Here is a 451566-nt window from a genome sequence, read left to right as displayed (position 1 = left end):
GCTCGGCATCGCCCGGATGCACAACCTCGCCCTCGACGGGTAGGTAAACGACCCTGCCCCAACAACTCAAAGATCAGTTACGGGACAGCTCTTAGACTGCGGGCGGGAGTGGCAAATCAGGAGTCGTACATCCCGGCGTAGGGGTCCGGTTCCCCTGTCCAGGGATCCAGGCCTTGCCTCATCAGGCGCAGTTGCTCAGCCGTCGTGAGGAACTTTACTGAGGCCTTGCCCCACAGGGACTCCTCCCCCAGGGGGCATTCTTCGAGAGTCGCCTGCAGGATACCCAAGAGGAATACCGTCACCCCGCAGTCGTAACGACGCCACTGCGCGTCATCTGCGTGGTAAACCAGGACCGGCCAATTCTCTGAATCTGCCTCGGAGGCGTCCCAGCAGAGGATATCCGCGCTTGAGTCAATCCCCCACGCGATCAACTCAGGCGATGCCCCGAGTAGCTCGTCAGATTTCCGGCTAGTTGCCCAGGTTAGCTGTGCCGTGGCCGTCTCTGGGGCCATCCCACCACTTTCCTGCTCCAAGATGGAGTCCTTGGGTTCTGGGCTCAGGATGGCCAGATAGTCTTCGATCGAACCTGGGCCGTAAATCTCCATGAAGCGAATGTAGTCACTCGGGAAAGCCTTTCCCCAGGACTCACTCATACCGACCCATTGCCCGCCACCATTGATGTCAGGAGCACCAGGTGGTGGCATTAACTGTTGAAGGGCTTCCATTTCCTTCATTCGCGAACACTCCTTGCTCTTGTTCTTCTACTCGGCTCCACCTGTGGGGATCTGACGCCCAGTTCTCGGATCGTTGAACATCCCAAGATTTCGGTTCTTGAGGGAATTCGAAACGAAAACGTTGATCCTGATATCCGGAGTTCCGTCGGGCTTCGTTCCGTTGGCCACCATGGCGAAGCCGGTTGGAACTGTTCTCCTGCCGCTGTAACGCGGTGTCACACGGTACTCGACCTCTTCGCCGCCTCCGACCGCGTCTCTGATCTGGTTCTCATAGGTGGTCATGTTGCCCGCCCCCTGCCGAGATCCATCCTGTGGTGCATTGGCGCTACGTGAGCAGGTGGCAAGGTTCCTCAGGTCAGTACCCGAGCCACCCAACTGCTTCCCCAGAAGGTGGCAGTTGTTGATGTTCTGCTTGATCGGGAACGCGCGCAAGTGGGCGGCGGTCCTTGTCGCCCACTTGTATCCGGGCGGGCGGACCTTCTCGGTCGTGGACGTTCCCCCCTGTATCGAGGAAGCGGTGAGGCAGGCGTTCATTGCTGTCGCACGGTTACCGTTCTTGGCGTCCCTATCGCCGAGGTCGACCCAACCGCAAGGTCTCTTGCGGTTGGTATCAGTCCCACGGGGCGTCCGGGGAGACTGCGCTGGCTCCTCATCTGCAGATGTTTCGTCGTCTGTTCCGTCGGCCACATCTTGAGCGACGGCCCCTGCTCCAGCGGCTGCGACCGTCGCCACCGTGGCAGCAACGAGCAATTTGCCCAGCGATACACCGGCAGGGATTGCGAGCATGAAGATGAAGTGTCCGTCGACTTCGACGTTGCCGACAGGATTGCCGGCTGCGAAGGCGTAGCGGTTGCCAGCCATGGGATCACTGCCGAGCCTCATGTCGGAAAGCGCCCCGGTGTACATGTCCCGGCTCGTGAACCGGTTCAGCCCCGGGCTGTAGTCCCGAAAGCCCATGTCGTACGTCCCCGAGGCCGCGTCCCACCGCTTGGAGTTGAAGCGGTAGGGGTTGTACGCGTCCTTCGTCGGGTTCGTCGTCGACGGCTTGTCGATGCCGGTGAACTCGGTTGTGTCGTCGGATCCGTACGCCGTGTACCCGTACGTCGCCTTCGCGTTGCCGTCGTTGCCCGTCAGCGTCTCGACGTCCGTGTGGCTGTTGTAGCCGTAGTACGACTCGTCCGTCTTGCCGTCTGCCGCGTGCTTGACCTGGGAGAGGCGTTCGCCCCACGGGCTGTACTGGTACGACGCCGTGAGCTTGGTCGCGACCTCCTCGGTGAGGACCTCGCTGGACATGCCCAGGTAGTTGTACTCGGTCTTCGTCCCGCCCTCGGTCTTCGAGGTCGTCCGGTCCAGCGGGTCGAAGGCGTACGTGGTCGACTTCAGAGTCCCGGCGGCGTCGGCCTTGTCGTGCTTCACGACGTGGTCGAAGTCGTCGTACGTGTTCTTCTCGATGACCTTGCTGCCGGCCTTGACCGAGTCCTGGCGGCCGAACGGGTCGTAGACGTAATCGGCGACAGCCTTGTCGACCGTCGCCGTCAGCAGACGGTTGCGGTCGTAGCCGAAGGTGGTCGTCTTGCCCTTGACCGTCTGCGAGATGACGTTGGCGTTGTCGTCGTGGACGTACGACTCGACGTCCGTGCCTCCGCCGACCTTCGCCTTCGTCGACTTCGCGAGCCGGATACCTGGCGCAGGCCCTGTACGCCCGCTCGATCACTCACCTGCGATGGCCGAGGCGCTCGCTGGCTTGATGACTTTGCGGGCAATGCGGACGCCTGTGCCAGGAGCCGCGGGGCAGAACTAGACAGGGCAATGGTCGAGGGGTACGCAAGCACACGAAGCTCCTGGTGGACGGTTGCTCTTCGTTGACAACTCGTCCACCAGGAGCTTCGCCATGCCCCAAGCTTGGCCAATGCTCAGCGCACCAGGCCACGTTGAGAAGGGCTCACCGCAAATAAGGTGAACGATGCCCTACTCCGACTGACAGATTCGACGAACTGCAGTCAGCCGCGACAGAATCCTTTCCGCCATTCCATGGTCGTAACTGGCAGCTATCTCAGACGGAGTTCTGCCGCCAGGATCAGGTAGATCAGGGTCTGCCCCGTACGCCAGCAGGATTGCAGTCGCGGCCGAATTAGCGGGAGACCCTGTTTGGAGGGCCGAGTCTCCCTCAATGTCGATCGCGTGATTGAGGAGGGTCAATCCACAGCTCACCTCATTGGGATCGACTCCAGAGTCGAGCAGCCTAGTGAGCTCTTCGTAATTACTGACCTCCACTGCCTCATGCGCCGGCGTCCATATTCCGTCAGACATAGTCTCATCCCATTCTCGTAAATACTGCTGCCCCGCAACGCTTTGCGTTGCGGGGCAGCAGTATTTCATCCCGAAGTGTAGTTCAATTTAATTTTCGGGAATTCTTGCATGAACTGACCTATCACCGAGCTGCATGAAACGCAAGCCTGCTGAGAGGAGTGTAGCACCACGGTACCCGTGGCGTTCGTGCCCCCGTGTTTGGCCAACTGATTTCCTATGTAGGTGAGCATCATGTACTCAGTGTCGTGTTGTCGACTATTTCGGCCCGTTGCAGTTGCAGTGTAGCGTTGTGGGTTTTGCGGGGTTCCCACTTGCGGAACGAATGATTTTCCTCGATCCGCCTTTCCGCTAATAGCCATGAGGTTGATCGGGGCATTTCCACCGATTTCTGCCACTCCCGCTAGGGCTGAGCGCCCCTTACCGGCTTGGTTTGTCGCGTAGAGCATTCTCACGACGTCCTTGAGGTCGGCCCTCATCTGTCGTAGGGCCATATTTCTGGCAAGACCCTTGGCGACGGAGGAACCTGGACCAATGTCCACCGTTCCAGTCGTGGGAGCGCACATTCCAGTGCTCGGTTCCTCTATGCACGCGGGATCGAAAAGTGAATCCCAGGAGGCTTGAGGTTCTCCCTTCAACAGGAGTACGAGAGGGCTGCTATTTGCGTCCCATGCTTCCTGAACAAGATCAACGGGGGATTTGACGTCTGCCTTGTACTCGATGCATACAGCCATGAGCATGCGGCAAGGAGGAGCGGGGCTGCCAGCAGCCTTATCGGCACCAGGAGCCTTACCGCCACCGCTTTCCCCTGTTCCAGCCTTCATGAAGGAGGGAGTCGAGCCGCAGGTCACCTGGATACCTGTTGCACATGGCGCGTGGCCGTCAAGCTCGGCAAAGCTTGCCGGGTTACCTCCGGCGAAGGCGTAACGGTTCCCAGTCATGGGGTCAGTGCCGAGCCCCATGTCCGCAAGTGCCCCGTTGTACATGTCCCGGCTGGTGAACCGGTTCAGCCCTGGGCTGTAGTCCCTGAAGCCCATGTCGTACGTCCCCGAAGCCGAGTCCCACCGCTTGGAGTTGAAGCGATACGGGTTGTACGCGTCCTTCGTCGGGTTGGTCGCCGAGGGCTTGTCGATGCCGGTGAAGTCCGACGTATCGTCGGATCCGTACGCCGTGTAGCCGTACGTCGCCTTCGCGTTGCCGTCGTTGCCCGTCAGCGTCTCGACGTCCGTGTGGCTGTTGTAGCCGTAGTACGACTCGTCGGTCTTGCCGTCGGCCGCGTGCTTGACCTGGGAGAGGCGTTCGCCCCACGGGCTGTACTGGTACGACGCCGTGAGCTTGGTCGCGACTTCCTCGGTGAGGACCTCGCTGGACATGCCCAGGTAGTTGTACTCGGTCTTCGTCCCGCCCTCGGTCTTCGAGGTCGTCCGGTCCAGCGGGTCGAAGGCATACGTGGTCGACTTCAGAGTCCCGGCGGCGTCGGCCTTGTCGTGCTTCACGACATGGTCGAAGCCGTCGTACGTGTTCTTCTCGATGACCTTGCTGCCGGCCTTGACCGAGTCCTGGCGGCCGAACGGGTCGTAGACGTAATCGGCGACAGCCTTGTCGACCGTCGCCGTCAGCAGACGGTTGCGGTCGTAGCCGAAGGTGGTCGTCTTGCCCTTGACCGTCTGGGAGATGACGTTGGCGTTGTCGTCGTGGATGTACGACTCGACGTCCGTGCCTCCGCTGGCCTTCGCCTTCGTCGACTTCGCGAGCCGGTCTGCCGGGTCGTAGGTGTAGTCGGTCGTCGACGCCAGATAGTCCGTCGGCTTGTCGGCGTTGACCTTCTTCGCGATGTCCTGCGCCTTGTTCCCGTTGGCGTCGTACGCGTACGCGTGGTCGGAGATCAGGGTCCCGTCGGGCTTCTTCTCCGTCTGGGTCTTGAGAGCACCGTCGAGGTAGTAGGTGTAGCCGACGACGTTCTTGTTGCCCTTGATCTCCTGCTTCTTCTGACCGCGGTCGGTGTAGTCGTACGTCGAGACCTTCGCCGCGGCGTCATCGGCCGACTTGCCGACCGTGACCGTCTTGACCAGCTCGCGCAGGTCGTATGTGTACTTGGAGTACTGGTCGGGGTGGGTCTGGGTCTCCGGCTGGCCGTTCGCGTCGTAGGTGTATGCGGTCTTCTTCTTCTCCTGGCCGGCCAGGGCCTCCGTCACCGTCTCGACCTGGTTCTGGCCGTTGTAGGTGACCGTGTACGCGTCGATCCGGCGGCCCGACGATGTGTCATCGACCGAGGTCATGTTGCCGTTGACGTCGTAGGCGTACGCGAACTTCTTCTGCTCGGCGTCCGCTTCGGCGGAGTTGTCGCGGACCAGTTTCACGCTGTCCGCGGCCACCGTGCCCGCACCGGATTCCGCCAGCTTGAGCTGAGCTTCCGTGCCCTCCTTGAAGTCGTAGTCGCCGATCTTGACCCAGCCGTCGGCGTTCGCCCGCTGGTCGACCTTGACCGCCGAGGAGCCCTTGGCGTGGGAAAGGGAGTACGTCGCGGACGGGGAAGCCCCGGCCACCTTCGGGTACTTGACGTACGCCGCGTACCGGCCGTCCTTCGGGATGTTCAGCTTCCACTGGAAGGAGTCCGTGCCCGCACCAGGCGCGTGCACGTAGTCGCGGCTCAGCGTCCGCTTCCACTCCGCACCGCCCGAGGCGGCCACGTTCTGCTTGTCGGTGCTGTTGACGAGGACGACCGACTGGCCGACCGGGATGCCTCCGTCCTGGAGGGTCTTGAGCTTGCCGTCCGGGTAGTGGTCCCACGTCATCGTGCGCTTCGAGGAGCCGCCCGCCGAGGTGAGCGTGCGCTTCGTCTGCTGGCCCAGCTTGTCGTAGTCGTACTCCGTGAGGATGTCCCACGGGTCCTTGGACGACTTCACCCAGCCGTTGTCGAAGTAGTCGTACGTGGTGTCGTTGCGGGTCGTCTCGCCCGAGCTCGGCGGCATGGAGACCGTGGCGACCCGGCCGACCGCGTCGTACTTCGTCTCCGTCCAGACCTTCTTGTTGTAGCGCGGGTCCTTCGGGTCGTACGGCTGGTACTGCCACTTCGGGCGGTTCAGCCCGTCGTACTTCGTCTCGGACGTGAAGTCGTCAGCCTGATCGGTGGCCACGCCGCGCGGCGAGAACACCTTGATCTGGTTGCCGACCTGGTCGTAGCCGAACTTCGTCACGCGTACGACCTTGTCCGCGTGCGGCGCCTCGACCGACGAGAGCTTGCCGCGGTCGTCGAAGTGGCGGACGACCTTGTTGCCCTCGGCGTCCGTCGCGTTGACCGGCAGCGAGTCCTTGTCGTACTCCTGGCGGCTGGTCTTGCCCGCCGCGTCCGTGGTCGCGATGACCCGGTGGTTGAAGTCGTAGTCGGTCTTGGAGGTGAAGTCGTCGGCCGCGGTCTTGTTCTTCTTCGGGTCGATGACCTTGACCGGGTTGCCGACGCCGTCGTAGACGTAACTGACCTTGTGACCGGCCGCGTTGGTCACGTCCGTGAGCTGGTAGATCTCGTCGTACGTGTTGGTGGTGACGTAATCCTTGGCGTCAGCGGCCGTCGCCGTGCCCTTGGGCTCGGTCACGGTCCTCAGGTTGCCGACCTTGTCGTACGTGTAAGTCGACTCGCGCTTGCCCGACGTGGCCGTGTCCTGCGGGGCCGTCGCCGAGATGATCTGGTCAGCCTTGTCGTACACCCCGGTTGAGACGGCGCCGTTGATCGCCTTGGAGACCTCGACGTTGTCGTTCTCGTCGTAGTCCGGGGCGAACGTCGTCAGGACGACGCCCGGCTCCTTCGGGATCGTCGCGACCAGCGGACGCCCGTACGTGTCGTACGTCTGCGTGGTCTTCTTGCCCAGCGCATCAGTGACCGACGTGACCTGACCGCGCTCGTCGTACGCGGTGAGCGTGGAGTGGCCCTCCGCGTCCGTGGTCTTGCGCGGGTAGCCGACCGGGTCGAAGTCCGACGTGGTCGTCGGGTTGCCGTTGGCGTCGGTCGCCTTGGTGAGCTGGCCGAAGCCGTCGTAGTCGTACGTGGTGGTGTAGTCGCCCGTCTCGACGGACTTGACGCCCATCGGGTCGGTGACCTGCGTCAGGTTGCCGTATTTGTCATACGTGAACTGCCAGCTGCGGTTCTCCGCCGACGTCTTCTTCCACAGGTCGGCCGCGTAGCCATCGGCCCGGGTCTGGTACTCGTAGCGGACCGAGTGGGCCGGGAACTTCCCCGGGCCCGCGCATTCCTCCGCGCTCGGCACGCCCGTCTTGTTGTCCTCGGCGCTGCGCTGCCAGATCGGGAAGCCCGTCTTCTGGTCGTAGCAGTAGGCCGTCTTCGCGCCGTTGTTCTCCTCGATGAGGGTGACGTTGTGGTCGTCGTCCCAACTCATCCTGGTGGTCTGGGACTTGGCGTTCGTCACCGTGGTCGCACGGTCGAGGCCGTCCGTGACGTACGTCGAGGTGTGGTTCTCGGCGTCGGTGACCTTGGTGGTGCGGCCGCTGCCCGTCGGGGTGTACGCGAAGGTCGTCTCCGCTGAGAGACGGTCGGTGAGCTTCTTGGTCGACCAGCGGTACTCCGGGTCACGGTCGTAGGCGACCGAGGTGGTGTTGTTCCGCGGGTCGGTGACCTTGGTCAGCTTGACGTTCTTGTTGCCCTGCGCCGTGTCGTAGCCGAACTTGAAGACCTTCGCCTGCTTCGTACCGTCGCCGTCCGTGAGGCGGCCGAGCGTGCCCTGGCGGGTGTAGTGGAAGGTGATCTTCCGGCCCGAGACGTCGGTCATCGACTTCACGTGGTCGTAGATCTTCGGGTCCCACAGGACGTAGCCCGGGACCTTCTCGCCCGCCGCGTCGATGTACTCGTACGTCTTGTCGCCCGGCAGCCAGTAGTCCAGCTTCAGCGAGGTCCGGCCGGCCGGGTCCTTGATCTCCTTGAGGAACTTGACCCAGCGGTTGCCGGAGTCGCGCACCTCGTAGACGTAGGTCTGGACGTTGTTGTTCTTGTCGATGACCTGGCGGAGGTATCCGTCGCAGTCGATCTGGAAGCGGGTCCCGTCCGGGCGCGTCATCGTCCACGCGTCCGGGATCTCATCCATGCCGTCGGTGCAGGTCACGCCCTTCTTCGGGGTGAGGAGGTAGTGGTACCCGGCCGAGGAGCGCCAGGTGCCGTCGCCCTGCTTGCGGAAGATGTGCTGGGTGCCGTCGCCGTCGGTGATGTAGACCTCGCCCGGCGCGCTGTCCGGGTGGAAGTCGAGCATCGTGCCCAGGCGCATCGGCCCGGAGGCTTGTGCGGACCAGCCGTGGCCCAGCTGGGTGTCCGAGGTGTCCTGCGCGTTGTAGGACAGGCGCAGGAAGGTGTTGAGGCCGCGGCCGGGGTTGTTGAAGGCGTTGTACGACCACACGCCGTTGCCAGAGCCCAGGTTGGACATGAAGGTGGAGCCCGCGCCGGTGTTCTTGCCGGTGTAGGAGTGGTACTTCTCCATGCCCAGGCGGTCGGCGGTCGGGTCCTCGACCGCGACCGGCTGTTCCAGGCCGCCGATGCTGTCGGTCTTCGACAGCCAGGTGCTGGTCTTGGCGTTGAAGACGTCCCAGATCAGGACGTGGCCTTCGCGTCGGTTTCCCTCCACCAGGGGGGACTTGACCGTCGCCTTGACGATCGCCTCCTCGCCCGGGAGCAGCGCCGGGACGTCGGTACGGAGGTTGAGGGTGGGGGTGTCCGTCAGCTCGGAGCCGTCGGGCAGCGCCCAGCGGTAGGAGAGCTTCCGCTCACCGGCGGGCCAGGCCGTGTCGCTGGTGTTGGTGAGGGTGACGTCGACCGGGTAGGTGTTGTCCTCGGTCATCCGGGTGGGGGTGTGCGGGGCGTAGTACGTGTTCCAGGGCGTGGAATCGACGTAGATCACGCGGAGTTGGGGCCGCAGGCGCTCCTCGGCCGCTTCGCCGGAGAGGAACATGGTGCGTTCCTGCGGGGCGGTCGCGGCCTCGTTGTTGAGCTTGATCAGCGCGCCCTTGTTCTCGGCGGGCTTCTCGATCCACTTCTGGGTCAGCGAGGTGGCGTCCCAGGTGTGGCGGCCTACCTCGCTGGTGATCCCGCCGACACTGTCGGAGACCGCCGGGCCGATGTCACCGCCGGGCTTGGCCCACGGAGTGGTGGCGTCGGCCTTGTTCCAGGTGGCGCCGCCCTCGTTGAAGTCGCGGCTCAGCGGGGCGAGTTCGTACGTCGCGCCCTTCGTGCCGGTCGTGGTCTGCGCGCCCCAGAACTGGACCTGGGACTGGAGGACCGTCGCGGTGTCAGGAATCGGGTCGGGGATCGAGTCGGTCGGGAACTTGAACGCGCTGCGGGTCGTTCCCTCGGTGTCGGAGTTGTTGCCGACGCTCAGCCAGGCCTGGTCCGCACCGTCGGCGGGCAGCTTGTCCAGGTTGGTGTCGGGCTTCTTCGACGACAGGGTGGTGTCGGCCGCTGCGGGCAGAATCCGCAGGGTCCTCCCGGCCTTCGGCACGCCGACGTCCCGCACCGGTGAGCCGAGGACCTTGCCGCCCTTGGTCTTGACCGAGATCTGGTAGTAGTGCGTGCGCGCGATCTCGTTCGCACTGGCCGCCGGGGTGGGGGCGGCCGAGACGTCCTGGTACGACGTCGCGGTCTTGGTGACAGGTGCGATCAGGGTGTCCGGGCCCGCCGTGAAGCCGGGCTTGTCGGAGCGGTGCACCTGGTACTCGACCAGGTCGTTCGCCGCGTCGCCTGAGGTGTTGGTGTACGCGGCCCAGGACAGCTCGGGGCCACTGCCGTGCACCACGGTGGGCTCGCTCAGCTCCGTGCCGATCGCACCGTAGCTGACGGTCAGGCGCGGGTAGTTGGCGGTCTCGCCGTCGTAGTTGCCGTCGGCGGACTCGTAGCGCGGGCCGCCGAGCGGACCGGTGGCCGACTCGTCGACCGCCTTCACCACGAAGCCGTGGTTGGCGGCCGTGCCGTCGATCCACTTCTGCACGGTGTCCTTCACCGGGAAGCGGTGCCACTGGCTGTGCTGGCCCTTGGTCTTCACGACCTGCGCGTCCGCGACCAGGCGGACGGAACCGGCGAGCGTGCGCTCGTCCTCGTCGCCACTGCCGGAGAGGGTCACCTTGCCCGCGGTGCCACGTGCGAAGTCCACCGGCTCACCCAGCGGCGACCAGTTCCCGGCCTTGGCCTCGCTCTGGTCGAGAGTGTGCTTGGTGGCGCCCTTGCTGCCGGTGACCGTGTACGGGGCCTCGGTCGCCGCATCGTCCAAGTCGACCTTGGGAACGCGGACATCCACGCGGTACTTGCCGGACTCCGGCACCTCGGGCTGCCAGGCGTACGACTCGCCCTTGGCCGCGTTCCGGTTGTACGCGAAGTCGCCGCCCGGGGCCTGCTCCTTCGGCCACTCGCCGACCGCGGCCGTACTGCCCGCCGTGCCCGGGTCTGCCTGTACCGACGTCCCCGACACCTCGCCCACCAGGGCGTTCGTGTTCTTCCAGGTCGCCGTCGACTCGTCCCACGCACCGGTCGCCCGGTGCGCGGCCAGCGGCACGTCGTACGCGTTGCTGGCGTGCACCTGGTCGAAGTACAGGCCAAGCCGCGCCGAATCGATCTTCGTCCCGGCCGGGATCTGGTCCAGCGGGAACTTCAGGAGGGAGCGGGCCACGCCCGCACCGGTCCGGCCGACCGACATCTTCCAGGACGCCCCGAAGTTCTCCTCCGGGGTGTCGGACAGGACCATGGTGTCCTGCGACTGGCCCGGGAGAGGCGCCACCGTGAGCGTCGGGTCGACCGTCACCGGATACTGGCGCGCCGGGTCCGCGAGCCACGCGGCGTCCGGGGTGACCGTCAGCCGCCAGCCCTTGCCGTCCCGCACCAGCTTCTGGGTGACCTTGTTGCTGCTGACCTGCCCGTAGGCGGAGGACTCCGACTTCTTGGAGTCCGTCATGAACGGGGCGGGGACGACGAGCACGGGGTGCTTGGACGTCTCTCCGTAGAACGCGATCGAGCCGTCCTTGCGGGACTGCGGAGTCAGCCCGTCCGTGCTCAGCCGGAAGGTGAAGGAGAGCGGCCCGCCCGGCTTCCGCGCCAGGACGATGTTCTCCTTCACCTGCCCCGCACCGACCTGGTACACCAGGTCGGCACCGGACTTGGGGTCCTTGTACGTGACCGTGTCGCCGTCGGCCCTGGGGGTGAGTGCCTTGTCGGCGTCCCCGTCGAGCCCCATGGTGACCGACCGGCCGCCCCCGACCTCGTACCGCAGCAGCTCGCCGGCCCTGCTGCCGAAGTGGCTGGTGGCGGTGTTCGTGGTGTTGGTGAGCCTCTGTCCGCTCTTGCGGACGGCCGTGTCGATCGGCTTCCAGGCCGATCCCTGCCGGTAGGAGGTCGGGAACGCGGACAGCTCCGCCTCCACCCGCCCGTCCGACATCTGCCAGAAGCGCGCGCTGGACGTGCGCTCGCCCGTCAACTCCTTGACGCGCTTCGCCTTCGGAGCGTCCTTCCCCTCCGCGAGCCGTTCCCGGCTGGGTATCTCCAGCTTCCCGCCCGCGGGCGGCGCCTTCGCGTCCCCGTCCTTGCCGTCGTCGCCCCCGCCGAACCACCCGGAAACCGTGTCGACGAGACCCTTGCCGTCTCCGTCGTCACCGGCCCCGGCGTCCGATTCCGCTTCCGTACCCGGGGCGGGTGCCGCAAAGGCGATCTGCGGAAGCGCAGTCCCCATGACGGCCGAGACGACGAGGGCGGCGATGAATCTTCGGTGCCGAATCCTCACTTGCTCAACTTCCTTCCCCCTTCCCGCAGTTCACCGGACGTACCGTTCGGATGAATGCGGGCAGGGCTGAGCACTGCCACGGGAATCTCCCGGTCAGTGGATGAGAAGTGAGAGTTCTACGCACGCGGACGACACAAGGTCAACCACCCGTGAATGTCCGTCAGTTACCTCAACATCGGGGTATCACACGCCATCCGGCTTCTTCTCTGGCATAGCCGCCATTTCCCACTGCTGGCGCCCCCGCCGTACCTCCTGTAGAACCGTCCGGCCACACCCCGCGACCGAAGGCCGACGATGACCACTGCGACCGAATCCCCGAGCTCTGATTCCCCGACCCCCGATTCCCCGGCCTCCGACGCGGTCGGCGAGGCTTCCTCCGCAGAGCCGCGTCCCCGCCTCCTCGCGGTCGGCGCCGCCCTCCTCCTGGCCGCCGCAGCCGGGTACGGCATCTACGCCCTGACCGGCCCGAGCGCGCCCACCAAGCCCCCGGTCCCCACCGCAGCGGTGACCTACGAGATCACCGGCACCGGCACCGCCGACATCACCTACCTCGCCACCAGCGAACAGGGCACCGCCACCACCGAGAAGGCCGCGACCCTCCCCTGGAAGAAGACCGTCCAGGTGCCGCTGGGGAAGTCCCCCGTGGTGAAGGTCCAACTGCCTCAGCAGGGCGGCACCGCCACCTGCGCCCTCGCCATCCGCGACCAGCACCAGCAGCGGGCCACCGCCTCCGGCGCGTACGGCCGTACTACGTGCACGGCGCCGCTGCCTGCCGAGGGCCGCTAGGGCCTCTCTGCCCGGACAGGCCCCAACGGCCCGATCCTCAGAGCCGTACCAGCAGCCCCTCCAGCCGCCACGTCCCCGGGTCCATCGCCCGACGCGACTCCCCCTCCCCCGCCGGCGCCAAGTCCGGGAAGCGGCGCAGCAGTCCGGCCAGCGCCACCTCCGTCTGGATGCGGGCCACCGATGCGCCCAGGCAGAAGTGCGGGCCGTGGCCGAAGCTCAGGTGCGGGGTCGCGGGGGCCGTGCGTCGCACGTCCAGTCGTTCCGGGTCCTGGAACGCCCGGGGGTCACGGTTCGCAGCGGCGACCAGCGCCGTGACCGCGTCTCCCTTCGCCACGCGCACGCCGTGCAGTTCGACTTCTTCCGCCGCGTACCTCGGGATGGACAGCAGCGTCGGGCCCGTCCAGCGGGTCAGCTCCTCCACCGCTCCCGGCATCAGTGACGGTTCCGCGCGCAGTGCGGCGAGCTGCTCGGGGTGAGCGAGCAGGGCGTCGATCGCGTTCGCCACGAGGGGGGTGGGCGACTGGCCCGCGAGGACGACGTGCCAGATCAGGGTCACCATCTCGACGTCGCTCAGCCGGTCCCCGTCCTCGTCCTGCGCATGGATCAGGTCGCCGAGCAGGTCCGCGGCCCCGGTGGGAGCGACGTCCTGGCCCACGACCTTCGGCTCGCGCCGCCTCCGTTCCACCGCCTCCTTCGCTCCCCGTACGATCCCCGGAATCGCCGCCGCGAACTCCGCTCCCGCTCCGGCCGACACCGTCGCCCCGTACTTCCGCCACTGCGGCCGGTCCTCCTCCGGAATGCCGACCCATTCGCAGATCACTTCCATCGGGAGGTGCTGGGCGAAGTGTGTGAGGAGGTCGACCGTGCCGTCCTCCGGTGAGGCGTGTCCGGCCAGTTCGTCCAGGAGGCGGTCGACGATCGCTTCGATGCGCGGGCGGAAGGCGGCGGCCCGGCGCGCGCTGAACGCCGGGGCGACCAGCCTGCGCAGCCTCAGGTGCTCGGGGCCGCTCATCTCCGCCATGGTCCGCATGTACGGGACGCAGTCGTCCGGCACTTCGGGGCGCAGGAAGCTGTCGGTTCGGATCTCGAAGCGCGGGTCGCTCAGCAGGGCACGGGCCTCCGCGTGCCGGGTCACCGCCCACATGCCGCCGAAACCGGGGGCCGTCAGCCGGGCCACCGGCCCCTGTTCGCGGGCGCGGCCGTAGACGGCGAACGGGTCGCGCATCACTTCCGGGTCGGAGAGCTGGATGTCCGGCTGTCGTCCCTCGTCCTTCGTATCGGGCACAGGAGTGCCCTCCCTCCCTGTCGATTCTCGAATGCCGTGGACACATGATGCCATCATCTGGATGCCCTGGGTATCTTGAATGCCGGAATCACCCCACGACAGGAGCGACATGGGCCGGTTGACCAGGGCCGAAGTGCAGGAACTCAATCGCAGGAAGGTCCTTGAGGCGGCTTGCGAGGAGTTCGGCGAGCGGGGGTTCCGCGATGCGAAGATCGACCGGATCGCCGAGCGGGCGGGACTCACTCGCGGGGCCGTCTACTCCAACTTCCCCGGCAAGCGGGCCCTGTACTTCGCGGTTCTGGCCGATCTGGCGGCCCGTGCACCCGCTTCCCCGCCCCCGGCGTCCGTCGACACCGTCGGTGAGGCACTCGGTGCGCTCGCCCGAGCCCGGGTGGCCCGTTTTCCGCTCTCCGGCGACGACGACCAGCACGACAACCCGGCGCGGGACCTGCCGTCGGTGGTCCTCGCGGACGCGCAGACCCGGCAGCCGTACGCCCAGCTGCTGAAGCTGGACGCGATCGTGCTCGGGCTTGCGCTGGAGGGCATGGCGCGCGGGCGCGGCGCGGAGCGGCTGGTGCCGGTCGCCGAGGCCGTGCTCACGCTGCTGCACGGGGCGGATCAACTGGCCGCCGCCGCACCGGGGTTCGCCGATCCGTTCCAGGTCGTCGCGGCCTGCGAACAGCTCGCCGCGCTCGCCCCCGGCGGCGACTGGGCGCCGCCGCACCTCCCTTACGTACCGAAGGCGCGGCCCGTGGACGAGGCGTGGTCACCGCCGCCCTCGACGGACGCCCTGCGCGGCGGGGCCGTCGGGCTCGCGGACGACGGGGTGGTGGCGGTCCTCGGGCTGCACCGGCTGGAGGCCGTCGAGGAGGCGGTACGGGCGGCGGCGCCCGGTAGCACCGTCACTGCCGTGCTCGTGACGGGCGAGCCGGGTGAGCTGGGGCCGCTGGCCCGGCTGACGGTGGCGGAGCTGGGGGCCGGGCTGCGGCAGGCGTTCCCGGAGCGGGCGTGGCCCCAAGTGCGTCTCGTGCACGATGAGTTGGGGGTGCTGGCCGCTGCGGCCGGTGTGTCGGCGGTGAGTGACGCGACCGAGACCGCCGTGCGTGTCCAGGGCGGGCGGGTCGTCGCTCGGGCCGAGGGGCGTGGGGCTTGTTATGCGGCGGCGACGGCTGCACCGGGCGGGCGGCATTGAGCGCTGAGCGCTCCGCAGGTGGTGCGGTGTGTCAGCTGCGGGTTCATCGTGGCTGGTCGCGCAGTTCCCCGCGCCCCTTTGGGACGCGGCCGAACCGCGCCGGGTCCGGCAAGGGCGATGCCGGTTCCCGCCACACCCGTACGAACCCCGCCGCCGCCAGCCAGAACGACGTCGGCAGGAACACCAGGTCGCCCACGATCGTGATCGCCGAGAACATCGGCAGTGCCATGAAGACGCCGATCCCCACGTGCGTGCTCAGCATCACCACGAGGATCACGTACTTCAGCCGCCGGTTGAACACCAGCGCCGCGAAGAGGACCTGCGAGAAGACCGTCACGTACGCCATGACCGCCGTGAACGTCCCGTGGCTCGCGATCCACGCCGACATTTCGGGGAACGTCGAGAAGTCGTCGCTCATCATCGAGTAGTAGAGCGCGGACCCGTCCCGCCACGACGTCCCGCGGATCTTGTACATCGCCGCGGACGTGTAGATGACCATGACCTGGAGGGCGATGACGCCCATGCCCGCGTTGTGCAGCACGGTCACCGCGCGCCGGCGCAGCTCTTCCGTCTCCTCGCCCCACGGCACGGGCCTCGTGGTCCCGCCCCGCCGTGCCCTGCGCCGCGCGTCCAGCGACCAGTGCCGGCCGGACGCGCAGAAGACCAGGTAGTTGGCGAACAGGAGGCTCAGCAGGGCCCAGCCGCTGTTGGCCATCGATCCGCGGATGTAGAAGGCGACCACGACGAAGACGAAGAGCGGGGCCATCGCCCGGGTCCGCCAGCCGACCGCGTAGAGGGCGCTGACCAGGAGCGCGAGCGCGTACCAGGCGTAGAAGACGACCGAGCTGTCCGTGGCGAGCAGTCCGTACCACCAGCCGAACGCGCCGTCCCAGCCACGCGCCCGCATCGTCTCCGCGAACAGCTCCGGGGTGAGCGGCGATCCCGGGCCCCAGAGCCGGTTCGCGTGCGGGAGTTCACGCAGCAGGTGCAGTACGTAGAGACCGGCGAGGCCGATGCGCATGGCGGCGGCGCTGTACGGGGCGAGGGGGCGCAGCGTGAGATCGCGGAGGGCGCCGATGACGCGGGCCCCCAGCACGCCAGCGCGCTCGCGGCCGAGTCCGAGTGCCTGGCGGGCCGTCATCGGGTCACCTTCCAGAAGCCGACCTCTTCGTAGCGGGCCGGGTGGACGGCGTCCGGGGCTTCGGGGGACGGAATGCGGGTGGAGCGGGTGCGGAGTTCGATCGCGTCGCCGGAGGGTCTGCCCATGTCGTCCAGGCGGGCGGTGATCACGTTCATGAGGTAGCGGGCGTTGCGGCTGCGTGCCTCGTCGGCGCCGGGGGCCTTGGCGCTGCTCTGGTACTGGGTCGTCGCGCGGCGCAGTACGAGCTGGTCCTCGATGCTGGGCAGCAGGTCGCCGCGGTAGCGGGCGTTGTCGTACGCCGTGAGGTCGATCCACGGGCCGAGCCGCCCGTCGACCCTGGTGCGGACCTCCAGGTGGACGTTGTAGCGGGAGGGGTCGGGGGCGAATATGTTCCAGTCCTGCGGGAACATCGGGCGCATCCACCAGTCGGTCTGCTTGGCGTACGTCTTGGCGAGCGGGAAGTCGCTCGCCACGTACAGCAGCAGCATCGTCGAGTGGACGACGGCGAGGAGCGCGACCAGGGCCACCGCGGTGCGGGTCAGCCTGCGCCGGAGACCGGTGAGCGGGAGACCACGCGGGGCGAGGGGGTCCGGTGGGGCTATGGCGGACTCGGCCACAGTGTTCTCCTCTTGCGCCACGGGGCACCCATGAATCACGACGGCCCCAGGGTATCGGTGCGTGTTCGAGGACCGTCGTGTGGTGAATGTGGCTCAAAGGGGGTGTATCGGCGGCCTGTTCGCGGCGCACCGTTGGCGCACGACGACCGCCTGGAACACGGTGGCAGGACTAGAGCGCCGTGGCCGGCCAGTCCAGCATCCGCGCCCCGATGACCGCCGTCTGGAGCGTGTACCGCCGCAGCGGGTCCGCCGGGTCGGCGCCGGTCAGCCGGTGGATGCGCTCCAGGCGGTACGTCAGCGCCCGCACGCTCAGGTTCAGCCGGCGGGCCGCCTCCGCCGACACGCAACCCGCGTCGAAGTACACGCGCAGGGTCTCCACCAGCGGCCCGGCCCCGCCGCGCGCCTGTGCGAGCGGGCCGAGCGCGCTGCGCACCAGGTCGACGAGGGCCTGCTGGTCCCGGCCGAGCACCGGAAAGACCAGTAGGTCGGCGGCGTACAGGACGGGCCCTTCGAGCCCCATCCGCTCGGCGAAACCGAGCGCGCCGAGGGCCTCCTCGTACGAGTGGACGACGCCGCCCGCGCCGGGGTGCGGGCGGCCGACCGCGACCAGCACCTCGTCGGTGGCGGCGTGCACCTGCTTGGCGAAGTGGTGCAGGACGTCGGAGTGCTCGCCGGGGGCGATGCACACGAGCCGTCCGTCCTTGCTGGCGACCAGGATGCGCCGGTCGACGAAGCGGGCGGTGAGCGAGTTCTCCACCGCCCGGCTCACCGGGTCGCCGTCCTCGATGGCGTCCGGGCCCTCCGCCACGGCGACCGCGTGCGCCCGTGAGAAGCGCAGTCCGAAGCGTTCGGCGCGGGCCGCGAGCCGGCCCAGGTCGCTGCGTCCGTGCAGCAGGTCGTCGATGAACTCCCGCCTGGCGCCCTCTTCCTGACGGACCGCCATGCGCTGGGCCCGTTCGTACCCCTCCGCGACGGCGTCGACGGCCTGTCCCACGGCGGCGAGCACTTCGTCGGGCGCGCCCGTGCCGGCGGACGGCCAGCTCTCCCGCGTGGCCGTCAGGTACGCGCGTACGACGGCCCGCAGTCCGAGCCCCGACTCGGCGGCGCGCTCGCCCAGGGCACGCCGGGCGTCGAGTTCGTCGCGGGTGAGGCGGCGGCTGGTGCCGGCGACCTCGTGCAGTATCCGGGCATAGCCCTCGACGTACTCCTCGTACCCGTCGGGTACGTCCGGCCCTGCCACGTCGGTCACTCCTCGCCTACTGCCTGCTGCCTGCTACACCTGCATGTCCTGCACAAGGATCGCAGACGGCGGGCCCTTCGGACTGGGCGAGGCGATGAGCAGGTAGCGGCCGTGGCGGAAGAAGAGGCTTCGAGGACCCGGCCGACCAGATCGGGGCCGGGCCCTGAGAGGGATGCCCGCCAGGTACGGTCGATGACCATGAGCACCGTACGACGCACCGCCCCGCCCCCCACCGACACTCCCGCCCGCACCTCTCCCACCCCGAACTGCCTCACCGGCGTCGGCATGATCGTCCTGGACGGGGCGGGCCGGATCCTGCTCGGACTCGGGCACAACGGCAACTGGGAGCTGCCCGGCGGCAAGGTCGACACGGGCGAGAGCTTCGAGACGGCCGGAGTCCGTGAACTCGCCGAGGAGACCGGCCTGTTGGCGCCCGCCGACTCCGTGCGGGTGGTGGCCGTGGTGCTGGACGGCGGGTACGGCCTGAACCGCATTTCGGCGGCGGCCGTCACGGAAGCCGCGGCGGGGACTCCGAGGGTCACCGAACCGGACAAGATCGTACGGTGGGACTGGTTCGCCCCCGAGGAGATCCCGGCCGCGCTCTTCGTACCGTCGGCCGCGGTTCTGCGGTCGTGGCGGCCGGAACTGGCCCTGCCGGAGACCGACTCGTACACCTACCTGACAAGCGCCTGACCCGCCCCCACCGATCCTTCCCGGCCAGCCCAACCGGCCCCGCCCGTATACGCGTTGACAGAAGTCTTCCGCGTCGGGCGGGGCCGTCTTATGCTCCTGCGACTCATGTGGCTGTTACCACTGGTAAGGGGCTGGGCAGATGGACCGTACGGTCAGCACTTCGACCTCGCACACCGCTCACACCGCTCACGCTTCTCGGCGCGCGTTCGTTGCCGGGGCGGCGGCGGTCGGCGGGGCGGCCGCACTCGGCACGCTTCCGGCCGGGGCGGCGCAGGCGGCACAGGCGGCACAGGCGGCTCCGAAGGCAGGCCAGTCCGTCGCCGTGCTCGGCGGCGGGGTCGCCGGCCTGACGGCGGCGCACGAGCTGGCGGAGCGCGGCTTCCAGGTCACCGTGTACGAAAGACGCGCGCTCGGCGGCAAGGCCCGCAGCATGGACGTGCCGGGCAGCGCGAAGGGCAGCCGGAAGCCGCTGCCTGGCGAGCACGGCTTCCGCTTCATCCCGGGGATCTACCACAACCTCCCGGACACGATGCGCCGCATCCCCTTCCCCGGCAACGCGAACGGGGTGTGGGACAACCTCGTCGCCCCGCCCGAGATGATGTTCGCGCGCTCCAACGGCCGCGAGGACCTGCGGATGCCGATCCCGTGGCCCGGCCACAAGCCCACGAACCTCGACCTCGACGACATCCGCCGCATGCTCACGGGCCTGCTGGAGACGGCCCTGAACCTCCCCCTGCACGAGATCGCGTACTTCGTGAACCGGGCGCTCGTCTTCCTGACCAGCTGCGACGAGCGGCGCGACAGCACGTGGGAGAAGACCCCGTGGTGGGAGTTCGTACGGGCCGCCCAGATGTCGAAGGAGTACCAGCGCATCCTCGCCGTCGGCATCACCCGCAACATCGTCGCGACGAAGGCGGAGGAGGCGAGCACCCGGACGGTCGGCACACTCGGCGAGGCCTTCGTCTTCAACGCGCTCGGCCAGGGCGCGGACGGCCCGCCGGACCGCATCCTCAACCTGCCGACGAACGAGGCGTGGATCGACCCCTGGGTGGCTCATCTCAGGACCCTCGGCGTGGACTTCAAGATCGGCTGGACGGTACGGGAGCTGAAGACGGCAGGCGGCCGGATCAGCGAGACGGTCATCGAGGACCCGGCGGGCGCACGGCAGTCGGTGGTGGCGGACCACTATGTGTCGGCGATGCCCGTGGAGCACGCACGGCGGACCTGGAACGCCGAAATGCGTTCCCTTGACCCGCAGTTGGCGCGCGCCGACAAGCTGGAGACGGACTGGATGACGGGCATCCAGTTCTATCTGACGGAGCGTCCGAAGATGGTCGAGGGACATGTGAACCTCATCGACTCGCCGTGGTCGCTGACGGGCATCGCCCAGGCCAAGCACTGGCCGGACCGTGACTTCCCTGCGGTGTACGGGGACGGGGTCGCGGTGGACTGCCTGTCGGTCGACATCTCGGAGTGGGACAAGCCCGGGATCCTGTACGGGAAGACGGCGAAGCAGTGCACGCGGGAGGAGGTGGCGAAGGAGGTGTGGGCGCAGCTGAAGGCGGGGCTGAACGACACGGGGAAGGTGGTGCTGAGGGACGCGGCGCTGCACTCGTGGTTCCTGGACCCGGGGGTGGACGGGCTCGGCACCCCGAACCCCACCAATGAGGACGAGCTGCTGATCCACCCGTGCGGAACGCTGCACAACCGGCCTTCGGCCAAGACCGCCATCCCCAACTTCTATCTGTCGGGGGACTTCGTCGCCGTCGACATCGACCTGGCGACGATGGAGGGCGCGAACGCTTCGGCGCGGGCGGCGGTCAACGCCCTGCTGGACAGGGCGGGTTCGGATGCGGCGCGGTGCACGGTGCGGGGGATGCACAAGATCCCGGCGGTCGAGACACTGAGGCGGCACGACCGGACGCGGTGGAGGTTGGGGCTGCGGAACGCGTTGGATCTGGGGTGAGTCAGGAGGTCGGTTCGTCGTAGCGGCGGCGCAGTGCGCGCAGCTGGTCCGCGACCTCTTCCGGCACCCCCCGGTTCACGAATTCCGGCAGGAGCCATCGGGCCAGTCGGGAGTGGCTTTCCTCGGCCCACACCGAGGGAAGCCACTGCGGCGCGTCCGTCTCCAGGGTTCCGAGCGCCTCGTCGAGGAGCCCGCGCAGCATCGCGCAATGAGCCTCGGTCTCCTCGTCGTACGGATACGAGTCCATGGTGTCCAGGCGACGGAGCACGATGCGCGCCCGGAGCACGAGGGACGCGGCGGTATCGCGATCCGTCCACAGCGCCTTCACCACACGGAACACCACGATCACCGGCAATCGATGTGCGTCGCCCAGGAGTTGGCCGGCGACGATCGCACTCAGCTTGGTCCACATCTCGGACGGCATTCCGCGGGCTTGGAAGAGCAACTGCGCGCAGCGCTCGTACCGCACCGCAAGATCCGGATCCAAGGGTTCCAGGTGGCTCGAAAGCCAGAGGTCCACCAGGTCGTGCGCCCAGGAGGTGGCCCGGCCGCCCGCCTCTCCGTAGAAGGTGGTCATGGCGATGCCGAAGCGTTCGAAGAGCGGGTCGAGCGCATGCCGTACGACGAGGTCCTGACCGGCGTCGGCGATGTCCATCCGGTGCCGGCTCTCCTCCGCGTACGCCCGCGACCAGGTGGTTGCCCCCGTCTGGTACTCGTGGTCGGGACCGTAACGGAACGCCCAGTACGGGTCGACCGCCCATTCGCCTCCCGACGGCACCGGCGCCGAGGCCGGGAGGACGGTCAGCTCCCGCCGACCGTTCCCCCAGGTGCGGTGCACCTGGAGCGCGGCGGCGAAGTCCGCCCACTCCTGCTCGGTCAGCGCGGAGCGGTACAACTGGACCCGGTGCGGCCAGATACCTGCCGGGTCGTTCGTGGCGGGGAAGAGTTCGCTCGCGGTGACCCCGCCCGTGACCAGCACTGTCAGCATCAGCAGGTTCGCCTGGTATTTCCCGTGCCGAGCCGCAGTCGCACGGGGGATGGGGCGATAGTCGGCGTACTTGTGCTCGACCCTGTAGTGGGCGTCGTCCATCACGCCGATCAGCAGGTCGCCGAGCCGCTCCCGCCGCTGCGGGGCGAGGTGGCCGATGCGGGCCTCCACGAAGCGCAGCATCTGCCGGGACGCCAGCGACGAGTAGGACAGCAGGACGTAGAGCAGGTCGTCGTCCACGGGCGTCCGGCCGAGGGACAACGCGGGCCGCTGATCGAGGAGTTGATCGAGGAGGACCACGGCGAGCCTGGCGACCAGATACTCCCCGAAAGTGGCGTGCAGGAATTCGTAGGTCGTCAGCTCGCGTTCGTTCTGAAGCGCTTGCGCCTTCTGTACGAAGAAGAACCGGCCGAGGGCGATCTCCGCCTGGTTGAGCGGGGTATGGCGCAAATCTGTCGAGGCAGCGGTGTCGGACCTGCCGAGCAGGGCGGTGAGGTCCCCTTCGAGTTCTGCGGCGGTGATCCACTGGCGACGGCGGTTGAGGACGCCGAAGGCGATGAGGGAGAGCCGTTGGAGTTCGTCCTCGGCGTGTTTGGCCACTTGGCGGGCGGTGAGAGCCTCCCCCGACTTGCCTATCTCGCGGACCGCGAAGGAGGCCAGCAGCTCTTCGTAGAGATCGGCCGCACCCAGGGGCTCGCCGTTCTCCGTCTCCCGTTGGAGCGCGTTGGCGTTGGCGTCGTGCAGGGCGAGCATCAGCAGGAGGAGGGGCTGGGAGGCCAACTCCTCGTTCCTGCATGCCACTTCGGCGGTCAGCGGGCGGAGTCCCCGGGCGTTGAAGTGCGCTGCGTTGAGCTGGTTCCAGACCGCGAGCCAGCGTCGGATCTGCGGCTCGCGGAACGGTTCGAGGCGTACCGCCACGGTCCCTTCCGGGCACCTGGCCCGGTCCGCCACGGCGGTGCGGCTGGTCACCATGGCGTAGACCGGTCGGCCCAGTTCGGCCTCGCGCTGCTGGAACTTGGCGATCCTGAGCAGGTAGTCGGTCTGGCTGACTCCGGTTGCCTGGAGCAGTTCGTCGAAGCCGTCGAAGAGGAGGACGGGGACCGCCCCTTCGGCCGACCGCACCAGTTCCGTCCAGGAGACCTGCTCGCCCGTGGCCGCTCGTACCGCATGCTCGATCTGATCCTGCACCTCCTCCTCGGCGCGCGCTTCGCGCAGCACGATCCGCACGGGCAGGAACCCGGTCGCGGCCAGTTGGGCCGCCAGGACCTTGGTCAGTACGGACTTGCCCGCACCCGGCTGGCCGAGAACGAGGAGGGGCACGGCGGCGGCCTCCGGTGACGTGAGCGTTCCGGCGAGGAATTCGGTGAGGTCGGACCGTACGGGCAGGTTCTCCCACCAGCCCTCCTGCGCGGGCCCGTTGCCGTCACTGGGTACGGCGGAGGCTCGGAAGTCCGGGTCCACGTACCCCTCTCCGAGAGTGGGCAGGGTCAAGCCACTGGGGGCCTCGCCCTCGGAGAGGATCGGCTTGGCGAGGGCGGCCCGGTGGACCCTGTCGAGGCCTGCGGCGGCGTGGCTGAACGCGGGTGCGACGACCAGCCCGCGCAGGGCGTCCTGGACACCGGCGAGGGACTGACGGATCTCGTTGCGGGTGGCCTGGTGCTCGATCTGGCCGGACCAGAATCCGAATTCCGGGACGTCCAGGGCGAGTTGTGCGTAGAGCGCCTCAAAGCGGAACCACGCCTCCGTGTGAAGGCCGGAGAGAGTCTCCTGCGCTTGGCTTCGCTGTTGTTCGCTCAGCCCGTCCCAGATGGCGAGCCCTTGTATGAACGTCAGCGTGTAGACAGTGATGTTGCCGTACCAGTTGATCAACCGGCCCCTGAGCGCCTCGTAGGGCAGCATCGGCCCCATCTGCGGAATATCCGCGTGGAGCAGCCGCTGCACGATGCTCGCGGCTTCCCGGTCGCCTCCCGCGATGGCGATCTGCTCACCGAGCGTGAGTTCCAGATCCTGTAGGTCGAAGGGGAGTTCCAACTCTCCGAGCGCCTCGAAGTACGCCGTGACGACCAGCACCGCGTGCGCCGCCGCGACCTTCTCCGAACGCTCAGCACGCTCGGCACCGCTCAGCCGGTCCCGCAGGCCGCTGGTCAGGTCCCGCCCCAGCCGCAGCAACCGCCCCTGCGCGCCGAAGATGCCCAGCACCGCATCACTGGTCCCGCCGGTGGCGGCGGACAGCACGCCGCCCAGCGCCTGGTCCGCCGCCGTCAGTGCCTCGCTGTCACCGCCCAGGATCGCCACCGCGTCCCGGTAGCTCAGAAGTCGTCGCCCACGCATGCCTCAGATGTACCACGCAGGTACGACACCCGGAGGGATGATCTACAACCTCCCCGCCTCCACGATCCTCTTCAGGAACTGCTGAGTCCGCTCCTCCCGCGGCGCCCCGAACACCTCCGCCGCCGTCCCCCGCTCCAGCACCACCCCCGCGTCCAGGAAGCACACCTGGTCGGCGACCTCGCGGGCGAACCCCATCTCGTGGGTGGCGATGACCATCGTCATGCCCTCCTCCTTCAAGTCCCTTACGACGCTCAGCACTTCCCCCACCAGCTCCGGGTCCAGCGCCGCCGTGATCTCGTCGAGCAGGAGCAGTCGCGGGCGGACCGCCAACGCCCGTACGATCGCCGCCCGTTGCTGCTGGCCGCCGCTCAGCCGGTCCGGGTACTCCGCCGCCTTTCCGCCGAGCCCCAGCCGCTCCAGCAGCTCCCTGGCCCGCTCCTCCGCCTCCTCGCGCGCGACACCGTGCACCCGCCTCGGGGCCAGCGTGATGTTGTCCAGTACCGACATGTGCGGGAAGAGGTTGTACGCCTGGAAGACGACTCCGATCCGGCGGCGCACCGCGTCCGCGTCCGCCCTCGGGTCGGTGATGTCCTCGCCGTCGAGGAAGATCGCGCCGTCGTCGATCTCTTCGAGGAGGTTCACGCAGCGCAGCAGCGTCGACTTGCCGGAGCCTGACGCGCCGATCAGGGCGGTGACCGTGTGCGGGGCGACGTCCAGGTCGACGTCCCGGAGCACGACGGTCTCCTTGCCGCGCCCGCCGTACGTCTTGCGTACGGACTCCAGCCGCAGCACCGGATCGAGGTCCGTACTCATACCGTTCCTCCCTGGGCCCGCTGCCGGTCCATCCGGGCGGTCACCCAGTCCGTGAATCTCGTCATCGGGATGGTCAGGGCCACGAAGACCAGGCCCGCCACGATGTAGGGGGTGTAGTTGAAGTCGCGGCTCGCGATGATCTGCGCCGCGTACACCGCGTCGACCGCGCCCGCGATGGAGACCAGGCCGGTGTCCTTCTGGAGCGAGACCAGGTCGTTGAGGAGCGGCGGGACGACTCGGCGCACCGCCTGCGGCAGCACCACGTACCGCAGCGTCTTGCGGTTGGAGAGGCCGAGCGACCGTGCCGCCGCCCGCTGGGAGGGGTGGACGGACTCGATGCCCGCGCGGAAGACCTCCGCCACGTACGCGGAGTACGTCAGCGTGAGGGCCGCGCCGCCCAGCAGTACCGGGTCCGTCGTCACGCCCGTCAGGCGCAGGGCGGGGACGCCGAAGACCACGATCAACAGGTTGATGATCAGGGGGAGGCCGCGGAAGAAGTCCGTGTATGCCGTGGCCAGCGCCCGGATCGGGAAGAAGGCCGGGCCGCGCAGGGTGCGGGCCACCGCCAGCAGCATCCCCAGCACCAGCACGCACACCCCGCACACCACCAGCAGCCGGAGGTTGAGCCAGAGGCCCTTCATGACCTCGGGGAACGCCTTGCGGGCGAAGTCCGGGTCGAAGAAGGTCTCCCGGGTGCGTTCCCAGCCGGGCGAGTTGACGATGACGACGTACAGGACGGCGGCCGTGATCAGGGTGCTGATCGCGGCGATCGCCGTGGCCCGGCGGGTACGTCCGCGCTTGAAGCGTTCGCGTGCGAGCCGGCGGGCCGAGGGGACGTATCCCTCCGCCTCCGCCTCCGACTCCGTCTTCTGGAGCGTCACTTGAGCACCGGTGCGTCCACCGCGTCCGCCAGCCACTGCTTCTCCAGCCTGGCGAGCGTGCCGTCCTTGCGGAGCGCGTCGACCGCACCCGTCACGCACCCGGTCAGCGCGCTGCCCTTGTCGAGTACGAGGCCGAACTTCTCCGCCTTGCCGAGGGTGTCCTGGAACTGGCCGATGACGGCGGCCTCGGGCACCTCGGCGCCCGTGATGTAGAACGCGGTCGGGAGGTCGACGACGATGGCGTCCACCTGGCCGTTCTTCAGGGCCGCCTTCGCGAAGTCGTTCTTCTGGTAGACGGCCGGCTGCTGGGACGGCTTGATGAGGTCGTTGACGACTTCCAGGCTGGTCGTGCCGACCTGGGCGCCGAGCTTGACGTCCTTGAGGTCGGCGACCGACTTGGCCTTCGCCGCCTTGGAGTTCTTGAGGGCGACCACCGTCTGCCGGACGTCGTAGTAGCCGGAGGAGAAGTCGACGGCCTTCTTGCGCTGCTCGCTGATGGAGATCTGGTTGAGGTCGAAGTCGAACTTCTTCTCGCCCGGCGCGAAGGCGTTGTTGAAGGCGACCGTCTGCCAGACCACGTCCTGCTTCTGGTAGCCGAGCTTCTCGGCGACCGCGTAGGCGACGGCGGACTCGTAGCCCTGGCCGTTCGACGGCTTGTCGTCCTTGAACCAGGGTGCGTACGCGGGCTTGTCCGTGCCCACCGTCAGCTTGCCGTCCGTCTCGGTGGCCAGCTTGCCCGGGGCGCACGAGGCACCGCCCGCGGGCGACGAGGGCGCGGCTTTCGGCTCCGGCTGCGGGGCACAACCGGCCGCGAACGCGGCGGAGACGACGACGGCGACGGTGGCAGTGAGACTGCGGGCAAGAGTGGCAGGGCGCATGGCGCGAGACTGGCAGTGAGCAGGGACTTTTGTCCACGTCGAATTGGCGTTCGTCCGCATCCTGGAATGTGTTGCGAGACAGTGAATTTTCCCGCATGCGCCCGCTTTTGAGCCATCACATGCGTAACTCGGGCCTCTTTACGGTGAGTTGGGCACAGCCGTACGCTCCCGGCCATGCGACTCATCCGACGCACCAAGAGACCTGCGCTCCTGGCCGCGGCAGGCGCGCTCCTCGCCGCCGCCCTCGCAGTTCCGCAGCAGGCCACAGCCGTGGACCGTGACCCGGTCGGCACCAAGGCCGCCGCCAACGCCACCGTCGTCCCCGTCCAGACCACAGGGCCCACCGACAAGCGCTTCAACCTCGTCGTCCTCGGCGACGGCTACACCGCCGCCGAGATACCCAAGTTCCGCGCCGACGTCGAGAAGCACATGAACGTGCTGTGGAGCATCGAGCCGTTCGCCTCCTACCGCTCGTACATCAATGTCTGGGCGGTCGAGATGCCGTCCCCCGAGTCCGGTGTCGACTGCGACCCCGGACTCTCCGACGCCCGCCGCGACACCCCGCTCGACATGGCGTTCTGGGGCGGCTGCGACGCCAACAGTGTGCAGCGGCTGCTGACCGTCGACACCGAGAAGGCGAGCGCCGCCGCCGATCTCGTCCCGGGGTCCAAGAGCGCCAACCGGCAGATCGTCGCCCTCGCCAACAGTCAGACCTACGGCGGCGCGGGCGGCGCCTGGGCCACCGCGTCCGGCGGGAACGCCCTGTCCTCCCTCATCACCCCGCACGAGATAGGCCACTCGCTCGGCAAGCTCGACGACGAGTACGACTACTACGGGCGCGGCGTCCCCGGCGGTACGTACACCGGTGGCGAGCCGGACTCCACGCACCACACCCTCCTGAGCGAGGAGGAGATGCGCACCAAGCAGCAGAAGTGGTGGCGCTGGCTCGGCGAGGACAGCCTGTCGGGCGGGCGCATCGGGCGTCACGAAGGCGGCATGTACTCGACCAAGGGGGTCTGGCGGCCCAGCAAGCACTCCATGATGAAGACCCTCGGGTACGACTTCGACCAGGTCGAGCGCGAGGTGATGACCCAGGCGATCGCGAACAAGGTCAACCTCGTCCAGGACCACACCCCCAACACCGCCCCGCTGGGCACCGACCGCACCGCCTGGGTGGACACCCTGCACCCGGTGGGCGGGGCGCTGGACGTGACCTGGAAGCTCGACGGGAGGACGGTGCCCGGCACGTTCGGCTCGCGCAGCCTGGATCTGAAGCGCCTGCACGTGGGCGCGGGTGCGCACACCCTCACGGCGACCGTCACCGACCCGACGCCGTTCGTACGGGACCCGAAGCTGCGGGCGTCGCAGGCTCTCACCCGTACCGTGACATGGACCGTCGACCGGTCCGTGCGCAGCGTCCAACAGGCCGCTGGGAAAGCCGAGTTCACCGGTCACACCGGCACGGACAAGCCGGTCGGCGCGAAGTCCGTCGTGTACGCGGACACCTCGCACCCCGCCACCGGCCGCTCCCCCAAGGTGCTGTGGACCGTGGACGGATGGCCGGTCGCCAGCAGCCTCGGCAACGACCGCGACCTCGACCTGTCCAAGCTGCGCCTGCCGGCCGGTCGTACGCACACCCTCAAGGCCCGCATCGTCACGGGCGGCTCCGGCGCCGCCCCGCTGACCTGGACCGTGGACACCGCGTCGGCCACCGGATCGTACGAACTCTCCGATCCCGTGCGCACCGTGCAGCGGCCGGGGAAGCCCGTGGAGTACGTCTACGACGGTCCGTTCACGATGAGGCTCAGCGCGAAGGACGACCAGAAGGGGACGGTCGTCTCGCAGTTCCGGGTCAACGGGGACGGCTGGTACACCTACTACGGCTGGCCGACGGACGCCGATGCGCCGTGGCGGTTCACGCCGTCGGGGACCAACGTCGACGACCTGGTGTACGGGAAGCTGGGCACGCCGCGCGTGGTGCCGTGGGACGACGCGACGCCCGAGTACAAGACGCACACCATCGAGTACCGGACGATCGACGCGGCCGGGAACGTCGGGCCCGCGAAGAAGTTCCTGGTGACGCTGACACCGCCTCAGGCGTAGCTGCGGGGGCTCGTTTTGTGCCCGGCTGACGATCTTCCATAAGATCCGGCGATGATCACAAGGAAACGACTGGCGGCCGGAGCGTGCGGCGCACTGCTCGCCGCTCTGGCCGCCGGGCTGCTACCGGGCCCGGCGGCCGCCGACGACAGGCTGGACACGACCGAGGGAGGACCGAAGGAGTCCCCCAAGGTCGAGCTGGTCCTCGACGTCAGCGGCTCGATGCGGGCCGCCGACATCGACGGGCAGTCCCGGATGGCAGCGGCCAAACAGGCCTTCAACGAGGTGCTGGACGCCACCCCCGAGGAAGTCCGCCTGGGCATACGGACGCTCGGCGCCGACTACGCGGGCAGCGACAAGCAGCGCGGCTGCAAGGACACCCGGCAGCTCTACCCCGTCGGCAAGCTCGACCGCACCGAGGCCAAGGCCGCCGTCGCCACGCTCGCCCCCACCGGGTTCACCCCGGTCGGGCCCGCGCTGCTCGGCGCGGCGCAGGACCTGGAGGGCGGCGAAGCGACCCGCCGGATCGTGCTCATCACGGACGGCGAGGACACCTGCGGGCCGCTGGACCCGTGCGTCGTGGCGCGCGAGATCGCCGCCAAGGGCACCCACCTGGTGATCGACACGCTGGGCCTGGTGCCGAACGCGAAGATCCGCCAGCAGCTCACCTGCATCGCGGAGGCGACCGGCGGCACCTACACCGCCGTGCAGCACAAGGAGCAGCTCTCCAAGCGCGTCAAACAGCTGGTGGACCGGGCGGCCGACCCGGTCGTCAACCCGGTCGCCACCAAGGGCGGTGCCACGTGCGCCGCCGCCCCGAAGCTGGGCGCCGGTCTCTACACCGACCGCGAGAAGTTCTCCGAGCACCGCTGGTACCAGGTGCAGGTCAAACCGGGTCAGGAACTGCGGGCCGCGGTGAGCATCGGCTCCGACCGTGCCGTCAACAACGACTACGGGGTGCTCGTACGGGCCTCCACGCTGAGCGGGCGCGAGATCGTACGCGGCTCGGAGGCCGGTGACGGGCGCACGGACGTGATCTCGTCCGGGCTGCGCTATCCGAAGGCCGACGTGGACACGGAGAAGGGGCAAGAGCCCCCGGCCGAGACGGTCTGTCTCCAGGTCAGCAATTCGTTCTCCGCCGCGCCTTCGGTGAAGACGGAGCCGGGCATGCCGGTCGAGCTGGCCATCGACCTGGTGGACTCGCCGAAGCAGGCGGCCGACGTGGCGTCCTTCGGGCTCGGGCACGGCTGGTGGCTGCTCGGTGTGATGGTCCTCGTCGGTCTCCTCGCGGGTCTGCTGTTCGGCTGGCTCTCCCGCTGGCGCTTCGCGGTCTGGAGGACCAACTGATGCGTACGACACGTGTGTTGACGAGCGCACTGCTCGCCGCCGCCGCTCTCTTCGGGACGGCGGCTGGGGCGAGTGCAGACGAGTCCCCTTCGCCTTCGCCCAGTGCCGGGGAGGAGACCGCCGCGCCGACCGAGGCCGGGACCTCGTTCCGTACCGCCACGGCCGTCAGGTCGGGGCAGCTCGCCACGGCGGGCGCGTCCACCGGTGACTATCTGTACTGGGTGTTCCCGGCCGACGCCGGTCAGGACGCGACCGTACGGGCGAAGGTCGTGCTGCCCGATGCCGCGCAGCGGCACGGGGCGCAGACCTGGCAGCTCGACGTGTACGACGGGCTGCGCAGGCGGCAGGCGTGCACCTACGGCTCGTCGACCGCGACCGCGCAGAAGGACGCCGCCGAGGTGGCGCTGACCTGCCATCTGCGTACGGTCCGGGCCTGGGCGGAGCAGTCGTCGAACGACCCGCTGCCCGGCTCGTACTACGTGCGGCTGACGGTGACCGGGCTCTCGGACGACGACCTGGGGCTGCCGGTGAAGGCCGAGGTGCAGCCCGCGGTGGTCGACGCGGGCGGGGCCAGGGCGGTCGACGGTGCGCTGACGGCGCCGCTGGTGCCCGGGGCGACCACCGAGGACTCCTCGGAGAAGGACGGCAAGGGCGCTAAGACCGAGCCGAAGCAGGCTTCGGTGGCGGCCGCCCCCGAGGGCGGCTGGGCTTCCGGCAACTGGTCCAGCCGGTGGCTGTGGACCGCGGGCGGAGCCGTTCTGGCGGCGCTGGCGGGGGTCGCGGGATACGCGATGACGCGGGGGTCGGGGCGGCCCGCGAGGGTTCCGCAGAACTACTGACGGTCGGTCAAGTGGTGGGCAGGGCAAGGAGTTTCACGACTCCTTCGCCCCGCCCTTCCGTGTCCGGTCAGGTGACCTTCAGGGCCGCCTTGGCCGTGGCCTCCGAGCTCGTACCCGCGTAGATGTCGAAGTCACCGGCCTCGACGACGAACCTGCCGTCCTCCGCGTTCGTCCAGAAGCCGAGGTCGTCCGCGCCCAGCTGGAACCGTACGGTCGTCGAGGCGCCCGCGGCGAGCGTCACCCGGCGGAAGCCGCGCAGCTTGCGGACCGGCTGGACGATGCTGGCGAACCTGTCGTGGACGTACAGCTGCACGACCTCGTCGCCCGCCCGGTCCCCGGTGTTGGTGACGCTCGCCGCGACCTCGACGGTGTCGCCGCCGCGCAGGGCGCGCGCGGAGACGCTGCCGCGGCTGAGCCTGGGGGCGCCGGTCTCGAACGTGGTGTAGCTGAGGCCGTGGCCGAAGGCGAACTCCGGGCCGTACGGCAGGTCGAGGTACTTGGACGTGTACTTGTTGTTCGCGTCGTACGGGCGGCCCGTCGACTCGTGGTTGTAGTAGATCGGGATCTGGCCGGCCGAGCGCGGGAAGGTGACCGGGAGCTTGCCGCCCGGGTTGACCTTGCCGAACAGGACGTCGGCGACGGCGTTGCCCGCCTCGGTACCGCCGTGCCAGGCCTCCAGTACGGCCGGTGCGGAGGCCAGCCAGTCGCCGACGGTGAGCGGGCGGCCGTTGACGAGGACGACGACGAAGGGCTTGCCGGTCGCGGCGATCGCCGCGATGAGCTGCTCCTGGCCACCGGGGAGGCTGATGTCGGCGCGGGCGGCGGCCTCGCCGCTGAGCGCGGACGCCTCGCCGACGACCACCACGGTGACGTCGGCCGCCTTGGCCGCTGCGACGGCGGCCGGGATCTTGCCGGTGTCCTTGCCGTCGGCGTCGACTCCGAGTGCGTACGTGACCTTGGCGTCCGGCAGCGCGGCCTTCACTCCGGCCAGGACGGTGACCGCGGGGGCCTTCTTCGCGGCGAACGGGAACGCCCACGCACCGAGGAGGTCGTCGGAGTCGCCGAACGGGCCGACGACCGCGACCGACTTCGCCGAAGTGGCCAGCGGCAGCGCCTTCTTGTCGTTCTTCAGCAGCACCATCGAGCGGGCGGCGGCACTGCGGGCGGCCTTCCGGGCGGCGGCCGTCGGCTCCTGGATGACGGCGGCCTCGTCGACGTACGGGTTCTCGAAGAGGCCGAGTTCGTACTTGAGGCGCAGGATGCGGCGGACCGCGTCGTCGAGGCGCTTCTCGGAGATCTTGCCGCTGCTCAGCAGCTTCTTGCCGTGGGCGACCAGGTGGGTGCTGGTCATCTCCATGTCGACGCCGGCGTTGAGACCGAGGCGGGCCGCCTCGGAACCGTCGGCGGCGAAGCCGTGCGGGATGAGTTCCTGGACGCCGGTCCAGTCGGAGACGACGAACCCCTCGAAGTCCCACTCGTCCTTGAGGATCTCGTTGAGTGTGTGTGAATTGCCGTGTGCCGGAACGCCGTTGATGGTGTTGAAGGACGCCATGACGGTGGCGCAGCCCGCGTCGACGGCCGCCTTGAAGGGCGGCAGGTAGTGGTTGCGCAGCTGCGACTCGGAGACGACGACGGTGTTGTAGTCGCGGCCGCCCTCCGCGCCGCCGTAGCCGACGAAGTGCTTGGCACAGGCGGCGAGCCTGTCCTTGGCCTTGAGGTCGCGGCCCTTGGCGGTGCCCTGGTAGGCGACGACCTTGGCTTCGGTCAACTTCGCTGTCAGGTACGGGTCTTCACCGCTGCCCTCGGCGATGCGGCCCCAGCGGGGCTCGTGGGTGACGTCCATCATGGGGGCGAACGTCCAGTGGATGCCGTGCGAGCGGGCCTCCTTCGCGGAGACCTCGGCGTCGGCGGCGGCCACCTTCGGGTCGAAGGAGGCGGCCTGCGCGAGCGGGACGGGGAACGTCGTCCACATGCCGTGAATGATGTCGAAGCCGTAGATCAGCGGGATGCCGAGGCGGGTCTCCTCGACGGCGATCCTCTGGAGGGCGTTGTTGGACTTGCCGCCGTAGATGGACAGGACGGAGCCCAACTGCCCCTTGCGAGCCGCTTCGGTGGCGGCCTCGGTGCCGCCGCCGCCCGGTCCTGTGTCCCAGGACCAGGGCAGCTGCTGGAGCTGACCGAGCTTCTCCTCGACGGTCATCTTCCGGAGCAGGGCGGATATCTCGCGCTCGTAACGCCCCTTGCCGCCACCGGGCTTGGCCGCGGCGGCCTCCCCGGACGTGGCGGCGGGCGTCGCGACCCGGGCCGCTTCCGCGGTTCCTGCCACCGTGCCCGCTGCGACTGTTCCGCCGAACGCGGCCAGCACGCTGCGCCGTCTCACACCACTCATGCGTTCACCTTCTGAAGAAGTACTGGCTACTGAGTACCTGCGGCCCATCAAGTGTTGAGTGGAAGCTAGGTGGTTGTTACAGGTGGGTCAAGGGTTGCGGCAGTGGTGCCGTACGTGCGCGCACGGCGTGCGGCAGTGGCGCACATCTCAACTCATCAGCTGGTGCGGTCACTTGAGCCGCTGACGGGCCGCCTCTAGCCTTTCCCCTGCGCGGGGACCGCGACGGCAGAGGGAGACACCGGCATGGCCCTGGAACTGTCCGAAGACGAGATACGCGCGGCTGTCAAGCGGACACTCAAACCGGGGGTCTCCGCCGCCTCGGCACAGATCGAAGCGATCCACCGGAGCAGGTGCACGGTCCTTCGGCTGAACGAGTCTCGGCAGCAGGTCAGGTGCGACGACAACGCGCCCCCCGAGGACCTGCGTGGACTCCAGCTGTACGAGGGCGACTTGATGGCCGTGCCGATCGCCCCTCCCCTGGATGTACGGGACACCAGGACCGTACGCCTGATGAAGCGCGGCACCTTGAAGAACACCAAGTGCACCCACTGTCACGGGACGGCCCGCGCCAAGTGCCTCGACTGCGACGGAACCCGCAAGGTCGACTGCCCGCGGCGGGTCCGGTGCGCGGACTGCGGCGGAGGCATGAACGCCTGCACCGCGTGCAACAACGGAGAGCCGGGTAGCTGGCAATCGGACGACAAGACCTCCCGGCCGCCGAAGCCGACACCCCACAAACGCCCCCGGGCGAAGTGCGAGCTGTGCCGGACGCCCAACGCCGCATGTGCCCTCTGCCGAGGGCGCGGTGACACCAAGTGCGGCGACTGCAACGAAACAGGGAAGGCCGACTGCACCGGCTGCAAGGCCGGGGGGAAGGTCGACTGCCCGCACTGCGAGCGCCCCGGTCGCAAGAGCACCGGCCGCAAGGTCACCTGGACGGAGGGACACATCGTCCGGGCCGCCCCGAACCCTCCGCAGAATCCGTTGGAACTCCCGCGAACGCTTCTCCGCAGTCGCGTCCTGCGGGAGATCAGCACATTCCGGTACTGGTCCCCCACCCCTCTGGACGGCCCCGACGCACCACTGCCGCCCCTGTTGGACGAGAGCCACCGCAGCGAACTGAAGAGTTTCTGTGCGCCGTCGAAACCCGCCGCCGGGAAGACCGGACACCGGCCCCCGGTGGAGCTCCTGCACGAGATAAAGCTCGAACAACTCCCCCTGTACCGGGTGACGTTGCCGGCACTGGAGAAACGGGAGTTCTACGTCTTCGCGGGGACCGACGGCGCAAGGGCCGTCTCCCTCGCCACGCCGAAGCAGGTGCGCAAGCGCTGGGCGATGGCCCTCACGACGGTACTGCTGGTGCTGCTGGTGCTGACGCTGGTCGTGCGGTAGCCGCCCGCCGAAGCGCGGGCCGGCGGGCATCGCCTCGTACCGGCCCCGTCGATCAGGCGCCGATCACGCCTTGCGCGCCACCGCCACCCAGCCCGGGATCGGCTCGTCGCCCTCGACCGGGACGGCCTCGCCCAGTTCCGGGCGCCACTCGGCGGCCAGCGAGACGCCCGGCTCGATCAGCTCGTACGGGTCGAAGAAGCGGGAGACCTCCTCGCGCGAGCGGGGCTGGAGGGTGAGGCCGCGCGCCTTGTACATGGCGGCTGCCTTGTCCGCGCCCTCCGGGTCGAAGTCGCGGGCGACGTGCGAGAGCACCAGGTAACTGCCGCTCGCCAGCCGGTCCATGAGGCTGCTGACGATCTCGTACGCACCGTCCTCGTCGCCGACGAAGTGCAGCAGGGCGACGAGGGACAGGGCGATCGGCTCGTCGAAGTCGAGTATCTTGCCCGCGTGTTCCAGGATGGACTCGGGCTTGCGGGCGTCGGCCTGGATGTACTCGGTGGCGCCCTCGGGGGTGCTGCGCAGCAGGGCCTCGGCGTGGGCGAGGACGATGGGGTCGTTGTCGCAGTAGACGACGCGCGCCTCGGGGGCGGTGGTCTGCGCGATCTGGTGGAGGTTGGGCTCGGTGGGGATGCCGCTGCCGATGTCGAGGAACTGGCGCACGCCGTTCTCGGCGAGCCAGCGGGTGGCGCGGTGCATGAACGCGCGGTTGACCCGGGCCATTTCGCCGCCCCTGGCGTCCAGCTTGAGGAGTTCCCTGGCCATGGCCTCGTCGACCGGGTAGTTGTCCTTGCCGCCGAGGAACCAGTCGTACATCCGGGCCGGGTGCGGCTTGCTGGTGTCGATCTCGACGGATGCGGAGCTGCCGGTGGTGCGGTCCTGCCCGGTCATGGGGTCTCCAGTGGTCAAGTGGCTTGCTGAGCAGGATAGGTGAAGGACGGTCAGGTGAGGAGGAAGTCCGCCTTGCCTGCCTTCGCCCCCTGGATGAAGGCCGCGATCTCGCCCGGGGTGTAGATGAGGGCGGGACCGTCGGGGTCGGCCGACTGGCGGACCGCGACCCGGCCGTCCGCGAGCTTCATGGTCTCGACGCAGTTGCCGCCGTTGCCCCCGCTCCACGGCTTGGACCAGCCCTCGGTGGGGAGGTCGGCCGCGGGCATGCCGTTGTAGATGCGGCGGGCCCCCCGGCGCTCGACGCGCCGGTCGGTACGCCGGTCCTTACGGGAAGGGCGTGGCGTGTGGGACATGGCAGGTTCAGAGCTCCTTGCGGAAATCCGCGAGGATCTCCTTGGTGCGTGGTGCGGTGGCGGCCTGGGCCGCCATGCGGTCCATGACTTCGAGGTAGGTGGCCACCTCGGGGCGCGCGTCGAGGTAGACGGCGCCGGTCAGGTACTCGCTGTAGACCATGTCGGGGAGTTCCGGCACGGCGAAGCGGAAGAGGACGCAGGGGCCGTACGTGCCCGGGTGCGGGCCGTCGGCGAACTCCGCGATCTGAAGGGTGACATTGGGCAGCTCGGTGGCGTCCAGCAGCCGGTCCACCTGGGCGCGCATGACGTCCGTCCCGCCGGCCGGGCGGCGCAGCACCGTCTCGTCCATGATCGCCCAGAGGGTCGGGGCGTCGGGTCCGGTGAGCAGTGACTGCCGCTCCATGCGCAGCGCGACGTGCCGCTCCACGTCCTCGGGGCGGACCTGGCCGATGGCTCCGGTGCGCAGGACGGTACGCGCGTAGTCCTCGGTCTGGAGCAGCCCCGGCAAGAAGTGCGGGTCGTAGGACCTGATGAGGGAGGCGGCGCCCTCCAGGCTCACGTACATGCTGAACCAGTCGGGCAGGATCGCGTGGAACCGCTGCCACCAGCCGGGCCGGTTGGCCTCCTGGGTGAGCTCCAGGAAGGCGTCACACTCCGTGTCGGTGCTGCCGTACGCCTTCAGCAGCATCTGTACGTAGGGGATCTTGAGGGTGACCTCGGCGGTCTCCATCCGGCGGACGGTGGCCGGGGCCACGTGCAGCACCTTCGCGGCCTGGTCACGGGTCAGACCGGCGCGCTCGCGCAGGTCCTGCAGCCGCTTGCCGAGCACGACCTGACCGACGGTCGGGGCGGACCGCGGTTCACTCATGGGAGACCTCCCCGTAACGCACCGTAACCAGTGGGCAGTTGTGCTCTACGTACTGTCGCGATGCAGTGTGCCACGCGTTCGTGATCTACGAAACGACACTCTGGAATTTTCAGAGTGCCTCTTGCCAAGTGACGGGGACAGAGGGAGAGTTGATCCGTGAACTGGTTCACGCGGCTGCCGCGCACCACACCGGGGGAGGCGGTGCGCGGCAGCCGCTCCCCCATGGTGAGGATGCGGTCGTGGTACCTGGCTCCACGCTCTTTCCCCAGGTCATGGGCCCAATTCAGGGGGCCCGTGTCCGAAGGTTCGGTTTTGCCCTGCCCGCATGTCCGGAGTCGGTCGCGCACGCACGTCATCTGACGGCCGCCCGGCTCACGGTCTGGGGCCTGGGCGCGGACGTCGGGGACACCGCGGCGCTGGTCGTCTCGGAGCTGGTCACCAATGCGGTGATCCACACGGGCAGCGACCGGGTGCGCTGCGAGCTGGCCGACGGGGACGGCAGACTGAGAATTTCCGTACGGGACGAGGGGATCGGCCCGCAGGGCCCGCGGCTGCGCCGGTCAGCGGAGGCCGCGGGCGAGCACGGGCGCGGTCTGCTGCTCGTCGACGCGCTGTGCGACACCTGGGGATCCCAGGAGAACGGCCCCGACTCCGGGCGCACGGTGTGGGCGGAACTCCCCCACGCGGAGACGGCGGAGACGGGCGGCTCGTCCTTCTCGGGCGACGGCGGCACCGACCCGGGCAGCGTGCGGGAATGAGTCACCGTCTTGCCGCCCGGCTGACCAGGGTGCGCCGTGCGGGAGGCGGCGGCCCCGCCCGGCTGCCGCTGCCGCCCGGTCTCGACCACACCCCGCTCGGCTGCGACGCCGTGGGACTGCCCGCCCGGTACGGGCAGCGGCTGCTGGCCCACCTGCCCGGGGCCGGCTGTGTGTTCGCCGACGCAGACCTCTGGTGGTGGATCGTCCCTTCGGGTTCCGACCTCGGGCTGCCGTGGCCCGCACCCGCCCAGTACGCCGCGGGCGCCTACGTGGCGGCCTCCCGCCCACGGCTGATCCACACCCCCGACGGCCCCTCCCCCTACACCCCGCCCATTCCCCTCTACCTGATGGTGTGCCGACTGGCGGGGACGGCACCTGTCTGGGCGGACGAGGTGACCACGCCCGCCTGACCCACCCGTTGCATCTGTGCGGAGGCATCACCGCGCCATGGATTTCGTTCCTCCTCCCGGCCTCGGCCGCGGCAGTGTTCCACCGGGCTCCTGCCACAGGTATGCGCCCGGCCACCACGTGCACTGGGACCAGGCCCGCAAGTGCCACGACGAACCCGGCGAGCTGCACGAGGTGCTGATCTCGGCGGTCGACGTGCAGGACGACGGCTGGGTGACGCTGCACGAGGCAGGGGACCGGTTCGGCCACTCCTTCCGGGCCTGGCACCACCGCGCGGGCCAGCTGCGCGCGAAGATCCGCGGCCACCGGGGCCCCGCGCTCTGGCAGCCGAGCTGGAACCTACTGTGGTTCCCCGCCCAGGAGAGCCCCGCGAACACCCTGATGTACCTGGCCCCGGACGGGCCCAGCCACTGCTGAGCCCGCCCGGGGCAGAGCCCGTCCGATGCAGAGCCCGGCCGCTGCAGAGCCCAGCCACGGCTCGGCCCGGCCGCCGGTCAGGAGCGGACGGCCGGGACCTCCGCGATGGAGCGACCCGCCCAGGCCGGGGCGTCCTCGGTGAGGGAGACGAGCCGTTCGCGGATGCGCTCCGGGAGCGGGGCGGCCCGGCCCACCGCCTGGTCGACGTGGAGGGCGAGCAGTTCGGTGGTGGCCACCGGCTCGGCCTCGGTCGGGAGGGTGGCGGGGTGTCCGTCCGCCACGACGAACAGCTCGTGCGCGAAGCGGACCTTCTTGGCGTCGGCGCCCAGGATCCGGGTGCGGACGGCGAGCCTGGCCCCCTCCGCGACGTCGCTCAGATACCGGATGTGCGCCTCGACCGTGTAGAGGGAGCAGCCGGTGCTCTCGCGGTAGCCCGCGTGGAGTCCGGTCTCGATCATCATGGCGTCGGTGGCGTACCCGAAGACGAGGACGTAGAAGGCCTCGCTCATGTGGCCGTTGTAGTCGATCCACTCGGGCCGGACGGTGTGGTGGACGAGCGGCAGGCAGTCGACGACGCCGTCCAGCTCCGTGGTGTCGGTGGTGTCCGTGCTGTCGGTGGTGTCCGTGCTGTCGGTGGTGTCCGTGCTGTCGGTGGTGTCCGTGCTGTCCGCCTCGTTGACCCGGGTCACTTGGTCTCCCCCTCGGTGCGCTGCTGCGGGAGGCGGCCCGTGGCGCGCAGTACGTCGATGACGCCCTGGTCGCGTTCGGCGACGAGGTCGGCGATGGTGCGGCCGTCAGCGGCGTCGTCGCAGCCTGCCACCACGGCGTCGTACAGCCGCTTGTCCAGCTCGGGCGCTTCGAGGCGGGTCCACGGGGACTTCAGGGACGGGCCGAAGTGGTCGAGCATGTGGGCCATGCCGCCCTCGCCGCCCGCGAGCGCGAAGGTGAGCATCGGGCCCATGAACGCCCAGCGCAGGCCGGGGCCCTCGGTGATCGAGTCGTCGATCTCGCGGACGGTGGCCTCGCCGTTGGCGACCATGTGCAGGGCCTCGCGCCACAGGGCTTCCTGGAGGCGGTTGGCGATGAAGCCGGGGACCTCACGGTCCATGGTGATGACGGACTTGCCCGCGACCTCGTAGAACCGCGACGACCAGGCGACGGCTTCCGCCGTGGTCCGCTCGCCGCCGACGACCTCGACGAGCGGGATCAGGTACGGCGGGTTGAACGGGTGGCCGACGACGAGGCGGCCCGGGTCGGCCGCCTCGGTCTGCATGTCGGTCATCGGGTAGCCGGAGGTGGAGGAGGCGATGACGACTCCGGCGGGGGCCGCGGCATCCAGCTGCTTGAGCAGGTCGCGCTTGAGGTCGAGCTTCTCGGGTGCGCTCTCCTGGACGAACTGGGCGTCGGCGACGGCCTCTTCGAGAGTGGCGGTCACGGTGAGCCGCTCCGGCGACGCACCTTCGGCAAGTCCCAGCTGTACGAGCGCGGGCCAGGCGGCGTCGACCAGACGGCGCAGCCTCTGCTCGGCGTCGGGGGCCGGGTCCCAGGCGGTGACGTCGTAGCCACGGGCCAGGTAGTGGGCGACCCAGCCGCCGCCGATGACACCGGCGCCGACACAGGCGACGCGGCGCACGTCCTCGGGGGCGCAGGGCGGGAGCGCGGATGCGGTCATGGGGAAACCTCCGGATGTGGTGGGGGGGGAGCGCCCCTTCAGGGGCGCGGGACGCGGGTCCGGGCGCCGGTCAGGCCCTCGGCTTGAGGCCGAGCTTCGCGCGCGCCTCGTCCGGGGTGGCGACCCGCGAGCCCAGCGACTCCGTGATGGTGACGGCCCGCTCGACCAGCTGCGCGTTGGTGACCTTGTTGCCCTTGCCGAGGTAGAGGTTGTCCTCCAGGCCGACGCGGACGTGTCCGCCGAGCAGGATGGACTGGGCGGCCCACGGCATCTGCATCCGGCCGAGCGCGAAGCTGGCGAACTGGGCCTTCTCGGGCAGCATGTTGACCATGGCCTGGAGCACGCCCGGGTCGGCGGGGGCGCCCCACGGAATGCCCATGCACAGCTGGAACACGGTCGGGTCGTCGAGCAGTCCTTCGGCGAGGAGCTGCTTGGCGAACCACAGCTGGCCGGTGTCGAAGATCTCCAGCTCCGGTCGTACGCCCAGCTCCTGGATGCGCCTGGCGCCCGCGCGCAGCATGTCGGGGGTGGAGACGTAGAGGTTGCTGCCGTCGCCGAAGTTGAGGGAGCCGCAGTCGAGGGTGCAGATGTCGGGGAGCAGTTCCTCGACGTGCGGGAGGCGGTCGAGGCCGCCGACGAGGTCGGTGCCGGGCAGCGGGAAGTCCTTCAGCGGCCGGTCCGGGTCGATGACCAGGTCGCCGCCCATGCCGGCGGTGAGGTTGATGACGACGTCGGTGCCGGTCTCCTTGATCCGCTCGACGACCTCGCGGTAGAGGCGCGGGTCACGGGACGGGTCGCCGGTCTCGGGGTCGCGGACGTGGATGTGCACGACGGCGGCACCGGCCCCGGCCGCCTCGACGGCGGACCTGGCTATCTGCTCGGGCGTGACGGGGACGTGCGGGCTCTTGCGTACGGTGTCGCCCGCGCCGGTGAGGGCGCAGGTGATGATGACGTCCTGGTTGACGGACATGGGTAACTCCTTGCGGGTGTGCGGTCGTTCGGAAGTCCCGGGGGAGGGATCGGCGCCGTCCGGGGGATCCTCAGGGACGGTGCGTGAGTGTGGCGTCCACGTACGCGAGCAGCGCGGTGTGCATGTCGTCGGCGGTGGTGCCGCCCGCGACGGCCTCGCCCGGCGCGGACGCCAGGACCTGACTGGCCAGCCCGTCGATGAGCGCGGTCAGCCGGAGGGCGGCCGCCTCCGGGTCGGTGCCGGCCCTGAAGGCGCCCTGGTCGACTCCGCGTCGTACGACATCGGCGACGGTGTCCCGCCACTGCCGGTAGTAGTCGACGTGCAGACGTCCCACGGCGGTCGACCGTGCCGCTTCCGCCCACAGGTCGAGCCACACCCGCCACTGGCGGCGCTGCTGTTCGCTGTACGGGGTCTGGAGCTCGATGAGCTGGCGCAGTTCATCGGCGGCGTCGGACGCCTCCGCCGTACGGGCGGCCCGCCGCGCGGTGTCCTCGTCCATGCACCACCGGACGGCCGCTTCGAGGAGGTCGTCCCGGCCGGGGAAGTGGTAGTGGATGGCGGCGGTACTGGTGGCGCAGGCCTCGGCGATGTCCGCGACGCGCACCGCGTGGAAGCCGTGCTCGGCGATCAGCCGGACCGTCTCCCGCACGATCTGGAGCGGCCGCCCGCCGTCGGGGGCCTGCTGCGCCGCGGCGGCGCGGGTACGCCGGGCGGGTGCGAGCGGCGGTGTGCGGGAGCCGAGCAGCCACCCCGCGTCCACGCCTCCGGTGTCCGCGATCCTGGCCAGTTCCGCGGCGGTGAAGCGCCGGGTGCCGCCCAGCGAGCGGGACAGCTTCGACGGGTCCATGACGACCCGCCGGGCGAACTCCCGCTGGCTGACCCCGGCCGCCGCGATGACCTGCCGGACGCGGTCGGCGACGCTGGAGGAGGACTCGGCGACCGGCTCCGCTGCTTCTTGCTGCATGGTGGGCCACCGTACCCATGCGTTGAGGCAATCTCAACACGTGACCGCCAGCCATATGGGGATTGCCGTTCTGACTGATGCATCAGTCACTTTCGCAACGCACATCCTGCGGCATTGTTTGACGCAGCTTTCACACGGCGCTCTTGTGCCCGCCCCGCAACTCGGCAATCGTCCGGATCATGACAGAGACGCCGACGCCGACTCCCGACACCACCACTCCCCCGCCACCGGCCGCCGGCCGCCCCGCACGGCAGCTCCTCGCGGCCTCCGTGGGCAATGCCGTGGAGTGGTACGACTGGTACGCGTACACCTTCCTCGCCACGTACATCGCCGCGCAGATCTTCCCCAAGAGCTCCGGCAGTCCGCTCGTCCCGCTGCTCTCCACCTTCGCGGTCTTCGCGGTCGGCTTCTTCATGCGGCCGGTCGGCGGTCTGCTGCTCGGCGCGGTGGCCGACCGGCACGGCCGGCGGACCGCCCTGACCGTGACGATCCTGCTGATGGGCGGCAGCAGTCTGCTGGTCGGGCTGACCCCGACGTACGCATCGGTGGGCGTCCTCGCCCCGATCGTGCTGGTGCTCGCGCGCCTGCTCCAAGGTCTCTCCGTGGGCGGCGAGTTCGCCGCTTCGACGACCTTCCTCGTCGAGTCGGCGGGGCCCGGCAGGCGCGGGCTCTTCTCCAGTTTCCAGTACGTGTCCACGACGGCCGGGCAGCTGGCCGCCTCGGGCATCGCCGCGCTCCTCGTGTCGAGCCTGAGCGACGGGCAGATGGACGGCTGGGGGTGGCGGGTGCCGTTCGTGCTCGGCGCGCTGCTGAGCCTGGTCGGGTTCTGGATCAGGCGCGGCGCGCAGGAGACGCACACCCCGGTGGAGCAGGCGCAGCGCCCCGGCCTGTTCGACGCGCTGCGCAAGTACCCCCGCCAGTCGCTGCTGATCTGCGGCATCACCGCGGGCGGCACCATCTCGTACTACACCTGGACGTCCTACCTGCCCACGTACGCGGAGCTGAACGGCGGCTTCGAGAAGTCGGACGCACTGCTGGCGGGCACCATCTCGCTCGCGTTCTTCGCACTGCTGCAGCCGCTCGGCGGGCTGCTTTCGGACCGGATCGGGCGCAGGCCGCTGCTGTTGTTCTCGGGGCTCGGGTTCGCGCTGCTGATCGTGCCGCTGCTGAAGATCGTCGACGGCGGGATCACCTTCGGGACGCTGGTGCTGGTGCAGTGCGCGGGCATGATCCTGCTGACCGGGTTCACGTCGATCTCGGCGGCCGTCAACGCGGAGATCTTCCCGGCCAGGGTGCGGGCGTCCGGCATCGGCTTCCCGTACTCGCTGACCGTGGCGCTCTTCGGCGGCACAGCCCCGTACATGGGGACGCTGTTCAAGGAGATGGGCAACCCGGGGCTGTTCGCCTGGTACGTGGCGGCGCTGTGCCTGGTGTCGTCGGCGGTGTTCTTCCGGCTGCCGGAGAACGCGCACAAGGAGCTGGAGAAGTAACGCACCCTCCGGAGGCGGGACTTGAGGGGCGCTACTCGTCGCCCCTCAAGTACCCCAGCTCCCGCAGGGCCCGGTCGGCCGACGCCACCAGGGCCGCCGCACCGCAGTTGCGGGCGTGGTCGCGGCCCTTCTCCAGTTCCGAACGGGAGCCGGCGGCGATGCCCCACTCGATGCGGGCCGCCGCGTGTTCGTACGCCGAAGGGGACTTTTCGAGGCAGGCCACGGCCCGGCGCAGCAGCTCGACGGCGCGCGGGCCCTGCGCCAGGGAGGCCTGGCAGCGCAGGGCCTCGCCGATCGCCGTGTACGTACCGAACCTCTCGGCCTTCTCGCGGGCGTACACGGCGAGTTCGGCGGCCCGGTCCGGGTCGTCGGGGGCGACCGCGCGGGCCAGGTCGAGGGCCCAGGGGGCGAGGACCGTGTTGTGCCTGCCGCGGGCCTTCAACGCCTCGCCCGCCGCTTCGAGTTCGGCGATGGCCTCCTTCGTACGACCCTTGGCGAGCAGCAGCCGTCCGCGGACCGAGCGGGCGTCCGGGATGACGATCGTGGTGGGGTAGTCCGGGCCGAAGCCGAAGTCCTCGGCGGCCTGCCACGCGTGCTCGACCAGGCCGCGGGCGAGGAGCGTGTCGATGAGCATGCACACGGCGTCCCAGTGCATGGGCAGTCCGTGCCCGATGCGCTCGGCGAGCCGCACGCTCTCGCGCAGGTCCTCCTCGGCGCGCACCAGGTTGCCGCGTCTGCGCTGGAGGTATCCGGTCAGGGCATAGGCGAAGGACAGGTGGCCGCCGCTCCAGCCGGCTTCGGTGAAGGCCCGGCGGGCCTCGGTGAAGAGGCTGTCGGCCCGGTCGAGGCGGTCCGCGAACGCGTAGCTCAGCCCGAGGAGGGCGGCCGGTTCGAAGCCCCAGGTGGTGTCCGTCCAGGTCAGTCCGGCGGGGAGGCTGCCGTTGACGAGGGCCCGGTCGCCGATGTCGACGATGGTCTCCGCGTCCTCGCCGATGGCGGTCGCGTCGAAGGCGCGGAGCATCAGCAGGGCCTGCTCGGTGGTGTTGCTGCCGTCGACCCTGGCGGCGGCCTCGGCGAGGCGGCGGGAGCGGCCGGGACCGTCCGTCTCGACGGCGAGCACGCCCTCCCAGAGGAAGTGCACGGTCTGCAGGCGCATCCGGGCGGGTCCCGCCTGGGCGGCGGACGCGGCCGCGGCGACCATCCGGCCTGCCTCGGCGGTCTGGTTGTTGTGGGTGAGTGCCTGCGAGAGGAGGAACACGGCGTGCGCCTGCTCGGCGGCGTCGAGGCCCGGCTGGTCGAGGGCCGCCTTGAGGTGCTCGACGGTGGCGGCGGGGTTGCCGAGGTAGATGGCCTGGCCCAGTTCGTACCGCACCTGGGCGAGGACGGTGGGCAGCGGCGGCTCCTCCAGGGCCCGCTCCAGACAGCGCCTGGCCGCGTCGGGCGCTCCGACGGCGACGTACTCGCGGGCGGCGGCCCGCATCTGCTCGACCAGCTTGGGGTTCTCCTCCCGGGGTACGTCGAGGAGGTGCCGGGAGGCGGCGGCCGCGCCGTGTCCCGCGCTGGCGAGGACTTCGGCGGCGACGCCGTGCATGGCCTTGCGGAGGTACTTCGGGATGGCGTCGTAGACGGCGCCCGCGACCAGCGGGTGGGCGAACTCCAGGTGTTCGTCCGCGCCGGTGAGGATGCGGGCGGTGCGCAGCCGGTCGGCGGATTCGGCCGCGTCCCCGAGGGAGATGCCGGCCAGTTTCGCGGCGAGCCGCAGCGAGACGTCCGTCTCCAGGATGGCGGCGGCGAACGCGAAGTGGGCGGTGGTGGTGCCCATCTCCATCAGCCGTTCCACGAGTCCCGGGGCGCGGGCGGACATGATCAGGGCGCGCAGGGAGCCCGCCGTGTCCTCCACCGGGTCCAGGCCGGTGTCCTTGGCGCGGGCGAGCAGCTCCACCGTCTCGTACAGGTTGCCGCCGGTGACCGCCCACACCTCGCGGCAGAACGGGTCGTCGGCGTGCTGCCCGAGCTCGCTGCGGGCGAACTGGGCGGTGGCGTCGGGGGACAGCGCCCTCAGGCCTACGGCGCTGCCGGTGGCCCTGGCCGTCGTGTCGAGGTCGCGCAGCAGTTCCGCCGTCTCGCCTTCGGCCTCGTTGGTGCGGTAGGCGGCGACGAGCAGCACCGGCAGCCGGTTCCCGCGCTGGGCGTAGCGCACCAGCCAGGTCAGCGTCTCCAGGTCGCTCCACTGGGCGTCGTCGACGACCAGCACGAGCGGGCGGTGCGCCTCGGCGAGCCCGCCGACCAGCGCGTCCAGGCCGTCCCTGACGCCCTGCGGGTCGGCCTTCACCGCGCTGTTGGGCGGTGCGATGCCGAGGGCGGGACCCGCGCTGCCGTACCGCTCGCCGAGGAGGTCGCGGGCGGCGGCGTCCCCGGTGAGGGAGAGGGCGGGCTGCAGCAGGTGCCGTACGACGTGGAAGGGGACGGACGTGACGGTCTCGCCGCCGCGCGCGGACCACACGGTGCAGCCGCGCTCGCGGGCGATCCGCTGGACCTCGCCGAGCAGGGCGGTCTTGCCGATGCCGGCGACGCCGCGGTAGACGAGGACGCCGCCGCGGGAGGAGGGCGCACACAGGTCGTCGACGGCCCTTGCCGCAAAGCCCAGTTCGTCCTCGCGCTCCAGCAACGGCGGTACGGGGACCGGGTCTTCCGGCCGGGACACACCCATGCCATCCCCCTTGCAGTGTCGGAGCTCCGAGCCTAGCCCGGCGGGCCGGACACTGACCAGACTCCTCGGTAATTCACCGGTACGGGGCGGTGTTCATGGTGCGGGGGCGGGGGCGAGGGTGGGCGGTCGTGGGAGGGGCGTGCCGCAGTGGGGGCCGCCCCCTTGCCCACCCGTCCCGCCCCCGGGGGGGCGGCCCCGCTGCCCAAGAGGGCTAGGGGGCAGGCATTTAGGGGCGCGGGGAACTGCGCGACCAGCCACGACGCACCCGCACGATGCCCACCCGGCGGCCAGCCCCCACGCACCCGCACGGGTCACGGTTTGCGGGCGACCGCCGCGTACAGCGGGATCGGGGCCTCCGTGCGCGGTTCGTCCCCTGCCCCGCCCAGCTCCGGGTGCCAGTCCTCCAGGAGTACGAGGCCGGGCCCGGCCGGGACAAGGCCCGAGAAGAAGCGTGCGGTCTCGGCACGGGAGCGCGGTGCGAGGGTCACGCCCCCGGCCGCGTACATCTCGACGCCCCGCTGCACCCCGGTCGGGTCGAGCTCCGGCGTGAGCTGGGAGAGCACCAGGTAGCTGCCGGACGGGACGGCGTCGACGAGGTGCTTGACCAGCTCGTACGCACCGTCCTCGTCGGGCACGAAGTGCATCAGGGCGACCAGCGACACGGCGACCGGTCGCGAGAGGTCGAGGCTGGCGGCGGCCAGGTCGAGGATCCGGCGGGGCGAGCGGACATCGGCCTGGAGGTAGTCGACGGAGCCCTCGGGGGTGCTGTGCAGCAGGGCCGCGGAGTGGGCGAGGACGACGGGGTCGTTGTCGGCGTACACGACGCGGGCGTCCGGCGCGTACCCCTGGGCGATCTGGTGGAGGTTGGGTGCGGTGGGGATGCCGCTGCCGATGTCGAGGAACTGGCGTATGCCCGCCTCGGCCGCCAGCCAGCCGGTGGCGCGGCGCATGAAGGCGCGGTTGCCGCGGGCGACGTGCTGGGCGCTCTGGTCCAGGGACATGATCTGCCGGCCGAGCGCCTCGTCGACGGGGTAGTTGTCCTTGCCGCCGAGGAACCAGTCGTAGACGCGGGCGGGGTGCGGCTTGCTGGTGTCGATCCGCGCACCGGCGGGGACGCCGGCGGCGGTGGGCGGGAGGGCGGCGGACTCGGTGCCGGTCATGTGCGGGGCTCTCCTTGATCGGTGATCATGTGTGTCCGCCAACTCTCCTATCACGTCAGCCGGTTGTCAGCAGTACTCCCCCGTACGAAACTCCGGCCACGACCACCCAGGCGCACAGTCCAAGACCCGCGACGCGCCCGCCGGTGCGGGTCAGCGACGGGAGGTGGACCGCGCTGCCGAGGCCGAACAGGGCTGCGGCGAGGAGGAGTTCCTGCGCGTGCTGCGCCAGGTCGAGTGCGCCGGTCGGCAGCAGGCCGGTGCTGCGCAGCGCGACCATGGCGAGGAAGCCGACGACGAAGAGGGGGACGATCGGCGGGCGCTTTTGCCCGGTGTCCACCGACGTCTGCCTGCGTCGCTTGCGTACGGACAGGGCGACCGCCGCGACCAGCGGTGCGAGCAGGGCGACCCGCATCAGCTTGACGAGGACCGCCTCGCCGAGCGCGCCGGGGCCCGCGGTCTGCGCGGTGGCGACGACCTGCCCGACGTCGTGCACGCTCGCCCCGACCCACCGCCCGAACTCCGGGTCGCTGAGCCCCAACGGACCGTGCAGCAGCGGGAGTACGGCGATGGCGAGCGTGCCGCACAGGGTGACGAGGGCCACCGAGGTCGCGGTGTCGCGCTCGTCGCTGTCGGTGGCCTCGGCGACCGCGCCGATCGCGGAGGCACCGCAGATCGAGTAGCCGGTGGCGATGAGGAGGGGCTGGTCGCCCGGGAGGCCCATCTTCCGGCCGAGCCACCAGGTACCGAAGAAGGTGGCGGCGACCACCACGAGGACCATCACGACCGTCGCCCAGCCGATGCCGAGCACGTCGTCGAGGCTGAGCTTGAGGCCGAGCAGGACGATGCCGACCCGCATCAGCCGTTTCCCGGCGAAGGTCAGCCCGGGGCGCGCCGCACCCCGCACCAGCGGTCTGGCGAACGGCAGGTGCGCGACGACGATGCCGAGGACCACGGCCGCGGTCAGCATCGGCACGGCGGGCAGCAGCAGGTGCACGCACCAGGCGACCGCGACGCCGGCCGCTGCCAGCGCCAGGCCCGGCAGCTTGCGGGGCCCGGCGGGGGCGGCGGACGACGGGCGCGTGGGGCGTTGCAGCAGCGCCATCAGCGGTCGGCCGGGAGTTCGTACACGCGGCGGACGCTGGAGCCGACGCGGGATATGTCGGCGCCGTAGATGTGCAGGGATATCGCGAGGTCGGTGCCGGCGTTCCAGACCCGGTGGATGTCGCCGGGCGGGGCGAACCCGCAGACCGCGCCCTGCGGGTTGACGACGTCCTCGGTGGCGACGAGACGGGCCGCGGTGTTCTCGCCCGCGGGGACCAGCCGGTAGCGGCGCTCGCGCTCCTCACCGACGTGGACCCCGGTGGTGCACCAGGAGATGTGGTCGTGGACGGAGGTCTCCTGGCCGGGCAGCCAGACGAGGGCGACGATCGAGAAGCTGCCGTCGCGCTCGGCGTGCAGGAGGTGCTGGCGGTAGCAGGTGGGGTCGCTCTCCTGCTGCTCCTCGGTGAGGAGGTCGGCCGCGCCGAGGTACGGGGCGAGGCTTTCGCCGACGAGGTGGGCGGTGAGGTCCGGCGGCAGTCCGCGGCCGACGGCCCCGCGCACCGAGGCGACGAGGGCGTCCAGGCGGGCGGTCGTGCGCGCGGCCGAGTAGGCGGTCGAAGTCGTGGTCATACGGGCAGCGTGGCGCCGCTTGATCCATCACGTCCAACACCGATTCCTACGCCGTACCCCTGTTCCTGCTTATAAGTTCGGCATGGCGGGTGGAGCGGGTTCAGCAGCCGACCTTGTTGGCGGCGACCGTTCTGAGTTCGTCGAGCACGAGCGCGGTGGCCGGTATGCGCAGGTGTTCCCGCAGGACGTACGCGGAGACCTGGCGCTTCGAGGCGGGGGCGAGGGCCCGTCCTGTGACCTTCTCGTGGCGCAGGAAGTTGAGGACGAGGCCCGGCATCATCGCGATCCCGAGCCCTTCGGCGACCAGGCTCTGCACCACCAGGTTGTCGTCGGTGGTGAAGGCGATGTCGGGTGCGAAGCCCTGCTCCGCGCACTCGTGGAGGAAGTTGACGCGGCAGCGCAGGCAGCCGGCGATCCACCGCTCGTCGGCCAGGTCGGCGAGCTTCACGGTCCGCCGCCTGGTGAGCGGATGACGGGTCGGCAGCAGGACGAGGAGCTGGTCCTCCAGGAGCGGAACCTCCGCCACCTCCTCCGGTATGTCCTCGTGGAGGCCGGGATAGGTGAAGGCCAGCGTGATGTCGCACTCGCCGCGCACCAGCCGCTGCAGCGACTCGGGGGGCTCGTCCTCGCTCAGCTCGACCCGTACCCCGGGGTGCCCGGCGGCGAGGCGGGCCATGGCCTCGGGGATGAGGGTGGCGCTGGCGCTGGGGAACGCGCAGACCCGCACCCGCCCGCACTGCAGCCGGGTGAGCGCGGACATCTGCTGCTCGGCGGCGGACATGGTGTCGAGGATGGCGGTGGCGTGCCGGGACAGGGTCTCCCCCGCCTCGGTGAGGCGCAGACCGCGGCCCGCCCGGGTGAAGAGGGGGGTGCCGACGTCGCGTTCGAGGGCCTTCATCTGCTGGGTGATCGCGGGCTGGGTGTATCCCAGAACGCGCGCGGCGGCGGAATAGGAACCGGTCCGCACCACTTCGTGGAAGGTTTTGATGTGCCTCGAATCGAACACCGGGACAGCATAGCCGGGCGTGCGGCCGTGGATCATAAGCAGAATTTGGGCTACCGCTGCGCGGGCTGCACGGCAGCCACACCCGCCACGACCCGGAATCCGATCCGCACTCCGGGCCCGCCGCCCTGCTCCCCGACGCGGACGGCGGCCCGGCCCGCGCGCGCGGCCCGCACCTCCCACTCGCGGAAGCCGGGGTCGGACTCGTGGTCGACCGGGACCAGGGTCACCGCGGCCCCGTCCGCTACGGCTTCCGCCCAGCGCGCGGAGTCCGTGAGCCGCAGCCGGGCGACGCCGCCGACGGCGAGGGTGACGGTGCGGCCGGAGTCGTCCTGGGTGAGGGCGAGGCGGGTGGGAGGTGTGGCGGAGGGAGAGGTGGCGGTGGGGGAAGTGGCAGCGGGGGTGGAAGGTGTGGCGGCGGGGGTGCGGGGCGCGGCCGTGGAGGTCTCCGGCGACGGCGTACGTGTCACCGGCGGTCCGGAGTTCCCCTGCCCGCCTCCCCCGCCGCTCCCCGCGCAGGCGGTCGCCGCCACCCCGAGGACCAGGGTGACGGCGACCACCGCACAGCGTGCGCCGCGCGCGGAGCGGTTGCGCGGAGTCGACAGGGTCATACGAGCGGGACGTTGACGCACGTCAGGATCTTCGCCTGCTTCGTCAGGGCCTGCCAGTCCGACGCCGGGTCGAGCCGTACCTTCTCCGCATTCTGCAGGACGGTCAGGAACGGGGTGTCCGCCTTGAGGTCGCCGTCCGTGTCGACCTTCTCGCCCGGCTCGAAGGCGCCGTTCGCGAAGTTCAGCCAGGTGCCGAGGAGTTGGCGGTCCACCGCCTTCCTGGCGTCGAACAGGGTGGGTGCCAGGGTGTGCGCGGCCCGTGCCTGCGTCGCGATGTCGACGGTCTCCGAGAAGACCGCACTCGCATGCTGAACGATCTTCAGGTAGCAGTCGAGGCGCTCCTTGCCCAGGCCGGTGAGGTCTCCGGTCAGGTACTTGACGTACCAGATGTCCGCGAGGAGCGAGAGCGGCGCGTTGCCCTGGACGATCACCTTGACCTGGTCGGAGCCGGTCCCTGCGTCGTCGTCGCGGGCGCCGAGCGAGACGTCGTACAGGCACGGCTTCCTGTACTCGTGGGCCTGCGCGTCGGCGATGTCGCGCGGCTGGACGCTCGGGCTGTTCGCCGGGTCCGGGTTCGGCGGGTTCACCAGGGAGTTGGTGACGGTGTCGGGGGTGCCGTCGCCCCACTTCCAGGTGAGGGTCTCGTCGTCGCTTCCGGGGTCGGTGACCCGCCCGGCGAACGGCGGCTTGTCGTCGCCCGCGTGGACGACGATCGTCCTGCCGCCCGCGAGGTCCACCGCCTTGGACTTGTCGATGGCGACGGCGGGATCGACGTTGGCCACCTTGACCGCGGTCTGCTCGCAGGTCTGCGTGTCGTCGTCCTTGCCGCAGACCTTCACGGTGAAGGTGCCGTTGTCGCCGAAGACGGTGTCGGTGGAGAAGGTGAGGGTGGCGTCGGGCCGCCCGTTCTCCAACTGCCCTTCCAGGGGTACGGACTTGCCGTCGCCGAGGTCGACGGTCGCGGTCAGCGGGTCGAGCCAGCCGGGGTCGGTGACGGTGCCGCTGACGGTGAGCTTCCCGCCCTCGACGGCCTGGCCCTTGACGGTGAAGGACACGGACGGGGCGACGTTGGTGACGGTCACGGTCGCCGTGTCGGTGGCCGCCCCCGCCGCGTTGCCGACGCGCAGACCGACCGTGTGCGTGCCGTCCTGGCCGACGCGGTCGAAGAGCGGGCTGGGCCCGGTGGCGTCGTCGTACGCACCGTCGCCGTCGAAGTCCCAGGCGTACGTGGCGCCGCCGCCCGGCGAGGTGCTGCCGGACGCGTCGAGCCGTACGTCCGCGCCTTCCTCGGTCGTGTACGGGCCTCCGGCGTCGGCCGTCGGTCTGCAGGTGGCCGGGAGGTCGCCGGCGGGGGTCGCCTGGTTCTGGGCGGAGGACGAGGCGCTCGCGCCCATGCCGCGCTTGGCGAAGGCACCCCACAGCAGGCACTGGTTGGCGCCGTTGTTGGCGCGGTCGGCCGCCAGGATGCCGTCGCGGGCATCCAGGAAGTCCGGCTGGGTGGGGGTCAGCTTCATTCCGTCGACCATGAGCTGCTCGTGCTGCGCCTTGCCGCCCGCCGCACCGTGCGCGCCGACGAGGGCGGTGCGCACCTCCCACATGGTGGTGGCCCAGATCTCGCCGTCGCGGTGCACCTGGCAGCCGCCGCCCCCGCAGAGGTCGCCGTAGGTGAGCGGGCTCTTGTCGTACGCGTAGCGGCGCACGCCGGTCGCGGTGCCGGTGGCGTACTCGCCGTAGACCGGGTCGCTCCACATCGAGGTGGCGATGGAGTCGCCCCAGCCCTCGCCGAGCGCGCCGGTCTGGACGCCGCCGCCCATGTTGCCGCCGCCGACGAGGCGGTGCGAGAGGCCGTGGCTGTACTCGTGGGCGACGGTGTCGCCGTTCATGCCGCGGTGGGTGTTGAGCTGGCCGCAGGAGGTGCGGCCGACGAACATCCGCATGGTGGGGTTCTGGCCGTCGGCGGGGGTGCCGAAGTTGGCGTTGCAGGCGCTGCTGCCGGAGGCGTCGTAGTCGACGTAGACCTGGACGCGGTCGCTGCCCTTGCCGCCGTTGCCGAGGTTGTCCTCCTGGAAGTTGCCCGACGCCTCGTCGAAGCCGAGCCGGTAGAGGAAGTCGTGCATGTTGTTCGTGTAGTAGAAGGCCTGGGTGACGACGGCGTCGCGGTCGGTGGTGAGGTCGGTGCCGCCGCTGGTGCGGAAGGCGTCGGTGAAGGCGTAGTCGAAGTGCTGGTACGCCGGGTCGCCCGCGGCCGGGGTCTGCGGCTGGTGGCCGAGCGCGTCGTCGCCTTCGAGGTTCTGCGACACCTCGGCGTTGTTGCCGGTGGGCACACGGCCCTCGGCCCAGGAGCGGCCGAGACCGCTGAAGGGGACGACCGTCTGGCTGCCGGTGTTGGCGTTCTGCCCGGTGAAGACCCGGCCCTCGGGGCCCTCGTTGTGGCTGAGGTCGGTGCGGCTGAGTATCTTCCCGGACCCGGCGTCGACCACGGTGTCGTACAGGTGGCCGTTCTTCGCGGTCAGTTGGGTGCGCCAGGCGGGCCGTGCGGCGCCGTCGGCGAAGGGCTGGACGACGCGGGTGGCGGTGGTCGCCCCGGCCGGTTCGGCGGTGCCGACGGAAGCCGCGGCGAGGTCGAGTGCCTTCGTGCGGTCGACAGTCGCGTCTGGGGCCGCACGCAGACCGGCGACCAGGCTGCCGGTGGCGATGACGATGCGGCCCTGCTTGTCGACGGCCACCGAGAGCTGGGCTCCGTGGACGGGGACGCCCCGGTCGGTCTGGCCGAGGAAGACGTGCCGCACGCCGTTGTGCTTCGTACCGTACGACTTGACGACTTCGAGGCCCGCGAGGTCGGCGGGGGCGAGTCCGTACAACCCGGCGTTCTCGCGTACGTAGTTGAGGGCGACGGTGCGCGCGTCGGCCTTGCTCGCACCGGTGAGGGAGGGGCGGCCCCGGGGGACGACGAGGCGCGGGGTGCCGGTGCGCCCCCAGCGGACCGCGGCGTTGTCCAACTCCTTGGCGGCGGTGAGCTGTTCGGCGGACGGGCCGGTGCGCGCTCCGCCCCGTACGTCGATGTCCGGGTAGGGCTGGTCGGACTTCTGCTCGGCGGACTCCCCTGCCGCCGGGGCCTGTTGGCCCACGGCGGAGGCGGTGGGTGCGGCCAGGGCGGTGGCGGGCAGCGCGAGCAGCGCCGCTCCGACGACAAGCGCTCTGGCCCCTCGGGTTCTTCGGCTTCTTCGAATGCGTGCGGACGGCATCGCTCTCCCCCTCGGCGGGCTCACGGACCGGCGGACTCGGTCCGGAGCCCAACGTACGTGAGCGTGACAAGGGGGAGAAGGGGTACGGAGTGACGTGCGGGGGCAGGCCGGCCGAAAGTGGCGGCAGCTGCCCCCTGGGACTTCAGTGGTGCTGCGACTCCTCGCTCTGCCCGCTGTGCAGCGCCCGGTACTCCTCCGGGGTCGGCTTGGGCACGTAAGTCCCCGGCCCGTACATGGCCTTCGCCAGCCTGGCCCGCAGCCGGTCGGAGCGCTTGACGGACCGCCGGACGCCGTTCGCGTCGACCTCGGGGCCCAGCTGGAACGGGACGGGCTGCTCGTGCGCGGTGAGGGTGTGCAGCTCGGCCTGGCTGAGCGGGGTGTGGACCTCGACGAACTCACCGTGCGGCAGGCGCTTGATGGTGCCGCTCTCCCGGCCGTGCAACGCCTTCTCGCTGTCGCGGAGTTGGAGCCCCTGACAGATCCGCCGGGTGACGACGAAGGCCAGTACGGGCACGACGAAGGCGCCGATGCGCACGAACCAGGTGATGGCGTTGATGGAGAGATGGAAGTGGGTGGCCCACAGGTCGTTGCCGCCGCCGATCAGCAGCACCGCGTACAGCGACAGCCAGGCGACGCCGAGCCCGGTCCTGGTGGGGACGTTGCGCGGGCGCTGTGCGATGTGGTGCTCGCGCTTGTCCCCGGTCACCCACGCCTCGATGAACGGATAGACACCGATCGCCAGCATGATCAGCGGGAAGAGCGTGAAGGGGATGAAGACACCCAGCTGGAGCGTGTGCCCCCAGGCACTGATCTCCCAGTTGGGCATCACCCGGATCAGCCCCTCGGAGAAGCCGAGGTACCAGTCGGGCTGGGCGCCGGTGCCCACCAGGTCGGGCCGGTAGGGGCCGATCGCCCACACCGGATTGATGGAGACGAGCGCGCCCATGACCGCGAGGACGCCGAAGACCAGGAAGAAGAAGCCGCCGGCCTTGGCGATGTAGACGGGCAGGAAGGGGGCGCCGACGACGTTCCGCTCGGTCCTTCCGGGGCCCGCGAACTGGGTGTGCTTGTGGTAGAAGACCAGGATCAGATGGGCGACGACAAGCCCCAGCATGATGCCGGGCAGCAGCAGGACGTGGATGGGATAGAGCCTGGCGATGATGTCGTCGCCGGGGAACTCGCCGCCGAAGAGGAAGAAGGCGAGGTACGTCCCCACGACCGGGATCGACAGGATCGCGCCGTGCGCGAACCGGAGCCCGGTGCCGGAGAGCAGGTCGTCGGGGAGCGAGTAGCCGGTGAGCCCGGTGATCAGGCTGAGGAACAGCAGGGTCCAGCCGAACAGCCAGTTGAGCTCGCGCGGCTTGCGGAAGGCGCCGGTGAAGAAGACCCGCATCATGTGCGCGAGCATCGCGGCGACGAAGACCAGGGCGGCCCAGTGGTGGATCTGCCGGATCAGCAGACCGCCCCGCACCTCCATGCTGATGTCCACGGTGGACTCGAAGGCCCTGGTCATCCGGATGCCGTGGAGCGGTGTGTACACCCCGTCGTAGACGACTTCGGCGCTGCTGGCCTCGAAGAAGAGGGTGAGGTAGATGCCGGTGAGAATGATGATCAGGAAGCTGTAGAGACAGATCTCGCCGAACATGAACGACCAGTGGTCCGGGAAGATCTTGCGCATGTTGGCCTTGGCCAGTGGATAGAGGCCCAGCCGGCCGTCCGCCCAGTCGGCGATCTTCTCACCCTTGCCGGGTGGCCCCTTCCGGACGCTGTCGCCTTCGGTGAGTGCCCTGTCGCTGCCCTCGCTCATACGACCCCCTCATACGGACCTTTCAGAGTAGGCGCGTCGCCTTACAGATCCAACAGCCTTGACGATGCGGGGAGTTGGGATGTGACACGACGGCCGCAGCGACATCCCCCAGCCGTCCCGCCGGCCGCTGTCGGCCGGCCGCTCCCGGGCCCCCTTAGGGTGGCGGGGACAGCACAAAAGCCATGGCCAGGAGGGCAACACGTGTCGGAGAGCGGCGACGTCAAGGCAGCGGTACGGGCCCGGGTCGAGGAAGTCCGCGAGGAACTCCTCTCCCTCGCCCGCCGCATCCACGCCCACCCGGAGACCGCCTTCGAGGAGCGGCAGGCCGCCGGGTGGTGCGTCGAGGTGCTGCGCGGGCACGGGTTCACGGTGACGGCTCCCGCGTACGGCCTGGAGACCGCCTTCGAGGCGACCGTCGGGTCGGGTCCCGTGACGGTCGCACTGGCCTGCGAGTACGACTCGCTGCCCGGGATGGGGCACGCCTGCGGACACAATCTGATCGCGGCGGCGGGGGTGGGTGCGGCGCTGGCGCTGGCTCCGTACGCCGATGAACTCGGGCTGACCCTACGGGTGCTGGGCACCCCGGCCGAGGAGAGCGGGGCCGGGAAGGCGCTGCTGCTCGACGCGGGTGCGTTCGACGGGGTGGACGCGGCGATGATGATCCACCCGTGTCCGTTCGAGGTGGCGGACTTCCGGTCGTTCGCGATGGGCTCGCTCGACGTCACGTACACGGGGAAGTCCGCGCACGCGGCGATGAACCCGCAGGACGGGCGGAACGCGGCCGACGCGCTGACCGTGGCGCAGGTGGCGCTGGGGCTGCTGCGGCAGCAGTTGCCCGCGGAGTGGAAGGTGCACGGCATCGCCACCGAGGCGGGCACCGCGCTCAACGCGATCCCGGAGCGGGCCCGCGCCGCGTACGCGCTGCGGACCCCGTCGGTGGCCGAACTGCGGGAGCTGCGCGCGCGGGTGGAGGACTGCTTCCGGGCGGGCGCGCTGGCCACCGGCTGCGAGATCGACCTCGTACGGCCTTCGCCGGACTATCTGGACTTCCGCTCCGACCCGGAGCTGGTGGCGCTGTGGACCGCGAACGCGCGGGAGCTGGGGCGGCCCGAGCCCGAGGTGCGCGGTCCCTTCGCGTCGACCGACATGGGCAACGTGTCGCACGTGGTGCCGTCCATCCACCCGGTGCTCGACATCGGCAGCGGTACGAGCGGCCCTCATCAGCCGGAGTTCACGGCGGCCGCCGCCACCCCGGCCGCCGAGCGGGCGATGCTCGACGGCGCGGTGGGACTGGCGTGGACGGCGGCGGACTTCGCGCTCGGCCGGCGGGTCAGCCGACGGGCGTGAGGCCCGCGTCCTTGGCGCTCGCGGCCCTTGCGGTCGGTACGACGACGGGCGAGCCGTCGCCCGGGGCCTGGAGGATGTCGGCTTCGATGCCGTACAGCTCCTTGACCAGGGCGGCGGTGACCACTTCGCGGGCGGGCCCGTGGGCGACGACGCGGCCCTCGTTCATGGCGACGACGGTGTCGGCGTAGCGGGCGGCGCTCGCCAGGTCGTGCAGGACCATGATGACCGTCCGGCCGGCCGCAGCGACCTCCCGCACCAGGGACAGGACTTCGACGGCGTGGCCGAGGTCGAGTGCGCTGGTCGGCTCGTCGAGGAGCACGATCGGGGTCTCCTGCGCGAGGACCATCGCCAGCCAGCAGCGCTGCCGCTGCCCGCCGGAGAGCTGGTCGAGGCGCCGCTCGGCGAGGGCGGTGGTGCCGGTCGCCTCCAGCGCGGCGCGCACCGCCGCCTCGTCCTCGCGGGACCACTGGCGGAACAGGCCCTGGTGCGGGTGGCGTCCGTACCGTACGAGACCTGCGACGGTGACCGCCTCGGGGGCCTGCGGGGACTGGGCGAGCAGGGCGATGCGGTGGGCGGCCTTCCGCTGGGTGAGCTGCCAGACGTCCGCGTCCCCGGCCCGTACGGTGCCCGACTCCGGCTTGTGGAGGCGGGCGACGGCGCGCAGCAGGGTCGACTTGCCGCAGCCGTTGGGGCCGACGATCGCGACGACCTGCCCGCTGGGAACGGTGAGGTCCACGGCGTCGACGACGGGGTGTCCTGGGTAGCCGGCAGTGAGCGCCTCTACGGTCAGTTCCACGGGGTCAGGCCTTTCCGGTCTGCGAGGGGCTGGCTGACTTCTTGCCGAAGAGGACCCACAGCAGGAAGGGCCCGCCGAGGACGCTGGTGACGACTCCGACGGGGATCTCCACCGGGGCGATCACCCGGCCGAGCGCGTCCGCGCCGCCGACGAGGGCCGCGCCGACGAGCGCGGACCCGATGACGGGCACCCGGGTGGGGCCGCCGAGGCGGGAGGCGAGGACGGGGGCGGCGAGCGCGACGAAGGCGATCGGGCCGCCGATGCCGACGGCGATGCCGGACAGGGCGACCGCGAGGGCGAGCGTCACGGCCCGTACCCGGGCGACGTTGACGCCGAGGGTGGCGGCCGTGTCGTCGTCGAACCGCAGGAACTGCAGCCGGCTGCCCGCGACCAGCGCGATCGGCACGAGGACCAGCAGGAGGAGGGCGAGCGGGGTGCCGACGCTCCAGTCACGGCCGTTGAGCGAGCCGACGGTCCACAGGAAGACGCCGCCCGCGGTGTTGTCGTTCTCGCGGGACATGACGAGGTCGGTGACGGCGCCGATGACGGTGGAGACGCCGATGCCGACGACGAGGATGCGGTACCCGCTGCGGCCGGCGCCGCCCGCGCAGGCGACGACGACCATGGCGGCGACGGCCGCACCGAGCGGACCCAGCCACCAGTCGCCGATCATGCCGGTCGAAGAGCCGACGACGGAGGCGACGACGGCCGCGGTGGCGCCGTCGTTGACACCGATGATGTCGGGGGTGGCGAGCCGGTTTCCGGCCAGGGTCTGGGTGAGGCACCCTGCGACGCCGAGGGCAGCGCCGACCATCAGGCCGACGGCGATGCGCGGCAGCCGGAAGTCCTGAACGAGCATCACGGTGGCGGAGTCGCCGGTCCCGAGGAGCCCGGAGACGCTCTCGGAGAAGCTCATGCCGGTGGAGCTGGCGAAGGCCGCGAAGGAGACGATCACCGCGATCAGCACGGCGAGAGCGACCGCGACGAGGGCGCTGCGGTGCGGGAAGAGCCAGGAGAGGGTGCCGATGCGGACGGGGGTGGAGTCGGGCGGGGTGAGGGCCTGTTCGGTGCCCACCCGGTCCTCGGATTCCACCTTCTCGGAATTCTCGGACGTGAGGTCCTGGCTCATCCGTTCGCTCCCGCCGTCGACATGCGCTGCGAGCGCGCGATCCAGATCAGCAGCGGGCCGCCGATGAAGGCGAGCAGCACGCTCACCGGGGTCTCCCAGGGCCGGATGACGACCCGGGCGAGGAGGTCGGCCGCGATCATCACGCACGCCCCGACCAGTCCGGAGAGCACCAACTGGCCCGCCATCCGCGGCCCGGTGACCATGCGTGCCGCATACGGTGCGAGCAGTCCGAGGAAGGCGATCGGCCCGGCCAGCGCGACCGCCGAACCGGCGAGCAGCGTCACCGCCACCGCCACGATCAGCCGGATCCGCCCGGGGTGGTGGCCCAGCGAGCGCGCGCTGTCGTCGCCGAGCGCCAGCGCCGACAGCGGCCGTACGCACACGAAGGCGATCAGCAGGCCGACCACGATCAGCGGGATCAGCGGGTACGTGTCCTTGGTGTCGATGCCCGCGAGGGACCCGATCGTCCAGTAGCGGTACGTGTCGAAGGTCGACTGCGTGCCGAGCAGGACGTACGAGGTGGCCCCGTGGAAGGTCGCGCCGAGCGCGGACCCGGCGAGCACCAGCCGCAGCGGCGAACCGGCAGCCCGGCCCGAGGCGGCGAGCAGCAGCACCACCGCGCTCGCCGCCATGCCGCCGACCAGTGCCCAGACCAGGATTCCGTACGGCGAGGTCACTCCGAAGTACGTGAGTCCGATCACGACGCCCAGTGCCGCACCGGAGTTGACGCCGAGCAGACCGGTCTCGGCGAGCGGGTTGCGGGTGACGGCCTGGAGCAGGCAGCCGGCCGCGCCGAGCGCGATGCCGACCAGCAGTCCGGCGAGTGTGCGCGGCAGTCGGACGTCCATGACGGCGAGCCGGATCTGCGCGTCGGCGCGGGCGGCGGGGTCTCCCAGGAGGAAGTCCCAGGCGCGGGCGATCGGGTTGGACCCTGAGCCGATCAGCAGGGACAGCACGACCAGTGCCACCAGGAGCAGGACCAGGGCGGCGGCCGCCCAGAGGGTGGGGCGATGGAGCCTCGCCGAGCCCGGTATCGGGGGTTCCGATCCGGCCTCCCGGACCCGCCCCTCTTGCGCAACCAACATGAAGTTAGCCTAACCTAACCACCACGTGGAACCCTTGGCCGGGGCACCGCGAACTCCCTGTTCCGACAGGGGGCTTTCGCTATGTCCCGACTACGGGTGAGTCACCCCGTATGTCCGGATCCCATCCGGACAGCAACTTCGCCTTCACCAGCATGGAGATCACGGACATGTCCTCGAACCTCACCCCGCGCGCCCGGCTGACCGCGGTGGCGGCCCTCACCCTGGCCTCCGCTCTCACCCTTTCCGCCTGCGGTTCGGACGACTCCGGCTCCGGCTCGGGCTCGGGCAGCCAGGCGAAGAACGCCAAGGACGCGGTCGCCGTCACGGACGCCACCGGCGCCGAGGTGAAGGTCCCCGCCGCCCCGAAGAAGGTCGTCGCGCTCAGCGAGATGGACCTGGACTCGTCGATCGCCCTCGGCGTGAAGCCGGTCGGCCTGTCCGCGGGCCGCGGCCAGAAGGGCGCCCCGGGCTACCTCGCCGAGCAGGCGAAGGGCATTCCGGTCGTCGGCGCGGTCACGGGCCCGGACATCGAGAAGGTCCTGGCGGCCAAGCCGGACGTCATCCTGGCCGGCCAGCTCGCCGACAAGCAGGTCCTCAAGCAGCTCCAGGCGATAGCCCCGACGGTCGTCACCATCGACAAGAAGAAGGACTGGAAGAAGTCCCTCGAACTGACCGGCAAGGTGCTCGGCAAGTCCAACGAGGCGACCGCCTTCCTCAAGGGGTACGACGCCAAGCTCGCCGAGGTGAAGACGGCCCTCGGCAAGAACGCCGGCGGAACCGTCTCGGTGGCCCGCTACTCGGCCAAGGGCACCGCGGTCATGCAGCAGGGCGTGTTCATCTCCGACGTCCTCAAGGACCTCGGCCTCAAGCGTCCGGGCATCCAGAACGCCAAGGGCCAGGGCCACTCGACGCCGCTCAGCGACGAGGACCTGAAGCAGATCGACGCGGACTGGCTGTTCATCGGCACGCTCACCTCGGCGGGCAAGGACGCGGACCTCTTCACGCAGCTGAAGGCGAAGGCCGCGTACAAGGAGCTGGACGCGGTCAAGAAGAACCACACCACCGAGATCGACGGCTCCAAGTGGACGAGCCTCGGCGGCGCCCAGGCAGCGATGTCCGTCCTGGACGACATCAAGAAGGCCATGACCGCCTAGGCGCTCTGCTTCGTTGGGGGTGCGGGGATGAATCCGCGGGTCGTTCGTGGCTGGTCGCGCAGTTCCCCGCACCCCTAACTGCCTGCCCCTTAGCCCTTAGCCCCCTTGGGCGGCGGGGCCGCCCCCCGGGGGCAGTGGGGTCTCCCCTGCTCCTTAAGAGCTTGGCGGGGGTCCCCCCTGCTCGAACGAAGTTGAGAGCTAGGGGGCGGGCGGGCAAGGGGGCGGCCCCCGACGGACGTCGCCCCCCGTCCGCCCCACCCCCGTACCGGCCCCCGACCACCTCTCCCACCCACCTGTCGAGGTCAAAGTGACGACCCCCACCCCGGATTCCCCCACGTGGCCCGAAGAAGCCGCCGCCCGCTACCGCGCCGCCGGCTACTGGCAAGGCGAGACCTTCGCCGAGATGCTCCGCTCGCGCGCCGAGTCCCACCCCGACCGCATCGCCGTCACCGACGGCGACCGCAACTGGACGTACGCCGAACTCCACACCCGCGCCTCCCACCTGGCCGCCGGTTTCGCCGACCGCGGCATAGCCAAGGGCGACCGCGTCGTCGTCCAGCTGCCCAACGTCGCCGAGTTCTTCGAAGTGATCTTCGCGCTCTTCCGCATCGGCGCGCTCCCCGTCTTCGCCCTCCCGGCCCACCGCGAGACGGAGATCCACTACTTCTGCGAGTTCACCGAGGCCGTCGCCTACGTCGTCCCCGACCGGCACGCCGGCTTCGACCACCGCGCCCTCGCCACCAAGGTCCGCGCCGAGGTCCCCACCCTCCGCCACGTCTTCGTCGTCGGCGACCCGGGCGAGCACACCGCCCTCACCGAAGTACCGCTCCCCGACGCGGACTTGAAGGACGACGGACCGGCCCCCTCCGACCTCGCCTTCCTCCAGCTCTCCGGCGGCAGCACCGGCGTCCCCAAGCTGATCCCGCGCACCCACGACGACTACATCTACTCGCTCTGGGGCTCCAACGAGCTGTGCGGCGTCACCGAGGACTCCGTCTACCTCGTCACCCTCCCCGCGGCGCACAACTTCCCGCTGTCCTCCCCGGGTTCGCTCGGCATCCTCCACGCGGGCGGCCGCGTCGTGATGTGCCCGCAGCCCGACCCGGACACCGCGTTCCCCCTCATCGAGCGCGAGAAGGTCACGATCACCGGCGTCGTGCCGCCGCTGGCCCTCGTCTGGACGGAGGCCGGCGCCACCACCTCGTACGACCTCTCCAGCCTGGACGTGCTCCTGGTCGGCGGTGCGAAGTTCAGCGAGGCCGCGGCCCGCCGGGTCGGACCCGCGCTCGGCTGCACCCTCCAGCAGGTCTTCGGCATGGCCGAGGGGCTCGTCAACTACACGCGCCTCGACGACGATCCGGAGACGATCGTCACCACCCAGGGCCGCCCGATCTCCGTCGACGACGAGATCCGCATCGTCGACGACGCGGACGAGGACGTCCCCGACGGCGCGAACGGTCATCTGCTGACCCGCGGCCCGTACACCATCCGCGGCTACTGGCGGGCGCCCGAGCACAACGCCCGCTCGTTCACCGCCGACGGCTTCTACCGTACGGGCGACATCGTCCGCCGCACCCCGAGCGGCCACCTGGTCGTCGAGGGCCGGGCCAAGGACCAGATCAACCGCGGCGGCGAGAAGATCGCCCCGGAGGAGATCGAGAACATCATCCTCGGCCACCCCTCCGTGCACGACGTGTCCCTGGTCGCCGTCCCCGACGACTACCTCGGCGAGCGCACCCTCGCGTACGTGATCCTGCGGGCCGAGGCCGAGCCGCTGAAGTCCGTGGCGGTCAAGAAGTTCGTACGGGAGAAGGGCCTCGCGGCGTACAAGGTCCCCGACCTCGTCGAGTTCGTGACCGCGTTCCCGCAGACCGGCATCGGCAAGATCAGCAAGAAGGACCAGCGGACCATCGCCACCGCACCGCAGGCCTGACCCCGCAACTCCCCGTACGGGTACGCGCGGCCGTACCCCGCGCGTACCCGTACGCATCGCACCACCAGCACCACTGCCCGCACCACCAGCACCACCAGCACCACTGCCCGCACCACCAGCACCACTGCCCGAACCGCCAGCACCACCCGCACCACTGCCCGAACCGCCAGCACCACCCGCACCACTGCCTGCACGGCCCGCACCGCCCGAACCGCCAGCACCACCCGCACCCCCGAAAGGCCCCCGCTCATGGCTCTCCCCGCCGTCGCCCCGTATCCGATGCCCACCCCCGACGAGCTGCCCGACAACCGCGTCGCGTGGACCGTCGACCCGCAGCGGGCGGTGCTGCTCGTCCACGACCTGCAGAACCACTTCCTCACCGCGTACACCCCCGACACCTCGCCGACCAATGAACTCCTGGCGAACGTCGCCGAGTTGGCGACCTCGGCGCGCGCCGCGGGCATCCCGGTCATGTACTCCGCGCAGCCCGGCGGCCAGACCCCCGCCGAGCGCGGTCTGCAGCAGGACTTCTGGGGCCCCGGCCTGCCCGACGACGAGCACGCCAAGGCGATCGCGGGTCCGGTCGCGCCCGAGCCTGGCGACACCGTGATCACCAAGTGGAAGTACAGCGCGTACGTCCGCACCGATCTGGAGGAGCGGATGCGCGAGGCGGGCCGCGACCAGCTCGTGATCGTCGGTGTGTACGCGAACATCGGGGTACTGATGACGGCGTGCGACGCGTGGATGCGGGACGTGCAGGCGTTCGTCGTCGCGGACGCGGTGGCGGACTTCTCGCGCGAGGACCACGACCAGGCGCTGCGTTACGCGGCCGGCCGGTGCGCCGTCGTCACCACCACCGAAGCCGTCAACAACGCTGTTCTGAAGGGGATCTGACGACATGGCAGCCACCGGACCCACCACCCTGACCGTCGCACAGATACGCGCGGACGTCGCCGACGTCCTGGGCGAGGACGTCGAGGACATACCCGTCGACGAGAACCTGGTCGACTACGGCCTGGACTCGATGCGCATCATGACGCTCGTCGAGCGGTGGCGCCGCGACCACGGCATCACCACGACCTTCGTCGACCTGGCGGAGCAGCCCGCCATCGAGGCCTGGGCACCGCTCCTGGGGGCCGGTTCATGACGACTGCTCCCACCGTCCGTCCGGCACTGAAGCTGACCGCCGCCCAGTCGGGCATGTGGTTCGCACAGGCCCTGGATCCGCAGAGCCCGGCGCAGAACACCGCCGAGTGCCTGGAGATCCACGGCCCGATCGACCCCGAGGTCTTCGCCCGGACGCTCCGTCAGGTGGTGTCCGAGGCCGACTCGTTGCGCATGCGCATCGTGGAAGGCGCCGAAGGGCCGGTCCAGTCGGAGATCGAGGACCTCGAACTCCCCCTCCACGTCAGCGATCTGCGTACCGCGTCCAACCCCTTCTCGGACGCGTACGCGTGGATGCACTCCGACCTCGCCACGCCCTTCGACCTGGCGGCGGGACCGCTGTTCGCGCACGCGCTGTTCCGCGTCGCCGACGACCGGTGGCTGTGGTACCAGCGGGTGCACCACATCGTGATGGACGGCTTCGGCTACTCGCTGCTGGCCCGCCGCACCGCCGAGGTGTACACCGCGCTCGCCGCGGGCGAGACCCCGTCGGACAGCCCGTTCGCCCCGCTGGCGGACCTGGTCGAAGAGGACGCCGGATACCGCGTCTCGGAGACGTACGACAAGGACCGCAGGCACTGGGACGGCGCCTTCGCCGACCGTCCCGAGGCGCCGAACCTGGCCGGGCGCACCGCGCTGCCCTCCCGCACCTTCCACCGTCGCAGCGCGCACCTGTCGCCCCTCGCCACCGACCGGCTGCGCGAGCTGGCCTCGTCGATCAAGGCGACCTGGCCGGAGGTGCTGATCGCCGCGCAGGCGCTGTACGTGTCCCGGGCCACCCATGCGTCCGAGGTCGTGCTCGGCATGCCGATGATGGGCCGGATGGGCTCGGTGGCGCTGCGCGTGCCCGGCATGGTGATGAACGTGCTGCCGCTGCGGCTCACCGTCACCCCCGAGGCGACGTTCGCGGAGCTGACCCGGCAGGTCGTGCTCGGCATCCGGGCCGCCCGCCGCCACCAGCGCTACCGGTACGAGGACATCCGCCGGGACCTGGGGCTGCTCGGCGAGGGCCGCTCGCTGGTCGGCCCGCTCGTCAACATCATGCCGTTCGACTACGAGCTGACCTTCGCGGGCGCCCGCACCGAGGCGCACAACCTGTCGGCGGGCCCGGTCGACGACCTCACGGTCAACGTCTACGACCGCACCGACGGCTCCGGCCTGCGCATCGACTACGACGGCAACCCGGCCCTGTACGAGCCGGACGAGCTCGCCCTGCACCAGTCCCGGTTCCTGGAGCTCCTGGAGCGCGTCTCCCAGTCCGGGCCGCACACCCCGCTCGCCGCGCACACCATCGCCCGCGAGGCCGAACTCTCCCTGGTTCTGGACGAGTTCAACGCGACCGGCCGGCCGGTGCCCGCCACCACGCTGATCGGCCCGATCGAGGATCAGGCGGCCCGCACCCCGGACGCCACCGCCCTCGTCTTCGGCGACGAACGGCTGACGTACGCGGAGCTGAACGCCCGGGCGAACCGGCTGGCCCACCACCTGGCAGGGCTGGGCGTACGTCCGGGGGCCCTCGCGGCGGTCGCCGTGCCCCGCTCCCTGGACCTGGTGGTGTCGCTCCTCGCCGTGCTCAAGGCGGGCGGCGCGTACCTGCCGCTCGACCCGGACTACCCGGCGGACCGGCTCTCCTACATGCTGGCCGACGCCGAGCCCGCGTGCGTGATCGCCGACCGTGCGGACCGCACCCCGGCCGTCGGCATCCCGGTCGTCGCACTCGACCACCTGGACACGGCCCCGTACCCCACCGGGAACCCGGCCCCCGACCTCACCCCGCAGGACCCGGCCTACGTCATCTACACCTCCGGCTCGACGGGCCGCCCCAAGGGTGTCGTCGTCGGGCACGCGGCGATCGACAACCGGCTGCGCTGGATGCAGCACGAGTACGGGATCGGCCCGGGCGACCGGGTGCTGCAGAAGACGCCGTCCGGGTTCGACGTGTCCGTGTGGGAGTTCTTCTGGGCGCTGCGGGTCGGTGCGACGCTCGTCGTCGCCGAGCCCGGCGGCCACAAGGACCCTGCCTACCTGGCCCGGATCATCCGCGAACAGGCCGTCACCGCCTGCCACTTCGTGCCGTCGATGCTCCAGGTGTTCCTCACCGAGCCCGCCGCCGCGGCCTGCACGGGTCTGCGGCACGTGTTCTGCAGCGGTGAGGCGCTCCCGCGCGAGACGGTCCGCGAGTTCGGGCGGGTGCTGGGCGGCGGGGTGCCGTTGCACAACCTGTACGGGCCGACCGAGGCCGCCGTCGACGTGACGTACCACCGGTGCGACACGGAGGCCACCGGCCCGGTGCCGATCGGCAGGCCGGTGTGGAACACGCGGCTGTACGTCCTGGACGCGGCCCTCCAGCCGTGCCCGCCCGGCGTGGGCGGTGAACTCTTCCTGGCGGGCGTGCAGTTGGCCGACACCTACCTCGGCCGTCCGGCACTGACCGCGTCCCGCTTCGTCGCCGACCCGTACGGCGTCCCCGGCTCCCGCATGTACCGCACCGGCGACCTCGCCCGGTGGACGCGGGACGGCGAGATCGAGTACCTCGGCCGCACCGACCACCAGGTGAAGCTGCGCGGCCAGCGCATCGAACTCGGTGAGATCGAGGCCGAGTTGGCGCACGACCCGACGGTCGGCGCGTCGGGCGTACTGGTCCGCGAGGACCGCCCCGGCGACCAGCGGCTCGTCGGATACGTCACCCCGGCCGCCGGGACCGTACGCCCCGACCCGGAAGCCCTGCGCACCCGACTGACGCACACGCTCCCGGAGCACATGGTGCCGGGCGTGATCCTCGTCCTGGACGACTTCCCGCTCAGCCCGAACGGGAAGCTGGACCGACGCGCCCTGCCCGCACCGGAGTTCACCACGACCGCCGACGGCGGCCGGGTACCGGCCAACCACCGCGAGGAGACCCTCACCCGGCTGTTCGCGGAGATCCTGGGCGTGCCCAGGGTCGGCGTCGACGACGCGTTCTTCGACCTGGGCGGCACCTCGCTGCTCGCGGCGCGGCTGGTCGCCCGGGTGCGGGACACGCTCGGTGCGGAGCTGACCATCGGCACCCTGTTCCAGGCACAGACCCCGGCGTCCCTCGCGGCCCAACTCGACGCGGGCAACACCGAGTCGGACCACGCCCTGGACACCCTGCTGCCACTGCGCGCCACCGGCGACCGGCCCCCGCTGTTCGCGTTCCATCCGGCGGGCGGCATCAGCTGGTGCTACTCGGGGCTGCTGTCGCGGCTCGACACGCAGCAGCCGCTGTACGGCCTCCAGGCCCGCGGTCTGCACGGCGACGGCGAACAACTCCCCGCCACCATGGAGGAGATGGCCGCCGACTACATCGAGCAGATGCGCACCGTGCGCCCGCACGGCCCGTACCGGCTGATCGGCTGGTCGGTGGGCGGCGTCCTCGCGCACACGGTCGCCGTACGGCTCCAGGAGGCGGGCGAGCAGGTCGAGTTGCTGGCCCTGATGGACGCCTACCCGTCGGACCAGTGGCAGGACTCGGCGATCCCGGCCGAGGCGGACGCGCTCACCGCGCTGCTGCGGATGGCCGGGTACGACCGCACGGACGAGCTGACCCGCGAGGACGTGCTGGCCACCCTGCACCGGGAGGGCAGCGCCCTGGCCGGTCTGCCGGACCGCACCCTGTCCGCGGTGGTCGACATCGTGGTCAACAACGCCCGGCTGATGCGGGGCCACGCGCACCGGCGCTTCGACGGCGACGTGCTGTTCTTCACGGCGGCCGCGCCGCGCGCGGAGAACTGGCTGACGCCGGACGCCTGGGCGCCGTACGTCGGAGGGCTCGACAATCACGCACTGGACTGCCTGCACCCGGAGTTGACACAGCCGGGACCGCTCGACGAGGTCTGTGCCGTGCTCGCCGCCCGTCTCAAGGAGTTGGACCACTCATGACGACGTCACCCTTCGACGCCCCCGAGGCGGACGCGGCGGCCGAGCCGACCCATCTGCTCCTGCGGAACGGCCAGGGCGCGCACTCGCTGTGGCCGGTGTTCCGCGAGGTGCCCGAGGGCTGGGAGACGGTGCACGGCCCGGCTCCGTACGGCCAGTGCGTGGCGCACCTCCAGGAGCCGCCCGCGTGACGCACGACGGATGACGGATGAGGGGGCCGCCCGATGGGCGGCCCCCTCATCCGCTTCGGACGGCTACTTCAGCAACTCCACCAGCCCGTCGGCCAGTTCGGTGCGCCAGCACAGATAGTCGTGTCCGCCGTTGTACTCGCGGTACGCGGCGTCGTCGTACCCCTTCTTCTCCAGGGTGTCGCGCAGTCTGCGCGCGGCGGGCAGCGCGACCCACTCCTGCTCGCCCACCGAGAGCCAGAACCGTACGGGCAGCCGGTCGGCTGCCTCGATCCGGCCGGTCAGCCACTCGGAGCTCGCCAGGTCGGGCCCGTCCGGCCACCAGAAGGAACCGGACTGCGCGAGCACGCGGCCGAACCGCTCCGGCGCGGACACGGCGGCGTACGCGGCGGTGAGCCCGCCCAGGCTCTGCCCCGCCACGACGGTCCGTGCCGGGTCGGCGGTCAGCGACAGCCGCTCCCCCGCCCACGGCAGCAGCTCGTGCTGCAGGAAGCCGACGAAGCCGTCGTTGCAGGCGAGCTCGGTCCACCGCTGGTCGACGCCCACCGACTCGGGCAGCAGGGCGACGAGCGGCGGGATCCGGCCGTCGGCGATGAGGTTGTCGAGCAGCGCCGCGACGTCGAGCCCCGGCTGCCACATCTCGCCGTCCATCAGCACCAGGACGGGCAGGTCGTGCCCGCCGCCCGGCGGCTCGTAGACGTGCACCCGGCGCTCGTTGCCGAGCAGCTCGCTGCGGACGGTGTGCACGCCGACCGTGCCGCGCGGTACGCCGTCGCGCCGCTGCCAGTCCGCGCCGTGCGGGGCGTGCGGCAGCTCCACGTACGAGACGGGGTCGCCGCCCCAACGGCGGGTCAGCGTAAGCGGGTTGAGCGGGTCCCCCTGCTGGCTGCCGCGCAGCCACGCCCAGTACCCGGCCGTCTCCGGCTCCGGCCCGCCGCCCTCGTCCACGCAGAAGCCGTACGTGGCCCGCCAGTCGGCGCGCATCCGCACCGACCAGTGCCAGACGTCCGTGTCCGGCACCCGCTCCATCAGGTTGCGGGCCAGGTCGCGCGGGTCGACGATCTTGTTCGGCATGACCAGGACGGCCCGGGTGGTGTCGCTGCCCCGCCAGAGGAAGGTCACCACGCGGTACGCCTCGTCCCCGGCCGGATCGGGCTCGACGACCGGCCCGCCGCCGGCCTTGCGCACCGCTCCCCAGAAGTCGCCCTCCGCGACGGCCCGCTCCACCCACGCGCTGTCGGCACGCTCCACGGGGTGCGGCCTGACGATGCGGGGCGGTCGGCGGGTCGTCCCGACGGGCGGCGGGGCGGTCAGCGGCATGGGGGTCCTCCAGCGGGCACTTCGACGACGACGGCGGCAAATAAGGTTCACCTTACTTGGGGGCTCCGCCGGGCCGTGGTGCGGCCGGGGGCTGGTGACAGAATGACCGGCATGGCAGGTTCCTCAGAAGACTTCGAGCCCGAGTCGGACCGGGTCACTCGGCAGCTGCGCGACGACATCCTCGACGGTGTGCGCCGCCCCGGCAGCAAGCTCGTCGAGCGTGAGCTCGCCGCCGAGCTCGGGGTGAGCCGGCTGCCCGTCCGTGAAGCGCTCAAGGCTCTGGTGGCGGAGGGGCTGGTGACGCCCCGGCCGCGCACGTGGGCGGTGGTGCGGGAGTTCAGCCCCACGGACATCGCGGACCTGGACGAGGTGCGTTCCGCACTGGACACGCTGACGTTCCGGCTGGCCGCCCAGCGGCGCACCCGCGCGGGGCTGGACAGGCTGCGCGCCGATCTGGACGCGGAGCTGGCGGCCGCCGGGCGCGGCGACGCGGTGCAGGCACGGCGTGCCGCGGCCGACTTCCACGAGACGGTGACGTCACTGGCCGCGAACGACCTGCTGAGCGAGCTGGAGGGCACGCTGCGCAGCCGGATGCGCTGGCTGCTCGTCCGGCATGACGACCTCCTGGACGTGGCGAAGGAGCACGAGGACCTCTACGACGCGATCGCGGCAAGGGACGTACCGCGCGTCGAGGGGCTGGTCCAGAAGCACCTGGAGTCGGGCCGCAGCGCGGCGGCGGCACACCTGCGGGCATCCAGGGCATAAGGGGAACGACGGCCTCCGGCCACACCCCCGGCCTTACTCCTGGCCTCACCCTCGCCCAAATTTTGGTATCCCATTTCTATTGACCACCCCTCGGTGCCGCCCGTAGCGTCCCCGTCACTTGCTCCAGAACCTCGATTTCGTCTACCGGGATCACTGAGAAGGGTGGCTGACGTGACCACAGCTCAGGCCGCATCGAGTACGAATGGGATACCACCCGGGGCCCCGGGTGCCAGCCCGCGGCTCTACAGCCCCGACCTCGCGCCGACCCGGCGGGCCGGGCGCAGCTGGGGCGGCTACCACGTGTTCACGCTGTGGGGCAACGACGTGCACAGCCTGGGCAACTACGCCTTCGCCCTCGGCCTCTTCGCCCTCGGGATGGGCGTGTGGGACATCCTGGCGGCCTTCGTGCTCGCCTCCCTCTTCCTCTTCGTCCTGCTCAGCCTGTCCGGCCACATGGGTTCGAAGACCGGTGTGCCGTTCCCGGTGATGAGCCGGATCGCGTTCGGCGTCCGGGGCGCCCAGCTGCCCGCGGTCATCAGGGGCGGTGTCGCGGTCGCCTGGTTCGGCATCCAGACGTATCTGGCCTCGTCCGTGCTGTCCGCGCTGCTCGTGACGCTGGTGCCGGGCCTGAGGTCCTGGGAGCGGCACTCCGTGCTCGGGCTCTCCGCGCTCGGCTGGCTCTCGTTCCTGACGCTGTGGCTGGTGCAGGTGCTGATCGTCAGCTACGGCATGAACGTCATCCGCAAGTACATCGCGGTGGCGGCGCCCGCCGTGCTGCTGACGCTCCTCGCGCTGGCGGTGTGGATGCTCGCGAAGGCGGACTGGTCGATCGCGATGGACGCGGGGAACCCCTTCACCGGTGCCGACCGCGTCCTGCACGTACTGGAGGCCGCGGCGCTGTGGGTGGTCATCTACGGCACGTTCGTACTCAACTTCTGCGACTTCACGCGCTCCGCGAAGAGCAACCGGTCCGTCCTGGCGGGCAATCTCGTCGGCATCCCCGTGAACATGCTGTTCTTCGCGGGCATCGTGGTCGTCCTCAGCGGCGCGCAGTTCAAGCTGAACGGCCGGGTCCTCACGAATCCCGCCGAGATCGTGCAGGCGATCCCCAGTACGTTCCTGCTGGTCCTGGCCTCGCTCGCGCTCATCGTGCTGACCGTCGCGGTGAACCTGATGGCGAACTTCGTCGCCCCCGTCTACACACTGGTCAACCTGTTCCCGCAGAAGCTGGACTTCCGGCGTGCGGGCCTCGTCAGCGCCGTGCTCGGCCTGGTCATCCTGCCGTGGAACCTCTACAACAGCCCGGTCGTCGTCGAGTACTTCCTGGGCGGCCTCGGTGCGTTCCTCGGCCCGGTCTTCGGCATCGTGATGGCCGACTACTGGCTGATCCGCAGGACCCGCGTGCACGTGCCGCACCTGTACACCGAGGACCCGCAGGCGAGTTACGCCTACCGCCGCGGCGTCAACCCGCGGGCCGTGGCCGCGCTCGTCCCCTCCGCCGCGCTCGCCGTCGTCGTCGCGTTCGTCCCGTACTTCTCGGCCGTCGCGGGCTTCTCCTGGTTCATCGGCACCCTGCTGGCCGGGCTGCTGTACGTCGTGCTCCCCGGCCGGTCCGCCCGCCCGCCCGAGGACGTCGACGGCGAGAGCATCGCCGTGCCCAGCGCCTGACACCCACGAAGCACGCGCCTTCCCCCGCAATCCCCCGCAAGAACCGTCGAGAGAAGCAGGAACACCCCATGCGGCTGCTGGTCGTCAATGTCAACACCACCGAGTCGATGACGAAGAGCATCGGGGAGCAGGCGGCGGCCGTCGCCGCGCCGGGAACCGAGATCGTGCCGCTCACCCCGGCCTTCGGCGCCGAGTCCGTCGAGGGCAACTACGAGAGCCATCTGGCCGCCGTCGCCGTCATGGAGACCGTACGGGCCTACCCCGACCCCTTCGACGCGGTGATCCAGGCGGGCTACGGCGAGCACGGCCGCGAGGGGCTCCAGGAACTGCTGGACGTGCCCGTCGTCGACATCACCGAGGCCGCCGCCTCCACCGCCCGGTTCCTGGGCCGCAGTTACTCGGTCGTGACGACGCTCGACCGGGCGGTCCCGCTCATCGAGGACCGGCTCGCCCTCGCCGGTCTCGCCGCCCGCTGCGCCTCCGTGCGCGCCAGCGGTCTGGCCGTACTCGATCTGGAGCGCGATCCCCTGGCCGCCGTCGAGGCCATCGTCGAGCAGGCCGCACTGGCCGTCGAACAGGACCGCGCCGAGGTCGTCTGCCTGGGCTGCGGAGGCATGTCGGGGCTGGCCGAACGCGTCGTCGAGCGCACCGGCGTCCCGGTCGTGGACGGGGTCGCCGCGGCGGTCACCGTCGCCGAGTCCCTGGTCCGTCTGGGCCTGAGCACCTCGAAGGTCCGCACCTATGCCCCGCCCCGCCCGAAGCGCTTCCGCGCCTGGCCGCCCGCCTGTTGACGCCCGGTCAGTTCGCCGGGCACAAGCAGGTAATGTCATGCCCCGCGCAAGAGTGACGGGAAAGGGCGTCGTCGATGAGCAGAGCCGACCGTTCGGCCGGGTCCGAGGAACAGGGCGGGTCCGAGGGACGAGGCGGGTCCGGGGGACGAGGCGGGTCCGGGGGACGAGGCGGGTCCGGGGGACGAGGCGGGTCCGGCATCGGACGGCGCCGTTTCCTCGGTTACGTACTGGCCGCTCCCACCCTGGTGACCGCCGCCGAGATCGGCTCCGCGCCGGAGGCATCGGCCGGGGTCCCGGCGGCCGCAGGGCCGGCGGTGGAGCTCCCGTCCGGTGACATCACCGATCTCGTCGACCTCAACGACGTGCTGACCCTGGCGGCCCTCCCCACCTCGAACCTGATCACGATCGAGGTCAACAAGGACGGCACCGTCTCCTTCGCACTGCCCCGCGCCGAGGTCGGGCAGGGCATCACCACGTCGACGGCCATGCTGATCGCCGAGGAGATGGACGTACCGCTCGCGCGGGTACGGGTCACGCTCGCCGACGCACGGCCGGAGCTGGCGTTCAACCAGTTCACCGGTGCGTCCAACACCACCATCGCGACCTTCACCCCGGTCCGGGTCGCCGCCGCCGTCGCCCGTGGCAGGCTCCTCGACGCGGCGGCGGTCGTGCTCGGCGCGGCGGTCAAGGACCTCACGCTGAAGGCCGGTGTCGTCACCGACCTCGTGGGCGGGAGCATCGGCATCGGCGCCCTCGCGGAGAAGGCCGCGAGCGGCGCGCCGCGGCGGGTGTCCGTGGCGCTCAAGGAGCGCGGCGAGTTCACCGTCATCGGTACGCCGCAGAACCGCGTCGACGCGCTCGCCGCCGTCACGGGGCGCAAGAAGTTCGCGATGGACCTCGCCGTGCCTGACGCCCTGCCGACCATGGTGTGCCGTCCGCCGACCGTCAACGGCAAGGTCGGCTCCGTCACCAACCTCGAACAGGTCCGCGCCATGCCGGGCGTCACCGACGTCGTGCCGGTCTCCACCGGCGTCGCGGTGCGGGCGAGGACCTTCGGCCGGTGCATCGACGCCGTACGCGCCCTGAAGGTGTCGTGGCAGGCGGGCAGCGCGGAGGGCAAGTCCGACGAGTCCGTACGGGAGGAACTGCGCCGGGCGGAACTGCCGATGGGGCTCCCGGCGGTGACTCCGACGGTCGAGGCCACCTTCACCTTCGCCTTCCGCAGCAACAGCGCGCTGGAGACCAACTGCGCGATCGCCGACGTGCGTTCCGACCGCGCGGAGATCTGGTCGGGGCTGAAGGCGCCGATCGTCGCCAAGGCCGCCGTCGCCGCCCGGCTCGGCATGCTGCCGAGCGCGGTCACCGTGCACGTCACCGAGGGCGGCGGCTCCTTCGGCCGCAAGCTGTTCTTCGACGCGGCGCTCGAAGCCGCCGAGATCTCGCAGAAGATGCGCAAGCCCGTCAAGCTCATGTGGCACCGGGCCGACGACTCCCGCCAGGGGCGCACCCACCCCATGGCCACCTCCCGCGTGCGCGCCGCGTACCTCGGCTCCACCGTGCTCAGCTACAAGCAGCGGCACACCAGCGTCGCCACCGACCTGAGCCACGGGCTCGGCGAGGTCTTCACCGCGCTGGCCGCGAAGCTCCCGGTGGGCGACGTCGGCTTCTCCGAGACCTTCTTCCAGCTGTCCCAGAACATGCCGTACGACTTCGGCGTCCACAGCCGGCTGCTCAGCGAGACCGACAAGGGCTTCAACACGGGCAGCATGCGCGGTGTCTACTCCCCGGACGTCGTCTGCGCCCGGGAGCTGGTCGTGGACGCTCTCGCCTCGAAGATGGGCAAGGACCCGTACCGGTTCCGGCAGGACTTCCTGCGCGACGTCCGCGCCCGAGCGGTGCTCGACAAGGTCGCCGAGGTCGGGAAGTGGGGCCGCCCGATGCCGGCCGGCACCGCGCAGGGAATCGCCTTCCACTCCGAGTACCACTCGGCCAGCGCGGTGCTGGTGGAGATCGACTGCCGCCCGGAGACCGTCAACCGGCCGGTACGGGACGGCGTCGCCGGGCCCCGGGTCACCAGGGCCGTGTGCGCCGTGGACGTCGGGCTCTGCGTCAATCCGCGCGGTCTTGAGGCCCAGATGATGGGCGGCCTCATGGACGGCATCGCCCAGACGCTGACCTCCAGCCTGCACCTGCGCGACGGGCACTTCCTGGAAGCCAGTTGGGACAACTACTTCTACACCCGCCAGTGGAACACCCCGCCCGAGCTCGACATCATCGTCATGCCCACGACCACCGGCAAGCCGGGCGGAGCGGGAGAGCTGGGCGTCGCCGCGTCGATGGCCGCGGTCGCCTGCGCCTACGGCCGGGCCACGGGCACCATGCCGACCAGCTTCCCGATCAACCACGCCACCCTTTCCTTCGAGCCCAAGCCGACCGTTCCGCCCGTACCCGCGTCCCCGACGGACGGCATGGAGCACGTCCGCTAGGACCAGGGCCAGAACCAGGAGTTCCCATGCCTGAGCACACGTTCCGCGTCAACGGGGAGCAGATCACCGTCGAAGTCGACGGCGACGAACGGCTGTTGTGGGTGCTGCGCGACATCCTCGGCATCACCGGGCCGAAGTACGGCTGCGGCATCAACGTCTGCAAGGCCTGCACCAGCCACGTCAACGGCAGGGCCGCCAACCCCTGTGCGATCCCCGTCAAGGACCTGCGGCCGACCGACGAGGTCACCACGATCGAGGGCCTCGCGGACACCGTCGGCGCCGACCTGCACCCGATGCAGCAGGCCTGGCTCGACCAGGACGTGGCCCAGTGCGGCTACTGCCAGCCGGGGCAGATCATGGCCGCCGTCGCCCTGGTCCGCCGGGTCAAGGAGGAGGGCCGCAAGGTCACCGAGGCCGACCTGGACGGCATCCGCAACATCTGCCGCTGCGGTACGTACTTCCGGATCCGCGAGGCGATCAAGGCGGGTGCCGAGCGCATGTGAGGAGCCCCGGGGCCCGACGGCCCCGGGCTCACGGCTCACGGCTCACGGCTCACGGCTCACGGCTCAGCCGAAGCGTTCGATCCTGATCCGGTCCACCCGCTGGCCCAGCTCGACCAGGAGCCGGGAGGCGTGCTCGGCGAAGGCGTTGGAGCCGCAGACGTACGACTCCCACTCCTGGTCCATGTACGGGGCCAGGTGCGCGGCGGACAGCCGGCCGCCGCCCGGGGTGCGCGTGAAGACCGGGGTGGTCTCCGCTCCGTACTCCTCGGCGTAGATGAGGTCCTCCGGCGTACGCGCGGACACGACCAGCCGCAGCGGGACGGTGAGAGAGCGCAGCCGGTGGTGGCGCACCATCGACATCAGCGGTACGACGCCCGAGCCCGCGCCGACGAGCAGCGCCGGGCGGTCGCCCGGCCAGGCGAAGAAACCGCTGAGCGGGCCGCGCACCTCGAAGACGTCGCCGGGGCGGGCCACGGTGTGCAGGTGCCCGGAGACCTCGCCCCCCTCGACGTGGTCCAGGGTCAGTTCGACGTGGCCGCTTCCGTCGGGGGCGGAGGCGATCGAGTAGTGGCGCTGGGCCACGTACCCGTCGGCGGCCGTCAGGCGCAGCATCAGGTGCTGGCCGGGGAGGTGACCCTGCCAGCCGGGGACCGCGAGGCGGAAGGTGGCGGCGTTCGGGGTCTCGCGGCGGATCTCGGTCAGGGTCGCGGGCTGCCAGGTGGCGGCGGCCCGGTTGCTGACGGCGATGCGGCCGGGGACGGCGAAGCGGGTGGGCGGGGTAAACGTGTCAGTCACCGGAGTAGCGCTGCTCTTCCCAGGGGTTGCCGCGGTGGTGGTAGCCGTTCTGCTCCCAGAAGCCGGGGGCGTCGTGGTCGAGGAGGGTGATTCCCGCGATCCACTTGGCGCTCTTCCAGAAGTACAGATGGGGCACGATCAGCCGGGCCGGGCCGCCGTGCTCGGGCGGCAGCGGCTCGCCGTCGTACTCCCAGACGATCCAGGCCCGGTCGCCGGTCAGGTCCTCCAGGGGGAGGTTGGCGGTGTAGCCGGTGTGGGAGTACGCCACCGCGTGGGTGGCGGTGGGCAGCGGCCCGGCGGCGTCGAGGAAGGTGTCGAGGGACACCCCGCCGAAGCGGACGCCGAACTTCGACCAGCTGGTGACGCAGTGGATGTCGCCCTCGTAGGAGGCGGCGGGCAGTGCGTGCGCGTCGTCCCAGGACCAGGTCCGCGCGCTCGCGACCAGGCCATCGACCCTGAACGACCAGTCGGCGGGCGCCAGTTCGGGGGTGACCTCGGCGGAGAGGACCGGCCAGGAGTCGCGCGCGTCGTACTGTCCCGGCGGCAGCCGCGGGTCGCGGTCGGCGGCGCGGGCACGGCCGGTGAATCCGCGAGTGGCACCGGTGCCGGTCGCACCAACGACGGTCGTACCGGTGCCGGTCGTGCCGGTGACGGTCATGCCAGGGCCTCCAGCTCGGCCCGTACCGTCGCCTCGTCGAGGGTCAGCAGGGTGCGGTCGCGCATCAGCACCCGGCCGTCGACGACGGTGTCCCGTACGTCCGAGGCCTGGGCGGCGTACGCCAGCATCGCGTACGGGTCGTGGCGCGGGGTGAGGTGCGGGCGCCCGGTGTCGAGGACGATCAGGTCCGCGCGCTTGCCCACTTCCAGCGAGCCCAGCGCGTCACCGAGTCCGAGCGCGCGGGCGCCCTCGACGGTGGCCATCCGGACGGCCTGCTCGGCGTTGACCGCGGTCGGGTCGCCGCCCGCCTTGTGGATGAGGGCGGCCTGCCGGATCGCGCCGACCATGTCGAGCGTGTTGGAGCTGACCGCGCCGTCGGTGCCCAGACCCACGGTGACGCCCGCGTCGAGGAGGGCGGGCACGGGCGCGATGCCGCAGCCCAGCTTGAGGTTGGAGACCGGGCAGTGGGCGACCGAGGTACCGCTGTGGGCGAGCGCCGCGATCTCGTCGGGGGTGAGGTCCACGGCGTGGGCGAGGAGCACGTCGGGGCCCAACAGGCCGTGGGCGTCGAGGAGTTCGACCGGTCGCTTACCGTACTGCCCGGAAACCATGGCGACTTCGCCGGCGTTCTCGGACGCGTGGATGTGGATCAGCGCGCCGAACTCGCGGGCCAGCGCGAAAATGTCCACGAGCTGCTCGGGGGCGAGCGTGTACGCGGAGTGCGCGAAGACCACGGGGCGGGTGCCGGGTGCGGCCGTACGGGACTCCAGGCTGAGGCGCGCCCAGCCGAGCCGGTCGGCGTAGGCACGGGAGTCGGGCGGGCCGGGTACGTCCATGAAGGTCGGCCCGGCGTGCAGCCGCCAGCCCGCGTCGCGCGCGGCCTGTTCGGCGGCCTCGTGGAACCAGTACATGTCGAGTGCCGAGGTCACCCCGGCCCGTACGGACTCCGCGATCGCCAGGCGTACGGCGGCGGCGACGTTGCCGGGGGTGAGCTGCTCGGCCTCGGCGGGGATCACCCTGGCCAGGAACTCCTGGAGGTCCACGTCGTCGGCCGCGCCCCGGAAGAGGGTCATCGCCAGGTGGGTGTGCGTGTTGATCAGCCCGGGGAGGACCAGACAGCCGGTCGCGTCGATCGTCGCGGCCGCCTCGTGCGGCAGGTCCGTGCCGACGGCGACGATGCTGCCGTCGCGGACGGCGACCGAGCCTTCGGTGACGACGGTGCCGGACTCGTCCATGGTGAGGACGTCGCCGCCGTGAATCAGCAGGTCCACACGGTCGCTCATCGCCCGTCCTCGCCTTCCGCCAGCAGCCGCAGCGCCTCCAGCGCGACGACGCTGCCGCGTGCCACGCCCTCGGCGACGACGTCGCGGTGCGGGTCGTAGCCGCCGGTGGCCTCCTCGTCGGTGAGCTCGTCGGCGTTGACGCCGTCGATGACCAGGACACCGCCGGCGACGAGGCCGCGGGTGGAGGCCAGGACCAGGAGCGCGGAGAGCTCCATCTCGATCGCGGCGATCCCGGCGCGCGTGTACGCGTCGACGGGCAGTTCGACGAAGCCCGGCTGGAAGGCGGCGCGGGTCCACACCACACCGCGGTGGTACGGGGCGGCTGCCGCGCGGGCGGCCCGCTGGAGCGCGAGGACGCTCTCGGGGGACGCGAAGGCGGGGTACTCGGGCGGCAGGAGCTGCTGCGTCACGCCGTCGTCGCGCACGGCCGCCTCGGCGATGACCAGGTCGCCGTCGTTGATGCCGGAGGCGATGGCGCCCGCGGTGCCGAGGCGGAGGATCGTCCGCGTGCCGGCGTCGGCGAGTTCCTGGAAGAGGAGCATCGCGCCGGGGCCGCCGACGCCGTGCGAGGAGACGGTGACCGGGGTGCCCTTCCACGTACCGGTGAAGGTGCGGTACTCGCGGTGGTGGGACACCTCCTCGGGGTTCTCCAGGAGCTCCGCGACCGCTGCCGCGCGCGCCGGGTCACCGACCACGATCGCGTGCGGGGGCAGGCCGGTGCGGGGGATGCGGGTGATGGGCAGCAGGTCCTGCGTCATGCTTCGGACACTCCGGCGTGGGGTTGAGTACGGCTGGGGGTACGGGCTCGGGTGCGGCGGCGGCGCTCGGCCGTCGTGAGGAACAGTGCGATCAGCGTAACGACGTACGGCGCGGCGTCGGTGGCCTGCTGGGGCAGACCGAGGCCCTGGAGGCGGAACCCGGCGGCCTCGGCGATGCCGAAGAGCAGCCCCGCGAGGAGCACGCCGACGGGCAGGGCACGGCCGAGCATCACCGCGACGACGGCGATCCAGCCGCGTCCCGCGGTCATGTCCTCGGTGAACAAGGTCACACTGCCCAGTGCCAGTTGGGCGCCCGCGAGACCGCACAGCGCGCCCGAGACGAGCACCGCCGCGTACTTGTACCTCACGGGGCTCACCCCGAGGGTCGCGGCGGCGTCCGGGCTCTCGCCGACCCCGCGCAGCCGCAGGCCCCACGGGTGGCGGGCCAGGAGCACGGCGGCGACGTCGACCGTGAGCCAGGAGAGGTAGGTGAGGCCCGTGTGCCCGGACAGGACGGACCCGAGGAAGGGAATGTCCTGGACGAGCGGAATGTCGATGGTGCCGAGACCCCTCAGCTCGGGGTCGTCGAAGGTGCCCCGGACGCCGAAGACCGTACGGAGCAGGAATCCGGTGAGGCCGACGGCGAGGAGGTTCATCGCCACGCCGAGGACCACGGCGTCGCCCTTGAAGGTGACCGCGCCGACGGCCAGGATCAGCGAGTACGCGGCCGCGGCGAGGGCCGCGACCAGCACGCCGAGCCAGGGCGAGCCGGTGAACCAGCTGACGGCGACCGCGGTGAAGCAGCCCATCAGCATGGTGCCTTCGAGGGCGATGTTGAAGACGCCCGCCCGCTCGCAGATCGCGCCGCCGAGAGCGGCCAGGAGGATCGGGGTGAGGGCGCCGACGGCGGCGAGGAGGAGGTCGGAGTCGAAGAACATCAGACGCTCTCCTTCTTCTCGGCGGGGGCGGGGGCCGGGGTGGGAACGGTGGCTCCGCGCCGCTTGAGGGTGAACCTGGCGGCCAGGAAGACGATCACGATCGCCTGGAGGATCCCGGTCAGCTCGCTCGGCACCTCGGTGACCCGCTCCATGTTCAGCCCGCCGACCTTGAGCGCCGCGAAGAACAGCGCGGCGAGCACCGTCCCGACCGGCGCCGCGGAGGCGAGCAGCGCGGCCATCAGCCCCGTCCAGGTGTCCCCGGCGGAGGTGAGCGCGCCGTCGGTGAAGCGGTACGGGAAGCCCAGCACGCCGACCGCGCCGACCAGCCCGGCGACCGCCCCTGACACGGCGAGCAGCCGGACGGTGAGCCGGGGCCTGTCGATGCCCGCGTAGGAGGCGAACCGGCTGTTGAGACCGGACATGCGGATCTCGTAGCCGGTGGCGGTACGCGCGTCGACGAAGAAGTGGGCGACGGCCACGGCCAGTACGAGAAGGAGACCGAGGGTCACCGTCGACGTACCGAACTCGGGCAGCGCGACCCCGTCGGGGAGCTGCCTGGTCTGCGGGAGGCCGGATGCGGGGTCCTTGAGGGGGTAGCGCGCCAGGTAGGAGGCGAGGGAGACCGCCGGGTAGCTCAGCAGCAGGCTGCTGATCAGCAGCGGCACCCCGAAGCGGTTCTGGCACACGGCGGCCAGCGCCGCGTAGGCCGCGCCCACACCCATGCCTGCGAGCAGACAGAGCAGTACGGTCAGCGGGGCGGGCAGTGGTGAGTACAGGCCGACGACCGCCGCGGTGATGCCGCCGAGCACCAGCTGGCCCTCACCGCCGAGGTTGAGGAGCCCGGCGCGCAGCGGGATCGCGAGGGCCACGGCGAGACCGATCACGCTGGTCGCGCTCGCGAGCGTCGAGCCGATGCCGTCGGCGCCAAACGCGCCGCCCAGGATCGCGCCGTACGCGGTGAGCGGGTCGGACCCCGTGCCGACCAGGAAGACCGTGCCGACGACGAGAGCGCCGACCACGGAGAGGAGCACAGGGGAACGCAGTGCTCGGCCCGGTATTCGGGTGCTCACGTCAACTCATTCTCTTGGTGGGACTTTTGGAACTCTTGGTGCGTGTTTCAGCTGCCGCGCCGCCCGCCATCGCGAGCCCGAGGGTGCGTTCGTCGGCCGCCTCCCGGTCGTACTCGGCGGCGATCCGGCCCTCGTACATGACCAGGACCCGGTCGGCCAGGCCGCGGATCTCGCTGAGCTCGGCGGAGACGAGCAGCACCGCGTGACCGGCGTCGCGGTGCGCGACCAGCTCGCGGTGGATGTTCTCGATCGCGCCGATGTCCACGCCGCGGGTGGGCTGCTCGACGATCAACAGCGGTGTGCCGTGGGCGATTTCGCGCCCGATGACGAGCTTCTGGAGGTTGCCGCCGGAGAGCGAGCCCGCCGCCGCGTCGGGCGAGGACGCCTTGATGCCGAAGCGGTCGATCAGCCTCAGCGCGTGCGCGCGGACGGCGGCCCGGGGCAGCAGGCCGCGCCGGGAGAGCCGCGGGGTGCGGTGATGGCCCATCGCGAGGTTCTCGGCGATCGAAGCGGTGCGGGCGGTGCCCACCTCGCTCCGGTCCTCGGGTACGTACGCGAGCCCGGCCGCCCGCCGTCCGGCGGCGCTCGCCCGGGTCACGTAGACGCCCGCGATCTGGACCTGGCCCGCGTCGGCGGGCCGCAACCCGGCGAGTGCCTCGACGAGTTCGCTCTGGCCGTTGCCCGCGACGCCCGCGATGCCGACGATCTCCCCGGCCCGTACGGACAGCGAGACGTCGTGCACCCCGGGCAGGCTCAGGCCCTGCACGGTCAGCACCTCGTCCGCGACCGTCCCGCCGGGGTGGACGCGGTCGAGTTCGACCTCGCGCCCGGTCATCGCGGCGGCGATCTCCTCGGCCGTGGTGTCGGCGGTGCGGAGCAGGGCGGCAACCCGGCCGTCGCGCAGCACGGTGACGTTGTCGGAGCCCTCCAGCACCTCGCGCAGCTTGTGCGTGACGAGGAGCACGGTGCGGCCCTCGTCGGCGAGCGAGCGCAGGACCGCGAAGAGGGAGTCCGCCTCGGCGGGGGTGAGGACGGCGGTCGGCTCGTCCAGGATCAGCACCTGCGCACCGCGGTGCAGCAGCTTGAGGATCTCCACCCGCTGCCGTACGCCGACGGGCAGGTCGCCGACCTTGGCGTCCGGGTCGACGTCCAGGCCGTGCGCGGTGGCGAGTTCCGCCGTACGGCGGCGGGCGGCGGCCCGGTCCACCAGGCCGAACCTGCGCGGTTCGGCCCGGTAGACCACGTTCTCCGCGACCGTCAGCGACGGGAACAGCTTGAAGCTCTGGTGCACCATGCCGAGCCCGGCGGCGATCGCCCGGCTCGGATCGGCGAAGGAGACCTCGCGGCCGTCGAGCCGGATGCTGCCGGAGTCCGGCTGCTGCAGCCCGTACAGGATCGACATGAGGGTCGACTTGCCCGCGCCGTTCTCGCCCATCAGGGCGTGGATCTCGCCGCGCCGGACGGTGAGGTCGACGGAGTCGTTGGCGAGGACGCCGGGGAACGCCTTGACGATCCCCCTCATCTCGACGGCGGGTGCGGCCTGTTCGGTGGACGCACCCGGCTCGGCGGACGCGCTCGGCGCAACGGACGCACCCGGTTCGACGGGCTCGTCGGGGCCGGTCGACCCGGTCGGTTCGGCCGGCCCGGTCGGCCCAGTCGGTTCGGTCGGTTCGGTGGGCCCGGTCGGTTCGGCCGGTTCGGTGGGCGCCTCAGGCTGCGGGGTCATCGATCTTCAGCTTCCCGGAGACGATCTGCTCGCGCAGCGCCTTGACCTTCTCGATCACGTCGGTGTGCTCGGCGATGACGCAGCCGGACTGCTCGATGCCGCTCTCCAGGCCGGTCAGGCTCATGCCGTTCTCCTTGAGGCCGTAGGAGATGGTGTGGCCGGTGTTGCCCTTGAGGATCGCGGCGACGCCCTTCTCGATGGCGACGTCGGTCTTCTTGATGACGTTGTCGACGACGGCGCCCTTGGCGGCCGGGCACTGGTTGGCGTCCACCCCGTAGGCGTACACGCCCTTGGCCTTCGCGGCCTCGAAGATGCCGTAGTTGCCGGCCGCCGCGGCGGCCATGATGTGGTCGACGCCGCCGGAGATCAGCGAGCTGGCCTGCGCCTTGGCGCGTGCCGAGTCGGTGTACGGGTTGTCGCCGCCGACGTAGCGCGTCGCGGCGGTGGTCTGCGCGGAGGTCTTCTTCGCCCCCTCCTCGAACGCGTCGCTGTAGCGGTGCACCGTCGGGCTGTCCTCCGCGTCCACCGAGCCGACCTTGTTGCTCTTGGTCAGCAGCCCCGCCTCGGCGCCCGCCAGATAGGCGGCCTCCTGCTCGCGGAAGGTCGCACAGGTCACGTTGGGGAACTTCGCGAGGGTGCAGGTGTCGACCAGCAGGAACTGCTGGTCGGGGTGGGACTTGGCCTGCTTGGCGACCAGATCCGCGAACTCGTAGCCGACCATCACCACGACGTCCGGCGAGTCCTTCACCGCGGCGGTGAGGTTCTGCGCGCGGGCGGAGGGGTCGGCGGACTCGTACGTCCTCGCGCTTCCCTTGTGGGTCTTCGCCGCCGCCTTGATGCCCTTGACGGAGAGCTTGAGGAAGTCGTTCTGGGCGACGGGGTCCGGGGTGACCAGCACGAAGGACCTGCCGTCGGCCGACCCGGCCCCGTCGGTCTTCGTCGCGGAGGCGTTGCAGGCGGTCGCCAGCAGCACGGCACCGGAGGCGAGAGCGGTCGCCCGGAGGGTGGCAGCCCGGAAAGTGGCGGTACGTATTCGCTTCAACATGGTGAATCGCCTAACGGGCGGGCCTGGCACGGGAAGTGCGTCCCAGGCAGCAGCAGGGAGTAGTGAGACGAACACACCGAGAGGGTGCGGGGCAGGACAGTAACACCGTGTACGGCACCCCTAACCGGTTGTCCATATGCTGAACAGCTGTCTCAAAATGCATTCCCGCAGCTCAAGTACCGTATGCGCACACCACATTCAGGCCAGAACAAGCCCCGAACCGCTCAGGAGACGCCCGTGTCCCAGCCCGTCGCCGCGACCGCAGCCACTCCTGCGGCCGCCACTGCCGAACTGCGTGCCGTCGAGTGGTCCGGAGACCACTTGCGCCTCATAGACCAGACCATCCTCCCCCATCACTTCGCTTACGTCGAGATCCGCGATACGGCCCAACTCGTGGACGCCATCGTCCGGTTGGTGGTACGGGGCGCTCCCGCGATCGGCGCGGCCGGTGCCTACGGGGTGGCTCTCGCCATGATCGAGGGCGAGCGCGAGGGCTGGTCCCGCGAGCAGGTCCTGGCCGCGGTCCACCGCGTCCACGAGGCCCGCCCGACCGCGGTGAACCTCGCGGTCTGCGTGGACCGGGTCCTGCCGCACCTCGACGCCGGACTGCCGGCCGTCCTGGCCGAGGCCGCCGCGATCCAGCGCGAGGACATCCGGGCGAACAGGGACATGGGGGTGTTCGGCGCCGACTGGCTCCTCCGGCGCACCGGTCTGACCCGCCCGCTGCGCATCCTCACCCACTGCAACACCGGTGCGCTGGCCACCGCGGGCTGGGGCACCGCACTCGGTGTCATCCGCGAACTCCACACCCGGGGCCTGGTCGAGCTCGTCTACGCCGACGAGACCCGCCCCCTCCTCCAGGGCTCCCGCCTCACCGCGTGGGAACTCGACTACGAGGGCATCCCGCACTGCGTCCAGGCCGACGGCGCCGCGGCGGGGACCATCCTGCGCGGGGAGGTGGACGCGGCCGTGGTCGGAGCCGACCGCATCGCGGCCAACGGCGACACCGCCAACAAGGTCGGCACCGTGGGCGTGGCCCTGGCCTGCGCGGACGCGGGAATCCCGTTCCTCGTCGCCGCCCCCACCACCACCGTCGACGTCGCCACCTCGTCCGGCGACGACATCCACATCGAACTCCGGGACGGGGACGAGGTGGTGGCCTACGGCGGCACCCGCACCGCACCGCCCGCCACCCGGGGGCACAACCCGGCCTTCGACATCACCCCGGGGCGCCTCATCACCGCCCTCGTCACCGAACGCGGCGTCCTGGACTTCGGCGCGGGCGAACTCCCGGGGAGCCACTTGGCCTGACGGCCGCCGGGACCGGCCGCAAGTGGCCGGTCCCGGTCTTGATCCTGCTCCTGCTCCTGCTCCTGCTTCTGGCGGTTACCGGTCCCGGTTCGCCAGGGTGAGTTCGAGGAGCCACTCGACGACCTCGGTGTGGTGGCGGGCCCGGCGGGCGTCCGCACCCCACACGTACAGACCGTGCCCCGCGACCACGACGGCGGGCATCCCGGGGTTGCGGGCGGCCTCCAGCCGGTCGCCGAGCACCTTCATGTCCTGGCTGTTGGCGATCACCGGGAGGGTGACGTCGACGCCCTCGGCCGGCTGGCCGACGCCCTTGAGCATCTCCAGGTCGCGGAAGACGATGCCACCCGGCTCGCGGTGTCCCATCGCGACCGAGGCGACGGTGTGGACGTGCACGACGGCGCCCGCACCGGTCAACCGTGCGACGCGCGCGTGGAGTTCGGCCTCGGCGGACGGCCTGCCCGGACCGATCGCCGCACCGTCGCCGTCGACCAGGACGACGTCGGAATCGGTCAGCTCGCCCTTGTCGTGGCCCGACGCGGTGACCGCGAGCCGCAGCGGGTCCCGGAGAAGGACCTGCGAGAGGTTCCCCGAGGTGCCGCGCATCCAGCCGAAGGACGCGAAGCGCGCCGACTCGGCGGCCAACACCGCGCCCGCCGCCTTGAGTTCCTGCTCGGACACGCCGCCGGTCGCATCGCCCGACACTCCGCCGGTCACGTCGCCGGACAGGCCCCCGGTCACGTCGTCGCTGCTGCTCATGCTGTGCTCACTCGCCTCTCGGGTGGATCTGGTCGAACGTCGCCGCCTCGGGGTGGTCGCCCACGCCCTGCTCGTAGTACGGCTCCCCCGCCCTGCGGACCCCGGCCGTGCGCCACCCGGCCGCACGGGCCGCGTCCAGCTCACCGGGGCGGTCCGAGAGGAAGAGGGTCCGCTCCGCGGCCGTGCCGATGGCACCGGTGATGGCCCGGTATGACGCGGCCTCCTGCTTCGGCCCCGCGTTCTCGGTGTCGTACAAGCCGCTGACCAGCGACGAGAGGTCGCCCTCCGGGGTCGAGGCGAACCACGCCCGCTGGGCGGACACCGACCCGGACGAGTACACGTACAGGCTCAGTCCTGCGGCCTTCCAGGCGTGCAGCGCGGGCAGCACGTCCGGGTAGAAGTGCGAGACCAGTTCGCCGCGTGCGAAGCCCTCCGCCCACACGATGCCCTGGAGGGTCTTCAGCGGGGTGGCCTTGCGGTCCTCGTCCAGCCAGCCGTTCAGGACCGCCTCGATCCGGGCCGCGTCCGCGTCCGGCTCGCCCGCCAGCTCCCGCACCTGGGCGATCGCCCGGGCCACCGCGGGCTCGGCCGCCCGCTCGCTCAGCAGCGCGCCGAAGCGCTTCCGCGAGTACGGGTAGAGCACGTCGACGACGAAACCCGTGGCGCTGGTGGTGCCCTCGATGTCGAGGACCACCGCGTCCACGTCGTACACGGGACTCACTTGCCGGTCTCTCCTTCTGCCGTCGCTCCGGCCGCTGCTTCCGCCTCTGCCGCGTACGCGGCCGCGATCGTGTCGAAGTCGGGGAAGCGCCCGGCGATCGGGGATCCGGTGAAGTTCCCGATCCAGCCGTCCTCCTCGTGGAAGAAGCGGATCGCGGTGAAGGAGGGGGACGTGCCCATGTCGAACCAGTGGGTGGTGCCGCGCGGCACCCCCAGCAGGTCGCCCTTCTCGCAGAGCACCGCGTGCACCTCGCCCCGCGCGTGCAGGTAGAAGATCCCGGACCCGGCGACGAAGAAGCGCACCTCGTCATCGTCGTCGTGGGTGTGCTCCTGCAGGAACTTCGCCCGCGCGGCCGCGGCCTTCGCCGGGAACTCCGGGTCGTCACCGGGGTGCAGCGCGACCACGTCGACCATCTTGAAGTCCTCCTCGGCGGTCAGCTTGTCGATGTCCGCACGGTACGCGGCGGACACCTCCTCGATCCCCGCGTCGAAGGGCACGTGCGCCAGGACCGGCCACTGCTCGTACCGCACCCCGATCGGGACGAGCGCGGCGGCAATCTCCGCCGGGTCTGCGGTACGGCGGACGACGGTGTCGGGACCGGACTCGGGCCAGCTGGTGAGGAGGGTCACGGCGACTCCAGGGCACTTGGAAGGCTGGGGCGTACGAAGAGCGAACAGAAAGCCTATCCCGCACATACAGCACCCGGAACGCCTGTGTCAGGGACTGGGACACGCCCGTGCCGGCCGGGGCGCAGGGCACCGGCCGGCACCCGGTCAGAGGCCGAAGATCCGGCGCGCGTTGCCGGACAGGAACAGCTCGGTGGCCTCCTCGTCCAGGTCCAGCTCACCGAGGTGCTCCAGCGCCCGGGCCGGGGTGATCATGGGGTAGTTGGAACCGAACAGCACCTTCCGGCGGCCCCGGCCGCGGACGTAGTCGACCAGTTCGCGCGGATAGCGGCGGGCGGTGTAGGCGCTGGTGTCGATGTGGACGTTGGGGTGCTTGTCGGCCACCGCGATCATCTCCGTGGTCCACGGGTATCCGATGTGCCCGCAGACGATGGTGAGTTCGGGGAAGTCGAGCGCGACCTGGTCGATGTACGGGATGGGGCGCCCGGTCTCGGACGGACGGAGCGGTCCGGTGTGGCCGACCTGGGTGCAGAACGGGATGCCGAGGTCGACGCAGGCTGCGTAGAGCGGGTAGTACAGCCGGTCGGTGGGCGGGAGTTGCCACAGCCAGGGCACGATCCGCAGGGCCACGAAGCCCAGTTCCGTGACGGCGCGGCGCAGTTCGCGCACGGCCTGGACCGGCCGGGTGAGGTCCGCCCCGGCCACTCCGCGCAGCCGGCCTTCGGACCGGACCACGAAATCGGCGACCTCGTCGTTGCTGATCAGCGGGCCTCCAGGGCCGTACCAGGCCGACGAGAGACCGATCTCCACGTCGGCCGCGGCCATCGCGTCCACCGTCACCCCGACCGGCAGCGGCTCGGTCAGCAGCTCCATCCCGGTCCACCGGCGCAGGGACTCCAGCATGTCGTGGTTGTAGTGGCGGACCGTGGGGTGCTGCATCCACGCGTCGATGACCGGCACGGAATCCCTGCCCTTCGCTGAAAGTCTCTTCCAGTCTCTGGCCTAAGCGATCGCTTATCGCGACCCTAGCCGCCGCCCACCATCAACTGCCACCCCTGGAACTGGAGTTGCGGATCCGCAGGGCGACCCGCAGAGGCGCTATCTCCGCGGCCCTCCGAAGGCGTAGACCGCGACGCCGGTGACAGCCAGCACGACGGCCGTCCAGGTGCCGGTCTCCGTGCCGGGCGGCAGCATCATCCAGGTCAGGACCTGCGTCGCCACGTCCGGCGCGGGCGGAACGACGAACGAGACGGACAGCCACGCGACCGGCAGGACCCAGGCGTACTGTCCCCCGCACCAGGCGGCCCCGAGGGCGACGAGCCCCGTCAGCCCCGCGCTGTTGCGCACCACGAACACCGGGGAGGCCTGCTGCCCGCTCATCGTCTGCACCGCCAGCAGCACCGCGCCGATGACCACCCCGCCGAGCAGCACGTGCGCCGCCCGGCGGGGCATCCAGCGGATCGCGGCCGTCCGGTCAAGACCGAGGTCCTGCCCGCCGAGCCCGACCGAGACCGCCGTCGCCCCCGCGGCGAGGATGAGCGCGGCCAGCCGCGGATCCGTCGGCGCCCCGCCGCCGAGACCCGCGAGTGCCCACACCACCAGCGCGCTGAGCGCCACCACGGCGGCCGAGAAGGGCACCTGGCGCGAACGCGCGTACAGCGTCAGCCACCTCACCGTGAGACACCGCCGTTCAGGACGGCGAGCGGGTCGCCCGCGCAGGAGACCGCGGCGGCGTGCGCGGCACCGATCCGCTTCCGCTGCTCCGCCCGCGGCAGTGCGGTGAGCTTCTTCCACACCGGGCGGGCCAGGTCGTCCTGGTCCTTCGGCGGGTACATCGTCCCGTCGAGCGGACGGAGGTCCTCCCCCAGGACCCAGGAGGCCGCGACAGCCTGTGCGGCGGCGTCCTCCCGCGTACCGCTCTCGGTTTCGCTGCGGGGGCGGCACAGCGGGACCATTCCCTGGGCGACCAGGGCCCGGGTCAGCTGCCGTTCGCCCTCGGCGCCGCCGATCATCCCGTCGTCGAAGTCGACGAGCACGGAGGCGCGGGGCCGTTCCGGTACGGCGCCGAGCGCCCGTAGTGCGGTCGTTTCCCGGACCGTGACGGGCGCCTTGTCCCCCAGGGCGCCGCGCATCAGGCGCAGCGCCTCCTTGCCCGGACCCGCCAGGCCGTCGAGCCGCGCCTGCCGCGCCGCCGTCACGCACACCGGGCCCTCGCACACCTGCTCCGCCGCGGCCCGGTCGACCACGTACGTGTCGCGGTCGTCGGCCGGCAGCAGAAGCAGGGCGAGCGCCCCGCCCGCCAGCAGAGGGGTGAGGGCGAGCAGCCGGGCACGCAGGCCGGTGCCGACCAGCAGGGCGAGGCCCGTCGCGGCCATGCCGAGCAGCCAGAGCGTCTGCCCGAGGTGCACGGGGCCGGAGAGCGTGAGGAGGGTTTCGCGTACCTCCGCCACCGCGGGCGACAGCAGCGAGACGGGGTTCGGCACCGCGGACACCGGTAGCTCGGAGTCCGAACTCTGGACCTGTCGCAGGAAGTTGTTGAACACCAGGGCGGCCACGGCCAGCGCGGGCGGGGTGAGGGCGGAGGGCACCGCCCGCGCCACCCCCATGCCCAGGACGGCCCCCGCGCCCAGTGCGAGCGCCCCCACCAGCGAGATCGGCAGCCAGCCGATGCTGACGTACGCGGCACCGCCTGCGAGCAGTTGCACCACGCCCACGAGGACGAGGAGGGCGAAGGCCGAGACCAGCGCGAACGCCGTCGTGCCCGCCAGGGCGGCCGCGCGGTGCCGTGCGGGCCGCGGGGTGCTGGCCAGCAGTTCGGACATCTTCGAGCGGGGGTCGCGCAGCCCCTGGAGCGCCCCGAGTCCCACGGCGAGCGGCCACAGGAAGGCCAGCAGGTACCGGGTCCACAGGGCCGTGGAGGTCCACTGGTCCGTCCACAGCGTGGTGCCCCTCCCCCACGCGCCGGGCACGAGGTACAGGAACGCGAGCGCGGCCACCAGGACGGCGGCACCGGCCCAGGGGGCGAAGGACCGCCTCAGTTCGATGCGCAGGACACGGAGGTTCACCAGGTGCCCCTCGTCTGTGCGGGGTCCGCCAGCAGTGCCGAGTAGCCGCGTTCCAGCGGGCTGTCGCCCACGTGTTCCGGGCCGCCCGCGGCGGCCAGCTCGTCCGGGGTCCCCTGGAAGACCAGCCGCCCCTCGGCGAACAGCACCACGTCGGTGCAGGCTGCGGCCACGTCCTCGACCAGGTGGGTCGAGACGACCACGCAGGCGTCCGTGCCCAGCTCCTGGAGCAGGTCGCGGAAGCGCAGCCGCTGCGCCGGGTCCAGTCCGACCGTCGGCTCGTCGAGGAGCAGGACCGACGGGTCGTTGACGATGGCCTGGGCGATGCCGGCCCGCCGCACCATCCCGCCCGACAGGGCCTTCATCCGCTCGTCGGCGCGGTCGGCCAGACCGACCCGCTCCACGGCGCGCTGCACCGCCGCGGGGATGTCCGCCTTGGGCACCTCCTTCAGCCATGCCATGTACTCGACGAACTCGCGCACGGTGAAGCGCTTGTAGTAGCCGAACTCCTGCGGCAGGTAACCGATCCGGCGGCGCAGCGCACGGTGCTCGCCAGGCCCGCCCGCGGACTCCCCGAGCAGTTCCAGCTCGCCCTCGGTGGGGCGCAGCACGGTGGCCAGCGCCCGGATGAGGGTGGTCTTGCCCGCTCCGTTGGGACCGAGGAGGCCGTGTACGCCGGTGCCGAGCGACAGGTCGAGCCCGTCGACCGCCATCCGGTTCCTGCCGACCTTGACCTTCAGCCCGGTCGCCCGGATCTCCCAGGCGTAGGCCGTGGGGGCGATGTCGGCGCTGCTCACTGCGATCACGCGGTTCCTCTTCACTTGCTCTCTCGGTCCCTTCAGGGAATTCATCGATGGGCTCCCAGCACGGTGTACGCACCTCTGCGGGCGATCACGACGCCGATGCCGAGCACGAGGACCAGCCCCCACACCGGCAGCCCGTACGGCTGCAGGACGACGGTCATACGGCTGGTGGCCAGGGTCGGCGCCACCACCACCGCGGCCCATGCGGCCACCAGGACGACGGCCGCGCGGGTCACGCCGATCACCCCGCCCAGCGCCAGGGTCAGCGAGGTGAAGGCCAGGGAGGGCAGCAGCCACTGCGCGGCCGTCACGCCCGTCGCCCATCCCCCGGCCAGCAGCGTGGGGATCACCACGGCGAGCACGGACGCGGTGCGCCGCAGCACCAGTTGCAGCCCCGCCCTCGGTGTGGAGGCCGTCAGTTCGTACGCCGGGTCCAGGCCGCGCGACCAGGAGGCGGCCACACCGCACACGGGCAGGACGGGCGCGAGCAGCAGCACCAGGGACACCTGGCCGAAGCCGGGGCCCACCACGTCCAGCAGCAGTGCGAGCACGGTCACGGCCAGGACCATGGCGAGCCACGGCGTCATGGCGGGCGTGGTCCACGCCGACAGTCGCACCCCGCGCCGGCGCCGCGGTGCGGGAAGGGCGGCCAGTTGGTGCGCGAGGTCGGCCCAGACGGCGTCGGTCGCCGCTGCCACGGCGGGTGCCCCGACCGCCACGGCGACCGACAGCCGGTCACGGCAGACCCCGCACCCCTCCAGATGGGCCTCCAGGGCCCACACCTCGTCGGTGCCGAGATCCGGTTCGCCACGCACGTACCTCTCGATGAGCCGTACCGACGCGTGTTCCACGTGATTCATGCCAGTGCCTCCCGCATCGCGATCCGGGCCCGGCGGGCGCGGGTCTTGACCGTTCCCTCGGGCACCCCGAGCAGAACGGCGGTCTCCCGGACGGACAGTCCGTCGAGCACCATGGCCCGCAGTACCTCACTGAGTTCGGGCGCGAGGCGCCGCAGCGCGTCCCCGACGTCGCCGCCGACGGTGGCCACCAGCGCCTCCTCCTCCGCGGCGGGCGCCACGGGGTGCGGAGCGGCGGCGGTCGGCGGCTCCGCGTGGTGCGCCCTGCGCCGGAACGCGTCGACGAGGCGGCGGGCCGCGATCGTCCACAGCCACCCGACGGCCGTCCCCCCGGCCCGGCTCCCCGCGAAGGAGCCCGCCGCCCGCCACACCGCCAGATACGTCTCCTGCATGACCTCGGCGACGATCTGCGGGTCGGCACAGCGACGTTGCAACCGCACCGCCAGCCACGGCGACGTACGCCGGTACAGCTCCTCGAAGGCGGCCCGGTCCCCCCGGGCCACGCGTCGTAGGAGACGCTCCTCGTCCAGTTCCTGCGGCGCTGCCGCCCTCACTCGCTTCACACCTGCTAGACGTGGGGCTGGGCCTGCGGGTTTTCACCCGGGAGTGATCTGGGTCACATCAGGGCGGGGTCGACGGTGACCGAAACGCCCGACCGTCCACCGTCATTGCGGACGCCCACGGCAACGCAAAAGACCCCACATGATGTGGGGTCTTCGCTGGTGTCCGAGGGGGGACTTGAACCCCCACGCCCGATAAAGGGCACTAGCACCTCAAGCTAGCGCGTCTGCCATTCCGCCACCCGGACAAGGTGTCTGTCGTGACCGGGGCTGTTTTGCGCTGTCCCGTTCCGACATGGAAAACAATACCAGGGGTTCGGGGTGGGTTTCACCTGCGTTTGGCGTGGTCAGTGACCTGCGGCCGCCTTGTTGGAGGTGATCCAGTCGTCGTTGTGCTGCCAGGCGTACAGGGTGTTGCCGGATGTGTACGCGTAGTAGAGATCGCAGCGGTAGGCGGCCTCGCCTGAGGAGTTCTTCGGGAACCAGTCGGCCTGAAGCGCGGGCTCGGTGGAAGCGGCAGTGGGGAGCTTCTTGCAGGTGGGAGGGAGGGTGGCCGCGGTGGGGAGGGTGGCCTTGAGGAGGCGGTCGCCGCCGGTGGTCTTCATCGCGTACGAGATGTCCTTGGCGGTGTCGGGGAGCCAGCGCGGTACCGAGGGGCGGGACTCCTTGGCCTCGGCACCGGTGGCGTAGGTGGCGGACTCGTCGTGGCGGCCCGTGTACCAGTCCTGGACTGCCGGGCCCGCGACGAGGCCGAGGAAGGCGGCACCGGCGACGGATCCGGCGGTGATGGCGACGATGGCTGCGCGCTTCATGGGGCGTGACTCCTCGGTGGGGTGGTTCTGGGGTGCGGTGGATCTCAGATGTGGTGGATCTGGGGTGCGGTGGATCGGGGATGTGGTGGTTTGTGGTGGTGGTTCCATCCTCGGGGGGCTTTGGGCCGTACGGGTCAGACCGGAGGACCGTTGTACGTACGACTGAGGTGGCATGCGGAGGGGTGCCCACCTAGGGGGCGCGGTACGGCCTAGCTTCGCGGGGTGAGTACTCCAAGCGGTTCGCGTTATCGCAGGCCACGGGCTCTCTCGCCGCTGCGGGAGCATCTGCGGGACACCTTCTGGTTCGCCCCGACGGCCGGGCTGGTGGGGGTGGCCCTGCTGTGGTGGGCGGCGTCCGTCGTGGACGCGGAGGTCGTCGAGCTCATGCGGCAGGACGGGGACTACGACGGCATCGCCGGGCTGATCGGGTACGCCGACGACGCCAAGACGATCATCACGACGGTCAGCTCGGCGATGCTCACGTTCATCGGTGTCGTCTTCAGCATCTCGCTGGTGGCCGTGCAGATGGCGAGCGGGCAGTTCAGCCCGCGGGTGGTGCGGATCTTCGTACGGAGCCGGATCACGAAGCTGACGTTCGCCGTCTTCCTCGCGACGTTCGTACTGTCGCTGCTGGTCATGGCCGCGTACGACGGCGAGAGCGATCCCCGGCTCGTGAGCTCGGTGCCGCTGCTGCAGAGCGTGCTGACCATGCTGATGGTGGGCCTGAGCCTGCTGCTGTTCATCGTCTACGTGAACTCGACGCTGCGGCTGATGCGGGTCAGCCACGTCATCGACCGGATCAGCCGGGAGTCCTTGGCCCTGCTGAGGAAGCAGGAGCAGCAGAGCGAGGAGGCGGACAGCGCTCTCGGGCCGGAGACCGCCAGGTTCGCGCACCAGGGGCGGGCCGGGGTGCTGCGGGACGTGCACATCGCACGGCTGGTGCGCGTGGCGCGGCGGCGGGGTGTGGTGCTGCGGCTGATTCCGCGGATCGGGGATTTCGTGGTGCCGGGGACCCCCGTGCTCGCCGTGCACGGTGCGGGGGTGGTGTCCCGGAAGGCGTTGCGGTACTCGGTGTCGGTCGGGGTGGAGCGGACCTTTCACCAGGATCTCGGGTTCGGGCTGCGGCAGCTGGCGGACATCGCGCTGCGTGCGCTGTCGCCCGCGGTGAACGATCCGACGACGGCCGTGCAGGCGCTTGACCGCATCGTGCAGTTCCTGTCGGTGGCCGCGGAGCTGCCGCTGGGGGCGCTGCGGCACCGGGACGCGGACGGGGCCGTGCGGTTCGTGCAGGACGTGCCGGGGTGGGCGAATCTGGTGGATCTGGGGCTGAGCGAGATCCGTGGGGCGGTGGTGGGCAACCCGCAGGTGTCGCGGCGGATGATGGCGGGCGTCGAGGACCTGTTGCTGCTCGCGCCGGAGGAGCGGCGGGAGGTACTGCTCCGGCACCGTGCGCTCCTGGTGGAGACGGTGGAGCGTACGGTGCCGGTCGCCGCCGAGCGGGAGTTCGCGCTCACGGCCGATCGTCAGGGCATCGGCTGAGGGGCCCTGGGAGGCGGGAGCCTCGTCCGCCGTCGGGTGTCAGCGTCCGCCGCCGCGCGTCAGTGGTGGCGCTCGCGCAGGGAGTGCAGGTGGGCGCTGGACTTCCGGGCGAAGGCGAAGGAGTCGGTGGGGCTGTCGTGTTCGACCTGCCAGTGGTGGTCGCGACGGCCGTGGTGGGTGCGGTTGACCGCGGAGATGAAGCGCTGGTAGTCGATGTCTCCGTCGCCGACGTCGGTCATGCGGTAGCCGTCGCGGGCGGCGGCGTCGTGCTCGCCGTCCTTGACGTGGAAGAGCGGGTAGCGGTGCGGCTGCTTGAGTACGTAACGGAGCGGGTCGAAGGGGGCGGGGGTGCCGTCGGCCCTCTTCGAGAAGCGGAACTGGCCCACGTACGCCCAGTAGATGTCCATCTCCAGGTGGACGAGGCGGGGGTCGGTCTCGGCGAGGAGGACGTCGTAGAGGCGGGTCCCCGGCCGGTCGGTGGCGAAGGAGAACTCCTCCGCGTGGTTGTGCTGGTAGAACTTCATGCCGCGCTTGCGGGCCGCTTCGCCGTACGTGTTGAACTCCTCGGCGCAGCGCTTCCAGCCGTCGACGGTCGTGCCGTAGCGCCAGGGGCCCGACGCGGTGCCGATGTGCTGGAGGCCGAGGGTCTGGGCGTCGTCGAGGACCTTGTTGAGGTTCTGGGCGAAGGTGTAGGCGTTCGGGTTGTTGTCGTCGTAGTAGCCGACGTGGCTGCCGATGCCGCGCAGGCCGTGGTCGCGGGTGAGGCGGCGGAGTTCGGGCAGGGTGAGCGGACCGGCCGAGCCCTGGGTGTAGCCGGCGTACTCGACCTCGTCGTAGCCGTAGAGCGCCAGCTCGGCGAAGACCTTCGCGAAACCGAGGGTCGCGACCTTGTCGCGCAGGGAGTAGAGCTGGACGCCGAGGCGGCCGGGCGGGAGTACGGGCCGGCCGCCGTGGCCCTTGTCGCGGGAGGTCTGCGGGGCTTCGGCGGCGACCGCCGGGGTCGCGGCGGCGCCCAGGAGGGCGGCGGCGGTGGTTCCGGCGGCCACTCCGAGCATGTTCCGTCGGGAGAGGCGGTGGGTGAGCTCGGGGTCGTCGGCCTTGCTGCTGCGGGGTCTGCGGGGCAGGCGTGGCAGGTGGGACATGCGGGCTCCTCGGTCGGGTCGGTGGGTCGCCCGTACGGAATGGGCGTACGGCGTACGTACGGGACGGGCGCATACGAGATGCGCCCGTACGGGATGCGCCCGTACGGAACGGGCTCGTACGGAACGGGCTCGTACCGAACGCGTGGGTGTCAGTGCAGGCCCGCCAGGTGGAGCAGCAGGGCCTTCACTTCGGTGGCCGCGGTGCGGCCGGTGAGTGCGTGGGGGGTGGAGCAGAGGATGAGCGGACCTTCGTCGTCGCTCGCGGGGAGGCGGCCGTGGCTGCCGCGGATGGGGGTCGGGTCCAGGGGGACCACGGCCATCCGGTAGCGCATGCCGAGCTTCTTGCGGGCGACCGCGGCGGCTGCCCTGAGGCGTACGTACGGGTCGAGGGGGTCGAGGAAGAGCTCGACGGGGTCGTAGCCGGGCTTGCGGTGGATCTCGACGAGCTGGGCGAAGTCCGGGGCGCGGGCGTCGTCGAGCCAGTAGTAGTACGTGAACCAGGCGTCCGGGGCGGCGACGGCGACCAGCTCGCCGGAGCGGGGGTGGTCGAGGCCGTGGGCCTTCTTGCCCTCGTCGTCGAGGAGTTCGGCGACTCCGTCGAGTCCTTCGAGCGCGGCCCGGGTCGCGTCGAGGTCTTCGGGACGGCGTACGTAGACATGCGCGATCTGGTGGTCGGCGACGGCGAACGCGCGTGAGGTCATGGGGTCCAGGTACTCCATGCCGTCCTGTGTGTGGACCTCGATCAGGCCGGCCCGGCGCAGGGCGCGGTTGATGTCCACGGCGCGCGAGACGCGGGTGATGCCGTACTCGGAGAGCGCGACGACGGTACGTCCCTCGGCCTCGGCGTCGTCCAGGAGGGGCGCCACGACCGCGTCCAGGTCGGCGGCCGCGCGGTGGGCCCGGGGGTCGTCGGGGCCGTAGCGCTGGAGGTCGTAGTCGAGGTGCGGGAGGTAGCAGAGGGCCAGGTCGGGGTGGTTCGTACGGAGGATGTGGCGGGTCGCGCCGACGATCCAGCGGGACGAGGTGAGGTCGGCGCCGGGGCCCCAGAAGTGGAAGAGGGGGAACGTGCCGAGCTTCTCGGTCAGTTCGTCGTGGAGGGACGGGGGGCGGGTGTAGCAGTCGGGTTCCTTGCGGCCGTCGGCGTAGTAGACGGGGCGGGGGGTGACGGTGATGTCGGTGTCGGCGCCCATCGCGTACCACCAGCAGATGTTGGCGACGGTGTAGCCGGGGTGGACGCGGCGGGCGGCGTCCCAGATCTTGTCGCCGGAGACCAGGCCGTTGTGCTGGCGCCAGAGGAGGACTTCGCCGAGTTCACGGAAGTACCAGCCGTTGCCGACGATGCCGTGCTCGGCGGGGGTGGCACCGGTGAGGAAGGTGGACTGGGCGGAGCAGGTGACGGCGGGGAGGACGGTGGTGAGGGGGGCCTGGGCGCCGGTGCGGGCGAGCCTCTTGAGGCGGGGCATGTGGTCGAGGAGGCGGGGGGTGAGGCCTACGACGTCCAGGACGAGGAGGGGGGTGGGGGCTGCGGCGACAGTGGGGCCGGTGTCCGTGACGGGCTCGGCGGGCTCGGGCTCGGGGGGCTGTTGGGGCGACGGGGTCATGGGAGCTCCTTCAGGCCCAGGTCGGTCAGGAGGTCGCGGGCGAGGGTGAGTTCGGCGGCGATGCCGTCGGCGAGTTGGGCACGGGTGCGGGGGCGGAGCTCAGGCGGGAGTGCCTGCCAGGTGTAGGTCTCGACCTCCAGGTGGTGGGTGAGGGGGTGCCCTGAGGAGTGGGCGACGAGCTGGGCGAGGGCGTCCTGGAGGACGGAGAGGGTGGAAGTGAGGGGTGGGGCGGGTGGTGCGTGGAGGGGTACGTGGAAGTGGGCTCGCCAGGGGGTGCTGGTGGGGAGGGAGGCGGTGGCCAGGGCTTCGGGCAGGTCGTCGGTGCCGTGGAGGGCGTGGGGTGGAGGGCTTGCCTGCAGGTGGGGGGTTGTGGGGTGGTCGGCGGCGGGCGTCTCCGGGGGGTGGGTGGTGGTGCGGGTCTGGTGGAGGAAGCGGGGTTCGGCGAAGTGCGAGAGAGCCGTGCGGACTTCGGGGAGGTGGGGGTGTTCCGCGTGCAGGGCGGCTGAGAGCTGGGCCTTCGCGACGGGGATGTTCGCGGTGGTGAGGGCGGACAGGGCGGTGGCCGGGTCCTCGAAGGACGTGGCGAGGTGGCAGGTGTCCACGCAGACGCCGATGCGGGGGTGGCCCAGCGTGGCCAGGGGGGCGATCGCGTCGGCGGTGGTTTCGATGGTGCAGCCCGGTTCGGGTTCCAGGCCGATGCGCACGGACTTGCCGGTCAGGTCTTCGAGGGCGTCGAGGCGCTCCGCGAGGGTGGTGAGGGCGGTGCGGGCCGTGGTCGCGGCGGTGGGGTGCTGGTCGTACGGGGTGCGCCAGGCCAGCGGGAGCGTCGAGATGCTGCCCTCCGTCACGTCGTCCGGGAGGAGTGCGACGAGGAGCCGGGCCAGGGTGGTGGTGTAGGAGAGTCGCTCCGGATCGGCCCAATCGGGTTTGTAGACGCGGTACTTGACCTCCTGCGCGCCGAATCCTTCGTACGGGAAGCCGTTGAGGGTGACGACTTCGAGGCCGCGCCGGTCGAGTTCGCCGCGCAGGCCGCGGAGTGCCGCCGGGTCGGTGGCCAGGGAGTGCGCGGCGGCCCTCGCCAGCCACAGACCGATGCCGAGACGGTCCCGGCCGAGGCGTTTGCGTACGGGCTCGCAGTGGTCGCGGAGCTGGGCCAGCACTCCGTCGAGGGTCTCGGCGGGGTGGACGTTGGTGCAGTACGCGAGGTGGACGGTCGAACCGTCGGGGTGGCGGAAGCGCATGCGGGGTGTCCCCTTCCGGTGCCGGGGTGGGGGGGGTGGGGTGCCGTGAGGTGGGGCTCTATTCGCCACCGCGGAGGATGGAGTTGCCCTCGTGGAGGAGGGGCGGGGCGGCGGGGGCCGTCAGGTCGAGGCGGCCGCTGAGGCCGTAGAAGGCGGCGGGGTTGCGCCACATGACCAGGTCCACGTCGTCGGCGGAGAAGCCCGCGGCGAGCAGCGCGTCGGCGGCCTTGCGCGTCTTCAGGGGGTCGCTCCTCCCCCAGTCCGCCGCGGAGTTGATCAGGACGCGCTCCGTGCCGTGCTCCTTGATGATCGCGACCATCCGGTCCTCGTCCATCTTGGTGTCCGGGTAGAGGGAGAAGCCGAGCCAGCAGCCGCTGTCAGTGGCGGCCTTTACGGTTGTCTCATTGAGGTGGTCGAGGAGGACCTGGTCCGGAGGGAGGTGCGATTCGCGTACGACGTCGAGGGTGCGGTGCAGCCCGGCGAGCTTGTCGCGGTGCGGGGTGTGCACGAGCGCGGGCAGGCCGTGGTCCGCGGCGAGTTGGAGCTGGGCGGCGAGGGCGTGGTCCTCGGCCGGGGTCATCGAGTCGTAGCCGATCTCGCCGACGGCGACGACGGAGTCCTTGACCAGGTAGCGGGGCAGTTCGTCGAGTACGGGGGTGCAGCGGGGGTCGTTCGCCTCCTTGGGGTTGAGTGCGAGCGTGCAGTGGTGGGCGATGCCGTGCTGGGCCGCGCGGAAGGGTTCCCAGCCGAGGAGGCCGTCGAAGTAGTCGAAGAAGCTGGCGGGCGAGGTGCGGGGCTGGCCGAGCCAGAAGGACGGTTCGACGACGGCACGGATCCCGGCGGCGTACATCGCCTCGTAGTCGTCGGTGGTGCGGGAGGTCATGTGGATGTGCGGGTCGAAGATGCGCATCAGGACTCCTCCGAGGGGGCCTCGGGAGCGGGGGCGACGGTGGCCTGTGGGACATGGGCCGGGGCAGTGCGGGCGAGGACCCGGTGCAGGTCGGCGGGGACGGGGCGGCCGGCGGCGGTGCGTTCGGCGGCGTAGTCGGTGAGCATGCGGGCGAGTTCGGCGTCACCCTGGGCGCGGTGGGCCAGGGAGTGGACGGCGTCGACGGGGACTCCCGTGAAGAGGCACTTGAGGACGGCGTGCCGCCAGGCGTGCGGGTCCAGGTGGTCGGCGGCGTACGGGCCGAGCGCGGCGGCGATCAGCCGGGTGTCGTTGGTACGGAGCGCGTCCTCCACGAGCGGCAGGGCGGAGCCGTCATGGGCGTGGGCGAGGTGCGGCAGTGCCTGGAGGACGGCTCTGCGTTCGGCGGCCGTGCCTCGGGTGTAGAGGCGGTGGGTGGTGGGGCGGTCGGCGTGGGCGGCGCAGAGGAGGAGGATGCGGGCGGCGGTGGCGGGGTCGTGGTCATCGGGTACCGGGACTGCCTGGCCCCCCTGCGTCCCATGGATCGCCTTCGCCAGCCGGGTCGTCTGAGCCGCCTGAGCCCCCCGCGCCGACTCACTGCGGTTTTCGTTGGTGCGGCAGCGGCGGCCTGCCTCAGCGAAGCGGACTTCCCAGGTGGGGGGCTCCGTGCTCTGCGGGCTCCGTATCGGGGCTGGCGTGCTCTCCGTCCCGCGTGCGCTCTCGGTCCCACGTGCGTTCTCGGTCCCGCGTACTCTCTCCGTCTCGCGTACTCTCTCGGTCCCGTGTGCGCTCTCCGTCGCCGCAGGCGCGGGTTCTGTCGTCGGAACTGCCGAACTGCCCCGTGCCGAGGCAGCCGCTGCCTCGGCCAGAGCTTCGTGGAGCCAAGCCCTGGCCGCGCCGCCGAGGTGCGCTTCGAGTGCTTCTCTGAGTGCGGTGGGGCTGTCGGCGCGGACGGTCGTCACGGTGTGTCCTTCGCTTTCGCCGGTGCGGTGGCCCGGGACGGCTGCGTCGGCCGGGCGGCTGTCTGGTGGAGTCCCGCTGTCGCCTCGCGCAGGAACTCCCGTGAGCTGCGCGCCAGTTCGGGGCCCGCGTGGGAGTGGCGGGGCAGTTCGACCACCGTCAGGCCCTGGTATCCGGTCGCCGCCAGTGCGGCCAGTACCGGCGGGAAGTCGATCTCGCCCTCGCCGAAGGGCAGGTGCTCGTGCACTCCCCGGCGCATGTCCTCGATCTGCACATGGCGCAGCCAGGGCGCCGCCTCCCGTACGCAGTCGGCGGGCGAGCCAGGTTCCAGGCACTGGCAGTGGCCGATGTCGAGGGTGAGGCCGAGGTGGTGCGGGTCGCCGAGCACGCGGCGCAGGTGGTGGAAGTCGGCGAGCGTGGCGAGGAGGTGGCCGGGTTCCGGTTCGACGGCCAGGGGGATGCGGGCCGCCGTGGCCGCTTCGACCACCGGAACCATGGCCGTTGCCAGCCGTTGCCACGCGGCGTCGGTCGGCGTGCCGGCGGGGACCGTACCGCTGAAGCAGTGCACGGCGTGGGCGCCCAGTTCCGCGCCGACCCGGACCGCCGTACGGAGGAGGTCGGCGCGGGCCGTCCTGCCTGCGGGGTCGGGGTCGAGGAGGGACGGGCCGTGTTTGCGGCGCGGGTCCAGGACGTAGCGTGCGCCGGTCTCGACGGTGACGGTGAGGCCGAGTCGTTCCAGACGTGTCGCCAACTTGGCGGTGCGGGCGGGCAGTTCGGGGGACATCGGGTCGAGGTGCATGTGGTCGAGGGTGAGGCCGACGCCGTCGTAGCCGAGGTCAGCGAGGAGCGCCAGCGCGTCGTACAGGCGGAGGTCGGTGAGGCCGTTGGTTCCGTAACCGAAGCGGAGGGGTGCGGTGCGGGGTCCCGGGACGGGGCGCGACGTGGAGTGCGGGACCGGGTGCGAGCCGGGGCGGTGCGGCGCGGGCCCCTGGGTGGGGCGCCGGACGGAGGCCTCAGGCGGGTCTTTCAGGGGCTTCACGTGGGGCTCACCTTTCGTGCGAGGCGCCGGGCCAGCGGCGCCAGGGCCAGCAGGGCCGCCCCCGCGCCGGGGGCTCCCGCCCTGGCCGCCAGTGCGGCCTGCAGCGGGATCATGGCGCGGATGCCGCCGCCGACCGCGCGCTGGGTGAGGGGCGGGGACGGGTTGAGCGCGGCATGAAGGAGCGGGCGCGCGGCGGTTCGGAGGTACGCCGCGGCGAGCGCACAGGCCACGATGCGGTCGGGCCGGGCACCGTGCCGCGCGGACGCAGCAGCCCCCGGGGGGCCTCCGGCCGCAGCCCCCGGAGCACCCCCCTGCCGGACCGCACCAAGACCGGCGACTCCCTGCCGGACCGCACCAAGACCGGCGGCTCCCTGCCGGGCCACGCCCCGACGGGCACCACCCAGCCGGACCGCACTCCGACGGCCGACGCCCTGCCGGACCACACCCCGACGGTCACCACCTGCCCTGGCCGCACCACGACCGACGCCACCCCACCGGACCCCACCCCGGCCAACACCACCCGGCGGTGCCCCGTCTCCCGCCCTGCGGGACAGGCCCGCCGCTATGGCCACCACCGCCCCAAGTACAGCCAGTGGCGCCGCCGTTGATCCTCCCTGCACCTCGTGCCGCGACACCTCCGTCACCCCGTAGGTGTGCGCACCGAGCAGGGTCGCGGCGGACAGTGCTTCGGCCAGGGCCGACCGGGATGACCCCGGAGCGGAGGTACCCGTCGCCACCGCCCCCATCAGCAGGTCCAGCGCCCGTGCCGACGCCATCGCCGCCGGGGCCAGTGCCGTGTGCTTGAGTTTCAGGTCGTACGCCCAGACGGTCGCGGTGACCGCCGTCGCCGCCGCGAGTGCGGGTCGGCCTGCCCGTGAGGCCAGGAGCAGGCCCGTCGCTGACAGGGCGCCGGCCGCCGAGAGGGCCGCCGCCGGGGCGATCCGGCCCGAGGGGATCGGGCGGTGCGGGCGGTCCCGGGCGTCCTCGGCGCGGTCCGCCCAGTCGTTGAGGGCCATGCCCGCCTCGTACAGGCAGAGGGAGGAGGCGAGCGCCAGTGCCGTACCCCTGTTGGGGCGGGTGCCAAGGGCCGCCGCTCCGGCGAGCGCGTCGCCCGGGACGGTCAACAGGGCCGATACGCGGAGGAGTTCGAGCCAGGCGCGGACATCACCACCAGCGGGACTCGTCATGCGGCTCCGCCTCCCAGCGCCGTACCGAAGTCGAGCAGGTCCGCGTACTGGTCGGCCAGTGCCGCCGAGCCCGCGCCGTCGGGGTCCTTGAAGTAGAAGGCGAGGGCGGGGAGCGGGCCGGAGATGCCGCGTTCGTGGGCGCGGGCGAGGAGCCGGGCGAGGTCCAGGACCAGTGGGGCGGCGAGTGCCGAGTCGCAGCCCTGCCAGGTGGTCTGGAGGGTCATGCGGGCGCCGAGGAAGCCTTCGAAGGCGATGTGGTCCCAGGCCGTCTTCCAGTCGCCGAGTGCGGGGACCTCGTCGATGTGGACGTCGCCCTGCGGGAGTTGGCCCAGGGCATCGGTGAGGACGCGGGTCTTGCCCGCGTTCTTCGCCGCCGCCGCTGCCGGGTCGGCGAGGGCCGCTCCGTCGCCGCCGCCGAGCAGGTTCGTACCCGACCAGGCACGTACGGACAGAGCGCGCTGGACGAACATCGGGGCGAGGACCGCCCGCAGGAGCGTCTGCCCCGTCTTGCCGTCCCGGCCCGCGTACGGCAGTCCGCTCGCGGCCAGGTCTGCTGCGAGCGCGGGAGCGTACACACCCGTGGAGGGGGTGAAGTTGACGTACGGGCAGCCGGAGCGGATGGCCGCCGCCGCGTAGAGGGAGCTGGGTGCGAGGGAGCTGTCGGCGGGCGAGGGCGCCGGTTCGGTGGAGGAGACGTTGACGACGACCACCCGCGCCAGGTCGTGGCGGGTGCGGAAGGCCGTCAGGTCCGCCGCGAAGGACGCGATCAGCGCGTCGTCCGTGCGGGTGTCGCCCGGCAGCGGCCCTCCCTGCCTGATCTCCGCGTCGGCCGCGGTCAGTTCGGCGCGTACGGCAGCGGTGAGGCCGTACGGCAGGACGCCGCCGGCCTCCAGTTGCTCCGCCCGTTTGGGCAGCGGGCAGCTCGCCGTGTCGTGGCCGCCGAAGACCAGCGAGGTGAGGGGCGGCAGGCCGGATTCCGCGAACGGCGCGGTCTCGGTCACCATTCCGGTCGGCGGGTGCAGGCCCGCCGCCGTCGCCGCGCAGCCCGCGACGGCGGTGGTCGCGACCGAGCCGCGAGCACCGACGAACCAGACGCCGGTGCGGGCCGATTCGGAAGAATTGCGTACGACATCGGGAGAGGTGCGTACGACATCTGTGGGCGCGGCGTCGATGGGCGCGGCGTCGGTGGGCGCTGCGTCGGTGGGCGCTGCATCTGTGGACACGGCGGAGCCTCCCTGCACTGAAGAACCGATGTGGAGGGCGGTGGGAAGGGAAGGACGACACCTCCCCTCCCCACCGCCTGTGGCGCAGAAGCGCGGAACTCCCCCTCCTGCTAGGGCAGTTCCTTCAGCTGGATGTCGCGGAACGACACCTGGTCGCCCGCCCCGTGGTTCTGGAGGCCGAAGTGGCCGTCCGCCAGGCTGCGGGCCGGGTCGGTGTTGGTGAAGTCGTTGATCTTCGCTCCGTTGAGGAAGATCTGCAGGCGTTCACCCTGGACCCGGATCTCGTAGGTGTTCCACTGGCCCGGCGGGCGCAGCACCCGGTCGCGTTCCTTCAGGTTCGCGGATTTGAAGGAGTAGACGGAGCCGGTGGTGCGGTCCGGCGCGTCGGTGGCGTCGATCTGGATCTCGTACCCCTTGTTGACGGCCGACCACGGGTCGTCGGAGGCCGGGAAGCCCACGAACACACCGGAGTTGTCGTCGTCGGTCATCTTCCAGTCGAGTGTGAGGGAGTACGACTTGAACTCCTTGGCCTGGTACCAGAGGAGGCCCATTCCGCCGTCGGAGCGCAGCTCGCCGTCGACCACGTTGAACTTGCCGGGCCCCGCCTGCTTGAAGCCTTCCAGGGTCTTGCCGTTGAACAGCGGCCGGTAGCCGGTCTGCGGCCTGCAGTCGGCCTTGACCTGTCCTGCCGCGTAGCGCAGTCCGCCCAACAGGTGCTGGCGGAAGGCCGGTTCGGCGTAGGACTCCTTGGTGTGGCCGCCTCCGGTGTAGAAGGAGCGGCCGCCCTCGTACGTCTGGCACCAGGCGATCGGGTGGTCGCCCTTCATGGTGCCGCCGGTGTACGTCGTCTCGTCGAGCGTGGCGAGGACGCGGGCCTTGCCCCGGGGGTTGGTGCGGTAGTTGTACCACTCGTCGGTGCGTTCCAGGGAGTCGCCCAGGTGTCCGGTCGACGGGTGCGCGCGGTCCTCGACCCGTACGGTCGCCTTCTGGATCTGCGGGTGGGAGGCGAAGTACGCGCCGACCAGACCGCCGTAGAAGGGCCACTCGTACTCGGTGTCGGCGGCCGCGTGGACGCCGACGTAGCCGCCGCCGGTGCGGATGTAGTTCTCGAACGCCTTCTGCTGGTCGGCGTTCAGAACCTCACCGGTGGTGGACAGGAAGACGACCGCGTCGTAGCGGGCCAGGTTGCTGGTGGTGAACTGGGCTGCTTCTTCGGTGGAGTCGACGGTGATGTTGCTGGTCCTTCCCAGCTCCTTCAGCGCGGCGACGCCCTCGGGGATCGAGTCGTGGCGGAATGCACCCGTCTTGGAGAAGACCAGGACCCGCTTGGCCGTCCTGTCCGGTGCGCTGCTGGAAAGTTCGAAGTCGTCGAGGTCGTAGAGCGCGCCGGGGCCGCCCTTGAAGACGAGGAAGAGTTCGGTGGTCTTCCCGGGGACGTTCCGCAGCGGTACGTCGACGTCCTGGAAGATCTCCCAGCCGCCGGTCACCGGGATCGGCGCCGAGCCGAGGATCGGGCCCTTCGCCGATCCGGTACGGACCTCAAGGAAGCCGCCCGCGCCGCCGGAGGAGATGCGCGCGGTGAGCTTGGTGGAGCCGGTGAGGCGGTAGGGCTTGAAGGAGATCCAGTCGTCGTTGTCGATGTCGCCGACGGTCTTGCCGCCGCGCGCCGCCGCCTTGTCGTAGATCTTGATCCCCGACTGGGCGTTGAAGTGCTCGGCCTGCCGGTGCCTGGGCTGGAGCTGGGCCTGGTCGTGGCTGGTCAGCGGGGCCTGGCCGCCGCCGCCCGCATCCGTGTACTCGGCGTCGAAGACTCCGAAGATGTTGGCGTTGGGGTCGTGGCTGCCGTCGGCGGAGGTCTTGATGGTGCCGGAGCAGCCGTTGGCCGAGGTGATCGGGTGGCCGTGGCTGTCGTGGCCGAGGATGTACGTGACCTTCACCTTGGCGCAGTCGATCGGTCTGCCGCCCGTGCCGTCCTCGGCGTCGGTCACCTTCACCTTGAAGGGGATCTCGTCTCCGAAGGTGAACAGCGTTCCCTCGGCGGGGAGTTCGAGCGTCACCTTGGGTGCGGTGTTGCCGACGACGACGTGCGCACTCGCCGAACCGGTGCGGCCCGTCGGGTCCTTCGCCGTCACGGTCGCCGTGTACGTGCCGTTCTTCTTGTACGTGTGGGTGGGGTTCGGATCCGTGGAGGCGGGCGTGCCGTCACCGAAGTCCCAGCTGTATGTGAGGGCGTCGCCGTCGGCGTCGGTGGTGCCCGCCGAGGAGAACGCGACCTTCAGCGGTGCGGTGCCCGAGGTCTTGTTCGCGGTGGCGACGGCGGCCGGGGAGCGTCCGCCGGTGGCATTCTCGATGCGGTACAGGGCCGAGTTCTCGTCGCCGCCGAACCAGGCGGTTCCGTAGTCGAGGACGTACAGCGCGCCGTCCGGGCCGAAGGCGCTGTCCATGACCTGGGTGCCGGTCCACGGGAACGGGTTGATCTTCTGGACGGTGCCGTCCTCGCCCTGCTCGATCCGCTTGATCCAGCGGCGGCCGAACTCGGTGGCGAAGAAGTCGCCGTCGTACGCCTCGGGGAACTTCACGGGAGACGGGTTCGCCGCGTCGTAGCGGTAGACCGGGCCGCCCATCGGGGACTCCGAGCCGGTGCCGAACTCGGGCACCGAGCCGCCGTCGTACGGGATCCAGGCGGCCTGGGCCGGCGGGAGGTCGACGAGGCCGGTGTTGTGCGGCGAGTCGTTCTTGGGGGCCGCGCAGTCGAAGGCGGCGCCGGAGGTCTTCGTGGCGAAGTCGTAGTCGACGTACGGCTGGTTGTTGCCGGTGCAGAACGGCCAGCCGAAGTTGCCGGGCTTGGTCACGCGGGCGAACTCGACCTGTCCGGCCGGGCCGCGCTTGGGGTCGGCGGCGCCGGCGTCCGGGCCGTAGTCACCGACGTAGAGGATGCCGGTCTTCTTGTCGACGCTGAAGCGGAAGGGGTTGCGGAAGCCCATCGCGTAGATCTCGGGGCGGGTCCTGTCCGTGCCCGGGGCGAAGAGGTTGCCGGTGGGGACGGTGTACGAGCCGTCGTCGGCGACCTTGATGCGGAGGATCTTGCCGCGGAGGTCGTTGGTGTTGCCGGAGGAGCGGCGGGCGTCGAAGGCCAGGTTGCGGTCGGGGCGCTCGTCGATGGGGGTGAAGCCGTCGGAGGCGAAGGGGTTCGAGTCGTCGCCGGTGGAGAGGTAGAGGTTTCCCGCGGCGTCGAAGTCGATGTCGCCGCCGACGTGGCAGCAGATGCCACGGGTCGCGGGGACGTCGATGACCTTCTTCTCGCTGGCGTTGTCGAGGGTTCCGTCCGCTTTGAGGACGAACCGGGAGAGCCGGTTCACGCCGTCGAACTTGGCGAAGTCGGCGGCGGTGCCGTTCTCGGGGGCGTCGCCTGCGGGGGTGTCGAGGGGTGGGGCGTAGTAGAGGTAAAGCGCCTTGTTCTGGGCGAAGTTGGGGTCCAGGGCGATGCCCTGGAGGCCCTCTTCGTCGTGCGAGTAGACGGGGATCTTGCCTACGACTTTGGTGTTCCCTGCCGCGTCGGTGGCACGGAGCTCGCCGCTGCGGGAGGTGTGCAGGACGGTGCGGTCCGGGAGGACGGCGAGGGACATGGGCTCGCCGGTCTCCTCGGCACCCTTGGCGAGGGTGATCTGCTGGAATTCCTCGGCGGCCGGCGCCTTGGCGGCGGCGGGGGCTTTTGGTTCGGCGGGGGTGGGTTGCGCTGCTGCGAGTTGGGGAGCCGTGAAGGCGAGGAGGGTGCCGGTGAGGAGGGCCAGGGAGCGGCGGATTCTGTGGGCTCTTTGGGCTCTGTGGGTTCTCTCGGATCTGGAGCGCTTTCTGTGCACGGGGTCCTCCGGAGTGAATGGCCGGGCGGAACGGGCGGGGGCTCCTGCATGGGGGACAGGAGTCGCGTGTCATGTACACATCGTGGTGGACGGTAGCTGCGTTTGTACGGGGCCGAAAGGGCTTGCGGAGCAAAGAAGTTGAGCTTTCCCCCGGGCGTGGACAAAGTGCGGGCACGTTGCTCGACACCTAGCCCCCTTGGGCAGCGGGGCCGCCCCCGGGGGCGGAACGGGTGGGCAAGGGGGCGGGCCCCCGCGCGGAGCCCCGCCCCTCGTTCCAGCTCGCGCTCGCCCCGGCGGGGGCCAGCGTCCCGGGCTGCGCCCGGTGCACGGACTGCGTCCGCGCGTCCTCAAACGCCGGACGGGCTGGGGTTTCCCCCTCCGAACGCCGCGTCGAACGCCGCCCCCGGCGGATCGAAGTCGAAACGCTTCAAGTGCGCCAGCGCCTCCGGCGCCCCCGCCAGCCGGTCCATCCCCGCGTCCTCCCACTCCACCGAGACCGGCCCCTCGTACGAGATCGAGCGCAGCATCCGGAACACGTCCTCCCACGGGACGTTCCCGTGCCCCGCCGACACGAAGTCCCAGCCCCTGCGCGGGTCCCCCCACGGCAGGTGCGAGCCGAGACGGCCGTTGCGGCCGTCCAGCCGCATCCGGGCCTCCTTGCAGTCGACGTGGTAGATCCGGTCGCGGAAGTCGTACAGGAAGCCGACCGGATCGAGGTCCTGCCAGACGAAGTGCGAGGGGTCGAAGTTCAGGCCGAAGGCGGGGCGGTGGTCCACCGCCCCGAGGGCCCGCTGCGTCGACCAGTAGTCGTACGCGATCTCGCTCGGGTGCACCTCGTGGGCGAAGCGGACGCCCTCCGCGTCGAAGACGTCCAGGATCGGGTTCCAGCGTTCGGCGAAGTCCTCGTACCCCCGGTCGACCATGCGCTCCGGGACCGGCGGGAACATCGCCACCAGGTGCCAGATGGACGATCCGGTGAAGCCGACGACCGTACGGACCCCGAAGGCGGCGGCCGCCCGCGCCGTGTCGGCCATTTCCCCGGCCGCCCGTCGCCGTACGCCCTCCCCCTCGCCGTCGCCCCAGATGCGGGACGGCAGGATCGCCTGGTGGCGTTCGTCGATGATGCTGTCGCAGACGGCCTGGCCGACCAAGTGGTTGGAGATCGCCCAGCACTTGAGGCCGTACTTGTCGAGGAGGGCGTGCCGGGAGTCCAGGTAGGAGGGGTCGGCGAGCGCCTTGTCGACCTCGAAGTGGTCGCCCCAGCAGGCGAGTTCGAGACCGTCGTAGCCGAAGTCACGTGCGTACGCACAGACTTGTTCGAGCGGCAGGTCCGCCCACTGGCCGGTGAAGAGGGTGAAGGGGCGTGGCATGGCAGGTCCTCCTGATCAGCGCGGGGCGGGCGTCGGGGAAGGCGTCGGGGAAGGCGACGAGGCGGGCGTCGGGACGGGTGTGTAGACGGCGTTCTTCTGCGCGCTCTCCTCCACCGCGGCCAGCACCCGCTGCACCTGGAGGCCTTCCGCGAACGACGGTTGCGGGTCGGTTCCGGTGGCGATGGCTTCGAGCAGGTCGCGGGCCTGGTGGACGAAGGTGTGCTCGTAGCCGAGTGCGTGGCCCGGCGGCCACCACGCCTTGAGGTAGGGGTGGCCGGGTTCCGTGACCAGGACGCGGCGGAAGCCGGCGGACTGGGCGGGTTCGGTGTGGTCGTGGAAGGAGAGCTCGTTGAGGCGTTCCAGGTCGAAGGCCAACGAGCCGCGCTCACCGTTGAGTTCGAGGCGGAGGGAGTTCTTGCGGCCTGCCGCCATGCGGGTCGCCTCGAACGAGGCGAGTGCCCCGGAGGCGAGCCTGCCGGTGAAGAGCGCCGCGTCGTCCACGGTGACCTCGCCCCGCGGAGCGGGCGCGTCCGGATCCGGCCAGGGCCGTGATCGTACGAACGTCTCGGTCTGCGCGGACACCCCCACCACCGGCTCCCCCGCCAGGTACTGCGCGAGGTCCACGATGTGCGCGCCCAGGTCGCCCAGCGCTCCCGAACCCGCCCGGTCCCGCTGGAGCCGCCAGGTCAGCGGGGCCTGCGGGTCGACCAGCCAGTCCTGGAGGTAGGCGACGCGGACGTGGCGCAGCGCGCCGATCCTGCCCTCGGCAATGAGGATGCGTGCGTACGAGATCGCCGGTACGCGACGGTAGTTGAAGCCGACCATCGCCAACTGACCGCGCTTGCGGGCATGTTGGGCTGCGGTGTGCATCGACTCTGCCTCCTCGACCGTATTGGCGAGGGGCTTTTCGCACAGGACGTGCTTGCCCGCTTCCAGCGCGGCGATCGCGATCTCCGCGTGGCTGTCGCCCGGGGTGCAGATGTCGACGATGTGCACGTCGTCCCGTGCGATCAGGGCCCGCCAGTCGGTCTCGGCCGCCGCCCAGCCGTGCCGGTCCGCCATCGCCCGCACGGCGCTCCGGTCGCGCCCGCAGACCGCTGCGAGTACGGGGCGGGTGGGCAGGTCGAAGACCCGGCCCGCGGTGCGCCAGCCCTGGGAGTGCGCGGCGCCCATGAAGGCGTAGCCGACCATGCCGACGCCGAGCGTGGGGGGTTCCGTCTCTTCCATCCGGGTCTCTCCTTGTCCGTCGTGGCTTGGCACAGTGCGATGGGCACAGGGCGGGCAGCGGTCAGCTGAAGCCCTGGGGCAGGTACTCGTCGACGTTGTCCTTGGTGACGACGGCCGAGTAGAGGGTCACCGAGGCGGGGATCTCCAGCTCCGCCATGCCGCCGACGCCCTTGCCCTGGCCGAGCGCACGGGCCAGGTCGATGGCCGATGCGGACATGGTCGGGGGGTAGAGGACGGTCGCCTTGAGGACTCCCGTGTCGGCCTTGATGGCATCCATCGCGGCCTTGGCACCCGCCCCGCCGACCATCAGGAAGTCCTTGCGGCCCGCCTGGGCTATGGCGCGCAGCGCGCCCACTCCCTGGTCGTCGTCGTGGTTCCACAGCGCGTCGAACTGCGGCTGCGCCTGGAGGAGTTGGGCCATCTTGGCCTGACCCGACTCCACCGTGAAGTCGGCGGCCTGGCGGGCGACCTTCTTGATGTTCGGGTAGTTCTTGAGGGCGTCGTCGAAGCCCTGGGTGCGGAGCTTCGTCAGTTCGAGGCTGTCGACCCCGGCGAGTTCGATGACCTTGGCGTTCGGCTTGTTCTTGAGCTGCTCGCCGATGTAGCGGCCGGCGTTGAGGCCCATGCCGTAGTTGTCGCCGCCGATCCAGCAGCGGTACGCCTGCTGGGAGGCGAAGACCCGGTCCAGATTGACGACCGGGATGCCCGCCTTCATGGCGGCGAGGCCGATCTGGGTGAGGGCCTTGCCGTCGGTGGGGAGGATGACCAGGACGTCGACCTTCTTGTTGATCAGGGTCTGGATCTGGCCGATCTGGGCGGCGGTGTCGTTGGAGCCCTCGGTGATGTCGAGGGTGACGTCGGAGTACTTCTTGGCGCGTTCGCGGGCGTTCACGTTGATCGCGTTGAGCCAGCCGTGGTCGGCCTGCGGTCCCGCGAAGCCGATGGTGACCTTCTTGCCGGGCTTGTCGTCGGCGGCGGGCTGGTTCTTGGTGGCGGGCCCCTCCTTCCCCGCGGGCTCGTTGCTGGTGCAGGCGGCGAGGAGGGCGGTCGCGGAGACGGCGGCACCCCCGAAGAGGATCCCTCTGCGGCTGGTTCCCCTGCTGGTTCCTGAACTTTGCGGCATGACGGTCTAACCCTTCGGCTCGGGTGGTCAACTCAACTGATCCGTACGGGCGTTGCTAGGTGGCTTCGCCGCGTACGGTGCGGCGCTGGACCAGGACGGCGGCGACGATGATCGCGCCCTTGGCGATCTGCTGGACGTCGCTCTGAAGGTTGTTGAGGGCGAAGATGTTGGTGATCGTCGTGAAGACGAGGACTCCGAGCACCGAGCCGACGATGGTGCCGCGTCCGCCGGTGAGCAGGGTGCCGCCGATGATCGCGGCGGCGATGGCGTCGAGTTCGTACAGATTCCCGTTGGTGTTCTGGCCGGAGCCCGACAGGACGACCAGCATGAAGGCGGCGATGCCGCAGCACAGACCGGACAGCAGGTAGAGGTAGAGGCGCTGGCGGCGTACGTCGATGCCGGCGAGCCGGGCGGCTTCCGCGTTGCCGCCGACCGCGACGGTGCGGCGGCCGAAGGTGGTGCGGTTGAGGATCAGCCAGCCGACGACGGTGACCAGGGCGAAGACGATGACCAGGGGCGGGATGCCGAGGACGTACGCGTCGGGCACACCGAGGTCGAGGACCGACTCCACGGTCACGATCTGGGTCCTGCCGTCGGTGATCTGCAGGGCGAGGCCGCGGGCCGATGCGAGCATGGCGAGGGTGGCGATGAAGGGCACCAACTGGCCGTAGGCGATGAGCAGTCCGTTGACCAGACCGCAGGCGGTGCCGACGATCACCGCGGTGAACAGGATGCCCGCGAAGCCGAACTCCTGGGTGGCGAGGGTCGTCGCCCAGACGGAGGCGAGTGCGACGATCGCGCCGACGGAGAGGTCGATGCCGCCGCTGGTGATGACGAAGGTCACGCCGACGGTGACGACGCCGATCACCGACGCCTGGGTCAGGACCAGTTGGAGGTTTCCGGTGTCCAGGAACTGATCGGGTTTGGTGATGCCGCCGACGGCGATCAGCACGGCGAGCACCCCGAGGAGGGAGAGGTTGCGGACGTCGAGACGCAGCCCGACGGCCCGCCAACCCCCCTGCCTTGAGGGCGACTTCACGTCCTTCTCCCGGTGCGGCTCGACGCCGGACGCGTCGGAGACGTCGGACTGCGTCATGAGACGGGGCTCCCTTCCATCACGAGGTCGAGTACGCGGTGTTCGTCGAGTTCGTGCGCGGGCGCGGTGTGCACGAGGCGCCCTTCGCGCAGGACCAGCACCCGGTCGGCGAGTCCGAGCACCTCGGGGACCTCGCTGGAGACGAGGAGCACGGCGAGGCCCTCGTCGGCGAGGCGGCGGATCACCGCGTACAGCTCGGCGCGCGCGCCGACGTCGACTCCGCGGGTCGGTTCGTCGAGGAGCAGGACGCGGCAGCCGCGCAGCAGCCAGCGGGCGAGTACGGCCTTCTGCTGGTTGCCGCCGGACAGGGTGCGGATCCGGGCGTCGGGGTTGTCGGGCCTCAACGACAGTTCACGGGTGGCCTGTTGAGCGGCCTTCCGTTCGGCGGCACGGTCGAGCCAGCCGCCGCGGGAGAAGCGGGAGAGGGTCGACACCGAGACGTTGCGGGTGACGGATTCGAGCATCAGCAGGCCCTGCGCCTTGCGCTCCTCGGGGGCGAGCCCGATGCCCGCGCGAACCGCCGCACGGACACTCCCGGTACGCAACTGCCGCCCGTCCACCGCTACTTGTCCTGCGGTCGGCCTGCGCGCACCGTAGATCGTCTCCAGGATCTCGGAGCGCCCCGAGCCGACCAGTCCGGCCAGGCCGACTATCTCTCCGGGGCGTACGTCCAGGTCGAGCGGCTCGAACTCGCCCTGCCTGCACAGACCTTGGACACGCAGCACGGGCGGGGTCGTCGGCGTGTCCGCGAGGGGCGTGGCATCCTCCTGTCCGCGCTCCGGGAAGACGTACTCGACGTTGCGGCCGGTCATCAGCGCGACGATGTCCCGGGTGGGGGTGGCACGGGCGGGCAGTCCGACGGCCACCGCACGGCCGTCCTTGAGGACGGTGACGCGGTCGCCGATGCGGCGGATCTCCTCAAGGCGGTGCGAGATGTAGACGACGGCGACTCCGTCGGCGGTGAGGGCGGCGACGATCCGGAAGAGGTTGTCGACCTCGTCGGGGTCGAGGGCCGCCGACGGTTCGTCCATGACGATGAGGCGTACGTCGTGGGAGAGCGCGCGGGCCATCGAGACGATCTGCTGCTGGGCGGCGGACAGCGAACCGACGAGGCGGGCGGCGGCGATCTCGGGGTGGCCGAGGCGGGCGAGGAGCGCGGTGGCGGCGGTGCGGGCGGCCCGGCCCCGTACGACAAAGCCCAGGCTGGTCGGCTCGTGGCCGAGGAAGACGTTCTCGGCCACGGACAGGCCCTCCACCAGGTCGAGTTCCTGGTAGATGGTGGCGATGCCGAGTCGCATGGCGGCGATCGGCGACTTCAGGGCGACGGTCTCGCCCGCCCAGGTGATCCGCCCGCCGTCGGGCTGGTGGGCACCGGCGAGCACCTTGATGAGGGTGGACTTCCCGGCACCGTTCTGCCCGAGCAGGCAGTGCACCTCGCCCGGCAGGACCTCCAGGTCGACGCCGTCGAGGGCACGGACACCGGGAAAGGACTTGGTGATGGCGGACATGGTGAGGAGCGGGGTGGAGGCGGGGCCGACCACCGGGGCCGCGGCGGTGCCGGGCCCCGGGACGTCCTCGGGCACGGGCCCGCCGGACTCCGGGGGACCGTCCGGCGGGGGCGCCGGCGGAGATGGGTGCTCTGGTGCCATGACGTTTCCCCTCGGCGGATACGGCCGTGAGCGGACAGGGCGGTGCCAGGTGCGGGCCCGCGCGGGCGCGGGCGGTGCGGGGCGCGGGTTGTGCGGCTTCCGGGTGGCGCGGAGTGCGGACGGTGCACGGTGCGGGTGTCGCGCTGAACGGGCGGTGCCAGGTGCGGGTGGCGCGGAGTGCGGGTGGTGCACGGTACGGGCGGTGCGTGGTGCAGGCGGTGCACGGTGCGGAGTGCGGACGGTGCACGGTGCGGGCGGTGCGGAGTGCTGGCGGTGCACGGTGCGAGCGGTACGCAGTACGGGCGGTGCGTGGTGCAGGCGGTGCACGGTGCGGGCGGTGCGGAGTGCGGGCGGTGCCTGGCGCGGTTCGCTCAAGGTGCAGGCCACACGCGGTGCAGCCCGACCCGCTCGCACTCCACACCATCCGCTGCAGCCGGTGCTGGATGCGGATCGGGCCGGGTGCGCGGAGTCGGCCGGACGTGGTGCGGGTGGTACTCGGCGCTGGTCCTGGTCGATGCGGGTGAGTGCGGATTGTGGGTGAGTGTGCGGGTTGGGGGGATGCGGATCGGGGTGGTGGGGCGTACGGGGCCTTCGGTCAGGCCGGGGAGAAGACGTGGTCGCTGATCAGGCGGGCGGCGCCGATGACGCCTGCAGCCGGGCCCAGCTCGCCCAGGACGATGGGGAGGTTGCCGGTCGCCAGCGGCAGCGACTGGCGGTAGACCTGGGTGCGGACGCTGGCGAGGAGGTTGTGGCCGAGGCCCGTCACCCCGCCGCCGATCACCACCAGGCCGGGGTTGAAGAAGCTGACCAGGCCCGCGATGACCTGGCCGACCCGGTTGCCGCCCTCGCGGATGAGGGCGAGGGAGGTCGCGTCACCGGCCGCCGCCGCGGCGGCCACGTCGGCGGCGGTCAGGTGGCCGGCCGCGTCGAGGCGGCCCGCCAGTTCCACGGAGTGGCCCGCGTGGGCGGCCGCCTCGGCGTCGCGGGCCAGCGCGGCGCCGCTGAAGTGGGCTTCCAGGCAGCCCCTGTTGCCGCATGCGCAGGGGCGTCCTTCCGGTTCGACCTGGATGTGGCCGATGTCGCCCGCGCTGCCCGTCGTACCCCGGTAGACCTCGCCCGCGACGACGATGCCGCAGCCGATGCCGGTGCCGATCTTGACGCAGAGGAAGTCGCCCACGGAGCGGGCGACGCCCGCGTGCTGCTCCCCCATCGCCATGAGGTTCACGTCGTTGTCGACCATGACGGGGCAGCCCAGTTCCTGGCTGAGCGCCTCGCGGACCGGGAAGCCGTCCCAGCCGGGCATGATCGGCGGGGCGACGGGGACGCCCTCGGGGAAGCGGACCGGGCCCGGGACGCCGATGCCCGCGCCGTCGAAGCCCTCCGCGATGCCGGAGGCCTTCAGTTTGGCGGCCATGGCGAGGGCCTGTTCGAAGACGGCGACCGGGCCTTCTCGTACGTCCATGGGGTGGTTGAGGTGTCCCAGGACCTCCAGCTCGGCGTTGGTGACGGCGACGTCGATGGAGGTGGCGCCGATGTCGATGCCGAGGAAGCGGAGTCCGGGGGCGAGCCGGATGTTGTGCGAGCGCCGGCCGCCGCGCGAGGCGGCGAGTCCGTCGGCGACGACGAGCCCCGTTTCGAGCAGCCGGTCGACCTCGACGGCGAGCTTGGAACGGGAGAGGTCGACCTGGTCACCCAGCTGGGCACGGGAGTTGGGGCCGCCGTCGCGCAGCAGGCGGAGCAGTCGCGCCTGGTGCGCGTTCGCGGGTCGAGCCGTCATGCGCCTCACGTGCCCCTCCTGCCTCATCGGCCTGCCTCGGGCTCGCCCTGTCGACGGGCCGGGGCGGGCTTTGGAGGGGAACGTAGCAGCGGCTGCCGGGACTGGGAAGAAGTTGCGCGGGAATCCGGTGCAACTTTCTCCAGACCGAGGACAAAGTCACGGCACCGGCTCGACAGGCCCAGGATCCAGGGCCCTGGAGACGTAGAGCCCTAGAGCCCGAGGGCCCTAGGGGCAGCGCACGACCTGCCCCGCGTACGACAGGTTGCCGCCGAAGCCGAACAGCAGGACCGGTGCGCCGGAGCGGATCTCGCCGCGCTCGACCAGCTTGGAGAAGGCCATCGGGATGCTCGCAGCCGAGGTGTTGCCCGAGTCGACGACATCGCGGGCGATCACCGCGTTGACCGCGCCGATGCGCTGCGCGAGGGGCTCGATCAGCCGGAGGTTGGCCTGGTGCAGGACGACCGCCGCCAGCTCGTCGGGGGCGACCCCGGCGCGCTCGCAGACCGTGCGGGCGATCGGCGGGAGCTGGGTGGTGGCCCACCGGTACACGGTCTGGCCGACCTGTTCGAAGCGCGGGGGCGTGCCCTCGATCCGTACCGCATGACCCATCTCCGGTACGGAACCCCACAGCACGGGGCCGATCGCGCCCGCGTGCGTGGCCGCGAAGCCGCCGTCAGCCGATTCGGCCGCCTCGACGACCGCCGCGCCCGCGCCGTCGCCGACCAGGACGCAGGTGGAGCGGTCGGACCAGTCGGCGATCTCGGTCATCTTGTCGGCGCCGATGACCAGCGCCCGGGTCGCGGACCCGGCCCGGACCGCGTGGTCGGCGGTGGCCAGCGCGTGCGTGAAGCCCGAGCAGACGACGTTGAGGTCCATGACGGCGGGCGAGCCCATGCCGAGGCGGGCGGCGACCCGGGCGGCCATGTTCGGCGAGCGGTCGATGGCCGTGGAAGTGGCGACCAGGACGAGGTCGATGTCGGCCGGGTCGAGACCGGCCGAGGCGAGTGCCTTGGCCCCGGCGTGCGCGGCGAGCTCGTCGACCGGCTCGTCGGGCCCCGCGACGTGCCGGGTCCTGATGCCGACCCGGCTGGTGATCCATTCGTCGCTGGTGTCGACCAGCTTCGCCAGGTCTTCGTTCGTGAGCACCTTGGCCGGTTGGTAATGCCCGAGCGCAACGATCCGTGAACCGGTCATGCGGCGCCTCCACCCCTCATTGCGGACAGTCGGAGCGTCCCAGTCTTCTTTGTGACTCACCGGTACGAGGGTGCGTGAATCAACAGCATTCGCCACCCGGACTTTGGAGCTTCCCGCCCACCCCACGGACAATGAACGTCGCCGTACGCACCTCCACCCGCTTCTTCGCTCTCTTTACCTTCGTCACCCTTGTCATCCTCTTCACCTTCGGGCAGGACTGATTCACCATGGGCCGGGTCACCGCACGCCGCCGCGTCATCCGCATCAGGGACGGGGCCGTTTCCGCCCGTCCGGACACACTGGTGGCGGAGGAGCCGCTGGAGATCCGGCTCAACGGGAAGCCACTGGCCATCACCATGCGCACGCCCGGCGACGACTTCGCGCTGGCCGCGGGTTTCCTGGTCAGCGAGGGTGTGCTCGGCGACGGGGCGGAGGTCGCGAACATCGTCTACTGCGCGGGCGCCCAGGAGGACGGTGCCAATTCGTACAACGTGGTGGACGTCAGGTTGGTTCCCGGGACGCCGGTCCCCGACATCACCCTGGAGCGCAACGTCTACACGACGTCCTCGTGCGGGCTGTGCGGCAAGGCCAGCCTCGACGCGGTCCGCACACAGGCCCGCTTTGCGATCGCGGACACTCCCCCGGTGCGGGTGACTCCCGAGCTGCTGTCGTCCCTGCCGGACCGGCTGCGCGAGTCCCAGCAGGTGTTCGACAAGACGGGCGGGCTGCACGCCGCCGCGCTGTTCTCCGACACCGGGGAGCTGATCGACGTACGGGAGGACGTGGGGCGGCACAACGCGGTCGACAAGCTGGTGGGACGGGCGCTGACGGACGGACGGCTGCCGCTGTCGCGGGCGATCCTACTGGTGTCCGGGCGGGCGTCGTTCGAGCTGGCGCAGAAGGCGGTGATGGCGGGGGTACCGTTCCTGGCCGCGGTCTCCGCGCCGTCGTCACTGGCCGTGGACCTGGCGGCGGAGACGGGCCTGACGCTGGTCGGCTTCCTGCGCGGGCCGAACATGAATGTGTACGCGGGTGAGGAGCGGATCCTCCTGCCGTAACGGCCTCGTGCCCCCGCTCCTCACGTCCCTCGCATCTCCCGCGTCCCTCACATCTCTCGCGTCCCCGCGTCCCCGCGTCCCGTCAGCGCCTCTTTGAGGCGCGGTTCTCGACAGGTGCCGGGAAGAACTGGAGCTCCAGCGTCGCGGGCGGCTTCGCGATGCCGGGGCCGCCCGCCGCGACCCAGGCCAGGATCTCGTCCGTGGCGTCGTCGTCGAGCGCCCAGCCGACCCAGGCCGCCCGGCCGCCCCGGCGGCGCCCCTCGGTGGACGGCTGGACGACCACGACGTTCGCCTGTCCGCAGGGGCCGAGGCAGTCGCTCGTACGGACGACCAGGCGGCCGGCTGATCCCGCCGCGGCCTCGCGGAGGCGGGCGAGCTGGCCCGCGTGGTCGGTGCCGGGGTGCTTGCGGGCGTCGCCGCAGCAGCAGCCCCTGCACACGGTGAGGGCGCAGGGGCGGGAGCCGAAGGTACGTATCGCTGAGGTCACCCGGTGATCTTGCCAGCCACCGGCTCGGGGCGGAGTGACGGGCCCCGCACGTCCTGCGGAACCACGTCCCTGCCGCGTCTGCGGGCGATCACCGCGCAGACCATCAGCTGCATCTGGTGGAACAGCATTAGCGGCAGTACCGCCAGGCTCGCGTGCGCCCCGAACAGCACGGTCGCCATCGGCAGCCCCGCCGCCAGGCTCTTCTTCGACCCGGCGAACTGGATCGCCACCCGGTCCGCCCGGTCGAACCCGAGCCGCTTCGGCCCGTACCAGGTCAGCCCCAGCATCACCGCGAGCAGTACGGCCTCCACGGCGACCAGCACCACCAGCTGGACCGGGGAGACCTGCTGCCAGATGCCCTGGACCATGCCGACGCTGAAGGCCGCGTACACGACGAGGAGTATCGAGCCCCGGTCGAAGTAGCTCAGCCCCTTCTTGTGCCGGGTGACGAGGCCGCCGATCCAGCGGCGCAGCAACTGCCCGGCCAGGAACGGCACCAGGAGCTGGAGCACGATCTTGAGCAGCGAGTCCATGGAGAACCCGGCCGAGCCGCCGCTGATCAGCAGCGCCGCGAGGAGCGGGGTGACGAGGATGCCGAGGATGCTGGAGAAGGATCCGGCGCAGATCGCGGCGGCGACGTTGCCGCGGGCGATCGAGGTGAAGGTGATCGAGGACTGGATCGTCGACGGCACCAGGCAGAGGAAGAGCAGGCCGTTGTAGAGCTCGGGTGTGAGGGCGTACGGGACGAGGGCCCGACCCGCGAGTCCGAGCAGCGGGAAGGCCACGAAGGTGGCGGCGAGGACCGTGAGGTGCAGCCGCCAGTGCTTCAGGCCCTCCACCGCCTCCGCCGTCGAGAGCCGCGCGCCGTACAGGAAGAACAGGAACGCGACCGCCCCCGTCGTGAGGTGCCCGAGCACCGTCGCGGCCGTGCCGGACGCGGGCAGCAGAGTGGCGACGACGACGGTGCCGACCAGCGCGAGTATGTACGCGTCGACCGGCAGCCAGGAGGGCGGCTTGAGGCGGTTCATGGACGTCATGGTCCCTCTCCGCCCCCTGATCGGGAAACCCGCACACCGCGCTGACTGTTATCGCCGATCGCGATGGCACAGCAGGTGGGGTGCGCGCTAGCGTCACGTCGTATGTACGAACCCACGCATCTGCGGACCTTCCTCGCGGTGGCCCAGACCTTGAGCTTCACCCAGGCCGCGCGCCGTCTCGGACTGCGCCAGTCGACGGTCAGCCAGCACGTGCGGCGGCTGGAGGACGGGGCCGGGCGGCGGCTGTTCGTCCGGGACACGCACCGGGTCGCGCTCACCGAGGACGGTGAGGCGATGCTCGGCTTCGCCCGGACCATCCTGGCCGCGCACGAGCGGGCGGCGGCGTTCTTCACCGGGACGCGGCTGCGCGGGCGGCTGCGGTTCGGGGCGTCCGAGGACTTCGTACTGACCCGGCTGCCGGAGATCCTGGAGACGTTCCGGCGCGACCATCCGGAGGTCGATCTGGAACTGACGGTGGAGCTGTCGGGCATTCTGCACCGGCAGTTGGAGAGCGGCCGGCACGATCTGGTGCTGGCGAAGCGGCGGGCCGACGACACGCACGGGGAACTGGTCTGGCAGGACCGGCTCACCTGGATCGGGGCGCCCGGACTGCGGCTGGACGCGGAGCGTCCTGTTCCGCTGATCCTCTTTCCGGCACCGGCGATCACCCGGGCACGGGCCCTGGAGGTGCTGGAGGCGCACGGCCGGGACTGGCGGATCGCCTGTACGAGCGGGAGCCTGAGCGGTCTGGTGGCGGCGGCACGGGCGGGGCTCGGGGTGATGGCGCACACGCGGGGGCTGATTCCGCCGGGGCTGGCTGAGGTGCCGGTGCGTGGAGGGGCGTCCGGGCGCGGTGGGGCCGCTGTCGCGCTGCCCGATCTGGGCACGGTCGACTTCGTGCTGCTGCACGGGAGGAGGAGGCCGGCGGCGCAGGGGGCGGCGGAGGCACTGGCGGAGGCGATCCTGGCAGGGGCGGACCGGCTGCACAGGGGCGCGTGAGGGAGGGCGCGGGAGCGGGGCGCGCGGCGGCGCGCGGGAGCCCTCCCCGGTGCCCAGCAGGGCGGAACCGTCGCGCAGTGCGCAGTCGCGTCCCTGCTCAGCGGCCGTTCCGGCGGTCTCGGCCGGTTCCGCCCGAGCGGGGACGCACTCGGGCCGGTCGAGCGTCCGTCAGGCCGTTCCGGTTCCCGGGGGCGCGCACCCGTAGCCGCCCGGTGGCTGCCGCGTACAGATTCCGTGGAGATTCCGCTCGGCCCGACTTACTCGGAAGTAAGGTCGCCGTCCGAGCCTCCCGCACCGGGGGTGCATTGGGGTACCGTCACCGGCGCCGTGCGGAGCGCTACAAGGAGTCAGGTCATTGCGCGAGTTCACTGTCCCACCCATGGCTGCGTCTCCTCAGGTCGGCGGACTGGCGGACGTCGTGTTCAGTCACGCCGAGGAGGACCCGCACCGGGTCGCGCTGGGCCGCAAGTCCGCGGACGGCCGCTGGCAGGACGTGACGGCCGCCGCCTTCCGCGACGACGTGATGGCGCTCGCGAAGGGGCTGCTCGCACAGGGCGTTCGGTTCGGCGACCGCGTCGCGATCATGTCCCGTACGCGCTACGAGTGGACGCTCTTCGACTTCGCGCTCTGGGCGGTCGGCGCGCAGCCCGTGCCGGTGTACCCGACCGCCTCCACCGAGCAGGTCTTCTGGACGCTGCACGACGCGGAGGCGGTGGCGTGCCTCGTCGAGCACGAGGACCACGCGATGACGGTGGCCTCCGTGATCGACCGGCTGCCGCGACTGCAGCGGCTGTGGCAGCTGGACACGGACGCGGTGGACGGACTCGTCGCGTCCGGCGCCCAGATCGACGACGACGTGGTGCACCGGCACCGCCGTGCGGTCACGCCCGACTCTGTCGCCACCGTCATCTACACGTCCGGCACCACGGGGCGCCCCAAGGGCTGTGTCCTCACGCACGCGAACTTCATGACCGAGACGGACACCGTGATAGCCCGCTGGGAGCCGGTCTTCCGGTCCTCCCCCGGCGACGAGGCCTCCACCCTGCTCTTCCTCCCCCTCGCGCACGTCTTCGGGCGGATGGTGGAGGTGGCGGCGGTGCGCGGCAAGGTGAAGCTGGGGCACCAGCCGGCCATGTCCGCGGGGGAGTTGATACCCGACCTGGCGGCCTTCCGGCCCACCTTCATCCTGGCCGTCCCGTACATCTTCGAGAAGGTCTACCACGCGGCCCGGCGGAAGGCGGAGACGGCGGGAAGGGCCGGCCCCTTCGACAAGGCGGTGGAACTCGCCGTGCGTTACGCGGAGGCGGTCGAGCACAAGGCGTTCGGGACGGGCCCCGGCCCCTCCGCCTCTTTGAGGATGCAGCACCAGCTGTACGAGAAGCTGGTGTACGGCAAGGTGCGCGACGCGATGGGCGGGCGCGTGCGGCACGCGATGTCGGGCGGCTCCGCGATGGAGCGGCGGCTCGGACTGTTCTTCGCGGGTGCGGGAGTCACCATCTATGAGGGTTACGGGCTGACGGAGTCGACGGCGGCGGCGACCGCCAACCCGCCGGAACGCACCCGCTTCGGCACGGTCGGCCTCCCGCTGCCCGGCACGACGGTGCACATCGCGGACGACGGCGAGGTCTGGCTGCACGGCGGCCACGTCTTCGCGGGCTACCTCAACGACCCGGCAGCGAGCAGGGCCGTCCTGCACGACGGCTGGCTGTCGACGGGCGACATCGGGGCGCTCGACGAGGACGGCTACCTCACGATCACCGGACGGAAGAAGGAGATCCTGGTGACGTCCGGCGGCAAGAGCGTGTCACCGACGGGCCTGGAGGAACGGGTGCGGTCGCACCCGCTGGTCGCCCAGTGCATCGTCGTCGGCAACGACCGGCCGTACGTGGCGGCCCTGGTCACGCTCGACCTGGAGGCGGTCGACCACTGGCTGGCGATGCACGACAAGCCGCCGATGGCCCCGAAGGACCTGGTGCGGGACCCGGACCTGGAGATGGAGGTCCGGCGGTCGGTGGTGGCGGCGAACACGCTGGTCTCGCAGGCGGAATCGATCCGGACGTTCCGCATCCTGGCCCACCAGTTCACTGAGGAACAGGGCCTGCTGACGCCGTCGCTGAAACTGAAGCGGAAGGCGATCGAGAAGGCGTACGAGGTGGAGGTCAACGCACTTTACCGGTGAGGGGCGGTGGGGGCGGTCGCGAGTGGGGGCGGCGGCGAGCACTGGCCGCGGGGCTGGTGGTTCGTCGTGCGGGTGCGTCGTGGCTGGTCGCGCAGTTCCCCGCGCCCCTAAATGCCTGCCCCCGAGCCCTCGTGGGCAGCTGACGCCCCCGCCCCCGCCCCTCACGCCTAAATCCGCTCGCGCCCAGCCGCCCCTTCCCATACCCTCTCCCCCATGTCTACGCCCCGCGTTTCCTAGCTGAGGACCCACACCCACGCCACCCGTGTGTCCTCTTGCTGTTCCGGAGCGTAATTTCATGATCACCGTGCGCGGTGCCGACGTCCGTGTCGGCGCCCGACTCCTGCTGTCCGGCGTTTCCTTCCACATCGCCCCCGGCGACCGCATCGGCCTCGTCGGCCGTAACGGCGCCGGCAAGACCACCCTGCTGAACACCCTCGCCGGGCACCTCCCGCCCGCCGCCGGGGAGATCACCCGTACCGGATCCCTCGGGTACCTCCCGCAGGACTCCCGGGCCGCCGACCCGACGGTCTCCGTGACCGACCGGATCCTCTCCGCCCGCGGACTCGACCGTGCGGTGCGGGCGCTGCGCGCCGCCGAGTCCGCCATGGCGCAGGCCGCGGGCCCGGCCGACGAACGCCGGGCCATGTCCGCGTACACCCGCGCCGAGGCCCACTTCCAGTCCTGCGGCGGGTACGCCGCCGAAGCCGAGGCCGCCCGCGTCGCCGCCGGTGTCGGCCTGCCCAGCCCCCTCATGGACCGCCCCGTCGGCGACCTCTCGGGCGGTCAGAAGCGCCGCGTCGAGCTGGCCCGGATCCTCTTCGCCGACCACGGCACGCTCCTGCTCGACGAGCCGACGAACCACCTCGACGCCGACTCGGTCGGCTGGCTGCGCACCTTCCTGCTCTCCCACCGGGGCGGCCTCGTCGTCATCAGCCACGACACCGGCCTGCTCGCCGACACCGTCAACCGGGTCTTCCAGCTGGACCCGGGCCGGGCCGCCCTGGACGTCTACAACACCGGCTGGCACGCCCACCTCGCCCAGCGCGACGCGGACGAGCGGCGGCGCACCCGGGAACGGGCCGCCGCCGAGCGGAAGGCGGCCGCGCTGCACACCCAGGCGGACCGGATGCGGGCCAACGTCGCCACCGCCGTCGCCGCCAAGAACATGGCCCGGCGCGCCGACCGCATGCTGACCGACCTGGCCCCCGTACGCCGCAGGGACAAGGTCGCGAAGATCCGGCTGCCGGAGCCCGCACCGTGCGGGCGGACGCCCCTCGGCGCGATCAGCCTGACGAAGTCGTACGGGATCCACGGGGAGCAGCAGGTCCTGCGCGGTGTCGACCTGGCCGTGGACCGGGGCAGCCGACTCGTCGTCCTCGGCCTCAACGGGGCGGGCAAGACGACCCTGCTGCGCACCCTCGCCGGCCACGAGCAGCCCGACTCGGGTCGCGTCGTGCACGGGCACGGCCTGCGCCTCGGCTATTTCGCGCAGGAGCACGACACGCTGGAGGCGGCCCGTACGGTACGGGAGAACCTGGCGTCGGCGGCCCCGCACCTCGACGAGGGCGAGGCCCGGCGGGTGCTGGGGGCGTTCCTGTTCACGGGGGACGACGCGGACAAGCCCGCCGGAGTGCTGTCCGGCGGTGAGAAGACCCGCCTCGCGCTGGCGGGCCTCGTGCACTCCGGGGCGAACGTGCTGCTGCTCGACGAGCCGACCAACAACCTCGACCCGGCCTCGCGCGGCGAGGTGCTGGCCGCGGTCGGCTCGTACCCGGGGGCGATCGTGATGGTCACGCACGACGAGGGCGCGATCGAGGCGCTGCGCCCGGACCGGGTGCTCGTCCTGCCCGACGGGACCGAGGACCTGTGGAGCCCGGACTACCTGGGGCTCGTCTCGCTGGCCTGACGAGAGGGGCGGCGGTAAGGGGCGACCTCCGGGAGGTCGCCCCTTACCGAGCCCCTTACCGAGCCCGCTCTCAAAGAGGCTTGCGGGCCTCGATGAGAAAGCGTGCCGTGTGCGCCACGAACGAGCCGTCCCGCCTGATCTGCTCGTCCATCTCGCGCAGCCGGTCCCGGTACGTGTCCACCGTGAAGCCGGGGACCATCCAGATCACCTTCCGCAGGAAGTAGACGACCGCCCCGATGTCGAAGAATTCGGTCCGCAGCGACTCCGCCCGCAGGTCGACGATCTCCAGACCGGCCGCCTCGGCCTCCTCCCGCGCCGTCTCCGGGCGGCGCCCGAGCCGCGCCTCGGGCTGCGGGCCGAGGAAGTACTCGACGACCTCGAAGACGCTGGCCGGGCCCACGTGCTGGGAGAAGTACGTCCCGCCGGGCGCGAGCACGCGCGCGATCTCCTCCCACCACGCCTTCACCGGATGCCGGCTGGTGACCAGGTCGAAGGCGCCGTCGGCGAACGGCAGCGGCGGCTCGTCCGCGTCGGCGACGACGGCCGCGCCCAGCGGGTGGAGCAGCCGCGTCGCCCTGGCGACGTTCGGCGGCCAGGACTCGGTGGCGACCATCACCCGGGGCAACTCCGGCACGCCCGCGAGCACTTCACCCCCACCGGTCTGGATGTCGAGCGCGGCACGGGCCGCGGCGAGCCGCTCGCCCATCAGCCGCTGGTACCCCCAGGAGGGCCGCTGTTCGGTGGCCCGGCCGTCCAGCCAGGAGAAGTCCCAGCCGTCGACGGACACCGCTTCGGCCTCGGCGATCAGCTCGTCAAAAGTTCGGTCGACAGTCATATACGGATGATCTACGTAAATCATGTGAAAAGCTAACGGGCGACGGGAAATCACCGCGTCCGGGAATGCGTGTCCGGTGATGATCGTTGAGCACTGAGCAACCCCCGACAACGTAAGGATCGTTTCCCCGTGAGCAAGGTCCCCTCCCTGACCCTCAACAACGGCGTCGAAATGCCGCAGCTCGGATTCGGCGTCTGGCAGGTGCCGGACGACGAGGCCACGGCAGCGGTGAGCACGGCCCTGGAGGCCGGCTACCGGAGCATCGACACCGCCGCGATCTACGGCAACGAGGAGGGCACGGGCCGCGCGCTCGCCGCCTCCGGGATCGCCCGTGACGAACTCTTCGTCACCACCAAGCTGTGGAACGACAAGCAGGGGTACGACTCCACCCTGCGCGCCTTCGACGAGTCGCTCGGCAAGCTGGGCCTGGACCACGTCGACCTGTACCTGATCCACTGGCCGGTCGCCCCCCAGGGCACCTTCGTGGACACGTTCAAGGCCTTCGAGAAGATCCTGGGCGACGGCCGCGCCAAGGCGATCGGCGTCTCCAACTTCCTTCCGGAGCACCTCAAGACGCTGCTCGCCGAGACCTCGGTCGTCCCGGCGGTCAACCAGATCGAGCTGCACCCGCAGCTCCAGCAGGGCGAGCTGCGCGCGATCCACGCGGAGCACTCCATCGCGACCGAGGCCTGGTCGCCGCTCGGCCAGGGCAAGGGCCTCCTGGAGGTCCCCACGGTCGTGGCCGTCGCCCGCAAGCACGGCAAGACCCCGGCCCAGGCGGTGCTGCGCTGGCACCTCCAGCTGGGCAACGTGGTGATCCCCAAGTCCGTGACCCCGTCGCGGATCGCGGAGAACATCGACGTCTTCGACTTCGAGCTGGACGCCGACGACATGGCGGCGTTCGCCGCGCTGGACGAGGGCAAGCGCCTGGGCCCCGACCCGGCGGTCTTCGGCGCGTAAGGCTCCGCAGCAGCAGGCGGGCGAGCCGCCGCCCCGTCCAAGGGCGGCGGCTCGCCCGCCCGTTCCGGCCTACTTCTCCGGAAGGTCGAACGGCCCGATCTCCGAGTCGGCCCAGATCCCGCGCGAGACCTCCTCCGGGTACGCCACCGCGTCCGCACGCCCCTTCCCGTCGAACACCCGCGCCAGGCGGCCCGTACTCTCGTACGGCGCCCAACCCGGGCTCCCGTCCTTCACGAAGGCCACCCAGGCCTGCTGGATGTCCGCCGAGAGCGCCCTCGCCCCGTCACCGGGGTCCTCCCCCAGGACCAGCCGGCCGCCGGGACTGTCGAACGTACCGAACAGCAGCGGCACGTCGAGGCTGTGGCAGGCTCCGAGCGCGCCGCCCATCGCCGGGGCGGGCCAGGTCAGTTCGAAGAGGTACGTCGTCCCGCCCGCAGCCGCGTTCGCCTCGGCGAGCCGGGCCGTGGGCATCCGGAAGAGGACGTCCGAGTGGACGGTCTCGAAGAGTTCGGTGGGAGTGGCACCGGGGAATCCGGCCCGGTAGGCCGCCGGCCCTTCGGGGGCCGGTGCGAACCGGTGCAGGGCGGCGTCCGCCTGCTCCTCGGTGAAGGTCGGCAGCCCCATCATCCCCAGGAACAGCCGGAACTCGTCCCGGGTGTGCCCGGTCAGCAGCTCGACCCCGTTCACCCGCCCGTCCCGCAGCGCCTGCCAGGGCGTTTCCGGAACCAGGACACCGTCCACCACGGGCGAGAAGGGCGCGGCCAGGTAGGCCGCCCGTCCCCACCGGTCGCCGTGCGCGGGCATCTCCCGCAGGAAGCCGGCGATCTCCGCGGCCAGCCGCTCCGGCTCGACCGCCGCGAGCCCGGTCACCGTCGGGGCCACCCCCAGCCGGTCGGCGAGCGCGGCGGTGAAGTCGGTGGCGAAGGCCGGCGTGCAGTACATGCCGGGCACGGACTGGGCGATCGCCCGCCGGAACAGCCCCGCGGCGGGCGGCGCGGCGAGCAGCGTCGCGATGGAACCGGCGCCGGCGGACTCGCCGCAGACGGTGACGCGGTCCGGGTCGCCGCCGAAGGCGCCGATGTTGTCCCGCACCCACTCCAGGGCGGCGATCTGGTCGAGCAGTCCGCGGTTGTCGGGCACGCCCTCGATGCGGGCCCAACCCTCCGCGCCCAACCGGTAGTTGAAGGTGACGACGACCAGACCCTCGCGGGCCAGCCCGGCACCGTCGTACATCGGGTCGCCGGAGAAGCCCGAGATGTACGCCCCACCCTGGAGCCACACCAGGACGGGCAGGGGTTCCGTCGTCCCGTCCGACGGCGACGAGGGCGACGAGGGCGACGAGGGCGACGACTGTGGCGACCACACATTGACCGTGAGCCATTCGTCACCCGTCACGTCCGAGTGCACGGGAGCCGGCCCCGACTGGGGCGGCGGCGGGCCGAACGCGTCGGCCTCCCGCACCCCGTCCCACGCGTCCGGCGGAACGGGCGCCGCGAAGCGCAGTTCTCCAACGGGCGGCTGGGCGAAGGGAATCCCCCGGAAGACCGCGAGGTCCTGCTCGGCCCGGCCCCGTACAACTCCGTAAGCGGTACGTACCTCTACAGATGTCATGGCCATAGCCTGCCATCCGGGTCATTTCTCAGAGCGAGCGGGCCGCACCACCGTCGATATGGATGCTCTCGCCGTTGATGGCGGGCGCGAACCGGACACCGTACGAAGGTCGTCGTACACTCGTATCCATGGCCACGCACCACCCCGACCGCGCACAGCTCCTGATCGAGGACGTCCTCGCCGCCCTGGGCAATCCGGTACGGCTCGGCATCGTGCGCGAACTCGCCGTGTCCGACGGCGAGCGGACCTGCGGCAGCCTGCCGCTCGAAGTGACCAAGGCGACCGCCACCCACCACTGGCGGGTACTGCGGGAGTCCGGGGTGACCCGCGAGCACAAGGTGGGCCGCTGCAAGGCCATCGAACTGCGGCGGGCCGATCTCGACGCCCGCTTCCCCGGACTGCTCGACGCGGTCCTCAACACCCTTCCCCCAGAGGCCCGTTCATGACCAGCAGCACCCCTTCCGGCACATATCTGCTCCGCAACGCCGGCAGCGGGCTGCTCCTCGAAGTGCGCGACGGTGCCAAGGGCAGCGGTGCCCCCGTCCAGCAGGGGAAGGACACCGGGGCCGCCGCCCAGCAGTGGGTACTGACCCCGGTGCACGAGGGCAGCGGGCTGCACCACGTCGTCAGCGCGTCCAGCGGCAAGCGTCTGGACGTCGCGGGCGCCAAGGTCGAGAACGGCGTACGCATCCAGCAGTGGAGCGCCAACAACTTCGGCGCCCAGGAGTGGATCGTCGAGCGGCACCCGGACGTGCCGGGCCGGGTCAGCCTGGTGAGCTACGTCAGCGGCCTGCTGCTCGAAGTCGCGGACCGCAGCATGGACGAGGGTGCGCGGGTGCAGCAGTGGGAGGACACCGACTCCCCCTTCCAGTAGTGGCAGTTGGAGCCGGTTGTGGCCGACTGACCACCGATGGAGGCCGATTGGCGGGCAGAAGAGGCCAATTGTCAGGCAGGTGACGCCGGTTGGCGGTCACATGATCTCCCCGATTCGACCAAAACCCTTGCCCACCGCACATCCCCCTCCAAGAATGCCCCTGACATTCGTCACTGGAGGGGGATCCCCGTATGCGAAAGCCATACCTCGGTGCACTGCTCGCGCTGACGCTCCTCGGAGCCGGTGCGGCACCCGCGCTCGCGGCCACGGGCCAGGACACCGCGGCCGCCACCGCGAAGTCCGCGCAGTCCGCACCGGGCGCCACCGCGGCCGAACACCGGTCGAAGCCGAAGCCGGTCGACTTCGCCGGGACGGTCGCGCTCAGCAACTGTTCGGGTTCCGTGGTGCGCATGCCGCAGTCGCGACCGAACGACCCGGCGCTGATCCTGTCCAACGGCCACTGCATCACCGAGCAGGACATGCCGGGCGCCGGTGAGGTCGTCGTCGACCTGCCGTCGAACCGGACCTTCAGCCTGCTGAACGCGAAGGCGGAGAAGGTCGGCACGCTCACCGCGAGCAAGCTGGCGTACGCGACGATGACCGACACGGACATCTCGCTGTACCAGCTGACCAGTACGTACGCGCAGATAAAGAAGGCCTACGGGATCAAGCCCCTGGAGCTGAACACCGAGCACCCGAGGCAGGGCCGGGCCATCACGGTCGTCTCCGGGTACTGGAAGAAGACGTACGGCTGCAAGGTCGACGGCTTCGTGTACCGGCTGAAGGAGGGCGACTGGACCTGGAAGGACTCGCTCCGGTACACCGCCGACTGCCAGACCATCGGCGGCACCTCCGGCTCCCCCGTGATCGACAACCGCACCGGCAAGGTCCTCGCGGTCAACAACACCGGCAACAACGACGGTGAACGCTGCACCCTCAACAACCCGTGCGAAGTGGACAAGCACGGCAAGGTGACGGTGCGCCACAACATCAACTACGCCCAGCAGACGTACGGCATCGCGCGCTGCATCTCCCGGAACAGCCAGGTGGACCTGGACCGCTGGGGCTGCCGCCTGCCGCAGCCCGCGGCCAAGTCCTAGGCCCCTGCGTCGCATTGCGGCGCGGGGCAATTGTGTTCCCCTGCGCCGCAATGCGCACAGCAGCCTCACAGACACCCCCTTGTCCGGTGCCACAAATCCCCGAACAATGCCCATGACAAACCGGCGCCAATCAGCTCCGGTCACATATGGCACTGAGGGGACCCCCACATGAAGAAGCCTCTCGTCGGCGCATTCCTCGCCACCCTGCTCGTCGGGGCAGGCGCGGCACCCGCGTTCGCGGTCACGAGCCAGGACACGGCTCCGGCCACCGGCACCACCAGCACGAAGGCCGCACCCACGAAGACCGCGACCAAGGCAAAGCCCAAGGTCAAGGCGGTCGACTTCGCGGGCACGGTCGCGCTCAGCAACTGTTCGGGTTCCGTCGTCCGGACGCCCACCGCGAAGCCGGAGGACCCCGCACTGGTGATGTCCAACGGGCACTGCCTGGAGTCGGGCTTCCCCGCCCCTGGCGAGGTCCTGGTCGACAAGCCGTCGACCCGTACCTTCAAGCTGCTCGACGGTGCGGCCAAGGAGCTCGGCACGCTGAAGGCCAGCAAGCTCGCGTACGGCACGATGACCGACACGGACGTCTCGCTGTACCAGCTCACCAGCACGTACGCCCAGATAGAGAGCCAGTACGGCGTCAAGGCGCTGGAGCTCGACACCGCACGCCCCGCGCAGGGCAAGGCGATCACCGTGGTCTCGGGCTACTGGAAGAAGACGTACAGCTGCAAGGCCGACGGCTTCGCCTACCGGCTGAAGGAGGGCGACTGGACCTGGAAGGACTCGCTCCGGTACACCTCCGACTGCAAGACCATCGGCGGCACGTCCGGCTCCCCGGTGCTCGACGACGCGACCCGCAAGGTCGTCGCCGTCAACAACACCGGCAACGAGGACGGGCAGGAGTGCACCGACAACAACCCCTGCGAGGTCGACGAGAACGGCAAGGTGACCGTGCACCAGGGCATCAACTACGGCCAGCTGACGTACGGGATGGTGCCGTGCATCGGGGCCGGCAGCAAGATCGACCTGACGGCCTCCGGGTGCCTGCTCCCGAAGGCGTAGCACTGCTCGACTGACAGACGGTTGTGACCGGAACAGCTCCGGTCGGAGCCGAGCGGCGTCAGCCCGCAGCCGCCCTGCGGTGTTCCTGCGGGCTGACGCCGCGCACCCGTTTGAAGGCGGCGCTCAGCGCGAACGAACCGCTGTAGCCGACCTTCCTGGCGACCGCCTCCACCGTCGCGTCCGTCGCCCGCAGCAGATCGGCGGCCAGCGTCAGGCGCCACCCGGTGAGGTACGCCATCGGCGGCTCGCCCACCAGCTCGGTGAACCGGCGGGCGAGACCGGCCCGCGACACCCCGGTCTCGGCGGCGAGCGAGGCGACCGTCCAGGGGCGGGCCGGCTCGTTCTGCATCAGCCGCAGCGCCCGGCCGACGACCGGATCGCCCATCGCCCGGTACCAGGCGGGCGCCTCGGCCTCCGGCCGGGAGAACCAGGCCCGCAGCGAGGCGATCAGCAGCAGGTCGAGGAGCCGGTCGAGATAGACGCTCTGCCCGGGGTCGTCCCGGCTGATCTCGTCCTCCAGGACGGGCAGCAGCGGGCAGTTCCAGACCTCGCCCGGCAGGTACGACAGCGGGGGCAGCGCGTCGAGGAGCCGCCGGCCGACCTCCCCGTCCAGCTGGTAGGTGCCGATGAGCATCACCGATTCGCCGTCCACCCGGTCGCCCCAGGTCCGGACGCCCAGCTGCATCGAATCGGCGAGCGGGGCCCCGTGCTCGGAACTGCACTCTCCGCCGGGCCCGATCCGCGCCCGTACCGGACTGACCGGGGTGTCGGCGCAGGTGTACGGGTCGGGGCCGCGCGCGATGGCGATGTCACCGGGGCGCAGCAGTACGGGGTCGCCGGAGTCCGGCATGACCCACGCGGTGGAGCGGGTCATGCACATGAGGGTGAGCGGGGCCCCGTCCTCGATCCGGATCGACCAGGGCGGGTCCATCACGGCCCGCAGGAGGAAGGCCCCGCGGGCCCTGGGCCCGTCGAGGAGACCGGCGAGTGCGTCCATGTCCGCGACTCTAGCCGGGGCCGCCCGGGGGCTTGGACTCACGCGTATGGAAGTGAGCCTGTGGAGCATGGCCCGTCCGGCCCGCCGGGACGAACCTTGAGTCATGACAACGAACAAGAACGTGAACACGGTGTTGGTGACGGCGGCCACGGGCAAGACCGGGCGCCGGGTGGCGGACCGGCTGGCGGCGCGCGGCGTCGACGTGCGGGCCGGGTCGCGCAAGGGCGAGGTGCGGTTCGACTGGGCGGACGAGGGGAGCTGGGGCCCCGCGCTGGCGGGTGCGGACGCGGCGTACGTCGCGTACTACCCGGACCTGGCCGCGCCGGGCGCGGTGGGCGCGATGGGGGCGTTCGGCCGGACGGCCAAGGAGCAGGGGGTACGGCACCTGGTCCTGCTGTCGGGACGCGGCGAGCCGGAGGCGGCCGCGGCGGAGGAGGCGCTGCGTGAGGCGTGGGGGTCGTCGGGCGAGGGTGAACTCACCATCGTACGGGGCGCGTTCTTCGCGCAGAACTTCAGCGAGGGCGCGATGGCCGAGGGCGTGGCGGCCGGCGAGATCGCGTTCCCCGGCGGTAGGACCGCTGAGCCGTGGGTGGACGCGGACGACCTGGCGGACGTGATCGTGGCAGCCCTGACGGAGGACGGTCACGCGGGCCAGGTCCACGAGGTGACCGGCCCCCGGCTCCTCACCTTCGCGGAGGTCGCGGCAGAGATCGGCCGCGCGGCGGGACGGGAGGTGCGGTACGTGCCGGTGACGGTGGCGGAGTACTCCGCGGCGCTCCAGCAGTACGGCCTGCCGGCACCGGAGGCGGACTGGCTGGCGGAGCTGTTCGGCACGCTGCTCGACGGGCACAACGCGTCGACGACGGACACGGTGCGCAGGGTGCTGGGCCGGGAGGCGCGGGACTTCCGGGGGTTCGCGGAGGGGGTCTGGGGGCGCTGAGGGGCTGCCGGTGCCGGGCGGCGGCGCGCGGGCGCCGGTGGGGGCCGGCGTCCCGGGCCGCGCCCGCGCGTCCTCGGACGCCGAACGGGTCGACGTCATCACGACACAACTGGCGCACGCGTATTGCCGGGGGTAACCGCGCCCCATAACTTGCCGGTATGGAGCTGGAGTTGCGCCACCTGCGGACCGTACGGGCCATAGCCGATGCCGGGAGTCTCACCAAGGCCGCAGCCGCGCTCGGGCTTGCGCAGCCCGCGCTCAGCACTCAGCTGCGGCGGATCGAACGGGCCCTGGGCGGGCCGCTGTTCGACCGCGACCACACGGGGTCCAGGCCGACCCCGCTCGGGGAACTGGTCCTGGAGCGGGCCCGGATACTGCTTCCGGCGGTCCGGGAACTCCAGGAGGACGCGGTCCGTTTCGCCAACTCCTGGGCGAACCTGGACCGCTTCCGGCTCGGCGCGACGCACGGCCCGCTGCTCGGCGGTCTGGTGGACCAGCTGGCCACGGCACGGCCCGCCGTACCGGTCACGACACACACGACCTGGTCGGTCGGCGAGATCAGCACCATGCTGGTCGAGGGGCGCCTCGACTTCGGCCTGATCGGCACCTGCGGCGAGAGCCGGCCGCCCGCGACGGACCGGCTGAGCTGGGAGGTGGTGGGGGTCGACCCGGTGTTCATCATGCTCCCCGAGAACCATCCGCTGGCCGGGAAGCGGGAGTTGGAGCTGTCCCTGCTGGCCGCCGAGTGCTGGACCGACGTGCCGGGCGAGGGCTGCTTCGCGGACTGCTTCACCGCGGCGTGCGCGCGGGCCGGATTCACCCCGATGCAGGTGTACGAGACGGACACCGCGTCGTGCGTGCACCTGGTGCAGGTGGGCCGGGCGGTGGGCCTGTGCCGGGCCACCTTCCCGCCCGCTGCCGGGATCGTCACCAGACCGGTGGCCGGGGCGCCGCTGGCCTGGCGGCATCTGCTGGGCTGGCACCCGGGCGCCCCCGCGGCCGATGCCGCGAAGGCGGTCTCCGGGTACACCGGCGTCGCCTACGCGGAGGCGGTGGCACGCAGCGCCAGCTACACGCGGTGGCTCGCGGAGCGGCCCCGGCCCGGCTTCGGCGCCCGGGGCGGGGGCGAAGGTGGAAGCAGGGTCGGAATCGGCAGCGGGATGGTGTGACCCGCCCCGGACCGCAGGCGCCGCGCCCCGGTCCCGGTCCCGGTCCCGGCCCCGGCCCCGGGAAGGACCGCAGGCACTCCGCCCCGTACACGAGAAGGACCGCAGGCCTCCCGCCCCGTGGCCGAGCCCGATCGCGGGCCGTCCGCCCCGTGGCCGAGCCCGATCGCAGGCCCTCCGCCCCCGTGGCCGAGCCCCATCGCAGGCCCTCCGCCCCCGTGGCCGAGCCCCATCGCAGGCCCTCCGCCCCCGTGGCCGAGCCCGGTCGCACCTGCTCCGCCGCGCACCCGGGACGGATCAGCTCGCGCCGTGTCCCGGTGCGATGTCCTCGACCCGGCGGGCCAGCTCGAAGTCCCGGTCGGTGACCGCACCGCCCGCGCTGTGCGTGTTCACGGACAGCGCGAGGGTGTGGTAGCCGAGCACGAGGTCCGAGTGGTGGTCCAACTCGTCCTGGATCCCGGCCACATGGACGACCATCGCGGCCGCCGCGAAGTGCGTACCGAGCCGGTACGTGCGGGCGATCCGGTCCTCCTCCAGCGACCAGCCGGGAAGTTCGCGCAGCCGGTCCTCGATCTCCTTCTGCGACAACGGCTCAATGGCCATGGCTGAACTCCCTTCGGTGTTGCTGGTCCGGCTCGCCACCTGTGACAGATCAGCCTGCCACCTTCTGCCCGAAGCGGCCCCTACTGCGGCCAGGGGTCACCCTGCACCCGTGCGTGCAGATGCTCGTCGTGCCAGCCGTCGGCGTGCAGCAGGGCGCTGCGCATGGTCCCTTCGTACGTGAATCCGGCCTTCTCGGCAACGCGGCAGGACGCCCCGTTCGCCGTGGAGTGGGTCAGTCGCACCCGGTGCAGGCCCAGGTCGTCGATCGCCCAGCGGGTCAGCCGCACCGCGGCCTCACTGGCCACGCCCTTGCCCCGTCCGGCGGGCAGCAGCCAGTACAGGATCTCGCCGTGGCCGTGCGCCAGCAGGATGTCGCCCACGCCTGCCGCTCCCACCACCTCCCCTCCCCCGGGCTCCGCTATCGCGAAGATCGCCGCCACCTCGCTCCGCCACCGCTTCGCCCACCGCTCGATCCGCCGTTCTGCCTCTTCAACGGTCAGCAGCCCCGGACGGTTCCAGTACTGGATGTCGGGATCCTGCCCCGCCTCGACGAACTTCGGGGCGTCCGCCCGCCGCCACGGCCGCAGTTCAAGACCGCACGGAAGAGGCAGCACCGGCTGCTCCGTGTCCCGCATCCGTCCTGCGGGCACCACGTCTGCTACTTCGTAGGTCATCGGCACATCCTGCCAAGGACCGCGGATCCACGCTCCGGTTACCTTCGTCGTATGACAACCCTCTCCGTTCACCAGGGAGTTGGCGCGATGCTGCGCCACTGGCGCGAGACCCGGCGGCTCAGCCAGCTGGAGCTCGCGCTGCGCGCCGACTCGTCCGCCCGGCACATCAGCTTCATCGAGACGGGCCGCTCCCGTCCCAGCCCCGACATGGTGCTGAAGCTCGCCGAGCACCTCCACGTTCCGGTGCGGGAGCGCAACGACCTGCTGCTGGCGGCCGGTTACGCCCCGCAGTACGCCGAGACCCCGCTCGACGACCCCTCGATGGGGGCGCTGCGGGCCGGCATCGACCAGCTGCTCCAGGGGTACGAGCCCTATCCGGCGATGGTCGTCGACGGGACGTACACCGTGGTGGCCGCCAACAGCGGCATCGGGATGTTCCTCGACGGCGTCGCCGAGCACCTCCTCGTCGCCCCGCTGAACGCGATGCGCCTCACCCTGCACCCCGAGGGCCTCGCCCCGCGCATCCGCAACCTGCCCGAGTGGCGCGGGCACCTGCTGCACCAGATGGAGCGGCAGATAGCCCTGGCCAGGTCGGCGCCGCTGCGCGCGCTGTACGACGAGGTGGCGGCGTATCCGCTGCCGCCCGCCCACGACGGCGCGTCCCGGCCCGCGGCCCCGCCGGACGCCTACTTCGCGCTGCCGCTGCAGATCGAGCACAGCGGGCAGGTGCTGTCCTTCGTGTCGTCGATCTCCACGTTCAACACTCCGATGGACGTGACGGTGGCCGAGCTGGCCATCGAGACCCTCCTCCCCGCGGACCGGGCCACGGTCGATTTCCTGCGCACGGCGGCGACCGCCTGACGCGGCGGGGCGACGCGGGCCCGAGGCGCGTGCGGGCGGGTGGCGCGTGCGGGCGGGTGGCGCGTGCGGGCGGGTGAATCCCGGCGGGTCGGCGGCCCGGTGGCTGGGACCGGGACGGTGTGCGGTGCTCGGATGGGCCGCCCGATCATTGGCCCGGCCATCCCACGGCCTTCCCTGAGGGGATCCCATGCCCACCTTCACGACCCGTACTGCCCCGCGCGGCGCAGCCCTTGTCTCCCCTGCCTCTCTTACCTCTCTTGCCTCTCTCGTCTCCGTACCTCTGCTGCTGCTCGGTGCGGGTGCGTCCGCGAGCGCGGACGACAAGAATCCACCGGCCATGTCGATCGCCCTCACCGACGGTGTCGACACCGTCAGTTCGGGCTCCAGGCTGGCGTACACCGTGACCGTGCAGAACCAGGGCCCCACGAACCTCGCCGGGCTGCGCATCGAACAGGCCCTGCCCTCGGGTGCGTCCGCCGCGGCGGCCGGCCAGCGGGCGAAGGTGGCGGGCGGCAAGGCGGTGTGGACCGCCGACGTGCGGGGCCACGGCAAGACGGTGCTGACGTCGACGGCGACGCTCGGCTCCGCGCAGACGGGGGCGCTGCGGGCGGCGAGCACGGTGTGCGCGTACCTCCCCAAGTCCCATGTCCCCGTGGTGTGTTCGAGCGACATGAACCTGCTGCCCACGGGCCCGAGGACGGAGGGCGTGGAACTGGCGGACGGCTCCGGGGAATCCGCCGCCCTGCTGGGCATGGACCCGGCCGTGGCGATCGGCGCGACAGCGGGCGCGGCGCTGTTCGTGGGCGGCGGTGTCCTGGTGCTGCGGCGCCGCAGGAAGTCCGTGGCGACGGTGGGCTGACGCTCAGCGCACCCGGAACACCGGCCCCTGGGCCGTGAACGGCAATGACGCCCCCTGCGGGATCAGGAACGCATGCTCGCGTCTGATCCGCAGGACGTCGGTCCAGCCGTCCGTGATCACCAGCAGCGGCGCCGACGCGGGGAAGTCGTCGGCCCGCAGCAGCAGGTCGATGCCGGGCTGGAGCACGGTGCCGCCGCGCCCGCGCACCCGGACCCGCCCGGCGATCTCGGTCGGCGGCAGGAAGCCCGCGTCGTACGGTGCGGCGTCGCAGAACACCACCCGCGCCGCCGGCACCTCGCGGGCCTCGGCGTACGAGGCGATGGCGCCGAGCGCCTTGCCGAGCAGGGTCCGGTCCATCGACCCCGATGTGTCGAGTACGACGCCGAAGGTGCAGCGGGCGACCTCCTCGGGCGGGAAGTAGCGGCCCGCACGCGGGATGCCCGGCGTGGACGCCTGACGGCGCGAGGGCCGCGCGTAGCTGCGCAGCGCCACCGGCCGGGGTACGAACTCGTCGAACCAGCGCGCCAGTTGGGCGTCCCAGGGCACCGGCGGATGCGACAGCGCCTTGATCTCCTCCACGAGCCCGGCGGGCAGCAGCCCGCGTTCGCCGTACGAGTGGAGGTCGAAGCCCTGGGTGAGGCCGCGCCGGTAGAACTCGTCGAGGTCGACGTAGTCGCGGACCTGGCCGAGCGGGCGGTCGAGGATGTCGCCCCTGCCCTTGCCGCGCAGGGTGGCGAGACGGCGACGGCGGCGCAGGTCGGTGGCGATGCGGTCGTACACCTCCTCCGTGGACAGCCCCTTCAGCCCGGCGTCGTACAACAGCCCTTCCGGCATGTCGCCGACCCGCATCTCGACCAGCCAGCCGTTGATGACGTAGTCGGCGGCGACGTTGAAGAGGTAGGGGTCGCGCGGGCCCGCCCGCTCGCCGTGCCGGAGGGCGGCGTGCAGCATTTCGTGGGCGAGGACGAAGCGCCACTCCTCGTCGGTGAAACGCTTGAGCGGGTTGATGTAGATCTCCCCGACGGAGGCGTTGACGGCGGCCACGGAGATGTCGTGGGCACGGGCGAGTTCGGCGTCGGCGACGACGGTCAGTCCGGCGGCGATGCCGCCGAGCAGCGGGTACGAGGAGACGAACCAGTTGAGGGCACGGTCCCAGGGCTGCTGGGCGACCCGTTCCCCGGTGAGCCTGTCCCGTCGGCCGCCCGCGACGTCCATGGCGGCGGAAACGGTACGGGTGAGGGCGTGCGCGAAGGCGAGCTGGTGGTCCGGGGGCGGGCCCTGGCCTCCCCAGTTCTCCCACGTGGTGAGGATCTGGTCGGGGTCGCTGCCGTTCGTCCCGCTGTGCCGGAACACGTCCGGGATGCCGTCGCGGTGCCAGCGGGCGGCGAGCTCCTCCTCGTCGCTGCCGGGGTACGCGGCCGGGAGGTCCTCCGGGACGCGGCCGACGGGCGAGGCGACCAGGAACCGGTTGACGACGGTGCAGCGGGCCGCGAGCTGTGCGGCGGTGGGCTGCACGCGCTCGCCCTTGTCCGCGGGAACGTGGCCGAAGCCGAGGTGGAGGAGGGCGTGGGCGATCGCCCAGGCCCACTCGACGGGCTCGGCGCGGCGCTTGGGGTGGGCGTGCAGGACGCCGTTGGAACTGACGGCGACGAGGCCGTCGTACGAGACACGGGTGCACTTCTCGCCGCGGCAGACGGTGGCTTCGACGGCGGCGAGGGCGGGGTTGCGCTTGACGAGGGCGAGGCCGGCGGAGAAGGCCTCGGTGGCGGGGTCGGGCTTGTCCTTGCGGGACTTGGTGGGGGTACGGGGAGGGGTCATGGGTCCGTCCGTTGGGGGGCGGTCGTCACGGGGTGGCGTCAGCCGCCCACGGGGGCAGGCAGTCAGGGGCGCGGGGAACTGCGCGGCCAGCCACGACGCGCCCGCACGGAGACCACGCACCTCACCGGCCCCACCCGCCCCGGCCGGAGGCCCTCATCGGCGGGCCTCCACCAGCCTCGGCATGTCCCGTGCCGCCTCCACCAGGAACCACGCCGGCAGCACCGGCTGTCCGTCCGCGTCCTCCGCGATGACGGTCTGTGCGACCTCCACCGAGATCTCGGCGAGCTGTACGAGCAGCGACTTCGCCCGGTAGGCCGTCTGCTGCATGGCGGGCGACACATGTGCCTTCTCCGCCGGAAGCTCCTTCGCCAGCCGTCCCCGGAAGGCCTCCGCCAGGTAGTACAGGAGGTCGCGGTCCTCGACCCGGCCCGGCCAGGCCGCGTCCCCCTTCAGGATCGCGTCGAGCCCGTACGCATGGCGGACGATCTTCGCGTAGCCGCAGAAGGCCACCGCGTGCGCGGGCGTCAGCGTGCCGTGTGCGACGACCTTCAGCGTCTCCTCGTCGAGGGTCGGCCCGAAGGAGTGCAGCGCGTCGGAGAGCATGTGCCAGGAGCGCGGCGTGGAGAACGGCTCCTCGGTCTTGGGCGCGGGCGACCACAGGTGGTCGGGGCGGTCGCCCAGGTGGTCGACCACCCACGGGTGGATGCCGTTCTCGCCCGCCCAGACCAGCCAGTCCTTGGCCGAGGCCCGCAGGTGCACATGGGTGAGCCGGTTGATCAGCGCGGACGCGATCGGCCTGGCGAGCGCGTTGTCGGTGGCCCGGTTCCCGGCGCCGATGACGATGCTCCCCGCGGGCAGTTCGTACGAGCCGATCCGCCGGTCGAGGATGAGCGAGTAGAACGCCTTCTGCACATCGGGCGTCGCCGCGTTCAGCTCGTCCAGGAACAGGCAGTACGGCTCGTCGCGGGCGATCGCCTCCGGCGGGCAGAACACCGACCGCCCGTCGCGGATCTGCGGCACCCCGATCAGATCCTCGGGCGCCAGCTGCGTCCCCAGCAGGCTGACGCACTCCAGCCCCAGCGAGTCCGCGAACTTCCGTACCAGCGACGACTTCCCGATGCCCGGCGCTCCCCACAGGAACACCGGCCGTACGGTCGCGAGGCCGAGCAGCAGCTCGGGTATCTGGGCGGGGGTGACGGTGACTGCTGCCTGCACGCGTGAGGTTCCTCGGGGTCGGAAAGGCGAATGTCCGGTACGCGCCATCATGTGCGTACCGGACATCGCCTCGCATCCCAATTAGCCGGCGGCAGCCACCCGCTTCTTGCGCGCCGACATGCACGCGTACACGATCACGCCGGCGAACAGGAAGAGAACTCCCTGGTAGACCGCCGCATAGCCCGATCCGGCCACCAGCCACATCGAGAAGCCCGCGGCGAGGGCGGCGAGGATGCCGTCCCGGACCAGACGCCCCCTGTTGACCCGCTCCGACTGTCCGGAGAGGAGGAAGTAGAGCTGGGCGGCCGTCGCCAGCAGATAGGGGACGGTGGCGGTGAACGTCGTGACGAGGACCAGGATCTCGAAGACGCCGTCGGAGCCCGCCGTGTAGTTGTAGACGGTGAGGAGCGAGGCGAGGACGACGGTGACGATGACGCCGACCGTCGGGACGCCGCGCTTCTTCGTGCCGAAGACCGCGGGGAAGAGGCCGTCCTGGGCTGCGGCGTACGGGGTCTGGGCGCTCAGCAGGGTCCAGCCGTTGAGTGCGCCGAGGATGGAGATCAGAGCGGCGCAGGCGACGACGGTGCCTCCCCAGGTGCCGCCGAACATGTGGTTCACCGCGTCGGAGAAGGGCGCACCGGACTCGACGAGCTTGTCGTGCGGGACGTTGCCGAAGACCGACAGGGTGCCGAGGAGGTAGACGAACGCCGCGCCCAGGGTGCCGAGGATGGTGGCCCGGCCGACGTTGCGGCGCGGGTTGCGGACCTCGCCCGCGCTGACGGCGGCCGACTCCACGCCGAGGTAGCTGAAGAGCAGGATCGCGGCGGAGGCCGAGACCGCGCCGACGGCGCCGCTGCCGCTCGCCTGGAACGGGCCCATGTTGTCCGCGCTGAAGGTGAAGAGTCCGCCGATCGCGACGAGCAGCAGCGGTGCGAACTTGAGCACTGTGGCGACGACTTGCACCGCACCCACATAGCGGGTGCCCGCGAGGTTCGCCGCCGCGGGCAGCCACTGGATGACCAGGGCGGCGAGCATCATCGCGAACTTGGAGTCGCCGAGCGGGATCAGCACGTCGAGATAGCCGACGGCCGCGACGGCGAGCGCCGCGTTGGACACCCAGGCGGTGATCCAGTAGCTCCAGGCGGCGAGGAATCCGGCGAAGTCACCGAAGGCCTCACGGGCGTAGACGTACGGGCCACCCGTCTTGGGGTGCTGATTGGCGAGCTTGCCGAAGACCAGCGCGAGGCAGATCGCGCCGAGGGTCAGGACGCCGAAGGCGACCAGGCTGATGGTGCCGAAGGGGGCCACGGATGCGGGGAGCAGGAAGATCCCGCCACCGATGATGTTGCCCATGACGAGGGTGGTGGCAATGCCCAACCCGAATCGACGGGCGTGCTTGCTCGGGGCTTCCTGGCCTTCGGTGCTGTCAGCCGGATCCGACTGCGGAACGGGTCCGGTGTCTTGCATGGGGTGGTGCCTCTCGCCGTACGAAGTGCCCAGGGTCGCCGGGCGACAGCCATGGTCGGGTACGGGGAAGCATGCACAAAATCAAGCCTTTTCATCCTGTACGGCGCGGTCCGTGGCGGGAAAACCTCCTTCGGTGAGGACGGTCGACGAAGAATTCTGCGTGCCCCCGACGGGCACCTGAGGGCCCTGGCATTCGCGCAGCCAGCGGCGAAGTACCTGGTGGACGCATTCCGCGCCGACGATTTCGTCGCCTTCGTCGACCGGTGCGGAGAGCGCGAGGGGCGAGAGGAGGAAGGGGCGCGTCTGTTCGCCGCCGAGACCTCCGTGCGAACCGATCTGTTCCTCGAAGGCGTGCACGCGGCCCGTCTGCGGGTCGTACGAGGAGTTGACCATGATGTCGGCGGCGTGCGGGAAGCCGTCGGTGCGCCGCACCGCGTCGGCCGCGCCCCTGTCGAAGGGCCGCAGCGGGCCCTCGCCGTCGCGGAGTTCGGGCAGCGGGACCTCCGCGCCGTCGGGGCCGAGCACCACGGCCCCGTGCTCCTCGCTCCGTACGAGCAGGAAACCGACGCCCGGGTGGCCCGCGAGCGTGCGCAGCAGGGCGGGGTGGCGGCGGTCGATCTGTTCGCGGGTGGCGCGGCCGGGGAGGTCGGGGAAGCTGATCAGGCCGAGGTTGCCGGAGGCGAGGACGACCGGGTCGGAGCGGGTGGCGTCGGACGAGCCCTCGGAGCCCGGCTCCACCGGGGGCGCCTGGTCCTGCGTACCGCTGACCGGCCGGTGCAGCACGGTGCGCACCGCGTCGCGGGCCTCGGCGCCGCTGGGCGTGCGCTGGGCGCGGCGCGAGACGGGCAGGCCGCAGCTGGCCCGGACGTAGTCGCGCAGGGTGAGGCCGTAGCGGCCCAGGAAGGTTTCGCCGGGGCTCTGGCCGTGGTCGGAGAGCAGGACGATCCGGTACGCGCGCGGGGCGTGCTCGGCGATCTTGGTGATCAGGGCGAGGGAGCGGTCGAGGCGCCGCAGGATCTGGTCGGCGTCCCGGCTGCGCGGTCCCGAGTGGTGGGCTACCTCGTCGTACGCGACGAGGTCGGCGTAGATCGCGGTGCGGCCGGAGAGCAGGTCCCCTATGACGGCGGCGACCACGACGTCGCGCTCGACGACGGTCGCGAAGGCCCGGATGAAGGGGTAGAGGCCGCCGCGGCCGATGCGCGGGGTCTCCTTGCGGAGCCGGGAGCGTACGGAGGAGCGGATCTCGCGGACGACCTCGGCGACGAAGGACATGGCGGTGCGGACCGCGTTGGCCGGGTCGGAGAAGTACGCGAAGTATCCGGCGCGGGAGCGGTTGTTGGGGCCGCGCCGGGCGGCGATGGACAGGACGAGGGCGAGCTGGTCGGCGCCGCCCGAGAAGAGGTTGCCGCGGCTGGCGCCGTCGAAGGTGAGCAGGCCGCCGTCGCCGGTGCGCTCGACGGCGCGCTGCTGGAGCTCGGCGGTGCTGGCCGGGCTGGAGCACACCATGGTGCGGCCGGTCTCCTTCTCGTACCAACGGAAGGCCGGGACGTCGTGGTTGGAGCCGTGCAGGATGCCGAGCTGGCTGGCGCCGGTCTGGCTGGACCAGTCGGTGCGCCAGGGGGTGAGCCGGTGGGTGGGGGGCACGGCCGAGGGGCCGTCCGCGACGGCCGGGCCGTCCTCGGCAGGGGTCTGTCCGAGCATGCGGGCGACGGTGGGCATCAGCCCCTGGTCCAGGGCGCGGCGCAGGGTGTCGTGGCCGAGGCCGTCGAGCTGGAGGAAGAGGGTGCCGGGCATGCCGTGCCTGCCCTCGTCGCGCCGGCCGCCGCGGCGGCGCTGGGCCAGCCGGGAGAGTCTGCGGCGGTACGCGTCGTCGTCGCGGACGGCGAGCGCGGTGGAGGTGGCGGAGGCGACGGCGGACATGACGGCGGCGACGACCACGGCGGTCTGCGGGTCGGCCTCGCCCCTGCCGTCGGGGATCACGCTGAGCGCGATCAGCAGCAGCGAGCCGTTGAGGAAGAAGACGAGCAGGCCGAGGACGAGGGCCGGTACGAGGAGGAGCGCGCGCACCGCGAGCGGCCACACCAGCGCGGACAGCAGCCCGAAGGCGCCGGCCGCCGAGCCCGCGGTGAGGGCGACCCGGGTGATGCTCTCGTTGTCGTCGCTCTGGAGCTGGAAGTCGGGCAGGATCCCGGCGAGCGCGAGCATGGTGAGGGTGGACACCGCCCAGACGGTGACCACCCTCAGGAGCGCTCCGCCCGCCCGCCGCCAGCCGATTCTTCGCCCGTGCCCCTCGGCCACCACGCCGTACCCACCTGTTTCTCGGGCCTGTTCCCAGGCTGTCCCCGCAGGTGTGTTCCCGGGCTGCTGCCGGACCTGCTCGTCCGGTCAGCCTGTCACAGCGGACGGGAAGGTTCCGACGGAATTCCGACAAAAGGGATCAGGCGAAGGCGATCGGGCGAAGGGGATCAGCAGCCGTCGTATCCGGCCGTCGGCATCGAGAGCCTGCGGTGCACGTCGGCCTTCATCGGCGCGCTGTAGACCGGCTCGTCGAGCCCTGCCGTCTCCAGCCGCACACCGCGCCGCTCGCACTCGGCGGAGAAGTCGCGGGCGGAGGTGAGGGCCTGCTCCAGGACGCGCTCGTTGGGGACGACGAAGAAGTCCACGGCTCCCGCGTCGACGTCGGCCCACAGGGCACGGTGGTCGGGGCGCAGGCCGTGCAGGACGAGCTGGCGGGTGACGACGTAGCCCTTGTCGGTGGCCCAGCGGACGCACATCGCGTGCTGGCTGCGGGTGTCCACCAGGAAGGGGTCGTGGTCGAGCTCCTCAAGAGGCGTCAGGCTGGCGATGACCGCGACCCGGACGTCGTCGGTGTCCGTACGTGCGTCGTCCATGACCCGTCCCCTTCGCTGCCGTCGCCGCAGACCCTACTCCGCGCGGCCCGGCGCGAGGAGGCGCACACGGGCGGCGCGGGGGGCGCCGTAGGGTGGGTCGGGCATCGCGGAAGGAGTCCGGTCCAGTTGAGCAGCGAGAACAGCGCGGGAACCGTCATCACCTGGTGGGGGCACGCGACCTGCACGGTCGACGACTCCGGGGTCCGCGTCCTGACCGACCCGCTGTTCGTGCGCCGGTTTGCCCACTTGCGGCGGCGCGGCGGCGTCCTGCCGACCGCCGATGCGGCGCTCGCCGACGCGGTGCTGATCTCGCACCTGCACTCCGACCACCTGCATCTGCCGTCGCTGGCCCGGCTGGCTCCGGGCACGCTGGTGGTCGTGCCGCGCGGTGCGGTGCGCCAGGTGCCGGGGCTGCGCCGGTTCCGTACGGCCGAGATCGCGCCGGGCGAGGACCTGCGGATCGGCGCGCTGACCGTGCGGGCGGTGCACGCGGAGCACGACGGGCGGCGGCTGCCGGTCGGGCCGCACCGCTGCCCCGCGCTGGGTTACGTCGTCGAGGGCGCGTCCGCCACGTACTTCGCCGGGGACACCGGGCTGTTCGACGGGATGGCGGATGCGGTCGGACCGGTGGACGCGGCGCTGCTGCCGGTGGGCGGCTGGGGGCCCCGCCTCGGGGTCGGGCACCTGGACGCGGGCCGGGCGGCGCAGGTGCTGGCCGCGCTGGGCCCGCGGCACGCCGTGCCGATCCACTACGGGACGTACTGGCCGATCGGCCTGGACGGGGTGCGGCCGCACGAGTTCCACGCGCCGGGCCAGGAGTTCGTACGAAAGGCTGCCGCGCTGGCGCCCGAGGTGGCGGTGCACCGGCTGGAACACGGCGAGAGCGTACGGACGGAGGGTCCCGCATGAGCGGTCGACGGGTGGCCGCGCAGTGGGTTCTGGACACCGCGCAGGCGGTGGACGTGCACGTTCCGGCAGAGGCCACGCAGCAGGCGGTCGGCTATCCGGCGCTCTTCGCGCTGGTGGCGCTGGGGGCACTGGTGCCGGTGGTGCCGACGGGGGCGCTGGTGAGTACGGCGGCGGTGGTCGCGCTGCACCAGAGCATGCCGCCGGTGTCGCTGCTGCTCGTCTTCGTGGTGGCGGCCGCCGGCGCGTTCGTGGGTGACCTGGCGCTGTACTGGCTGGGGGTGCGCGGGGTGCGCTCCGAGCACGGGTCGAAGTGGCTGGACGCGCTGCGCAAGCGGGCGCCGCAGCACCGGCTCGAACAGGCTCAGCACAAGCTGGAGGAGCACCGGTGGCAGGTGCTGACGCTGTCCCGGCTGGTTCCGGCGGGGCGGATTCCGGTGATGCTGGCGTGCCTGCTGGCGAAGATGCCGATCGGCCGGTTCGCCCGTGGGGACGTACCGGCCTGTCTGGCGTGGGCGGCGGCCTACCAGCTGGTCGGGGTGGCCGGCGGCACGCTGTTCGGCCGGCCGTGGGAGGGCGTGGTGGCGGCGGTCGTCGCGACGCTCCTGATCAGCGGGGTGCCGTCGCTGTGGCGGCGGGTACGGCGGGCGACGGCCTGAAGCGGCGGTGAGACATCCCACGCGCCGTCTTCCCAGCCCATGAGGTTCGTTACGTGAGGACGTGGGACGAGCCCACCGGCAGGTCCCACAGCTCTTCGCGCGGGCGGCCCGCCCGCTCCCAGGCGGCGCGGACCCGGGTGAGGGGTTCGAGCACCGGCTCGGCGGAGAGCACGAAGGTGCCCCAGTGCATGGGCGCCATCCGCCGGGCGCCCACGTCCGTACAGGCCCGTACCGCTTCCTCCGGGTCCAGGTGCACGTCGCGCAGCCACCAGCGGGGCTCGTACGCGCCGATGGGGAGCAGTGCCAGGTCGAGACCTGGATGGCGGTCGCCGATCTCGCGGAACCAGTGGCCGTAACCGGTGTCGCCCGCGAAGTAGACGCTCTGGCCGTGCCGGTCGCCGAGGACCCAGCCGCCCCAGAGGGTGCGGCAGGTGTCGGTGAGGGAGCGCTTGCTCCAGTGGTGGGCGGGGACGAAGTCGAGCCGTACGCCGTTCAGTTCGGTGCCCTCCCACCAGTCCAGCTCGGTGACGTGGGTGAAGCCTCGGCGGCGGCACCAGCGGGCGACGCCCGCCGGGACGAACAGGGGGGTGTCGCGCGGCAGCCTCTTGAGGGTGGGGGCGTCCAGGTGGTCGTAGTGGTTGTGGCTGATGACGACGGCGTCGACGGGCGGCAGGTCCTCCCAGCGGACCCCGACGGGGGTGACGCGGGCGGGCGTGCCGAGGATCTTGCGGGACCAGACCGGGTCGGTGAGCACGGTGAGCCCTCCGACGCGTACGACCCAGCTGGCGTGGCCCGCCCAGGTGACGGCGATCGTCGACGCGTCGACGACGGGCAGCGGGCCCGGCGCGAACGGCAGTCGCGCGATGTCGCGCAGCCCTTCGCGGCCCGGCCGCATCGCGCCTTCGCGGGCCAGCCGGGCGAGTGCTCGTACGCCGGGGAGGGGTGCGGTGAGGCGGTCGGCGAAGGTACGGGGCCAGGAGCTGGTGCGGACCTCGCAGAGGGGCCGGGTTCCGGAGGAACGTGCGGGCTGCCGGGATCGTTCCACCAGGTCCGAGGCCCGGCCCGCGGAGCGTTCCGGAGGGTCGGTGAGTTCGGTCTGTTCCGTCATCGAGAGGCTCCGTTCGGCGGCGGGTACGGCTGCGGGTAGGGCTGCGGGGTGCGACGGCGGACAGGACTGCGGCTACGGCTACGGTTTTCGGGCTTGGTCCGGGGGGCGGGTCCGCCCGGGGGCGGTCCACGCGGGGCGGCGGGTCTGCACGAGGAGGACGGATCTGCGCGGAGCGGGTCCGCACGGTGCGGTCGGCGCGGTTCAGTCGGCGCGGTTCGGTCGGCCCAGTTCGGCGATGGCGGCACCCAGTTCGTTCAACGCCTGCTCCAGATAAGGGAGTTCAAGCGGTTCCTCCGCCGTCAGGGACTCCATTCGCTGCTGCGGGGTTGCCCCGAGCAGGGGCGCGGTGGAGAGGCGCACCCGCAGGGCGCCCAGCGGGTCGCCGAAGCGGTGGCCGCCGGGGACCGGGGTGCCGAGGCGCTCGGTGAGATGGTCCTCCAGCTCCATGGAGTCGGTGACGCCCCGGGCGGCGAGCCCGTCGCGCAGCGGGTCCAGGTCGGCGTACAGATGGCGTCCGGCCACCGGGGGCCTGGCGAACGCCCCCGCGTCGAGGACCGCACGGTGCACCGCGCCCTGGACCCTGGCGTGCAGCCGGGCGGCGGCCGCCGCCCGGGCCACGACGGGTTCCGGGTCGTGCAGGGCGTACGCGGCGGCCTCGGCGACCGGGGCGGGGACGGCCGCACCGAGCGCGGCAAGGACGTCGAGAGTACGGGCCCGCAAGTGCGCGCCGGGCCCGGTGGCGGGCAGCCGGGCGACGGCGGCGGGCCAGCTGGTGGGGGTGAGCGCACCGGCCAGGTCGGTGAGGACGAGGACGTGGTCGGGGAACATCTCGGCGGGGCTGAAGAACACCGTCTCGCTCGGCCGGTGCACGGTGTCGCGCCAGGTTTCGTCGCTGATCACCCACAGCCCCTCGGCGAGCGCGACCTCGCAGACGGCGCGGACCGTCTCGGGCGGTGCGACCGTGGCGGTCGGATCGTCGGGCACGCTGAGCAGCAGGAGCCGGGGGTCCCCGTGCTCGTCCCGGACCCGCCGCACGGTCTCCATGAGTGCGTACGGATCCGGTACGCCGCCGCACTCGGCCGGTGTGGGCACGTGGAACGCCGACCGGCCGCCGCCGAGCAGCCGCGCCTGCGGGGCCCACCAGGCGGGGCAGGGCCGGGGCAGCAGCACGTCGCCCCCGACGGCCGCCATCAGGGCGAACAGCAGCGCTGGTCCGCCCGGGGCGGCGACCACGCCGTCCGGGTCGACGCCGAGACCCCGGAGCCGCCAGTGCCCGGCGGCAGCCGTGCGCAGGGCCGCGCCGCCGCCGGGCGGCTCGCAGACGGTGCGGCCCGCGGCGGCGGCCAGGACGGCGGCGAGTTCCGGCAGCACGGGCAGGCCCGGGTCCGGGGCCGGGGGGCCGTGCCGGACCCGGCCGCGGTCGGCTCGCGCCGGGTCCTCGGGAGCCATCCGCTGCATGCCTGGAACCTCCGCCGGGTGTCGTGGTCACGTCGCCAGGACGTCCGCCCTGACCCCCTTGCCCTTTATACGTAGCTCTGCGGCGGACCGCCTCCCGTCGGGTCCGACGCCCGCATCCGCGAGGGCCGTCCTCCCGGTCGCGCCCTCCGGGCACGCACGCCCCCGGAGGGCCGGGGCGCCCGCGCCGGGTGGGGCCGGTCACCGGCCGCGCGCCGAGGGGGCCTTCCGGCGCTTTCCGGGACGCCAGGGCCGGAAAGTCGTCACAGATTCACCTGGCCGTCATTTCATGATCCGGACACGGGCGCGACTTTGCGCCGTTCGGCCGAGAAAGCCTTCCCCTGTCGCGCCGAAAACGGACACCCGCCCGGCGTGCATATCCGACCGGCAACCACCGCGACCGGGCGGCTGACCTGTAAGTCCCTTGCTTCGTCCAGACCTTTAGGGCGAGCCACCCCGCACCGTTTTCGGACATCTGCACGTGCACCCCGGCAACACGGAACCGCAGGGCCTATTGTCAGTTCTGTAAGAGAGCGACAGCATTGCGTAGCAAGTCGCACCGAAAGAACTGCATGCAGAACGTGCTGCCCGGTTACTGGGGAGAAACCGGGGAGTGGTCCTTCTTTCTCGCAGTGGACCGGCAGTAGACCACTGGTGGAACACTGGTGGAACAAAGGTGTCCGAGGGGGGCAGCTTCTGGCAAACGGAAATCCTTTGTCCTGCGGGGGACGCGGCCCCTTGCGCGAACGGTGCTCAAGCACCGCTCCACGGCTGACCGAACAGAGCCCACCAGGCCATGCGGTCACCAAGCACGAATTCCGCCATCAGGCGCAGCCCCCGGCCCCCGGGCACGCCGCCCAGCCGTCCGGCGCGGCTCGCCGCCCGCCGTGAGGCAACCAGTTCCGCACGCCGCAGTACACCGCTGGGCACCACTACGTCTCCGCACCGACACGTGTACGCATGTCGTCCCACATCTGGCTTCCACACGCATGCGAAAAACTTCCTTGCGAGTCTTCAGGGCGATTACGGAATTCCCCTGTGCGTAAACCCCTGTCGTGCTCGCCCGGTACCGAAGGCGGCTCCGTGCCGTCCGTACTCTCCCTCTCCACATGTCTTCCGGAATTGCGGTCTCCCCTGCCCGGAAGGACACCAACACGCTGGGCTCCGAGCCCATTTCGAAGGAGGCCACCATGACGCAGGCCCGGCCGCAGGACCCCACCGCCGGTTTACTGCTCGAAGCTTTTGACCCCCAGCTGTTCCGGGAAAATTCAGAATCGGCACTCGGTAGGCTGGAAAAGCACTTGTCGGACCTCTCGATCAGGGGTCTCGAACTGATCAGGCCCACCGTCCTGACCCAGGCGGCGAAGGAGCTGATGGTCCCTGAGAGCGATCGCATCGCCCCCTTCGACGAGGAGAAGCTCGGCGCGATCCTGGACCTCTACATCCGGACGGGCATCCCGGTGCACTCCCCCGGATACATGGGTCGGCAGTTCTCCGGCGTGGTGCCGCTGTCCGGGGTGGTGGACTTCGTCAGCTCCGTCGTGAACCAGCCGTCGTCCTTCTACGAGGCCGGGCAACTCCCCAACGTGGCCGAGCAGCTCATGGCGGACGAGCTCAACCGGTTCATCGGCTGGGAGCCCGAGCGCTTCGCCATGGTCACCACGTCCGGCGGCTCGCTGGCGAACCTGACCGCACTGCTGGCCGCACGCAACGACAAGTTCCCGGGCTACTGGAGCGAGGGCGCGACCTCGCTGACGGACCAGCCCCGCCCGGCCATCGCGGTGGGCGCGGACGTGCACTACAGCGTGTCACGGGCGGCCGGGGTGCTGGGCATCGGCGAGGACCAGCTGGTCAAGCTGCCGCTGAACGACGCCAAGCAGATCTGCATGGACCAGGCGCCGCACGTGCTGGAGGCGGCCGAACGCCGCAAGCTGAAGGTCTTCTGCCTGGTCGCTTCCGCGGGCTCCACCGCCGTCGGCGCGTTCGACCCGCTGGACGAACTCGCCGACCTGGCGCGGCAGAAGGACATCTGGCTGCACGTGGACGGCGCCCACGGGGCGAGCCTGCTGGTGTCCGACAAGCTCCGCTCCAAGCTCAAGGGCATCGAGAAGGCGGACTCGCTGACCTGGGACGCGCACAAGATGATGTTCGTCCCCGCGCCCTGCACCCTGCTCTTCTACCGGAACAAGGAGAAGGGACTCGGGGCGTTCCGGCAGCAGGCGAGCTACGTGTTCGACGAGGAGCCGGACGTCTACACGGATCTCGACAGCGGCGGCAAGAACTTCGAGTGCACCAAGCGGCCCATGATCATGCCGCTGTGGACGCTGTGGTCGATCTTCGGACGGGCGCTGTTCGCCGAAAAGATCGACTACCTCTGCGAGTTGACCACGGACGCCCACCGCGTCGTCGAGCAGGAGCCTGACTTCGACGCCCTGCACCAGCCCGAGTCGAACATCCTCTGCTTCCGCTACCGGCCCGCCGACCTCATCCGGGCCGACGACACGCACCGGCTCCAGGTGGCGATCAGGAACCGGATCAAGCGCCAGGGGGACTTCTTCATCTCCAAGGTCAACGTCGACGGAATGGCCGCACTCCGCGTCGTGATGATGAACCACCAGATCACCGTCGAGCACTTCCGGATGCTGCTGGGAGAGATCCGGAAGGTCGGCGAAGAGCTGCTCCACGGCTGACCGGGGGCACGCACCACCTGGCACACACCAGCAGGCACTCACCACCAAGCACGCGCCACCTGGCGCGCACCACTGGCACACACCGCCAGGCACACACCGTTCGAGCAAAGGGAACCCTGCATGACCACTTTCTCTCCGCAGCCTCGAATAACGCCGGACGAGGCCACCGCCCTGGCCATGCGTCTGATTCCGGACTGGGAATGGCACCCGCAGTCCGTCGGCGCCGTCAGAGGACTCCCCACCTTCGCGGGCAAGCTGCAGGAGTGCGCCCACGCCTGCCAGGCCCCCTACAGCGAGCTGCCGCACGCCGTGCAGGACGCGCTGGTGCTGCGCCGGCTCCAGCAACTGGTCCACACCGCCCGGCTGAACCCGCTGTGGCGCACCCGGCTGGCCGGGGCGGGCATCAACGACGCGCCCGGATCGTACAAGGAATGGCAGAGCGTCCCGCTCTCCGACAAGGACGTGCAGCGCGACTTCTTCATGGACGAGCGCCCCGGCATGGTGGTGCCGTTGAGCCACGGCGGGTTCGAGGTGGTGGCCAGCGGGGGCACCAGCGGCGGGCGTCCGCTCGAAGTGGTCTACTCGCTGCGGGAGTTGCAGGACACGTACCGCATCGCCGGTGACTTCATGGGGACGTACCAGCTGGGCAAGTACCTGCCCGGGGTCGGTCCCAAGTGGCTGATGACCACGCTCGCCGACTACCAGATGTGGAGCAGCGGCACCATGGTCGGCGGTGTCCTCAGCAACGTGCCGGGCATCAACTACATCGGCGCGGGACCGGTCACCGCCCCGGTCCTGGAGCACATGTTCTCCTACCCGGGGCCCAAGGCCCTGATGGGCATCACCGCGGGCATCGCGATCCTCAGCGACCTCGGGGCCGGCATGAGCCAGGAGGCCAAGGAGAGCTTCCGGGTCGCGCTGTACGGCAGCGGGGTGCTGGCGCAGCGCAAGCGGGTGGAGCTGCGGGCGATGTACCCGAACCTCTCCATCCTCAGCTACTTCGCGGCCACCCAGGCGGAGACCATCGGCCTCCAGCTGAGCGAGGAGTCCCCGTTCCTGGCCTCGGTGCCCGGTCTCCACTTCATCGAGATCGTCGACGAGGACGGCCAGTGGGTCGGCGAGGGCGAGGAGGGCGAACTCGTCGTCACCCGGCTGCACGCGCAGGAGACCCCGCTGCTGCGGCTCAAGCTCGGCGACCGGATGATCCGGCGGCCCCGCCTCGACGGCCCGGGACCGAAGACCGAGCAGTTCGAGTTCGCCGGCCGGACCGGTGACGTACTGCACCTCAACGACAGCCAGTACTCGGCGGCCCGCGCCTACGAGTCGCTGCGCGACGAGCTGCGGGCCACCACGGCGGTGGACCTGGACGTGGTGGCGCACGAGGTGCAGTTCATCAACTACCGCGAGGCCAAGACCCTCGTACTCGTCGCCACCGTCGACGACGTACCCGGGCTGACCTACAGCCTGGAGACGGCGCTGGGCCCCTACGGGATCCAGCACACGTTCCTCAACTCCCTCCCCCGGTCGCTTTCGCTGTTCAACCACGGGGAGGCGAATCCCGCCTCGATCGAGAAGACCGGCTACCAGTTCCAGGTGAAGTTCGTGCACCGGATGTCGGCCGAGATCGAGCGCACAGACGTCGGAAAGGTCCCCCTGGTGCGCGACCGCGGCTAGGCCTGCCCGACGGACAGGAAACTCCCGAAAGCACGCGACAGGAGTGGCATCAGTGACAACAGCGGCAGTGAAACAGAAGGTCAACATCGTCGCCGTGGTGGATGTGATCGGCGCGCTCTCGGACGGCACGCTGGGCAACGGAAACCTGTGTCTGATCGACGACGGCCCGTTCGACAGCAGGGGCCAGGGCACACCGCAGTTGCAGACGGTCGTCAGCCCCGGCCAGACGGTCCAGTGGACCGCGCTGGCGGTGGACCTGCAGACCCCGGTGGAGATCAAGAGCATCACCTTCATCGGCCAGGACAACGGGGCCCACCAGGGCAGCACCGCGGCACACCGCCCGCACACCCAGGGGCAGCAGGTCCCCGGCCGGCAGGCACCCGGACAGCAGGCACCGGGACAGCAGGCCCAGGGCCGGCCCTCGCAGGGGCTTGCCCAGGACCGGGACAACGGCGCTGCCGTGCACCAGGCCAACGGCCACAAGGAGACGTACGAGAACCTGGAACTCGCCGTCTGGTCGGGCGTCGTCCCCTACCACCTGACCCCGGGCACGCCCCTCAGGTACCGGCTGGAACTCCAGATGTACGAGGGCCCGCGGAGCACCCTCACGGTCGAGTCGGCCGCGTTGGTGGCCACCTCCCCGCGTTCGTGACGGCGACGGCGGCGCACTCCGCGCCCACCACAGAAACAGCTCAGTCGAGGAAGGCGGGCTCATGCCCCAGCAGTTAGCGATCATCGTGCTCGTGGACGTAGCCAACGCACTGGAGGCCAAGTCCCTGCAGGACAACACCTACCTGTTCGACAACATGAAGCTCCAGGGCTCCCAGGGCGAGGGCACCGGCGGGCTGGTCACCGCGATCAACGGCTCCTACTGGAGCGACGGTTCGCAGGCCAGCGAGCAGGTCCTCAACTGGCTCCCGTACAGCCTGGGTTCCATCCCCCCGACGGTCCCGAAGGGCTACCAGGCCGACCGGGCCCGGCAGACCGACGCGCAGGCGCTGGCCGACCTGGAGGCGATCGTCAACCAGCCGGGCGCGCAGGGCACGGACACCGCGGGGCAGCTGGCCCAGATCCAGCGGTCCGTCGGCACCCGGGTCAAGTCCACCCGGCGCACCCGCGGCCCCTCCGACGCGAAGGTGCTCGACCTCACCGGAAACGTGGTGTCGGCGGACTCGACCGCCGCGCTCAGCTATCCGACCCCGGTGATCACCGACATCTACGGCGAGGCCGTGGACGAGAAGATCATGTACCCGGCGGAGTACGGCTCCCCCGACATGGTCACCGACGGGTGGTACTGGTCGGCGACCGTCGACACGTCCCGCCCCGGCACGTACGCCTACACGATGAAGATCCAGCTCCACAAGCTGGTCGAGCAGGGCTACGAGATGCTCTGGGAGCCGGTCAACCTGACCTGCGAGTCCTACCTGAGGATCACGTCGGACCCCAAGCGGAACGCCTTCACCGGCACGGGCATGGGCTTCCTGCCCGTCTCCTAGCGCGTGCGCACCACCCGACAACGGACGGACGAGGAGGAGCAGATGACCACCAAGGCGAAGCCGCGGAGCACACCCCGCGCCATCAACCAACGCCCCATCGCCATCAGCGCGGTCGTGGATGCCGTGGGCGTACTGGCGTCCCTGAGCACCAGTGGCCACGTGTACCTGTACGACACCAACCGGACCGGCGGATCGACCGGTTTCGGCACCGAGGAACTGCGCACGAAGGTCAAGGCGGGCGACACGCTGCTGTGGTCGCCGCTGGCCCTGGAGTGCGAGGCGTACGTCGCCATCGACGGCATCGAGATCGACCCGTCGGTGGCCGAGCCTGAGCGCAAGGTCTACCCGGGTACGGACGTCTCGTACTGGACGGCGACCGTGAAGACGGTGCCGGCCCAGCCGGTCCCGTACAGGATCAGGTACCGGGTCGGCACCCGGACCGAGCCCGTCACCAGCACCCAGTCGTCTTTCCTGTTCGGCTAGAGGAGGAACGTTGAGCACCACGACGCGCAGCAGCGTGCAGGATCCGCAGAAGCAGAACGCCGGCCAGCTGAACTCCGTCCAGCTGAACATCGTCACGCTCATCAACATGGAGCGGGCCACCCAGGAGAAGTCGCTGGAGAACGCCATCTACATGATGGACAACAGCGTGGGCGGCACCGGTCAGGGCACCCGGCACCTGGAGACGGTCTGCAAGCAGGGCCAGGTCATCAACTGGATCATCCGGCCGATCGACATGGAGAAGCGGCTGGACGGCACCTGGCCGCCCATGCCAAAGATCAACAACATCGTCGTCCTGGACACCGAGATCGGTGACGAGGAGGACGTGGCGGAGAAGAAGATCCTCACCGAGCTGAAGATCTACGGTGGGCCGGACAAGATGCGCGACAAGTTCACGCCGGTCTACTACTACTGGGCGGGGACGATACTGAGCACCGCGAAGCCCGGGGTCTACAACTACCGGCTGGTGGTGGAGCTGGAGCAGGAAGGCACCAAGGAGAAGCTGTACCTGAACTCCTACGACCACCCCTCGCTCCGGGTGCTCGCGGTCTGAGACCTGGCGCAGTCACGCGGTGTGCCGGGTCCCCGCTCCGGGCCCGGCACACCGCCGTTCAGGCGGCATCCTTCAGCGCCTGCGCGCGCAGCCGCGTGCAGCACCTCGTGATCAGCCTCGACACGTGCATCTGGGAGAGTCCCAGGTCCTCCGCGATGCTGCTCTGCGTCATGTCCCGGAAGAAGCGCATGTAGAGGATCTTCCGTTCCCGTTCGGGGAGTTGACGCAGGCCCGGCTTGACCGCCTCGCGGTCGACGACCACGTCCAGCGCCGGGTCGGGGCCGCCGATGGCGTCGATGAGCGAGTAGCCGTCCTCGCTGCCGGGGAGTTCGGCGTCGAGGGAGAGCGCGGTGAAGGAGTCCAGGGCTTCGAGCCCGCAGAGCGCCTCCGCCTCGGTCAGGCCGGCCTGTCCGGCGATCTCGGCGACCGTCGGGGAGCGCCCCACCATCGTCTGGGCGAGCTCCTGGTGCGCGGTGCGGACCCGGTTGCGCAGGTCCTGGACGCGGCGCGGCACGTGCAGGGTCCACATGTGGTCGCGGAAGTGCCGCTTGATCTCTCCGGTGACGGTCGGTACGGCGAAGCTCTCGAACGCCGCCCCGTGCTCCGGGTCGTACCGGTCGACGGCCTTCACCAGGCCGAGTGCGGCGACCTGCCGCAGGTCCTCCAGGGACTCGCCCCGGTTGCGGAACCGGCCTGCCAACCTCCCGGCCATCGGCAGCCACGCGTTGACGATCTCCTGCCGGATCAGGTCGCGCTCGCGGCCTTCGGGAAGTCCGGCGAGCCGCTGGAAGGCGGCCGCCGTGTCCGGCGCGTCGTCGTGCGGGTGCTTGCCTGACGTGTGAGTGGGCATCGAGTTGCTCCCTGAGACCTCTGGAACGGTGCGGACGGATGGGTGTCACCGCGGGGAGGGGAAACCGGGGCCGGTGCCTGCCGGTCGACCGGTTGATCGGCGCACGCCCGGAGCACCGGGGCCACCGCTCCCACGGACGTGCCTCCGGTCCGAAGCACAGGGATCGCCTGCCCCCGCCCGGGACGGGCAAACGGGGGGCCGGGCAACCGGCAGGGGGCCGGTTCGGATCGGCCGGGCAGGGTAACCGGGTGCCATGTCCGACCCCATGACGCACCACGTCAAGCGCCTTCCCGTGCCTCCCCGTGCCCCGACCCCCGGCCGGGTCGCCGACTGGCTCACCGCCCGCGACCACGCCGTCTTCCGTACCGTCGCGTCCCGGCACTGGCCCGGTGCCGACCGGGTGCTGCCCCGGCTGAGCCGCAGCGCCAACCACGGGCTGCTGTGGTTCGGCGCCGCCGCCGGCATCGCCGTGTTCGGCGGCAGTACGCGCTCCCGGCGGGCCGCGCTGCGCGGGGTGGCCTCCCTCGCGCTGGCCTCGGCGACGGTGAACACCGTGGGCAAGCGCTCCGTACGCCGGGTGCGGCCGGTGCTGGACTCCGTACCGTTGATGCGGCAGCTGAAGCGCCAGCCCCTCACCACCTCCTTCCCGTCCGGGCACTCGGCGTCCGCCGTCGCGTTCGCGACCGGTGTCGCCCTGGAGTCCAGGGGCTGGGGCGCGGTCGTGGCGCCGGTGGCGGGCGCGGTGGCACTGTCCCGGGTCTACACCGGTGTGCACTTCCCCAGTGACGTGCTGGTCGGTGCGGCGCTCGGCGTGGGTGCCGCCTTCGCCGTACGGGGCCTGGTGCCGACCCGCGACCAGCTGCCCTCGCCCGGCCGCCCGCACACCGACGCGCCCCGGCTGCCCGCCGGCCGGGACCTGGTGGTCGTCGTCAACACGGCCTCCGGCAGCGCCACTGCCAAGGCCGCTCTCGTACGCGAGGCCCTGCCCGAGGCCGACGTGCGCGAGGTCGGTCCCGAGGACCTGTGCGCCGAGCTGGACAAGGCCGTGGAGAGCGGCACGGCGCTCGGCGTCTGCGGCGGCGACGGTACGGTCAACCGCGCCGCGGTGGCCGCCGCCCGCGCGGGAGTTCCGCTCGCCGTCTTCCCCGGCGGCACCCTCAACCACTTCGCGTACGACCTCAACATCGAGACCGTGCAGGACACCTGCCGTGCGCTGGAGGCGGGCGACGCGGTCAAGGTGGACCTCGGCCGGTTCACCCCGGGCCCCGACCCGGACGGCTCCCCCGGCTACTTCCTGAACACCTTCAGCCTCGGCGTCTATCCGGAGCTGGTCCGCATCCGCGAACGCTGGTCGCCGCGGATCGGCGGCTGGCCCGCCGGGGTCCTCGCCGCCCACCAAGTACTGCGCGGGGAACGGCCGTTGGAGGCGGAGGTGCGGGGCAAGAGGCGCGGGATGTGGATGCTGTTCGCCGGGAACGGCCTGTACCAGCGGATGGGCCCGACGCCCGGCCGCCGCTTCGACCTCGCGGACGGGCTGCTCGACGTCAGGGTGGTGCACGGCGGCCGGCTGCCGGGACTGCGGTTGGTCCTGGCGGCGCTGTCCGGGCCGCTGAGCCGGTCCCCGTTCCACTCGGCGGGCCGGATGCGCCGACTGCGACTGGCGGGGATCGCGCCGGGGACACCGCTCGCCTTCGACGGCGAGGTGGCCGAGGCGCCGCCCGCGTTCGTGATCGACAAGGCGGACGAGGCGCTCACGGTGTACCGGCCGCTGCCTACGATTCAGACGGCTCTGTAGGACCGGGCCGCCCCTTCGACTCCCGCCGCCCCGGACGCTCCCCCGGTACGAGTTCGCCGTCTGCGCGCTCGTCGGTGGGGGCCTCCGTCACGTCGAGGAACACCTGGTCGGCCTCCGGCCAGGTCTTCCGTAGGTGCTTCTTGATGCGCTCGGAGACCAGCTCGACGCGCTCGCTGTCCAGCCCCGGCATCAGGTCGATGCGGGCCGCCACGAGGGTCGATTCCATGCCGAGCCGCATGGTGAGCAGGGCCGCCACCCGGTCGATCTCCGGCTGGGAGTCGAGGAGTTCACGGATTCCGTCGCGCAGTTCGGGGTCGACGGCCTCGCCGATGAGCTGGGCGCGGGCGCCGGAGCCGAGCCGGTAGGCCACGTACACCAGGAGCAGTCCGATGGTGAGCGAGGCCGCGGCCTCGTAGGCGACCTGCCCGGTGGCCAGGTGCGCGAGCATGCCCGCCATGGCGACGAGTACGCCGACGACGGCGGCGCTGTCCTCGGCGACGACGGTACGCAGGGCCGGGTCCTTGCCGAGGCCCTCGCCCGGCTGCTTGCGGACCTGCCACAGGGCGCGGACGAGGGAGCTGCCCTCGGCGACGAGAGCCACTCCCAGGACGATCAGCCCGGCGGCGTAACCGCTGGTGGACTCCCCGGCTGGTGGCTTCAGCAGGGCCTCGGCACCCTGGAAGAAGGAGAATCCGGCGCCGAGCACGAAGATGCCGACGGCGGCGAGGAGCGACCAGAAGTACCGCTCCTTGCCGTAGCCGAAGGGGTGCCGGCGGTCGGCGGGGCGGCGGCTGCGGCGCAGTGCGGCCAGCAGGAAGACCTCGTTGATGCTGTCGGCGACGGAGTGCGCCGCCTCGGAGAGCAGGGCGGGCGAGGACGAGACGAGGCCGCCGACGGCTTTGGCTGCGGCGATGAGGAGGTTGGCGGCGAGGGCCACCAGGACCGTAATACGGGTCTTGCGGTCGGAGCCGCGGCCGGTGTTCGCGGCGCGATCGGCGGGATCCACTTGTGAACTGTCGCTCATGGAGGGTCAGTTCCGGGGCAGCAGGGGGCCGAGCGGTCCCAGGTCGATGTTCAGGTCCTCGGGTTCCAGACCGAACCTGCTCCGCAGGAGGTCCATCCGGTCCTCCAGCAGCATCAGTGTCATGCCGATCCGCTCCTCCTGGTCCTCGGTGAGTTCGCCGGTGTCGACGCGGCGCAGTGCCTGCCGCTCCATGAGCTGGCGCAGCAGCTCGACGACGGTCAGGACGAGTGTCGCCAGGTCGCGCTCGACGGTGTCGGCGTCCAGCTCGACCTTCCTGCGGCTGGCCTCGTCACCGGTGAGACGCTCACCCTTCATGTCAACTCACCTCTTCTACGGGTCAGTTCAGGTCCTCGAAGGGAGACGGCACGTTCTCGCTGACCGAGCTGATGAGCGCGTTGAGGTCGATGCGTACGAGATCGACGTCCGCGATCCGCAGCGTCAGGTCACCGGAGAGCACCACCCCGCCCGCCAGCAGCCGGTCGAGCAGGTCGACGAGGGCGATCTCGCGCTGGGCGAGGGCGTCGATGCCGTGGTCGTCGGGGTGGTGGTGGTCCGGGGAGCGGTGGTCCGGGGAGCGGTGGTCCGGGGAGCGGTCGTCGGGGTAGTGGGTCACGCGGTGCCGTCCTCGTCCCCGATCCCGGCGAAGGAGTACGGGGCCCACGGGCCGGTCAGTTCGACCGTGACGTCCCCGCCGTCCTCCGGCGACGGTGTCAGGGCCCGCACCTGCTCCACGAAGGCCTCACTGGTCCAGCGCGGCACCAGATAGGCGGCGTTGAGCACGTTCTGCCCGCTGTGACCCGAGAGCCGACCGTCCTGGAGACGGTGCAGCAGAGCCGCCTCGGCGGACTGCGAGAGTTCGGCGTGCAGCTTGCGGCAGAGCGCGTCGGCCTTCTTGGCTTCCGCTTCTCGGCTGCGCCGCTGGGCGAGCCGCTGCCTGAGGTAGCTGCGCCCGGCGCCGGGCTCGACGGCCGAGGGCGGCGGGGCGTCGGGGTCCGGGGCCGGCACCGGCGCCGGCGCCGCATCCATCTCCGTGTCCACGTCCACGTCCACGTCCGTGTCCACGTACACCTTGACTCCCCACTCGATCCGCCCGTCGAGCCGCTCCAGCGCCCGCGCGAACCGCTCCCGTCCGCCCTCCAGGAGCCGCCGCACCCCGTTGTCGTCGCGGCACACGGTCGCCAGTCGCAGCGGCAGCGGGGTGGTGACGGCGGTCAGGGCGGTGACGACCGCCTGGTGCGTACGGGCTGTGGCGGCGAGCCAGTCGAGGTCTTCGAGGTGGGCCTTGAGCGGCGCCTCGTCGAAGTCGGCGGCCCGTACCGGGCTGACGACGGCGACCAGGTCGCCGTGGCGCAGCAGCCGGGGCGGCTCGCCGTCGAGGCCACGCCCGCCCTCCTCGGGGAGGAACCCCTCGAAGGGGCGGGTCACTGCGTAGACGTAACGGAGCTCTTCGGGTCCTGCCGCGTCCGTGAAGACTTCATCGGGCCCGAACCCGCTGGTGTTGTCTGTCATGTCTGTCATGCCTGTTCTGCTTGCCCGTCCTTCGCCTTCTCAAGCTCCGGAGCGGAGGCCTCCAGGTCGGCGATGCGCCGTTTGAGGCGCTCGTTCTCCGCGGCGATCTCGCGGCGCCTGGCTCCGGAGGAGAGCGAAGGGTCGTCCTCCCACCAGTCGATGCCCATCTCCTTGGCCTTGTCGACCGAGGCGACGATCAGCCGCAGCTTGATGGTGAGGAGCTCGATGTCCAGGAGATTGATCTTGATGTCTCCTGCGATGACCACACCCTTGTCGAGGACCCGTTCGAGGATGTCGGCGAGGTTGGCCCCGCCTCCCGATCCGTACGGGTCGGGCAGTCTGGCGGCGGTGCTCATCGGCGGCCCCGGTCTCCGGAGTCGGCGTACTCGCGCTGCTTGCGGGAGTCGGCGTCCTCCTGATCCTCGCCCTCGTCCTCGCCCCGGTCCTCGCCCTCGTCCTCGCCCCGGTCCTCGCCCTCGTCCTCGTCGTCGACGAGCTCGGCCTCTTCGTACTCGGCCTCGGGGTCGTCCTCCTCGTCGTACTCGGCCTCCGGTTCCTCGTACTCGGCCTCCGGCTCGCCCTCCTCCTCGTCGTACTCTGCCTCGGGCTCGCCCTCCTCCTCGTACTCGGCCCCGGGCTCCTGCTCCTCCTCCGACTCGGCGCGGGCCTCTTCCTCCTCCGCCAGCGCGTCCTCGTGGGTCCTGACGACCTCGCCGTCCTCGATCGAGCCGCGCCATCCGTCGTCGATGTCGCCCTTCATCGAGATGTGCCGGGCGTAGTTCTTGAGGTCGAGCCGGGCCCGGCGGCCCTGGGCGCGCCAGATGTTGCCGGTCCTCTCGAACAGGCCCTTCGGGTAGTACTCGATGACCAGCAGCACGCGGGTGATGTTGTCGCCCAGCGGGTGGAAGGTGACGACGCCCTTGGTGGTGCCCTTGGCGCCCTCCGAGGTCCAGGAGATCCGCGCGTCGGGGACCTGCTGGGTGGTGTGCGCCTTCCAGCTCCGGTTCGACCAGAAGACCTTGAGCTTCCAGTCGGAGCTGGTGTCGTCGGCGGTCGTGGCGCTCTTGACGCCCTTGGCGAAGGTCGAGAAGTCCTCGTAGCGGGTCCACTGGTCGTATGCGACCCGGACCGGCACGCCCACGTCGATCGTCTCCAGGATGACGATGGGCCTGCCGCCCCCGCCGCCCTTCTTTCGCCTGCCCTTGCCTCCGAAGAGGCCGGAGAACGCGTCCTTGGCCTTGTCCTTCACATGGCCGGCGCCCAGCTCCACGGCGGTACGCACCGGGCCCTTGCCCTCGGCGATCTTCCGGCCGCCGTCGAGTGCGAGCTTGGCGAAGCCGGGGCTGTTGCCCTCGGCGATGTCGTTGAGCTTGACGGTGGACTCGCCGAGTTTGCGGCCCGCGCCGGTCAGCAGGCGCGTGGCCTGCGCGGCGAGGTACGCCTGGAGTTCGACCTTGAGCCGGTCGGTGATCTCGGTGTCCGGCTTCAGCGCGCCGGCCGCGCCCTTCAGGTCAGCCACGGCTCCGGCCCCCCTTCGCGGCGGAGGTCCTCCGCGCCGCGGTCTTCTTGGCGGCTCCGGTCGCACCGGAGGCCGTCTTCTTCGCCGTACCGGAAGTCCCGGATGCGGTCTTGCGCGCACCACCGGACGCGGTCCTCTTCGCCGCGCCCTGGCCTGCCGAACGGGCGCTTCCGGTGGCCTTCTTCGCCGTACGGGAGCCCGCCGACGAGGAGCCCGAAGGGGCGGACTTCTTGCGGGCCTCGCGGCGCGGTTCCTCGCGCTCTTCCGCCTCGGACCCGTCCCCGGTCTCTTCCTCCTCGTCCTTCAGGCTGCTGATGTCGGGCACCAGGCCCGCGGCCCGGTCCTGGACATTCAGCGTGCGGTCGTGCAACTTGTCGGCGAGAGAGCCGAGTTGACGGTTGACGATCGCGCCGGTGGCGGCCTTGCCGACACCGCGCAGGTCCTCGCGGAGCTGGTCGCCCAACTCCTTGAACTGCGGGTTGTTCTGCAGCTGCGAGGACGTGAAGTCCATCAGCGCCTTCGGGCTCAGCTGCAGCTTCTTGCCCGCGACGAACGTGCCGACGGCGAAGGCGAACTTGAGTTTCCTGGTCCGCCCCAGCAGATAGCCCGCACCTACGGCGAGCCCCAGTCCGAGCCTGTTGTTCATGGTTGTCGCGTTCCTTTCCGCTGTTGCTCCAGCCGGTCGAGGAGTTCGTCCTCGCGGCGGTCGAATGCGGCCTCGTCGATCTCCCCGGCCTCAAGGCGCTCCTCAAGGAGTCGGAGTTCGCGCTGGACGGCCGCCGGGTCGTAGTACTGCCGCTCCGCCTCCGCGACCACCTGCCGCAGCACCCAGCCGGTGCCGCGGACAGGGGCCAGCGGAAGGAGGATCAGCTCTCCGATCAGGCCCACGGGCTACTCCACGAAGCTGTACGGCGGCAGCGGGCCGTTGACCTGGAGCACCAGGTGCGGGGCTTCCCGCTGGAGGGCGTCGACGGCCCCGATGAACTCGGCGGAGCTGTCGCGCTCCACGAGGAAGGACACGTTGGCGAGCCAGCCGGTGGACTCGGGGCCGGGGTTGACGTCGGCTGCGGCGCCTTCGAGTGCCTGGCGGACCAGCAGCCCGTCGGCCTTCTCGCGCTGCTGCACGGCGGCCACGACCCGTTCGCCGAGCCGGAGCTTCTGCTCGTAAGTGCCGCCCCCGGCAGCCCTGTTGGCCTCGTTGAGGGTGCGTAGCTCGGAGTCGGTGGCGAGCACCTGGTGGAGCAGGGCCTCCTCGTCGTGGGTGGCCTTGATGTTGTACTCGACCTTGCCCTCCAGGGCGTCGAGCCGCTCCAGGTAGTGCTTCTCGCGCTCGGCGAGGACGGTGCGCACCGCTTCGTCGTCGGTCGAGACGCTGCCGAAGCGCATCGGCAGTACGGCGCCCGTCGCACCGGCCTCGGACAGCACGCTCTGGTGGGCGAGCAGGTCGCGGCGCTTCGGCCGCAGGTTCTCCGGGGCTTCGCTGACCAGGGCGGTCAGTTCGCCGGCCGTGAGGGCGTAGACCGGCCGCGGCGGGTCGCCGACGCCGCCCATCTGCTCGGGCAGCGCGGGATGTGCCGCCCGGGTGATGCCGTAGACGTAGGTGCTCATTCCTGCTCCTCCTTCCGGCGCGTCGTGGTGCGCCGGGCGCGCGGCTTCGACTGGGTGCTCTCCTCACGGGCCTGCTGGAACGCACCGGATATGGTCTCGGCGGCACCGGACAGGGCGCCCTTGGTCTTGCCGGACGCGCCCTTCTCCATCGTGTCGCCGACGATCTCGGGGAGGCCGGGGCTCTTGTTGGCACCGGTCTCCAGGTCGAGGCGGTTGCACGCCTCGGCGAAGCGCAGATACGTGTCCACACTGGCCACCACGACCCGGATGTCGATCTTCAGGATCTCGATGCCGACCAGGGACACACGGACGAACGCGTCAATGACGAGCCCTCGGTCGAGCACGAGCTCCAGGACGTCGTAGAGGCCACTGGTACCGCCGCCTCCACCTTGCTGTGCCGGAACAACGGTCATGTCGACCGCATCTCCTTTCTCTGTGTGGGTCGTGCGGGGCCGCCGCCGCTGCCGGTGTCTCGCCGACTGATTCTCACCAACTGCTGTTCGCCGGACGGTTCTTGGCGACCGGTTCCTGTCGCCCGGTTCCCGTCGCCCGGTTCTTGGCGACCGGATTCTTGGCGACCGGTTCTTGGCGTCGGCTACTTCTTGTCGGCCCTGCCGCGCTCGTAACGGCCGACGCGGCGATATCCGGTGAGCTCGCCGTCCCGGTCCAGCCGGACCTCGTACGAAGCGAGCAGGCTCATGGTGTCGGGGACGCGCTCCAGTTCGAGCACTTCCACGCGCAACACCCAGCCGTCCTCGGCCTGTTCGAAGGAGGACACGGATTCGGCGGGCATACCGGTGAGTTCCGATATCTGCTCGCGGGCCGCGCGCAGCAATTGCATCGGTCCCGGCTTCTTCGGGGTGTTCTCTGATGTATTGGCCATAGCTGCCTCGGTGGTCCGGGTAACCGCACACGTCCGGTGCAAACCCTCCGGCGGCGAGCGTTGTTCGATTCGCCCCGGGGTACTCGTCGCGCCATGAAAACAACAGACAGCGAAGAGTTCCCGGAGGTACGCACCCGTATCCCGGCGCGGCTGGACCGGCTGCCGTGGTCACCCTGGCACTGGAGGATCATCATCGGCCTCGGCACGGTGTGGATCCTCGATGGTCTGGAAGTGACCATCGTCGGCAATATCGTCGTGCGGCTCGCCGAGGAAGGCAGCGGAATCGACATCACGACGACACAGGTCACCACCACTGCCGCCGCCCTTTATGTGGCGGGGGCCTGTGTCGGCGCCCTGTTCTTCGGCCGTCTCACCGACCTCTTCGGCCGCAAGAAACTCTTCATCATCACTCTCGCCGTATATCTCGCGGCAACGGCGGCAACGGCCCTGGCAGAATCCGCCTCGTTCTTCTTCGTCTGCCGTTTCTTCACGGGATTCGGTATCGGCGGCGAATACGCGGCAATCAACTCGGCCATCGACGAACTGATTCCGAGCAGGCTGCGCGGCCGCATCGACCTGATCATCAACGGTACGTTCTGGGCCGGCGCGGCCCTGGGCGCGCTGGCGTCCGTCGCGCTCCTCGACACGGACCTGTTCGCGAAGGACGTCGGCTGGCGGCTGGCCTTCGCGATCGGCGTGGTCCTCGGCCTGGTGATCCTGCTCGTACGCCGCCACGTCCCGGAGAGCCCGCGCTGGCTGATGGTGCACGGCAGGGCGGAGGAGGCCGACCGCATCGTCTCCGCGGTGGAACAGAAGGTCCACGACGAGACGGGCTCGCCGCTGCCGGAGCCGGAGGAGGAGATCACCGTCAGGCAGCGGGGTTCGATCGGCTTCCTGGAGCTGATGCGCACGGTCTTCTCGCAGTACCGCAAGCGCGCGATCCTCGGCCTGTCCCTCTTCGTCGGGCAGGCCTTCCTCTACAACTCGATCACCTTCGGGTACGCGGTCATCCTGGACGAGTTCTTCGGCGTCGGCACGGGCTCGGCCGCGTACTACTTCGCGGTCATCGCGGTCGGCAACCTGCTCGGCCCGCTGCTCCTCGGCCACTTCTTCGACTCGGTCGGACGCGTGCCGATGATCGCGGGCACCTACATCCTCTCCGGCCTCCTGCTCTTCGGCACCGCGATCCTCTTCCAGAACGGCGCACTGACGGCCACGACGATGACGGCGTGCTGGTGCGTCGTCCTCTTCTTCGCTTCGGCCGGGGCGAGTTCGGCCTATCTGACGGTCAGTGAGGTCTTCCCGCTGGAGACGCGCGCCATGTGCATCTCCTTCTTCTACGCGGTGGGCACGGCACTGGGCGGCATCACGGGCCCGATCCTCTTCAACGGCCTGGTCAGCAGCGGCGAACCGGGCGACACGACACTGGCGTTCTGCATCGGGGCGGGACTGATGGTGGCGGCGGGGATCGTCGAGTCCTTCCTTGGCGTGAAGAGCGAGCGCAAGAGCCTGGAGTCGATCGCGGCACCGCTGAGTGCGGTGCGAAGGGCCGCGTAGGGACACTTCGGCCCGTCGTACGGTGCGCCGCCCGGCCCACGGCGGCCCGGCGGCCCCGTCGGGGTCCGTGCGCCGACGACGCGTCCGCTCAACGCACCACCACCTTCTCCACCAGCAGCCGCACCGCCGCCGCGACCGACTCCGCGTCGATCCCGGCCCCGTACAACTGCTCGTCGGGGGTGGCGGAGCCGGGCATGTTCGACACCGCCAGCCGTACCAGCCTCGGTACCGGCCGCCCGTCCGCGAACGCCTCGGCGACGGCGTCACCGATTCCGCCCTCGGCGCGGTGGTCCTCGACCGTCACCAGGCAGCCGGTCTCCTCCCCGGCCGTCCACAGCGTCTGCGCGTCGACCGGCTTGACCGAGTACAGGTCGACCACCCGCACCTCAATGCCCTCCGCGGCCAGCAGCTCCGCGGCCGCCAGCGCCTCCGGCACGGTCGTCCCGGCGGCGACCAGCGTCAACCGGTCCGCTTCTCCCCGCCGCAGCACCTTGCTGCCGCCGATGGGGAACTCCTCGTCCGGCCCGTAGAGGACGTCCGTCGCGCCCCGGCCGGTCCGCAGGTAGCGGATGCCGTCGAGGTCGGCCATCGTCGCGACGAGCTTCGCCGTCTGGTTGGCGTCGCAGGGGCACAGGACGGTGCTGCCGTGGACGGCACGCATCATGGCCAGGTCTTCGAGGCCCATCTGGGAGGGCCCGTCCTGGCCGATGGCGACGCCCGCGTGCGAGCCGACGACGTTCAGGTTCGCCCGGCTGATCGCCGCCATCCGCAGGAAGTCGTGCGCGCGGGTGAGGAACGCCGCGAACGTCGACACGTACGGGACGTGGCCGCGAGCCTGCATGCCGATGCCCGCCGCGACGAGCAGCTGTTCGGCGATGTAGCACTCGAAGTACCGGTCGGCGTGGTCCTCGGCGAAGTATTCGGTACGGGTCGAGTCGCCGACCTCGCCGTCCAGCGCGACCACGTCGCCGCGCGCCGAACCGAGCGCGGCGAGCGCCCTGCCGTACGCGTCGCGGGTGGCTACCGGGTCTCCGCCCTGCTCGAAGCGGGGCAGCGTCAGATGCCCGCTGGGCCTCGCGTGCAGGGTGCGGGCCGCGACCGGCTTGTGCACGTCGATGTGCCTGGCCCGTACGCCGCCCAGCTCGGCGATCGCCGCGGTCGCGTCCGGGAGCGGCTTGCCGTGCAGGCCCTCCTTGTCGGCGACGGCCTCAACCCCCTTGCCCTTGAGGGTGCGTGCGAGGATCGCGGTCGGCCGGTCGAGGGTCGAGCGGGCCTCGGCGTACGCCCGGTCGACGGCGGCCACGTCGTGCCCGTCCACCTCGACCGTGTGCCAGCCGAACGCGTGGAGGCGGCGGGTGTACGCGCCGAGGTCGTGGCCGTGCCGGGTCGGGCCGCGCTGGCCGAGCCTGTTGACGTCCACGATCAGCGTCAGGTTGTCGAGCTGCTCGGCGGCGGCGTGCTCGACGGCCTCCCACACCGAGCCCTCGGCCATCTCGCTGTCGCCGCTGATCACCCACACCCGGTACGGGATCCGGTCGAGCCGCTTCCCGGAGAGCGCCATGCCGACGCCGACGGGCAGCCCCTGGCCGAGCGAGCCGGTCGCGACGTCCACCCAGGGCAGCCGGGGCGTCGGATGCCCTTCGAGCCGGCTGCCCTGACCGCGGAAGGTCAGCAGTTCCTCGTCGCTGACGGCGCCGGCCGCGCGGAAGAGGGCGTAGAGGAGCGGCGACGCGTGCCCCTTGGAGAGGATCAGGTGGTCGTTGCCGGGGTGGTCGGGCCGGTCGAAGTCGTAGCGCAGGTGGTTCGCCAGGAGTACGGCGCCGAGTTCGGCGGCGGACATGGAAGAGGTCGGGTGCCCGGACCCGGCGGCAGCCGTGGCACGGACGGAGTCGACCCTCAACTGCTGGGCGAGATCGGTCAGTTCGTCGTAGGACAGGCCTTCGGTGGGCATGCTTCTCCTCAGTTGTCCGAGTGTCGAGTTGTCCCAATGCCGGTTCTCCGAGTGCGACGCGTCGGTTCTCCGACCGTGCCGGGTCCGGGTCCGGCGGGGTGCGGGGCCGGGTTCGCGGACCCGTCCCGCGTGCCCTCCCCCCGCCCGCCCAAACTCCGTGACCGGTGTGTTTCCGGGCGCGCTCCGGGGTTACCCGACATACACGGACGCACAGCACGCATACGCACGACCCGTCGGGAAGCGCATCTCCGTGTTCGTCTTCTGCCGCACCGAGGCGCCGCCCCAGGTTCAGGAGCCCTGAGATGAGGCTGACCCAGGCCGTCCACCGCCCGCCCTCCGCCCGGCGCCCGGCGCTGCGCACCCGGCTGGCCCGGTTGCTCGCCCGGCTCAGGTCCGTCGTCCCGCGGCGGCGGAACGCGTAGGGGCGCCCGTGCGCACCGTGGTCCAACTCCCCCTGGAACAGCTGGAGGTGTCCTGCTTCCTGGTGCCGACGGACGCCCCTGAGGCGGACGGCACGCTCTCCTGGGAGACCACGCCGGTGGTGGTGGCCGAGGCGCGGGCGGCGGACACCACGTACGGCACCGGCTGGACGTACGCCCCCGCGGCGGCCGGCGCCCTCATCGTCCAGGACCTGGCGCCGCTGGTGCTGGGCCTGGACGTGTTCGACGTCCCGGCGGCGCACGCGGCGATGTGCCGTGCGGTGCGCGACTACCCGCTCCCCGGGCTGACTTCGGCGTCCGTCTCCGCCGTGGACACCGCCCTGTGGGACCTCAAGGCCCGCCTTCTGGGCCTGCCCCTGTCCCGCCTCCTCGGCGCGGCCAGGTACGAACTCCCCGTCTACGGCAGCGGTGGCTTCACCACCTACCACGACACGCACCTCGCGTCCCAGCTGGCAGGCTGGGTGCACGGCCAGGGCATCGAACGCGTCAAGGTCCGGATCGGTGAGTCATGGGGCCGGGCGGTGGTACGCGACCTGGAACGGGTCCGCCTGGCCCGTGAAGTCATCGGCTCCCAGGCGGAGTTGTACGTCGACGCGAGCGGTGCGTACAACCGCAAGCAGGCGGTACGGATCGGCGGGCCGCTGGCCGAGCACGGGGTGGGCTGGTTCGAGGAGCCGGTGCCGCCGGACGACCTGGACGGACTGCGGGCGGTGCGGGACTCGGTGGTGTGCGACGTGGCGGCGGGCGGGCACGGGCTCGCCGACTGCGCGCGCATGGTGACGGCGGGCGCGGTCGACTGCCTCCTCCTGGACGTGACGCGGGGCGGGGGCGTCACCGGGTTCCTCCGCGCGGCGGCGCTCGCGCAGGCCCACGGGCTGGAGGTCTCGACGCGCGGGGCGCCGCACGCGCAGGCGCACGCGGCGGCCGCCGTTCCCAATCTCCGGCACGTGGAGTGGTTCCACGACCATGTACGGGTCGAGGCGATGCTCTTCGACGGGGTGCTGGACCCGACGGGCGGAACGATCCGCACCAGCGGCTCGTCGCCGGGACACGGGCTGACTCTCCGCCATGAGGAGGCGGAGCCGTACCGGGTCGCCTGAGCGGGCCGCTCGGCGCGGGGCGGCGGGGTGGTCTTCGTGCGAGCCGCTCGGCGCGGGGCGGGCGGTTCGTACGTGCGGGTGCGTCGTGGCTGGTCGCGCAGTTCCCCGCGCCCCTAAATGCCCGCCCCCTAGCCTCCTTGGGCAGCGGGGCCGCCCCCCCCCCGGGGGCAGTGGGGTCTCCCCTGCTCCTTAAGAGCTTGGGGAAGGGTGGGCAAGGGGGCGGCCCCCCACTGCGGCACGCCCCCACACGACCGCACGCCCCGCACCCCGCACCCCGCACAGACCGTCCACATCCTAAGATGCCCATCTCACCATCCAACACACGGGCGTACCGTACCCCCATGCCGAAAGAGACCGCCGTCTACACCCACGGCCACCACGAGTCCGTCCTCCGCTCGCACACCTGGCGCACCGCCGACAACTCCGCCGCTTACCTCCTCCCCCACCTCCGCCCGGGGCAGCGCGTGCTGGACGTCGGCTGCGGCCCCGGCACCATCACCGCCGATCTCGCCGCCCTGGTCGGCCCCGACGGCCACGTCACCGGCGTCGACTTCGCGGCGGGCGTCCTCGACCAGGCCCGTGGGACCGCCGCCGCGCGCGGCCTGACGAACGTCGAGTTCGCGACCGCGGACGTGCACGCCCTCACGTACCCCGACGACTCCTTCGACGTCGTCCACGCCCACCAGGTGCTCCAGCACGTGGGCGACCCGGTCGCCGCGCTGCGCGAGATGCGCCGGGTGTGCCGCCCCGGCGGCATCGTCGCGGCCCGCGACAGCGACTACGCGGCGATGGCCTGGTACCCCGAACCGCCGGTGCTGGACCGCTGGATGGAGCTGTACCACCGGGTGGCCCGCGCGGGCGGCGGCGAGCCGGACGCCGGGCGCAGACTGCGCTCCTGGGCGCGGCAGGCGGGGTTCGGCGACATCACCTCGTCCGCGGCCACCTGGTGCTACGCCACCCCCGACGAGCGCGCCTGGTGGAGCGGCCTGTGGGCGGACCGTACGGTCGCGTCGTCGTACGCGGACCTGGCGGTGTCCGGCGGGCACGCGACTGCCCTGCAGCTCAAGGAGATCGCCGGAGCGTGGCGCGAGTGGGGCAGCCGGGAGGACGCCTGGTTCATGATCCCGCACGGCGAGATCCTCTGCCGCGCCTGACGGCCGCTCCCCTTCCCAACTACCCTCGCTCCTATGGAGATCTTGGGAACCACACTGCGCATCTACGTGGACGACACCGCGGCCCTGGACACCACGGCCGCCTTCTACGAGCGCATCACCGGCACCCGTGCGCAGCGCTTCGAGCGCGGCGGGGTCTCGGTCGCCGCCGTCGGCTGCTTCCTGGTGATGAGCGGCCCGCGCGAGGAGATCGACCTGCTGCGCAAGGTCACGGCGACGGTCGCGGTGAAGGACGTCGAGGAGGCTCACATCACGCTCACCGCCGCCGGTGCGCAGATCGTCGCGGGCCCGGTCGCGACCCCGGTGGGCCGCAACCTGATCGTCCTCCACCCGGACGGCTCCGTCTTCGAGTACGTGGACCGGGGCGGCCCGTCCCACGGCCGGCAGGAGCCGTAGGCGCGCTAGGAGCCGTCCTCCCGTCGCCTGAAGTCGTAGACCCCCGGCACCGGTTCGTCGGTGACGGTCGCCCAGACGTCACCGACGGCGGTCGAGCCCTCGCGCAGGTCGGCGACCTCGAAGCCCTCGTCGAAGACGGCGCGGGCCGCTTCCCTGTCCCCTTCGGCCACCAGCAGCTGCGCCTCCATGAGGCGGAACCGGCCGGTGGCCCGGACGGCGGGCCGCAGCCCGGCCCAGACGGTGCGGGCCTGGGCCGGGCGGCCCGCGGCGAGCAGTGCCTCGATCGCCTCCCGGCCGAGCGCGGCGGTGGCCGCCGTCCACTGTTCGCCGTCGCGGCGCTCCTCGCAGAGGTCCGCGAAGGCTTCGGCGTACAGGTCGGCGGCCCGCTCCCGGTGTCCGGCCTCGCAGTCGGCGAGGGCCAGACAGCGGAGCAACGGCCAGCGGGACGGGGCAAGTTGAAGGCCGCGCTCCCAGCTGCGCACCGCCTGGGCGAGGTCGCCCGCGTGCCACTGGGCGATGCCCAGGTGGTACTCGGTGAGGGGGTCGGCGGGGGCGGTCTCCAGCATGTCGCGCCAGTGCGGGGCGACGAGCGAGGGCCCTGGCGGGACGACCTTGCGCGGCGTGGGGAGCGAGCCGCCGCGGAGCAACTCCAGCCAGGGCTGCTGCTGTTCGGTCAGCGTCGCCTCCGGGAAGGGGGTGCCCGGCAGCTTGAATCCGCCGCGCAGCACTTCCAGGGCTCCCCAGCCCGACCCCCTGGCCAGGATCTCGCCCGGCTCGTGGTCGGCATGGGCGAGCCAGGCGGTGTACGCGGCGTCGACGGCGGCGCGGGGCAGCGCCTCCTCAAGGGCGCGCTCCGCCGCCGTGCGCGCTGCCGCCCAGTCGTCGCCGTGCACGGTCTCCGCGTCGGCGGACAGCGGCCCGTACGCCTCCAGCCAGCTGAACCCGGTCTCCGCTTCGAGGGGTATGTGCTCCAGCTGGGTGCGGGCGAGCCCGGCCTGGATCTCGGCGTAGCCGGGGGTGCCGGGCTCGGTCAGCCACTCCTGCCAGCGGCGGCCCCCGCGCCCGTTGCCCCAGAGGAAGAGCTTGCGGCCGCGCAGCCGGTCGGTGGAGGTCTGCACGAGGCCCCGGCCCGCCCCGTCCAGGGCGGCGATCCACTTCCGCGACTCCTCGGGCACCTCGTAGAAGTAGTCGGCGGGGAAGTCGCTGCGGGTGGGGTACGTACGGTCGGCGCCGTCGAAGTCCGGGACGGGGACCCGGCCGAGCGACTTCTCGTACCCGAAGTACCAGGCCTCGTCGGCGGGGGCGAGGACGCGGGTGCGCCCGGTCTCCTCGACGGCGGTGTTGGACCACCAGTAGGTGGGCACGGGCCGCTCGTGCGGGTTGCGGACGCGTACGCCCACGTACAGGAAGTCGGAGTCGGCGGGCAGCCACAGGTCGATCTGGAAGGGGAGGTCGCGCAGTCGCTCCCACTCCCACAGGCGGACCATCTCGCCGCCGTCGGGGGCGGGCACGACGGCCGCGTGCAGCGGGGCGCAGGTGAGGGTGGTGTGGCCGGTCGCACCGATGTTCCACTCGATGCCGCCGGAGAACCAGGCCCCGTTGAGGGCGAAGTCGGCGGGCTGGAGCACCGGGTTGCGGTAGACCAGTTCGCGTCCCGTGGGCTTGTGGTGGAGGGAGTGGATCCGGCCACCGAGACCGGGCAGGACGGTCGCCCGCAGCCGGTCGTTCTCGATCACGACCGCGTCGAGGTCCGTCTCGGTGCGCTCCCGCCCGTACCCGTCGAGGGTCCGTACGGGAAGGAGCGTGCGCAGCGGTTCGTACCCCATCTGACGTGCCATGTCGCGCGGCAGGCCCTGCTTCGCCCGGTCCGCCGTCGCGTGCACCCCGTCGAGGGTACGCAGGCCGGGGAGGGGGTTCTCCGGGCCCAACGGGGCGGCGGGGAGGGTCAGTACGGCACGTCGCACCGTCGTGGCCAAAGCAACCTCACTCGTTCACTGGCTCGTCCAGGCGCAGCTCCGCACGCGCACCTCTTCCGTGTCCATCCGAACACGATCCGTACCGCCCTGACCAGGGGTTCCGGCGGTCGGATTAAGCAAAGGCGCGTGCGCGGCGTGCGCCGTACGCTGGCCCTTTCCGCAGCCGTACGACGCGAAGGGCCGCCAGAGGATGAGCACGCAGCACACGTACCGGGTCATTGTCCGGGGAGCCTGGGACGGGCTGTCCGAGGAGAGCAGGACCCGGTTGCTCGCCGAGCAGGACGTGCACGGCCTGACGTCGATGCAGTTCGCAGCGGCGGGCTCCCTCACGTACGACGTCCCGCTGAAGCACTTCTCGATGCGCTACCTCGTGGAGTCCGACGCGGCGGACGGCCCGGAGATGGCGTCGGCGATCGCCGAGGACCGTGCCGAGTCCGCGTTGAAGGAGCTGGGCCACGCGCACGGCGAACTCCGCTCCACCGCGACCGACATGGACACGATGAAGATCAACCGGAAGACGCGGCGCTGAGTCCTGGACCGTCCGGGAGCGCGGCGGTGACGTCGAGTTCCACGAGCTGCCCGGTGAAGCCGAGCCGGGTGACGCCCAGGAGGGTGCTCGCGGTGCTGAAGGCGGGCCCGAGCGGCGAGCCGACGAGCCGCTGCCAGACGGCCCCGAGCACTTCGGTCTCGTCCGTGACGACGTAGATCACGGTCCGTACGACCTGCTCGGGTCCCGCGTCGACGGCGGCGAGCGCGACCAGGGTGTTGGCCACGACCTGATCGGTCTGGGCGAGTACGTCGCCGGGGCCGGCCAGGTCTCCCGCCGCGTCCAGGGGGCACTGTCCGGCGAGGTGGGCGGTGCGGCCCGCTTCGACGACGGTGATGTGGTGGTAGCCGGGGGTCTTGTGCAGGGCTTCGGGGTTGACGCGGGTGAGGTGGCCGGTCGTGCGGGTGGGGTGGTCAGTCATGCGCCCCATGTTCGTTGCCAAAGTCCCTTGCGGGCAAAGGCTTTTGGGGCCGGCCGGCCCTGGTCCGCAGTTCCGGCGCGGTGAGCGCCCAGCGTTCGTGGTCGCGCCAGGCTCCGGCGATGAAGAGGAAGTCCGGGGAGTAGCCCTCGTAGCGGAAGTGCGCCGCCCGGACGAGGGCGAGGGACGCCTCGTTGCCCGGCTGGATGTTGGCCTCCAGGCGGTGCAGGCCGAGCCGGCCGAAGGCGTGCCGCAGCACGAGGTCCAGGGCTTCGCCCATCAGGCCCCGGCCGGCGGCGTGGGCGAACGCGCCGTAGCCGAGGGCGCCGTTGCGGAACGAGCCCTCGACGATGTTGTTGATGTTGATGAAGCCCGCGATGCGGTCGTCGTCTCGGGTGCAGACGAGGAAGCCCGCCCGGTTCGGGTCCTCGATGAGGGTGCTCGCGTAGCCGCGGAACGCCTCCGGGGTCCGTGGCGGTGCCAGCCACGGCCGGTGCAGCTCCCGGCTCTCGCGGGCCCGCGCGGTGAACTCCGCCGCGTCGCTGTGCCGGAACGGCCGGATGCCCACCCTCGGCCCCTCTGCGAGGTGGCGGGCACAGTGGGCGGCAGGTTGTTCGGGCATCCGGCCAGGCTACGTCCGGCGGCGGGCACGGCGTGCCGCGGGGCACCCCCGCGACCGGTCCCGCGACCGGTCCCGCGACCCGTCCCGTGATCGGTCGCGTACCGCTACGGGCACTTCTCGCCCGTCTTGACCACACCCAGCCTGAGCGTGCCGCCGCTCAGCTTGGCGCCCGCCTTCGGGGACTGGGTGCAGACCTTCCAGTTGGGCGGCCACAGCACCTTGCGGTGGTCCCCGCTGAGGTCCTGGATGTCGAGGGCGGTCTCGGCGCTCACCGTGCTGTAGACGCGGAAGAGGTTCCTGCCGACGAAGTTGGGCAGCGGGTCGGGTGCGTCGGCGGTCACCGCCACGGCTGCCGTCGCCGGTGCCGCTGCGGCCGGGGCTGCCGCGGCCACGCCCGCCGAAGCCACGCCCGTCGAGGCCACCGTCAGGGCGAGTACCGCACCGGCCGCCGCCGTCGCCGCACGCTTCCGAATCACTTGTGCCTCCTGCGTCGCTGGGGAAGGGGGCTCCCGCCCCACGGTGACCAGGATGAGCAGATCCCGGGCGCCGAGGGGCGGTCGGGCGGGCCGTACGGGTGACGTCACGGGGCCTGACTCCGTGGATTACGGTCCTGCCATGACGAACACCACCCCGAAGCGGATCGAACGAGTGCCCTTCACGGGCGACGAGAAGTCGACCCTGCTCGCCTCGCTCAACCAGCACCGCGACATCGCCCTGTGGAAGCTCGACGGACTGGACGACGAACAGTTGCGCCGTCCCCTGACCCCGACCGGCACGAACCTGCTGGGCCTGGTGAAGCACCTGGCGGCGATCGAGTACGGCTGGTTCTGCGAGACCTTCGGGTACGGGACAGAGAAGCTGTGGTTCGCACCCGAGGACGACATGGTCCTCTCGCCCGACGAGACGACCGCGCAGATCGTGGAGCTGTACGGGCGGGCCCGCGCGGCCTCGGACCGGGTGGTGGCCGAGCTGGACCTCGACCACCTCGGCACGTCCTGGGACGGTACGACGGTGTCGTTGCGCTGGGTCCTGGTGCACATGATCGAGGACACCGTCCGGCACACCGGACACATGGACATCGTGCGCGAGCTGATCGACGGGGCGACGGGCGACTACCGGACCACCTGGGACTAGAACACCCGCCGCACCGAGTCTCCCTGACGCTACGTCACACCAGTGCGGGCGCGTCCACCGTCAGGGTTCCCGCGTCCGCGTCCAGCACCGCCGGGACCCCCAGCGGCACGGTCAGCGCGGTCGCCGAGTGGCCGAGGCCCAGCTCCTCTACCACCGGCACGCCGAGCCCGCCCAGCCGGTCGAGCAGCAGCGGCCTGATCTCCTCCTGGTACGACCCGCAGTCCACCCACGACCCGAGGGCGATCCCCGCGACGCCGTCCAGCCAGCCGGAGCGCAGGAGCTGGGTGAGGATGCGGTCCAGCCGGTAGGCCTGCTCGCCGACGTCCTCGATGACGAGGATCCCGCCGCGCGCCGAGGGGCGGGCGTGCGGGGTCCCGAGGTCGGCGGCGAGCAGCGAGACGCAGCCGCCGAGGGTGACGCCGTGCGCCCGGCCGGGCACCAGAGCGCGGGCGGTGGGCAGCCCGAGGGTGCGGACGGTCTCCGGTGCGAAGAGGGTGGCGCGCAGCGAGTCCTGGGTGGGCCCGTCCTTGAGGAAGGGCAGGCTGGCGGTCATCGGTCCGTGCAGGGTGGCGACGCCCATCCGGACGGCGAACGCCTCGTGCAGTGCGGTGATGTCGCTGTAGCCGACGAAGGGCTTGGGCCGCCCGTACGCGGCGGTGGCCGCCCGCATCGCCGCCCAGTCGACGAGGTCGACCATGCGCTGGGCCCCGTACCCGCCGCGTGCGCACAGCACGGCGGCCACGGAAGGGTCGCACCACGCCTCGGTCAGGTCGCGGGCACGCGCGGCGTCTTCGCCTGCCAGATAGCCGAACTCCCGGTGCCTGTCGCCGACATGGGGCATCACCACCGGGTCCAGGTCCCAACCGCGCAGGATGTCGAGCCCCTGCTCCAGGCGGTCCTGAGGCACCGGTCCACTGGGGGCGACGATCGCGACGCGCGCGCCGGGGCGCAGCCTGGCGGGGCGGGACAGTTCACCAAGGGCGGCGGGACGGATGGTCACTTGTCGAGCTCCAGTCGTGGCACGTCGGTCCTGTCGATTCCGAACGCCTGGGCGTACAGGGAGAGTTCAGCCTCCAGGGCCCGGCTCATGGTGTCCGCCCTGCGGAAGCCGTGCCCCTCCCCCTCGAAGGCGATGTACGCGTGCGGAATGCCGCGCCCGGCCATCAGCCCGAGGAAGCGTTCGGCCTGGACCGGCGGGCAGACCGGGTCGTCGAGCCCCTGGAGCAGCAGGAAGGGGGCGGCGATGCGGTCGGCGTGACCGGCGGGCGAGCGTTCCGCGTAGGTCTCCGGGCAGGTGGCGAGCGGGCCGACCAGCGATTCCAGGTACTGGGACTCCAGGTCGTGGGTCTCGTCGTCGGCCCAGGAGACCAGGTCCAGGACCGGGTACTTGATGGTGCCGCAGGCGTAGACGTCCGTACCGGCGAGCGAGGCCGCCGTGGTGAAGCCGCCCGCGCTGCCGCCGCGGATCGCGAGCCTGCCCGGGTCCGCGGTGCCCTCGTCGGCGAGGGCGAGGGCGACGGCGGCGCAGTCCTCGACGTCGACGACGCCCCACTGGCCGCGCAGCCGGTTGCGGTACTCGCGTCCGTAGCCCGTCGAGCCGCCGTAGTTGACCTCGGCGACGCCGATGCCGCGCGAGGTGAAGTAGGCGATCTCCAGGTCGAGTACGAGGGGGGCGTGGGACGTGGGGCCGCCGTGCGCCCACACCACGTACGGCGGGAGTTCCTCGGCGGGCGCGATCCGGCCGGGGTGGTGCGGCGGGTAGATGTGTGCGTGGATGTCGCGGCCTTCGGGCCCGGTGAAGGTGCGGATCTGCGGTTCGGGGTAGTAGGCGGGGTCGACCGGGTCGTCGTGCGGGGAGCCGATGACGCGGGCCCGGCCGGACGCGGGGATGAGTTCCACGACCTCGTACGCGCTGCGCGGGCTGGCGGCGACGCCGACGACGCGGTCTCCGTGCACGGTGAGGGTGGCCGACCACTTGGTCCACGGGCCCGCCGTATCGACGAGTTCGCCGGTCTCGGGGTCGAGTATGCCGAGCGCGGTGGCACCCCTCCCGTGGACGACCGCGATCAGTCCGCTGTCGAGGGGGTGGAACCAGCGCATCCCGATCTGCCACAGCGGCCCGCCGAACTCCTCCTCCCTGCCCAGGCAGAGAGCCCCGCTGATGCGTCCGCCGTCGCGCCGCAGCCGGTAGAGCTCCCACCAGCCGCCCCGGTCGGAGACGAACAGCAGCGTGCCGTCCCGGTCCCACTCGACCTGGCAGACCGACTCCTCGTCGCCGCCCGCCAGGATCCGTACCTCGCGGAACTCCCCTCCCCCCGCCGGGATTTCGGCCACCAGTACCTCGGTGCCGTCCCACGGCATCCGGGGGTGGTCCCAGCCGATCCAGGCGACCTGCGTCCCGTCGGGCGAGATCCGGGGGCCGGTGACGAAGCGGTGCCGGCCGTCGCTCAGCTCCCGCACCAGGGCGCGGTCCTCGGCCGCGGACCCGTCCAGCGGTACGGCGGCGATCACCCGGCGCACGTCGGTGGGCGCCTCGCCGGTGAACTCCTCCAGTACGCACCACACTTCGCCGTCGCGGATCACCGGGTCGACCCAGCGCAGTCCGCCGCCGACGGCCGACACGGGGGTCAGCGGGCGGGGGCCTCCGTCGGCGGTGAGCGCGTCCGGCTCGTACGCGTACAGCCGCTGATCGGCGAAGTTCACGAAGACGACGAGCGGGCCGCCCGTCTCCCGCGCGGTCCCGGCCCAGGGCTGCCCGCCGTACTCGACGACCCGGCTGCGGACGTTCCACGGCGCGGGCAGTACCGTCTCCTCGACGCCGTCGGGACGCAGCCGCACCAGGGCCCGTCGGCCGCCCTCGCCGGGGCGCGGCACGGTCCACCACACTTCGTCACCGACCATGCCGACGAACTCCGGGGCGCCGTCGTGCGACGCCGCGAGCGCCGCGTCGATCGGCGACGGCCAGCTTCCGTAAGGCCCGGTGGGCACCATGCTGTCAACTCCCCCAATGGGATCAGACGCCCTCAGGTCAGGCGTTCCGAAGGTAATGGTCCAGGACGCGCACCCCGAAGTGCAGTGCTTCGACCGGGACTCGTTCGTCGACCCCGTGGAAGAGTGCCCCGTAATCGAAGCCCTCGGGAAGCTTCAGTGGCGAGAAGCCATAACCGGTGATGCCGAGGCGGGAGAACTGTTTGGCGTCGGTGCCGCCCGACATGCAGTACGGCACCACATGTCCCTCGGGAGCGAACTTTCGTACGGCATCACGCAGTTGACGGTAGGTCGGGGAGTCGACCGGCGCCTCGATCGCGACCGAACGGTGGTGGAACTCCCAGTCCACATGCTCCCCGGTGAGCATGTCCAGCGTCGACCGGAACTCGTCCTCGCCGCCGGGCAGAAATCTTCCGTCGATGTAGGCGGTGGCGCTGCCCGGGATGACGTTGACCTTGTACCCGGCGTCCAGCATGGTCGGGTTCGCACTGTTTCGTACGGTTGCTTCGACGAGCTCGGCGGCCGGGCCCAGCTTGTTCAGCAGCGCGTCCACGTCGAAGGCGGGGTCGTCGGTGTCCGGGGCGTCCAGGTCGTGCAGCGCCGCCAGTTCGCGCAGACAGGCCCGTACGGTCGGGGTGAGGCGGACCGGCCACTCGTGCTGGCCGATCCGGGCGACGGCGGAGGCTACCCTGCTGACCGCGTTCTGCCCGTTGACCTTGGAGCCGTGCCCCGCGGTGCCGTACCCGGTCAGCTTGAGCCAGCCCGTACCGCGCTCGCCTGCGGCGATGGGATAGATCTGACGGCCGGGTCCGGCGTGGAAGGTGTACGCGCCGGACTCGCTGATGCCTTCCGTGCAGCCCTCGAAGAGGTCGGCGTGCTCGTCGACGAGGAAGTCCGCGCCGTCGATCGCGCTGGCCTCCTCGTCGGCGGTGTAGGCGATCACGATGTCCCGGCGCGGGCGCACCCCCGCGCGCGCCCAGGCCCGTACGACGGAGAGCACCATCGCGTCCATGTCCTTCATGTCGACGGCGCCGCGCCCCCACACCACCCCGTCCCTGACCTCGCCGGAGAAGGGGTGCACGGACCAGTCGGCGGGTTCGGCGGGGACGACGTCGAGATGGCCGTGGACCAGGAGCGCATCGGCGCCGGGGTCGGCTCCGGGGATGCGGGCGACGACATTGGTACGTCCCGCGGTGCGCTCAAGCAGCCGCACGTCGAGGCCGGTCGCGGCGAGGCGCTCGGCGACGTACTCGGCGGCGGGGCGCTCGCGGCAGTCGCCGCCGCCCCGGTTGGTGGTGTCGATGCGGATGAGGTCGGAGGTGAAGGCCACCACCTCGTCCAGCGCGGTCTCGTCGATCACGGGGTCACCCATACTGCTCCTCCACAGCGGACGAGACGATCGTGGTGACCGCCTTGAAGGTACGAATGCCCTCATACATCGTCGGGCTGGTGTAGGAGACACGCCGTTCACCGGTTCGGTCCACTCCCGGCACCACCGTGGCGACGTCCGAGAGATGGGTCGCGTCGAACTCCAGCTCCACGGTGAACGACCCGCCCCGCACCGGCTCGTGACGTACGGCCAGCGGCACGGCCTCCTTGGCGGCGGCCCGGATGTCGGCGGCGGTGCGGGTGGGGGTCCGGCACACGGCGGCGTACCGGGAGACGTGGTCCTTGACCGCGACCCTGCGGGCGTACGGCGCGTATCCGTCCGCGTCCTTGCAGGTCAGGTCGTCGCCGGTGACCAGCACGACAGGGACTCCGTACTCGGCGACGACGTGCGCGTTGAGCAGGCCCTCGCTGGCGCGCCGCCCGTTGAGCCAGACGCCGGTGATCGAGTTGGCGAGATAGGTGTGCGCGAGGACACCCTCCGTACCGGCGCCGGTGTGGTAGCCGACAAAGGCGATGCCGTCGACGTCGCCGTGCTGGACGCCCTCGACCATGCTGAGCGACTTGTGGCGGCCGGTGAGCATCCGGGCGCGTTCGTCAAGCCGTTCGAGCAGCAGGTTGCGCATGGTCCAGTGGGCCTCGTTGATGAGGACCTCGTCCGCTCCGCCGTCGAAGAAGCCGAGGACGGCCGCGTTGACGTCGGAGGTGAACATGGACCGGCAGCGCTCCCACTGCGGGGTGCCGGGCAGCACGTCGGCGGGCCAGGTGACGCCGGTGGCGCCCTCCATGTCGGCGCTGATGAGGATCTTCACCGCTGCTCACACCCTTCTCTTCCGTACCACTGACATCCGGGGACATCCGTCATGCCCGGTGAGTGTACGGACGGTGTCCGGCAGCCCGGCCGGCGGCCGCTCCCGCGCTCAGCCGGTACGCCCCACCACCAGCCACTTCGAAGGCAGCTCGATACGGGTGCCGTCCGCGAGGTACTCGGTCGTCGTCAGCGGCATGTCCCCGCTCGCCAGTACGGCGAGCCCCGCCGCCCGGAACAGCCCCGGCACCTGCGCGTCCGGCATCACGCCGGGGGCGATCCCGTGCGCGAACACCGGGCGGAGCTTGGGCGGCGGCCCGTCGGGGTGGCGCGCCAGCTCGCGCAGGATGCGCCCGGCGGCCTCGGCGGGCTCGACGACGAACGCCCGCCCCCGCTCTCCCACCAGCGTGGCCACGGCCGCCGCCACCGGCCCCCGGTCCGCGCTCTCGCACTGGTGCAGCACGCTGCGCAGATACACCTGGGCATCGCCCAGCTCCCGGTGCAGCTGCCGTACCTCACCGGTCTCGGTGGCGTCGGCGACGGTGAATCTCACCTGCCCGCCCGGGTCGCTGCGGCGGGCCCGTGCGATGGCGGCGGGGGCGAGGTCCAGGCCCGCGACCCGGGAGAAGCGGTCGGCGAGGAAGAGCGTCTGGGTGCCGTTGCCACAGCCCAGATCGACGACGGGCAGGGCGGCTTCGGTCATGAGCGGCTCGAAGAGGGCGAGGTGGATGCCGGCGGTGAGGGCGGGCTCGGCGTCCCAGAGGACCGCGCCCACCCGGTCGGGCGCCTCCTGCCAGAACCCTTCCCAGGCGTCCTTGTAGCGGCTCGTCACGCTCATGGTCAGCTCCCGGGGTTCGGTGGGCCAATGGTGAAGATCCGCTCCACCGTCCCGCTCCTGCGGGCGCGCTACAAGGTGTCGACATACACCTTTGTCGGCCGTTCGAGCTGCGCCGACAGCCGCGCACGCCGCGCACGCGCCGTGCACGCTGGGGTTGACAAAGAGGCGGCGGCCGGTCCCGCCGGGACCGGCCGCCGCTGCCCGCTCACGTCAACCGCCTTGCGGCACGGGTGGGTTCAGTCCTCGTGGCCGAGCTGGAGGTCGCGTTCGGTGCGGCCGCCGCCCGCCACCTGGAGGACGGTGGCCACGGGCGGGTACCCGGCCGCGATCACCGTGTACTCGCCCGTCGACAGGTCGACGAAGCGGAACGTGCCGTCCGATCCGGTGGTGAGGGTGTCCACCACGTTGCCCGCCGCGTCGAGCAGCGTCACCCGGGCGTCCTCGACGGGCCGGCCGCCGCCGGCCCGCACGGTGCCGCGCAGTACGGCGCCGCCCGCCAGCTCGATGTCCTGCCGGGTCTCCCGCGCCGCCTGCACGCTGACCGGCAGCGCGGCGGGCCGGAAGGCGGGGGCGCTCGCGGCGAGGGTGTACTCCCCCGCGACCAACTCCGTGATGACGTAGCCCCCTTCGCGTCCGCTGCGCGTCGAGGCGACGACTTCGCCGCGTACGTCGGTGAGGGTGACGGCCGCGTCGCGGACGGGCGTGCCGTCCGCCGTGAGGACGGCCCCGGCGAGCCGGCCCGCGCCGCCGAGCACCACGTCCAGTTCGACCGGCCGCTCCCCCACGGTGACCGTGACGGCCTGCGGCTGGTGCCCGCCGGCCGCCGCGATCAGTACGTACGATCCGGGGCCGCGCACGCTCAGCGCGTACCGCCCGTCGGAACCGCTGGCGCCCCGGCCGACCTGCTTGCCGCCCACGTCGATGAGGGTGAGCGCGGCGCGCGGCACGGTGGAGCCGTCGTGGTGCTGGACGGTGCCGCAGACCGGGACACCGCCCGACTGCTGGGCGGGGAGCGGGAGATGGGGGGCGGGGAGGGGACGGCTCACGGGCTCGGCTGCCGCCGCGGGGGCTGCGGCGGGGGCGTTGTGCGCGGACACCAGTGGTTTCTCCTTGAGGAAGCAGGCGATGAGCAGGCCGAGCACGAGCACCGGCACGAGGTAGAGGAAGATGCGCGGCATGGCCACGGCGTACGCCTCGATGTAGGCGTCGCGCAGCAACGGCGGCATCGAGTGCACCAGCTGCGGGGTGATGGACTCCGGATCGGGCAGGTCGACTCCGGTCGGCAGGGAGTCGGCGAGCGCGTCGACGAGGCGGCCCGCGAACAGCGTGCCGAAGATCGCGGCACCGACGGAGCCGCCCATCTGCCGGAAGTAGGTGTTGGCGCTGGTGGCGGTGCCGAGGTCGCCCTGCGGTACGGAGTTCTGCACGGCGAGCACGAGCACCGGCATGATCAGCCCGATTCCGGTGCCGAGCACCGCCATCCACAGGCTGTAGTGCAGCTGCGAGGTGTCCGTCTCCAGCCGCGACAGCAGCCACATCCCGGTGGCGGACAGCGCGCTGCCGACGATCGGGTAGATCCGGTAGCGGCCGGTCCTGCTGATCAGCTGTCCGGAGACGATGGAGGCGACGACGACGCCGCCCATCATCGGCAGCATCAGCAGTCCCGACTCGGTGGCGGTGGCCCCGTCGACCATCTGGAGGAAGGTCGGGAGGTAGCTGGCGGCGCCGAAGAGCGCGATACCGACGACGGCGCCGACGAGTCCGGTGATGTTGAAGATCGAGTCGCGGAACAGCCGCAGCGGAATGAGCGGTTCGGCCGCGTAGTACTCCACGACGACGAACAGCAGGGACGTCCCGGCGGCGCCGGCCGCGAGACCGAGGATCACCCGCGAGTCCCACGCGTACTCCGTACCGCCCCAACTGGTCAGCAGGACGAGGCAGGTGGAGGCGGCGGCGAGCAGGATCGCGCCCATGATGTCCAGACGGGGCCGCACGGTGGGCTTCGGCAGCTTCAGTACGACGGCGACGACGGCGAGGGTGACCAGGCCGAACGGCACGTTGATGTAGAAGCACCAGCGCCAGGAGGCGTGGTCGGTGAAGAACCCGCCGAGCAGCGGCCCGGCGACGGACGCGAGCCCGAAGGCCGCCCCGACGAGCCCCATGAAACGACCGCGCCTGCGCGGCGGCACGATGTCCGCGATGATCGCCTGCACACCGATCATCAGGCCGCCCGCGCCCGCGCCCTGGATCGCGCGGAAGGCGATCAGCTGGTCCATCGTCCGGGACCAGCCGGCCAGCGCCGAGCCGATGACGAAGACGACGATGGCGAAGAGGAAGACGCCCTTGCGGCCGAAGAGGTCGCCGAGCTTTCCGTAGATCGGCAGCCCGATGGTCGAGGTCAGCAGGTAGGCGGTGATCGCCCAGGACATCCGGTCCAGGCCCTGGAGATCGCCGACGATCTTCGGCAGGGCGGTGGCGACGATCATCTGCTCCAGCGCCGCGAGCAGCAGCGCGAGCATCAGCCCGCAGAAGACGAGCCGGGTACGGCCGGGCGAGCCGTACTCGTCCGGAGGGAGCCCCCCGGACTCCCGCTCTGCTTCGTGCGGGGCCGGTGCCGACGGCCCGGACCCCTCCGTCCCCGTGCGGACCCGGGCCGGACGCGTCGCGTCCGACTCGTCCTTCAGCAGAGTGATGCCACCCACGTAATCGCTCCCCTCGTCGCGCCTGTCGTCACGCCTGCGCCGCCCATTTGTCGCATTCGGCAACAAGGCGGAGCAAGCGCGACGATTGACGCGCGGGGCGTACGCGGGCGGACTTCGGGCCGGTGGGAGCCCCTACGGCGTACAACCGACCGGCACGGAAGACCACTCGAACCGGTGAGTCCCGGATCTTCCCGTAACGCCCGTTGCGGGGCGGGGAGTTGCCCCTGTGGCGCACAGAGTTGGCCCTGCGGTGCGGGGAGTCGTCCCTGCGGCGCGCAGAGTTGGCCTGCGATCCGGGGAGTTGCCTGTCCCCCCGCCTACTTCTCCACCTCGGCGGCGAGCTTGGCGAGCACCGAGTCGTAGATCCGGCCGAGTCCCTTGGGGGCGAAGGTCCGCTCGAAGAATCCCCCGATGCCGGTGGCACCGGTCCACACGGACGTGACGACGGCCTTCGCGGAACCCTCACCGGCCGGGGTGACCGTCCAGGTGGTCACCATGGACGAGTTGCGGTCCTTCTCGACGAGCTGCCCGTCGGTCGGCTCGGTGACCTCCAGCAGGCAGTCGCGCACCCGCTTGCTGGTGGCCTGGAGTTTCCAGTGGACGAGGGTGCCCTCGCCGTCACCGCCCTCACGCACTTCGTACTCGCTGAAGTGCTCGGGCAGGAGCTTCGCGCGCGTGCCGCTGTAGTCGGCCAGCGTGTCGAACACCGTCTCCGCATCCGCCGCGATGATCCGCTCCGTCGTGGCCTCTACCTGCGCCATGCCTCTTCCTCCAGCAGTCGGTTTTCGGGTGGGTCCCCCAGGGTGTGCGCTCACCCAACCACCTCGGGGGCGGCCGCCAAAATCGGGGGAACACCACCGACGCCACGCACATCGCCACGGGAACGAACGTCGGCCGGCACCCGAGCACGGCCCATATCCAGCTGCGCCCAGGCACCCACCCGCGCGAAGATGCCACATGGCCTCCACCCCCGGCATCCGCCTGCGCCCCATGACCCTCGCCGACTGCGGGGCCGTCGCCGCCTGCCGCGTCCTCGGCTGGCAGCACGCCTACGGGGGCCAGGTCCCCCAGTCCTACCTGGACGCGATGAACATCCCCGACGACACCGAGATCCGTCGCAAGCACTTCACCACCGCCGGCCCCGACGTGATCAACCTCGTCGCCGAACGCACGGGCCGGGTCGTCGGCTGGGCCTGCTTCGGCCCGTACCGCGAAACCGAGGGCGCCGAGCCGCACAGCACCCCCGACCGCCCGACCGCCGAGCTCTACACCCTCTATGTGCACCCCGACCACCTCTCCACCGGCACGGGCCGCGCCCTGCTGGCCGAGTGTGCCGGGCGGGCGCGCACCGCCGGGTTCGCCGCGATGAGCATCTGGGTGCTCAGCACGAACGACCGCGCCCGCCGCTTCTACGAGAGGGCCGGGTTCACCTGCGACGGCACCGAGGAACCCTTCGAGCTGGGCGGCGCCACCCTGCACGACGTCCGCTACACGAGCCTGCCCAGCGCCGCCGCCGCTGCCGCCCCCAGCCTCGGGTGGTCCAGTGCCGCGTCGAGCACCTCCGTGGCCCGTACGTCCCGCAGCTGACCCAGCCCCTCGACGCAGGCGAGCGCCACCCGCCAGTGCGGCTCCCTGGGGGCGAGCAGGCCGCGCAGGGTGGTGATCAGGGCCGGCACGGACTCGGGTGCGCGCAGTGCGGTGAGCAGCCGGACCGGCTGCAGGGCGTACGCGGTGCGCATCGTGTTCGTCGCGAGCGCCGCGGCGGCGCGCGCCGTACGCGGGTCGCCGAGCCGGGCGAGCGCGTACGCGGCGGAGACGCACCGCTCCGGGTCCCGGTGGTTGAGCAGCAGGACGAGCGCCTCGAAGGCCCGCCGGTCACCGGCGCAGCCGAGCCGGAAGGCGGCGATCTCCCGCGCCCAGAGCGGCTGTTGGGGTTCGGTGAGGACCCGGGCGAGTATTTCGTGGTCCCCTGTCGCGATCAGTCGCTCGTACGAGGCCGACTCCCCGGCCTCTTCGCCCAGCCGGTCGATCAGGGACCGCAGTTCCTCGTCCATGCGGCCAGCGTAGCCAGCACGGCGGCACTCCGGGCGGCGTAGATCACATCCGGTGGGGTCGGTCCGGGGCTGGCGCGCTCGTTACTCGCCGGTTAGTCTCAAGTGAGCGGGTCGCCCCCACCACAGGGCCCAACCCCCGCTGAAAGATCGACTCTTGGCGGCCTGGTGACGCAGCCGCCACGGAGTGTCAGTCGGTTCGGCGTTTTTTGTACGGCAGGCCCGGGACAGGGCCCGCCGGTTCCTCCAGCACGACGCTCACGTCCGCACGCCCGCCGTGCGTCGACGTCCGTCTTCTTCGGCGCGCACCTCGGCGCGCGGACGCCCTCAGCAGACGCCCCTCTTCAGTCGTCACTCATTCTCTGGAGTCCCGTGATGGACACCCCTGTCTCCACCACCCCTCTCTCCTCCCTCAGCACGGTCGCCGTCGTCGGCCTCGGCACCATGGGCACCGGCATCGCCGAGGTCCTGGCCCGCGCGGGCCGCACGGTGATCGGCATCGACATCAGCAGTGCCGCGGCCCACCAGGCGGTCGCCGCGCTCGAAGCGTCCACCGCCCGCGCCGTGCGCAAGGAGCGGATCACCGCGGTCGAGCGGGCCGAGATGCTGGCCCGGTTCCGTACTTCGGTGGAGCTGTCGGACGCCGCGGAGGCGGACCTGGTCATCGAGGTCGTCCCCGAGTCGTACGAGATCAAGCACCAGGTCTTCCGCGAACTGGACGCCGTGGTCCGCCCGGAGACGATCCTCGCCACCGGCACCAACGCCCTCTCGGTGACCCGACTGGCCGCCGACTCGGCCCGCCCCGAGCGCGTCCTGGGCCTGCACTTCTTCAACCCGGCCCCCGCGATGAAGCTGGTGGAGATCGTCTCCTCCGTGCTCACCGCCCCGACCGCCGTCGCGGCCGTCACCGACCTGGCGCACGACCTCGGCAAGGAACCGGTCGCGGTCGGCGACCGCCCCGGCTTCGTCGCCGACGGGCTGCTGTTCGGCTACCTCAACCAGGCCGCCGCGATGTACGAGGCCAAGTACGCCTCCCGCGAGGACATCGACGCCGCGATGCGCCTGGGCTGCGGTCTCCCGATGGGCCCGCTCGCCCTCCTGGACCTGATCGGCATCGACACCGCACGCACCGTCCTGGACGCGATGTACGCGGAGTCGCACGACCGGCTGCACGCCCCCGCCCCGATCCTCAAGCAGCTCAGCGAGGCCGGGCTGACCGGCCGCAAGGCGGGCCGCGGCTTCTACACGTACGAGGAGCCGGGCAGCGACAGCGTGGTCCGTGACGCGCAGACGCCTCTTGAGGCGGCGCCGCTCACCACCGGCCGGGAGATCCGTACGGTCGGCGTCGCCGGCTCCGGAACGATGGCCTCCGGCATCGCCGAGGTCTTCGCGAAGGCGGGCTACTCCGTGGTCCTCGCGGCCCGCAGCGCCGAGAAGGCGGAGACGGCCAAGTCCCGCATCAACAAGTCCCTTTCGCGCTCTGTCGACAAGGGGCGGATGACGGCGGAGGCCCGCGACGAGACCCTCGCCAGGATCACCCCGGCGGGCTCCCTCGACTCCTTCGCCGACGTGGACCTGGCGCTGGAGGCGGTCGCCGAGGACCTGGAGGTCAAGCAGCAGCTGTTCGCGACCTTCGACAAGGTCTGCAAGCAGGGCGCGATCCTCGCCACCACCACCTCCTCGCTCCCGGTCGTCGCCTGCGCCCGCGCCACCTCGCGCCCGCAGGACGTCATCGGGATGCACTTCTTCAACCCGGCCCCGGCGATGAAGCTGGTGGAGATCGTCCGTACGGTCCTCACCGCGGACGACGTGCACGCGACCGTCCGCGACCTCACCACCAGGATCCGCAAGCACCCGGTGGACTGCGGCGACCGGGCGGGCTTCATCGTGAACGCCCTCCTCTTCCCGTACCTCAACAACGCCATCAAGATGGTCCAGGAGCACTACGCGTCCCTCGACGACATCGACGCCGCGATGAAGCTCGGCGGCGGTTACCCGATGGGCCCCTTCGAGCTCCTCGACGTGGTCGGCCTGGATGTCTCGCTCGCCATCGAGCAGGTCCTGCACCGCGAGTTCCGCGACCCGGGCCTGGCACCGGCGCCGCTCCTTGAGCACCTGGTCGCGGCCGGCTGCCTGGGCCGCAAGACGGGCCGGGGCTTCCGGGAGTATGCGCGACGGTAGGCAGGCGGGTGCTCCTGGCTGGGGCGGGCTGCTGGAAGGCGCGGGCGGCCCGCCCCCTCAGGCGCGCTCCCCTGCGCGGATGGGTTACGTTCAGGGCATGCCCCAGGCCCCCAGGACTTCTCGTACGACCTCTGCGCCCGACGTGCCCGAGAGCGCCGCGGGTTCGCGCGCGGCTGCGCAGCGCCTCAAGATGCGCCGCGAGCTCTCCGCCGCGGCGATGGAGCTCTTCGCGACGAAGGGGTACGAGGCGACCACGGTCGACGAGATCGCCGCGGCGGGCGGTGTCGCCCGCCGGACCTTCTTCCGGCACTTCCGCTCCAAGGAAGAGGCGATCTTCCCGGACCACGACGACACCCTCGTACGGGCCGAGGCGGTGCTCAACGCGGCGCCCCCGCACGAGCACCCGCTCGACACGGTGTGCCGCGGCATCAAAGAGGTGATGCGGATGTACGCCGCCGCCCCCGCGGTCTCCGTGGCCCGCTACAAGCTCACCCGCGAGGTGCCCACCCTGCGCGAGGCGGAGATCGCGTCGGTGGCCCGCTACGAGCGGCTCTTCACCCGCTATCTCCTGGGCCACTTCGACGAGCACGACCACCAGCCGGGCAACGACGACCCGCTCCTCGCCGAGGTCGCCGCCTCGGCGGTCGTCACCGCCCACAACCACGTCCTGCGGCGCTGGCTGCGGGCGGGCGGCCAGGGCGACGTGGAGACCCAGCTGGACCATGCCTTCGCGATCGTCCGCCGCACCTTCGGCTCGGGCATCGGGGCGGGCCGCTCGGCGGACCGCAGGACCGACACCGCCGCCCCCGTGGCGGCCACGGCGTCGGTCAGCGGGGAGGTACTGGTGACGGTGGCGCGCACGGACGCACCTCTTGAGGAAGTCATGCGCACCATCGAGCAGGCCCTGGCGAAGGGCTGACCCGGCGCACCACTGCGCCACCTCGTCCCCGACGGACCTCCCGTCGCACCGACGAACCTCCCGTCCCGCCGACGGGAACAACGCCGCCCAGAGGCCGCCTGCACCGGCGCCCGGGCGGCGTCGTCATGTCCGCACCCGCCCCGGTGCCCCCCGGACAGGGACCCGGCCCACGCCCCTGACCTGCACTGATCGATCATCGTTCATAAACTGATGGCACTCAGTGCCTTGTCACTTGTCACGGGGTGCCATACCTTGAAGTTGTCCGGGCGGCCGGCGTGCAGAGATCTCTCGTACGCCGGCTGTCCCCGCACACCTCCCGGTGTGCGCGCCCGGACGCCTGCGTCACAGGCAACCTCCCGCGCACCACCCCGCGCTGCCGATCCACCCGCATCACCGCCGAACCGACGGCACACCTCCACCCTCACTTCCCCCTCAAGCTCCCGAAGCACCGCCGGAGGCCCCCCGTGAAGGAAATCCTGGACGCGATCCAGTCGCAGGAAGCGACTGCCGCGGACTACGCAGCCCTCGCCGTCCCCGAGTCGTACCGCGCGGTCACCGTGCACAAGGACGAGACGGAGATGTTCGCCGGGCTCACCACCCGCGAGAAGGACCCCCGCAAGTCGCTCCACCTGGACGACGTGCCGGTGCCCGAACTCGGCCCGGGCGAGGCCCTGGTGGCGGTCATGGCATCGTCGGTGAACTACAACTCCGTCTGGACCTCCATCTTCGAGCCGATGTCGACCTTCGGATTCCTCGAAAGGTACGGAAAGCTCAGCGAGTTGACGAAGCGTCACGACCTGCCGTACCACGTGATCGGCTCCGACCTGGCGGGCGTCGTGCTGCGCACGGGACCCGGCGTGAACGCCTGGCGGCCCGGCGACGAGGTCGTCGCGCACTGCCTCTCCGTCGAGCTGGAGTCGAGCGACGGCCACAACGACACGATGCTCGACCCGGAGCAGCGCATCTGGGGCTTCGAGACCAACTTCGGCGGCCTCGCCGAGATCGCCCTCGTGAAGTCCAACCAGCTGATGCCCAAGCCCGACCACCTCAGCTGGGAGGAGGCGGCGGCGCCAGGTCTGGTCAACTCGACCGCGTACCGCCAGCTCGTCTCGCGCAACGGCGCCGGCATGAAGCAGGGCGACAACGTCCTGATCTGGGGCGCCAGCGGCGGACTCGGCTCCTACGCCACGCAGTTCGCACTCGCGGGCGGTGCCAACCCGATCTGTGTCGTCTCCAGCGACCAGAAGGCGGACATCTGTCGCGCGATGGGCGCCGAGGCGATCATCGACCGCAACGCCGAGGACTACAGGTTCTGGAAGGACGAGCACCATCAGGACCCGAAGGAGTGGAAGCGCTTCGGCAAGCGCATCCGCGAGCTGACCGGCGGCGAGGACGTCGACATCGTCTTCGAGCACCCGGGCCGCGAGACCTTCGGCGCGTCCGTGTACGTGACCCGCAAGGGCGGCACGATCGTGACCTGCGCCTCGACCTCGGGCTACAACCACGAGTACGACAACCGCTACCTGTGGATGTCGCTGAAGAAGATCGTCGGCTCGCACTTCGCCAACTACCGCGAGGCCTGGGAGGCCAACCGGCTGGTCGCCAAGGGAAAGATCCACCCGACGCTTTCCAAGGTGTACTCGCTCGAAGACACCGGCCAGGCCGCCTACGACGTCCACCGCAACCTGCACCAGGGCAAGGTCGGCGTGCTGGCGCTCGCCCCGAGCGAGGGCCTGGGCGTCCGCAATCACGAGCTCCGCGAAACACACATCGACGCGATCAACCGCTTCCGGAACGTGTGATGACCGACCGCAAGAAGGACCGCCCCTGGCTCATGCGGACCTACGCCGGTCACTCGACCGCCGAAGCGTCCAACGAGCTGTACCGGCGCAACCTCGCCAAGGGCCAGACCGGCCTTTCGGTGGCCTTCGACCTGCCCACCCAGACCGGCTACGACCCGGACCACGTCCTCGCCCGCGGCGAGGTCGGCCGGGTCGGCGTCCCGGTGTCCCATCTCGGCGACATGCGGCGGCTGTTCCAGGACATCCCCCTGGAGCAGATGAACACCTCGATGACCATCAACGCCACCGCGATGTGGCTGCTGGCGCTCTACCAGGTGGTCGCCGAGGAGCAGGGCGCGGACCCGGACCGGCTGCAGGGCACCACCCAGAACGACATCGTCAAGGAGTACCTGTCGCGCGGGACGCACGTCTTCCCGCCGGGACCCTCGCTCCGGCTGACGACCGACATGATCACGTACACGGTCAACCACATCCCCAAGTGGAACCCGATCAACATCTGCAGCTACCACCTCCAGGAGGCGGGGGCGACCCCGGTCCAGGAGATCTCGTACGCGATGTCGACGGCGATCGCGGTCCTGGACGCGGTGTTCGCGTCCGGGCAGGTCCCCGAGGACCGCAAGGGCGATGTCGTCGCCCGCATCTCCTTCTTCGTGAACGCGGGCGTCCGCTTCATCGAGGAGATGTGCAAGATGCGCGCCTTCGGCCGCATCTGGGACAAGATCACGCGTGAGCGGTACGGCATCGAGAACGACAAGCAGCGCCGCTTCCGCTACGGCGTCCAGGTCAACTCCCTGGGCCTCACCGAGGCCCAGCCGGAGAACAACGTCCAGCGCATCGTCCTCGAAATGCTGGCCGTCACGCTCTCCAAGGACGCCCGCGCCCGCGCCGTCCAACTCCCCGCCTGGAACGAGGCGTTGGGGCTCCCCCGCCCCTGGGACCAGCAGTGGTCCCTGCGCATCCAGCAGGTCCTCGCGCACGAGAGCGACCTCCTTGAGTACGAGGACATCTTCGCCGGATCGCACGTGATCGAGGCCAAGGTGGAGCAGCTCGTCGAGGAGTCCCTCGCCGAGATGCGGCGCATCGAGGAGATGGGCGGCGCGATGGCCGCCGTCGAGTCCGGCTACCTCAAGTCGCAGCTGGTCTCCTCGCACGCCGAGCGCCGGGCCAGGATCGAGGGCGGCGAGGAGAAGATCGTCGGCGTCAACGTCTACGAGACGACCGAGCCCAACCCCCTCACCGCCGACCTCGACACCGCGATCATGACGGTCGACCCGGCGAACGAGGCCCGTGTGGTGGCCGCCCTGCACCGGTGGCGCGACGACCGCGACGAGGCGCGCGCCCAGGAGTCCCTGGCCGCCCTCAAGGCGACCGCCGCCGGCACCGGCAACCTGATGGCCGCCACCGTGGAGTGCGCCCGCGCGGGCGTCACCACCGGCGAGTGGTCGTGGGCGCTGCGGGACGTCTTCGGCGAGTTCCGCGCCCCGACGGGGGTGTCGTCCGCCCCGGTGGCCGTCACCGCTGAACCGGGCACGCCGCTGGCCCTCGTACGGGAGAAGGTGCGGCGGACCGCCGACGAGCTGGGGTCCGGGCGGCTGCGCCTCCTGGTCGGCAAGCCGGGCCTGGACGGGCACTCCAACGGCGCCGAGCAGATCGCCGTACGCGCGCGCGACGCGGGCTTCGAGGTGGTCTACCAGGGCATCCGGCTCACGCCCGAGCAGATCGTGGACGCGGCCCTCGCCGAGGACGTGCACTGCGTGGGCCTGTCGATCCTGTCCGGCTCGCACGCCGAGCTGGTGCCGGACGTTCTCGTACGGCTCCGGGAGGCGGGCGCACCCGAACTGCCCGTCATCGTCGGCGGGATCATCCCGAACGCCGACGGCGCCGAACTGAAGCGGGCGGGAGTCGCCGCCGTCTTCACCCCGAAGGACTTCGGGATCACGGAGATCATCGGCCGTATCGTCGACGAGATCCGGAAAGCGAACAAGCTCGACCCTCTGGAGGTCCCCGCATGACCAGCGTCACCGATGGCACCGCCGTCAACCGCCTTCGTCCCCGCCGCTCCTGTCTCGCGGTCCCCGGGTCGAACCCCCGCTTCCTGGAGAAGGCTCAGGGCCTCCCCGCCGACCAGGTCTTCCTCGACCTGGAGGACGCCTGCGCGCCGCTCGCCAAGCCCGAGGCGCGGCACACCATCGTCAAGTTCCTCAACGAGGGCGACTGGACCGGCAAGACGCGCGTCGTGCGCGTCAACGACTGGACGACCGAGTGGACGTACCGCGACGTCGTCACGGTCGTCGAGGGCGCGGGCCAGAACCTCGACTGCATCATGCTGCCGAAGGTGCAGGACGCCCAGCAGATCGTCGCGCTGGACCTGCTCCTCACCCAGATCGAGAAGACGATGGGCTTCGAGGTCGGCAGGATCGGCATCGAGGCGCAGATCGAGAACGCGCGCGGTCTGAACAACGTCAACGCGATCGCCGAGGCGTCCCCCCGCACCGAGGCGATCATCTTCGGCCCGGCCGACTTCATGGCCTCGATCAACATGAAGACCCTGGTGGTGGGCGAGCAGCCGCCCGGCTACGGCGCCGACGCGTACCACTACATCCTGATGAAGATCCTGATGGCGGCCCGTGCCAACGACCTCCAGGCGATCGACGGCCCCTACCTCCAGATCCGCAACGTCGACGGCTACCGCGAGGTCGCCAAGCGCGCCGCGGCGCTCGGCTTCGACGGCAAGTGGGTCCTGCACCCGGGTCAGGTGGAGGCCTCGAACGAGATCTTCTCCCCCTCCCAGGAGGACTTCGACCACGCCGAGCTGATCCTCGACGCGTACGACTTCTACACGTCGGAGGCGGGCGGCAAGAAGGGTTCCGCGATGCTCGGCGACGAGATGATCGACGAGGCCAGCCGCAAGATGGCGCTCGTCGTCTCGGGCAAGGGCCGGGCCGCCGGCCTGCAACGCACCTCGAAGTTCGAAGCCCCGGAGGCCTGATCACCATGCAGTTCGGACGCACCTTCGAGGAGTTCGAGGTCGGCGCGGTCTACAAGCACTGGCCGGGCAAGACGGTCACCGAGTACGACGACCACCTCTTCTGTCTCCTCACCATGAACCACCACCCGCTCCACATGGACACCAACTACGCGGAGAAGACCACCGACTTCGGCAAGAACGTCGTGGTCGGGAACTACATCTACTCCCTGCTCCTGGGCATGTCCGTCCCCGACGTCTCCGGCAAGGCGATCGCCAACCTGGAGGTCGAGTCGCTGAAGCACATCGCGCCGACCTTCCACGGCGACACGATCTACGGCGAGACCGTCGTCCTCGACAAGACCCCGTCGAAGTCGAAGAACGACCGAGGAATCGTCTACGTCGAGACGAAGGGCTACAAGCAGGACGGCACGGTCGTCTGCGTCTTCCGCCGCAAGGTGATGGTGCCGACGGAGACGTACATCAAGGAGCGCGGCGGCGAGCAGCCGGGCCGCCCCGAGCCCAAGACGCAGGAGAAGAAGTAGCCATGGCCCGTCTCGCCCAGACCGCCGGTCTGACCGACGTACAGCAGGAAATCCTCTCCACCGTACGGAACTTCGTCGACAAGGAGATCATCCCGGTCGCCACGCAGCTGGAGCACCGCGACGAGTACCCGACGGAGATCGTCGAAGGCCTCAAGGAACTCGGCCTGTTCGGGCTGATGATCCCCGAGGAGTACGGCGGCCTGGGTGAGTCCCTTCTCACATATGCGCTCTGTGTGGAAGAGATCGCCCGCGGTTGGATGAGTGTGTCCGGAATCATCAACACGCACTTCATCGTGGCGTACATGCTCAAGCAGCACGGGACGCAGGAGCAGAAGGACACCTTCCTGCCCCGGATGGCGCTCGGCGAGGTGCGCGGCGCGTTCTCGATGTCGGAGCCGGCGCTCGGTTCGGACGTCTCCGCGATCAGCTCCAAGGGCGTCCGCGACGGCGAGGAGTACGTGCTCAACGGCCAGAAGATGTGGCTGACCAACGGCGGCACGTCGACGCTCGTGGCCGTCCTGTGCCGCAGTGACGAGGGTCACCCGGAGGGCACTGCTCCGCACAAGTCGATGACCACGTTCCTGGTCGAGAAGGAGCCGGGCTTCGGCGAGGTCCGCCCAGGTCTGACCATTCCCGGCAAGATCGACAAAATGGGATACAAGGGGGTGGACACCACCGAGTTGATCATGGACGGACTGCGCATTCCGGCCAATCGCGTACTCGGCGGGGCCACCGGCCGAGGGTTTTACCAAATGATGGACGGTGTAGAGGTCGGCCGCGTGAACGTCGCGGCCCGTGGTTGCGGAGTCGCTCAGCGTGCCTTCGAGTTGGGCGTCTCGTACGCCCAGCAGCGCCACACCTTCGGCAAGCCGATCGCCCAGCACCAGGCGATCCAGTTCAAGCTGGCCGAGATGGCCACCAAGGTCGAGGCCGCTCATGCGATGATGGTGAATGCAGCACGCAAAAAGGACAGCGGGGAACGAAACGACCTCGAAGCAGGGATGGCCAAGTACCTGGCCTCCGAATACTGCAAGGAAGTCGTCGAGGACGCCTTCCGCATTCACGGCGGATACGGGTTCTCGAAGGAGTACGAAATCGAGCGCCTCTACCGCGAGGCACCCATGCTGCTGATCGGTGAAGGTACCGCCGAGATCCAGAAAATGATCATTGGTCGGCGACTCTTGGAGGAATACCGGTTCCAGGGCTGATTGTTCGCTTTGCGTAGATTTCAACGCGAAGAAGATCACACCCTGTCACCTTCTCCAGGCGTCTTTCCGGCCGCTGACTCGCTTTCCGGCTTGCCCAGTTGCACCCCGCAACCGATAGCATCGCCGGAAAGCCGCCGTCCCCCGTCTCCGCGCGGCATCATCCGCTACGAAGGTCTTCCATGCCCCACAGCCAAACCTCTGCACCACGCGACGGCGTCTCCTCGGGTCTCATCCCCAAGGGTCGCCTTGCTCGCGGAGCATCGCCGTGGCTCCTGCCGACCGTCGCGACCGCGGCCCTCACCCTGGCCAAGGCGCGCAAGTCGGGCCGCTGGGCCGCCGCAGCCGTCCCCACCACCGCTCTCGCGGCGGGGATGCTGTGGTTCTTCCGCGACCCCGAGCGCGAGATCGCCCAGGGCCGGGTGATCTCGCCGGCCGACGGTGTGGTGCAGAGCATCATGCCGTGGAAGGACGGGCGCACCCGCGTCGCGATCTTCATGAGCCCGCTGAACGTCCACGTCAACCGCGCGCCCCTGGCGGGCACGGTGACGTCCGTCGAGCACGTGCCCGGCGGTTTCGTTCCGGCGTTCAACAAGGAGAGCGAGAACAACGAGCGCGTTGTCTGGCACTTCGACACGGAGCTCGGCGACATCGAGATGGTGCAGATCGCGGGCGCTGTGGCCCGCCGCATCGTCCCGTACCTGCCGCAGGGCACCAAGGTGGAGCAGGGCGAGCGGATCGGCCTGATCCGCTTCGGGTCGCGCGTAGACATCTACCTTCCGGAAGGTGTCGAAGTCGCGGTCGAGGTGGGCCAAACCACTACCGCGGGGGTGACCCGAATTGACCGTGACTGATCCAGAGACGCAGGCGGGCTGGGTTCCCGAGGCCGAGGCCGAGACCGACGCGGAGGACATGCCGCTCAGTCTGAGGCTGTCGATAGCGGACACCCTCACGCTCGGTAACGCCACGTGCGGATTCATGGCGGTGTACTTCACCACCACCGGAATCCTCATTCCGCACCTCCAGGGCAGCGCGGAGACCGGCATGGCGCGCAACAGCGCCGCCACCGCCGTGATCCTGATGCTGCTCGCCGCGATCTTCGACCTGTGCGACGGGCTGGTGGCCCGCAAGCTGCGCAGCTCGCCGATGGGCGCGGAGCTGGACAACCTCTCCGACCTGATCAGCTTCGGGCTCGCCCCCGCCTACTTCGTGCTCGTGTACGGAATGGTGGCGGACGACGCCCAGCAGAAGGTGGCGGCGGTAGCCGCGATCGTGGTGTTGCTGGCGGTGGTGCTGAGGCTTGCGCGGTTCAGTTGCGTGACCATGAAGGACGGCATGTTCCAGGGCATGCCGAGCCCCTTCGGAGCGCTCACGGTCGTCTCGATCGTCCTGCTGGAACTGCCCTTCATCCCGACCCTGCTCGCCGTGCTCGGCGTGGCCTGGCTGATGGTGAGCCGGGTCGAGTACCCGAAGCCGCGGGGCATCCTCGCGGTCGCGATGCTGAGCTGGATCGTCGGTGCGATGGGTCTCCTCGCGGCCTGGGCCTTCGACGCCCCCGGCGGCCAGCTGCTCCTGCAGACCGGCTGTGCGCTCCAGGTGGTCATGGGCGCGGTGATCCCGCTGTTCGCCACCGCGCGACGCGTGAACACCTTCCGCGGCAACCGTCGCGAGGCACGGGCGGCACAGCTGCCGTAGCGGTTCTCGTACGTACGTGAAGAGGGCCCCCGGCCGGTGCAAACCGGCTCGGGGGCCCTCTTTCGTGTGAAGCGCACGGGTGCCGGGTGGACGCGCCGAAGGCAGGCCCGGTGCGCTGCGTGCGGGTCCGCCGTGGCTGGTCGCGCCGTTCCCCCGCGCCCCTATGGGGCTTGGACACCGTCGCCGTCGAGCTCCGGGCGTACCAGGACCTTGATGTGCTCGTCCGGGGCGCTGAGCGTGTCGACGGCCGCGGCGATCCCGCCGAAGCCGACCTCGCCGGTGATCAGCGCCGCCGCGTCCACGCTGCCGTCGGCGATGCGGCGCAGGGTGTGCGCGTACTCCTCGGGCGGGTAGGCCAGGCACATCCGGACGGTGATGTCCTTGTAGATCCCGATGACCGGGCGGAAGGTGTCCTCAGTCATGCACGCGCCGATGAGCAGGACGGTCGTGCCGCGCGGGGCCTTCCGGAGGATCTCCTCCAGCATCCCCGCCTTCCCGGAGCACTCCAGTACGGTCAGCGCCTGCCCCGGCTCCGCGGCCTCCCGCCACGCGTCGAAGGGGTCGCGGACGGCGGGGTCCACCCCCGCGTGCGCACCGAAGGCGGTGGCGAGCCCCCTGCGGCGTACGGAAGGCTCGGAGACGATCACCGGGCCGATGCCGCGCTCGACGAGTACCGCCGTCGCCCCGAGACCGATGGGGCCCGCGCCGAGGACGACCGCGCCGGAGCCGGGCGGCAGGTCGCAGCGGGCGACGTTGCCGAAGCCGACGGCGAGGGGTTCGGCCAGGGCGGCGACCGGCGGCGGGACGTGTTCCGGGACCTCCACCAGGGCCGCGGTCTGCATGACCATGCGGGAGCCGAAGCCGCCGGGGAAGTCGTTGGAGTAGCCGATGGTGCGCAGCGTGCCCGTGGCGTCGAGCGCCCATGGCAGCCCGCCGACGGTGCGGCCCTCCCACTCCCCCGGCGTCAGGACGCGTGCGCACAGCTCGTGGCCCATGACGAGGTCGGCGTCCGGGTCGAAGACGAACGACGTGGTGCCCGAGTCGTGGGACGCCTTGAGGAAGGCTTCGGTGTGGCGGTACGCGGACAGGTCGGAGCCGCAGATCCCGGTGGCCAGGGTCTCGACGAGCACCTGCCCCGGGCCGGGGACGGGCTCGGGCACCTCGTCGACGACGAAGGCCCCGCCGCGCAGGACGGCGGCGCGCATCACCGGGCCCCTCCTTCGGTCAGCGCGTTCTCGACGGCCTGGCGCACGGCGCCGGTGAAGCGGGCGCTGTTGGCGTGCGCCCAGTCCATGGAGGCGGCGCGGCGGCGGTTGGCGCCGGTGAAGTGCGGGACGACGTACTCGGCGAACAGTTCGTAGCTGCGCCGCTTGTCCTCGGGCCTGCCGGTGGGCAGGTCGAGCAGCAGCAGGGTGCCGAAGCCGCCCGATGACGCGGCCAGGGCCTCGATGCGGGCGATGGCGTCGGCGGGGGTGCCGAGGATGGCGACGCCGAAGGTGGGGAAGCCGCCGGTGGTCCACTGCTTGACGGCGGACGCGGCGTCGCCGCCCCACGGCATGGTGCGGCCGGACAGCCCTTCGATGTAGCGCACGAGGTGCAGCACCCCGTACTCGGCCTGCCCGCGGGCCTCCTCCGCGGTGTCGGCGAGGTGCATCGGGACGACGAGCCGCCAGCTGTCGCGGTCCGCCGGGTGGCCGTGCTCCGCACAACTGCTCTCGTACACCTGCCAGTTGCGGGTCAACGCCGCCTCGCCCGCCGGGTCCCCCGCCGCCAGGGAGAGCAGCCCGATGCCGTGCTTGCCGGCCTGGACGGATCCGGAGGGCGACACGGTGGAGGCCACTGCCAGGTCGATGCCGTCGGGCCGGTAGGGGGCCAACTGGAGCCGGGCATCGGTGAGTTCGAACCAGTCGGTACGGGCGGTGACGGTCTCGCCGCGCAGCAGCGGCACGATCACGTCGAGCGCCTCGGCCATCATGGCGCGCTGCTTCAGCGGGTCGATGCCCATCATGAAGGCGTCCGAGGCGAGCTGCCCGGGGCCGGTCCCGAACATCACCCGCCCCCGGGTCTGCTGGTCGAGCTGCACGGACTGTGGGTGACGGCGGACGCGGGCGGCGTGGACGCGCTGCGGGAGCTGCTGCGGGAGCAGGGGGTCGCGGACCGCGCGATGTGGCTGGTGGCGCGGGTACCGAACGCCCTCGACGAGCGCCGACTCATCGACAGTGCCTGGGACTTGGCAGCGGTACGGCGGGCCCACGAGGACTTCCTGGAACGCTTCGCGGGCGCGCGGGCGGCGACGGACGAGGCGGCGTTCGTCCTGCGCACCCGGCTGGTGCACGCCTGGCGGCTGACCTTCGCCCGCGATCCACGGCTGCCGGACGCACTGCTCCCGGCCGGCTGGCCGGGGCGGGAGGCGACGCGCCTGTTCGTGGACACCTGGCTGACGCTGCGCGAACCGGCGGCCCGCCACTGGTCGGAGCTGGCGCGGGACCCGGCGGGACCCTCCTGCTAGGACCTGTCCGGCGGGAGCACGCCGCACAGTGCTTCCAGGGCGGCCCCGTACGCATGGTCCGGCGGGGTCGCGTACCCCACGACCAGACCGTCCGCGGCGGGTGTGGTGGCGTCGGGGTGCCGGAAGCCGGTGAGGCCGTCGAGTGCCAGGCCGTGGCGGGCCGCCGCCCGGAGGGTGGCGGTCTCGGTTCCTGCGGGGAGGCTGAGGACGGCGTGCAGACCGGCCGCGACACCGGTGACCCGGACGTGCGGGGCGTGTGCGGCCAGGGCGGCGGACAGCTGGTCGCGGCGCGCACGGTAGCGCTGGCGCATCCGGCGGACGTGCCGGTCGTAGTGGCCTGAGGCGATCAGGTCGGCGAGGGTGAGCTGGTCCAACGCGCTTGCCCACGCCTCCCGTTGGCCCTTCACGGCCAGTACGGGATCGACCAGGTGGTCGGGCAGCACCAGCCAGCCGAGCCGGATCGCCGGGGAGAGGCTCTTGCTCACCGAGCCGAGGTAGACGACGCGTTCGGGATCCAACCCCTGTACCGCGCCCACCGGTTCGCGGTCGTAGCGGAACTCGCCGTCGTAGTCGTCCTCCAGGAGCAGCGCGTCGTGGGCGCGCGCCCAGTCGACCGCCGCCACCCGGCGCGCGGAGTGCAGCGGACCACCGGTGGGGAACTGGTGGGCGGGCGTGAGGAGCGCCCCCTTGAGGCCCTTGTGGTTGCCCAACTCCCCTGTGTTCGCCCCGTATTCGTCGATCGACAGGGGTACGGTGCGCACTCCCGCCGCGTCCAGCAGATCGCGGTGGAAGGGCAGGCCGTACGACTCGACGGCGAGCGGGCCGCGCAGCAGCCCGCGCGTCCGGCCGCCCACCCCTCCGTACAGCAGCCGCAGCGCGTGCGCGAAGCCGGAGCAGATGACGATGCGGCCGGGGGTGGTGCGGACGCCCCGGACGCGGGAGAGGTATTCGGCGAGGGCGCGGCGCAGCTCGATGCGTCCCTGGGGGTCGCCGGGGCCGAAGGCTTCGTTGGGGGCGGCGACCAGCGCGCGGCGGGCGGCGGCGAGCCAGGCGGTGCGGGGGAAGGACGCGGCGTCGGGCTGTCCCTGCCGCAGGTCGTGCACGGGGCCCGGCGGCTGCGTCCGCTGCGGTGCGTGCACCGGCCGGGGCGGGGTCGCGCGGGCGGCGACCCGGGTTCCGGAGCCCTGGCGGGCGGTGAGCCAGCCCTCGGCGACGAGTTCGGCGTACGCGGAGGCGACGGTGTTGCGGGCGATGCCGAGGTCGGCGGCGAGCGAGCGGTACGGGGGCAGCCGGGTGCCGGGGGCGAGCCTGCCCTCGCGTACCGCTTCGCGCAGGGCGTGGGTGAGCGCGGCCTGCCGGCCGCCCTTCTCGGCGGGGAGACTCAGATGGAGGTCCGCACCGATGCGTTCGGCGGAATTGACCCAGGATTCCGGCATGGGAGTGCACCCTACCGGGGGTCTGTGCGAAAGGCCCGGCCCGGGGTTCGGACCGGGCCTTCGCCACGGCTCAGTGGTACGGCTCGGAGGTACGACCGCGGCGTACGACTCAGAGGCACAGCTCAGAAGCGCAGCTCGGAGCAGCGGCTCAGACGTGTGCGGCGGAGCCGAGCATGTGCGACGCGTTCTCCAGCGGGGAGAGCGCCGGGGCCGGAACCGGGGCGACGGTGTCGCGGCAGGTGAAGCCGAGCCGGGTGAGCGCCCGGGACACCTCGCTCGCGGTGAAGTCACGGCGGTCCTGGCGGGTGATGACCTCGCCCACCTGCTTGACGGGGTAGGTCCGGCGGCCGATCGTGACGGACTCGCCCGTGACGGGTTCGGGCTTGATGCCCTTCATCGCCTCCTGGACCTCGCTCTTGACCAGCTCGAAGGGGAAGCGGGCGATGACAACGCGCATGAGACCTCAACAAGGTTGCAGGGACGGAGAGTTGACGGGGAGCTCGGTGTTATGCGGCGCTGCGCTGGGTGCTTCCGGGGGCACGGCGCTGCTGCCCAGGACGGCCGCGGCGGCCGCGGGACGGGGAGCCGCCCCGCTTGGGCCGCTCGGGGGCGGTGATGACGACCGGCACCCCGGACGGCGCCTTCGCACCGGTGATGCGCGTCAACTCCGCTTCGCCCGCCCGCACTTGAGTGGTCTGCGGGGTGATCCCCGCGGCACGCATGAGGCGGGTCATGTCACGGCGCTGGTTCGGGGTCACCAGGGTGACCACGCTGCCGGACTCACCGGCGCGGGCGGTACGGCCGCCGCGGTGCAGGTAGTCCTTGTGGTCGCTGGGCGGGTCGACGTTGACGACCAGGTCGAGGTTGTCGACGTGGATGCCGCGGGCTGCGACGTTGGTCGCCACCAGCACGGTCACGTGGCCGGTCTTGAACTGCTCCAGCGTGCGGGTGCGCTGCGGCTGGGACTTGCCGCCGTGCAGCGCCGCCGCCCGTACCCCGCTGTTCAGCAGGTGGTCGGTGAGCCTGTCGACCGCGTGCTTGGTGTCCAGGAACATCAGCACCCGGCCGTCGCGGGCGGCGATCTCCGTGGTGGTCGCGTGCTTGTCCGCGCCGTGCACGTGCAGGACGTGGTGCTCCATGGTGGTGACCGCGCCCGCCGACGGGTCGACGGAGTGGACCACCGGGTCGCTCAGGTAGCGGCGTACGAGAAGGTCGACGTTGCGGTCGAGGGTGGCGGAGAACAGCATCCGCTGGCCGCCGCCGCGCACCTGGTCGAGCAGTTCGGTGACCTGCGGCATGAAGCCCATGTCGGCCATCTGGTCGGCCTCGTCGAGGACGGTGATCTCCACGTCGTCCAGGGCGCAGTCCCGGCGCTCGATGAGGTCCTTGAGCCGGCCTGGCGTGGCGACGACGACTTCCGCGCCGCCGCGCAGCACGTGGGCCTGGCGGCCGATCGACATGCCGCCGACGACCGTGGCCAGCCGCAGCCGCATCGAGCGGGCGTACGGGGTGAGTGCGTCGGTGACCTGCTGGGCAAGCTCGCGGGTCGGCACCAGCACCAGGGCCAGCGGCTGTCGCGGCTCGGCGCGCCTGCCCGCCGTACGGGCGAGGAGGGCCAGGCCGAAGGCGAGGGTCTTGCCGGATCCGGTGCGGCCCCGACCCAGGACGTCGCGTCCGGCGAGGGAGTTCGGGAGGGTGGCGCCCTGGATCGGGAAGGGTACGGTCACGCCCTGCGCGGCGAGCGCGGCCAGCAGCGGGGCGGGCATGTCCAGGTCGGCGAAGGTCTCGACGGCGGGCAGCGCGGGGGTGACGGTCACCGGCAGGGCGAATTCACCCTGTACGGCGGCGGGGCGACGGCCGTGGCCGCCGCTGCGGGCACCGGTGTATCGGGAGTGTGTACGAGTGGTGGCGCGGGGGTTGCCGGTGCGCGTGCTGCGGTCCATGCGGAACCTTTCCTCGATACGGCACGTGTCGAGGAATTCCCGGTGGCGGCCAGCAGGTGAACGCAGCGGAGAATCGCAGGATCGAGCCGAATAAAATTCGAAAGCTAATTCCAGCCGTCCGACTCCGGGCCCAGGAATGAGCAACGGGAAGCCGAAGAGAAATGGAATAAATAGGAAAAACGGGTGGTGGGCCGGAAAATCACGGCGCGGCACCATCCGGGAAAAAGCAACGAGCTGGGGCCCGCACCCCAAGGTGCGGGCCCCAGCTGCGTACTGCTGTGCCTAAAGATCAGGCGGGGGTGATGTTCTCCGCCTGCGGGCCCTTCTGGCCCTGCGTGACGTCGAAGTTCACCTTCTGGCCCTCCTGGAGCTCGCGGAAGCCCTGGGCGGCGATGTTCGAGTAGTGGGCGAAGACGTCGGCGCCGCCGCCGTCCTGCTCAATGAAGCCGAAGCCCTTTTCCGCGTTGAACCACTTAACGGTGCCAGTAGCCATGTCAAACTCTCCTTGGAAACCACAACTGCAACTGCAAACCACAACTGCAGATGAGAAGGACACTAGCACGGAAACGTCAATCGGTCTCCTGGAAGATTTTCTGCCTGCCGGACCGCTCCTGAAATTCTCCCCGCCGCAGGACGGATTTTTCTGCAGCCGCAGGGACAGATATTCCCTCGCGGCGGGCGGCGAAGGAGGCGCGGTAGGCGCGGGGGCTGGTGGCGAGGCGGTTGCCGAAGTGCTGGCGCATGGTGATCTCGCTGCCGAATCCGGTGCGCCGGGCGACCTCGGGCATCGGCAGATCGGTGTGTTCCAGGAGCTTCTGGGCGGCGGCCACCCGCTGGTCGAGGAGCCAGCGCAGGGGCGTGACGCCGGTCGCCGCGGTGAACTGGCGGGCGAAGGTGCGTACCGACATGCCCGCCCTGGCGGCGAGCTGTCCGACCGTCAGCGGTTCATCGAGATGCCGGATCGCGTGCGCGCGCACCGAGGCGAGGGCGTCGGCGCAGCGGTCGGTGCGCGGGGTGGGGTGCTCGATGAACTGCGCCTGGGTGCCGGTCCTGAACGGCGCGGTGACCATGGAGCGGGCGACCGTGGCCGCAACTTCCGCGCCGTGGGCGGTGCGGACCAGGTGCAGACAGAGGTCGATGCCGGCGGCGGTTCCGGCGGCGGTCCAGATGCCGCGGTCCTCGATGAAGAGCGCGTCCGGCTCGACGGTGACGTGGGGATGGTGGGTGCGGAGCAGCTCGACGAGGCCCCAGTGGGTGGTCGCGCGACGGCCGTCGAGGAGCCCGGCCTGCGCGAGCGTGAAGGCTCCTCCGCAGAGGGCGGCGATGGGAGTGCCGCGCGCGTGCGCCCGGCGGAGCGCCCCGAGGAGCGGGGCCGGGGCGAGGGTGAGGTGGTCGTCCAGGCCGGGCACGAGGATCAGGTCGGCGCGGGGCAGCCAGGCGAGGGTGCGGTCGGGGGTGACGGTGAGGCCCCCGCGCAACGGGATGGGGTGCGGGGAGGCAGCGACCCGGCGCAGGTCGAAGGCGGGGACGCCGCGGTCGGTGCGGTCGGTGCCCCAGACCTCGGTGATGACGGAGAGGTCGAAGGGGCGGATGCCGGGGAAGGTGAGGAGGGCTACACGGTGGGGGGAGGTTGGGGTGGCCACGGGGGCAGTAAACCATCGGTCGATGGGTTGTTCCCCCAATCACCCCCACCGCTCTCTTGGACAGCGGGACCGCCCCCTCACCCTCCTCCCCAGCCCCCTTGGACAGCGGGGCCGCCCCCTCACCCCGCTCCCCCGAGCCCCCTTGGGCAGCGGGACCGCCCCCTCACCCCGCTCCCCCGAGCCCCCTTGGGCAGCGGGGCCGCCCCCCGGGGGCGGAACGGGTGGGCAAGGGGGCGGCCCCCACGCGGAGCGCTCCCTCCCCCGACCGCACGCCCTCGCCACCGCACCCCCGCGCCCCGCGACCGCGACCGCTCCCCGTGCGGGCCGGTGGGCCGCTTCGCGGATGAGCCCCTCCCGCCCCTCCACCTAAACCGCTCGCCGCGGGGCGGGAGGGTGGGTGGTACGTGCGGGTGCGTCGTGGCTGATCGCGCAGTTCCCCGCGCCCCTAACGGGGCCGCTGAGCGCGCCCACGCGGCGGAGCCGCATGTCCAGTGCAGCCCCGCGCCCCTAACGGGGCCGGTGGGCGTCGTAGCTGGTCGCGCCCGCGCGGCGGAGCCCCGGGCACGGCTGCGCCGCGCGTCCTCAGGCTCCGGACGGGCTGAAGTTGCTGTACTCGCGCAGGTGTTGTGCCGTCAGTGTGTCGCCCTTGGTGACCAGTTCTTCCGGTGTGCCGGTGAAGACGATGCGGCCGCCGTCGTGGCCGCCGCCGGGGCCCAGGTCGATCAGCCAGTCCGCGTGGGCCATCACCGCCTGGTGGTGCTCGATCACGATCACCGTGTTGCCGTCGTCGACCAGCCGGTCGAGCAGGGCGAGCAGCTGGTCGACGTCGGCTATGTGCAGACCGGTCGTCGGCTCGTCCAGGACGTACGTCGCGGCCTTCTCCGCCATGTGGATCGCCAGCTTGATCCGCTGCCGTTCACCGCCGGAGAGCGTGTTGAGGGGCTGGCCGAGGCGCAGATAGCCGAGGCCCACGTCGGTCAGGCGGGTGAGGAGGACGCGGGCCTGGGTGCCCGCGGTGCCGCCCACCGCGCTGCCGTCCGCGAAGAAGTCGTACGCCTCGGCGACCGACATCCCCAGCACCTCGCTGATGTTCTTGCCGTTCAGCGTGTAGGCGAGGACCTCTGCCGTGAAGCGCTTCCCCGCGCAGACCTCGCACACCGACGCCACTCCAGCCATCATCGCGAGGTCCGTGTAGACCAGTCCGATGCCGTTGCAGTTCGGGCAGGCGCCTTCGGAGTTGGCGCTGAAGAGTGCCGCCTTCACGCCGTTGGCCTTGGCGAAAGCGTTGCGGATGGGGGTGAGGAGGCCGGTGTACGTGGCGGGGTTGGAGCGGCGCGAACCGCGGATCGGCGACTGGTCGGCGACCACGACGCCCTCGCGGCCCGGCAGGTTCCCGTGGATGAGGGAGCTCTTCCCGGAGCCCGCGACGCCGGTGACGACCGTCAGCACTCCGGTCGGGATGTCGACGCTCACGTCTCGGAGGTTGTGCTGCGAGGCGTCCTGGACGGAGATCCAGCCGGTCGGCTGCCGCGTCTCGGTGCGCAGCTCGGCGCGGTGCGAGAGGTGCCGGCCGGTGAGGGTCCCGGAGGCCTTCAGCCCTTCCACGTCCCCGCTGTAGCAGAGCTCGCCGCCCGCCGTACCGGCGCCGGGGCCGAGGTCCACGACGTGGTCGGCGATGCGGATGACCTCGGGCTTGTGCTCGACGACCAGCACCGTGTTGCCCTTGTCGCGCAGCCGGAGCAGCAGGTCGTTCATCCGGCGGATGTCGTGCGGGTGCAGGCCCGTGGTCGGCTCGTCGAAGATGTACGTGACGTCCGTGAGGGACGAGCCCAGGTGGCGGACCATCTTGACGCGCTGTGCCTCGCCGCCGGACAGCGTGCCGGCCGGCCGGTCCAGGCTGAGGTAGCCGAGGCCGATCTCGACGAGGGAGTCGAGGAGGTCGCGCAGATTCGCCAGGAGCGGGGCCACCTCGGGGGCGTCGAGGCCGCCGACGAACTTCGCGAGGTCGTTGATCTGCATCGCCGCGCACTCCGCGATGTTCACCCCGTCGATCTTCGATCCGGGTCGAAGAAGCCGGAGCCGACGATGATCCCCCACGGCCAGGAGTCCACCGCGTGGCCCGGCACGGTGACCGCGCCCTCGTTGAGGGACTTGTCCCGGTCGACGAGCTGGTCCACGTCGATGTCCGAGACCTGTCCCATGCCCTCGCAGCGCGGGCACATCCCGTCGGGCAGGTTGAAGCTGAAGGCGCCCGCGCCGGGCAGGTTCGGCACGCCCAGCCTGCTGAAGACGATGCGCAGCATCGCGTACGCGTCGGTGGCCGTGCCCACCGTGGAGCGGGAGTTGGCGCCCATCCGCTCCTGGTCGACGACGATCGCGGCGCTGAGGTTGTCGAGGCCGTCGACGTCCGGGCGGCCCAGGCTCGGCATGAAGGACTGGAGGAAGGCCGTGTACGTCTCGTTGATCAGCCGCTGGGACTCGGCGGCGATCGTCCCGAAGACCAGCGAGGACTTGCCGGAGCCGGAGACTCCGGTGAAGACGGTGAGGCGGCGCTTGGGCAGGTCGACCGAGACGTCCCGCAGGTTGTTCTCGCGGGCGCCGCGGACCCGGATCAGGCCGTGGCCGTCGGCGGGATGCGGTTGTCGCGTGGCCGTACTGACAGATTCCGAAGGCATGTGGCGAGCCTATGCGCAGGCACTGACAAGTGGCTGTTTCTCATCGATCGCTGACTTCCTACCCCCTGTCGGCCCTACGGCCCGCCCGGCAGGATGGGCGTCATGGACATCACTCAGAACACCGCACTGGTCGTCATCGACGTGCAGCAGGGCTTTGAAGACCCCTTCTGGGGAAACCGCAACAACCCCTCCGCCGACGACAACATCGCCGTGCTCATCGACGCCTGGCAGTCCGCGGGCCGCCCGGTCGTCTTCGTGCGGCACGACTCCGAGGAGACGTGGTCCCCGCTGCGCCCCGGCCAGTCGGGCAACGACTTCAAGCCCTACGTCGAGGACCGCCGCGGCAAGTCCGGCTCCCGTGAGGTCCTCGTCTCCAAGCTGGTCAACTCCGCCTTCTACGGCACCCCCGACCTGGACGCGTGGCTCAAGGCATCGGACATCACCCAGTTCGCTGTGGTCGGCATCCAGACCAACATGTGTGTGGAGACCACGGCCCGCATGGGCGGCAACCTCGGCTACCAGGTCATCCTTCCCCTGGACGCCACCCACACCTTCGACCTCAAGGGCCCCTTCGGCTGGCAGCGGAGCGGCGACGACCTCTCCCGCGCCACCGCGGTCTCCCTGCACGGCGGCCGCTTCGCAGAGGTGACCACCACCGAGGAACTGCTGAAGGCTGCCCGCACCGCACGCGACTGAATCACCAATTGGCCGTCAGTTCCCCGGAGTTGACCGGACGGCCTTCGGAACACCGGGTGTCTTCGCATCCGGCCGCATAACGACGGACGACGCGGCTGCACCACCACCGGAACACGGCATTCAACCGACTGCGGCGACTGGAGCAACTCGTGCAGGCCGCCGTGTGGGGGCCGAGCGGGGGGCAACATGCAGCGGTTCGAGGTCATCCACCGGGATCGGTGGTAGGGGCGGAGTGCGGGGCGGTGTCGGGGGTGGGGGCGCTCCGCGTGGGGGGCCGCTCCCTTGCCCACCTGCCCCCCCGGGGGGCCAGCCCCGCTGCCCAAGGAGGCGGCGGTAGCCGCCAAGGGGGGCTCGGGGGCAGGCTTTTAGGGGCGCGGGGAACTGCGCGGCCGGCCACGACGCACCCGCACGTACGAACCACCCGCCCCGCACCCCCGCCCGCTACCGCTACCGCAGAAAATCGCGGCCGATCTGTTCCGCGACCTGCTCCAGCAGCGGTCCCGCTTCGGCCATGCTCCGCTGGGGGTCCGGTTCCAGTGCGCTCAGTGCGTACGCCCTGCGGATGCCTGCCCGGCCCAGCGCCTCAGCGGGCAGTGCGAGCCGGCCGCACACCGCGACGACCTCCACCCCGCGTGCCCGCGCCGCCGCCGCGACGCCCGCGGGGGCCTTGCCGTGCAGGGTCTGCTCGTCGAGGGAGCCCTCGCCCGTGATGACGAGCGTGGCCCGCTCCAGGGCCGGGGCGAAGCCCAGTACGTCGAGCATGACCTCGATGCCGGGCCTGAAGCGCGCGCCGAGCGCGGCCAGCGCCCCGTAGCCGATGCCGCCCGCGGCCCCCGCGCCCGGGGTGTCGGCCAAACCTGTGCGGCCCGAAGCAGGGTCGAGGATCGACGCGTAGTGCGCCAGCGCCGCGTCCAGCGTCGCCACGTCCTCCGCCGAGGCCCCCTTCTGCGGCCCGTACACCGCCGGTGCGCCGACGGGCCCGGTCAGCGGGTTGTCGACGTCGCTGGCCAGGATCAGATCGACCCCGCCCGCGCCTGCAGCCGCCAACCGCGTGTCGAGCCCCGACAGGTCCGCCGTCGCGAGATCGCGCAGACCGCCGCCGCCCGGGCCGACGGGCTTGCCGTCCGCGTCCAGGAAGCGTGCGCCGAGCGCGGCCAGCATCCCGGCCCCGCCGTCCGTCGTCGCACTGCCGCCGACGCCGAAGACGATCGTCCTGGCGCCCGCGTCGAGCGCCGCCCGCAGCAGCTCGCCCGAGCCGTACGTGGTCGAGGTGAGCGGCTCGAAGACGCCCGGCGGCAGGTGCTGGAGGCCGGAGGCCTCCGCCATCTCCACCACGGCCGTGCCGTCCGCCTCGCGGAAGGCGTACGCCGCGGTCAGCTCTTCGCCGCGCGGGCCGGTGACCCGTACCTCCCGGCGTTCGAAGCCCGCGGCGACCGCAGCGGCCACCGTGCCGTCGCCGCCGTCGGCGACCGGCAGGGACTCGACCTCCACGCCCGGCACCGCTCTGCGCAGCCCGACCGTCACCCGCTCGGCGACCTGTACCGCCGTGAGCGAGCCCTTGAACTTGTCGGCTGCGACGAGCACATGTGCCCCGCCGCCTCCCGCACTGCTCGCAGCACTGCTGCCCGCACTGCTTGCCTTTCCGTGTACTGCTCCGTCCGCCACCTTGCATCCCTTGCTTTCGAACAGGCAGTCGCGCCGCCCCGACCATAACCGCCACCCCCGTCCCCTGCCCATGGCCAATCTCGCCCGCCGGGCCCCACCGGGGTCGGACCGTCCCCCTCCTGACGGCGCGCCAACCCTCAATATCATGACAATGCGCACCATAAGGTGTGCGGCATGAGTACGGAATCCCTTGATCCACCCCAGCCCGTCCCCGAGCCGGAGTCCCCGGGCAACCCACTGCACGACGGCAGGCCCGACGCCACCGTCATCACCATCGGCGTGCTCGCCGTGGCGGCCGTCGTCGCCTGGGCGTTTCTCGGCAAGAGCTCGTTCGAGAGCGCCTCGTCCACGGCTCTCGCCTGGGTCCTCAACAACTTCGCCTGGCTCTTCGTCATCGCGGCCGACGTCTTCCTCCTCATGTGCCTGTGCATCGCACTGAGCAGGTTCGGCCGGATCCGGCTCGGCAAGGACGGCTCGGAGCCCGAGTTCACCAACCTGGCCTGGATCGCGATGATGTTCAGCGCGGGCATGGGCATCGGCCTGATGTTCTACGGGGTCGGCGAACCGCTCCAGCACTACGTCACCCCGCCGCCCGGCTCCGGTGCCGCGGCAGGCACGGGTGACGCCGCCCGCGCCGCCCTGGAGTACTCCTTCTTCCACTGGACGCTCACCCCGTGGGCGATCTACGGCATCGCGGGGCTCGCCCTGGCGTACGCGACGTTCCGCAAGGGCCGTGGAAACAGGCTGAGTTCGGCCTTCGTGCCGCTGCTCGGCGAGCGCCGCGCGGAGGGCTGGCAGGGCAAACTGATCGATCTGCTCGCCGTCTTCGCGACCGTCTTCGGCACCGCGACCAGCCTGGGGCTCGGCGCCCTCCAGGTCGCCAAGGGCCTCAACATCGTGGCGGGCGTGGACGACACCAAGGGCGTCGAGCTGATCATCATCGCCTCGCTCTCGGCGGCGTTCGTCCTGTCCGCGTTCTCCGGCCTGCACAAGGGCGTGAAGTGGCTGAGCACGGCGAACATCGTGCTGGCCGCCCTCCTCATGCTCTTCGTGTTCGTCCTCGGCCCGACGGTCTACATCCTGGACGCGATCCCGGCGTCGGTCGGCGGCTACCTCGACCAGCTGCTCCCGATGGCGACCCGCACGGGCGCGTTCGGCGACAGCGAGTGGCTGGGCGCCTGGACGATCTTCTACTGGGCGTGGTGGCTGTCCTGGGCGCCGTTCGTCGGCACCTTCATCGCCCGCATCTCCCGGGGCCGTACGATCCGCGAGTTCCTGATCGGCGTGCTGCTGGTGCCCAGCGGGGCGACGGTGGTGTGGTTCTGCGTGATGGGCGGCTCCGCGATCCGCCTCGACCAGACGGGGGTCGCCGATCTCGCCGGTTCGGTGAAGGACGGCGCGGAAGCGTCCCTCTTCGCGATGCTGGACGCGCTGCCGATCGGTACGGTCACCTCCTGCATCGCGATGCTCCTCGTCATGACGTACTTCGTGACGAGCGCCGACTCGGCGTCCCTGGTGATGGGCTCGCTCACCGCCCGGGGCTCGCTGCACCCGCCGACCTGGCTGGTGGTGCTGTGGGGCGTGCTGATGGCGGCGGTCGCGGCCGGTCTGCTGGTCGCGGGCGGCCTGAACTCCCTCCAGACGGCGACGATCCTCGTCGCGCTCCCCTTCGTCCTGGTCATGCTCGGACTGTGCTGGGCACTGATCAAGGAGCTGCGCGAGGACCCGGGCGCGGGCCCGGCCCGCCACCACGCGCTGCACGGACTGCGGGACGCGGTACGGGCGATGGTCGGCGACGCGATCACCGAACACGGCCCCGACCGACGGCACCCGAGACTGCGGCGCGCGGCCAAGTCCCGTACGGACGAGTGAGGTTCGACAGCTAGCGGGGCGGTACGAGGGAAGGGGCACGGGAGTCGACTCCCCTGCCCCTTCCGTGTGTTCAGTACGTCCGCACCGCCGTGCCCCCTCCCGCCCCACGGTGTGGGCGCGAGCGGGCGCACACGGCGCGCCTACGCTGGACGGGTGACCCAGGAACTGCAGGACTACGCCACGTACATCGCCTCGCTGCCCCGCGTCCTCGCCGGAGCCGCCGCCCTCTTCCGCGACGGGGAGGGCCGGGTCCTGCTCGTCGAGCCGAACTACCGCGAGGGCTGGGTACTGCCCGGCGGAACGATCGAGTCCGACACGGGCGAGACCCCGCGCAGGGCAGCGCGTCGCGAAACCCTCGAAGAGATCGGCCTGGACGTCGAGCCCGGCCGGCTGCTCGTCGTCGACTGGTCCCAGCGCGAGGGCCGGCCACCGATCGCCGCGTACCTGTACGACGGCGGGGTCCTGGGCGAGGAGCAGCTGGCCTCGATCCGGCTCCAGGAGGAGGAACTGCTGTCCTGGCGGCTGGTCCCGGTCGACGAGGTGGAGACGTACGCGCTGGGCTCCCTGGGCGGCCGGATCCTGGCCGCACTGGCCGCGCTCGCGGACGGGGCGGGGGCCGTGGAGCTGGAGAACGGGCGGCGGGTCGCGCCGTAGGGTGGGCATTCAGGGGCGCGGGCAACTGTGCGATCAGCCACGGCGTGCCCGCACGACGCCCACCGGCACCCCCACCCGCACCCCCCGCTCCAGCCCCAGCGTGACCGTCACCGATGCCACGGCCAACACCCCCATCGCCACCCCCGGCGAGGTGAGCTGGGCGATGCCTCCCGCGAGTGCCGCCCCCACTCCCTGCATCGCCAGCATTCCCGACGTGTGCAGCCCCAGTGCGTGTCCGCTCAGGTCGTCGGGGGTCAGGGCCATCAGCCGTTCCTGCAGCAGCAGCGTGGCCGAGAAGCCGACGGACGCCACCAGCACCACCACCAGGGCCACCGGCAGCGAGGGGTGCAGGAAGAACACCAGGTACGGGGCCGCCAGCAGCAGCCGCAGTCCGGGCCCGCTGCCGGCCCGCCACCCGGGCGGCACGAACCGCCCCACCACCGTGTCGCCGATCAGCATCCCCCACGCCGCGAAGGCGAACAGCAGCCCCGCCTGCCCGGGCTCGTACGGTACGAACAGCGACTCGCAGCCCACGATCAGCCCGTTCGGCACGCACAGCATGAGGTAGACGTACCGGCGCGGCTTCGACGACCAGAGCAGCGCGTTGGTCCGCCAGGTCTCGCCCACCGATGCCCGTCCGCCCGCCCGCGGCGGCCTGCGGGTCAGCCCGAAGCGCGCGCACGCCGCCGACCCGAGGTAGAGCGCGGCGGCGACGAGCAGCGCGCCCCGCGGGGACATCAGGTTGACCAGAAGCCCACCGGCGGCGAATCCGCAGATCTGCATCGCGCCGTTGGACATGTTCAGCACGGAGCGGCCGATCAGGAAGCCGTCCCGGACGAGGATCTCGTTGAGGAGTCCGTACGTCACTCCCCCGCCGAGCGACGCGAAGACGCCCAGCGTCAGCAGGACCGCGAAGGACGCGCCCACCGGCAGCCCCGGTATCGCCTGGACGGCGGTGGCCAGGCCGAAGAGCAGGCCCATGCCCGCGAGTGCGGCGCGCGGCGGCAGCCGGTCGGCGGCGGACAGGAGGGTGCTCGCGCCGACGAGCTGCACGAGGGAGGGCCCGAACATGGCCAGCGAGGACAGCAGCGGCGAACCGGTCGATGCGTAGATCAGGATGCCGAGGGCGAGGCCGGCGACGGTCTGCGCCGCCGACTTCATGGAGACGGTCAGGAAGAGCGGGGTGAACTCGGGCTGCCGGAACAGCTCGCGGTAGGTGTGCATGGGAGGAGTGTCGGAGCCGGTGATCGGACGGCGTTACTGTTTCGCACCAGGGCGAAACAATCTTCGGGAGAGCGGTGACCGTGGGCTGGTGGCAGGTCGACGCGGACACGCTCGCGGGCGGACGGTTCGTCATCTCCCCGCTGAGCGAGGCGATTTCGAGCCTCAAGATGCTGCAGCGGCACGCCCCCGCCTCGCATGCCGGTGAGCGTTCCTGGCTCGCCGCCCATCTCCCCGCCTTTCGCCGCAGGCTCGCCGACGACCCGTTGACGCCGCTCCTCCTGGAGGCGGCGTTCCGTCCGGACTGGAACGCGGACTTCATCACCCCCACCCCGGCCGGCACGGGCGAGCAGACCTTCGCGCAGGAGGTGGCGCGGATCCGCGCCGCTCCCGCCGATGCGGTGCTCGCCGATCTGACCGTCGCGCTCGGCGGTCCGCCGCCGCCCGCCCTGCACCGCGACGACCTCGCGGAACGCGCCGCCGACCTCCTCGACTGGGTGTGGCAGCGGACCGTACTCCCCCAGTGGCCGCACCGCCGCCGGGTCCTGGAGGCCGACATCGTGGCGCGCACCGCCCAGTTGAGCCGGGGCGGCTGGGCGGCGGCGCTGGACGACATGCGGCCGGGGATGCGCTGGCTGGGCGGCGACCGGCTGCAGATCAACACCCAGGACTTCCCGCCGCGCGAGGCCTCCGGGGCGCGGCTCCTCTTCGTCCCGGTCAGCTTCGGTACCAGCTGGGTGTGCTGGGAGGGGCCGCACCGGTTCGCCGTGGTGTACCCGTGCGCGGGCTCCCTGGCGGAACCCGGCCGGCCGGCGGCCCCGGAGGCCCTGGGAGCACTCCTCGGCCGGGGCCGGGCGGGGATACTCGTCCTCCTGGACTCCCCGAAGAGCACGTCCCAGCTGGTCGCGCTGACGGGGCTCGCGCTGGGTTCGGTGGGCCGCCACCTGAAGGTCCTGCTCGATGCCCGTCTGGTACGGCGCAGGAGGGCGGGGCGGTCGGTGCTCTACTACCGTACGGAGGCCGCTGATCTACTGGTGAACTCGCAGACGGAGAGCCCTTCTTGACGATCACTCAGCCGACCGTACCCCGGACCCCGGCCCGTCTCCGCCGGGCGGTCGTGACCGTGTACGCGGGGGCGCTGCTCATCGGTACGGTCACCCACCTCGCGGACCTCTTCGCCCATGGCCTGCGCCCGCACCCCGAGTTCGCCCCGTGGTGGCTCGACCTGTACTGGACGTCGCTGGCCGTGCTCGATCCACTCGCCCTGTTCCTCGTCGTACGAGGAGCGGTACGGGGCCGCAGCGCGGCCGGGGTGTGGCTGGTGTGCGCGGTGATGGCGACGGACATCGCAGCGAACGCGTACGCGACGTACGGGCCGCTGCACAGCCGCGTACAGGAGGCGCCGGGGCTGCAACGGCTGCTGCTCTTCGGGCTGTTCGTGGCGGTGACGGCGCGGTGGCTGGCACGGGACTCGCGGCGCGCGAATCACACGTAGTCGCACGTAGTCGCACGTAAATGGCGTCGCGCCGGCCGCGTCCGGCTGCGTAACCTCCGCCCATGACTCTTGTCGCGATCCTCAGCGGTGCCGGTGTCTCGACCGATTCCGGCATCCCCGACTACCGGGGCCCGAACGGGTTGTGGCGGCGCGATCCCGAGGCCGAGAAGCTCGTCACGTACAGCTACTACATGGCCGACCCGGAGATCCGCCGCAGGTCCTGGCTGATGCGCCGGGAGCGGACGGCCCTGGACGCCGTGCCCAACGCCGCGCACCGCGCGGTCGCCGAGCTGGACCGGCGGGACGGTTTCGCGGTCCGGGTGATCACGCAGAACGTGGACGGGCTGCACCAGCTGGGCGGCATGCCGGACCGCAAGGTGTTCGAACTGCACGGTACGGCGCGGGCGGTGGTCTGCACCCACTGCAAGGTCCGCTCCTCGATGGACGAGGCCCTCGCCCGGGTGGACGCGGGCGAGGCGGACCCGCGGTGTCTGGCGTGCGGCGGGATCCTGAAGTCGGCGACGGTGATGTTCGGGGAGTCGCTGGATCCGGTGGTACTGGGCAAGGCGCTGGCCGTGACCAAGGCGTGCGAGGTGTTCGTGGCGGTCGGGACGAGCCTGGCGGTGCAGCCCGCCGCGTCGCTCGCCGGTCTGGCCGCCGAGCACGGGGCACGGCTGGTGATCGTCAACGCGGAGCCGATGCCGTACGACGGGCTGGCCGACGAGGTGGTGCGGGAACCGATCGGAACGGCGCTGCCCGCGCTGCTGGAGGGACTGGGGTAGGTAGCGGGGGCCGGTCCGGAAGGTCCGGTCTGGAATGGCCGGTCCGGAACGACGCACCTAGAAGAGCAGGCCCTCCTGTGCGGGCTCGCCCCGCTCCAGGGCGAGCAGCTGCTGCTTGCGTTCCAGGCCGCCGCCGTAGCCGGTGAGGCTGCCGCCTGAGCCGATGACGCGGTGGCAGGGGACGACGATGCTGATCGGGTTCTTGCCGTTGGCGAGGCCGACCGCCCGTGCCGCGCCGGGCTTGCCGAGGGCCTGGGCGAGTTCTCCGTACGAACGGGTCTCACCGTACGGAATCTTGAGCAGTTCGGCCCAGACGGTGCGCTGGAAGGGCGTGCCCTCCAGGTGGACGGGGAGGGTGAAATCCGTCAGCTCGCCCGCGAAGTAGGCGTTCAGCTGTGCGATCACCTCGGGGAAGGGCTCCGGGTCGCGGTCGCCGAAGGTCTCCTCCGGCGGCTGGTGGCGGTGGTTGACCATGTAGACGGCAGAGAGCACGCCGTCGGTGGCGACGAGGGTGAGCGGCCCGAACGGGCTCTCCATGAGGGTGTGTTGCTTGAACGCGGCCATGATGTGGATCAACTCCGTTACTTCGGGAGGTGGTTGATGGGGTGGGAGTCGGTCGCCCACAGGTACTGCACGGCGTACGCGCGCCAGGGCCGCCACGCGGCGGCGCGCGCGGTGAGGGCGGCCGGGGTGTACGGCAGGCCCAACCCCTGTGCGGCGCGCCGGATTCCGAGGTCGGAGGGGAGGAAGGCGTCGGGGTCCCCGAGGGCTCGCATCGCGATGACCTCGGTGGTCCACGGGCCGAACCCGGGCAGTTCGAGGAGCTGTGCGCGGGCCAGGTCCCAGTCGCTGTCGACGTCGAGGGTGAGGGATCCGTCGGCGAGGGCGGCGACGAGGGTGGTGAGCGTGGCACGGCGGCTGCGCGGCAGGGCGAGGGTTTCGGGGTCGAGGCCGGCGAGCGCCTCGGGGGTCGGGAAGAGGTGGGTGAGCCCGCCGTCCGGGTCGTCGACCGGCACGCCGTGCGCGGTGACGAGCCGGGCCGCGTGGGTGCGGGCGGCCGCCGTCGACACCTGCTGGCCGAGTACCGCGCGTACGGCGAACTCGGCGGCGTCGGTGGTGCGCGGCACCCGCCGCCCCGGCGCCCGTGCCACCAGCGGCGCGAGCAGGGGGTCGGCACTCAGCCGCGCGTCCACGGCGACCGGGTCGGCGTCCAGGTCGAGCAGCCAGCGGCAGCGGCTGATGGCGTGCGTGAGGTCGCGCAGGTCGGTGAGGGAGAGTCGGCAGGCGATGTGGTCGGGGCGCGGGGAGAGCGCCACGATGCCGTGCCCGTACGGGAGTTGGAGCGTGCGGCGGTAGGCTCCGGCGCGCCACTCCTCGATCCCGGGGACGGCGGTCGCGGCGAGGTGGCCGAAGAGGTTGTCGGGGTTGAGCGGGGCGCGGAACGGCAGCCGCAGGCTGATCACCCCGGGGGCCTGTACGTCCCCCTTCCGGCCGCGGGCCCGCAGCTCCCCGGGGGACAGGCCGAAGACCTCCCGCACCGTCTCGTTGAAGGTGCGTACGGACGAGAACCCCGCCGCGAAGGTGATGTCCGCCATGGGCAGCTGGGTCGTCTCGATCAGCAGCCGTGCGGTCTGGGCGCGCTGGGCGCGGGCCAGGGCGAGCGGCCCGGCGCCCAGCTCGGCGCGCAGCTGCCGCTCGACCTGCCGGGTCGAGTACCCGAGCCGGGCCGCAAGACCCGGCACGCCTTCGCGGTCGACGACGCCGTCCCGGATGAGGCGCATGGCGCGGGCGACGGAGTCGGCGCGGGCGTTCCACTCGGGGGAGCCGGGGCTGGTGTCCGGGCGACACCGCTTGCAGGCCCGGAACCCGGCCTGCTGGCAGGCGGCGGCGCTCGGGTAGAACGTCATGTTCTGCGGCTTGGGCGGGACGACCGGGCAGCTGGGCCGGCAGTAGATCCGCGTGGTCGTGACGGCGGTGAACACCCATCCGTCGAAGCGGGCGTCCTTGGACTGGACGGCGCGGACGCAGCGCTCGGTGTCGGTGTGCATGGCGCGGGTGTCCTGTGTGTCTTGTGCGTCCTGCGCTGCCGGAGTGAGTGACATGCCTCCAGCATCGGGCACTCGCCGCTGTCCGGCTGGCGGAAATCCGACATCGACCTGCGGGGACCTGTGTGTGGTCGGGCGGGGTACGGAGGCAGTGGCGAGCGGGGGAGGCGGTGGCGAGCGCGTGCGGTCGTGAGGGGGCGTGCCGCGGTGGGGGGCCGCCCCCTTGCCCACCCGTCCCGCCCCCGGGGGGCGGCCCCGCTGCCCAAGAGGGCTAGGGGATGGCGGCGTCAGCCGCCCGGGGGCAGGCATTTAGGGGCGCGGGGAACTGCGCGACCAGCCACGACGCACCCGCACGACGACCACCGGCCCGGCGGCCAGCCACCGCGCACCCGCACGAAGACCACCCACCGCCGCCCCCGGCTAGGGGACCCGTGCCGTCCAGTCCTCCGTTCCGAACTTCTCCGCCGCCAACTCCCGTGCCCGGCCCATCTCGTCCTCCGACACCGAGCCCTTCTCCAGCCCGTACCGCCCCCGGAACGACTCGATCATCCGCTCGATGACCGCCTCCCGCGCCAGTCCCGTCTGGCGGCGCAGCGGGTCGACCCGCTTCTTCGCGCTCTTCGTGCCCTTGTCGGACAGCTTCTCCTTGCCGATCCGGAGCACGTCCATCATCTTGTCCGCGTCGATGTCGTACGCCATCGTCACGTGGTGCAGGACCGCCCCGCCCGAGTCGCTGACCATGCGCTTCTGGGCGGCGCCCGCGATCTTCCCGGCGTCCGTGGCGATGTCGTTGAGCGGCTGGTACCAGGCCTTGACGCCCATGTCGCCGAGGGCGCCCAGCACCCAGTCGTCGAGGTAGGCGTAGCTGTCCGCGAAGGACAGGCCCTGGACGAGTGCGGTCGGCACGGAGAGTGAGTATGTGATGGTGTTCCCGGGCTCGATGAACATCGCGCCGCCGCCGCTGATCCTGCGCACGACCTCGATCCCGTGCCGGTCAGCGCCCGCCGGGTCGACCTCGTTGCGCAGCGACTGGAAGCTGCCGATGACGACGGCCGGGGAGCCCCACTCCCACACCCGCAGCGTCGGCGGCCGACGGCCGGCCGCGACCTCGGCGGTGATCACCTCGTCGAGCGCCATGTGCAGGGCCGGGGCCTGCGGGGCCTCGTGGATGAGCTGCCAGTCGTAGTCCGTCCAGTCCGTGGCGTGCGCGAGGGCGCGGCGGACCGCGATCGCGATGCCCTCGGCGGTGAGGCCGAACATCACCGTGCCCTCGGGGAGGGCGGCCTCGACCCGGGCGGCCAGGCCCGGGGCGTCGGTGTCGGCCGGGGCGCCCTCCAGGGCACGGTTGATGGCGAGGATGGCCTCGTCGGGCTCCAGGAAGAAGTCCCCGGCCACCCGGACGTTGCGCAGGACGCCGATCGCGCCTGCGGCACCCGCCGGATCCGCCGCGTCGGACTCGACATCGAGATCCACGACGACGAGCTTGCCGCCGGGAACCTTGTATTCACCGTGCACCGTGTTCCGCCTCCATCAGGCACCGCAGGGGTGGTTGTGACCTGCGACAACGCTATCCCGAGCCGGGACATTCCTCCCCTTCCCGGCGTTCCGCGGGACACCCCGGCCGCAGCGCGTTGTCAGTCCCGCGTGCTTTGCTGGACGGCATGATCGATAACTCGCTTGTCGCCGCTGTGGAGGAGGCCGTCCGCCGGGCAGCCGCCGACGAGATCATGCCGCGCTACCAGCAGCTCGCCGCGCACGAGGTGCTGGAGAAGAACGGCCCCTACGACCTGGTGACGGTCGCCGACCGGGGCGCCGAGGAGCACCTGACGGCCGCTCTCACCCGCCTGCTGCCGGGCTCGGTGGTGGTCGGCGAGGAAGCGGTCCACGCGGACCCCGCGGCGTACGAAGCGATACGGGGCACGGCACCGGTGTGGATCGTCGACCCGGTCGACGGGACACGGCAGTTCGTGCACGGCGAGCCGGGGTTCTGCACGCTGGTCGCGCTGGCAGTGGACGGCGAACTGCAGGCCTCGTGGACGTACGCCCCGGCGCTGGACGAGATGGCCGTCGCGGTGCGGGGGCAGGGCGCCTCGCTGAACGGCAAGCCGCTCCGGTCGGGCTCTCCCGCGCCCGGCAGTCCGCTCCGGGTGGCGATCTCGCACCCGGACTACACGACTCCGCAGGAGAAGCGGGCGCTGCTGGCGCTGTCGGTGGACGGGGTCGAGCCCCGGCCGTGCGGGTCGGCGGGCCTGGAGTACCTGGCGGTGGCCAGGGGCGAGCTGGAGTCGGTGGCGTTCTCCTGGGAACTGGCCTGGGACCACGCGGCGGGCCTGCTCCTGGTGGAGGAGGCGGGCGGCACGGACCGCACACGCACGGGCGAGCGCTACCGGATCACGGGCGGCAACGCACTGCCGTTCACGGCAGCCAGGGACACGGCGACGGCTGAACGGGTACGGGCGCTGCTGGCAGAGGCCTGAGCGACGGGCGAGTGGTTGGGCGGGTGGGAGGGAGAGAGGGAGGGTGAGTGAGTGAGTGGGGGGTGGGCTGGACGGGGCTGGTGCTCGCTCAAGCCTGCGGAGCGGGGGTCGTCATCCGCTCCCGCACCTCGTTCACCAGCGCGCCCGCCACCCGCACCGCCTCCTCGTCCAGTCCGTGCAGCGCCCGCGACGCCCGTTCGGTGAAGTCGGCCGGTGCGCAGGCGGTTCGGGCGGCCGCGGCCAGGGCGCCCTTCTCGTTCACGCACCACACCCGCCCGTGCGCCAGCATCGCCTGCGCCAGGACGCCGAGGGCGCGCGCGAGGCACAGCGCGACATGCAGTACGTCACCGCCGGCCACCGACTTGCGGGCGGCCGCGACCGAGAAGTCCGCCTCCCACGCCGCCCCGGTCAGCGCGTCGCGCAGGGCCTCCGGATAGTGCTGGGCCGCCGCCCGCAGTGCCGTCAGCCCGCCCGAAGGGTCCGCCAGCACGCGGCAGAGTGCGACCTCGCCCGCGTACGCGGGCGACCAGAACCCCAGCGGGTGTCCGGCCTGCACTCCGACCTCGAAGCGGCCCGCCCGGCAGTCCTCCCACACGCCCTCGACACGGTCGAGGTCGCGCAGGATCCAGTCGACCGCCGTACCCTCGACGGACAGCCAGGCCCCGCCGTTCACCCACGGCCCCCAGCCGCCCGGCCCGGCCACCTCCACCGGCTTCCCGGTGAACTCCGCGGCGAGAGAGGCGAGTTGGACGATGTCGGGCTCACCCCGGTAGTACACCCCCAGGTCCCAGTCGGAGTCCGGGCGGTGGGCGCCCCTGGCACGGCTGCCGCCGAGGGCCACGGCGTGCACACCGGGCACGGCGGCAAGGCGTTCGGCCATGGCGGCGACGGTCGCGTCGAAGGTGGTTCCGATGGTGCTGTTCACGGCGCGGACCCTACCCCCGCCGAGGCTGTCGGTGCACAGGAATACCCTGGGGCCCTGAAGTGACGTGGCGTGAGGAGTCCAAGGTGTCGCCGATGCTTGATGCAGTCGTCGTGGGGGCGGGCCCCAACGGACTGACCGCAGCCGTCGAGCTGGCCCGCCGCGGCTTCTCGGTGGAGGTCTTCGAGGCGAAGGACACCGTCGGCGGCGGCGCCCGTACCGAGGAGCTGACCCTGCCCGGCTTCCGGCACGACCCGTGCTCGGCGGTGCACCCGCTGGGCGTCGGCTCGCCCGCGTTCAAGGCGATGCCGCTGGAGCGGTACGGGCTGGAGTGGCTGCACCCGGAGCTGCCGATGGCGCACCCGTGGGACGACGGCACCGCGGCCGTGCTGTCCCGGTCGGTCGCGGAGACGGCCGCGTCGTTCGGTGCGCGTGACGCGGGTGCGTACCGCCGGCTGGTCGCCCCGTACCTGGGGCGGTGGGACACGCTCTCGCGGGACTTCATGTCGCTGCCGCTGACCGCGCTGCCGCGCCATCCGGTGACCCTGGGCAGGTTCGGCCTCGCCGGGCTGCCGCCGTCGACATGGCTGATGCAGCGCTTCCGCGACGAGAAGGCGAAGGCGCTGATCGCGGGCCTCGTGGCGCATGTGATCGCACCGCTGAGCGGGTTCGCGACGGGGGCGGTCGGCCTGATGTTCGCCCTGGCGGCGCACGAGAACGGCTGGCCGGCGCCGCGCGGCGGCTCGCAGGCCATCCCGGACGCGCTCACCGCGTACCTCCGCGACCTGGGCGGAACCGTCCACACCGGTTTCGAGGTGAAGCGCCTCGACGACCTGCCGCCCGCCCGCGCGTACATCTTCGACACCTCGCCGACCGCGCTCGCCCGGATCGCCCGCCTGGGCAACGCGTACGAGAACTACCGATACGGCGCCAGCGTCTTCAAGATCGACTATGCACTGGAAGGGCCGGTCCCGTGGACCGCCGAGGAGGCCCGCCGGGCCGGGACGGTGCAGGTCGGCGCCACGAAGGGCGAGATCGGCAAGGCGCTGCGGCAGGCCTCGGGCGGCACCGCTCCCGAGGCTCCCTTCCTGATCACGGCCCAGCCGAGCGTGACCGACCCGACCCGGGCTCCGGAGGGCAAGCACGTGTTCTGGGCGTACGGGCACGTGCCGCACGCGTGGGAGGGCGATCTGACGGACGCGATCGAGCGGCAGATCGAGCGGTTCGCCCCGGGCTTCCGGGACCGCGTGCTCGCTCGTGCGACGGCGGGGCCGCGCGAGCTGGTCGCGCACAACGCGAACTATGTGGGCGGCGACATCGCCTGCGGCGCCTTCTCCGGCCTCCAGGTGCTGCTCCGGCCGAAGCTGTCGCTGTTCCCGTACGGGACGAAGCATCCGGCGGTGTTCCTGTGCTCGTCGGCGACGCCGCCGGGGCCCGGGGTGCACGGGATGTCGGGGCACAACGCGGCGAAGGCGGTGTGGCGGAGGCTGCGGGCGGCGGAGCAATAGGAGCGGTAGCGGTAGGAGCAAGCAGGGGCGGGACCGGTAAGGGGCGTCTCGCCTCGCCGATCCTCGCCCGCCCCCGGAGAATGGCCGCATGGATTCCACGGCCCCGGACACGAACACGACCGCAGGCACGGACACGGGCGCGGGAACGGGCACGGGTGACGTCGGTCCCGACCTCGACCGCACCACCGCCTTCGACTACACCGCGTACATCCGGTCCACCCCCGACCAGATCTGGCAGGCCCTGACCGACCCGGCGTCCACCAGCCGCTACTGGGGCATGACCTTCGCCTCGGACTGGCAGGTCGGGTCGACGGTGATCTGGCAGGGGATGGGGCTCGGCGACGCCGACCCGGAGCAGGTGGTGCTCGCCGCCGAGCCGGGCCGCCGGCTGTCCTACACCTGGCACACCTTCATCCCGGCCTTCGCCGAGACCGTCGGCATGGACGAGGCGCTGCACGCGCAGCTGGCCGCCGAGTCGCGGTCGAAGGTGACGTACGAGATCGAACCGGCCGGACCGACCGTGACCCGGCTGACCGTCGTCCACGACGGCTTCGACAGGGGCAGCCTCACCCTCGCCATGATCCGCGACGGCTGGCCGCCGCTCCTCTCCAGCCTCAAGACGCTCCTGGAGACGGGCGAACCCCTGCCGGAACCCGAATAGCCCCGTGCCCCGAGCGGCACTGCTGCCCCGCTGCCCCGCCCTTTCAACCTGCCGCCCCCGCCCCCGCCCCCGGTGACGGTGACGGTGATGGCGACGACGACGGCGAAACCAGCCCCGACTCGTAGGCGAACACGACCAGTTGGGCCCTGTCCCGGGCACCCAGCTTGGTCATCGCCCGGCTCACGTGCGTCTTCGCCGTCAGCGGGCTGATCACCATGTGGGCGGCGATCTCCTCGTTCGTGAGCCCGCGTGCGACCAGTGCGGTGACCTGCCCCTCCCGCCGGGTCAGGCTCTCGAAGCCGGGCGCGGTGTGCCGGTCCGGCGGGCGTGACACGAACTCCGTGATCAGCCGCCGGGTCACGGACGGCGAAAGCAGCGCGTCGCCCCGGGCCGCGATGCGGATCGCCTGGAGGAGTTCGCCGGGCTCGGTGTCCTTGAGCAGGAACCCGGCCGCCCCGGCGCGCAGCGCGTCGAAGACGTACGCGTCCAGGCCGTAGTTGGTGAGGATGACGACGTGGGTCGCGGCCAGGTCCGGATCGGCGGCGATCTCCCGGGTCGCCTCGATGCCGGTCAGCACGGGCATCTGTACGTCGACGAGCGCGACGTCCGGCCGGTGCCTCCGGACCAGTTCCACACCGGCGCGCCCGTCGGCCGCCTCGCCCACCACCTCGATGTCGTCCTCGGCGGCGAGCAGCGCACGGAACCCGGCCCGCATCAGTGCCTGGTCGTCGACGATCAGCACCCGGATCACCCCGCACCCCCTTCCCTGATCATCACGATCCCCCTTCCTGGAGCGGGAGTTCGGCCCGCACCGCGAATCCGCCGCCCGCCCGTGGACCGGCGTACAGCGTGCCGCCCAGCGCGACGACCCGCTCCCGCATCCCGGTCAGCCCCCGCCCGACGGCGGGCTGGGGCACGTCCGCCTCCCCCTCGTTCTCCACCCGGACGCCGAACTGCCTTTCCCCGTAGTCGAGTTGTACGGAGGTCTTGGCACGGCCCGCGTGCCGGGCCACGTTCGTCAGGGCCTCCTGCACGATCCGGTACGCGGCCCGGTCGACGGCGTCGGGGAGCGTGCGTTCCTGCCCGGTGAAGGTCACCGACGCGGCGAGCCCGGCGGCGCGGGCCCGTTCCAGCAGTTCGCCCAGCCGGTCGAGGCCCGTCCCCGGCGGTACGACATCGGTGCGCAGCACCTCCAGCGTGGCCCGGAGCTCCCGCATCGCCTCGCCGCTCGCCTCCTGGATGGCGATCAGCGCGTCCGGCACCTCCTCGCCGCGCTTCCTGGCCAGGTGAACGGCGACTCCGGCCTGGAGCTTGACGATCGAGATGCTGTGGGTGAGGGAGTCGTGCAACTCCCGTGCGATGCGCAGCCGTTCCTCGCCCGCCCGGCGCAGGGCCGCCTCCTCCCGGGTGCGTTCGGCCTCGGCCGCCCGCTGCTCGGTCTGCCGCAGATACGCCTGCCAGTTCTTGTCGACGAGGCCGGTGACCCCGGCGCAGATGAACCAGCCGTGCAGCAGCAGCGTGCGCTCAAGACCACCGCCGGACGGGCTGGCCACGAAGAACCCCACCAGGAACAGCACACCGACCACGACTGCGGCCCCACGACGCCCCTGCCGGGTCACGGCGTGCACTCCGGCGACGACGGGGAAGGCCGCCGACGTCCCCGGATTCGAGTGGAGTACGTACCCGAGCATGCAGACGGCGGTGAAGGCCAGCACCAGTACCGGTGCCCTGCGGTGCACGGCCAGGGCGAGCGAACCGGCCACGATCAGAATCAGGTCGACTGCCGTCGGGCCCTGCGCCGCGTCGACGCGCGTGAGGGCGGCTGCCAGCATCGCCCCGCAGATGACCACCGCAAGTCCCGCGTCCACCAGCCCCGTTGGCCACCGGCCGGGCCACCGCCACTTCCCGCCGCCGTCCGGTCCCAGTCCCGGGTCCAGTCCCGGGTCCAGCCCGATTCCTCCCCCATGCCCCACCGCTCTTCCCACCGCTCTCCCCCGCGCACGATCCGCCGGACAGACCCTAAGCCGCCCGCCCCGCCCCGCGCCTCCTCCCGCCGGACCGGATCCGGACTACTCCCGCCGAAGTAGCCTGGGCTGCGGCCGAGTTGTCCGGAGCAGTCCCGAATGCCTCCCGCCGTACGACGCCCCCGCGCCCCCTCCCGGACGAGTCTTGCCCCCATGACCTCACCGTTTCGCTTCACCTCGCCCGAACCTCCCGAGTCTGCCACCGGAACGGTCGCCGACGTCCACGCCCAGGTGACCGCCGACTTCGGCGTCCCCCGTCCGCCGACCTTCGCGGTGCTCTCTCCTTCACCTCAACTCCTCACGGGCTTCTGGGCGTTGCTCCGTGAAGCCCTGCTCGCCGGGGACGCCTCGCGCACGGAGAAGGAACTGGTGGCCGCCGGTACCTCGCTCGCCAACGGCTGCGACTTCTGTACCAACGCCCACATCTTCCTGCTCTACGCGGGCGGCGAGCACTCCCTCGCCCGGCGGATCGGCGAGGGCCGCCCGCCCGAGGACCGGGCCCATGCCCGCCTCCTCGCCTGGGGCAGGGACGTCGGCACGCCACAGCCCTTCTCCTCCCGCCACGCGGAGGAGTTCATCGGCACGGCCCTCGCCTTCCACTTCATGAACCGCATCGCCGACACCCTCCTGACCGCCCAGGGCCTGGACACCGAAGCACGCAGGCTCCGCCTCCTGGAGACCGGTCCCGGCAAGCACCTGAGCGCCACCGTCCGCAGGAAGCTCACCCCCGGCGAGAGCCTCCCGCTGCTCCTGACCTCGGGGGACTCCCCCGCCTGGGCCACGCCGGGGTCGCCGGTCGCCACCGCGTACGCGGGCCTGCGCGAGGCCGCCGCCCTGGGCGCCGGACTGCTGTCCGACGACGACGTGGCGTACGTCCGTGAGACGGTGGACGCCTGGGACGGGGCCGGTCACCTCGCTCCGCACGACGGCCGGCTGCCCGCCCGTACGGACCGCCCCGGCGCCCGTATCGCGCTGCTCGTCGCGCTCGCCCCGCACCACCTCACCGCCGAGGACGTGGCGGCCTGGCTGGTGCCGCCGTTCAGCGAGCACTGTCTGCTGCACCTCGTCGCGTACGGGGCGATGGCCGCCACCGAACGCCAGGCGGAACGGCTCGCCGTACGGTCCGGGGAGCGGCCGGGGTGACGCGCCTCCGCGCCCTCTAGGAGGAGGCCGTCAGGGCCGGGATGACCGACTCGCCGTACGCGTCGACGACCGCCTCCCGCGCGTCGTGCATGGCGTAGACGGCGAACTGGTCGACCCCCAGCTCCCGCAGCGTCCGCAGCTTCTCGATGTGTGCCTCCACCGGCCCCAGCAGACAGAACCGGTCGACGATCTCGTCCGGCACGAAGTCGGTGTCCGGGTTCCCGGCCCGGCCGTGGTGCGCGTAGTCGTACCCCTGCCTGGCCTCGATGTACGAGGTGAGCGCCGCCGGTACGAAGTCGGAGTCCGCCCCGTACTTCGCCACGAGGTCCGCGACGTGGTTGCCGACCATTCCGCCAAACCACCGGCACTGGTCCCTGGCGTGGCCGAGGTCCTCGCTCACGTACGCCGGTGCGGCCACGCAGATCTTCACGTCCGCCGGATCGCGCCCGGCGGCGGATGCGGCGTCGCGTACCGCCCGGATCATCCACTCCGTCAGGAACGGGTCGGCGAGCTGCAGGATGAACCCGTCCGCCTTCTGCCCGGCGAGCGCGAGCGCCTTGGGCCCGTACGCGCCCATCCACACCGGAAGCCGTCCGTCCGTCACCCACGGCAGCCGCACCGACTGCCCGTCCACCTTCGCCTCCCGGCCCTCGGCGAGGTCACGGATGACCTCGATGGCCTCACCGAGCCGGGCGAGGGTGTTCGGCTTGCGTCCGGCCACCCGCATCGCGGAGTCGCCGCGGCCGATGCCGCAGACGGTGCGGTTGCCGTACATGTCGTTGAGGGTGGCGAAGGTGGAGGCGGTGACCTCCCAGGTCCTGGTCCCGGGATTGGTCACCATCGGCCCGACGATCAGCTGCTCGGTGTGTTCCAGGATCCTGCTGTAGATGACGAACGGCTCCTGCCACAGCACGGAGGAGTCGAAGGTCCAGCCGTAGCGGAACCCGTTGCGCTCGGCGCGCCGCATCAGGCCGACGACCTCGGATGCGGGTGGGTCGGTCTGCAGGACCAGTCCGAAGTCCATGGACATGAGGGGCGTACCTCCTGCGTGAAGTGTTCCGCTAGCCCTATCCACTTCGGGCCGTGCCGAACCGTGCCGAATGGTGCCTCCAAGTGGAGTGACGCCTGGTGGACGCCGTGTGGAAGGGGACAATCCTGAGCTTCTTGCCGGGCCCTGGCAAGGGGGCGCGGACCGTGTCTCCGGCGGGTCCGTGGCCGGTTTCACCTGGGCGCCCTCGCGCATACCATCGGTATGCGCGAGGGCGTGGCGAAGTGCCGGCGTTCCGTGCGAGCGGGTTCTGTCCGAGTGGGTTCTATCCGAGCGGGGCGAGACGGTGCAGCAGGGTGTCAGGGCGCAGCAGCGTGAGAAGACTCGGCAGGCTCTGCTGCGGGAGGGGCGGCGGCTGTTCGCCGACCGCGGCTACGGCGCGGTCGGTCTGTCGGAGATCGTCAGTGCGGCCGGGGTGACCAAGGGGGCGCTCTACCACCATTTCGACTCCAAGGCCGCGGTGTTTCGCGCCGTTCTGGAATCGGTGCAGCAGGAGGTCGGCGACCGCGTGGCGGCGGCGGCCGAGGCGCACGAGGACCCGTGGTCCCAGTTCACCAGCGGCTGTCAGGAATTCCTCACCGCGACCACCGACCCGGAGATCCAACGGATCATGCTCGTCGACGGGCCCGCCGTCCTCGGGTGGAGCGAGTGGCGCTCGATGGACGAGACCCACTCCGCCCGCCATCTCTCCGATGCGCTGACCGGCCTCGCCGAATCCGGGGTGATCGCCCCGCAGCCGGTGGTCCCCCTGGCGCACCTGCTGTCCGGGGCGATGAACGAGGCGGCCCTGTGGCTGGCTTCCTCGGCGTCGGCGGACGACCTCGCTCACACCCGGACGGCGCTGGACCGCATGCTCGACGCGCTGCGCACCGACTGACCTCCCACACCGTCCGGCAGCGAAGTACCGTGTTGGCGTACCTTCAGTATGCCAAGAGCGGGGGGCTACGGGATGACGCAAGGGGTTCGAGCGCTGCAGCGGGAGCAGACGCGGCAGACCCTGCTCCGCGAGAGCAGACGCCTGTTCGCGACGCTGGGGTACGGGGCGGTGGGTCTGGCCGAGATCGTCCGGGCCGGCGGCGTCACCAAGGGGGCGCTGTACCACCACTTCCCCAGCAAGGCCGAGCTGTTCCGCGCGGTCCTGGAGGAGGCCCAGCAGGAGGTGTCCGCACACATCGCCGCCACGGCGGATGCGCACGCCGGGGCCTGGGACCAACTCACCGCGGGCTGCCAGGCGTTCCTCAACGCCTCCACCGACCCCGCCCTGCAGCGCATCCTGCTCGTCGACGGCCCCGCGGTCCTCGGCTGGAGCCAGTGGCGCGCGATGAACAAGGACACGTCGGGCCGTCACCTGGCACAGGTTCTCGGCACCCTGATCGACGAGGGGACCATCGCCGCGCAGCCGGTCGCGCCGCTCGTGCACCTGCTGTCGGGGGCCATGAACGAGGCGGCGCTGCGCCTGGCCGCGTCGGCGACCCCGGGCGATCTGGCTAGCACCCAGGGGGCGCTGACACAGCTGCTCGCGACGCTGCGTACCCGCCGGTGAGGACCTCGCCTGACGCCCGCCCCGGCCTCTCACGCCGACCGGAGACCCGGTCGGACACCAGGTCCGGCAGCCGGTCGGGCAGTCGGTCGGACACCAGGTCCGACACCAAGTCCGGCACCAGGTCCGGCACCAGGTCGGGCATCCGGCCGAACCCCTCGCCCTGGCCGCCGAAGCGGCTCTGCCGTACGCGCCGGGCGCAGTCGTAGCAGCCGCCCTGTCCGCGCCGGATGTTGTTGAGGGTCGGCGTGCCCGTGTGACCGCATCTGACGCAACGGCACTTCCACCGGTCACCCACGCGGCCGGGGAAGGGTTCGAGCGGCTCCATGCCGATCGCGCGCATGTCCGCCGCCGCGGTCGCCGGATCCACCGGCGCCCTCCCCGCACACGCCCGGCACCCGCCCCCGCCCGCCCGGATCTTGGTGAGCCGGGGGCGGACGGTGCGCCCGCAGGCCGTGTGGCGGCAGCGCCACTTCATCCTGGCGCCCGGATAGGGCTCCAGCGGTTCGAAGCCCGCGATGCGCATGTCCGCCTCGGCCTTCTCCTGGCCTGCGATGCGCCGTCGTTCACCGGCGGCGGTCCGGCCGCACCTGCGGCACCCCGATATCGCGCCGCTGCGAACCGAGGTGAACGTCGGCGCGACGGCGTGCGCGTGCTGGGCGCAGCGGCACTCCCAGGCCACGTTCGCCCCCGGGTAGGGTCCCAGCGGCTCCAAACCGGCGGCACGCATGACAGCGACAGCCGTCGCGGGATCGATTCTTCTGGGCACGGCCCGTCCTCCCCTTGTTCATCCGGTTGTTCATCCGGTTGCGCGATCGCCCGCGGGCCGCCGAGCCGTCACGACGTCGATCCTGACCCCGTTGGGATCCGTCACGGTGCGCTGCGACTCCCCCGCCCCACCGTTCACCTCGATGGTGATCCGCACCGCACGCACGGGCAGTTCCTGCTCTTTCGGCAGGGCCGGATGGGAGTGGTCGAGGAGTACGAGCTCGTACGGCGGCGGTCCCGGCCGGCCGAGGCCGACGCACCACGGCGTTTCGTACGTGGTGCGGAAGCCGAAGAGCTCGGTGTAGAAGGCGCGGGTTTCCTCAAGACACGAAGTGCAGATCACCGGGCAGAAGCTGGTCAGCATGGGGCGCCGTCTCTACTCGCGTACCAACGGTATGCGAGTTGAACCTAATCTGCATACCGACGGTATGTCAACCTGGGTCCGACGGCGCCGCCGCTCGCCCTTGCCCGCCTCGCGGGGATGTGACGGGCGGGAACGTCGATCGTTGACAAGTCGACTCCCCTGCAAGGGAGTTGACCGTACGTCTACTTCAGATCGGTGATTGTGATGACGCCCTCGGCCCTGACCAGTTTCTATCCGGTGCTCTGCACCCGGCAGCTCGGAGCAGCCGTGGAGTTCTACCGGACGCTCCTCGGATTCGAGACCACCTTCGAGAGCGACTGGTACGTCAGCCTGCGCCGGCCCGAACCGCCGCACTACGAGCTCGCCCTGGTCGACGCGGGGCACGAGAGCGTGCCCGAGGCGTTCCGAAGGCCCGCTCAGGGACTCCTGCTCAACTTCGAAGTGGCGGACGTCGATGCCGAGTACGCGCGGCTCGTGGGGGCCGCCGGGCTGAAGCCCGAACTCGACCTGCGGAGCGAGGAGTTCGGGCAGCGGCACTTCATGGTGTCGGCCCCCGACGGCGTCCTGGTCGACATCATCACGCCCATCGCCCCCACTGCCGAGCACGCCGCCTGCCACACGGAACTCCCGCACGGCTGACCGGTCGACAGGGGCAGACGGCCGCCGCCCCGCCCCCGCGAGGGCGGGAACGGGGCGGCGCGGGCGTGGGAACGGGGAGCGGGGCGGGGCTGCCGCCGGGTCAGGCGGCCGGCTGGCCCTCGGCCTTGACTGGGGTCACGGAGGCTTCGGCCCCGTCCTCGTCGGCTCCCCCTGCGGGGGCCTTGACCACCACCGCCACCAGGACCGCGGTACCGAGCGCCAGAAGGACCCCGACGGCGCCGATGACATTCATGCCGTCGGTGAACGCGGCCCGGCCGGACTCCAGGAACGCCGCCGCCACGTCGGACGGCAGGCTCGCGGCGGCCTCCACCGCCCCGGCGAGGGTGTCACCGGCGCCGTCCGGAACGCCCGCGGGGACGTCCACCCCGCTGCGGTACACGGCGGTGCCGACACTGCCGAGTACGGCCACCCCGAGCGCCATGCCCAGCTCGGTGCTGGTCTCCGAGACCGCGGAAGCGGAACCCGCCTGCTCGGGCGGGGCGGAGCCGACCACGATGTCCGTACCGAGGGCGATGAGCGGTCCACCGCCCGCGTAGACGAGTGCGAAACCGGTCACCACCTGTGCGATCCCGGAGGAGCTGTCCGCCAGGGCCAGCATGACGTGGCCCGCGGCCGAGACGGCGAGCCCGACGGCGACGACGTACGCGGGCCGGATCTTGCTCGCGGCCATGGGGGACACCATGGACGTCACGATCAGCGCACCCGCCGCGGGCAGCAGGTACAGACCGGCCTTCATCGGGGAGAGCCCCCCGACCAGCTGCAGGTACTGCGTCACGAACAGGTAGGTGCCGCCCGCCACCAGCATGCTGAGCAGCATCGTCACCAGCGTGGTGCGGAACGCGGGGTTGCCGAAGAGGCCGAAGTCGAGCAGCGGACTGTCCAGCGTGCGCTGTCGGCGGACGAACACCGCGGCGCAGACCACGCCCACCACGAGCGCCGCGACGGGCACCGTCGAGACGCCGTCCTTGGCGATCTCCTTCAGCCCGTAGACCACCGGCAGGATCGCGGCCAGGGACAGGCCCACGCTGGTCAGGTCGAGCCGGCCGGCCTCCTCGTCGCGGTACTCCGGCAGCAGGACGGGTCCGGCCAGCAGCAACAGCACCATGACGGGCACGCCCAGCAGGAAGACCGAACCCCACCAGAAGTACTCCAGCATGGCGCCGCCGACGACCGGGCCGAGCGCGATCCCCACGGAGAACATGGTGATCCAGACCGCGATCGCCACCCCGCGCTGCCTCGCGTCGCGGAACATGTTGCTGATCAGCGCCAGGGTCGAAGGCATCAGGGTGGCACCGGCGATGCCCATGGCGGCCCGCGCCGCGATCAGCGTGGCCGGGTCGGAGGCGTACGTGGCGGCGACCGAGGCGACGCCGAACGCGGCGGCACCGATCAGCAGCAGCTTCCGGCGGCCGATGCGGTCGCCGAGGGTGCCCATGGTCACCAGGAAGCCCGCGATCAGGAAGCCGTAGATGTCGATGATCCACAGCATCTGGGAAGCGGTCGGGTCCAAGGCGGTACTGACATGGGGCACGGCCAGGTGCAGCACGCTCACGTCGATGGACAGCAGCAGTGTGGGCAGCGCCAGCACGGCGAGACCCAGCCATTCGCGTGGTCCGGCCTGCTGGGGGGAATCGGTGGTGGTGCTCACGCTGGTTCCTTTCCGAAATGCTTCGCATGGCCACCCGAAACGGGGATCGGGTGACGGAGTGGGTGAACGGTGCCGCTCCCGGCGGACGGGCCCTCGCGGTCGGCCGACGGGCCCCCGCGGTCGACCGGCAGGCCCCCGCGGTCGACCGGCAGTCCTTCGCGGTCCCGCAGCAGACGGCCGGCGACGGTCTCCGCGTGGGCGGGCGCGTACAGGTAGAAGTGGCCGCCGGTGAACATCAGCCGACTGAAACCGCCCGACGTTTCCAGCGACCACAGGTGCAGCCGCTCGGCGACGACCACGGGGTCGTCGACCGCGCCGAGCGCCAGGATCGGGGTGCTGGTGCCGGTCACCGGCCGCTCGTACCGTTCCATCGCTTCGAGGTCCGCGCGGATGGCGCGCAGCGACAGCTGGACGAGGTCCGGCCGGTTCAGCAGGCCAGGAGCCATGCCGCCGATGTCCACCAGGTGGTCCAGCAGTTCGGCGTCGCTCCTGAGGTGGGCGAACGGCGGCTCGCTGGGAAAGCAGGGCGGCTGGCGCGCGGAGACCGCCAGCAGGCGGGGCGCGAGGCCCCTGCGCTCCATCGCTCTGGTGAGTTCGTAACCCAGCACACTGCCGAAGCTGTGCCCGATGACCGCGTACGGCAGTGGCTCCCGCTCCGCGAGCGACCGGCCCAGCGCCTCCACCTGGGGTGCGACCCGGGTCAGCGGCGCCTCGTTGATGCGCGCGCCCCGCCCCGGCAGCTGGGCGACGAGCAACTCGACGTCCGCCGGGAGCACTTGCCACCAGGAGCGGAACGCGGAGGGCCAGCCGCCGGCGTGCGGGAACGCCACGATCCTGAAGCGGGGCCGGGTGCCCTGCCCCGGACCGGCCCCGGGGGGCCGGCGCCCGCCGGCCCCCACCGTCATCCACCAGTCGCTCATCGCCCTCCTCCCGGGGACGGAGCGGCGGACGGGGTGGCGGACGGAGCGTCAGAGAGTGCTGCGGAGGGCACGTCGGAAGCCGTACGGGACAGCAGCGGGTGGTGGGTCTCCAGGTGGGTGATCACCCGGTCCTGGTGCCGCTGGAGACGCTGGCCGGGAAGGTGGTCGAGCGAGTGCAGGAACGGGTCCTGCGGCGCCGGCAGGCCCGCGATCGCCGCGGCCGTGCCCAGCACCAGCGTCGGCTGGTACCAGGCCGAGTAGCCGCCTTCGTGGGCGAAGACGATCCTGCCCCGCGTCAGTTCGTCGGCGAGCCGGCACAGCGTGCTGGTCATGGCGTGGAACGTGCGGCTGGTGCACATCATCCGGCCCATCGGATCGTGGCCGCTCGCGTCGACGCCCGCGGCGACCAGGATCAGATCGGGGCGGAAGGCGCGGGCGGCGGGTTCCACGAGGCGGTCGACGGCGGCGAGGTAGGCGTCGTGCCCGCTGCCCGCGGGCAGCGGCACGTTGAGGGTGCTGCCCGCCCCCGCGCCGGCGCCCGTCTCCGTGACGAGACCGGACGCGGCGGGGAACAGCCCGTCCTGGTGGAGGGAGATGTAGAGGACGTCGGGGTCCTCGTAGAAGGTGCGCTGGATGCCGTTCCCGTGGTGCACGTCCCAGTCGAGGATCAGTACCCGGCGCGCTCCGTGGCGCTGCGCGGCACGGGCGGCGACGGCCACGTTGTTGTACAGGCACAACGCCATCGCCCGGTCCGGCTCGGCGTGGTGGCCGGGTGGCCGCACGAGGCAGTAGGCCCGGTCGAACCGCCCTTCCAGGACGCTGGTGGCGGCCTGTACGCAGGCGCCGACGGCGAGCCTGGCGGCCTGCGCGCTGTGGTAGTTGACGTGCGCGTACACGCCCGCGTCCCCCGAACCGATCGCCGACGTGGCCTCGACCCGCTCGATGTGCTCCGGTGTGTGCACCAGCAGCAGGTCCTCGTCGGTGGCAGGCGTGGGCGTGACGCACGTGAACCTGTCCTGCACGCCCGACGCCTTGACCAGCCCTTCCGCCCTGCGCAGGTCCGGGTCCACCGCGAACTGCCGGAGCGGCTCGATGCCGGGCCCCACCGGCACGTACCCCGATCCGGAGCCGGGGTCGTGCCAGAAGCAGATCTCGTGGCTGTACCACGCGAGGTGGGGCGTGCTCACTGGGCCGACACACCCAACGAGGCACGGCTCACTCCGGAGACCCGCTCGATGTACCGGAGGTAGTACTCGCGCTCCTCGTCGGGGGTGCGCTTGGCGCGGAAGGTGGTCTCCAGCAGGCCCAGCACCTCGTCGGTCTCGTGGACGGTGAGCTGCCTGCCGTCCGTCTCCTGCTCGGTCGTACGTATCCGCCCGGCCGGCTCCAGGACGCCCCTGGCGTACTCGGCCTGGTCGGTGGCGTGGTTGCGGGTGGAGGCGATGGTCTTGAGCACCGCTGCGAAGAAGGCGGCGCTGTCCGTGCCGGTCGGGTCCTGGCCGGTCACGTCCGTGCCGGACGGGTACGTGCCGGAGGTGTACGTACCGGTCATGTCTGTGTGCGTCATGTCTGTGTGCGTCATGTCTGTGCTCCTCGGTCTGCCGTGCGGTCGGTCGGCTGGTCGACGTGCTCTGGTGCCCGGTCGATGGAGCTGTGGAGCTGAGCGGTCAGGCGATCAGGCCGCAGGCGCGGCCGGCCTTCTCCAACGTCGCGACGGCCGCGTCCAGGTCGGCGTCCGAGTGGCTCAGGCTGACGATGGTCCGCAGTCGGGGAAGGGTGCGCGGCACCGCCGGATAGACGATCGGCTGTACGAACAGCCCGTCCAGCTGGCACAGCCGCGCCATCTCGTGGGCCTGCTCGGAGCTCTGGCAGACCACCGGCACCACCGGTGTCTCGCTGGCGAGCGTGTCGAAGCCCAGGGCGCGCAGCTGCCCGAGGTACCTGGCCGTCCTGGCGCGCAGTTCGCGGGGGCGTTCCGGGGACGCCTCCATCACTTCGATCGCGGCCTTCGCCGCCGCGACCTGGGCCGGTGTCACCGCGGCGGAGAACATCCAGCCGCGGGCGTTGTTCTTCAGGGCGAAGACGAGGTCGCGCGAGCCCGCGACGTAACCGCCCGCGCTGGGCACGGTCTTGGACAGCGTGCCCATCTTGACGGCGACCCGCTCCGGGTCGATGCCGAAGTGCTCGGTGATGCCGCGTCCGGTACCGCCGAGCACGCCGAGGCTGTGCGCCTCGTCGACCATCAGCGGGGCGTCGTACCGCTCGCACAGCTCCACGATGCCCGGCAGCGGGGCCACGTCGCCGTCCATGCTGAAGACGGCGTCCGTCACGACCAGCCGCCCCGCGTCGCCGACCTTGCGCAGGGCCCGTTCCAGGTCGGCCAGGTCGTTGTGGGCGTACGTGATGACCCGGGCGCCCGACAGGCGGTAGCCGTCGAGGATGCTGGCGTGGTTGTAGACGTCGCCGATGACCACGTCGCCGGGGCCGACCAGCGCGCCGACCGTCGCCACGTTCGCCATGTATCCGCTGGAGAAGACGATCGCGTCCTCGGTGCCGAGGAAGCGGGCGAGCGTCAGTTCCAGTTCGCGGTGCAGGTGCAGGGTGCCCGCGAGCAGGCGCACGCCGTGGGCCCCGGTGCCGTGCTGTTCCACGGCGCTCAGGGCCTGCGCGTCGATGTAGTCGTGCCCGATGAGACCGAGATAGCTGTACGAGGCGAAGTTGAGGTACCAGCGGCCGTCGAACTTGATCCGGGCGCCGCTGGCCTCCTGGATGACCGGCTCGTAGAAGTACTCGTCCCTGGCGACGACGAGGCGGTCCTCCGCCGACAGCGTGTCGATGCGCTGTTCGAGGAAGGTGCCTCGCGTCGAGGAGGACAGCCGGCCGGGCAGGGTCCGCCGGGGTGTCCGGCCCTGGCCCTGCGGGGTCCCGCGCGGTGTCCGGTCCGGTACGGGCGGGGTGACGGCGGCGGGCGGGCGGACGGCGGCGGGCGGGGTGACGGGGTCCGGCGTCCGGAAGCGGTCCCAGTCGGCGACGAAGGAGTCGGCAGCTGGGCCGTCGGCGGCGCGGGTACGCGGCTCCCGGGCCGGGTCCGCAACCGGCACGGGTGCCGGTGCCGGTACCTGCGCCTGCGCCTGCGCCGGAGCCACCGTCGCGTCGGCGGCCGGGGCGGCAGAGCGGGCCGAGGGGATCGAAGGGGCTGCAGCGGCTACGGGAGCTGCGGGGGCCGAAGCTCCGGGTGCCACCGTCAGTTCCAGGTGGTCGAGCAGCGCGCCGACGTCGCTGTGCTCGAAGAAGACCACGGGGTCGACCTCGGTCCCCTCGGCCGACAGGGCGGCGGCCAGTTCGACCGCCATCATCGAGTCGAGGCCGATCTCCAGCAGATTGTCTTCGGGGGACACGTCGTCGATGTGGAGGATCTTCTTCAGGGCGGTCGACAGCGACGGCCACAGTCTGCTTTCCGGTGTCACAGCGGTCATTCGTGCATCCTTCGCATTCGCAGCGGCAGAAAGGACGTAGTGCGCGGGGGTACGGCCGAGGGCCGTGTGCAGCAGGGCGACGCCTTGGTCGGCGGTCAGGGCCGGGATGCCGTGAGCGGCGGCCCGCGGGGCGACGGCCTCGCCCATGCCGACGGTCCACAGGCCCCAGCCGAGGCTGTACCAGGGCTCGCCCTCGGCTCTCTTACGGGCGGCGTAGCCGTCCAGGTAGCCGTTGGCCGCCGCGTAGGAGCTCTGCCCGAGGTTCGCGCGTACGGCCGCGACCGACGAGAACAGGGCGACGAAGTCCGGCCGTGCCCACCTGGCCACCAGGTCGGCGACCGCGTGCACTCCGCCGAGCTTCGGGGCGAGGACCTCGTCCACCTGCTGGGGTGTCAGGGTGCGGGCCAGGCCGTCCCGGAGCACCCCTGCGGCGTGGAACACCCCGTTGTAGCGCTCGGCTCCGGCGAGTGCCTCGCCCAGCCGGCGTACGTCCGTGGCCACGACGTCCACGTCGCAGAGCCCGTCGAGACGGCTCAGCCGCCGCCGGTTCTCCCCCCGGTCCGGGACGGTCCTGCCCACCAGGGTCAGGTGGGCGCATCCCTCCCGGGCCAGGAACTCGGCGACCCGCAGGCCGATGCCGCCCATGCCGCCGGTGATCAGGTACCGCCCGCCCCGCAGCCGCAGAGGGCCGGGGGCCGCGGACGACGGCCCGGGGATCGCCGGCGATCGCTCGGCCACGGGCTCGTACCAGCGGCCGTCGCGCCGGGCGAGTTCCGGCCCGGCACGATCCAGCGCTTCCCGCAGGAGGGCGGCGCGGTCGTCCGCGTGCTCCTCACGGCCGAGATCGATCAGGCGCACCCGGGTACGCGGGTGTTCGACCTGCAGCGTGCGGCCGAGCCCCCACAGCGCGGTCATGAGGGGATCGACGCTCTCCCGTCCGGTCACCTGATGGGCCGAGGTGGTGACGATCGCCAGATCCGGCATCGGGGGGCGCGCCGCCAGCCGGCGGACCAGGGCGAAGACCCCTTGCAGGGTCCGGGCCGCCGCTGCCTCGCCCGTCGTGTCGCGCGGCGCGACGTACAGCACGCCGTGGACGGGGGTGTCGCCCAGGAGTGCGTCGAGGCGCTCCTGGGTCAGCTCATCGGGGGTCGTACGCACCACGGGCCGCCCGCCCGGCAGCGGGAGGCCGTCCGCCGAGACCACCAGTAACGCCCCGTCGGACGCCGCGGGCAGGAAGACCGGATCGGCCTTCCGCCAGCCGAGTGTCTCGACCGTCCCGACGACGGGCGTGCGCTCCGCGGTGGGCGTGCGCTCCGCGGTGGGCGGGAGATCCGCGGTGGGCTGGTGATCCACGGCGGGCGGGTGCTCCTCCCCCGGCCCCGGCGGCGCGGTGGCCCCGGCGGATGTGCCCGGCGGCGCGGTGGCCTTGAGGGTGATGCGGTCCAGTTCGAGCAGGACCTCTCCCTGCTGGTTGCAGACGGTCGCCCGGCCCCGCACGACGCCGGTGCGGGCGCCGGTCGGCTCCTCCCGCTCGACCAGTGCCAGCACCGTGCCCGAGATCCTCCTGCGCGCGACGATCCGGCCGACGTACCAGGGCAGGCACGCCCCGGCCGCCCCGTCGTCGAGCATGCCGAGGGCCTGGAAGACGCTGTCGAGCAGCGGCGGCGGGACGAAGGACCGGGCGAAGGAGTTCCCGTGCGGGTCGTCGGCCGCCCGCAGCACCGCGAGCATGCGTCCCCCGCCCCGGCGGGCGGACCTGATCGCCCGGTAGGCCGGTCCGTAGGTGATGCCGCTCGCCCGCCGCCACTCGTCCACGGCCGTGCCGGGCACGGTCTCCGTGCAGCCGGCCTGCAGCCCGGCGACGTCCAGGTAGCGCGGCGGCGGCAGCGGAACGCGGGCGGCGCGGGCGGTGCAGTGCTCGCGCGGTGTGCCGTCACCGCCCGGCTGCGGCGAGCGGACCGAGCACTGTCCGTCCTCGGTGGTGTGCACCTGGAGCTCGGTGCCTGGACCTTCCACCCGCAGCGGCGCACGGAAGGCGACTTCCTTCAACGTCCACTGTCCGTCGGGGTGTTGGGCCTCGCAGGCGGTGAGGACGGCATCGATCTGGGTCGCGGCCGGGACGACCGGGGTGTCGCCGATCCGGTGGTCGACGACCAGCGGATCGGCTGCTCCGAGGGGGAACCGGGTGCCGCTCATGTCCGCAGGCCGAATCGCTCGGAGGCCTTGACCAGGCCGTTCGCCTGGATGTCGACGACGTGTTCACCCGCGTAGTACCGGCGGGTCTGTACTTCCTTGATCGCGTGGGCCTTCTGCAGCGTGCGCCGTTCGCCTGCCGCGAGGTCGAGCGTCGCCAGTTTGAAGACCTTCGGAATGCTGCGGCCGTTCTTGCGCACGTGGTGCACCACGTAGTCGACGGTGACGCTGTGGGCGCGGTCGTCGGTGTTCTCGATGTCGAAGCTGAGGACGACGGTGTCCCCGACGGTCACCGACCCGGGCGTGATCTCCAGCCGGGGTACGTGCACGTGCTCGCCGCCGGTGGCCCCCAGGATCTCCAGGGCCTGCTGGTCGCCCTTCTTCACCAGGGTGCGGAGCGCGTGCTTGACGATCCAGGTCGTTTCCGGGGTGGGGCTCTCGCGCATCCAGCGCAGTGCCGTCGCGAGCGCGATCTCAGGGGCGTCCTTCGAGATGTCGTTCAGGTTGTTCGCGACGGACTTGCGCACGTACTCCGAGGGGTCGCTGCGCAGGGGTTCGAGGACGTCCAGGACGGGCTGCGGGTCCTTCACGAAGACGGCGAGGGTGCGGGCCCAGGGCAGCCGGGAGCGGATCCCCTCGGTCGCCAGCCGCCGCACGTTGTGGCTGGGGCTGAGGGCCCACTGCTCGACGCGCTCCATCGTGAGCGCGTAGTGGTGCTCGATGTAGGGCCGGATCGCGTACTCGCCCGTGTGCCGTTTGGTGATCTCCTCGATGGCGTCCAGGGAGACCTCCGGGTGCTCAAGGCCGTACTCCTCGACGAACCTGGCGACGGGCATGAGGAACCAGCTGGCGTTGAACATGCCCTCGCCCTCGGCGAGTTCGTCCCCGAGGATCGGGACGAGGATCGCCACGGCGGCCGGGTAGTCCTGCGGCAGCCGGGTGCGCAGCCCCTCGGCCAGGACGAGGACGCGGTCCTTGAGCTCCTTGCCCGGGATGCGCCGCTCGACCTCCGCCGCGTACCCCTCGATGTCGAACTCGGGGTGGACGGCGCGGATCCTGCCGCCGATGAGGCGCGCCGCGTCGCCGTTGAAGTGCCGCTTCAGTCCGTACTCGCTAGCCATGGTGCTCGGGCCTTTTCGTCTCGTGGAGGTGGGGTCGGTCGGTATCGGTATCGGTGTTCGTGGCGCCCGCCGAGATCCAGAACCGCCTTCGGCCGAAGGGGTAGGAGGGGGCGGTGGTGATCCGGTGCCGCTTGTCGTGATGGAGGCCGGCCCAGTCCAGGTCGGCTCCGGTACGGCGGTAGTGGGCGGCCAGCGCGGCGTGCAGCTGCACCTGGTCGAGGTGTCCGCGCCGCAGCGTGGTGATCCAGGCGGGGTCGGCGCCGGGGAGGGTCGCACGGGCCGACGCGGTCAGCTGGGGGTGCGGGCCGATCTCCCAGACCGTGTCGGGGGCGGTGTCGCCGAGGGTGGTGACGGCCTGTGTGAAGAGAACGGGCCGGCGGACGGCCCGCGCCCAGTGCTGGGGGTCGGTGGCGGTGGCGGGAGTGTGCCAGGTGCCGGTGAGCGTGGAGGCGAAGGGCAGCGCGGGTGCGGCGAGTTCCACCGCGGCCAGGGCATCGGCGAACGGTGCGACGGCCCCTTCCATCGCCGCGGAGTGGAAGGCGTGGCTGACGGTGAGGGGTTGGGTCCGGTGCGAGGTCTGCTCGCGGAAGCGGGCGACGGCCTGCGCGGGTCCGGTGATGGTATGGACGCGGGGCGCGTTGTGCGCGGCGATCTCCAGGTCGGGAAAGTCCCGGAGCGCGGCGACGAGGGTCGCGGTGTCGGCATGGACGACGGCCATCGCGCCCGAGTCGGGCTGGGCCTGCATGAGCCGGCCGCGCAGGGCGGTCAGACGCAGCAGATCGGGCAGCGACAGCACCCCGGCGGCCCACCCGGCGGTGAGTTCGCCAAGGCTGTGACCTGCGACGGCGGTGGGCCGGATGCCCAGCGCTTCGAGCTGGCGGACCAGCGCGACCTGCACGCTCACGATGCCGATCTGCGCGTACCGCGTCCGGTCGAGGCGCTCGCTCGCGTCGCCGTGCAGCAGGTCGAGCAGCGGAACGTCGGTGTGCGGGGCGAGGAGTTCGGCGCACTCGTCCAGGGCCGCACGGAAGTACGGCTCGGTGGCGTACAGGCCGCGGCCCATTCCGGCGTACTGCGAACCCTGCCCCGTGAAGAGGAACGCCGTGCCGGTCGCCCGGTTGCTGTGCCGGGTGAGAGGGACGCCGCCGGACGCGACCTCGGTCAGCCGCTCGGCCAGCTCCCCCGCCGTCGCTCCGTGCACCGCGGTGCGGTAACGGTGCGAGGCGCGGCCGGTGTTCACGGTGTGGACGAAGTCGGCCGGCTGCCCCCAGGGATCGGCGGCGAGGTGCGCGGCGTAGGCGCCCGCCAGGGCCCGGACGGCCGGCTCGTCGGCGGCGCTGACCCGCAGCAGGTGGCTCTCCTGCGCCTCCGGCGGAGGGCCGGCCGTGGGAGGGGGCTCCTCGACGATCACGTGCGCGTTCACACCCCCCATCCCGAACGCGCTCACGGCGGCGCGCCGGGGCTGTTCGCCCCGGGGCCAGGGGAGGGGACGGTCGGCGAGGTAGAACGGCGTGTCCTCGAACCGGATGTGCGCGTTCGGGCGCGTCACATGCAGCGTCGGCGGAATCAGCTCGTGCTCCATGGCCAGCAGGACCTTGACCAGCCCGGTCAGTCCTGCGGCGGGCTCCAGGTGCCCCACGTTCGTCTTCACCGAGCCGATCGCGCAGTACTGCGAACGGTCGGTGAACCCGCGCCACGCCCGGGTGAGCCCGTCGATCTCGATGGGATCGCCGAGCCCCGTCCCCGTGCCGTGCGCCTCCACAAGACCGATCGTGTCCGGGGAGACCTCCGCGTCCCGCAGGGCCGCCGCGATGACGTCGCGCTGGGCCCGGGGGCTGGGCGCCGAGTAGCGGGTCGTACGGCCGCCGTGGTTCACGGCGGCCCCCTTGATCAGCCCTCGGACCCGGTCGCCGTCCCGCAGCGCGTCGTCGTGCCGTCGCAGCACCACGGCGACGGCCCCCTCCCCCGGTACGAAGCCGTCGGCGGTGCTGTCGAAGGTGCGGCAGCGGTGCCGTGGCGACAGGGCCATCAGATCGCCCATGGAACGGAAGTACTCCGGGCTGAGTCCGGCGTGCACCGCTCCGATCACCGCGGTGTCGATGTCCCCGGAATGCAGGTGCTGCAGCGCGGAGTGGATCGCCACCAGCGAGGACGAGCACAGGGTGTTCACCAGTGTGCTGGGCCCGTGCCAGTCCATCAGGTAGGACAGCCGGTTGGCGATCATCGCCTCAAGTCCCAGGCCGCGCCCCTCGGGGACACCGTGGCGCACCCGCTCCTCGTGGTAGTGGTCGTGGCTGTACGCGATCCACAGGCCGGTGTTGCTGTTCCCGGCCCGGTCGCCGGACCTGGCGCCGTCTTCGACGGCCTCCCAGATCGTCTCGTACACGATCCTGGCCTGCGGGTCGATCTGCGGGGCCTCGCGCGGCGAGATCCGGAACGGGGTGGGGTCGAACTCGTCCACCCGGTCCAGGAAGGAGGCGTGCGGGGCGGGTCCGTACGACGGGTCCCAGCGGTCTTCGGGCGCCCGGCGGACGGTGTCGCGCCCCTCGGCGAGAAGGTCGGCGAAGGCGCCCAGGCCGTGCGCGGTGGGCAGCCGGACGGCGGCGCCCACGACGGCGACGTCCCGTGAGCGGGTGCCGGCGGCCCCGGGTGCGGTACGGGGGTGTGACCGCGGGGCGACGACGGTACGTTCCCCGCCGGCGGGCTCGGCAGCTGCGGGGGCCGGGGGCTGCGGGGCCGGAGGGGCGGGGGGTTGCGGAGGCTCGACGGCCGGTGGTGCCGGGGCCGGTGCTGCGAGGGCGTCCACCGTCGTCAGGAGGTCCGGTGCCTCGCCCAGGACGAACTCGGCGAATTGACGGGCGGTCGGATACTCGAAGAAGACCGTCGGATAGAGGGACAGGCCGTACTCCTGGGAGAGGCGCTCGCTCAGGGTCACCAGGCCGACCGAGTCGAATCCCGCGGAGAGGAACTCCGTATCGGCGTGCTCCTCGGGCACTCCGGTCAGGTCCAGGAACCAGGCGAGCACCCGGGCGGCCGACGAGGACGGGGTGGCGGGACCACTCGGCGGTACGGCGACCGGACGCGGCGGTACGGCCTCCGCGCTGAAAGCCTCCGTACTGGATGCCTCCGTGCTCGGCAGCTCGGTGCTCGGCGGCTCCGTACTGGATGACGCCGTGCCGATCGTCTCCGCGCCGAACGCCTCCGCAGGGACCCGCTTGGACGACATGTCTCCGAACACGAGCAGCGGGTTGCCCCGCTCGTCGGTGACCGTCTGCGTGACCCGGCAGGCTTCGTCGTTCCAGAAGGCGGTCTCGGTACGGACGTAGGCGGCGGCCTCCAGCGGTCCGAAGACGTGCACCCGGCCCACCGAGAGCGGGATGAACGCGGCGGCCTCGGCGGCACCGAACACCGGGTTGCCCGGATCGATGGCGGCGATGGTGACGCTGTCGAGCAGGCCGGGGAACAGGTGCACTCCGGCCGGATTCAGCTCGCGCTGCCGCGCACCCTCGATCCGTGCGAGCGTGCCGCCGTCCGGGAGGCTCGACACCCAGGAGATGTTCCGGTAGTAGCGGCCGTGGTGGTAGCCGATGCGCCGCAGCCACCGGTAGAGGCCCGAGCCCGCGTACAGCTCGGAGCAGGCGTCGAGGAGCGGGGCGATCGGTACGGCGGCCGGCGCGGGGACGGGCTCCGCGACGTATCGGCCGGTGACGAAGGGGGTTCCGCTCACCGCGTCCGCCACCGTGAACCGCAGGTCCGCGCCGACCCGGCACACCACGCGGTGCGCTCCGGTGGGGATCAGCGGCCGGTGGAAGAGGACGTCCGCCACCCCGTGGAAGGGCTCGCCGCGCAGCGCGGCACCCTCGCGCAGGAAGTCGAACCACGCCACGCCCGGAAGCATGATCGTCCGGTAGACGGCGTGCTGGGCGATGGGCGATTCGCCGGGGCCGAACACGCGCGAGAACGCGTACCCCGCGCTTCCGCTTCCTTCGTACCCCGCGCTCCTCTCGTCCTCGACGAGTTCAGCGGGTGCTCCCGGCTCCGCCGAGCGCAGCGGTTCGCGCAGGTTCAGGGCCCCGCCGCGCAGCTGCGCCGACGGCAGCAGTCGTGTGCTCCACGCAGCTCCGCCCTGGAACGCCGTCCAGTCGATGTCCCGGCCGGCGGTGAAGAGTTCGGCGGTGAGTGCGGCGAGCACCGCGGCCACTCCCCGCTCGTCGCGGGCGCCGCCAAGCCGGGCACAGAGTTCGCCTTCGCCGTCGGCTGCACGGTCGGCCCCGGGGGGCGAGTCGCTGTCGGGCCCGAGCACCCGGGCGAGCGCGTCCTCCAGGGTTACGCGCCCCCACCCGAAGTCCTTGATCGCCTCCCACCCGGGAGGCAGGTCCACGGCTGCGTCCGGCACGCCCAGGTCGTGCAGCGCCACCACGAGCGCGGTCGCCTCGCTGATCCGGAGCAGTTCGCCGGAGAAGTCGGACAGTCGTGCACCGGTCGCCGCCTCGAAGCGGCCGACGACCTCGTGCACGGCGGGCACGGCCCGGTCGAGGGCCGGGAGCCATCCGGGCACGACGGCGGCCTGGTCCGGGCGCACCGGCACGGTGCGCGGGGGGCCGCCGGGGCCGGCGGCTCGGTCACCGTCGCCGTGCAGGAGCCACGCGCGCAGACCGGCGGCCAGTTCCGCGGCGTCGCCCCCGGAGACCGCCACCCGCTCGGTGCGGTGCGGGCGTGCCAGTCGTGCCGTGGCGCACACGTCGACGAGGCCGTCCGCGACGGTCGGCAGGAACTCCAGCCACTGCGCCACCAGTTCGCGAAGCGCGTAGGGGCTGTCTGCCGACAGGGGCAGTACGTGGAACGCCCGGGGCGCCTCGGCGGTGGGCTTCCCCGCGGGGAGCCGTGGGACGGACTCGGCCACGATGTGCGCGTTCGTGCCGCCGAAGCCGAATCCGCTCACCGCTGCCCGTCGCACCGGCACCTCGGGCCAGGGGCGCTGTGCGTCGGGGAGGTAGAACGGGCTGTCGGCCAGGTTGAGGCGGGGGTTGGGCGCGTCGACCGCCAGGGCCGGAATGGTCCCCTCCCCCAGCAGGACCAGGATCTTCGCCAGTCCTGCCAGTCCGGACGCCGAGTGGAGGTGGCCGATGCGGCGCTTCACGGAACCGAGGGCCACGGAGTTGCGGGGAACACCGCGGCGGCCGAACACCTCGGTGAGCGCCCGCGTTTCGATCGGGTCGCCGATGGCGGTGCCGGTGCCGTGCGCCTCGACGTACTGGACGGTTGCCGGGTCGACCGTGTCGTAGACCTTGCTCAACAGCTCCACCTGGGCTTCCAGGTTCGGCGTGGTGACCCCCATGGTGCGGCCGTCGTTGTTGACCGCCGTCCCGCTGATCGCCGCGTGGACGAAGTCGCCGTCGGCGAGTGCGGCCTGCATCGGCTTCAGTACGAGGGCGACGGCGCCTTCGCCGGGCACGTAGCCGTTGGCCCTGCGGTCGAAGGTCTGGCACAGACCGTCCGGGGACAGGGCTCCGGTCCTGGAGAGCAGGACGAAGGTGAGCGGATCGATGAGCAGGTCGACCGCGCCGACGACAGCCAGCTCGCAGGCCCCGGCCGCCAGGCTCTGGCAGGCGAGCCAGACCGCCGACAGCGAGGACGAGCAGGCCGTGTCGACGACCAGGCTGGGACCCGACAGGTCGAACCGGTCGGACAGCCAGGACGCGACGAAGTTCTGCGACCGTCCCCACAGGGCGGCGGGCCTGAGGACGTCGGGCCCGGGAGCGTCGGCCCCGAGTCCGTCGGCGGGGCCTGCCGGGTCCTGCGGGACCAGGCCCCGTCCGTGGTCGAATCCGTACGAGTTCATGCGCGCGCCGACGAACACGCCCGCGTTGAGCCTCCGTCGCACCCCCAGGTAACCGGCTTCCTCCAGGGCCCGCGCGCCGACTTCGAGCATGACGCGCTGCTGGGGATCGAGGAGAACGGCGTCCTCGGCCTTCATGCCGAACGCCTCGTGGTCGAAGGAGAACGGATCCAGCAGGAACGCGCCCCGGTGGTGGGTTCCCCGGTGCGGTCCTTCACCCAGGTACAGGGCGCGGTCCCAGCGGCTCGGCGGAACGTCGCCGACCTCGGCCCCGTCGCGCCTCAGCAGGTGGCTCAGGTCCACGGCGTCCTCCGCCCCGGGAAGCCGTACCGCCAGGCCGATCACGGCGATGCGGCTGTCGAGCTCGGTCACAGCGGTCCTTTCGTACGACTCGGTGGTCATGGCCTCTTCGGTGGTCATGGCCTCATCGGTCCCGGTCGGGGGTGAGCAGGGGACGCAGCAGCGCGCTCAGCGCGGATGCGCCTGGGTGATGGTCGGGAGCGGGCGGCCCGGACGGTCGGGCCGGTCGCGCCGCTCCGGCTGCTCCGGCCGTTCCGACGAGTCCGGCCGCGATGTCGGCGGCCGTGCGGGCCCGTACGAGAAGTGACGGATCGACGACCAGACCGCAGCGCTGCTCCAGGGCCGTGGCCAGTTCCGCGATCACCAGGGAGTCGAGTCCGAGAGCCTGCAACGGGCGCTCTCCGGGGTCCTCGCCCAGTACGTGGACGAACGCGTCCGTCACGTACGCGCGGAGTTCGGCCGTGTTGTCGTGGTCCTCGCCGTCCCTTGCCATCGCGGTACGGGGTTCCGCCTGCCCGTCGGAAACTTCCGGCACGGCAGCCGTGGGCGCGCTCGCGGACGGGCTCACGGGCGCGCTCGCGGACGGGCTCACGGGCGCGCTCGCGGACGGGCTTCCCGGGAAGATCACCGCGCCTCCCGACCGCAGGTGGTCGAGGAACGCGGCCACCGCCCGGTCGGCGCTGAGGGAGTGCACCGCGGAGAAGGACGCGTCCGCCTCCATGCCGATGCCCGTCCAGTTGGGCCAGGCGTGCGCGGTGACGGTGGTGGTGGCGTCGTTCTCCCGGTCGGCCAGGGCCAGTTGGTAGGCGTTGGCCAGGGCGTAGTCGACCAGCCCCCGGCCGGCCCCGGCCTGTGTGCCCGCGATCGAGGACACCAGCACGACGAACTCGGCGCCCCGCTGCTTCCCCAGCCGCACCGCGTTCAGCGAGCCCGCGACCTTCGGGGCGGTCACCTTGGCGGCGTCGTGCCAGGGCCTGCGGTGCATGGCCCCGAAGGGGTTGACTCCGCCGGAACAGTGCACGACGCCGAGCAGTTGGCCCCATCGGCCGCCCCACTCCTCGGCCACGGCGGTGAGGGCTGTGGTGTCCGCCACGTCGCAGCGCAGGTACTCGACGTCCGCCCGCCGCGCCAGCTCCCGCAGCGGAGCGGAGTCCGCGGCATGGACCGCGGACCTTCCGACGATGCCGACGCGCTTCGCTCCCCGGTCGATCAGCCGCTCGGCCAGGCGCTGCCCGACGGCGCCGAGCCCGCCGGTCACCAAGTAGTAGCCGTCGGTGGACAACTCGTGTGCTGGACCGGGCCGGACGCTCACCGTCTCCGGCACGTACCTGACACCCCGCCGGTACGCCGCGACGACACCGGAGTCCGGGTCGGCAGTCGCACCTCCGCCGTCGGGAATCGAGGCCAGGGCCATGAGCTCCGCGACGATCTGCCGGGCTCGGGCGTCGACGGTGTCTGCCGGATCCAGGTGGACGACCGCGCACGTCTTTCGACTCTCCGCGCAGGCCGCTCGTACGGCCATGGCCTTGGCGGCGGTCTCCGGCCGCAGGGCCGCACGCTCCGCGGCGTGTACTGCCGCACCCCGTTGGCCGGCCCACAGCAGCTTGCCGTTCGACGAGACGGACGACACCAGGGCACCCAACTCGGCCCAGAACGAACCTAGTTCATCCGCGTCACCGATCTCTTCAACGGTCTGTCCGCCGGAGCCGTCCACCATGACGACCGCGTCGGCCGGTTGCCCGGGTGCCGCCAGGAGCACCCCCCGCTCGCGGAGGGCCGCCGTCATCGCGTCCGCCATGAAGGGCTCGGCGGTGACGAGGCGCACGGCGAGGGGGTCCGCCGAGGAGCGGGGCGGGAGTTCCCCCGTACGCCAGACGAGTTGGCGGGCCGCCACGCCCTGCGGGATCTCGGCGTCGGCCTGCGCCGGGGTCCGTACTCCGACTCGATGCATGTGCCAGTACTTCTCTGTGGCGAACGGATACGTCGGGAGGTCCGTGAGGCGTGCTCCCGGTGCGGAGAGCGCGGCCCAGTCGACGTGCGCGTATCCGCCCCTGACCAGATCGACGACCGCCTCCGGGCTCAGGCCGACGACGTTCTCCGCGCTCAGGTCGATGTCGGCGCGGGCCATCGGAACACCGCCCGCGGCGACGTCGCGCAGGGACGCCGCGATCTCTGCGGCGGTGCGTCCGTGCACGGCCGTCTGGAACTCCAGGGGAGAACGGCCGATGTTGGCCGTGTGGCAGAGGTCGGCGGTCTCCCAGCCGTCACCCGCCCTGTCGAACCGGTCTGCGTAGGTGGTGGCGAGAGAGCGCAGTGCGGTCTCGTCGGCCGCGGTGACCCGTACGACATGACTGCCTGCGGTCAGCGGGGGACGGGGCTCCGCCAACGGCGGTTCCTCGACCACCACATGCGCGTTCACGCCTCCCATCCCGAAGGCACTCACCGCCGCACGACGCGGCTCCGCACCACGCGACCACTCCCGCGGCCGGTCCGCCAGATAGAACGGCGTGTTCTCGAAACGAATGTGATCGTTCGGACGCCTCACATGCAACGTCGGCGGAATCACCTCGTGCTCCATCGCCAGCAACACCTTCACCAGCCCCGCCAACCCCGCCGCAGGCTCCAGATGACCGATGTTCGACTTCAACGAACCAATCGCACAGAACTGAGAACGGTCCGTGAACCCACGCCACGCACGCGTCAACCCCTCCACCTCGATCGGATCACCCAGCCCGGTCCCCGTACCGTGCGCCTCCAGCAGACCGATCGACTCCGGCGAAACCCCCGCATCCTCCAACGCCCGGACAATCACCTCCTGCTGCGCCGCACTGCTCGGCACCGTCAACCCACTCGTACGACCCCCGTGATTGACCGCACTCCCGCGGATCACCCCACGAATCCGGTCCCCGTCCCGCAACGCCGCCGACAACGGCTTCACCACCACCGACACCACCCCCTCCCCCGGCACGAACCCGTCCGCACCCACATCGAACGCACGCGACGAACCCGAGGGAGACAGGGCACGCAGGTTCTTCATGGCGGTGTAGTGCAGCGGCGACATGGCCACCCGGACGCCCGCGACGATGGCCTGTTCGCACTCGCCGTCACGGATGCTCCGCACCGCCGTGTGCAGCGCGACCAGCGACGACGAGCACAACGTGTCGATCGTCATGCTCGGACCGCGCAGATCCAGGAAATAGCTCACCCGGTTCGCGAGGAAGGCGTTGTGGTTTCCCAGGCCACTGGCCGCGTCCAGTTCCGGCGCGAGGTTGTAGTCCTTGTAGTGCTGGTAGCTGGCTCCCACGAACACGCCCGTGGAGGAAGGGAGTTGGCGTGGCGGGAGGCCGGCCGATTCGAGCGCCTCCCACGTCGTGCGCAGCAGCCAGCGCGCCTGGGGATCGAGCACCTGGGCCTGCTTGGGGAAGAAGTCGAAGAACCGGGCGTCGAACTCCTCCACGTTGTCGAGGAACCCCCCGACGTCGGGCTCCTCTCCGGCAGCGCGGTCGTCCCAGCGGTGGGCCGGTGCCGGACGGATGCCGGTGCCGCCGCCCGAGAGCAGCGGCCACAGCCCTGCGGTGTCGGGAGCGCCGGGCAGCGCGTGGGCGATCCCGATGATGGCCATGTCCTGCGGCCGCACCGTGCTGTCGGGTACTGGAACGGCCGCGCCGTCGGCGGTCGGTTCCGTCGTCGGCGCCGCCTGTTCCGCCAGTTCCGCCACGTATGCGGCCAGGGTGCGGCAGTCGGCCGCGTCCAGGACGTCCGTGGGGCTCAGCGGCACTCCGTACGACTCTTCGATCCCGGCCGCGACGGTCGTCGCCAGCAGGGAGTCGAGCCCCACGGAGGACAGCGAGGTGGTCGGCATGATGCTGGGATCGTGGAACACGCTCCGCACCAGCTCGACGAGTTCCGCCTCCGCCACCGCGGCCGCTTTCCCGCGCGGGATGGTGGCGCGGGTGCGGGCCGGTGGGAGCGGGTCGGTCACCGTCCGGTACTCGACCGCCTCAAGCCTGACCAGGGCCCGGCCGTCGGCGGACAGCAGGCTCGCGTCGCCGCGTCGCGCGCCGTCCGGCCCCGACCCGCGCGCCTCGAACAGGACGAAGGCCGCACCTGCCGGATCGCCCCACTTCAGCACCCGCCCGATGGAGACCGGCAGATAGGTCGTCGACGCCGCGGCGGGGTCCGCCAGGGTCAGTACGGCCATGCTCTGCAGGGCCGCGTCGAGCGCCACCACCGCGCGCTCCAGCGGGCTGCCCGTGGCGGCCCCGATCCGTGCGAGCACCCGGTCCTGGCCGTAGCGCACTTCGGTGAGGGAACGCAACGGCTCGTCGATGTCCATCGACTTCGCCGCGAACCACGCGTAGAGGCCCTCCGGTTCCAGCGTCCGGCCCAGTTGGGCACGCAGCGCCGCGAGGTCTCGGGTGCCCGCCCCGGTCCCGGCTCCGGCCTCTGCCGCTGCCTCGACCTCGACCTCGACCTCGATACGGGCGATCACTCGGTCTCCGTACCGGAACGTGACCGGACCCCGGCGGGCCGGTTCGTCCAGGTCGCTGCTGAGGCCGTGGTCCCCCGTCCCCCTTCCCGTGAAGGCGATCCGCCCCAGGACGTCGGCCCGTTGGAGCCCGAGCGCCACCGGCAAGGCCCCCGGGACGGTGTCCTCGCCGAACACGCGGTGGGCACGGGACAGCCGGCGTACGACCTCGGTCAGGTCCGCAGCGGGCTCGGCCCCGGACGTGGCCCCGGCGGACCCGGCTCGCTCGGCGGGCTCGGCGGAACCCGTCCGGAAGGGGTAGGCCGGCAGCACGATACGGGCGACCGCCGTGCCGTCGTACACGTCACGCCAGTTCACGTCCGCGCCGCCGACGTGGCGGAGGGCGGCGCGCAGAAGCGCTCCGTCGGTGGTGGCCGACCCGCTCGCCACGGAGGTCTCGCCCCGCACCACGTTCCCGTGGGCCCCGCCCCGGCTCATGGCGTGCTCAAGACCGGTGCTGATCTCCCGGGCCGTGGACCCCAGGACGGCGACGCGGTACCGCTGGTGGTCGCGTCCGACGGCGGCCGAGAAGCAGAGCGCGTCGAGGCTCGGCGACGAGTCCCGCAGCAGCCGGTGGACGTCCGCCTCGCGTCCGGCCAGGGCGTCCGGCGTGTGCCCGGAGAGGACGAGGAGGTGCTCGCCTGCGGCCTCTGACCGGGACGTGTCCCGGTCGGCCCGCCCGGTGTCGTACTCCTCGACGACGATGTGCGCGTTGGTGCCGCCCATGCCGAAGGCGCTGATGCCCGCGCGGCGGGGTCCTTCGGACGTCCACGGCCCCGGTTCGGTCGGGATGACGAAGGGCCCTGCGGACAGGTCCAGGTGCGCACCCGGGGTCTCGAAGCCCGCGAGGGGCGGGATCTCCCGGTGCCGCAGGCAGAGCAGGACCTTGACCAGTCCCGCGAGTCCGCTGGCCGGTTCCAGATGGCCGATGTTGGCCTTCACCGCGCCGATGTGGCACGGGTCGCGGCGGTCCGGGTCGCCACCGAACACCTCGGTCAGCGCGGCGATCTCGATCGGGTCCCCCAGCCGGGTCGCCGTGCCGTGCGTTTCGATCAGGGAGATCTCGGCGGGGGCCACGCCCGCGTCGTCCAGCGCGGCCCGGACCACCGCGGCCTGTGCCTCGCTCCGGGGGACGGGCAGGGCGCTGCCGCGGCCCCCGTGGTTGACCGCCGTGCCCCTGATCACCGCCCAGATCCGGTCCCCGTCCCGCTCGGCGTCCTCAAGACGCTTGAGCATCACCGCCACGGCTCCCTCACCGGGTACGAAGCCGTCGGCCCGGTCGTCGAAGGGGCGCGGCCCGGTCGCGGACAGGGCTCCGAGCTGGCTCAGGCTGCGGTAGTACCAAGGGGTGAGCCCCACGTGGCAGGCCGCCACGAGCGCGGCTCCGCAGGTCCCCGCCCGCAGCGCGGCGACCGCCTGCTGGACGGCGACGAGGGACGAGGAGCACAGGGTGTCGACCGTCTGGGACGGGCCCGTCAGGTCGAGTGCGTAGGAGATCCGGTTGGCCAGCACGGCGTTCAGGGACCCGAGCGCGGTGTGCGGTCCCACCTTCTCCAGGCCCTGGGCGTCCCGGTGGTGGGTGTACGTGGCGCCGACGAAGACGCCGATGTCGCGGAGGCCCGCGAGGCCGCTCTCGTCCCGCACCGCCCAGGCGTGCTCAAGCAGCAGCTTCTGCTGTGCGTCCATCTCCTCGGCCTCGCGTACCGAGATGCCGAAGAAGGCGGGGTCGAAGCGGTCGATGTCGGAGACGAAGGCACCGGTGCGGCAGTAGGTCCCCGTCATGTGGGGGCCGCGCCTCTCGTAGTGCGCGTCGATGTCCCAGCGGTCGGCGGGTACCTCGGTGAACGCGTGGCCGCCGGACCGGAGCAGCGGCCACAGGTCCGCCACGTCGCGGGCACCGGGCAGGTCGCCCGAGACGGCGACCACGGCCACGTCCCTGCCGCGCGCCGTGTCCCCGCCGTCGCGTGGGCCCGCCACGGGTTCGGTCACGACGCTGGGCGGTGCCGGTGCCGGTACGGTCGGGCCGGCATGCGCTGCCGCTTCCACCGGGGCAGTCGGCAGTGCCGGTTCCGCCACCGCGCCGGCCGCCCCGTACCGGTCGACGAGTACCTGCCCGAGTTCCGCGAAGTCGCCGTACTCCAGGAAGAGCGTGGCCGGGAGCTGGATGTCCCACCTGCGGGACAGTGCCTCCGACAGCTCGATGCTCATGATCGAGCTCATGCCGTAGTCCGCCAGGGGCGTCCCGCGGTCGAAGGCGGTGACGCCCAGGTGTTCCGTCAGGAAGCGCTCCAGTTCGGCCTCGACGCGTTCCCTGCCGCCGTCGGCGTGCACGCCGTCGAGGGCTTCGGTGCCGTGTGCGCCGCCGGGCGCCTGCGTCGCGGAGGTGACCGTGACGGTGCTCGGTGCCTCGACGGGCCCGGCCGTGGAGTCGTCCGCGTCGGGGTGCGCGACGACCACCTGCCGCGCGTCCGTCCCCAGTACGGCCATCAAGGCGTCCAGGGCCTCGTCCGTGCCCAGCGGCCGGACGCCCCTGCGCCGGAGCTGTTCCGCGACCGCCGTTCCCATGCCCACCTCGCCCCACAGGCCCCAGTCGACGCTGAGCCACGGCGTGCCGTGGGCGTGCGCGAAGGCGTCGAGGTAGGCGTTGGCGGCGGCGTACCCGCCTTGGCCGAGATTGCCGAAGGTGCCGGAGACCGACGCGAACAGCACGGCGAAGTCGAGGTCCGTTCCCGCGGTGGCGGCGGCCAGTTCACGGACGCCGTCGACCTTGGGCCGCAGCACCGCTTCGACGTCCTCGGCAGCGGCGGTACGGATCAGCCCGTCCTTGAGCGCACCCGCCGCGTGAATCACCCCGTGCAGCTCGCCGAACTCGCCGCGGAAGCGTTCCACCACGGCCGCGAGTTCGCCGGGGACGGTGACGTCCGCGCGGTACGAGACGACGGGGCACCCGCGCGACGCGAGGGCGGCCAGCCGGTCCCGGTCGGCGCCCGCCGCACCGGACCTGCCGACGAGGGCGACGGCGCCGGCGCCCTCTTCCCCGAGACGGCCCGCGACCTCCAGGCCGAGGCCGCCGTGTCCGCCCAGGACGAGATAGCGGCCGCCCGCCCTGACGGGCCGCCGTGCGGGGCGGGCCTGCCGCTCGTGCACGCGGACGGGCACGTGGCGTACGCCCTGCCGGTAGCCGACCTCGGTGGGGCCGTCGCCGAGCTCCGCCAGGAGCCCGGGGTCGAAGGCGTCGTCGAGGTCGACGAGCCGGGGGCGCAGCCCGGGATACTCGATGGCCGCGGTGCGGACGAGACCCCACAGCGCGGCGCGCGCGGGGACGGGCGTGTCCGTGTCCGCCACCGGCTGCGCGGCCCGGGTCACCACGTAGAACCGGGACTTCCGCTGCCGTTCGCCGAGTGTCTTCAGGGCGGCGAGGCAGCCGTAGAGACCGAGGCCGAGGTCCGCCGACTCCGACCGTGCCTCGCGCGGGTCGCCGCTGTTCCACAGGTGGACGACCCCCGCGATCGGGTCGCCGACCGAGTCCCAGAGCTGTCGGAACGCGTTCTCGTCAGGGCGCGGCAGCATGCGGTGGTCGGAGTCCTCGGCGTGCGCGAGGGCCGCGCCGACACCGACCTCGACCACGCGGGCGCCCTCGGCGCGCAGTTGCCGTACGGTGCGCTCCCCCGGGCCGCCGGTCGCGGCGTCGTGCAGCACGACCCACGTGCCGGCCGCGGGTTCGCGCGGCGCTTCGCCGCTGGGCGCCGGGCGCCAGTGGATCTGCGAGATCGGCTGCGGGGCCCGCCGGGCCGCGGGCGCCGAGCTCTTCGCACCGCTCGGCCCGGTCGCGCTGGGCAGCCCGGTCGCGCTGCTCGGCCCGGTCGTCCCGCGCAGACCGGCCGTACTGCGCATCCGCACACCGCGGAACTCCGCGACGACGTCTCCCGAAGGACCCACCAGCAGGGCGTCCGCCGTCGAGTACGCACCGTCGACACCGGTGCGCCGCGCCAGGACGGTGACACCGGTGGCGAGGGCCGACAGTTCGGCGAAGACGGCCAGGCGTGCGATGCCGATCGGCAGCATGGGACGGGGTCCGGCTGCTCGCGAGAGGTCCTGCAGCGCACAGCTCACCACCTGGAACACGCCGTCCACCAGGAGGGGATGCGCGTACCAGGGCAGGGGCTCGGCGTCGGCGCGCAGCCGGGCCCGTGCCTCGCCTTCGCCGACGGCGAGCTCGTGCACCGTACGGAAGTCGGGCCCGTACTCCAGGCCCTCGTGCGACCAACTCCCGTACAACTCCTGTGAGTTGATCGTCCGGGTATGGACGGGCTGCCAGCCGACCGGGGGCGTGACGTCGCCCGCAAGGAGGCGGCCCGTCCCGGTGGACAGAGACTTGCGCTCGCCCGCCACCAAGGTGCTCAGTTCGAAGCGGGTGTCCGCGTGGGTCTCCGTGCTGGCGTCCGCCCCGTGGGTCACGTCCAGCCGGACGGCCGCCGTGGCGTCGTCGGCGAGGGTCAGGGGCCGCAGGAAGGCCACGTCGACGAGCTCCAGCGGGACGAACGGCCTGCGCCGCGCGATGCCCACCATCGCCATCTCCAGCTGCACGGATGCGGGGAGCAACCCGCTGCCGGTGGCGCGGTGTTGGGCGATGAGGGGTTCGTGGCCCGCAAACGTCTTCTCGTACGTCTCGGCTCGGTGCGTCACTGTCCCTCGCTCTGGTGCTCGTAGTGGCGGTCGAACAGCGGGTGGCCCACGGCCCCCGTCGCGGTGCGGCGGCGAGCGGGTGGCGCGGCCAGCTCCTGTCGGTCGAAGGGGTAGGTGGGGATGGTGGTGGTGCGGTGGTGCTTGCCGTGGTGGAGTCCTGGCCAGTCCAGGTCCGAGCCCGTGTGGTTGTGATGGGTCGTCAGAGCGGTGTGCAGCTGGGTCTGGTCGTCGCGCCCGCGCTGCAGCGTGGTGATCCAGACGGGGTGGGGCTCGGGGACGGCGGTACGGGCCAAGGGAGTGAGGTGGGGGTGGGGTCCGATCTCCCAGACGGCGCGGGGATTCGTCTCGCCCAGGACCGCCATGGCTTCGGCGAAGCGGACCGGCCTGCGAATGGCGGCGGCCCAGCGGTCGGGGTCGGTGGCCGAACCGGCCGTGTGCCAGCCCCCGGTGGAGGTGGAGGCGAACGGGATGGTGGGCGCCTGGAGAGCGGTGACGGCCACGGCCTCGGTGAAGGGAGCGACGGCCGGCTCCATGACGGCGGAGTGGAAGGCGTGGCTCACGGTGAGGAGTTGGGTGCGGTGCGGGGTCTGCTCGCAGAACCGGGCGACGGCATCGGCGGGTCCTGTGACGGTGTGGCTGCGCGGAGAGTTGTAGGCGGCGATCTCGACGTCGGGGTGCGCCAGGAGCGCGGCGCCGAGGGTGTCGGTGTCGGTGTGGACGACCGCCATGGCCCCTCCCGCCGACTGGTCCTGCATGAACCGACCGCGCAGCGCCGTCAGTCGGAGCAGGTCGGGGAGGGTGAGCACGCCGGCCGCCCACGCGGCGGTGAGCTCTCCGAGGCTGTGTCCTGCGACGACGTCGGGACGGATCCCCAGGGCGTCGAGCTGGCGCGTCAGGGCGACCTCGACGCTGACGATGGCGATCTGCGCGTACCCGGTCAGGGGCAGGAGGTGGCTGGCGTCGCCGTAGAGCAGGTCGAGCAGCGGTGTGTCGACGTGCGGGGCGAGGAGTTCGGCGCATTCGTCCAGCGCGGCACGGAAGTGCGGCTCGGACGCGTAGAGGCCGTGCCCCATGCCGGGGTACTGGGATCCCTGTCCGGTGAACAGGAAGGCCGTGGTGGCGGGTTTGCCGGTGTGGCGGGTGACGGGCGTCCTGCCCGTGCCGATGTCGGTGAGCCTGGCTGCCAGTTCCTGGGCGGTGGAGCCGCACACCGCCACCCGGTGGCGGTGTGCGGCACGTCCGGTGTTCGCGGTGAAGGCGAAGTCGCCGAGCTGCTCGTCGGTCGTACCAGCCACGTGATCGGCGTAGGTGGTGGCGAGAGAGCGCAGTGCGGTCTCGTCGGCCGCGGTGACCCGTACGACATGACTGCCCGCCGTCAGCGGGGGACGGGGCTCCGCCAACGGCGGTTCCTCGACGACCACATGAGCGTTCACACCTCCCATCCCGAAGGCGCTCACCGCCGCGCGACGCGGCTCCGCACCACGAGGCCACTCCCGCGGCCGGTCCGCGAGATAGAACGGCGTGCTCTCGAAACGAATGTGATCGTTCGGACGCCTCACATGCAGCGTCGGCGGAATCACCTCGTGCTCCATCGCCAGCAACACCTTCACCAGCCCCGCCAACCCCGCCGCAGGCTCCAGATGACCGATGTTCGACTTCAACGAACCAATCGCACAGAACTGAGAACGATCGGTATGCCGACGCCACGCACGCGTCAGACCCTCCACCTCGATCGGATCACCCAACCCCGTACCCGTACCGTGCGCCTCCAGCAGACCGATCGACTCCGGCGAAACCCCCGCATCCTCCAACGCCCGCACAATCACCTCCTGCTGCGCCGCACTGCTCGGCACCGTCAACCCACTCGTACGACCCCCGTGATTGACCGCACTCCCACGAATCACCCCACGCACCCGGTCCCCGTCCCGCAACGCCGCCGACAACGGCTTCACCACCACCGACACCACCCCCTCCCCCGGCACAAACCCATCCGCACCCACATCGAACGCACGCGATGAACCAGAGGGGGAGAACGACCTGAGGCGGGAGCCCAGTTGGAAGTACTGCGGCGACATGCCCATGTGCACGCCCGCGACGATGGCCTGTTCGCACTCGCCGTCACGGATGCTCCGCACCGCCGTGTGCAGCGCGACCAGCGACGACGAGCACAACGTGTCGATCGTCATGCTCGGACCGTGCAGATCCAGGAAGTAGCTCACCCGGTTCGCGAGGATCGCGTTGTGGTTGCCCAGACCCGCCGCCGTCTGTACGACGTCGCCGACGACCACGTCTCGGTAGTGCTGGTAGCTGGCGCCCACGAACACTCCCGTGGACCGGTGCGCCTCGCCTGCCTGGCCCGCGTCCTCCAGCGCGCGCCAGGCGGACTGGATCAGCTGGCGTTGCTGGGGGTCGATCCACTGTGCTTCGGCGGGCGAGAGGCGGAAGAACCCGGCGTCGAACTCGTGGAGCCCTTCGACGAAGCCGGCCCTTCTGAGATACACGGTGCCCGGCTTGCCCTCGGTGCCGTAGTACTCGTCGATGTCCCAGCGGGAAGCGGGCACTTCGCGCAGGCAGTCCTCGCCCGCCAGCAGGACCCGCCACAGGTCTGCGGTGCTCGCCGCGTTCGGGAAGACCCCGTCGAAGCCGACGATGGCGATGTCGTGGAGATCGGTGGCGGCGGTGGCGCCGGCTCCGCCGGGCTCGGATGGCAGGGGACGGGGGGACGCGGAGACGGCGGGCGCGGGGGCGATGGGCTCGGGAGCGGAGGGCTCGGCAGCGGCTGCCTCAGGGACTGAGGGCTCGGGAACGGAGGGCTGGGGAACGGAGGCCTCGGGGACGGCAGCGGCTGCCTCGGAGGCGGTGGCCTCGGCCGGGGCGGTCGTCGCGCCGTACTCGTCGCGCAGTTCGGCGACGAGCCGGTCGACCGTACCGACCTCAAGAACCATCGTGACCGGGATCTCGATGTCCAGCTTCGCCCGGATGTCCTGTGCCAGCGAGACGGCGAGCATGGAATCGAGCCCCTGCTCCTGCAGCGGAACGTCCGTTTCGAGATCGTCGACGCTCATCTCCAGGGCGGACGCGACCCATTGGGCCACGGCCGCGTCGAGTCCACCCGCCCGCCCGAGGTTCGGTACGGGGCGGTGTCCGCTGTGCCCGTGGGGCTCGGCCTGCGGGGTCCTCGGGGCCGGGACGCGCGCGGTCCCCTGGGCCGTCCCCGACCGCGGTGTTCCCGACGGCGGAGGCGGTGCGAGCCGCTTCCAGGTGATGCCGCGCGCCTCCAGCACGGGCCGGTCGCCGTCGAGGATCACCAGACTCGCGGTCAGCAGCCCGGCGTCCGGGCCGGTCTCCCTGTCGCGCTTGGCGTACACGCGGGCGGTGCCGGGAAGGCGGCCGAGGACGGTGAGCCGTTCGATGGCGAAGGGCACGTACAGTCCCTGTGCGCCGCAGGCGGCGAGGGCCACTTGGAACGCTCCGTCCAGCAGCGTGGTGTCCGCCACGCCGACGGGTTCCGCCTCGCTCCGCAGCACGCCCCGCGCCTGTCCCGGCGCGGTGGACAGCGAAGCGACGGTCCTGAAGCCCGCGCCGTAGCCGAGCCCGTCGCGTGCGAAGGCGCGGTACATCGCGTCGAGGTCCACCGGGGCGAAGCCGTTGGCGGGGGCCGGCTCGACGAGCGTCGGCTGCTCGGGGTCGGTCACGTCGGTGTCGCAGACGAGGGAACCGGCGCCGTCGCGGAACAGCACCGCGGTTCCGTCCCGCTCGGCCGACAGGGCCGTACGGGCTTCGACGGCCGCGCGGAAGGTCGTGTCGCGGAGGGTGAACCGGTCCCTGCCGAGGAACTCGGCCACCTTGTTGGGGTACGCGGCCCCGGGCAGTGTCGGCCTGCCGAGCACCACGTGCTCGACGGCTTCCGGGTGCTCCGCCCATGTGTTCGTCGTGCGGGCGGCCTCGTTCCCCGGCTGTTCGGCGGGCTCAAGCCAGAGGTACTTCTCCTCGTGCGGCGCGGTCGGGAAGCGTACGCCCGCACGCCCCGGCCCTGCGGAGATGTCCGCCCCGGCGACGAAGCTGCGTGCCACCGCCGCAAGGTCCGCCCGGCTGGTCGCGCCGCTGATCGCCGTGTCGCCGACCGGCTCCGCCGCCGTACGTTCGTCCGCGGCTGCCACTCCCAGGTAGAGGGAGCGCGTGTCGTCGACACCGGCCAGGAACAGCCGCAGTTTGTCGTCGAGTTGCTCGACGCTGTCCACCACGCAGGCGAACCGGTGGGATGCGGCAGGCCGCAGCAGGCTCGCCCTGCTCAGCGCCGCCAAGGGCGGGCAGTACCCGGAACGCAGCATCAGGACGAGCCGCTGAGCCAGGACGCGAAGGGCCGCGTCCGTGCCCGCCGACAGGGTCAGCAGGCACGGCCCGGCGTCCCTGGTGTCCCCGGCGTCCCCTGTGTCGGCCGGTGTGCCGGGGGCCGCCTCGACGACGGCGTGGGCGTTGGTGCCGCCGAAGCCGAAGCTGCTGACTCCCGCCACCCGGGGTCCGTCCCACGGCAGCAGCCGGTCGGCGACGAACAGGGCGGAGCCTTCGAAGTCGAAGGACTGGTTCGGAGTGCTGTGGTGGAGGGACGGCGGGATGCTCCCGGCCTGCAGCGCGAGGACCGCCTTGATGAGTCCGGCGATCCCCGCGGCGGGTTCCAGGTGGCCGATGTTCGTCTTCACCGAGCCCACGGCGACCGGCTGTTGGACCGGCTCGCCGAGAACCGCGTGCAGCGCTTCGAGTTCGATGAGGTCGCCGAGTTGCGTACCGGTGCCGTGCGCCTCGATGTAGCCGATGTCGCCCGCACCGAGGCCGGCGCCCGACAGCGCCTTGCGCAGCACCGACTCCTGGGCCGGCCTGCTCGGTGCCGTCAGGAAGCCCGCGCGTCCGCCGGTGTGGTTGACCGCGGTGGCGCGGACGACGGCGAGGACCGGGTCCCCGTCGCGTTCGGCGTCGGCGAGCCGCTTGAGGATGACGACACCGCAGCCCTCACCCCGTACGTAACCGTCGGCCGCCTCGTCGAAGGCCCGGCAGACGCCCTGCGGGGACAGCATGCCGTTGCGCGCGAAGGAGCGCGTCTTGTCCGGGGTCAGCACCAGGTTCGCCGCCCCGACCACGGCGGCGTCCACCTCGCCCGACCGCAGGTGCATGGCCGCCTGGTGCAGTGCGACGAGGGACGACGAGCACGCCGTGTCGACGGCGAGGCTCGGCCCCGACCAGTCGAACACGTGCGACAGCCGGTTCGCGACCATGGAGACGGCGGTGCCGGTGGCCACGTGCGGGTCACCGTGGCCGATGCTCCTCGCCACCAGATCCGGGAAGTCGCTCGCGATGGTGCCGACGAAGACGCCGGTGTCGGTCCCGAGCGAGGCCTGGTCGTGGCCGCAGCTTTCGAGTGCCTCGGCCGTCACGCTGAGCAGCAGCCGCTGCAGGGGGTCCAGCCGTCGCGCCTCGCGCTCCGTGAGTCCGAAGCGCGCGGCGTCGAAGAGCTCGACGCCGGTCAGCCAGCCCGCCGGAACGTCGTCGGCTTCGGACCAGAGGTGTCCCCAGCCGCGCTTGCCGGCCGGTGCGGCCCCCACGCTGGAGACGCCGTTGACGAGGTTGGACCAGAACTCGTCCGGTGTGGCGGCCCCGGGGAACCGGCAGGCCATGCCCACCACCGCCAGCGCGTCGTCCGCGCCGCCATGTGCCTGTTCCGGCTCCTGGACCTGCGCCGACCCGTGCGCCGGCGTCAGCTCCTGTCCCGCGTCATCCAGCAGCCGGGCCAGCTTGGCCGGGGTTCCCGTGGCGAAGATCGCCGGAGCGGTGATCTCCATGCCCAGTTCACGGCTGAGCCGCACGGCGGCGACAGCGGCGTTGGCCGAATCGCCCCCGCGGTCGAAGAAGTTGGTCTCCACGTCGAAGCCGGGCTGGTCCACCGTGCGCGCGAAGACCCGCGCGATCGCTTCCGCCAGCTCCCCCGCGGCCATGCCGGTCGCCGCGGTGCCCGCCGGGACAGCCGGTGCTTCCGCCGGGGCGGGAGCCACCGCCGCACTCGCCGGTGCCTCGGTCCGGGCGGTCGCAGGCACGATGTTGTCCCTGGTGGGCTGTGGCAGCCGGGCCCGCGCCACCTTGCTGTTGTCGGTCAGCGGCAGCGCGTCGATGCGTACGTACGCGTCGGGCACCATGTAGTCGGGCAGGGAGCCGCTCACGAACTCGTCCAGTTCGGACTTCGTCGCCGCCGCGTCACCGACCAGATAGGCGGTCAGCCGCGGCTCGCCACGGTCCTCGAACCTCGCCGCTGCGACCACGGCGGCGGTGATGCCGGTGAACCGCTCCAGCACCCGCTCGATCTCCGCGGGCTCGATCCGGTGGCCCCGTACCTTCACCTGGGCGTCGGCTCGGCCGAGCCACTCGACGGCGCCGTCGGCGTGGCGGCGCGCCTCGTCGCCGGTCCGGTACAGCCGCAGACCGGTGGCGGGGTGCGCCACGAAGGCCTCCGCCGTGAGGTCCGGGCGGTGCGCGTAGCCGCGTGCCAGCCCTGCTCCGGAGAGGTACAGCTGGCCCGTCGTGCCCGGGGCGCACTCCTCCCACCGCGCGTCCAGGACGTGGAGTTCCATCCTCGGGAGCGGCTCGCCCAGGGGGACGTAAGGCCCGACGGAGGTGACCCGGTGGCACGAGGCCCAGACGGTGGCCTCGGTCGGCCCGTACAGGTTCCACAGTTCGCGTGCGCCGGTGTGCAGGCGCTCCGCGAGCGCCGGGGGCAGTGCCTCTCCGCCGGAGAGGACGGTGAGTTCCGCGTGCGGGGACCAGTCCGTGTCCAGCAGCAGGCGCCACATGCTCGGGGTCGCCTGGGCCACGGTCGCCCCGCGGGTCAGCTCGGCCAGCCGGCGCGGGTCGCGGGCCTCTTCGCGGGAGGCCAGGGCGACCGTCGCACCGACGGTCAGCGGCAGCAGCAGTTCGAGCAGGGAGATGTCGAACGCGACGGTGGTGTGCGCGAGCACGACGTCGTCGGCCGAGGTGCCCAGCCGTTCGCCGATCCCGACGAGGAGGTTCGCCAGCGCTCCGTGCTCGATCTCCACGCCCTTGGGGTCGCCCGTCGACCCGCTGGTGAACAGCGTGTACGCGAGGTCGCCCGCGCCCACCCGGGGCGGCACCGCCTGGGCGGAGCCGTCCGGTTCGGGCACCCGCAGGACGGCGCCGAGCGACTCGCCCAGGGCGTGCGTCCTGGCGTCGGTGACCAGCAGGTCGCACTGCGAGACCGCCACGTACCGGCGCAGCCGTTCCACGGGATATCCCGGGTCGAGCGGCAGGAAGGAAGCACCGGTCCGCAGGATGCCGAGCAGCGTGGGGAGCAGGTGGACGTCCCGTTCCGTCAGCACGCCGACCACCGATCCGGCCTCGATGCCGTGATCGTGCAGACGGGCGGCGATGGCGTCCGCCCATGCGTCCAGAGCTGCGTAGTCCAGGGTGTGTTCACCGCTGCGCACGGCGGTGGCCGCGGGCCGGTCGGCGACCACGGCGGCGATCAGGTCGAGCACGGTCCCGGACCCGGGCTCGGGCTCGGGCTCGGGCTCGGGCTCGGCGGCCGGGACTTCCAGCGGCCCTGCGGCCCCGGCCGGCTCGCCGTACAGCATCTCCGTCAGGGCAAGGTCCTCGACCCGCTCGGTGAAGGCCAGCGCCTCGTCCCGTTCCATCGCGGTTTCGCGTACGAAGACCGTCGGCGGGCCGTCCTGCGGGCACAGCAGCGCGATCTCGGTGTGCGGTTCGGCGGACGCCTCTTCGCCCGCCAGACGTTCGAGGACCATCACGCTCGTGAAGGTCGGTTCCCCGGAGCCCAGCGGGTGCCCGGCCACTCCGAGGCGGGCCTCAAGGTCACTGGCGTAGCCGTTCCTGGCGAGCGCCGTGTTGAGTTTGTCGTGCAGCGACAGGGTGCTGTCGCCGTCGAAGCGCACGGGGAAGCGCGCGGCCGCGATGCCGTGGGTCTCTTCCGCGAGGACCCGCGCGGACGAAGGCGACCAGGCGAAGTCGAAGGTGCGCTCTTCGGTGCGCTCGGCCACGGCCGCCAGGAAGGCGCGGACGACACCGACCGCCTCCTCGCGCGAGCGCGGCACGAACGCCATCTCGTACCGGCCGTAGTGGGACGCGGCAGCGGAGAAGTCACCGACGGACAGCGGGGCGGGGCGTACCTCCTGCAGCCTGGTGCGCCACCAGGGCTCGTGCGCCCGCAGCTGCTTCTGGGCCGCGGCGACCGCCGCCAGCCGCTGCGCCGTTACGGGCGGCAGCGGGGCTCCCTCGACGACGCCCAGTCGCTGAGCCGCGGCCTGACCGCTCAGCGCGCTCCCGTCGACCGCGGTGAAGTCGCTCAGGACGAGGTCCGCGTCCGGGGCGGACAGCGTGAGCGCGGACGTGGTCACCGACAGCACGGTGGTGGCGCTGCGCGGTTCGTCGCGCGGGACGCGCCTGATCTGCCGGGTGAACACGGCGCCCTGCTCGGTGATGAGCGTGGGCAGCGCCAGCGGGTTGGGGAAGGAGCCGTAGTCCAGCGCCTTGGAGATCCGCGCGGCTTCACCGGCCGTCGTGCCGGCGTGGATGAGTCCGCCGGAGGCCATGCGGGCGGAGCGCCGGTAGAAGCGCCGTTCGCGGGCGGCTGTGTCCACCGGGTCGGGCAGGGTCCGCGCCACGACGTGCGGCACGAGGTCGCCGAAGACGGCAATCCCGTTCTCGGCGCTCTCGTAGGTCAGGGACAGGGCGGTGGAGTGCTCACGGACCGGGAACCAGCGTTCCAGCAGCACGCTTCCGGCATCCACCGCGGTCGTCATCCGGTGCCAGGTCGCCGCGTGCCGTGTCTCGCCCTCGTACAGCGCCCAGGCCGGGACGTGGCTGCCGGAGTACCGGGGCAGGGGTCCGTCGTGGAAGTTGACGGCGGCGACCCTGGGGAGTTCCAGGACCTCGCCGGACAGGATCCGGAAGTTGACCATGCTGAACAGGTAGTCGAAGGGCACCTGCGACAGCGCCGCCGACAGGTCGCCGTGCGGGTCCAGTACGGGGACGGAGTGCTCGCGCGCCCAGGTCGTCACCGCCGGGTCGTCGCTGAAGACGCCTTCGATCCGCACACCGGCGTCGAGGAGCTGTGCGGCGCACTGGGTGAGGACCCGGGTTCCGCCGATCAGGAAGCAGTTGGCCGCCATGGTCATCCCCGGGCCTCGCTGGACTCGACGGACTTGCCGGCCTTGCCGGACCCGACGGACGTGCCGGACCCGACGGACTCGCCCGACCCGACGGACTCGCCGGCTTCGCCGGAGTCGGCTTCGCCCGTGGTCTCGGCGGCGACCCAGGCGTCGATCTGCGAGACGACCTCCTCGTCGAGGGAGAGCTGTCCCGGGGCCCACAGCGGGTTCGACAGACCGCGGTGCGTGCGCTCGCACATCTCCCAGTCCTCGTAGTTCGCCTTGTCCCACAGCGCGAACACGGCCTCGTGGGAGAAGTCGCTCTTGGCCGTCTCCGAGGGGTGGAAGAGCCAGAAGTGCCGGACGAAGCACGTACCCGGACTCTCCGGCCAGACCCACTGCATCATCACGTAGTCGGCGGTGAACCCGAACAGCAGATTGGGCAGGATGGTGATCCAGTTGATCTTCTGCAGGTCCCCTTCGGGCACGAGCGGCATCGGCGAGCGCCCGCTGCGCCCCGTCATGGAGACGGAGTTGTAACCGCCCCGGATCGACTGCCACGCGCCGACGATGTCGCCCTTGAGGCCGTAGGTGCCCGCGTCGTCGAAGTCCGTGATGCGGTGCAGGTCCTTGTGCGCCGTGGGGAAGTGCAGGCTCTCGTTGACGTTGTGCGCGACGAGCTTCCAGTTCGAGGCGACCGGATAGTCCTTCGCCTGTACGCACTCCAGGTCGGCGAGTTCGTAGACGCGCGCGAACTCCCCGAACTCGCCCAGGGAGGTGTCGAGGTCCGGTGCGTCGTCGGAGAAGGCGATGAAGACGACCCCGAACCTGACCTCGGTGCGGACCGGCAGCAGCCCGTTCTTCTCCTTCTCGAAGAAGTGGTCGAAGTAGGTGCCGTTGAGGCTCTTGAGCTTGCCGTTGCGGTCGTACACCCAGCAGTGGTAGAGGCAGACCAGGCTCTGCCGTTTGCCGACGGGCTCCTCCACCAGCTTGTAGCCCCGGTGCCGGCAGTAGTTGTGGTAGGCCTGAATGCCGTCGTCCCCGTGGATGATCAGAACGGATCCGGTGCCGATGTTCAGGGTGCTGTACGCACCCTTCTCCTTGAGCCGGGAGACGTGGTCCACCGGGAGCCAACGCCGGCCGTAGATCCCGGCCATCTCCCGCCGGTGCTGCTCCTCACCGGTGTAGAACTCGTGCGACCTGCCGATACCGCCGGTCTCGAAGTAGGGCCTGTCTTCGTCCTGCTCACTGATCAGGTCGAACATGCTGGACGCGCGTGTCATCTGCTGGGCTCCCTCAAGGGTGAGGCGCATGGATCGCGTGGCGGATTGCCAAGGGCCCCGGGCAACAGAACCGGAGCAGGTGATGCCTGGATGCGTGACGGCACGACGGCCTCCGACGGAGGCATCACGTGAAGGCGTCACGTCGGCCGCGGAGCGAGGGCTCCGCGCGGCCGGGCGAGGGGAAGACCGGGCCACAGGGCCCGGAACCCGTCAACCGCGTCCAGGGGAACGCAGGTTGACGGGTCGACAGGGGGTGTGTCACTGCCCGCTTCCGGGCGCTGTGGTGCGGGGAGGTCAGGCCATCGGGTCGTATATTCGCTGGTCCTGCGGTACGCCCGCGTCGTCGTAGAGGCGCTCCAGGGCGTCCGGCGCGTAGATCTCGTGGTCCGCCACCACTCCGGCGATCAGACCGAGCATCTTGTTGGTCCACTCCTGGCTCGTGCTCATCGCGCTCATCGTCGCCTTGAAGAACGGCGGGAGTTCGGTGAGTTCGCTGAGCGTGGTGGTGAAGTCGTAGACGCCCGCGCTCTCTTCGTCACGCACCTTGTTGTACTCGGCCAGCGCCTCCTCCATCGGCCGCTCACCGGCAAGGCCCTGGTGGACGCGGTCGGCGAGGAGCTCGCCGTGCAGGAAGGCGTCCGTGATGCCCCAACCGGTGTACGGGTCCTTGTGGTAGCCGGCGTCACCGACGAGGGCCCAGCCGGGGCCGTGGGCGCGGCGGTAGTAGTTGTCCGGGTAGCGCATGGGCCTGAAGTCCTCTTCGCGCCTGCCCGCGTCCCGCAGTTGCTCGCCCATGTCCGGCGAGACGTCGTCGAACACGGCCTGGAAGCGGTTCTCCACGTCCTGCCGGAAGTCCTTCAGATGGCGGCGGCTGCCGATGATGGCCAGCATGGTCAGGCCGTCGTTGGTGGGCCAGCTGCCGAACCACTGCTCGTTGAGGCCGACCTTGTGGTGCAGCCCCCAGTCCAGCCCGCTGTAGTACGAGTAGTAGATGAAGCCGGCGGCGGGGCGCACGTTGTACAGGTCGGCGCCCACCTTCTTGGCGACCGTGGAGTGGAAGCCGTCGGCGCCGATGACCACGGTGGCGCGGAACTCCTGCTCCGGGCCGTCTCCCGTACGGCCGCGGATCCCCACCACTCGGTCGTCGGAGCGGACCAGGTCGGAGACCGTGAACCCCTCGACGACCTCGGCACCGGCCCGCCGGGCGGCGTTGACCAGGATCTCGTCGAGCACGGTGCGGCGCGGGCAGTAGACGGCGTCGACGCCGTCGACCGCGTCGGCGAACCCGTTGAGTTCGACGCCCCGGTACGCGTAGTGCATCTTGCGGAGCGCCGGCGTCTTCGCGTCGATGATCTCGTCGAGCAGGCCCCACTCCTGGAGCTTCAGGAGGCCCGCTTGGTGGATGTAGTGGGTCGAGACCGTGTCGCTGGGGAAGGAGGACCGGTCCACCACCAGGACACGGTGCCCTTGTCGTGCCAGCAGCATGGCGACCGGAGATCCGGCGCAGCGGGCACCCACAACAATCACGTCGTACATGGCGATCCCCTGGGGTCGGCTCGATTGAGGCGCATGCGCACGTTTTCCTTCAGTGCTGTGCGGCGCTGATTCAGGACACTATGAGTTCGCCTTGACCAAGGTCAAGAGTTGGTGGATGTCAGGTAATGACACGCAGTTATGGCAGCTTAGGGGAATAGAGGATTCCGCCACATGAATGGGCGATTCCAGCGCATGAAGATTACTTTTGTGCCGATTTTTCCCATGAAAGAGTCGTCACGGCATGGCCTAGATCACACCATCGAAGCCACACCCGGCACCCTCTTCTCTTCACGTGACGCACACACCGTCGCCGCGCAAAGACCCGTAGAGGTAAAGCACAGCGCCATCAATAAGCCGAACTTGACCCGCGCATTACCCAGAAGAAGTACCCCGTGAAATTAAGCAGAAGAAGTCACCTGTGAAGTTTCAAGAAAGAATGAGCCACCCGGGCACGGGCGGGAGGCGCGGCAGGGGCAGCGGGATCCGCCGTCACGGCCCGGCGGCGCCCGCCAGGCGTACGGTCGAGGGCATGCGCATCGTCTCCCTGCTTCCCGCGGCCACCGACATCGTGGCCGAATTCGGCCTGACCGCAGACCTGGTGGGCCGCACCCACGAGTGCGACTGGCCGCCGGAACCGCTCTCGTCCGTGCCCGTGGTCACGGCGGCCGGGTTCTCCTCCGACGCCCTCAGCAGCCGGGAGATCTCGGCCGCCGTGGGAGGCAGCACCCACAGCGGGTCCTCGCTCTACACCCTCGACGTCGAAGCGCTGGCCGGCCTCGCCCCGGACGTGGTCCTCACCCAGGACCTCTGCGACGTGTGCGCGGTGTCGTACGGCAGCGTGTCCGAGGCGGTGCGCGTCCTGGACGGCGGCGGCCCGAAGGTCCTCAGCCTGGAGCCGCGCACGCTGCACGACGTACTGGACTGCCTGGTTCGGGTGGGTGAGCTGCTGGGGGTGCGGGACACCGCCCTGGAACGCAGGGCGGCCCTGCTGGACCGCCTCGCAGAGGTGCGGAAGACGGTCGCGGGGCGGGCCCGGCCGCGTACGGTCGCCGTCGAGTGGCTGGATCCGCTGTGGCCCGCCGGTCACTGGGTTCCCGAGCAGATCTCCGCGGCGGGCGGCGAACCACTGCTCGCCTCGCCGGGGGAACACACCAGGCCGATGGAGTGGCAGGCGGTACGGGACGCCCGGCCCGAGGTCCTCCTCGTGCTGCCGTGCGGCTTCAACCCCGAGCGCACGGAGACCGAGCGCGAACTGCTCACCGGGCTTCCCGGCTGGGCGGAACTGCCCGCCGTCCGCGACGACCGGGCCTGGGTGCTGGACGGTCCGGCGTACTTCAACCGGCCGGGACCTCGCGTCGTCCGCGGCGCCGAGGTGCTCGCGCACGTCCTGCACGGCGTGACCGTGGCCGAACCCGTGCGGGAGGGCGAAGCACGGCGGCTGCGCTGACGAGTCCGGGGACGAGGGATCGGCCCGAGGGATCGTTCAGAGCGGGAGCGGGGCGGCGGTACGGGCCGGATGACCGGGGCCGAGGAACACCGCGTGGCCGGTTCCCCCGGGGGCCGGATGGGTGACCTGGGTCCAGTCGCGGTGCCGGTAGAAGGCCAGGGCGGCAGCGGCGCGCACCGGCGTCAGCAGCCAGCACCGTCCGTCCGGCGCGTCGGCGGTCACCGCGCCGAGGAGGCCGCTGCCGAGGTTCCGGCCCTGCGCGGCGCCCGTGACGGCGAGTTCGTCGACCTCCCGGCCCCCGCACAGCCAGGCGGTCGCACGCTCGACGCCCAGACAGGCCACCGCCTGCGGATAGCAGCGGTCGGGCGGCAGGGCGTCGGGCGTGGTCCACCCGGTCGCGAAGCCCAGGACCGCGTCCCCGTCCGTGGCCAGGGCCGCCACGAACCCGGGGCGCCGGACATCGCCGACAAGCCGGTCGAGGTACCTGTCGGCGTCGCGCCCGTCGCCCCGGTCGGCGTCATGCCCGTCGCGTCCCTCGGCGTCATGCCCGTCGCGTCCCCCGGCTTCACGCCCGTCCCGCGCTCCGGGCCCGGCGCCGAAGGCCCCGGCGTAGATCCGCCGTATCTCCCGTGCCCTGCGCAGCAGTTCGGTGCCGCTCACCCGGTGCACCTCGGGAGCGGTCACGCGGCCCTCGCCGGAGTGCGGGCGACGGGGTGCAGGGCCGCGTACTCCAGGGGTGCGGAAGGGTCGATGGAGACGTCCAGCGGGGCGGGCCGCGCGCCGGCCCTCACCAGCAGGTCACCGACGGCGGCGATCATCGCCCCGTTGTCGGTGCACAGGCTCAGCGGCGGTACCCGCAGTTCGATTCCCGCCGCCCGGCAGCGCTCTTCGGCCAGCGCCCGGACCCGGGAGTTGGCGGCGACGCCTCCCACCACCACGAGGGTGCCCACCTCGTACTCGCGGCAGGCGGCCACCGCCTTGCGGGTCAGGACGTCGGCCACCGCCTCCTGGAGCGAGGCCGCGCCGTCGGCGAGCGGCAGTTCCTCGCCGCGGAGCCGGTGCTGCTCGGCCCATCGCGCGGCCGAGGTCTTGAGCCCGGAGAACGAGAAGTCGTAGCGGGAGTCGCGCGGTCCTGTCAGCGGACGGGGGAAGGCCACCGCACGCGGATCCCCTTCCCGTGCGGCCCGGTCGACGGCGGGCCCGCCCGGGTAGGGCAGTCCGAAGACCCTGGCGACCTTGTCGAAACACTCCCCGGCTGCGTCGTCGATGGTGTCACCGAGGTGGACGATCCGGTCCCGGGCGAGGTCCCGCACCAGCAGCAGCGAGGTGTGGCCGCCGGAGACGATCAGCACCATGCAGGGGTCGGGCAGCGGCCCGTGCTCCAGGGTGTCCGCCGCGACGTGCCCCGCCAGGTGGTGCACGCCGTACAGCGGCACACCCAGTGAATAGGCCAGTGTCTTGGCTCCGGCGAGCCCCACCTGCAACGCACCGGACAGCCCGGGCCCCGTGGTCACCGCGACGGCGTCGATGTCGGACAGCCGCAGCCCTGCCTGGCCGAGGGCCTCCCGTACGACCGGGGCGAAGGAGTGCAGATGCGCGCGGGCGGCGATCTCCGGGACCACCCCGCCGAACCGGGCGTGCTCGTCCATGCTCGACGCCACCGCGTGCGCGAGCAGCCGTCCCTCCGAAACGATCCCCGCCCCGGTCTCGTCGCACGACGACTCGATCCCCAGCACCACGCGTCCCGCCACCACCGGCATCTCCCTCGCACCACAACACTTGCACCTACAGAGTAATTGCAAGTGTTGTGCAATAAGAGGGCGGGCCCGGTCGCCCCGTCACCCGGTGCGCGGGCGTTCACCCGCCACGGGGTACGGGACGAAGGTGCTGCTGTTCTCGTCGATGGCCAGCGGACGGTCCAGCGGGGGCACGGCCCGCTGCGGGCAGTCGGTGCGTTCGCAGAGGCGGCAGCCCATGCCGATGGGGACAGCGGCGGAGGCGTTGGTGAGGTCGAGGCCGTCGGAGTAGACGAGCCGGGAGGCGTGCCGGATCTCGCAGCCGAGGCCGATGGCGAAGGTCTTGCCCGGTTCGCCCCAGCCGCCGCGGTGCCGGGTGACGGCGCGGGCGGTCCACAGGTAGCGCTGCCCGTCGGGCATGGCGGCGACCTGGACGTGGATGCGGCCGGGCGCGGCGAAGGCCTCGTACACGTTCCACAGCGGGCAGGTGCCGCCCGCGCGGGAGAAGTGGAAGGCGGTGGCGGACTGCCGCTTGGACATGTTGCCCGCCCGGTCGACCCGTACGAAGGAGAAGGGCACGCCGCGCAGCCGGGGCCTCTGCAGGGTGCTGAGGCGGTGGCAGATGGTCTCGTAGCCGAGGCCGAAGTGGTCGGTGAGCCGCTCGATGTCGTACCGGAACTCCTCGGCCGCCGCATGGAAGCGGCGGTACGGGAGGATCAGCGCGGCGGCGAAGTGGTGGGCGATGCCGATACGGGCCACGGGCCAGGCTGCGGAGTCCGGTGCGAAGTCCTCCGACGCGAGGGCGGAGAGCTCGTCCGCGTACTCCAGCAGGGCGAGCTGGGTGGCCATCCGGAACGCCTGCTGACCGGGGCGCAGCCGGGCCGAGAGGTGGAGCACCCGGGCCTGCGGATCGAAGCGGTGCAGGTGCCGGGCGCTGTCTGCGGCCAGCCGCACGCCGTGCCGGTCGGCGAGCCGGGCCGAGAGGGCGCCGAGGACTTCGCCGGGGCGGATGCCGATGTCCGCGGCGAGTTCCTCGGCGGCGAGGTCGATGTCGTGCAGGTAGTTCTGCCTGCGGTAGAAGAACTCGCGGATCTCCTCGTGGGCGGAACGGGGCTGCGCCGGCGTCTGGGGGCCGCGCCCGTCCGCGGCCTCGGTGAGCCGTTCCGTCAGGTGCTGGTTGCGGCGGCCGAGGTCCACCAGGAGCGTCGCCGCGGCGGGCACCCGGGAGGCGAGGTCCGCCAGGTCGGACCCGGTGACGCGGCCCGCGGCGACCTCGTCGGAGAGCGCGTCCCGCAGGTCGGCCACCAGACGGCTGGTGTCCCGCTCGGAGAAGAAGCCGGGGTCGATGCCGAACGCCTCGGTGAGCCGCAGGAGTACGGGGACGGTGAGCGGCCGGGAGTCGTGCTCCATCTGGTTGAGGTAGCTCGCCGAGATGGCCAGCACGCGCGCCAACTCGGCCTGGCTCATGCGCCGTTCCTCGCGCAGCCGCCGCAGTCGCGCCCCGGCGTAGGTCTTGCTCACGCGTCCCCCTCGTCCCCGGCCCCACGGATTGGCAACCTTCGCAGAAGGCCCCCTGAAGATGCGCAGAAGTTAGCACGCATCCGCACTTGTTGGCACTGCGTGCCAATGCCAGAGTCGAACCACGGCCAGCCGGACTCCGGCGGCCGGAGCGGAGACCGGGGCACGATTCGCGCCCTGACGTCGGCGATCCCGGCACTCCTTTCCGGCCGTACGGCAACATTGCTTCTTGCTGTTCACACGGCTCCGGCTGGCCGCACCCTTTCAACGAACGGCACTCAGTGCCAGCTTTGCAGACTTCACACGACGCATCCGGGAGACGGTCATGGCGCAGGCAGGCACGACAACGGAGACGGCTCAGGAGCTGGCCCGGCGGTGGGCGAGCGACCCCCGCTGGCAGGGGATCGAGCGCACCTACTCCGCCGAGGACGTGGTCCGGCTCTCCGGCAGCGTCCGCGAGGAGCACACCCTGGCCCGGCGCGGCGCCGAACGGCTCTGGCGCCAACTGCACGAGCGGGACTACCTCCACGCGCTGGGCGCGCTGACCGGCGGCCAGGCCGTGCAGCAGGTGAAGGCCGGGCTGCAGGCGATCTACCTGTCCGGCTGGCAGGTGGCCGCCGACGCCAACCAGGCCGGGCACACCTACCCCGACCAGTCGCTCTACCCGGCCAACTCCGTTCCCCAGGTGGTCCGCCGGATCAACAACGCCCTCCTGCGCGCCGACCAGATCGCCACCAGCGAGGGCGACACCTCGACGGACTGGCTCGCGCCGATCGTCGCCGACGCCGAGGCCGGGTTCGGCGGGCCGCTCAACGCCTTCGAACTCACCAAGGCGATGATCGCCGCCGGCGCGGCGGGCATCCACTACGAGGACCAGCTCGCCTCCGAGAAGAAGTGCGGCCACCTCGGCGGCAAGGTCCTGGTCCCCACCGGCCAGCACATCCGCACCCTCAACGCGGCCCGCCTCGCCGCCGACATCGCCGACGTCCCCACCCTGATCGTCGCCCGTACGGACGCCCTCGCCGCGAACCTCCTCACCAGCGACGTCGACGAGCGTGACGCACGGTTCGTCACGGGCGAGCGCACGGCCGAGGGCTTCTACCGGGTGCAGAACGGCATGGCCCCGGTCATCGCACGCGGCCTCGCCTACGCCCCGTACGCCGACCTCATCTGGGTCGAGACCGGCACCCCCGACCTCGCCCAGGCCCGGGAGTTCGCGGAGGCGATCCACACCGAGCACCCCGACCAGATGCTCGCCTACAACTGCTCGCCCTCCTTCAACTGGCGGGCCGCGCTGGACGACGACCAGATCGCCAAGTTCCAGCGCGAGCTGGGCGCGATGGGCTACCGCTTCCAGTTCATCACCCTGGCCGGCTTCCACTCCCTGAACCACGGCATGTTCGAGCTGGCCCGCGGCTACGCAGAGCACGGCATGACCGCCTATGTCGACCTCCAGGAGCGGGAGTTCGCCGCCCAGGAACACGGCTTCACCGCCGTCAAGCACCAGCGCGAGGTGGGCACCGGCTACTTCGACCAGATCTCCACGGCGGTCAACCCGGCCTCTTCGACGACGGCACTCAGCGGGTCCACGGAAGAGGAACAGTTCCACTGACGGACACCCCACACACACCACCCGCCCCACTGCACGCGGGGCACCGTGCGTACGGTGCACCACGGGCAACGCACCGCGGGCAACGCACCGCGGGCACCCCGGCCCACCACAGGCGCCGCACCGCACGCACCACCCACCCCACCGCGTGCGGTGCCCCGCACACACCACCCGCCCCACCGCGTGCGGTGCCCCGCACACACCAGCGGCGCACCGCACGCACCACAGGGCACGCACCACACGCCCGACCACACGCGGGGTACCGCACCGGCCGTCCACCGCCTGCGGTGCCCCGCACACACCGGCAGCGCACCGCAGGCAATGCACCGTACGCACCACCGGGCTCACCGCAGGCGCTGCACCGTACGCACCACCCAGCCCGCCGCAGGCGGTGCCCCGCACGCACCACTCGGCCACCACCCGCAGGGCCCCGCACGCACCGGCCGTCCACCGCCTGCTGTGTCTCGCACACAGACGGCGCACCGCAACAACCCATCGAACGCGCCGCCCAGCCCGCCGCAGGCGCTGCACCGCACCCACCATCCAGCCCGTCGCCTGCGGTGCCCAGCCCACCAGCGGCACACCGCAGGCAACCCACCGCACCCACCACCCGGCCCACCACACGCGCTGCACCGCACACACGACAGCCCACCGCAGCCAACTCGCCGTACGCACCACCCAGCTCACCGCATGCGATGCCCCGCACGCACCACCCAGCCCGCCGCAGGCAACGCACCGCCGGTGGACGAGCCCGCCGTGCCCCCTCCGGGCACGGCGCGGCGCCGAAGTCCGCCCCGCCGTCCTGCGCCGCGCTGAAGTTCGCCCCGTCGTCCCGCGCCGCGCCGGAGTCCGCCCCGTCGTCCCGCGCCGCCCCGGACTCCGCCCCCTCGTCCCCCCTGTCCGCCCGTATCCAGGCGCGGGCCCGCTCCCCCGCCCCGAGCCGTCCGCACACCTCTCGCTGAGGAGACCCGTATGACGACCACCACCGCTCTGCGAGGCACCGGCACCGTTCAGGTCCTCGGCGTGCCGGGCGACCGCCACGACGAGATCCTCACTCCCGGGGCCCTCGACTTCCTCGCCCGTCTCGACGCGGCCTTCGTGCACCGTCGCCTCGACGTGCTCACCGAGCGCCGCCGCCGGGCCGAGCGCGCCGCTTCTGGCGTCCCGCTCACCTTCCCGCTGACCGGCACGGCGATCCGCGCCGACACCGGCTGGCGCGTCGCACCGCCCGCCCCCGGTCTGACCGACCGCCGGGTGGAGATCACCGGCCCGCCGGACCGGCGGACGGCCGTCGAAGCCCTCAACTCCGGTGCCCAGGTCTGGATGGCGGACTTCGAGGACGCCACGTCGCCCACCTGGCACAACGTCATCGGCGGTCAGCTCACCCTGCTCGACGCCGTCGAGCGCCGCCTCGGCTTCACCACCGCCGATGGCAAGGAGTACCGGCTCCGCGACGACGCCGACCTCGCCACCATCGTCGTACGCCCCCGCGGCTGGCACCTCGTCGAGAAGCACCTGGTCGTGGACGAACGGCCGCTCTCCGCCTCGCTCGTGGACTTCGGCCTGTACTTCTTCCACTGCGCGCAGCGACAGATCGACGCCGGGCGCGGCCCGTACTTCTACCTCCCCAAGCTGGAGAACCGCGAAGACGCCCGCCTGTGGAACGACGTCTTCCTCCTCGCCCAGGAGCTGCTCGGCATCCCCCGCGGCACCGTCCGCGCCACGGTCCTCATCGAGACGGTCCCCGCCGCGTTCGAGATGGAGGAGATCCTCTACGAACTCCGGGAGCACGGTGCCGGGTTGAACGCGGGACGCTGGGACTACCTGTTCAGTCTGATCAAGACCCTCGGCCACCGCTCCGACTTCGTCCTGGCGGACCGCTCGCAGATCACCATGACGGCCCCCTTCATGCGCGCGTACACCGACCTCCTGGTCCGCACCTGCCACAGGCGCGGCGCCCATGCCATCGGCGGCATGGCCGCACAGATCCCCGGCCAGGAACCGGCCGCCGACGAGGCCGCCTTCGCCGCGGTGCGGCTGGACAAGGAGCGCGAGGCCGAGGACGGCTTCGACGGCACCTGGGTGGCCCACCCCGGCCTGGTGCCGCTGAGCCGCACCGCCTTCGACGACGTGCTCGGACAGCGTCCGCACCAGATCGACCGCACCCGTGAGGACGTCGACGTGGCGCCCGCCGACCTCCTCGCGGTCCGCCGCTCCGGCGGCACTCCCACCCCGGAGGGCATCCGCACCAACGTCTCCATCGCGCTGCGCTACTTCGACGCCTGGCTGCGCGGAGAGGGCGCCGTCCCCCTGAACGGCCTGGTGGAGGACGCGTCGACAGCCGAGATCGCCCGCGCCCAGATCTGGCAGTGGATCCGGCACGGCTGCGTCACCCGTGACGCGGTGCGCCGGATCGTGGACGAGGAGGTGGCCGCCCTGGGCGCCGAGTACCCGTGGGCACAGGTCGACGAGGTCCGCGCGCTCTTCGAACGTGCCGCCCTGGCAAGGGACTTGCCCGCCTTCTTCACCACCGACGCCTACACCCGCCACCTCGTCACCAAGTCCGGAGGCCGCTCGTGAACACTCCGATCAGCACGAACGCCCCGATCAGCACGAACGCGACGATCAGCAGGGTCGGCATCGTCGGCGGCGGGCAGATGGGCGCCGGAATCGCGGAGGTCTGCGCACGCGCCGGGCTGCACACGGTCGTCTGCGAGGCCGACGCCCTCGCCGCCCGCGCGGCTCGCGAACGCGTCGCCGTCTCCCTGGAACGCGCCGTCCAGCGCGGCAAGCTGGACCGCATCTCCGCCGAGTACGCCATGGAGCGGCTGGTCTTCACCGGCAGCCTCGACGACCTCGCCGACCGGCAACTCGTCGTCGAGGCCGTCGTGGAGAACCCCGCCGCCAAGACGGAGGTCTTCGCCGCGCTCGACAAGATCGTCGAGGACCCCGAAGCCGTACTGGCCACCAACACCTCCTCGATCCCCGTCATGCGCCTGGGCATGGCCACCCGCCGCGCGGACCGCGTCCTGGGGCTGCACTTCTTCAACCCGGTGCCCGTCCTCCCGCTCGTCGAGGTGGTGACCTCGCTCCACACGTCGCCCCAGGCGGTCGCCCTCGCCGAGGAGTTCGCCACCACGGCGCTCGGCAAGACCGTGGTCCGCTCCCAGGACCGCGCCGGATTCGTCGTCAACGCCCTCCTCGTCCCGTATCTCCTCTCCGCGATCCGGATGGCCGAGTCCGGGTTCGCCACCGCCGCCGACCTCGACGCCGGCATGGAACTGGGCTGCGCGCACCCCATGGGACCGCTGAAGCTCGCCGACCTGATCGGTCTGGACACGGTCGCCTCCATCGCGGAGTCCCTCTACGACGAGTTCAAGGAACCGCTGTACGCCCCGCCGCCACTGCTCCAGCGGATGGTCGAGGCGGGACTGCTCGGCCGCAAGACGGGCCGCGGATTCCACCGGTACGACCAGGGCTGAGGGGCCAGGGCCGGTCGCGGCGCCGAGGGGCGTGCGACAGGGGAGAAGCCGGGTGCGCCAAGGGCGGGAGGTCCGCGGCGCACCCGGCCGCACGCTTGATTCCCGCTGGAAACCGTGTCTCTTTTCACGCTCCGGAGTACGAACCCCCGTGACGGCAGGGGGTCTCGGCGCCTAGTGTGTCGGGTGCAACTGGTTCGCCCTGCCCGCCAGGCAGGCGCGTCGTAAGAGGGAACCCGGTGAGAATCCGGGACTGCCCCGCAGCGGTAAGTGGGAACGACCGCCGTCATGAGCACTGGGTCCGGCCAAGGACCCGGGAAGCGACGGCCAGTAGGAATCTGCCCCGGCAGGTGTGCCCGCGAGTCCGAAGACCTGCCCGTTGCCCGTACGCGACCGTTCGCGTGCGGACATCCCGGTGACCTCGTGGGCGGGTCGGCGTACATATCAGGTGGAGACCGCGCCCGTCGCGCGCGTGCCGATCCACCTGGTTCCGTCATCCCTTCGCGTCCGTGATCCGTCTCCGGGATTCTCAGGAGTCATCTCGCGAAGGAGATTTCCGTGACAGCGAAGTCCGCAGCCGCGGCAGCACGATCCACCGTGTACGGCTACCCCCGCCAGGGCCAGAACCGTGAGCTCAAGAAGGCCATCGAGGGCTACTGGAAGGGCCGCGTCACCGCCGCCGCCCTCCAGGAGGCCGCGAAGGACCTGCGCCGCACGAACTGGCAGCAGCTGGCCGACGCCGGCATCCACGAGGTGCCCACCGGTGACTTCTCGTACTACGACCACGTCCTGGACACCAGTGTCATGGTCGGCGCTGTCCCCGCCCGCCACCGCGGCGCCGTCGCCGCCGACGTCCTCGACGGCTACTTCGCCATGGCACGCGGAAACCAGGACGTGGCACCCCTGGAAATGACCAAGTGGTTCGACACCAACTACCACTACCTCGTACCTGAGTTGGGCCCGGACACCGTCTTCGCGGCCGACTCCACCAAGCAGGTCGCCGAGCTGAAGGAGGCCCTCGCGCTCGGCCACACCGCGCGCCCGGTCCTCGTCGGCCCGGTCACCTATCTGCTGCTCGCCAAGCCCGCCCCCGGTGTCGCAGCCGACTTCGAGCCGCTCACCCTGCTGGACCGGCTGCTGCCCGTGTACGCCGAGGTCCTCGCCGACCTCCGGGCGGCCGGGGCCGAATGGGTGCAGCTGGACGAGCCCGCCCTGGTCCAGGACCGCACCCCGGCGGAGCTGAACGCCGCCGCCCGCACCTACCGCGAGCTGGGTGCCCTCACCGACCGGCCGCAACTCCTCGTCGCCTCCTACTTCGACCGGCTCGGCGACGCCCTCCCGGTGCTCGCCAAGGCGCCGATCGAGGGTCTGGCACTGGACTTCACCGATGCCGCGGCCGCCAACCTCGACGCGCTGGCCGCGGTCGGCGGGCTGCCCGGCAAGCGCCTGATCGCGGGCGTCGTCAACGGCCGCAACATCTGGATCAACGACTTCGAGAAGTCCCTCAGCACGCTCGGCACCCTCCTCGGCCTCGCCGACCGGGTCGACGTGGCCGCCTCCTGCTCCCTCCTGCACGTCCCCCTCGACGCACAGGCCGAACGCGACGTCGACCCGCAGATCCTCCGCTGGCTGGCCTTCGCCCGGCAGAAGACGACCGAGATCGTCACGCTGACCAGGGGCCTGACCCAGGGCACCTCGGCCATCACCGCCGAACTCGCCGCGAACCGCGCCGACCTGGCCTCCCGCGCCAATTCCCCCATCACCCACGACCCGGCCGTCCGCAACCGGGTCGCCGCCGTCACCGACGCGGACGGCCGCCGCTCCGCACCGTACGAGGAGCGGGCCACCGCCCAGCGCGCCCACCTCGGGCTCCCGCTGCTGCCCACGACCACCATCGGGTCGTTCCCGCAGACCACCGAGCTGCGCACCGCGCGCGCCGACCTGCGCGCCGGACGCATCGACACGGCGGGCTACGAGGAGCGCATCGAGTCCGAGATCCGTGACGTCCTCTCCTTCCAGGAGAAGGCCGGCATCGACGTCCTGGTGCACGGCGAGCCCGAGCGCAACGACATGGTGCAGTACTTCGCCGAACAGCTCACCGGCTACCTGGCCACCCAGCACGGCTGGGTCCAGTCCTACGGCACCCGCTACGTCCGCCCGCCGGTCCTGGCCGGCGACATCTCGCGGCCCGAACCGATGACGGTGCGCTGGACGTCGTACGCGAACTCCCTCACCGACCGCCCGGTCAAGGGCATGCTGACCGGTCCCGTGACCATGCTCGCCTGGTCGTTCGTACGGGACGACCAGCCGCTCGGCGACACCGCCCGCCAGGTCGCACTCGCCCTGCGCGACGAGGTCAACGACCTTGAGGCGGCCGGGACTTCGGTCATCCAGGTCGACGAGCCCGCGCTGCGCGAGACCCTGCCGCTGCGGGCCGCCGACCACGCCGCCTATCTGGACTGGGCGACGGAGTCCTTCCGGCTGAGCACCAGCGGCGTGCGTGACCGGACGCAGATCCACACGCACATGTGCTACGCGGAGTTCGGCGACATCGTCCAGGCCATCGACGACCTCGACGCCGACGTCATCAGCCTGGAAGCGGCCCGCTCCCACATGCAGGTCGCCCGCGAGCTCGCCGAGCACGGCTACCCGCGCGAGGCCGGACCCGGTGTCTACGACATCCACTCCCCGCGCGTCCCCTCCGCCGAGGAGGCAGCAGCCCTGCTCCGCAAGGGACTTGAGGCCATCCCGGCCCAGCGCCTGTGGGTCAACCCGGACTGCGGCCTGAAGACCCGCGGCTGGCCCGAGACCCGGGCGTCGCTGGAGAACCTGGTCGCGGCAGCCCGCACCGTACGGTCGGAACTCCCCGAGTCCTGACCCGGACCGCGGTCGAGGGCCGGGAGGGAGCAACCGCACCGCGCTCCCTCCCGGCCCTCCGGCGGGATGTCCTCGAAGACATCAGGGCGTGCGGCGAGGCACCACCGGCGCTCAGGACTTGGTGGTCGTCCAGGCGCTGCAGGTGCTGTCGACGACGTGCTTGTTGCCCCACGTTCCGGCGCAGACCCGGAACTCAAGGACGTATCCCTCGGTGAAGTCCTTGTTCTTGTACCGGTACTTCTGGAAACCGGCGGTGTTCCAGATGGTCCCCTGCCGGATGGTCCCCTGCCGGATGGTCGCCTGGCTCTCGGGGTAGATGCTGCGCCAGGCGACGAGGGCCGAGCGCCCGTCCTCCTTGTGGTCGACGATCTCGAACCAGTCCCCGGTCCTGCGGTAGCAGGCCTTCCCCACGGAGTTGGAGACGCACTTCATCGCAGACGGAACACTCGCGTCCCACGGCGCGTCGTCGGCCTTCTCGACCGAGAAGATGACGGCCGATGCGCTGCTGATCGTGAACAGGGTCGCGGCGGCGACGCCACCGAGGACGGTGGCTATGCGTGCTTTGAGCAAGGCGGTTACTTCCTGCGACGGTGGTTCAGCCGGAACGCTGAGATTGTAGGGCTGCCCGGCTCCGCTCCCCCAGGTGGTCCGCCGAGCCGCCTCCGCCCGGGGCGCCGCCGCAGTCAGCCCGAGTTCGGCGGGTGCTGCGTGTCGAAGGCGAAGAGCGTGTTCTTGGCCGCGGCCACGACCAGCGCGCGCCCGGCGACAGTTGCCCGCGGGCTCGCGCCCTGCTCCCCCGTCAGGCCCTCGGCCTGCGGGTCCGTCGTCCACAAGGGTGCGCCGTCGCGCGGCGACAGCGCGACCACCCGGCCGCTGGCCGAGCTGAAGTACAGCGTCCCGACGCCCGCCACGGGACCCGACGCCCCCTCCACGCTCGTCTGCCGCGACCACTTCTTCCGGCCGGTCGCGGGGTCGAGCGCGGTGACGAGACCGGTCTGCCCGCTCACGTAGACGGTGCCGCCTGCCATGCCGGGCGTCCCCGCGTACGTCTTCGGCAGCCGCGCGTACGAGACCTTCCTGGCCGCCGGGTCGACCCGGGCCACCCCGTCGTAACCGGCCAGCGCCGGTCCGTCCCTGTGCTCCTGAAGGAGTACGAGCCTGCCGTCGGCGACGCCCATCGGCACGGCGGGCCCCTTGACCACGAGGGGCCTGCCCAGTGCCCCCGAGGCGCGGTCGACCGTGTACAGGGCGGGGTGGCGCACCTCCAGTTCGTCCACCTCCGCGCGCGGCGCGCACATCGCGTAGAGCTTCGCGCCCGCCGGAACGGGAGCGCACTGCGCCGCTGCGGGGAACGGCGTCCTCCAGGCAACCTTGCCGCTGTGCGCGTCCCGGGCCTCGAAACGGGAGTTCGACGCGTCGACCGTCACGACGGCGGAGCCGACCACCACGGCGTCCAACGACCGCCCCGTGACGGCCTTGGACTGGGCGCCGGACGGCACGGACCACAGCTCCCGGCCCTTGTCCGCGTCGACGGCCACCACCTCACCGGCAGGACCCTGCGGGGTGTCCTGGCCGGCGAAGCGGTAACCGAGCACCGTGTCGGCGGTGGCGCCCACCAGGTGCATGCCCTGGACGGGGACGCCCGGACTCTTCGCCGTCCACACCCGCGAACCGTCGGAGGCCCTGATCCGGGTCGCGACGACTCCGCCGCCCCCGCAGAACAGCGCGTCGTCGCGCGCGACGCAGCGCAGCTCGTCGGGGATGTCCTCGCGGCCGCCCGGTACGGTCTTGCGCCACGGCCCGAAGCCGTCCGGAAGTGCGGCACCCGAGACGGCGACGCTGTTTCCCCCGTCCCCGCCGCCGCTCCCTTCCGAGCCGCTGCCCGGCCCGCCCCAGCCGCCGGCCGTCACCGCGGCGATCCCGCCGCCGATCGCCGCCACGGCGACCGCGGCCGCCAGCACGGAACGCCACCGGCGGCGCGGACGGCGGCCGTCGGGAGTGCTGGTGCTTCCCGCATCGGGACCGGCCGGGGCGGTGACCGGGACGGTGACCGGGCCGGTGGCCAGGGCGGCGGCCGGGGTGAACGGCGGCGGAGTGGCCGGTGTGTCGAGGTGATGCTGGGTGTGCGTGTCCCGGGTGCGGCCCGGGGCGGCCCGGTCCCCCTCGATCCCGCCGAGGTCGGCCGGCAGGTCCCGCAGCAGTACGAGGAGCTCGTCCGCCGACGGGCGCCCCTCGGGCTCCTTCTCCAGGCACGGCTCGACGACCGCCCGCAGGGCCGCCGGTACGGAATCCAGCGTCGGCGGCTCGTGCACCACCTGATACGCCGTCATGTACGGGCTGTCCGCGTCGAAGGGCCCCTGCCCGGTCGCCGCGTAGACCAGCAGGGTCCCCAGCGAGAAGACGTCCGACCGCGGCCCCACACCACGCGGCGCCTGCAGCTGCTCGGGCGACATGAAGGGCGGCGTGCCGATGACCCGCCCCGTCATCGTCAGCGTCTGCTGGTCCGCCGCGCGCGAGATGCCGAAGTCGATGACGCGCGGACCCTCGGGCGAGAGCACGACGTTCGAGGGCTTGAGGTCACGGTGGATGACGCCCGCCCGGTGGATGTCGCGCAGCGCCTCCGTCAGGCCGATGGCGAGCGTACGGAGTTCCGTGCCGGTCAGCGGGCCCTTCGCCGCGATGTGCTGGGCGAGCGTGTGCCCCTCGATATAGGTCGTCGCCATCCACGGCTGCTCGGCGTCCGGGGCCGCGTCGACCACGGCAGCGGTGAACGCGCCGCTCACCCGCCGGGCCGCCGCCACCTCCTGCCGGAAGCGGATGCGGAACTCGTCGTCCCCCGCGAACTGCTGGTGGATCAGTTTGATCGCGACGGGGCGCCCCGAGTCCGTACGGGCCAGAAAGACGGTGCCCATGCCGCCCGAGCCGAGCCGTGCCTCCAGCGGATAGCCGCCGATCTCGGCTGGGTCCCCTCCGCGCAGCGACACTCTTCCCGACCTTCCGTCCCCCGTGCGCCTCTGACACCACGGGCCTGCATACCTGGTTCCTTCCCCAAACTAGCCGCCGGGCTGTGGACCACGGCAAGCCGGGGGACGACAGGACACTCCCCGCCCACACCACTCACAACTCCTCGGGGCCCAAGTAAAGGGAATGTGAAGGGCGACGTAGCATGTGGGCGACTATTTCTGGTTTTCATGAGCAAGTGGGGGAATCACATGAAGTTCACGCGTATATCAACGCTTGTTGCGTCCGCGGCCATTGCGCCTGCCGTCCTGTTCGCCTCTCCGGTGCACGCCGCTGACGCCAAGTCGTCTGCCGTCTCCGCACCGGACGCCGGGTCGAAGACCCCCGCGCAGCAGGAGGAGAGCGACCGGATCGAGATCCTGCGGCTGATGGCGGCCAAGGACGCGGGGCGGGGGCTGAAGGAGGCGGGGAGCCAGGCGATCGACGAGGGTCCGGCCGCCATGCGGAAGTTCCTGGAAGTGGGCCAGCACCAGGCCCGCATCGTCGACAACCGGGTGCGGGCCGTCCAGATCACCAGCGTCGGGGGGCCCGGTGTGAAGGAGGCCGCCAAGAAGGCGCTCATGGGTACGCCCGAGGACGTCCAGGCCTTCCTCGACAAGGGCCAGCACGAAGCCCGCATCGTCGACAACCGGGTGCGGGTCGGCCAGCTCATGAGTGTGGGTGGCCCCCGTGTGAAGGAGGCCGGCAAGAAGGCCCTCATGGGGACGCCCGAAGACGTCCAGGCGTTCCTCGACAAGGGCCAGCACGAGGCCCGCAAGCAGGACGAGGCCGATGCCGCGGGCTCGAAGGACAAGGACGGCTCGAAGGACACGGGCAAGGACGCAGGCAAGGACAAGCCCGCGCCCGACACCTCCAAGGAGGCCGACAAGGACGCTGACAAGGGCACCGGCGCCGGCACCGGCACCGGCACTGCCGACGACAAGGGCAAGCCCGCGCCCGACGCGTCCGAGGGCGGCGACCGGGGCGCCGTCTCCGGCACCGGCGACACGGCCGGCAAGCCGGTGACCGCCGCCGACAAGAACTCCCCGGCATCCGCCGCCGACGACACGTCCCTCGCCACGACCGGCGCCGGTTCCGCGCTGCCGTGGGCCGCGGGCGGCACCGCGGTCGCGCTTGCCGCAGGCACGGGCCTGCTCGTGGCCTCGCGTCGGCGCCGCTCCGCCCAGGGCTGAGCCGGCCGTTCCGCGCAAGGCGCGGACGGGGGACTGCGCGCCGCCACTGACCGGGCGCGCAGTCCCCCACGCCCCTCCACCGGGGCGCGGGACCTACGAGTCCAGGTTCACCCAGAGGTGGTAGTTGCTGGTGGTGCTGCTCTTCTTGCAGTACCAGTCGGAGTAGACCGAAGCCCGCCCGTCCGCTTCGCATGCGCTCTTGGTGCGGTAAGTACCCACGTCGGTGTACTTGCGGGGCGCCGCCGCGTCGGCCGCGAGACCGTCCACCGCGACGGCCGATGCCGTGCTGGTCCAGGAGGGCGCGGGGGCCGCCTGTGCGGCGGCGACCGGACCGGCGGCCAGCAGAGCGGCTCCCGCCGCGAGACCGGCGAACCATGTACGAGTACGCATGATGCTCCTTCATGATCGGTGTGTCGGACGAAGACCGGACGAAGTGCCGGACGAATGCGCCAGTGGCCGGGCAAGAACCGAAGCCGACCGGTGCCGACGATGTCCGCACATCCACAGGGCCGACAAGGAGATTCGGCGTTCGTATCTGTTCGGAACAGTGCTCACCGCGTTCCGACCGCACTCGAACAAGGCCGGATTCGGCGCTGACCAGTCACCGTCTCCGGGGCCATGCTGAAGTAATGGGTCAGAAGGGAGATGGCTGTGCCGAGCCACCGGAGGAATCACCACAGCCCGCACAGGCCCGGACTCCTGCCGAGTTCACTGCGGCCCTGCGCGCACTGCGGCTCTGGTCCGGGCTGACCTACCGCCAGATCGAGGGCAAGGCCACCGCGCACGCCGACACGCTCCCGTCCAGCACGATCGCGACCACTCTCGGCCGCGTCACCCTGCCCCGCGAGCAATTCGTCGACGCCTTCACCCGCGCGTGCGGCCTGGGGCACGAAGAAGTACGCGAGTGGCTTGAGGTACGCCGCCGCATCGCCACCGCCCCACCCACATCCACCGCCGCGTCCGCGTCCGAATCCGCGTCCGCATCCGCGTCAACCAGTGATGAGACCGACGACGACGGTCCCGTCGCTCCACCCCCCGGTGCGCCTGCCCCCGTACGCACCCTCCGGTGGCGCCGGGCGGCCGGCCTGCTCGCCGCCGCGGGCATCGGGCTCGCGGGCACACTCGGCGTCAGCAGCCTGCTCCACGAACCGTCCACGCCGGCCGCCCTGCCCGCGATGCCGGTGACCGGGCTCCGCATGCTGGCCGTGGGCAGCTGGGCACAGATCCACCCCGCTCGCACACCCGGGCTGTGCCTCTCCGAGGGCAAGGACCGCACCGGCCGGTACGAGACCGCCGTCGCCGCCCAACGCCCCTGTACGGAAGCCGCTCTGCCGCAGATGTTCCTCGAACCGCTGGGCAAGGACCTCGTACAGATCCAGTGGCATCACCCGAAGTACGGCATCGGCTGCCTCACCGTCCTGCCGAACGGTCCTGGCCGCGATCTGCTCGAACCCCGCGACGACTGCGCCGACGACGACCGGACCCAACAGTTCCGGATCGAGCCCTTCGGCCCGCCTGCCCGAGACCGCTTCCGTATCCGCCCGGTCGTCACCGGCCGCTGTCTGGGGCTGCGCCACCAGGACACCGAGGACGGAGCGGAAGTCGTCCAGGGCCGCTGCTCGGGCGCCACCGACCAGGACTTCCTGATCGAGCTGACCCCACCCCCGCGAACCGCTGCCGGCCGGACCCCTTCGTCACGGTGACGACCCGCCTCCCGGTCACGTACGCGGCCGGGAGGCGGGCGACCGGCTCAGCTGTTGTCGCTCGGGATCAGGAACAGGTGGATCGACTGGTCCTTCGCGCGCAGTCGCTCCCCCGTGCCCTTCTTCGCGCGGTCGGACACGATCACCACGTGGTCGGCCGAGACCCAGGACACGCCCTCCGCGTTCCCGTAGACCGTGCGCCCCTTGCCGTCCGTGGGGAGGCGGTGGACCGTGCCCTCGTCGACCTCCCACTTCTTGGCCGAGATGCGGCCCACCCACAGCGCGGACGACGCCTGCGACAGGACGGCGATCCGTCCGTCGCGCACGGACACGCTGCTGTAGTCCTCGAAGGGCAGCGACTGGGGCAGCCGGATCGTGTCCGTGTGGGCCCAGCCCTTGCCGTCGCGCCGGAAGACCTGGATCCGGCCGCCGCCCGGCGTCCTGCCCTTCTTGCCGCCCTCGCACCGGTTGCCCTCACAGAGGGCGAGGAGGTGTTCCGTGCCCGAGCGCTCCACCCACTCCAGGCCTTCCATGCCCTTGTTGGCGTCCGCCAGGTCGAAGTCCAGGTGCGTCGATCCGACGGAGCGGCCCTTCGCGTCGTACTCGTGCACACGGGCGCGGAAGCCCTTGGGCTTGACCGGTTCGGCCTCGCTCAGCATGAAGTAGTGGTCGTGCAGCGCGTCGTGGGCGAGGTCCTCGTACCCCACGGCCGTCTCAGCCGCCGAACTGCCGGACTTCTTGGGCACGTTGGCCTCGAAGACGCCGTTCTCCGGTGCCTTGGGCGACAGTTCGCTGCTGACCCGGATGAGGGAGCGCAGGTTGTCGCAGACGATCAGGAAGGCGCCGTCGCGGTAGAGGACCCCGCTCGCCTCCAGGCGGGTGCCCGCGCCGTCGCCGATCAGGTCCTGGATCTTGGCTTCCTTGACCAGGCGCAGCTCGCGCACGGCCTCGGCCCCGGACTTGGCCCGGGACTTGGACTCGGTCCTGGTCCTGGACCTGGAGCCGGACTTAAGCTCGGACTTGGACCTGGACTTCGCGGAACTGGACTTCGCGGAAGCGGACTTCGCGGAACCGGACTTCGGCTCGGGACCGGACTTCGCCTGGGCCTTGTCCGACTTCTTGGTTGCGGTCATGAGGGCAGTACCTCCATCGCGCCCGGGAACGTCGCCCCGCTGGCGCCGTTGGGATAGGTCTTGCGCAGCTCGGCGAGCTGCTGGCGTGCGTGGTCGTAGCGCATGCGCGTGTAGTGGAAGATCCCGTACGTGAACTGCGAGCCCCGGCTCAGCTCCCACTGGCGGTACCCGGCGCGGTACACCTCGTCGTTGGTGAACTGCCGCCCGGTGAAGGGCTGTCCGTGCTGGCTCGTGGACTCGCCGTACGCGGCGGACGAGATGAGCTGCCACAGACCGTCGGTCCGTCCGGAGCCCTCGGCGCCGAGCAGCGCGGCGACCCGCTCGGGGCCGAACTCCGAGTCCAGCAGGTACTCCAGGTGGTCGAGGTAGTACTGGCAGAAGTCGTGGTGCCGCAGCAGGTTGGTGAACAGCGGCAGGTGCGACGTCTCGTGCGGGGCGTGCGTGATCCGGCAGTAGTTGCGGGTCATGGCGGGCCAGTCGAGCAGGTCCGTGTACTGCCAGGGCGTCGAGAAGTAGTCGATGCCCGAGCTGTTGTCGTAGTCCCACGGGATGAACGTGAAGTACGGGCGGGCCATGAAGCCGCCCGGGTCGCCGAGCCGGCCCGAGTTGTAGAGGTAGTAGTTCGACGGGGTCGCGAAGTAGTTGTCCCAGCTGCCCAGGAGGACGTTGGCGCCCGCCCAGCGCAGGAAGGCCGGCACGTTCAGGACCTGTTCGACCGCGTCGCGGAAGGCGTCGGTCGCGAACCGGCCCTCACCGCCCGCCAGTCGCACGCCGTTGACGGTACGGACGAGAGTGGCGAGGTCGTCGTAGGTGCTGGTGACGGGGTTCTCCTCGTTCGTCTTCAGGCGGTACGTACGGACGTCCTCCAGGCTGCCCTCGGTGAAGTACTGCCGGCCGCCGTCGGCGCCGGTCGCGGTGGCGCGGTGCTCCAGGGTCGCGCAGCCGACGTCGCCGCAGTACGCCTTGTAGAGGTTGCCCTCGGCGTTCTTGCCGAAGTGGTCCTTCAGGAACTTCTTGTCGACCTGCTCGATGACCGAGAACAGGCCCATGTAGCGGTCGTTGATCGAGAAGGTGGCGTACGTGTGCTGGGCGGCCGGGACGCCCGCGCGCTCCAGGAGCCGCCAGGCGACGGCCTCGCGCATCTGCGACGGGTCGTTGTACATCGCCTTGAGGTTGATCCGCTCCATGCCGTAGAGCCGGTCCTCGCTCTCCCCGACCTCGAAGTCGATCTTCCAGGAGCGCTTGGGGGCGTGGGCGGTCAGGTTGCCGCTGTTGACCATGGAGAACGACGGTGTCGCGAGCAGCGAGTCGTCCGGGGTGCCGCTCCTCGCGAGGGTCAGACGGGCGCCCTGCGGCGCCTCCATGACCTCGTCGGCGGTCAGGACGCCGGGCGGCCAGCCGGTGACTTTGACCTGATACATGTCCTGAGCGAAGAACTCCGTTTTGTTCTCGGCCGAGTCGAGGAGTTCGTCGACGATCCGGCCGACCGCGGTGGGCCGCCCGGCCGCGTCGCGCAGGAGGAGGCTGCCGTCCGCCGGGGTGTCCGGTGTGTCGCCCTGCTCGGCGAGCAGCAGGTCGTACAGGGCGCTGAACTCGGCCTTCGTCCGCAGCGCGGCATCGGCAGGACCCGCCGTCGCGTTGGCCTGCTGGGCAAGCCGCCGCCCCGTGCCAGGCGGCAGCGCGGAGATCGCGACGGCCTGGTTCTTGAACGCGTCCCGGAACGTGCCCTTGCTGATGGTCCTGTCCATCACGGCCTCCCTGGGTGAACCTTCCTCTCTACGCCCGGCGCCACATGACCGCCAGCCCCAAAACCGGCCCTGCGGTCCCCGGCCACCCGGCTCTGCCCGGGGCGGCCACGGCCCGCGGGCTCGCGGTGGTCAGGTGAAGCACTTGGCGCGCAGCTGCGTGCGGGAGGTGACGCCGAGCTTCGGGAACGCCTTGTACAGGTGGTAGCCGACGGTGCGCGGGCTCAGGAAGAGGCGTTCGGCGATCTCTCCGTTGCGCAGCCCCTGCGCGGCGAGCCGGATCACCTGGAGCTCACGGGCGGTCAGCCGGGCGCCCTCGCCCGGCGGCACGGCGGAAGCCCCGGGCTCCTGCGTGGCCCGGTCACCTGCCGCACGCAGCTCGGTGCGCGCGAGCTCCGCCCACGGCACCGCGCCCACCCGGTCCAACTGCGCCTCTGCCTGGTGGAGTTGCTCACAGGCCTGCTTGATCCGGCGGTCGCGGCGCAGCCACTCCCCGTACAGCAGGTGGGTACGGCCCGTCTCGAAGGCCGAGGGGCCGGGGTCGGCGAGGGCGTCCAGGAACAGCTCCTCGGCCGTGTCGCCGTGCGCGAGGAGTGCCTGGCTGCGCAGCCGGGCCGCGCGCGGATACGGGTCGTCCGCTTCGGGGATCCCGCTGCGCCAGTGGGACAGGACCCGGCGGGCGCGCTCGGGTTCCCCGGCCCGGACGCACGCCTCCACGAAGTCGGGCAGCACGGCCCGGCACAGCATGAAGTGCTCCGCCGAGCCGCCCGGCTCACAGACCTCGCCGAGGAGCTGGACGGCCCGGACCAGCTGCCGCCCGGCCAGCGCGTTCAGGCCGAGCGCCCCGTGGGCGAGCGCCACCGCGGAGGAGATCCGGCGGGGAGTGGCGATCTCCAGGCACTCCTGGGCCAGTTCGTGGCAGCGGTCGCTGTCGCCCTGGGCCGCGGCCAGCCAGGCCAGCATGGCCCGCAGGTGGGAGGCGGCGCCCAGCTGGCCGGTCTCCAGGGCGAGAGCGAGTGCCTCGGCGCCGTTGGCGGCGGCCGACGGCCAGGGTCCGGTGACGAGTTGCAGCGCCACGAGGGGCGCCAGGGACATCGGCAGGGAACCGATCGCGTCGTTGCGGCGCAGGGTGTCCACCGCGCGCTGATGTGCCTGGAGCAGCGGTTCGGTGGCGTCGAGGAGATTGGGCAGGTACGTCGGCGGCCACACCCAGGGCCTGGGGTCGGCGGGGGACAGCCAGGTGTCCGGTATGTGCGCTCCGGAGCGGTCGCGGCCCGCCGCGCAGCGGCTGCCGCCGAGCGAGGCCAGATAGCGGAAGTGCGCCGCGAACCGGTCGCGCCCCGCGGTCTCGGCCGCCGGAAGGCGCTCCAGCAGCCCGGCGATCTCCACGAGCCGCGCCGGGTCGCCCGCCACCCACGCCGAGCGGGCCGCCATCACCAGGGACTCGTGGGCGAGTTGGGGGTCGTCCTCCTGGACGAGGCGGGCGCCTTCGAGGAGCGTGCGGCAGGCGACGGCCGGGTCGCTGGAGGCGTGGGTGATCGCGCCGCGCACCCGTACGAGGCGGGCGCGCAGCGCGGGTGTGTCCGCCAGCGGCTCCGCCTGCCTCAGCAGGGCCTCGGCCTGCGCGGTCTCGGCGGCCGTCCAGGCGCACTCCGCGGCGTCGATCAGATGCCGGGCCCGGCGGTGCGGGGTGGAGGACAGGGCGGCGGCGCGGCGCAGCGCCTTGGTTGCGGTGGTGACGCCTCCGGAGCGCCGGCACCGGCCGGCCAGCTCGGCGAGGAGCTCGGCGACGTCGTCGTCGGGGCCGACCGCGGCGGCCGCCAGGTGCCAGACGCGCCGGTCGTCGCCCTCGCCGAGGGACCGGGCCAGGGCGATGTGGGCGGCGCGGCGCTCGGCGAGCGGCGCTCCCTGGTAGACGGCCGAGCGGGCCAGGGGGTGTCGGAAACGTACCCGTTCCTGGTCGAGCGTGGTCAGGCCCAGGGAGGTGGCGACGGACAGGTCGTCCATGGCGCGTTCGGCGTCCTGGGCGGCGCGCAGGATCACCGCGAGGTCGCCTTCGTGCTCGGCGGCGCAGAGCAGCAGGGCGTTGCCGGGCTCGGCGAGCAGGCCCGTGGCGCGGAAGCGGAACAGCCGCTGCAGCCGTTCCGTCAGCGGCAGTTCCTCGGGCAGCGCGGCCAGGCCGCCGAGCTGTTCCGGGCTGAGCGCGGCGGACAGCTCGACCAGGGCGAGCGGGTTGCCGCCCGCCTCGCGCAGCAGCCGCTCGCGCACCTGTGGCGCGGCGTCGGGCCGCAGCCGTGCGAGCAGGGACTGGGCGGCCCACTCCGGCAGCGGGCCGACGCGCAGTTCGGGCACGCCCGGGGCGGGGAAGGGCACCGAGCCGTCGCGTACGGCGAAGACCACGGCGACCCCTTCGGCGTCCAGCCGTCGCGCCACGAACAGCAGCGCCTCGGTGGAGGGGGAGTCCAGCCATTGCGCGTCGTCCACGAGCAGCAGCAGCGGGGCCTTGCGGGACGCCTCGGAGAGGAGGGTGAGCGCGGCCAGGGCGACGAGGAAGCGGTCGGCGGGCGCGGTGTCCATGCCGAAGGCCGAGCGCAGCGCGCCGGACTGCGGCGGTGGCAGGAGGTCGGAGAGGGGGAGCAGGGGGCGCAGGAGTTGGTGGAGGGCGGCGAAGGGCAGTTCGGCCTCGCTCTCCACGCCGACGGCCGAGAGCACCCTGGCGTCCGGTTCGGCCTCCTGTGCCAGGTGCGCCAGGAGTGCGCTCTTGCCGATCCCGGCGGGGCCGCGCAGCACGACCGCGTCGCTCACCCCTCGCCGGATGTCGATGGGGATGCTCGCTAACTCACCCACCTCGCGTTCCCGTCCGACCAGCATGTGTCGTTCCTTTCCCCATGGTCCGTGCGTTACCGGTCTGAACAGTACGCATCCGTCTACCGATGCATTGACTGATCAGTTCGGCTTTAATCCGGCCAGAACTGGCCGTCTTCGCCGGTCGACCGGCATCTGCGATCCCCGTCGCCCGACAGATGCCCGGAACCGGGCGGTCGGCGGAGGGTGGTGCGGACGGAACACCTACGGGGCGGCACCGCACCCGTTGCCGTCCCAACAGGACCGTTCTCACAAGGAATTCACGTCTGGCGTGGGTGGATATATGTCGGTATCTGAAGTTGCTTCGCATCACTCTGCCTCCGAAGGGGAGGTGGCGGACCCCCTGTTCCCCGGCCCGTACGAGGTGGTGGAGGGCCCGCTCGACCCCGCCGACCTCCTCGCGGTCGTCCGCGGGGTCGTCGACGGACACCGGGGGACGCTCGCGCGACCGGAGCTGACGGTGCACGCACCGGACCGGTACACCGTCCTGGCCGACGGCGCCCGCCTCGACATCCGCAGCAGTCCGCTGCCCGACGAGCCACCCGGCACCCTGGACCCCGTGCTGGAGGGGCCGCCGCACTGCCGCATCCTGCTGCTGGCCTCGGGCGGGGTCACGGAGCGGGCCCGTGCCCTGTTCGACGAGCTGACCGAGGCGATCGGGCGGCGGGCCCGCTGCTACACCGAGGCCGAGGCCGCCGCCATCGTGGCGGGCATGCCGCTCCTCGACCGGTACACCAGGCCCGAACCTGCCCTGGACGGCTGGGCGTTGGTGTTCCGCGACCACTACGTGGAGAACAGCGTCGGCTTCCTCCTCGCCATGGAGCGCGCGGGCCTGGACCCGGAGTGGATCTTCGCCCTGTCCAAGGGCGACCGCACGCTGCACCGGGAGCGGGTGCACTCCTGGTTCCTGCACCGCGGCTACGCCAGCGACGTCCTGGACAACTCCGTCATCAACGGCACCGCCGGGGCGGCCGAACAGGCGCGCGCCCGGGCGGTGGACGCCCAGGTCGCCGCGTTCGTCCGGCGGGCACACGCCGCCGGGCGCAAGGTGCTCGTCATCGATGACGGGGGGCTGCTGGCGCAGGGGTACGGCGCGGAGGGCGAGCAGGGCCGTGCCGGTGCGAACGGCCGGGGCGGCGAACACGTCGACGCCGCCATCGAGCTGACCGTCAGCGGACTCAAACGCGTCGCCGCCGCACCCGGCCGCCTCGCCATCCCCGTACTGAACATGGCCCGCTCCCAGCTGAAGTCGAGGCTGGGCTACAACGAGATCGCCGACTCCTGCGTCCGCAGGCTGCGGGCGATCGTACCGGGCCAGAAGTTCATCGGACGGCACGTCCTCCTCATCGGCTACGGCACCCTGGGGGCTCGGGCCGCACGCTCCCTGCGCGCCCTCGGCTGCCGCGTCGCCGTGGTGGACTCCGACATCCTCGCGCTGATCACCGCGGCCGAGGACGGCTTCGACACCCACCGCACGGTCGCCGGGGCGCTCGCCCACCACCGCCCGTTCCTCGTCCTCGGCAGCAGCGGCGGCACCGCCCTCACCGCCGAGGACGTCCCGCTGCTGCCGGACGGCGTCCTGCTCGCCGGGTTCGCCACCAAGGACTTCAGCGTCCTGACCGAGGGCTACCCCGGCGCCCGCGCACAGCCCATCCCCCACGTGGGAGTGCGCTACCGCCTGCCGCACGCGACCACCGTCACCGTCCTCGGCGACGGCCGCTCGCTGAACCTCTTCGAGTACGAGGGCATCGCCAACCGCGGATACGACGCCTACCGCGCCGGCACCCTGCTCGCCGCCCTCGCCCTCTGCCGCGACCCGGACAGCTTCCCGCCGGGCGTCCATCTGGAGCCGGTGGACCGGATCATCGACGAGGCCGGGCTCTTCGACGCCTACTACAGCGCGTACCTGTGCGCGGAGACGGCACCGCTCGGCACCGGAGTTTTCGGCAGCACCGCACCCGGTGAGGACGCCCATGTCCGGTAGGCCGCACGTGTGCGTCATCGGATACGGCGTGGCCGGCCGGCTGCACCACCGGCTTCTGGCCGCCATGGGCATGTCCGTCTCCGTGGTCGATCCCGACGCCCGCACCCGCGGCGCGCTCGCCCCCTCCTGCCCCGGCGCCGCCACCGTCGAAGAGCTGCCCGCCGACCTGCGGGTGGACATCTGGTCGGTGTGCACCCCGACCGCCGCCCACATCGGGGCCGTGGCGGCCGTCCTCGCCCGCGACCCCGATGCCCGCATCCTGGTGGAGAAGCCCGCCTGCCGGTCCTGGGAGGGCCCCGAACTCACCGCTCTGCTCGGTGCGTACGACCGTGCCCGGCTCGTGGTGATGAACCAGTACGCGCACGCCAAGGCCCCCGCGATGCTCCAGGCCGTGCACGCCGAGTTCGCACCGCGCCACCCGGTGACGGCCGTCCGGGTCGCCTTCAGCAAGGACCGGCGCGAGGACATCGCCGCCGGGCGCTTCGTCGACCTCGACTACGGCGTCTTCGGCTACGAATGGCTGCACATGCTCGCCGTGCTGGGCGGCCTGCTGCCCGCCCCGGCCTTCCACCGCTATCTCCAGTCCGACCCCGCCCACGACACGCTGCGCATCGCGCCCGACCCCGAACTGTCCAGTACCGCCGCGCACGACCTGACCACCGTCGGGGTCGGGGCCGACGAAGGCGGCCCTGTCGAGGTCGAGCTGTACTCGACCATCGTCGGCCCCGACGCCCCGCGGGGCGCCCTCGCCCCCCAGTGGGCCCGGCGGCCGGGACCGGCCACCGACAGCAGGCTGCGGCTCGCCCGGGTCGAGGCGGGACCCGTGGAGTTCACCCTGGAGCTGGACCCCGTCTTCCTGCCGGGCGGCACCCCGTTGCCCCGCAACACCCACCGTCTGACCATGGACGGCCCCCGTGGCTACCGCGAGTGGCTGATTCCCGACTCCCCGATGGACAACGCGCTGCGGGCCTCCATCGCGGCCCTCCTCGGCCCCGCGGGCCGCCCCGCACTCGACCTGCGGCCCCTGGACCGCATCGGCCGGCTCGCCCGCGTGGCCCACGACGCCCGCACCCCCTGGACGACGCCTTCCGGCGGCCGGACGTCCGCCGCCCTGCCCACCTGAGCCTCTTTTCCCGACCACGCGACCACGCGACCACGTCAAGCCTTCCTTTTCCCCTGCCGCTATTTCCTGATGAGAGTGAAGCGTCCATGAGCCGGATCTGCCTCGTCATCCCCAGCAACAAATTCGACCAGTACTTCATCCAGCTTCCCCTGGACGCCGTGACGGCCGCGGGCCAGCTGCGCGCCGAGGGCCACACCGTCGCCATCTGGGACCAGCGCCTCCAGGACACCCCCGACGGCGACGAGTTCGACCACCTCGTCTTCTACACGGCGATCGCCGACCGTGCCCAGTGCTACCCGCTGGAACTCGGCCCGGTGCGCGCCGCCGTCGAGCGGGCCACGGCCCTGTTCCCCTCCGCCCGCACCGTCGCGGTCGGCCCGCACGGCACCAACCTGCCCGACTCCACCCGCGCGGAGCTCGGCGTCGACCACATCGCCCCGGGCGAGACGGACTCGGCCACCGTCGGCGCGGTCCGCAGCCTCCTCGCCGGGGCCCGCACCCCGGTCCTCTCCGACACCGCGACCCCGCACAACCTGCTCGACTCGCCCGAGCCCCGCCCCCGGCCGTTCCCCAACCTGTCCCTCGAAGAAATGGCCTTCCCCGCCTACGACTTGGTGCCCACCGCCCGCTACACCGCCGAGGTCATCAACGACGGCCTTCCCCTGCCGGGACCGTGCGGCATGGTCCTCGCCGCCCGTGGCTGCACCTACGGCTGCACCTTCTGCCATCTGCCGTTCGGCACCCGCATGCGCAGGCAGCCGCTCGACCGGGTGGTCGACGAGGTGGCGGCCCAGCAGGCGGCGGGCCTGAATTCCATCTTCTTCCTCGACTACGTCTTCGGCATCAACCGGGCCTTCTACAGCGACCTCTGCTCCCGCCTGGAGGGCCGCGGGGTCGGCTGGTTCGGCCAGACCCGCGCCGAGGTCGTCCTCAAGAACGACGTCTGCGCCTGGGCGCGCGCGGGCTGCCAGGGCATGTGGCTGGGCGCCGAGTCGCCCGCCATCGCCGACACCGGCGTCCACAAGCGGGTCAGCGAGAAGCAGATCACCGAGGCCGTCCACAAGCTGCGCGACGCCGGCATCGTGCCGTTCGCGTTCGTCCTGCTCGGTCTGCCGGACGACCAGGCGTGCAGCTCCGGGCGCCTGGTCGACTGGGCCGCCGGGCTGCCCGCCTGGTTCGGCATCAACCAGCTCTTCCTGCGGCCGGGCACCACCCTGTACGACGAGCTCGCCCCCCAGTACAACGGCGGCTCCCTGCCCACCACCTGGCGCGAGGTCCAGGAGGTCACCCGCCGCTACCGCGCCGCGTACCCCACCGACCTCGACGCGCAGCAGCAGCGGCTCACCGAGCTCCCCAACTACCTGGGCAACGCCATTGCCCCGGTGGCGAGTTGAGGAGGGAAGCGATGACGGACGCCGTACGCTTCGGCATCCTCGGCTGCGGCTCCGTCGGCGGATTCACCGGCCGGCTGCTCACCCGGCCCGACGGCCCACTGCGCGAGCGGGCCCGGCTGGTCGCCGTCGCCGGTCAGAACCTGGCGCGGGCGAAGGCGCTCGGCGCCGAGCTGGACCGTGACGCGCTGACCGTGCCCGAACTCCTCGCCCGCCCCGACATCGACGCCGTCGTCGTGTGCACCCCCAGCGGCACCCACGCCGACATCGGCTGCGCGGCCCTCCGGGCGGGCAAACACGTACTGGTCGAAAAGCCCGTCGAGGTCACTCCGGAGGCCGCCGACCGGCTGATCGCCGCCGCCGCGGAAGCCGGCCGCACCCTCGGAGTGGTCTCCCAGCACCGCTTCGACCCGGCGGCCCTGGCCGTGAAGAGCGCCGTCGACCGTGGTGAACTGGGCCGTATCACCTCCGTGTTGATCGAGGTCCCCCTGTGGCGGGCGGCCGACTACTACGCCTCGGGGAACTGGCGCGGCACCCGCGCCCTGGACGGCGGCGGCGCCCTGATGAACCAGGCCGTGCACGCGGTCGACCTCGCCCAGTGGCTGGTCGGCCCCGTGGTGCGGGCCGCCGCCCACACGGGGCGGCTCGCCCACGACGGCATCGAGGTGGAGGACGTGGCCACCGCCAGCCTGGAGTTCGCGGGCGGCGCGCTCGGCGCGCTGCTCGCCACCACCGCCGCCTATCCCGGGCGCGTCACCCGGGTCGCGGTCAACGGCGACCGCGGCTCGGCCGTCATCGACAACGACGAGCTGGCCTACTTCCACGCGGCCCGCGAGGGCGAACGGGGCGCCGCGTACGGGGCGTACGGCGCGGGCGACCAGTCCGCCGAGCGGCTCCCGCGTCCCGGTCCCGAGCAGGAACGCGACCGCGCGGGGCTCCTCTACGAGCCCCACCGCGACCAGTTCGCCGACTTCTGCGACGCGGTACGCGACGGCCGCGCCCCGGCCGTCGACGGCACCGCGGGCCGCCGGGCCGTGGCCGCGGTGCACGCCGTGTACACCGCGGCCCGAACCGGGCGCACCGTCCGGGTCGACGACGGCGCGGGCACACCGGCACACCACCAGGAGAGGACCCCATGAGCGAGACCCTGCACCACGCGCCCGGCGAGCACGCTCCCGTCCAGGAGCGGAAGGCGGCCCTGGCCGCCCTCTTCGACCGCAGCGCCCCCACGTACGAACGCGTCGGCGTCTCCCACTTCGCACCGATGGGAAGGGACCTGGTGGAGCACGCGGGCATCCGCGCGGGCGAACGGGTCCTGGACGTGGGGTGCGGCACCGGCAGCGTCCTGCTCGCCGCGGCCCGCGCGGCCGGGCCCCGCGGGGCGGTCACCGGCGTCGACCTGTCGGCGGGCATGGTGCGACGGGCGCGGGCGGCCATCGCCGAGGAAGGCCTCACCAACGCCCGCGCGCTGGTCGCCGACGCCGAGCTCACCAACCTGTCGCTCGAACCCGCCGGGGCCGCCGGGGCCACCGGGGCTGCCGGAACTACCGGGGCCACCGGGGCCACCGGGGCCACCGGGGCCGGCATGTACGCCGACACTGCCGAGGCCTTCGGCTCCGACTGTGGCTACTGGGGTCCCTGGCCGCCCGAGTCAGGATCCCTCGACGCGGTGCTCGCCGGGATCTCGATGTTCTTCTTCCCCGACCCGAAGGCCGCTGCCGCCCGCTACCGCCAACTCCTGGGAGCCGAAGGACGGTTGGCACTGTCGTGGTGGGGACGCCAGGACGAGCGCTGGAATCCGGTGTTCGCCGCGAGCGCCCCCTTCGGCGGCGTCTCCTCCCACCGCCTCCCGGAGGACAGCCCCTTCGTGTCGACCGACGCCCTGCACGCCGCGCTGACCGAGGTGGGCTTCGCGGTCGTGGACACCGTGGAAGCCGACTGCGTCACCCGTTTCCGCGGCCCGCACCAGTGGTGGGAGTGGGTGTGGTCGACGGCGGGACGGCAGTTCTGGGAGAGCGTGCACGAGGAGGACATGGCCGCGGCCACCGCCGCCGTCAACGCCGAACTCGCCCGGCTCCAGGCCCCCGACGGCAGCCTGACCAGCACGAACAAGGTCCGCTACACCGTCGCCAGGGTCACGCGATGAAGGGCACCGCCGTGCGCGGCCAGGGGAGCCCGGCGGGTGGCACCGGCACAGCCCCGCACGGGCGAGGCGCCACCGCGCCCGCCGCCCACCCGTTGTTCTCGGCCCCCTGGCTGCGCGAGGCCGAGCGGATCGCGGCCGCACACCGCCCCGACGAGGACACCGCCCTGCGGGTCGGCTTGAACCTGACCGATCCGACGGCGGACGCCCCCCGACAGGTCCTCGTCCTCGCGGACCTGACGGACGGCGCCCTGTCGTTCCGTACCGGAACCTGGGAGCAGCGGCCCACCCTCGTCCTGACGCTCAGTCACGAGGACGCGCTGACACTGCTGTTCGGCGACCCCGAGCAGCGCGTGCGGCTCTTCGAGGACGGGGGGCTGCGCCTGGAGGGCGTATTCCTGTTCATCTTCTTCCTGGACCGGCTGTTGCAGCAGGACCCTTCGGGGGCGGTGGCGAGGCTGCGTGCACTGACCGCCGACGCCCCGCCGTCCACGGATGCCTGGGGCGAGGGAGAGCGGGGCGGGGCCGTAGCGGCCGGCGCACCCGTCCCGGCCGCGCCGCTCAACGTGCCGGAAGCAGAAGCGGAGGCAGCAGCGGAGACGGAGGCGGCACGCGCGGCCGCCGACACGCTGCCGCGCACCATGGCCGCCCTCCGCGCCGAACTCGACCGCTCCTCCCCCGGCGCCCAGCTCTACGTCTCGCACGCGCCCACCGGCACCGCCGTCTCGGCGGCGCTCGGCACGTGCCGTCCCGGGGTGCCCTTCACCCGCCGCTCGCTGCCCATCTGGTACTGCTGCGCCAAGACCCTCGGCGCGGTGGCCGTCGGCCAACTGTGGGAGCGGGGCCTGCTCGATCCGGACGACCGGGTCGTGACCCACCTCCCCTGGTACGCCGGCGAGGGCCGCGAGCACGTCACCCTCCGCCAGCTCCTCACCCACACCTCCGCCGTCCCCATGGGTCTGGACCCGTTGCACGGCATCATGGCCGCGCCCGTGGCACAGCGCCGCGCGCAGCTGCACACGATGACCGTGCCCGCCTCCCCCCTGCCGGGAGCGCGCATCAACTACGCGCCGTGGTGGGCGTGGTTCCTGATCTCGGAGGTCGTACGGGCTGTGGACGGCCGGGACTACGAGCGCTACCTCACCGAGGAGATCCTCGCGCCCTGCGGCATGACCGACACCCGCATCGTCCTCACGCCCGAGGAGTACCGCGCGCACGCGGACCGGCTGCCGCTGATCCACGTCACCGGCGGCGGTCTGCCCGTACAGCCCACCCACTGGTACGCCACCGAAGCAGCCTGCACCCGGCCCATCCCCGGGCTCAACGTCCGCGGCCCGGTGTCCGATCTCGCCCTGTTCTTCGAGGCGTTGAACGCCGGAGGGCAGGGCAGGCACGGGCGGATCCTGCGGCCGCAAACCGTCATGGCGCTCACCGCGCACCACCGGGTCGGCCTGGTCGACCCGTTCGGCAACGCCGACTGGGGGCTCGGCTTCCGCATCGAGTCCCGGCACCTGGGCGAGGAGTGCACGGCCTTCAGCCGGTACGCGTCGCCGCGCACGTTCGGCCACTACGGACTGTGGACCTCGGCGGTGTTCGCCGACCCGGACGCGGGGCTCGTGGTCGCCCTGCACCTCAACGGCAAGACATGGCAGGAAGAGCACCAGGAACGGATGATCACGATCGGTGACGCCGTGTACCGGGACCTCGGACTGGCCCCCGCAAGCACCGCCACCGGAACGGAGAACCCCGCATGACCGCCCAGACGCCTGCCCAGACGCCCACCCACCAGACGCCTGCCCATCAGACGCCTGCCCAGATGACCGCCCGGACCGAACCGGCCGCCGGAGTCGATTCCCCGCACGCCATCATCGATGTCGCCGTCGCCTTCTGGAAGTCCAAGGCCCTGCTGAGCGCGGTGGAACTCGGGATCTTCTCCGAGCTGGCCCACACCCCTTCCACCTGCGCCGAGTTGTGCGAACGGCTCGGCATCGCGGGCCGCGGCGCCGCGGACCTCCTCGACGCCCTGGTCTCCCTCGGCCTCCTCCTTCGGGACGACGGCGTCTACCGCAACGCGCCGGTGGCCGACCTCCACCTCGACCCCCGTAAACCCGCCACCGACATCTCCGGCTACCTGTCCTTCCTCAACGCGGGCTTCGGCTGCTGGGCGGGCATGACCGAAGCGCTGCGCAGCGGCGGCCGGATCGACTTCTCGGCCGCCCTGTCGGCCTCCGTGTCCGAGGACCACGGCGGTGCGGGCGACCCGAAGCTGGTGGGGGCGCGCGCCGCGGACGACACCTTCGGGGAGGCGTACGCGGCACCGGACCAGGTGTCCGGATTCCTGCGGGCGATGACGGGCTACAGCATGGGGGCCAACCAGGCCGTCGGCGAGAAGTTCGACTGGTCGTCGGCGCGCACCGTCGCCGACGTGGGCTGCGCCGAAGGCTCCCTGCTCGCCCAGGTCCTGTCCCGTCACCCGCACTTGGAAGGCATCGGCTTCGACCTTCCGGTGGTCGGCGGCGGGTTCGACGCCCACCTCAAGCAGGTCGGCCTGACCGACCGGGCGCGCTTCGCGGGCGGCGACTTCTTCGCCGATCCACTGCCGACCGCCGACGTACTCGTGATGGGGCACGTCCTGCACGACTGGGACCTGGACACCAAGAAGATGCTGATCGCCAAGGCGTACGAGGCGCTGCCGCCCGGCGGTCGCCTGCTGATCTACGAATCCCTCATCGACGACGACCGGCGCGAGCGCACCACCGGCCTCCTGATCAGCCTCAACGTGTCCACGGTCTCGGTCGGCGGCCGTGGCTACACCGGTGCCGAGTGCGGGGAATGGATGCGCGCAACCGGCTTCACGGAGGTGAAGGTCAGCCACCTGGACGGACCGGAACACCTCGTCGTGGGCGTGAAGCCGGACGTGAAGTGACGTGTGCACCGTAACCGGCGGCCAGCCACCCACCCGGCCGAACGAAACCGCGGGCACCCCCACGCCAATCGCCCCGCAGCCCGCTCCCCAGCCCGGTGCCCGGCCCACCCCGCAGCCCGGTCCTCAGCCCGCTGCCCAGCCCGCTCCGCAGCTCGGTCCGCAGCCCGGCCCCCTCCCCGGGTTCCTGCCGTCGTCCGGCGGGCTCCCCGATGTGGTGCGGATCCAGGCGCCCACCGGGGACCGGCTGTGGCTCGTCACCCGTTTCGGCCTCGGCCGCGCCGTGCTGACCGACGACCGGTTCAGCCGTGCGGCCGCGGTCGTCGCCACCGCCCCCGCCGCACACCCGATGCGCCCCGACCCCGACGCGCTCACCAGCCTCGACGCGCCCGCCCACACCAGGCTGCGCCGGCTGGTCAACCGGGCGTTCACCCCGGCCGCAGTCGCCGCCCACGAGGACGGCATCCGGAGCGACGCCCGCGCCCTCCTCGCCGGACGCGAACGCTTCGACCTGGTGCGGGAGTTCGCCATGCCGCTGGCAGCGGCCACCATCTGCCGGGTGCTCGGGGTGCCCCCGGCGGAACGCGGCCGCTTCACCGCCCTCGCCGACCGGGCCCTCGGCCTCGCCGCACCGGAGGCCGGTGGGCCACCGGACGTCCCCGCCGCCCAGCGGGAGCTGCGCCGGTACTTCGCGGCGCTGGTCGCCCAGGCGCGCCGCGCGCCGGGACCCCATCTGCTCGGCGCCCTCGTCCGGGCCCGGGACGACGGCGCCGCGCTGAGCGAGCCCGAACTGACCTCCCTGGTCGAGCTCCTCCTCAACGCGGGCTACGAGACCACCACGGGCCAGCTCGCCCTCTCGGTCCTGCTTCTCCTCCAGAACCCGCGGGAGTGGCAGTACCTGACCCGGCATCGTGAGGCGGTCCCGGGCGCCGTGGAGGAACTGCTGCGGTACGCGCCCGTCGTGCCCATCAGCTTCACCCGCGTGGCCAGGCAGGACGTGAACCTCGCCGGGGCAACGGTGCGCGCGGGCGAAGCCGTCCTGGTCTCTCTGCTGCACGCCAACTTCGATCCCGACGCCAACACCGCTCCCGACCAGCTGTCCGTACGGCGCGCTTCCGCCCGCCACCTCACCCTGGGCCACGGCGCACACGTCTGTCTGGGCGCCCAGCTGGCCAGGATCCAGCTCACGGTGGCCATCGAGGAGCTGACCCGCACCGCACCCGATCTCCGCCTGGACACCGACGCCGGCGCTGACACCGACGCCGACGTCCTGGACTGGCGTCCCCCCGAGGTCATCGTCCGCGGCCCGACGTCCCTTCCGGTACGCCGGGCCGCTCCGTAGGCTCGGTTCAGGTACGGGGAGGCCGCTCCGCAGGCTCAGTTCAGGTACTGGGAGATCGAGCGGGCGAGGTACGCCCCGTGCCCCGCCCGCCCCTTGAACTCGCCCTGGTCGACGATCACTTCGCCCCGGGACAGCACCGTCTCCACCCGCCCGGTGATCCTCCGACCCTCGTACGCCGAGTAGTCGACGGCCATGTGGTGCGTGGCCGCCGAGACGACCTGCTCGGCGGCGGGGTCGTAGACGACGATGTCGGCGTCCGCGCCCGGCGCGATCGTGCCCTTCTGCCCGTACAGGCCGAACATCCGGGCCGGCGTCGCGCACGCGATCTCGATCCAGCGACGGCGGCTGATGTGTCCGTCGACGACGGCCTGGTGGAGGAGGTCCATGCGGTTCTCCACCCCGGGCAGCCCGTTGGGAATCTTCGAGAAGTCCCCGCGGCCCAGCTCCTTCTGCCCCGAGAAGCAGAACGGGCAGTGGTCCGTGGACACCACCTGAAGGTCGTTCGTACGCAACCCCCGCCAGAGCGCCGCCTGGTGCTCCTTCGGCCGCAGCGGCGTCGAGCAGACGTACTTCGCACCCTCGAAGTCCGGCTCGGCGAGGTTGTCGGTGGACAGGAACAAGTACTGCGGACACGTCTCGCCGAAGACGGGCAGCCCCTTGTCCCGGGCCGACACGATCTCCGCGAGGGCCTCCTGCGCCGACACGTGCACGACGTACAGCGGAGCGCCGGCGACCCGGGCGAGCTGAATGGCACGGTGCGTCGCCTCCGACTCCAGGAGCGCCTTGCGCACCTCGCCGTGGACGCGCGGATCGGTCCGCCCCCCGGCGAGCGCCTGCTCGACGAGGACGTCGATCGCGATGCCGTTCTCGGCGTGCATCATGATCATTCCGCCGTTGCCGGATGCCTGCTGCATGGCGCGCAGGATCTGGCCGTCGTCGCTGTAGAAGACGCCCGGATAGGCCATGAAGAGCTTGAAGGACGTAATGCCCTCCCCCACCAGCCGGTCCATCTCCCGCAGCGTCTTCGGATTCACGTCGGAGAGGATCATGTGGAAGGCGTAGTCGATCGCGCACTTCCCGTCGGCCTTCGCGTGCCACGCGTCCAGGCCCTCGCGCAGGCTGTGGCCCGGGGACTGGATCGCGAAGTCGACGATGGTGGTGGTGCCGCCCCAGGCGGCCGCCCTGGTCCCGGACTCGAAGGAGTCGGCGGCGAAGGTGCCGCCGAAGGGCATCTCCATGTGCGTGTGGGCGTCGACGCCGCCCGGGATGACGTACTTGCCCGATGCTTCGATCGTCGTGTCGGCGGTCCAGCCGTCGGCGGTGCTGGAGCCGTGCGCGGCGAGGGCGACGACGCGGCCGCCCTCGACGAGCACGTCGGCGTGGGTCTCGTCGGATGCGGTGATGACGAGACCGCCCCGGATCAGGGTGCGTGTGGTGCTGCTCATGGGGTCGAGGCCTCCCGATCAGACGCTGTGCAGGGCTCGTTCGAGGACGGCGGCGCCTTCTTCCGCCTCCGCGACCGTCAGGGAGAGAGGCGGGGCGATGCGCAGCACGCTCGTGTTGTGGCCGCCGCCCTTGCCCACGAGCAGGCCGCCTTCGCGGGCGGCCTCCTGGACGGCGGTGGCCGCTTCGGGCCAGGCCTGGTCGGTCCCGGGGCGGACGATTTCGATGCCGGCCATGAGGCCGCGGCCGCGTACTTCCCGTACGCAGGGGACGGTGGCGGCGATCGCGCGCAGGCGTTCCAGGAGGAGGCCGCCGACCCGGCGGGCATTGCCCTGGAGGTCGTGTTCGAGGAGGTACGAGAGGTTGGCGAGGCCGGCGGCCATGGTGACCGGGGAGCCGCCGAAGGTGGAGATGGAGCCGGAGTCGAGGCAGTTCATGACGTCGGCGCGGGCGACGACGCCGCCGATCGACATGCCGTTGCCGATGCCCTTGGCGAAGGTCAGGATGTCCGGCGGGCCGTTCTCGGCGTGCGCCTGCCAGCCCCAGAAGTGGTCGCCGGTGCGCCCCCAGCCGGTCTGCACCTCGTCGGCGATCCACAGGATGCCGTGCCGGGAGAGGACTTCGCGGAAGGCCGCGTACAGGCCGTCCGGCGGGGAGGTGAAACCGCCCACGCCCTGCACCGGCTCGGCGATGAGCGCGGCCACCTGGCCCCTGGTCTGCCCGAGTACGTCTTCGAGGTCGGCGACGCACGCCTCGATGAACTGGGCGTCGGAGAGGTGCGCGTACGGGCCGCGGAACCGCACGCCGCCGTGCACGTAGAGGGTCTGGAGCGGGGAGAGGCTGGTCGGGGACCAGTTGCGGTTGCCGGTGAGGGCCACCGTGGAGAAGGAGCGGCCGTGGTAGCTGTTGCGCATCGCCAGGATCTGGTTCGAGCGGCGGTACGTCGTCGCCAGCATCAGCGCGGTGTCGTTGGCCTCCGTGCCCGAGGTGGTGAAGAAGACGCGGGCGTCGGGGATGCCGGAGAGGTGGGCGACCCGCTCCGCCAGGTCGACCATGGGGCGGTTGAGGTAGAGGGTCGAGGAGTGGACCAGTCGGGCCGCCTGTTCGGAGACCGCCTTGGTGACCTCGGGCAGTGCGTGCGCGGTCATCGTGGTGAGGATGCCGCCGAAGAAGTCCAGGTACTTGCGCCCCTGGGAGTCGAAGACGTGGCGGCCCTCGCCGTGGGTGAGCTCGATGGGGTCCTGGTAGTAGAGCGCGAGCCACTCGGGCAGGACGGCCCGGTGGCGGGAGTACAGGTCGGTCACGGCTGAACCAGTCCTTCGTACGCGTCGGGGCGGCGGTCTCGGTAGAACGCCCACTGGTGGCGGACTTCCTCGATGAGGCCGAGGTCCAGGTCCCGGACCAGGAGTTCCTCCTGCTTGTCACCGGCCGTCTCGCCGACGAACTGGCCGCGCGGGTCAACGAAGTAGCTGGTGCCGTAGAAGTCGTTGTCGCCGTACTCCTCCTGGCCGACGCGGTTGATCGCGGCGACGAAGTACTCGTTGGCGACGGCCGCGGCGGGCTGTTCCAGCTGCCAGAGGTGGGCGGAGAGGCCGCGGGAGGTGGCGGAGGGGTTGTAGACGATCTGGGCGCCGTTCAGGCCCAACTGCCGCCAGCCTTCCGGGAAGTGGCGGTCGTAGCAGATGTAGACGCCGACCTTGCCGACCGCCGTCTCGAAGACCGGCCAGCCCGCGTTTCCCGGTTTGAAGTAGTACTTCTCCCAGAAGCCCTTGACCTGGGGGATGTGGTGCTTTCGGTACTTGCCGAGGTAGCTGCCGTCGGCGTCGATCACGGCGGCGGTGTTGTAGTAGAAGCCGGACTGCTCGCGCTCGAAGACCGGGACCACGATCACCATGCCGGTCTCGCGGGCGAGGTCCTGCATGCGGCGCACGGTCGGGCCCTCGGGGACCGCCTCGGCCCAGCGGTAGTGCTCGGCCTCCTGCACCTGGCAGAAGTAGGGGGCGTTGAAGACCTCCTGGAAACCGATGATCTTCGCGCCCTGCCGGGCGGCCTCCCGGGCGTGTTCCTCATGCTTGGCGATCATGGATTCGGTGTCGCCCGTCCAGGTGGCCTGGACCAGGGCGGCGCGTACGACGTTGGCCATGACTCGTCTCCGTTCAGCCGGGTTCCCTTCCGTCCGACAGGACGTCAGAGACCTTCTACGCCCGTAGAGTTGGGACGTGGATGCTTGAACGTAAGCCGCGCCGGAGAGCGGGGCAAGACCATCGTCGCGAACCAGCCGGAGTCAATCTTGAATCGCACCCGCAGGGGTGAACGGAAGGCCCCGCGGCTCACCTAGAGTTCGATCTTGATGCCGACGTGCGGACGCCTGCCGCGGCGCACCAGCGTGGCGGGCAGGTCCGTGAGCCAGAACTGCCAGGTGTACTTGCGGGCGATCAGCCTGCGGACCTCGCGCAGCCCGTCCTCGTCGAGCACGGTCGCCTTGCCCTCGACGGTGGGCGCGTCCGGCTTGAGGCGCCCCCGCACGTCGCAGGGGGCGACGGTGACGCCGCCGTTGCGGCGAATGCGCCTGACCTTCCAGGAGTCCGCGTTGGTCCACACGTACAGCGCGGAGCCGTCACCGGCGACCCATACCGGGGTGGCGACGGGGGTGCCGTCCTTCCGGAAGGTGGTCAGGCTGATGTAGCGGGTGCGCGCGAAGGCGGTCCGGAGATCCATGGGGCGACCCTACGCGCGGTGCCCCTCCCGCGCGGCGAGGAGCTCGGGCAGGTGTGCGCGGGTCCACGCGCACGCCGTGTCGAGCGGGCCGAGGAGCGAGCGGCCGAGCGGGGTGAGCGCGTACTCGACGCGCGGCGGATTCTCCTCGTACGCGGTACGGGTCAGGAAGCCGTCCCGCTCCATCGCCCGCAGGGTCTCGGTGAGGACCTTCGGGGTGACCCGGTGCAGGGGGACGCGCAGCTCGGTGAAGCGCCGCGGGCCTTCGGCGAGGCAGCGCAGCACCATGCCGGACCACTTGTCGCCGACCCGGAACGGGAGCCGGCGCGCGTCGCCGCAGCCGGGGGCGTCGAAGAGGTCGGCGGGGAGAGGTGCCGGGGGCGTTCCGGCGGGCGCTTTGCTGCTGCTCATCCGGTCGACGCTAGCCCAGTACCGTTGAAGTAACCAGGGGTGCCCGGCCTACCTTCCTCGTCACGCAGTCGTACACGACAGGGGAGTCCGGGATGAGCAGCAGGATCGTCGTTTTCGGTGCGGGCGGACGGGTCGGCAGGGCGGCCGTCGCGGAGGCGGTCGGGCGGGGCCATGCAGTGACGGCGGTGGTCCGGGACCCGGGCAAGTACCCGGACCTGGGATCCGCTCCCGCCGTCACCGTCGTACGGGGAGATGTCACGGACGCCGCGTCGGTGGCGGCCGTGGCGGCGGGCCACGAAGCGGCGCTGAACGCGTCGGCGCGGCTGGACATCCCCTCCGAGGAACACTTCACGGGAGCGGCGAAGGCGCTGGTCGCGGGGCTCGCGGAGGCGGGGGTGGGACGGCTGGTCGTACTCGGCATCGCGACCACGCTGGAGACGGCTCCGGGGACACGGGTCATGGACGATCCGGGGTTCCCGGCGGAGTACCGGGCGTTCTCGCAGGGGCACGTGGCGGAGTTCGAGGTGCTGCGGGCCTCGGGCGCGGACCTGTCGGGACGGTCGGGGCGGGCAGGCCTGTCCTGGGTGATGGTCGTCCCGCCGATGGATCTGGACGCGGCGGGGCCGCGCACGGGGCGCTACCGGACGGCCGAGGGCACGGTGCTGGACGGGCCGGGGCACCTCTCGCACCCGGACCTGGCGATCGCGCTGCTCGACGAGATCGAGACGCGGCGCCACCACGGGGTGCAGCTCGCGGTGGCGGACCGAGCAGTGGCGGACCGGGTGGTTGCGACCGCTCACGGGCGGGCGCGGCCGGGAAGTGGGCGGCTAGTGGGCCGGCAGCAGTTCGCTCCGTACGAGAAGTTCGTCGAGGGAGAGACCGAGCGTGCCCGCGAGGGCGGCGACCGTGAAGAACGCGGGCGTCGGGGCCCGGCCCGTCTCGATCTTCCGCAGCGTCTCGGCGGACAGCCCCGCGGCGGCGGCCACGTCGGGCATCGTGCGCCCGGCGAAGGTGCGGGCTTCACGGAGCAGCTGACCGAGGCGTTCGCCGCGCTCGCGCTCTTCGGGGGTGAGGGGGGTTCGGACCATGCCGTTATTCTAATACCTTCCAGACCGGTATAATAATTGGCGCAAACCCCCGCCCTCCCCCGCTACGGGCCCCGGCTACGGCCTCCCCGCCGGATGCACCACCATCGCCGAACCCCCACCCCTCCGTACCTTCTCCGCCGCTGCGATCCACCGGCCGTCCTTCAGCCGCTGGACCCCCGTCGCCGCCCCGATCTCCGGGTTCTCCTTGAAGACGTGGCCGAGCGCCTCCAGCTCACCGCGCACCGGGCTGTTCCACAGCCCCGGCTCCAGCTCCGTCGTCGCCGCGTTCCGCTGGCTCGCGCGCGGTGCCGCGATCGCGTCCACGAGCGGCAGGCCCCTGTCCAGGTGCCCCGTCAGGCTCTGCAGCACCGTCGTGATGATCGTCGCCCCGCCCGGCGAACCGAGCGCGAGCACCGGCCGGTCGTGCCGGTCCAGGACGATCGTCGGGGAGATCGAGGACCGCGGGCGCTTGCCGGGGCCCGGCAGGTTCGGGTCGTGGACCGCCGGGTTCGCCGGGGCGAAGGAGAAGTCCGTCAGCTCGTTGTTCAGCAGGAAGCCGCGGCCGGGGACCGTGATCGCACTGCCGCCCGTCGACTCGATCGTCAGCGTGTAGGACACGACGTTGCCCCACTTGTCGGCCGCCGTGAGGTGCGTCGTGTTCTCGCCCTCGTACGTCGTCGGCGCGGCCTGCCCCGAACTCCCGCACGTGCGCGACGGGTTGCGCGGGTCGCCCGGCGGCAGCGGGCTGACCAGGACCGCGTCGTCCTTGATCAGGCACTCGCGCGAGTCCGCGAACCTCTGCGAGAGCAGCCCCTTCGTCGGCACGTTCTCGAAGGCCGGGTCACCGACCCAGCGGCCCCGGTCCGCGAAGGCGATCCGGCTCGCCTCGATGTACCGGTGGAGGTACGCGGCCTGCGACGCCTTCGACAGGTCCGTGCGCTCCAGGATGTTGAGCGCCTCGCCGACGCTGGTGCCCCCGGACGAGGACGGGCCCATGCCGTACACGTTCAGTCCCCGGTAGGAGACCTTCGTCGGCGCCGGCCGCTCCGTCTCGTACGCGCGCAGGTCCCGCTCCGTCAGGTCGCCGGTGCGCACCACGCGGGTCGACTTCGGGTCGACCGGGGGCTTGCGCACCGTACGGACGATGTCGCGGGCGAGGTCTCCCTTGTAGAGCGCGCCGACGCCCTCCCGGCCCAGCCTCTCGTACGTACGGGCCAGGTCCGGGTTCTTGAACTTCGAGCCCACGACGGGGAGTTGACCGCCGGGCAGGAAGAGCTTTGCCGTGTCGGGGAAGTCCCGGAAGCGGGCCTCGTTGCCCTGGGTCTGCGAGCGGAACGTCGCGTCGACGGTGAAGCCGTCGCGGGCGAGGCGCTCGGCGGGCTTGAGGAGGCTGCGCAGGGACTTCGTGCCCCATGCGTCCAGGGCCGTCTTCCAGGTGGCGGGCGTGCCCGGGGTGCCGACGCTGCGGCCGCTGGTCATGGCCTGGTCGGTGGGGATCGGCTTGCCGTTCTCCACGAAGAGGTTCTTGTCGGCGCTGCGCGGGGCCGTCTCACGGCCGTCGATGGTGCGCACCTTGCGGGACTTGGCGTCGTAGTGGACGAAGTAGCCGCCACCGCCGATGCCCGCCGAGTACGGTTCCGTGACGCCGAGCGCGGCGGCCGTGGCCACTGCCGCGTCGACCGCGTTGCCGCCGCCCCTGAGCACCTCGATGCCGGCCGCCGACGCATCCGCGTCGACGCTGGCGACCGCACCGCCGTAGCCCACGGCGACCGGGACCTTCGCGGGCGGGGTGGCGGCGCCGGACCCGGCGGTGGCAGCGGACGGGGCGGTGGCAAGGGGGGCAACGGGCGGGCTCGCGCTGCCCGGTGGCGCCGCCGCTCCCACCGTGACGACTGCCGCCGTCGCGGCCAGCAGGGACAGTGCCCGTACGGCGGGCCTGGCAGGTCGGTCGGTTCGGCGCATGCGTACCTCCTGGCGAAAACAAGTGCGCGCAGCGTAGCCCCACCGTCATGCCCCCGCCAGGTGCCGAGGGGTGCGCCCGGCCAAGTGGGGCGCGCCGTCAGCCGCCCGCCACAAAGCCGCAACAAGCCGCAACAAGCCCTCATCCGGGCCGCAACCGGGCGGCAATCGGGCAGCCCGGACCCCTGCAGGTACCGCCCGCCCCGGCGGCCGCCCGGGGCCGCTACCATGCGCGCCCATGAGTGACGACCTCCGCAACATCCTCGTGGGCGTGATAGCCGTCGGCCTCGGTGCCGTCATCGGCTGGCTCGCCCGTACGTACTTCTGGCGACGCAAACTCCGGCGCAAGCAGGCGTTCTTCGGGATGCCGAGGAACGCCGAGTCGCTGCTGGTCGTCAACCGTGACCCCGGCGGCGGCGACAGCGCCGTCCACCGCTTCGACGTCTTCGCGCTCCTCGAACTCTCCGCCCTCGTCAAGGAGTGCGGCGCGCACGCCCAGATCCTCTCCCACGACATCGCCCAGCAGGGCTTCGGCGAGCGTACGGAGTTCTGCGTGGGCGGCCCGGGGTCGAACCGGCGGATGACCGCCCATCTGCAGAGCCTGCTCCCCGGGATCCGCATCAACGTGGACGTGGAGCCCTCCCCCGACCGGGGCGCCTTCCAGATCGGCACCGAGCGCTACCGGCTGGAGCCCGGGATCGCCGAGTACGTCCTGCTCGCCCGGCTCACCGTCGGCGACGGCGCCCGCCCCGTCTTCCTCTTCTGCGGGCAGCGCGCCATCACCAACCAGGCCGCGACCCGCTATCTGGCCCGCAACCACGAGAAGCTGGCGCGCAAGCACGGCGACCGGTCGTTCTGTCTGCTGCTGAAGGTGGTCAACTCGCAGGCGTACGGCCCCGATGTGGTGGAGCTGGTCGCCGACGTGACGCGGGCGGCCCAGACCCCGCTGCCCGTACCACCGCGCAACTCCCACCGCGCCGTGACCTGATCCGGGTACGGCTCAGCCCGCCCAGACCCGCTCAACCCACGTCCAGCTCAAGGGACTTGAGCCCGTTGATGAAGTGCGAGACGAGGCGGCGGGGCGGGGCCGCGAGCCGGTAGGGCGGCAGGACGCGCAGCGCCTCCTCGTGCAGGACGCGCAGCTGCAGACGGGCGAAGTGCGCGCCGAGGCAGACGTGCGGGCCGTCGCCGAAGGACACGTGCGGGTTGGGGTGGCGGGCGAGGTCGAGGCGGTGCGGGTCGGCGAAGACGCGCTCGTCGTGGTTGGCGGAGGCGTGGAAGACCACGATCTTCTCGCTTGTGCGCAGCCGCTGTCCCGCGAGTTCGGTGTCCTCGGCGACGGTGCGCCGGAAACTGAGGACGGGCGGGTGGTACCGCAGCAGCTCCTCGACCGCCGTCTCCAACTTCATCCCAGGGAGCGCCTGTTGGGCCTCCGCGTCCTCAGCCAGGGCCAGGAAGCCGCCGGGGGCGGCGCTGCGGACGGTGTCGTTGCCCGCGACGGTCAGCAGGAAGAAGAACATCTCCAGCTCCGGACCGCTCAGCCAGGTGCCGTCGCCCGCCGCGTGGGCCAGCGCCGTCATGATGTCGTCGCTCGGATGCCTGCGCTTGTACGCCGCCAACTCCCGCGCGTACGCGAACATCTCACCCAGCATCGCGGGTGAGCGGGGGTTGACCGGGAGCCCGTCGGGGCCGCGTACCGCCCGGTGGGCCTCGTCGGGGTCCTGGTAGGCGATGACGCGTTCGGTCCAGCCGAGGAGCAGTCCCCGGTCGCTCTTCGGGACTCCGAGCAGGTCGGAGAGGTTGAGGAGGGCGTAGTCGTCGGTGACGGTGGCGACGAGGTCCAGGACGCCGTCGCCGTCGTGGCGGGCGCGGTGCACCGCTGCTTCGAGGAGGCTGCGGGCACGTGCCCGCACCCGGGACTCGAAGCGGTCGGTGCGCCCCGGGGTGAAGGCCCGGCTGACCAGTCGGCGCAACTTGCCGTGGTCCGGCGGATCCTGATTGAGCATCATGCGCCGGATGAACGGGAGGTCGTCCGGGTCGGGGTCGCGGATCTGGGTGGCGCCGAGACAGGAGGAGAAGGTGCGCGCGTCCCTGAGGACGCGTACGACGTCGGCGTGCCGGGTGACCGCCCAGAATCCGGGTCCCGCGGGCCAGCCCAGCACCTCGTACTCGTCCTGCCGGGCAACCGGCCGGGTGTCGCGGAGGTGGCGGTAGGCGGCGTGCGGGACGCCCCGGGCGTAGATGCGGGGGTCGAAGACATCGGGGACGTCGGCGGCGGGGGAATCGGGCACAGCACCGGGGACCTCGCTCGTGACGTTCACGACGCGTCCGCCCGCAGGAAGTCCTCGACGGTACGGACGAGTTGGAGGGGCACCTCGTCCATGGCGTGGTGCCCGGCGGCCGGGAGTTCCACCAGCTCGGCGTTCGGGTACCAGCGCATCCAGGTCTGCCGCATGACGTAGGCGTTCAGCGCCGGGTCGAGGGCGCCGACGACGGCGAGGGCCGGGTGCTCCGAGCCCTCGACATCGGTGTGGAAGTCCTCCCCCGCCCAGGAATCGAGCCAGCTGCGGAACGCCTTGGGGTCGCTGCGCTCCACGGACTGCCGCACCATCCGGTCGAGCCAGGCGGCGGGGCGTACGCCACCGGTGGTGCTGTCGATGATGGCGCGCCGGTTCGCCGGGTGCTCGGCGGCTCCTGCGAACAGCTCCCAGCCGTCGGGCGGCATCTGCAGCCCGCTCGCCGGTACGGGCGAGACGCCGACCAGTCGGCGCACCCGGTGCGGCGCGGCGGCCAGCACCCGCTGGACGACGGCGCCGCCCATGGAGTGGCCGATCAGCGAGAAGCGGTCCCAGCCGTACTGGTCGGCGAGGGCGAGGAGGTCGGCGGCGCCCTCGGCGGTGCTGAAGTCGCCGGGCACGTCCTGGGCCTCGCCGTAGCCGCGCAGATCGACGAAGGCGTACCGGAAGGACTCCAGGTCGAGGTCGGGCAGGACCGCCGCGTAGTCGGCCCGGTCCGCGAGCCAGCCGTGGACGGCGATGACGGGGTGGGGGCCGTCCCCGATGAGGGAGTGCGGCGGGACGTAGGGGGTCACGGACACGGGATCTCCGATCACGCGGGGTCTGCGGGCCGGTGGGCGTCGGGCCGTTGAACACGGAAAGCGAGCAAGGTTCACGGTGGCGCGAACGGCGGTCCGTGACAAGGGCGCGACGACAAAGGCGCGCCCCTCCCCCGCCGGCCGGCGGCGGGCCCGTCAGCGGCGCTGGTCCTCGACGTGGAGGGTGGCCGGGGCGTACTGCCTGACCAGGGCCAGGACGTCCTCGGGGACCAGTTCGAAGACCATCCGCTCGAAGCACAGCCCCTGCTTGAACTGCGGCGCGCTCCCCGTCATCAGCGAGAGCCTGCGGTACGCGGCCCTGGGCCGGCAGACGTACGGGAGCGAGCCCGCCGACTCCCGCGCCTCGACGATCAGGTACTGGGCGGCACGCACGCCCACCGCACGTACGGACACCAGGTCGTCCCACGGAACGGTCCGCTCCGGGTAGAGCGGCAGTCGCACCGAAAGACCCCGCGGCCCGACCGCGATGCTCAGCGGGTGCACCGCGTACCCCACGTACGTGACGGCGACGAAGAGCAGCAGCAGGCCGAGTGCGGACATCAGTGCGCCGGACAGCGTCGCGTTGTTCGCGCCGTCGACGACCGCGTAGACGGTGTAGCCCCACATCACGGTCACCACCGCCGCGGCGATCGGCAGTGCCATGACCAGCCGTCGCAGCGGCAGCTCGATTCTGGTGTCCTCCGTCGGCACCGCGTCCCGCGGGCCGTTCGGATCCTGTGCATGCGTCATGGAGAGAGCTTCGGCGCTGGGCGGCCCGAGCACCAGTACCCGGCAGTAATCGGCCCTGTCTCCCTCTCTCACCTCCACGTTCGCCCCCCTACTCACCTCCCCCTACCCACCTCCCCCGCCCACCTCCGCTCAGCCTGCCACCGCCTTCTCCGGCATCCGGGCCGCGATCCTGCCCCGGTAGTGGTCGACCACCACGGCGATCATGATGACCGCGCCGGTGATCATCTGCCGCTGGAAGTCGGAAACCCCCATCAGCAGCAGCCCGTTGGTGAGGACGCCCAGCAGGCACGCACCGAGCAGCGTGCCGATCATCGAGCCCTTGCCGCCGGAGAGCGACGCACCGCCGATGACGACCGCCGCGATCGCGGACAGCTCGTACCCGCTGCCGATGATCGGGCTGGCGATATTGAGGCGGGCCATGTACGTGACGGCCGCGATGCCGACGGCGAATCCGGCGATCACGAACACCGCGACCTTGACGACGCTCGTACGGTGCCCGGACAGCCGCACCGCCTCCTCGTTCGACCCGATCGCGAAGACCAGCCGACCGAAGACGGTACGGGTCAGGACCAGGTGGCCGATCGCCACCATCACCAGCGCGATCCAGAAGAGCGAGGGGATGCCCAGGAGGGTGGAGGTGCCGAAGTGGCTGAAGCCGGCCGGGAAGTCGTACAGCGTCTGCGCGTCGGTGTATTCGAGGGCCGCGCCGCGCGCCACGTTCAGCATGCCGAGCGTGACGATGAACGACGGCACGCGCCAGCGTTCCGAGACGAAGCCGTTGACGAAGCCGCAGGCCATGCCGACCAGTGCCGCGACGACGACCGCGAGCAGGACGGCCACCGGCGTGGACAGGCTGGTCGAGGTCAGCACCTCGCCGGCGACGACCGCCGAGAGGGCCATCACCGAGCCGACGGACAGATCGATGCCGCCGACCAGGATGACGAAGGTCATGCCGACCGCGAGCATCGTGTTGAGGGTGATCTCGGTGGCGATGTGCGTGAGGTTGTCGGACGTCGCGAACTTGGGCGCCGCGAGCGTGAAGATGAGCACCAGGGCCAGCAGCGCGATGCCGATGCCGGCCTCGCCCATCACCTGACGGGTCAGCTGGCGGGCGGTGCGGCGCTCCTCGACGGGCGCCGGGGCGGCTTCCTTGGTGGGGGCGGGTGTCGTCATGAGGAGGTCTCACCGTTCTTCGTGAGGGATACGTCCGTGGGCGCGGCCGATGCGTCCGTGGGCACCGCCGGTACCTCCGTGGGCGCGGCCGTCTCGGCGGGCGGGGCGTCCCGGGGTGTGTCCGTGACGGACTCCCCGCGTGCGCTCGTCATGGACTCCCCGCGTGCGTCCGTCACGTACCCCGAGTAGGCCAGGGAGAGGATCCGCGAGCTGTCGAAGTCCTCCCGCGCCACTTCCCCCGCGATCCGGCCGCGCGAGAAGACGAGGATGCGGTCGCAGATGCCCATCAGCTCGGGGAGGTCGGATGAGACGACCAGGAGTGCCTTGCCGTCGCCCGCGAGGTCGGTGAGCTGCTGGTGGATCTCGTAGCGGGCGCCGACGTCGATGCCGCGCGTCGGCTCGTCGACGACCAGTACATCGGTCCCGGCCAGCAGCCACCTGCCGAGCACGACCTTCTGCTGGTTGCCGCCGGAAAGGGTGCGAACCGCCGTACGGACACCGGGGGTTCGCACTCCGAGCCGGTCGACGGCCTCGCGTGCGTACCGGTCCTCGTCGGCCCGCCTGAGCAGTCCGCCGCGCGAGATCCTGCGGGTGGCGGCGAGCGTGACGTTGGCCGCCACGGGCATGTCGAGGACCAGGCCCTGGCCCTTGCGGTCCTCGGTGAGCAGGCTGATGCCGTGCCGCACGGCGTCCCGGGGCGTACGGATGCGCACCCGTCGGCCCTTCACGTACACGTGTCCACCGTCGTGCCGGTCGGCACCGAACAGCGCCCGTACCGTCTCGGTGCGGCCCGAGCCGACCAGCCCGGCGACGCCCACGACCTCGCCCGCGTGCAGCGCGAAGCTGACGGGGCTGCCGCCGCGCGGACGCAGGTTCTCCGCCCGCAGCAGCTCGTCGCCCGCCGGGCGGTCCACGTGCGGCGGGTACTCCTGCGCCAGGTCCCGGCCGACCATCAGCCGGATGACCTCGGCGGTGCTCGTCCCGGCGAGGTCCTCCGTCACGACGTGGCGGCCGTTGCGGAAGACCGTCATGCGGTCGCCGATCCCGAAGACCTCCTCCAGGTGGTGCGAGATGTAGAGGACGGAGGTGCCGCGTGCGGTGAGCCTGCGGATCACCTCGAAGAGCCGCTCCGTCTCGCGGGAGGTGAGGGTGGCGGTCGGTTCGTCCATCACGAGGACCCGGCAGTCCTGCCACAGCGTCCGGGCGATTTCGAGGAGTTGCATCTGGGCGATGCCGAGCCGTTCGACCGGGGTGCGCGGCCGGACGTCGAGTCCGACCTCGTCGAGGAGTTCCCGCGCGCGCCGGTCGAGGGTGCGCCGGTCGACCATGCCGTACTTGCGGGGCAGCCGCTGGAAGAAGAGGTTCTCCGCGACGGTGAGGTTGGGCAGCAGATTGAGTTCCTGGTGCACGACCTGCACACCGGCCCGCATGGCGGCGGCGGTGTCCCTGGGCGCGTACGGTGCACCGCCGAGCCGCATGGTGCCGGTGTCGGGCGGCTGGATGCCGGCCAGGATGCGGACGAGCGTGGACTTGCCCGCACCGTTCTCGCCGAGCAGGGCGTGCACCTCCCCCGCCCGCAGTTCGAGCCCTACGTCGTCGAGGGCCTTGACCCCGGGGAAGGCCTTGCCGATGCCGGTGGCCTCCAGGACCACCGGTGCGGCGCCCTCCGTCCCACTCGTGTGCTCACTCGTGTGCTCACTCATGTGCGCACTCATCCCGCGTCTGCGCCGGTGACGACCTTGACGTCGGTCTTCACCCAGGCCCCGGACCTGCCCCCGTCGACGGCCTTCAGCGCCACGTCGATGCCGTCGGCGGCCTGCTTGGCGGCGAACTGGTCGACGGTGGACACCACTTGACCGTCCTTCAGGTAGGGCTTGACGGCGGCGATGTTGTCGAAGGACGCCACGACGACCTTGCCCTTCCTGCCGGCCGCGCCGATCGCCTTGACCGCGCCCAGCGTCATCGAGTCGTTGGACGACATGACCCCCTGGATGTCGGGGTGCGCGGTGAGCATGTTCGACAGGACGGTGTACGCCTCGTCGGTCTCCCAGTGCGCGGTCTTGGACTCGACGACGGTCAGGCCGCCGTCCTTCGCGGCCCTCTCGTAACCGGCCTTGCGCTGCTGGGCGTTGGCGGCGCCCGGGTTGCCCTCCAGGATGACGACCTTGCCGCCCTTGCCGAGCTTCTTGGCGAGGACCTCGCCGGACAGCCGGGAACCCTCGGCGTTGTCGGGGCCGACGAACGGCACGTCCAGCTTCGCGGCCTTCAGCGCGCCGTCGTCCAGCTTGACGTCGATGTTGACGAGCTTGATCCCGGCCTTGGCGGCCCGGCCGAGCGGGGCGACGAGCGCCCGGGAGTCGGCGGGAGCCAGGACCAGGGCGTCCGCCTGGTCGGTGATGCAGCGGTTGATGGCGGCGACCTGGCCGTCGATGTCGGTCTCGTTCTGGATGCCGCTGGTCTTGAGGTCCAGGGTGCCGAGCTTCTTGGCGTGCTCCTCTGCGCCCTTCTGCATGGTCTGGAAGAACTCGTTGCCGAGCGACTTCATGATCAGGCAGACGGTCGGCCTGCCGTCCTTCTTCTTGTCCTTGCCGCCGCCCGCGGCGGTGGAACCGCCCTCCTGCCCGCAGCCGGCGAGGGCGGCGGCAAGCAGCAGCGACGAGGTGACGGCGGCGGCACGGGAAAGCTTGCGGTTCATCGTGGAACTGCCTTCCGGGAAAGGAGAGTTGATGTCTTCCGGTGGTACTAGAAGGGGACTCCCGCACGCAGGACGACATTGGCGTACGGAGTGGTCTCACCGGTCCGTACGACCGCCCGCGCGTGCCGCGTCAGCTTCTTGAGCCGTGCGTGCGGCACCCGGTCGAGGGGAGCTCCGGCGAACTGCTGGTCGAAGACGACGAGCAGGTCCGGATCGGCGGCCTCGTGGGCCACGGTGGCGTGTTCCACGACGAGTTCGTCGAGGACCGCTTCGAGTACGGGCAGGAACGCGGGTTCGCCGCGTCGCCACACCAGGTCGACGACCTCCACCCCGGGCGGCACCGGAAGCCCGGGGTCGGCGACGACCAGCAGGTCACCGTGGCCGAGGGAGGTGATGATCTCCAGGAGGCGGGGGTGCCAGAGACCGTCAGTGCGCACGGCGCACCTCGTGCGCGGTGTCCTCGGCCGGCGGTACGGCGCCGAGCAGCGCGTCGACCTCGGCGGTGGAGGGCAGGGAGCTCTGGGCGCCGGGGCGGGTGGTGGCGAGCGCCCCCGCCGCACAGGCCCTGCGTACCGCTTCGGGCAGCGGCACACCGGAGCCGAGGGAGAGGGCGAGCTGCGCGCAGAAGGCGTCTCCCGCCCCGACGGTGTCGACGGCGTCGACCGTGAACCCGCCCTCGCTGCACGTGAATTGGGGACCGGCAGCGACCGCACCTTCGGCCCCGAGGGTGATGACGACGGTGCCGGGCCCCAGCTCCCGGAGCGCTCGGGCGTGCTCGCTCCAGTCGGTGTGCGTATGCGGGAGCAGCCCGGCCGCCTCGGTCTCGTTGACCACCAACACATCGACAGCACGCAGGAGTTCGGAGAGTCCGTGCCCTCCGGAGGGCGGCAGCGGCGCCGCGTTGAGAACGACCAGCGCCCCGGCCTCCCGTGCCTCGCGGGCGGCGGCGAGCACGGTGGGCAGCGGCACTTCGAGCTGCAGGAGGAGGGTGTCACCGCTGCGGGCAACGGCACCGCCGGTGAGGCTGCCGAGGGCGGGCACGTCGAGGTGGCGGTTGGCGCCGGGCGAGAGGGTGATGGTGTTCTCGCCGTCCTGCTGCACGACGATGAGCGCCAACCCACTTGCCACACCGGGGAGTTGGGCAACGCTGCGGGCGTCGACGCCCTCCTTCACCAGCCGTTCGCGCAGTTCGCCGCCGAGGGCGTCGTCGCCGAGCAGGCCGACCATCCGCACCTCGGCGCCGAGCCGCGCGGCGGCGACCGCCTGGTTGGCCCCCTTGCCTCCGGCGCCGCGTACGACGTCGGCACCGGGCACGGTCTCGCCGGGCCGCGGCAGTCTGGGCACGGTGACCGACAGGTCCATGTTGAGGCTGCCGACCACGACCAGTCGTTCACTGCTCACTGGATTCCACCGTTCTTTCCGAGGAGTTCTGCCGCTACGGCACTGTGTTCGCCGCCCGCCGGGTCCGGGCATCCGCAGGAGCCCCTGGCCAGCAGGGTCACCGGGAGGACGTCCCGGGTGGGCGGCAGGTCGGGTTCCCGCATCCGGTCGAGCAGCCGCCGCACCGCCGTGCGTCCCAGCTCGTCGTACGGCTGGCGCATGGTGGACAGCGCCGGGCAGGTGTACGCGCCGGCGGCGATGCCGTCGAAGGAGACGAGCGCCAGGTCGTCGGGGACCCGGATGCCCAACTCCGTTGCCGCGCGCAACACTCCGGCCGCCTGCTCGTCGGACGTGACGAACAGGGCGTCCACCGACCGGTCCCTCGACAGCAGGGCGAGCCCCGACCGGTATCCGTCGAGCCGCCCGAAGGAGCCGTGCAGCAGGGGCGCCGCTTCGGGGCACGCCTCCCAGCCCGTACGCCCGCCGGATCCGGTCCCCGCCCTGAGTCCGGCCCGTTCCAGCGCCGTGCGCCAGCCGACGACGCGGTCCACCGTCGGGTGGATGCCGAGCGGCCCCGCGATGCAGCCGACGCGGCGGCGGCCGTGGGCGAGGAGGTGCTCGGTGGCGACCCGGGCGCCCCGGGCGTTGTCGACGAGGACGTAACTCGTCGCCACGCCGTCGAGCTCCCGGTCGAAGACCAGGCTGGGGACGCCCGAACGGGCCAGTTCGGCGCGCCAGGCCTTCTCGCCGTGGGAGGGGATCAGCACAAGGCCGTCGACCTGGCGGTCCACGAACGTACGGATGTAACCGGCCTCGCGGTGCGGGTCGTCGACGCTGTTGCCGACGAGCAGGGTGTATCCGGCGGCCCAGGCGTGGTCCTCCAGCGAGCGGGCCAGCTCGGCGAAGAAGGGGTTCGCGGCGTCGGGCACCACGAGCCCCAGCGTCATCGTGTGGCTCATCCGCAGCGAGCGGGCGACCGCGTTGGGCCGGTAGCCGAGCTCCTTGACCGCCGCGAGGACGCGTTCGCGGGTGGCGGGGGCGACGGAGCGGGGACCGTTGTTGAGCACGTAGCTGACGACCGAGGGCGAGGTGCCCGCGAGCTGCGCCACTTCCTGTCGTGTTGCCATGCCGACCCCCGGTCTTCCCGTCCCCGTCGCGCGGACCGGAGAGGTCCGGCCGCCGCAACACGAGTTGGCAACTCGTGTTGCGGCAGGATTATGAGAAGCAACCCGCGCAACCGCAAGGGGTGCGCACCATTCGGCTACTCGCTGCGCAGCAGTCCGACGTACAGGTCCCAGAACCGCTCGGCGTCCACGTCGAGCACGATCCCGGCCTTGCGGGTGCCCTTCGGGTTGTTCGGCGCGTCGAACTCGCCGAGCTTGTAGCCGAGCGAACGCCCGTAGTCCGCACCGAAGTCGGCGTTCACATCGACGTACCGCACGTCGGTGCGCTTCGCGACGGCCGGGTCCAGGAAGACGGCCGCGGTGATCGCGTCCCACAGCAGGAACGTGGCCTTCGGGTTCTTGGCGAACTCGGGCCCCTGGAGGTCCTTGAAGATCTTCTTGATCGGGGTCTCCTTCCCCGCGACGATCCGGTCGTACTCCTTCTTCCCGTACACGACGTGCTGCGCGGCGTCGTCGGGCACGATCGTCTGCTTGCGGAAGGGCGTACGGAGCGAGATGCGCGCCGACTCGGGGTCGAACCACCAGTTGAACTCGGCGGCGGGGGTGGTGTTCCCCGGCTTGTCGAAGGCGCCGCCCATGTAGATCACTTCCTTGATCAGCGGCACGATCTCGGGGTGGGTGCGCACGGCGAGCGCGAGGTTGGTCGCGGGCCCGTCGGCGAAGACGGTCACCTGGTTCGGGTACCGCTTGACCTGCTCGACGATGAAGTCGGCCGCGGCGGTGTCCTTCTTCGGCCTGGTCCTCGGGTAGCCGCCGTACGGGGGCTTGGCCAGCTTGTCGTACGCCGGTGGGCGCTTGGAGTCGAAGGCGCCGCCGTACGAGGGGTTCCCGTACAGCGCGTGCTCGGCGCCGAGGCGCTCCTGGCGGCCTGGCATCAGGGGTTCGCCCGCGCCCATGACGACGGGGATGTCGGTGCGGCCGATCAGCTCCAGCTGCCGCAGGGAGTACGCGGTGCCCTCCTCGACCCAGGTGTTGCCGCTGACGACGGTGACGCCGAGTACGTCGACGTTCTTGGCCTTGGCCAGCATGAACATGGTGGCGGCGTCGTCGTTCAGCTCGCCCATGTCGACGTCGAGGACGACCTTGCGGCCGTCGCCGGCGTGCGGGGCGGCACGCGTCTTCTCGGGTGCGGGATTCTCGGGCACGGGGTTCTCAGGTACGGGAGCCGCGGCGGCGACCGACGAAACGAGCAGGGCGGCGGCGATCAGCGGGCCGAACAGTCTCTTGCGCACGGGGGTCCTCCGTCAGGAGAGAGCGGGAACGGACGGCGCGATTATGAGAAGCAATCCGGTCAACGGCAAGCCACGACGCGCCCCCGCCCGCAAGGGGCCGTAAGGACCGCTGTCCAGGGACCTTGGTCCTTACCCACTGCGGCACTTGTCACAAAGCGCCTCATTCGTTTGGCGCAACCAAGACTTACCGGATTACCTCCTTCTAGAGAGGACAGACAAGGACAGACATCACGCACCGCACGGAGGTTTTCCAGTTGACCCGTATACGCCGCCCGCGCACCCGGCTCCGTACCGCAGCCCTCACGGGCACGGCACTGCTGGCCGCAGCAGCACTGACCGCCTGCAACGGCGGCGGCTCGGGCTCCGCATCCGGTTCCGCCGCCGCCGAGGAGACGCCGCAGACCAAGGTGTCGGTGAACCTCTCGGGCAAGCAGGCCAAGGCGGGTGAACCGGTCAAGGTGACCCTGACCGACGGCGGCAAGCTGGACAGCGTCACGGTCAAGGACGCCAAGGGCGGCACCCTGACCGGCCAGATATCCACCGACGGCAAGTCCTGGACCTCGGCCCGCACCACCTCCCCCGGCACCGGCTACACGGTCGAGGCGAAGGCCGCGGGCGCCACCGCCACCAAGGCGGAGTTCACGACGGAGGCGGCCGACAAGGTCAACAAGCTGTCCATGGCCCCCGGCAAGAACACCACGATCGGCATCGCGCACCCCGTCTCGATCGTGTTCGACAACCCGGTCAAGAACAAGGCCGACGTCGAGAAGCACCTCAAGGTCACCACCTCGAACAACACCGAGGGCTCCTGGGGCTGGATGACGGACTACTCCGGCAAGGACCGCGTCGACTGGCGCCCCAAGGAGTACTGGAAGTCCGGTACGAAGGTCAGCCTGGAAGCCGATCTGAACGGCGTGAACTCGGGCAAGGGCGGCGGCTGGTTCGTCCGCGACTACAAGACGGACTTCACCATCGGCAAGAACCAGGTCGTCAAGGTCGACCTGGACAACCACCGGCTGAAGCTGCTCCGCGACGGACAGCAGATCAAGGACGTCCCCATGTCGGCGGGCACCCCCGGCGGCGACAAGGCGTCCTGGCGCGGCAAGACCGTCCTGATGTCGAAGGAGGGCACCATCAACATGCGCTCCGAGACGGTGGGCCTGGGCGACGCCTACGACAAGATGGTCGACTACTCGATGCGGATGACCTGGTCGGGCATGTACGCGCACGCCGCTCCGTGGAACGCGGGCTACTTCGGCAGCGCCAACAAGAGCTCCGGCTGCGTCGGCATGAGTGACGCCGACGCCAAGTTCATCTACGACCAGGTGCAGGTCGGCGACCCCTTCGAGGTCACGGGCGACGACGCCAAGGGCACCCAGGCCCTCAACAACGGCTACGGCAACTGGAACGTCTCCTGGTCGGACTGGCAGGCCAAGAGCGCCCTGAAGGCCTGATTCCGGCACAGAGCACCGGCTCCGGCACACAGCCCGGAAAGCACCCGGCGCGGGTGCCCCCCTTGCGACTACCGTCGGGTCACTTCTCACCGGCGATGCACGGGACACCCCACGAAGGTCACCGGCACCAAGGAGAGCGGCACCCTCGTCGCGTACCTCTACGACGTGGGGCCGCTCGGCCTCGGCAAGCTGGTCAGCAATGCGCCGTACACCTTCCACGGGCAGCAGCCGGGCCGGCCGTTCCCCGTCGACCCGGAGCTGAACTCCGCGGCCTACGACGTCCCGGCCGGCCACCGGCTCGCCCTGGTGGTCGACACCGTCGACCCGCTCTACATCGAGCACAACCCGTCCGGCGCGCAGCTGACCTTCTCGTCCCCCGCGGCCGACCCGAGTCTCGTGTCGGTACCGCTTCGCAACAAGTGATCCCCGGCTGCTGCCGGACAGGCTTGCCCTCTGCCCGTTGAGCTACTGTCTGCCCGGCAGCAGCGTCCCCGCCTCGGCCGGACCGATCTCCACGGCCTCCGTCTTGGGATTGCGCCGCTGGCGCCTGGCCACCCAGTTGGCGAACCAGGAGAGCAGCATGCACATCCCGATGTAGATCGGCGAGATCACCAGAACTACGGGGATGAACGGCAAATCGTAGTCGAGATTGGACGCGATGAGCTTTCCGGCATGGAGAAACTCCTCATAGGTGATCAGATATCCGAGGGAGGTGTCCTTCAGCGCGACCACCAGCTGGCTGATGATGGTCGGCAGCATCGCCCGGACCGCCTGCGGCACCAGGACGTGCGTCATGACCTGCGTCTTGCGCATACCGAGCGCGTACGCGGCCTCCCGCTGGCCGCGGTCCACGGAGTGCACTCCGGTACGGAACACCTCCGCGAGCACCGAGCCGTTGTAGAGCGTCAGTCCGGCCACCAGCGCGGGCAGCGGCTGGACCTTCAGCGCCACGAAGATGAAGAAGATCATCACCAGCACGGGCATGGCGCGGAAGAACTCCACGCACAGCGCGGACACCCAGCGCACCGGGCGGTGCTCGGACAGACGGCCGACCGCGAGCAGCGCTCCCAGGGCGAGGGAGAGCACCGCGGCGTACGCGAACGCCTTGAGCGTGTTCGCGAGTCCGTGGAGCAGGAGTTCCTGGATGCCCTTGTACTGGAACGGGGTCCATTTGGCCGCCGTGAACTGGTCGGTGTGGAACAGGAGGTACACGATCCAGCCGACGACCGCGAGCAGCAGGATCGTCGAGACGATCCCGTACGTCAGGTGCCGCTGCCGGGTCTTGGGGCCGGGAATGTCGTAGAGGGCGGTGGACGCCGTCGCGAGGGCACGGCTCATCGGGCGACTCCCCAGCGCTTCTCCAGCGTGTGGAAGAGCGCGCTGATGGTGAGGGTGATGATCAGGTATCCGACAGCGATCCAGATGAAGCTCCAGATGACGCTGTAGCCCAGCTCGTTGAGGGTCTTGTAGGTGCCGAGCAGCTCGGTGACGGAGAAGGCGCCGGCGATCGCCGAGTTCTTGGCGAGCGCGATGAGCGTGGAGCCGACGGGCGGGATCACTGACCGGAAGGCCTGCGGCAGCACCACCGTGGCGAGGGTCTGCCCGAAGGTCATGCCCAGGCTGCGGGCCGCCTCGCCCTGCCCCAGCGGCACGGTGTTGATGCCCGAGCGCAGCGCCTCGCAGATGAAAGCGGAGGTGTAGCAGCCGAGCGCGAGCACCGCGAAGAGCTGGAAGGGCAGGACGAGCCCGAACCTCGGCAGCCCCAGGAGCACTGCGAAGAACAGCAGCGTGAGCGGCGTGTTCCGCAGCACCGTCACCCAGGCCGTGCCGAGCGCCCGGAAGGAACCGACCGGCGAGACCCGGCAGGACGCCATGACGAAGCCGAGCGCGAGGGCCAACAGGGAGGCGTAGACGGTCAGTTCGACGGTCCCGACGAATCCCTTGCCGTAGAGGGAGAAGTTCTCGGTGAGTACGTTCATGTGGGTACGGGGTCCCTCAGCTCGCCGGGTAGCGGTCGATGGGCGGTGCGGGAGTGGCCTTGCGGCCGGACAGGCCCAGCGTCACGTCGTACGCCCTCTGCCAGTCGCCGTTCTTCTCGCGTGCTTCGAGCGCGTCGTCGATGGCGAACCGCAGCGCGTTGTCGCTGCGCGGGACGCCGATGCCGTACGGCTCCTTGGAGAAGGGCTTGCCGACGACCTTCATCTCGTCGGGCACCTTGGCGGCGTACCCCATCAGGATCGTGTCGTCGGTGGTGACGGTGTCGACCTGGTAGGTCAGCAGGTTGTCGACGCAGACCGAGTACGTGTCGTACGCGACGAGGTCCGCCTCGGGGTGTTCCTCGTCGATGCGCTGGTACGGGGTGGAGCCCGCTGCGGAGCAGACGCGCCTGCCCGCCAGGTCGTCGGGGCCGTTGATGTCCTTCTCGTCGGTGCGCACGAGGAGGGACTGGCCGGCCATGTAGTACGGACCGGCGAAGCCGACGAGCTTCTTGCGCTTGTCGTTGATGGTGTAGGTGCCGACGTAGTAGTCGATCTGGCCGTTCTGCAGGGCGGTTTCGCGGTTCGCCGAGGCGATCGTGCGGAACTGCACCGAGGCGGGGGCGAAGCCGAGCGAGGCCGAGACCATCTTGGCGATCTCGATGTCGAAGCCGGAGTAGCGGCCGCTCGCCGGGTCCTTCTCACCCATGTACGGCTGGTCCTCCTTGGCGCCGACGACCAGGCGTCCGCGCCGCTTCGCCTTCTCCCAGGTCGGCGAGGAGGGCAGTGAGAAGCCCGACGCGACCTTGTAGTCGGGGAGTTGGTCGGGGCTGGGACCCTTGACCGGGGGGCTGCCCTCCTTGCCGCAGGCGACGGCGAGGAGCGCGACGGCCAGCGCGACGAGGGTCTTCTTCAGCGGGACGTTCTTCAGCGGGGAGTTCTTCAGTGGGGGGTTCTTCAGCGGGGTCTTTCCGGTACGCAGCATGGTCGGCCCCCGCTCAGTGCTTGAGGATCTTGGAGAGGAAGTCCTTGGCACGGTCGCTCGAAGGGTTCGTGAAGAAGTCCTCGGGGGTGCGGTCCTCGATGATGCAGCCGTCCGCCATGAACACGACGCGATTGGCGGCGGACCTGGCGAAGCCCATCTCGTGGGTGACCACGACCATGGTCATGCCGTCGGCGGCGAGCTGCTGCATCACCTCCAGGACCTCGTTGATCATCTCCGGGTCGAGGGCCGAGGTCGGCTCGTCGAACAGGAGCGCCTTGGGGTCCATGGCGAGGGCGCGGGCGATGGCCACGCGCTGCTGCTGGCCGCCGGAGAGCTGGGCGGGGAACTTGTCGGCCTGCTCGGCGAGCCCGACGCGCTCCAGGAGTTCCCGGGAACGCCTGTCGGCCTCTTCCTTCTTCCGGCCGCGGACCTTCGTCTGGGCGAGCGAGACGTTCGCCAGGACGGTCTTGTGCGCGAAGAGGTTGAAGGACTGGAACACCATTCCGACCTCTGCGCGCAGCTTCGCGAGCGCCTTGCCCTCCTCGGGGAGGGGCTGTCCGTCGATGCGGATGCTGCCCGACTCGACTGTCTCCAGCCGGTTGATCGTCCGGCAGAGCGTTGACTTGCCCGAGCCGGACGGGCCGATGACCACCACCACCTCCCCGCGGCCGACGGTGAGGTCGATGTCTTGGAGGACGTGCAACTTTCCGAAGTGCTTGTTGACGTCACGCAGCTCGATCAACGGATCGACGGCCATACGCTGCCCTACCCACTCTCAGCTGTGTCGAGGTCAGCGCAAACTATCCATCCCGGAAAGGGACTTCACGCTCGACACGCACAAGAGGGACGAACCGCAAATAGCCGTATTTACGCGGTTGACGCAGTCACGCCTCAGAAGGCGGGGATCACGCCTGCGTTGACCCGCTCACGCCTCGGAAGGCGGGGGCACGCCTGCGTTGCCCCGCTCACGCCTCGGACGCCTCCGCGTACACCTGCGACAGCTCGGGGGCTCCGGTCGCCGCCCAGTCCAGTCCGGCGCCGACCACTTCGATGTCCCGGCCGGAGGCCAGCATCACGACGGGCGTCCCACTGGGCCACAGGTGCCAGTGGGCCCCGGACACGGTGCGGACGATCACGGTGCCGAGGTAGAGACCCGCGTCGTTGCCGAACCAGGGCAGCTCCTCCGGGTCGTCGCGCCAGCGCGGCGGGAGCTGGTCGAGTGCTTCCAGCGAGGCGGGGGAATCGTCCAGTTCGAGGCCCTGCTGGGCGGCCCGGACACGCAGCAGCTCGCACTCGGCGAGCAGTTCGGCGATGCCCTCCGGGTCGGCGTCGTCGGACACATACACCGCCGTGCCGCGCGCCATGGCATGGCGCTTGCGCCAGGCGTCCAAGAAATTCATACCGTTCAGGTTCGCACCCACATGGCTCTGTGCACCACAGGCGCGCGGGGTTGACGCCCCCTCAGGACCCGGCGGCGGGGGCCCGAGAGGGCGTCGTACGACGTCAGAGCTCCAGGTCGACGACCACCGGGGCGTGGTCCGACGCACCCTTGCCCTTGCGCTCCTCGCGGTCCACGTAGGCGTCCTTGACGGCCTCGGTGAACGGCTTGTTGCCGTAGGCGAGGTCGATGCGCATGCCCTTGTTCTTGGGGAAACCGAGCTCGCGGTAGTCCCAGAAGGTGAACGGGTGGTCGTACTTCAGCGGGCGCGGCACCACGTCGCTGAGGCCCTCGTCGCGGAGCGCCGCGAGGGCGGCCCGCTCGGCGGGCGTGACGTGCGTGGCGCCCTCGAAGAGCGCCGGGTCCCAGACGTCCTCGTCGGCCGGGGCGACGTTGAAATCACCCAGAACGGCGAACGGCCGTGACCCCGCCGCGTCTTCGGCGACGGCGGCCCTCAGCGCCTCGAACCAGGCCAGCTTGTACGTGTAGTGATCGTGCCCGACCTCGCGGCCGTTGGGCACGTACACCGACCAGAGGCGGAGCGGGCCGCAGGTCGCGGAGACGGCCCTGGGCTCCTGCACCCCGCCGTACTCCGGGCCGCCGGGCAGGCCGACGACGACGTCCTCCAGGCCTGCTTTGGAGACCAGTGCCACGCCGTTCCACCGGCCGTCGGCGTTGACCGCGGACTCGTAGCCGAGCTCGCGCAGCTGGTCGGCGGGGAACTGCTCGGCGGTGGACTTGGTCTCCTGGATGCACAGCACGTCCGTGCCGGTGTTCTCCAGCCAGGCCAGCAGCCGGGGCAGTCGGGCGGTGATCGAGTTGACGTTCCAGGTGGCGATGCGCATGGTTCTCAACCTACTCGTCGGGTCTGACAGTCACAGAGCCACGGAGTCTCCGGGCACGAGGTGGTGGTGCTGCGCGCCGCCGCCGAGGTTGCCGATGTGGTGGCCGTACAGCGGCAGGGCGAGGTCGGTGAGGAGCGCGTCGTGGATGTCGTACGCGCGGCGCGGCTTGACCTCGCGGACGTAGTCGATCACCTCGGAGACCTTGCTCCAGGGGGCCATCACGGGCAGCAGCAACGTCTCCACGGGGTGGTCGGGGACGGTGAGGGCGTCGCCGGGGTGGAAGACGGAACCGTCCAGCAGGAAGCCGACGTTGGTGATGCGCGGGAGGTCGGGGTGGATGACGGCGTGGAGTTCGCCGTGCACCTGGACGTCGAATCCGGCGGCGCCGAAGGTGTCTCCGTGCCCCACGGTGTGCACCCGGCCGGGGAACGCGGCGGAGATCTTGTCGGCGACGCTGCGCAGCGTCCAGATCTCGGCGGCCGGGTTCGCCTCCAGGGCGGCCCGCAGGTGGTCCTCGCTGAAGTGGTCCGGGTGCTCGTGCGTCACCAGGATCGCGTCGGCACCGAGCGCGGCGTCGGACTCGCTGAAGGAGCCGGGGTCGACGACGAGGGTGCGGCCGTCCTTCTCCAGGCGCACGCAGGCGTGGGACTTCTTGGTCAGGGCGATACGGCTCACGCTGTCGCTGCTCACGCTGTCGCTGCTCATGTCCTCGCTACTCATGTCCTCGCTGCTCATGGCTTCCATCCTGCTGCTCATGGCCTCCATCCTGCTACGGCTGCGGCGTGGTCTCCTGTCGGACCACTTCCCTGGCGGTCTCGAAGGCCGCGTGCGCCGCCGGGACGCCGCAGTACACGGCGGTCTGGAGCAGCACCTCGCGGATCTCGGCCGGGGTGAGCCCGTTGCGCAGGGCGGCCCTGACGTGGGCGGCCAGCGACTCCTGGCGTCCTCCGGCGACGAGCGCGGTGAGGGTGATCACGCTGCGGGTGCGGCGGTCGAGTCCGTCCCTGGTCCAGATCTCGCCCCAGGCGTACCGGGTCAGGAGGTCCTGGAAGTCGCCGGTCATGTCGTCCGCGCCGGCCAGCGCCTCGTCGACGTACCCCTCCCCCAGTACCTCGCGGCGCACCCTCAGGCCTTCGTCGTACGGGTCGGGGCGGCCGACGGGGAGCGGCTCCGGCTCGGACGCCGCCGCGGGGGCGTGCACGGGCTGCGGCGCGGCGTCGGCCGGGGCCGGTGTCTCGACGGCGTCGGCCGGGACCGGCGGTACGGGTGCCAGCAGCGTGGTGCTGGTGTCCTGCCAGGCAGCGGTGAAGTGCCGCACCAGCAGGTCGGTGACGGCGGCGGGCTGCTCGACGGGGGTCAGGTGGGAGGCGCCGGGTACGAGCGCGAGGCGGGCGTCGGGGATGCCCGCGACCAGGGTGCGCGCGTCGGCGGGCCCGGTGACCTGGTCCTGCTCGCCGACCACGACGAGGGTGGGCACGGCGATCCTCCCCAGCTCGGGGCGTACGTCGAAGGCGGCCAGGGCCTCGCAGGCGGCGATGTAGCAGCCGGGGTCGGTGGTGCGGACCATCTGGACGGCCCACTCGACGATGGCGGGCTGCGCGGCGGCGAAGGCCTCCGTGAACCAGCGGCCGGGCGCGGACGCCGCCATCGGCTCCATGCCGTTCGTACGGACGATGACGCCGCGCTGTCGGAACTCGTCGGCGGTGGCGAACCGGGGCGAGGCGGCGACCAGCGCCAGGGAGGCCACCCGGTGCGGGTGGCGCAGGGCCAGCTCGGCACCGATCGCACCACCGATCGAACAGCCCGCGTAGCCGAAACGCTGGATGCCCAGCTCGTCGAGGACGGCCAGCAGCCTGCCCGTCAGCTCACCGACCGAGGCAAGGGGCTCGGCGGGGGCCCCGCCGTGCCCCGGCAGGTCGTAGCGGAACACTCGCCAGGTGCGGGCGAGCTCAGGTATCTGGCGGTCCCACATGTGCCATGTTGTCGCGAGAGAAGGGCCCAGAATCAGGACTGGAGCGTCTTCTGGCCCGTCAAAGCGGTATTGCAGGGTCTTCGCAGTCGTCTCACTCACCCGACCACGCTCCCACGTCTCACATTTCTCTCACGACAGGGGTCGGCAGACCGATCAGACCATTCCAGGTATCCGCCGCCGAACGAAGATCCTCCACGTCCGGCTTCACGTACCAACGCTGCGTGGTCCTGACGTCGGTGTGCCCCGCCCATCGGGCGAGAAGATGGTCAGGAACCCCATTGTTCGCCAGGTAGGTGAAACAACTCGCGCGGGCATCGTACAAACGAACCCGTCGCAGCGCGTTGTCGGCCATGACCTTGTACGCCTGCTCGCGCAACTGGCCCACGTCGAGCGGAGCCCCGAGCTCGTCCACCAGCACGTACCCGCTCCCCTCGTACGCCCGCCCCGCAGTCAGCTTCTCAGCTACTTGGGTGACCTTGAAGTGCCTGAGGGCTTCTCCGACCAGGGCGGGCAGCGGAAGAGCCCGTTCGCCGGCAAGCGACTTCGTGTCCTTCTCGACCACTGTCTTGTTCCCTATCAACGTGCGGGTGTTGGCCACGGTCAGGACCGCCGAGTCCAGCTCTAGATCGCCCCACCGCATGCCGCACACCTCCGCGGGACGCAGACCCATCAACGACAGAAGAAACGGGGCGTACAGCCGGTGGCCCCTCACCGCGCGTACGAAGGCATGGACCTCCACCACACTCCACGGCGCCACCTCCGCTTTGGCTTGCCGCTCCGCCTTGCGCACCTTCCGAGGGATCCTGACCTCCTGAGCCACGTTCACCGCGACCAAACGCCGAGACACTGCCCGGTTGAGAGCCTCCTTCAGTCGGGTGAGAGACATTTCCACCGAGGTGACCCCCAGTCCGGGGCCGGCCTTCGTGGCGCGTACCCGTCCCTCCCGAAGCGCCCACAGCATCCATGCCTCGACATCGTCCTCGGTGAGCTCCTGGAGCTGGATGTGCCCCAGCCTGCCCCGGACACGGTCCAAGGTCACCCTGTAGGTGGAGATCGTGGTCTCCTCCAGATCCTCCGCCTTCATGGCGAGCCACTCATCGAGCCACTCACCCACGGTCATCTTGCTGCGCAGCACGAGCGCCCCTTCATAGCGGCGGACCGTGATACGTGCGTACTCGGCCTTCGCTTCCGTGAGCGTGCCGAAGGTACGGGTCAGCTGCTTGCGCTTCCCGGTAGTTGGGTCGGTTCCGACGTCGACGACAAACCGGTACCGGACCTGACCCTTCGCGTTCGGCGACAGCTTCTTGATCGGGTCAGACAGGATGCTCACTCTCCTTGAGGGCGCGGAACTCCACATCGGCGGTCCCGACGCTGTCTTTCAGCGAAGGGCACCGCGGTCGTCAGGGCAGCAGACGACGGCACTCTCCGCGTCCGGGGTTTGCGGCGCTGCCTGCTTCGTCCGCCACGGCTCCACTGCCAAGCGCAGCCGAGTGCGAACACCGTCAATAATCGGGAGGATCGCCGGTTTGGCTAACCGGGGATCGTCTGCTATGTATCTCTCGGTGGGCGTCGAACCCTGTTATTCGCGCAAGCAGCCTGATCGAACTCGGCATCGACCAGTCAGCGGTCGGTCGAGCCAGCGCTAGTAGGGCTGCCGGGCGAGCGTCAGAACCCCGGACGTCACCGTGACGGGAACCCCGTCGCCAGCCAGCTCTCTCACGCGCGGGTAATCGGGTCTGGTGCAGGTTCGGGTGACGGGTTCTGTCACGCCGCCTGGAGGGCTGGTGTGTTCATGGCGGTCTCGAATTCGACGGGGGTCAGTCGGCCGAGTGCGGCTTGTCTGCAGCGCCGGTGGTAGGTCCGCTCGATCCAGGTCACGATCGCGATCCGCAGTTCCTCGCGGGTGGCCCCAGCCTTGGCCTCCTCATCAATGCCCGCGCCCGACGCATCCACTTCCACAACGCCACCGGGTGGACCCCGAAGTCGGCGGCGACCTGCTCGACCGTCATACCCGGGCCACGGTTCTGCGCGACCCGCACGACGCCCTGGCGGAACTCTTCCGGATGGGGCTTGGGCCTAGCGACATCCTTCCCACCTGCCCTGCAGGGCAAGCCACTTCAGATGTCACCCGATCGTGCGGCAGACCCGCACTTTAGGATCATCAGATCGCAGCGGAGAGCGGCAAGTAGGAGGTCGCGGTCGTGCGGTTCGCCGTAATCACCAACGACAGTCACTAGGACAAGCGGCACCCACAAGTTCGTGTTAGGAGCCCATAGGTGCTCGTGTACTAAAGGCGAGAAATCGTCAAGACCTGTGGATCGGATATTCGCGTGGAGCGGCGAGTGAGTCCCGGTTCTGCGCCACTGCTGCGATGAGATCTTCAAGATCGCATTCCATAGAGGCGTTGACGACAGGTTCGAAGTCATAGACTCTCGCTGCGGCTTCGGCGAAGTCCGAGGGGTAGAAGCTCCACCCCTCGATGCTGCTCCAGCCTGCCTGGATGGTGGCTCGGCTTCCGCTCGGCGACGAGACGCGGAGCCAGGCCGTGCACTGGTCCGAGAAGTCGAAGGGCATGAAGACGGTGCCTCCGGTGGGCCGCAGCTGCCGCAGGTGCTCACCCCACTGATCGAGGAGTCGCGCAAGGCCATCGGCGATGTCCTGACCTGCCAGTGCCGACTCGTCGTTGGCGAAGTAGTACGAATCGCAGGCGTGCCGATAGACGCCTAGTCGCAGCAGCAGGTCGTCATGGACATCGCGATCGGTGACGCGCTCCAAGCGCAGCGGAAAGTGGTTCACGGGGAGGGCTCCAACCTGGTCAAGTCTGAGGCTACGCCACTGCCTTCTCGGGGCGTTCGACGAGGTGGCCGCGTTCGAAGTGGGCGCCGGCCCGGACCAGGGCGACGAGGTGGGGTGCGTTCACGGCCCGCCAGCGTTCCTGGGCTGACTCGATGAGCTTGAAGACCATGGCGAGGGCTGCGGCCCGGCTGCCAGCGCCCTTGGTGACCTTGGTGCGTAGCCGGACGGTGGCGAAGGTCGACTCGATCGGGTTCGTGGTCCGCAGGTGCATCCAGTGTTCGGCAGGGAAGTCGAAGAAGGCCAGCAGTTCGTCCTCGTCGTCCGTGATCCGCTTGACGACCTTGGGGTACTTCGCCCCGTACTGCTTGGCGAACGCGGCGGTGGCCTTGGCCGCGAAGTCCTTGTCCTCGGCGTTGTAGATTTCCTGGATCGCGCGCTTGGCCGCTGGCTGGGCCGACTTCGGCAGCGCGTCAAGCACGTTCGCGGTCTTGTGCACCCAGCACCGCTGGTGGCGGGTATCGGGGAACACCTCGTTCAACGCGTTCCAGAAACCGAGCGCCCCGTCGCCGACGGCGAGGAGCGGGGCCCGCATTCCCCGGCGGGCGCAGTCCCGCAGCAGCCCCGCCCATGCCTCGGACGACTCTCGGTAGCCATCGGTCATCGCGATCAGTTCCTTGGTGCCGTCCGCTCGCACGCCGACCATGACCAGGACGGCAGCCTTCGCCTCCTCCAGACGAATGCGCAGGTGAACGCCATCAGCCCAGACGTAGACGTAGTCCGTGGCGGACAGGTCACGGTCCATGAACGCCTTGTGGTCAGCCTGCCACTGTGTGGTCAGCCGCGTGATTGTCGCGGGTGATAGGCCGGCGGAGGAGCCGAGGAACTGCTCCAGCGCGGGCATGAAGTCACCGGACGACAGGCCGTGCAGGTAGAGCAGCGGCAGGACCTCGCTGACCTTCGGGGATCTACGCGCCCAGGGCGGCAGGATCGCCGAGGAGAACCGCTTACGCTCCCCGGTGGCCTCGTCGACCCGCTTGTCGTTGACCCGCGGGGCCTTCACCTCGATCGCCCCGGCCGCGGTCGTCACCTTCCGCGGCTGATGGAAGCCGTTGCGCACGACCAGAAGGTGGCCGGAATCGTCCCGCTGGTCGGCCAACTCGGCTATATAGGTGTTGACTTCGGCTTCCAGCGCGGCGGCCAGCATCCGCCTCGCGCCCTCGCGGACGATCTCGTCGATCAGGGAACCGTGTGGTGTCGTTCCGTCTTCGTTGACTACCGTGAGCACGGGCGTGCCTTCCCGACCGACGCGCCAACGTCGGCCTACTCGATGACCGTCACAGGATCATTTGGGAAGGTACGCCCTTCACGCGCCAACCCGAGGCAGATCCACAGGTATTGAGCATTGCTCACTTAAGGCAGGGCTCACGCCCTGTGCCGACTCCCTTCACAACTCTGTCGAGAAGGACCGCAACGGATATGCTCCTGCGGCCCTCTCGGAGCCTCCACCAGCATCTTGTTCCTGCCGGAACTGCTCTTCGTTCTGGACCCTCGCCATCGTCCTCACCCCGACAACAGGTACCTGGCATGGGAGCAGATCACTGTTTGGCAACAGGGCCTTCGCTCTGTTGGCTGACCCCGGCAAACAGGTAACGGTTACGGGTGCAACGCTCTCTCAATCCATGCGTCACCAGGCGGAGGAACAAAGAAGTAGCCGCCGCCGGTGGTGAGGAGGTACTTGGCCATGGCTTCGCCTTCCAGCCGACGTTGCACGGCCTCGAAGCCTTCGGCCAGGTCTCGCTGAAAACAGGAGAAGATCATCCCGCGGTCGCCGTCGTCGCGGACATAGCTGTAGCTGCGCCTCAGGATCGGGGGTGGTGTGCGCCGGTTCGGCGCAGCTAGTCGTACATGGGAGTCGAGCGGCGTGAGTTTGCCCTTGGGGTCAGAGGCGAAGTTCGCGCGTTCGCCTGCTGGGGTGCCGTCCAGCCAGCGTCCGTCACGGCGTCGGCCGATGATCTGCTCCTGCGTTTCAACCGGGTCAGCGTCCCACAGCTCGGTGGCCATGCGGATGATCCGCACGACCTGGTAGGTACCTCCGACGGCCCACTTGGGCTGGCCTTGCTCGGGTCTGACGAGTGCGCGCTCGTTGGCTGCGTGCTGGCTGTCGGGGTTTCCGAAGCCTTCGGTGAAGTGGAACGGATTGCGTGCCAGGGCTCGCCCGTCCACTGTCTCACCAGCTGCCTGGGCCCCTTCAATGCGCCACCGCACGCGCCACCCGTGAGCACGTGACAGTACCTGACGGGCAGCCGTGCGGACCGCTCCAGCCGTGGGCCCGGCTATCTGGAGCAGCACGTCTCCATGGCACTGGTGAGGATCGAGAACATCTCCCGCATGGGCTGGCATGGATCTCAAATGCCGCAGCGTAGTGCCATGTTGCCCCAGGAGGCTGGCCCCCAGTCCGATCCTCGCTTCCAGCCCGCCGACCTGCAGCTCATCGAGAGATTCCAGCACTGGCTTGAGGTCATTGCGCCGGGCTTTCCTGCCGCCGTCTCGCCTGTCCAGGGAAACGAACACGGCATGCGGGGCAGGTGGCTGTCCCAGCTGAAGCCGCCCCGACGCGGCGGCGGCCTTCCCTGTCTCGCGTCCCTGGCAGCTGAGCCAGAGGCCGCCGCCGACAGTGGCCACCACGGCTGTCGCAGGAGCGATGAGTGCCGCTCTCCTGTTCAATGCCCCTCCTTGAGCATCAGTCTTGCGGACGTGCTGCAACAGCACATTGCTCAGCTATCTCTCAGCAGGTTGCTGGATTCCCGACTGTCCGTTTCGTCCTCCCCCGTTGTGTGCGAGCCGACAGCGATCAGCTCCCGGAGGCGCTCATTGCCGACTTCGAAGAAGTTCGCTCTGTTGAAGGCCAGGCCGAAGGCTCCCGGGGCGCCCAGGGTCTCGTTGGTGCACAGGCGGTACAGGGTGAGGTTGTCGTACATGTTTCAGCTCAGGCTCATGTGCGTGACCGGCCCGAACACGATCTCCATGCCGGTTGGCCCACCAGTACCCTTGTTGCTTCGTAGGAGCAGCTGCTGGGGACGCCATGTAGCGTGCGACGAGAATGCTCCGTCTCGTTTGCCAGATCGATGCCGAGCACACCACCCTTCCTGATTTCAGGCGAATACCCAGGTAAAGAGGAGGCGTACCAGTCTCTCTGCTTCCTGGTCTCGTCTGAGTGTTGCGACCGAGTCACCGACCGGGGAACGACTCCGAAGCGTCAGCCCGTCGCATGACCTCCTCAGAACCACCACCCACGAGTCGCGGGTGAAGCAGGCTTATGTACTGTGCGTGCCCGAGCAGAGAGTTCCTCAACTGACGCAGGTTTCGGGCGCTGAAGGAGATGCGCCCTCTTGCTTCCGTGATACCGGCAGCGATGGCAACCTGCTCAAGTTCCGCAGTCAGCACACTGCGTTCGAGTGTGGCGGTCACAGTGGAGACGAGCTGTCCTTCGCTGGGGTCCAGGCTGATGTCGTAGCGAACCGCGCCCTGCTTGTAGCTGGCAGTGGGGAGGTATTCGAGCGAGGAGACCTCTGGGCCTTCCAGCCCCGCCTCCCGGGCGAGAGGCCCCAAGGTCGTGCGCACCTCGTCACAGAAACTCTCAGCAGACGGAACCATCTGATACTTCTCCTTTTGTCGACGGACACGTTTTCAGGGACGTACTCGGATGACTTCCCAGTAGTCATCGACCTTGCGCCACCCATACCCCTTTCCTTCCAGGTACTTAAGCTCCCTCTGGTACACGTTGCCCAGCCGGTAGAGCGGTTTCGTCGGATCGGTCACCAGACGGATTGGTATCCCTCGTGCCAGGGCGTCATCTATGAATCGTTTGTTGCGAGTCCAGTTCCAGGCGCCTGTCCCCTTGGTCCCATTAGCCATCGTTCCGCGAAGGTTGAGGACGTGGAAGTCAAGGTCGGGGTGGGCTGCTCGATGGCCATTAATTCCAGGTCTGTTCCCCAGTAGGCAAATGTTGGAGTTGTGAACCAGGACGTCTGCACCGCTGGAACCCACGTAGTAGGTGTGGAGGTCGTCGACGGTGAGGTTGTAGACGGTCGTCGACTCGCTGCGATGGCTGATGGTGTCGATCTGGACCCAGGTGCCGGCGCCTGTTTGGAGCCATTGACCGGAGTCGAGGTTTCCGGCGTCTACCCACTGGTGGAGTGCGGGGACCCAGAAGGGGTGTCCGTCGGTGGCGGTGAGTTTCGCTGTTCGGTGGCCTGTTGTCCCGTCGATGTCGATGGTGAGGTCGACGAGTTGTTTGTTCCCAGTCCCCGTGATGAGAGTGGTGACGGTCCGCGCTCCAGTCTCGCCCGTCTCTGGGTCGGTGGCCCGGACCTCGTCACCGATCTCTATGTCCTTGATGGGTTTACGGGTGCCGTCGGCCATGACCACGAGGGTGTCCGCAGCGAAGCTGTTTGGCCTCAGGCAGCTTCCGCCGAGTTTGGACCCCATACCGGCGCCGACCAATCCGAAGGCGCATCCCATGGCTGCGGCTCCACCCACTTGTCCCCAGTTGACCTTGCGGCCTGACAGGCGCTGCCCGAGCCAATCCATGCCGCCGTCGACGAGTCCGCCGACCACGCATCCGGCGAGCAGTGGGTTGTTGCCGGAGGGGTCGGTGTAGGTGGTGGGTGAGCTGAGGGCGTACTGGTAGAGGTTGGTGCCGCCGGCGTGGCCGATGGAGTCTTGGGAGATGAAGCGGCCTGTTTGGGGGTCGTAGTAGCGGTTGCGGTAGTAGAGCAGGCCCTGTGTCGTTAGCGTGCCATCCCTGCCCCCGGTCGACACAGCTCGTCATAGACTCCGTGATCACTCGTCCATCGAGTCAGACCGTGGCCGGGACTGCAGCCACCATTCTCCCGCCGGCAACGTCCCAAGGGCATTGGCCCGCAGCTGAAATCCAGCCGCCAGGGCCTCACCCTCGACATGTGAGCCTCGGGGCGTGGGTAGAGAAGCTGCTGCGTCGCGATCGTGACGGCCTCGTCGTGCTACTCCCTCGGCGGGGGTCATGGCTGTGCGGGCTTGAGCAGGTGGAAGACCTCGCGGGCGACGTAGCGCTTGAGGCAGCGGATGATCTCGCGTCGGGTCTTGCCCTCCTTGAGACGACGCGCGTAGTACTCCTGGGTGCGAGGGTCCCAGCGCAGCCGAGTGAACACGATCCGGTGCAGAGCGGCGTTGGCCTGCCGGTCACCCCCGCGGTTGAGCCGACGGCACTGCCGGTGTCGGCGTACACGTGAACACTGCTCTGGCAAGCGCTTGCTAGGGCCACTCCACCCCTATGCCCGACGCTACCGTCCGCGTCGGTGCCCGGGACCCGCGGAGTTGGCCCCGGTTGGAACAGACCCAGGAGGACGAGGGGCCGGAGTCGCCGCGTGTCGGCGTGTGCGCGGCTCCGGCCGCTTCAAGGGGTGGCTGTGAACGGCGGGCCCAGGTCTGGGAGCAGGGGTGAAGGCTCGCCGTGCCGGTCGGGATGGACGGTGTGGAGCCCCCGCCTCCCTCCTTTGAGTCGTAGACAGGCTGAAAGACCACGCAACCCCGCGAACTCGTCCGCCGGACAGCTCGGTTCAGCCGACGCCGCGCCGGCCTGCACAGCCGCTCAAACGGCCGTCACTGGTGGGCAGGGAGTTGTTGCTCCAGTATCTGCAGCCGCTGGGACATGCGGTAGAGGTAGCGGACCTTGGTCCGCAGGACCAAGGGCTCGACGGGCTTGAAGACGACCTCGCAACCCCGAGCTCTTCGGCTTCGTCCGCCCAGGCGCCGTTGTGCGCGGCCCCGGTCATCAGCACGACGGGGATGTGCGCCGTCTGGTCCAGGCCGCGCATGTAGCGGACGGCGTCCAGCCCGCTGACGTCCGGCATCAGTACGTCCAGAAGCACCAGTGCCACGTTGCCGTGCAAGAGAGTCTTGAGGGCCCGCTCATCGCTCACGGCCCGTTCGAGAAGACAGCCAAGCGGCGCGAGGACGCTCGCGACGGCGAACAGACTGTCATCGTGGTCGTCGACCAGGAGGATCTTGGCTTCGTCAGCCATGCCTCGTTCACGCTCCCTGCGTGGTCCCAAGTTCGAGGGGGCTCCTCATCTTGTTGCCCAAACAGTGCCCTCGGGCCTCGTCACCCCACCGCCCCCGCCGCACGTTGTCGTAAGAATCCACCGGTGGGGCCACGTCAACTTGGTACGCCAGTGGAACCACAAAACGCTGGCGCCGTAGAGCCCCCAATGAAGTGCGTACAGACACGCAGTCCTTGCCAGGGCCGTCCCAGTCACCGGGACATGCATGCTGCGGGCGGGTGGTGGCCTTCGGCTACCACCTGTGCGTGGCCTGCTTATCGGGAAGTGCGGATGGTCCGATACGCGTCGCAGTGGGAGCGGGTGCGTCTCCGGCACGCGCGGTGGCAGGAAACGACAGATCGCTTCCAATGACGACTGACACCTCATCGCCGTACGACAGATTACAGAACTCCTTCTTTCAGATTCCATCGCATTGCGGCCAAGGATGCCCAATTCTGCCACATCAAGAATACATCAGAAGAATATGTTAGTTGATTTTCCTGCTGCGGTATTCTTTCCGCCATAGAACCCTCGGCATGTACACCGGGTATCCGGTCCGCGCATGTGGCTGCAGGGGCACAGGGGGCGAGAAGTGTTGTTCAGGCGTTTCCTCATCAGTGGCCTATCCGGCTTCTTCTTCCTGTCTGCGACAGTCGGTTGCGGCAGTTCACAGACATCCAATTCGGGCACCCCAGGCGGGGGTGATGTTCCTCCCTCCTCTCAATCGGTGGAGACCGACCCTGTAGAGACGGATCCCGTAGAGACGGAATCCCCGGAGACGGAGACGCCGGAGACGGAGGCATGGCCGCCGGCTCCCCCGCAGGTGGTGGGAGAGTGGTGCGGCGGCAGTGACGCGGCACCCGAAGGGCACTGGACCTATGCCTTCTCCAGCGACGGGCAATTCACCAGGCACAATGCACAGCGCGGAGGAAACACCGGCTATGCGCGATTCGACGCCGGGCAGATGACGCTCTACGCCGACGGCCGTCAGCTGATCGCCTATCCCTGGTCGACAACCGTGGACGCGGTTCTGGGAGACCTGCTCTTCATCGACGGGTTCAGCTATGTACGCGGAAGCTGCTCCTGACCCGCCCCAATCCCCTTCCGGTATTGGTCCCCTCCCCACGCGAAAGCAGGCTGCAATGGCCCTGGGATCCCCCGTGTGGTCGCGGGTACTGGCAGCGCGATTGCTTGTGCTCTCGGCCTTGGTGCCGCTCACGTTCACGGCGTCCTGCTCGTCCGCCTCGCAGCCGCAGCCCTCCGACAACACGACGCGAACCACTGTCAGTTCCTCCCCTACGGCACCGGCTCCCTGCGCGTCCGCTCCGCAGCCCTCCAACAGGACGTCACCCGTCGCCTATTACTCCTCAGCAGCGCTGGCCTCGAAGGAGAATCCTGTCCCGGAACCTCTCGTCGGGGCCTGGGAGAGCGCACAGGCGAATTCGAACACCACGCTCGCGTACCGGTTCACCACGGACGGCACGTACAGGTACGTCGGGCTGCTCTCGTACTGCATGGGGCCGGGAAGGCTCTACGAGCTCACCCAGATCGTCCAGGGCACCGTGCAGGTCGAAGGGGACCGGATCACGCTGAGACCCACCACCAACACGGTCACCAGGAAGAACCCGGAGAATCCTCAGGAAGACTATGAGAACCGGCCCGGGCCCCGGACAGTACAGAGTTTCAACTGGCAGGCCGGGGACCGGACCCTGACACTCACTGACCCCTACGGCCTCCAGTTCGTCTTCAGACGGGTGTCGTCATGACGAGCCCTGCGCCGGATCCCCCGGCGCCGCCTTCGCCCTCGGATCCCCCAGCGCCTCCGCCTCCACCTCGCCCGCGGTTCAGCCTCCGCACACGCATTCAGATCGGGCTGATCAGCGCTGTCGTCCTGGCGACACTCCTGGCCACCTGGCAGTTCAAGAACGCCGGCGACACCTACCAGGACGCGATCGCCCAGGAGATCACGCTTCAGACAGCCCTGCAGAAGGATGTCCAATACGTCTACGCCGACGAAGGCCAGACGCCTTTCAGAGTGGCGGCTGCTGCGGCGCGCGCCGAAGCCCTCAAAGACCTCAAGGGGAAGGGCCGCCTCGCCGCGTCCGAGCACTTCCAGGCAGAACAGCAGGAGTTCACCTTGCGCAGCTCCGCACCCGCCGAGAGCATCATCGGCAGCGACCGGTACCTGACGGGCAAGCAGGGGTACGACCTTCCTCGCCGTCTCGCCGATCAGCAGGAGCGCCATCCGGCCCTCTACCGCCTCGATCCCAACGTCACCGTGCGACAGGGCGACAAGTGGGGCGCCTGGGGGCGCGGGACCGCAGCGGCAGCAGGAGCTGCGGTTCTCGCGGCCATCTTGGCCGCCAGCATTCTCAGGCCCGTACCCTGGCGTCACCCGCCCCTTGTCCCTCCTGCCCGGCCCATTCTCAGGGGCGTCGATCCCATCCCGCAGCCCGCCACCGCGCCGCCCGCCCGCCGACGCGCCATGCAGGTCCATCTCCTCACGGCCGCACTGCTGTTCCTGCTTCCGCTCGGGCAACTGGTGGCCACGGTGAGCGAGCAGCGGTCCCAGGCGGAAGCGGCGCGGCACGCGGTCCGGCTCACTGCCAGCATCGTGGTGAGTGGCCAGAGGGCGGCCTTCCTCGACCAAATGGTCAGTTCGGCCGACTTCGCCGAAATCGAGGCCATCGCCCGCGAGGCCGCGGCCCTCTATCTCAAAGACTCTGCGGCCACCCGGCATGAACGGTCCGTAGCGACGGCCGAGCTACGCCTGGCCGGGCGGCTGCGTCAGATGGCGGAGTTCATGGGACGGGCACCCAGCGCCTCCGACGGCGTGACCCGCGGCACGGTCACCGCCATTGGGGCAAGGCCCGAGGACTGGCCCGCCATGCGTGCGGAGCAGAACCGGTACAAGGAGCTCGCAGACGCTGCCGGGAGCCGCGCACTGTATCTGGCGGCCGCCACTGCCCTCGCCGTCGTGGCAGAGGTGCTGGCCGCCGCTTTCCTCGAAGCCAGGAGACTGACGTGGATGAAGTGGCCAGTGGGATTCGCAGCGCTGTCCCTCGCGGTCACCTCCGGGGCCTTCATCCCGTGAGTCGACCCGGAGTGTCATGAGGCTGTGGCGTGGTTCTCACGTTGATGCAACTCAGCGCCTGTGCGGTGGAGCGCATCCATCGCGACAACCGTGGTGCAATCGCCAGATCGGAGTGCTTTGAGGGTTTCCGGGACGACAGGCACCCCTTCCTGGAGCATGATGCGTTGGAGGCGACCAAGGTCCGGCGTCTTCCCGGGAGCCTCAGCACCTGCCGTGAGGGGGCATCCCGACCCTGCGCAGGCGGGCCGCTCGGGCGCGGCGGCCGAGACCAGCCCGAGACGCACCCCAACAGCGTGAACCCGTCCCGGCCGTAGACCAGGGCCATCTCCTCGCGCTTGCTCGTGGAAGCCCGCGGATGCCAGGAGTGAGTCCGCGGACCGTAGCGGCCGGCCCATTCCCGGACGGGCACCGCCCCGACCAGCCAGTCCAGGGCAGCGCAGGGCAGCGCCTCCGGCGTGGCCCGCAGCGTCTCCCCGGCCAACTCCAGCCTGTTCAGATCGCGTACTGCCGCCAGCACGCGGGGGGAGTCAGTGCGTTGTCTGCCTCCCGCCTTCACCAGGCCCCCGTCCTTGAGCCCGGTCAGCAGCAGATCGAGCACCTTCTCCTCCATCCCGTGCTCGACCAGTCGGGTGAGGAACTCGGAGAGCACCGAGGCGTCGAACCCGGGATCATCCAGCTCCAGGCCGAGTGCGTATTTCAAGTCCATGCCGTACCGCATCCGATGCGCTGCCGCCCGGTCGGTGAGCTCTCGGCGAACTGCAACACCGTCACCAGCGGGAGCTGGCCCGGTGATCAGCCTGGCCGTCCTCTGGCTTCAAACGCCTCGGCGAACTCGGCGTCCGCGAACAACTCACCCAGCTCGTCACGGACCCGCATCGCCAACGGGTACGGGCCTCGTGCCGCCACCGCCCGCGCCACCTGCGCGGTCAACTCAGGCACCTTCGGCCACGGCCTCGGCTGCATCGACATTCCGCACCCCACCCGTGCCCGGGAACACCAAGACGGCTACTGCTCCCGACCACGAACCGTCAGCCCCACTGGGCACGGAATGAGCCAGCAGGATCGGTGACAGCGTTCTTACCGGCACCCTGTCTCCGGCCGCTCCTCCCCCAGCACCAACGCAGCCTGGAGGACACCGATCTGGATCGAGCCCCCGGCCGCCTCCAGGGGACCGGAGGCGGTGTACGTGCCGATCGGCTGAGGTTCGTCCTCCTGAGCGTCATCTCCCGGCGCACGGCGGCCGGTAGGGCAGGTCCGGCAGGTAGCGCCGCCACTGTTCCCGGGAGATGCCGGTGGAGACCGTCGCGCAGATCTCTCGGGCGATGTCTTCGGCGCGGGTGGGCGTCAGACGGATGGTGTGGTCCTGGCCTGCTGAGACGAGGGTGCGGCTGTCGGGGGTGAACGTCACTGCCGACACCGACGAGGTGTGGCTCGTGAGGATGCCGATCGCTCGGGCAGTGCCGTCGGTGACGTCCCACAGGGCCGAGGTCCGGTTCGAGTAGCCGACGGCGACACTCCGGCCGGCCGGGTCGAAGGCGACCGCCAAGGCGTTGGTTGCGTGTTCCGCGATGGTTGTCCCGATCTTTGGTTCGCGCGGGTGCGCAAGGTTCCAGAGGTGTACGGTGCCGTCGCTTCCGGCGGTCGCCAGAGTGCGGCCGTCGGGGCTGAACGTCACCGCGTTGACGAATCCGGTGTGGCCTCGCAGCACGGCGAGCGGGGCGGGGCGCTGCGGACGGCTGATGTCCCAGAGGTGGGTCGTTCCGTCGATGCCGGTGCTGGCCAGGAGACGTCCGTCGGGGCTGAAGTCCGTGTCTCTGATGGGTGATCTGACGCGGCGATGGGTCTCGTTCTGCGGTGAGAGCACGGTTTGCGAGCGGCGGCCGGGCAATGGCACAACTGCTCGGGTACCGGCAGCCCCGGGCGGGGCATGAAGCAGGTCCGATTCAGCAATTGGCACGTGGAGGGCAGAAAGGGCGCCGGGGCCCGGGGAGAGAGTCGGGCAGGCGATCGAGGAGCACACCGGCTGCTGGCAGGGCCGCAGAGAAGATCTCGGCAGGATCCGGGGCGCATTATGCGACCGAACGAATCGGCGTCGTGGCGTAGACCGACATGGCGCGTTCGACAGCCGAGCGGTACCGGCCGAGGCGGCTGGAATGAGTCGTGAACGGCACGACCGGGTCGAGGACGTTTCGGGGCACGTCTTCCAGCCGGCTGACGGCTTGTCGTCAGGTGGTGGGGGGTGTGGGCGTGCGCAGTGTTGCCGCTGTCGCGCCAAGCAGGGCCAGGATCAGGGTGATTGCCATGAAGACCTGGCCGTGCACGCCGAGGATGAAGAGGGTTTGATTGGAGAACTCCGGGTCGTAGGTGGCGGTGCCGGGGAACAGGAGTGCGCCGATCATGCTGAGCCAGGGGGTGGCCAGGACCGCGGCGGCGCACAGCAGCCGACCGCGGGTGTTCCGGCCCTGGCGCAGGGCGAGGGCCAGGCCGATGAGGCCGAGGAGCACCGTCATCACCATGTACTGGGCGTCGTGGAACTTGGCGTGGGACGGCCAGCCGGGGTTGAAGGCGTGCTGGGCCGCCAGGTCCGGGATGACGAGATCGGCGAGCACGGCACTGACCATGGTGATCGCTCCGACGAGGGCGATCAGGATGCGCGGGAGGGGCATGGGGTGACCTCTTGAGGTTCGGTGGTTTCCCGGGGATGACACGCTGTCGCGGAGTCGGGCGGATGGAGTTGCCCGGGGGCGGGGGGATGTCAGGGCGTCCAGGTGTAGGCGTCGGTGACCGAGCGGCTGAAGAGTGCATTGGGCAGGAGCGGGAGAGCCACGTCTCGCAGGGCGGTCCGGGGTAGGGATGTCCAGTGCGCGGGAGCACCGGCCTGCCGGGAGCGCCGGGCGATCATTTGGGTGCGCGGCCTGCGGACGCGGTCGTACTCCTCCAGCCCCGCATGCACGCCGAGGGTGTCTGCTGCTGCGGCGAGGGTGACTGCGTCCTCGAGTGCCTGGCAGGCGCCCTGCCCCAGATTGGGGGTCATGGCGTGCGCGGCGTCTCCGAGAAGCGCGACCCTTCCGGAGACGTAGGTGGGCAACTTAGGCAGCTCGTATGTGTCGTGCTGCAACACCGCGTCCTCGCCTGCGGTGTTCAGCAGTGTGGGGATCGGGTCGTGCCAGTGCGCGAAGCGTTCGCGTAGCTGGTCCAGGTGGGTGCGGGAGCTGATCGGGGCGTTGGCCAGCAGGTAGCAGTAGACGCGGCCGTCTGGCATCGGCACATGCCCGAATCGTTCGCCCCGCCCCCACGTTTCCACGCTCCCCTCGACGGGCTGGGGTGGCGCGATGAAGCGCCAGGTGGTGTATCCGACGTAGCGCGGTCCGGGTATGTGTGGCCAGAGGGAACGCCGTGTGACGCTGTGCACGCCGTCAGCGCCCACCACGAGATCCGCGGTGGAGGTGCCGCCGCTGTGGCGGACTGTGCCATCGGGCCGCACCTGGCGCACCTCGGTGCCGGGCCGCAGCGCCTGTGCGGGCACAGCTGCGCGCAGGAGGTCGACCAGGGCGGCCCGATGCACGGTCGCCCACTGACCGAAGCGGCGTTTCAGGTCGTCGATGTTGTTGCGGATCAGCCAGCCCCCGCTCGCACGACGAATGCCCGCGAGCGGATCGGCCAGCCCGCCGGAACGCAGAAGATCGCCGAGGCCCAGCACGTCCAGCGCGCGTAGACCGTTGGGTTGAATCGACACTCCCGCACCGATCTCGGTGAACTCCGGAGCACGTTCAAAGATCTCCACCTGCCAGCCACGCTGATGGAAAGCGACAGCTGCGGCCAGCCCGCCTATCCCACCGCCCACAATGATCACCTTCATCGTCGAGTCTCCTCTGCGGTCGTTGTGTGCCGGGGCCAGCGCGGGCCGCGGCGGACATGAGCGGACCTTGATAGCGGCCACCACACGGCCGTAACGAGCAGCACTGCCATGAGAAGGACCCACCACGAACGCCCCATACGCACTCCCTAGAGCATCTAGATTTACCTAGAGGACATAAGGAAACATAGGTGCCCTAGGATGTCAACGGGTGCTAACGGAGCGACAAGAGGGGTAACGATGTCCGCAGGGACAAGCAGCAGGCGGGAGAGGCTGCGCCGGGCGACCCTCGGGGAGATCCACGCGGCCGCGCGCAAGCTCCTGGTCGAGCAGGGATCGACTGCGGTGACCATCAACGCGGTCGCCAGGCAGATGGGCATGAGCGGCCCGTCCCTGTACCACTACTACGCCAGCCACGACGAGTTGGTCGGCGCGGTGACAGCGGACTTCCTCCGCGAGTTGGCCACCGCCATGGAACACGCCCGTGACGCCCACACCGACGCGCCGGTCGGCGAGCGCATCCTCGCGGCCTGCCGAGCCATGCGCGCCTGGGCATGCACCCACCCCGCCGAGTTCGGCTGGATCTTCGCCAGCCCGATCACCCCGCCAAACCGGCAGCCGGACTCGGCACGCCACCAGGCCGGGCAGCGTTTCGAGCAGGTCCTGCTGGACCTGACGGTCGAGCTGTGGCAGACGCGACCGTTCCCGGTGCCCGATCTGGCCGGCCTGCCCGCGTCACTGCGCGAGCAACTGACCGCGTACTCCGCCACCATCGGCGGGCACCTGCCGCCCGAGGCCGCGCACGTCTTCCTGTCCTGCTGGGCCAGGCTGTACGGCCTGCTGTGCATGGAAGTCCTGCACCAACTGGACTTCGCCTACTCCGACCTGGAACCCGTCTTCGAGGAATGCCTACGCGACCTGGCCGGCGTCCTCGGCCTGTAGGGGGCAGCTGTGGGGCCGCAGCTGAGACGTTCGATCATGCCCGGGAGGTCTTCGCCGCCATCTTGTTCGTGGCGACATCCGGCTGCACCTGGCGGCAGCTCCCACCGGTCTTCGGGGCATCTGGGCATCTGGGCATCTGGGCATCTGGGCAGACAGTGCATCAGATTCACCGAGTGGAACGCGGCACGTGTCTGGGCGAAGCTGCACCGCTTGATCCTTGACCGGCTCGGCGCCAACGGCGAACTGGACTGGTCGCGGTGTGCAACAACGGCCCCCAGGCGGCGACCTCCACCTCGACCGCGATCGCCTTCACCGGTGCGGCCCGGGTCATCGGCCCGGTCACCGCCAGCCAGGGCACCTGCACCACCAGCGGCGCCACCGTGACCTGTGCGCTCGGCACCTTGGCGAACGGAGCCTCGGCCACCGTGGACATCGTCCTGGAACCCCAGGCCACCGGCACCCTCACTGCCACCACAACCACCACCGCCACCCAGACTGACCCGGTCGCGGGCAACACCAACGACACCGAGAACACCACCGTGAACAACGGCCAAGGCTGCACCATCACCGGCAGTGCCGCCGCGAACGTGATCAACGGAACCAACGGAAACGACATCATCTGCGCCAGCGGCGGCAGTGACGTCGTCAACGGCAACGACACCGTCTACGGGGGCTCTGGCAACGACGTCATCAACGGCAATGACACCATCGACGGCGGCCCCGGCACCGACGTCGCGGGCGGCGGAGCAGGCAACGACACCTGCACCAACGCCGAAACCACCAGCAGCTGCTAACCCGCAGCGCCACCCTCCCGTACCTCCAAGCGCTGCCCCGCCGGTCACCGGCGGGGCAGCAGGGCGTGAGAACAGGCTCAGCCTCCCGTGCGACACACGTCTGGGACACACGTCCAGGCCGTTCCGCAGGAGTCCGCCGATCGTCTCGCCTGGTGGCGCGACCGCCGTCGCTCCCGCCGGTGACCGCAGCGTAGACACCGTCGCGGGCAGCTCCGCCGTTCTCAGGGGACTGGGGGACCTGGCGGCCGTGGGACTGGCGGACGGCTCCTTCTGGCCCAGAGCAACAGGACCACCGAGCACACCGCGGCGAACGCGCACCACGTCGAGATGTACTCCTGCCGCCACAGCCCGAAGGACACCGCGGCCCCGACGGTGACCAGGACACCGAACAGGACGAGCCCCCGGTCACCGGACAGCAACAGGGAGCCGAGGGTGGCGAGGAGATAGCCGGCGACGGTCAGCTCCGCCTGCGGCAGTCCCAGGGAGTACCCCACGGTGTGTCCCCGGATCTCCGCCGTCACGGTACGGGTCGCCAGCGCGTGGGCGAGCGCCGCCGCTGTCACGACTCCCGCCGCCAGGGGGAGAAGCAGACGCCGGCGAGCGCTCGGCGGAGCGGCGCACAGCACGGCTGCCGGTACCCACAGCGCCAGCAGCGGGAGCGCGATGACGCTCCAGGCGACAGTGGCGGGCCCGGTGCCGCCGCCCCGGTGCCAGACGACGGCCTCGATGATCTGGTGGGCACCCAGGAGCAGGGGCAGCGCGGCCAGCGGCAGGTCACGGGGGTGCCGGGCCGCCACGGCCACCGCGGCGGCCCCCACCGCCGTGATGACCGTGCCCGCAACGAGATCGGCCGTCGCACTCCAGCACATGACAGCAACGCTACGACCGTCCCGGCAGGAGTTCACCGGAGGACAGGTTGACCCGCCCCGGGGGCGGCCTCGGGGAGCCAGAACCTGGCAGGGCTGGGCCCCGGACTGGAAGCAGGCGTTGGAACGGGCACGGCCGACCGCGAATTGCACCAAAAGTCACGGCAGAACGGCCAACGGGCCGGTCCAGGGTCGCCGGAACAGCACGACGCAGGGTCCTCGCAGCAGCGTACGGGTGCCCGTCGCACGAGAATTTGCTCTCCACTCTCTCGGCGCCGGGCGGCGGGGTCGGGTCGGCCGTCGCCGTACCGGCGGGGATCACCACAGCGGCGCCACGGCCACCGGCACGAGAATCTTGCGCACTGTTCTGCCTCCAGCTCACCAGGACGACGAGCGGGTCGCCGCCATCCGCTCTGGCAACGACCTGATCCGAAGAAGAAGGTGATCCGGCGCTCAGCTCCGGCTGTGGCCGGCCGCCGCTCACCTGCCGAGGAGCCAGCCTTGCAACGCGGCGTCGTCCAGGGCCGGTACGTGCGCGTGGACGTGCGGGCCGCGGGTGAGGGCTCCCACGCCGAGCACGGTCATCCCGGCCGCGTGGGCTGCCCGTGCGCCCACCGGGGAGTCTTCGACGGCCAGGGTCCTGCCGGGCTCGACGCCAAGTGCGGTGCAGGCGGTGAGGTAGCAGTCGGGGTGCGGTTTGGGCGAGGCGACCTCGTCGCCCGAGACCGTGACCGGCAGCCACCGGGAGAGGGCGCCGTGTGTCAGCGACTTGTCCAGAAGGACGCGCGGCCCGTTGCTGGCCACCGCGATGGGCATTCCGGCAGCACAGAGCAGGGTGACCAGTTCGGCCGCGCCGGGCATGGGCCGGGCCCCTGCGGCGACCGCCGTCAGAAGTTCCGCCCCCAGCTCGTCGGCCAACTGCGGTGCATTGCCCCCGAACAGCCGGGACATCACTTCGCCCGCCTGGGGCAGTGCCAACCCGACGAGGGCCGCACGGGCCGCGTCGTCGTAGGGGCGCCCCCTGCGGGCGAAGACGGCGCCGCGGGCGGCATCGGCGCACGGTTCGGTGTCCATGAGGGTGCCGTCGCAGTCGAACACCACGGCTGAGGGCGGCGGGGACTTCATCAGGGCGGCGAGGTCGGCTCCACAAGTCATCGGGGCGCCCTCGCTCATGCCTTGACGTACAGCTCGACCGGGTTGAACCCTGCCGGTTCCGGGACGCGCGGCGGGACCTGCCGGAATCCGGCCGCGCGCATCGTGGCCCGTACGACGTCGCCGTCGATGTACTTGTCGTGGACCTCCAGGACGATCCGCTCGACCCGTTCCATCCACGGCTGGACCTCGCGGAACACCTCCGCCTCGCTGCCTTCGACGTCGACCTTGAGCAGGTCGACGTGGTCGATGCCGTGCTTGGTGAGCAGCTCGTCGACGGTGATCGCGGGCACTCGCACGCCGGGCCGGGCCAGTACGTTCTCCAGTCGGTAGGGGCGGGTGCGGCGCAGGTCCGCCACTGCAGGGACGGCAGTGCAGGTGTCCCAGAACGCGCTGACGGTGAACTCCGCAGTCCCGGACTCCCCCGCCACCGCGGCCGGTTCGATCTTCCAGTCGAGTCCGGACAGGGCGGCGTTGTGCCTCAGGACGGCCAGGTTCTGCGGGATCGGCTCCACGGTGAGCAGGATGGTGGGGCGATAGCGGGCGGTGAAGTAGGAGGCGGCGAGGCCGGTGTTGCCGCCGAGGTCGACGATCGTGTCGAGGGTGTCGAGGTCTTCGTCGAGCCGGTAGTGGACGCCCAGTTCGTAGAAGCGCTTGAGGAAGACCTGCCACAGGATGAGCAGGTCGCTCTGGTTTCTGCGGATGCGTACGCGGGCCGCCTGGCGCGGAGTGAAGAAGTTCAGCGACAGCGGGGTGTCGTCGTCGAGGGGGCGCCCGGCTGCTCCGAGAAAGCGCCGTCCCATCCAGTACGGCGTGGTCATGCGGCTCGCCCCCTGCGCCACACGCAGCGCCAGGGCCATGTCCCGTCCGCAGCCCGCCGTTTCCCGCATCAGAACGCGGACCGTGCCCACGCCCATTGCCCGGTCTGCGTCCGAGCGCAGGTATGCCAGTCCCATGTCTCTGCCTTCTCTGCTTCCTGATGGATACGAACCCGAGTGCCGTGCTCGTCCGGAGCGGTACGGAGCCGCCGATGGCCCTGTCCGGTCAGCTGCTCCAGGCGCCGACCCAGCCGGCGAGCGCGGGGTCGCGGAGGGACCCGAGGACCATGTCGGCCGGGAAGGCGGGGTCGGGCAGGGTCGGGACGCCGAGGGTGACCAGACCTGCCGCGAGGGCGGACGCGAGGCCCGTCGGGGAATCCTCCACGGCGAGGCAGCGGCTTGCGTTCACGCCGAAGTGTGCGCAGGCCATGAGGTACGGGTCCGGGGCCGGTTTCGGCCGGGGCGGGTCCTCGGCAGCGACGGTGAAACGCACGAGGGGACTCAGTCCGCCGCGTTCCAGGGCGATGTCCAGGACCCGTCGGGGCGAGTTGCTGACCACGGCCGTCGGCACGCGGGCGCTGAGCGCGGTGAGGAGTTCGAGAGCGCCGGGCAGCGGAGTGGCCGACGAGCCGTCGACTGCCTCGACAACGAGGTCCAGCAGTTCCTTCTCCAGTACGTCGGCCCGGCCCGGGTCACCGAAGGCGGCGGCCGCCCGGTCGGCCATCGCCCGTACGGTCCCGCCGATGTAGTGGGGCTTGTCCTCGGGCTTCCACGGCACGCCGTTGCGGGCGAAGAGCTCCGCCAGGGCGGCGCTCCAGCAGGGTTCGGTGTCCATCAGCGTGCCGTCGCAGTCGAAGAGCACCGCGTCGGGCGTCCACCGGGGGCTACCGTCGGGCAGCAGCACGAAGTCCGCGGGGGCGGGGGTGGCTGTGTCGGTCGTCATGGGGTGCGCTTCCTTGTCGGGTGTGGTCGGGGGGCGGGGCCGGGCCAGCGGTACGCCGGGGAGGAGGCGCGGTCGAGGATCAGCCCCTGCAGGTCCGCCAGGACGACGGGCGGCACGGCGCGAGGTGCGGCAGGCGTGCTGAGGTCGAGCGCCGGTTCCCGGTCCGGGTCTCCCAGATGGGTGACGACGCGGGAGGCCCCGGTGAAGTCGTGCTCCGCGGAGACGCGGGTGGGCGTCACCAGGCAGTGCATACGGGCGGCGAGCGCGGCGAGTATCCCGTTACGGGTGTCCTCGACGGCGACGCAGTCGTCCGCGGCCACGCCCACGCTCCGCGCCGCGTACCGGTAGACCTCGGGGTCGGGCTTCTTCCTGCTCACCTCCGCCCCGGACACCACAGTGAAGGCGGCGGCCAGTTCGGCCCCCACGGCCAGCCGGAGCGCGGCGCTCACGGACTCCTTCGCCCCGCTGGAGGCCACCGCGAGCCGCCACCCCGCGTCGGCGGCCTCGGCGGCGAGGCGTCGCACCCCTGGCCGCGCCTGAACCGCGCCCGCGTCGAGCAGGGCCAGGTACACCCGGGTCTTGTGCCGGTGCCAGGTGCGGACGGTGAGCATCCACGCCTCCCAGCTGAGCGGCGGACAGACCCGGGCCCGGAAGTCCGCGTCGTGGTACAGGCTGGCGAGGCGTTCGGTGCCGCCGGAGATCCGCAGCTTCTGCGCGTACTGGGCGGCACTCCACTCCCACGGCACCCCCTGTTCGGCCCACATCTGGTTGAACGCACGGAGGTGGCCGCTCTGTTCGGCGTCCACCAGAACACCGTCACAGTCGAAGATCAGGGCAGGCACGGTGCTCTTTCGCGGGTTGTGGAGGGGAACGCGAGGGCAGGGCGACGCAGAGTCAGAGGCAGGCGCGGTAGATCCGCTCGACGGTGTCCGGGTCCGGGGACGGGACGGGGTCGTTGCCGAGGTCACCAGTGACGGCTGCGCCCATGACGGCGATGTCCGCCTCGGTGAAGCCCCGGTCGCGCAGGCCACCCGTCAGCCCGCAGACCTCCCGCAGTCGCACCACCTCGGTGTGGATGTCCGTGCCGCCGAGCGCCCTCGCCGCGGCCGCGAACCGCTCGGCGGCGTACGGCACGGCCTGCTCCAGCCACGCCGGGTACAGAACGGCGAGACCACGCCCGTGCGGCAGGGCCGCCCCGTGTGCGAGGCCGCCCATCGCCTGCTGCATGCGGTGCGGCAGGCAGGTTCCCGCGAGGGCCACGTTCCACCCGCCGAGCAACGCCGCCAGCGCCATACCGTCCAGGGCTTGCGCCGACCGGTCCCCGGCCGCCACCTTGGGCAGGTGTACGCCGACGAGTTCTACGGCCCGCAGCGCCAGTGCCCGGGTGACCGGGTCCGAACGCCGGGCGGCCAGGCCCTCGACGGCGTGCGCGAGCGCGTCGAACCCGCTCTCCGCCGCCACCCCCGCCGGGACAGTGCCCAGCAGTACCGGGTCGATCACCGCGACCCGGGGAAACAGATCCGGGCCCCGGATGCCCGCCTTGAGACGCCGCACGACATCGGTGACGGTCGCCCCCTTGGTGACCTCCGACCCGCTGCCGGCCGTGGTCGGCACCGCGATCAGCGGCAGAGCGCCCTCGGACGACTCCAGCGTCGTACCCACCAACGGTCCGACCGGGCCGCGCTCGACACCGACGGCAGCCGCCTTGGCCGCATCGATGGCACTGCCACCGCCCAGGCCGACCACCACGTCGCAGCCGTGCTCTGCTGCCAGGGCCACCGCCCGGTCGGCCTCGGCCGACGTGGGATTCGCCGACACCCCGTCGAAGACCGTCACCGTGAGGTGCGCGGCCCGCAGGTGACCCACCACCGCGTCGAGCACTCCGTGCCGCCGCATCGCGCCTCGCCCACAGACCAGCAGCACACGATGCCCGAACTCTCTTGCATGTGTGCCTAGTTGTCCGAGTCTTCCCCTGCCGAAGACGACACGCGTCGGCAGCTCCGGCAGCTCCAGCCCGTGCAACTCCCGCCGACCCACGGCGCCTTCACCAGCAAGCCCCATCAGTTGCCCCTGCCGATTGCACGGCAGTATCCCGCCGCCACCTCGCGCACCGCGGCGCTGATCCGCCCCAGCAGTTCCACCGGTTCCGTAACACCGCCCGAGGCGCTCACCGCACCCAGGTAGGCGTGCTTGATCTGGGTCGAGACGTTGATCTTGCGTACGCCGCAGCCGACGAGTTGGGACATCACGGCCGGGTCAAGACCGGACCCGCCGTGCAGCACGAGCGGCACACCCGTGGCGGCGGTGATGGCCCGCGCCCACTCAAAGTCGACCACGGGCTGCGTCACGTAAGCACCGTGCGCCGTGCCCAGATCCGGGCTGAAACAGGTCACGCCCGTACGCCCGACGAACTCGACCACCCGCTCCAGAGCGACCGCGGGGCCACCGCCCTCATCACCGTCCGGCACTTCCCCGACCCGAGGGATCGCCTCGAACTCCCCCTCCACCTCGCCGCCGACCTCCCCTGCCACCTCGACCAGTTCGGCGGTCTCCCGCAGCGCGGTGTCGTACGGAAGTCCGGAGGCGTCAAAGAGGACCGAGTCCCACCCGGCGCACAGACAGGCTTCGGCGAACTCCCGGTCCGTGCAGTGGTCGAGGTGGAGGATCGAGAGCGTCCTGCGGCCCGCCGACGCCTCGGCGTGGCACGCGAGGGCCGCCTCGATGCCCCACTGCCGGGCACTGCGCACGGACAACTGCACCACCACCGGCACTTCCGCCGCTTCCGCCGCGTCCAGGACCCCCTGCATTGAGGCCGGATCGACCACGTTGAAGGCCATCACCGCGCAGTCGTTGTCGGCGGCCTCCCGCAACAGCCCGCCGAGCCGCTGCCGACTGCCGACCCGGTCGACTCCGGTCACCATCACAGTTCGCCACCCTTCGCGTCATTCACCGAAGCGATGATGCAGAGAACCTCCGCAGGATGAACAACCGCGCCGGGGCCGGTTCCCACGTTCGGCCCAGCGATTGCCCTCCCACGTACCGAAAGCCCCGCGCGGCGGTACGCCTAGAGGAGCGCGGCGAGGACCGCGTTGGCCGTGGACTCGTTCTGCGCGAGCGGTACGTCGTGCACCAGCGCCAGGCGGACCAGCGCAGCCACGTCCACCTCATGCGCGGGATGGACGGCCGGGTCGCGGAAGAAGACGCAGAAATCGACCTCACCTGTTGCCACCAGGTGCGCCACGTGCAGGTCGCCGCCGAGCGGCCCGGAGGCCAGCGCGCGGGCAGTGAAACCGCACTCGGTCAGTACCTGGGCGGTCCCGCCGGTCGCCACCAGCTCGTGGCCCGACAGTTTCGCTTCGTGTTTGGAAGCCCAGGCGCGCATCGCTTCCTTCTTGCCGTCCTGCGCCACCAGGGCTACACGCATGCCGAAGCCTCATTGCTGTTCGGAAGGGCCAACCGCCGCGCCCAGTCGGTCAGTTCAGGGTCGTCCAACGAGGTGACCCAGTGGTCGACGAGGGCGAGCTGCTCAGTGGACGGCTCGGTGCCAACCCCGAGCACCCGCATCCCGGCGGCCACCGCGGAACGAATCCCGCTGGTGGAGTCCTCCACCGCGAGGATGTCGGCCGGTTCGACCGCACAGGCTTCGGCAGCGACGAGATACGCATCGGGGGCAGGCTTGGGAGCGAAGCCCATGGTCGGGGAGGTCACGCACACCAGGTACGGGAGGATTCCGGCCCCGGCCAGCACATGCTCCACGGCATCCTGCGGAGAGCTGGTGGCGCACGCCACCGGCATCACCGCACTGGTCCGCTTGACCAGGTCCAGCGCACCGGGCAGCGCGTGCGAGGGGTGGGTCCGGTACAGCTCGCGCTGCTTGGCCAGTGCCTGCGCGCTGCACTCCTCGGCGCTCGCCGACGTGCCGAGCGTCCGGGCCAGGGTGTCTCCGGCGGCGCTGTAGTGCAGGCCCTTCAGCGAGGCGACCACCTCCTCGTCCGGCTCGACACCGTGGTCACGCAGGACGAGCACTTTGCTCAGCAGGCAGTACTCCTCCGTACTCATCAAGACACCGTCGCAGTCGAAGACGACCGCTTTCGGGGTCCAGGAAAGGACCCGGTTCTCTGTCACGCTGGCCATGCTCCTTGAGGTGGGATATCCGGCAAGAGGTGCCCCATCACCTGCGGGGGCGGGCAGACTTGAGCCACAACGACCTGGCAGGCAAGGGCGTCTTGGGCCCTTTGCGGAATTCACTGGTTCGGCGCAACGGCCCCATGCTGAGACGCTGCACCACACCGAGGTACGCCGCTGCCTCACCCACGTCGAACGCGAACACACGGCGGGCCGACCGGAGTAGACCGGTCTGAGCTGGATCACCCCCGTCGCCCGCCGATCTCAACGTCCGCCTGTACGGGCAAAGACGGCTCCGGTTCACTGGCTCCGCCCAGGGGAAGGATCAGACGCCGGACCGCTGCTCCGGCCGGCGCATGCCGGTGCGCTGTGGCGGAACGAGGGACGTACGCACATGGCTGAGGGCGCACTGAAATGGCTCGACGGCGAGAAGGGCTTCGGGTTCATCGCGTCCGACGGAGGCGGGGCGGACGTCTTCGTCCACTTCTCCGCGATCATGGGCAGCGGCTTCCGGAACCTGGAAGAGAACCAGCGGGTCGAGTTCGAGATCACCCGGGGAGCACGAGGGCCACCGGCAGGGGACGTCCGCGCTCTATAGGAGAAGACCCTCATACACGCTGATGACGCCCACGAGAGGATCCCGCATCATGAACACCCCGTACCGCCTGATCGGTTCCGGCGACCACAAGGTCCTGGTGCTGCACGACTGGTTCGGCACCAGTGCCGGGTGGGGGTCCTTCCTGGACTACCTGGACGGCGACACCTTCAGCTACGCCTTCCTTGACTACCGCGGCTACGGCGACCGCAAGGCCGTCACCGGCGCATACACGCTCGCCGAGATCGCCGACGACACGCTCGCCCTGGCCGACGCACTCGGCTGGGAGCGTTTCTCCCTCGTCGGCCACTCCATGGGCGGCAAGGCCGCCCAGCAGGTACTGGCGCAGGCTCCGCAGCGGATGCGCAAGCTGGTCGGCCTCGCGCCCGTCCCCGCCGGGCCGTACCCGCTGGACGCGGACGGCGAAGCCCTCTTCTACGGGGCCGCGCAGGACCGCGACAAGCGACTGGCCATCATCGACCTCGTCACCGGCCAACGAGCGTCCCGGACCTGGGTCGACCTGATGGTCGATCGCTCCCTTCAGCTCTCCACCCGCGAGGCGTTCGGCGGTTACGTCCAGGACTGGGTGACCGCCGACCTCACGAAGCGGATCGCCGGGAACCCTCTGCCCGTCAAGGTCTTCGTCGGTGAACACGACCTCGCCCTGACAGCCGATGTGATGCGCGCGACCTGGCTCCAGCACTACCCGAACGCGGAACTGGAGGAAATCGCCAACAGCGGCCACTATCCCATGCACGAAACGCCGGTGGCCCTGGTGACCGCGATCGAATCGTTCCTGAGCGCCCCCTGACACGTCTCACACCGCGGTGTAGCCGCCGTCGACGAAGAGGACTTGACCGGTCATGAAGGCCGATGCCTCGCTGGCGAGGAAGACCAGCGCGGGGGCGATCTCTTCCGGCGACGCGCAGCGCTGCTGGGGAACGTCGTCGATCCACCGTTGCCGGAAGCGGGGCTCGTCGACGGCGGCCATCTCGGTGCGTACGTAGCCGGGGGCCAGCGCGTTGACCCGGATTCCGGCGGGCGCCCACTCCACCGCGAGGGACCGGGTGAGCTGGTGCACGGCCGCCTTCGAGGCGTCGTAGGCGGCCTGCGCCTGCGGGCGCAGGGCCACCTGACCTGCGATCGAGCCAATGTTGACGATTGCGCCACCGGAGCGGGCCGCCATGTGACGGGCGGCAGCCGTGGCACACCGCCACACGGCGTCGACGTTGAGGTCGAACACCCGACGCCACGCAGTCTCGTCGGCTTCCATCGACGAGGTGTGCACACATACGCCGGCGTTATTCACCAGCACATCCAGGGCCCCCAGCTCCTCGACCACACCGTCCAGGGCCTGCTGCACGCCGTCCTGCACGGTCAGGTCCACCGCCCGGTGCGTCCCGCGGACGCCGCGTGCCCGGATCTCCTGAACGACCGCCGCATTGCGGCTCCCGTCACGGGCGAGCACCGCGACGTCCGCCCCAGCATCCGCCAGCGCGAGCGCGAAGGCCCGTCCCAGGCCGCGGTTTCCGCCGGTCACCACCGCCGCCCTGCCCGACAGATCAAATTTCTCCATGACCGAGGCAGTGTCAGGAGAGTCGTGTGATGGCTGGGACACCGCACCTCGCAGGAGCTGATCGCTGTCACAAACGGATGAACCGGAGCAACACTAGAAGCACCCCCCGCCGGGACCGATCCGACACGACGCAGCAGTGCGCAGCGGACTGAAGCACGCACGGTTCAGCCAAGCCCTCGAACGCACAACGTGGAGCGGGACCCCCAGTGCAGGCGCCCTCCGCCCGTGACCAGCCACATGACGGAGCCCCGCCGGAACAGGCGGGCTCCGTCATTCCCCGGGTGTTCCCCTATGAGCGGGGTACGGGCTGTGGCTGTTCGACCAGGTGGAAGATCTCCCGGGCCACGTAGCGTTTGAGGCAGCGCACGATGTCGCGCCGGGTCTTGCCCTCCTTGATCCGGCGCTCGTAGTAGTCCTGAGTGCGCGGGTCCACCCGCAGGCGGGTGAACACGATGCGGTGCAGCGCGGCATTGGCCCGACGGTCACCGCCACGATGGAGACGGCGGAACTGGCGGCGCCCCGAGGACCGCTCGACGGGGCTGACCCCGCACAGCGCGGCGAAGGACGCCTCGCCCGCCAGTCGTTCCGGGTTGTCGCCCATCGCTTGACGGCCGCACGTCACCTTCGGGGCTGCGGTATTCGACGACCCGATCAGCGTCCAACTCCCACAGGACAGCGCGGCGAGAACCGAAGCCTGAGTAAAGCGCGCTGTGCCGGACCGAGTGGGAAGAATTCATGCGTCTCGCGGGGGTACTGGGACCAGAGGATGTTCGACTGCAGGTCTCCGTCAAGGGAAGCGGCGAGGAACTGTGTGCAGGAGACAGGGAAGTGCTCCCATCGCTCGCCGCGCGCCTCGTTCACCATGACAGTCCACTGATCCGGCTCAAGACCGGGCCGAATGAGCCAGTAGAGGCATTCTCCGTTGTCCGTGGTCGCCCAGGGGAGAACTCGCGCCCCCTCGACTTCCAGCTCCGCCGGCTTCTTCTCGACTTCCCACAGACCTTCGAGGGCATCGGGTTGAAGCCCTGCCCACTTGATGAGGTCGTAGTGCTTGTTGGGGCAGTCAGGCTCCAGGACGTACAGATAGTCGTCCCACCGAGGCCAGCCGCACTGACGTCGAGACCACCACCGGGCGCCACCGTGCTCTCATGGCTGCCAGGCTCAAGCCCGACGAGGAACTCGTCGACGCCGCCTACGTCAGCGTCGACCACGTCCTCACCGCAGCACAGCACGGCATCAAGCTGACCGGGCCGTTACCGCCCGACTCGGGCTGGCAGGCCCGTGACCCGGACGCATTTGACATCAGAAACTTCACCATCGACTGGGACCACCGACACGTCACCTGCCCCGACGGGAAACAGAGCCGATACTGGCGCGAGACCCACAGCCGCGACCAACTCCCGATCATCCAGGTCACCTTCCGCCTGCCTGACTGCACCCCCTGCCCGGACCGGGCCCGCTGCACCCGCTCCGAGCGCAACGCGCGTGCCATGACCTTCCGGCCCCGCGAACAGTTCGAGGCCCAGCAGCACATCCGCGCAGACCAGGCCACCGACAGCTGGAAGGAGCACTACGCGCTGCGGGCCGGAGTCGAGGGCACCATGGCCCAGGAGTCCAGCCACTGCGATGTCCACCGGGCCCGCTACCGCGGACTCGCCCGCACCCACCTCCAGCACGTACTCACCGCGACCGCCCTCAACCTCGTGCGCACCGACGCCTGGCTCTCCGGGATTCCCCCGGCCGGAGCCTGGACATCACGACTCACCCGCCTCCACGGAACGCTCACGGCCGCCATGTGAATTGGCCAGCAGGGTCGATCACGGGGAAACTTCACTCGCTCGAACCAGCCGCTGAACCCACCGCCTCGCCCTGCCAACACTCCCGCGCGCGCCTGACATGCACGGACAGCCGGCAACATACCGCCAGACACGGAAGAGGCGACCTGCCGGCAGGGGGAAGGGGGCCCGCCCCCTTCCCCCTGCCGTTGGTCAGCGGCTCAGGTTGCGCAGGGCCAGAGTGGCGCCGCCTTGGGGCCGAAGGTTCGTGATGAAGGCTTCGGTGCTCTGTAGACGGAGTCATCAACCGTCGCCGACTCCGGACGAAGAGCCCTGGCTACGTCCCGGCACGGGTGCGCGGGCACACCTGACGCTGCGGCTGACCCCGGAGGTATTGGGAGCGTTCCTGCTGGGTGAAGTCCCGGTGCAGGGCACGGCAGATCATGTCGATCGCCTGAGCGGGGTCGGGCAGGCGCAGCTTCCACCGTTGGATCGTGCCGTCGACGCTGCTGGCTGCCAGTGTGCGCTGGTTCGGGCTGATGGCCAGTGCGGAAACAGGTCGTTGGCTCCCGCTCAGAGTCGTACGGACGGTGCGCGTGGGAAGGTCCCACAGTCGTACCGTTCCGTCGCTGTGGCCGGTGGCGAGCGTGCGGCTGTCGGGGGTCAGCGCCACGGATGTCGCCATGTCAGTGATGATCGTGCGGCTTCTGCCGGTAGCTGTGTCCCACAGCCGTACCTTGCCGTCGCCGCCGGCGGAGACGAGCGTGATTCCGTCGCGGCTGAAGGCGAGCGACGACACGACGTCCGTGGCGTTGAGGACGGCCCGGTTCCTGCTACTGGCCACATCCCACAGGCGCACTGTTCCGTCTGCCGCGCCGGTGGCGAGGGTGCGTTCGTCGTTGCTCAGGGCTGTCGCCAACACGGTGTCGGACCGGGGGCCGTGGCGCACGACGGCGCGGATCCTGCGGTCGGTCGCGTCCCACACCCGTACAGTGTGCCCGTCGCTGCTGATCGAGGCGGCCTTGAGGTGACCGTCCGTGGACGGAACCACCGATGTCACCACGACGTCGCCGACCGGGCGGGCGCTGCGGGGCCGGGGCCCGAGCGCATCCCAGATCTGAACTTTTCCGTCGACGTAACCCGTTCCCAGAGCACGCCCGTCATCGGTGAACGCCATGGACGAGATGGTGGTGGACCCGGCTTGAGTTCTGTCGGGCATCTGCTGGGCGAGGTCCCACAGCCGGACGGTGCGGTCACGGCTGCCGCTGGCCAGAGTGCGGCCGTCCGGGCTGAAGGCAACCGAGGACATGAAGTCGGCATGCCCGGTCAGGACGGCATGATTCCTGCCGGTGCTCGCGTCCCACACTCGTACTGTTCTGTCGTCACTGGCGGTGGCCACCGTGTACCCGTCCGGGCTGAACACCACCGCCTGCACCGACCCGGTGTGTCCGGTGGACCGGGTGCGGAACCCGCCCTTCACGAGGTCCGACAGCACCACTGTCGGGCCCGCAGTACCACCGGCCGCCAGTAAGCGGCTGTCGGGGCTGAAGGCCATCGTGGTGAAGGGGCCAAGTCCGGTGGGCCGGACAACCCGGGTAGCGCCGCGAACCAGGTCGTGCACCCGAATCGCTCCCGCGGTGTCGCCGACGGCCAGGAAGCGGCCGTCCGGGCTGAAGGCAACCGCGGTCACCCCGTCGGTGGAGGTGGCGAAGACCTTGCGGGCCGCGCCGGTGGTCGCGTCCCACATCCGTACCTTGCCGTCAGAGCTGGCGGCAGCCACGGTACGGCCGTCGGGGCTGAAGGTCACCTGCCCCAGCCCCTTGGACCTACCCGTAGCCGTCCAGGCTTTCCCGCCTGCCAGGACGTTCCTCAGTCGCAGGGTTCCGTCGGTGACGCCGGCGGCCAAGAGGCGGCCGTCCGGGCTGAAGGAGACCGCAGTCACCCCGTTGGCGAAGGCGGGGAAGACTTTGCGGACCGCGCCGTTGGCCGCGTCCCACATCCGTACCTTGCCGTCGGAACTGGCGGCAGCCACGGTACGGCCGTCGGGGCTGAACGTCACGACGCCGACAGGAGCCGTGGGTCCGGTGAGCAGATGCCGCGTGGGGTTGGCTGCCGCGGTGTGGAGGCCGGCGGTGGCCTCCACCGTGGGGTGGGTCCGGTACGCCTGGACGGCCAGGAGCGAGGCGAGATCGGGGGCGTCGGCCAGGAGGGCAGCCGACTGCGCGGCCAGCTGACGGGAAAGAGCAGTCTGCTGCGCGGCGATGGCCTGGTTGCGTCGCTGTTCGCTTGCCCCGTACTGGTTCCACGCGATCAGGCTTGCGACGACGGCGACGACAAGCAGGACCGCCAGTGTGGAGGTGAGCCGGCGGAGGCGGCGCGTCGCACGGGCAGCCGTGCGGTGCTCAGCGTCGCGGGCGGTCGTGCTGCCGATGAGGAAGTCTCGTTCCAGACAGTTCAGGTCCTTGGCGGTGTGGGGAGCGGCGAATGCCTCCTCGGCCGCGGCGAGGCGGGTGCCCCGGTACAGGGCCCCCGGGTCGCGCCCGAGGTCGTCCCAGGCACGGGCGGCCTCGGTCAGGCGGCGGTGGGTGCGCAGCTGCTCCCTGGCCTCGTCGATCCATCCGCGCAGACGGGGCCAGGAGGTGATCAGCGCTTCGTGGGCCAGGTCAACGGTGGTGTCGTCCACGGTGATCAGGCGCGCGCGGGCCATGCGCTCCAGGACGATGTCCGTGGTCTCCGGATCAGTGGTGTGCAGAGCGGCCCGCGATTCGGGGCGCCGGGTGTCCGGAGTGCCTTCGCCCGGTGTGATCAGGCGCAGCAGGATCCGTTGTGTCTGCCGCGCCTGTACGAGGGACAGGCGCGCGTACAGGGCCTCGGCGGTCTGAGCGAGAGAGCCCTGGATGCCGCCCGCTGCCTCGTAGGCCTCGACCGTCAGGGTGCTGCCGCGGCGGCGGCGCCAGGTCTCCAACAGGGCGTGCGAGAGAAGCGGCAGGCTGCCGGGCTCCCCCGCGACCTCTTCCACCAGCCGATCGCTCAGGGCGCGTTCCACCGTCAGCCCGTGCGCCTGCGCCGGCTTGACGATCGCCGCACGCAGCTCGACGCCGCCCAGCGGTCCCACCGCCACACTCGACTCACGGATCACAGAGGCCAGTTCTGGGTGGGCCAGGCAGTGCGGGTAGAAGTCGGCACGTACGCCCAGGACGATGCGCAGGCGGCTGGCGGGGTCCTGCGCAGCCACCAGGGCTCCAATGAATTCCTTCCGCTCACCGGTGTCGTGGCAGAGCGTGAAGATTTCCTCGAACTGATCCACGATCAGCCAGGTGTCCCCGTCGGCGTCGGCGGGAGCGAGCACTTGCATGGCGGTGCGCAGAGGATGAGGGCCCGGGGTGAGGATGCGTAACGCTGCCGGACGTACCCGCGGATCGGTGAAGCGGCGCAGGCACGGGATGAGGCCGGCGCGCAGCAGCGACGATTTGCCGCAGCCGGACGGACCGAAGACCATCGTGAGCCGGTGTCGCCCCGCCAGCTCCACCAACTCGGCCGTGACGCGATCACGGCCGAAGAAGAACTCCTCGTCACCGGGCTCGAAGCGGGTCAGACCTCGGTAGGGAGCGGCAGCGGCGTCCTCGTGAGCGGCCGCGGTCTCACTCTCCTCCCGAGTCACGTCGTGCCAGCGCTGCTCCCAACGCCGTTCGTCGCCCGCGCAGGCCCGGACGTAGCCAAGGGTCAGCGCCAGGGAGGGCAGTTTCTCCCCTGCGGCGGCCTGGGACAGTGCCGTGATCGAGTAGCCGGAACGTTCGGCGAGCACACGGTAAGCGATCGCTCCGGCCTCGCTGCGCAGCTTGCGCAACTCGAACGCGAACAACTGCACCGGCCCCGCCGCCGGATCGACGGGCTTCTCCTTGCGCCCCACTCTGGCCCCCGAATCTGGAGATCGATCGAGACCACGGTAGGAACGCGCCGGGTGAGTGACAAGCCGTTCCCTGGCCATCCCCGCACGTACGTGTTCCTCAAAGAGCAATTGTTCACCGCGCCCACCTGGGCTGATGAAAAACACCTGCCGAGGTCAACTTGCTCTCGGACCGCCCCGGATGCTTCGGCTGCTCCCCGGGACGGGCCGACGAAGGAACACACACCGATCGAACCGTGAGGCCTGGAGCTTCGGCACCGGCCCGGGAGAGGACACAGACGATGAGGACCACAATGCGCAAGGCGGGCCTGGCGGTGGCAGCGCTCGCGCTGGCCGGCGGAGGAATCGCCACCACCGCCTCCACCGCGTCCGCCACCACCGCGGACACCGGGGTGCGGGCCTGTATCACTTGGAAGGACAGCGGCGGGCCCGGTGGCGCCGGACGAGGCCACGCCAAGTGCGCCGGCATGAACGTCTACGTGAAGGCAACCGCCAAGTGCGCTGATGGAAGCAAGCACAACAGTGCCTGGCGGTGGGAGTACGCGAAGGCAGAGTGCCCCTACGGCACGGGTATTCGCAGCGTTTCGTACCAGACCAAACGCTGAGCCCGAGCACGGAGAGCGCGGTGGCCCGCCCGACGGCGGGCCACCGCCCGGCCTGCTGTGGGCAGGCATCGCCTCAGAACTGTGCGGGCCAAACAGCCTGTCGGCATGCCGACTTCCCGAGCGTCAGAGGCTGTTGGAGGGACCCATGATCCGGCCGTTGTCTCTCGCCCGTCGTGGACCTCGCCCGTCGTGGACCCCGCATGGCTCCGGTCGGCCCCAGAGCTGTGTTGTCCCCCCCTCGGCCACGCCGGAGCAGCTCCGTGCTCCCCACGAGGACATACATGAAGTTGGGGTGGGAAACGAGAACTTCCACATGCCATTCCTACCGGCCGCCCAGCGCGAGCACACCACTACTTCTGCACCAGTGAGCCCCCGTCGACACCTAGCCGGGGGTTCCTCAGCTCTCACTTGCTGTCACACGCATGTCACCAAAACCGTCGACGCACCTGGACCACAAGTTCCTGACCTGCACGTACGCCCCTGACCTGGACTGCCCGGACCGCACGAAACGCTTTCGCCTGCCTGTGCCACGTTATCCCGAGGGACGGGCCCAGGACGAGGGCTGGAGCGTCTTCTGGCCCGTCAAGGCGGTATTGCAGGGTCTCTGCCGTCGCCTCACTCACCCGCTCACGCTCCCACATCTCACGTCTCACATCACCTGTCACGGGGGGGGGTGAAAACACCTGACGGCCCTCCCGGGGTGTCCGCCGCGGCGCAGCAGCCGGAGCCGTGCAGCGGTGGTTCGACGTGGTCTTCGGTGGATTCGGCGGTCCGTGCGTAGTCCCGGGCAAGGTTTCGCACGTATTGCTCACGCGTTTACTCCTTGTGTACGCCGAAGGGCCGCTCGTACTTTCAACCAGCCACGGAGCTGTGGCCATGAGCTGGACGAAGGTGAAAGATCTATGCTGCTGACGGTCCTCGGATTCGTCATGATCGCGACATTCCTGACGCTGATCATGATGAAGAAGATGTCCCCGCTGACGTCGCTCATCCTCATCCCGGCCCTCTTCTGCGTGATCGCGGGGCAGGGGGCCCACCTGGGTGAGTACGTACTGAAGGGGATCGGCGAGCTGGCGCCCACCGCGGCCATGCTGATGTTCGCCATCATCTTCTTCGGCGTGATGATCGACGTCGGCCTGTTCGACCCGATCGTCCGGGGCATCCTGCGCTTCTGCAAGGCCGACCCCGCCCGCGTCGTCCTGGGCACCGCCGTGCTCGCGGCGATCGTCTCGCTGGACGGCGACGGCTCGACCACGTTCATGATCACCGTCTCCGCCATGCTCCCGCTCTATCTGCGGCTGAAGATGAGCGTGCTCACGCTGACGATGGTCGCCGCCACGGCCAACGGCGTGATGAACACCGTTCCGTGGGGCGGCCCGACCGCCCGGGCCGCCACCGCGCTGAAGCTGGACGCGGGCGAGATCTTCGTGCCCATGCTGCCCGCGCTCGCCTGCGGTCTGCTCGCCGTCTTCGTCCTCGCCTGGTGCCTGGGCCTGCGCGAACGCCGCCGCCTGGGGCTGCTCACCGAGACCGGCCCCGCGTCCGACGGTGTCGCCACCGAGGAGACGGACGGCCGCGACCTCTCCCTGGTGACCGTGGGCGCGGGTGCGAACGGCGCCGGTGTGACCGGTGCCGAAGGGACCGCCGCCCGGACGGCCACCGGATCCGCCGCCACTGCCGGCACCCGGGCCACCGGTAGCGCGGACTCTCCCGATTCTCCCGATTCTCCGGAGAGTCCGGACTCGCCGGACCTCACCAAGCCCTCCGACGCCGACGCCGGGACCCCCGACAACGGCGATGCCGCCGCCGGCGTCTGGGGCACCCTCGATCCGAACCGCCCGACGCTGCGGCCCCGGCTCTACTGGTTCAACGCCCTGCTGACGCTGGCCGTGCTGATCACCCTGATCGCCCAGTGGCTGCCGATCCCGGTGATCTTCATGCTCGCCGCCGCCCTGGCCCTGACGGTCAACTTCCCGCACATGAAGCAGCAGCGCGAGCGGATCGCCTCCCACGCGGACAACGTTCTCAACGTCGCCGGCATGGTCTTCGCCGCCGCCGTCTTCACGGGCGTGCTGACCGGCACCGGCATGGTGGACGAGATGGCCAGGTCCCTGGTCGGCGCCATTCCGGACGGTCTCGGCCCGCACATGGCGCTCATCACCGGTCTGCTGAGCATCCCGTTCACGTACTTCATGTCCAACGACGGGTTCTACTTCGGGATCGTGCCGATCCTCGCGGAGGCCGGCGCCCAGCACGGCGTCTCCCCGCTGGAGATCGCCCGCGCCTCGCTCATCGCCCAGCCGCTCCACATGTCCAGCCCGCTGGTCCCGGCCGTGTACGTCCTGGTGGGCATGGCGAAGGTGGAGTTCGGCGACCACACCCGCGCCACGGTCAAGTGGGCGGTCGTGGTCTCGCTGGTGATCCTCGCGGCCGCCCTGCTCCTCGGCATCGCCTGACGCCGCCCGGCTCCCGCTGCCCGGCTCCCCGGCTCCCGCGACGGCGGCGCACTCCGGTCCTGTCCTGGACCGGGGCGCGCCGCCTTCGCGGTTCCGCGGTCCCGGCCCGTTCCGACGGACTCACTCGTCCTGGTCGGTTCCCGTCCACGTGTACACGTGTTCCGGCCGCCCCGGCCCCGTGTAGCGCAGGGTGAGTCCCACCTGCCCGGCCTTCTCCAGGAGTTTCAGATAGCGCTGCGCGGTCTGCCGGCTCAGCCCCGTCAGGTCGGCCGTCCCGCTCGCCGACTGCTGTCCGGTGTCCCGGAGCACCTGCCGCACCAGACGTACCGTCTGGGCCGAGTGGCCCTTCGGCAGCACGGTCGGCCCCGCCGCGGCGCTGCCCAGCACCCCGAAGATCCGGTCGACCTGCTCCTGCCCGGCCTCCAGGCCGCCGTCGGCGAGGGTGCGGCGCAGTACGGCGTACCCCTCCAGCTTGGCCCGCAGGCCGCTGTAGCTGAACGGCTTGACCAGGTAGTGCAGGGCGCCGTAGCGCATGGCGGCTTCCACGGTGGCCACGTCGCGGTCGGCCGTCACCATGATCACGTCGGTGCGGGAGCCGCTTTCGCGCAGCCGCCGAAGGAGGCGGAGGCCGTTCTCGTCGGGCAGGTAGTGGTCGAGGAGGACGAGGTCGGCGTGGTGCTCGTCCAGCCAGGCCAGCGCCTCGCCGGTGGTGTGCGCCGTGCCCGTCACGCGGAAGCCGGGTACGCGGTCCGTGTAGGCGGCGTTGATCCTGGCCACCCGGGGGTCGTCGTCGACGACCAGCACCTCGATCACCGGCACTCCTCCTCCTGCAGGTCCACCGCGCTTGCCGCCGTGCGGACGCACCAGTCTCTCCGGTCCTCCGGCTCCGCCTGCGACCGGGGGGCGGGGGGGGCGGGTCAGGCGGCGACAGGTCACCGGCGGCCGGCCGTGTTCTGCGGGGTCCTCCGCGCCGGGCAGGGCCGGGGGTCGACCCTCGGTTCCGCCGCGTCTCAGGGGGTGGCGGTGGAGACGGCGTACACCCAGGGGCGCTCGGGGACGGTGCGGTCCACGGTGATGTCCAGGGTGGGCAGCGGGTCCTTCTGCTCGTAGGTCAGGCCCGACCACTTGCGGTGCGGGGTGAAGACCCAGCCGACGGTCGCCCGGTCGTGCTCGCTGATGGTGACCGCACCCTCTTTGAGGGCGTCGGTGGAGGTGCCGATGTCCTTGAGGAAGGTGTCGAGGTCCGCGGGGGTGGTCGCGAACCGGACGTGGATCCGGCTGGTCTTCCAGTTGTTGGTCTCGAAGTACGCGAGGTTCTGGGCCATCAGCGGGATCGGCAGGTGGTAGATGCGCCGCTGCACCTGGGAGGGCCAGCCGACGGTGAGTCCCCCGGCCGCGGCCTCGCGCTCCTTGTTGCGGCCGCTGTCGCGGCTCTGCTCGGCGGAGACGAGCAGATAGCCGGCGGGGATGCCGATGAGCAGCACGATGATGACCGCGGTGATCGTGCGGCGCACGATCACGCGGCGGCGGCTCTCCGGCGGCCGGCTCTTGCGGTCGTCGGGGGACGGGCCCTGGTGCGGAATCGTGGATGTCATTCGGAGGTTCCCTGTGCGCTGTCGGTGCCCTCGGCGCTGTTGGTGCGGGGGGTGCTGGGTGTGATGGGGGTGGTGGCCGTGCTGGGTGTGGTGGGCGTGTGGGGGACGGGTGTGTTCTGCTCCGGGGTGTCCGTGGGCGCGGGGGTGGTCGCGGTGCGGATCGCCTGCGCGTAGCGCTCGTACCGCTCGTGGCGCTCCACCCGGCGGCGGTTCGCGCGGCGGAAGCGGCGGGCGACCAGCCGGGCGAGGTCGGCGGCGCCGACCATGCCCGCCTCGGGGCCCAGCTGTGCCTTGGCGATGCGGGCCTCGGGGCGGTAGCCGCGGCCGGTGAGGTGGCGGCGGAAGGCGTCCCTGGCAGGGCCGATGAGGAGGTCGTCGGCGGCGCTGACGCCGCCGCCGATGACGAAGCAGGACGGGTCGAGGGCGGCGGCCAGGTTGGCGATGCCGACGCCCAGCCACTGGCCGATGTCCTGGAGGAGCTCGACGCACATGGCGTCGCCGCCGCGGGCCAGCTCGGTGATGAGCGGTCCGGTGATCTCGTGGACGTTCCCGCCGACTCGCTCGATGAGGTGGTACGCGACCGGGGAGTCGGCGGCGGCGAGCTCGCGGGCCTCGCGGACGAGGGCGTTGCCCGAGCTGTACTGCTCCCAGCAGCCGCGGTTGCCGCACGGGCAGCGGTGGCCGCCGGGCACGACCTGCATGTGGCCGAACTCGCCGGCGACGCCGTACTTGCCGCGCTTGACCTGGCCGTCCTCAAGGATGGCGCCGCCGATGCCCGTACCGAGGGTGATCATGACGAGGTGGTCCTCGCCGCGTCCGGCGCCGAAGCGCCACTCCGCCCAGGCCGCGGTGTTGGCGTCGTTGTCGACGAGCACGGGGACCGCGAGGCGGGACGAGATCGCGTCGCGCAGGGGCTCGTTGCGCCAGGCCAGGTGCGGGGCGAAGAGGACCTTGTTGCGGTCCGCGTCGACCCAGCCGGCGGCGCCGATGCCGACGGCGTGCACATCGTGCCGGTCGGAGAGGTCCAGGACCAGCTCGACGATGGTGTCCTCGACGACCTTGGGGCTCTTGGACTTGTCGGGCGTCTCGGTGCGCAGGGTCTCCAGGATGGTGCCGTCGGCGTCGACGACGCCCGCCATCACCTTCGTACCGCCGATGTCGATGCCGACGGTGGGCACGCGCGGGGCGGTCAGGTGGGAGCGGCGCTCACGGGGGCCGACGGTGCGCAGAACGGTGGCACGGGCGGTGCCGCGGCCTGCGAAGTCACGGTAGGAGCTGCTCATCGGCCGGGCCTTCTGCGGTGTCGGGGAGCCAGCGCCTCGGGGCCCGGCGGCGGACGGCGCCCACCGCCGCCGATTGTGCCATCCGTACGCATAAGGAACCTGTCCGGGCGTGCGCCCGGGTGCCTCGGGACCGGCGGAACGGAACGAATGCTTCCGCCAATGGTTCCGCCGATCGGACGGCCTGGTGGCCCCTGGCCCGGCTACTGCGCGGGCCGGTCGTCCACCGGGTCCACCGGGTGCCCGCCGAGGTGGCTGGGGGACGGGGCGCGCTCCAGTTCGTGGCTGAGTTCGTCGAGTTCGCTGCCGCCGGCCATCTGCCGGGTGAGCTCGTCGAGGGTGGTCTCGTCCTTGGTGCTGCTGCCGGACATCGCCCCCCTCTTGAGGAGCACGAAGCGGTCCCCCACGAGGTAGGCGTGGTGCGGGTTGTGTGTGATGAGGACGACACCGAGGCCCGCGTCCCGCGCGGCGGCGACGTACTTCAGGACGACCCCGGACTGCTTGACGCCGAGGGCGGCCGTCGGCTCGTCGAGGACGAGGACCTTCGCGCCGAAGTACACGGCGCGGGCGATGGCGACACACTGCCGCTCGCCGCCCGACAGGGTGCCGATGGGCTGGTCGACGTCGCGCAGGTCGATGCCCATGCGCAGCAGCTCGGAGCGGGTCGTCTCGCGCATCATCGCGACGTCCAGGCGGCGGAAGGGGCCACGCCCCTTCGTGGGCTCGGAGCCGAGGAAGAAGTTGCGCCAGACGGGCATCAGGGGGACGACGGCGAGGTCCTGGTAGACGGTGGCGATGCCCCGGTCGAGGGCGTCGCGCGGGTTGACCAGGGTGGTTTCGGCGCCCTCGATGCGGAAGGTGCCCGCGTCGTGCTGGTGCAGCCCGGCGATGATCTTGATGAGGGTGGACTTGCCCGCACCGTTGTCGCCGAGCACACAGCTGATCTCGCCCGCGTGGACTTCGAGGGAGACGTCTTCCAGCGCCTTGATGTTGCCGTAGAACTTCGACACGTGGTCGAGCTCGACGAGCGGAGTGCCCGGTCCGGCGGCTGTGCTCACGTCCGTGCTCATGACCGTGCCTCCGCGCGCTTGCGTACCCATGCGTTGAGCAGGGTGGCCAGAAGGAGCATCGCTCCGAGGAAGAACTTGAACCAGTCCGGGTTCCACTCGGCGTAGACGATGCCCTTGCTCGTCATGCCGAAGATGAACGCGCCGACCGCGGAGCCGATCGCGGAGCCGTACCCGCCGGTGATCAGGCAGCCGCCGATGACGGCCGCGATGATGTACGTCAGCTCGTTGCCGACGCCTTCGCCCGACTGGACCACGTCGTACGAGAACAGCAGGTGCTGTCCTGAGACCCAGGCGGCGAAGGCGACGCCCATGTAGAGGCCGATGCGGGTCTTGTTGACCGGTACGCCGGTGGCGCGGGCGGCGTCCTTCTCGCCGCCGACCGCGAAGATCCAGTTTCCGGCGCGGGCGCGCAGCAGGATCCAGGTGGCGAGCGCGATCAGGACGAACCACCACAGGATGGTGACCTTGAGGTTCACCGACCCGATGGTGATCTGGGAGGCGAAGACCGCCTTGGCGGACTCGAAGCCCTCCATGTCGCCGATGCTCTTGGTGGAGACGGTGCCGCTGATGAGCTTGGTGAGGCCGAGGTTCAGGCCGGTCAGCATCAGGAAGGTGCCGAGCGTGATGATGAAGCTCGGGAGTTTGGTGCGGGTCAGCATGAAGCCGTTGAAGACGCCGATGAGCAGCGTCACCAGGAGCGAGACGAAGACGCCGACCCAGACGTTGGCGGTCATCTGGTAGCTGAACATCGAGGAGATCAGCGCGGAGCTGGTCACCATGACGCCGGCCGACAGGTCGAACTCGCCGCCGATCATCAGGAGCGCGACGGGCACCGCCATGATGCCGATCGTCGACGCCGCGTAGAGGACGGTGCCGAGGCTGGAGGCGCGCAGGAAGCTGTCCGCGGCGATCGAGAAGAACAGGAACACGGCGACGGCGCCGACGATCGAGCCCAGCTCGGGGCGGCCCATCAGCCTGCGCAGCGGGGACGTGCGGACCAGTCGTTCGTCGGCCTGGGGGGCCTTGGGAGCGGGCGCCTGTGCGGTCGCTGTCATCGGGTCCCCCGCTTCGTGTACGCCTTCAGCTCGGCCGCGCTGTCCTTGGTGATGATCTGCGGGCCTGTGAGGACGGGCTTGCCGCCGCCGAGCATGTCCGCGTTGTAGCGGTAGAGCCAGAGCAGGTCGACGGCCTCGTACCCCTGGAGGTACGGCTGCTGGTCGACGGCGAAGCCGAGGGCTCCGGACGCCAGCGAGTCGGCGACCTTGGCGTTGAGGTCGAAGGTGTCGACCTCGGCCTGGCTGCCGGCCTGCTGCTTGGCCTGTACGGCGGCGTCCGCGAAGGGCGCGCCGAGGGTGACGACGGAGTCGATGTCCTTGGCCGTCTGGAGCTTCGCCTCGATGGACGCCTGGACGTCGGGCATGTTGGTGCCGTCGACGTAGAGGTTCTCGACCGATCCCTTGAAGGACTTCTTGACGCCTTCGCAGCGCTGCTCGTGGCCGACGTTGCCCCGTTCGTGCAGGACGCACAGGGCCTTCTTCTTGGAGCGCTTGGTCAGCTCCTCGCCGACCGCCTCGCCCGCGATGGTCTCGTCCTGGCCGATGTGGGTGAGTGCCCCGAAGGCCTTGGACTCGGCGGTGCCCGAGTTGATCGTCACCACCGGGATGCCGGCCTTCTTCGCCTTGGCGAGGACGTCCTTCATGGCGTCCGGCTTGGCGAGGGTGACGATCAGACCGTCGACCTTCTTGTCGATGTACGTGTCGACCAGCTGGGCCTGCTGCTGGGCCTCCGCGTTGTTCGCGTAGAGGAAGTCGATGTTGTCCTTGACGGCGGCCTGCTTGGCGCCGTTCTGGACGATGTCCCAGAAAGTGTCACCTGCACCCGAGTGGGTGACCATGGCGAAGGTCCACTTGGGGGTGTTCACCGCGGCCTTGCCCTGGGCGGCGGCCGCAGCCGCACGCTCCTCGGCCCGCTTGCCGCCGGTGCTGCTGCAACCGGTGAGGGAAGCCCCGAGCACCGCCGCCAGCACGGCGCCCAGCGCGCGTACCCCTGTCCGAACCCTTGCCACGACGTCGTGCCCTTCTCGCTGTACTCCTGGGTGCGGCCGGGGGGTATTCAGCCAGACCCCGGCCGCCCAAGTATCGGTCATGGGGGTCCGTCGTGTGGTCAGCGGGTTGGTCATCGGGTGCCACGGGCGGTGTACTTCTCCAGCTCCGGGACGTCTTTCGCGGTGACGATCGCGGGTCCGGTAAGGACCGGTTTGCCGCCGCCCAGGACGTTCCCATTGGTGCGATTCAGCCAGATTTCGTCGATGGCGAGGTAGCCCTGGAGGTACGGCTGCTGGTCCACGGCGAACCCGACGGCCTGCGACTTGAGGCTCTTCACGACGGCCGCGTTCAGGTCGAACGTGTCGACCTCCGCCTTGCTGCCCGAACCCTCCTTCGCCTTCACCGTCGCGTCCGCGAAGGGCGCGCCGAGGGTGACGACGGCGTCGATGTCCTTGGCGGTCTGGAGCTTCGCCTCGATGGAGGAGGTGGTGGCGGGCATGTTCGTCCCCTCGACGTTGAGGTTCTCGACGCTCCCCTTGAACGCCTTCTTCACGCCCGCGCAGCGCTCTTCGAGGGAGACGTTGCCCTGCTCGTGGATGACGCACAGGGCCTTCTTCCTGCCGCGTTTCGTCAGCTCCTCGCCGACGCCCTCGCCTGCGACGGCCTCGTCCTGGCCGATGTGGCTGAGCGCTCCCAGGGCCCTGGAGTGCTGACCGCCCGAGTTGATGGTGACGACGGGGATGCCGGCGGCGACGGCCTTCCTGACCGCCGCGCCGACCGCTTCGGGCTTGGCGAGGGTGACGACGATGCCCTGCACCTTCTGGTCGATCGCCGCCTCTATGAGCTGCGCCTGCTCCTTGCCCTCCTTGTGGGCGGAGTAGAGGAACTCGACGTTGTCCTTGGCCGCGGCGGCCTTGGCGCCGCTCTGCACGATGTCCCAGAAGGTGTCGCCCTCGCCGGAGTGGGTGATCATCGCAATCTTGATACGAGGGGTGTCGGCCGCCTTCCCGCCCCCACTGCTCCGCTCCGGCCCGTCCTCGGACTCCTTGCCGCCGGAACCGCTGCACCCGGTGAGGGTGAGTGCGGCCAGCACGCCCGCGGTGGCCAGGGCTGTCGCCGTACGAGTGGTACGCATCGTGGGTCCGCCTCGTCTCCCCCGCCGCCCGGTTGCGGCTGGAGGAGTTCTAACGGCGAGCGCACGACCCCGTCAATGGTTTGTCCGGACATTGTTCACGGGGTGCGGTTCATGTCCTGACAAGGAGGCAGTTCATGTTCGGATCATGTGCGGACAAGGAGCTGGAAGTCGAAGGCGTACCGCGAGGCCCGGTAGAGGTGCGCGCCGAACTCGACCGCCCGGCCGGTGCCGTCGAAGGTCCGCCGTTCCATCGTGAGCAGGGGTGCCCCGGCGGTCTCGTGCAGGAGCGCGCCCTCCTCGGCCCCTGCCGCCCGTGCGCCGACGGTCTGACGGGCGCTGTGCAGGGTGACCCCGGCGGCGCGCATCACCCGATAGAGACCGGTGGCTTCGAGCTCGACGCTGTCGAGGGTGACCAGTCCGGCGGGCAGGTGGTTGCGCAGGTACGCCATCGGCTCGCCGCGGGCGGAGCGCAGCCGGTCGATGCGGTGCACCTCGGTGCCCTCCGGGACGCCCAGGGCGGCGGCCACGGCGGGGCCCGCCGGTTCGACGACGTTGTGCAGGACCCTCGTCGCGGGGCGCTGGCCGGCCGCCTCCAGGTCGTCGTACAGGCTGCTCAGTTCGAGGGGGCGCCTGACCTGGCTGTGCACGACCTGGGTGCCGACGCCCCTGCGGCGCACCAGCAGGCCCTTGTCCACGAGGGACTGGATGGCCTGGCGGACCGTCGGGCGGGACAGGCCGAGGCGGGCGGCCAGTTCGACCTCGTTGCCGAGGAGGCTGCCGGGTGAGAGCCGGCCCTTCCCTATCGCGTCTTCGAGTTGCTGGGAGAGCTGGAAGTAGAGGGGGACGGGACTGCTGCGGTCCACGCCGAGCTGGAGGGCGACGGTGGGGTCGGTCGCTTGTTTTGGCACGGCAGTGAGCGTAGCCCCGTGGCAGCAGGACGTCAGCAAGTCGCCTTGTCCGCACGACCTGTTGTCGGTACGTCCCGTTGTCCGGACAACCTGTTGTCGGTACGTCCCGTTGTCCGCAGGACCTGTTGTCCGTACGTCCTGTTGTCCGGACAAAATTCTTGACAGTGTTCCGGGCCTGCTGTCGGCTGGGGGGCATGCGAATCGGACTCATGGGCACGGGCCGCATCGGCTCCTTCCACGCCGGGGTTCTCGCCCGGCACCGCCAGGTGGACTCACTCGTACTGGCCGACGCGGACGCGGAGCGCGCCGCGGAGGTCGCACAGCGCGTGGGGGCCGAATTCACCCCCGCGGAGGACCTGTTGGCATCGGGGCTCGACGCGCTGGTCATCACGTCGGCGACGGCCGCGCACGCGGAGCTGATCGGCCGGGCCGCCCGGGCCGGGCTCCCCTGCTTCTGCGAGAAGCCCATCGCCACCGACCTGCCGGGAACTCTGGAGGCGCTGCGCGAGGTGGAGTCGGCGGGCACGGTGCTCCAGCTCGGCTTCATGCGGCGCTTCGACGCCGGGTACGCGACGGCGCGCGAGCGGGTGCGGGCCGGCGATCTCGGCCGACTGCACACGGTGCGTACGGTCTCCTCCGACGCGGCACCGCCCCCGGCCCCGTATCTGCCGCTCTCGGGCGGGCTCTACCGGGACTGCCTGGTCCACGACTTCGACATCCTGCGCTGGGTGACCGGGCGCGAGGTGGTGGAGGTGTACGCGGCGGGCTCGGCGGCGGGGCCCGCGATGTTCGAGGAGGCGGGCGACGTGGCGACTGCCGCCGCGGTACTGACCCTGGACGACGGGACCCTCGTCACGTCGACCGCGACGCGCTGCAACGGCGCGGGCTACGACGTACGGATGGAGCTGGCCGGGGAGCTCGACCAGCTCGCGGTCGGCCTGGACGACCGGACCCCGATCACTTCCACCGAGGCGTCGGGCCCGCCCGCCCCGGCCAAGCCGTGGGCCGGGTTCCTGGAGCGGTTCGCCCCGGCGTACGAGGCGGAGCTGGACGCGTTCGTCCGGGTCGTACGGGGCGAGCGGGCCAACCCCTGCGACGGGCGGGAGGCACTGCAGGCGCTGCGGGTGGCGGAGGCCTGCGAGGTGTCCCGGCGGGAGGGTCGGGCGGTCCGGCTCGCGGAGGTGCCCGACGCGTGAACCCCCTGACCGACGCGTGAACTCCCCTGCTGGTCGCGGGAGTTCACGCGTCGGATCCGGCCTCAGTAGCCGACCGTGAAGCGCTCCCCCACGTGCTGCGGGCGCTCGATCTCGTCGAGCAGCGCGACCGCGTAGTCCTCGGTGCTGATCCGGCTGTTGCCCTCGGCGTCCAGGACCAGGTTGTCGACGTCCGTGCGGTAGACGCCGGTGCGCTCGCCGGGCTCGATGGTGCCGGCGGGGCTGAGGTTGGTCCAGCGGACGTCGTCCACCGTGCGGTAGAAGTCGAGCGCGTCGCCGTGCGCGTGCATGATCTGGAGCAGGAACTCCGGGAGGCCCTCGGTGTCCCACACCTGCTTGCCGTCCGGGGTGCGCAGCGAACCGGCGCCGCCGACCGTGAGCAGCAGGGGTGCCCCAGCACCCAGCGCACGTACCCCTGCGACCAGGGACTTCGCCGAGGGGGCAATGGTCGCGAGGTGACCGGGGCCGTCGCCGCCACCGCCGCCGACCGCGCTGACCAGGACGTCCTGTCCCTTGGCCGCCTCGGTCACCGATGCCGGGTCGAGGACGTCGCCGGTGATCACGGTGAGGTTCTGGTGGTCGGGGACGGTGAGCTTCGCCGGGTCGCGGACGACGGCGGTGACCCGGTGTCCCCGGTCGAGGGCTTCGCGCAGGATGCGGGTGCCGATGGATCCGTTGGCCCCGAAGAGGGAGATCTTGGCCATGGGAGGGGTCCTTCCGAGGGTGGCTGTGCACAGTGCCGGGGGTGGTGATTTTCCGGGCCCGACGGCCGAGGTCGTTCCGTTGCCCCTTCAACATAGGAGGTGGGGCGGGAGAATGCCGGGTACGCTCCGGACACATGGTGGTGAAAATCCGACAGACGAGTGAATCGACGGGCCCGCCGATCCCCGAGGTCCGGTTCCAGGCGCCCAGCTCGGTCCCGGCCGGTGTGGAGGTCCTGACGCTCGCCGCGCTGCGCCGCAATGCCTGCGTGGGTTCGATCTCCGTGCCGCACCGCCCCGACTTCCACCACCTCCTGCGGCTGGACGGCGGCGTGCTCCCGGTGATGGTCGACTTCGCGTCGTACCGGCTGCTGCCGGGCGAGTGGCTGTGGGTACGGCCGGGGCAGGTGCACCGCTGGGACGCCCTGTCCGGCGCGGAGGGCACGCTCGTCCTGTTCGAGGCGGGGTTCCCGGACCCGGCGACCGGTGCGGCCGCCCGGCTGGACGATCCGTTCGGGCCGACGGTACGGCGCCCGGCCGGGGCCGACGCGGAGGCGGCGCGACGCGCCCTCGACCATCTGGACCAGGAGTTCCGGTCGCTGCGCGACGGCTCGCCGCTCCCCCTGGAGACCCATCTGCCGGTGCTCCGGCATCTGCTCGCGGCCCTGGTGCTGCGCCTCGCGCACGTCGGGGAGGAGGGGCCGGGCTGTGACAACCCGGATGCCTTCCTGCTGTTCCGTGCGGCGGTGGAACGGGACTTCGCGCGGACCCGAAGGGTCGAGGACTACGCCCGTGAACTCGGCTACGCGTCCCGCACCCTGTCGCGGGCGACGCTCGCCGCGGCGGGGGTCGGCGCGAAGGAGTTCATCGACCGGCGGGTGGTCCTGGAGGCCAAGCGGCTGCTCACGCACAGCGACCACAGCGCGGCGAGAGTCGCGGGACTGCTCGGCTTCCACGATGCGGCCAACTTCGGGAAGTTCTTCCAACAGCGCGTGGGGGCAAGCCCGTTGGCGTTCCGTACGACGGCACGGGGCGGCACCACCTGAGCCGTGGCACGGGGCGGCACCACCTGAGCCGTGGCACGGGGCGGCACCGCCTGAGCCGTGGCATGCGAGAAGGCCCTAGCGTGATCCCCATGCATACATACGGAAACGACCGGCCCGACCCGCTGACGACCGACGACGGCGTGCGGCTGTGGACCGCGCGGACGGTCGGCGGCGGCCCCTCCTCGGGACCCGAGGTGGTGCTGTGCCACGGCGGGCCCGGTATCTGGGACACCCTGGAGGACGTCGCCGCGCTGCTGCACGACGCCGGGGCGTCCACCGTGCACCGCTGGGACCAGCGCGGCTGCGGCCGCTCGGAGCGAAGCGGTCCGTACACCGTGGAGCGGCACGTCGCCGATCTGGACGCCGTACGGGCGCACTTCGGGCTCGACCGGATGGTGCTGCTCGGCCACTCGTGGGGCGCCCGGCTCGCGCTGCACTACGCACTGCGGCATCCGGACCGCGTCGCGGCGCTCGTCCACGTGTCCGGCACGGGGATCGACCCGGACGCCTCCTGGCACCCGGACTACCGGCGCGACCTGTACGCCGGGATCGGCGAAGGCCTCCCCCGTTGGCGGGAGTTGACCGATCAGTCGACCCGTACGGACGCCGAGGAGCGGGAGGTGTGCGTGCTCCGGTGGTCGGCGGACTTCGCCGGACAGGACCGGGAGCGGGCCCGCGCGCTGGCCGAGCGGATGGCAACTCCCTGGCGGGGCGTGAACTTCGAGTCCAATCGGGCGCTCGGCGCGGAGCTGCGCGATCAGGACCTCGCTCAACTCCGCGCCGAGTGCGAGAAGTTGACCGTCCCCACACTCATCGTCGACGGCGCACTCGACATCCGCCCGCGCACCGCCGTGGACTCGCTGGCCCGCGCGCTCCCGGACGTCGTCCGCACCGTACTGCCCGAAGCGGGACACCTGCCCTGGGCGGAGGATCCGGCCGGATTCCGCGAGGCGGTGTCCCGCTTCCTGCTCACCAGCGCACGGGCAGCTTCCGTACGCCCCTGATGAGCAGGCCCGGCAGCCAGTCCAGCGGGCCGCCGTCCGGGGTGAGCTCCAGGTCGGGGCAGCGTTCCAGCAGCGTACGGATGGCGATGCGTCCCTCCATGCGGGCCAGCGGGGCGCCCAGACAGAAGTGGATGCCGTGGCCGAAGGCGAGGTGGCCCTGCGGGGCGCGGCGGATGTCGAAGCGGTCCGGGTCCGGGTAGCGGGCCGGGTCGCGGTCGCCGCCCGCGAGCGAGACAAGCACGGGTTTGCTCTGCGGGATGACCAGGCCGCCGATCTCGACGGACTCGCGGGCGAACCGGAAGGTCGAGTTCTCCACCGGTCCGTCGTAGCGCAGCATCTCCTCCACCGCGCCGTCGAGCAGACCGTCGAAGTCGGCGCGCAGGGCGGCGAGTTGGTCGGGGTGGGAGAGCAGGGCACGGACGCCGTTGGAGATCAGGTTCACGGTCGTCTCGTGGCCCGCGACGAGCAGCAGGAAGGCCATGCCGACGAGTTCGTCGGGCGAGAGCCGGTCGCCGTCCTCGTCGCTGGCCTTGATCAGCGCGCTGAGCAGGTCCTCACCGGGGGACGAGCTCTTGTCCGCGATCAACTCCGCGAGGTAGGCGGCCATTTCGCCCACGGCCGCGATGCTCGCCTCGTTGCCGGTCGGCGCGACGATCTCGCTGGACCAGGCGCGGAAGCGGTCCCGGTCGAGGTCGGGCACGCCGAGGAGTTCGCAGATGACCGTCATGGGCAGCGGGAAGGCGAGCGCGTCGACCAGGTCGGCCGCCGAACTCCCCTTCGCTGTCATGGAGTCGAGGAGCTCGTCGGTGATCTGCTGGACGCGCGGGCGCATCGCCTCGACGCGCCGCGGGGTGAACTCGCGGGCGACGAGCTTGCGCAGCCGGGTGTGCTGCGGTGGGTCGGTCTCCAGCATGTTGCTGCTCATCGGGGTGACCAGCTCCTCGTCCCACAGCTCCGAGGTGCGCCAGTTCTTGGCGAGCCGGGGGTCGGCGAGGGCCTTGCGGGCCTCTTCGTACCCGACGATCAGCCACATCTCCTCCACGTCGGCGGTGCGGACGTGGTGCACGGGTCCGGCCTCGCGCAGCTTTTCGTAGTACGGATACGGGTTTGCCGTGAAGTCCTCGGTCTGGTCCCGCAGATCAATGATCGTCATGGTCCGTCTCTCCCGTCGAGCCGGGTCCCGCCCCTCGGTTCCGGCCTGTACTTCACCCTACGTCGACCGCGCGGCTAGTCTCCGGCGGCGTCGAGCAGCCCCGCGTCGTGGGCGAGGAGGGCGATCTGGACCCGGTTGTTGAGGTCGAGTTTGGCCAGGATGCGGGAGACGTGGGTCTTCACCGTGGGGACGCTCATGTAGAGCTCCGTGGCGATCTCCGCGTTGGAGCAGCCGCGGCCGACCGCGACGGCGACCTCCCGCTCCCTGTCGGCGAGCAGACCGAGCCGCCGCTGGGCACGGCCCTTGCGCTCCTCCGCGCCGCCCGCGCCCGCGACGTGCGTGATGAGCTGCTGAGTCACCGCCGGGGACAGCACGGGGTCGCCCGCGGCCACCCGCCGTACCGCTGCGACGATTTGGGCGGGCGGGGTGTCCTTCAGTACGAACCCGGCGGCTCCGGCACGCAGGGCGCGCAGCACCTGTTCGTCGGCGTGGAAGGTGGTGAGGACCACGACCTCGGGGGCGTCCGGCCCGGCTCTCAGCTGTTCGGTGGCGGTGAGACCGTCGACGACCGGCATCCGGATGTCCATCAGTACGACGTCCGGCTTCAACTCGGCGACTGCCTGCGGCACTTGGGACCCGTCGGCGGCCTCGCCGACGATCTCGATGTCTTCGGCGCCGCCGAGCATGAAGGTGAGCCCCGCGCGCACGAGGGGGTCGTCGTCGACGAGGAGGAGCCTGATCCTGTGGGTCGTCATGGCGCCCACGGTAGCCAAGCGCTGATCCGGAACCCGCCGTCGGGCTCGGGGCCGTGGTCGAGGCGGCCGCCGGCGAGGGTGGCGCGCTCGGTGAGGCCGATGAGGCCTTGGCCGGAGCCGGGCACCTTGGGGACGTCGCCCTCGGGGGCCGGGTTGTGGAGGGTGACGGTGATTCCGTCGCCGGGGCGGCCGGTCACGGTGACGGCGGCCTCGGTGCCGGGGGCGTGTTTACGGGCGTTGGTGAGGCCCTCCTGGGCGATGCGGTAGACGGTGCGGCCGACGGCCGCGGGTACGGCGGCCGGATCGGCGATGCGGTTGTCCAGGGCGACCTTCATGCCTGCCTGGCGCGATTCCGCGACCAGGGCGTCCAGGGTGGCGAGGGTCGGCTGCGGGCGGTCCTCGTCGCCCGACCCGGGGCTGCGCAGCACGCCGATGATCTCGCGGAGGTCCTGGAGCGCCTCGTGGGCGCTGTCGCGGATGACTCCGGCGGCGCGGGCGACCTCGGCGGGCGGGGCGTCGGGCCGGAATTCGAGGGCTCCGGCGTGCACGCTGAGGAGGGTCAGACGGTGGGCGAGCACGTCGTGCATCTCGCGGGCGATGGCCTCGCGGGCCAGCCGCTGGGCCTGCTCGGCGCGGAGTACGGCCTCGGCCTCGGCCCGCACGGTCCGCTCGCGCAGCGACGCGACGAGCTGGCGGCGGGCGCGTACGAACATCCCCCAGCCGACGATCAGCAGGGTGATCACCAGGCCGATGAGGGCGGCCGACAGGAAGGACATGGTCGGGTCGGGGCGCAGCCAGGCCTGCAAGAGACCGGTGGCGAGCGCGGCCGCGGTCAGTGAACCCGCCACCTTGAACGGGCGGTGCACGGTGACGCCGAACAGCGCGACGATCATGGCGCCGGACGAGGCCGGTGCGACGGCGGACAGCGCGATGAGGACGGCCGCCACCCCGACGGGCCAGCGCCTCCGCAGCCAGAGGGCGCAGCAGGCCAGTGCCCCGACGATCTGGTCGAAGGCGAGAATGGCGCGGGATTCGCCGAGGTCCGCCATGGACTCGGCCGCCGTGAGCCCGATGGCCGCGGCGAAGAGGAACATCAGGAGGTCGACGACCCAGTCCCGCAGGGTGCGGCGGGGCCGCGGGCTCCCACCGGGGCCGGGTGCGCGGTCGGGGCCGCGGCCCCGGCCACCGGGCAGCTCGGGGCCGCCGCCCATCGCCGACGGCAGCAGCCATCGGTACTCCTGTTCGCTCATGCCTACAAAACTACGCAGGTGGGGGCAGTACGAGCGGCCGTCGGCCGCAGACAGCGACCAAAGTCGTCCCGGCGGGCTACTTTCGACGCGGCCGCGGCCCGGTCCGAGCGCCCTGCGGACGATGGTGGGACCGGCCCCCGGCGGGCCAGGGTGGTGGGCATGAAGAAGATCTTCGAAGTCGTCGGTTTCCTGTTGGTGCTGTCGGGCGTGGCCGGGCTGATCCACGAGTGGTTTGAGGGATTCAAACTGTGGGGGATCGTGGACAAGCTGGGCTGGTTCGAGGGTTACGAGATCTACGCGAACATCGTGCTGGCGGTGGCGGGCCTCGCGCTGATGGTGGCGTCGGCGCGACTGAGCGGTCACAGCGAGAAGCAGAACTGACGGAACGTCATAGAGCCACCCCTCCAGGAGGCGTGACGGTGCGGCGCACCGTCGCACCTCCCCGGACGGCGTGCCGGCGTGCTGCAACGCCGTCACGCCGTCCGGCCCGCCGCCCGGCGTCCCCAGGCCGTCCCGGCGAGGACCAGTGCGCCGCCCAACAGCCCGAGTGCGCTCAGCCGTTCGCCGCCGATGGCGATGCCGGCGGCCGCCGCCCACAGGGGTTCCGTACCGAGCAGCAGGCTGACCCGGGACGGCGAGGTGCGCCGTACCGCCCACATCTGCACGGCGAACGCGAACAGCGTGCAGCACACGGACAGGAACAGCAGCCCCGCCCACTCCCCCGCCCCGAACCCGGCCGCCACGCTCCACGGCGAGGGACCGGACCCGGGCGCGGCGGACAGGACGGCGAACACGGCCACAGCAGCGCCGAGTTGGACGGTGGTCAGTGACAGCGCGTCGGCGTCCTGGACCGCCTTGAGCCGCGCCATGAACAGCACGTGCGCGGTACGGGCCAGCGCGGCGAGCAGCATCAGCAGGTCCCCGGCCGAGGGTTCGGTGAAGCCGCCGCCCTGGGTCAGCAGCAGCACGCCCAGCACCGAGAGCCCGGCGGCGGCCAGGAACGCACGGGGCGGGGCGGTCCTGGTGACGGCGGCCTCGGCGAGCGGTGTGAAGATCATCGTGAGGCTGATGATGAGCCCCGCGTTGGTCGCCGAGGTGTGCACGACGCCGTACGTCTCCAGCAGGAAGATCCCGCTGAGCACGGTGCCGAGCAGTCCGGCACCCCGCCACTGCGCCGCGCTGAGCGCCCGTAGCTTCCGCCACCCGACGACGACGAGCACCGGCAGCACGATCGCGAACCGCAGCACCAGCACCGCGACGACGGTCTGGGCGGTGGTGATGCCCTTGGCGGCGAGGTAGCTGGCACCCCACACCACCGCCACTCCCAGCACGGGAAGATCGGCGAACCCGGCCCCACGCCTGGGCGCGGGGGTGCGTACGGCGGGCGAGGTGGCGGCCACGGCGCGGTCTCCAACGGACGGTGCGGTGTGGAGACTTCGGCGGCTCGCACGCGGGCGCTCACCGTACCGGGATGTCGATCTTCCCGGGAAGGGGTTTCAGCGGTCGCTCTTCAGCTCCCTCCGCTCCGCCAGCACCACGTCGACGTCGAAGGGCTGGAGCTGGAGCGGCGGTCCCGGTGGCGGCCTGCGCAGCGCCTCGGCGATCTTCTCGTTGATCTCGGCGAGCAGTTCCCGCGCGATCCGTTCCGAAGGGGCACGAACGGCGCGGACCCGGACCTCCTCGGCCTCCTTGCGCAGGGCGAGCCCCGGTGGCAGGTAGGACGCCTTCTCGCGCTGCATCTTGTCCTTGATCCACCACAGTTCGTCGTACGGCGCGGCATCGCTGGGCAGTGGCTTGCCGGCACCGGCCAGGTTGTCGAAGGCGCCGCGCTCCGTGGCTTCCCGGATCTGCTTGTCCACCCAGGTCTCGAAGTCGACTCCGGGCGGCTTCCGCTCGGTCATGCACATCCCCTTCCGTCAGAAGGCTTTGAAAAACCCTACCCGGGGCCTCTGACAGTGCGGGAGTCGGTGTCCGAATGGCGCCAGCACGGAGCGCGCCACGGCCGTTTCCTTGAATCAGCAAGCGCCACTCCGGGCCTGCGACACACAGTTGCGACACACAGTGAAGAGGAATACGGGATGTCTACGACGACGACCAACAGGACCGCACTCGTCACCGGCGGCAGCCGCGGCATCGGCGCGGCCGTCGCCCTGCGGCTGGCGCAGGACGGGGCCGATGTGGCGGTCACCTACGTGGCGGGCGAAGCGGCGGCGCAGGACGTCGTACGGAAGATCGAGGCCCTGGGCCGCCGGGGGCTGGCGATCCGGATGGACGCGGCCGACGCGGAGTCGGTCACCGGCGCAGTGGCGACCGTCGCCGATGCCTTCGGCCGACTGGACGTGCTCGTCAACAACGCGGGAATCGGCGTCCTCGGCCCGATCGAGGGGCTGACGCTCGCGGACCTGGACCGGGTGCTGGCGGTCAATGTGCGGGCGGTGTTCCTGGCCTCCCAGGCGGCGGCGTCCGTCCTGGAGGACGGCGGCCGGATCATCTCGACGGGATCGGCCCTGACCCGGTACGCCGGAGGGCCAGGCGGCAGCCTCTACGCGATGAGCAAGTCGGCCCTGACCGGGCTGACCAAGGCCCTCGCACGGGAGGTCGGCGACCGGGGCATCACGGTCAACCTGATCCACCCGGGCGCTGTCGACACGGACATGAACCCCGCGGACGGTCCGTTCGCGGAGCCGCAGCGGGCGGGCACGGCACTCGGCCGCTTCGGACGCCCGGAGGAAGTGGCCTCGCTGGTGGCGTACTTGGCGGGCGACGAGGGGGCGTACGTGACGGGCGCCGAGCTGGTCATGGACGGCGGGCACGCGGCATAAGGACGCGCGGCACAGGGACACGCGGCACAGGGAGCGGGGGCCGGGGACGCCCGGCCCTCAGCCCCCAGCCCGTGGCCCGTGGCCCGCAGTCCGTGGCTCGTAGCCCGTGGCCCGTGGCCCGTGGCCCTCAACCCTCCGGCTGAGGGCTGCCGGCCGCGAGCCCCGACTCCACCGCCGTACGGAATTCCCCGAGTCCGTGCACCAGTGCCTCCCGCGCGGTCGGCGGCATCGCCGCGACGGCGGCCACCAGCGCCTCCTCGCGGCGGGCGCGCAGGTCCCGCAGGTAGCTGCGGCCGGGCGCGGTCAGCCGCAGTTCGACCTCGCGCCTGCTGACGCGGCTGGCCGTGCGCTTCACGTACCCGATCGCCTCCAGCCGGTCGCAGAGCCTGCTGACCGACGGCGGCGCGGCGCCCAGATCGCCGCCGAGCGTGCGCAGATTGATGCCGTCGGCGCGCTCCAGGATGTGCATGACCCGCAGTTGGGAGGAGGACACCGGTGCGGGCGACACGGCGTCCCTGCCGCGTTCCCACAGCACTTCCAGCAGTGCGATCACCTCGCAGGCGACCCCGGCGGCAGCCACTGCCGCGGTGCCCGGTGCGCTCTCGCTGCGAAGGCATGAGCCCTGGAGGTCCACGCTTGCCCTCCCCGTACATCCTTTGCGGCTCTCTCGCGGTCGACCGCTGCCAGCCGACCACGCCATGACGATACTGCAACCGGTCGGGGCGCCCCCTGGTACCTGTCGGCCCGTATCGGCGCAGGCCGGAGCGCCGGGGCGGGCCCGAGGGGCACAGGAACCCCTACGGTCCGGGCCCCGGCACGGGCCGAGTCCGGGGGTACGTCGGTGGGGCCCGCGGCGCTCGATGCCGCGGGCCCCACCGACGTACCGTCAACTGATCGGCTCAGCCGCCCAGTTCGTGGTGGCGGGCGGCCAGCGAGGTGGCGCCCGCCTCGGTCAGCGAGCCGAAGAGGCGCAGCCGGGAGATGCCGCCGTCGGGGAAGATGTCGACCCGCACCCGGCTCGCCGCCGGGGCGGAGGCCAGGACGAAGCGGTGGTTGGTGTCGGGCTGGAGACGGGTGCGGGGCAGGATCTCCGTCCACTCCCCCGTGTCGCCGTCGCGGACCGAAAGGGCCGCCCAGCCCGCCGAGTTGCCCTTGAGATACGCGGTGTCGATCTCGACGGCGCGGATCTCGGCCTGCTCGACCAGGTGGTAGCTGATCCAGTCGTTGCCCTTGTCACGGCGGCGGCGGGTCTCCCAGCCGTCGTCCATCTTGCGGGAGCGGCCCGGCTGGATGGTGTGGGTGGCCGGGGAGTAGAAGCGGTCGGAGGCGTCGTCGACGCGTCCGCCGTTCTCCAGGGCGACCAGGTCGAAGGTGCCGAGGGTGGTCAGCCAGGCCGGGTCGGGGACGACCTCGCCGTACACGCGCAGGCGGGCGATGCCGCCGTCGGGGTGCTGGTTGACCCGCAGGTGCGTGAAGCGCTGCTCGGCGGCGACGGCGAAGCCGTTGGCCGCGTGGCCGCCGACTGCTGTACGGGGGACGAGAGTTGTCCACTTGACGTCGGCCGAGAGGAGGTCCTCGGGGGACGGGGAGCCGGGCACGGAGGTGCCTTCGACGGAGACCGCCTGCGGGTAGTTGCCGCGGAAGTGGGCCGTGTCGACGACGATGCCGCGTACGACGCCGGGGGCGCCGAGGCGTACCAGCGCCCAGTCGTGGTCGTCGTCGGTGGGGTGCGGCTGCTCGGCGGAGACTCCGCGCCTGCGGCGGGTCTCCCAGCCGTCCATGATCTTGCCCTTGTGCCCGAAGCGCTCCGGGTCGAAGTGGGCGGGCTCGGGGACGAGCAGGTTCTCGCGCTCGGCGAAGAACTCGTCGTTCGCGGCGATCACGCCCGCGCCGAGGCGGCGGTCGGCCAGGTCGACGTGGTGGGTGAAGGGGAAGACGGCGGTGCGGTAGTCGGCGTACGGGTCGCCGCCGCCGAAGGGGCTGGCGTCGCCGGTGAAGGAGGGGATCCCCGTCGAGGTGCCCACCGGGGCGCCCGCCGTGGGGTCTGCCGAGGAGTCGGTCATGAGGGTCACTTGTTCCTTTCGAGCAGACGGCCGGTGGGCTCGGCGAGGGTGCCCTCGTGGGCGATGCGGACGCCGCGCAGCCAGGTCTGCTTGACGACGCCGTGCAGGGTCTTGCCCGCGTACGCCGTGACCTGGTTGCGGTGGTGCAGCTCGACGGGGTCGACCGTGAAGGTCTCCTCGGGGGCGAGGACCGCGAAGTCGGCGTCGCGGCCGGCCTCGATGGCGCCCTTCTGCGTCAGGCCCGCGAGCTTCGCGGGGGCCGCCGACATCCAGCCGACGACCTCGTCCAGCGAGCGGCCCCGCCTGCGGGCCTCGGTCCAGATGGCGGGCAGGCCGAGCTGGAGGGAGGAGATGCCGCCCCAGGCGGACGCGAAGTCCGGGGTCTTGAGGTCGGTGGTGCACGGCGAGTGGTCGGACACGATGCAGTCGATCGTGCCGTCGGCCAGGCCGTCCCACAGCGCGTCCTGGTTGGCCGCCTCGCGGATCGGCGGGCAGCACTTGAACTCCGTTGCCCCGTCCGGGACTTCCTCGGCGGTGAGGGTGAGGAAGTGCGGGCACGACTCGACCGAGACCCGGACGCCCTCGCGCTTGGCGGCGGCGATCAGCGGCAGCGCGTCGGAGGACGACAGGTGCAGTACGTGGACCCGGGCGTCGAGGCGCTTGGCGAGCGCGATGAGGCCCTCGATGGCGGTGTTCTCGGCGTCGCGCGGCCGGGAGGCGAGGAAGTCGGCGTACTTCGCGCCGGACTTCTGCGGGGCGTCGGCCAGGTGGTGCGGGTCCTCGGCGTGCACGATCAGCAGGCCGCCGAGGCCCGCGATCTCCGCCATGGACCGGGTGAGCTGCTCCTGGTCCAGCTCCGGGAACTCGTCGACGCCGGACGGCGAGAGGAAGCACTTGAAGCCGAAGACGCCCGCCTCGAAGAGCGGCCCCAGATCCGCGACGTTGGACGGGATGGCGCCGCCCCAGAAGCCGGTGTCGATGTGCGCCTTGGGGCGGGCGACGTCCTGCTTGATCCGCAGGCCCTCGACCGTGGTGGTCGGCGGCAGCGAGTTGAGCGGCATGTCGAGCAGGGTGGTGATGCCGCCGGCCGCGGCGGCGCGGGTGGCGGTCCAGAAGCCCTCCCACTCGGTGCGGCCGGGGTCGTTCACATGGACGTGGGTGTCGACCAGGCCGGGGAGCAGGGCGTGCTCGCCGAGGTCCTCGAAGCGGGCCCCGTCGGGCAGCTCCTCACCCTGTGCCCCGTACGTCTCGTACGGCAGCACCGCGAGGATCTTCCCGTCGGCGACGGTGACCGTGGCGGGGCGGGTGCCCTCGGGGGTGACGACGCGCGAGGAGCGCAGCACCAGTTCTACGTCGGCGTCTCGCACGGCCGGCTCAGTCACTCACGTCTCCTGTTCAACGATCCGTTTCAACGTTCTGTTGAAGCCTTGCTCTGCAGCGGAGTCTTTATCCGGACCTCCGAGCCGTCAAGGGGTCGGCCGGGTGCAGCGGGGCGGATGTGATCACCGACACCACCCTTGGATGTTTCCACAGAATGGAATTAGAATTCCGCTTGGTAGAACGTAGCTCCTGCCATGAGGGGCGTCCCGGACCACCACAGGTAGTCTGCTGCCTTGCCTGCCAGCCCCGAAAGGACCGCTCCGTGCCGACGTCCAGCGCCAGCACCACCGACGCTTCCAAGCCTGCCGCCGCCAGTGGCGGCGTGCAGTCCCTGGAGCGCGCCTTCGACCTCCTTGAGCGAATGGCCGACGCGGGCGGTGAGGTCGGGCTGAGCGAGCTCTCCGCCAGCAGCGGGCTGCCGCTGCCGACCATCCACCGTCTGATGCGGACGCTGGTGGCGTGCGGTTACGTGCGTCAGCAGCCCAACCGGCGGTACTCGCTGGGCCCCCGGCTGATCCGGCTCGGCGAGAGCGCCTCCCGGCTGCTCGGGACCTGGGCCCGGCCCTATCTCGCGCGGCTGGTCGAGGAGACCGGCGAGACCGCCAACATGGCGCTGCTCGACGGCGACGAGATCGTGTACGTGGCGCAGGTGCCGTCCAAGCACTCGATGCGGATGTTCACCGAGGTCGGGCGGCGGGTGCTGCCGCACTCCACCGGCGTCGGCAAGGCGCTCCTCGCGCACACCCCGGCGGACGAGGTACGGGCCCTGCTCGCCCGCACCGGCATGCCGGCCGCCACCGAGAAGACCATCACCACGCCGGACGGCTTCCTGGAAGCACTGGAGCAGGTGCGGCGGGCGGGCTACGCGGTCGACGACAACGAGCAGGAGATCGGGGTGCGGTGCCTTGCGGTGTCCGTCCCCAACTCGCCCACCGCGGCGGCGGTTTCGATCTCGGGACCTGCGGGACGGGTGACGGAGGCCGCAACCGAACGGATCGTGCCGATCCTGCAGGAGGTGGCACAGGAGCTTTCCGCTGCGCTGGCGAGCTCGGGAGTACAGGGGTAGTTGCGGGGGGGGCGTCGCAGGGGTGTGCGGTCGAGGGAGGGGCGTGCCGCAGTGGGGGCCGCCCCCTTGCCCACCCGTCCCGCCCCCGGGGGGGGCGGCCCCGCTGCCCAAGGAAGCGGCGGTATCTAGCGCCCCGAAAGCACACCCTCCGCCAACCGGCCGTCCCTCATCGTCACCGTGCGGTCGGCCACGTCCAGGTGGGTGTGGTCGTGCGTGACCAGGACCGTGGCGACGCCCCGGTCGCGCGCCAACCCCGCCAGCAGGTCGAGCACCGCCGCTCCCCTCTCGTGGTCGAGCGCGCTCGTCGGCTCGTCGACGAGCATGACCGCCGGCTCGTTCATCAGGGCGCGTGCGATGTTGATGCGCTGGCGCTGGCCGCCCGAGAGCTGGTGCGGGCGGCGGTCCGCCTTGTCGGACAGACCCACCGCATCCAGCAACTCCCTTGCCCGTTCCCGGAATTGGCGGGGCTTGCGGCCCGACAGGTGGGCCATCACCTGGAGTTGTTCCACCGAGGTGAGCGACGGCAGCAGATTGGGCTGCTGGAAGACGATGCCGATCCGGTCCCGGCGCAGCTCCGCCTTCTGCGCACGGCTCAGCGCATCCGTCTCCGTACCGTCGACGACCACCCGTCCCGCGTCGGGGGTGACGAGCGTGGCCGCGACGGCGAGGAGGCTGGACTTGCCGGATCCGGACGGGCCGACGACGGCCACCAGGCTTCCCGCCGGGACCTCCAGCGAGACCGTGTCCAGGGCGGTCAGCCGCGCCCCTTCGCCGTCCGGGTAGGTGAGGGTGACGTCTTCCAGTACGAGGGTCATCGGGCACTCCCGAGCGCGGTGAGGGGGTCGACGGCGGTGATCCGCCGGATGGACAGGGCGGCGCCGACGATGCCGAGCGCGATCATGACGAAGGCGGGGACCAGGAGCGTCGCGGCCTCCAGGACGAAGGGGACGGCGCCGCCGATCAGCGCACCGAGGGCAGTGGCGAGCCCGGTGCCGATCAGGGTGCCGATGCCGAGCATCACGACCGCCTGGCCGAGGGCGTCCTTCAGGAGGTACGGGGTGGAGGCGCCGAGGGCCTTCAGGACCGCGATGTCGCCGCTGCGCTGGATCGTCCAGACCGTGAAGAACGCGCCGACGACCAGCGCCGAGATCGCGAAGAGGAAGCCGCGCATGAGCTGGAGCGAGCCGTTCTCCGCCTGGTACGAGGAGAGCGCCGCGAGGGAGTCGGAGAGCGGGACCGACCGGGTCCCGGCCGCCTTGTCGCCCGCCGCGTAGTCCGCGTCGCCGCCGGTCAGGGCGATCACGGTGGCCTGCTCCTCCATCGACGTACCGCTGTGGCCGAGCTTCTGCCAGTCGTCGAGCGAGGTCCACACGACCGGCGTGTGGCTGTACATCGCCCCTCCCTCGACCGCGGCGACGGTCTCCTCGACCGCGCCGAGCCGGACCTTGTCGCCCGCCTTGAGGTTCAGTTCCTCGGCGGCCTTGGCGGAGAGGACCACCTGGCCGGGGCCGAGCCGGTCGGAGGCCGGGGCGATCCTGGCCGTGGGCTCGACGCCGAAGGCCGCGACGGCGACCGTGCGGTCACCGGCCCACCCGTTGACCGTACGGATGCCGATCGGCTGGGCGCTCTCGACGCCCGGCTGCTTCGCCCAGTCCCGCCACGCGCTCTCCCCCACCGAGGAGTTGGTGAACGACACCTGCTGGCCGTCCGGGGGTGCGGCGAAGGCCAGCCGGTCGGCGGGCAACGAGGTGATGGCCACGGTGTTGTCCCTGGCCAGCCCCGCGGTCAGCCCGGACAGCAGGCCGACGAGCAGGGTGATCAGGACCACGACCGAGCCCATGAGGGCGAACCGGCCCCTGGCGAATCGGAGATCTCTCCATGCGACGAACATGATCCCCACTCTGGTCGCGCGGGCGGGCAAAAACATCGGGCGGCGGATCGCTTCGATATCAACCTTTTGATTGACCGGTCCGCGGGGCGTCCCCTTTAGGCTGGAAAGAACCATGGAATCCCCCGCTCACTCCCCCGCCGGCCCCGTGCCGTCGCCCGCTGTCACCGCCGCGCACTCCGCCGTCCCCGCCCCGTCGCCCGCCGCCCTCACCTTCACCCCGGTGCTGCGCGCGCTCCGCCTCTGTCTGCACGCGCTGCTCGCCGGGCTGCTCGCGCTCGCCGCGGTCAAGGCCGTCGCGGGCGCCCCTGGCGGCTCCGGCGGCGCGCACGCGTACGCGGTCGTCGCGGCGGCCCTGGTGATGGCCGGGGTGTACGCGGCCGGCGCGCTGAGCCCGTCGGTGCGGCACTCGCAGCGCGCCGCCGCGGTGTGGCTGGCCGTCCTCGGCCTGTCCTGGCTGGCGCTGCTCGCCCTGTCCCCCGACGGGCTGTGGGCGGCCTTCCCGCTCTACTTCCTCCAGCTGCACCTGCTGCCGATGCGGTGGGGGCTCTCGGCGGTGGCCGTCACCGCGGCCGCCGCGATCACCAGCTTCGTCCTGCACGGGCAACCGGTCACCGCCGGGACGTTCATAGGGCCGCTGCTCGGCGGCGCCGTCGCCGTGGCGACCGTACTGGGCTATCAGGCCCTGTACCGGGAGAGCGAACGGCGCCGCGAGCTGATCGACGAGCTGCTGTCCACCCGCGCCGAGCTCGCCGAGGCCGAGCGGGCGGCCGGCACTCTCGCCGAGCGCGAGCGGCTCGCCCGCGAGATCCACGACACCCTCGCCCAGGGTCTGTCCAGCATCCAGCTCCTGCTGCGGGCCGCCGAGCGTGCCCTGCCGGGCGAAGACCCGGCCCTCGGCCACATCCGGCAGGCCCGCGAGGCCGCCCAGGACAATCTCGCCGAGGCCCGCAGGTTCGTCCGGGCGCTGAGCCCGCCGGACCTGGAGCACGGCTCGCTGGCCGGCGCCCTGGAGCGGTTGTGCGCGCCGGCGCCGGGCGGGCCCGCCGTGCAGTTCGGGATCAGCGGGACGCCGGTGGAGCTGCCCACTCCGTACGAGGTCGCCCTGCTGCGCATCGCGCAGTCCGCGCTCGCCAACACGGTGCGGCACGCGAAGGCGGACCGGGCGGAGATCACGCTGAGCTTCATGGAGACGTCCGTCTCGCTCGACATCGTCGACGACGGCATCGGCTTCGACCCCCGTTCGGCACGCCGCACCAAGACCGCCGACGGCGGCTTCGGACTGCCCGCCATGCGCTCGCGGGCCCGCTCCCTCGGGGGCACCCTGAGCGTCGAGTCGGCACCGGGCCAGGGCACTGCCGTCGCGATCACCCTTCCGTTGCCGTTGCCCGCTGGAGTGTCCTCATGAGCGCGTCCCCCATCCGTCTGCTGCTCGCCGACGACCACCCCGTCGTACGGGCGGGCCTGCGCGCCGTGCTCGACGGGGAGCCGGACTTCGCCGTCGTGCAGGAGGCGTCGACGGCGGAGCGCGCAGTGGAGCTGGCGGCGGGCGGCGGGATCGACGTGGTGCTGATGGACCTCCAGTTCGGTCCTGGCCGGATGCACGGTTCGGAGGCGACGGCCGCCATCGCCGGCCGGCCCGGCGGACCCCGGGTGCTGGTCCTCACCACGTACGACACGGACGCGGACATCCTCGCGGCCGTCGAGTCGGGGGCCGCCGGTTACCTCCTCAAGGACGCCCCGCCGGAGGAGCTGGCCGCGGCGGTGCGTACCGCTGCCGCGGGCCAGTCGGCGCTCGCGCCCGCCGTCGCGCACCGGCTGATGGACCGGATGCGCACCCCCGCCGAGGCCCTCACCAAACGGGAGCTGGAGGTCCTCCAGCTGGTCGGCGAGGGCCTCTCCAACCAGCAGATCAGCAAGGCGCTCTTCCTCAGCCAGGCCACCGTGAAGTCACACCTGGTGCACATCTACGCGAAACTGGGCGTGGACTCCCGTACGTCCGCCGTCGCGGCGGCTACGGCCCGCAGGCTGATCAGAAGGTAAGGAACCGAAGAATCCCCATGACCTACTTCATGTACGACGTCCAGGGCACCGCGGTCGACGAGCCGGACGCGGACACCGTCCGCAAGCTCGTCCAGGAGGCTCTCGCGAGCACCGACACCGAGAACCCGGACGTCTCGCTGACCCATGCGAGCGGCTGGTCGCTGAGCGCGTACGCGGGCGGCCTGCTGCTCTGGGAGAACGTCGAGGACGAGGAGGCCGCGCCGGGCTCCCTGGACCAGGTCGCCGAGGCGGAGGTCCTGCGGCTGTTCGCACTGCTCGCGGCGGGCGAGGTCGACCAGATCGCGGCGCTGGACTGGCAGCGGGCGGCATAGCCGCACAGCTCCCTGGTGGGGCGGGGGCCTCCTGGGTGGGGCGGCGGCCCCCAACTCCCTGGTGGGGACGTCGGCGGCCTGCCTAGTATCCGGCGGGTGGACAGACAGGTTGCGGCACACGACACGTTCCTCGGGCTGACGCGGCTGGCGGAGCGTGCCGCGTCGGGCGGCGCCCCTGGCGGGGCGGTGGCTGCCGAACTCGCGGCGCTGCTGCCCCGCTCCGTACCGGAATCGCCCGAGGCGGCGCTGGTCCTGGCGGGTCTCTACGAGCGGTTGGGCCCGCACCTGCGCGAGAGCCCGCTGCCGCCGTGGCGTACGGCGGCCCGGCTTCCGGTACGGGTGCGGATCGCCTGGCTGCGCACCGAACTCCTTCACGACCCGTCGGCGGTACGGCGCGAGCCGTCGGCCCGGCTCCTGCTCCATGCGGTACGGGACGCGGACGTGACCCACGCGCACCGCCCCGACCTGCTGGCCGCCGAACTGGCCCGCACCGGCGACCCTGCGCTGCGGGCGCAGGCCCTGCGGCTGACGGTGGCGGCACTGCACGCCGGACTGCTGACGCCCGCACGGGCGCGGACGCGGCTGCTGGAGCTGTTGGACTCCCCGGCGGGGGCGGGTGCACGGACGGACCTGGATGATCCGGTCGTACGCGACGTGCTCGTCGAACTCGCCGAGCCCTGGGCCGCGTTGGACCCGCTGCCGCCCGAACGGTCGGCGGCCTTCCTCTCCGCCGGTGCGGCCACGGCCCCGGTACGCCCCGGTGTCGCCGATGCGGCGCTGGCCGTCGCCGCCCGGCACGGCCACGGCGGCGTGCTGCGGCAGGCGATCGAGGACCCCGCGCTGCCGCCGGGGTTCCGGCGTCGCGCTCTCGAACTCCTCGGCGACCTCACCGAGCGCGGTGAGGTCGGCGCTCTGACGGCCGTCGCCGCGCGGGACCCACTGCTGTTCGGCGGGCCGCTCGTGGCCTGTCTGCGCGGGATGCACCGGCGCGGGCACTTCGCGACCGACGCGGACGTGCCCGCGCTGGTGGCGCTGGCCCTGGCTGACCACTCGATCCGGGCGCTCGATCTGGCGACCGTCCTGTTCACCTGCCGCCACACCCTGCTGCGGGTGCTCGTCGACGCGCCCGGCACCGGTCCCGACTGGCCGCGACGGCTCGCGCTGCTGGTGGCGCTCGCGGGGCAGGGTGCGGCCGAGCTGCCGATCGGGGCGGAGATCACGCGCGTACTGCGGTCGGTGCCGCCGGGTCCGGCGGCCGGGCCCTTCCTCGAAGCGCTGCGCGCACTGCGGTACGAGGGTGCGGAGGACGCCGTGCTCGCGCTCCTCCCGTCGGTTCCGTCGGCGGCCCTCGACGCGCTGAAGGCGGTGGGCGGGGACCGGACGGTGGAGGTGCTGCGCGAAGGATTCGGGCTGGGCACGCGCACCGGCTCCACCATCCCCACCGGCTCCGGCATCGCCCCTCATCTGCGGCCCGTACGGGAGCAAGCGCTCGGTCTGCTCTGGCAGTTGACCCGGGACCCGGCGCAGCGCGGCGATCTGCTCGCCCGGCTCGACCCCGCCGAACTGCCGCTCTGTGTCGCCGCCGACCTCGGTGGGCCCGACGAGCGCGAACTCGCGGTGCTGCGTTCCCACTTGGCCCCTGACGATCCGCGGGAGGCCCTGCTCAGACTGGCCGCCCACGGCAGCACCAGCACGCTTCCCGTCCTCGCCGACCTGCTGCTGCGTCTCGCGGGCGAGGCGGCCGCGTCCGTCGAGCCCGGTGCGACCGCACCGCGCGCCCCCGTGGAGCCGGTGGACCGGCCGGAGTGGCCGCCCGGCGAGCCCGAGATCCCGCAGGACGTCGTGGACGCACTGCGTGCCCTCGGCGGCCGGCTCCATCTGCGGCAGCGCATCCGGCCCCGCTGGCACCTCGACGCGACCTTCCCCGACGATGCGGGACACGCGCTCGTCGCGGACCTGGCACTGGGCCTGCTGGAGCGGCCGGGGGTCAGCGCGGGTGAACAGGCCGTCCTGCTCAAGCTGTTGCTCGATTCACCGTCGCCGCGCACCCGTCCCCGAGTGCACCGGCTACTGCGCCATCCGGACCGGCACGTCCGCAAGCACGTGATCGCGCTGCTCGCCAGGGACGCCGCCGGTGAGGACGCCCAGGCGCTGTCGGCGACCCTGATCACCCTCACCGCCGCCCAGGACGTCCAGACCGTACGGCAGGCCCTGCTGGCCCTCGGGCATGCGCGGGCCCACTGGGCCTCGCGGGCGGTCGCCGCCTGCCTCGACCACCGGAACATGAACGTCCGGAAGACCGCCGCCGAGGTCCTGGCCCTGGTCGGCACCCCCGACGCGGTGCCGGAGCTGCTGCGGCAGCTCGGGCGGCAGGAGAACCCGGGGCTGCGCGCCGCTCTCGTACGGGCGCTGCGCGCGGTCCTCGGCAAGGCGTACGCCGCGACCGTACTGGCCGCCGCCGAACGCGCGGGGGACGCCCGCACCCGCGGCCTTCTCCTGACGGGCCTGCACCGCGCTCTGTCCGTACGGGCGATCCTCGCGCTCGACGAGCAGGCGTCGCCCGCCGCGCCGGTGCTGCTCGCACAGCTGCCGGACCGCAGGCGGCCGGACGGCCCGGATCCGGACGGCACGGATCCGGACGGCACGGACGCCGAGGCCGTGGCCCTGCTGGCCAAGGGCTGGGACCCCGGTCTCGCCCTGCGCGTCGTGGCGCACGACGCCGACCGGCCGATACAGGACGGCCAACTGGCCGTACTACGGCCACTGTTGGCGGACTGGCTCCGGCTCGCCGGGTCCTCTCCGCGCGGCACCGGCCACCGGGTGCTGGCCCTCGCACTCCGGCTCTGCCCCGCTCCGTGGCCGGACGGCGAACCGGCGGTCTTCGCCCGGCACCTGCCCACCCTGCTCGCCGCGCTCGGCGGCCAGGGGACCTCGGCCGGGACGCGGGACGCGCTCGTCGCCGTACTCGAAGCGGTGGCGCCGACGCTGCACGCCGTCGACGCGATGACGGTCGCCGACGCGGTGCGCGCGCTGCCCGCCACGGCCGGAGGCAGGTCGGCGCTGACACTGCTGCGCCACTGCGGCGCGGTGCTGGTACGCGCGGACGTCGAGCGGGCGCTCGCCTCGGCCGGACGCGGCGCCGATCCGTGGCGGGCCGAAGTCGCCGTGCTGCACGAGGCGTTCGAGACGACTGCGAACACCGAGACGTCGGCGGCCACCGGTTCGACTGCGACCACCGAGGACAGGGAGTGGCGGGACGCCCTGGCCGCAGCAGTACGTACTGGCTCAACGCCCGGCGCACTGCACGAGTTCCAGCGCGGGACGGGCAGCGTGAGCACGAGCCGCACCGCCCCCTCGGCGCTGCTGGCGGCGCTGATCGATGTCTACCCGACCGCCTCCGGGCCCGAGGTGCGTTCTGCGCTGCTCGACTGGATGACGGACCTCCAGCCGCTCGGCGTACCGCCGCTGCCACTGTCGCCTCCGCCCGCCGACGTACCCGTTCCCGTCCCCGTCCCCGTCCCCGTCCCCGTCCCCGTCCCCGGACAGTCCGGCCGCGCGGTGCGCGCCGACGATCTCGACCAGCCCCGTTCAGCGGCCCAGCACGCGCGTCTGCTCGCCATGCTCGAAGCACCCGAGCGCGACCGCCGGGACACCGCGGCCCTGGCGCTCCTCGCCTGGCCCGAACCGGCGGCCCGGCTGCCGGTGCTGCGGGCCTTCCTGCGCGGCCGGCTCTCCGGCCCCGCCCTCGGCGCGGCCACCACCGGGCTGACCGACGCGCTACGGCTCCTCGACCCGGCCGAGCTACGCTCCGACGGCGTACTCCCCACGCAGGTAATGGAGTTGGTCCCGCGGCTCGGGCCGTGGGACCTGGTGCCCCTGCTCCCCCTGCTGCTCGACCAGTGGGAGCACGGCCCGTCCGCCGTCCGGGCACAGGCCCACCACGCGCTGCGCAGGATCCCCGCCGACCTGCTGGCCGAGCACCTGACGGACCGGCTCGCCCCCGGCTCGTACGCAAGCGGGGGCGAAGACGGGGGTGCAGGCGCGGGCTCCGGCTCCTGGGGCCTCCTCGATCTGCTCGCCGGGCGTTCGCTCCTGCGAACCCCGGCCCTGACCCTGGTCCGCCGTCGGCTGCGTGCCGAGGGGCGCGCCGATCTCGCCGACGGCATCGTCCTCGTGGACGGGCCGCTGCGTGGCCCCGACGCCGCCGAGCAGGACTCCGTAACCCTGTCCGCGCTGCGTGACCGCGCCCCGGCCGCCACGTCCGACCGCCGCCCGTCCCGGCGGGAGCTCCTCGCCCTCGCCCGGAGCGGCGAGACGGCACAGATCCGCCGTGCGCTCACCCGCCTGACGGAGGAGCACGACGGCCGGATCCCGGCCCCGGCCGCCGAGAGCGCCGAACTGCTGGACGTACTGGCCGAGTTGCTGACCCACCCCAGACCCGGGGTGCGCCTGCACGCCCACCGGGCCTCGCGCGCACTGCTGGACCGGCGGACCCACCTGCACCTCACGGCGACCCTGCTGGACGACCCGCAGACCGACGTGCGGTGCATGGCGGTCCGCACGCTCTGCGGGGCCGCGTGGGAGCCGGCGGTCCCCGCCGTGATCGGAATGCTCGACCACGCCCACCCGGTCGTCCGCAGGACGGCCGCGGAGGGCCTGGTCCGGCTGGGCCCTCTCGCCGCGCCCGCCCTCCGCAGGGCAGCCGACCGCGCCCGCCCCGACAGGAGGTCCCGCTACACGGACGTACTCACGGACGTACTCGCGGCCCTACCCGGCGGCCCGCTCCTCACCGAAGCGTTCGACCGCGTCCCGGACGAGCCCGATCGCGGGGCCCAGCGCGCTCACGGACCCGATCGCCCCGGCGACCAGCAATAACGAGCGGCGCAGCCGCAGTACGTCGGGCGCTCCGCTCAGGACCATCGCGGCGAGGGCGGCCAGCTCGTCCTCGGCGATCATCCGGTCCGACAACTCGGCCGGGTGCGCGGCCAGTTCGCGGCGGAGACGGGCGACGACCGTATGGAGCTCCGCCACCCTGGGATCGCCGTCAGCGCTGGTCACACACCGCTCCTCCGCGCTTCGCAACAAAGCTCTCCCCCTCGCACGCCGTCGTGCCGCAGTCGGAGATCGTTCCCCTGCGAACGATCCCGGGCGTCGGGCACGTTAACGCTCTCGTCGCGTGAGCGCCACCGCACGGACCGTGATTCGGCCCCGGGGGTTGAGCGGGCCGCTGTCACATTCGTGATGCGGTCGTGGCCTGGAACGGGTACGACCCGGCCGCCTCGCACCACCGCCGACCTCGGCAGATCTACGCTGGGCCGAGTGCCGCACAGCAGTGCGGGCACCTGTCACCGAGCGAGGGGGGTCTCATGTCGAGCGGTTGCCGCGACTGCAGGACGTGTACGAAGAGCCTGCTGGGCCGGACCGCCCGCAAGACGCTGTACGCGGTCACTCTCTCCTGGCTGATCAAGCCAATCTTCCTGCGGAACTGTCCGCAGTGCGGACATGTGATGCGCCGTCACCAACGGCGCACCGACGGCTCCTTCCAGGACTAGGACCTGTCCTGCGGGTCCTGTCGCGGCCCTAGGGCGCCTTCGTCTCTCCGTCAGGGACCGCGTTGCGCGCCGATGGCGGGACCTTCAGCGGCGGGGCCTGGGTGCCCTTCTTGCGGGTGTCCAGCGACTCCGGCGGCACCGATGACGCTTCGGGCCCCGACGGGTAGGTCTCGTCCGGGCCGTCCCCCGACCCGCCGCCCGACCCCGGCTGCCGCGTCTGACCGTGCTGCCCCGACGGGTTGGTGCCGCCGCCCGGCTCCTCCTTGGTCAGCACGTACGCGGCGCCCGCGCCGAGACCGCCGACGACGATCACCGCCGCTGCCGCGCCGAGCGCCACCGCACGGCGGGAGCGGGTGCGTGGCTTTGCTTCCGCGACGGGGCCGGATCCGGTACGCGCCCCGGGAACCGCGCCCGAGCCCGCCGCCGGGCCCGGTCCCGCTCCGAAGGCGGGCGTCTCGTCCGGGGAGCCCGGCTGCGGGTAGGCGTAGGCCGCGTACCCCTGCGGGAGCGGCGGCATCTGCTGCGCGGGCGCGGCGGGGTATCCGTACGGCTGGCCGACCGGCGGCCCGAACACGCCCGGCGGCGTGTCGGGCGAACCCACCGGGCCCACCGGGCCCACCGCACCCGGCGCTCCCGGCGCTCCCGGCGCTCCCGCACCCGTACTCGGCGTTCCCGTCCCCGGCGTCCCCGCCGCCGTCGGCACCGCGGGCCGGGCCGAGATGGCGGCGCTCAGTGCGGGCGGCAGCCAGTTCTCCGCGCGGCGCAGGCCCGTGCCCCCGGCGGCGGCCCGGCAGAGGCCGATGACCTCGGTCGGGGTGGGCCGGGCCGCGGGCGCCTTGGCCAGACAGCGGGATATCAGTTCGCGCAACGGGGGCGGGACTTCGTCGATCCGTGGTTCCTCGTGGACGATGCGGTAGAGCACCCCGTGCGGGGTGCCCTCGCCGAACGCCATGCTGCCGGTGGCCGCGTGCGTGGCGACCAGCCCCAGCGAGAAGACGTCCGTCGCCCAGCTGATCTGTCTGCCCTCCGCCTGCTCGGGGGCCATGAAGGTGGGCGTGCCGACGGCGACGCCGGTCGCGGTGAGCGAGCCCGACCCCGCGGCGTGCGCGATGCCGAAGTCGATGACGCGGGGACCGTCGCTCGCGAGCAGGACGTTGGACGGCTTGAGGTCGCGGTGCACGATGCGGCAGGCGTGGATCGCCTGGAGCGCTTCGGCAACCCCTGCCACCAGCAGCAGTACGGAGTCGACGGGCAGCGGCCCGTGCGCGGCGACCGCCTCCGCGAGCGAGGGGCCGGGGACGTACGCCGTGGCCAGCCAGGGCATCTCGCCCTCGGTCTCGGCGTCGATGACCTGCGCGGTGTGCAGACCCGCGACCTGCCGCGCCGCCTGCACCTCCTGGCGGAACCGTCGGCGGAAGTCGGCGTCCCCCGTGAGGTGCGGCTTGATCACCTTCAGGGCCACGGCCCTGCCGCCCGGCGTGTGGGACAGATAGACGTCGCCCATCCCGCCCGCGCCCAGCCGCGCGACCAGCCGGTATCCCCCGACCGTCCGCGGGTCCTGCTCCTTCAGCGGCTCGAAAGCCCCGTCCGCACTCAACTCGACTGTCCCTCCAGTGACGTACGTTCGACCGTATCTGAGGTATCCAGAGACCATGGCGCCTGCATCGACATCGCACAATGCACACCACACGCACACCGTGGACACGACGGCGGCCGGGAGCACCCCGCGGAACGCCCCGCAGGACACCGGCACCGTGGGTCTGCTCCTCGCCGCGGGGGGTGGCCGGCGCCTCGGCGGCAGGCCGAAGGCGCTCCTTGAGCACCGGGGCCGCCCGCTGGTCGAGCACGCGGTGCGGGTGCTGCGCGAGGGCGGCTGCGCGCAGGTGTACGTGGTCCTGGGCGCGGCGGCCGAGCAGGTACGGGCGCGGGCACGGCTGGACGGATGCGTCACGGTCGACAACCCCGACTGGTCCGACGGCATGGGCACCTCCCTCCGCGCGGGCCTGAACTCCCTTGAGTCCGAGGGCACTTGGACCACCGCACTCGTCTCGCTCGTCGACCAGCCCGGGATCGGCCCGGAGGCGGTGGCGCGGGTGCTCGGCGCGGACAGGACGGGGCTGGCGGCCGCCGCGTACGACGGGAGGCGGGGGCACCCGGTGCTGTTCGCGGCGGACAGGTGGGCGGAGATCGCGAGGGCTGCGGTGGGCGATCGCGGGGCACGCGCCTATCTGAAGGAACACGCCGCGGAACTCACCCTCGTCGAGTGCGGCGACGTGGCCGATGCGTACGACATCGACCTGCCCGAGGACCTCGCCCACCTGAAGTGAGCGGGGCGGCACTCAGGGCCACGATCTGTCGCCCCGAAGATTCTCGACATCAACAAACCTTGAACTTCCACCATGAGGAAACTAATATCCACTGTTCAGAAGCGCCTGATCGACCGAAACACATCAGACGGCGCCTGCGCCCGTATCTCGGCACCCCCGGCACCCCGTGCCGGGGCGGAAGCCCGGCGGTCGCGAAGGCACCGCCCGCGAAGGAGTGACAGCTCATGTCCGCACCAGCGCCGTCCCCGCTGGCCATCGTCGACGCCGAGCCCCTGCCGAGGCAGGAAGAGGTTCTGACCGACGCCGCCCTCGCATTCGTGGCCGAGCTGCACCAGCGGTTCACCCCCCGCCGCAACGAGCTGCTGGCCCGCCGCGGTGAGCGCCGCGCCGAGATCGCCCGTACGTCCTCGCTGGACTTCCTGCCGGAGACGGCGGCGGTCCGCGCGGACGACTCCTGGAAGGTCGCGCCGGCCCCGGCCGCGCTGAACGACCGCCGGGTGGAGATCACCGGTCCGACCGACCAGAAGATGACCATCAACGCCCTGAACTCGGGCGCCAAGGTCTGGCTCGCCGACTTCGAGGACGCCTCGGCCCCCACCTGGGAGAACGTGGTCCTCGGCCAGCGCAACCTGATCGACGCCTACACCCGCAACATCGACTTCACCGACCCGAAGTCGGGCAAGTCGTACGCCCTGAAGGACAACTCCGAGCTGGCCACGGTCGTCATGCGGCCGCGCGGCTGGCACCTGGAGGAGCGCCACCTGCGCGACGCCGAAGGGAACACCGTCCCGGGCGCGCTGGTCGACTTCGGCCTGTACTTCTTCCACAACGCCAAGCGGCTGATCGAGCTCGGCAAGGGCCCGTACTTCTACCTCCCGAAGACGGAGTCGCACCTGGAGGCCCGCCTCTGGAACGAGATCTTCGTCTTCGCGCAGGACTACGTGGGCATCCCGCAGGGCACCGTCCGCGCGACCGTCCTGATCGAGACGATCACGGCCGCGTACGAGATGGAGGAGATCCTCTACGAGCTCCGCGAGCACGCAGCCGGCCTGAACGCGGGCCGCTGGGACTACCTCTTCTCGATCGTGAAGAACTTCCGCGACGGCGGAGCGAAGTTCGTCCTGCCGGACCGCAACGCGGTGACGATGACGGCGCCCTTCATGCGGGCGTACACCGAGCTGCTCGTCCGCACGTGCCACAAGCGCGGCGCGCACGCGATCGGCGGCATGGCCGCCTTCATCCCCTCCCGGCGCGACGCCGAGGTCAACAAGGTCGCCTTCGAGAAGGTCAAGGCGGACAAGGACCGCGAGGCGGGCGACGGCTTCGACGGCTCGTGGGTCGCGCACCCGGACCTGGTGCCGATCGCGATGGCCTCCTTCGACGCGGTCCTCGGCGAGAAGCCGAACCAGAAGGAGCGGCTGCGCGAGGACGTGTCGGTGGCCGCTGGTGATCTGATCGCGATCGACTCGCTCGACGCGAAGCCGACGTACGAGGGCCTGGTCGCGGCAGTCCAGGTCGGCACGCGCTACATCGAGGCGTGGCTGCGGGGGCTGGGCGCCGTCGCCATCTTCAACCTGATGGAGGACGCGGCCACGGCCGAGATCTCCCGCTCCCAGATCTGGCAGTGGATCAATGCCGGTGTGGTCTTCGAGAACGGCGAGAAGGCGACGGCGGAGCTGACGCGGAAGATCGCGGCCTCGGAACTCGCCGCGATCCGCGACGAGTTGGGCGAGGAGGCCTTCGCGGCCGGGAAGTGGCAGCAGGCGCACGATCTGCTGCTGACGGTGTCGCTGGACGCGGACTATGCGGACTTCTTGACGCTGCCGGCGTACGAGCAGCTGGTGGGCTGACGCGCTCGGGGGGGGGCGGTCGCGAGCGCGAGCAGCCGTGAGGGGGCGTGCCGCGGTGGGGGGCCGCCCCCTTGCCCACCCGTCCCGCCCCCGGGGGGCGGCCCCGCTGCCCAAGAGGGCTAGGGGGCGGCGGCTTCAGCCGCCCAAGGGGGCAGCTTTTAGGGGCGCGGGGAACTGCGCGATCAGCCACGACGCACCCGCACGACGACCACGCACCCCATCCCCACCTCACCCCCACCCGTCGCCCCGCGCCCAGCGCCCAGCGGTTAGCGGATCGGTTCTGCCAGCTCTCCCCTCAACCGCTGCGCACGCAACACCAGTTCCAGCTCGAAGCGACGGTCCGGATCGTCGACTTCCGCCCCCCACAGCTCCCTGATCTGCCGCATCCGGTACCGCACCGTCTGCGGATGCACCCCCAGCCGGGCCGCCACCTCCGGCGCCCCGCCCCGGGTCTCCAGCCATGCGAGCAGCGTCTCCGCGAGCCTGCGTCCCTGCGTCGGCCCGCAGCCCGCCAGCGGCGCCAGGCACCGGGCCGTCAGGTCGCCGATCAGTTCCTCCGGCGGCAGCAGCACCAGTGCCTCGGTGTGCTCCGTGCAGTGCAGCAGCCCGCCCGCCGGCAGCAGACCCCGCTCCATGAGCCCCACCGCCGCCGACGCCCAGCGCAGCGACTTCGCCGCCTCGGCGAGCGGTACGGCGGGGCCGAGCGCCCCCGTCCAGCCGTTCGTCGCCCGCCGCAGCTGCTCCGAGCGGCCCGCTATCTGCGGTTCGGGCACGACCATCAGCGGCTGTTCGCTCTCCATGTCGAGCAGGACCTCGTCACCGACCGCCGGGGCGACGCAGTCCCGCGACGGGCGCAGCAGTACGCCGACCGCGACCCGCTCGGGCAGCGTCCAGCCGATCCTGGCCGCGTGCGCCGCGAACTCGGTCAGAGGCTCGGCCTGACCACCGCCGCGCCCGCCCCCGCCCCCGCTCCCGCTCCCGACGTCCCGCTCCCGCAGGATCACCTGGGCCAACTTCCTCTGCAGGCGCAGCCGTTCGCCCGCCTGCCGGGCCGCCGCCTCGGCGTAGCCGCGTACCGACTCGTCCACCAGCCCGTCCAGGAAGGCGAATCCGGACTCGGCGAGTTCGTACATCGCGGGCGGCGGGATGCTCAGCTGCTGCCCGATCTCGGCGAGCCGCCGCCAGGCGAGCCGCACCCCGAGCCGGTAGACCGCCTGGAGGGAGTCGAGGGAGCGGCCGTGCAGCCCTTCGCCGCGGCCGAACTCCTGGAAGACCTCCAGGTGCAGGTGCGGCCGGCGGCCGTCCTCCCGTACCAGATGCTGGACGAAGTCCTCCAGCGCGCGGCGGATCCCGACCAGCGCCATCAGGTCGCCGTGCTCGTCGACGATCAGCGGCATCCGGGGGTGCTCGCGGCAGATCGCGTCGAGTATCTGCTGGGCGAGCGCGGGCACTTCGGCCAGTGCCCGGTCGGCGAACTGCCGCACCTGGAGGCGCGGTACGTCCACCCAGGCCGATGCCGTGTCGGCGAGCGGGGCCGCCCCGGCTTCCGTCCCGGCCTCTGCCCCCTCCGTCGTACCGGCCTCCGCCCCGGCCGTCGGACCGGCCGCCGTGCCCGCTGTCGTCCCGTTCATTTCCGCGGCGTCCCCGTCTCGTAGCTGATCAGAGGCACATTGGGCTGTTCCGGAGTCGCGTTCAGGAGCGCCACGATGCCGAACGCCGCGCCCACCGCGAGGGCGGCGGCGGCGAGCGAGGTCAGTAGCGCGGAGATCAGTCTGGGCATGGCGGGAAGCCTCTCTGACGCTGGTCCCCACCGGCAGCCCGACAGCAAGTCCACAGTTTCATCGGGAGATTGACAGTCCGTCAAGACCACGCTTACGGTTCCCGGCCCATACGCACATGCACGTATTCGCCCGGCTTTCCCCGCACCGCCTCCGCACGTCTCCCCCCTCCGCCACGGCCCACTCTGGAGCGCCCGCATGCGTCGCACCGCTTCCCCGCTGTCGCTGGTCCTGCTCGGCACCGGCGTGTTCCTGCTCGTCCTCGCACCGCTGCTGGCCTGGTACGTCGCCCCGCGTGCCAAGAGCACCCCGGTCGACATCGACACCACGACGGTCTTCACCGGCACGGGAAGTTACTTCGACACGAAGGCCATCCGGACCGTCGCAGGAAAGCCCCTCACGATCACCCGGCAGGTGCGCGGCGACGTCGCCGACAGCACGAAGGCCGGCCGGGCCGTGTGGGACGTGTCCACCTCGATCGACACCGAGGACACGCTGCCCGCCGCCGACACCACGGACTCGCTGCAGTGGACCCTGGAGCGCTGGGTCACCGACCGCCGCACCAATGAGCCGGTGCACTGCTGCAAGGAGCAGCCGGTCTTCGACGGCGAGGCGTACCTGAAGTTCCCCTTCGACGTGGAGAAGCGCTCCTACCGCTGGTGGGACGGCACGCTCGGCTCCACCGTCACCCTCCGCTTCGCCGGTACGAAGAAGATCCAGGGGTACGAGGGCTACCGCTTCACCGGCACGGTGCCGCCGGCCAAGACCGGCACCCGGATGGTCCCGGGGCGCCTGGTCGGGCTGCCGGACCGTGGTCAGGTGCTGGCCGAGGAGTGGTACGCCAACCACGGCATCGAGCTGGTCGTCGACCGGCGGACCGGCCAGATCCTGAACGCGATGATCGGCCCGCGCAAGACGGTGCGGGCGCCCGGCTCGAAGAAGGACTCGATGGTGCTGCTGGACAGCCGGCGGATGGAGTTCACCGAGGCCACCCAGCGGAAGCAGGTGGAGATGGCCGGCGCGAGCAGCGACAAGCTGCGGCTGGTGAGCGAGACGCTGCCGATGGGCGGCGGAGCGGCGGGTGCGGTGCTGGCGGCGACGGGCCTCGTCTTCGTCGTACGGGGGCGGCGGGCGCCGTCGGCCGGGACCGGTGGGACGGCCGGAGCGGCGGGGACAGCACCGTAATTCTCCAACTCGCTTACCCACTGCACTTTGTGATGAGGCATCAGCTGATATCGGTGCCGAAATTGTCATCCAGGTGAGTAGCCGCCTCGAACAGCGTGGCGAAAACTACCTACCCACCCCACACGGAGTACCGCACAGCAGGCACACGGAGCACAACACACACTTCCCGCCCACTGGATCCGCACCCCGAAACGAGTTGGAGCTCGGATGCCCCAGCACGTACCCCCCACCCTGCACGATGCGAAACCCCTTCAGGCCCTGAGGTCCCCACAACCCCAGGAACCTTTGGCCCGTCCGCGCAGAATCGTCTTCCTGTCCCGCCGCGACCTCGGCAATCCGGCCGCCGGCGGCTCCGAACTCCTCGTCGACCGGCTGGCGGACGGGCTCACCGCGCTCGGCCACCAGGTGACGCTGCTGTGCGGCGGCCCGGCCGCGTACCGCAACTACCGGGTCGTGTCGGCCGGCGGCGACCTGGGGCACTTCCTCAGGGCCCGCCGCGCCTTCGACCGGCAGGTGGGCGACTGCGACCTGATGGTCGAGGTCTGCAACGGGCTGCCCTATCTGACCCCGCTCTGGCACCGGGGCCCCACCCTCTGTCTGGTCAACCACGTCCACACCGAGCTCTGGGGCATGCGCTTTCCCGGCCCCGCCGCCGGGCTCGGCCGCCGACTGGAGCACTGGGCGCTGTCCGCGGCCCAGCGCAACAACCTCCTGGTCGCGGTGTCCGCGTCGACTGCGGACGCGCTCGGCGCGCTCGGCGTGGACCGCAGCCGCATCCGGGTCGTCCACAACGGGGTCGAGGACCCCGGCGTGCGGTTGGCGCGCTCGCCCGAGCCGATGTTCCTGGCGATGGGCAGACTCGTCGAGTACAAGCGCATCGACCTGCTGCTGCGGCTGTGGGAGCGGGTCCGCCCGGTCACCGGCGGCCGGCTGGTGATCGTCGGTGAAGGACCGGAACGGCAGCGGCTGGAGGCCATGGCCGGCCCCGGCGTCGTCTTCAAGGGATACGTGTCGGAGGCCGAGAAGCACCAACTGCTCTGTGCCTCCTGGCTGTTGCTGCACCCGTCCGCCGTCGAAGGGTGGGGCCTGGTGGTCACCGAGGCGGCGACCAGAGGCACCCCGTCGATCGGTTTCGACGTACCGGGGCTGCGGGACTCGATCGACGACGGCGTGACGGGCGTGCTGGCGCGCGGCGAGAGTTCGTTCGCCGCCGCGTGGTGCACGCTGGCCCTCAGCGGGGAACGGCGCGAGGCGATGGGGCGGGCCGCGGCCGTCCGCGCGGAGCGCTACCGCTGGTCGAGCACGGTCAGCCAGTTCCGTACGGTCGCGGCGGAAGCGGTCGGAGCACCCGCACTGACGGCCGACGCACCGGCCTCCGACACACCTGCCTCGGGCACACCGGCCTCGGGCACACCGGCCTCCGGCACACCCGCGTCCGACGCGCCGGACACCGCGGGGACGGTCGGGGCGACAGCGGCCGTCGCCGCGGCGGGGGCGGTCGCGCTGCGATGAGAAGCACCGGCCGTGCCCTCAAGGACCCCTCCTTCCGCCGCTCCGCCGCCCTCTTCCGGGCCTTCCTGCGCGAGCAGCACGACCCCGACCACTGCTATGCACTGCTCGCCCGGGACGCCGCCGACCAGGTGCAGCGGTACGTCCCGCTGGAGGGCCGGGTGGTGGTGGACGTCGGCGGCGGCAGCGGGCACTTCACCGAGGAGTTCCGGCGGCGCGGCGCGCACAGCTACCTCTTCGAGTCGGACACCCGGGAGCTGACGTCCCACGGGCGGAAGCCGCCGGGGGGCGCGGTGGTCGCGGACGGCTATCTGCTGCCGCTCGCCGACGGGGCCGCCGACGTGTGCTTCTCCTCCAACGTCCTTGAGCACGTGGCCGATCCGCAGACCTTCCTGAGCGAGATGGTGCGGGTGACCCGTCCCGGGGGGCTGATCTACGTGGCGTTCACCAACTGGTACTCGCCGTGGGGCGGCCACGAATGGGCGCCCTGGCACTATCTGGGCGCCGACCGGGCCCGCCGCCGCTACGAACGGCGCACCGGCAGACCCGCCAAGCACACCCTCGGCGAGAACCTCTTCCCGATCCATGTCGGTACGACGCTGCGCGCGGTCAGGGCGCGCAGCGACGTGTCGGTCGTGTCGGCGCGGGCCCGCTACTGGCCGCTGCTGCCGGCGCTCGCCCCCAAGGTGCCGGTGCTGCGCGAGTTCACCACCTGGAACCTCCTCCTCATCCTCCGGCGGTGCCCATGACCAGCACGCTCCAGGCTCCGCCCCGCCCGCCGTCGCACGCGGCCCCGGGGCCGGGCGGCCGTGGCCCCGACGGGCCCCGGTCGCGCAAGTGGCTGTTCGGGTTCTGGGCGGCCGTACTGGTCGCCTTCCTGGCGGTGTCGCCGGGGAAGATGAGCTTCGAGACGAAGCTCGGGGTGGCCGCCGACCCGTTCAAGTTCCTCGCCGACCTGGGTGAGTTGTGGCATTCGCGGGCCGGGTTCGGCGGGATCTTCGACCAGTACGTGGGTTACGCCTTCCCGATGCTGCCGTACTACGCCCTGTCCGACCTGGTGCAGCTACCGGTGTGGCTGGCCGAGCGGCTGTGGCTCTCGCTCGTGGTGACGGTGGCGTTCTGGGGTGCGCTGCGGCTCGCCGAGCGGCTGGGGGTCGGTTCGTCGCCTGCCCGGCTGCTCGGTGCGGCGGCGTACGCGCTGTGGCCGACGTACACGATCGTCATCGGTTCGACGTCGGCGGCCGCGCTGCCCGGTGCGCTACTGCCGTGGGTACTGCTGCCACTGGTGAACACCCGTCTGTCCGCCCGGAGTTCCGCCCTGCGCTCGGCGCTGGTCGTGCCCTTCATGGGCGGCGTGAACGCGGCGTCCACGCTCGCCGCCCTGCTGCCCGCGGCGCTGTACCTGCTGAGCCGCCCCGCAGGTCCGCGCAGGCGCGCGCAGATCGTGTGGTGGGTGCCGGGGGTGCTCCTCGCCACCCTGTGGTGGGTGGTCCCGCTGCTCATTCTGGGCATCCACGGCGAGAACTTCATGCCGTACGTGGAGCAGGCGGGGACCACGACCGGCACCATGTCCGCGACGGAGCTGCTGCGCGGAGCGGGCAACTGGACGGCGTATCTGCACTTCGGGGACTCCTGGCTGCCCGCCGGGTGGACGGTCGCCACGTCGGTGCTCGCGATCCTCGGTTCGGCGTGCGCGGCGGCGATCGGACTCGCGGGCCTGGCCAGGCGGGACGCGCCGGAGCGGCGCTGGCTGCTGCTCGTGCTGCTGTCCGTGGCACTCGTCGCCCTTGCCGGGTACGGGGGTTCGCTGGGTGCGCTCTTCCCAGGCACGGTGCAGGACTGGCTGAACGGGTGGCTGGTCCCGTTCCGCAACATCTACAAGTTCCAGTCGGGCCTGGCCCTGGTCCTGGTGCTCGGTCTGATGCACGCGGTGGCGGTGGCCGCTGAGCGGCGGGGCGCACGGCGCCTCCCGGGCCGCAGGTACGCACCGGTCCTTGCGGCGCTGTTCGTACTGCCGGGGCTGCTGCTGCCGTACGCCAACGGCACCATCCTCCAGCCGGGCGCCTTCACCAAGCTCCCCGACCACTGGGAGCAGACGGCGAGTTGGCTGAAGGAGTACTCCCCGGACACCCGGGCCCTGGTGGTCCCCGCGACCGCGCACGGCATCCAGACCTGGGGTTCGACGATCGACCAGCCGCTGGACGTGCTCGCCGAATCGCCGTGGGCGCAACGGGACTTCGTACCGTTCGGAGCTCCGGGCAACCGGCGGGCGCTCGACGCGGTGGAGCAGGCCCTGATGTCCGGCGGCGAAGTACCAGGCCTGTCCGCCTACTTGGGCCGTGCCGGGCTGCACTACGTCGTCGTGCGCAACGACCTGGACCCCGACCAGATCGGCTACGTACCGCCGCAGACGGTGAAGCGGACGCTGGAGGCGTCCGGGTACACCCGGATCACCGGCTTCGGCCCGGTGCTGACCGGCGGACGCATCCCCGACGACACTCCCGTGCAGGTCGAGGGCCTCTATCCGAGGCAGCAGGCGGTGGAGGTGTACGAGCCGCCGGCCGGCACCCGCGCGCCGGGACGGGCCGCGCTCAAGCCGGTGGCGGACACCGCGGTGGTGAGCGGCGGCCCCGAGTCGCTGCTGCCGATGTCGGCGGACGCGGGGGTGCGCGACCGGCCCGCCGTGCTCGCCGGGGACAACACCCCCGGCCTCGGAACCCCTCCGGTGCTCGCGGCCGGGGACGGTCTGCGGCGCGCGGACACCAGGTTCGGCCTGGTCAACACCAACACCTCGTACACCTACACCGCGACGGAACGCAATCTCCCGGGCAACGTCCAGGACCCCGGCCGGGAGCCGCGCCAGATCCTGCCGACGGAGGGCGCCAAGCACCAGACGACGGCGGTGCTGCGCGGCGCGAAGTCGGTGACGGCGTCCAGCAGCGGCAACTGGCTGTTCCATCTGCCGCAGTACGACCCGGTGAACGCCTTCGACGGCAACCCGGACACGGCGTGGGCCGAGGGCAGCCCGGCGGAACCGGTGGGTCAGTGGCTGCGCGTCGACTTCACGAACCGGGTCGCCGTCCCGTCGTCGATCCGGGTGACCCCCCTGCCGTCGGACGGGGTGCGGGCCGCTCCGACGGTCGTACGGGTGGAGACGGACCGGGGCAGCGCGACCAGCCCGCTGCAGCCGAACGGGCTGCCGCAGACGGTCAACGCGCCTGCGGGCGAGGCGAGTTGGCTGCGGATCACCATCGAGGAGGCGCAGCAGGGGCGGCCGGGGCTGATGGGTGCGGGCTTCACGGCCGTGGACGTGCCCGGTGTCCAGGTGACGAAGCTGCTGGCGCTGCCGGAGGATTCGGGCTCGGGTTCGGGCTCGGGCTCGGGCTCGGGCTCAGGTTCGGGTTCGGGTTCGGGTGAGGCGGGAGGCTCGGACGCGCGGGGTTCGGGCGCGGACCCCAATGTGATCTCGCTGCACCGCGGCAGTGACCCCGGCGGTCTCTCGCCCGTGTCTGCCGAGGTGGGGCTGCACCGGCAGTTCACGACGCGCGAGGACGGGGCGTACGCGCTGAAGGCGACGGCACTGCCGGTGCCGGGCGAGGCGCTGGACCGACTGTTGTACGGCATCGCGCCCGACCAGCGTCGGCAGTTGACGGCGACCGCCGACTCGACGGCCAGGCTCGGTTCGTCGCTCACGCCCCGCAACCTGGTCGACGGCGACCTGACCACCTCCTGGATCTCAGGCAACAAGTCCGTACTGCATCTGCGCTGGCCGGAGAAGCGGCCGGTCGGCGAGATCGTGTTCGCGGCGGCGGGCGGTCTTTCGACCCGGCCCGAGCAGGTCGAGATCAGCTCGCCGGACGGGGCGGCGACGTCCGCCGTCGACCAGAACGGCCTGGCCCGCTTCGAGCCGATCACCACCGACCGGCTCGACATCACCATCACCAAGGTCGCACCCCTGACCATCCACAACCCGGTGGCGGACGGCGAGTTGCAGCTGCCGGTCGGCCTGAGCGAGGTGTACGTACCCGCGCTGGACGACTTCCGGGTGCCGCAGCCGGACCCGTCCCGCACCTTCTCACTGCCGTGCGGGCAGGGGCCGATCCTCGCGATCGACGGCACCCTGCACGCGACGAGCGCGCGCGGCAGTCTCCGTGACCTGACGGAGCGTCGCCCGATCGACGTCTCGCTGTGCGCCGGTGAACAGCGGGGCGGAACCGCCCAGTTGAGCCCCGGGGTGCACCGGGTGGAGGCGGGCGACACGGGTCCGCTCGCGATCACGGACATCACGCTGCAGCGGGGCGACCTGCCCCAGCCCTCGTCGGCGGTGCGCGAGCTGAAGGTGAACGACTGGTCGGGCGACGACCGGGCGGTACGGGTCGGCGCGGGCCAGGCCTCGTACCTCCAGATGTACGAGAACTCCAACCCGGGCTGGCAGGCCACCCTCAACGGCAAGGAACTCACCCCGGTCCGCCTGGACGGCTGGCAACAGGGCTGGCTGGTCCCGGAGGGCGAGGGCGGCACGGTACGGCTGGAGTTCACACCGGCGGGCTGGTACGTGGGCGGACTGATCGGGGGTGGGGTGGCGGTGCTGGTGCTGATCGGGCTGGTGGTGTGGTGCAGGAGGGACCCGGTGGCCTCGCCGTCGGCGACGGTTTCGCCCCCGGCGCCCGGGGCGGTGCTGGGACTTGGCGCGCTGACCGTGGTCATGGTCCTGATCGCCGGGCCGCTGGCCCTGCTGGTGCCCGCCCTGGCGGCGGTCGCCCACTTCCGGCACACCCTGCTGCCGCCGATCGCACTGCTCGCGATGGCGGGCGCGGGGGTGGCGGCGGCCTGGGGCGCGGGGTCACCGGCGTCCGCGGAAACGGGCTCGTTCGGGCCGGTGGCACAGGTGCTGGCGCTGACGGCGGTGGTCGCGGCGGCGGTGACGATCGGTAACAGGTGGAGCCGGGGGCGGGAGCGGGAGCGGGAGCAGGAGTGAGGTGCGGGGCGGTGGGGGCGGGTGGTCGTCGTGCGGGTACGTCGTGGCTGATCGCGCAGTTCCCCGCGCCCCTAAATGCCTGCCCCCTAGCCCCCTGGGCACGCCGATACCGCCGCCTCCTTGGGCAGCGGGGCCGCCCCCCGGGGGCGGGACGGGTGGGCAAGGGGGCGGCCCCCCACCGCGGCACGCCCCACCCCGACCGCACGCGCCCGACACCGTACCCACGCTCTCAAGGAGATCGGACGATGACCACCGTGCACCTACCGCCCCCCGCCCTCTCCCGCTCCCCCTTCTCCGTCGTAGACGAAATCACCCGCCACTGCCTCGACCCCACCGAGCCCGAAACCGTGCACATCGAAGTGCACCTCCCCGAGCCCCCGCACCCCGACCGCCTCCGTACCGCCTTCCTCGACGCGCTCCGGCGTCATCCCCGCATCCTGATGCGCGAGGCCCCCGGCCCCTGGTACCGGCGGCGTTACGAGTGGGAGCTCACCGCGCATCCCGACACCGACCACGTCGTCACCTTCCACGAGCCGGGGCCCGACGCCCTCCCCCGAGCCCGGGCGCGCGCACTCTCCCAGGCCCCGCCCCTCTCCCTCTCCCCGCCCGTCCGGCTCGAAGCCATCGGCAACGTCCTCGTCCTGGTCGTCAATCACACCGCCCTCGACGGCCCCGCCTGCCTCCGTATCCTGGCGACCGCCGCCGAGCTCTACGGCGGCCGGGACAACTCCCCCGCCGGCGGCGGCACCCCGGCCCGCCCCGAGAATCACCCCCAACTCCAGCCCGCAGGCGTCGGGTTGGCCCCGGTGGCCCGTGTCGCGCACGGCGCCCCCGTCGCCCCCGGCAACGGCATGCTCATCGCGGACCTGCCCGTTCCGCGTCGGCCGCGCTCCGCCCCGTACACCGTGAACGACCAGCTGATGGTGGCCACCGCCCGCATGATCTCCGAGTGGAACCGGGAGCGGGGCACCCCGCCGCGCCCGCTGCGCATCACCATGCCGGTGGACGACCGCCCCAGAGGGCTGGACATGCCCATCGGGAACGGCACGCGGCTCGTCGAAGTGCCCTTCAGAGAGGAGGAGTTGGCGGAGGAGACCGGGCGACTGCTGCGGCGGACCGCCGACCGCACCCGCGCCCTGAAGTCGCTGCCCCGGCCCCAGCTCGGTCACGGTGCGGCGCTTCTCACCGCTCCGGTCGTACCCGTGGCCGTACGGGCCGCTCTCACGCGGCAGTTGCGGCGCGCGGTCGCACCGTGGACGTCGACGACACTGCTCAGCAACATCGGCCGGGTGCCGTATCCGCTGGACTTCGGCGAGGGGGTGGGGCGGGCCACCGCCGTGTGGTTCTCGGCACCGGCCCGGATGCCGCGCGGGCTGACCGTGACCACCGCCAGCACCAACGGGCGACTGCATCTCGCCCTGCGCTGGTCGGGCGCACTCCTCGGCCCACAGGACGGCGAGCACCTGCGCGAACTCTTCGAGAAGCACCTCAACTCCACTGCCGAGGAAGGCAGTTCACCATGACGACTTCCATCGACCACGCCCGCTCCGGCTCTCCCGCGCCGCACCTCCGGGACTTCTACGAGAACCCCGCCGTGCCCGTCGCCTCGGGCGACGCCCGCAGCCTGCGGCAGGCGCGGATGCTGGCCGAGGCCCTGGCGGGCACCTCCGGCGCCACCGTCCTCGACATCGGCTGCGGCGACGGCACCGCCGCCGTCACCGCCGCTCCCCTGCTCTCCGGGCACCGGATCGTCGGCGTCGACTGGTCGCAGGACGCACTGCGCCGCGCGGCCGCACGCTTCGCCGCCGTACCGCGCGAGATCAGCGCCGTACGGGGCGAACTCACCGACGGCGGGCTGCCGTTCGCCGACGGGGCGGCCGACGCCGTGCTGTTCAGCGAGGTGATCGAGCACCTCGTCGACCCGGACAGCGCACTGGACGAGATTCGGCGCGTGCTCGCGCCCGGGGGGCATCTGATGCTGTCCACGCCGAACCTGGCCGCCTGGTACAACCGGGCCCTGCTGCTGGCCGGTGTGCAGCCGGTGTTCTCGGAGGTCAGCCTGCGCGGCATCCACGGGCGGCCGGGTCGCGAAGTCGTCGGGCATCTGCGGCTCTACACGGCGCGCGCCCTGCGCGAGTTCCTGACCGCGTCGGGTTTCGAGGTCGTACGGGTCGCGGGCGCGCCCTTCCACGGGGTGCCGCGTCCGCTGCGGCCGCTGGACCGGCTGGTCTGCGCCGCTCCGTCCGCCGCGTCCATCCTGCTGGTGCACGCCCGGCGGCCACGGGACGGATCCCCTGGAGAGCGGAGCCGCTGATGATGTGGTGGGGCGTGGCAGCCGCGCTGTTCGCGAACGTCCTCTACAGCGGCGGGTTCGTACTCCAGAAGCGGGCGCTGGGCAAGCTGCCCGGACTCGACATCCGGCGTCCCGCGCACGCCGTGCGGCTGCTGCTCGGCAGCCTGCCGTGGATCGGCGGGTCGCTCGCGCTGGCGGGCGGGTTCGCCGCCCAGCTCGTGGTCTACCGCACGCTGCCGATCGCCGTCGCCCAGGCGCTCTTCATCTCCGGCCTGGTACTGCTCCTGCTGATGTCCTCGCGCACGCTCGGCGAACGCACCTCTGGCCGCGAGCGGTACGCGATGGCGGCGATCGTGGCGGCCCTGCTGATGGTGGTGTTCTCCCTCGACGGGAGCGGCGAAGTGATCGGTGCGGACTCTCCTCCGCCACTGATCCTTCTCCTCAGCGGGTTGAGCATCGGTGCGGGGGTGTGGGTGTACGTCGCCGCGGACCGCCGGGGCGGCGCCCATGCCGCGCCCACCAGCGGCGTTCCGTACGGTGTGGCAGTCGGCCTCGTCTACGGGGTGAGCTCCCTCGCCATCAAGGGCGTCTCCGCCCACCTGGACTTCCACGACCTGCCCGGCACCGCGGCCGCGATCCTCACCTCCCCGTACCCCTATCTCCTCCTGGTCACGGGCGGCACCGGCCTGGTCCTCTCCCAGACCGCGCTGCAGCGCTGCCGCGCCTCCCTGGTCGTCCCGGTCTGCACCACCACCTCCTGCCTGTACACGGCCACCCTCGGCACCCTCGCCTTCGGCGAGTCCCTCCCCGACGACCCGCTGCGGCTGGCCCTGCGGGTCGCGGGCGCGCTGCTGGCGGTGGCGGTCCTCCTGGCCCTGCCTTCCACCGAACAGCCCGCGCCCTCCACCGAACAGCCCCTCGCCGAAAAGGAAGTGAGCCATGAATCCGGCTGACCCGCTCCTCAAGATCCTCGCCTGTCCGCTCGACAAGGGCCCCCTCACCCTGCTCACCGCCGAGGACGCCCTCTACAACCCTCGCCTGCACCGCCGTTACCCGATCGTCGACGGCATCCCCCAACTCCTGCCGTCCTCCGGCGAACAGGTCGACGACACGGAGCACCGCCGCCTGACCTCGCAGTGATCCACTTCTCGAACCCCCCTGCCACAATGAACACATGATCAGGGGAAGCAGGGTCGCCGTCGTCGGCGGCAGCATCGCGGGCTGCGCGGCAGCGCTGGCCGCACACCGGGGCGGCGCGGACGCCGTCACCGTGTACGAGCGGGCGGGCGGCCGGCTGGCCTCGCGCGGCGTCGGAGTGGCCATGCACGGCCTCCGGTACGCGGAGCTGGAGGCGGCCGGGTTCATGGACGCGGACATGCCGTGGATCGGGCTGACCCACCGCACCTGGTACGTACGGGACGACGCCGCGCCGTCGCCGCTCGGCCGGCCGCTCACCGAGATGCCGTTCGCGTTCCGCACGTACAACTGGGGTCCGCTCTGGCGCGAGTTGCGCGCCCGGGTCCCCGAATCGGTCGACTTCCGCACCGGCACCGCGGTGAAGCAGCTGCGGCTCACCTCGCGCGGGGTCGAGTTGGACGGCGAACTGTACGACGTCGCCGTTGGCGCCGACGGCATCCGCTCCCTGGTCCGTACGGCGGCCTGCCCGGACACGGTCCCCGAGTACGCGGGCTATCTCGCCTGGCGGGGCGCCTACCCGGAGTCGGAACTGCCCGACGCGCACCTGTGGCCGACGGACAAGGCCGCGTACGTGGTCTTCGACGGCGGTCACATCGTCATCTACCGCATCCCCGACGACGCGGGCGGCCACCGGGTGAACTGGGTCTTCTACACCATGCCGCCGCCGGGGTACACCCTCCCCGCTGAGGGACAGCGCACCCTCACCCCGGAACTCGCCGCCCACCTCGCCGACATCACGGCGCACCGACTCCCCCCGTTCTTCACCTCCTTGATAGAAGCGACGCCCCAGGACGAGCGCTTCGTCCAGCCCCTGTACGACTTCACCGCACCCCACTACGCCACCGACCGCCTCGCCCTCGTGGGCGACGCCGCCACGGTCGCCCGCCCGCACACCGGGGCGGGCGCGGTGAAGGCGCTCCAGGACGTCACCGCCCTCCAGTCGGCCCTGATCGCCGCACCCACTCCGGCCGAAGCCCTGAACGCGTACGACACCGCTCGCACCCCTGCGGGCCGCACCATGGTCGACCTGGGCCGGAACCTGGGCCGAGCCCTGGTCCAGGCCACCCCGGACTGGTCCGGAATGAACGGCCCCGCCCTCGACACGTTCTGGCAACATGCGGACGGGAGAGGGGCATTCGGAGGCGGATCGCTGAAGCGGGACTGAGCTGGGACGGGCGGTGCGGGGACTGGGACGCGATCCGACCCCTGCCCGGCCGGGCTCCGGGCATGTGCGGGCCGGTGGGTGGTGCGGTTGCCTGCGGCGCAAGTCCCCGCTGGCCGCGGGGCAAAGACGGGTCACGGCTGGCGCCGGTGGGGGCGGGCGTCCCGGGCTGCGCCCGGTGCACGGCTCCGCCGCGCGTCCTCAAACTCCCCCAAGGTCTTAAGGACCAGGGGGTACCCCCTCGACAGGCTGAAGTTCCCCGCGCGGGCCATGCATTTAGGGGCGCGGGGAACTGCGCGACCAGCCCCCACGCACCCGCACAAGCACACCCACCCGGGGCCCGGGGGCTCGCCCCCTCACGCGGCGGAGCCGCAAATGTCACAGTCGGGAAGGGGCGGGTAGGGGACCAGCCCGCGCAGCGCCCCCACCCGCACCCACCAATCCACCCGCACCCATCCACCTACTATTGACCACCCAGGGTGGACCACCCTAGGGTGTCCACATGGCATTCAGCGAAGGACTCGAAGTCGTCCAGTTCAAGGGCCCCTGGTGGGTGACGATGTGGTGGCCCGAGGGCGCCGTGTCCGGCGGACCGCAGAAGATCGTCATCGAGGCCGAGCCTGACGCGGCACCCGGCGACGTAGCACGCGGCATCTCGACGACGGTGCTGCGCGGCCTCGACCTTGCCGGCGCGGTGAAGAAGGCCCAGGAGCTCGCGCCCACGACTCCCCCCTGGCAGGCCGAGCACGGCCGCCTCGTCGAACTGTCCGCCCTGGCAAGGGAGTTGCTGACCGACGAGGGCGTCTCTCCGCACTACCTCGCCGTGCTCTGCCTCACCTACCGCGACCTGGTCGACAAGGGCGTCCAGGCCCCCGTGCCATGGCTCGCCGAACAGCTCGACAGGCGCCCGGAGTCGGTCAAGGACCACCTGAAGAAGGCCCGCCGCGAGGGCTATCTGACCTCCCGCGCGGGCCGGGCGGGCGGCGACCTGGGCGACGCCGCGCAGTCCGCACTGGCCACGCTCGAAAACCTTCCGAAGCCCGCCGCCACCACGTCAGAGGAATAGCCGACCGCCCCCCGTGCCCGCGTCACTCGGCGCCCTGTTCGGACAGCGTCCGCCGCGTGCGTACCGGGGACAGGAACAGCGGCAGGAACGCGAGCACCAGGATCCCCGCGCCGGTCCACAGCGCCACGCGCAGCGACGCGAACTCGCCGAGCAGGCCGCCCAGCATCGCGCCCACCGCGATCGCTCCGGTGAGCATGAAGCGGAAGGTGGCGTTCATTCGGCCGAGGAGAGGGGCGGGGGTCAGCCGCTGGCGCAGGCTGACGCCGAGGACGTTGTCGATGCCCATCTTGAGGGTGACCAGCAGCCATCCCGCGCCGGCGAGCGCGAACCAGGGGCCCCGGTCGAGGAGCGGCACCAGCAGGGCGGCCGGGGCCGTGCACAGTCCGGCGAGTCCCAGGGTGCGGCCGTACCCGAGCCTGGCGGCGACGGGGCGCGCGAGTCGGGAGCCGAGCAGGACGCCCACTCCGCCCAGCGCCCAGAAGGCACCCAAGTACGCGGCGGACAGATCGAGTTCGCGGGTGATGAGGACGGGGAGCAGCACGTTGATGGGCTGTGCGCCCAGGTTGGTGAGGGTCGCCGAGAGGGCCAGTGCACGCAGTTCGCGGTGGCGCAGTACGTGGGCGAGCCCTTCGGACATCTGGGTACGGAGCCGGGGCGCAGCCCCCGACCGCTGCCGCGCCGGGGCGTGGCGGACGGCGAGCAGTCGCAGCGCCGAGGCCAGATAGAGGACGGCGGTGCCCACGATCGCCAGGGGCGCGGTGATCAGCGCCACCAGTACGCCGCCCGCGCCACGGCCCGCCACGCTGCCCGCCGCCTGCAGCCCGACGATGGCGGCATTGGAGGCCAACAAGGCTTCCTTGCCGACCACTTGGGGCAGCATGCTCTGCGAGCCGACGTCGAAGAACACCGTCGCGCAGCCGTTCAGCGCGACGACCGCGTACAGCTGCTCCAGGGTCAGTACGTCCAGCGCCCAGGCCGCCGGTATCGAGGCGAAGAGCAGCGCCCGCGCAAAGTCCGCCCCGATCAGCACGTTCCGGTGCCGCATCCGGTCCACCCACACTCCGGCGGGCAGGCCGATGAGCAGGAAGGCGAGGGTGCTCAGCGTGCCGAGCAGTCCGACCTGACCCGGGCTCGCCTCCAGCAGGAGCACGGCGGCGAGCGGGACGGCGACCTGGCTGACGCAGGTGCCCAGTTCACTGAGGGCGGTGGCGGTGAACAGCGTGCGGAAGTCCCGCACCTTCCACGGGGACTTTGGGGCGGTGGCCTCCGGCGCGACGGCATGCGGTTGGCCCTGCGAGGTGGTGTCCATGATCGGCCACGGTGCCGGGTGAGCCGCCCTCGTACCACTGAATTAGCCTCCGCACACCGCCGGTTCAGCCGACGCCCACCACCGTCCGCTGCGCCGAGAAGTCTCCCCACTTCCCGTCCGGGAGCTTGGCCCGGAGCTTGACGGTGTAGCGGGTGCCGGGCGGTTCGGTGGCGGTGAGGGTGTACGTCACCTGGCCGGGCGGCGGGGGTGCGCCCCACGCGATCGAGGTGGCGAACCTGCCGTTCAAGTACAGCTGGTACTCCTTGACTTCGCCCCCGGTGCGGGGCTGGGTCCAGCGGAGTTCGAGGGTGCGTTCGCCCGCCTTGGCCTGCGCGGTCACGGTCAGTCCCGTGGGGGCGGTGGACGGGCCGGAGCCCGGTGCCGAAGGCGTCGTCAGGTCGACGGCGTTGCTGTCCTTGGAGGAGTTCTCGGCGGCGTCCCGCGCCCGCACCGTGAAGGTGTAGACCGTGCCCGGTCGCAGCCCGTCGATCCGGGTGCTGGTCTCGGTGCCGCGCACGCTGTGGATGCGGGAGTCCTCCTGGTAGATGTCGTACGAGGTGACGCCGACGGCGTCCGTGGCGCGGGCCCAGGAGAGCGTCACCGAGCGGGCGCCGTTCACCTTTCCCTGCAGGGTGGTGGGGACGGTCGGGGGCTTGCGGTCGTCCGGGGTGGGGGCCGGGGTCTTCGCGGTGACGGCGGCGCTCGGGGCGGAGAGGTTTCCCGCGGCGTCCCGGGCGCGGACGGTGAAGGCGTACGCGTGCGACGGTGCGAGGCGGTCGACGTCGACCATGGTGGTCTCCGCCGCAACCGCCCTGACCTTCTTCCCTTTCTCGTAGACCTCGTAGCCCGTCACTCCCCGGTCGTCCGTGGACGGACTCCACATGACGTGGACGGAGGTGGCGCTGCCCGCCTGGGCGGTCACCCCGGCGGGCGTGGAGGGTCGTGAACGGTCGGCGGGCGGTGCCGCGTGCGAGCCGCCGCCGCAGGCGGTCGCCGTGAGCAGCAGCAGGGAACAGGCCAACACGGCGCAGACGGTGGGGCGTTGCACAGCTGGACCTCTCATCCGTGGGGATCCGCGGAGATCCCGGAGGGTCCGCGGGGAGGGCGGAGACAATGGTCCAGACCTGTATGCCACGGCTGGGCGCCCCGGACAAGGGGTCTCACAGAGAGGTCTCACACAGGAGCGGCCGTCACGTCATGACCGCGCCCGCCGCCACAAAGCCGCCGATCAGGACGAAAAGGATCACCAGCAGCGGCCATACGAACCGCAGGTACTTGTCGTAACCGACCTTGGCGAGCGCCACTCCGCCGATCGTCACGGCCGTGGTCGGCACCCACATGTTCATCAGCCCGCTCGCGGACTGCCACGCCGTGACGACCACGGCACGCGGTACGCCCGCGAAGTCGGCGAGCGGCGCGAGGATCGGCATGGCGAGGGTCGCATGGCCCGACGTGGAGGGGATCAGGAAGGCCAGCGGCAGGTTCACGATGAAGACGATCACGGCGAAGAGCGCGGAGGAGGTGCCGGTGACGACGCCCTCCACGGCGTTCAGCACCGTGTCGGTGATCCGGGAGTTGTTCATGATGACGGTGACCCCGCGCGCGAGCACGATCACCAGCGCCGGGGAGATGAAGTCCGCCGCGCCCTGCGCGATCGTCGCGCTCAGCTTCTGCTCGCCGAAGCGTGCGACGAGGCCGACCAGGACCGCCGCCACCAGGAAGAGCGCCGCCAACTGCGGGAAGGACCAGCCGAGTTCGAAGCCGTAGGGCGTCGCGTCGGCGTCCCCGGTCAGCGCGCTCGACCACGGCACCACCGAGAAGATCATGAAGGCGAAGGTGACCGCGACCAGCACGAGCAGCACCTTGTGCAGTGCGGTCAGCGGCGGCGGCTCGGCGGTCTCGGCCGCCGACTGCTCGTGGTCCCCGGGGAGGAAGCCGGAGAGCGAGCGGCCCGGGTCGCGCCGGACGCGCTTCGCGTACCGGATGACGTATCCGATGGTGACGGCCGTCAGCACCACCCACATCAGCGCGCGCAGCACGATGCCGTCGCCGAGCGAGATCCCCGCGGCCGATGAGGCGACTCCGGTCGCGAACGGGTTCACGGTGGAGCACAGCACTCCGACCCCCGCACCGAGGATGATCGTGCCGGTCGCCACCATCCGGTCGTACCCGAGGGCGAGCATCAGCGGCACGATCAGCCCGTAGAAGCCGAGGGTCTCCTCGGCGAACCCCTCCACCGTGCCCAGCAGCGCGAAGACCAGCATCACGCCCGCGATCAGCAGCGCTCCTCGCGCACGCAGCCGGTGGGCGAGGCGGCCGATGCCCCGGTCGAGGGCGCCGGTCGCGAAGACGACGGTGATGAACGCGCCGATGGCGAGCACGAAGAGGAAGACCCCCGCGCTGCCGTACAGCTCGCCCGCCAGGTCGGGCCCGACCTGCCCCGACTCGGCGTCCTGCACCCCGTACAGGCCGTTGACCGGGGAAAGGAAGAGGTCGTTGAGCCGATCGGTGAAGCTCTGGCCGGAGGGGACCCGGTGGTACGTGCCCTGGATCGGCGAGCCGTTCTTGTCGCGGTCGTACGCGCCGGAGGGGATCAGGAAGGCGAGCAGCCAGACGCCGAGCGTGACGATGACCAGGATGGTGAGGGCGCTGGGGAAGCTGAACTTCCGCTTGCCTCCGGTCCCGGGGTCCTGCTGTGGCTCGATTGCCGTGCTCATGTTGATCAATGGACCACAGGGACGGCGGGCCCGCATCCGCACTCCGCCCCGGGCTCAGGCACACTCCACCCCGGACTCAGGCGCACTCCGCCTCTCCGCTCAGGCGGCCACGCCGTTCTTCTCGTCGTACGCGGCGCGCGCCTCGGCCACCGTCACCCGGTGCCGCTCCGCCCAGGTCGTCAGCCCGATGAGGGAGGAGTGCAGTTCGCGGGCGACCGGTGTCAGCTCGTACTCCACCTTGGGCGGGACGGTCGGGTGGACAGTGCGGGTCAGCATCCCGTCGCGCTCCAGGTTGCGCAGGGTGAGGGTGAGCATCCGGCGGCTGATGCCGTCGATGGACCGCTCCAGTTCGGTGAAGCGGATCGGGCCGTGCGCGGCGGCGATCAGGATCGGGACGCTCCACTTCCCGACCACCCTGTCAAGAACTTCGCGGACGGGGCAGGCCTCTGCGTTCACGACCTGGGAGGTAACACCGGCGTTCCGGTGGGACATGGAAGTGCCTCCTTACGGCAGGCCCTCATGGTCACGCACGATCTCCTCCATCACAAGGCCCGTTACAAGTAGTGCACCTATGGAGGTCAGAGACCATGTCAGGGCTCAAGCCAGCCACCGTTTCGTCCCGTTGGACCGCGCTCGTCATCCTCTGCGCGGGAACCCTGATGACGATCCTCGACGGCAACATCGTCACCGTCGCGATGCCCGCCGTCCAGAGCGACCTCGGCTTCTCCCCCGCCGGCGTCGCCTGGGTCGTCAACGCGTATCTGATCCCCTTCGGCGGGCTGCTGCTCCTCGCCGGGCGGCTCGGCGACCTGGTCGGCCGCAAGCGGATGTTCACGGCGGGGCTCGCCGTCTTCACACTGGCCTCGCTCTTCTGCGGGATCGCGACCACCCCGGGCGCGCTGATCGCGGCCCGCGCCCTCCAGGGCGTCGGCGGTGCGATGACGACGGCCGTCGTCCTCGGCATGCTGGTCGCGCTCTTCCCCGAGGGGCGCGAGCGGGCGAAGGCCATCGCGGTGTTCAGCGCGACCGGCGCGGCGGGCGGCGCGCTCGGCACCTTCCTCGGCGGCGCCCTGACCAGTGCGCTCTCCTGGCACTGGATCTTCCTCATCAACCTGCCGATCGGCCTGGTGTCCGTCGTCGCCGCGTGGCGGGTGCTGTCGGCCGACGAGGGCGCGGGGCTGGGCAAGGGCGCCGACTACCTCGGTGCGGTGCTGGTCACCGCCGCACTGATGCTCGGGGTCTACACCCTCGTCCAGACCGCCGAGCACGGCTGGGCATCGACCAGGACCCTCGTCCTCGGTGCGCTGTCGGTTGCCCTGCTCGCCGCGTTCACCGTCCGGCAGACCCGCACCGCCGAGCCGCTCCTCCGGCTGCGCATCTTCCGCTCCCGCACGCTGACCGGCGCGAACCTCGTGCAGATCGCGGCGATCGCGGGCATGTACGCCTTCCAGTACATCGGCGCGCTCTACCTCCAGCAGGTACTGGGGTACGAGAGCCTGACCACCGGTCTCGCGTTCCTCCCCGCGCCCCTCGTCATCGGGGCCCTGATGCTCGGCCTCTCGACCCGCGTCGCCGCCCGCTTCGGCCCTCGTAACGCCCTGCTGGCCGGGCTGGTGTCGATCCTCGCGGGCCTCGCGCTGTTCAGCCGGGCCCCGGTGGGCGGCTCGTACCTGACCGATGTGCTCCCCGCGATCCTGCTCCTGTCGATCGGCTTCGGCATCGGGATGCCGGCCATGACGGGCCTGGCCATGTCCGACACCCGCCCGGAGGACGCGGGCCTGGCCTCCGGCCTCTTCAACACCACGCAGGTGGTGGGCGGCGCGTTCGGCCTGGCCGCCCTGACCTCGCTGGCGGCGGGCCGTACGGCCGACCTCGCCGCCACCGGCACGGGCCCGCTGGACGCCCTCAACTCGGGCTACCGACTCGCCTTCGGGGTCGGTGCGTTGGTGGTCACCGTGGGGCTGGTGCTGGCGGCGGTCCTGCTCCGGGGGAACAAGCGGAGCAAGGGGATGGGCACCGAGGCCGTCAGCCCTGAGCGTTCCGCCGCTCGGACCTGACGCGGGCGGCCTCGTGCGCGGAGTGCAGCAGGCGTACGACCGTGTCCGCCGTCCGCCCGCCGGGGTTGACGACGGAGATCCAGCCGAGCGATCCGTACACGGGATGCGGCAGCACGGTGTCGACGGCCGCGTGGTCCCGGGGCACGGCCCGGTCCCGGGGCACGGCGAGGCCGCGCGGCTCCTCCCCCGTGAGTTCCCTGAACGTCGCACGGTCGACGTGGACGTTCACCCGCCAGCGCCCCGGGCGGTCGAGGCCGGACGCGGTGTCGTCGGGGTAGTTCTTGGTGACGATCGTTCCGTACGGCTGGACGTTCGTCGGCATCCGGCCGTCAGGCGCGTAGTAGAAGAACGCGTCGCCCCACACCAGCTCGGGAAAGTCGTCCCCCTGCTCAGGGGCGACGACGAGTGCACCGTCCAGGCCTCGCACGGCTGTGATGATCTGTTCCATACTCATGCTGATACTCATGGTTCAAGCATCACCTTCAAGTGCTTATGTGGGGTTCGCCGATGTCCGAGGTACCGCAGGCGCCGCAGCCGTCAGCACCGCTCCGTACGGTCGACGTGGCCCGGGAGTCCGGTTACTCGGTGCAGCAGGTGCGCGATCTGGAGCGGCTGGGGGTGATCCCGCCCGCCGTACGGTCGGCCAACTCCTACCGCTCGTACACATCACTCCACATCCAGGCCCTGCGCGCCTACCGGGGACTGGCGGAGGCCACCGGTCCCGTCGAGGCCCGCCGGCTGCTCACGGAACTCCGTACCGCGACGCTCGCCGACGCGGCCGCAGCGGTCAACGCGGTCCATGTCCTCCTGGCCCGGGAGCGCGAGGAGGTCCTGCGCGCCCAGCAGGCGCTGCACGCGATCGGGGCCGAGACGGGGGCCGGACCGGTCGGGCAGGAAAGCGACGCGATGACGATCACGGAACTCGCCGGGGCGCTCGGCGTACGCACCTCCACGCTGCGGTTCTGGGAGGAGGAGGGCCTGCTCACCCCCGAGCGGGTGACCTCGCTGCGCGCCCGCCGCTACGGGCCCGCAGCCGTCGGCACGGCCCGCATCGTGCTGGCCCTGCGCGGCGCCGGATACGGAATCGCGGCAGTGCGCGAGGCGCTCACCGCGCTCCAGCAGGACAACGACCCCGCCGAGACCGCACGCGTCCTCCAGGACCGCCTCGACCGGATCGCCGCCCGGACAGTCACCCTGCTCCGGGCGGGCGCGGATCTGGCGGCCGTGGTCGAGCGAGCGGGCGGGCGAATCTGACGCACACCCACACGGCCGCAGGAATATCGTTTCCGCACACTTCGTGGGCGTGGTTTGAAGTGATGAGAACCGGGAAGGCAGCCAGCTTTTGCCGTCATGCTTCGGGGGCCCTAGTCCCCGGCAAGAAACGGAACTGGTCTCTCAGGCGTCTTCGTCACACTGTCGGCGCCGCCCTCGGTGCCCTCGCCCTCCTCGTGGCCGTGCCCAACTCGGCCGCCGCGGCCGACGGCCACGCCTTCTACTCGTGGGGCGACCCCGCGAACCCGCAGCAGACAAAGCTGGAAGACCCCGACTCAAGGGTGTGCCTTGAGGTCGCCGAAGTCGAAGCCGGGAAGAGCAAGGACGCCTGGAAGTTCAAGAACTGGACCTCATCGAAGGTGATGCTCTTCTCGGAGGGCGAGTGCACAGGCACCCGCACGGACGTAGGTGTGGGCGGGGATGCCGATCCCAACGTCAAGTTCCGGTCCCTGTACTTCTCCTGACCTGACGGACAAGGCGGCGCTTCGCACGGGTGCGGTACGGCCCGCGCGGAGCGCCGCCCGCGTGAGAGAGGCCCGGGCTCTCTCCATCGGGCGTGCCCATGGACCCGCTGCTCCTGGTCCGATCGTCCGCCGAGATTCCAGCTATGAGCTCAACTCATGTGCCACAGCACCCTCTTCGCGATGCCGGGGGCAGCGGCACGGCGGGTACTCCATCGAGCCCGGCGGCAGATCGGGCAGCGACTCGCTCTCCCACGGCGGCACACTCCCGTCGCCCGCCGTCCGACTGATCACGAGGGCGCCGTCGATACCGAACTCCTTGATCATGCGCGCGAGTTGCTTCCGCGCGTCGCTGCCGAGAGGGCGCTGTTGCTCTCCGTTTTGCATTTTCTGATCCTTCATCCAGGTTTCGCCACATACGCGACGGCCGATCAACTACCGTCAGTGAGACAAGCGTTGCTGCACGGGATCCCCGTCACAACGCTTGGGGCGTTCCAGTGGCCACGTGGCACACGAGGAGGACCGGGTGAGTACGCGAAACGCGGCAGGCGGAAAGGTCGCCACACCAGGCGAGACGTTCGGCAAACTCATCAAGCACCACCGGGAGTCGATGCTGCTGACGCAGATCGCACTGGCAGGCCAAATCCCCTGCGACCGTTCGCAGGTGGCACGGGTCGAGGCCGGGACACGCGTACCGGACCTGCGCTTTGTGCAGGGCTGCTCGGCGGTGTTCGGAATGGGCCAGACGCTGCTGAACCTGTGGCAGGAGATCGACTGGTACCCGGACGTACAGCACCCGGACTGGTTCGACCGCCGGGCGAAGATGGATGCGGAGGCGGCGGCGCTTCGGGAGTACCAGGTTCAGGTCATGCCTGGCCTGCTCCAGACGGAGGACTACATCCGTGCGCTCTATTCGCAGGTCGAGCAGGACGTGGTGAACCTTGAGAAGCTCGTACGTGCCCGACTCAGCCGCCAGCACCGCTTCTTGACACCGGATGGCCCTCTCTACCTGGCGGTTCTGGACGAGAGTTGCATCCGGAACATCGTCGGTACGGCAGCGATCATGCGCGACCAGTGTGCGCACCTCTTGCGCGTCGGAAATCTGCCGAACATCCGTGTCCAGATCGCCCCGGCAAGTGCTGTGAACCTCGCGCGGCCGAACACATCGATGTCCCTCATCACCCTTCCCGACCACCACAACTGGATCTACTCAGAGTCCGTACGCCGGGGGCACTTCAACGATGATCCGGCCGAGTTCACGCGCCAGATGCAGACCTATGATGTGCTCAGGGCAGATGCTCTGTCTGCCTCCGAGTCTGCCACTCTGATCAGCGACGCGATGGAAGGGTACGACCAGCATGCCGACACCTCACGACCTCAGCGCGGCGAGCTGGATCAAGTCCAGCTACAGCGGCAACGACGGCGGAAACTGCGTGGAAATCGCCCCCGGATTCCCCACCCACGTCCCCGTACGTGACAGCAAGAACCCCACCGGCCCCACCCTCCACATCCCCACCCCCGCCTGGGCCACCTTCACCGCGCACCTCAAGTGCGAGACGGAGTAGCCAACATGGCGAAGCGTCAGCACAACGGCGCGGCGGGCTGGATCAAGTCCAGCTACAGCGGCGGCAACGGCGGCGACTGCGTGGAAATCGCCCCCGGATTCCCCACCCACGTCCCCGTACGTGACAGCAAGAACCCCACCGGCCCCACCCTCCACATCCCCACCCCCGCCTGGGCCACCTTCACCACCGCCCTCGCCGACGGCGACCTCGCCTCCTGAACGGCTGAACGGCTGAACGGGCAGGCTCCGCAAGGCCATTCGGCTGCGTACCGCTCCCGTGGAGAGCCGTCTGCTGCCACGCTGGAGGCAGGCTCACCGGGGTGAGCCTCAACAACGACGTACGGGACAGGAGTACCTCATGCTGACTTCCACGCAGGTCCCCGGCGGGTTGAGCTGGCTGGACCTGGGGACGCCCGACATCGACGCGGCCGTCGCCTTCTACGGGGGCGTGTTCGGCTGGGAGTTCGCCTCTGCGGGGCCGGAGGCCGGGGGCTACGGCTTCCTGCGGAACGCAGGCCGGACCGTCGGCGCCATCGGCCCGCTGACGGAGGAGGGCGCGGGCTCCGCCTGGACGGTGTACTTCCGCACCATGGACGCCGACGCCACCGCCAAGGCCGTGGAGCAGGCGGGCGGCTCGGTGCGCATCCCGCCTTCGGAGGTCTTCACCGCAGGGCGGATGGCCGGCTTCACCGACCCGACGGGTGCGGAGTTCGCGGTGTGGGAGCCCCGGGAATCGGACGGCCTGGAGGCCGTCAACGTGCCCGGCAGCGCCAGTTGGATCGAGCTGTACACCACCGACGCCGCGGCGGCGAAGGACTTCTACCGCACGGTCCTGTCGTGGGAGATCCGGGACGTGCTCATGGGCGAGGGCCTCGTCTACGCCGTCGCCGGGCCCGCAGGCGGTGGCGACCGGATCATGCACAGCGGCATCATGCAGCTGCCCCAGGCGAACCTGGACGCCGGCTCGGTCTCCGAATGGCACCCGTATTTCGAGGTGGAGGACTGCGACGCCACGGTGGCCCGTGGCCAGCAGCGCGGCGCGACCGTCATCGTCCCCCCGGTCGACACCGAGGGCGTGGGGCGCCTGGCGATGCTGCTGGACCCGTTCGGGGCCCCGTTCGCGGTCGTCACGAGCGCCACGGCCTGATCGGGGCGAGCACTTCCAGCCTGCGGTTGACCGCGCGAACGTCCGAGGCCGTGGTCAAAAAGATGTCTCGTTGACACGTATAAGCGAGACATCTTTCTGACCCGACACCTCCACGGCGGCACCTGCACGTTCCGCACCGGACCCGGCCGTTCGCGGTCTGCGCGACGTACGGGCCCACGCCCGCGCTCCGGAGTTCGGTCGCTGAAGTCCGTCGAACGATGCAGCACGGGCTCGTCCCGGCGGACGACGATCCGACTGACCGGCATTCCTAGGCTGGAGTCGTCCCCCGACAACCCCCGTCACAAGGAGTCCCACCGTGAATCGCGCACGAAAGAATCTCGCCGAGGGAATCGTGACCTTCCTGGTCGGCCTGGCCCTGAAGCTGTTCGGAGGCGGGGTGGAGGTCCCGGTGGTGACTCTGCCCAAGGTCGGAGTGGTCCTGATGGTCATCGGCGGCGCGCTGGTCGTCACGGGGCTGTTCCAGGCGGCACGCGGGGCCGGTGTTCCCAAGAGCTGACCAGTCCTGACCGGAGCCTCCGGGAGGTTCGGACCGGGGCGGTGGTGTGATGTCTTCATGCGCCCCGAGAACTGCGTGACCAGGAACCACATCTCGGTGTGGCATGAACGTGTGCTGCCGCCGGCTCCGGAACGGATCACGTTCTGGACGGTGTTGCGCGGCTCGCTCCTGCCGATCCTGGTCTGGGCCTGCATCGTGTGCGGCGCGTCCCTCGTCTACGACCCGGCCGTGGCGATGGCGCTCGGTGGGCTCTTCACGTTGTCACTCGTCGTGGGATTCGTGCGCCGCCGCAGATCGACGCACTCCGTGCGCTGCAGCGTTTACGGCGCACTGGGCGGAGTGCTCGACAAGTCGATGGCCGGCTTCTGAAACAGCGGGCCCCTACTCCCCCGTCGTCGTCACGCGGAAGCAGTGCGGGGGGCGTGGAGGCACACGCACCCCGCTCAGCTCTCAGCTCTCAGCTCTCAGCTCTCAGCTGGTGAAGAAGTCGCTCACCTTGTCCGCGAACTGCTGCGGCTGCCGCTCGTGGATGCGGTGACCGCCCGGGAGCGTGAGCTGTGCGCAGTCAGGGATGCGGTCGGCCATCTCCGGGAGGTCCTCCTGGGACATGTCGCTCTCCGCGCCACCCGTGATCATCAGCGTCGGGGCGACGATCTCGCCGAGGCGGTCCAGCCACTCGGCGGGCGGGTCGGACAGCTGGGCCTGGATCTCGCCGATCGCGTTCTCGTCGTAGTCGACGGGCCCGTCCGTCGGAAGCGGGTCGTCCGCCCCCGCATAGGGGGCCGGAGTCTCCTCCAGTACGAGACGCTCCACCCGGTCCGGGTACTCCTGCGCCAGGAGGTAAGCGACGACGCCGCCCATGCCGTGGCCGACCACCCCCGCGCGGTCGATCTTCGCCTCCTCGATGAAGCCGAGCACGTCGTCCCGCATGAGCTCCAGGTCGTACTCGTCGGGCCAGTCGCTCTCGCCGTGGCCGCGCAGATCGAGTGCGTGCACCCGCCATTCCTCGCCGAGCGCCTGCCCGACCTTCTCCCAGCTCGCGGACGAACCGCCGATTCCGTGCAGCAGGATTACCGGGTTGCCGTGCTGGTCGCCCCAGGAGCGGTACGCCATGCGTACGTCGCCCACATCGACGACGGAGTGATCTTCCATGACTCCGACGGTACAGGGGCGGCCCGGATGCCAGGGTCGTCGGGTGACGTCCGTTATGCGTGCGGCGGGACTGGCGGCGCTGGTCCTGCTGATGGTGCTGGTGGGGTGCGTGAGCGTGGGCAGGGGTGACGGGGCGCTTCCCGGGCCACCGCCGTCCACGGGTGGGGCGCCGTCCGTGCGGCCGGCGGAGAGCGGGAGGCGGCCGGCGGAGAGCGGGCGGGGGCTGGCGGATCCGGCGAAGAAGGAGCTGGCCATGCGGCTCGTGTCGAGTGCCGAGAACTCCTCCCTTGAGTGGCGGAGGCAGTACGGGTACGTCGAGGACATCGGGGACGGGCGCGGGTACACGGGCGGGATCGTGGGGTTCTGTTCCGGGACCGGCGACATGACGAAGGTGGTCGAGCGGTACGGCGCCGCGCGGCCCGGCAACGTACTGGAGAAGTACCTGCCCGCCCTGCGGAAGGTGCGGGGCAGCGCTTCGCACGAAGGGCTCGGGGAGCCGTTCGTCGAGGCATGGCGGCGGGCCGCCGACACCGATCCGGTATTCCGGGCCGCCCAGGACGCCGAACGGGACCGGGAGTACTTCGATCCGGCGGTGCGGCAGGGGAAGGCTGACGGGGTGGGGGTGCTGGGGCAGTTCGTGTACTTCGACGCGTATGTGATGCACGGGGTCGGGGACACCCGGGGGTCGACCGGCTTCCGTACGCTGCGGGAGCGGGCGCGGCAGCGGGCCGTGCTGCCCGTCGACGGGGGCGACGAGCGGGCCTATCTGCACGCTTTTCTCGATGTACGGGTGGCCTCGATGAAGCGGGAGCCCGCGCACCGGGACACCAGCCGCGTCGAGACGGCCCAGCGGGTCTTCCTGCGGGACGGGAACCTGGCGCTGCGCACGCCGCTGCGGTGGAAGGTGTACGGGGACACGTTCCTGGTGAGGTGAGGCTCCCTGCGAGGTGAGGTTTCTGGTGAGGTGAGGGAAATGTTCCTGATGCGCCTGCGACCCTTGTCGGAGCTGTTTCGTACCGTTCTTGAAGGAACTGTTCCGGCCGGGCCCCCGTCGAAGGGTGGTCCAGCACCCATGACCGGCCCCGGAGGTCTCATGCAACTCACCCGCCGCGCCCAGTACGCCGCCCGCGCCCTGCTGGGTCTCACGCTCGCCGCCGGGACCGCCACCGGTGCCGGCGCGGCGCCGGTGGACGAGGAGGCCAGGACCTCCGCCTCGTCGGGGCTGCGAGATCCGGACAAGAAGGAGATAGCGATGCGGCTCGTGTCGAGCGCCGAGAACTCCTCCCTTGAGTGGAAGAAGCAGTACGAGTACATCGAGGACATCGGCGACGGGCGCGGGTACACGGCGGGGATCATCGGATTCTGCTCCGGGACCGGCGACATGCTGGAGCTGGTCGAGCGCTACAGCGCCGCCTCGCCCGGCAACGTACTGGAGAAGTACCTGCCCGCCCTGCGGAAGGTGAACGGCTCGGACTCGCACCGCGGGCTCGGCTCCCGCTTCGTACGGGACTGGCGGAAGGCCGCGCAGGACCGGGAGTTCGAGCAGGCGCAGAACGAGGAGCGGGACCGGGTGTACTTCGACCCGGCCGTGCGCCGCGCGCAGCAGGACGGGCTCGGGACGCTCGGCCAGTTCGTCTACTACGACGCGATGGTGATGCACGGCGAGGGCGGGCGCGACGGCTTCGACGCGATCAGGCGCAGTGCGCTGGCGAAGGCGGCGGCGCCCTCGCGGGGCGGTGACCAGGGCGCGTATCTGAACGCCTTCCTGGACGTGCGGAAGAGCACGATGAAGCGGGAGGCCGCGCACGAGGACACCAGCCGGATAGACACGGCACAGCGGGTCTTCGTGAACAAGGGGAACTTCTCGCTGCGGACGCCGTTGGTGTGGAAGGTGTACGGGGACACCTTCCGGATTGCCTGACTGACAGGTCGTCAACAGGCGGTGGCCGTACGGGAGTTCCGTACGGCCACCGCCTGTTGTGGACCGAGGACCTACGTCAGTGAGCGGCGGCGACCGGCTTGTCGCCCTGCTGGTCGTTGCGGTGCGAGATCTCCCCTCCCGGTTCCATCGGCGCCGTCACCTCGTCGTCGTCGGCGCGCTTGCCGATGTGGTTGAAGACGAGGTTGAGGACGACGGCCGCGAGGCAGCCGGTGGAGATGCCGGAGTCCAGGATGATCTTCGCGGTCTCCGGGAAGTGGTGGTAGAAGGTCGGGGCCGCGATCGGGATGATGCCGACCGCGAGGGAGACGGCGACGATCAGGACGTTGTTGTCCTTCTCCAGGCCCGCCTTGACGAGGGTCTGGATGCCGCTGGCCGCGACCGAGCCGAAGAGCACGATGCCCGCGCCGCCGAGCACCGGGCGCGGGACGACCGCGATGAGCGAGGCGGCGATCGGACAGAGGCCCATCAGGATCAGGAATCCGCCGCCCGCCGCGACCACGAACCGGCTGCGGATCTTGGTCATCGCGACCAGCCCGATGTTCTGGGCGAAGGCGCTGCACATGAAGCCGTTGAAGAGCGGGCTGACGGCGGAGCCGAGTGCGTCGGCGCGCAGTCCCGCGGCGATGGTCTTCTCGTCGGCGGGGCGCTCGACGATCTCACCGAGGGCCAGCATGTCGGCCGTCGACTCGGTCATCGAGACCAGCATGACCACGCACATCGAGATGATCGCGGCGGCCACGAACTGCGGTGCGCCAAAGTGGAACGGCGTCGGGAAGCCGACGATGCTCGCCTCGGTGACGGGTGTGAAGTCGGTGGCGCCGAACGGGATCGCGACGACCGTGCCGATGACCAGGCCGAGGAGCACCGCGATCTGCTTCACAAAGCCGCGGGTGAAGCGGCGCAGCAGCAGGACGATCACCAGGGTGATGCCGGCGAGGCCGAGGAAGGTCGTCGAACCGTAGTCCGCCGCCTTGGGGTTGGGGCCCTGCGCCCAGCCGAAGGCGACGGGGAGGAGCGAGACGCCTATCAGGGTGATGACGGTGCCGGTGACGACCGGCGGGAAGAAGCGGACCAGCTTGGAGAAGAACGGGGCGCCGATGAAGCCGATGGCGCCCGCGACGATGATCGCGCCGAAGATGACCGGGAGCGCGTCCTCCTTGGACTGGCCGTCCGCGATGGCGAGCATCGGGGCGACTCCGGCGAAGGTGACGCCGTTGACGAAGGGGAGGCGGGCGCCGATGTTCCAGACGCCGAGGGTCTGGAGGAGGGTGGCGAGGCCGGCCATGAAGAGGCTGGCGCCGGTGAGGAAGGTGAGTTCCTTGCCGGAGAGGCCTACTGCGGCGCCGACGATCAGCGGGGGTGCGACGACGCCCGCGTACATGGCGGCGACGTGCTGGAGACCGGTCGTGGCGAGCTTCAGGGGAGGCATCCCCTGGTCGACCGGGTGCTTCTCAAGGGTGCTGCTCCCGGAAGAGGTGTTGCTCTCGGAAGGGGTGCTGTTCTCGGAAGGGGTGTTGCTCTCTTCGGCGGTGCCGTCCGTCGAAGAGCCTTGCGCGGTGAACCTGGGCGACTTGGCCACAGCTTCCTCCTGTCGTTTCCAGTGCCGTCGGTGGCACGTGCTTCAGGGAGGTGGTGCGTATGTGCAAGGTGCTGGTGGTGCTGGGGTATTGAAAGGTGCCCGTGTTGCTGCTGAGTTGCAGCGTTGTTGCTGTGCCGTCGTTCGCGCCCGGGTACGCCGGACCGCCCCGGGGGCGTGAAGTGTTGGGCCACGCCCCCGGGAACGGCTCCTGAGCAGCCCGCTCGGCTGCTCAGTTCCGGCCGGGAGCCGTCCCTCCCGGCCGGAATCTCTGCTCGGACAAGGCCGAGCCTCGGTGGTACGAGGTGATCGGCGTCAGCGGTGCTGCGCGGTGACCCGCGCGAGTCGCTGCGCCTCGTCCCGCGCGCTGCGGGCGATGGCGTCCTCGTCCACCGTGATCAGGTGGTTGTCCTCGACGACGGCACGGCCGTTGACGAGAGACAGGGTGACCGGTGCCGCCGCGCCGAAGACGAGGGCGGTGACCGGGTCGGCGATGGTGGAGTGGCCGAGGCCGTCGGTCCTCCACATCACCAGGTCCGCGAGCTTGCCGGCTTCGAGCGAGCCGATCTCCGCTGCGCGGCCCAGTACTTGGGCACCTCCGTGGGTACCGAGGCGGAGCGCCTGGCGGGCGTTGAGGGCCCGCTCGCGGTGCTCGGTGTTCAGGCGGTTGACGAGGAGCGCGTTGCGCAGCTCGGTGTGGAGTTCGCCGGACTCGTTGGAGGCGGTGCCGTCGACGCCGAGGCCGACCGGGACGCCCGCGGCGAGCATGTCGGGGACGCGGGCGATGCCCGCGGCGAGCCGGGCGTTGGAGGAGGGGCAGTGGGCGACGCCGGTTCCCGTGCGGGCGAAGGCGGCGATGTCGGAGTCGTTCATGTGGACGCAGTGCGCCATCCACACGTCGCTGCCGAGCCAGCCCGTCGACTCGAAGTAGTCGGTGGGGCCCATGCCGAACAGCTCGTGGCAGAACTTCTCCTCCTCGACCGTCTCGCTGCCGTGGGTGTGCAGCCTGACCCCCTTGCGGCGGGCCAACTCGGCGCCCTGGCGCATGAGTTCGGTCGATACGGAGAACGGTGAGCAGGGGGCGACGGCGACCTGGGTCATGGAGTCGAAGGACGCGTCGTGGTGCTGGTCGACGGTTGCCTCGGTGGCGGCGAGCGCGCCTTCGAGGGTCTCCACCGCGAAGTCGGGCGGCAGACCGCCGTCGGACTCGCCGCGGTCCATGGAGCCCCGCGCGAGGGTGAACCGTACGCCCATGTCCCGGGCCGCGCCGATGATCGCCGACGACAGGTCGCCGGTGCCGCGCGGGAAGACGTAGTGGTGGTCCATGGCGGTGGTGACACCGCCGCGGGCCATCATCGCCAGGGAGCCCCGGGCGGCCGCCGTCACCATCTGCTCGTCGATCCGCGCCCAGGTCGGGTACAGGGCGGTGAGCCAGTCGAACAGGTTGTGGTCGGTGGCCATGCCCCGGGTGATCCACTGGTAGAAGTGGTGGTGCGTGTTGATCAGGCCGGGGGTGACGAGGTGGCCGGTGCCGTCGATGCGGCGGGCCACGTTCTCCAGGCCTGCGGGCGCCGTGCCCGCGCCGATGGACTCGATCCGGTTGCCTGCGACGACGATGTGTCCCGACGCGTATTCCGTGTCGTGGGCGTCGACGGTCGCGATCGCGCAGTTCTCGATGACGATGCGGGGGAGAGTGTCGCGCGAAGCTTGTGCTGCCGGTGCTGCCATGGGGCTGCTTCCTTTACCTCTGTATTGATCGGGCACGGCAGGGCCCTAGGAGGATTTGAGTGCCACGGACGCCGCTGGAGTGCGGCGGCCGCGGGTGCCGAGATGGTGGAAGAAGAGATTGAGCAGGACCGCGACGAGTGCGCCGGCGCTGATGCCGGAGCCGAGGACGGTCTGTGCCCAGGCGGGGAAGTCCGCGTAGAAGGTGGGTGCCGCGAGCGGAATGATGCCCGCGCCGAGTGCCACCGCCACGAGGATGATGTTCGAGCTGTCGTCGAGTCCGGCCTCGGAGAGGGTACGGATGCCGCTCACGGCGATCGAGCCGAAGAGGACGATCCCGGCGCCGCCGAGTACGGGCATCGGCACCATGGAGACGACCGCGCCGAGTACCGGGAACACGCCGAGGAAGAGCAGCGCGCCACCGGCGACGGCGACCACGTACCGGCTGCGTACCCGGGTGAGGGTCACGACGCCGACGTTCTGCGCGAAGGCACTGGTCGGGAAGGATCCGAAGACGGGGCCCACAAGCGTGGCGATGCCGTCGGTGCGCAGACCGCGGGTGATGGTCCGGCCGTCGCAGTCGCGTTCGCAGATCTTGCCCAGGGCGAGCATCCCGGCCGATGACTCGGTCATCAGGACCAGCATCACGATGCACAGCGAGAGGATCGCGGCGGGCTGGAACTCGGGGGCGCCGAAGGCGAAGGGCGTGGGGAGTGCGGCGATGGGGGCGTCCTTCAGCCCGCTGAAGTCGGCCATGCCGAACGGGATCGCGGCGAGCGTGCCGATCAACATGCCGAGCAGCAGGGCGACTTGCTTGACGAAGCCCTTGCCGAACCGCTGGATGACCAGGATGACGGCGAGGGTGAAGGCGGCCAGTGCCAGGTACTTCATGGCGCCGAAGTCGGCGGCTTCCTTGTTGCCGCCCTGTGCCCAGGCGACGGGGACCGGCATCAGCGTGACACCGATGAGGGTGATGACGACGCCGGTGACGAGCGGCGGGAAGAAGCGGAGCAGCTTCCCGAAGAAGGGGCCGACGGCGAGGCAGAAGACTCCGGCGACCATCACCGCACCGTAGATGGCGGGGAGTTGGTGGCCGGGGGCGCTGGTCTCGGCTATCGCGAGCATGGGGGCGATGCCGGCGGACGAAGCGGCGTTGACGAAGGGCAGCCGGTTTCCGGCGAACTTCGTGAGGCCGATGGTCTGGAGGATCGTGGCGAGTCCCGCGATCAGCAGGCTGGCGGCGATCAGCCGGGTCATTCCGGCGGCGTCCAGGCCGCAGGCCTGGCCGATGATGAGCGGAGGGGTGACGACGCCGGCGTACATGGCGGCGATGTGCTGGAGCGCGGCGGGGACGAGCCGCTTGGCGGGGAGCTTTTCGTCCACGGGGTGGACGGGCACGGGATGGACGGGATCGAGGAGATCGACCGGCTTCCCGAGCGAGACCGGATCACCTTGCTGGGTCGGACACGGGCCTTCTGTTGCCGGCCCCTTTGCTGGCTGTGCCATGAATGTTCGTTCCCTCCGGTTGGCCGGGGCCGTGCTTTACCGCCGTAAAGCACGGCCCCGGCCCTACCGCGTCAGAGGTGGTCGCGAGCGACCGACCGCGTCAGAGGTTGGTCATGTCGACCGGGATCCGCGGCTCGACTCCGTCCCGCAGGATGGTGGCCTCGATGAGGCCGTACGGGCGGTCGGCGGCGAAGTACACCTCGTTGTCGTTCTTCAGACCGAACGGTTCGAGGTCGACCAGGAAGTGGTGGTTGTTGGGCAGCGAGAAGCGGATCTCGTCGATCTCGCTCCGGCTGTTGATGACCCGCGAACCCATTTGGTAGAGCGTCTGCTGCAGCGAGAGCGAGTACGTCTCGGCGAAGGCCTGCAGGATGTGCTTCTTGGCCTGCGCGTACGACTTGTCCCAGTGGGGCATCCGGTCGTCGTCGCTGGTCCAGTTGTAGCGCCAGGCGGCGGAGACGTCGGTGCACAGGATGCGGTCGTACGCCTCCTTCAGCGTCGTGTACTTGTCCTTGACGTAGCCCCAGAACTCCGAGTTGGTGGAGTTCATGACCGTGAGGTCCTTGAGGCCCGAGATGACCTCCCAGTTCGTACCGTCGTAGGTGATCTGGGTGGTGCGCAGCTCCTGGCCCTTGCGGGCGAAGGAGTGGTTCACCTCGTCGGCGCCGATGAACTTCGAGTTGTTGTCCGAGGTCGCGATGCGCTCCCAGGAGTACTCCTCGATGCGGATCCGGGCGCGCTTGATCGGCTCCTGCGACGACACGAAGTGCCGGGCGAGGTGGATGCCGAACTGCTCGGCGGACTCGATCCCGTGCTCCTTGGCGAAGGCGTACACCGTGTTCTTGGTGGTGTCCGTCGGCAGGACGTTCGCGTTGGAGCCGGAGAGGTGGACGTCCGACATGTCGCCGGAGAGGGCGACCGAGACGTTCAGGTCCTTGATGTGGTGGGTGTCGCCGTCCCGCGTGATCTTGACGACGCGGTTCTCTGCTTTGCCGTACTGGTTCTGGCCGAGAATGGTGGGCATCAGTGCTAGCTCCCTCGGTATACGGAGTAGCCGAACGGGTTGAGCAGCAGCGGTACGTGGAAGTGTTCGCCCGGTACGACGGCGAAGGTGATCGCCACTTCCGGGAAGAACGCGCCGCTGTCCCTTACGCGGGGGGCGTCCTGCTGAGCCTCGGCTTTGTTCTCGCTGTTGTTCTTGTCTGCGCGGTGCTTGTTCAGGAAGTAGGTCTCGGTCTCGAAGTCGAGCCGGACGTGGGTCGTCCCTTCCGGCAGGGCCGGGAGGTCCTTGCAGCGTCCGTCCGCGTCGGTCTTCGAACCGCCGAGCGTCACCCACTCGGCTCCACCGCCGCTGCGGGCGGTGAGCGTGATGGCGACGCCCTCGGCGGGGCGGCCGATGCTGGTGTCCAGGATGTGCGTGGACACCGAGGCGGTGGTTGCGGTACTCATCTCAGTTCTCTTCTCCTGAATCCGCGGGGGATTCCACGAGGCGGGTCAGCCGGATGCGGTTGATCTTGCCCAGTTCGGTGCGGACGTTTCCCCGCTCCTGATCGGGCGAGTTCCCGCTCCGCTCACGCACCGCGTCACGCATCTGCTCACCGGTGGCGCCGGTGGCGCAGATCAGGAAGACATGTCCGAACTTTTCCTGATACGCCAGGTTCAGTTCGAGCATTTCGGCCTTGAGTTCCTCGGAGGCGCCGGCCATTCCGCGCTGCTCGCGGGAGGAGGTCGGGTCTCCGGGCTTCGGGCGGCCGATCGGCGGGTGCCCCGCCATTGCTTCGGAGAGGTCCTCGGCAGTGAGTTCCGCGAGGGCGGCGTCACTGGCGAGAAACAGCTCTTCTGCGGATGCGTACGGGCGCTGAGCGATGAGCCTGCTCCCCCACGCCGTACTGGCACACACCTCGTGGAGTTCGGCCTGGGCCGCGCTCTCGGAGAGGGTGTTGAACCGGGTGAGGCCCGGTGTCTGGACCGAAGTCACGGGAGCCTCCGTGGCCTTGTGCTGGACGGGCTGGGCATAGCTAACGCCCTCAAGAACTGGACGTCAACAGTTTGTTGAAAGTTCGCGAACACAAAAGCCGCCGCCCCCAAGCGGGGACGGCGGCGACCGAAAATGATCGATCAAACGGGGGTCCCAGAAGGGCCCATATCCGGCCCCGAGCCCCCTCCAGCAGGGTCAACTAGTCCGTCTTGGCGGCGTTTTCCCTGTTCAGGTAGTTGTAGACAGTGAAGCGGCTGACACCGAGCGCCCCCGCCACCGTTTCCACACCGTGCCGCACAGAAAAGGCACCGCGTGCCTCCAGAGTCCGTACGACCGACTGCTTGGTTTTGCGGTCGAGGTCGGCCAGCGGCATCCCGTGCCGGCGCTCCAGTGCGGCCAGGATGTGGTCGAGGGAGTCCGAGAGCTGCGGCAACCGCACCGCTATGACGTCCTCGCCCTCCCAGGAAAGGACCACGTCGTCCCGGTCGGCCCGCGCGGGCTCCAGCAGTTCGGCACCCATGGCGTCGACGAGCGGCTTGACCGCCGTGACCAGCGGGTGGTCTCCGGGTTCCGTCACTTCTTCTCGCCCTCCCCGATCACATTGACCTGCAACGAGACGCGGGTGGCCCCGGCGGCGAGGGCCTTGCGCAGCAGGGCGTCGACGGCCGTGAGCACCGCGTCGCCGCCGCCTTCCGCCGTATTGCCGAAGGGGCCCACGTCGACAGCGTCCAGCTCGGCCGCCTGGATCACCTCTCGGGCCGCCACCGCGTGCGGCGGCGCCTCGTCGAGGTCGAAGGGCTCGGTCGTGAACTCCACTCTCAATCGCACGCGCACAACGTACTGCGCGTACGACGAAATCGGGCAGCCCCTCTTGACAGCCCTCCCGACCTGCGTGCAACCTTCCATCAAGCAGAAAACAACTTCCGCAATACGGAAGGAGCGCACAGTGGGCTACACGGACCAGCGCTTCGATGTGAACCTCTCGATCCTCTTCACGGAACTCCCGCTCCTGGAGCGTCCCGCGGCAGCCGCCGCGGCCGGCTTCACGGCGGTCGAGCTGTGGTGGCCCTGGATCGAGACCCCGACACCCGAGCAGTCGGAGCTCGACGCCCTCAGGAGGGCACTCGGCGACGCCGGCACCCAGCTCGTGGGCCTGAACTTCTACGCGGGGCAGCTGCCCGGCCCGGACCGCGGTGCGCTCTCCCTCCCGGGCGAGGAGTCGGACCGCTTCCGCGCCAACATCGACGTGGCGGCGGACTTCGCCGCCTCGGTCGGCTGCAAGGCGCTCAATGCGCTGTACGGCAACCGCGTCGAGGGTGTGGACCCGCAGATCCAGGACACCCTGGCCCTGGAGAACCTCGTACTGGCGGCCCGCGCGGCCGACCGGGTCGGGGCGATCCTGCTGGTCGAGGCCCTGAACAAGCCGGAGTCCCCGCTCTACCCGCTGGTGAGCGCCCCGTCCGCGATCGAGGTCGTCGACAAGGTGAACGCGGCGACGGGCCTTGGCAACGCCAAGTTCCTGCTCGACCTCTACCACCTGTCGATGAACGGCGAGGACCTGAACGAGGTCATCGACGCCTACGCGGACAAGACCGGCCACGTCCAGATCGCCGACAACCCGGGCCGTGGCGCGCCGGGCTCCGGCGACCTCGACTTCGTCGAGCTGCTCGGCCGTCTGAAGAAGGCGGGTTACGAGGGCTGGGTCGGCCTGGAGTACAAGCCGGGCGACCGCCCGAGCGCCGGCGCCTTCGAGTGGCTGCCGCAGCCGCTCCGCGCGGCCAACTGACGTACCTGACACAGCATTTGAGAGAGGCACCCCGCATGAGCACCCTTCCCAAGATCGGTTTCATCGGCCTCGGCATCATGGGCTCCCCCATGGCCGAGAACCTGCTGAAGGCCGGTTACGACGTCACCGGGTTCACCCTGGAGCAGGCCAAGATCGACCGCCTGGTCACCGCCGGCGGCAAGGGCGCGGGCTCGATCGCCGAGGCCGTCAAGGACGCCGACGTCGTCATCACGATGGTGCCCGCCTCCCCGCAGGTCGAGGCCATCGCATACGGCCCGGACGGCATCCTGGAGAACGTCAGGTCCGGCGCCCTCCTGATCGACATGTCCTCGATCACCCCGCAGACCTCGATCGACCTCGCGAAGGCCGCCAAGGACAAGGGCATCCGCGTCCTGGACGCCCCGGTGTCCGGCGGCGAGGCCGGTGCGATCGAGGCGGTCCTCTCCATCATGGTCGGTGGCGAGCAGGCGGACTTCGACGCCGCCAAGCCGCTCCTGGAGGCCCTCGGCAAGACCATCGTGCTGTGCGGTCCGCACGGCTCGGGCCAGACGGTGAAGGCCGCCAACCAGCTGATCGTCGCGGTCAACATCCAGGCGTGCGCCGAGGCCGTGGTCTTCCTGGAGAAGTCCGGCGTGGACCTCGCCGCGGCCCTCGACGTCCTCAACGGCGGTCTGGCCGGTTCCACGGTCCTGACCCGCAAGAAGGACAACTTCCTCAATCGCGACTTCGCGCCCGGTTTCCGGATCGACCTGCACCACAAGGACATGGGCATCGTCACCGACGCCGCCCGCAATGTCGGTGCGGCGCTCCCCGTCGGCGCGGTCGTCGCCCAGCTGGTCGCCTCGCTGCGCGCCCAGGGCGACGGCGGCCTGGACCACTCGGCACTGCTGCGCGCGGTCGAGCGGCTGTCCGGCCAGCAGGTCTGAGACGTAGCTCCCGACCTCCCCAACGCCCTTACATATAGGGCCACTTGAACTCCGGGCCGCGGCGGCGCTGACACCTGTCCTGTCGCGCCCAGGCGCCGCCGCGGCCCGGGTACCACTCACACCTCTCGCCAGACTTCTCGCCAGACTTCTCGCCACATCAACTTCAACAAACTGTTGACGTCACGTTCGGTGCGTACTTACGCTCCTCACGCCGCCAGCAGCTCCCGCAGGAAGGTTCCAAGGTCACCATGTCGAAGCGTGTGCTCACGACCGAGTCAGGCGCCCCGGTCGCCGACAACCAGAATTCCGCCTCCGCCGGTGTCGGTGGCCCTCTCCTCCTCCAGGACCAGCACCTGCTGGAGAAGCTCGCCCGATTCAACCGCGAGCGCATCCCGGAGCGTGTCGTGCACGCCCGCGGCTCCGGCGCCTACGGCTACTTCGAGGTCACCGACGACGTCACCGGCTTCACCCGCGCGGACTTCCTCTCCGAGGTCGGCAAGCGCACCGAGACGTTCATCCGCTTCTCCACCGTCGCGGACAACCTCGGTGGCGCGGACGCGGTCCGCGACCCGCGCGGCTTCGCGCTGAAGTTCTACACCGAAGAGGGCAACTACGACCTCGTCGGCAACAACACCCCGGTGTTCTTCATCAAGGACCCGATCAAGTTCCCCGACTTCATCCACTCCCAGAAGCGCGACCCCTTCACGGGCAAGCAGGAGCCGGACAACGTCTGGGACTTCTGGGCGCACGCCCCCGAGGCGACGCACCAGGTCACCTGGCTGATGGGCGACCGCGGCATCCCCGCCTCGTACCGCCACATGAACGGCTACGGCTCGCACACGTACCAGTGGACGAACGCCGAGGGCGAGGCCTTCTTCGTCAAGTACCACTTCAAGACGAACCAGGGCATCCGCTCGCTGTCGGCCGACCAGGCCGCGGAGATCGTCGGCCAGGACGCCAACTCGCACCAGACGGACCTGCTCCAGGCCATCGAGCGCGGCGTGAACCCGTCCTGGACCCTCCACGTCCAGATCATGCCGGCGGCGGAAGCGGCCAACTACCGCTTCAACCCGTTCGACGTGACCAAGGTGTGGCCGCACTCGGACTACCCGCTGCAGCGCGTGGGCCGGCTGGTCCTCGACCGCAACCCGGACAACGTCTTCGCCGAGGTCGAGCAGGCCGCGTTCTCCCCGAACAACTTCGTCCCGGGCATCACCGCGTCGCCGGACAAGATGCTCCAGGGCCGGATGTTCGCCTACGCGGACGCGCACCGCTACCGCCTGGGCGTCAACCACACCCAGCTGCCGGTGAACGCGCCGAAGAACGCGCCCGCCGACAACTACGGGCGGGACGGCGCCTACGCCACCCGGTACGGCACGCGCCACGACAAGAACTACGAGCCCAACTCGTACGAGGGCCCCGCGCAGACGGACGCCCCGCTCGGCGCCCCCGCCGAGCTGACCGGCTGGACGGGCACCTACACCACCGCCCAGCACGTCAAGGACGACCACTTCTTCCAGGCCGGTGAGCTGTACCGCCTGATGTCGTCCGACGAGCAGGCCCGCCTGATCGCCAACATCGCCGGCGGCCTGTCCCAGGTCACCCGCGACGACGTGGTCGAGAAGAACCTCGCGCACTTCCACGCCGCGGACGCGGAGTACGGCAAGCGCGTCGAGGAAGCGGTCCGCGAGCTCCGCGAGAACCAGTAACTCTTTACTGGTAACTGCAACTCCCAGACTGCGGCCGGGACCTGACGGGAGGTCAGGTCCTTGCCGCTGTCCGTACCGCCGGCCCGAATGAGGGGTGGTCGGCGGTACGGACATGAACGAGGCCCGCGGCGGTGGGCGAGCCAGTGCGGTGGTGAAGGCCACCGGGGACTCCTTCTCGACCTGAGGGAAGGCCTGCCCGGGGCTCATCGTCGCCGCCGCGGCCTCATTCCTTGCGTTACGCCAGATACCAGGGCGCGGAGTACGGACGGTCCCGTACTCCGCGCCCTTTGGCGTTGGCCGGGGGGGGATGGGTCCGGTCGCACGGATGCGGGCGGGCTGCTTCGCGCAGGGCGGTGGGTGGTTCGTCGTGCGGGCTGCTGGGCGCAGGGCGGTGGGTGGTTCGTCGTGCAGGCTGCTGGGCGCAGGGCGGTGGGTGGTTCGTCGTGCAGGTGCGTCGTGGCTGGTCGCGCAGTTCCCCGCGCCCCTAAATGCCTGCCCCCGAGCCCCTGAGCCCCCGAACCCCCTTGGGCAGTGAGCCCGCCCTAGCCTCCTTGGGCAGCGGGGCCGCCCCCCGGGGGGCGGAACGGGTGGGCAAGGGGGCGGCCCCCACCGCGGCACGCCCCACCCGACCGCACGCCCCCCCGCACACGCCAAAGGGGGCCGGTCACCGTTACCCGGTGACCGGCCCCCTGGGCGTACCTAGAGGTACGTATCTAGGGCACTACTGCGCCACAAAGGCCCGCACCGCCGTCGGCGCCTGACCCTCCTCCGTCACCACGTCCTCCCACTCGTTGACCGCGTCGATCCCCGCCCCGCTCATCGAGATGTTCGTGATGCGCTCCAGGATCGCCTCCACCACGACCGGCACCCGGAACTCGGCTGCCAGCTTCTTGGCCTCCTCGAAGGCGGGGAGCAGCTGGTCGGGCTCGGTGACCCGGATGGCCTTGCAGCCCAGGCCCTCGACGACCTTGACGTGGTCGACGCCGTAGACGCCCAGCTCCGGCGAGTTGATGTTCTCGAACTCCAGGTTGACCTGGAAGTTGATGTCCAGGTTCCGCTGGGCCTGGCGGATCAGGCCCAGGTAGGAGTTGTTCACCAGGACGTGCACGTACGGGATGTTGTGCTGCGCGCCGACCGCCAGCTCCTCCAGCATGAACTGGAAGTCGTAGTCGCCGGAGAGGGCGACGACCTGGCCCTCGGGGTCGGCGGTGGCGACACCGAGCGCGGCCGGGATCGTCCAGCCGAGCGGGCCCGCCTGGCCACAGTTGATCCAGTGGCGCGGCTTGTAGACGTGCAGCATCTGCGCGCCGGCGATCTGGGAGAGGCCGATGGTGGTGACGTACCGGGTCTCCGGGCCGAAGGCCCTGTTCATCTCCTCGTACACGCGCTGCGGCTTGATCGGCACGTTGTCGAAGTGCGTGCGGCGCTGGAGCTTGGCCTTGCGGTCCTGGGTGGAGGCGGCCCACGCGCTGCGGTCGGGGAGCCTGCCCGCCGCCTTGAGCTCGCGCGCGACCTCGACGAAGAGCTCCAGGGCGGCCTTCGCGTCGGAGGCGATCCCGTAGTCCGGGGCGAAGATCTTGCCGAGCTGGGTGGGCTCGATGTCCACGTGGACGAACTTGCGACCCTTGGTGTAGACGTCCAGGTCGCCGGTGTGGCGGTTGGCCCAGCGGTTGCCGATGCCGAGGACGAAGTCGGACTCCAGGAAGTTCGCGTTGCCGTAGCGGTGCGAGGTCTGCAGGCCCACCATGCCGGCGTTCAGCTCGTGGTCGTCGGGCAGGATGCCCCAGCCCATGAGGGTGGGGATGACCGGGGTGCCGGTCAGCTCGGCGAACTCGACGAGCAGTTCGGAGGCGTCGGCGTTGATGATGCCGCCACCGGCGACGAGCAGCGGGCGCTCCGACTCCAGGTAGAGCGAGAGCGCCTTCTCGACCTGGGCGCGGGTCGCGGTCGGCTTGTAGACCGGCAGCGGCTGGTACGTCTCGGGGTCGAACTCGATCTCGGTGAGCTGCACGTCGATCGGCAGGTCGATGAGGACCGGTCCCGGACGGCCGGAGCGCATCAGGTGGAAGGCCTCCTGGAAGACGCCGGGGACCTGTGCGGCCTCCAGCACCGTGGTGGCCTTCTTGGTGACCGGGGCCGCGATCTTGGCGATGTCGACGGCCTGGAAGTCCTCCTTGTGGAGCTTCGCGACCGGGGCCTGGCCGGTGATGCAGAGGATCGGGATCGAGTCGGCGATGGCCGAGTAGAGCCCGGTGATCATGTCGGTTCCCGCGGGGCCCGAGGTACCGATGCAGACGCCGATGTTGCCTGCGCTGCTGCGGGTGTAGCCCTCGGCCATGTGGGACGCGCCCTCTACGTGGCGGGCCAGCGTGTGCTTGATCCCGCCACCGGCCTGGAGGGCCTTGTAGAAGGGGTTGATCGCCGCGCCGGGCACGCCGAACGCGTGGCTCACGCCTTCGCGCTTGAGGATTTCAACTGCTGCGAGCGCAGCGGTCATACGGGGCATCGGGTCACTCCTGCTTCAGGCCGGTTTTCCGTAATGCGGAAGTACTGTTCTGCTATGTGGAAGCAACATAGAATGTGAGGGTGTCGGCGTCAAGAGAGGTGTCCACGGTTCGGGCGCCGGGGGCGGCTGCGCGGGTGTCCCTGCGGGCGGTCCCAGCAAGTGGACAGAAAAGAGCCGAAGTGCCTGCCAACTCCGCACACTTGGTGTGACCATGGACGCCACAGCGCATCAGTCGTTCACGTGTTCACGGCCCGGCCGCCCCTCCCGGGCCGCTGCGCCGGGACCCAGTGCCGGAGGTCACCCCATGGGAAGCAGCGTGCCGGTGCGGTGCCCCGCCTGCCGCCGTGACCACGCGTACGTGCCGCCCGTCTTCCCCTGCGCGTGCGGTGCTCCGCTGGCCCCGCCGCTGCTGCGCGGCGCCCCGCCGCAGCCGATCACTCACCGCACCTGGACGGACTCCTGGGTGACGGTCCGCTGCCCGTCCTGCGGGCGGCAGGACCAGTGGCCCCAGCCGGAGCTCGGCTGCGGCTGCGGCGCGGTCCTGCGCATTCCCGTACGCCCTGCCCCGACGGGCCCCCGTCCCACCCCGGCAGGACACGCCGGGCACACCGGATACGCCGGGCATGCGGGGCACGCCGGGCACGTGGACGCCCCGGGCACCGGCTTCGACGCCAACGCCGATGCCGATGCCAGTCCCGATGCTGACACCAGCACCGACATCGACGCCCGTGCCCACATCGGCGCCGATGCCGATGCCGAACCGGCCGCCGCCACCCGCACCGCGCCCGCCCACGGCGAGAGCGGCGGCCCGGCCGACGGCTCCCCCGTTCCCCGTCCCAGGCCGCCGTTCCGCCCGCTCACGATCCGTACCGCCCGGGACGCCGTCACCGCCGCCGCGCTCTACCTCAAGTGGCTCGGCTTCCACGACATCCTCCAGTCGCCCGAGCACCCCGCCTCCGGCATCGACCTGCGCGCCCGCGGGCTGGTCGCCCAGGTCGACCCGCGCACCGAGCCGTCCACGCTCCGCGACGTGGAGTGCCTCTGGCTGCACGGGCTCAATTCGTCCTCCTTATCGGTGTTCTTCTCGCTCACGGGGTACGTCCCCGAGGCACGGGCCCGCGCGGAGGACCTCGGCGTCCCCCTGTTCGTCATGGACCTCACCGGCACTCCGCAGCCCGCCAACGGCGCGGCGGACGAGCTCGTGGGTTCGGCCGGCTGAGCCGGACCCGGCCAGGTCCCGCCCGGCCCCGGGCGGGATACTGGTCGCATGCCCATCCGCCCGGCCACCCCTGCCGACCTTCCCCTGCTCCAGGACATCGAGCGCGCGGCCGGTGAACCCTTCCGCGCACTCGGGATGACCGAGATCGCGGACGACGACCCGCCGCCGCTCGACCTGCTCGCCGCGTACCAACGGGACGGCCGTGCCTGGGTGTTCGCCGACTGCGACGGCCGCCCCGACGGGTATCTGATCTGGCAGGAGGTGGACGGGGCCGCACACATCGACCAGGTGTCGGTGCACCCGCGCATCGCCCGCCGCGGAGCGGGCCGCGCCCTCATCGAGCACCTGGCGAAGACGGCCGGGCCCGCCCCGCTGACTCTGACCACCTTCGCCGAGGTGCCGTGGAACGCGCCGTACTACGCCCGCCTGGGCTTCCGCGTCCTCGCCGACCCCGAACTCACCGACGGGCTGCGGGAGATCGTCACCGAGGAAGCCGCGCTGGGCCTCGACCGGTGGCCGCGCGTGTGCATGATGCGCCGTCAGCCCTTCGGCTCGACGGCGGGGCAGGAGCTGTTCCGGGGCGGAACGGCGTGCGAGATCGGATAGCTGTCGATCTGCTGCCTCGCGCACAGACTGCTGGTGTACGTGCCGTGGCCCAGCCCCGGTGGGCGAGCAGAGCCGCGTTGCGGCCGAGCCGATGGGGGAATCGGCACAACTACCGCGCCATGCCTGCGGGTTGACGCCCTAGTAGCCCTGGTTCGGGGCGTACGCGGGCTGGCCCCCGTACCCCGGCGCGGCGGCCGGGGCGGGCGGCGCGGGGGCCTTCCGGTCGGCGCCGATCGCCACGGACGCCGAGGCCACCAGCAGGCCGACACCCGCCAGGGAGATCGCGATGCCGGTGTTCTCGGCACCGTTGGACCAGCTGTAGTTGTTGGCACCCTGGGTCTGGCAGCGCTGCTGGGTCGTCGAACCGCCGGACTCGGGGCCGCAGACCCATTCCAGGTTGTGTTCCTTGCGCGCCTTCTCGTCGTCCTCCTCGATGAAGCCGTAGGCCAGCAGGCCCAACCCGGCCACCATGAAAAGGACTTGAAGGGTTCTCGCAACTGAATGCATGAAGTGCACTCGCCTCATCGGGGCCGTTCGCGGACAGGGCGGGGTTGCCGTGCCCGCGACGGCGCACACCGGTGGACCGGTGCGTGCACCCCCGTGTCACGTTTCCCCCGGCCCGTATCCCGACGCAGCGGTGCCGCTCGGGCAAGGAGTTCAGCTCGCGTACCGCTCCCGGAGTTCGATCTTCCGCACCTTGCCGCTGACCGTCATCGGGAAGCCGTCCACGACCTCGACCCGGCGGGGCACCTTGTAGTGCGCCAGCCTGCCCCGGCAGTACTCGGCGACCTCGTCGTGCGTCGGCGGGTCGGCCGGGTCGCGCGGCACGACACAGGCCAGGATCTCCTCGCCGTAGCGTGCGTCGGGGATGCCGACCACCTGTACGTCGGCGATCTTCGGGTGTCCGTACAGGAACTCCTCGATCTCGCGCGGGTAGACGTTCTCACCACCCCGGATGATCATGTCCTTGATCCGGCCGACGATCTGTACGTAGCCGTCCTCGCCCATCGTCCCGAGGTCACCGGTGTGCATCCACCGGCCCCGGTCGACGACTTCGGCGGTCTTCTCCGGCTCGTTCCAGTAGCCGAGCATCACGCTGTAGCCGCGGGTGCACAGCTCGCCGGGTTCGCCGCGTGGGACGGTGACGCCGGTCGCCGGGTCGACGACCTTGACCTCCAGGTGCGGCAGGACGCGGCCGACGGTGCCGGTGCGCCGTTCCAGGTCGTCGTCGCGGCGGGTCTGGGTGGCGACGGGCGACGTCTCCGTCATGCCGTAGCAGATGGACACCTCCGCCATGTGCATCTCGGCGACGACCCGCTTCATGACCTCGACCGGGCACGGAGACCCGGCCATGATGCCGGTGCGC

The 451566-nt window shown here is 71.1% G+C and carries 378 protein-coding genes, 1 tRNA gene, 7 pseudogenes and 1 riboswitch (1 of these 387 only partly in view); of the genes and pseudogenes, 146 read left to right on the top strand and 240 right to left on the bottom strand.

What is annotated here, in order from left to right:
• Positions 1-116: 116 nt before the first annotated feature.
• The 3 genes from ACH4SP_RS09025 to ACH4SP_RS09015 form a co-directional block, all read right to left on the bottom strand.
• The gene (locus tag ACH4SP_RS09025) at positions 117-734 is read right to left on the bottom strand and encodes an SMI1/KNR4 family protein (RefSeq protein ID WP_398411716.1); all 618 of its coding nucleotides are present in this window, start codon (positions 732-734) and stop codon (positions 117-119) included.
• A 27-nt stretch (positions 735-761) separates the two neighbouring features.
• Entirely contained in the window at positions 762-2150 is a 1389-nt protein-coding gene (locus tag ACH4SP_RS09020) for a DNA/RNA non-specific endonuclease (protein ID WP_398411714.1), read from the bottom strand.
• 959 nt (positions 2151-3109) lie between these two features.
• A complete protein-coding gene (locus ACH4SP_RS09015; protein ID WP_398411713.1) occupies positions 3110-11800 on the bottom strand; it encodes a DNRLRE domain-containing protein in 8691 nt (2896 codons plus the stop codon).
• Positions 11801-12094: 294 nt separating this feature from the next.
• On the opposite strand from ACH4SP_RS09015, the gene ACH4SP_RS09010 reads away from it, so the two are divergent.
• Entirely contained in the window at positions 12095-12586 is a 492-nt protein-coding gene (locus ACH4SP_RS09010; protein ID WP_398411710.1) for a hypothetical protein, read from the top strand.
• 37 nt (positions 12587-12623) lie between these two features.
• On the opposite strand, the gene ACH4SP_RS09005 is transcribed toward ACH4SP_RS09010, so the two are convergent.
• The gene (locus tag ACH4SP_RS09005) at positions 12624-13871 is read right to left on the bottom strand and encodes a cytochrome P450 (protein ID WP_398411707.1); all 1248 of its coding nucleotides are present in this window, start codon (positions 13869-13871) and stop codon (positions 12624-12626) included.
• A gap of 79 nt (positions 13872-13950) precedes the next feature.
• Between ACH4SP_RS09005 and ACH4SP_RS09000 the strand changes: the two genes are divergently transcribed.
• Positions 13951-15063, top strand: a complete 1113-nt coding sequence (locus ACH4SP_RS09000; protein ID WP_398411705.1) for a TetR/AcrR family transcriptional regulator — start codon at positions 13951-13953, stop codon at positions 15061-15063.
• Between the two features lie 43 nt (positions 15064-15106).
• Here ACH4SP_RS09000 and ACH4SP_RS08995 read toward each other — a convergent pair whose 3' ends face one another.
• From ACH4SP_RS08995 to ACH4SP_RS08985, 3 genes are all read right to left on the bottom strand, one after another.
• Entirely contained in the window at positions 15107-16204 is a 1098-nt protein-coding gene (locus ACH4SP_RS08995; RefSeq protein ID WP_398411703.1) for an HTTM domain-containing protein, read from the bottom strand.
• Complete coding sequence (locus ACH4SP_RS08990) at positions 16201-16821, bottom strand: DUF5819 family protein (RefSeq protein ID WP_398411701.1); 621 nt, start codon at positions 16819-16821, stop codon at positions 16201-16203. Before ACH4SP_RS08990 ends, ACH4SP_RS08995 begins: the two co-directional genes overlap by 4 nt.
• Before the next feature lie 169 nt (positions 16822-16990).
• On the bottom strand, positions 16991-18061 hold the full coding sequence (locus ACH4SP_RS08985; RefSeq protein WP_398411698.1) for a PucR family transcriptional regulator: 1071 nt from the start codon (positions 18059-18061) through the stop codon (positions 16991-16993).
• 198 nt (positions 18062-18259) lie between these two features.
• Here ACH4SP_RS08985 and ACH4SP_RS08980 point away from each other — a divergent pair, with 198 nt between their 5' ends.
• Positions 18260-18754: an NUDIX hydrolase gene (locus ACH4SP_RS08980; RefSeq protein WP_398411696.1), complete on the top strand. Its 495-nt coding sequence runs from the start codon at positions 18260-18262 to the stop codon at positions 18752-18754.
• Between the two features lie 139 nt (positions 18755-18893).
• A complete protein-coding gene (locus tag ACH4SP_RS08975; RefSeq protein WP_398411694.1) occupies positions 18894-20720 on the top strand; it encodes an FAD-dependent oxidoreductase in 1827 nt (608 codons plus the stop codon).
• A gap of 1 nt (position 20721) precedes the next feature.
• Here ACH4SP_RS08975 and ACH4SP_RS08970 read toward each other — a convergent pair whose 3' ends face one another.
• Genes ACH4SP_RS08970 through ACH4SP_RS08955 form a run of 4 tightly spaced genes read right to left on the bottom strand, consistent with a single transcriptional unit; the run spans position 20722 to position 26611 of the window.
• The gene (locus ACH4SP_RS08970; protein ID WP_398411692.1) at positions 20722-24039 is read right to left on the bottom strand and encodes an NACHT domain-containing protein; all 3318 of its coding nucleotides are present in this window, start codon (positions 24037-24039) and stop codon (positions 20722-20724) included.
• Between the two features lie 42 nt (positions 24040-24081).
• Complete coding sequence (locus tag ACH4SP_RS08965; RefSeq protein ID WP_398411690.1) at positions 24082-24852, bottom strand: amino acid ABC transporter ATP-binding protein; 771 nt, start codon at positions 24850-24852, stop codon at positions 24082-24084.
• Complete coding sequence (locus ACH4SP_RS08960; protein ID WP_398411686.1) at positions 24849-25733, bottom strand: amino acid ABC transporter permease; 885 nt, start codon at positions 25731-25733, stop codon at positions 24849-24851. The genes ACH4SP_RS08965 and ACH4SP_RS08960 overlap by 4 nt, the downstream gene beginning before the upstream one ends.
• Positions 25730-26611, bottom strand: coding sequence for an ABC transporter substrate-binding protein (locus tag ACH4SP_RS08955; protein WP_398411684.1), 882 nt, complete (start codon positions 26609-26611; stop codon positions 25730-25732). The genes ACH4SP_RS08960 and ACH4SP_RS08955 overlap by 4 nt, the downstream gene beginning before the upstream one ends.
• 174 nt (positions 26612-26785) lie before the next feature.
• Between ACH4SP_RS08955 and ACH4SP_RS08950 the strand changes: the two genes are divergently transcribed.
• The 3 genes from ACH4SP_RS08950 to ACH4SP_RS08940 are packed head-to-tail and all read left to right on the top strand — an operon-like array spanning position 26786 to position 30897.
• Positions 26786-28714, top strand: a complete 1929-nt coding sequence (locus ACH4SP_RS08950) for a M64 family metallopeptidase (protein ID WP_398411680.1) — start codon at positions 26786-26788, stop codon at positions 28712-28714.
• Between the two features lie 51 nt (positions 28715-28765).
• Entirely contained in the window at positions 28766-30058 is a 1293-nt protein-coding gene (locus tag ACH4SP_RS08945; RefSeq protein ID WP_398411677.1) for a VWA domain-containing protein, read from the top strand.
• Positions 30058-30897, top strand: coding sequence for a hypothetical protein (locus ACH4SP_RS08940; protein WP_398411675.1), 840 nt, complete (start codon positions 30058-30060; stop codon positions 30895-30897). Before ACH4SP_RS08945 ends, ACH4SP_RS08940 begins: the two co-directional genes overlap by 1 nt.
• A gap of 67 nt (positions 30898-30964) precedes the next feature.
• Here the strand turns inward: ACH4SP_RS08940 and ACH4SP_RS08935 are convergent, their stop codons facing one another.
• Positions 30965-33286: a glycoside hydrolase family 3 N-terminal domain-containing protein gene (locus ACH4SP_RS08935; RefSeq protein WP_398411672.1), complete on the bottom strand. Its 2322-nt coding sequence runs from the start codon at positions 33284-33286 to the stop codon at positions 30965-30967.
• 243 nt (positions 33287-33529) lie between these two features.
• Between ACH4SP_RS08935 and ACH4SP_RS08930 the strand changes: the two genes are divergently transcribed.
• Complete coding sequence (locus ACH4SP_RS08930; protein WP_398411669.1) at positions 33530-34678, top strand: hypothetical protein; 1149 nt, start codon at positions 33530-33532, stop codon at positions 34676-34678.
• Between the two features lie 63 nt (positions 34679-34741).
• Here the strand turns inward: ACH4SP_RS08930 and ACH4SP_RS08925 are convergent, their stop codons facing one another.
• The 3 genes from ACH4SP_RS08925 to ACH4SP_RS08915 form a co-directional block, all read right to left on the bottom strand.
• The gene (locus tag ACH4SP_RS08925) at positions 34742-35566 is read right to left on the bottom strand and encodes an SAM-dependent methyltransferase (RefSeq protein ID WP_398411667.1); all 825 of its coding nucleotides are present in this window, start codon (positions 35564-35566) and stop codon (positions 34742-34744) included.
• A 50-nt stretch (positions 35567-35616) separates the two neighbouring features.
• A complete protein-coding gene (locus ACH4SP_RS08920) occupies positions 35617-35832 on the bottom strand; it encodes a DUF397 domain-containing protein (RefSeq protein ID WP_398411868.1) in 216 nt (71 codons plus the stop codon).
• 94 nt (positions 35833-35926) lie between these two features.
• Entirely contained in the window at positions 35927-36787 is an 861-nt protein-coding gene (locus ACH4SP_RS08915) for a helix-turn-helix domain-containing protein (protein WP_398411665.1), read from the bottom strand.
• A 239-nt stretch (positions 36788-37026) separates the two neighbouring features.
• Between ACH4SP_RS08915 and ACH4SP_RS08910 the strand changes: the two genes are divergently transcribed.
• From ACH4SP_RS08910 to ACH4SP_RS08900, 3 genes are read left to right on the top strand one after another with little or no spacing between them, the layout of a single operon-like run.
• Positions 37027-37545, top strand: a complete 519-nt coding sequence (locus tag ACH4SP_RS08910; RefSeq protein WP_398411662.1) for an ATP-binding protein — start codon at positions 37027-37029, stop codon at positions 37543-37545.
• Positions 37542-37955 carry a hypothetical protein gene (locus tag ACH4SP_RS08905; protein WP_398411659.1) on the top strand — a complete coding sequence of 138 codons (414 nt, stop codon included), beginning with the start codon at positions 37542-37544 and terminating at the stop codon, positions 37953-37955. The genes ACH4SP_RS08910 and ACH4SP_RS08905 overlap by 4 nt, the downstream gene beginning before the upstream one ends.
• 37 nt (positions 37956-37992) lie before the next feature.
• Positions 37993-38370 (top strand): hypothetical protein, encoded by a 378-nt coding sequence (locus ACH4SP_RS08900; protein WP_398411657.1) that lies wholly within the window; start codon positions 37993-37995, stop codon positions 38368-38370.
• A gap of 77 nt (positions 38371-38447) precedes the next feature.
• On the opposite strand, the gene ACH4SP_RS08895 is transcribed toward ACH4SP_RS08900, so the two are convergent.
• The 4 genes from ACH4SP_RS08895 to ACH4SP_RS08880 form a co-directional block, all read right to left on the bottom strand.
• Entirely contained in the window at positions 38448-38954 is a 507-nt protein-coding gene (locus tag ACH4SP_RS08895; RefSeq protein ID WP_398411866.1) for a thioesterase family protein, read from the bottom strand.
• A 101-nt stretch (positions 38955-39055) separates the two neighbouring features.
• Positions 39056-40042 carry a 3-hydroxyacyl-CoA dehydrogenase NAD-binding domain-containing protein gene (locus tag ACH4SP_RS08890; RefSeq protein ID WP_398411655.1) on the bottom strand — a complete coding sequence of 329 codons (987 nt, stop codon included), beginning with the start codon at positions 40040-40042 and terminating at the stop codon, positions 39056-39058.
• A gap of 70 nt (positions 40043-40112) precedes the next feature.
• A complete protein-coding gene (locus ACH4SP_RS08885; RefSeq protein ID WP_398411652.1) occupies positions 40113-41012 on the bottom strand; it encodes a 3-keto-5-aminohexanoate cleavage protein in 900 nt (299 codons plus the stop codon).
• A 70-nt stretch (positions 41013-41082) separates the two neighbouring features.
• On the bottom strand, positions 41083-41976 hold the full coding sequence (locus ACH4SP_RS08880; protein WP_398411649.1) for a TetR family transcriptional regulator C-terminal domain-containing protein: 894 nt from the start codon (positions 41974-41976) through the stop codon (positions 41083-41085).
• A gap of 179 nt (positions 41977-42155) precedes the next feature.
• Between ACH4SP_RS08880 and ACH4SP_RS08875 the strand changes: the two genes are divergently transcribed.
• Positions 42156-43466: an MFS transporter gene (locus ACH4SP_RS08875; RefSeq protein ID WP_398411647.1), complete on the top strand. Its 1311-nt coding sequence runs from the start codon at positions 42156-42158 to the stop codon at positions 43464-43466.
• Between the two features lie 31 nt (positions 43467-43497).
• Here the strand turns inward: ACH4SP_RS08875 and ACH4SP_RS08870 are convergent, their stop codons facing one another.
• From ACH4SP_RS08870 to ACH4SP_RS08835, 8 genes are all read right to left on the bottom strand, one after another.
• A complete protein-coding gene (locus ACH4SP_RS08870) occupies positions 43498-46176 on the bottom strand; it encodes an ATP-binding protein (RefSeq protein WP_398411645.1) in 2679 nt (892 codons plus the stop codon).
• Between the two features lie 311 nt (positions 46177-46487).
• Positions 46488-47336, bottom strand: a complete 849-nt coding sequence (locus tag ACH4SP_RS08865; RefSeq protein ID WP_398411643.1) for an SAM-dependent methyltransferase — start codon at positions 47334-47336, stop codon at positions 46488-46490.
• Positions 47337-47391: 55 nt separating this feature from the next.
• Positions 47392-48438, bottom strand: coding sequence for a YeiH family protein (locus ACH4SP_RS08860; RefSeq protein ID WP_398411640.1), 1047 nt, complete (start codon positions 48436-48438; stop codon positions 47392-47394).
• Complete coding sequence (locus tag ACH4SP_RS08855; protein ID WP_398411637.1) at positions 48438-49007, bottom strand: cysteine dioxygenase; 570 nt, start codon at positions 49005-49007, stop codon at positions 48438-48440. Before ACH4SP_RS08855 ends, ACH4SP_RS08860 begins: the two co-directional genes overlap by 1 nt.
• Positions 49008-49107: 100 nt before the next feature.
• Positions 49108-50013 carry a LysR substrate-binding domain-containing protein gene (locus tag ACH4SP_RS08850; RefSeq protein WP_398411635.1) on the bottom strand — a complete coding sequence of 302 codons (906 nt, stop codon included), beginning with the start codon at positions 50011-50013 and terminating at the stop codon, positions 49108-49110.
• Between the two features lie 50 nt (positions 50014-50063).
• On the bottom strand, positions 50064-50621 hold the full coding sequence (locus ACH4SP_RS08845) for a hypothetical protein (protein ID WP_398411632.1): 558 nt from the start codon (positions 50619-50621) through the stop codon (positions 50064-50066).
• Positions 50618-53866, bottom strand: a complete 3249-nt coding sequence (locus tag ACH4SP_RS08840; RefSeq protein ID WP_398411630.1) for a M36 family metallopeptidase — start codon at positions 53864-53866, stop codon at positions 50618-50620. Before ACH4SP_RS08840 ends, ACH4SP_RS08845 begins: the two co-directional genes overlap by 4 nt.
• Before the next feature lie 142 nt (positions 53867-54008).
• Positions 54009-55673, bottom strand: coding sequence for a cytochrome bc complex cytochrome b subunit (locus ACH4SP_RS08835; protein WP_398411628.1), 1665 nt, complete (start codon positions 55671-55673; stop codon positions 54009-54011).
• Between the two features lie 201 nt (positions 55674-55874).
• Here ACH4SP_RS08835 and ACH4SP_RS08830 point away from each other — a divergent pair, with 201 nt between their 5' ends.
• Positions 55875-57020: a M20 family metallopeptidase gene (locus ACH4SP_RS08830; protein ID WP_398411625.1), complete on the top strand. Its 1146-nt coding sequence runs from the start codon at positions 55875-55877 to the stop codon at positions 57018-57020.
• On the opposite strand, the gene ACH4SP_RS08825 is transcribed toward ACH4SP_RS08830, so the two are convergent.
• From ACH4SP_RS08825 to ACH4SP_RS08815, 3 genes are read right to left on the bottom strand one after another with little or no spacing between them, the layout of a single operon-like run.
• Positions 57004-57816, bottom strand: coding sequence for an ABC transporter ATP-binding protein (locus ACH4SP_RS08825; protein WP_398411623.1), 813 nt, complete (start codon positions 57814-57816; stop codon positions 57004-57006). The genes ACH4SP_RS08830 and ACH4SP_RS08825 overlap by 17 nt on opposite strands.
• A gap of 4 nt (positions 57817-57820) precedes the next feature.
• Entirely contained in the window at positions 57821-58945 is a 1125-nt protein-coding gene (locus tag ACH4SP_RS08820) for a FecCD family ABC transporter permease (RefSeq protein ID WP_398411620.1), read from the bottom strand.
• Complete coding sequence (locus ACH4SP_RS08815) at positions 58942-60030, bottom strand: FecCD family ABC transporter permease (RefSeq protein WP_398411618.1); 1089 nt, start codon at positions 60028-60030, stop codon at positions 58942-58944. The genes ACH4SP_RS08820 and ACH4SP_RS08815 overlap by 4 nt, the downstream gene beginning before the upstream one ends.
• Before the next feature lie 167 nt (positions 60031-60197).
• Here ACH4SP_RS08815 and ACH4SP_RS08810 point away from each other — a divergent pair, with 167 nt between their 5' ends.
• The 6 genes from ACH4SP_RS08810 to ACH4SP_RS08785 all read left to right on the top strand — a co-directional run bounded on the left by ACH4SP_RS08810 (position 60198) and on the right by ACH4SP_RS08785 (position 68369).
• Positions 60198-61184 carry an ABC transporter substrate-binding protein gene (locus tag ACH4SP_RS08810; RefSeq protein ID WP_398411864.1) on the top strand — a complete coding sequence of 329 codons (987 nt, stop codon included), beginning with the start codon at positions 60198-60200 and terminating at the stop codon, positions 61182-61184.
• A 307-nt stretch (positions 61185-61491) separates the two neighbouring features.
• Positions 61492-63117, top strand: a complete 1626-nt coding sequence (locus tag ACH4SP_RS08805) for a (2,3-dihydroxybenzoyl)adenylate synthase (protein ID WP_398411615.1) — start codon at positions 61492-61494, stop codon at positions 63115-63117.
• A 249-nt stretch (positions 63118-63366) separates the two neighbouring features.
• Positions 63367-64011, top strand: a complete 645-nt coding sequence (locus tag ACH4SP_RS08800) for an isochorismatase family protein (protein WP_398411613.1) — start codon at positions 63367-63369, stop codon at positions 64009-64011.
• Positions 64012-64015: 4 nt separating this feature from the next.
• The gene (locus ACH4SP_RS08795; RefSeq protein ID WP_398411611.1) at positions 64016-64264 is read left to right on the top strand and encodes a phosphopantetheine-binding protein; all 249 of its coding nucleotides are present in this window, start codon (positions 64016-64018) and stop codon (positions 64262-64264) included.
• Positions 64261-68181, top strand: coding sequence for an amino acid adenylation domain-containing protein (locus ACH4SP_RS08790; RefSeq protein WP_398411609.1), 3921 nt, complete (start codon positions 64261-64263; stop codon positions 68179-68181). Before ACH4SP_RS08795 ends, ACH4SP_RS08790 begins: the two co-directional genes overlap by 4 nt.
• Positions 68178-68369 (top strand): MbtH family NRPS accessory protein, encoded by a 192-nt coding sequence (locus ACH4SP_RS08785; protein ID WP_398411606.1) that lies wholly within the window; start codon positions 68178-68180, stop codon positions 68367-68369. Before ACH4SP_RS08790 ends, ACH4SP_RS08785 begins: the two co-directional genes overlap by 4 nt.
• A gap of 63 nt (positions 68370-68432) precedes the next feature.
• On the opposite strand, the gene fes is transcribed toward ACH4SP_RS08785, so the two are convergent.
• Complete coding sequence (gene fes, locus ACH4SP_RS08780) at positions 68433-69686, bottom strand: enterochelin esterase (protein ID WP_398411603.1); 1254 nt, start codon at positions 69684-69686, stop codon at positions 68433-68435.
• Positions 69687-69788: 102 nt separating this feature from the next.
• On the opposite strand from fes, the gene ACH4SP_RS08775 reads away from it, so the two are divergent.
• From ACH4SP_RS08775 to ACH4SP_RS08755, 5 genes are all read left to right on the top strand, one after another.
• Positions 69789-70451 carry a GntR family transcriptional regulator gene (locus ACH4SP_RS08775; RefSeq protein ID WP_398411600.1) on the top strand — a complete coding sequence of 221 codons (663 nt, stop codon included), beginning with the start codon at positions 69789-69791 and terminating at the stop codon, positions 70449-70451.
• Positions 70452-70622: 171 nt separating this feature from the next.
• A complete protein-coding gene (locus ACH4SP_RS08770) occupies positions 70623-72119 on the top strand; it encodes an NCS1 family nucleobase:cation symporter-1 (protein WP_398411598.1) in 1497 nt (498 codons plus the stop codon).
• 68 nt (positions 72120-72187) lie between these two features.
• Positions 72188-72910, top strand: coding sequence for an aspartate/glutamate racemase family protein (locus tag ACH4SP_RS08765; protein ID WP_398411595.1), 723 nt, complete (start codon positions 72188-72190; stop codon positions 72908-72910).
• Positions 72911-72984: 74 nt separating this feature from the next.
• On the top strand, positions 72985-75396 hold the full coding sequence (locus tag ACH4SP_RS08760) for a molybdopterin cofactor-binding domain-containing protein (RefSeq protein ID WP_398411593.1): 2412 nt from the start codon (positions 72985-72987) through the stop codon (positions 75394-75396).
• 26 nt (positions 75397-75422) lie between these two features.
• Positions 75423-75899 carry a (2Fe-2S)-binding protein gene (locus tag ACH4SP_RS08755; protein WP_398411590.1) on the top strand — a complete coding sequence of 159 codons (477 nt, stop codon included), beginning with the start codon at positions 75423-75425 and terminating at the stop codon, positions 75897-75899.
• A gap of 63 nt (positions 75900-75962) precedes the next feature.
• Here ACH4SP_RS08755 and ACH4SP_RS08750 read toward each other — a convergent pair whose 3' ends face one another.
• The 8 genes from ACH4SP_RS08750 to ACH4SP_RS08715 all read right to left on the bottom strand — a co-directional run bounded on the left by ACH4SP_RS08750 (position 75963) and on the right by ACH4SP_RS08715 (position 84172).
• Positions 75963-76694, bottom strand: coding sequence for a ferredoxin reductase (locus ACH4SP_RS08750; protein ID WP_398411587.1), 732 nt, complete (start codon positions 76692-76694; stop codon positions 75963-75965).
• Positions 76687-77352, bottom strand: coding sequence for a sulfite oxidase-like oxidoreductase (locus ACH4SP_RS08745; protein WP_398411585.1), 666 nt, complete (start codon positions 77350-77352; stop codon positions 76687-76689). Before ACH4SP_RS08745 ends, ACH4SP_RS08750 begins: the two co-directional genes overlap by 8 nt.
• Positions 77349-78635 carry an amidohydrolase gene (locus ACH4SP_RS08740; protein WP_398411583.1) on the bottom strand — a complete coding sequence of 429 codons (1287 nt, stop codon included), beginning with the start codon at positions 78633-78635 and terminating at the stop codon, positions 77349-77351. Before ACH4SP_RS08740 ends, ACH4SP_RS08745 begins: the two co-directional genes overlap by 4 nt.
• Entirely contained in the window at positions 78632-79393 is a 762-nt protein-coding gene (locus ACH4SP_RS08735) for a nucleoside phosphorylase (protein WP_398411580.1), read from the bottom strand. Before ACH4SP_RS08735 ends, ACH4SP_RS08740 begins: the two co-directional genes overlap by 4 nt.
• A complete protein-coding gene (locus ACH4SP_RS08730; RefSeq protein WP_398411577.1) occupies positions 79390-80331 on the bottom strand; it encodes an ABC transporter permease in 942 nt (313 codons plus the stop codon). The genes ACH4SP_RS08735 and ACH4SP_RS08730 overlap by 4 nt, the downstream gene beginning before the upstream one ends.
• On the bottom strand, positions 80331-81401 hold the full coding sequence (locus tag ACH4SP_RS08725) for an ABC transporter permease (protein WP_398411574.1): 1071 nt from the start codon (positions 81399-81401) through the stop codon (positions 80331-80333). The genes ACH4SP_RS08730 and ACH4SP_RS08725 overlap by 1 nt, the downstream gene beginning before the upstream one ends.
• 1 nt (position 81402) lies before the next feature.
• On the bottom strand, positions 81403-82923 hold the full coding sequence (locus ACH4SP_RS08720) for an ABC transporter ATP-binding protein (RefSeq protein WP_398411861.1): 1521 nt from the start codon (positions 82921-82923) through the stop codon (positions 81403-81405).
• A gap of 187 nt (positions 82924-83110) precedes the next feature.
• Positions 83111-84172 carry a BMP family ABC transporter substrate-binding protein gene (locus ACH4SP_RS08715; RefSeq protein ID WP_398411571.1) on the bottom strand — a complete coding sequence of 354 codons (1062 nt, stop codon included), beginning with the start codon at positions 84170-84172 and terminating at the stop codon, positions 83111-83113.
• A gap of 237 nt (positions 84173-84409) precedes the next feature.
• Here ACH4SP_RS08715 and mtnA point away from each other — a divergent pair, with 237 nt between their 5' ends.
• Positions 84410-85483, top strand: coding sequence for an S-methyl-5-thioribose-1-phosphate isomerase (gene mtnA / locus ACH4SP_RS08710; RefSeq protein ID WP_398411568.1), 1074 nt, complete (start codon positions 84410-84412; stop codon positions 85481-85483).
• Positions 85484-85558: 75 nt separating this feature from the next.
• On the opposite strand, the gene mtnB is transcribed toward mtnA, so the two are convergent.
• From mtnB to ACH4SP_RS08655, 11 genes are all read right to left on the bottom strand, one after another.
• Positions 85559-86239 carry a methylthioribulose 1-phosphate dehydratase gene (mtnB, locus tag ACH4SP_RS08705; protein WP_398411565.1) on the bottom strand — a complete coding sequence of 227 codons (681 nt, stop codon included), beginning with the start codon at positions 86237-86239 and terminating at the stop codon, positions 85559-85561.
• A gap of 7 nt (positions 86240-86246) precedes the next feature.
• Positions 86247-86960: an acireductone synthase gene (mtnC, locus tag ACH4SP_RS08700; protein WP_398411562.1), complete on the bottom strand. Its 714-nt coding sequence runs from the start codon at positions 86958-86960 to the stop codon at positions 86247-86249.
• A complete protein-coding gene (locus tag ACH4SP_RS08695; protein WP_398411560.1) occupies positions 86957-87589 on the bottom strand; it encodes a 1,2-dihydroxy-3-keto-5-methylthiopentene dioxygenase in 633 nt (210 codons plus the stop codon). The genes mtnC and ACH4SP_RS08695 overlap by 4 nt, the downstream gene beginning before the upstream one ends.
• A 144-nt stretch (positions 87590-87733) precedes the next feature.
• On the bottom strand, positions 87734-88525 hold the full coding sequence (locus ACH4SP_RS08690) for an amidohydrolase family protein (RefSeq protein ID WP_398411558.1): 792 nt from the start codon (positions 88523-88525) through the stop codon (positions 87734-87736).
• A gap of 159 nt (positions 88526-88684) precedes the next feature.
• Positions 88685-89260 carry a hypothetical protein gene (locus ACH4SP_RS08685; RefSeq protein ID WP_398411555.1) on the bottom strand — a complete coding sequence of 192 codons (576 nt, stop codon included), beginning with the start codon at positions 89258-89260 and terminating at the stop codon, positions 88685-88687.
• Positions 89257-90651, bottom strand: a complete 1395-nt coding sequence (locus tag ACH4SP_RS08680) for a hypothetical protein (protein ID WP_398411553.1) — start codon at positions 90649-90651, stop codon at positions 89257-89259. Before ACH4SP_RS08680 ends, ACH4SP_RS08685 begins: the two co-directional genes overlap by 4 nt.
• Positions 90648-91499 (bottom strand): ABC transporter ATP-binding protein, encoded by an 852-nt coding sequence (locus tag ACH4SP_RS08675; protein WP_398411551.1) that lies wholly within the window; start codon positions 91497-91499, stop codon positions 90648-90650. Before ACH4SP_RS08675 ends, ACH4SP_RS08680 begins: the two co-directional genes overlap by 4 nt.
• Positions 91496-92311 (bottom strand): zf-HC2 domain-containing protein, encoded by an 816-nt coding sequence (locus ACH4SP_RS08670; protein WP_398411548.1) that lies wholly within the window; start codon positions 92309-92311, stop codon positions 91496-91498. Before ACH4SP_RS08670 ends, ACH4SP_RS08675 begins: the two co-directional genes overlap by 4 nt.
• Entirely contained in the window at positions 92308-92862 is a 555-nt protein-coding gene (locus ACH4SP_RS08665) for an RNA polymerase sigma factor (RefSeq protein WP_398411546.1), read from the bottom strand. The genes ACH4SP_RS08670 and ACH4SP_RS08665 overlap by 4 nt, the downstream gene beginning before the upstream one ends.
• A 166-nt stretch (positions 92863-93028) precedes the next feature.
• Positions 93029-93116, bottom strand: a tRNA-Leu gene (locus ACH4SP_RS08660).
• Positions 93117-93215: 99 nt separating this feature from the next.
• Positions 93216-93680 (bottom strand): hypothetical protein, encoded by a 465-nt coding sequence (locus ACH4SP_RS08655; RefSeq protein WP_398411544.1) that lies wholly within the window; start codon positions 93678-93680, stop codon positions 93216-93218.
• Positions 93681-93902: 222 nt separating this feature from the next.
• Here ACH4SP_RS08655 and ACH4SP_RS08650 point away from each other — a divergent pair, with 222 nt between their 5' ends.
• The gene (locus tag ACH4SP_RS08650; RefSeq protein ID WP_398411542.1) at positions 93903-95219 is read left to right on the top strand and encodes a DUF2254 domain-containing protein; all 1317 of its coding nucleotides are present in this window, start codon (positions 93903-93905) and stop codon (positions 95217-95219) included.
• A 59-nt stretch (positions 95220-95278) separates the two neighbouring features.
• On the opposite strand, the gene ACH4SP_RS08645 is transcribed toward ACH4SP_RS08650, so the two are convergent.
• From ACH4SP_RS08645 to ACH4SP_RS08570, 16 genes are all read right to left on the bottom strand, one after another.
• Entirely contained in the window at positions 95279-96361 is a 1083-nt protein-coding gene (locus ACH4SP_RS08645; protein ID WP_398411539.1) for a sugar phosphate isomerase/epimerase family protein, read from the bottom strand.
• A 149-nt stretch (positions 96362-96510) separates the two neighbouring features.
• Positions 96511-97962: a nucleotide pyrophosphatase/phosphodiesterase family protein gene (locus ACH4SP_RS08640; RefSeq protein WP_398411537.1), complete on the bottom strand. Its 1452-nt coding sequence runs from the start codon at positions 97960-97962 to the stop codon at positions 96511-96513.
• Positions 97959-99203, bottom strand: a complete 1245-nt coding sequence (gene eboE, locus ACH4SP_RS08635) for a metabolite traffic protein EboE (protein WP_398411534.1) — start codon at positions 99201-99203, stop codon at positions 97959-97961. Before eboE ends, ACH4SP_RS08640 begins: the two co-directional genes overlap by 4 nt.
• A gap of 58 nt (positions 99204-99261) precedes the next feature.
• Complete coding sequence (locus ACH4SP_RS08630; RefSeq protein ID WP_398411530.1) at positions 99262-100113, bottom strand: TatD family hydrolase; 852 nt, start codon at positions 100111-100113, stop codon at positions 99262-99264.
• Positions 100113-101072, bottom strand: coding sequence for an EboA domain-containing protein (locus tag ACH4SP_RS08625; RefSeq protein WP_398411529.1), 960 nt, complete (start codon positions 101070-101072; stop codon positions 100113-100115). The genes ACH4SP_RS08630 and ACH4SP_RS08625 overlap by 1 nt, the downstream gene beginning before the upstream one ends.
• Positions 101069-102100: a sugar phosphate isomerase/epimerase family protein gene (locus ACH4SP_RS08620; RefSeq protein ID WP_398411859.1), complete on the bottom strand. Its 1032-nt coding sequence runs from the start codon at positions 102098-102100 to the stop codon at positions 101069-101071. The genes ACH4SP_RS08625 and ACH4SP_RS08620 overlap by 4 nt, the downstream gene beginning before the upstream one ends.
• A 5-nt stretch (positions 102101-102105) precedes the next feature.
• A complete protein-coding gene (locus tag ACH4SP_RS08615; protein WP_398411527.1) occupies positions 102106-103296 on the bottom strand; it encodes an SCO3242 family prenyltransferase in 1191 nt (396 codons plus the stop codon).
• A complete protein-coding gene (locus tag ACH4SP_RS08610; RefSeq protein WP_398411857.1) occupies positions 103293-104468 on the bottom strand; it encodes an inositol-3-phosphate synthase in 1176 nt (391 codons plus the stop codon). Before ACH4SP_RS08610 ends, ACH4SP_RS08615 begins: the two co-directional genes overlap by 4 nt.
• Positions 104469-104629: 161 nt before the next feature.
• The gene (locus ACH4SP_RS08605) at positions 104630-108379 is read right to left on the bottom strand and encodes a ThuA domain-containing protein (RefSeq protein ID WP_398411525.1); all 3750 of its coding nucleotides are present in this window, start codon (positions 108377-108379) and stop codon (positions 104630-104632) included.
• Between the two features lie 347 nt (positions 108380-108726).
• Positions 108727-109749, bottom strand: a complete 1023-nt coding sequence (locus tag ACH4SP_RS08600) for a sugar phosphate isomerase/epimerase family protein (protein WP_398411521.1) — start codon at positions 109747-109749, stop codon at positions 108727-108729.
• A 15-nt stretch (positions 109750-109764) separates the two neighbouring features.
• The gene (locus ACH4SP_RS08595) at positions 109765-110976 is read right to left on the bottom strand and encodes a Gfo/Idh/MocA family protein (RefSeq protein WP_398411519.1); all 1212 of its coding nucleotides are present in this window, start codon (positions 110974-110976) and stop codon (positions 109765-109767) included.
• Positions 110977-111037: 61 nt separating this feature from the next.
• On the bottom strand, positions 111038-112099 hold the full coding sequence (locus tag ACH4SP_RS08590; RefSeq protein WP_398411515.1) for a substrate-binding domain-containing protein: 1062 nt from the start codon (positions 112097-112099) through the stop codon (positions 111038-111040).
• Positions 112100-112154: 55 nt separating this feature from the next.
• The gene (locus tag ACH4SP_RS08585) at positions 112155-113195 is read right to left on the bottom strand and encodes an ABC transporter permease (RefSeq protein WP_398411513.1); all 1041 of its coding nucleotides are present in this window, start codon (positions 113193-113195) and stop codon (positions 112155-112157) included.
• Complete coding sequence (locus ACH4SP_RS08580; protein ID WP_398411854.1) at positions 113192-114703, bottom strand: sugar ABC transporter ATP-binding protein; 1512 nt, start codon at positions 114701-114703, stop codon at positions 113192-113194. Before ACH4SP_RS08580 ends, ACH4SP_RS08585 begins: the two co-directional genes overlap by 4 nt.
• A 736-nt stretch (positions 114704-115439) precedes the next feature.
• Positions 115440-116621 (bottom strand): ROK family protein, encoded by a 1182-nt coding sequence (locus ACH4SP_RS08575; protein ID WP_398411511.1) that lies wholly within the window; start codon positions 116619-116621, stop codon positions 115440-115442.
• A gap of 225 nt (positions 116622-116846) precedes the next feature.
• Positions 116847-117815, bottom strand: a complete 969-nt coding sequence (locus ACH4SP_RS08570) for a beta-ketoacyl-ACP synthase III (protein ID WP_398411509.1) — start codon at positions 117813-117815, stop codon at positions 116847-116849.
• Between the two features lie 227 nt (positions 117816-118042).
• On the opposite strand from ACH4SP_RS08570, the gene fdhD reads away from it, so the two are divergent.
• Positions 118043-118873, top strand: a complete 831-nt coding sequence (gene fdhD / locus ACH4SP_RS08565) for a formate dehydrogenase accessory sulfurtransferase FdhD (protein WP_398411504.1) — start codon at positions 118043-118045, stop codon at positions 118871-118873.
• Positions 118874-118955: 82 nt separating this feature from the next.
• On the opposite strand, the gene ACH4SP_RS08560 is transcribed toward fdhD, so the two are convergent.
• Both ACH4SP_RS08560 and ACH4SP_RS08555 read right to left on the bottom strand, forming a co-directional pair.
• Positions 118956-119360, bottom strand: coding sequence for a (2Fe-2S) ferredoxin domain-containing protein (locus ACH4SP_RS08560; RefSeq protein ID WP_398411501.1), 405 nt, complete (start codon positions 119358-119360; stop codon positions 118956-118958).
• Positions 119357-120388, bottom strand: a complete 1032-nt coding sequence (locus tag ACH4SP_RS08555) for a bile acid:sodium symporter family protein (protein WP_398411852.1) — start codon at positions 120386-120388, stop codon at positions 119357-119359. Before ACH4SP_RS08555 ends, ACH4SP_RS08560 begins: the two co-directional genes overlap by 4 nt.
• 111 nt (positions 120389-120499) lie before the next feature.
• Here ACH4SP_RS08555 and ACH4SP_RS08550 point away from each other — a divergent pair, with 111 nt between their 5' ends.
• From ACH4SP_RS08550 to ACH4SP_RS08540, 3 genes are all read left to right on the top strand, one after another.
• Positions 120500-121396, top strand: a complete 897-nt coding sequence (locus tag ACH4SP_RS08550; RefSeq protein WP_398411499.1) for a LysR substrate-binding domain-containing protein — start codon at positions 120500-120502, stop codon at positions 121394-121396.
• 379 nt (positions 121397-121775) lie between these two features.
• The gene (locus ACH4SP_RS08545) at positions 121776-123575 is read left to right on the top strand and encodes an AMP-dependent synthetase/ligase (protein ID WP_398411497.1); all 1800 of its coding nucleotides are present in this window, start codon (positions 121776-121778) and stop codon (positions 123573-123575) included.
• A 295-nt stretch (positions 123576-123870) separates the two neighbouring features.
• Complete coding sequence (locus ACH4SP_RS08540; RefSeq protein WP_398411494.1) at positions 123871-125481, top strand: ABC-F family ATP-binding cassette domain-containing protein; 1611 nt, start codon at positions 123871-123873, stop codon at positions 125479-125481.
• Between the two features lie 70 nt (positions 125482-125551).
• Here the strand turns inward: ACH4SP_RS08540 and ACH4SP_RS08535 are convergent, their stop codons facing one another.
• Positions 125552-126316, bottom strand: coding sequence for a class I SAM-dependent methyltransferase (locus ACH4SP_RS08535; protein ID WP_398411491.1), 765 nt, complete (start codon positions 126314-126316; stop codon positions 125552-125554).
• A gap of 129 nt (positions 126317-126445) precedes the next feature.
• Here ACH4SP_RS08535 and ACH4SP_RS08530 point away from each other — a divergent pair, with 129 nt between their 5' ends.
• The gene (locus tag ACH4SP_RS08530) at positions 126446-127276 is read left to right on the top strand and encodes an aldo/keto reductase (protein WP_398411488.1); all 831 of its coding nucleotides are present in this window, start codon (positions 126446-126448) and stop codon (positions 127274-127276) included.
• Between the two features lie 69 nt (positions 127277-127345).
• Here the strand turns inward: ACH4SP_RS08530 and ACH4SP_RS08525 are convergent, their stop codons facing one another.
• The gene (locus tag ACH4SP_RS08525) at positions 127346-128887 is read right to left on the bottom strand and encodes a carboxylesterase/lipase family protein (RefSeq protein WP_398411486.1); all 1542 of its coding nucleotides are present in this window, start codon (positions 128885-128887) and stop codon (positions 127346-127348) included.
• Positions 128888-129015: 128 nt separating this feature from the next.
• Between ACH4SP_RS08525 and ACH4SP_RS08520 the strand changes: the two genes are divergently transcribed.
• The 4 genes from ACH4SP_RS08520 (at position 129016) to ACH4SP_RS08505 (ending at position 131926) form a co-directional block, all read left to right on the top strand.
• Positions 129016-129333 carry an ArsR/SmtB family transcription factor gene (locus ACH4SP_RS08520; protein ID WP_398411485.1) on the top strand — a complete coding sequence of 106 codons (318 nt, stop codon included), beginning with the start codon at positions 129016-129018 and terminating at the stop codon, positions 129331-129333.
• Positions 129330-129761, top strand: a complete 432-nt coding sequence (locus tag ACH4SP_RS08515) for an RICIN domain-containing protein (protein WP_398411481.1) — start codon at positions 129330-129332, stop codon at positions 129759-129761. The genes ACH4SP_RS08520 and ACH4SP_RS08515 overlap by 4 nt, the downstream gene beginning before the upstream one ends.
• Positions 129762-129952: 191 nt before the next feature.
• Entirely contained in the window at positions 129953-130861 is a 909-nt protein-coding gene (locus tag ACH4SP_RS08510) for a serine protease (protein ID WP_398411479.1), read from the top strand.
• Positions 130862-131029: 168 nt separating this feature from the next.
• On the top strand, positions 131030-131926 hold the full coding sequence (locus ACH4SP_RS08505) for a trypsin-like peptidase domain-containing protein (RefSeq protein ID WP_398411475.1): 897 nt from the start codon (positions 131030-131032) through the stop codon (positions 131924-131926).
• Positions 131927-131984: 58 nt separating this feature from the next.
• Here the strand turns inward: ACH4SP_RS08505 and ACH4SP_RS08500 are convergent, their stop codons facing one another.
• Entirely contained in the window at positions 131985-132923 is a 939-nt protein-coding gene (locus tag ACH4SP_RS08500) for a cupin domain-containing protein (protein WP_398411473.1), read from the bottom strand.
• Between the two features lie 103 nt (positions 132924-133026).
• Between ACH4SP_RS08500 and ACH4SP_RS08495 the strand changes: the two genes are divergently transcribed.
• Both ACH4SP_RS08495 and ACH4SP_RS08490 read left to right on the top strand, forming a co-directional pair.
• Positions 133027-133863, top strand: a complete 837-nt coding sequence (locus tag ACH4SP_RS08495) for an NmrA family transcriptional regulator (protein ID WP_398411471.1) — start codon at positions 133027-133029, stop codon at positions 133861-133863.
• A 158-nt stretch (positions 133864-134021) separates the two neighbouring features.
• Positions 134022-135032, top strand: a complete 1011-nt coding sequence (locus ACH4SP_RS08490; protein WP_398411469.1) for a LysR family transcriptional regulator — start codon at positions 134022-134024, stop codon at positions 135030-135032.
• Between the two features lie 294 nt (positions 135033-135326).
• On the opposite strand, the gene ACH4SP_RS08485 is transcribed toward ACH4SP_RS08490, so the two are convergent.
• Both ACH4SP_RS08485 and ACH4SP_RS08480 read right to left on the bottom strand, forming a co-directional pair.
• Positions 135327-135632, bottom strand: coding sequence for a 4a-hydroxytetrahydrobiopterin dehydratase (locus ACH4SP_RS08485; protein ID WP_398411467.1), 306 nt, complete (start codon positions 135630-135632; stop codon positions 135327-135329).
• Positions 135633-135712: 80 nt separating this feature from the next.
• Positions 135713-136306 (bottom strand): GNAT family N-acetyltransferase, encoded by a 594-nt coding sequence (locus tag ACH4SP_RS08480; RefSeq protein WP_398411465.1) that lies wholly within the window; start codon positions 136304-136306, stop codon positions 135713-135715.
• A gap of 51 nt (positions 136307-136357) precedes the next feature.
• On the opposite strand from ACH4SP_RS08480, the gene ACH4SP_RS08475 reads away from it, so the two are divergent.
• Together ACH4SP_RS08475 and ACH4SP_RS08470 are read left to right on the top strand one after the other, a co-directional pair.
• Entirely contained in the window at positions 136358-137167 is an 810-nt protein-coding gene (locus ACH4SP_RS08475; protein WP_398411463.1) for a helix-turn-helix domain-containing protein, read from the top strand.
• A gap of 187 nt (positions 137168-137354) precedes the next feature.
• Positions 137355-138026: a hypothetical protein gene (locus ACH4SP_RS08470; protein WP_398411460.1), complete on the top strand. Its 672-nt coding sequence runs from the start codon at positions 137355-137357 to the stop codon at positions 138024-138026.
• A 3-nt stretch (positions 138027-138029) separates the two neighbouring features.
• Here ACH4SP_RS08470 and ACH4SP_RS08465 read toward each other — a convergent pair whose 3' ends face one another.
• From ACH4SP_RS08465 to ACH4SP_RS08445, 5 genes are all read right to left on the bottom strand, one after another.
• Positions 138030-139844, bottom strand: a complete 1815-nt coding sequence (locus tag ACH4SP_RS08465; RefSeq protein ID WP_398411457.1) for a hypothetical protein — start codon at positions 139842-139844, stop codon at positions 138030-138032.
• A 153-nt stretch (positions 139845-139997) separates the two neighbouring features.
• Positions 139998-141059, bottom strand: coding sequence for an ATP-binding protein (locus ACH4SP_RS08460; RefSeq protein ID WP_398411455.1), 1062 nt, complete (start codon positions 141057-141059; stop codon positions 139998-140000).
• An 81-nt stretch (positions 141060-141140) separates the two neighbouring features.
• Positions 141141-142526, bottom strand: a complete 1386-nt coding sequence (locus tag ACH4SP_RS08455) for an amino acid permease (protein WP_398411451.1) — start codon at positions 142524-142526, stop codon at positions 141141-141143.
• An 81-nt stretch (positions 142527-142607) separates the two neighbouring features.
• On the bottom strand, positions 142608-144770 hold the full coding sequence (locus ACH4SP_RS08450) for a phage holin family protein (RefSeq protein ID WP_398411849.1): 2163 nt from the start codon (positions 144768-144770) through the stop codon (positions 142608-142610).
• A 221-nt stretch (positions 144771-144991) separates the two neighbouring features.
• Positions 144992-145417: a hypothetical protein gene (locus ACH4SP_RS08445; protein WP_398411448.1), complete on the bottom strand. Its 426-nt coding sequence runs from the start codon at positions 145415-145417 to the stop codon at positions 144992-144994.
• Positions 145418-145543: 126 nt separating this feature from the next.
• Between ACH4SP_RS08445 and ACH4SP_RS08440 the strand changes: the two genes are divergently transcribed.
• Positions 145544-146326, top strand: coding sequence for an MBL fold metallo-hydrolase (locus ACH4SP_RS08440; RefSeq protein WP_398411446.1), 783 nt, complete (start codon positions 145544-145546; stop codon positions 146324-146326).
• Positions 146323-146982 (top strand): DedA family protein, encoded by a 660-nt coding sequence (locus tag ACH4SP_RS08435; protein ID WP_398411443.1) that lies wholly within the window; start codon positions 146323-146325, stop codon positions 146980-146982. The genes ACH4SP_RS08440 and ACH4SP_RS08435 overlap by 4 nt, the downstream gene beginning before the upstream one ends.
• Positions 146983-147031: 49 nt before the next feature.
• Here ACH4SP_RS08435 and ACH4SP_RS08430 read toward each other — a convergent pair whose 3' ends face one another.
• Both ACH4SP_RS08430 and ACH4SP_RS08425 read right to left on the bottom strand, forming a co-directional pair.
• Complete coding sequence (locus ACH4SP_RS08430) at positions 147032-148090, bottom strand: MBL fold metallo-hydrolase (protein WP_398411440.1); 1059 nt, start codon at positions 148088-148090, stop codon at positions 147032-147034.
• A gap of 201 nt (positions 148091-148291) precedes the next feature.
• Entirely contained in the window at positions 148292-149548 is a 1257-nt protein-coding gene (locus ACH4SP_RS08425) for an aminotransferase class I/II-fold pyridoxal phosphate-dependent enzyme (protein WP_398411438.1), read from the bottom strand.
• A 1298-nt stretch (positions 149549-150846) separates the two neighbouring features.
• Here ACH4SP_RS08425 and ACH4SP_RS08420 point away from each other — a divergent pair.
• The 6 genes from ACH4SP_RS08420 to ACH4SP_RS08395 all read left to right on the top strand — a co-directional run bounded on the left by ACH4SP_RS08420 (position 150847) and on the right by ACH4SP_RS08395 (position 156459).
• Positions 150847-152235 carry a pyridoxal phosphate-dependent decarboxylase family protein gene (locus ACH4SP_RS08420; protein WP_398411433.1) on the top strand — a complete coding sequence of 463 codons (1389 nt, stop codon included), beginning with the start codon at positions 150847-150849 and terminating at the stop codon, positions 152233-152235.
• 120 nt (positions 152236-152355) lie between these two features.
• Positions 152356-153909: a hypothetical protein gene (locus ACH4SP_RS08415; protein ID WP_398411431.1), complete on the top strand. Its 1554-nt coding sequence runs from the start codon at positions 152356-152358 to the stop codon at positions 153907-153909.
• Between the two features lie 52 nt (positions 153910-153961).
• On the top strand, positions 153962-154561 hold the full coding sequence (locus ACH4SP_RS08410) for a hypothetical protein (protein WP_398411428.1): 600 nt from the start codon (positions 153962-153964) through the stop codon (positions 154559-154561).
• A gap of 61 nt (positions 154562-154622) precedes the next feature.
• Positions 154623-155405, top strand: a complete 783-nt coding sequence (locus tag ACH4SP_RS08405; RefSeq protein WP_398411426.1) for a hypothetical protein — start codon at positions 154623-154625, stop codon at positions 155403-155405.
• A gap of 42 nt (positions 155406-155447) precedes the next feature.
• Positions 155448-155888 (top strand): hypothetical protein, encoded by a 441-nt coding sequence (locus ACH4SP_RS08400; protein WP_398411423.1) that lies wholly within the window; start codon positions 155448-155450, stop codon positions 155886-155888.
• 10 nt (positions 155889-155898) lie between these two features.
• Positions 155899-156459, top strand: a complete 561-nt coding sequence (locus ACH4SP_RS08395; protein WP_398411420.1) for a hypothetical protein — start codon at positions 155899-155901, stop codon at positions 156457-156459.
• Positions 156460-156517: 58 nt separating this feature from the next.
• Here ACH4SP_RS08395 and ACH4SP_RS08390 read toward each other — a convergent pair whose 3' ends face one another.
• Positions 156518-157309 (bottom strand): RNA polymerase sigma factor SigF, encoded by a 792-nt coding sequence (locus ACH4SP_RS08390; RefSeq protein ID WP_398411417.1) that lies wholly within the window; start codon positions 157307-157309, stop codon positions 156518-156520.
• A gap of 253 nt (positions 157310-157562) precedes the next feature.
• On the opposite strand from ACH4SP_RS08390, the gene ACH4SP_RS08385 reads away from it, so the two are divergent.
• On the top strand, positions 157563-159104 hold the full coding sequence (locus ACH4SP_RS08385) for a bifunctional phosphatase PAP2/diacylglycerol kinase family protein (protein WP_398411414.1): 1542 nt from the start codon (positions 157563-157565) through the stop codon (positions 159102-159104).
• Here the strand turns inward: ACH4SP_RS08385 and ACH4SP_RS08380 are convergent.
• The 11 genes from ACH4SP_RS08380 to ACH4SP_RS08330 form a co-directional block, all read right to left on the bottom strand.
• Positions 159082-160128 carry a cation diffusion facilitator family transporter gene (locus ACH4SP_RS08380; protein WP_398411411.1) on the bottom strand — a complete coding sequence of 349 codons (1047 nt, stop codon included), beginning with the start codon at positions 160126-160128 and terminating at the stop codon, positions 159082-159084. The two genes, ACH4SP_RS08385 and ACH4SP_RS08380, sit on opposite strands and share 23 nt — an antisense overlap.
• A 6-nt stretch (positions 160129-160134) precedes the next feature.
• Positions 160135-160443, bottom strand: a complete 309-nt coding sequence (locus tag ACH4SP_RS08375) for a gas vesicle protein K (protein WP_398411408.1) — start codon at positions 160441-160443, stop codon at positions 160135-160137.
• Between the two features lie 22 nt (positions 160444-160465).
• Entirely contained in the window at positions 160466-160654 is a 189-nt protein-coding gene (locus ACH4SP_RS08370) for a gas vesicle protein (protein ID WP_398411845.1), read from the bottom strand.
• Between the two features lie 83 nt (positions 160655-160737).
• Positions 160738-161646, bottom strand: coding sequence for a GvpL/GvpF family gas vesicle protein (locus tag ACH4SP_RS08365; RefSeq protein WP_398411405.1), 909 nt, complete (start codon positions 161644-161646; stop codon positions 160738-160740).
• A complete protein-coding gene (locus tag ACH4SP_RS08360; RefSeq protein ID WP_398411403.1) occupies positions 161643-161993 on the bottom strand; it encodes a gas vesicle protein in 351 nt (116 codons plus the stop codon). Before ACH4SP_RS08360 ends, ACH4SP_RS08365 begins: the two co-directional genes overlap by 4 nt.
• The gene (locus ACH4SP_RS08355) at positions 161990-163156 is read right to left on the bottom strand and encodes an SRPBCC family protein (RefSeq protein WP_398411401.1); all 1167 of its coding nucleotides are present in this window, start codon (positions 163154-163156) and stop codon (positions 161990-161992) included. The genes ACH4SP_RS08360 and ACH4SP_RS08355 overlap by 4 nt, the downstream gene beginning before the upstream one ends.
• A complete protein-coding gene (locus tag ACH4SP_RS08350) occupies positions 163149-163802 on the bottom strand; it encodes a DNA primase (RefSeq protein ID WP_398411398.1) in 654 nt (217 codons plus the stop codon). Before ACH4SP_RS08350 ends, ACH4SP_RS08355 begins: the two co-directional genes overlap by 8 nt.
• A complete protein-coding gene (locus ACH4SP_RS08345) occupies positions 163799-164044 on the bottom strand; it encodes a gas vesicle protein GvpG (RefSeq protein ID WP_398411396.1) in 246 nt (81 codons plus the stop codon). Before ACH4SP_RS08345 ends, ACH4SP_RS08350 begins: the two co-directional genes overlap by 4 nt.
• Positions 164045-164047: 3 nt before the next feature.
• The gene (locus tag ACH4SP_RS08340; protein ID WP_398411392.1) at positions 164048-164764 is read right to left on the bottom strand and encodes a GvpL/GvpF family gas vesicle protein; all 717 of its coding nucleotides are present in this window, start codon (positions 164762-164764) and stop codon (positions 164048-164050) included.
• Complete coding sequence (locus tag ACH4SP_RS08335; protein WP_398411390.1) at positions 164761-165177, bottom strand: gas vesicle structural protein GvpA; 417 nt, start codon at positions 165175-165177, stop codon at positions 164761-164763. The genes ACH4SP_RS08340 and ACH4SP_RS08335 overlap by 4 nt, the downstream gene beginning before the upstream one ends.
• A gap of 182 nt (positions 165178-165359) precedes the next feature.
• Entirely contained in the window at positions 165360-165647 is a 288-nt protein-coding gene (locus ACH4SP_RS08330) for a gas vesicle protein (protein WP_398411387.1), read from the bottom strand.
• Between the two features lie 93 nt (positions 165648-165740).
• Between ACH4SP_RS08330 and ACH4SP_RS08325 the strand changes: the two genes are divergently transcribed.
• Positions 165741-167204 (top strand): MFS transporter, encoded by a 1464-nt coding sequence (locus ACH4SP_RS08325; protein ID WP_398411385.1) that lies wholly within the window; start codon positions 165741-165743, stop codon positions 167202-167204.
• A gap of 88 nt (positions 167205-167292) precedes the next feature.
• Here the strand turns inward: ACH4SP_RS08325 and ACH4SP_RS08320 are convergent, their stop codons facing one another.
• Positions 167293-169155 (bottom strand): transketolase, encoded by a 1863-nt coding sequence (locus ACH4SP_RS08320; RefSeq protein WP_398411381.1) that lies wholly within the window; start codon positions 169153-169155, stop codon positions 167293-167295.
• 430 nt (positions 169156-169585) lie between these two features.
• Here ACH4SP_RS08320 and ACH4SP_RS08315 point away from each other — a divergent pair, with 430 nt between their 5' ends.
• The 3 genes from ACH4SP_RS08315 to ACH4SP_RS08305 all read left to right on the top strand — a co-directional run bounded on the left by ACH4SP_RS08315 (position 169586) and on the right by ACH4SP_RS08305 (position 172263).
• Positions 169586-170695 carry an enolase C-terminal domain-like protein gene (locus tag ACH4SP_RS08315; RefSeq protein WP_398411379.1) on the top strand — a complete coding sequence of 370 codons (1110 nt, stop codon included), beginning with the start codon at positions 169586-169588 and terminating at the stop codon, positions 170693-170695.
• A gap of 341 nt (positions 170696-171036) precedes the next feature.
• The gene (locus ACH4SP_RS08310; protein WP_398411377.1) at positions 171037-171849 is read left to right on the top strand and encodes a methyltransferase domain-containing protein; all 813 of its coding nucleotides are present in this window, start codon (positions 171037-171039) and stop codon (positions 171847-171849) included.
• A 33-nt stretch (positions 171850-171882) separates the two neighbouring features.
• Positions 171883-172263 (top strand): VOC family protein, encoded by a 381-nt coding sequence (locus tag ACH4SP_RS08305; protein ID WP_398411374.1) that lies wholly within the window; start codon positions 171883-171885, stop codon positions 172261-172263.
• Between the two features lie 5 nt (positions 172264-172268).
• On the opposite strand, the gene ACH4SP_RS08300 is transcribed toward ACH4SP_RS08305, so the two are convergent.
• The gene (locus tag ACH4SP_RS08300) at positions 172269-174239 is read right to left on the bottom strand and encodes a DUF5107 domain-containing protein (RefSeq protein ID WP_398411372.1); all 1971 of its coding nucleotides are present in this window, start codon (positions 174237-174239) and stop codon (positions 172269-172271) included.
• Between the two features lie 190 nt (positions 174240-174429).
• On the opposite strand from ACH4SP_RS08300, the gene ACH4SP_RS08295 reads away from it, so the two are divergent.
• Entirely contained in the window at positions 174430-174768 is a 339-nt protein-coding gene (locus ACH4SP_RS08295; protein ID WP_398411370.1) for a DUF6204 family protein, read from the top strand.
• Here the strand turns inward: ACH4SP_RS08295 and ACH4SP_RS08290 are convergent.
• The 3 genes from ACH4SP_RS08290 to ACH4SP_RS08280 form a co-directional block, all read right to left on the bottom strand.
• A complete protein-coding gene (locus ACH4SP_RS08290; protein WP_398411367.1) occupies positions 174746-175207 on the bottom strand; it encodes a RidA family protein in 462 nt (153 codons plus the stop codon). The genes ACH4SP_RS08295 and ACH4SP_RS08290 overlap by 23 nt on opposite strands.
• Positions 175200-175826 (bottom strand): GNAT family N-acetyltransferase, encoded by a 627-nt coding sequence (locus tag ACH4SP_RS08285; RefSeq protein WP_398411364.1) that lies wholly within the window; start codon positions 175824-175826, stop codon positions 175200-175202. The genes ACH4SP_RS08290 and ACH4SP_RS08285 overlap by 8 nt, the downstream gene beginning before the upstream one ends.
• A gap of 104 nt (positions 175827-175930) precedes the next feature.
• A complete protein-coding gene (locus tag ACH4SP_RS08280) occupies positions 175931-176302 on the bottom strand; it encodes a hypothetical protein (protein WP_398411361.1) in 372 nt (123 codons plus the stop codon).
• Between the two features lie 139 nt (positions 176303-176441).
• On the opposite strand from ACH4SP_RS08280, the gene ACH4SP_RS08275 reads away from it, so the two are divergent.
• A complete protein-coding gene (locus tag ACH4SP_RS08275) occupies positions 176442-176960 on the top strand; it encodes a DinB family protein (protein ID WP_398411359.1) in 519 nt (172 codons plus the stop codon).
• A gap of 34 nt (positions 176961-176994) precedes the next feature.
• Here ACH4SP_RS08275 and ACH4SP_RS08270 read toward each other — a convergent pair whose 3' ends face one another.
• From ACH4SP_RS08270 to ACH4SP_RS08240, 7 genes are all read right to left on the bottom strand, one after another.
• The gene (locus tag ACH4SP_RS08270) at positions 176995-177960 is read right to left on the bottom strand and encodes an LD-carboxypeptidase (protein ID WP_398411357.1); all 966 of its coding nucleotides are present in this window, start codon (positions 177958-177960) and stop codon (positions 176995-176997) included.
• Positions 177957-179951, bottom strand: coding sequence for a prolyl oligopeptidase family serine peptidase (locus ACH4SP_RS08265; protein WP_398411355.1), 1995 nt, complete (start codon positions 179949-179951; stop codon positions 177957-177959). The genes ACH4SP_RS08270 and ACH4SP_RS08265 overlap by 4 nt, the downstream gene beginning before the upstream one ends.
• 37 nt (positions 179952-179988) lie before the next feature.
• On the bottom strand, positions 179989-181320 hold the full coding sequence (locus ACH4SP_RS08260; protein ID WP_398411351.1) for a M20/M25/M40 family metallo-hydrolase: 1332 nt from the start codon (positions 181318-181320) through the stop codon (positions 179989-179991).
• Positions 181313-182146: a M55 family metallopeptidase gene (locus ACH4SP_RS08255; RefSeq protein WP_398411349.1), complete on the bottom strand. Its 834-nt coding sequence runs from the start codon at positions 182144-182146 to the stop codon at positions 181313-181315. The genes ACH4SP_RS08260 and ACH4SP_RS08255 overlap by 8 nt, the downstream gene beginning before the upstream one ends.
• Before the next feature lie 108 nt (positions 182147-182254).
• Positions 182255-182980: a methyltransferase domain-containing protein gene (locus tag ACH4SP_RS08250; RefSeq protein ID WP_398411347.1), complete on the bottom strand. Its 726-nt coding sequence runs from the start codon at positions 182978-182980 to the stop codon at positions 182255-182257.
• A gap of 236 nt (positions 182981-183216) precedes the next feature.
• Complete coding sequence (locus ACH4SP_RS08245) at positions 183217-185682, bottom strand: MFS transporter (protein ID WP_398411345.1); 2466 nt, start codon at positions 185680-185682, stop codon at positions 183217-183219.
• 317 nt (positions 185683-185999) lie between these two features.
• Positions 186000-186443, bottom strand: coding sequence for an SRPBCC family protein (locus ACH4SP_RS08240; protein WP_398411343.1), 444 nt, complete (start codon positions 186441-186443; stop codon positions 186000-186002).
• Between the two features lie 196 nt (positions 186444-186639).
• On the opposite strand from ACH4SP_RS08240, the gene ACH4SP_RS08235 reads away from it, so the two are divergent.
• On the top strand, positions 186640-187269 hold the full coding sequence (locus ACH4SP_RS08235; RefSeq protein WP_398411341.1) for a GNAT family N-acetyltransferase: 630 nt from the start codon (positions 186640-186642) through the stop codon (positions 187267-187269).
• Here ACH4SP_RS08235 and ACH4SP_RS08230 read toward each other — a convergent pair.
• Positions 187170-187736, bottom strand: coding sequence for an adenylosuccinate lyase (locus ACH4SP_RS08230; protein WP_398411338.1), 567 nt, complete (start codon positions 187734-187736; stop codon positions 187170-187172). The genes ACH4SP_RS08235 and ACH4SP_RS08230 overlap by 100 nt on opposite strands.
• Before the next feature lie 372 nt (positions 187737-188108).
• On the opposite strand from ACH4SP_RS08230, the gene ACH4SP_RS08225 reads away from it, so the two are divergent.
• The 9 genes from ACH4SP_RS08225 to pssA all read left to right on the top strand — a co-directional run bounded on the left by ACH4SP_RS08225 (position 188109) and on the right by pssA (position 199045).
• Positions 188109-189914 (top strand): 3-hydroxyacyl-CoA dehydrogenase family protein, encoded by a 1806-nt coding sequence (locus ACH4SP_RS08225; protein WP_398411335.1) that lies wholly within the window; start codon positions 188109-188111, stop codon positions 189912-189914.
• A gap of 79 nt (positions 189915-189993) precedes the next feature.
• Entirely contained in the window at positions 189994-190833 is an 840-nt protein-coding gene (locus tag ACH4SP_RS08220) for a TetR family transcriptional regulator (RefSeq protein WP_398411332.1), read from the top strand.
• 464 nt (positions 190834-191297) lie between these two features.
• Complete coding sequence (gene ccrA, locus ACH4SP_RS08215; RefSeq protein WP_398411329.1) at positions 191298-192635, top strand: crotonyl-CoA carboxylase/reductase; 1338 nt, start codon at positions 191298-191300, stop codon at positions 192633-192635.
• Entirely contained in the window at positions 192635-194647 is a 2013-nt protein-coding gene (locus ACH4SP_RS08210) for a protein meaA (RefSeq protein ID WP_398411326.1), read from the top strand. Before ccrA ends, ACH4SP_RS08210 begins: the two co-directional genes overlap by 1 nt.
• The gene (locus tag ACH4SP_RS08205; RefSeq protein WP_398411323.1) at positions 194644-195624 is read left to right on the top strand and encodes an HpcH/HpaI aldolase/citrate lyase family protein; all 981 of its coding nucleotides are present in this window, start codon (positions 194644-194646) and stop codon (positions 195622-195624) included. The genes ACH4SP_RS08210 and ACH4SP_RS08205 overlap by 4 nt, the downstream gene beginning before the upstream one ends.
• 5 nt (positions 195625-195629) lie before the next feature.
• Positions 195630-196145 (top strand): MaoC family dehydratase, encoded by a 516-nt coding sequence (locus tag ACH4SP_RS08200; RefSeq protein ID WP_398411321.1) that lies wholly within the window; start codon positions 195630-195632, stop codon positions 196143-196145.
• Positions 196146-196147: 2 nt separating this feature from the next.
• Complete coding sequence (locus ACH4SP_RS08195; protein ID WP_398411317.1) at positions 196148-197353, top strand: acyl-CoA dehydrogenase family protein; 1206 nt, start codon at positions 196148-196150, stop codon at positions 197351-197353.
• A 179-nt stretch (positions 197354-197532) separates the two neighbouring features.
• Positions 197533-198204 carry a phosphatidylserine decarboxylase gene (locus tag ACH4SP_RS08190; protein ID WP_398411314.1) on the top strand — a complete coding sequence of 224 codons (672 nt, stop codon included), beginning with the start codon at positions 197533-197535 and terminating at the stop codon, positions 198202-198204.
• Positions 198191-199045: a CDP-diacylglycerol--serine O-phosphatidyltransferase gene (pssA, locus tag ACH4SP_RS08185; RefSeq protein ID WP_398411311.1), complete on the top strand. Its 855-nt coding sequence runs from the start codon at positions 198191-198193 to the stop codon at positions 199043-199045. The genes ACH4SP_RS08190 and pssA overlap by 14 nt, the downstream gene beginning before the upstream one ends.
• 161 nt (positions 199046-199206) lie before the next feature.
• Here pssA and ACH4SP_RS08180 read toward each other — a convergent pair whose 3' ends face one another.
• Positions 199207-200250: a zinc-binding dehydrogenase gene (locus tag ACH4SP_RS08180; RefSeq protein ID WP_398411306.1), complete on the bottom strand. Its 1044-nt coding sequence runs from the start codon at positions 200248-200250 to the stop codon at positions 199207-199209.
• The gene (locus ACH4SP_RS08175) at positions 200250-201128 is read right to left on the bottom strand and encodes an LLM class flavin-dependent oxidoreductase (RefSeq protein WP_398411303.1); all 879 of its coding nucleotides are present in this window, start codon (positions 201126-201128) and stop codon (positions 200250-200252) included. The genes ACH4SP_RS08180 and ACH4SP_RS08175 overlap by 1 nt, the downstream gene beginning before the upstream one ends.
• 9 nt (positions 201129-201137) lie before the next feature.
• On the opposite strand from ACH4SP_RS08175, the gene ACH4SP_RS08170 reads away from it, so the two are divergent.
• The gene (locus ACH4SP_RS08170; protein ID WP_398411301.1) at positions 201138-201554 is read left to right on the top strand and encodes a PaaX family transcriptional regulator C-terminal domain-containing protein; all 417 of its coding nucleotides are present in this window, start codon (positions 201138-201140) and stop codon (positions 201552-201554) included.
• On the opposite strand, the gene ACH4SP_RS08165 is transcribed toward ACH4SP_RS08170, so the two are convergent.
• From ACH4SP_RS08165 to ACH4SP_RS08140, 6 genes and pseudogenes are all read right to left on the bottom strand, one after another.
• Positions 201551-202990 (bottom strand): PLP-dependent aminotransferase family protein, encoded by a 1440-nt coding sequence (locus ACH4SP_RS08165; protein WP_398411298.1) that lies wholly within the window; start codon positions 202988-202990, stop codon positions 201551-201553. The genes ACH4SP_RS08170 and ACH4SP_RS08165 overlap by 4 nt on opposite strands.
• 148 nt (positions 202991-203138) lie before the next feature.
• Positions 203139-203447 (bottom strand): SCO5918 family protein, encoded by a 309-nt coding sequence (locus ACH4SP_RS08160; RefSeq protein ID WP_398411295.1) that lies wholly within the window; start codon positions 203445-203447, stop codon positions 203139-203141.
• A 49-nt stretch (positions 203448-203496) separates the two neighbouring features.
• Entirely contained in the window at positions 203497-204933 is a 1437-nt protein-coding gene (locus tag ACH4SP_RS08155; protein WP_398411292.1) for a DEAD/DEAH box helicase, read from the bottom strand.
• A gap of 289 nt (positions 204934-205222) precedes the next feature.
• Positions 205223-205426: a cold-shock protein gene (locus ACH4SP_RS08150; protein WP_069572018.1), complete on the bottom strand. Its 204-nt coding sequence runs from the start codon at positions 205424-205426 to the stop codon at positions 205223-205225.
• 76 nt (positions 205427-205502) lie between these two features.
• On the bottom strand, positions 205503-206576 hold the full coding sequence (locus ACH4SP_RS08145) for a GlxA family transcriptional regulator (protein WP_398411284.1): 1074 nt from the start codon (positions 206574-206576) through the stop codon (positions 205503-205505).
• A gap of 582 nt (positions 206577-207158) precedes the next feature.
• Positions 207159-209251: pseudogene (locus ACH4SP_RS08140) on the bottom strand (ATP-binding cassette domain-containing protein).
• A gap of 102 nt (positions 209252-209353) precedes the next feature.
• Here ACH4SP_RS08140 and ACH4SP_RS08135 point away from each other — a divergent pair.
• Positions 209354-209947: a cysteine hydrolase family protein gene (locus ACH4SP_RS08135; RefSeq protein ID WP_398411279.1), complete on the top strand. Its 594-nt coding sequence runs from the start codon at positions 209354-209356 to the stop codon at positions 209945-209947.
• A gap of 447 nt (positions 209948-210394) precedes the next feature.
• Here ACH4SP_RS08135 and ACH4SP_RS08130 read toward each other — a convergent pair whose 3' ends face one another.
• Entirely contained in the window at positions 210395-211531 is a 1137-nt protein-coding gene (locus tag ACH4SP_RS08130; protein ID WP_398411276.1) for a glycerate kinase, read from the bottom strand.
• A gap of 255 nt (positions 211532-211786) precedes the next feature.
• On the opposite strand from ACH4SP_RS08130, the gene ACH4SP_RS08125 reads away from it, so the two are divergent.
• Together ACH4SP_RS08125 and ACH4SP_RS08120 are read left to right on the top strand one after the other, a co-directional pair.
• Complete coding sequence (locus ACH4SP_RS08125) at positions 211787-213484, top strand: BCCT family transporter (RefSeq protein ID WP_398411274.1); 1698 nt, start codon at positions 211787-211789, stop codon at positions 213482-213484.
• Between the two features lie 153 nt (positions 213485-213637).
• The gene (locus tag ACH4SP_RS08120) at positions 213638-214138 is read left to right on the top strand and encodes an NUDIX domain-containing protein (protein WP_398411269.1); all 501 of its coding nucleotides are present in this window, start codon (positions 213638-213640) and stop codon (positions 214136-214138) included.
• A gap of 33 nt (positions 214139-214171) precedes the next feature.
• On the opposite strand, the gene ACH4SP_RS08115 is transcribed toward ACH4SP_RS08120, so the two are convergent.
• A complete protein-coding gene (locus tag ACH4SP_RS08115) occupies positions 214172-215362 on the bottom strand; it encodes an MFS transporter (protein WP_398411265.1) in 1191 nt (396 codons plus the stop codon).
• Between the two features lie 80 nt (positions 215363-215442).
• Here ACH4SP_RS08115 and ACH4SP_RS08110 point away from each other — a divergent pair, with 80 nt between their 5' ends.
• The 3 genes from ACH4SP_RS08110 to ACH4SP_RS08100 all read left to right on the top strand — a co-directional run bounded on the left by ACH4SP_RS08110 (position 215443) and on the right by ACH4SP_RS08100 (position 217636).
• Positions 215443-216423 (top strand): ArsR family transcriptional regulator, encoded by a 981-nt coding sequence (locus ACH4SP_RS08110; protein ID WP_398411843.1) that lies wholly within the window; start codon positions 215443-215445, stop codon positions 216421-216423.
• The gene (locus tag ACH4SP_RS08105; protein ID WP_398411262.1) at positions 216420-216854 is read left to right on the top strand and encodes a hypothetical protein; all 435 of its coding nucleotides are present in this window, start codon (positions 216420-216422) and stop codon (positions 216852-216854) included. Before ACH4SP_RS08110 ends, ACH4SP_RS08105 begins: the two co-directional genes overlap by 4 nt.
• 62 nt (positions 216855-216916) lie before the next feature.
• Positions 216917-217636, top strand: coding sequence for an SIR2 family NAD-dependent protein deacylase (locus ACH4SP_RS08100; protein WP_398411259.1), 720 nt, complete (start codon positions 216917-216919; stop codon positions 217634-217636).
• 57 nt (positions 217637-217693) lie between these two features.
• Here ACH4SP_RS08100 and ACH4SP_RS08095 read toward each other — a convergent pair whose 3' ends face one another.
• The 3 genes from ACH4SP_RS08095 to ACH4SP_RS08085 form a co-directional block, all read right to left on the bottom strand.
• Complete coding sequence (locus ACH4SP_RS08095) at positions 217694-218200, bottom strand: methylated-DNA--[protein]-cysteine S-methyltransferase (protein WP_398411257.1); 507 nt, start codon at positions 218198-218200, stop codon at positions 217694-217696.
• A gap of 17 nt (positions 218201-218217) precedes the next feature.
• Positions 218218-219684 (bottom strand): AlkA N-terminal domain-containing protein, encoded by a 1467-nt coding sequence (locus ACH4SP_RS08090; RefSeq protein WP_398411253.1) that lies wholly within the window; start codon positions 219682-219684, stop codon positions 218218-218220.
• A gap of 417 nt (positions 219685-220101) precedes the next feature.
• The gene (locus ACH4SP_RS08085) at positions 220102-221196 is read right to left on the bottom strand and encodes a biotin/lipoate A/B protein ligase family protein (RefSeq protein ID WP_398411249.1); all 1095 of its coding nucleotides are present in this window, start codon (positions 221194-221196) and stop codon (positions 220102-220104) included.
• A 146-nt stretch (positions 221197-221342) separates the two neighbouring features.
• Here ACH4SP_RS08085 and ACH4SP_RS08080 point away from each other — a divergent pair, with 146 nt between their 5' ends.
• Positions 221343-222158, top strand: coding sequence for an inositol monophosphatase family protein (locus tag ACH4SP_RS08080; RefSeq protein WP_398411244.1), 816 nt, complete (start codon positions 221343-221345; stop codon positions 222156-222158).
• 88 nt (positions 222159-222246) lie between these two features.
• Here the strand turns inward: ACH4SP_RS08080 and ACH4SP_RS08075 are convergent, their stop codons facing one another.
• Positions 222247-223038 (bottom strand): nucleotidyltransferase domain-containing protein, encoded by a 792-nt coding sequence (locus ACH4SP_RS08075; protein WP_398411841.1) that lies wholly within the window; start codon positions 223036-223038, stop codon positions 222247-222249.
• Between the two features lie 137 nt (positions 223039-223175).
• On the opposite strand from ACH4SP_RS08075, the gene ACH4SP_RS08070 reads away from it, so the two are divergent.
• Both ACH4SP_RS08070 and ACH4SP_RS08065 read left to right on the top strand, forming a co-directional pair.
• The gene (locus ACH4SP_RS08070; protein ID WP_398411243.1) at positions 223176-224588 is read left to right on the top strand and encodes a phytoene desaturase family protein; all 1413 of its coding nucleotides are present in this window, start codon (positions 223176-223178) and stop codon (positions 224586-224588) included.
• An 88-nt stretch (positions 224589-224676) separates the two neighbouring features.
• Entirely contained in the window at positions 224677-225249 is a 573-nt protein-coding gene (locus tag ACH4SP_RS08065; RefSeq protein WP_398411240.1) for an SRPBCC family protein, read from the top strand.
• 43 nt (positions 225250-225292) lie between these two features.
• Here ACH4SP_RS08065 and ACH4SP_RS08060 read toward each other — a convergent pair whose 3' ends face one another.
• Both ACH4SP_RS08060 and ACH4SP_RS08055 read right to left on the bottom strand, forming a co-directional pair.
• Positions 225293-226000: a response regulator gene (locus ACH4SP_RS08060; protein ID WP_398411238.1), complete on the bottom strand. Its 708-nt coding sequence runs from the start codon at positions 225998-226000 to the stop codon at positions 225293-225295.
• A gap of 22 nt (positions 226001-226022) precedes the next feature.
• A complete protein-coding gene (locus ACH4SP_RS08055) occupies positions 226023-227081 on the bottom strand; it encodes a sensor histidine kinase (RefSeq protein WP_398411839.1) in 1059 nt (352 codons plus the stop codon).
• 345 nt (positions 227082-227426) lie between these two features.
• Here ACH4SP_RS08055 and ACH4SP_RS08050 point away from each other — a divergent pair, with 345 nt between their 5' ends.
• Positions 227427-228416 carry a carboxymuconolactone decarboxylase family protein gene (locus ACH4SP_RS08050; RefSeq protein WP_398411233.1) on the top strand — a complete coding sequence of 330 codons (990 nt, stop codon included), beginning with the start codon at positions 227427-227429 and terminating at the stop codon, positions 228414-228416.
• 16 nt (positions 228417-228432) lie between these two features.
• Here the strand turns inward: ACH4SP_RS08050 and ACH4SP_RS08045 are convergent, their stop codons facing one another.
• Positions 228433-229440, bottom strand: coding sequence for a TIGR03842 family LLM class F420-dependent oxidoreductase (locus ACH4SP_RS08045; protein WP_398411835.1), 1008 nt, complete (start codon positions 229438-229440; stop codon positions 228433-228435).
• Positions 229441-229750: 310 nt separating this feature from the next.
• Between ACH4SP_RS08045 and ACH4SP_RS08040 the strand changes: the two genes are divergently transcribed.
• Together ACH4SP_RS08040 and ACH4SP_RS08035 are read left to right on the top strand one after the other, a co-directional pair.
• Positions 229751-230341 carry a TetR/AcrR family transcriptional regulator gene (locus ACH4SP_RS08040; protein WP_398411229.1) on the top strand — a complete coding sequence of 197 codons (591 nt, stop codon included), beginning with the start codon at positions 229751-229753 and terminating at the stop codon, positions 230339-230341.
• Between the two features lie 72 nt (positions 230342-230413).
• On the top strand, positions 230414-231007 hold the full coding sequence (locus ACH4SP_RS08035; protein WP_398411226.1) for a TetR/AcrR family transcriptional regulator: 594 nt from the start codon (positions 230414-230416) through the stop codon (positions 231005-231007).
• Here the strand turns inward: ACH4SP_RS08035 and ACH4SP_RS08030 are convergent.
• Both ACH4SP_RS08030 and ACH4SP_RS08025 read right to left on the bottom strand, forming a co-directional pair.
• Positions 230952-231773 carry a hypothetical protein gene (locus ACH4SP_RS08030; RefSeq protein WP_398411222.1) on the bottom strand — a complete coding sequence of 274 codons (822 nt, stop codon included), beginning with the start codon at positions 231771-231773 and terminating at the stop codon, positions 230952-230954. The genes ACH4SP_RS08035 and ACH4SP_RS08030 overlap by 56 nt on opposite strands.
• A gap of 30 nt (positions 231774-231803) precedes the next feature.
• Complete coding sequence (locus ACH4SP_RS08025; protein ID WP_398411220.1) at positions 231804-232115, bottom strand: glyoxalase; 312 nt, start codon at positions 232113-232115, stop codon at positions 231804-231806.
• Between the two features lie 225 nt (positions 232116-232340).
• On the opposite strand from ACH4SP_RS08025, the gene ACH4SP_RS08020 reads away from it, so the two are divergent.
• Positions 232341-232775 (top strand): VOC family protein, encoded by a 435-nt coding sequence (locus ACH4SP_RS08020; protein WP_398411217.1) that lies wholly within the window; start codon positions 232341-232343, stop codon positions 232773-232775.
• A gap of 100 nt (positions 232776-232875) precedes the next feature.
• Here the strand turns inward: ACH4SP_RS08020 and ACH4SP_RS08015 are convergent, their stop codons facing one another.
• The 11 genes from ACH4SP_RS08015 to ACH4SP_RS07965 form a co-directional block, all read right to left on the bottom strand.
• The gene (locus tag ACH4SP_RS08015) at positions 232876-234444 is read right to left on the bottom strand and encodes an MFS transporter (protein WP_398411212.1); all 1569 of its coding nucleotides are present in this window, start codon (positions 234442-234444) and stop codon (positions 232876-232878) included.
• Positions 234441-235364, bottom strand: a complete 924-nt coding sequence (locus tag ACH4SP_RS08010) for a thioesterase II family protein (RefSeq protein WP_398411209.1) — start codon at positions 235362-235364, stop codon at positions 234441-234443. Before ACH4SP_RS08010 ends, ACH4SP_RS08015 begins: the two co-directional genes overlap by 4 nt.
• Positions 235361-236551: a class II histone deacetylase gene (locus ACH4SP_RS08005; RefSeq protein ID WP_398411206.1), complete on the bottom strand. Its 1191-nt coding sequence runs from the start codon at positions 236549-236551 to the stop codon at positions 235361-235363. Before ACH4SP_RS08005 ends, ACH4SP_RS08010 begins: the two co-directional genes overlap by 4 nt.
• On the bottom strand, positions 236548-236946 hold the full coding sequence (locus ACH4SP_RS08000; RefSeq protein WP_398411203.1) for a hypothetical protein: 399 nt from the start codon (positions 236944-236946) through the stop codon (positions 236548-236550). Before ACH4SP_RS08000 ends, ACH4SP_RS08005 begins: the two co-directional genes overlap by 4 nt.
• Before the next feature lie 85 nt (positions 236947-237031).
• Positions 237032-241036 (bottom strand): aminotransferase class I/II-fold pyridoxal phosphate-dependent enzyme, encoded by a 4005-nt coding sequence (locus ACH4SP_RS07995; RefSeq protein WP_398411200.1) that lies wholly within the window; start codon positions 241034-241036, stop codon positions 237032-237034.
• Positions 241033-242154, bottom strand: a complete 1122-nt coding sequence (locus tag ACH4SP_RS07990; RefSeq protein ID WP_398411194.1) for a DNA alkylation repair protein — start codon at positions 242152-242154, stop codon at positions 241033-241035. The genes ACH4SP_RS07995 and ACH4SP_RS07990 overlap by 4 nt, the downstream gene beginning before the upstream one ends.
• A complete protein-coding gene (locus ACH4SP_RS07985; protein ID WP_398411192.1) occupies positions 242147-248413 on the bottom strand; it encodes a beta-ketoacyl synthase N-terminal-like domain-containing protein in 6267 nt (2088 codons plus the stop codon). Before ACH4SP_RS07985 ends, ACH4SP_RS07990 begins: the two co-directional genes overlap by 8 nt.
• Positions 248414-248417: 4 nt before the next feature.
• Positions 248418-257507 (bottom strand): SDR family NAD(P)-dependent oxidoreductase, encoded by a 9090-nt coding sequence (locus ACH4SP_RS07980; RefSeq protein WP_398411188.1) that lies wholly within the window; start codon positions 257505-257507, stop codon positions 248418-248420.
• A complete protein-coding gene (locus tag ACH4SP_RS07975; protein WP_398411182.1) occupies positions 257504-266701 on the bottom strand; it encodes an amino acid adenylation domain-containing protein in 9198 nt (3065 codons plus the stop codon). The genes ACH4SP_RS07980 and ACH4SP_RS07975 overlap by 4 nt, the downstream gene beginning before the upstream one ends.
• Positions 266698-267957 carry an SRPBCC family protein gene (locus tag ACH4SP_RS07970; protein ID WP_398411180.1) on the bottom strand — a complete coding sequence of 420 codons (1260 nt, stop codon included), beginning with the start codon at positions 267955-267957 and terminating at the stop codon, positions 266698-266700. Before ACH4SP_RS07970 ends, ACH4SP_RS07975 begins: the two co-directional genes overlap by 4 nt.
• Positions 267958-268251: 294 nt before the next feature.
• The gene (locus ACH4SP_RS07965; RefSeq protein ID WP_398411176.1) at positions 268252-269493 is read right to left on the bottom strand and encodes an NAD(P)/FAD-dependent oxidoreductase; all 1242 of its coding nucleotides are present in this window, start codon (positions 269491-269493) and stop codon (positions 268252-268254) included.
• A gap of 529 nt (positions 269494-270022) precedes the next feature.
• Between ACH4SP_RS07965 and ACH4SP_RS07960 the strand changes: the two genes are divergently transcribed.
• Positions 270023-270940 carry a cobalamin-binding protein gene (locus ACH4SP_RS07960; protein WP_398411173.1) on the top strand — a complete coding sequence of 306 codons (918 nt, stop codon included), beginning with the start codon at positions 270023-270025 and terminating at the stop codon, positions 270938-270940.
• Between the two features lie 36 nt (positions 270941-270976).
• Here ACH4SP_RS07960 and ACH4SP_RS07955 read toward each other — a convergent pair whose 3' ends face one another.
• The 3 genes from ACH4SP_RS07955 to ACH4SP_RS07945 form a co-directional block, all read right to left on the bottom strand.
• A complete protein-coding gene (locus ACH4SP_RS07955; protein ID WP_398411171.1) occupies positions 270977-271624 on the bottom strand; it encodes a GNAT family N-acetyltransferase in 648 nt (215 codons plus the stop codon).
• Complete coding sequence (gene tsaD, locus ACH4SP_RS07950; protein ID WP_398411169.1) at positions 271621-272700, bottom strand: tRNA (adenosine(37)-N6)-threonylcarbamoyltransferase complex transferase subunit TsaD; 1080 nt, start codon at positions 272698-272700, stop codon at positions 271621-271623. The genes ACH4SP_RS07955 and tsaD overlap by 4 nt, the downstream gene beginning before the upstream one ends.
• A gap of 78 nt (positions 272701-272778) precedes the next feature.
• A complete protein-coding gene (locus tag ACH4SP_RS07945; protein WP_398411165.1) occupies positions 272779-274197 on the bottom strand; it encodes a short-chain fatty acyl-CoA regulator family protein in 1419 nt (472 codons plus the stop codon).
• A gap of 322 nt (positions 274198-274519) precedes the next feature.
• Here ACH4SP_RS07945 and aceA point away from each other — a divergent pair, with 322 nt between their 5' ends.
• The 4 genes from aceA to metE all read left to right on the top strand — a co-directional run bounded on the left by aceA (position 274520) and on the right by metE (position 282159).
• A complete protein-coding gene (gene aceA / locus ACH4SP_RS07940) occupies positions 274520-275806 on the top strand; it encodes an isocitrate lyase (protein ID WP_398411161.1) in 1287 nt (428 codons plus the stop codon).
• Between the two features lie 969 nt (positions 275807-276775).
• Entirely contained in the window at positions 276776-278383 is a 1608-nt protein-coding gene (gene aceB, locus ACH4SP_RS07935) for a malate synthase A (RefSeq protein ID WP_398411158.1), read from the top strand.
• Positions 278380-279285: a 3-hydroxybutyryl-CoA dehydrogenase gene (locus ACH4SP_RS07930; RefSeq protein ID WP_398411156.1), complete on the top strand. Its 906-nt coding sequence runs from the start codon at positions 278380-278382 to the stop codon at positions 279283-279285. The genes aceB (ACH4SP_RS07935) and ACH4SP_RS07930 overlap by 4 nt, the downstream gene beginning before the upstream one ends.
• A gap of 173 nt (positions 279286-279458) precedes the next feature.
• Positions 279459-279677, top strand: a riboswitch (cobalamin riboswitch).
• Positions 279678-279840: 163 nt separating this feature from the next.
• The gene (metE, locus tag ACH4SP_RS07925) at positions 279841-282159 is read left to right on the top strand and encodes a 5-methyltetrahydropteroyltriglutamate--homocysteine S-methyltransferase (protein ID WP_398411152.1); all 2319 of its coding nucleotides are present in this window, start codon (positions 279841-279843) and stop codon (positions 282157-282159) included.
• Positions 282160-282270: 111 nt separating this feature from the next.
• Here metE and ACH4SP_RS07920 read toward each other — a convergent pair whose 3' ends face one another.
• Positions 282271-282729, bottom strand: a complete 459-nt coding sequence (locus tag ACH4SP_RS07920) for a hypothetical protein (RefSeq protein WP_398411149.1) — start codon at positions 282727-282729, stop codon at positions 282271-282273.
• Between the two features lie 113 nt (positions 282730-282842).
• Entirely contained in the window at positions 282843-285143 is a 2301-nt protein-coding gene (locus ACH4SP_RS07915) for a serine/threonine-protein kinase (protein WP_398411146.1), read from the bottom strand.
• Between the two features lie 300 nt (positions 285144-285443).
• Between ACH4SP_RS07915 and ACH4SP_RS07910 the strand changes: the two genes are divergently transcribed.
• The gene (locus ACH4SP_RS07910; protein ID WP_398411144.1) at positions 285444-286352 is read left to right on the top strand and encodes a hypothetical protein; all 909 of its coding nucleotides are present in this window, start codon (positions 285444-285446) and stop codon (positions 286350-286352) included.
• Positions 286353-286445: 93 nt separating this feature from the next.
• Here the strand turns inward: ACH4SP_RS07910 and ACH4SP_RS07905 are convergent, their stop codons facing one another.
• A complete protein-coding gene (locus ACH4SP_RS07905; RefSeq protein WP_398411142.1) occupies positions 286446-286742 on the bottom strand; it encodes a hypothetical protein in 297 nt (98 codons plus the stop codon).
• A gap of 239 nt (positions 286743-286981) precedes the next feature.
• On the opposite strand from ACH4SP_RS07905, the gene ACH4SP_RS07900 reads away from it, so the two are divergent.
• The gene (locus ACH4SP_RS07900; protein ID WP_398411140.1) at positions 286982-288055 is read left to right on the top strand and encodes a helix-turn-helix domain-containing protein; all 1074 of its coding nucleotides are present in this window, start codon (positions 286982-286984) and stop codon (positions 288053-288055) included.
• 47 nt (positions 288056-288102) lie between these two features.
• On the opposite strand, the gene ACH4SP_RS07895 is transcribed toward ACH4SP_RS07900, so the two are convergent.
• The 3 genes from ACH4SP_RS07895 to ACH4SP_RS07885 all read right to left on the bottom strand — a co-directional run bounded on the left by ACH4SP_RS07895 (position 288103) and on the right by ACH4SP_RS07885 (position 293804).
• Complete coding sequence (locus tag ACH4SP_RS07895) at positions 288103-289188, bottom strand: hypothetical protein (protein ID WP_398411137.1); 1086 nt, start codon at positions 289186-289188, stop codon at positions 288103-288105.
• On the bottom strand, positions 289185-290936 hold the full coding sequence (locus ACH4SP_RS07890) for a CotH kinase family protein (RefSeq protein ID WP_398411135.1): 1752 nt from the start codon (positions 290934-290936) through the stop codon (positions 289185-289187). The genes ACH4SP_RS07895 and ACH4SP_RS07890 overlap by 4 nt, the downstream gene beginning before the upstream one ends.
• Before the next feature lie 129 nt (positions 290937-291065).
• A complete protein-coding gene (locus ACH4SP_RS07885) occupies positions 291066-293804 on the bottom strand; it encodes a helix-turn-helix transcriptional regulator (RefSeq protein WP_398411134.1) in 2739 nt (912 codons plus the stop codon).
• Between the two features lie 325 nt (positions 293805-294129).
• Here ACH4SP_RS07885 and ACH4SP_RS07880 point away from each other — a divergent pair, with 325 nt between their 5' ends.
• The 8 genes from ACH4SP_RS07880 (at position 294130) to ACH4SP_RS07845 (ending at position 304704) form a co-directional block, all read left to right on the top strand.
• Positions 294130-295782, top strand: a complete 1653-nt coding sequence (locus tag ACH4SP_RS07880) for a hypothetical protein (RefSeq protein WP_398411132.1) — start codon at positions 294130-294132, stop codon at positions 295780-295782.
• Positions 295772-296905 carry a Gfo/Idh/MocA family oxidoreductase gene (locus ACH4SP_RS07875; RefSeq protein WP_398411131.1) on the top strand — a complete coding sequence of 378 codons (1134 nt, stop codon included), beginning with the start codon at positions 295772-295774 and terminating at the stop codon, positions 296903-296905. Before ACH4SP_RS07880 ends, ACH4SP_RS07875 begins: the two co-directional genes overlap by 11 nt.
• Before the next feature lie 86 nt (positions 296906-296991).
• The gene (locus ACH4SP_RS07870; protein WP_398411130.1) at positions 296992-298299 is read left to right on the top strand and encodes a B12-binding domain-containing radical SAM protein; all 1308 of its coding nucleotides are present in this window, start codon (positions 296992-296994) and stop codon (positions 298297-298299) included.
• Between the two features lie 11 nt (positions 298300-298310).
• Complete coding sequence (locus ACH4SP_RS07865) at positions 298311-299435, top strand: Gfo/Idh/MocA family protein (RefSeq protein ID WP_398411126.1); 1125 nt, start codon at positions 298311-298313, stop codon at positions 299433-299435.
• Positions 299432-300442: a class I SAM-dependent methyltransferase gene (locus ACH4SP_RS07860; protein ID WP_398411123.1), complete on the top strand. Its 1011-nt coding sequence runs from the start codon at positions 299432-299434 to the stop codon at positions 300440-300442. Before ACH4SP_RS07865 ends, ACH4SP_RS07860 begins: the two co-directional genes overlap by 4 nt.
• Complete coding sequence (locus ACH4SP_RS07855; protein WP_398411120.1) at positions 300439-302193, top strand: serine hydrolase domain-containing protein; 1755 nt, start codon at positions 300439-300441, stop codon at positions 302191-302193. The genes ACH4SP_RS07860 and ACH4SP_RS07855 overlap by 4 nt, the downstream gene beginning before the upstream one ends.
• The gene (locus ACH4SP_RS07850) at positions 302190-303365 is read left to right on the top strand and encodes a methyltransferase (protein WP_398411116.1); all 1176 of its coding nucleotides are present in this window, start codon (positions 302190-302192) and stop codon (positions 303363-303365) included. Before ACH4SP_RS07855 ends, ACH4SP_RS07850 begins: the two co-directional genes overlap by 4 nt.
• A 1-nt stretch (position 303366) precedes the next feature.
• Positions 303367-304704, top strand: a complete 1338-nt coding sequence (locus ACH4SP_RS07845) for a cytochrome P450 (protein WP_398411114.1) — start codon at positions 303367-303369, stop codon at positions 304702-304704.
• Between the two features lie 35 nt (positions 304705-304739).
• On the opposite strand, the gene hydA is transcribed toward ACH4SP_RS07845, so the two are convergent.
• From hydA to ACH4SP_RS07820, 5 genes are all read right to left on the bottom strand, one after another.
• Positions 304740-306149 (bottom strand): dihydropyrimidinase, encoded by a 1410-nt coding sequence (gene hydA / locus ACH4SP_RS07840; protein ID WP_398411109.1) that lies wholly within the window; start codon positions 306147-306149, stop codon positions 304740-304742.
• Positions 306150-306167: 18 nt separating this feature from the next.
• Entirely contained in the window at positions 306168-307451 is a 1284-nt protein-coding gene (locus tag ACH4SP_RS07835) for an aspartate aminotransferase family protein (RefSeq protein ID WP_398411106.1), read from the bottom strand.
• Positions 307448-308290, bottom strand: a complete 843-nt coding sequence (locus tag ACH4SP_RS07830) for a nitrilase-related carbon-nitrogen hydrolase (protein ID WP_398411104.1) — start codon at positions 308288-308290, stop codon at positions 307448-307450. The genes ACH4SP_RS07835 and ACH4SP_RS07830 overlap by 4 nt, the downstream gene beginning before the upstream one ends.
• Before the next feature lie 191 nt (positions 308291-308481).
• Positions 308482-308865 carry a PPOX class F420-dependent oxidoreductase gene (locus tag ACH4SP_RS07825; protein ID WP_398411101.1) on the bottom strand — a complete coding sequence of 128 codons (384 nt, stop codon included), beginning with the start codon at positions 308863-308865 and terminating at the stop codon, positions 308482-308484.
• A gap of 9 nt (positions 308866-308874) precedes the next feature.
• Positions 308875-309273 (bottom strand): winged helix-turn-helix transcriptional regulator, encoded by a 399-nt coding sequence (locus ACH4SP_RS07820; RefSeq protein WP_398411099.1) that lies wholly within the window; start codon positions 309271-309273, stop codon positions 308875-308877.
• A gap of 92 nt (positions 309274-309365) precedes the next feature.
• Between ACH4SP_RS07820 and ACH4SP_RS07815 the strand changes: the two are divergent.
• Positions 309366-309983: pseudogene (locus tag ACH4SP_RS07815) on the top strand (NAD(P)-dependent oxidoreductase); the annotation flags it as partial.
• Positions 309984-310100: 117 nt separating this feature from the next.
• Here the strand turns inward: ACH4SP_RS07815 and ACH4SP_RS07810 are convergent.
• Together ACH4SP_RS07810 and ggt are read right to left on the bottom strand one after the other, a co-directional pair.
• A complete protein-coding gene (locus tag ACH4SP_RS07810) occupies positions 310101-310361 on the bottom strand; it encodes a helix-turn-helix domain-containing protein (RefSeq protein ID WP_398411832.1) in 261 nt (86 codons plus the stop codon).
• Positions 310362-310436: 75 nt separating this feature from the next.
• On the bottom strand, positions 310437-312323 hold the full coding sequence (ggt, locus tag ACH4SP_RS07805; RefSeq protein ID WP_398411096.1) for a gamma-glutamyltransferase: 1887 nt from the start codon (positions 312321-312323) through the stop codon (positions 310437-310439).
• Between the two features lie 235 nt (positions 312324-312558).
• Between ggt and ACH4SP_RS07800 the strand changes: the two genes are divergently transcribed.
• Entirely contained in the window at positions 312559-313308 is a 750-nt protein-coding gene (locus ACH4SP_RS07800; protein WP_398411094.1) for a hypothetical protein, read from the top strand.
• A gap of 31 nt (positions 313309-313339) precedes the next feature.
• Here the strand turns inward: ACH4SP_RS07800 and ACH4SP_RS07795 are convergent, their stop codons facing one another.
• The 10 genes from ACH4SP_RS07795 to ACH4SP_RS07750 form a co-directional block, all read right to left on the bottom strand.
• Positions 313340-314641 (bottom strand): cytochrome P450, encoded by a 1302-nt coding sequence (locus ACH4SP_RS07795; RefSeq protein ID WP_398411092.1) that lies wholly within the window; start codon positions 314639-314641, stop codon positions 313340-313342.
• A complete protein-coding gene (locus tag ACH4SP_RS07790) occupies positions 314638-315411 on the bottom strand; it encodes an alpha/beta fold hydrolase (protein WP_398411830.1) in 774 nt (257 codons plus the stop codon). Before ACH4SP_RS07790 ends, ACH4SP_RS07795 begins: the two co-directional genes overlap by 4 nt.
• A gap of 159 nt (positions 315412-315570) precedes the next feature.
• On the bottom strand, positions 315571-316164 hold the full coding sequence (locus ACH4SP_RS07785; RefSeq protein ID WP_398411089.1) for a hypothetical protein: 594 nt from the start codon (positions 316162-316164) through the stop codon (positions 315571-315573).
• A gap of 129 nt (positions 316165-316293) precedes the next feature.
• Complete coding sequence (locus ACH4SP_RS07780; RefSeq protein ID WP_398411087.1) at positions 316294-317337, bottom strand: ABC transporter permease; 1044 nt, start codon at positions 317335-317337, stop codon at positions 316294-316296.
• Positions 317334-319040, bottom strand: coding sequence for a sugar ABC transporter ATP-binding protein (locus tag ACH4SP_RS07775; RefSeq protein ID WP_398411082.1), 1707 nt, complete (start codon positions 319038-319040; stop codon positions 317334-317336). Before ACH4SP_RS07775 ends, ACH4SP_RS07780 begins: the two co-directional genes overlap by 4 nt.
• Positions 319041-319048: 8 nt before the next feature.
• Positions 319049-320032, bottom strand: a complete 984-nt coding sequence (locus tag ACH4SP_RS07770; RefSeq protein ID WP_398411078.1) for a sugar ABC transporter substrate-binding protein — start codon at positions 320030-320032, stop codon at positions 319049-319051.
• Between the two features lie 47 nt (positions 320033-320079).
• The gene (rbsD, locus tag ACH4SP_RS07765) at positions 320080-320469 is read right to left on the bottom strand and encodes a D-ribose pyranase (RefSeq protein ID WP_398411076.1); all 390 of its coding nucleotides are present in this window, start codon (positions 320467-320469) and stop codon (positions 320080-320082) included.
• The gene (locus ACH4SP_RS07760; protein ID WP_398411069.1) at positions 320459-321433 is read right to left on the bottom strand and encodes a ribokinase; all 975 of its coding nucleotides are present in this window, start codon (positions 321431-321433) and stop codon (positions 320459-320461) included. Before ACH4SP_RS07760 ends, rbsD begins: the two co-directional genes overlap by 11 nt.
• Positions 321430-322539: a LacI family DNA-binding transcriptional regulator gene (locus tag ACH4SP_RS07755; RefSeq protein WP_398411066.1), complete on the bottom strand. Its 1110-nt coding sequence runs from the start codon at positions 322537-322539 to the stop codon at positions 321430-321432. The genes ACH4SP_RS07760 and ACH4SP_RS07755 overlap by 4 nt, the downstream gene beginning before the upstream one ends.
• 134 nt (positions 322540-322673) lie before the next feature.
• Positions 322674-323828: a nucleoside hydrolase gene (locus ACH4SP_RS07750; RefSeq protein WP_398411062.1), complete on the bottom strand. Its 1155-nt coding sequence runs from the start codon at positions 323826-323828 to the stop codon at positions 322674-322676.
• Between the two features lie 254 nt (positions 323829-324082).
• On the opposite strand from ACH4SP_RS07750, the gene ACH4SP_RS07745 reads away from it, so the two are divergent.
• The gene (locus ACH4SP_RS07745) at positions 324083-325282 is read left to right on the top strand and encodes an Ig-like domain-containing protein (RefSeq protein WP_398411058.1); all 1200 of its coding nucleotides are present in this window, start codon (positions 324083-324085) and stop codon (positions 325280-325282) included.
• A gap of 111 nt (positions 325283-325393) precedes the next feature.
• A pseudogene (locus tag ACH4SP_RS07740) lies at positions 325394-325705 on the top strand (CocE/NonD family hydrolase C-terminal non-catalytic domain-containing protein); the annotation flags it as partial.
• 42 nt (positions 325706-325747) lie between these two features.
• Here the strand turns inward: ACH4SP_RS07740 and ACH4SP_RS07735 are convergent.
• From ACH4SP_RS07735 to ACH4SP_RS07645, 19 genes and pseudogenes are all read right to left on the bottom strand, one after another.
• Complete coding sequence (locus ACH4SP_RS07735; RefSeq protein WP_398411055.1) at positions 325748-326620, bottom strand: amino acid ABC transporter permease; 873 nt, start codon at positions 326618-326620, stop codon at positions 325748-325750.
• Positions 326617-327261, bottom strand: coding sequence for an amino acid ABC transporter permease (locus tag ACH4SP_RS07730; RefSeq protein ID WP_398411048.1), 645 nt, complete (start codon positions 327259-327261; stop codon positions 326617-326619). Before ACH4SP_RS07730 ends, ACH4SP_RS07735 begins: the two co-directional genes overlap by 4 nt.
• A 16-nt stretch (positions 327262-327277) precedes the next feature.
• The gene (locus ACH4SP_RS07725) at positions 327278-328243 is read right to left on the bottom strand and encodes a glutamate ABC transporter substrate-binding protein (protein ID WP_398411044.1); all 966 of its coding nucleotides are present in this window, start codon (positions 328241-328243) and stop codon (positions 327278-327280) included.
• A 13-nt stretch (positions 328244-328256) separates the two neighbouring features.
• Complete coding sequence (locus ACH4SP_RS07720) at positions 328257-329000, bottom strand: amino acid ABC transporter ATP-binding protein (RefSeq protein ID WP_398411040.1); 744 nt, start codon at positions 328998-329000, stop codon at positions 328257-328259.
• A gap of 208 nt (positions 329001-329208) precedes the next feature.
• Positions 329209-329643 carry a DUF6278 family protein gene (locus tag ACH4SP_RS07715; RefSeq protein WP_398411035.1) on the bottom strand — a complete coding sequence of 145 codons (435 nt, stop codon included), beginning with the start codon at positions 329641-329643 and terminating at the stop codon, positions 329209-329211.
• Positions 329644-329746: 103 nt separating this feature from the next.
• Positions 329747-330526 (bottom strand): exodeoxyribonuclease III, encoded by a 780-nt coding sequence (locus tag ACH4SP_RS07710; RefSeq protein WP_398411032.1) that lies wholly within the window; start codon positions 330524-330526, stop codon positions 329747-329749.
• A 30-nt stretch (positions 330527-330556) separates the two neighbouring features.
• Complete coding sequence (locus ACH4SP_RS07705; protein ID WP_398411828.1) at positions 330557-331192, bottom strand: MBL fold metallo-hydrolase; 636 nt, start codon at positions 331190-331192, stop codon at positions 330557-330559.
• A gap of 103 nt (positions 331193-331295) precedes the next feature.
• On the bottom strand, positions 331296-332597 hold the full coding sequence (locus ACH4SP_RS07700) for an alpha/beta fold hydrolase (protein WP_398411027.1): 1302 nt from the start codon (positions 332595-332597) through the stop codon (positions 331296-331298).
• 19 nt (positions 332598-332616) lie between these two features.
• Positions 332617-333828 (bottom strand): tyrosine-type recombinase/integrase, encoded by a 1212-nt coding sequence (locus ACH4SP_RS07695; RefSeq protein WP_398411023.1) that lies wholly within the window; start codon positions 333826-333828, stop codon positions 332617-332619.
• A gap of 434 nt (positions 333829-334262) precedes the next feature.
• A pseudogene (locus tag ACH4SP_RS07690) lies at positions 334263-334403 on the bottom strand (IS3 family transposase); the annotation flags it as partial.
• Positions 334373-334507, bottom strand: coding sequence for a hypothetical protein (locus ACH4SP_RS07685; RefSeq protein WP_398411020.1), 135 nt, complete (start codon positions 334505-334507; stop codon positions 334373-334375). The pseudogene ACH4SP_RS07690 and the gene ACH4SP_RS07685, both read right to left, overlap by 31 nt.
• A gap of 295 nt (positions 334508-334802) precedes the next feature.
• Positions 334803-335294 carry a hypothetical protein gene (locus ACH4SP_RS07680; protein ID WP_398411017.1) on the bottom strand — a complete coding sequence of 164 codons (492 nt, stop codon included), beginning with the start codon at positions 335292-335294 and terminating at the stop codon, positions 334803-334805.
• A gap of 31 nt (positions 335295-335325) precedes the next feature.
• Positions 335326-336579 (bottom strand): IS256 family transposase, encoded by a 1254-nt coding sequence (locus ACH4SP_RS07675; protein WP_398411015.1) that lies wholly within the window; start codon positions 336577-336579, stop codon positions 335326-335328.
• Between the two features lie 368 nt (positions 336580-336947).
• Positions 336948-338018 carry a Dyp-type peroxidase gene (locus tag ACH4SP_RS07670; RefSeq protein ID WP_398411012.1) on the bottom strand — a complete coding sequence of 357 codons (1071 nt, stop codon included), beginning with the start codon at positions 338016-338018 and terminating at the stop codon, positions 336948-336950.
• A 50-nt stretch (positions 338019-338068) separates the two neighbouring features.
• Positions 338069-338272 (bottom strand): hypothetical protein, encoded by a 204-nt coding sequence (locus ACH4SP_RS07665; RefSeq protein ID WP_398411009.1) that lies wholly within the window; start codon positions 338270-338272, stop codon positions 338069-338071.
• A 250-nt stretch (positions 338273-338522) separates the two neighbouring features.
• Positions 338523-338948 carry a hypothetical protein gene (locus tag ACH4SP_RS07660; RefSeq protein WP_398411007.1) on the bottom strand — a complete coding sequence of 142 codons (426 nt, stop codon included), beginning with the start codon at positions 338946-338948 and terminating at the stop codon, positions 338523-338525.
• Positions 338949-338981: 33 nt separating this feature from the next.
• Positions 338982-340115 carry a polymorphic toxin-type HINT domain-containing protein gene (locus tag ACH4SP_RS07655; RefSeq protein ID WP_398411004.1) on the bottom strand — a complete coding sequence of 378 codons (1134 nt, stop codon included), beginning with the start codon at positions 340113-340115 and terminating at the stop codon, positions 338982-338984.
• Between the two features lie 218 nt (positions 340116-340333).
• Positions 340334-340534: pseudogene (locus tag ACH4SP_RS07650) on the bottom strand (IS110 family transposase); the annotation flags it as partial.
• Positions 340535-340891: 357 nt separating this feature from the next.
• On the bottom strand, positions 340892-341356 hold the full coding sequence (locus ACH4SP_RS07645) for a response regulator (RefSeq protein WP_398411002.1): 465 nt from the start codon (positions 341354-341356) through the stop codon (positions 340892-340894).
• 745 nt (positions 341357-342101) lie between these two features.
• Here ACH4SP_RS07645 and ACH4SP_RS07640 point away from each other — a divergent pair.
• Positions 342102-342461 (top strand): hypothetical protein, encoded by a 360-nt coding sequence (locus tag ACH4SP_RS07640; RefSeq protein WP_398410998.1) that lies wholly within the window; start codon positions 342102-342104, stop codon positions 342459-342461.
• Between the two features lie 273 nt (positions 342462-342734).
• Here ACH4SP_RS07640 and ACH4SP_RS07635 read toward each other — a convergent pair whose 3' ends face one another.
• Positions 342735-342890 (bottom strand): hypothetical protein, encoded by a 156-nt coding sequence (locus ACH4SP_RS07635; protein WP_398410995.1) that lies wholly within the window; start codon positions 342888-342890, stop codon positions 342735-342737.
• A 246-nt stretch (positions 342891-343136) separates the two neighbouring features.
• Between ACH4SP_RS07635 and ACH4SP_RS07630 the strand changes: the two genes are divergently transcribed.
• Positions 343137-344468, top strand: coding sequence for a hypothetical protein (locus ACH4SP_RS07630; RefSeq protein ID WP_398410992.1), 1332 nt, complete (start codon positions 343137-343139; stop codon positions 344466-344468).
• On the opposite strand, the gene ACH4SP_RS07625 is transcribed toward ACH4SP_RS07630, so the two are convergent.
• From ACH4SP_RS07625 to ACH4SP_RS07605, 5 genes are all read right to left on the bottom strand, one after another.
• A complete protein-coding gene (locus ACH4SP_RS07625; protein WP_398410988.1) occupies positions 344458-345174 on the bottom strand; it encodes a hypothetical protein in 717 nt (238 codons plus the stop codon). The two genes, ACH4SP_RS07630 and ACH4SP_RS07625, sit on opposite strands and share 11 nt — an antisense overlap.
• Positions 345175-345260: 86 nt before the next feature.
• Positions 345261-345437 (bottom strand): hypothetical protein, encoded by a 177-nt coding sequence (locus tag ACH4SP_RS07620; protein WP_398410986.1) that lies wholly within the window; start codon positions 345435-345437, stop codon positions 345261-345263.
• Between the two features lie 250 nt (positions 345438-345687).
• Positions 345688-346332, bottom strand: coding sequence for a WD40 repeat domain-containing protein (locus ACH4SP_RS07615; protein ID WP_398410983.1), 645 nt, complete (start codon positions 346330-346332; stop codon positions 345688-345690).
• A 361-nt stretch (positions 346333-346693) separates the two neighbouring features.
• Positions 346694-347134, bottom strand: a complete 441-nt coding sequence (locus ACH4SP_RS07610) for a DUF6640 family protein (protein ID WP_398410975.1) — start codon at positions 347132-347134, stop codon at positions 346694-346696.
• A gap of 89 nt (positions 347135-347223) precedes the next feature.
• A complete protein-coding gene (locus ACH4SP_RS07605; RefSeq protein ID WP_398410973.1) occupies positions 347224-348327 on the bottom strand; it encodes an FAD-dependent monooxygenase in 1104 nt (367 codons plus the stop codon).
• Positions 348328-348525: 198 nt separating this feature from the next.
• Between ACH4SP_RS07605 and ACH4SP_RS07600 the strand changes: the two genes are divergently transcribed.
• The 3 genes and pseudogenes from ACH4SP_RS07600 (at position 348526) to ACH4SP_RS07590 (ending at position 350060) form a co-directional block, all read left to right on the top strand.
• A complete protein-coding gene (locus ACH4SP_RS07600) occupies positions 348526-349266 on the top strand; it encodes a TetR/AcrR family transcriptional regulator (RefSeq protein WP_398410970.1) in 741 nt (246 codons plus the stop codon).
• Positions 349254-349530, top strand: a pseudogene (locus ACH4SP_RS07595) (transposase); the annotation flags it as partial. The gene ACH4SP_RS07600 and the pseudogene ACH4SP_RS07595, both read left to right, overlap by 13 nt.
• Complete coding sequence (locus ACH4SP_RS07590) at positions 349524-350060, top strand: calcium-binding protein (protein WP_398410967.1); 537 nt, start codon at positions 349524-349526, stop codon at positions 350058-350060. The pseudogene ACH4SP_RS07595 and the gene ACH4SP_RS07590, both read left to right, overlap by 7 nt.
• Positions 350061-350281: 221 nt before the next feature.
• Here ACH4SP_RS07590 and ACH4SP_RS07585 read toward each other — a convergent pair whose 3' ends face one another.
• The 9 genes from ACH4SP_RS07585 to ACH4SP_RS07545 form a co-directional block, all read right to left on the bottom strand.
• Positions 350282-350929, bottom strand: a complete 648-nt coding sequence (locus tag ACH4SP_RS07585; protein ID WP_398410966.1) for a DUF6629 family protein — start codon at positions 350927-350929, stop codon at positions 350282-350284.
• A gap of 477 nt (positions 350930-351406) precedes the next feature.
• Positions 351407-352081 (bottom strand): HAD family hydrolase, encoded by a 675-nt coding sequence (locus ACH4SP_RS07580; RefSeq protein WP_398410965.1) that lies wholly within the window; start codon positions 352079-352081, stop codon positions 351407-351409.
• Between the two features lie 14 nt (positions 352082-352095).
• Positions 352096-353034 (bottom strand): FkbM family methyltransferase, encoded by a 939-nt coding sequence (locus ACH4SP_RS07575; protein ID WP_398410964.1) that lies wholly within the window; start codon positions 353032-353034, stop codon positions 352096-352098.
• A gap of 88 nt (positions 353035-353122) precedes the next feature.
• On the bottom strand, positions 353123-353839 hold the full coding sequence (locus tag ACH4SP_RS07570) for an HAD family hydrolase (RefSeq protein WP_398410961.1): 717 nt from the start codon (positions 353837-353839) through the stop codon (positions 353123-353125).
• On the bottom strand, positions 353836-354681 hold the full coding sequence (locus tag ACH4SP_RS07565; RefSeq protein WP_398410957.1) for an HAD-IA family hydrolase: 846 nt from the start codon (positions 354679-354681) through the stop codon (positions 353836-353838). The genes ACH4SP_RS07570 and ACH4SP_RS07565 overlap by 4 nt, the downstream gene beginning before the upstream one ends.
• Positions 354682-354733: 52 nt before the next feature.
• The gene (locus ACH4SP_RS07560) at positions 354734-355900 is read right to left on the bottom strand and encodes an iron-containing alcohol dehydrogenase (RefSeq protein ID WP_398410954.1); all 1167 of its coding nucleotides are present in this window, start codon (positions 355898-355900) and stop codon (positions 354734-354736) included.
• Positions 355900-356760, bottom strand: a complete 861-nt coding sequence (locus ACH4SP_RS07555; RefSeq protein WP_398410951.1) for a class II fructose-bisphosphate aldolase — start codon at positions 356758-356760, stop codon at positions 355900-355902. The genes ACH4SP_RS07560 and ACH4SP_RS07555 overlap by 1 nt, the downstream gene beginning before the upstream one ends.
• 143 nt (positions 356761-356903) lie before the next feature.
• Positions 356904-357263: a methylglyoxal synthase gene (locus ACH4SP_RS07550; RefSeq protein WP_398410947.1), complete on the bottom strand. Its 360-nt coding sequence runs from the start codon at positions 357261-357263 to the stop codon at positions 356904-356906.
• Positions 357254-357973 carry an HAD family hydrolase gene (locus ACH4SP_RS07545; RefSeq protein ID WP_398410944.1) on the bottom strand — a complete coding sequence of 240 codons (720 nt, stop codon included), beginning with the start codon at positions 357971-357973 and terminating at the stop codon, positions 357254-357256. The genes ACH4SP_RS07550 and ACH4SP_RS07545 overlap by 10 nt, the downstream gene beginning before the upstream one ends.
• Before the next feature lie 385 nt (positions 357974-358358).
• Here ACH4SP_RS07545 and ACH4SP_RS07540 point away from each other — a divergent pair, with 385 nt between their 5' ends.
• Both ACH4SP_RS07540 and ACH4SP_RS07535 read left to right on the top strand, forming a co-directional pair.
• Positions 358359-358562 (top strand): cold-shock protein, encoded by a 204-nt coding sequence (locus ACH4SP_RS07540; protein WP_398410940.1) that lies wholly within the window; start codon positions 358359-358361, stop codon positions 358560-358562.
• 49 nt (positions 358563-358611) lie between these two features.
• Positions 358612-359370: an alpha/beta fold hydrolase gene (locus ACH4SP_RS07535; RefSeq protein WP_398410934.1), complete on the top strand. Its 759-nt coding sequence runs from the start codon at positions 358612-358614 to the stop codon at positions 359368-359370.
• Positions 359371-359376: 6 nt separating this feature from the next.
• Here ACH4SP_RS07535 and ACH4SP_RS07530 read toward each other — a convergent pair whose 3' ends face one another.
• Together ACH4SP_RS07530 and ACH4SP_RS07525 are read right to left on the bottom strand one after the other, a co-directional pair.
• Entirely contained in the window at positions 359377-360135 is a 759-nt protein-coding gene (locus ACH4SP_RS07530) for an SDR family NAD(P)-dependent oxidoreductase (protein WP_398410929.1), read from the bottom strand.
• A gap of 289 nt (positions 360136-360424) precedes the next feature.
• Positions 360425-360736: a transposase gene (locus tag ACH4SP_RS07525; protein ID WP_398410926.1), complete on the bottom strand. Its 312-nt coding sequence runs from the start codon at positions 360734-360736 to the stop codon at positions 360425-360427.
• A 547-nt stretch (positions 360737-361283) separates the two neighbouring features.
• Between ACH4SP_RS07525 and ACH4SP_RS07520 the strand changes: the two genes are divergently transcribed.
• Entirely contained in the window at positions 361284-361934 is a 651-nt protein-coding gene (locus ACH4SP_RS07520) for a transposase (RefSeq protein ID WP_398410923.1), read from the top strand.
• A 313-nt stretch (positions 361935-362247) separates the two neighbouring features.
• On the opposite strand, the gene ACH4SP_RS07515 is transcribed toward ACH4SP_RS07520, so the two are convergent.
• On the bottom strand, positions 362248-365820 hold the full coding sequence (locus tag ACH4SP_RS07515; protein ID WP_398410921.1) for a cytochrome D1 domain-containing protein: 3573 nt from the start codon (positions 365818-365820) through the stop codon (positions 362248-362250).
• A 278-nt stretch (positions 365821-366098) separates the two neighbouring features.
• Here ACH4SP_RS07515 and ACH4SP_RS07510 point away from each other — a divergent pair, with 278 nt between their 5' ends.
• A complete protein-coding gene (locus tag ACH4SP_RS07510; protein ID WP_398410917.1) occupies positions 366099-366422 on the top strand; it encodes a hypothetical protein in 324 nt (107 codons plus the stop codon).
• 524 nt (positions 366423-366946) lie between these two features.
• On the opposite strand, the pseudogene ACH4SP_RS07505 reads toward ACH4SP_RS07510, so the two are convergent.
• A pseudogene (locus ACH4SP_RS07505) lies at positions 366947-367063 on the bottom strand (3-oxoadipate enol-lactone hydrolase); the annotation flags it as partial.
• A gap of 261 nt (positions 367064-367324) precedes the next feature.
• On the opposite strand from ACH4SP_RS07505, the gene ACH4SP_RS07500 reads away from it, so the two are divergent.
• A complete protein-coding gene (locus ACH4SP_RS07500; RefSeq protein ID WP_398410915.1) occupies positions 367325-368878 on the top strand; it encodes a citrate:proton symporter in 1554 nt (517 codons plus the stop codon).
• 120 nt (positions 368879-368998) lie between these two features.
• Here the strand turns inward: ACH4SP_RS07500 and ACH4SP_RS07495 are convergent, their stop codons facing one another.
• The 8 genes from ACH4SP_RS07495 to ACH4SP_RS07460 all read right to left on the bottom strand — a co-directional run bounded on the left by ACH4SP_RS07495 (position 368999) and on the right by ACH4SP_RS07460 (position 376866).
• Positions 368999-369691: a response regulator gene (locus tag ACH4SP_RS07495; RefSeq protein WP_398411825.1), complete on the bottom strand. Its 693-nt coding sequence runs from the start codon at positions 369689-369691 to the stop codon at positions 368999-369001.
• 197 nt (positions 369692-369888) lie between these two features.
• Positions 369889-370473, bottom strand: a complete 585-nt coding sequence (locus ACH4SP_RS07490) for a sugar kinase (RefSeq protein WP_398410911.1) — start codon at positions 370471-370473, stop codon at positions 369889-369891.
• The gene (locus ACH4SP_RS07485; protein ID WP_398410908.1) at positions 370470-371756 is read right to left on the bottom strand and encodes an ROK family glucokinase; all 1287 of its coding nucleotides are present in this window, start codon (positions 371754-371756) and stop codon (positions 370470-370472) included. The genes ACH4SP_RS07490 and ACH4SP_RS07485 overlap by 4 nt, the downstream gene beginning before the upstream one ends.
• Before the next feature lie 200 nt (positions 371757-371956).
• Positions 371957-372823, bottom strand: a complete 867-nt coding sequence (locus ACH4SP_RS07480; RefSeq protein ID WP_398410902.1) for an ATP-binding cassette domain-containing protein — start codon at positions 372821-372823, stop codon at positions 371957-371959.
• On the bottom strand, positions 372820-373878 hold the full coding sequence (locus ACH4SP_RS07475; protein ID WP_398410897.1) for an ABC transporter permease: 1059 nt from the start codon (positions 373876-373878) through the stop codon (positions 372820-372822). Before ACH4SP_RS07475 ends, ACH4SP_RS07480 begins: the two co-directional genes overlap by 4 nt.
• Positions 373875-374888: a sugar ABC transporter substrate-binding protein gene (locus ACH4SP_RS07470; protein WP_398410892.1), complete on the bottom strand. Its 1014-nt coding sequence runs from the start codon at positions 374886-374888 to the stop codon at positions 373875-373877. Before ACH4SP_RS07470 ends, ACH4SP_RS07475 begins: the two co-directional genes overlap by 4 nt.
• 110 nt (positions 374889-374998) lie before the next feature.
• The gene (locus tag ACH4SP_RS07465; RefSeq protein WP_398410887.1) at positions 374999-376003 is read right to left on the bottom strand and encodes a sugar ABC transporter substrate-binding protein; all 1005 of its coding nucleotides are present in this window, start codon (positions 376001-376003) and stop codon (positions 374999-375001) included.
• 143 nt (positions 376004-376146) lie between these two features.
• Positions 376147-376866, bottom strand: coding sequence for a GntR family transcriptional regulator (locus ACH4SP_RS07460; protein WP_398411823.1), 720 nt, complete (start codon positions 376864-376866; stop codon positions 376147-376149).
• A gap of 239 nt (positions 376867-377105) precedes the next feature.
• Here ACH4SP_RS07460 and ACH4SP_RS07455 point away from each other — a divergent pair, with 239 nt between their 5' ends.
• Positions 377106-378107, top strand: coding sequence for a Gfo/Idh/MocA family oxidoreductase (locus ACH4SP_RS07455; protein WP_398410884.1), 1002 nt, complete (start codon positions 377106-377108; stop codon positions 378105-378107).
• 62 nt (positions 378108-378169) lie between these two features.
• Here the strand turns inward: ACH4SP_RS07455 and ACH4SP_RS07450 are convergent, their stop codons facing one another.
• Entirely contained in the window at positions 378170-378829 is a 660-nt protein-coding gene (locus ACH4SP_RS07450) for an NAD(P)-dependent oxidoreductase (protein WP_398410881.1), read from the bottom strand.
• A 134-nt stretch (positions 378830-378963) separates the two neighbouring features.
• Between ACH4SP_RS07450 and ACH4SP_RS07445 the strand changes: the two genes are divergently transcribed.
• Positions 378964-379872: a helix-turn-helix domain-containing protein gene (locus ACH4SP_RS07445; protein WP_398410877.1), complete on the top strand. Its 909-nt coding sequence runs from the start codon at positions 378964-378966 to the stop codon at positions 379870-379872.
• Between the two features lie 89 nt (positions 379873-379961).
• A complete protein-coding gene (locus ACH4SP_RS07440) occupies positions 379962-380876 on the top strand; it encodes an alpha/beta fold hydrolase (RefSeq protein WP_398410874.1) in 915 nt (304 codons plus the stop codon).
• On the opposite strand, the gene ACH4SP_RS07435 is transcribed toward ACH4SP_RS07440, so the two are convergent.
• From ACH4SP_RS07435 to ACH4SP_RS07425, 3 genes are all read right to left on the bottom strand, one after another.
• Entirely contained in the window at positions 380842-382029 is a 1188-nt protein-coding gene (locus ACH4SP_RS07435; protein WP_398410871.1) for a cytochrome P450, read from the bottom strand. The two genes, ACH4SP_RS07440 and ACH4SP_RS07435, sit on opposite strands and share 35 nt — an antisense overlap.
• Before the next feature lie 74 nt (positions 382030-382103).
• Positions 382104-382784, bottom strand: a complete 681-nt coding sequence (locus ACH4SP_RS07430; protein WP_398410866.1) for a response regulator — start codon at positions 382782-382784, stop codon at positions 382104-382106.
• Positions 382781-384034: a sensor histidine kinase gene (locus tag ACH4SP_RS07425; RefSeq protein ID WP_398410863.1), complete on the bottom strand. Its 1254-nt coding sequence runs from the start codon at positions 384032-384034 to the stop codon at positions 382781-382783. Before ACH4SP_RS07425 ends, ACH4SP_RS07430 begins: the two co-directional genes overlap by 4 nt.
• Before the next feature lie 159 nt (positions 384035-384193).
• On the opposite strand from ACH4SP_RS07425, the gene ACH4SP_RS07420 reads away from it, so the two are divergent.
• On the top strand, positions 384194-384415 hold the full coding sequence (locus ACH4SP_RS07420; protein ID WP_398410860.1) for a hypothetical protein: 222 nt from the start codon (positions 384194-384196) through the stop codon (positions 384413-384415).
• A 92-nt stretch (positions 384416-384507) separates the two neighbouring features.
• Here ACH4SP_RS07420 and ACH4SP_RS07415 read toward each other — a convergent pair whose 3' ends face one another.
• Complete coding sequence (locus ACH4SP_RS07415) at positions 384508-385434, bottom strand: DMT family transporter (RefSeq protein ID WP_398410858.1); 927 nt, start codon at positions 385432-385434, stop codon at positions 384508-384510.
• Positions 385435-385530: 96 nt separating this feature from the next.
• Positions 385531-385935: a DUF1992 domain-containing protein gene (locus ACH4SP_RS07410; protein WP_398410854.1), complete on the bottom strand. Its 405-nt coding sequence runs from the start codon at positions 385933-385935 to the stop codon at positions 385531-385533.
• A gap of 177 nt (positions 385936-386112) precedes the next feature.
• On the opposite strand from ACH4SP_RS07410, the gene ACH4SP_RS07405 reads away from it, so the two are divergent.
• The gene (locus ACH4SP_RS07405; protein WP_398410850.1) at positions 386113-386856 is read left to right on the top strand and encodes a 3-oxoacyl-ACP reductase family protein; all 744 of its coding nucleotides are present in this window, start codon (positions 386113-386115) and stop codon (positions 386854-386856) included.
• Positions 386857-386983: 127 nt separating this feature from the next.
• Here ACH4SP_RS07405 and ACH4SP_RS07400 read toward each other — a convergent pair whose 3' ends face one another.
• From ACH4SP_RS07400 to allB, 3 genes are all read right to left on the bottom strand, one after another.
• The gene (locus ACH4SP_RS07400; protein ID WP_398410847.1) at positions 386984-387490 is read right to left on the bottom strand and encodes a MarR family winged helix-turn-helix transcriptional regulator; all 507 of its coding nucleotides are present in this window, start codon (positions 387488-387490) and stop codon (positions 386984-386986) included.
• A gap of 265 nt (positions 387491-387755) precedes the next feature.
• Positions 387756-388919, bottom strand: coding sequence for an allantoicase (gene alc, locus ACH4SP_RS07395; protein ID WP_398410844.1), 1164 nt, complete (start codon positions 388917-388919; stop codon positions 387756-387758).
• A 5-nt stretch (positions 388920-388924) separates the two neighbouring features.
• A complete protein-coding gene (allB, locus tag ACH4SP_RS07390) occupies positions 388925-390301 on the bottom strand; it encodes an allantoinase AllB (RefSeq protein ID WP_398410839.1) in 1377 nt (458 codons plus the stop codon).
• Positions 390302-390561: 260 nt separating this feature from the next.
• Between allB and ACH4SP_RS07385 the strand changes: the two genes are divergently transcribed.
• Positions 390562-391365, top strand: a complete 804-nt coding sequence (locus ACH4SP_RS07385) for an IclR family transcriptional regulator (RefSeq protein WP_398410836.1) — start codon at positions 390562-390564, stop codon at positions 391363-391365.
• A gap of 125 nt (positions 391366-391490) precedes the next feature.
• On the opposite strand, the gene ACH4SP_RS07380 is transcribed toward ACH4SP_RS07385, so the two are convergent.
• Positions 391491-392180, bottom strand: coding sequence for an ABC transporter ATP-binding protein (locus tag ACH4SP_RS07380; RefSeq protein WP_398410831.1), 690 nt, complete (start codon positions 392178-392180; stop codon positions 391491-391493).
• Entirely contained in the window at positions 392177-393256 is a 1080-nt protein-coding gene (locus ACH4SP_RS07375; RefSeq protein ID WP_398410825.1) for an ABC transporter permease, read from the bottom strand. Before ACH4SP_RS07375 ends, ACH4SP_RS07380 begins: the two co-directional genes overlap by 4 nt.
• 112 nt (positions 393257-393368) lie before the next feature.
• Between ACH4SP_RS07375 and ACH4SP_RS07370 the strand changes: the two genes are divergently transcribed.
• The 4 genes from ACH4SP_RS07370 (at position 393369) to ACH4SP_RS07355 (ending at position 400503) form a co-directional block, all read left to right on the top strand.
• On the top strand, positions 393369-394661 hold the full coding sequence (locus ACH4SP_RS07370; RefSeq protein WP_398410823.1) for a sensor histidine kinase: 1293 nt from the start codon (positions 393369-393371) through the stop codon (positions 394659-394661).
• Positions 394658-395296 carry a response regulator gene (locus ACH4SP_RS07365; RefSeq protein WP_398410817.1) on the top strand — a complete coding sequence of 213 codons (639 nt, stop codon included), beginning with the start codon at positions 394658-394660 and terminating at the stop codon, positions 395294-395296. The genes ACH4SP_RS07370 and ACH4SP_RS07365 overlap by 4 nt, the downstream gene beginning before the upstream one ends.
• Before the next feature lie 17 nt (positions 395297-395313).
• Complete coding sequence (locus ACH4SP_RS07360) at positions 395314-395628, top strand: hypothetical protein (RefSeq protein WP_398410814.1); 315 nt, start codon at positions 395314-395316, stop codon at positions 395626-395628.
• A 96-nt stretch (positions 395629-395724) separates the two neighbouring features.
• Positions 395725-400503, top strand: coding sequence for a HEAT repeat domain-containing protein (locus tag ACH4SP_RS07355; RefSeq protein WP_398410810.1), 4779 nt, complete (start codon positions 395725-395727; stop codon positions 400501-400503).
• Here the strand turns inward: ACH4SP_RS07355 and ACH4SP_RS07350 are convergent.
• Entirely contained in the window at positions 400396-400686 is a 291-nt protein-coding gene (locus ACH4SP_RS07350; protein WP_398410808.1) for a DUF5955 family protein, read from the bottom strand. The two genes, ACH4SP_RS07355 and ACH4SP_RS07350, sit on opposite strands and share 108 nt — an antisense overlap.
• 308 nt (positions 400687-400994) lie before the next feature.
• Here ACH4SP_RS07350 and ACH4SP_RS07345 point away from each other — a divergent pair, with 308 nt between their 5' ends.
• Positions 400995-401180 (top strand): hypothetical protein, encoded by a 186-nt coding sequence (locus tag ACH4SP_RS07345; RefSeq protein ID WP_398410806.1) that lies wholly within the window; start codon positions 400995-400997, stop codon positions 401178-401180.
• Between the two features lie 28 nt (positions 401181-401208).
• On the opposite strand, the gene ACH4SP_RS07340 is transcribed toward ACH4SP_RS07345, so the two are convergent.
• Positions 401209-402777, bottom strand: a complete 1569-nt coding sequence (locus tag ACH4SP_RS07340) for a protein kinase (protein WP_398410802.1) — start codon at positions 402775-402777, stop codon at positions 401209-401211.
• Positions 402778-402877: 100 nt separating this feature from the next.
• On the opposite strand from ACH4SP_RS07340, the gene ACH4SP_RS07335 reads away from it, so the two are divergent.
• Together ACH4SP_RS07335 and aceB (ACH4SP_RS07330) are read left to right on the top strand one after the other, a co-directional pair.
• Positions 402878-403507 carry an NTP transferase domain-containing protein gene (locus ACH4SP_RS07335; RefSeq protein ID WP_398410797.1) on the top strand — a complete coding sequence of 210 codons (630 nt, stop codon included), beginning with the start codon at positions 402878-402880 and terminating at the stop codon, positions 403505-403507.
• Positions 403508-403731: 224 nt separating this feature from the next.
• The gene (gene aceB / locus ACH4SP_RS07330; protein ID WP_398410794.1) at positions 403732-405357 is read left to right on the top strand and encodes a malate synthase A; all 1626 of its coding nucleotides are present in this window, start codon (positions 403732-403734) and stop codon (positions 405355-405357) included.
• A gap of 266 nt (positions 405358-405623) precedes the next feature.
• On the opposite strand, the gene ACH4SP_RS07325 is transcribed toward aceB (ACH4SP_RS07330), so the two are convergent.
• Both ACH4SP_RS07325 and ACH4SP_RS07320 read right to left on the bottom strand, forming a co-directional pair.
• Complete coding sequence (locus ACH4SP_RS07325) at positions 405624-406988, bottom strand: helix-turn-helix domain-containing protein (protein WP_398410792.1); 1365 nt, start codon at positions 406986-406988, stop codon at positions 405624-405626.
• Positions 406985-407137 (bottom strand): hypothetical protein, encoded by a 153-nt coding sequence (locus ACH4SP_RS07320; RefSeq protein ID WP_362413969.1) that lies wholly within the window; start codon positions 407135-407137, stop codon positions 406985-406987. The genes ACH4SP_RS07325 and ACH4SP_RS07320 overlap by 4 nt, the downstream gene beginning before the upstream one ends.
• A gap of 196 nt (positions 407138-407333) precedes the next feature.
• Here ACH4SP_RS07320 and ACH4SP_RS07315 point away from each other — a divergent pair, with 196 nt between their 5' ends.
• The 10 genes from ACH4SP_RS07315 (at position 407334) to ACH4SP_RS07270 (ending at position 420525) form a co-directional block, all read left to right on the top strand.
• Positions 407334-408320: a DUF3068 domain-containing protein gene (locus ACH4SP_RS07315; RefSeq protein ID WP_398410788.1), complete on the top strand. Its 987-nt coding sequence runs from the start codon at positions 407334-407336 to the stop codon at positions 408318-408320.
• A gap of 207 nt (positions 408321-408527) precedes the next feature.
• Positions 408528-409832, top strand: coding sequence for a glycosyltransferase family 4 protein (locus tag ACH4SP_RS07310; protein WP_398410785.1), 1305 nt, complete (start codon positions 408528-408530; stop codon positions 409830-409832).
• A complete protein-coding gene (locus tag ACH4SP_RS07305) occupies positions 409829-410578 on the top strand; it encodes a class I SAM-dependent methyltransferase (protein ID WP_398410782.1) in 750 nt (249 codons plus the stop codon). Before ACH4SP_RS07310 ends, ACH4SP_RS07305 begins: the two co-directional genes overlap by 4 nt.
• Positions 410575-414807, top strand: coding sequence for an alpha-(1->3)-arabinofuranosyltransferase family protein (locus tag ACH4SP_RS07300; RefSeq protein WP_398411821.1), 4233 nt, complete (start codon positions 410575-410577; stop codon positions 414805-414807). The genes ACH4SP_RS07305 and ACH4SP_RS07300 overlap by 4 nt, the downstream gene beginning before the upstream one ends.
• A gap of 245 nt (positions 414808-415052) precedes the next feature.
• Positions 415053-416330 carry a condensation protein gene (locus ACH4SP_RS07295; protein WP_398410778.1) on the top strand — a complete coding sequence of 426 codons (1278 nt, stop codon included), beginning with the start codon at positions 415053-415055 and terminating at the stop codon, positions 416328-416330.
• A complete protein-coding gene (locus tag ACH4SP_RS07290; RefSeq protein WP_398410776.1) occupies positions 416327-417121 on the top strand; it encodes a methyltransferase domain-containing protein in 795 nt (264 codons plus the stop codon). Before ACH4SP_RS07295 ends, ACH4SP_RS07290 begins: the two co-directional genes overlap by 4 nt.
• Positions 417122-417123: 2 nt before the next feature.
• On the top strand, positions 417124-418053 hold the full coding sequence (locus ACH4SP_RS07285) for a hypothetical protein (protein WP_398411819.1): 930 nt from the start codon (positions 417124-417126) through the stop codon (positions 418051-418053).
• Positions 418040-418240, top strand: a complete 201-nt coding sequence (locus ACH4SP_RS07280; RefSeq protein WP_398410774.1) for a Trm112 family protein — start codon at positions 418040-418042, stop codon at positions 418238-418240. Before ACH4SP_RS07285 ends, ACH4SP_RS07280 begins: the two co-directional genes overlap by 14 nt.
• A 34-nt stretch (positions 418241-418274) precedes the next feature.
• Positions 418275-419462 carry an FAD-dependent monooxygenase gene (locus ACH4SP_RS07275; protein ID WP_398410771.1) on the top strand — a complete coding sequence of 396 codons (1188 nt, stop codon included), beginning with the start codon at positions 418275-418277 and terminating at the stop codon, positions 419460-419462.
• Between the two features lie 499 nt (positions 419463-419961).
• Positions 419962-420525 (top strand): hypothetical protein, encoded by a 564-nt coding sequence (locus tag ACH4SP_RS07270; RefSeq protein WP_398410767.1) that lies wholly within the window; start codon positions 419962-419964, stop codon positions 420523-420525.
• A 22-nt stretch (positions 420526-420547) separates the two neighbouring features.
• Here the strand turns inward: ACH4SP_RS07270 and ACH4SP_RS07265 are convergent, their stop codons facing one another.
• From ACH4SP_RS07265 to ACH4SP_RS07250, 4 genes are all read right to left on the bottom strand, one after another.
• The gene (locus ACH4SP_RS07265; RefSeq protein ID WP_398410763.1) at positions 420548-421834 is read right to left on the bottom strand and encodes an MFS transporter; all 1287 of its coding nucleotides are present in this window, start codon (positions 421832-421834) and stop codon (positions 420548-420550) included.
• 64 nt (positions 421835-421898) lie between these two features.
• Positions 421899-422897, bottom strand: a complete 999-nt coding sequence (locus ACH4SP_RS07260; protein WP_398410760.1) for a fibronectin type III domain-containing protein — start codon at positions 422895-422897, stop codon at positions 421899-421901.
• 127 nt (positions 422898-423024) lie between these two features.
• Positions 423025-424551 carry a YfcC family protein gene (locus ACH4SP_RS07255; protein ID WP_398410756.1) on the bottom strand — a complete coding sequence of 509 codons (1527 nt, stop codon included), beginning with the start codon at positions 424549-424551 and terminating at the stop codon, positions 423025-423027.
• A 99-nt stretch (positions 424552-424650) separates the two neighbouring features.
• Positions 424651-425043 carry a winged helix-turn-helix transcriptional regulator gene (locus tag ACH4SP_RS07250; RefSeq protein WP_398410754.1) on the bottom strand — a complete coding sequence of 131 codons (393 nt, stop codon included), beginning with the start codon at positions 425041-425043 and terminating at the stop codon, positions 424651-424653.
• Positions 425044-425138: 95 nt separating this feature from the next.
• Here ACH4SP_RS07250 and ACH4SP_RS07245 point away from each other — a divergent pair, with 95 nt between their 5' ends.
• Positions 425139-426608: a DHA2 family efflux MFS transporter permease subunit gene (locus ACH4SP_RS07245; protein WP_398410750.1), complete on the top strand. Its 1470-nt coding sequence runs from the start codon at positions 425139-425141 to the stop codon at positions 426606-426608.
• On the opposite strand, the gene ACH4SP_RS07240 is transcribed toward ACH4SP_RS07245, so the two are convergent.
• Positions 426577-427056 (bottom strand): DUF6194 family protein, encoded by a 480-nt coding sequence (locus ACH4SP_RS07240; RefSeq protein ID WP_398411817.1) that lies wholly within the window; start codon positions 427054-427056, stop codon positions 426577-426579. The genes ACH4SP_RS07245 and ACH4SP_RS07240 overlap by 32 nt on opposite strands.
• Positions 427057-427115: 59 nt before the next feature.
• Between ACH4SP_RS07240 and ACH4SP_RS07235 the strand changes: the two genes are divergently transcribed.
• Together ACH4SP_RS07235 and ACH4SP_RS07230 are read left to right on the top strand one after the other, a co-directional pair.
• Positions 427116-427862 (top strand): MerR family transcriptional regulator, encoded by a 747-nt coding sequence (locus ACH4SP_RS07235; protein WP_398410748.1) that lies wholly within the window; start codon positions 427116-427118, stop codon positions 427860-427862.
• Between the two features lie 194 nt (positions 427863-428056).
• Positions 428057-428344, top strand: a complete 288-nt coding sequence (locus ACH4SP_RS07230; protein WP_398410746.1) for a hypothetical protein — start codon at positions 428057-428059, stop codon at positions 428342-428344.
• A 141-nt stretch (positions 428345-428485) separates the two neighbouring features.
• Here ACH4SP_RS07230 and ACH4SP_RS07225 read toward each other — a convergent pair whose 3' ends face one another.
• Positions 428486-428728 carry a hypothetical protein gene (locus tag ACH4SP_RS07225; protein WP_398410743.1) on the bottom strand — a complete coding sequence of 81 codons (243 nt, stop codon included), beginning with the start codon at positions 428726-428728 and terminating at the stop codon, positions 428486-428488.
• Positions 428729-428867: 139 nt separating this feature from the next.
• On the opposite strand from ACH4SP_RS07225, the gene ACH4SP_RS07220 reads away from it, so the two are divergent.
• The 6 genes from ACH4SP_RS07220 (at position 428868) to ACH4SP_RS07195 (ending at position 431938) form a co-directional block, all read left to right on the top strand.
• On the top strand, positions 428868-429818 hold the full coding sequence (locus ACH4SP_RS07220; protein WP_398410741.1) for a Scr1 family TA system antitoxin-like transcriptional regulator: 951 nt from the start codon (positions 428868-428870) through the stop codon (positions 429816-429818).
• Positions 429775-429906 carry a DUF397 domain-containing protein gene (locus ACH4SP_RS07215; RefSeq protein ID WP_398410737.1) on the top strand — a complete coding sequence of 44 codons (132 nt, stop codon included), beginning with the start codon at positions 429775-429777 and terminating at the stop codon, positions 429904-429906. The genes ACH4SP_RS07220 and ACH4SP_RS07215 overlap by 44 nt, the downstream gene beginning before the upstream one ends.
• Positions 429907-429911: 5 nt before the next feature.
• On the top strand, positions 429912-430124 hold the full coding sequence (locus ACH4SP_RS07210; RefSeq protein ID WP_398410734.1) for a DUF397 domain-containing protein: 213 nt from the start codon (positions 429912-429914) through the stop codon (positions 430122-430124).
• A 139-nt stretch (positions 430125-430263) separates the two neighbouring features.
• Positions 430264-431052 carry a VOC family protein gene (locus tag ACH4SP_RS07205; RefSeq protein WP_398410732.1) on the top strand — a complete coding sequence of 263 codons (789 nt, stop codon included), beginning with the start codon at positions 430264-430266 and terminating at the stop codon, positions 431050-431052.
• A 316-nt stretch (positions 431053-431368) separates the two neighbouring features.
• On the top strand, positions 431369-431569 hold the full coding sequence (locus ACH4SP_RS07200; RefSeq protein ID WP_398410727.1) for a DUF5708 family protein: 201 nt from the start codon (positions 431369-431371) through the stop codon (positions 431567-431569).
• Positions 431570-431626: 57 nt separating this feature from the next.
• Complete coding sequence (locus tag ACH4SP_RS07195; protein WP_398410725.1) at positions 431627-431938, top strand: hypothetical protein; 312 nt, start codon at positions 431627-431629, stop codon at positions 431936-431938.
• Positions 431939-432040: 102 nt separating this feature from the next.
• On the opposite strand, the gene ACH4SP_RS07190 is transcribed toward ACH4SP_RS07195, so the two are convergent.
• On the bottom strand, positions 432041-432721 hold the full coding sequence (locus ACH4SP_RS07190) for an alpha/beta fold hydrolase (protein ID WP_398410722.1): 681 nt from the start codon (positions 432719-432721) through the stop codon (positions 432041-432043).
• Between the two features lie 91 nt (positions 432722-432812).
• Here ACH4SP_RS07190 and ACH4SP_RS07185 point away from each other — a divergent pair, with 91 nt between their 5' ends.
• Positions 432813-433655 carry a chitosanase gene (locus tag ACH4SP_RS07185; protein WP_398411815.1) on the top strand — a complete coding sequence of 281 codons (843 nt, stop codon included), beginning with the start codon at positions 432813-432815 and terminating at the stop codon, positions 433653-433655.
• A gap of 138 nt (positions 433656-433793) precedes the next feature.
• Entirely contained in the window at positions 433794-434642 is an 849-nt protein-coding gene (locus tag ACH4SP_RS07180) for a chitosanase (RefSeq protein WP_398410720.1), read from the top strand.
• 76 nt (positions 434643-434718) lie between these two features.
• Here the strand turns inward: ACH4SP_RS07180 and ACH4SP_RS07175 are convergent, their stop codons facing one another.
• The 8 genes from ACH4SP_RS07175 to ACH4SP_RS07140 all read right to left on the bottom strand — a co-directional run bounded on the left by ACH4SP_RS07175 (position 434719) and on the right by ACH4SP_RS07140 (position 442276).
• Complete coding sequence (locus ACH4SP_RS07175) at positions 434719-436092, bottom strand: nucleobase:cation symporter-2 family protein (RefSeq protein ID WP_398411812.1); 1374 nt, start codon at positions 436090-436092, stop codon at positions 434719-434721.
• A 462-nt stretch (positions 436093-436554) separates the two neighbouring features.
• Positions 436555-437967, bottom strand: coding sequence for an 8-oxoguanine deaminase (locus tag ACH4SP_RS07170; RefSeq protein WP_398410718.1), 1413 nt, complete (start codon positions 437965-437967; stop codon positions 436555-436557).
• 45 nt (positions 437968-438012) lie between these two features.
• Entirely contained in the window at positions 438013-439470 is a 1458-nt protein-coding gene (locus tag ACH4SP_RS07165) for a nucleobase:cation symporter-2 family protein (RefSeq protein WP_398410715.1), read from the bottom strand.
• A 100-nt stretch (positions 439471-439570) separates the two neighbouring features.
• Positions 439571-440494, bottom strand: a complete 924-nt coding sequence (pucL, locus tag ACH4SP_RS07160) for a factor-independent urate hydroxylase (protein WP_398410713.1) — start codon at positions 440492-440494, stop codon at positions 439571-439573.
• 5 nt (positions 440495-440499) lie between these two features.
• The gene (gene uraH, locus ACH4SP_RS07155; RefSeq protein WP_398410709.1) at positions 440500-440919 is read right to left on the bottom strand and encodes a hydroxyisourate hydrolase; all 420 of its coding nucleotides are present in this window, start codon (positions 440917-440919) and stop codon (positions 440500-440502) included.
• A 1-nt stretch (position 440920) separates the two neighbouring features.
• Complete coding sequence (uraD, locus tag ACH4SP_RS07150) at positions 440921-441448, bottom strand: 2-oxo-4-hydroxy-4-carboxy-5-ureidoimidazoline decarboxylase (RefSeq protein ID WP_398410705.1); 528 nt, start codon at positions 441446-441448, stop codon at positions 440921-440923.
• Between the two features lie 199 nt (positions 441449-441647).
• Positions 441648-442025 (bottom strand): helix-turn-helix domain-containing protein, encoded by a 378-nt coding sequence (locus ACH4SP_RS07145; protein WP_398410701.1) that lies wholly within the window; start codon positions 442023-442025, stop codon positions 441648-441650.
• Positions 442022-442276 carry a hypothetical protein gene (locus tag ACH4SP_RS07140; protein WP_398410700.1) on the bottom strand — a complete coding sequence of 85 codons (255 nt, stop codon included), beginning with the start codon at positions 442274-442276 and terminating at the stop codon, positions 442022-442024. Before ACH4SP_RS07140 ends, ACH4SP_RS07145 begins: the two co-directional genes overlap by 4 nt.
• A 118-nt stretch (positions 442277-442394) precedes the next feature.
• Between ACH4SP_RS07140 and ACH4SP_RS07135 the strand changes: the two genes are divergently transcribed.
• The 3 genes from ACH4SP_RS07135 (at position 442395) to ACH4SP_RS07125 (ending at position 445869) form a co-directional block, all read left to right on the top strand.
• Complete coding sequence (locus ACH4SP_RS07135; RefSeq protein WP_398410698.1) at positions 442395-443234, top strand: TIM barrel protein; 840 nt, start codon at positions 442395-442397, stop codon at positions 443232-443234.
• 35 nt (positions 443235-443269) lie between these two features.
• Positions 443270-444160, top strand: a complete 891-nt coding sequence (locus tag ACH4SP_RS07130; RefSeq protein WP_398410694.1) for a 2-hydroxy-3-oxopropionate reductase — start codon at positions 443270-443272, stop codon at positions 444158-444160.
• Positions 444161-444408: 248 nt separating this feature from the next.
• Entirely contained in the window at positions 444409-445869 is a 1461-nt protein-coding gene (locus tag ACH4SP_RS07125) for a catalase (RefSeq protein ID WP_398410690.1), read from the top strand.
• A 721-nt stretch (positions 445870-446590) separates the two neighbouring features.
• On the opposite strand, the gene gcl is transcribed toward ACH4SP_RS07125, so the two are convergent.
• Positions 446591-448375, bottom strand: a complete 1785-nt coding sequence (gene gcl, locus ACH4SP_RS07120) for a glyoxylate carboligase (protein ID WP_398410687.1) — start codon at positions 448373-448375, stop codon at positions 446591-446593.
• Positions 448376-448679: 304 nt separating this feature from the next.
• On the opposite strand from gcl, the gene ACH4SP_RS07115 reads away from it, so the two are divergent.
• The gene (locus ACH4SP_RS07115; RefSeq protein WP_398410683.1) at positions 448680-449594 is read left to right on the top strand and encodes a hypothetical protein; all 915 of its coding nucleotides are present in this window, start codon (positions 448680-448682) and stop codon (positions 449592-449594) included.
• Positions 449595-449642: 48 nt separating this feature from the next.
• Positions 449643-450200: a GNAT family N-acetyltransferase gene (locus tag ACH4SP_RS07110; protein WP_398410682.1), complete on the top strand. Its 558-nt coding sequence runs from the start codon at positions 449643-449645 to the stop codon at positions 450198-450200.
• Positions 450201-450338: 138 nt separating this feature from the next.
• Here the strand turns inward: ACH4SP_RS07110 and ACH4SP_RS07105 are convergent, their stop codons facing one another.
• Both ACH4SP_RS07105 and ACH4SP_RS07100 read right to left on the bottom strand, forming a co-directional pair.
• Entirely contained in the window at positions 450339-450671 is a 333-nt protein-coding gene (locus ACH4SP_RS07105; RefSeq protein WP_398410679.1) for a hypothetical protein, read from the bottom strand.
• Between the two features lie 186 nt (positions 450672-450857).
• Positions 450858-451566 carry the 3' end of an AMP-binding protein gene (locus tag ACH4SP_RS07100; RefSeq protein ID WP_398411809.1) on the bottom strand. 938 nt of this gene lie beyond the right edge of the window, so only the last 709 of its 1647 coding nucleotides appear in the window; the start codon falls outside the window, past its right edge; it ends in the stop codon at positions 450858-450860.

Source organism: Streptomyces sp. NPDC021093, assembly GCF_044333135.1.
In the GTDB taxonomy this organism is placed as follows: Bacteria; Actinomycetota; Actinomycetes; order Streptomycetales; family Streptomycetaceae; genus Streptomyces.
The sequence above is the reverse complement of the archived record's forward strand: the minus strand, read 5'-3'. Positions and strand labels throughout refer to the sequence as shown.

What these genes read in the sequence shown, in the direction of transcription:
- ACH4SP_RS08555 (WP_398411852.1), bottom strand. Translation starts at nt 120,388, where the DNA reads ATGAACCGCCTCAAGCCGCCCTCCTGGCTGCCGGTCGACGCGTACATA.
- ACH4SP_RS08615 (WP_398411527.1), bottom strand. Translation starts at nt 103,296, where the DNA reads ATGACGAGTCCCGCTGGTGGTGATGTCCGCGCCTGGCTCGAACTCCTC.
- ACH4SP_RS07580 (WP_398410965.1), bottom strand. Translation starts at nt 352,081, where the DNA reads ATGACTTGTGGAGCCGACCTCGCCGCCCTGATGAAGTCCCCGCCGCCC.
- ACH4SP_RS07110 (WP_398410682.1), top strand. Translation starts at nt 449,643, where the DNA reads ATGCCCATCCGCCCGGCCACCCCTGCCGACCTTCCCCTGCTCCAGGAC.
- ACH4SP_RS07550 (WP_398410947.1), bottom strand. Translation starts at nt 357,263, where the DNA reads ATGCGTGTAGCCCTGGTGGCGCAGGACGGCAAGAAGGAAGCGATGCGC.
- ACH4SP_RS07965 (WP_398411176.1), bottom strand. Translation starts at nt 269,493, where the DNA reads ATGTACGACGTGATTGTTGTGGGTGCCCGCTGCGCCGGATCTCCGGTC.
- ACH4SP_RS08540 (WP_398411494.1), top strand. Translation starts at nt 123,871, where the DNA reads ATGATCACCGTGCGCGGTGCCGACGTCCGTGTCGGCGCCCGACTCCTG.
- ACH4SP_RS08235 (WP_398411341.1), top strand. Translation starts at nt 186,640, where the DNA reads ATGGCCTCCACCCCCGGCATCCGCCTGCGCCCCATGACCCTCGCCGAC.
- ACH4SP_RS07600 (WP_398410970.1), top strand. Translation starts at nt 348,526, where the DNA reads ATGTCAACGGGTGCTAACGGAGCGACAAGAGGGGTAACGATGTCCGCA.
- ACH4SP_RS07210 (WP_398410734.1), top strand. Translation starts at nt 429,912, where the DNA reads ATGGCGAAGCGTCAGCACAACGGCGCGGCGGGCTGGATCAAGTCCAGC.
- pucL (WP_398410713.1), bottom strand. Translation starts at nt 440,494, where the DNA reads ATGCCCACCATTCTCGGCCAGAACCAGTACGGCAAAGCAGAGAACCGC.
- ACH4SP_RS08645 (WP_398411539.1), bottom strand. Translation starts at nt 96,361, where the DNA reads ATGTCCCACCTGCCACGCCTGCCCCGCAGACCCCGCAGCAGCAAGGCC.
- ACH4SP_RS07585 (WP_398410966.1), bottom strand. Translation starts at nt 350,929, where the DNA reads ATGTGCTGGAGTGCGACGGCCGATCTCGTTGCGGGCACGGTCATCACG.
- ACH4SP_RS07850 (WP_398411116.1), top strand. Translation starts at nt 302,190, where the DNA reads ATGACCGCCCAGACGCCTGCCCAGACGCCCACCCACCAGACGCCTGCC.
- ACH4SP_RS07885 (WP_398411134.1), bottom strand. Translation starts at nt 293,804, where the DNA reads ATGCTGGTCGGACGGGAACGCGAGGTGGGTGAGTTAGCGAGCATCCCC.
- ACH4SP_RS08945 (WP_398411677.1), top strand. Translation starts at nt 28,766, where the DNA reads ATGATCACAAGGAAACGACTGGCGGCCGGAGCGTGCGGCGCACTGCTC.
- ACH4SP_RS08720 (WP_398411861.1), bottom strand. Translation starts at nt 82,923, where the DNA reads ATGAGGGGGATCGTCAAGGCGTTCCCCGGCGTCCTCGCCAACGACTCC.
- ACH4SP_RS08435 (WP_398411443.1), top strand. Translation starts at nt 146,323, where the DNA reads ATGAGCGGTCGACGGGTGGCCGCGCAGTGGGTTCTGGACACCGCGCAG.
- ACH4SP_RS08820 (WP_398411620.1), bottom strand. Translation starts at nt 58,945, where the DNA reads ATGAGCCAGGACCTCACGTCCGAGAATTCCGAGAAGGTGGAATCCGAG.
- ACH4SP_RS08050 (WP_398411233.1), top strand. Translation starts at nt 227,427, where the DNA reads ATGACCTCACCGTTTCGCTTCACCTCGCCCGAACCTCCCGAGTCTGCC.
- ACH4SP_RS07785 (WP_398411089.1), bottom strand. Translation starts at nt 316,164, where the DNA reads ATGACGCATGCACAGGATCCGAACGGCCCGCGGGACGCGGTGCCGACG.
- ACH4SP_RS07825 (WP_398411101.1), bottom strand. Translation starts at nt 308,865, where the DNA reads ATGGATCTCCGGACCGCCTTCGCGCGCACCCGCTACATCAGCCTGACC.
- ACH4SP_RS07800 (WP_398411094.1), top strand. Translation starts at nt 312,559, where the DNA reads ATGAGTGACGACCTCCGCAACATCCTCGTGGGCGTGATAGCCGTCGGC.
- ACH4SP_RS08430 (WP_398411440.1), bottom strand. Translation starts at nt 148,090, where the DNA reads ATGACGGAACAGACCGAACTCACCGACCCTCCGGAACGCTCCGCGGGC.
- ACH4SP_RS08790 (WP_398411609.1), top strand. Translation starts at nt 64,261, where the DNA reads ATGACGACTGCTCCCACCGTCCGTCCGGCACTGAAGCTGACCGCCGCC.
- ACH4SP_RS07205 (WP_398410732.1), top strand. Translation starts at nt 430,264, where the DNA reads ATGCTGACTTCCACGCAGGTCCCCGGCGGGTTGAGCTGGCTGGACCTG.
- ACH4SP_RS07420 (WP_398410860.1), top strand. Translation starts at nt 384,194, where the DNA reads ATGAAGAAGATCTTCGAAGTCGTCGGTTTCCTGTTGGTGCTGTCGGGC.
- ACH4SP_RS07365 (WP_398410817.1), top strand. Translation starts at nt 394,658, where the DNA reads ATGAGCGCGTCCCCCATCCGTCTGCTGCTCGCCGACGACCACCCCGTC.
- ACH4SP_RS08220 (WP_398411332.1), top strand. Translation starts at nt 189,994, where the DNA reads ATGGGTTACGTTCAGGGCATGCCCCAGGCCCCCAGGACTTCTCGTACG.
- ACH4SP_RS07195 (WP_398410725.1), top strand. Translation starts at nt 431,627, where the DNA reads ATGCGCCCCGAGAACTGCGTGACCAGGAACCACATCTCGGTGTGGCAT.
- ACH4SP_RS07285 (WP_398411819.1), top strand. Translation starts at nt 417,124, where the DNA reads ATGTGGTGGGGCGTGGCAGCCGCGCTGTTCGCGAACGTCCTCTACAGC.
- ACH4SP_RS08795 (WP_398411611.1), top strand. Translation starts at nt 64,016, where the DNA reads ATGGCAGCCACCGGACCCACCACCCTGACCGTCGCACAGATACGCGCG.
- ACH4SP_RS08595 (WP_398411519.1), bottom strand. Translation starts at nt 110,976, where the DNA reads ATGGAAGAGACGGAACCCCCCACGCTCGGCGTCGGCATGGTCGGCTAC.
- ACH4SP_RS07865 (WP_398411126.1), top strand. Translation starts at nt 298,311, where the DNA reads ATGACGGACGCCGTACGCTTCGGCATCCTCGGCTGCGGCTCCGTCGGC.
- ACH4SP_RS07165 (WP_398410715.1), bottom strand. Translation starts at nt 439,470, where the DNA reads ATGGCACAGCCAGCAAAGGGGCCGGCAACAGAAGGCCCGTGTCCGACC.
- ACH4SP_RS07465 (WP_398410887.1), bottom strand. Translation starts at nt 376,003, where the DNA reads ATGCGTACCACTCGTACGGCGACAGCCCTGGCCACCGCGGGCGTGCTG.
- ACH4SP_RS07185 (WP_398411815.1), top strand. Translation starts at nt 432,813, where the DNA reads ATGGTGCTGGTGGGGTGCGTGAGCGTGGGCAGGGGTGACGGGGCGCTT.
- ACH4SP_RS07830 (WP_398411104.1), bottom strand. Translation starts at nt 308,290, where the DNA reads ATGGCCAACGTCGTACGCGCCGCCCTGGTCCAGGCCACCTGGACGGGC.
- ACH4SP_RS08715 (WP_398411571.1), bottom strand. Translation starts at nt 84,172, where the DNA reads ATGTTGAAGCGAATACGTACCGCCACTTTCCGGGCTGCCACCCTCCGG.
- ACH4SP_RS08940 (WP_398411675.1), top strand. Translation starts at nt 30,058, where the DNA reads ATGCGTACGACACGTGTGTTGACGAGCGCACTGCTCGCCGCCGCCGCT.
- ACH4SP_RS08630 (WP_398411530.1), bottom strand. Translation starts at nt 100,113, where the DNA reads ATGCGCATCTTCGACCCGCACATCCACATGACCTCCCGCACCACCGAC.
- ACH4SP_RS08265 (WP_398411355.1), bottom strand. Translation starts at nt 179,951, where the DNA reads ATGGTGCCCACCGGGCCTTACGGAAGCTGGCCGTCGCCGATCGACGCG.
- ACH4SP_RS08760 (WP_398411593.1), top strand. Translation starts at nt 72,985, where the DNA reads ATGAGCAGAGCCGACCGTTCGGCCGGGTCCGAGGAACAGGGCGGGTCC.
- ACH4SP_RS07345 (WP_398410806.1), top strand. Translation starts at nt 400,995, where the DNA reads ATGTCGAGCGGTTGCCGCGACTGCAGGACGTGTACGAAGAGCCTGCTG.
- ACH4SP_RS07820 (WP_398411099.1), bottom strand. Translation starts at nt 309,273, where the DNA reads ATGAGCAGCAGCAAAGCGCCCGCCGGAACGCCCCCGGCACCTCTCCCC.
- ACH4SP_RS08125 (WP_398411274.1), top strand. Translation starts at nt 211,787, where the DNA reads ATGAGTACGGAATCCCTTGATCCACCCCAGCCCGTCCCCGAGCCGGAG.
- ACH4SP_RS08855 (WP_398411637.1), bottom strand. Translation starts at nt 49,007, where the DNA reads ATGACCACGACTTCGACCGCCTACTCGGCCGCGCGCACGACCGCCCGC.
- ACH4SP_RS08475 (WP_398411463.1), top strand. Translation starts at nt 136,358, where the DNA reads ATGACAACCCTCTCCGTTCACCAGGGAGTTGGCGCGATGCTGCGCCAC.
- ACH4SP_RS07295 (WP_398410778.1), top strand. Translation starts at nt 415,053, where the DNA reads ATGACCACCGTGCACCTACCGCCCCCCGCCCTCTCCCGCTCCCCCTTC.
- ACH4SP_RS08590 (WP_398411515.1), bottom strand. Translation starts at nt 112,099, where the DNA reads ATGCCGCAAAGTTCAGGAACCAGCAGGGGAACCAGCCGCAGAGGGATC.
- ACH4SP_RS07715 (WP_398411035.1), bottom strand. Translation starts at nt 329,643, where the DNA reads ATGAATTTCTTGGACGCCTGGCGCAAGCGCCATGCCATGGCGCGCGGC.
- ACH4SP_RS08405 (WP_398411426.1), top strand. Translation starts at nt 154,623, where the DNA reads ATGCCCCAGCAGTTAGCGATCATCGTGCTCGTGGACGTAGCCAACGCA.
- ACH4SP_RS08870 (WP_398411645.1), bottom strand. Translation starts at nt 46,176, where the DNA reads ATGGGTGTGTCCCGGCCGGAAGACCCGGTCCCCGTACCGCCGTTGCTG.
- ACH4SP_RS07540 (WP_398410940.1), top strand. Translation starts at nt 358,359, where the DNA reads ATGGCTGAGGGCGCACTGAAATGGCTCGACGGCGAGAAGGGCTTCGGG.
- ACH4SP_RS08075 (WP_398411841.1), bottom strand. Translation starts at nt 223,038, where the DNA reads ATGGCCGAACGCCTTGCCGCCGTGCCCGGTGTGCACGCCGTGGCCCTC.
- ACH4SP_RS07250 (WP_398410754.1), bottom strand. Translation starts at nt 425,043, where the DNA reads ATGTCCCACCGGAACGCCGGTGTTACCTCCCAGGTCGTGAACGCAGAG.
- ACH4SP_RS08880 (WP_398411649.1), bottom strand. Translation starts at nt 41,976, where the DNA reads ATGCAGCAAGAAGCAGCGGAGCCGGTCGCCGAGTCCTCCTCCAGCGTC.
- ACH4SP_RS08600 (WP_398411521.1), bottom strand. Translation starts at nt 109,749, where the DNA reads ATGCCACGCCCCTTCACCCTCTTCACCGGCCAGTGGGCGGACCTGCCG.
- ACH4SP_RS07370 (WP_398410823.1), top strand. Translation starts at nt 393,369, where the DNA reads ATGGAATCCCCCGCTCACTCCCCCGCCGGCCCCGTGCCGTCGCCCGCT.
- ACH4SP_RS07475 (WP_398410897.1), bottom strand. Translation starts at nt 373,878, where the DNA reads ATGACAGCGACCGCACAGGCGCCCGCTCCCAAGGCCCCCCAGGCCGAC.
- ACH4SP_RS08090 (WP_398411253.1), bottom strand. Translation starts at nt 219,684, where the DNA reads ATGCACACCGACACCGAGCGCTGCGTCCGCGCCGTCCAGTCCAAGGAC.
- ACH4SP_RS07105 (WP_398410679.1), bottom strand. Translation starts at nt 450,671, where the DNA reads ATGGTGGCCGGGTTGGGCCTGCTGGCCTACGGCTTCATCGAGGAGGAC.
- ACH4SP_RS08150 (WP_069572018.1), bottom strand. Translation starts at nt 205,426, where the DNA reads ATGGCTACTGGCACCGTTAAGTGGTTCAACGCGGAAAAGGGCTTCGGC.
- ACH4SP_RS08275 (WP_398411359.1), top strand. Translation starts at nt 176,442, where the DNA reads ATGACGAACACCACCCCGAAGCGGATCGAACGAGTGCCCTTCACGGGC.
- ACH4SP_RS08670 (WP_398411548.1), bottom strand. Translation starts at nt 92,311, where the DNA reads ATGAATCACGTGGAACACGCGTCGGTACGGCTCATCGAGAGGTACGTG.
- ACH4SP_RS07685 (WP_398411020.1), bottom strand. Translation starts at nt 334,507, where the DNA reads ATGACGGTCGAGCAGGTCGCCGCCGACTTCGGGGTCCACCCGGTGGCG.
- ACH4SP_RS08380 (WP_398411411.1), bottom strand. Translation starts at nt 160,128, where the DNA reads ATGAGCGACAGTTCACAAGTGGATCCCGCCGATCGCGCCGCGAACACC.
- ACH4SP_RS08785 (WP_398411606.1), top strand. Translation starts at nt 68,178, where the DNA reads ATGACGACGTCACCCTTCGACGCCCCCGAGGCGGACGCGGCGGCCGAG.
- alc (WP_398410844.1), bottom strand. Translation starts at nt 388,919, where the DNA reads ATGACCGACTCCTCGGCAGACCCCACGGCGGGCGCCCCGGTGGGCACC.
- ACH4SP_RS08325 (WP_398411385.1), top strand. Translation starts at nt 165,741, where the DNA reads ATGAAAACAACAGACAGCGAAGAGTTCCCGGAGGTACGCACCCGTATC.
- ACH4SP_RS07455 (WP_398410884.1), top strand. Translation starts at nt 377,106, where the DNA reads ATGCGAATCGGACTCATGGGCACGGGCCGCATCGGCTCCTTCCACGCC.
- ACH4SP_RS07240 (WP_398411817.1), bottom strand. Translation starts at nt 427,056, where the DNA reads ATGGAACAGATCATCACAGCCGTGCGAGGCCTGGACGGTGCACTCGTC.
- ACH4SP_RS08545 (WP_398411497.1), top strand. Translation starts at nt 121,776, where the DNA reads ATGGCTGCGTCTCCTCAGGTCGGCGGACTGGCGGACGTCGTGTTCAGT.
- gcl (WP_398410687.1), bottom strand. Translation starts at nt 448,375, where the DNA reads ATGCCCCGTATGACCGCTGCGCTCGCAGCAGTTGAAATCCTCAAGCGC.
- ACH4SP_RS08965 (WP_398411690.1), bottom strand. Translation starts at nt 24,852, where the DNA reads ATGAGTACGGACCTCGATCCGGTGCTGCGGCTGGAGTCCGTACGCAAG.
- ACH4SP_RS07325 (WP_398410792.1), bottom strand. Translation starts at nt 406,988, where the DNA reads ATGAACGGGACGACAGCGGGCACGGCGGCCGGTCCGACGGCCGGGGCG.
- ACH4SP_RS07310 (WP_398410785.1), top strand. Translation starts at nt 408,528, where the DNA reads ATGCCCCAGCACGTACCCCCCACCCTGCACGATGCGAAACCCCTTCAG.
- ACH4SP_RS08365 (WP_398411405.1), bottom strand. Translation starts at nt 161,646, where the DNA reads ATGACAGACATGACAGACAACACCAGCGGGTTCGGGCCCGATGAAGTC.
- ACH4SP_RS07725 (WP_398411044.1), bottom strand. Translation starts at nt 328,243, where the DNA reads ATGCTGCGTACCGGAAAGACCCCGCTGAAGAACCCCCCACTGAAGAAC.
- ACH4SP_RS08500 (WP_398411473.1), bottom strand. Translation starts at nt 132,923, where the DNA reads ATGGACGCACTCGCCGGTCTCCTCGACGGGCCCAGGGCCCGCGGGGCC.
- ACH4SP_RS08290 (WP_398411367.1), bottom strand. Translation starts at nt 175,207, where the DNA reads ATGACTGACCACCCCACCCGCACGACCGGCCACCTCACCCGCGTCAAC.
- ACH4SP_RS07380 (WP_398410831.1), bottom strand. Translation starts at nt 392,180, where the DNA reads ATGACCCTCGTACTGGAAGACGTCACCCTCACCTACCCGGACGGCGAA.
- ACH4SP_RS08045 (WP_398411835.1), bottom strand. Translation starts at nt 229,440, where the DNA reads ATGGACTTCGGACTGGTCCTGCAGACCGACCCACCCGCATCCGAGGTC.
- ACH4SP_RS07360 (WP_398410814.1), top strand. Translation starts at nt 395,314, where the DNA reads ATGACCTACTTCATGTACGACGTCCAGGGCACCGCGGTCGACGAGCCG.
- ACH4SP_RS07260 (WP_398410760.1), bottom strand. Translation starts at nt 422,897, where the DNA reads ATGAGAGGTCCAGCTGTGCAACGCCCCACCGTCTGCGCCGTGTTGGCC.
- ACH4SP_RS08180 (WP_398411306.1), bottom strand. Translation starts at nt 200,250, where the DNA reads ATGCGCGCCGCCGTCCTGCGCGGCGGGGCCTTCGTCGTCGACGAGGTG.
- ACH4SP_RS07225 (WP_398410743.1), bottom strand. Translation starts at nt 428,728, where the DNA reads ATGCAAAACGGAGAGCAACAGCGCCCTCTCGGCAGCGACGCGCGGAAG.
- ACH4SP_RS07970 (WP_398411180.1), bottom strand. Translation starts at nt 267,957, where the DNA reads ATGACACGCGCGTCCAGCATGTTCGACCTGATCAGTGAGCAGGACGAA.
- ACH4SP_RS07275 (WP_398410771.1), top strand. Translation starts at nt 418,275, where the DNA reads ATGATCAGGGGAAGCAGGGTCGCCGTCGTCGGCGGCAGCATCGCGGGC.
- ACH4SP_RS08250 (WP_398411347.1), bottom strand. Translation starts at nt 182,980, where the DNA reads ATGAGCGTGACGAGCCGCTACAAGGACGCCTGGGAAGGGTTCTGGCAG.
- ACH4SP_RS08340 (WP_398411392.1), bottom strand. Translation starts at nt 164,764, where the DNA reads ATGAGCACCTACGTCTACGGCATCACCCGGGCGGCACATCCCGCGCTG.
- ACH4SP_RS07875 (WP_398411131.1), top strand. Translation starts at nt 295,772, where the DNA reads ATGTCCGGTAGGCCGCACGTGTGCGTCATCGGATACGGCGTGGCCGGC.
- ACH4SP_RS07510 (WP_398410917.1), top strand. Translation starts at nt 366,099, where the DNA reads ATGAGGACCACAATGCGCAAGGCGGGCCTGGCGGTGGCAGCGCTCGCG.
- ACH4SP_RS08520 (WP_398411485.1), top strand. Translation starts at nt 129,016, where the DNA reads ATGGCCACGCACCACCCCGACCGCGCACAGCTCCTGATCGAGGACGTC.
- ACH4SP_RS07960 (WP_398411173.1), top strand. Translation starts at nt 270,023, where the DNA reads ATGCGCATCGTCTCCCTGCTTCCCGCGGCCACCGACATCGTGGCCGAA.
- ACH4SP_RS07435 (WP_398410871.1), bottom strand. Translation starts at nt 382,029, where the DNA reads ATGACGATCATTGATCTGCGGGACCAGACCGAGGACTTCACGGCAAAC.
- ACH4SP_RS08390 (WP_398411417.1), bottom strand. Translation starts at nt 157,309, where the DNA reads ATGCCCACTCACACGTCAGGCAAGCACCCGCACGACGACGCGCCGGAC.
- ACH4SP_RS08730 (WP_398411577.1), bottom strand. Translation starts at nt 80,331, where the DNA reads ATGTTCTTCGACTCCGACCTCCTCCTCGCCGCCGTCGGCGCCCTCACC.
- ACH4SP_RS07630 (WP_398410992.1), top strand. Translation starts at nt 343,137, where the DNA reads ATGACGAGCCCTGCGCCGGATCCCCCGGCGCCGCCTTCGCCCTCGGAT.
- ACH4SP_RS07450 (WP_398410881.1), bottom strand. Translation starts at nt 378,829, where the DNA reads ATGGCCAAGATCTCCCTCTTCGGGGCCAACGGATCCATCGGCACCCGC.
- ACH4SP_RS08155 (WP_398411292.1), bottom strand. Translation starts at nt 204,933, where the DNA reads ATGGACCGCAGCACGCGCACCGGCAACCCCCGCGCCACCACTCGTACA.
- ACH4SP_RS07405 (WP_398410850.1), top strand. Translation starts at nt 386,113, where the DNA reads ATGTCTACGACGACGACCAACAGGACCGCACTCGTCACCGGCGGCAGC.
- ACH4SP_RS07995 (WP_398411200.1), bottom strand. Translation starts at nt 241,036, where the DNA reads ATGAGCGGCACCCGGTTCCCCCTCGGAGCAGCCGATCCGCTGGTCGTC.
- ACH4SP_RS08375 (WP_398411408.1), bottom strand. Translation starts at nt 160,443, where the DNA reads ATGAAGGGTGAGCGTCTCACCGGTGACGAGGCCAGCCGCAGGAAGGTC.
- ACH4SP_RS07855 (WP_398411120.1), top strand. Translation starts at nt 300,439, where the DNA reads ATGAAGGGCACCGCCGTGCGCGGCCAGGGGAGCCCGGCGGGTGGCACC.
- ACH4SP_RS08950 (WP_398411680.1), top strand. Translation starts at nt 26,786, where the DNA reads ATGCGACTCATCCGACGCACCAAGAGACCTGCGCTCCTGGCCGCGGCA.
- ACH4SP_RS08240 (WP_398411343.1), bottom strand. Translation starts at nt 186,443, where the DNA reads ATGGCGCAGGTAGAGGCCACGACGGAGCGGATCATCGCGGCGGATGCG.
- ACH4SP_RS07990 (WP_398411194.1), bottom strand. Translation starts at nt 242,154, where the DNA reads ATGGCTAGCGAGTACGGACTGAAGCGGCACTTCAACGGCGACGCGGCG.
- ACH4SP_RS08935 (WP_398411672.1), bottom strand. Translation starts at nt 33,286, where the DNA reads ATGAGTGGTGTGAGACGGCGCAGCGTGCTGGCCGCGTTCGGCGGAACA.
- ACH4SP_RS08065 (WP_398411240.1), top strand. Translation starts at nt 224,677, where the DNA reads ATGGATTCCACGGCCCCGGACACGAACACGACCGCAGGCACGGACACG.
- ACH4SP_RS07545 (WP_398410944.1), bottom strand. Translation starts at nt 357,973, where the DNA reads ATGGCCAGCGTGACAGAGAACCGGGTCCTTTCCTGGACCCCGAAAGCG.
- ACH4SP_RS08815 (WP_398411618.1), bottom strand. Translation starts at nt 60,030, where the DNA reads ATGTTGGTTGCGCAAGAGGGGCGGGTCCGGGAGGCCGGATCGGAACCC.
- ACH4SP_RS07115 (WP_398410683.1), top strand. Translation starts at nt 448,680, where the DNA reads ATGGGAAGCAGCGTGCCGGTGCGGTGCCCCGCCTGCCGCCGTGACCAC.
- ACH4SP_RS08655 (WP_398411544.1), bottom strand. Translation starts at nt 93,680, where the DNA reads ATGAAGCGCGCAGCCATCGTCGCCATCACCGCCGGATCCGTCGCCGGT.
- ACH4SP_RS08515 (WP_398411481.1), top strand. Translation starts at nt 129,330, where the DNA reads ATGACCAGCAGCACCCCTTCCGGCACATATCTGCTCCGCAACGCCGGC.
- ACH4SP_RS07610 (WP_398410975.1), bottom strand. Translation starts at nt 347,134, where the DNA reads ATGCCCCTCCCGCGCATCCTGATCGCCCTCGTCGGAGCGATCACCATG.
- ACH4SP_RS08580 (WP_398411854.1), bottom strand. Translation starts at nt 114,703, where the DNA reads ATGTCCGCCATCACCAAGTCCTTTCCCGGTGTCCGTGCCCTCGACGGC.
- ACH4SP_RS07605 (WP_398410973.1), bottom strand. Translation starts at nt 348,327, where the DNA reads ATGAAGGTGATCATTGTGGGCGGTGGGATAGGCGGGCTGGCCGCAGCT.
- ACH4SP_RS08160 (WP_398411295.1), bottom strand. Translation starts at nt 203,447, where the DNA reads ATGCGCGTTGTCATCGCCCGCTTCCCCTTCGAGCTGGTCAAGAGCGAG.
- ACH4SP_RS08100 (WP_398411259.1), top strand. Translation starts at nt 216,917, where the DNA reads ATGACTCTTGTCGCGATCCTCAGCGGTGCCGGTGTCTCGACCGATTCC.
- ACH4SP_RS07895 (WP_398411137.1), bottom strand. Translation starts at nt 289,188, where the DNA reads ATGACCGCAACCAAGAAGTCGGACAAGGCCCAGGCGAAGTCCGGTCCC.
- ACH4SP_RS08425 (WP_398411438.1), bottom strand. Translation starts at nt 149,548, where the DNA reads ATGCAGCGGATGGCTCCCGAGGACCCGGCGCGAGCCGACCGCGGCCGG.
- ACH4SP_RS08570 (WP_398411509.1), bottom strand. Translation starts at nt 117,815, where the DNA reads ATGACCGGTTCACGGATCGTTGCGCTCGGGCATTACCAACCGGCCAAG.
- ACH4SP_RS08485 (WP_398411467.1), bottom strand. Translation starts at nt 135,632, where the DNA reads ATGGCCATTGAGCCGTTGTCGCAGAAGGAGATCGAGGACCGGCTGCGC.
- ACH4SP_RS07130 (WP_398410694.1), top strand. Translation starts at nt 443,270, where the DNA reads ATGAGCACCCTTCCCAAGATCGGTTTCATCGGCCTCGGCATCATGGGC.
- tsaD (WP_398411169.1), bottom strand. Translation starts at nt 272,700, where the DNA reads ATGCCGGTGGTGGCGGGACGCGTGGTGCTGGGGATCGAGTCGTCGTGC.
- ACH4SP_RS07535 (WP_398410934.1), top strand. Translation starts at nt 358,612, where the DNA reads ATGAACACCCCGTACCGCCTGATCGGTTCCGGCGACCACAAGGTCCTG.
- ACH4SP_RS07720 (WP_398411040.1), bottom strand. Translation starts at nt 329,000, where the DNA reads ATGGCCGTCGATCCGTTGATCGAGCTGCGTGACGTCAACAAGCACTTC.
- ACH4SP_RS08920 (WP_398411868.1), bottom strand. Translation starts at nt 35,832, where the DNA reads ATGCCCGCGGCCGACCTCCCCACCGAGGGCTGGTCCAAGCCGTGGAGC.
- fes (WP_398411603.1), bottom strand. Translation starts at nt 69,686, where the DNA reads ATGCCGCTGACCGCCCCGCCGCCCGTCGGGACGACCCGCCGACCGCCC.
- ACH4SP_RS08305 (WP_398411374.1), top strand. Translation starts at nt 171,883, where the DNA reads ATGGAGATCTTGGGAACCACACTGCGCATCTACGTGGACGACACCGCG.
- ACH4SP_RS07660 (WP_398411007.1), bottom strand. Translation starts at nt 338,948, where the DNA reads ATGGTTCCGTCTGCTGAGAGTTTCTGTGACGAGGTGCGCACGACCTTG.
- ACH4SP_RS08470 (WP_398411460.1), top strand. Translation starts at nt 137,355, where the DNA reads ATGCCCACCTTCACGACCCGTACTGCCCCGCGCGGCGCAGCCCTTGTC.
- ACH4SP_RS08900 (WP_398411657.1), top strand. Translation starts at nt 37,993, where the DNA reads ATGGATTTCGTTCCTCCTCCCGGCCTCGGCCGCGGCAGTGTTCCACCG.
- ACH4SP_RS08010 (WP_398411209.1), bottom strand. Translation starts at nt 235,364, where the DNA reads ATGAGCGACTGGTGGATGACGGTGGGGGCCGGCGGGCGCCGGCCCCCC.
- ACH4SP_RS08925 (WP_398411667.1), bottom strand. Translation starts at nt 35,566, where the DNA reads ATGACCGGGCAGGACCGCACCACCGGCAGCTCCGCATCCGTCGAGATC.
- ACH4SP_RS07520 (WP_398410923.1), top strand. Translation starts at nt 361,284, where the DNA reads ATGGCTGCCAGGCTCAAGCCCGACGAGGAACTCGTCGACGCCGCCTAC.
- ACH4SP_RS08020 (WP_398411217.1), top strand. Translation starts at nt 232,341, where the DNA reads ATGACGCCCTCGGCCCTGACCAGTTTCTATCCGGTGCTCTGCACCCGG.
- ACH4SP_RS08585 (WP_398411513.1), bottom strand. Translation starts at nt 113,195, where the DNA reads ATGACGCAGTCCGACGTCTCCGACGCGTCCGGCGTCGAGCCGCACCGG.
- ACH4SP_RS07480 (WP_398410902.1), bottom strand. Translation starts at nt 372,823, where the DNA reads ATGAGCACGGACGTGAGCACAGCCGCCGGACCGGGCACTCCGCTCGTC.
- ACH4SP_RS08640 (WP_398411537.1), bottom strand. Translation starts at nt 97,962, where the DNA reads ATGACCCCGTCGCCCCAACAGCCCCCCGAGCCCGAGCCCGCCGAGCCC.
- ACH4SP_RS08295 (WP_398411370.1), top strand. Translation starts at nt 174,430, where the DNA reads ATGAGCACGCAGCACACGTACCGGGTCATTGTCCGGGGAGCCTGGGAC.
- ACH4SP_RS08495 (WP_398411471.1), top strand. Translation starts at nt 133,027, where the DNA reads ATGACAACGAACAAGAACGTGAACACGGTGTTGGTGACGGCGGCCACG.
- ACH4SP_RS07870 (WP_398411130.1), top strand. Translation starts at nt 296,992, where the DNA reads ATGAGCCGGATCTGCCTCGTCATCCCCAGCAACAAATTCGACCAGTAC.
- ACH4SP_RS08775 (WP_398411600.1), top strand. Translation starts at nt 69,789, where the DNA reads ATGACCGGCATGGCAGGTTCCTCAGAAGACTTCGAGCCCGAGTCGGAC.
- ACH4SP_RS08745 (WP_398411585.1), bottom strand. Translation starts at nt 77,352, where the DNA reads ATGACCGTCACCGGCACGACCGGCACCGGTACGACCGTCGTTGGTGCG.
- ACH4SP_RS07430 (WP_398410866.1), bottom strand. Translation starts at nt 382,784, where the DNA reads ATGACGACCCACAGGATCAGGCTCCTCCTCGTCGACGACGACCCCCTC.
- ACH4SP_RS08845 (WP_398411632.1), bottom strand. Translation starts at nt 50,621, where the DNA reads ATGACCCTGTCGACTCCGCGCAACCGCTCCGCGCGCGGCGCACGCTGT.
- ACH4SP_RS07755 (WP_398411066.1), bottom strand. Translation starts at nt 322,539, where the DNA reads ATGGCAACACGACAGGAAGTGGCGCAGCTCGCGGGCACCTCGCCCTCG.
- ACH4SP_RS07500 (WP_398410915.1), top strand. Translation starts at nt 367,325, where the DNA reads ATGCTGCTGACGGTCCTCGGATTCGTCATGATCGCGACATTCCTGACG.
- ACH4SP_RS08535 (WP_398411491.1), bottom strand. Translation starts at nt 126,316, where the DNA reads ATGACTGTCGACCGAACTTTTGACGAGCTGATCGCCGAGGCCGAAGCG.
- ACH4SP_RS08210 (WP_398411326.1), top strand. Translation starts at nt 192,635, where the DNA reads ATGACCGACCGCAAGAAGGACCGCCCCTGGCTCATGCGGACCTACGCC.
- ACH4SP_RS08525 (WP_398411486.1), bottom strand. Translation starts at nt 128,887, where the DNA reads ATGACATCTGTAGAGGTACGTACCGCTTACGGAGTTGTACGGGGCCGG.
- ACH4SP_RS07645 (WP_398411002.1), bottom strand. Translation starts at nt 341,356, where the DNA reads ATGGCTGACGAAGCCAAGATCCTCCTGGTCGACGACCACGATGACAGT.
- ACH4SP_RS08930 (WP_398411669.1), top strand. Translation starts at nt 33,530, where the DNA reads ATGGCCCTGGAACTGTCCGAAGACGAGATACGCGCGGCTGTCAAGCGG.
- ACH4SP_RS07625 (WP_398410988.1), bottom strand. Translation starts at nt 345,174, where the DNA reads ATGGACTTGAAATACGCACTCGGCCTGGAGCTGGATGATCCCGGGTTC.
- ACH4SP_RS07890 (WP_398411135.1), bottom strand. Translation starts at nt 290,936, where the DNA reads ATGGACAGGACCATCAGCAAGGGCACGTTCCGGGACGCGTTCAAGAAC.
- hydA (WP_398411109.1), bottom strand. Translation starts at nt 306,149, where the DNA reads ATGAGCAGCACCACACGCACCCTGATCCGGGGCGGTCTCGTCATCACC.
- ACH4SP_RS07170 (WP_398410718.1), bottom strand. Translation starts at nt 437,967, where the DNA reads ATGGCAGCACCGGCAGCACAAGCTTCGCGCGACACTCTCCCCCGCATC.
- ACH4SP_RS08225 (WP_398411335.1), top strand. Translation starts at nt 188,109, where the DNA reads ATGGACACCCCTGTCTCCACCACCCCTCTCTCCTCCCTCAGCACGGTC.
- ACH4SP_RS07265 (WP_398410763.1), bottom strand. Translation starts at nt 421,834, where the DNA reads ATGGACACCACCTCGCAGGGCCAACCGCATGCCGTCGCGCCGGAGGCC.
- ACH4SP_RS09010 (WP_398411710.1), top strand. Translation starts at nt 12,095, where the DNA reads ATGACCACTGCGACCGAATCCCCGAGCTCTGATTCCCCGACCCCCGAT.
- ACH4SP_RS08385 (WP_398411414.1), top strand. Translation starts at nt 157,563, where the DNA reads ATGTCCGACCCCATGACGCACCACGTCAAGCGCCTTCCCGTGCCTCCC.
- aceB (WP_398411158.1), top strand. Translation starts at nt 276,776, where the DNA reads ATGACGACCACCACCGCTCTGCGAGGCACCGGCACCGTTCAGGTCCTC.
- ACH4SP_RS08915 (WP_398411665.1), bottom strand. Translation starts at nt 36,787, where the DNA reads ATGAGTGAACCGCGGTCCGCCCCGACCGTCGGTCAGGTCGTGCTCGGC.
- ACH4SP_RS08465 (WP_398411457.1), bottom strand. Translation starts at nt 139,844, where the DNA reads ATGACCCCTCCCCGTACCCCCACCAAGTCCCGCAAGGACAAGCCCGAC.
- ACH4SP_RS07780 (WP_398411087.1), bottom strand. Translation starts at nt 317,337, where the DNA reads ATGACGACACCCGCCCCCACCAAGGAAGCCGCCCCGGCGCCCGTCGAG.
- ACH4SP_RS07315 (WP_398410788.1), top strand. Translation starts at nt 407,334, where the DNA reads ATGCGTCGCACCGCTTCCCCGCTGTCGCTGGTCCTGCTCGGCACCGGC.
- ACH4SP_RS08975 (WP_398411694.1), top strand. Translation starts at nt 18,894, where the DNA reads ATGGACCGTACGGTCAGCACTTCGACCTCGCACACCGCTCACACCGCT.
- ACH4SP_RS09000 (WP_398411705.1), top strand. Translation starts at nt 13,951, where the DNA reads ATGCCGGAATCACCCCACGACAGGAGCGACATGGGCCGGTTGACCAGG.
- ACH4SP_RS07860 (WP_398411123.1), top strand. Translation starts at nt 299,432, where the DNA reads ATGAGCGAGACCCTGCACCACGCGCCCGGCGAGCACGCTCCCGTCCAG.
- ACH4SP_RS08035 (WP_398411226.1), top strand. Translation starts at nt 230,414, where the DNA reads ATGACGCAAGGGGTTCGAGCGCTGCAGCGGGAGCAGACGCGGCAGACC.
- ACH4SP_RS08335 (WP_398411390.1), bottom strand. Translation starts at nt 165,177, where the DNA reads ATGACCGTTGTTCCGGCACAGCAAGGTGGAGGCGGCGGTACCAGTGGC.
- ACH4SP_RS07245 (WP_398410750.1), top strand. Translation starts at nt 425,139, where the DNA reads ATGTCAGGGCTCAAGCCAGCCACCGTTTCGTCCCGTTGGACCGCGCTC.
- ACH4SP_RS08070 (WP_398411243.1), top strand. Translation starts at nt 223,176, where the DNA reads ATGCTTGATGCAGTCGTCGTGGGGGCGGGCCCCAACGGACTGACCGCA.
- ACH4SP_RS07180 (WP_398410720.1), top strand. Translation starts at nt 433,794, where the DNA reads ATGACCGGCCCCGGAGGTCTCATGCAACTCACCCGCCGCGCCCAGTAC.
- ACH4SP_RS08400 (WP_398411423.1), top strand. Translation starts at nt 155,448, where the DNA reads ATGACCACCAAGGCGAAGCCGCGGAGCACACCCCGCGCCATCAACCAA.
- ACH4SP_RS07775 (WP_398411082.1), bottom strand. Translation starts at nt 319,040, where the DNA reads ATGAGTGAGCACACGAGTGAGCACACGAGTGGGACGGAGGGCGCCGCA.
- ACH4SP_RS08755 (WP_398411590.1), top strand. Translation starts at nt 75,423, where the DNA reads ATGCCTGAGCACACGTTCCGCGTCAACGGGGAGCAGATCACCGTCGAA.
- ACH4SP_RS07305 (WP_398410782.1), top strand. Translation starts at nt 409,829, where the DNA reads ATGAGAAGCACCGGCCGTGCCCTCAAGGACCCCTCCTTCCGCCGCTCC.
- ACH4SP_RS07490 (WP_398410911.1), bottom strand. Translation starts at nt 370,473, where the DNA reads ATGACATCCACGATTCCGCACCAGGGCCCGTCCCCCGACGACCGCAAG.
- uraH (WP_398410709.1), bottom strand. Translation starts at nt 440,919, where the DNA reads ATGAGTACCGCAACCACCGCCTCGGTGTCCACGCACATCCTGGACACC.
- ACH4SP_RS07290 (WP_398410776.1), top strand. Translation starts at nt 416,327, where the DNA reads ATGACGACTTCCATCGACCACGCCCGCTCCGGCTCTCCCGCGCCGCAC.
- ACH4SP_RS07985 (WP_398411192.1), bottom strand. Translation starts at nt 248,413, where the DNA reads ATGACCACCGAAGAGGCCATGACCACCGAGTCGTACGAAAGGACCGCT.
- ACH4SP_RS08260 (WP_398411351.1), bottom strand. Translation starts at nt 181,320, where the DNA reads ATGGGTGACCCCGTGATCGACGAGACCGCGCTGGACGAGGTGGTGGCC.
- ACH4SP_RS07525 (WP_398410926.1), bottom strand. Translation starts at nt 360,736, where the DNA reads ATGGGCGACAACCCGGAACGACTGGCGGGCGAGGCGTCCTTCGCCGCG.
- ACH4SP_RS08690 (WP_398411558.1), bottom strand. Translation starts at nt 88,525, where the DNA reads ATGCAGCACCCCACGGTCCGCCACTACAACCACGACATGCTGGAGTCC.
- ACH4SP_RS08810 (WP_398411864.1), top strand. Translation starts at nt 60,198, where the DNA reads ATGTCCTCGAACCTCACCCCGCGCGCCCGGCTGACCGCGGTGGCGGCC.
- ACH4SP_RS07175 (WP_398411812.1), bottom strand. Translation starts at nt 436,092, where the DNA reads ATGCCTCCCCTGAAGCTCGCCACGACCGGTCTCCAGCACGTCGCCGCC.
- ACH4SP_RS08890 (WP_398411655.1), bottom strand. Translation starts at nt 40,042, where the DNA reads ATGACCGCATCCGCGCTCCCGCCCTGCGCCCCCGAGGACGTGCGCCGC.
- ACH4SP_RS08835 (WP_398411628.1), bottom strand. Translation starts at nt 55,673, where the DNA reads ATGAGCGAGGGCAGCGACAGGGCACTCACCGAAGGCGACAGCGTCCGG.
- ACH4SP_RS08955 (WP_398411684.1), bottom strand. Translation starts at nt 26,611, where the DNA reads ATGCGCCCTGCCACTCTTGCCCGCAGTCTCACTGCCACCGTCGCCGTC.
- ACH4SP_RS07125 (WP_398410690.1), top strand. Translation starts at nt 444,409, where the DNA reads ATGTCGAAGCGTGTGCTCACGACCGAGTCAGGCGCCCCGGTCGCCGAC.
- ACH4SP_RS08995 (WP_398411703.1), bottom strand. Translation starts at nt 16,204, where the DNA reads ATGACGGCCCGCCAGGCACTCGGACTCGGCCGCGAGCGCGCTGGCGTG.
- ACH4SP_RS07635 (WP_398410995.1), bottom strand. Translation starts at nt 342,890, where the DNA reads ATGCAGTACGAGAGCAGCCCGACGTACCTGTACGTGCCGTCCGTGGTG.
- ACH4SP_RS07190 (WP_398410722.1), bottom strand. Translation starts at nt 432,721, where the DNA reads ATGGAAGATCACTCCGTCGTCGATGTGGGCGACGTACGCATGGCGTAC.
- ACH4SP_RS08350 (WP_398411398.1), bottom strand. Translation starts at nt 163,802, where the DNA reads ATGAACAACAGGCTCGGACTGGGGCTCGCCGTAGGTGCGGGCTATCTG.
- ACH4SP_RS08000 (WP_398411203.1), bottom strand. Translation starts at nt 236,946, where the DNA reads ATGACGCACACAGACATGACGCACACAGACATGACCGGTACGTACACC.
- ACH4SP_RS08320 (WP_398411381.1), bottom strand. Translation starts at nt 169,155, where the DNA reads ATGCCCACCGAAGGCCTGTCCTACGACGAACTGACCGATCTCGCCCAG.
- ACH4SP_RS08675 (WP_398411551.1), bottom strand. Translation starts at nt 91,499, where the DNA reads ATGAATTCCCTGAAGGGACCGAGAGAGCAAGTGAAGAGGAACCGCGTG.
- ACH4SP_RS08970 (WP_398411692.1), bottom strand. Translation starts at nt 24,039, where the DNA reads ATGCGTGGGCGACGACTTCTGAGCTACCGGGACGCGGTGGCGATCCTG.
- ACH4SP_RS08480 (WP_398411465.1), bottom strand. Translation starts at nt 136,306, where the DNA reads ATGACCTACGAAGTAGCAGACGTGGTGCCCGCAGGACGGATGCGGGAC.
- ACH4SP_RS07280 (WP_398410774.1), top strand. Translation starts at nt 418,040, where the DNA reads ATGAATCCGGCTGACCCGCTCCTCAAGATCCTCGCCTGTCCGCTCGAC.
- ACH4SP_RS07735 (WP_398411055.1), bottom strand. Translation starts at nt 326,620, where the DNA reads ATGAGCCGTGCCCTCGCGACGGCGTCCACCGCCCTCTACGACATTCCC.
- aceA (WP_398411161.1), top strand. Translation starts at nt 274,520, where the DNA reads ATGGCGCAGGCAGGCACGACAACGGAGACGGCTCAGGAGCTGGCCCGG.
- ACH4SP_RS08230 (WP_398411338.1), bottom strand. Translation starts at nt 187,736, where the DNA reads ATGGACGAGGAACTGCGGTCCCTGATCGACCGGCTGGGCGAAGAGGCC.
- ACH4SP_RS08360 (WP_398411403.1), bottom strand. Translation starts at nt 161,993, where the DNA reads ATGAGCACCGCCGCCAGACTGCCCGACCCGTACGGATCGGGAGGCGGG.
- ACH4SP_RS08840 (WP_398411630.1), bottom strand. Translation starts at nt 53,866, where the DNA reads ATGCCGTCCGCACGCATTCGAAGAAGCCGAAGAACCCGAGGGGCCAGA.
- ACH4SP_RS08550 (WP_398411499.1), top strand. Translation starts at nt 120,500, where the DNA reads ATGTACGAACCCACGCATCTGCGGACCTTCCTCGCGGTGGCCCAGACC.
- ACH4SP_RS08505 (WP_398411475.1), top strand. Translation starts at nt 131,030, where the DNA reads ATGAAGAAGCCTCTCGTCGGCGCATTCCTCGCCACCCTGCTCGTCGGG.
- ACH4SP_RS08135 (WP_398411279.1), top strand. Translation starts at nt 209,354, where the DNA reads ATGGACATCACTCAGAACACCGCACTGGTCGTCATCGACGTGCAGCAG.
- ACH4SP_RS08875 (WP_398411647.1), top strand. Translation starts at nt 42,156, where the DNA reads ATGACAGAGACGCCGACGCCGACTCCCGACACCACCACTCCCCCGCCA.
- ACH4SP_RS08735 (WP_398411580.1), bottom strand. Translation starts at nt 79,393, where the DNA reads ATGACGCAGGACCTGCTGCCCATCACCCGCATCCCCCGCACCGGCCTG.
- aceB (WP_398410794.1), top strand. Translation starts at nt 403,732, where the DNA reads ATGTCCGCACCAGCGCCGTCCCCGCTGGCCATCGTCGACGCCGAGCCC.
- ACH4SP_RS08285 (WP_398411364.1), bottom strand. Translation starts at nt 175,826, where the DNA reads ATGCCCGAACAACCTGCCGCCCACTGTGCCCGCCACCTCGCAGAGGGG.
- ACH4SP_RS07485 (WP_398410908.1), bottom strand. Translation starts at nt 371,756, where the DNA reads ATGAGCAGCTCCTACCGTGACTTCGCAGGCCGCGGCACCGCCCGTGCC.
- ACH4SP_RS07440 (WP_398410874.1), top strand. Translation starts at nt 379,962, where the DNA reads ATGCATACATACGGAAACGACCGGCCCGACCCGCTGACGACCGACGAC.
- ACH4SP_RS07410 (WP_398410854.1), bottom strand. Translation starts at nt 385,935, where the DNA reads ATGACCGAGCGGAAGCCGCCCGGAGTCGACTTCGAGACCTGGGTGGAC.
- ACH4SP_RS08330 (WP_398411387.1), bottom strand. Translation starts at nt 165,647, where the DNA reads ATGGCCAATACATCAGAGAACACCCCGAAGAAGCCGGGACCGATGCAA.
- ACH4SP_RS07270 (WP_398410767.1), top strand. Translation starts at nt 419,962, where the DNA reads ATGGCATTCAGCGAAGGACTCGAAGTCGTCCAGTTCAAGGGCCCCTGG.
- ACH4SP_RS09025 (WP_398411716.1), bottom strand. Translation starts at nt 734, where the DNA reads ATGAAGGAAATGGAAGCCCTTCAACAGTTAATGCCACCACCTGGTGCT.
- ACH4SP_RS07810 (WP_398411832.1), bottom strand. Translation starts at nt 310,361, where the DNA reads ATGGTCCGAACCCCCCTCACCCCCGAAGAGCGCGAGCGCGGCGAACGC.
- ACH4SP_RS08885 (WP_398411652.1), bottom strand. Translation starts at nt 41,012, where the DNA reads ATGTCCGTCAACCAGGACGTCATCATCACCTGCGCCCTCACCGGCGCG.
- ACH4SP_RS07235 (WP_398410748.1), top strand. Translation starts at nt 427,116, where the DNA reads ATGTCCGAGGTACCGCAGGCGCCGCAGCCGTCAGCACCGCTCCGTACG.
- ACH4SP_RS08115 (WP_398411265.1), bottom strand. Translation starts at nt 215,362, where the DNA reads ATGCACACCTACCGCGAGCTGTTCCGGCAGCCCGAGTTCACCCCGCTC.
- ACH4SP_RS08415 (WP_398411431.1), top strand. Translation starts at nt 152,356, where the DNA reads ATGACCACTTTCTCTCCGCAGCCTCGAATAACGCCGGACGAGGCCACC.
- ACH4SP_RS07445 (WP_398410877.1), top strand. Translation starts at nt 378,964, where the DNA reads ATGGTGGTGAAAATCCGACAGACGAGTGAATCGACGGGCCCGCCGATC.
- ACH4SP_RS08310 (WP_398411377.1), top strand. Translation starts at nt 171,037, where the DNA reads ATGCCGAAAGAGACCGCCGTCTACACCCACGGCCACCACGAGTCCGTC.
- ACH4SP_RS08200 (WP_398411321.1), top strand. Translation starts at nt 195,630, where the DNA reads ATGCAGTTCGGACGCACCTTCGAGGAGTTCGAGGTCGGCGCGGTCTAC.
- ACH4SP_RS07425 (WP_398410863.1), bottom strand. Translation starts at nt 384,034, where the DNA reads ATGAGCGAACAGGAGTACCGATGGCTGCTGCCGTCGGCGATGGGCGGC.
- ACH4SP_RS08080 (WP_398411244.1), top strand. Translation starts at nt 221,343, where the DNA reads ATGATCGATAACTCGCTTGTCGCCGCTGTGGAGGAGGCCGTCCGCCGG.
- ACH4SP_RS07255 (WP_398410756.1), bottom strand. Translation starts at nt 424,551, where the DNA reads ATGAGCACGGCAATCGAGCCACAGCAGGACCCCGGGACCGGAGGCAAG.
- ACH4SP_RS08205 (WP_398411323.1), top strand. Translation starts at nt 194,644, where the DNA reads ATGACCAGCGTCACCGATGGCACCGCCGTCAACCGCCTTCGTCCCCGC.
- ACH4SP_RS07320 (WP_362413969.1), bottom strand. Translation starts at nt 407,137, where the DNA reads ATGCCCAGACTGATCTCCGCGCTACTGACCTCGCTCGCCGCCGCCGCC.
- ACH4SP_RS08510 (WP_398411479.1), top strand. Translation starts at nt 129,953, where the DNA reads ATGCGAAAGCCATACCTCGGTGCACTGCTCGCGCTGACGCTCCTCGGA.
- ACH4SP_RS08740 (WP_398411583.1), bottom strand. Translation starts at nt 78,635, where the DNA reads ATGAGCGACCGTGTGGACCTGCTGATTCACGGCGGCGACGTCCTCACC.
- ACH4SP_RS07665 (WP_398411009.1), bottom strand. Translation starts at nt 338,272, where the DNA reads ATGTACGACAACCTCACCCTGTACCGCCTGTGCACCAACGAGACCCTG.
- ACH4SP_RS07620 (WP_398410986.1), bottom strand. Translation starts at nt 345,437, where the DNA reads ATGTCGATGCAGCCGAGGCCGTGGCCGAAGGTGCCTGAGTTGACCGCG.
- ACH4SP_RS07560 (WP_398410954.1), bottom strand. Translation starts at nt 355,900, where the DNA reads ATGGGGCTTGCTGGTGAAGGCGCCGTGGGTCGGCGGGAGTTGCACGGG.
- ACH4SP_RS08575 (WP_398411511.1), bottom strand. Translation starts at nt 116,621, where the DNA reads ATGACGGCTCGACCCGCGAACGCGCACCAGGCGCGACTGCTCCGCCTG.
- ACH4SP_RS07575 (WP_398410964.1), bottom strand. Translation starts at nt 353,034, where the DNA reads ATGGGACTGGCATACCTGCGCTCGGACGCAGACCGGGCAATGGGCGTG.
- ACH4SP_RS08800 (WP_398411613.1), top strand. Translation starts at nt 63,367, where the DNA reads ATGGCTCTCCCCGCCGTCGCCCCGTATCCGATGCCCACCCCCGACGAG.
- ACH4SP_RS08765 (WP_398411595.1), top strand. Translation starts at nt 72,188, where the DNA reads ATGCGGCTGCTGGTCGTCAATGTCAACACCACCGAGTCGATGACGAAG.
- ACH4SP_RS08455 (WP_398411451.1), bottom strand. Translation starts at nt 142,526, where the DNA reads ATGCAAGACACCGGACCCGTTCCGCAGTCGGATCCGGCTGACAGCACC.
- ACH4SP_RS08195 (WP_398411317.1), top strand. Translation starts at nt 196,148, where the DNA reads ATGGCCCGTCTCGCCCAGACCGCCGGTCTGACCGACGTACAGCAGGAA.
- ACH4SP_RS08490 (WP_398411469.1), top strand. Translation starts at nt 134,022, where the DNA reads ATGGAGCTGGAGTTGCGCCACCTGCGGACCGTACGGGCCATAGCCGAT.
- ACH4SP_RS08980 (WP_398411696.1), top strand. Translation starts at nt 18,260, where the DNA reads ATGAGCACCGTACGACGCACCGCCCCGCCCCCCACCGACACTCCCGCC.
- ACH4SP_RS08165 (WP_398411298.1), bottom strand. Translation starts at nt 202,990, where the DNA reads ATGCCGGAATCCTGGGTCAATTCCGCCGAACGCATCGGTGCGGACCTC.
- ACH4SP_RS07570 (WP_398410961.1), bottom strand. Translation starts at nt 353,839, where the DNA reads ATGACGACCGACACAGCCACCCCCGCCCCCGCGGACTTCGTGCTGCTG.
- ACH4SP_RS07530 (WP_398410929.1), bottom strand. Translation starts at nt 360,135, where the DNA reads ATGGAGAAATTTGATCTGTCGGGCAGGGCGGCGGTGGTGACCGGCGGA.
- ACH4SP_RS08905 (WP_398411659.1), top strand. Translation starts at nt 37,542, where the DNA reads ATGAGTCACCGTCTTGCCGCCCGGCTGACCAGGGTGCGCCGTGCGGGA.
- ACH4SP_RS07900 (WP_398411140.1), top strand. Translation starts at nt 286,982, where the DNA reads ATGGGTCAGAAGGGAGATGGCTGTGCCGAGCCACCGGAGGAATCACCA.
- ACH4SP_RS07710 (WP_398411032.1), bottom strand. Translation starts at nt 330,526, where the DNA reads ATGCGCATCGCCACCTGGAACGTCAACTCGATCACCGCCCGACTGCCC.
- ACH4SP_RS08445 (WP_398411448.1), bottom strand. Translation starts at nt 145,417, where the DNA reads ATGGACGACGCACGTACGGACACCGACGACGTCCGGGTCGCGGTCATC.
- ACH4SP_RS08190 (WP_398411314.1), top strand. Translation starts at nt 197,533, where the DNA reads ATGCCCCACAGCCAAACCTCTGCACCACGCGACGGCGTCTCCTCGGGT.
- ACH4SP_RS08865 (WP_398411643.1), bottom strand. Translation starts at nt 47,336, where the DNA reads ATGACCGGCACCGAGTCCGCCGCCCTCCCGCCCACCGCCGCCGGCGTC.
- ACH4SP_RS07300 (WP_398411821.1), top strand. Translation starts at nt 410,575, where the DNA reads ATGACCAGCACGCTCCAGGCTCCGCCCCGCCCGCCGTCGCACGCGGCC.
- ACH4SP_RS07905 (WP_398411142.1), bottom strand. Translation starts at nt 286,742, where the DNA reads ATGCGTACTCGTACATGGTTCGCCGGTCTCGCGGCGGGAGCCGCTCTG.
- ACH4SP_RS07975 (WP_398411182.1), bottom strand. Translation starts at nt 266,701, where the DNA reads ATGACCATGGCGGCCAACTGCTTCCTGATCGGCGGAACCCGGGTCCTC.
- mtnB (WP_398411565.1), bottom strand. Translation starts at nt 86,239, where the DNA reads ATGAGCAGCAGCGACGACGTGACCGGGGGCCTGTCCGGCGACGTGACC.
- ACH4SP_RS08860 (WP_398411640.1), bottom strand. Translation starts at nt 48,438, where the DNA reads ATGGCGCTGCTGCAACGCCCCACGCGCCCGTCGTCCGCCGCCCCCGCC.
- ACH4SP_RS07555 (WP_398410951.1), bottom strand. Translation starts at nt 356,760, where the DNA reads ATGGTGACCGGAGTCGACCGGGTCGGCAGTCGGCAGCGGCTCGGCGGG.
- ACH4SP_RS08055 (WP_398411839.1), bottom strand. Translation starts at nt 227,081, where the DNA reads ATGCTGGCAGCCGCCCTCACGCGCGTCGACGCGGCGCAGGGCCCGACG.
- ACH4SP_RS07730 (WP_398411048.1), bottom strand. Translation starts at nt 327,261, where the DNA reads ATGAACGTACTCACCGAGAACTTCTCCCTCTACGGCAAGGGATTCGTC.
- ACH4SP_RS07375 (WP_398410825.1), bottom strand. Translation starts at nt 393,256, where the DNA reads ATGTTCGTCGCATGGAGAGATCTCCGATTCGCCAGGGGCCGGTTCGCC.
- ggt (WP_398411096.1), bottom strand. Translation starts at nt 312,323, where the DNA reads ATGCGCCGAACCGACCGACCTGCCAGGCCCGCCGTACGGGCACTGTCC.
- eboE (WP_398411534.1), bottom strand. Translation starts at nt 99,203, where the DNA reads ATGCGCTTCCGCCACCCCGACGGTTCGACCGTCCACCTCGCGTACTGC.
- ACH4SP_RS07770 (WP_398411078.1), bottom strand. Translation starts at nt 320,032, where the DNA reads ATGAACCGCAAGCTTTCCCGTGCCGCCGCCGTCACCTCGTCGCTGCTG.
- ACH4SP_RS08095 (WP_398411257.1), bottom strand. Translation starts at nt 218,200, where the DNA reads ATGGCCGCGTTCAAGCAACACACCCTCATGGAGAGCCCGTTCGGGCCG.
- fdhD (WP_398411504.1), top strand. Translation starts at nt 118,043, where the DNA reads ATGGGCCGGGTCACCGCACGCCGCCGCGTCATCCGCATCAGGGACGGG.